The following is a 461373-nucleotide window of genomic DNA, read 5'->3' as shown; positions in this document are numbered from 1 at the left end:
GCTTGAGTCCTGAGGGCTGTTGGCGCAACATCAAAGCACGCGCGATGTTGTCGGGGCGGCATCGTGCTTGAAATCATACCCCACACCTCAGGGAGAGTTTTTCAATGACTGATCGAGTGAAACCGGTAGATGAGATCCTACCAGCACCCCAATTGTTTACATTGGGGTTGCAGCATGTGCTGGTCATGTATGCGGGGGCAATTGCCGTTCCGTTGATCATCGGGCGGGTGCTTCAGCTTGCACCACAAGACGTGGCTTTTCTGATCTCTGCCGATTTGTTTGTCTGCGGGATTGTGACCATCATCCAGTCTTTGGGCATGACCCGTTATTTCGGGATCCAGATGCCGGTGATGATGGGCGTCACCTTTGCCTCGGTCGGTCCAATGATTGCGATTGGGGCGGCCAATCCCGGCTATGCGGGCGCGCAGCTGATCTTTGGCTCTATCATCGGGGCGGGGGTGATGGCTTTGCTGATCGCGCCGGTCATTTCCAAGATGCTGCGCTTTTTCCCGCCGGTGGTGACCGGTACGATCATTCTGGTGATCGGTGTCACCTTGATGCGCGTCGGGATCAACTGGATCTTTGGGGTGCCTGTTGGCCCGACATCGGTAAAGACTGTGAACCCCGAACACGCAGCATGGCTGAAAGAAGTGGGTGAATTGGCCGGCGCTGCCGGCTCCGCTGTGCCGGCGATCCCGCCGGGGCTTGGGTTGACCGCGACGGTCAACAACCCGGCCTATGCGAGCCTGCAAAACATGGGGGTTTCGGCTGTTGTTTTGTTGTCGATCCTTCTGATCGCAAAATACGGCAAGGGCTTTGTGTCCAATATTGCGGTGCTTTTGGGCATTGTCATTGGCGGTGTGTTGGCTGCCCTTTTGGGAATGATGCATTTTGATGGTGTCGCCGAGGCAAAATGGTTCTCGCTGATCACCCCGTTCCACTTCGGAATGCCGGTCTTTGATCCGGTGATGATCATTACGATGACGCTTGTGATGATCGTGGTTATGATCGAATCCACCGGCATGTTTCTTGCGCTTGGCGATATGACGGGCCGCACGATCACCCAACCGCGTTTGGCTGCGGGTCTGCGGGTTGATGGTCTGGGGACGATCCTTGGCGGGATTTTCAACACCTTCCCTTACACCAGCTTTTCGCAAAACGTCGGTCTGGTTGGCGTGACGGGCATCAAAAGCCGTTATATCTGCATCGCGGGGGGCCTGATCTTGATCGTTCTGGGCCTGATCCCGAAGATGGCGGTGATGGTAGAGGCGCTGCCCATTGCGGTTCTGGGCGGTGCGGGCATCGTGATGTTCGGTATGGTTGCGGCAACAGGTATCCGTATTCTTGCTGCCGGTGTCGATTTCGCGAACAACAGGTTCAACCTGTTCATCGTGGCGGTCTCGCTGGGCTTTGGCATGATCCCTCTGATTGCGCCGAACTTTATGATCTGGTTGCCACATGCGCTGCACCCGTTGATCGAAAGCGGTATCTTGTTGGCATCAATCTCGGCGGTGCTTCTGAACCTGTTTTTCAACGGCGCCAAAGGTACAGCGGAAGAGGCGCGTGAGGCGGCATCGGTCGCTGACCACTAAGCAACGTACAGACGTCAAGAAACGACGCGGGGGGCCTTGGCCCCCCGTTTGCCGTAGGGGGCGTGAAATGCAGCAGGCTGTAGATTTTTAGGGATATGGGGCTGACGCTTGTGCGCCCTCGCCTCTGCCGAAAACTCCAGCAAAGGCGAGGGGCATATCAAAGCCCCCGAATGCATCAGCGTTGCGCCGGGGGCTTTGGTCGTTAAAATTCCAGATCAGTCGTATTTCAGGAACTGTTGACGCGCACGGACATAGGGCGTGTCGATGTTCTCGGTCCGTGTACGCACAAGGTTCAGCGCCTCGATGAAGCTCTCGGCGGTCTTTTTCACCAGCGGGTCATCGCTGTTGCGCAGTTCCTCAACCACTTCTACCGATGCTTTTGCACCTGCTTCCATGACGTCATCTGGGAAGTTGCGCACGATCACGCCGTGATCATTGACCAATGTGCGCAATGCGCGTGGATCATTGGCGATAAAGTCGGCCGAAACCTGATCGTATTCCGCTTGCGATACATCGCGGATGATCGCCTGAAGGTCTGCGGGCAGCTCTTGGTATTTCTTCTTGTCGACGACCAGCTCGGTCGCAAGACCGGATTCGACAAAGGATGGCATGTAGTAGTTTTTGGCGACCTGATGGAAACCCAGCGCCAGATCGTTATAGGGGCCAACAAATTCGGCCGCATCAAGCGTGCCTGATTGCAGCGCCTGAAAGATCTCGCCCGCGGCCATATTGGTGACTGTGGCGCCAAGCTTTTCCCAGACGCGCCCGCCAAGGCCCGGTGTCCGGAAGCGCACGCCTTTGACATCTTCGAGGCTGTTGATTTCATTGCGAAACCAGCCGCCGGTCTGGGTGCCGGTGTTGCCGGACAAGAAGCCCTGCACGCCGAACTGGTCATAGACCTCATCCCAGATTTCCTGACCGCCGAGGTAGCGGACCCAAGCCGTCAGCTCTGGCGTGGTCATGCCGTAGGGCACGCCGGTAAAGAACGACAGGGCAGGGGATTTGTTTTGCCAGTAATAGGCGGCGCCATGGCTCATCTCGGCGGTGCCATCGATCACGGCATCTAACGATTGCAATGGCGGGACCAGCTCCCCTGCCGAGAACACCTGAACCGTCAGACGGCCGCCAGAGGCTGCTGTGATCCGGTCGGCAAGACGCTGTGCGCCCACGCCCAGACCGGGAAAATTCTTGGGCCAGGTCGTAACCATGCGCCATGTGATGTTGCCTTGCGCAACCGCTGGTGCTGCCAGCGTAGTTGCCGCAGCGCCCGCTCCCAGAACCCCGGCGCTACGAATAAAAGAACGACGATCCATTTAATACTCCCTAAGTCGAACTGTGTCGCGATAACGGCCTGACAAAATCAGGCACGTCTCCTCCGACATTTAAGCGACGGTTGCGGGAAATGTCCATTCATTTGCACGGCTTGGGGAGTGTGCAGGGCGCTTTACGCGAACGTAGGTTCCGCGTGCGGCATTAATCTTGCCAAAACGCCTTGTTGCCCTCAGTCTGTGCCACAGCGGCGGACATTCCGATGTCCTTGAGGATATGGCCATCAAGACGTTTGAGGGCGCGACGGGTCCGTTGGCGTTGGGCCAGCTTCAATACGGTGTCGGCCCATCCAAAAACCACTGCTGTCGCGCTTTGCTGCGGTTGGCCTGTGCGGATCGTCTGATTTTGGTAAGCCATGGGAACCCTCATGTTTTTGTAATGGTACAATCGGAATTGACGTGATGGGTACAATGTCGCAGAATGTGCCAAATTATGCCAGAGGAACATTGTGACCAATACAACATGGCTGCCCGATTTGACACAATTCCCCGGCCCCAAGTATCTGGCGCTGGTCCGTGCCCTGCGGGATGCGATCCGTGCGGGCACTTTGCCGCCCGACAGCCAGCTGCCCACTGTGCGCGAATTGGCATGGCAATTGCAGATCACGCCCGGCACGGTGTCGCGGGCCTATCAGCTTGCCACGCAAGAGGGGCTTTTGGCGGCCACTGTGGGGCGGGGCACTTTTGTCGCCTCGGCCACGCCACGCTTTGGCCCGACGCAAAGCTTTTATGTTGAGCGCGATCCGGCACATCTGGCGGGACGTATCGATATGCGAGCGCCCAAGATACCCGATGTGGGGCAGGCGGCAGCCTTTAACGCGGCCTTCGCGGGCGGCGCGCCGGATATGACGCGCGACTGGCTTGATTACCCCAGCTATTACACCGAAGAAATCCTGCGTGAGGCGCTTGTCCATTGGCTGGAGGGGCGGGTTTTGGGGGATGTCACAGCAGATGACATAGCCCTTAGCTATGGCGGGCAAAATGCGGTGAACCTGATTTTTCAATGCTGTTTGCGGGGGGATCGCCCGATGGTCCTGATCGAGGATCTGGCCTATGCAGGGTTTCGCCATGCCGCACGCCTTTCCCGCGCCGATGTGCAATCGCTGGAGGGCGACGCCGAAGGCCTGCGCCCCGATGTGCTGGAGGCGGCCTGTCGCCGCCACAGCCCGCAGATCCTTTGCCTTACGACCGAGGCGCAAAACCCGACCACTGTGCGTATGACAGAAAGCCGACGGCGCGAGATTGCCGATATCGCCCGTGCCTATGAAATGCAAATTCTGGAGGATGATTGTTACTCTATCGCCAAAAGCGACATCCCTTCCTTGCGCGCGCTTGCGCCGGAACGGACCTGGCATGTGGGCAGCTTTTCCAAAAGCGTTTCGGCAGCCCTCCGGCTTGGGTATATCGTCTGTCCAAGCGGGATGGGGCGGGCGGGGCGGTTGACCGCGCAGCACAGTTTTATCGGCCTTGCGCGCCCGATATCGGATTTATGCCTGAGCCTTTTGACCAGCGGCGTTGCCGCGGACCTGCGCGCCAAGGTGCAAGACGGCTTTTCCGACCGGCTGGAGGCAGTTGTCAATGTGTTGGGCGGTTATGATCTGGCATGGCAACCGGGGCTGCCGTTCGTGTGGTTGCGCCTTCCGTCGGGCTGGCGCGCCTCAACCTTTGCGCGCATGGCCGAGGCCGAGGGCGTTTTGCTGCGCTCGGCTGATGAGTTCGCGCTGGTCCACGGGCGCGCGCCCAATGCGGTTCGCATGGCCATCCCCGGCAATCACAGCTGCCTCCAGATAGAGCTGGCCTGCCGACGTCTTGCCCGCCTATTGGACAGCCCCCCGGCCGAGCTTTCGGTCTGACTGTGGCATTCCGGACTCGTCCGCCGGCAATCGCTGGCGGCGGCTTGACCCATGCGGGCCATGTGGCCATCTTGCAGGGATAGAAGCCGTTTATAAAAAGAGACCCGAACAATGGGACAGCAAACCAGCTTTCACGCCCCCAATGGGAGCGCAGATTTCCTTGGCTATCGCAAGGCGCGCAATGGCGGCATGGAAATCGTCTATGATGATGGTGCGAACCGCCGGATTGTTTGGCGTGTCGCAGGCGCGCAAGTAAATGAGGCGCAGCTTGCCGAGGCGCTGCGCAATGCAGTTGGTGCGATAAAGGTTGTACCGGCCTTGCTGACAGAGGTTGGCAAGCGCGCCATCGCCCTTGAGAGGTTGGGCGCCTGAAACTCTGCCCTTCCCACAGCCGAAAACCTGTGCCACAAATTATCTGACGCAACAGGGCTGGGGTAGATGATGGGCACAGAATCGCGGTGGGCCAAATTGCGCCGGACAGAGGCGGCCAGCGGGCTGTTGATGATCAGCCCGACGGCGCTTTATGCAATCTTGATGCTGGCGGCCCCCTTGGGCGCGATCGTTCTTTATAGCTTTCTGACAGATGGCTATCTTGAGATCATTCGCGATTTCACTTTCGCGAATTATATCGAGGCTTGGACGAACGAGCTTTACCGCACGGTGATGGTCCGTTCCTTGGGCGTGTCCATGGTGGTGACGGCCGTCACAGTTTTGCTCGCCTTTCCCATTGCCTATTTCGTCAGCTTTCACGTCAGCCCCTCGCGTAAATCACTTTGGCTATTTCTGATCACGATCCCCTTTTGGACCAGCTACCTGATCCGGGTTTTCCTGTGGAAGGTGATTTTGGGCTATAACGGGGTGGTCAACTCTGGCCTGCTGGGTATCGGGTTGATCGATGAGCCGCTGACATTTATCCTTTATAACGTCAACTCCGTGGTGATCACGCTGGCCCATGCCTACGCGCCCTTTGCGATCTTGCCGATCTTTGTGGCCTTGGAAAAGATTGACCGCAGCCTGCTGGAGGCGGGGCAGGATTTGGGCGAAAGCCGGTTCATGACCTTTTTGCGCGTCACCCTGCCGCTGGCCATGCCCGGCGTGATTGCCAGCGTTCTGATCGTGTTTATCCCGACCGTTGGCGATTATGTCACCCCGCAGCTTGTTGGCGGGCCGGAGGGGCGGATGGTCGCGAACCTGATCCAGTTGCAATACCTCAAGCTGGATAATTATCCGCTGGGGTCGGCAATTGCGGTTTCGGCGATGGCAGTCGTCACCTTGGTCAGCTTGATCTTTGTCGGTTTGAACCGTCGCTATTTGAAGGGGCGCAACGCATGAAGGGTGGTTGGTTCAAGGTCTATGCGATCGGCTATTTGCTGTTTCTTTACGCGCCGATCATCCTGCTGCCGATGTTTGCGTTCAATGATGCGACGATCATCGCCTTTCCGCTAAAAGGGTTTTCAACCCGTTGGTTCAGCGCCATGCTGGAAGAGCCTGCCTTGCGGATCGCGTTGAAAAACTCGCTGTTCATTGCGGTGACGACCGCGATCTTGGCAACGACTTTGGGGGTGTTTGCGGCCCGCGCCTCGACCCGCTACCGCTTTCCGATGAAGACAGGGCTGATGGGGTTGATCATGCTGCCCTTGGTGCTGCCTGAAATTATCGTGGCCGTCTCTCTTTTGGTGGTGTTGCTGGGGCTAGGGGTGAACCTTTCGCTTTGGACGGTGATCTTGGGGCATGTTTTGATTTGCACGCCTTTCACGATTGCCATCCTGTCCTCGGCGTTCCAAGCGCTGGATCAAAGCCTTGAAGAAGCCGCCTATGATCTAGGCGAATCCGCAGCCAGCACCTTTCGGCTGATCATCCTGCCCTTGGTGATGCCGGGGATTATTTCCTCGCTGCTGATTTCCTTTACGATCAGTCTGGATGAATTCATCATCGCGTTTTTCCTTGCGGGGACCGAGCCGACCTTGCCGGTCTACATCTTTTCGCAGTTCCGTTTCCCGCTGGCGGTGCCGGTGATCATGGCGCTGGGGACGGTGCTTGTCTGTCTGTCTATTGTCTTGCTTGCTATTGCTGAATATTTCCGCCGCCGCGGCATCGCGAAATCGGGCGGAAAAGATACCGGAGGCTTCCTGTGACCGAGAAACCAACCATGATCGCGTTTCAGGACGTGCATAAATACTATGGCGATTACCATGCTTTGCGCGGCATCACCGCGACGATCAAGGCAGGCGAATTCTTCTCGCTTTTGGGGCCGTCGGGCTGCGGCAAGACCACGCTTTTGCGCACTATTGCGGGATTTGAGGGGATCTCCTCCGGTGCTGTGATGATCGACGGCAAGAATATGGCGGGGGTGCCTGCAAACCAGCGGCCGACGAATATGGTATTCCAGTCCTATGCGATTTTTCCGCATTTGACGGTGGGCGAAAACGTGGGCTTTGGTCTGCGCCGTGCGGGGCTTTCAAAGGCTGAACTGGCCGCACGTGTAGAGGAGGCGTTGGCGATGGTCGGCCTTGGGGGCTACGGCGCGCGGGCGGCGCATGCGCTTTCGGGCGGGCAGCGCCAGCGGGTCGCCTTGGCGCGCGCGCTGATCCTGAAGCCAAAGGTTTTGCTGTTGGACGAACCTTTGTCGGCGCTGGATAAAAAGATGCGCGAGCAGATGCAGGTAGAGCTAATCCGCCTGCAACGGCAGGTCGGCATCACCTTTATTCTCGTCACCCATGACCAAGAAGAAGCACTGGTGATGTCGGACCGCATCGCCGTGATGTTTGAGGGTGAGATCGCACAGCTTGCCGATCCCGAAACCCTTTACCGCCGTCCCAATTCGCGCCGTGTGGCCGAATTTATCGGCACAATGAATTTTCTTCCCGCGCAGGTGATTAGCGAGGCAGATGGCAAGATCGAGGTGGAGGCAAAGGGCTTTGGCCGGGCCACTTTGGATGCCGAACAGGCCCCGGGCGCGCATTCGGGTGAGGGGCCCGCTGTTGGGTTCCGCCCCGAGACCCTGACCATCCTCTTTGAGGGGCAGACATCCACCGACCGAGAGACCACCGCTTTGATCGAAGAGGTCGTCTATTACGGGGATATGACCTATTACGATGTGAAGTTGGACGGCACCGATAGGGCGGTGCGGATCTCGATGCGCAATGTCTTTGGCCGTCCGGTGCTGGAGATCGGGACGCGGACGCGGGTGGCTTGGTCCCCCGGCGCGCTGGTTCTGTTCCGCTAACTGTCGGGGGGCAAAAGCCCCAATCCGCGCAGGTAAATCCCAATGCCCGCCTCCAGCATATCCTCGGGCGGGTAGGGGCTTTGGGCGCCCGGCGCACCGCGGGCAAAGAGTTCCACCACCCCATGGCTAAGCGCCCAGATATGCGCCGAGACCATTGACACAGGCGGGCGCCGATCCACGGGAAGCTGATGCGACAACTGGCGCGCTGCGGTTTCCTGAACAGCCCATGCTTTGGCCGCGACCGTTGCCAACTCGGGATGGGCATTCAGCGTCAGCCCGCTCTCAAACATCGCCTGATAATGGCCGGGATATTTGCGCGCAAAGGCCAGATAGGCGCGCCCGGTCGCCTCAAACGCCGCAAGGGCGCTGGGTTCGCCATTGTTATAAGCAAACTCCATCAGGGCGGCAAAGATCTCATAGCCTTGGCGCGCGGCCTCGGCTATCAGATCATCGCGGCCGACAAAATGGCGGTAAACGGCGGCGGGGGTGACACCCGCGTGCTTTGCTGCCTCTGACAGGGTGAAACCTTGCGGGCCCTTTTCTGTGATCAGTGCCAGCGCTGCCTCAACCAAGGCCTGCCGCAGATTGCCGTGATGATAACCGCGCTTAGACATCAAGCATTGCGGGACTGCCGCAAATTTCGGGGTCGGGCTGGCCGATCAGGTTGCTGTCTTTGCCCTCATACTCCACGGCGTGTAGCAGGGTCTGGATCGCCGCAATCCGTGCGCGTTTCTTGTCGTCGGACCGAATTACCGTCCAAGGCGTATGGGGGGTGTGGCTGCGCGCGAGCGTCTCAGTGATTGCGGCGGAATAGGCATCCCATTTGCGCAGCCCCTCGACATCCACCCAAGACAGTTTCCATTGCTTCAGCGGGTCATTTTCACGGGCCAAAAACCGGCGAAGCTGCTCTGCCTGCCCGACGTTGAGCCAGAGCTTGACCAGCACAATGCCCTCCTCCACCAGCATTTCCTCAAAACTTGGAAGCTGGGCAAAGAAATGCTCGCGCTGTTTGTCGGTACAAAAGCCAAAGACATGTTCCACCACGCCACGATTGTACCAAGAGCGGTCAAACATCACCATTTCACCGGCGGCGGGCATCCAGTCGACATAACGCTGAAAATACCATTGTGTCGCCTCGCGATCCGAGGGCTTTGAAAGCGCCACAACCGAGGCCATGCGCGGGTTGAGGTTTTCGCGTGTCGCACCAATAGTGCCACCCTTGCCCGCAGCATCACGCCCCTCATAGACGACGACCACACGTTTGCCGCTGGCTTTGATGCTGGCCTGCATGCGCACAAGCTGGCGTTGCAGCCCCTCCATCTGGCGGGCGTAAGCCTTGCGTTTCAATTCGCGCGGATAGGGATAGGAGGCCGCCAAAATATCGTCTTTATCCGCCTTTTCAATGGCTTTGCGGATATCCTTCGGGGCCTCCTCGGCCAGAAACTTGCTGATTGCGCCGTCGAAAGGCAGATCCATTGCAGGGGCTCCATGCGGTTTGGCAAGCTGGGCTGCGCTGATCAACGCGGCCCAAGGTTACATGCCAATTTCACTTATATCATAAGGCGTTGACTGGTATATCTCGTTGATCCAGTTGCCATACAAAAGGTGGGCATGGCTGCGCCAGCGATTCAGGGGTTTCATTGCCGGATTGTCGTTGGGGTAATAGTTCATCGGCACGTTGATCGGCGTGCCATTGGCAATGTCACGGTCATATTCCTGTTTCAGCGTGTCGCTGTCATATTCAAAATGGTTGAAGATATAGAGCGCGCGATGGGCCGGATCCTCAACCAGACAGGGGCCGGATTGATCCGATCCAAGCAGGGTGCGCAGGCCGGGGGCGGCGTCAATCTCGGCTTGGCGCATCTCGGTCCAACGCGAAACCGGGATCACACAATCATCCGAGAAACCGCGCAGGAACGGCGAGGTCGGATCCAGGTTGGAGTGGCGAAAACAGCCGAAGGCCTTGGCGGGCAGGATGTGTTTTTTCACGCCGTGGAAGTGGTTGATCATCGCCATCCCGCCCCAGCAGACGCCAAAGGTGGAATGCACATTGGTTTGCGTCCAGTTCAAAACCTCGCGCAGCTCGTCCCAATAGGTGACATCGCCAAATGACAGATGCTCGATCGGGGCGCCGGTGATGATGAGGCCGTCGAATTTTTGGTCACGCACCTCCTCAAAAGGGCGGTAAAACGCTTCCATATGCTCGGCTGCGGTATTCTTGGCCTGATGTTCGGACATGCGGATCAGGTGCAGGTCGATCTGCAAAGGCGTGGCCCCGATCAGGCGCGCGAACTGGTTCTCGGTCTGGATTTTCTTGGGCATCAGGTTCAGAAGCGCGATGCGCAGGGGGCGGATATCCTGACTTTGCGCCCGGTCGGGCGAGATCACCATGACGCCCTCTTTGGTCAAGACATCAAAAGCGGGCAGATCTTGGGGCAGAGTGATGGGCATTGGAACGCTCCGGTGGTTCAGGTCGTTTTGCGGTCAAGGGCAGTGGCGATCAGCGCGTCGAAATCGGCGGGGGATTTGACCGAGGCCACCTCATCCGCCGTTACGCTGATACCCCAGTTTGCCATCGCACGGTAGCGGGGGCGGCGATGATCCAGCAGACGTGCATAGCCGTAGCGCAGAAAAGCGTCAGGGTTGACGCGGTCTTCGGTTACGTTTTGTTCCGCCAGATAATCGTTCCAGACCCGCAACAGGAATTCGGGTTGATAGTACATCGGCTTTGGCGCCCGGTCAAAGCGGGCGATCAACGCGTCACGATGTGCATCCGTGCCCTCGATCCAGACCAAAAGCAGGTTGCGCGACAAAGCGCTAAGGATGGGGTCGTTAGGATCAGCGGCATCGACGACCTCACAGATAGAGCCACCGCTGTCACAGACGAAATTGCTGTAGCCGTAAAGCTCACGTGCGCGGTGGATGAAGCTTTCTGTATCCAGCAATGCTGCTTTCTCGGCTTCTTGGTGCTGCATTTGACGGGCGCAATATTCGTCAAATGCCACACCGCCAAGCGCGGGGTTGCCCGGTTTGCCCAGATAGGTGGACAGGGGAGCGAGGTTTTCAAACGTGATGTTTGAGAGGATATGGATGCTGTCCGACAGCAAAAGTTCACGCAGCAGCGGGACATCCATCGCCGCCCGCTTGAGGTTATCCGCGATATATTCACCCATATAGCGGGTGCCAATCCGGTAATCGATGGAGTAGTGAAACCACCCCGCATCATCGCGCAGCATATTGGAAAGATGGGTTTTCCCAAGGCCCGACATGCCAAAAAGCAGCACTCTCTTGGTGCTGTCCTGCATCCAGTCCTGTGACGATTGATAGATCATCCGAGCCTCCGAGGTCTTCCTTGCGGGGGAGTGATAGCGCGGGGCGCGGTGAAGTTCACGCGAAAACTGTGTGTTGCGCAAATGTAGCTTGGCAAGGCAGCGGTGCGCGCATAATTTTGCGCTATGATTGTACCCTTTATCTTGTTTGTTTTTTCGGTTCTTGCGATGGCCGTGACTTGGGGGCTGCCGGATTTCTTTTTGTTGGCGGTGCTTTCAGCCGTGGCGAGCGTGGTTTTGCTGCTGTTGGCATGGCGCAAGCGACTGGGGCAGGCGCACAAATGGGCTATAATCGACGGGTCCAACGTAATGTATTGGCAGGGTGGCGCGCCAAAGATTGAGGCCGTGCAAGAGGTGGTGCAAGATTTGATCAAGCGCGGTTATGCACCTGCTGTGATGTTTGATGCCAATGCGGGTTATCTGCTCGCGGATCGTTATATGCACGACGAGGTCTTGGCGAGACAGTTAAGCCTTCCTGCAAGCCGCGTGTTCGTCGTGCCAAAAGGTGTGCAGGCGGATTCATTCATCTTGACAGCCGCGCGCGAAAAGGGCGCGCGTGTTGTCAGCAATGACCGCTTTCGCGATTGGGTTGATGACTTTCCAGAGGTCGCGCTGCCGGACCTTTTGATTAAAGGAAATTTCCGCAGTGGGGCGTTATGGCTGGATCTGCCGCAGGATATACGCAAAAAGCCCCGCGCGGCGGCGGGGCTTTGATCCGAAAACAGGCAGAGCTTAGAATCGGTAGCCGACTGTCACACCAAGACCTACGGCCTTGCTCCCGGAAAACCGCGTTCCGGTGGCATCCACTGCGTCACCCAGTTTTGCATACTCAAGCCCGGCAGTGATCTTCATGTTATCGTGGGTATAGGATCCGCCGATACCAATGCTGCGGACACCGTTAATCGGGGAAAGCCGCGATGATGTGCCGCTGTTCGACTTCTCATATCCGGCACGGATGAAGGCCGAAAACTGATCGTTGATCTTGCGGCCCACACCTAATTGGAAGCTGGTCACATTGTCGGCAAAGTCGGTAATATTGCCTCCGGTCAATGCGTCATAGCCTGTTGGGCGTACTTCCCAAACGCTCCATTTCGCATAGCGGATGGAGCCGAAAACCAATGTGTCCTTGGCAACGCCTGATTGGAAATCCAGTGTCAGGCTTTCGGGCATTTCGATATTGATGATATCGGTGCGCGCAATACCGGGGATGATGCTGGTCTCGGTGGTTCTAAATTTATGGCTGATACCTGATTCATAAGTCAGGGCAACGCGTAGTGCGATTTCTGGTTTTTCATAAGCGGCTCCGATGATGTAGCCCAAGCGGGTATCCGCAGGCCCAAAGGCGGAATACTCCAACCCCGTACCGCCGCTGGCCGTCAGAATGGCATCGGCATTCGCGCCAGCGGCGACTTGTTCCGGTGTTGCCCCCGGTGCTGCACCCACTGCCTGCGCTTGCGCCAAGCCACCTGCAATCATGGAACTGGGGATCTCAATCGTTGCCTGAGAGCGGACAGCCTTGAGCCCGCCATAGACGGAGACATTCGGGTTAACCTTATATTTGAACAGAACGGCGGCTTGTCGATTTTTCCATTCCGCATTGAGCCCAGTATAAAACCCGGCATTATAGCTAGCCAGCGCACCGTAGGGCGTATTGACAAAAACGCCATAAGCCAGCTTTTCGCTGATATCGCGTTTGAAGCTGAAAGACAGGGTTGTGTAATCCCCGGCCATGCTGCCGGTTGTGGTGCCGAAGGATGGATTGCTATAGGTGCCGGAAATGCTGGGCGCGACACGAGATGCGCCAAATTCCAGATAGGTCCCCGTTTCAAACAACGTGCCATAGGCGAGGCGTGAACGTTCAATCCCGGCCGCATGAGCGGCGGATGCCGAAAGAGCTATGGCCCCTAATGTGATCGCTAGTTTTTTCATGGCCGTTCCTCCCCCGAACCTGTCCTGAATACATTAAGATGCATTTACTGAAGGTATGGTTAACAGCCAAAATTTTTTGGTCAAACTCTTACGCTACGTTACGGATTGGTTTCAGGGGGTTGTTGCAGGGATACACGTTTTGCAGAAGCTCTGCTTGACTTTAGGTTGATCGTGATGCCGGTCAAGATAAAGGCAGCCCCAAGGATCACCGGCAGTTCCAGCGTCTCGCCATACAGCAGCCAGCCTATGGAAAACGCCACCGGCAGGCGCACGAAATCGACCGGGATAATGACGCTTGCAGGTGCAAGCGACAGGGCGGTGGTCAGGCAAAAATGCGCGATCAGGCCGCAAAGACCGATTAGGACAAGGATGGGCAGGGTTTGTACCGTGGGCAGCGTGACCTCGCCGTCATAGCATGCCATGACCACCCCCATGACAAGCTGCATGCCGGTCAGCCAGAACATGATGGAGGTGATCGTCTCGTGCCGGGTCAGCGCTTTGGTTGCGATATTGGTGGCGGCAAAGCAAATGGCGGCGGCACCGGCGGCAGCGATGCCGGGATTGAAGGCCGAAAAATCGGGGCGTGCGACGATCATCGTGCCGGTTAGGCCAAGGGCCGCGGCCAGCAGTTTCATGCGTGTCAGCTTTTCACCCAGAAAGATCGGGGCCAGCAGGATCAACCAGATGGGGGCTGTAAACTCCAGTGCGAAAACCTGCCCCAAGGGGATCATGGCCAGCGCCCAGAACCACAAGTTTTGCCCCGTGAAATGCATGGTATTGCGCAGCAAGTGGCGAGGCAGGCGGTCGGTGCGCACCTCATGGATACGGCGTGTGGCGAGGGCCGCGACCGTCACGATGATGAACCCGACTAACGAGCGCCAGGCCATGATCTCGAAGGTGTCATGGGTGGCAGACACCTCCCGACCGGCGACCGCCATTGCAAGAAATGCAGCGATGGAGCCGATCATCCAAACGGCAGCAGCAAGGGGGCGGTTTTGTTCGGTCATCGCTATCTTCATGGCGCGCCGTCGGGGAATTGTCCAGCGGTGGGTTGCTTAGCCCCGGCGCCCACCTCTGCGGCCGCCACGCCCCCCCGCAGCCCCGATAGAGGCGGAAGCCTCGGCAAAGCTCATCCCGCCCTCAACCGCTTCCATGACCTTGGCAAAACGAATCCACTCTCCGCCATTGGCATCGTGGTTCATCAAGAAGTTGGCGGCGCGGATTGCCTCCATCTCTTGCAGGCGCACGGGGTTCATGATGGCAGAGGTCATGCCAGCCGCGATCGCCATTGGTAGGAAGGCCGCATTGATGCCGTGGCGCTGCGGCAGACCAAAGGAGATGTTGGACGCACCGCAGGTGGTGTTGACGCCCAGTTCCGCGCGCAAACGGCGTACCAATGCGAATACCTGCATGCCGGCACTGCCCATCGCGCCCACCGGCATCACCAAGGGATCGACGACAATATCATGCGCGGGGATGCCAAAATCGGCAGCACGTTCCACAATCTTTTTGGCAACTGCAAAGCGGACGTCAGGATCTTCTGAGATGCCGGTGTCATCGTTAGAGATCGCCACAACCGGCACATTGTATTTTTTGACCAAAGGCAGAACCAGCTCCAGCCGGTCCTCCTCTCCGGTGACGGAATTGAGGAGGGGGCGACCCTCGGCGGCCTTTAGCCCGGCCTCCAGCGCGCCGGGGACCGAGCTGTCGATGCACAGGGGCGCGTCGGTCACGGCTTGGATGCGGGTGATAAGCTCGTGCATCAAGGGCGGCTCAACAAAGTTGTTATCGGCATAGCGCGGGTCGCTGGCCATTTTGTTGGTGAAAACCGCGCCGGAATTGACGTCAAGCACCGTGGCACCGCAGGCGACCTGCTCCAATGCGTCGCGCAAAACGGTCTCGAAGTTTCCGGCCTCCAATTCCGCGGCAAGCTTTTTGCGGCCTGTCGGGTTGATCCGCTCGCCGATCACGCAAAAGGGTTCGTCAAAACCGATGATGGCCGTTTTTGTCTTTGATTCAATAACAGTACGGGTCATAGTTAATTCTATTCCTTAAGAGTGAGAGGTAGGTTGCGCGGCGCGCCCGCCATGTTCAGTGGCCCAAGCGGCATTCGTCTTGATACCACCCAGCGGGAAGAAATGCACCGACTGGATGCCGAAATCGGGGTGGCGCGCTTTATGGGCGGCCAGATCGGTTACGAATTCGGTGGGCGCGTAGGGCAGCAGCAGTTTGGTCACATTCATGGCGCGCTTTTGCAGCACCTTGAGCGACGGCCCGACGCCGCAGGCAATGGCGAATTTGATCAGGGTTTGCAGCTTGGCTGGCCCTGCCACACCGATATGGATCGGCAGATCAATGCCTTCGTCCGCCAGCCGGTCCGCCCATTTGATAACCGGCCCTGCCTCAAAGCAGAACTGGGTGGCCAGCGCCATTTTTGCGTCCGCGCGGTTGGCGTAGGCCTGTTTCCATTTCAGCGCCTCCATCACCACACGGTCGCCGCCATCGCGGTCGATGTCGCGGTTGCCCTCGGGGTGGCCCGCGAAATGCAGACGCTCGAACCCATCGAACAGACCGCTTTCCAGCAGTTGCATCGAGTTGTCAAAGTCTCCCGTCGGGGTGCTGACGCCGCCAGCCAGCAGGAGGGCCTGCTTCACATCCGCTTCGCCTTGGTATTGCGCAATCCAATCGGCCAGCGTGGCGCGGTCGGGGATGATACGGGCCGGAAAATGTGGCATCACGTCAAAGCCCTCTTGGCGCAGACGCTTGGCGGTGGCGACCATATCCGCAATCGGCGTGCCTTCGATATGGGCGATATAGACGCGGGTCTTTTGCGGCAGAAGCGTGCGGAAATCCTCAACCTTCTCGGCGGTGCGGGGCATCACCTCGATGGAGTAGTCCTGCAAGAACCCCTCCAGCAGTGCGGCGGTGGTCTGGATGGTCTCAGGTTTGAAGAAAAGCGCCACGACTGTCTCCCATATTGTTTTGGTCACGAGGGTTTATCCAAAAACGTCAGGCCCAGCCTGCAGTCTCGATGATCTGTTTCAGGCGATCCTTGTCGTATTCGGCATCAAGGCGGTTGGCCTCGGCTGCGGCGATATCGGCGGGGGTGCCTTCCATCGGGTAGGGCGCGGCTTTGCGCCATTCGGCAAGGTAAAGATCTGCATCCTTGGCGCCGATCTTCATCGCGCAGCGGTCGATGGCCTGTTCGAACCGTTCCGGCAGGGGCATTTTCGCGGCACTGCGCCCTTTGCCAACGATGACTTGCGCCGGAATATCGCGCCAATAAACGATCGTCACCTCTGGCATTTTGCGATTCTCCCTGGTTGCCTGTCTTTCTTTGTAACGCCAGTCTTGCGGGCTCATTGACGTTTTTCGACATGGCGGCGGCGTAGAGCGACCTGATGGGATTTCATATCTGCGGGCGCATCGAATCTGTGCGCAATAATATGAGGCAGGCGGTTGCTTGGGTGCTTGCACCATGCGCAAGGCAGGCGTACGGTGGTTTCAACCACGAATGGAGGGCGCAGTATGACGCCCGAGCGTCCCCGGGAGGAGGACGCGATCCCAGAGCAGATGCGGCCAAATGGCGCCGCAGATGTAATGGTCGAACCGTCTGCCTCCCCCCAACCCGGGTCGGGCCAGCTTTATGCTGCGCTTGATCTGGGAACGAATAGTTGCCGGATGCTGATTGCCCGACCAAGGGGCAGCCAGTTTCAGGTTGTTGACAGCTTTTCAAAGGCTGTTCAGTTGGGCACGGGGCTTGAAGCCACGGGCCGGATGTCGCGTGGGTCGATCAACCGGACTGTTCAGGCGCTGCGGATTTGCCAAAAAAAGCTGGAAAAACACAAGATCAAGCGCATGCGTCTTGTCGCGACCGAAGCATGTCGTCGGGCCAAGAATTCGCGTGATTTTTTGCGGCAAGTGCGGCGCGAAACCGGTTTGCAGCTTGAAATCATCACCCCTGAGGAAGAAGCGCGTTTGGCGGTTATTTCCTGCGCACCTTTGGTAAGCGGCAAGACCGAGCAGCTTTTGGTGGTCGATATTGGCGGCGGATCAACCGAGCTGGTCTGGATCGATATGACCGGGGTGGAGCCGTCGGACCGGCCGCGCGCCATCATGCGGCTTCATGCCGGGTTTACCCCGCAAGGGTTGGGACAGGCGCGAGTCGTGGACTGGATCTCGGTACCGCTTGGCGTGGCGACCTTAAAAGAGCAATTTGCCGATGTGGAAGATGACGCCGCCCGCTTTGCCCTGATGAGCTGGTTTTTTGAGGAAAACCTGTCCAGTTTTGCGCCCTATAACCTTGAAAACGGGCGCGAAGGCTTTCAGGTGATCGGGACAAGTGGCACTGTGACAACGGTTGCGGCCTCGTTTTTGGGGCTCAAACGCTATGACAGGACCAAGGTGGACGGGTTGCGCATGTCGTCGGATCAGATAGATACGGTTATCCGCGAATATCTGGCCCTCGGGCCGGAGGGGCGGCGAACGGACCCTCGGATCGGGCGCGACAGGCATAGCTTGATCATGTCGGGGGCAGCGATTTTACAGGCCTTGATGCGGGTTTGGCCCACGGACCAACTATCGGTCGCGGATAGGGGCCTGCGCGAAGGTCTTCTTTATGCCCAGATGAGCGCGGATGGCGTGCTGACGGATGGGCCTTATGAATAACGGTGCGAGATTATGACCGAGAAAAAGACATCAGGCCGGGGCCAGCGCGATTTGCGCGTTCGGGTGAAAACCGCCAAGGGGCGCAAGCTTTCGTCAACGCTTTGGCTGGAGCGGCAGTTGAACGACCCATATGTGGTGCGTGCCAAGAAGGAAGGCTTTCGCGGTCGCGCGGCCTATAAGATTGCCGAGTTGGATGATAAGTACCACTTCCTCGTCCCCGGCGCGCGGGTGGTGGACCTTGGCTGTGCGCCCGGGGGCTGGTGCCAGATCGCGGTAGAGCGGGTGAATGCGCTGGGTCAAAACCCGAAAAAGCCGGTCGGCACGGTTTTGGGTGTGGATTTGCAAGAGGTGGAGCCTATTTCGGGCGCGCAAATCCACCAGCTCGATTTCCTTGCCGAGGAAGCAGACAGCTTGGTCAAGGGCTGGCTGGGCGGCAAGGCCGATGTAGTGATGTCGGATATGGCGGCCTCTGCCTCGGGGCATAAATCGACCGACCACTTGCGGATTATCGCCTTGGTGGAGGCGGCGCTGGAATTTGCCTTTGACGTGCTGGATGAAGATGGCACTTTTGTCGCCAAGGTTTTGGCCGGTGGGGCCGAGATCGGGATGCAGAACCTGTTGAAAAAACACTTCAAGAAGGTTGCGAATGTAAAGCCCCCCGCAAGCCGTACCGACAGTTCCGAGAAATTTGTGGTGGCAACGGGGTTTCGGGGGCGCGACCTGCGCAAGGCCGAAGAATAACTAGTGCTGTTTCGGGCTTTCGGGCCGGGGGGCGCGGGTTTTATAGACCGGAAGCCCCCAGTTGAAGGCGATACTGCCTGCGCGCAGCACAAAGGTCACGCCGCCACTGGCCAGTAAGGCCAGACCCGGCGCATAGCCAAGCTGCGCGGCTAGCACGGCCGCACCCGCCCCGGCAAAGGCAGCGGTGGCATAGACCTCTCCTTGTTTCAGGACCAGCGGCACCTCATTGCAGACGACATCGCGCATCAGCCCGCCGAAACATCCAGTTGCCACCCCCATCACCATAACGACGGCCCAATGCTGCCCCAATCCCATGGAGACGCCCACACCCGCAGGCACCGCAATCGCCAGAGCAAAGGCGTCGAGCCAGACCACTGCACGGTAGCGGCTTTCCAACAGATGCGCGCCAAAAAACACCACAATTGCCGCGGCAACGGCGGCCAGTAAAATCTCCGGCTCTGCCATCCAAAACACGAGGTCGCGGTTGAGCAGGATATCGCGAATGGTGCCGCCCCCGACCGCCGTCAGGCAGGCGACAAAGATGAAGCCGACAATGTCGAGCTGGCTGCGCGAGGCAACCAGCGCCCCCGTTAGCGCAAATACCGCCACGGAGGCGTAATCAAGCGCGCCGAGGAGGGTCATTTCCCTACCTCGGGCTTGAAGGGGGCCATTCCGGCGCGGGCCAATTCATCGGCGCGCTCGTTTTCGGCGTGGCCTGCGTGGCCCTTGATCCAGCGCCATTCCACGGTGTGACGTTGGCGCGCCTCATCCAGCCTTTGCCAAAGGTCCACATTCTTGACCGCCGATCCCGCCGCCGTCCGCCAGTTCTTGCGTTTCCAACCTGCCAGCCACTCAGTGATCCCGTTTTTGACATAAGCGCTATCGGTGACAACGATGATATCGGAGGGGCGGGCCAAAGCCTCTAGCGCCGAAATGGCAGCCATCAGCTCCATTCGGTTGTTGGTTGTATCGGGTTCGCCGCCCTTAAGGGTGCGTTCTTTCAGCACCGCGTCGCCTTCGCGTGCGAGCATCAAAACGCCCCAGCCGCCGGGGCCGGGATTGCCGGAGCAGGCTCCATCAGTATAGGCGTATAGCTCGGGCATGGGGGTCTCCATTTAGGTCGCGCCACCCTTATGCAAGCCGGGGCCAAAGGTCCAGCCGGGCGTCTGGGGGATTATGCCTCGCGCAAGATGCGGGGCACTTTGAATTCCACGTTTTCCTGTGCGGTCTCGACCAGTTCCACCGATGTGGCATAGCGGGCGCGAAAGGCATCAAGGACCTCATTGACCAAGACCTCGGGCGCCGAGGCACCAGCAGTGATACCGACAGTCTTGATGCCGTCCAGCGCGCGCCAGTCGATATCATCCGCGCGCTGCACCAGTTGCGCATAGGCACAGCCCGCAGCGCGCCCGACTTCAACCAAACGTTTGGAGTTGGAGGAATTCGGCGCGCCGATCACCAAAAGCGCGTCGATCTTATTGGCGATGGCCTTGACGGCGGCTTGGCGGTTGGTGGTGGCATAGCAGATATCTTCTTTATGCGGCCCCAGAATGGCGGGAAAGCGCGCCTGAAGGGCTGCGACAATGCCCGCGGTGTCATCGACCGACAAGGTGGTCTGGGTGATATAGGCCAGCCGTTCGGGGTCACGGACCTGCAAATGCGCCACATCAGCCTCGGTTTCGACCAAGAGGACTTCGCCATCGGGCAGTTGCCCCATGGTGCCGACGGTCTCGGGGTGGCCCTCATGGCCGATCATCACCATCTGCAAGCCCTCGGCGGAATGGCGCGCGGCCTCGTTGTGGACCTTTGTGACCAAGGGGCAGGTTGCATCAACCGCGATCATCGCACGGGCCTCGGCCGCTGCGGGAACCGACTTTGGCACGCCATGCGCCGAAAAGATAACGGGCCGGTCATCGGGGCATTCGGAAAGCTCCTCGACAAAGACCGCCCCTTTGGCGCGCAGGTTATCGACCACGAATTTGTTGTGCACGATCTCATGGCGCACGAAAACCGGCGCGCCCCATTTCTGCAAGGCCAGCTCTACGATTTTGATGGCGCGGTCCACACCCGCACAAAACCCGCGCGGTGCGGCCAGATAAAGCGTTAATGGCGGCAAGCTCATGGCCTGATCTCCGTTCATGGTCAGGCCCTACACGTAAAGCGCGCGCGGCGGCAGGTCCAGCCCGAGGGGCAAAAATATGACTAGCCGATCAATCCCGCCGTGATCAGGGCAAGGCCGATATAGCGTGTGGTCTTGGCGATGCCCACAAGTATCAAGAACAGCCAGACCGGCGTGCGCATCACCCCCGCGACCAAGGTCATTACATCCCCCACCGGAAGCCAGCTGACCAAAAGCACCCATTTGCCCCAGCGCGCGAACCATACCTCCATCCGTGCCATTTGTGCGGGGGTGGCGGGGAACCAGCTTTTGCCCTCGAACCGTGTGATTCCATGCCCGATGTAATAATTCACCAAAGCGCCCAAGGTGTTGCCGATGCTGGCCACGATCACCAAGGACACCACCGGCACCTGTCCGGCCAGTTGCAGGGCGACGAACACAATCTCTGATTGGAAGGGGATAAGGGTGGCGGCAATGAAGGCCGCAGCGAATAACCCCAAGAGTGATGAGAGCAAAACCATCCCCCGCCCTTGCCGCAGTTAGGGGCGGGGTGCAAAGGCTAAATGTGCCGGCGGCTTACTTCACCTCTTCGGGGGTGCGGTGATCTTCCTCTGCCTCAAACCGTGGCTCGCGGGAGGGGCGGCCGATGACGTCGCGCAGCTCGTCCAGCTCGATGAAGTTGTCGGCCTGGCGGCGCAGCTCGTCCGCGATCATCGGGGGGTGGCTGCGAATGGTGGAGACAACAGAAACCCGCACCCCTTGGCGCTGCAAGCTTTCGATCAGGGGACGGAAGTCGCCGTCACCGGAAAAGATCACGGCGTGGTCGATGCGCGGGGCAAGTTCCATTGCGTCGACGGCCAGCTCGATATCCATATTGCCTTTGACCTTGCGGCGGCCCTGACTGTCGGTGAATTCCTTGGCGACTTTGGTCACCATTGAATATCCGTTGTAGTTCAGCCAGTCGACAAGCGGTCGGATGGGCGAATACTCATCATTTTCCAGAAGGGCGGTGTAGTAGAATGCACGCAGCAGTTTGCCACGGCGCATGAACTCATGGCGCAACAGTTTATAGTCGATATCAAACCCGAGCGCTTTCGCTGCCGCGTATAGATTGGATCCATCAATAAAAAGGGCAAGCCTTTCGTCCTTGTAGAACATTGTAATTTCCCTAAAAAAGCGTGCAGTTAAAGCGTTGAACAGCGTCTCTATGTGAAAACGGAAGCGGCTGCAATCATGGTTAATATCGGGCGGATTCGAAAAATTTCAAGACAAGTTTTTAACGGAGGATGAACAAAAAAGTGAATGGACTTCGTATTTTAGTAGCTTTGGGCGCGAACCTGCCGAGTGATCAGGGGGGTGTTGCGCGTGTCCCTGCCGATAGTCTGCGCGCAGCGATTGCGGACCTTGGCACGCGTGGGTTGCAAGCGGTTTCACAAAGCAGGTTTTTCGCGACCCCCTGCTTTCCGGCCGGGGCGGGGCCGGACTATGTGAATGCTGCCGCTGTGTTTGATGTGCCGCCCGGCCAAACCCCGCAAGAGATTCTCGCCTTGCTGCATGAGGTGGAGGCCGCGCATGGTCGCACGCGTGAAACCCGTTGGGCGGGGCGGGTGCTTGACCTCGATTTGCTGGCCGTGGGCGATCAGGTTTTGCCGAACCTTGCAACCTATGGGCGATGGCGCGGTCTTGCCTTGACTGACCAGTTGCGGCTTGCCCCCGATCAGCTCGTCTTGCCGCATCCGCGAATGGCAGAGCGGGCATTTGTTCTGGTGCCGCTGGCGGATATCGCCCCGGATTGGCGTCATCCGGTGTCGGGAAAAACTGTGCGAGAGATGCACGACGCGCTGCCGACCGCCGATTTGGCTGCCGTTCGCCCCCTACCGAATGGCCGGTGATTCGCGGTGCAGGGAGGGTGCGACTCGCCCTTTCACACCATTTTGACGCATTAGAGGGCAATCGGAGGGGAGAAGGCGCTTGTCAAGGGAATTACCAAGGCTTACACAGGGCACTCTTAATTCCATAGCTGAAAGGGTGTCTCCATGGCCCGCGTCACGGTTGAAGATTGCGTAGACAAAGTACCGAACCGGTTCGAGCTGGTGATGCTTGCCGCCCATCGCGCCCGGGAGATCCAGTCGGGTTCCCCGCTGACGGTCGATCGCGATAACGACAAAAACCCTGTTGTTTCCCTGCGTGAAATCGCCGAGGAAACGCAAACTGCGGACAATCTGCGCGAGCGGATGATCGAAAGCCATCAGACCCAGATCGAGGTCGATGAGCCTGAAGAAGACCAAATGGCCCTGCTTATGGGTGGTGAAGCGGATCGTCCTGCGACCGACGACATGTCCGAAGAGCGGCTTTTGCGCGCTTTGATGGAAGCGCAAGGCGGCAACTGAGGCGCAACAGCCCGATTATAGGAAGTGGCAGGAATGATCGACGTCGAAGACCTGGTCGCTCTTGTCCACAACTATAATCCGCGTGCCAATGCCGATCTGATCCGCAAAGCCTATGCCTATGGCTTGCGGGTCCATGACGGGCAGTTCCGCCACTCGGGGGAACCCTACTTTAGTCATCCGGTCGCGGTTGCCGCGATTTTGACCGAGCAGCGCTTGGATGATGCCACCATCATCACAGCGCTTTTGCATGACACCATCGAAGATACCAAGGCCACCTATAGCGATGTTGCCGAGCTTTTCGGCGAGGAAGTCGCAGAGCTGGTCGATGGCGTCACCAAGCTGACCAATCTTCAGTTGTCCTCGACCCAATCCAAGCAGGCTGAAAACTTCCGCAAGCTGTTCATGGCGATGTCCAAGGACCTGCGGGTGATCCTGGTGAAGTTGGCCGACCGTTTGCATAATATGCGCACGATCAAATCCATGCGCCCCGACAAGCAGGCCCAAAAAGCCCGCGAAACCATGGAAATCTTTGCCCCGCTTGCAGGTCGTATGGGCATGCAATGGATGCGTGAAGAGCTGGAGGACCTCGGCTTTCGGGTGCTGAACCCTGAGGCCCGCAATTCCATCATTCGCCGCTTTATCACGTTGCAGCGTGAGGCGGGCGATGTGGTCTATAAGATCACCGCAGATATCCGGACCGAGCTTGACCGTGCCGAAATTGATGCCGATGTCTACGGGCGCGCCAAAAAGCCCTATTCCGTCTGGCGCAAGATGCAGGAGAAGGATCTCTCCTTTTCGCGCCTATCCGACATCTACGGCTTTCGCATCATCACACAGGATGAGGCCGATTGTTACCGTGTTTTGGGCGTTATCCATCAACGCTGGCGTGCGGTTCCAGGACGGTTCAAGGATTACATCAGCCAGCCGAAAACCAACGGTTACCGCTCCATCCACACCACCGTATCGGGGCGCGATGGCAAACGGGTAGAGGTGCAGATCCGCACGCGGCAGATGCATGAGGTGGCCGAGGCCGGCGTTGCGGCGCATTGGTCTTATCGTGAGGGCGTGCGCGCGAATAATCCCTTTGCGGTTGATCCGGCACGTTGGGTTCTCAAGCTGACCGAGAACCTCGACGCCGAGGATCACGACGACTTTTTGGAAAACGTAAAGCTGGAAATGTACACCGATCAGGTGTTTTGCTTCACCCCCAAGGGTGAGGTTATCCAGCTTCCGCGCGGGGCGACGCCGCTTGACTATGCCTATGCCATCCATACCCGCATCGGCAACTCTACCGTTTCGGCCAAGGTTGACGGTATCCGTGTTCCGCTTTGGACCCGGTTGAAAAACGGCCAATCGGTCGAAATTATCACCGCCGAGGGGCAGCAGCCGCAGGCCAGCTGGATCGAGGTGGTGACAACGGGCCGCGCCAAGGCCGCCATTCGCCGTTCCTTGCGGGAAGAGGATCGTGGCCGTTTCGTCAAGCTGGGCCGCGAATTGGCCCGCGTGGCCTTTGAGCATGTCGGGCGCAAAGCCACTGAAAAGGCGCTGCGCACGGCCGCAAAGATGATGGCGCTTGGCGATGAAAATGACCTTCTGGCCCGCATCGGTTCCGCCGAGGTGCCTGCCCGCAAAGTGGTTGCCACGCTCTATCCCGAGCTGGTGCAAGAGCGCGGCGATGAGGTCGACGCCCGCCGACCCGTTATCGGGTTGAGTGCGGATCAGAGCTTTCAGCGGGGGTCGTGCTGCCAGCCGGTTCCGGGGGAGCGTATCGTCGGCATCACTTACCGCGGCAAGGGCGTTGTGGTCCATGCGATAGATTGCCCCGTTCTGGCCGAGCTGGAAGAAGAGCCCGAACGCTGGGTGGATCTGAACTGGCAGTCGGGGCGGCATGCCGCCGTCAATACCGTTAGCCTTGATTTGACGATTTCCAATGACGCCGGCGTTTTGGGGCGGATCTGCACCTTGATTGGCCAGCAAAAAGCGAATATCTCCAACCTGCAATTCGTTGATCGCAAACCGGATTTTTTCAGGTTACTGGTTGACGTCGATGTGCGGGACGTAGAGCATCTGCATATGGTCATGACAGCGCTCGAAGCCGAAACAGATGTGGCCGAACTGGGCCGCAAGCGCGATCCCCAGCGTAAGCCCTGATCGGGAAAAGGGAAACGGCAGGGAAATGGTATTCAAGCGGCGTGATAAACGGTCATGGGTACGACTTGGCCTTGAGGCGCTTTGGCCTCGCGGGGGGTGGAACCGTGCCGCGATCTATATGAAGCACCGATTGCGCCGTTTGCCTGATGCGCCGCACCGGATTGCACGCGGGATATTTGCCGGCATATTGATTTCTTTCTCGCCGCTTTTCGGTTTGCATTTCGGGGGCGCTGCGTTTCTGGCGTGGGTCATGCGCGGCAATATTCTTGCAGCCCTTATGGCGACCTTTGTTGGCAACCCGATCACATTCCCTTTCATCGCGGCCTTCGGGGTGGAGTTTGGCAATTTCCTGATGGGCCACCCCCGCGTCATGTCCCCATTGGAGATCTTTTCCGATTTCGGACGTGCGGGAGCGGAGTTTTGGCATAATGTCTCGTCGATCTTCACCGATGATGTTGCCCATTGGGACCGGCTGCACCGCTTTTTCTTTCGGGTATATCTGCCCTATCTGGTGGGGGGCATCTTGCCGGGGCTGATTGCGGGTATCGCGGGCTATTATGTCAGCTTGCCTTTGATCATTGCCTATCAGAACCGCCGCAAGAAAAAACTGCGCGACCTTTTGGCCAAGCGTCTGGCCAAACGCGATGCCGAGATGGCAGAAGGCAACGATGAGGGGATTGACCCGCCGTTAGGGGATGACGTAGGGGAAGTAAGGCGTTAACCTTTGGTTGAGTATCCCCGCAGTCGGGGCATTAAAAAGGGCGAGTGTAGTGATGGTTTTGGAACAGTTGCGGTTAGGCATTAATATTGATCATGTGGCAACCATTCGGAACGCACGCGGCGGCACCCTGCCAGAGCCTTTGCGCGCCGCCCTTTTGGCCGAGGTTGCGGGCGCTGACGGGATCACCGCGCATCTGCGTGAGGATCGCCGCCATATCCGCGATGCAGATATCGAGGCGCTTGTCGCCGGTCTTTCTGTCCCGCTGAATTTTGAATGTGCCGCCACGCCCGAGATGCAGGCCATCGCCCTGCGCCACAAACCCCACGCCGTCTGCCTCGTTCCCGAAAAGCGCGAGGAACGCACGACCGAGGGCGGTCTTGATGTGGTAAAGGACGAAGCGCATCTGGCCAAATTTATCGCCCCTTTGCGGGATGCCGGATGCCGCGTGTCGCTGTTCATCGGCCATGAAGCGGCCCAGATAGAGGCCTCTGCCCGTGTCGGTGCGGCGGTGGTGGAACTGCACACCGGCCATTATTGCGATATGGTCGCCGAGGGTGCCGAGGCAGAGGCCGCAGCCGAGCTTGCCGCCCTGCGTCTCGGGGCCACCCACGCGCATTCGCTGGGGCTGGAGGTGCATATGGGACACGGGCTTGATTTTGAAACGGCCGCCAAGGTTGCCGTTTTCCCCGAAGTGGTGGAACTGAACATCGGACATTTCCTGATCGGCGAGGCGATTTTCCGTGGCCTTGGCCCCGCGATTGAAGAAATGCGCCGCCGGATTGATCTTGCGCGTGGCGGCGCTGACCGTGCCGTATCTTAAGGCCGCTTTATGATCCTTGGTATCGGCTCTGATCTTGCGAATATCGAACGGATCGAAGGCACGCTTGCCCGTTTCGGTGATCGTTTTCGGGAACGTGTCTTCACCCCCGAAGAGCAGCGCAAATCCGAAAGCCGCACCGGCCTTGTCGCTGCAACCTATGCCAAACGCTGGGCCGCCAAGGAGGCCTGTTCCAAGGCGCTTGGCACGGGGTTGAGCATGGGGATCTCGTGGAAGGATATGGCCGTGACCAATATGCGCAGCGGCCAGCCACAGATGCAGCTTACGGGCTGGGCTGCGGCGCGTCTGGCCGAAATGACGCCGCAGGGCTATGAGGCGGTTGTCCATGTCACCTTGACCGACGATCACCCTTGGGCGCAGGCCTTTGTGGTGATAGAGGCTAGGTTGAAGCCCTAGTGGGGCGCTGCCTGCTTGACACGCAGGCCCCCCGCGCGCATGTAGCGCGGCATAGTAGAAAAAGGCAAAGATTGATGGCGAGCAAAGAAAAATCCGACGGCGGCATTGTCGAGACAGTGAAAACCATTGTCTATGCCCTGCTGATTGCAGGCATCTTCCGGACGTTGTTCTTCCAACCCTTCTGGATTCCGTCGGGTTCCATGAAGGATACTTTGCTGATCGGAGATTTCCTTTTCGTCAATAAAATGGCTTACGGCTATTCCAAATACTCCTGCCCCTTCGCGATGTGTCCGGTATCGGGCCGTGTGCTGTTTTCGGAACCAAAGCGCGGCGATGTCGTGGTGTTCAGCCACCCTGTGAACGGCTCGGATTTCATCAAGCGCCTGATCGGGACGCCGGGCGATACCGTGCAACTGCGCGATGGTAAGGTGATCCTGAACGGTACCGAGCTGCCGCAGGTCCCGGCGGGTGAGTTTGTTGAAACATACGACCGTCAAGGGCCAATGGGCAATTTGCCGCGTTGCGAAAACTCTGCCGGGGCTGTGGGTGTGGGTGCAAGCTGTACCAAATCGCGCTATACCGAAACCATGCCGGGCGGGCGCAGCTATGAGGTGCTGAACATCGACACCAATGGTTTTGCCGATAACACCGATGTGTTTACCGTACCGGAGGGGCATTACTTCTTTATGGGCGATAACCGCGACAATTCCCAAGATAGCCGCTATGGGCAGGCTGTTGGTGGTGTAGGCTTTGTGCCTGCCGAAAACCTGATTGGGCGTGCGGACCGTATCATGTTCTCCTCGGCCGGGTCGTCGCTGTTTTATTTCTGGACATGGCGCGCAGACCGCTTTTTCAAGGCGGTTGAGTAATGCAACGATGACTGCCCGCTCGAACCATCCGCGCCCGCTTTCCAAGGCTGCCAAGCCTGTTGTTCAGGAAGGGTCGGTCGAATGAAACTTGCTGCTGATTTGCGCGCTTTTGAAAGCCGCTTGGGTCATGCCTTTCATAACCCCGAGCTGCTGGTTGAATCGGTAACCCATGCGTCGATTTCCTCGGCGACGCGCCCCGATAACCAACGGCTGGAATTTCTGGGCGACCGCGTCTTGGGTCTTGTGATGGCCGAGGCGTTGCTGACGGCGGATAAGGCGGCAGCCGAAGGGCTGCTGGCGCCGCGCTTCAACGCGATGGTCCGCAAAGAGACCTGTGCCGATGTTGCCCGCGAAATCGGGCTGGGGGACGTGCTGAAGCTGGGCCGTTCCGAGATGATGTCGGGCGGGCGGCGCAAAGAGGCCCTGCTGGGCGATGCCCTCGAGGCGGTGATTGCGGCGGTTTATCTTGACGGCGGCTTTGATGCTGCGCGCAAATTGATTACCCGTCTGTGGAAGGGCCGGATTGCCAGCGTCAAGGAAGATGCCCGCGACCCCAAAACGGCGCTGCAGGAATGGGCACAGGCCCGTGGCATGACACCCCCGAAATACAACGAACAAGCCCGCTCCGGCCCTGATCATCAGCCGGTGTTCACGGTGGCGGTACTGCTTGATAATAATGAAACCGAAACGGCATCTGCCGGAACGAAACGCGCCGCCGAACAGGCCGCAGCCCGGGCGCTTTTGACCCGGTTGGAGCAAGATACATGACAACACAGCCCACCAGCCAGCCCAACAGCGGCCCCGTCGGCGGTGACGGCAACACCCGTGCGGGTTTCGTCGCCCTGATTGGGGAGCCGAACGCAGGGAAATCCACGCTTTTGAACCGTATGGTCGGCTCCAAAGTGTCGATCGTAACGCATAAGGTGCAAACCACACGCGCGCGTATTCGCGGTATTGCGATGCAGGGCACGGCACAGATCGTTTTCGTCGATACCCCCGGTCTTTTCCGGCCACGCCGCAGGCTTGACCGCGCGATGATCGCAGCTGCTTGGGGCGGGGCGGCTGATGCCGATATTATCGTGCTGCTGGTTGAGGCGCATCGCGGCCTGACCGAGGGCACTGCTGCCATTATCGGCTCTATGCGCGACCGTATTCCGCAGGGCCAGAAGGTGGCGCTTGCGATCAACAAGATCGACCGGGTAAAGGCCGAGGTGCTGCTTGCCCTGTCGCAAAAGCTCAATGAGGAATTCCCCTTTGCGGAAACCTTCATGATCTCGGCCGAAAAAGGCTACGGCGTTGACAAGCTGCGCGAATGGCTGGCGGGTGAGCTGCCTTCTGGCCCGTGGTTCTACCCCGAGGATCAGATCGCCGATTTGCCCATGCGCATGATCGCCGCCGAGATAACGCGTGAAAAACTGACGCTGCGCTTGCACGAAGAGCTTCCCTATCAGCTGACGGTCGAAACAGAGAAATGGGAGGACCGTAAGGACGGCTCTACCCGTATTGATCAGCTCGTTTATGTTGCGCGGGACGGCCATAAGGGCATCGTTCTGGGCAACAAGGGTGAGACGATCAAATCCGTAGGCCAAGCCGCCCGCGTTGATCTGACAGAGTTTCTGGGCCGCCCTGTGCATCTGTTCTTGCAGGTCAAAGTGCGCCCGAACTGGTTGGAAGAGCCGGAGCGCTATTCGGAAATGGGTCTGGAGTTCAAGGACGGGAATTGAGCGCAGGAGGCGGCATGGAAGTTCGGCTAACGGCTGATTTCTGGGTGAAGGCCTATCTGATGCGTTTGCAATTGGCGGGCATCCCGGCCTTCGTTACAGCGCGCGGCGATGCCACGGCGGGGGCAGTTCTGGTTAAACAGGCACCTTTGGACGGGACCGCCTGCGCCTATCAACGGTCCTTTGATCTAATGAGCGGGCAGCGCGCTTGGGTTGTGCTGGCCCAAGGGCCAGAGCCTGAGGTCGATGCCGCGATTGCCCGTCAGCGCCAGTTTGATCCCGACCTTTGGGTGATCGAGGTCGAGGACCGTCAGGGCCGTCACCTATTGGAGCAAGAGGGGCTGGCGGAGTGACGTTAGCCTTGCGATAATCTGGCGATGGATTGGCAAGATGAAGGGGTGCTGATTTCCATGCGCGCGCATGGTGAGGCCTCTGCGATTATCGAAGTGTTTACGGCGGCCCACGGGCGGCATGCGGGGGTGGTGCGTGGTGGCGGCTCGCGCAAGATGGCGGCGACCTTGCAGCCGGGCACGCAGCTTGCGGTGACATGGCGCGCACGGCTGGAGGATCACATCGGCAGCTATACCGTTGAGCCGTTGCAAAGCCGTGCGGCCCTTTTGGGCGACCGTTTGGGCCTTGCGGGGCTGACGGCGATCTGCGCCATGCTGCGTATGGCGTTGGCCGAGCGTGAGGCGCATCTGCCGCTGTGGCGTGCGACAATGGCTTTGTTGGCGGCGCTGGAACATGATCCCGACTGGCCTGTGATCTATCTGCGGTGGGAACTGATGCTGTTGGAGGAGTTGGGCTTTGGCCTTGATCTGGGGCGCTGTGCGGTGACGGGCGCGCGCGATGATCTGGCCTATGTCAGCCCCAAGACCGGCCGCGCCGTCAGCCGTGCGGGTGCTGGCGACTGGGCGGGCCGATTGTTTCCGTTGCCGCAGTGCCTGATGGGGCAGGGACCGGCAAGCACGGCTGAAATCGGGCAGGGGCTGGCGATCACGGGGCATTTTATTGCGCGAGAGTTGATGCAGGGCTTGGGAAACCACGCCCTGCCAGAGGCGCGGCATCGACTGATCCGACTGTTGAAAAAAAGGCCCGATCGGGGCTAATTAATCCAGCAAGCGCCGCGCGATCACCTGCGCCTGAATTTCGGCGGCACCTTCAAAGATGTTCAGGATCCGCGCATCACAGAGGATACGGCTGATCTGATACTCCAGCGCAAAGCCGTTGCCACCGTGAATTTGCAGCGCGTTATCCGCCGCAGCCCAAGCCACACGTGCGCCCAAAAGCTTGGCCATGCCCGCCTCAAGATCACAGCGCTTGTCGTGGTCTTTTTGCCATGCCGAGAAATAGGTCAACTGACGCGCGATCATCACCTCAACCGCCATCATCGCAAGTTTGCTTGAAACGCGGGGGAAGGCGATCAGCGATTTGCCGAATTGCTTGCGGTCGATGGCATATTGCATCCCCACCTCCAGCGCGTTTTGTGCCACGCCGATGGCACGGGCGGCGGTCTGAATGCGGGCCGATTCGAAGGTCTGCATTAGCTGTTTGAAGCCTTGCCCCGGCACACCGCCCAGCAGGTTTTCACCCTTTACGGTAAAACCGTCAAAGGCCAGCTCATATTCCTTCATGCCGCGGTAGCCCAGAACCTCGATCTCACCGCCAGTCATGCCGGGGGTGGGGAAGGGGTCCGCATCGGTGCCGGCGGTCTTTTCGGCCAGAAACATCGAGAGCCCGCGATAGTCGCTGGTGTCTGGGTCAGTGCGCGCCAGCAAGGTCATCACTTGGGTGCGGGCGGCATGGGTGATCCATGTCTTGTTGCCGGTCACGACCCAGTCATCCCCGTCCTTTGCCGCGCGGGTGCGCAGGCTGCCAAGGTCGGATCCGGTGTTCGGCTCGGTGAAGACGGCCGTTGGCAGGATCTCACCGCTGGCAAGCTTGGGCAGCCAATGCGCCTTTTGATCGTCGGTGCCGCCGCAAAGGATCAGCTCGGCGGCGATCTCGGAGCGGGTGGCGAGGGACCCCACACCGATATAGCCGCGCGAAAGCTCTTCGCTTACGACAACCATCGAGGCTTTGGAGAGGCCAAAGCCGCCGAATTCCTCGGGGATGGTCAGGCCGAAAACGCCCATTTCCGAAAGCTTTTCAATGATATCCATCGGGATCAGCTCATCGCGCAGATGCCAGCCGTGGGCGTGGGGGGTGACCTCGGCGTCGGCAAAACGGCGGAACTGATCGCGGATCATTTCCAGCTCTTCATCAAGGCCGGTTACGCCAAAGGTGGCGCGACCGTGGTTGTCTTGCATCAAACCCACAAGGGCGGTGCGCGCGGCTTGCGAGTTGCCAAGCGCGATCAGCCGTGCCGCAGCGGGGCTAGGCGTCCATTCGGCGCCAAGATCGGACAGGCGGGCAATCTCGCCCTGCGACATCGGAATGCCGCCTGCGATTTGCGCCAGATATTCGCCAAAGCTGATTTGCAGCAGCAAACGCTCCATATCGCCCAAAGTGCCAACCTCGGCCAGCCGTCCGGCCCAAGCGTGCATCTGTACAAGGCTTTGCTGATAGGTGGCCAGCCAGCTTAGGGCGTGGGCGGCAGATTGGTGCGCCTCCAGCAATGGGGCGGAAACCTTGCCATTTTGGGTGACCATAGCGCGCAGGGTTTCGCGGGCTTGCGTAAACAGGGTGTTGATTTCGGGCAGGGCTGCCTCGGTCAATCCCAAAAGATCGGTCAGGATCGGGCTGTCGGCATCTGCAAGGGGGTGTCCGTCATGGGCCATTGGTCGCTCCGTCTTTCATATCTTTCTGCGCTTGCGAAAGGAATAGAGCCTTTGCAACTGCAGCGCAACAAGATTTCAAGGAGTGGAGGGGATGCGACCGAATGTGTCGCGGTGGATTTTGGCCGGAGATGTGCTGATCACTTCACTATGCCCGCAAAACCAAGCGGGGGGCCAATGGAGCCCCCCGGTATAATCAGATCGCGGCGGCTTTCACGTCGTCGTCGATGAAGGGCATATATTGGCCGAAGTTATCGGCAAACATCTGCACCAGTTTGGCAGCCTGTGCGTCATAGGCGTCTTTGTCTTCCCATGTCTGACGCGGATCCAGCAGTTCATCGGCCACACCACCTACCGCGACAGGCACATCAAAGCCGAAGTTTGCATCGCGGCGGAACTCGCTGTTTGACAATGTCCCGTTCAGCGCGGCCGTCAGCAAGGCCCGTGTCGCACGGATCGGCATACGCGAGCCGACGCCATAGGCACCACCCGTCCAGCCGGTGTTCACCAACCAGCAGTTTGCGCCATGCTTGGCGATCTGGGCTTGCAACAGCTTGCCGTACACTTCGGGCCTGCGTGGCATGAAGGGCGCGCCAAAGCAGGTAGAGAAGGTCGGCGTAGGCTCTGTCACGCCGCGCTCTGTACCCGCCACCTTGGAGGTGAAGCCGGAGAGGAAGTGATACATCGCCTGTGCAGGTGTCAGACGCGCGATGGGCGGCAAGACACCGAATGCATCGCAGGTCAGCATGATGATGTTTTTGGGATGACCGCCCATGCCGGTTTCCGACGCATTGGAAATGGCTTCCAACGGGTAGGCACAGCGCATGTTGGCTGTCAGGCTGTCATCATCAAAATCCAGCTCCAGCGTTTCTTCGTTATAGACCATGTTTTCAACCACGGTCCCGAAGCGGTGGGTGGTTGCATAGATCTCCGGTTCTGCCTCGGCACGCAGGTTGATGGTCTTGGCATAGCAGCCACCTTCGAAGTTGAAGGTGCCTTTGTCGGACCAGCCATGTTCGTCGTCGCCGATCAAGGTGCGGGAAGGATCAGCGGAAAGGGTGGTTTTCCCGGTGCCTGACAGGCCAAAGAACACGGCGGCATTATCGGGATCATCCACTGCGTGGTTGGCAGAACAATGCATCGCCATCACGCCTTTTTCGGGCAACAGATAGTTCAGCAAGGTAAAGACGGATTTCTTGTTTTCACCGGCATAGGCGGTGTTTGCGATCAGGATTTCCTTGGAGTCGAAGTTCATCACGATCGCGGTTTCCGAACGGCAGCCGTGACGCGCGGGATCGGCCTTGAAGCCCGGGCAGTTGATGATCGTCCATTCCGGGACAAAACCTTCCAGCTCATCGCGGGCGGGGCGGCGCAGGAGGTGGCGGATAAACAGCCCGTGCCATGCAAGTTCTGTGATGACGCGCACGTCGAGACGGTGCTCGGGGTCGGCGCCTGCGTAAAGGTCTTGGACGAAATAATCGCCGCCCTTCATGTAATCCAGCATATCGGCGCGCAAGACGTCAAAAGCTTCTGGTGCCATAGCGGCGTTGTTTTCCCACCAAATTGTGTCTTCGACCAAGGGCGAGCGCACAATGTGCTTGTCCTTCGGGGACCGGCCGGTAAATTTCCCGGTCGAGACGAGGAATGCCCCGCCAATGCCCAGTTTCCCTTCGCCGCGCGCGATTGCGGCTTCGATGAGGGCAGGCTCAATCTGGTTGTAAGAGACAGATCCAAGTCCAGTGATGCCTTGATTTTCAAGTGTATGGCTTGGGTTTACGCGTCCGGTGTTCATCTAATGCAAGCTCCCGATGCCGATGATTACGACAAGTTTTGGGTTTTGAAGCGGTACGCCAAGCATCCGCTTGCGCCCCGGTCGCCCCCGGAGCCGAGGCCGACACCACGCCTATAGCACGGCGATTCAATATTGTAACAGGACGGTTGCGCATCGTTAGCGCAATCAAATTCAAGTTAGCGCAATCAAGTGAGTGAATGGGGCAAATTAGCCATTCATTCGTAATTTTGTGGCCAACTGAACCGGTCTTGACGCACGATTCGCAGTTTGGAGTTGATTCTTTGCGGCAAAAATATGAAATTAAGGAAAAATCTGAATGAGCAGTCTAGGAAAAATACCGATGCCAAGGATCGCCCTTGTGGACGATGACAGAAATATTCTGACCTCGGTTTCGATGACACTGGAGGCGGAAGGTTTTGAGGTGGAAACCTTCAATGACGGGCAATCCGCGTTGGACGCGTTTACGCGCCGTATGCCGGATATGGCGGTTCTGGATATCAAAATGCCGCGCATGGACGGGATGGACCTGTTGCAACGCCTGCGTTTGAAAACCATGATGCCGATCATATTTCTGACATCCAAGGATGATGAGATTGATGAAGTCCTCGGCTTGCGGATGGGTGCGGATGACTATGTCAAAAAGCCGTTCTCCCAGCGGCTTTTGGTCGAACGTATCCGGTCATTGCTGCGCCGGCAGGTCGCGATTGCAACGGATGAGGTTGCCGTCACCGAAGAAACCAAAGTGATGGAGCGTGGGCATTTGCGGATGGACCCGCTGCGCCATGCCGTTGCTTGGAAAGGTCGGGATGTCTCCTTGACCGTTACCGAGTTTTTGCTGCTTCAGGCGCTTGCGCAACGGCCCGGCTTTGTGAAAAGCCGCGATCAGCTGATGGATGTGGCCTATGATGAGCAGGTTTATGTCGATGACCGGACAATCGACAGCCACATCAAACGCTTGCGCAAGAAAATGCGCACCGCAGATGATGAATTCACCGCAATCGAGACGTTATACGGTATCGGCTACCGTTATAATGAGGAGTGATGCGCCCATATGACGCGAGCGCCAAACATCTCTCCCCATAGGTCTGAAACTGCCGCGCCCGAATGCGATGATGTTCCGATGAAAGAAGATTCCAGGGCAACGGGTGCGGGGGCAAAGCGGCGTGCGCATCGTGGCCTGAAGGGTGTTGTTGCGCTTAACCGGTCACCTTTGGCGCGTAAGATCATCATTTTCAACATGATGGGGACAGTCATTCTGGTGGCTGGCGTCTTATTCGTGAACCCGTTCCGGGACAGCCTTGTTTTACAACGCGAACAGGGGCTTGTGACGGAGGCAGAGCTGATCGCCGATGTGTTCGAGGCACAGCTGCCGACCACAGAACCGGAGGTTTCGCGCGATCCCCTGTCTGTTGATATTGGTAAAACCCTTGCCGCAGTGACTATCGGTCCGGGGGTAGATGCCTTTGTTTTTGACAAGTCGGGCCGTGTGATTGCGGCCGAGGAAGGCCCGCCGCGCGGCACTATCCTTGACGGGACGAATACCCAGTCAACATTGATTACGGATTTCTTGAACGCGATCTGGGAAACGATCTCTGGCGTTTTGTCCGCCAAGGACGGGCAAACGGAACAAGTCGACTCCGAGGGGCTTGCAGGTAGCGGATTTGCAGCGGCACTTGCCGGTAAAACCACCTCTAATATGGCGCGGGATTCTGCCGGTGGCACGCTGTTCTCGGTCGCCGCGCCGATTTGGAACGGGGGCGAAGTTATTGGCGTCGTTGCGCTTACCTCTGCCGAGGGGGAGATCGACCGTCTTGTCCGGCATGAGCGCGAGCAGGTTTTGCAAATGTTTGTGATCGCATTGCTGGTGTCTATCGGACTCAGCCTTGCTCTGGCTTCCACCATCGCCAACCCGCTGTCTGATCTGGCTGCGGCTGCTGAATTGGGGCGTGACAGGGATGCAAGGAACATGGCGCCGGGGCGTGTGCGCATCCCCGATATGGCCTCGCGTACGGATGAGATTGGCCGCCTTTCGGTTGCGATGCGTGGCATGGTAGCAGCCCTTTACGACCGGATTGATGCAAATGAACAATTTGCGGCTGATGTCAGCCATGAGATTAAAAACCCACTGGCAAGTCTTCGATCTGCAGTGGGTACATTGCGGGTGGCAAAACGGGATGACCAGCGTGAGAAATTGTTGACTGTGATTGAACATGATGTGCGCCGCCTCGATCGATTGCTGAGCGATATTTCCAATGCTTCTAGGCTCGACAGTGAGTTGGTGAAAGAGGAAGAGGATGAGTTCAACCTCATCAAAACCATCTTTAACCTTTCGGAACATTTGGGCGATCAGGCCAGACAGAACGGGGTCGATTTCATCACCGACCTGCCGGCCGAACCAATTGTCATCCGTGGGTTGGAAGAGCGCTTGGCACAGGTTTTTGTCAATTTGATTTCGAATGCGGTGTCATTCTGCGAAGAGGGCGATGCCGTTCGCGTTTGGGCGCGTCGGCGTGAAAACCGTGTTTTGGTTGTGGTCGAAGATACGGGACCAGGCATTCCCGAGCAGGCTTTGGAAAAGGTGTTCAAGCGGTTTTACTCGGAACGGCCCGTTTCGCAATTCGGTGATCATTCTGGCCTCGGGCTGGCGATTTCCAAGCAGATCATCGAGGCACATGGCGGTGTTATCTGGGCCGAAAACATTAGGCCTACCACGGTTGATGCGACGTCTGAGCCCCTTGGCGCGCGGTTTGTCGTGGGTTTGCCAATTTGATTGGGCTTGGCACGTGAAAGACGCCGGGGATGAGCTGATACATGCAACTGCGGTTGATGTTGGCGGCTTTGGCATTTTAATCCGTGGCGCATCCGGGACAGGAAAGTCCAGCCTTGCGCTTCGCCTTATGGCGCATGGTGCAAAGCTGGTTGCTGATGACCAGACGTTTTTGCGGCGGCAGGATAATACGGTTTGGGCGACATGCCCGCCCGCCATCCGAGGCGCTATCGAGGCACGGGGAATTGGTTTGCTGGCTGCGGATGCTTTGGATGAGGCGAAAATCGCGCTTGTTGTCGATCTCGACTGTGTTGAGTCTGAAAGACTGCCGCCAAAACGCCAAACTCTTCTGCTTGGGGTGCCGATAGACCTTGTATTCGGGGCGACATCCGGCCACCTTCCATATGGGCTGTTGCAGCTTGCCCATGGCGGGCGCTGGAATTGATGCGGAACTAAGCGGGCGAGTGTGGGCTATGGAACATCGTATTGTCCTTGTGACTGGGCCGTCAGGGGCGGGCCGTACCACAGCGGTTAACGCGCTAGAGGACATGGGCTACGAGGCGATTGATAATCTGCCGCTCAGCCTTGTGCCGCGCTTGATTGGTGGCGATAGCCAAGGACGGCCCTTGGCGTTGGGGTTGGATGCGCGTAACCGGGAATTCAATGCAGCCGCTTTGATTGCTTTGATTGACAAATTGACGGTTGATCCACGCGTTTCACTCAGCGTTATCTATCTCGATTGCGCGCCGGACGAACTGATCCGTCGCTTTGCCCAGACCAGGCGGCGTCATCCATTGGCCCCGGATAGCACGCCCTTGATCGGTATCTCTCGGGAGGTGGATCTTTTGGCGCCCGTCCGTGTTCGTGCGGATCATCTGATCGAAACGACAGAGATGTCACCGCATGATCTGCGGGCTGAAATCGGGCGCTGGTTCGGCCAGTCGGAGGTGCCGGGACTGGCCGTTTCTATTCAGTCTTTTTCCTATAAGCGGGGCGTGCCGCGCGGCGTGGATATGATTTTTGACTGCCGCTTCCTTCGCAATCCGCATTGGGTGGCGGAGCTTCGCGATATGGACGGGCGCGATTCTGCGGTAGTTGACTATATCGCGGATGATCCGCGTTTTTCTGAATTCATTAAAAAGGTTAACGATCTGGTTCTGTTCCTGATGCCTGCCCAGCTGGATGAGGGTAAAGCACATCTGGCCATCGGGTTTGGCTGTACCGGGGGGCAACACAGATCCGTTGCCGTGGCGGAACTGATCGCATCAAAGCTTGCACAAGCAGGCTGGCCGGTGGCAAAACGGCATCGGGAGCTTGAGCGACGGGCCGCAGTGCTGCCCGCAAACGGGACAGGGTGATCAAAGAGTGATTGGGATTGTTATTGTTGCCCATGGCGGGCTTGCACGCGAGTATCTTTCTGCAGTGCAACATGTTGTGGGAAAACAAAAAGATATGATTGCGGTCTCGATCGAGGAAGATCACGACCGGGCGCAGAAGCAGACTGAAATCTGTGATGCTGCCAATTCTGTGGACCGCGATGACGGGGTGGTGGTTGTCACCGATATGTTCGGTGGGTCCCCCTCTAACCTGTCGCTCATGGCTTGTATTGGGCGCGGTCGGCGGATCCTGTATGGGGCAAACCTGCCAATGCTGATAAAACTGACAAAATCGCGCCACCTTGCGGTGCAAGACGCCGTGACTTTGGCGCTGGATGCTGGCCGAAAATATATTAACAGCCTCGATCTGGGCGAAGAAGGAGACCTCCCATGAGCGAGCGTATTTTGCATATTGAAAACGTAAAAGGGCTTCATGCCCGCGCCTCGGCCAAATTTGTCGAAGTGGTAGAAGAGTTTGATGCCACCGCAGAAGTTTCCAAAGACGGGATGAGCGTTTCGGGCGACTCGATCATGGGCCTGCTGATGCTTGCGGCCTCGCGTGGCACCAGCATTTCTGTCAAAACCTCCGGCCCGCAGGCCGAAGTCTTGATGGAAGCGCTTGATGCTCTGGTCAAAAATCTCTTTGGCGAAGATTTCTAGGGTCTATATTCGCCGCATGTTACCGTGTTGGAACGGGCGTTTCACCACGGTAATCATAAAATCCGCGCTTGGTTTTGCGACCCAGCCAGCCAGCTTCAACATATTTGGTCAGCAAAGGGCAGGGGCGGTATTTGGTGTCTGCCAAGCCATCATGCAGCACGTTCATGATCGCGAGACAGGTGTCGAGCCCGATAAAATCTGCCAACTCCAGCGGCCCCATTGGATGATTCGCACCAAGCTTTAGCGATTCATCAATGGATTTGACCGAACCTACACCCTCATACAGCGTATAAACCGCCTCATTGATCATCGGCATCAGGATCCGGTTAACGATAAAGGCGGGAAAATCTTCGGCACTTGCCGCAGTTTTGCCAAGCCGTTCGACCACCGCCATCAGCGTGTCATAGGTTTCGCGATCTGTCGCAATGCCGCGAATCAACTCCACCAACTGCATGATCGGAACGGGGTTCATGAAGTGAAAGCCCATGAATTTTTCCGGCCGGTCGGTGCGGCTCGCCAATCGCGTGATCGAAATGGATGAGGTGTTGGAGGTCAGAATCGTATGTGGCTTCAGGTGCGGCAGCAGGTCGTCGAAGATCGCCTGTTTCACGGTTTCGCGCTCTGTCGCGGCCTCGATAATCAGGTCAGAGGGGCCGATCTCGATGAGATTGAGCGTGGTTTTAATGCGCGCCATCGCTGCGGCTTTATCCTCGGCAGAGGTTTTTCCGCGTGACACCTGCCGCTCAAGGTTACGGTCGATGAGCGCCACGGCCTTATCCAAGCTGTCCTGACTAATATCGGTGAGGGTAACGTCATACCCCGCAAGCGCAAAAACATGCGCAATTCCGTTGCCCATCTGTCCTGCACCGACGATCCCGACTGACTTGATCTCCAACATCCCGCTCTCCTGCATCCTGTCAAAGCGGAGCATATGCCCGGTGCGGGGGGGCGTGCAAGGCCGTGTGTCTGAAAGATGCAGATTCCGTGATAATCCTAAGAATTCGTGACAAATTCAGGATTTAGCCATTTTTAAAGGACTCTGCGTCAATCTCGGAGTTGGGTGTTGAAATTAAATGGTGGGTGAAATGGCCTATGTGTATCCGAGCGATGTTACGCTCGACTATCAAACGTGCCGATATGGTACATCAAAACTTACTTTCCGGGGACCAAAGCATGATCTTGTACGGCCTTATTATGTCACGTTGGGCGGTACGGAAACTTATGGGAAGTTCGTAGAGGAACCCTTTCCGAATCTGTTGTCGGCAGGGTCTGGCATGCCAGTGGTTAACCTTGGCTGCATGAATGCCGGGCCGGATGTCTTCCTGAAAGATCCAGAAGTGCTGGATATTACCTCGGGGGCGGCGCTGACAATCGTGCAGGTCGTGGGTGCCGCGAACCTCAGCAATCCTTTCTATGCGGTTCACCCGCGTCGGAACGACCGCTTTTTACGGGCGAATCCAAGCCTTCAGAATATGTACCGCGACGTCGATTTCACGGAGTTCCACTTTACGCGGCATATGTTGCAAACATTGTTTCAGGTCTCGCCGCATCGTTTTGTGGCTGTTGCTGCACAATTGCAGGCTGTCTGGGTGGAACGCATGATCCAGTTGCTCCGTAGCATCCAGGGAAAGACATTGCTTTTGTGGATGTCGCATCATGCGCCATGTTCACCGCGTGCCGACGCAAATCCCTATGCTGATCCTGTTTTGGTTCATGCAGGGATGGTCAATCAGGTGCGCCAGCATGCCAGCGCCTATATGGAGGTGGTCACCAGTGATGACGCGAATCATGAGGGGGTCGAAAATATGGTATTCTCAGGGTTGGAGCGGCACGCCGCCGAAGGTGTCCCCGGCCCCTTGGCGCATAAAGAGGTTGCGGATGCCTTGAGTGAGGGAATCAATCAACTGCTTGCCGCGTAAGCCCAAGTAGAACGCAAAAGGGGCGCCCAAAGCGGGCGCCCCTTTTGGCATTTGAATAACAGGTTACAGCTTTTCGATCAGTTCCGGTACAGCCGTGAACAGGTCGGCAACCAGCCCGTAATCGGCCACCTGGAAGATCGGCGCTTCTTCATCTTTGTTGATGGCGACGATCACCTTACTGTCTTTCATGCCGGCAAGATGCTGGATAGCGCCCGAAATCCCAACAGCGATATAGAGATCCGGGGCGACAACCTTACCGGTTTGACCAACCTGCCAATCGTTCGGGGCATAGCCGCTGTCAACGGCCGCACGGGATGCGCCAACAGCCGCGCCCAGCTTGTCTGCCAGCTTTTCGATCAAGGCAAAATCGTCTTCGGAGCCGACACCACGACCACCCGAGACCACGATCCCAGCGCTGGTCAGCTCTGGACGGTCTGACTTCGCAACCTTGTCTTCAACCCAAGACGACAGCGCCGGATCGGCAGCAGCACCAATGGTTTCCACAGGGGCAGCGCCACCCATTTCTGCCAGATCAAAGCTTGCCGTCCGGATCGAGGCCACTTTGATTGCATCGCTGGATTTCAGCGTTTGCATCGCGTTACCGGCATAGATCGGGCGTTCAAACGTGTCGGCGTCGATAATCGCGGTTACATCCGAGATCACCATAACATCCAGCAAGGCCGCGACGCGTGGCAGCACGTTTTTCGCATCCGTTGTCGCGGGCGCAATCACGTGGCTGTAATCCTTGGCCAGACCAACGATCAGCGCGGCTGTAGGCTCTGCCAAGCGGTGGCCAAGGCTTGCATCCTCGGCGCAAAGCACCTTGGACACGCCAGAGATTTTCGCCGCTTCTGCCGCTGCATCTGCCGCAGAGGCGCCGGCACATAGCACAACGACATCGCCCAAAGGTTTCGCCGCCATAACTGCCTTGGCAGTCGCGTCGAGGTTCAATGTGCCATTGGTGACTTCACCCAAAAGAAGAACAGCCATCAGATAACCCCCGCTTCGTCTTTGAGTTTTGCAATCAGCTCATCAACCGAGCCGACTTTGATCCCCGCTTTGCGGCCTGCCGGTTCTGCGGTTTTGATCACCGTCAGGCGCGGGGTCACGTCGACGCCGTAATCGGCGGCGGTCTTTTCTTCCAAAGGCTTTTTCTTGGCCTTCATGATGTTGGGCAACGAGGCATAGCGCGGCTCGTTCAGGCGCAAATCGACCGTCACGACCGTTGGCATGTTCACCTTGATGGTTTGCAAACCGCCATCCACTTCGCGGGTGACTACGGCCTTGTCGCCTTCAATCGCCAGCTCCGACGCGAATGTCGCCTGCGACCAGCCCAGAAGTGCCGAGAGCATTTGCCCCGTCGCGTTCATGTCATTGTCGATCGCCTGCTTGCCGCAGATCACCAACCCCGGTGCTTCCGCGTCCACCACAGCCTTGAGCAGCTTGGCAACGGCCAGCGGTTCAATGTCGTTGTGCACGTCATCGGCGGCGATGATCAAAATCGCCCGGTCGGCCCCCATGGCCAAAGCGGTACGCAGGGTTTCTTGCGACTGTTTGACGCCGATGGAAACAACCACGACTTCTTCAACGCTGCCGGCCTCTTTGAGGCGAATAGCCTGTTCGACGGCAATTTCGTCAAACGGGTTCATCGACATTTTAACGTTGGCAAGATCAACACCGCTGCCATCCGCTTTGACGCGGACTTTCACGTTATAGTCGATCACACGTTTGACAGGTACAAGAACCTTCATTGCGCGGACTCCTTGGTTTGGGGTGGGGCAGAAGGCCCCTTAAACGCTCATCGCTTTGATATAATCTTGCGTAGGGAATAAACAGTCCAAAAGCGCCATGTTAGCGACAACATTCTTACGTTTTTAGGCTTGAAAATGGGGCGGTAGATACCAGATCCCCGTTAAAGCGGATAGGATTCGTAACATTCCCGGTCAGCGCGTCAGGCCCGGCACCCAAAGCACATCATCCTCACCGTCGTTATTGGCGATCCGGCCTGCCACAAAAAACCAGTCCGACAAGCGGTTGAGGTATTTGACGGCGGCAGGGTTCACATCCTCTTCGGCGGCCAGTTCCACGGTCATCCGTTCGGCGCGGCGGCATACGGTGCGGCACAGGTGCAGATGGGCGGCAAGCGCGGTGCCCCCGGGCAGGATAAAGCTGCGCAAAGGTGTTAGCTTGGTGTTCATCTCGTCGATCTCGGATTCGAGCCGGTCAACCTGCGCGTCGACAATGCGAAGGCGGGGGTAGGGCGCCTCGGCATCTTTATCGCGGTCGGGGGTGCAAAGATCGGCCCCCAGATCGAACATGTCGTTGGAAATACGGGCAAGCGCCTCATCGACAGTGCCGGTCGCATGCATTCGCGCAAGGCCAATGGTGGCGTTGGCCTCATCCACGGTGCCATAGCTGGACACACGCAGGCTGTGCTTGGCCACGCGGTCGCCATTTCCAAGGGCTGTTTCGCCCTTGTCGCCGGTCTTGGTGTAGATCTTTGACAGTACAACCATGTTCAGCCCCCCATTCTGCGCATAAAGACAAACAGCAATATCAGGGCAACCGCAACCGCCTGCGCGTAAATGCGGTAACGCATCAGCTTGTTTGAGCGTTTCGCAGACCCCTCACCGCCTTTGCCAAATGTGCCGATGCCCAAAATCAAGATGGCCACAACGGTCAGGCAGGCAATAGCGGCAATGATAAAAAGCGGATCGTTCAGCATTCAGGGTCTCCTTTTTGCAGCTTTGATCCTGATGTAAGCGCAACGCGGGGAAAAGCGAACCCAAAACATCGGCTCAGCCTTTTGCGATCAACCAATCGAGGGCGGCATTTGGCAAGATGCGTCGTGCGATGTCCATCAGATAGGTTGCTGTGGTCACGAAATACCGCGCTTTGGGGCGGTCTGCCTCTAGTGCACGGATAAGCTTGTCGGTCACAGCGCTTGGCGGCAGTTCGAACCTGTCAGGGCCTGTTGCGGCGTAAAACCGCGCCCTAACCGTTTCATAGTCTGCGCGGTGGGCCGAGTTTTTCCAATCGACCCAATGTTCGAACTGGGCGGCCGCGTTTTGGCGGAACTTGGTGGGAATGGGGCCGGGTTCGATCATTACCACATGGATGCCGCTTCCGCGCATCTCGATGCGCAGCACATCCGTCAATCCCTCCAGCGCGAATTTCGTCGCGACATAGGCCCCGCGCCAGCGCATGCCCACCAAGCCAAGCACCGAGGAACAGTTGATAATCCGCCCGTGTCCCTGCGCACGCATCACGGGGATGATCCGCCGGGTCAGGTCGTGATAGCCAAAGAGATTGGTCTCGAATATCGCGCGCATCGCATCGCGGGGCAAATCCTCTACCGCGCCGGGGCAGGCATAGGCCCCGTTGTTATAGAGCGCATCAAGCGTGCCGCCGGTCCGGCGCAGGGTCTCATCGACGGCGGCGGCGATGCTGGCCTCATCGTCATAATCCAGCACAAAGCTTTCCAACCCCTCGTCGCGCAAGCGCTGGCAATCCTCCTCGGCGCGGCAGGTCGCAAACACCCGCCAGCCGCGTGCATGCAGGGTTTGCGCGGCATCAAGCCCGATGCCCGATGAGCAGCCGGTGATAAGAATGGATTTTTGTGTCATGCCAAGGCCCCTTTTGGGTAAAGCCCTAGCGTCAATGGCAGCTATAGGTCAATCAAGCGGATCGATATTGGTTAGCAGGCGTGCGGCGACAAAGCCGTCCACCCCGTCGCCCTCAATGCGAATCTGCACCCAACCACCTTGCGCGGGGGAAACCACGGCCACGGCCTCATCGCGGGTGAGGCGGCCCACAACGCCGTAATCGGTCGATGGTCCGCCACGCACATTCACCGCCGAGGCGTTGATATACATCACTGGCAGGGCTGCGTCGCTTTGCAAGGAAACGGGTTGAGGGGTAGGGGTGCCTGCCTCTACCGAAGACAGCACAAAGCTGCCTGTGATCGGTGCCTGGCCGGTATATTGGGTTTTTTGTACGGTGACGGGGGTGAAATTGACCCGTGCCACCGCTTCCACAGGGGTCGTTTCCACCACCTGAGGCGGGCGCAGCACTTTGCTTGTCGCGGGATCAACCCCGACAAGGCCTTGCCGAAGTTGGCCTTTGTCCTCGCCGCCCAACATCAGGGCTACGAACATGCCGACTCCCAGCAAAACCACCAACTTCCACATACCAATTACCCCGTTGTGCGTCTTTACGATTTGTTAATGCCTGCACTATGGCACTTTAGGCCGTCAGAAAACACGCAAAAACCACGTGGAAACGGTTTATCCACAAGTTATCACGCTTGGACCGGTTATCTTGGCCGCACGGGCGGGATTTCGGCTGGACCGTTTCGTGCGGGGCCATTACACCGCTAACCATGACAAAATCGCCCGATCACCCCGACACACCGCCCATGACCACCTCGGAACCGCTGCGCCGTGCGATCGGCGACCGGTATCTGACCTATGCGCTTTCGACGATCATGCACCGTGCCTTGCCCGATGCGCGCGATGGTCTGAAGCCTGTGCACCGCCGTATCCTGTATGCGATGCGCGAGCTGAAGCTTTCGCCCACTGGTGGCTTTCGCAAATCGGCCAAAATCTCGGGCGATGTGATGGGGAACTATCACCCGCATGGGGATAGTGCGATTTATGATGCGATGGCGCGTTTGGCGCAGGATTTCAACGTGCGCTATCCGTTGGTCGACGGGCAGGGCAACTTTGGCAACATTGACGGCGATAACCCTGCCGCCAGCCGTTATACCGAGGCGCGACTGACCGCGATTGCCGAAAAGCTGATGGAAGGCCTGACGGAGAACGCCGTCGATTACCGCCCCAACTATGACGGCACGCTGGAAGAGCCGGTGGTTATGCCCGCCGCCTTTCCGCATCTGTTGGCCAATGGCTCAACGGGGATTGCGGTTGGTATGGCGACCAATATTCCGCCGCATAACCTGCATGAGCTGATCGACGCCTGCCAAGCCATGATCAAAGATCCCGAGATCGCGGATGACGCGCTGGTGGGTTTGATCCCCGGCCCCGACTTCCCGACGGGGGGCGTGATCGTGGAGCCGCGCGGGAATATTCTGGATGCCTACCGCACGGGCCGCGGATCATTCCGTTTGCGCGCGAAATGGGAGGTCGAGGATCTGGGCCGTGGCCAATGGCAGATTGTTGTCACCGAAATCCCCTATCAGGTTCAGAAATCCAAGCTGATCGAGAAGCTGGCAGAGCTGATCCACACCAAAAAGATCCCGATCTTTGGCGATGTGCGCGACGAATCCGCCGAGGATCTGCGCATGATCATTGAACCCAAGACCCGCACGGTCGATCCGGATATGCTGATGGGGATGTTGTTCAAAAACTCCGATCTGGAGATCCGCTTCAGCCTGAATATGAACACGTTGATCGACGGGCGTACCCCAAAAGTGTGCAGTCTCAAAGAGGTGCTGCGCGCGTTTCTGGACCATCGCCGCAATGTGCTACAACGGCGCAGCCAGCACCGGATGGACAAGATTGACCACCGGCTTGAGGTGCTTGCAGGTTTCATCACCGCGTTCCTGAACCTTGACCGTGTGATCGATATCATCCGCTATGACGCGGACCCAAAGCGTGCGCTGATGGCGCAGGATTGGTCGCTTACGCCGCCGCGTGCGATGACGGAAAAGGATTATGCCCCTCCGGTCCCGGGTAAGGGTTCGCTGACGGAAATTCAGACCGAGGCCATTCTCAACATGCGCTTGCGGTCTTTGCGCAAGCTTGAAGAGATGGAGCTGATTGCGGAACGTGACGCCTTGATGCTGGAACGTGCCGGGCTGGTGGATTTGCTGGCCGATCCGCATTTGCAATGGAAGCGCATCGGGGCAGACCTCAAGGATGTGCAGAAAACCTTTGGCAAAACATGGGCCAAAGGCGCGCGCCGCACGATGTTTGCCGAGGCGGGCGAGGTCGAGGAAGTGCCCTATGAGGCGATGATCGAGCGCGAGCCGATCACGGTGATCTGTTCCAAGATGGGCTGGATTCGCGCGATGAAGGGTCATGTCTCGCTTGATACCGAGGCCAAGTTCAAAGATGGCGACGAAGGCCGCTTCCTGTTCCACGCCGAGACAACCGACCGGATCATTCTGGTGGGCAGCAATGGCCGGTTTTACACCATCCTTGGCGCCAACCTGCCGGGGGGGCGCGGCATGGGGGAACCTGTGCGCCTGATGGTCGATCTGCCCAATGAGGCGGAAATTATCGATCTGATGATCCATCATGCGGGGATCAAACTGCTGGTCGCCTCCTCGGAAGGGGATGGTTTCATCTGCCCGGCGGATGAGGTGGTGGCCCAGACCCGTGCGGGCAAACAGGTACAAAGCTTGCGCGGCGATGCCAAAACGCTGGTGGTCAAACCCGTGACCGGCGATCATGTCGCTGTGGTGGGCGAGAACCGCAAAGTGCTGGTCTTTGCGCTGGATGAGCTGCCTGAAATGGCCAAGGGCAAGGGTGTTCGGCTGCAAAAATACAAGGACGGCGGGATGTCGGATGCCACGACCTTCACCCTTTCCGAGGGGCTAAGCTGGAAAGACCCCGCAGGCCGGACCCGCAACCAGACCGAGCTTGACGAATGGCGCGCAAAACGGGCCACGGCTGGTCGCATGGCCCCGCGTGGTTTCCCGCGTGATAACAAGTTCAACTAAATGGCGCCGCTTATAACGTCTCGATATTAAGCCAAACCCCGCCTTGGGGCCGCAATGTCAGGATCATCACGGGTTTGGGCTCTTTGCCCGCAACCGGGGTAAAGCGGTGCCGCGCCAAAAGCGTTGCCAGAATGATCACAGCCTCTTGCAGTGCGAAATTCGCCCCGATACAGACCCGTGGCCCATCGCCAAAGGGCAGATAGGCAAAGCGGGCGATCGCATTCGGCTCCTCAAAACGCGATGGGTCGAACTGATCGGGGTTGTCCCAAAGCATATGATGCCGGTGCAGCGCATAGATCGGCAAAATCACGGTATCGCCCGCCCGTATCTCACGGCCGCATAGGGTATCCGCCGCCATCGCGGTGCGCGACAGGAAGGCGGCGGGTGGGTACAGGCGCAGGGCCTCATCAATGATCCGGCGGATCAAGGGCAGCTTTGCCACATCTTCGGCCACCGCCGCGCGGGTTCCCAGAACGGCCTGCGCCTCGGCGCGCGCGCCGTCCTGCACATCTTTATCAAAAGCGCATAAATATAACGCCCAAGACAGCGTCAGTGCGGTGGTCTCATGGCCCGCCACGATGAAGGTCAGCAGATTGTCGCGCAGCTCTGATGTTGTCATCGTGCGGCCGGTTTTCGGATCTTCGCCCGCCAAAAGCAGATCGAGCAGATCCGGCACCTCATGGCGCGGCGCGGTTTTGCGCCCCTCTATCGCCGTATCCGCGATGCGCCGCATTTCCCGCATTGCCGCCCCCGCCATCATCCGCCCCGGTCGAGGAACCCAGCCCGGTACGCCGATCAAATCCAGCACCGAAACCTTGGCCGCCTGTGCGATGTAATCTTCGATCGCGCGGTGAACGGCGTTGCGATCAAACCCTTCGCCGCCTGAAAATGTCACATCCGAAATCACCTCAAAGGTCGCGGCGACCATTTCGGCAAAGATATCCGCCGCTCGCCCGTTTGAGGCCGTAACCCGCGCGCTTGACCGTTCGGCCGCTGCCGTCATCACCGGCGCCAAAGCCGCAACATTGCGGTGGCTGAAAACAGGTGCCGCCGTGCGCCGCTGCCAAAGCCATTCCGCCCCTTCGGCCACAAACAGGCTGTCGCCGATCGCCTGTTCAAGGATCAGCTTGGTGACGGTGGATTTGGGATAATCCTCTACCCTATCGCGCAACACACGCTTAAGCGCGCCCGGCTCCATCACCATGTGCCAGCGCTTGCCGGTGCGACCCGAAAGCATCGGCTGGCGCGTTGCAATTTCGGGTATCAGCTCCAGCACATTGCGCTGCCCCGCCTTGGCGGATGCCAGAATCCCCAAGGGCACGTTATGGAGGGGGACGCGCGCCGGGGTCCGTTCACGGGGTGTTGCGGGGGACGGATTTTGCATCACACTCTCTCATTAAACAGGGAAGCTACGGGTTGAATATAGGGCGTTTTGCGCATGAGGAAATGGGTCATGGTTGCGCCATTCCTTTCCATAGCCTATGCCAAAGGTCAGGTTTTGACCAAGGAGCATTATATGATTGTCGCCCGTCTTACTGCCATAAGCCTTGCCTTTGGTCTGCTGTCGGCCTGTGCCGGACAGGATGTGGTCGAGGGCCCGGTTGCACTGGGCAATTTCAAGCTGGGCCATAACATTGTCGTCGCCGACAACCCGCAAAAGGTTCCGATTTCACGGAATGCCGATCCGCAAGATTGGGATGACAGCCTGACAGCCGCGCTTGATGAACGTCTTGGCCGCTATGACGGCGACAAGTTTTATAACCTTGGTGTTTCGGTCGATGCCTATGCGCTTGCCCCGCCCGGCATCCCGTTGGTGCTATCGCCCAAATCCGCGCTGGTGGTTACAGCGACGCTTTGGGATGATGCGCTTGGCAAAAAAATCAATGAGGGCGAACAGTTCACCGTGTTTGAAGGCATCGACGGGGATACCATGATCGGTTCCGGCCTAACGCGCACGGCCGAAGAGCAGATGGAGAAACTGAGCTTCAACGCCGCCAAACGGATTGAGCGCTGGCTTTCAGAGAATCCTGAATGGTTCGGCCTGCCACCAAAACCAAAGAACACAGCGGTTTCATCGAAGTGATGCTTGATTTCCCTGTCTGAAATGGATATGTCGCGCCCGAGATAGAACGGGGTCCGTTGTGGTCCCCCCCAATGTTTGAGGCATTCCACGATGGCAAAGGCAAAGTTTGAACGTAACAAACCGCACGTAAACATCGGCACGATTGGTCACGTTGACCACGGCAAGACGACGTTGACGGCAGCGATCACGAAATATTTTGGCGATTTCAAAGCCTATGATCAGATCGACGGCGCGCCCGAAGAGAAGGCTCGTGGGATCACGATCTCGACTGCGCACGTTGAGTATGAATCCGAGGCACGCCACTACGCCCACGTTGACTGCCCCGGCCACGCTGACTATGTGAAAAACATGATCACCGGTGCTGCGCAGATGGATGGCGCGATTTTGGTTGTGAACGCAGCTGACGGCCCTATGCCGCAGACACGTGAGCACATCTTGCTTGGCCGTCAGGTTGGCATCCCTTACATGGTTGTCTACATGAACAAGGTTGACCAGGTTGACGACGAAGAGCTGCTGGAACTGGTGGAAATGGAAATCCGCGAGCTTCTGTCTTCGTATGACTACCCCGGCGACGATATCCCGATCATCCGTGGGTCTGCTCTGCACGCCATGAACGGCACGCGTCCTGAAATCGGCGAAGAGTCGATCAAGGCACTGATGGCCGCTGTGGATGAGTATATCCCAACTCCTGCACGTGCTGTTGACCAGCCGTTCTTGATGCCTGTCGAGGACGTGTTCTCGATCTCTGGTCGTGGGACTGTTGCAACGGGCCGTATTGAGCGTGGCATCGTGAAAGTCGGCGAAGAGATTGAAATCGTTGGTATTCGTGACACGAAGAAGACGGTTTGTACCGGCGTTGAAATGTTCCGCAAGTTGCTGGATCAAGGCGAAGCCGGCGATAACGTTGGTCTCTTGCTGCGCGGTGTTGACCGTGAGGGCATCGAGCGTGGTCAGGTTCTGTGTAAGCCTGGTTCGGTCAAGCCACACACGAAGTTTGAGGCTGAGGCCTACATTCTGACGAAAGAAGAAGGCGGTCGTCACACACCGTTCTTCGCGAACTACCGTCCACAGTTTTACTTCCGTACCACGGACGTAACCGGGACTGTGTTCCTGCCGGAAGGCACTGAAATGGTTATGCCGGGCGACAACTTGAAGTTCGAAGTCGAACTGATCGCCCCAATCGCCATGGAAGAAAAACTGCGCTTCGCCATCCGTGAAGGCGGCCGTACCGTCGGCGCTGGCGTCGTTTCGAAAATTATCGCTTAAGGGTCTCTTCCCTCGCGCAATCTGAAACACGCGGGCCAAAGCTCGCGTGTTTTGCGTTTAGGGACGCCATATGTGCGAGAGGCTTGAGCAAAGGCGATGCTATGGCCAACCGCCAGCCCGTTTTTGCAAATGTGGCTTTTATATCAAGCCTCGGCAGTAGCACAGAGAAGTACCTGCCTAAAGATAAAATCCATACCATTCAGGCGCGAGTCGACGTATAGTTAACGTATGTTTAATGCATATGTAGAGGCTGCATGTCCCGCAGCACTTTCATGGGCAGAAAGAAGATTGATAATGTTCAGGTATTTGCTGTTGGCGGTGGCTTTGATGTTTACTGGCGCGTCGGCGCAAGCTGCGACATATTACTTTGGCACAAATGACGCGCGATGTCATGATTATGCCAAAGTCGGTGAGGGCTATTTCCGGTGTCAGGCCCGGATGAAGGTTTACGTATCGCCCGGTGATGATGGTACCTCAACCAATACGCGCGGCGGTTTGGACACCTATCGTGGTGGCGAGCGGATCGGGGTGGTATGAGGAAGAAGGCGTGTGTACGTTCTATTGCGCTTTTGCCTCGATGAACAGCGACGAAGAAATAACCTCACTTTACTGGCATTCTTACCTTAGTATTTAAACGGGCCGTGGGGATCTGTTTGGTTTTGGCGCTGAGCAGCTATATTCCCTCATTCCGGGCAGCTATTTTACCAGTTCCGGCAAATGGGATAGGATAAGCGCTTCACCCATTCCAGTTCCTGTGCCGCTTCCGGCCGGTTTGCCGTTGATTCTAATGGCTTTGGTGCCGCTTGGACTTGCTGCGCGGCGGCGCCGGGAAATGTAGCCCTGGGCTTTCCTCACCAACATGGGCCTGGGCGGGGTATTTGAAGGCAATGCTGGCTTTTCGATCATCTCTTGTGACCGCTTTTTGATGTAAATGCGGATTGGTAAAGAAACCAACTTGATCTTCTGCCAAACATAGCATATCGACCGCACAGGCTTAGGAGTTTAGCTCAGTTGGTAGAGCATCGGTCTCCAAAACCGAGGGTCGTGGGTTCGAGTCCCTCAACTCCTGCCAAGCCTTTTCAGTGTGATAGTTGATCTTCCGGTTGCAATTTAATCGGATCGCTGGCGTTCTGCGCAAGCTTTCACTGTCGAGGGGTTACCCCTTCTCGGCTTGTCCTATCCAGATTGAATCAAGCACAAAAATGCCGGTTCGTACGACATGGTCATGCATGATTTGAGAAACGGCAGGAGTGTCGCTATCCATGATGGCGGCAATCAGCTGTTGATGTGTGGCCATCGCCTCATCCTGCTTGACCTTGGAAAACCGCGGCGCAAAGAAAAGTCCCCGTTGAGAGGGACTGGTAAGATGCGTATGGGTCGCCTTCAGTACATCATTTCCCGCGAAACTCACGATCTGATTGTGGAATGCCACATCGTTGAGAAAGCCGCTCTCGCGGTCTTTAGCGTGATAGCAGCCGATCATCCTCCAACCCTTCGGGCCGTTTTCTGAACGAGGGACAGGAGGCCGCCATATCGTGTGGGGCGGGGGAATGACCCCGGCGTTTCAGAGAAGGTTTGCGATGTCGACCTTGCCGGTCAACCGGAACCCGGAGCCACGATCAGGCCCGCTACGACCAGCAGCGGGACGGCGGTTTTCAGACGTTCGCTGCGGTTCTGTTCAATGTGGTCAAGCGTCATCGTCGGCCCTGCCATTGCGCGGCGATGCTTCCTGAGGCGCTTCGTCGTCGCAGCAGAGCCTGCCAGGGCTTGTGTGGTCTTCTTCGATAACTCCGCCATTGTTATTTTTTCACGGATCGCTTCAAGCGCAGCCTTGGCCTTGAAATCTGGCGAATGGTTCTTTCGTTTCGTCATGTTGGATCATCTCTCTCACAAGTTGATCCACCTGAGCTACTGGTCCGAATTCCCGCGACCGCCTCTGCGCACGACGGTCCGCATAGAGGGCCATTCCCGGGCTTCCAAAACCGGCTGAGCGGTCACCTTTTTGATTACGCCGACGGCGTCTTTGTCGCGAGCGCCTGAATTTTGGACATGGGGCGCGCGCTTTGAGTTGGGGTTCTTGACAGCACCCCTTTGGGGGGACCAAGCTTGGTGTGATACGTGCGTGAATTCATGCATCTAAATCGAAAGGAAATACCATGGCAGATGGAAACCCGACCCCCTCGTTACGCCGCAGCATTGTCGTCAACGAGTTCACCAATTCGGTGCTGGATCCCGATCAGCCGATGCTTGGCCCACTTGCCAATGGGGGAACGATCATTGCCAATACCGCGCCGGGCTGTTGGGGGCCAATGATTACCCCACGGCTACGTGGCGGACATGAGGTGACTCGTCCCGTCCATGTTGATGGTGCAGAACCGGGAGATGCGTTGATCGTGCACATCCGGGATGTGACAGTGACATCGCTGGCGACGTCATCTGGGCATGACAGCTCTCCCGAAGGGTTTTGCCTTGGGGACCCGTATGTCGCGGCACGCTGTCCGACCTGTGATGAAGTCTGGCCGGAAACCCATATCGAAGGGATCGGCCCCAAAGCCGTACATTGTGACAAATGCGGCAATTCGGTCACCCCGTTCGAGATTGTGCATGGCTATACGGTCACCTTCGACCCGACCGGAGCCGTAGGCCTGACCCTGCCCAAGACGGCGGCGGACGCCATCGCCAAGGACGCCGCCAACTATGCGGCATTGCCCGATAATTCCCGCCAGCACTCGATCCTGACCTATGCGCCGTCTGATATGCCCGGTGTCATGGTCCGTATGCGCCCCTTCATGGGGCAGCTTGGAACCTGTCCTTCCATCGCGATGCCAGACAGCCATAACGCGGGTGATTTCGGCGCTTTCCTTGAAAACGCTCCGCATGCCTATGGGCTGACGCATGAGCAGATCATCACCAACAAGACAGACGGTCACATGGATATTGACGCGGTCCGCGCAGGTGCGGTTCTGGTGTGTCCGGTCAAGGTTGCCGGTGGCGGGCTTTACATGGGGGATATGCACGCGGGCCAAGGTGACGGCGAGATTGCCGGCCATACGATGGATGTCGCCGGTTCCGTCACGTTGCAGGTTTCGGTGCTAAAAGATTGGCCGATTGATGGTCCGGTCCTCTTCCCACTGCTCGAAGATCTCCCACCTATGGCGCGTCCGTTCTCGACCGCAGAAACCGCCAAAGCGCAGAAGCTCGCGGAGAAATACGGTGTGCAGGCCATCGAGGCCACAGCGCCGATCTCGGTCATCGGGACTGCCGCGGGCATGAATGCCGCGATCGACAACGGCCTTGAAAGAGCCGCCGCATTGCTGAAAATGAGCGTGGCCGAGGTCCGGAATCGTGCAACGATAAATGGCGCAATCGAAATCGGGCGTGCGCCGGGTGTGATCCAGGTGACGTTTCTGGCACCTTTGGCCAAGCTTGATGCGGTCGGTCTTGGCGACATCGCGCGCGAACAATATGGTATCTAAGGTGAAACAAGGGCTAGCAGTCCCTTAACTGCGGGATGCCACATAGAACAGTTACCGGAAGCTTTGCGCTACAATCGCATTGCTTCCGGTTCCGATGAATGGATCTCGCGATTAAATATGCGGGACGATAAAATCGGGAGTGATGCCGGAGGCGTCAATGGCATCATCCACGTTGAGGCCGGCCAGCGATCCGTGCGCGGTCACCAATGCGGTGGCAAACCCTGCTTGACGCCCGCCAAGGATATCGGTGTGGAGCGTGTCCCCGACCATCAGCACTCGGTCGGCCGCGACCGGTGCTGCAAGGCGCGTCATCGCCAGATCAAAAACCTCGGGAAAAGGTTTGCCAAGGAAAGTGGGCGCAATATCCATCCGATCCGCGAGGCGATGGGCGAACCAGCCCGGCTCCAGCGATAGGCCGTTTTCGCGCGGGGCGACCAGATCGGGGTTGCCGACAAAAACGGGACGCGGGGCGCGGGCAAGTGCTGCCTCCAACAGGGTCTGGCGGCGCTCGGTCCAGCCGTCAGCGCCGATCAAGAGGAAGCCGTCAACTTCATCATACGCTGCCGGATCGTCGGTCAGCACGATCGCATCGAGGGTCGCCAGCTCACCCAACGCGACGTTGGGGTTCAGCATCAAGCCCCAGCGCAGTTCCGGCTCTGCCGCGATGCGTTGCAAGAGCGCGTCCCGGCTGGTGACAACCTCGGACTCGGCAAAGTCAAAGCCAAGCTTGTGGTAGCGCGCCATCATATGGGATTTGGGGTAGGCGGCCGAGTTCGAGACAACGGCAACGGATTTCCCCGCGGCGCGCAACGCACGGACCGATGCCGCCGCACCGGGAATCGCGGTTTCCCCGACATTAAGCACCCCATAAGCATCAAAGAGGACCAGATCGAAAGGGGCGGTAATATCGGCGAAAGCAGCCTGTGATGCGCCACCGCGGCCCGTCATCTTTGGCAGGCGGTGGCGCACATTCAGGTAAGCCGCGAAGGCCTTGGCCGGATCAATCGCATGATGCCCTGTCACAGGATCCGCCGCCGCAGGAAGGCCGAGATGACCTCGCCAATGATGACCAGTACAATGATGGCAAGCAGAATGGTCGCGACTTCGGGCCAGTTGAAGGTATCGATGGCCCCTTGCAGGACAATCCCGATACCGCCAGCCCCGACAAGGCCCAGCACGGTGGATTCGCGCAGGTTGATATCCCAACGCAGGATCGCGACCGCCCAAAACGTGGGCATAACTTGCGGCACGATGGCATAGAGGATCACCTTGAAACGCGATGCGCCTGTGGCCTCCAGCGCCTCAACTGGGCGCTTGTCGATTTCCTCGATGGCCTCACCCAAAAGCTTGCCGATAAAGCCGATAGAGCGGAACATGATCGCGATGATGCCGGCAACGACGCCCGGACCGAAGATGGCCACAAATAACAGTGCCCAGATGATCGTATTGACCGAACGCGAGGTCACCAAGATCAACCGCCCCAGCCACAAGGTTGCGCGGTTGGGCGTGGTGTTTTGCGCCGAGATATAGGCGACCGGCAGCGACAAAAGCACCGCAAAGGCGGTCGCAAAGCTGGCGATATTCACCGTATCCCAAAGCACACTTAGGATGCTGGCAAGGTTGCTGGGATCTGGCGGATACATCCGGCCAAACAGATCGCCGATCTGTTCTGGTGCGCCCCAGACCCATGGCCAGATCACCTCAATCGAGGTCAGCGCCCAAGCGATTATTAGTCCGCAGCCAAGCAAGATGGCATAACGTGACATACGTTGTTTGAACGTGAAGCGAGCCCATTCGTCGCGGCCAAACTGTTCTGAAAGACTGGTCATTGGATACGCTTCCGGATGATGCCGCTGATCGCCTCAGAGATAAGGATCACGCCAACGATGACAATTGTGATGGCCAATGCGAAATCGTAATCATAGCGCCCGAATGCATTGGCAAGCGTGGCCCCGATCCCGCCGGCACCTACCAGCCCGACAACAGCCGAGGCGCGCAGGTTCGAATCCAACTGATAGATGGTCAAACCGATCTGGCGCGGTATGATCTGCGGGAAAATCGCATAGATCAACGTAGACAGATAAGGCGCACCGGCGGCGCGCATGGCCTCTACCTGCCCGAAGTCGATCTCTTCGATCCGTTCGGCCAGCATCTTGGCGACAAAACCGATGGAATAGACGATCAGCGTCAACACGCCCGCAAAGGGGCCAAAGCCGACGGCTTTCACAAAGAGGATCGCGACGATAACGGGGTGGAAACTGCGCGCGATGATGATGATGGCGCGGCCCAGATAGAAAACGGGGCGGGGGGCCATATTGCTGGCGGCCATAAAGGCGATAGGAATCGACAAAAGCACCCCGCCGGCCGTGGCAAGCACCGCGATCTTGAGGCTTTCGAGGAAGCCGTCAATCAGCAACTGACTACGCTCAAAGCTGGGAGGAAATGCCCCGCTAAAGATTTTACCCGCCCGTCCGATGCCTTCGGAAACGCGCTGCCAATCGATGGGCATACTCATGCCAACCCAGCCGAAATAGGCGATCACGCCCAGATAGACGGCCCACCGCAGGGCAGGGTTGGCGATAAAGGGGGGCTTGGTCCAGGTGTCGCGCTCGATGCTCATGTCGCGTCCACCTTGCCGCGGTCGGCATGGGGGCTGCCGGCATAGATCTCGTCCATGGCGGCCTGGTCGAGCATGGCGGGCTTGTCGTCAAAGATGATCCGGCCATAGCGCATGCCGACAATCCGGTCGGTATATTCCTTGGCCTCGGTCACATTGTGGATGTTGATCAGCACGGGCAGCTTCAGCTCTCCGGCCAGATCGCGCAGCAAGCCCATGATCTGTTCCGAGGTCTTCGGGTCAAGCGAGGCTGTCGGCTCATCCGCTAGCAAGATATCGGGTTCCTGCATCAGTGCGCGCACGACGCCGACACGTTGACGTTCCCCGCCCGAAAGCTGGTCGGCGCGGGTGTTAGCATATTGCGCAATGCCCACGCGTTCCATCAATTGATAGGCGCGGCGGATATCCTCTTTGGGGTAGCGCCGGGTCATCGCGGCCCATGTCGAAATATAGCCGAGCCGCCCCGATTGCACATTTTCCATTACGGTCAGCCGGTCAACAAGGTTGAAGCCCTGAAAGACCATGCCGATCTTGCGCCGTGCCGCGCGCAGGTCACGGCCGCGCAGGCCGGTCAGCTCAACCCCGTTCAGGTTGATCGAACCGGAGGTCGGCTCTACCAGCCGGTTGATACAGCGCAGTAAGGTGCTTTTGCCCGCCCCCGATGACCCGATGATGGAGACAACACTTTCCCCTTCAATGGTCAGGTCGAGGTTCTTGAGCACCGGATCGCCGTCGCCGTAGCGTTTGACGAGGTCAGTAATTTTCAGCATGTTTGACGCCTTATTAGCGAGGCCGATCCCAAGGACCGGCCTCGACAAGAAAAATTATTCCGCAGCAAGACCTTGTGGTGTGTATTCCACACCGTTTGCCGCTTGGATTTGCCGGATGACAGCCCATTGGTCCTTGTAGGTGATCGGGACGAACTTGCTGACGCCAGCGAATTCCTCACCCAAGGCGGTGCCTGCGAAATCAAAGGTAAAGAAGGCCTCTTTGATTTTGTCCTTCAGCTCCGGTGTAAGGTCGTGGGCCAAGCCGTAAGAGGTCGTCGGGAAGGGATCGCTTTCCCAGATGATGCGCACGTCCGCGGGGTCGTAAAGGCCGCGTTCCGCCATCCGGTCAACAACCTCAGAGGCAACGGGGGCCGCATCATAATCGCCTGCGACAACGCCCAACATGGATTGGTCGTGGCTGCCGGAATAGGTAACCTCATAATCTTCATCGGGGATAACACCCAGATCAGGGAAGAGGGCACGGGGTGCCTGGTTGCCAGAGTTCGACGTGGGCGAGGTATGCGCCACGCGTTTGCCCTTTAGGTCGGGCATTTCCTTGATGTCACTATCGGCTTGCGTATAAACTTGCAGCTTATAGCCGAACTGGCCGTCATCCGCGCCCATGATGGCAAAGGGTTCCACACCGGCAAGGTTGACCGCAAAAGGCGTTGGCCCGGTGGAAAAGCCCGCGATATGCAAACGGCCGGAGCGCATTGCCTCAACCTCGGCAGAGTTTGACTGAACCGCAAAGAATTGCACGTCCTTGCCGGTGACCGCTTTCATGTGGTCAATGAAAGGCGTCCAGATGTCGGCGTAAATTGCGGGGTCCTCAACGGGGGTATAGGCGAAAACCAGCGTCGATGGGTCTTTGAGCTTGCTGGCGTCTGTCGGTGCATCGGCAACAAGGTCGCCGTTTGCGTCACAAAACATGGTATCCAGCGCGCCACGCTCGGCGCAATCCTCTTGTGCGAAGGCGGCCGTGCCGGTCATGGCAAGGGCTGCCAAAAGGCTCGTCGTGAAAATTCTGTCCTTGGACATTTATGTCTCCTCCCTGGTTGTTCCCGCATAGGATCGGCGGGACGATTGTTGTGAATAGCAACACTTTATCTTTCTGTTTGCAACATTTTTCGCTAATAGATTTGGTAATATCCAGAAATATAATCGGGAGACGACAATGAGCGGCGACCCTGATCACCCCAATCTGAAGAAATCGGAGCGTCATACGCAAATCTTGTTGGAGCTGCGATTGGCACCGCATGTGCGCGTTGTTGATCTGGCAGCCAAGTTTGGCGTTACGACCGAAACAGTGCGGCGTGATATTGCGGATCTGAGCGCGCAGGGGCTTTTGCAAAAATCCCATGGCGGGGCATCGCCTTGCGCATCGGGCACGCGTCGGGTGCTGGACGAACGCCAGCGCGAGCGTCTTGAGGAACGGCGGCGGCTGGCCCATAAAGCGGCCCATCTGGTGCAGGACGGTCAGCAATTGATGATCGACGCCGGTTCCACCGTGATGGAGTTTGCCCGCGCGCTTGCCGTTTTGCACAGGCAGGTCACGGTTGTAACGAACAGCTTGCAGGTCGCAATGATCCTTGGGTCGTCCGAGGGGACAACGGTGATCATGACGCCGGGCAGCTATCTGAACGACGAGGCCGCTTTGGTCGGCACCGAGACCTGTGACTTTCTGCGGCGCTATCATGTTGATGCCTGCTATCTGGGGGCTTCGGCCCTAAGCGAGGCGGGCGTAAGCGAGGCAATCGACGGCTTTGCAGCGGTGAAGCGCACGATGATGGAGCAAAGCGCCACGCGGTATTTTTTAATGGATGGCAGCAAATTCGGGCAGCGCCATCTGGTCAAAATCGCGGATATCGCCGAGATCGGGCATCTTGTCACCGATAGGCGCCCCGATGGCGCATTGGCGGCGGCCCTAGGCGCGGAAAACACCAAAATCATCCTGCCGTAATGGCATGCGCGCAAGGGCAAGCCGTGGTCGGTCAGCCTCACGGGCCAAAGTTTAAGCGCGGATCATGTGATAATCTGCGGGGGCAGCATTTTTGTTTACTCGGTCAAATTTCCATCCTAGACATGTTGTGGGAGGAAGAAAGCTTTCCCCTTAACGGGGGCAGCTATATCGGTAGAAGGCCGCCGGATTGGTGGCCTGTGATGTCAAAATGGTCGGTGCCTTTCGTGGCGCCAGACTTGGATAATCTGGGAGGATTGACGTGACAGATACTCGAAATATGGGCCGACGGTCATTTCTGAAAAAATCCGCACTGGGCGGTGGGGCTGCGGGCCTTGGTGCATTGGCCGCACCTGCGGTTTTGGCGCAGGCACCTAAAGTGCTCAAGATGCAATCGGCTTGGCCATCGTCCAACGTCTGGCAAGAAATGGCGCAGGATTATGTGACCCGCGTCGAGGCGATGTCGGGCGGGCGGCTCAAGATTGACCTGTTGCCTGCGGGGGCCGTTGTCGGCGCGTTTCAGGTGCTTGATGCGGTGAATGACGGGCTTTTGGATATCGGCCATGACGTGCCGGTCTATTGGTACGGCAAGCATAAGGCGGCATCGCTTTTTGGCACCGGCCCCGTGTTTGGCGGGTCGGCCACGACGATGATGAACTGGTTTTATGAAGGCGGCGGCAAGGCGCTTTATGATGAGCTGACACAAGACATCATGGGCCTTGATATCGACGGCTATATGGCCTTCCCGATGCCAGCGCAGCCCTTTGGCTGGTTCAAAAATCCCGTCTCCAGCGTGGCAGAGCTTCAGGGCTTCAAATACCGTACTGTAGGTCTGGCCGCTGATCTGATGGCCAAGCTTGGCATGTCGGTGGCCCAGCTTCCGGGCGGCGAAATTGTCCCCGCGATGGAGCGTGGCGTGATCGACGCGTTCGAGTTCAACAACCCGTCCTCGGACCGCGATTTTGGCGCGCAGGATGTGGCCAAGAACTATTTGCTGGCGTCTTATCACCAAGCCTCGGAAAGCTTTGAGTTCCTGTTCAACGGTCTTTTAATGGAGGATCTGGAACCGGATCTGAAAGCGATCCTGATCCACGGGGTTGAGGCGGTTTCCACGGCCAACGTCGCCAAGGCCGCGCGCCGCTATTCCGCCGACCTGAAGTGGCTAGAGGAAGAGGCAGGGGTCAATATCGTCCGCACCTCGGATGAGATTCTGGCCGCCCAGATCGCCGCTTGGGATGAGCTGATCCCAGAGCTGGAGGCCGATCCCTATATGAAGAAGTGCCTCGACAGCCAGCGCGCCTGGGTCAAGGACGTCGTGTTCTATGAGCTGATGAACGCGCCGGATTACGGGCTTGCGTATAATCACTACTTCCCTGATCGCCTGAAGCTTTGATGGCGCGGCCCCCGTCCTTTGCGGCGGGGGCATTTTCGCAAACCTTGGGGAACTTTTAATGTATAGCTATATCCGGTTCGCCGATGCTGTCTCTGCATGGTTCGGCAAAACCTTCGCCTGGCTTATCGTGTTGATGTCTTTTGGCACGGGGTATGAAGTGTTCGTGCGCTACGTCCTTAACAGCCCGACGGCTTGGGCGTTGGATATGTCCTTTATCATGTATGGCACACTTTTCATGATGGGCGGGGCCTATACCTTGTCGCGGCGCGGCCATGTGCGGGGGGATTTCCTTTACCGGCTATGGTCAACACGCTGGCAGGCACGGGTGGATCTGGTGCTATACATCCTGTTCTTTTTCCCCGGCGTTCTGGCCCTGATTTTTGCCGGTTGGAAGTATGCGGCACGGTCGTGGCAATACGGCGAGGTGTCCGTCAGCAGCCCGGCTGGCATCCCGATTTACCAGTTTAAAACCGTGATCGTCGTGGCCGGTGTGTTGCTGTTTATCCAAGGCATTGCCGAGGTATTTCGCTGCATTCACTGTATCCGCACCGGCGAATGGCTAGAGGCGGATGAAGACGTATTCGAGACCGAAGACCTATTGATGCAGCAGGCGAGCAAAGCCGAAAAGGACGCCCATTCATGACCGATCCGCAAATCGCCCTTTTCATGTTGGGGCTGTTTATCGTCTTCGTTTTCCTTGGCTTTCCGATTGCCTTTACGCTGATGGCAATGGGGATCGGCTTTGGCTATTACGCCTATTTCGATACGCGCCGGATGTGGCGATCCTATGATCGGCTGGATGCTGATACGGCCTCATGGTGGGATCAGACCAGCGCTTGGTGGGAGGGGTTATTCAACAGTCGAATATTCGATCTGTTCGTCAACCAAACCTATAATGTCATGAGCAACGAGGTGCTGACAGCCGTGCCGCTGTTCTTGTTCATGGGCTATATTGTCGAGCGTGCCAATATCGTGAACCGGCTGTTTGACACGCTGAATATCGCGTCACGGCGGATGCCGGGCAGCATGGGGGTGGCGGCACTTATCACCTGCGCATTGTTTGCCACGGCCACGGGGATCGTGGGTGCGGTGGTAACTTTGATGGGGTTGCTTGCTCTGCCTGCGATGCTCAAGGCGCGCTATGATCCGTCCTTTGCCAGCGGGATTATCTGTGCAGGCGGCACCTTGGGGATTTTGATCCCGCCGTCGATCATGCTGATCGTCTATGCGGCAGCGTCCAATGTGTCGATCGTGCGGCTTTATGCGGGGGCCTTGCTGCCGGGGTTGACGCTGACGGGGCTGTATCTGGCCTATGTGATCGGGCGGTCGATCCTGCAGCCAAGCGTGGCCCCACGCCCCACCAAAGATGAGGTGCCGGATGTGCCCGCAGCCAAGCTGCTGTGGATGGTCATCACCTCATTCGTGCCGCTGGCCTTCTTGATCCTTTCCGTGCTTGGCTCCATTCTGTTCGGCCTTGCCACGCCCACCGAGGCCGCCTCTATCGGCGCGCTTGGCGGGATCTTGCTTGCGTTTTTGTACCGTGCGATGACATGGCAACGGATGCGCGAAAGCGTCTATCTGACGTTGCGGACCACGGCGATGGTGTGCTGGCTGTTCGTGGGCTCTTATACCTTCAGCTCAGTGTTCTCATACTTGGGCGGAGAGCATGTTATCAGCGAGTTCGTGCAATCGCTTAACCTCACCCCTCTGATGTTCTTGATCCTCGCGCAGGTTATCATCTTTTTGCTGGGCTGGCCGCTGGAATGGTCCGAGATTATCATCATCTTTGTGCCGATTTTCCTGCCGCTTTTGGTGATATTCGAAATTGACCCGCTGTTCTTTGGCGTCTTGGTGGCGTTGAATCTGCAAACCAGTTTCCTGACGCCGCCGATGGCGATGTCGGCCTATTACCTCAAGGGGATCGCGCCGCCGGAAGTGAAGCTGACGCAGATTTTCGCGGGGTGCCTGCCGTTCTTGGGTTGTGTGTTCATCGCGATGATCCTGATGTATGTCTTCCCGCAAATCGTCTTTTATCTGCCGAGCCAGTTTTATGGGAATTGATCGCACTTACACCGATGCCTTGGCCCTGCGGGATGCCTTGGCCAAGGGGGAAACTTCCGTTGCGGATACCGCCGAGGGCTATCTGACACGCATCACTGCAGTCGAGCCGGATATCGGTGCCTTTGCATGGTATGACGCCGATCATATCCGACGTCAGGCCGAGGCGATGGACAATATGCGGCAGGCGGGGCGGCCCATAGGGCCGTTGCACGGGGTTCCGGTCGCATTGAAAGATGTGATCGACACCGCGCGCATTCCCACCGAAAACGGCACGCCGCTGGATGCAGGGCGGGTGCCGCGCATTGATGCCGATCTGGTCAAGCGGCTGAAATCGGCGGGCGCATTGATCATGGGCAAAACCGTATCGACAGAGCTGGCCTTTATGCAGCCCTCCACCACGCGCAACCCGCATGACCCGAACCGAACGCCCGGCGGGTCGTCTTCGGGGTCGGCGGCGGCGGTCTCGGCGGGGATGGTGCCTTTGGCGGTGGGTACGCAAACAGGTGGCTCTGTCATCCGGCCCGCGTCATTTTGCGGAACGACGGGGTTCAAGCCGACGTTCGGCGCGATCTCTACGCAAGGGGCGCTGGTGCAATCGCCCAGCCTTGATACGATGGGCGTCTTTGCCCGCACCCCGCGTGAAGCGGCGCTGATCTGTGATGTGCTGTTTGCACCTGAGCAAAACGGCGTTCCCGTGCCGCCGCCCGGCCTGCTGCGTACTGTGATGGCGGGCGCGCCGTTGCCTCCGATTTTTGCCTGCCTGCAAATGCCGGGATCGGAGCGCGCCGATCCACAAACCCTTGCCGCGATTGCCGAGCTGGGCGCGGCATTGGGGGAGCAGGCGTTCGATATCACCCTTCCCGATCTGTTCGCCAAGGCCGAGGCAGAACGCCGCCGCATCAACCTTGCCGAGATGGCGCGTTGTTACCACGCCTATGCCACGCGGGGCGGGCTTTCCGAGGCCATTACCGAGGCGATTGCCGAGGGGAACACCATCCTTGCCCGCGATTATATCGCCGCACTTGATTGGCCAAAGCTTTTGAATGCCATGCTGGATGAGGTGTTCCAGCGCTGCGATGCGATTTTGTGCCCGGCCGCCCTTGGCCCCGCCCCGGGGCGTGAGACAACCGGCGATCCGCGGTTCAACGGGATCTGGACGCTGTGCGGAACGCCTGCCGTGACCATCCCGATACTGGAGGTGGACGGCATGCCGCTGGGGGTGCAGTTGATCGGCCCACGTGGCGGCGATGCACGGCTGCTGCGCACCGCGCAATGGCTTTACGATTGGATTGATACGGCAGGAGAGACGGCATGAACCGATTTTTATCGATCCTCGCCTTCATCGCATTTGCGGGTTTCATCGGCATTTTGATCCGGGCGGTGCCAAGCCCCGATCTGGTGATCATCTCGCTTTTGACCACGGCTTTGGTGGTTTATGATTTGGTCACATCCTCGGGGCGCAAGGGTTGACGCGGGCCGTTTCCGTGAACCCAAAGCCGTGATCGGCCGCATTGTTCGGTTGGCGTCCCTGCAAAGAAGGGGTAACTAGGCGCAACCGGGGCGGCGATACCAAGGATGATGGGACAACAGATGGCGGAAAAGAAGATCAGCGGCGGGGTGAAGGCGCTCTTGGAGCTGGGGCCGGTGGCTCTGTTTTTCATTGGCTATATCAAGCTGAAAGATCAGGTCTTTACCTTTGGCGGCACCGAATATGACGGGTTCATCGTGGTTACGGCGGCGTTTATTCCGCTGTTGCTGCTGTCGACGGGGATCTTGTGGGCGTTGACTGGCAAGCTTTCAAAGATGCAGATCATGACGGTGGTCTTGGTTGTGGTCTTTGGCGGGCTTTCGGTTTGGTTGAATGACGAGCGGTTCTTCAAGATGAAGCCCACGATGATCTATGCGCTTTTCGCGGGCATCCTTGGCTTTGGCTTGCTGCGCGGTGAATCCTACCTCAAATCCGTAATGGGGGAGATGCTGCCGATGCAACAGGAAGGCTGGATGATCCTCACCAAGCGGTTGGTTTTGTTTTTTGTCACCCTCGCGGTGTTGAACGAGATTATGTGGCGTGGCTTTTCGACCGAGGCTTGGGTGAATTTCAAGACCTTCGGCCTGACGGCGGCGCTGTTTTTGTTTTTCATGACCCAAAGCCGGGTATTTTCGAAATACGGAATCGAGCCGCCGAAAGAAGAGCCGTGAGCCAGACCTAAGCCTCGCGTGCGGGGCGGGGCAGGTTTGCCACCGCCTCGGCCCGCTTTTTGGCCAGCTCTGGCGGGGTTTCATCGCGAAACAGATGGGTTTGCACGTTGAAGGGGATGTCGATGCCGGCATTGTCCAAGGCGCGCTTGACGGATTTAAGCACCTCGACCCGCGTCCCGATGATGGGCCCGTCCGATTTTACCCACCAGCGCAGCCGGATCGTGACCCAAGACGCATCAAGCGACCACGGCAGCGCCTGCGGGGCAGGGTCGGTTTCTAGCCCCTCGATCCCCGCGACAGCGTCCAGCATGACCTGACAGGCATTGTCGATATCATCATCATAGCCGATGCCAAAATCCATTTGCAGCCGACGCGCGGGATAGGCCGTGATCACCTGCACGACATCGGTGTAAAGCTCGGCGTTGGGGATGATCACACGCTGCCCGTCATAGGTTCGGATCAAGGTTGCGCGACTTTCGATGCGCTCTATCGTGCCCGAATGGCCCCCCACCTCGATCTCATCCCCGACACCGAAAGGCTGGCGCAACAGCAACAGCAAACCGGCCAGCCAGTTTTGCAAGATATCCTTGAAGGCAAAGCCGATGGCGACCGTGCCAATCCCAAGCCCTGCAACCAGATCCCCGGGGTTGAGGCTGGGCAGAACGATTGTTAGCGCGATCATCACACCAAAGACGAACACCGACCAGCGGGCAAACCCGGCCAGAATATCCCCCAGATTGTCGCGTTTGCGCGCGGCCGCCGTGCGCTGGATGGCAAAGGCCACACCCCGCGCCACATACCACATAATGACAGCAAAAATCAGTGCGACGACGATATTGGGCAGCAACCCGATCAAACCGTCAAACCACGCATCTATTCGGGCGATTGCCTTATTGGGATCGAGGTCGATCGTCTGTGCCGTCTCGAGTGTGCCTGCTGCCATGTGAACGCTATTCCTTGAAATTTTTTCGCCAAGAGTGGTGACAACGCGCGAGCGGGGGATATGGTTCCCAACCAAGGGGCGTTGACGTTTTGTCGCACCGGGTTTAAGAAAATTGCCGTGGCGCTTTGTTACCGGATTGCGGGCCACGGTAAATAAACCGCTAAAGAGGGTTCGGGCATTGCCTTTGCACCCTCTGAGTCTCCGGGGTTTTAACTGCCGGGGGCCAACATGGCGAAGACTTGGAAAACGCGTACGCAACTGGTGCATGAAGGCAGCCGCCGCAGCCAATATGGCGAGATGGCCGAGGCGATCTTTATGACGCAGGGCTTTGTCTATGAAAGCGCCGAGGCGGCCGAGGCACGGTTCATCAAGGCGGGCGAGGATGAGTTCATCTATGCCCGCTATGGCAACCCCACCGTGCGCATGTTCGAAGACCGTATGGCCGCGATCGAGGGCACCGAGGATGCTTTTGCCACCGCAAGCGGCATGGCGGCGGTTTCGGGTGCGCTGACCTCGATGCTGAAGGCGGGCGATCATGTGGTGTCGTCGCGGGCGCTGTTCGGGTCATGCCTTTATGTACTGGAAGAGGTTCTGACGCGCTACGGTGTCAATGTCACCTTTGTTGACGGTGCCGATCTGGCCGCATGGGAGGCCGCCTGCGTGCCCGGCACCAAGGCGGTGTTCTTTGAATCGATGTCAAACCCTACGCTGGAGCTGGTCGATATCGAGGCGGTCTCAAAGATCGCGCATAAGGTTGGCGCGACCGTGGTGGTGGACAATGTCTTTGCCACGCCAATTTTTAGCCGCGCAGTGGAGCAGGGCGCCGATGTTGTCGTCTATTCCACGACCAAACATGTGGACGGGCAGGGCCGTGCGCTTGGCGGCGTTGTTTGCGGTACACGCGAATTTATCCGCACCGTGGCGGAACCCTATCTGAAACATACGGGCGGCTCGATGAGCCCCTTTACCGCTTGGATCATGCTGAACGGTATGGCCACGATGGACCTGCGCTGCCGTGCAATGGCCGAAGCCGCGGCAAAAATCGCGACAGCACTTGAGGGCGACGATCGCCTGTCCAACGTCATCTATCCCGGCCTTTACAGCCACCCGCAGGCCGAGCTGGCGGCGCGGCAGATGGGGACGGGCGGCACCATGCTGGCCCTTGATATCAAAGGCGGTAAGGCGGAAGCGTTTCGCTTTATGAACGCATTGGACATCATCAAAATCTCTAACAACTTGGGCGATGCGAAATCGATCGCGACCCATCCGGCGACAACGACCCACCAACGTCTGCCCGACGCGCAAAAGACGGCTCTTGGCATCACGCCGGGCCTGATCCGCCTGTCGGTCGGGCTGGAGGATGCGGATGACCTGATTGCGGATCTGCGTGCCGGTCTGGACGCGATCTGATCCAGCTGGTGCGAATCGATTTGGAAAAGCGCTTGGAAGGCCTTATGTTGAAGGTGAATTTCTGACCCGTGAAGGGAAACACCATGAACATCCACAGCAAGGGCACCCAGCCTGACCGCAGCGACGCCGAGGCGGCCTTGGCCGTCTTGCAGTCTTGGGCCGCGCATGCCCCCGCGGCTGAGGTGGCAGCGCTTGGCCTTTATCCCGCGCTTTCGGCGGAATACCCGGCGGATTTCGTGGTGGATGCGGACTACAAGGCGGGCCTGCCCGATTTGCAGAACGGCCCCTCCAGCCTGATCAAGGGTGAACGGACCGTGATCCAGCACGTCGGGATCTCGAATTTCCGGCTGCCGATCCGTTATCATACCCGTGATGGCGCGGATGTGATCCTAGAGACCAGCGTCACCGGATCGGTCAGCCTTGAGGCCGAGAAAAAAGGCATCAATATGAGCCGCATTATGCGCTCATTCTATGCCTATGCCGAAAAATCATTCAGCTACAAGGTGATAGAACGCGCATTAGAGGATTACAAACGCGATCTCGACAGTTTTGACGCGCGGATCCAGATGCGGTTCTCCTTTCCGATGAAGATCGAGAGCCTGCGTTCGGGGCTGTCGGGGTGGCAATATTACGATATCGCGCTGGAGTTGGTGGATGCGGGCGGTGCGCGCAAGACCATCATGCATCTGGACTATGTGTATTCCAGCACCTGCCCTTGTTCGCTAGAGCTGTCCGAACACGCCCGTCGCAGCCGCAACCAGCTTGCCACACCGCATAGCCAACGCTCGGTCGCAAGGATCTCGGTAGAGCTGGTGGGCGATAAATGCCTGTGGTTCGAGGACCTTATCGACTTGGCCCGCGCTGCGGTACCAACCGAAACGCAGGTCATGGTCAAGCGCGAGGACGAACAGGCCTTTGCCGAACTCAACGCCGCCAACCCGATTTTCGTCGAGGATGCCGCGCGCAGCTTTTGCGCCCAATTACAGGCCGACCGGCGGGTGGGTGATTTCCGTATCATCGCCAGCCATCAAGAAAGCCTGCACAGCCATGATGCCGTCAGCGTGCTGACCATTGGCGATACCTTTGCGGCCACAAGCCTTGACCCCAAGCTTTTCACCACCCTGTTTCATGTCGGCTAGGGTGGTTCGGGCCCGGTTGACAGTGCGGGCGAAGCGCAGCAAGTCATGCACCCATGATTGATCTTCGCCCCGTGGGATATATTATCGGCCTGCTCGTCGCCACGCTTGGGGCGATGATGTTGTTTCCGATGGCTTTGGATTACTTTTCGGGCAGCCCCAACTGGAAGTCCTTTCTTGAGGCGTCGGTACTGACTTGCCTGATGGGCGCGCTTTTGTCGCTGTCTTGTGCCAACGCCACCCAAAAGGGGCAGGGCATCACCCTGCGGCAAAGTTTTGTGCTGACGACAGGCACTTGGGTCGCGCTTCCGGCCTTTGGGGCCTTGCCCTTCATGTTTGGCGAGCCGGGCGCTACCCTGACCAATGCAGTGTTTGAGGCGGTCTCGGGGATGACCACAACCGGCACAACTGTATTCGAAGGGCTTGATGCCTTGCCGCCGGGGGTGAACCTGTGGCGCGGTATCTTGCAGTGGCTCGGCGGGCTGGGGATTGTGATCGTGGCTTTGATCTTCTTGCCGGTGATGAAGGTCGGGGGGATGCAGTTTTTCCGCTCCGAGGGCTTTGATACCTTGGGCAAGATTCTGCCGCGGGCGCTGGATATCTCCAGCGCCTTGATCCAGATTTATATCGCACTGACAATTGCCTGCGCTGCGGCCTATTTCGCCTTGGGGATGAGCGGGTTTGATGCGGTCGTCCATGCGCTGACCACGGTATCGACGGGCGGGTTTTCCAGCTCGGACGCCTCTTTTGGCAAGTTTGTCCACTCGATGGAGCTGGTGGCGATTGTCTTTATGTTGTTGGCCTCGATGCCCTTTATCCGCTTTGTTCAGGCCACGCAGGGCGATCTGAAACCGCTGTGGCGCGATCCGCAAGTGCGGGCCTATGTGCGCTGGAACGCCTATGCCGCCTTGGCCGTCACCGCCTATGAGATGTATAATTTCGACCGGCCGTTCGTGCAGTCCCTCCGCGAAAGCAGTTTCAACATCGTGTCAACCTTTTCGGGCACGGGCTTTGCCTCGGTTGATCTGTCGACTTGGGGGCCATTCCCATTTGTGATTTTGATCATGGTAGGATTGATAGGGGGGTGTACCTCCTCGACTGGTTGCTCGGTCAAGGTGTTTCGCTATCTGATCTTGCTAGAGGCGATTAAGGTGCAGATCCGCCGGTTGCACAGCCCCTCGGCCATGCTGGAGGTGCGCTATGAAGGGCGGCGCGTGGGCGATGATGTGATCAACTCTGTCATCGTGTTCTTCACGCTGTTCATCCTGACGTTTGGCGTGGTCGCTGTGGCCCTGTCGCTGACAGGGCTGGAAACAAGAACCGCCTTTACCGGTGCATGGACGGCCGTCGCCAATATCGGCCCTGCCTTCGGGACCGAGGTTGGACCGACCGGCGCGGTGGACGGGTTTCCCGCCCTTGCGCGTTGGATCATGATCCTTGGAATGCTCGTGGGCCGGTTGGAGCTGTTGTCGGTCTATGTGTTGTTCATGGCCCGTTTCTGGCGGAACTAGGGCGTTACTCCCAGCACGACACCAGAACCGTCATCGACATTGCACGCTCTGTCAGGTCACTTGGCGGAAGGGGGGCGGCACGGGTGGCTTGCTGCACCGGCGCTACGCCTGCGCGGTTCAGAATGGCCTTGATGCTGGTCACATCGGCCACAAAGGACACCTCACCGGGCAGCACGCGGCCATCCGTGGCTGTGGCGGGGATCAACATGCCCAACACGGCACCTTTGCCATTCATCACCGGACCGCCTGCATCGCCGGGCAACGACGACAGTGACAACCGCGCGATGCCTGCCTCACCGGCCAATCCTTTGGTGTCTTCTAGCGCGCCAAAGGTCAGCGTGGGGGCGGGCAGGGCATCCTCATAGGAATAACCGGCAAGGGCAACCTCGGTCCCGATACGGGGGCTGTCGGCAAATTCAGCGATAAAGCGCGGGGCAAGCGGTTTGACCGGTGTCAGCACGGCAAGGCCACTGCTGTCATCCTGCGCGGTGATCGTGGCCTCGATGTTGCGATCAAGGGTGATGCGCGCACAGCTTTGCAGGGTTTCGGTCGTGGTGATCACGTCGCCTGTGGCTGACACAAAGAACCCACTGCGCGAGATCTTGGGCCGACGCACTTCCATCCCGGCCAAGAGGTTGCGGCGTTGGGCATCATCCAGCGACACCAGCCCCGGATCAAGCGCGCGCCCGCCGATGGTCTTGAAGCTGGCATCCATCGCCTTCAGGGCATTGCGGGCCTTGTCCTCGGCCTCGGGTTTCCAGATCAGCATATAGCCTTTGATCAACCCGCCACTCAGTTGGACAACGCTGCGCGAGGCAATAGTGCCGTCGCGCCCGTCAATGGTAAAGCCGCGATCATTCAGGCTGCGTGCGCCGTTTTGGGGAACCACTTCCAGCGTTTGCAAGATGTCATAAAGCCCGCGCAGCGCCGCCCCGTCACCGGGTTCGGAGATGAGCACCACCCGCACACCAGAGCCGTCTTTTTCGGCAAAATGAACAAATGGAGGTTCGTAATGATCGAATTCGACCAAGGCTATCGGCAGGGAAATCTCGATGCCGGCCTCTTCCTCGGTGATGGTTTGCAGCCCCAGCTCCGCGACGACCAGATCGCGTTCGGTGATGATCTGGGCGCGCTGCTTGGTGGTCATCACGCCGGTTGGCTCATGGCCATTCGCCGCTTGCCATGCCGCCATAGAGGCACGCGTGCCGCGCCCGAAGGCACCATCAATGGAAGCTTCATAAAAGCCGAACCATTTCAGGGCCGATTGCAGATCCCTGCGCGCTTCTGGCGAGAGGGCCTGTTCAGAGCGGCGCGCCTGCTGCAAGGTTTCTACAGGCTCCACAAAAGGTTGTGGGGCGGTGGCAAGCGGGGCCGTGACAACTGGCGGGGGCAGGGCGGCACCGTTCAAAGGCGCGCTCATCGGGTCTTGGCCCAAAGGCCAGAATCCCCCACGGTATTGCTCCCCATTGGCGACAAAGCTGTCTGCGGGGATCAGATTGTCACGGCGCAATTGTGCCAGCCGGGACAGGGCGGTATCGGGGTCATAGGGGCCAAGCGCGATTGCGTACCACCCCGAGGCCATCCGAAAGCCCGCCACATCACTGAAGGCACCGGCATAGGCGCGGGCGCGCTCCTCGGCTTGGGCCAGGGTCGGGCGTGCCTCAATCTGTACCCATGCGCGGTCTTGGGCAGAGGCCAAGCTGGCGAAGAGCGACCAAAAGAGGAGGGTAAAGAGTGATAGATACTTCGGCATGGGGCCCTCGTTTCGGTGCGTGTAATACTTGATAAGGGTGCGAAACCACAAAATCGCGTAGATTGCCAGAGTGGGCTGCCCGTTGAGGCGTTTTTTGCGCGTCACAATCAAGCGAACAAGCGGGGCATTGACCCTGTCGGGCCCTTTGCCTATTCAATGCGCAAAACCTGTTTCAGCCGCAAAGGGATGCGCATGACCCAAAAGCCGACCCCCCCGCGCAGTTTTCAAGAGATCATCTTGCGCCTGATGACCTATTGGTCCGGTAAGGGCTGTGCTGTGTTGCAACCCTATGACATGGAGGTTGGCGCGGGCACGTTTCACCCTGCCACGACCCTGCGATCACTGGGCAACAAGCCATGGGCCGCGGCCTATGTCCAGCCCTCGCGCCGCCCGACCGACGGGCGTTACGGCGAAAACCCGAACCGGTTGCAGCATTACTACCAGTATCAGGTGCTGATCAAACCCAGCCCGCCGGATCTGCAAGCGCTCTATCTTGGATCGCTGGCGGCGATCGGTATCGATATGGATCTCCATGACATCCGCTTTGTCGAGGATGACTGGGAAAGCCCGACGCTTGGCGCATGGGGCCTTGGCTGGGAGGTCTGGTGCGACGGCATGGAAGTCAGCCAGTTCACCTATTTCCAGCAGGTCGGCGGCCATGATTGCCACCCTGTTTCGGGTGAGTTGACCTATGGCTTGGAACGGCTTGCGATGTATATTCTGGGCGTCGATCACGTCATGGATATGCCCTATAATGATCCCGACGCGCCGATTGCGTTGAAATACGGCGATGTCTTTCGCCAGACCGAACAGGAATACAGCCGCTGGAACTTTGATCAGGCCAACACCGACACGCTGTTGCAGCACTTCAAGGATGCCGAGGCCGAATGTATCGCCACCCTTGCCGCCGATGCGGTGGACAGTGCGGGTCGGCGTATCATCATGGCGCATCCCGCCTATGACCAATGCATCAAGGCCAGCCATCTGTTCAACCTGCTCGATGCGCGCGGCGTGATCTCGGTCACCGAACGCCAGGCCTATATCGGTCGGGTGCGCACCTTGGCCAAGGCCTGCGCCGATGCCTTCGTGAAAACCGAAGCCGCAGGGGCAGAACTGGAAACGCTGTGATCGGCAGAATATTTGTAGGGGCGATTGTGATATCCGCACTTCTGGCAGGCGCTGCCATCTATTATTTGCAGGTCTACGGTTACTACCAAGTGGTAGAGGCCAGCAGCCCCGCGGCTGAAATTCGCATGACCACGCTGGACGGCGTGGCCGAACCTTTGCTGATCGAGGGCTTTGAAGGCATAGACGCAGACAGCTCTCCCATCCGCTTTCGTGCCTGTTTTCGCACACCGCAAAGCATGGCGATGCTGACCGAGACCTACCGTCTTTATGACGGCGCCACGCCGCTTGTCGCCCCCGGCTGGTTCGACTGCTTTGACGCGCAGGCCATCGGTCAGGCGCTGGAAGAAGGTCACGCCATTGCCTATTTGGGCGAGGAAAACATCCAATACGGTATCGACCGTGTCATAGCCATCATGGACGACGGCCGCGCCTATGCGTGGAACCAGATCAATCACTGCGGAGAGGTCGTTTTCAACGGCGCGCCCGCACCCGCCGACTGCCCGGAGAAATAACCCATGCCCGATATGCTGCTTGAACTCTTTTCCGAGGAAATCCCCGCCCGTATGCAGGCCCGCGCGGCCGCCGACCTTAAAAAGCTGGTCACTGACGGGCTGGTCGAGGCGGGGCTAACCTATGAAAGTGCCGGTGCGTTTTCCACGCCGCGCCGTTTGGTCCTGACGGTTGAGGGGCTCTTGGCCGAAAGCAAACCCGTGCGCGAGGAACGCAAAGGCCCCAAAGTCGGCGCGCCCGAGGCCGCCTTGCAGGGGTTTTTACGCTCTACCGGATTGACCCAGGACCAGTTGCAGATCCGCGACGACAAAAAGGGTCAGGTCTATTTCGCGGTGATGGAAAAGCCGGGCCGTGCCGCGTCCGACATCATCGCCGAGGTTCTGGAACATGCGATCCGCAACTTCCCTTGGCCCAAATCCATGCGTTGGGGTGCGGGGAGCTTGCGTTGGGTGCGCCCGCTGCATTCGATCCTGTGCATCCTCTCGGCCGAGGATGGCGCGCAGGTCGTGCCGGTCACGGTCGATCATCTGACGTCGGGCAACACCACCGAGGGCCACCGTTTCATGGCGCCGGGCCGCTTTGCGGTGACAGGTTTTGACGATTACTGCACCAAGCTGCGCCGCGCCTTCGTGATGCTGGACCCGGCTGAGCGTGAGGCCGCAATCTGGCAAGACGCGCAAAATCAGGCCTTTGCATCCGGCTTGGAACTGGTCCCCGATGTGGGGCTTTTGTCCGAGGTTGCGGGGCTGGTCGAATGGCCGGTGGTCTTGCTGGGCCGCATCGGTGAGGATTTCTTGGGCCTGCCCGCCGAGGTGCTGCAAACCTCGATGAAAGAGCATCAGAAATTCTTTTCGGTCCGCAACCCCAAGACGGGCCGGATTGAAGGCTTTGTGACCGTTGCCAACCGCGAAACCGCCGATCATGGCGCGACCATTCTGGCGGGCAACAACAAGGTGCTCTCGGCGCGGCTGTCGGATGCGAAATTCTTTTGGGAAAACGATCTGCGCACCGTTGCGGCCAAAGGGCTGGACGGCATGGGCGCGGGGCTTGCCTCGGTCACCTTCCACAACAAGCTGGGCAGTCAGGCCGACCGGGTGCTGCGCATTGCCGCCCTCGCGCGTGAAATCGCGCCGATGGTCGGTGCTGACCCCGATCTGGCCGAGCAAGCCGCCCGCGTCGCCAAGGCCGATCTACAATCGGCCATGGTCGGCGAATTCCCCGAGCTGCAAGGCACCATGGGCGGATATTACGCCCGTGCCGCGGGTCTGCCCGATGCGGTGGCCGATGCCTGCAAGGCCCATTACTCGCCCCTTGGCCCCACCGATGCTGTGCCAAGTGACCCGGTTTCTGTTGCCGTTGCATTGGCCGATAAGATCGACACGTTGACAGGCTTCTGGGCGATTGATGAAAAGCCCACCGGCAGCAAAGACCCCTTTGCCCTGCGTCGTGCAGCCCTTGGGGTTATCCGGTTGATTTTGGGGAATGGGGTGCGAACGAGCCTTTGGGATACGATTGATTTCGGGATGGAAATAATTAGGCGTCCGCAATTAAAAGCGCTTGAAGAGAGCATTGTCAATCAGATCGTTGGCGATTTCGAGCAGGGGGCGGAAGTTGCAAAAGAGATTGTAGCTTTCCTTTCTGGTGTGGCGGACAGTGAAATCGAGCAAATTAATTCTGGACTGACGGCTGGAATAAAGGCGAGGCACATTCGTGGCCACGCTGCAAAGGTTGCTGAGTATTTTGTCGGCCAAAGATCTGGGATTGAATGGCGAAGCCAATTTGTTCCAGCACGAGACGATCTGATTGCCTTCTTCCACGACCGCCTAAAAGTCTTCCTGCGCGACGAGGGTATTCGCCACGACATCATTGACGCCTGCATCGCGATGCCCGGCAATGATGACCTGACGCTGCTGGTCAATCGCGCCCGTGCGCTTAACGGGTTCATCACCTCGGAGGATGGCACGAACCTGCTGCAAGGGTTCAAACGCGCCAATAACATCCTGACCCAAGCGGAAACAAAGGACGGCGTCGAATACTCTTACGGGGCTGATGTGAAATTCGCCGAAACCGAGGCCGAGCGCGCCTTGTTTGCCGCCCTTGATACCGCCGAGACCACGATCAAACCCGCGATGGAGGCCGAAGATTTCGCCACCGCCATGGCCGAACTGGCCAAACTTCGCGCGCCGATCGATGCGTTTTTCGAGGCGGTGCAGGTCAATGCCGAAAGCGAGATCATCCGCCGCAATCGCCTCAACCTGCTCCACCGTATCCGCGCGGCCTGTGCGCCGGTGGCGGATCTGACCAAGATCGAGGGTTAACCCCCCAGCTTGGAACAGGTGGCCCACGGGCCGCCTGTCTTTTAGTCCAGCAGCTTTGCCAGATGGCGCAGCGCGGCGCTATAGCCTTCGGTGCCCAACCCCGCGATCACCCCCTCGGCGCGCCGAGAGACATAAGAGTGATGGCGGAAGGCCTCGCGCTTGTGAACGTTGGAGATATGGACCTCGATCACCGGCCCGTCAAAGGCGTTGAGCGCATCCAGAATCGCGACCGAGGTATGGGTGAAGGCGGCAGGGTTGATCACGATCCCCGCCGCTTTGTCGCGGGCCTCATGGATCTTGTCGATGATCGCGCCCTCATGGTTGGACTGGAACGTTTCCAGCCCCAGCCTCAAGTCACGGGCCAAAGCCGCGCAGTCGCGCTCTACATCGGCAAGCGTTTCATGCCCGTAAATCTCGGGCTGGCGTTTGCCCAGTAGGTTCAGGTTGGGGCCGTTCAGCAGATAGATCGTCTTCATCATGGGGTCCTTGGCATGGTTCGCGACAGCTTCGCCCCGCAGGCCCGAAATTGCAACGCCCTCATGGCATATTGGGGGTTGGACTTGACCTTGCGCGCGCCACGGGCTACGCCCCGCGCGCAGCCATGGGGGGCGAGATGTCCGAAGATCACACAGAAACCACGCCGGAACGTCGCAATTTTTACGGGCGGCACCGTGGCAAAACACTGCGCACCAGTCAGAAAACCTATCTGGAGGAAGATCTGGAGGCGCTGCGCCCCGTGGGCACCAGTCAGGCGGATAACCCTGACCGGCATGTGGTGGACCCCGCGACCTTCTTTGCCGACGGGCGGCCTTTGTGGCTTGAGATCGGCTTTGGCGGCGGGGAGCATCTTGTGCATATGGCCGCGCGCTATCCTGATGTGGGGATCGTCGGCTGTGAGCCTTATGTGAATGGCGTGGCGATGCTTTTGGGGAAAATTCGGGCGGCTGGTGTCGAAAACCTCTGCGTCCACCCCGAGGATGTGCGGGCGTTGTTTGATATCTTGCCGGATGCTTGTATCGACAAGACCTTCCTGAACTATCCTGACCCCTGGCCAAAAGCGCGCCATCATCGGCGGCGTTTCGTGACCCCGAACCATCTGCTGCCCTTGGCGCGGGTGATGAAACCGGGGGCAGAGTTCCGCGTGGCAACAGATATTTGCGACTATGTGCGCCAGACATTGGAAGAGGTACCTGTGGCCGGGTTTGATCTGATCAGCCAATCCGCGACCCCGTGGGAGGATTGGATCTCTACCCGCTATGAGCAAAAAGCCATCCGTGAGGGGCGCCCGCAGCACTATCTGACGTTTCGCCGTAAGTGAGCAGGGCGCCATTCGTGGCGTGCCCCTGCTGTGGCCAATAAAAAAGCACCCCGAAGGGTGCCTTTGGCGTCCGTGATGGCGTGATCAGCCGCCCCAGCTGCGTACAGGGCCGCAATCCATATGGACAAAGTTCGACCGGCTGTAAGAACCGACACCACCCGATGCGCAGGCTTTGGCTGCCTTGGCCATTTGCCCGATAGAGCGGGACTTCAACCGAAGATCAGCCGCTTGCCCAACCATATGCAACGAGTGCTTGGCAACGCCGCGTGATTTCGACCGTAGCATCGCGTTGGTCTTCGGGCTTCGGTACCCCGAAAGCATCATGTAGGGTTCGGAAGCATCCATCAAACGGTGCGAGGCCGCCATAATATCAACGGTGCGCGGGTCGATGTCGATGGAGGTGCCTGTACGCCAGTCGCGCATGAAGTGATTGATCTCGGCCAACGCTTCTTTGATGTAATCACCGTCGACCCAATAGATCGTGTCAAGGTTTTCACCCGTGCGGCCCGAATACATCTTCAAGCGACGAATATCGCCTGCCCCGCGCAGAAAGCTGAAAGCGTGGCTATATGTTGGCGTCGCTATTACTGCGGTTGCCGCAAATGCGCCAAGCAGCCCGCGCCGCGAGATCATTGTCGATGTTTCATTCATCATTCTGAGCGCCTGTCCCGTCGCTTGTATTCTGCCGCTTTAGAGCGGCCTTTGCTGCTACTCTGCCCAAGTGCGCCTTACTTATTGCACAACTCGAATCGCAACCCAATAGCGGATTGCTCGCCTTGCAGAGGATGCCCTCCGATAGGCAAAAAATTGCTTAACATAGGCTGTGGGGGCGAATACTGTGGCAAAAACATGCCATGTGCCTGAAATGCGACAGTATGTAGCCTTTCGGCAGGGTTGAAGGTGGACAAAACACAGCATCTTGGTGCCTTTAGGCCTAAGTGCACTGCTGCTAGAGGTTATTATGCGTTATCAAACTGTGTCCCCGCTCCCGTTGATCCGAGGGGCGAAGGTTTTTCTGCTTTCTGCGCTGATGTGTGGTGCGGCGGTAAATCCGGGCGTGGCACAGATCAAGGTCGCCTTTTCCATCGAAAAAGAGACCAGCGCCTTCCGTCAGTCGGTTGCTGCGGCGGCGGCGAATGACAAAGCGATTGCTGAATTTTACCATGATTCTGATTACGCCCCGATCTGGATGGGGCAGGGGCAAGAGGCCCGCCGCTCTGCTTTGCTGGCAGCGTTGTCGGACGCGGGCGTGCATGGATTGCCGGTCGCGCGCTATGATGTGGCCGAATTGATCGCGGCCGCAAAGGCAGCGCGGACCGAGGGTGACCGCGGGCGGCTGGATGTCCGGATGACCCGCGCGCTGCTGGATTACGCCCGTGATGTGCAAACCGGTGCGCTGGTCCCCGGCAAGGTCGTGAATGAGATCAAGCTGGAAGTGCCTGTCCGTGACCGCCGCGCCAACCTAGAGGCGTTCGCGGCCTCCGACCCTGTGGCCTTTCTGAAATCATTGCCGCCGCGCACGCAGGCCTATGCCCAATTGATGCGTACCAAGTTTGAGCTGGAACAGCGCAGCGACTGGGGCCCGCAGGTTGCAGCCAAAAGCCTGAAGCCCGGCGCAACGGGGCCTGCGGTGTTGCAGCTACGCGACCGCTTGGTGGCGCTGAACTATTTGCCGCGCAGCGTGACAGCAAGTTATGACGCCGCGATCCAAAAGGCTGTGCAGGCCTTCCAGACCGATATGGGGCTGGAGGCGAATGGTGTTGCAAACGCAGCAACGATCAAACAGCTTAACATTGGTCCCCAAGAGCGGTTGAAATCGGTCATCGTTGCGATGGAGCGTGAGCGCTGGATGAATATCGACCGGGGCCCGCGCCATATCTGGGTGAACCTTACCGATTTTACTGCCAGGATCGTGGACCATGGCCGCGTGACATTCACCACCCGCTCGGTGATCGGGGCGCTGAATGCAGATCGTCAGTCGCCGGAATTCTCGGATACGATGGAGTATTTGGTGATCAACCCGACGTGGAATATCCCACGTTCGATCACCACCAAAGAATACCTGCCGATGATGCAGCGTAACCCGAATGCGGTTGGGCATCTGAATGTTGTGGACAATCGCGGGCGTGTCGTGCCGCGCTCTGCCATCAACTTTGCCTCCTATTCGGCGCGGACCTTCCCCTATTCGATGAAACAACCCCCCTCGAGCAGCAATGCGCTGGGGTTGGTAAAATTCATGTTCCCGAATGTCTATAATATCTACCTGCATGATACGCCGTCAAAGTCGTTGTTTAACCGCGAAGTGCGCGCCTTCAGCCATGGCTGCATCCGGCTAAGCGACCCCTTCGATTTCGCCTACGCCCTGCTTGCGGCGCAGACGGATGATCCGGTGGGGCTGTTCCAAAGCTATCTCAAGAGCGGTCGGGAAACCAATGTAAGCCTTGAGGTGCCTGTGCCTGTGCATCTGGTGTATTACACTGCCTACCCATCGGCCTCAGGGCGGATGGAATATCGCCGCGATGTTTACGGGCGTGACGCTGCGATTTTTCGCGCCTTGACGGATGCCGGGGTGGTACTGGGGGCGCATCAAGGCTAAATCCTTGGTCAAAGGGCGGTTTGCCCCTGAAAAGGAGACGGCTATGGGCCATAGTATAGCTGACATCGCAAAAGCCCTCGGCGCAGAGGCGGCGGGGGATTTATCCGTGGTGGTGACGGGCGCGGCAGAGCCTGCCTCGGCCACAGCAGATCATCTGGCGCTGGCGATGGACCCGAAATACGCGGATGGTATCGGCAAGGGCAGCGCGGTTGCCGCCCTGCTTTGGCAAGGGGCTGATTGGCAAGCCTTGGGGCTGAAAGCCGCGATATTCGCGCCACGCGGGCGGCTTGCGATGGCGGGGCTGTCGCGGATGCTGGACGCAGGGCCGGTAATCGCGGATGGCATTCATGCGATGGCATTGGTGGACCCTTCGGCACAGATCGGTGAGGGGGCTGCGATTGCGCCCTTCGTGGTTATCGGGGCGGGCGTGGTCATTGGCCCCAATGCGCGTATTGCCAGCCATGTCTCTATTGCCGAGGGGGCGCGGATCGGGGCGGATGCGTTGATTTTGCAAGGCGCGCGGATTGGTGCGCGGGTGGTGATTGGCGATCGGTTCATTTGCCAGCCCGGTGCAGTGATCGGCGCTGATGGCTTTTCCTTTGTGACGCCGGAAAAATCGGGGGTCGAGGAAATCCGCGAGACCCTTGGCAAGCGTGATGGTGTGACCGCGCAAAGCTGGACACGTATCCATTCGCTTGGTGCGGTCAGTATCGGCGATGATGTGGAAATCGGCGCGAATGCCTGTATCGACCGCGGCACGATCCGCGATACCGCTATTGGCGATGGCACCAAGCTCGATAATCTTGTGCATATCGGGCATAACGTTCAGGTCGGGCAGGATTGTTTGCTGTGCGGGCAGGTCGGGGTTGCAGGGTCGTCGCGCATCGGGAACCGCGTGGTTCTGGCGGGGCAATGCGGTGTGAACGACAATATCTTCGTCGGCGATGATGTGATCGCGGGCGGGGCCACCAAAATCTTTACCAATGCGCCTGCGGGGCGGGTTTTGCTTGGCTATCCGGCGGTGAAAATGGAAACCCATCTAGAGATGCAAAAGGCCTTGCGTCGCTTGCCGCGCTGGATGAAAACCGCTTCGCAAGGACCTGATAAAACGTGAAGGTGCAGGCCATGACGATTGAGCAAAAGATACGCGGCATTATCGCCGAGCAAGCGATGCTGGACGTGGCGGATGTAACGCCTGAAAGCACGCTTGAAAGCCTCGGGGTTGATAGCCTCGGGCTGGTCGAAGCGATCTTTGCAATCGAGGAGGCCTTTGATGTCTCCGTCCCTTTCAACGCCAATGCACCGGAGGAGAGCGGGTTCGACCTGACTTCTGTTCGTACTATCACGGCGGCGGTGCAGGCCTTGATCGATCAGCAAACATCGTGAAGCGCGTTGTGATCACCGGGGCCGGCACGGTGAACGCGCTGGCGCAGGATGTGGCGGGCACCTTTGCCGGTTTTGCAGAAGGACGCTGCGGGATCGGCCCCTTGGATATTGCCGATGTCGACCGGCTTTCGGTGCGCATTGGCGCGCAGGTCAAGGGCTGGGACCCGCAGGCACATTTCAACCGCCAGCAGCTTGGGCTTTATGACAGGTTCACGCAGTTTGCCCTGATCGCGGCCAAACAGGCCGTGGCGCAATCGGGCCTTTCGTTCGAGGGCGCGCTGGGGGACGAGGCGGGCGTGGTGCTTGGCACGGCGGGCGGCGGATTGACCACCTCGGATGAAAACTACCGCGCGGTCTATGCCGAGGGGAAAAACCGCGTGCATCCCTTTGTGGTCCCCAAGCTGATGAATAACGCCGCCGCCAGCCATGTCTCGATGGCTTACGGTTTGCGCGGGCCGAGCTATAGCGTGGCAACGGCCTGTGCCAGTTCCAACCACGCGATGGGGCAGGCGTTCCATATGGTGCGCGCGGGCATGTCGCGGGCGATGGTGACGGGCGGTTCCGAGGCTATGCTTTGCTTTGGCGGGATCAAGGCCTGGGAGGGCTTGCGCGTCATGTCGCAGGATGGCTGCCGCCCCTTCAGCCTGACCCGCAACGGGATGGTGCAGGGCGAAGGCGCTGCGGTCTTTGTGTTTGAGGAACTTGACCATGCCCACGCCCGCGGGGCCGAAATTCTGGCCGAGGTGGTAGGCTTTGCCATGACCTCGGATGCATCCGATATCGTGATGCCATCGGCGCAAGGGGCGGCGCGGGCAATCTCGGGGGCGCTGCGTGATGCGCGGATCGATGCGGGTGAGGTCGGCTATATCAACGCGCATGGCACGGGGACGGCGGCCAATGACAAGACCGAATGTGCCGCCGTGCGCGATGTCTTCGGGGCGCATGCCGAGGGGCTGATGATTTCATCCACCAAATCGATGCACGGGCATTTAATCGGCGGCACCGGCGCGGTGGAGCTGCTTGCCTGCATCATGGCGCTGCGTGACGGGGTTATCGCACCCACGATCAACTATGAGGTGCCGGACCCCGATTGCGCGCTGGATGTGGTCCCGAATGAGGCGCGGTCGGCGCGGGTGGATGTGGCGCTGTCGAATGCCTTTGCTTTTGGCGGGTTGAATGCGGTTCTGGCTCTGCGTCGGCATTAAGGTGGCCTTGCCCTTTGTGGGCACGGGTGCCAGCATGGGCGCTTGAATATGCATAAGGGACAAAATTTGAAAACAGCCCAAAGCCCCGATTGGCCGCGTATTGCGCCGGTTGGTCTTGATGGTCTGCTGGTGCGTTTCGCCGATGCCCTGACCGAGCCTGCCAACCGTGCGGCCTTGGCTTTTCGCGCGGCGGTGGTGGGTGAGGGCTGGTCGGGGGTGGAGGAAACCTCAAGCGCGCTGGCGTCGGTTTATCTGCGGTTTGATCCGCTGCATCTGCGCCATGCGGATTTGACCGCGCGACTGGCTAGCCTGCTTGGGGCAAGGGATTGGTATGACGCGCCGCCGCCCCAAGGCCGCCGCTTCTGGCGCATCCCAACCCTTTACGGTACCGATGCCGCCCCGCAACTGGCCGAGGCGGCTGGCCTTGCGGGCGTGGACGTGAAGCAGGCGATTGCCGATCTGTCCGGGGCGCGCACGCGGGTGCTGACGCTTGGCTTTGCGCCCGGTCAGCCCTATCTGGGTGAACTCCCCCCTGCGTGGGATATTCCGCGACAGGCTGCGATCACCCCGCAGGTGCCAGTGGGGGCCTTGGTGGTTGCGGTGCGCCAGTTTGTGCTGTTCGCCAATGCCTCTCCCACGGGGTGGCGGCATGTCGGGCAAACCGCGTTTCGATGCTTTTTGCCCGAGGATGCCGATCCTTTCGCCCTGCGTGCGGGGGATGAGGTGCAGTTCTATGCGGTCTCTGCAGCGGAATATGCCAATATCCAGCGCGATACGACCAGCAACGGCGGCGCGGAGGCGGTGGCGATCACATGACCGATTTGCATATCCTTTCTGTCGGCCCCGGCGTCACGGTTCAGGACCTTGGCCGTTCGGGGCATATTGCCTCTGGCTTGTCGCAGGGGGGGGCTGCGGATAGATTGGCCTTGGCTGAAGGGGCGGCGCTTTTGCGTCAGCCTCCCGATCTTGCTGCATTGGAAATGGCCGGTTTCGGGGGCAGCTTTACCGCCACAGCCCCGTTGCGTATTGCCCTGACGGGCGCGCCCATGGCGGCGGCGATTGATGGCGCGCCGATTGCATGGAACGCGAGCCATCTGCTGCCAGCGGGTGAAACTTTGACCATTGGTGGTGCGCGCGCGGGCGTTTACGGCTATTTGACGCTTGGCGGGGGCATTGATACGGTTCCGGTCTTGGGCGCGCGTGCAGCGCATCTGGCGGCGGGCATCGGTACGGTGCTGGAGGCGGGCCAATCCCTGCCTCTTGGTCCCGATCTCGGTGGGCCGGTGGGGGAGGTTTTACCTGTTCAGGACCGGTTTCAGGGCGGCACCGCGCGGATATTGGCCTCTTTGCAGACCGATCTGTTTGATGCCGAGACGCTGGCCCGTTTTACCCGCACCTGCTTTTGCCGGGATGCCCGCGCCAACCGTCAGGGCGTGCGGCTGGTACCCGAGGGGGAGGGGTTCGGCCTGTCGTCGGGCCAGTCGATCCTGTCCGAGATTATCACCAAGGGCGATATCCAGATCCCCGGTGACGGCGCGCCCTATGTCTTGCTGCCCGAGGCGCAGACCACCGGGGGCTATCCGCGTATCGGCACGGTTATTCCGGCCGATCTGCCGATGCTGGCGCAGATCCCTGCGGGGGCGGCGGTGCGGTTTGCCTTTGTAACGCTGGATCAGGCGCTTGATATCGAAGCCAAAGACCGCGCCATGCGCCTATCCCTTGCCGCCCGATGCCACCCGCGCCTGCGCGCGCCAGAGGATATCGCGGATCTGCTGTCCTATCAGCTTATCTCGGGGATGATTACCGGAACGGAGGATTTATGACACTTACCGTCGATCTGAATGCCGATATGGGCGAGGGGTTTGGCCCTTGGGTCATGGGCGATGATGCAGGGCTTTTGCCGGTCATCACCTCGGCCAATATCGCTTGCGGCTTTCACGCAGGCGACCCTTCTGTGATGGCCGCGACAATGGCTGCGGCCATCAAGCAGGGGGTGGGGCTGGGCGCACATCCGGGCTTTGCCGATCTGCAGGGGTTCGGGCGTCGTCGTCTGTCACTAAGCCATGCTGAGTTGCGGAATATGGTTGGATATCAACTGGGTGCGGCACAAGCGATGGCGGCCTTGGCGGGCGGCAAGCTACGGCATTTGAAGCTGCACGGGGCCTTGGCCAATATGGCAGCCGAGGATGCGGGGATTGCCGTGGCCTGTTTTCAGGCGGCACGGGATGTGGCCCCCGACATCATCCTGATGGCCATCGCCGCGACCGCCCAGCAAGAGGCCGCGGAGGCAATCGGTGGCCCTTGGGTGGCAGAGGTCTTTGCCGACCGTGCCTATAATGATGATGCAACATTGGTTGATCGCAAGCTGCCGGGGGCGGTGATCCATGATGCCGAAACTGCCGCCGCGCGTATGGTGGAAATGATCCGCGCAGGGGCGATCATCACCCAAAGCGGCAAGCATATCCCCACGCCAATAGATACGATCTGTTTGCATGGGGATACGGAAAATGCGGTGACCATTGCGCGGGCTGTCCGTGCGGCACTTCAGGCGGCGGGCATTGGGGTGGCGCAGTTTCAGGGGCGTTAAACCAGCCCCCACTGCTTTTCGCGCGCCTCAATGGCGGCAATCCGCACCTCGGTTTTCGGGTGGGAGCGTAGCCATTGCGGCACCTCGGCACCGCCCGCGCCCGTCAGCCGGTCCAGCTTGGTGAAAAGCGACTTTTGCGCGGCCGTCCCGATGCCTGCCTTGACCAGCAAGGCGCTGGCATAGGCGTCGGCCTCATGCTCGGCGCGCCGCGACAGGCCTGCGCCCAATACGCGCGTGACATATGAGGCCACAAACACCCCCACAATCGGGATAAACCGGCTAAGCAAGGTCGCGATCATCATGAAGGCCGCGTTTTGCCCCGTCACGTCAATCATCCGCCGTTTGGTGTGGCCCAAGGCGACATGGCCCAATTCATGCGCGATCACCGAGGCGATTTCTTCAGCCGTGACAATCCCTTGGCGGTAGCGATCAATAAAACCTCGGGTCAGGAAGATGCGCCCGTCGGGGGCGGCCAACCCGTTCACCGGCTCTACGTCATAGACATGCACCGCGATCCTTGGCACCTCAAGCGCTGCGGCCATCCGGTCCAGCAAGGGGGCTAGCTGTGGGTCGCGCAGCGGCGTAGAGGCTTGGTCAAGATGCTTGCCCGTTTGCCATGCCGAAAAACGGTACATGACATAGGCCAGCACCAAGGGCAGCAAAATGGGAAGAAACTTTATCATGGGTATAATATGGGGTGAAAATACCCGTTGCAAAGGGCTGGGGCGAGGATAGCGGTCATCGGGTCAGGGCTTTGATGCCACGGGTGATGCCGTCCAGCGTCATCGGCACCATGCGATCTTGGGTGATCTCTTGGATCAGGCGGATCGAATGGGTGTGGTCCCAAAAGCGTTCCGGCGTGGGGTTGATCCAGAGGTGCGAGGGCCACTGCTGGAAAAACCGCTCCAGCCAGACCTGACCGGATTCTTGGTTCCAATGCTCATTTGCGCCGCCGGGGTGGAGGACCTCATAGGGGCTCATGCTGGCGTCACCGACAAAGATGCATTTCCAATCAGGGCCGTAGGTGCGCAAAATGTCCCATGTTGGGGTCTGCGCATCCCAGCGGCGGCGGTTGTCGCGCCACAACCCTTCATAGACGCAGTTGTGGAAATAGAAATGCTCCAGATGCCGGAATTCAGACCTTGCGGCGCTGAAGAGCTCCTCCACCACTTTGACATATGGGTCCATCGAACCGCCAACATCGAGAAACAGCAAGACCTTCACGGCGTTGCGGCGTTCAGGGCGGGTTTGCACATCGAGATAGCCATGCTCGGCAGTGGCACGGATGGTGTGATCGAGGTCCAGCTCTTCGGCGGCACCGTCACGGGCCCATTTGCGCAGACGCTTCAAGGCGACCTTGATGTTGCGGGTGCCCAGTTCGACCGAGTCGTCGAGGTTCTTGAACTCGCGCTTGTCCCAGACCTTTACGGCGCGGCCATGGCGGCCCTCTTTTTGGCCGATGCGCACGCCCTCGGGATTGTAGCCATAGGCGCCAAAGGGGGATGTGCCTGCGGTGCCGACCCACTTATTGCCGCCCTGATGCCGGCCCTTTTGTTCCTCCAGCCGCTGTTTCAGCGTTTCCATCAGCTTGTCGAAACCGCCCATGGCCTCTACCGCCGCGCGCTCTTCGGCGCTGAGGTGTTTTTCGGCAAGCTTTCGCAACCATTCCTCGGGCAGGTCCAGCGCGTCGATAACGGCCTGCGGCGTGACTGTCTCCAACCCCTTGAAACTGGCGGCAAAGGCCTGATCGAAACGGTCGAGATGGCGTTCGTCCTTTACCATCGTCAGGCGGGCAAGATAGTAAAACCCGTCAACGTCATAGGTAACCAGCCCGGCCACAACCCCTTCTAGAAAAGAGAGGTATTCGCGCAGGCTGACCGGAACCCCGTGCTTTCGCAATGTCTCGAAGAAGGGCAAGAACATCGGATCAGTAAGCGCGGTTCAAAAAGACGGTGATAAAAAGGCCCAGAATACCAAGGGCGATGCCGAAACCGGCGCCGTATTGCAGTTTGTCCAGCATCTTGCCGCCACGCTTATGCGCGAGGCCGGCCCCGATGATGGCCCCTACGAGAATTGCGCCCAAAACGATCATTCATTCGCCCCCAAAACAGGGCGGCTTCTTCCCGCCCGTCAAATTCATCCCTGCCATACCGCGCCCGGCCCCGACTGTCTATGGACCGCCTAGCGCTGCCCCCGTGCCATAAAGGCGAGACGTTCGAAAAGATGCACGTCTTGCTCGTTCTTGAGGAGGGCACCGTGCAGACGCGGCAATGACACCTTGTCACGCGCCAGATCCTTCGGCCCCAGATCTTCGGCCAAAAGCAGCTTCAGCCAGTCGAGAACCTCACTGGTGGAGGGCTTTTTCTTGAGGCCGGGGACCTCGCGCAGCTCATAGAACTGGGTGAGGGCGGCGGTCAGCAAGCCGTCCTTGATACCGGGAAAGTGAACCTCGACGATCCGGCGCAGGGTCTCCATTTCCGGAAAGCGGATGAAGTGAAAGAAACAGCGGCGCAAGAACGCGTCGGGCAGTTCCTTTTCATTGTTGGAGGTGATGATGACGATGGGGCGGTGGCGCGCCTTGACCATCTCGCCGGTCTCATAGACAAAAAACTCCATCTGGTCGAGTTCTTGCAAAAGGTCATTGGGGAATTCGATGTCGGCTTTGTCGATCTCGTCGATCAAAAGAACCACGCGTTCCTCGGCATCAAAAGCCTGCCAAAGCTTGCCCTTGCGGATGTAGTTTTTGACGTCATGAACGCGCTCGTCGCCCAGCTGGCTATCGCGCAAACGGCTGACGGCGTCATACTCATAAAGGCCTTGTTGTGCCTTGGTGGTGGATTTGACGTTCCATTCCAGCAAGGGCATGCCAAGCGATTGCGCCACTTGCCGGGCCAGCTCGGTTTTTCCGGTGCCCGGCTCGCCCTTCACCAGCAAGGGGCGTTGCAAAATAACGGCGGCGTTGACGGCAACTGTCAGGTCTTCGGTGGCTATGTAGCTGTCTGTGGACGCAAATTTCATCTTCTGGCTGTAGCCCCTCTTATTTTTACGTGCCGAACCTATCCGCGGCATCAAAATCTCGCAACCGCTAGTGACAATCGCGACAGCTTCCTTTAATGCACCGCTAACAGGAGTGTTTGGAATGTCAAATATCCCTTTGTCGGATACGATCGATCAACTGGAGATTCACGAGATGAAGGCACAGTCCTTTCTTCCCGACGATTACCGCCCAGCTGAAAGCGAACCATTCATGAATGATCGCCAGCTGGAATATTTTCGTCGCAAGCTGGTGACGTGGAAGCAAGAGTTGCTGGAGCAATCTGCCGAAACCATTGAGGTGTTGCAAGGGTCTGCGCGTGCGGTGCCGGATGTTGCCGACCGCGCATCCGAAGAAACCGACCGCGCGCTGGAACTGCGCACCCGTGACCGGCAGCGCAAGCTGGTGGCCAAAATCGATGCGGCCCTTCGGCGTGTTGAAAACGGCGAATTCGGATATTGCGAGGCTTCTGGGGAACCGATTTCCCTCAAGCGGCTTGATGCGCGCCCGATTGCGACCATGACGCTGGAAGCGCAGGAAAAGCACGAACGCCGCGAACGGGTTCACCGCGAAGATTGATTTTCCCGTCACGACGGGTGACGGTGTCTTGAACCAAGGCCAGACCCGTTGGTCTGGCCTTGGTGCTTTTGGAAGGCCCAAAAGATGATGTTAAAGAGCATGGATATCACGGTTCTGGGCGCTGGTGTTGCCGGTTTGGCGGTTGGCACAGCCCTTGCGCAGCGCGGGGCCAAGGTGACGCTTTTGGAACAGGCCGATGCCATCCGCGAGGTTGGCGCAGGTTTGCAGGTGTCGCCTAACGGGGCCGCAGTGATGCGCGCGCTTGGCCTTGAAACCGCTTTGAATGCGGGTTCTGTTGCCGGGCAGGCCGTGCATCTGCGCGATGGCTATAGCGGCGATACGGTGACGAGGCTGGACCTGACAAGCCGCGGCCAAACCTTTCATCTGATGCACCGCGCCGATTTGATCGAGATTTTGCGCAAAGCCGCCGCGGATGCAGGCGTCGAGATGCAGCTTTTGCAACGGATCGAGCAGGTGGACCTTTCGGGCAGCCAGCCGCGTCTGATCACCGCCCAAGGGGCAGAGCGCAAGGTGAGCTTTCTGATCGGTGCCGACGGGCTTCATTCCAAGGTGCGCGCGGCGCTCAACGGGGTGGTGGCGCCATTCTTTACCCATCAGGTAGCATGGCGCGCGCTGATCCCTGCCGAAGCCGATGCACCAGCCGAGGCAGAGGTGCATATGGGGGCGGGTCGTCATCTGGTTAGCTATCCTTTGCGTGGCGGCACTTTGCGCAACATCGTGGCCGTCGAAGAACGTCGCCAATGGGTTGAGGAAAGCTGGAACCTGCGCGATGATCCGATGGAAATGCGACTGGCGTTCGAAGGGTTCAGCCCGCGTGTTCAGAAATGGTTGGAGCAGGTGGACGATGTCTGGCTTTGGGGCTTGTTCCGCCATCCGGTCGCCAAACGCTGGCATGGCACCCGCGCGGCAATCCTTGGTGATGCGGCGCATCCAACGCTGCCGTTCCTTGCCCAAGGTGCGAATATGGCGTTGGAAGATGCTTGGGTTCTGGCCGATTGTCTTGATCGTTTCGGGCCGGAAAAGGGGCTGACGGCATATCAATCAGCGCGGGCGCATCGCTGTGCGCGAATTGTTCAGGCCGCCAATGGCAATGCCCGCGCCTATCATCTGCGTGAGCCGATGCGCAGTTTGGCGCATCTGGGCCTGCGGCTGGGCGGGGCTATGGCGCCGGGTTTGGCGCTTAAGCGATATGACTGGATTTACAGCCACGATGTGACCGCCTCGCGCTAGGCGGCGAGGTCGATCCAGACGGGTACGTGATCCGAGGGCTTCTCCTCGGCCCGCACTTCGCGGTCAATCCGGCAATCGCGTAACAGATCAGCCGCTTGCGGTGACAAAAGCAGGTGATCGATGCGGATGCCGTTGTTCTTTTGCCAGGCGCCGGCCTGATAATCCCAAAAGCTGTATTGGCCAGCGGCTTGGTTTTGCGCACGAAACGCATCCGTCAGGCCAAGGTTCACGATACGGCGGTATGCGGCGCGGGTGGCGGGTAGGAACAGCGCATCCTCGGTCCACGCCAGCGGGTTTGCGGCATCCTCGGGCTGGGGGATGACATTGTAGTCGCCGGCAACCACCAAGGGTTCCTCAAGGCGCAGCAGTTCGGCCACCCGCGCCTCCATCCGCGCCATCCACGCCAGCTTGTAATCATATTTCGGCCCCGGCACAGGGTTGCCATTGGGCAAATAAAGCCCGCACAGCCGCACCGCGCGATCGCCCATCACGGTTGCCTCGATCCAGCGGGATTGCTCGTCGGTATCGTCGCCGGGCAACCCGCGCACAATATCTTCCAACGGCAGACGAGACAGGATCGCAACCCCGTTAAACCCCTTTTGTCCGTGGGTTTCGACTTGGTAACCCATATCCTCGAACAGGGTGCGCGGGAAGTTTTCATCGACGGATTTGATCTCTTGCAAGGCCACTGCATCGGGTTTGGCCGCCTCTAGCCAGCGGGGCAATGCGTCGATACGGGCCTTGATACCGTTGATGTTGAATGTCGCTAGCTTCATATAGCCCCCTGTTTTGCCTTGTTCTAAGCGGGCAGGGGGCTAGGGGCAAGCTTACATGGAAAACGAGGTGCCACAGCCACAAGAGCTGCTGGCGTTCGGGTTCTCGATCACAAAGCGCGCGCCGATCAGCTCTTCAGAGAAATCGATCACGGCATTGGCAAGGAAGGGCATCGACACCTCATCCACCAGCACCTTCATGCCGTCTTTTTCAAAGATGGTATCATCGGCGGCAGGATCATCAAGCCGGATATCATATTGAAAGCCGGAACAGCCGCCGCCTTCGACGGCCACACGCAGGGCTTTGACTTCGCCCGCTTCCTCGGCAATCTCGGCCAGTCGGGCAAACGCACGGTCGGTTACGCGGGGGGGCAGGGTCAATGTCATGTTAGGGCCTATCGGTCACGGGGGCTTTTCCCCAATATAGGGGCGTGGCGTCACTGCGACAAGAGATGTGCAGGGTGGGTGCCATCTTTAACAGAATCGCTTATAGGGGAAAGTTGATAGCCGCGATGAGCGGCCCAATAGGTTTGACATTATGCTCGCACCCTTTGCCTGCCAGCCGGACGCCTCCCGTGGTCGATTGCACACTGAACGGATGTCGTCTTTCCGTTCCGCCTTCCAGCGCGACCGCGACCGGATCATCCATTCCTCGGCGTTCCGGCGGTTGAAACACAAGACGCAGGTCTTTGTGGAACATGAGGGCGATTATTACCGCACCCGCCTGACCCATTCGATCGAGGTGGCGCAGGTAGCGCGCACAATCTCGGGGGTGTTGGGCCTGAATACCGATCTGGCCGAGGCGATTGCCTTGGCGCATGATCTGGGCCACACCCCCTTTGGCCATACGGGCGAGGATGCCCTAGCCGATCTGATGGCCCCTTATGGCGGGTTTGATCACAACGCGCAGGCCCTGCGGATCGTCACACGGCTGGAGCGGCACTATGCCGATTTCGACGGGCTGAACCTGACATGGGAATCGCTGGAGGGCATCGCCAAGCACAACGGTCCCGTTGTCGCGGGCGTGGGGGAGGAGCTTCCCTATGCGCTGGCAGAGGCGAATGCCGAATGGGATCTGGAGCTGCAAACTTTTGCCAGCGCCGAGGCGCAGGTGGCGGCCATCGCCGATGACATCGCCTATTCGCACCATGATCTGCATGACGGCCTGCGGTCGGGCCTCTTCAACGAAGATGACCTGATGGAGCTGCCCGTCACCGGCCCCGCGTTCGAGGCGGTGGATGCGCTGCACCCTGGCCTCGATAAAATGCGCAGGCGGCATGAGGCGCTGCGCCGTGTCTTTGGCCGTATGGTTGAGGATGTGATCGCGGTGGCCAACATCCGCCTTACGGCTGCCAATCCGCAATCGGAGCATGATATTCGTGCGATGGATGATACCGTGATCCGCTTTTCCAAACCGCTTTACCAAGAGCTGAAGGCAATCCGCTCGTTCCTTTTCACCAGAATGTACCGCGCCCCCAGCGTGATGGAAGAGCGCGCGCGGGTTACAACGGTCGTGCGCGATCTGTTCCCGCTGTTCATGTCACAGCCCGAAACCCTGCCGGACGAGTGGCGCGATGATGTGGCCCGTGCCGATACGCAAACCCTGCTAGCGCGCATTGTGGCCGACTATGTTGCCGGTATGACCGACCGTTTCGCGCTGCAAGAACATGCGCGTCTGTTCCAAACCGGCGACCTGACCGCGCAGAAGGCAAGCCCCTATGGCCGTTGAATCCGCGGGCTTAAGCCCGGTTGAGGCGTTTGCCCTTGTCGGGGTGATCGGGGTCGGGGCGCAGTGGCTGGCGTGGCGCATCCAGATGCCCGCGATTGTGCTGATGCTGCTGGCGGGGTTGATCGTCGGGCCGGTCACGGGGGTGTTTATCCCGTCGCGCGATATTGGGGATCTGGTCGGGCCGATGATCTCGGTCGCGGTTGCAGTGATCTTGTTCGAGGGCGGGCTGACGCTGAATTTTCATGCGCTGCAGGATGCGGCAAAGGGGGTGCGGCGGCTGGTGATTATCGGCGCGCCCTTGGGCTGGTTGACCTCGGCCCTTGCGGTGCATTACGGGGCAGGATTAGGCTGGGGGGCATCTGCGGTGTTCGGCGGCATCATGATTGTGACCGGCCCGACTGTTATCGCGCCTTTGCTGCGTCAGGCGCGTTTGTCACGCAGGCCTGCGGCCTTGCTGCAATGGGAAGCGATTGTAAACGATCCGGTGGGCGCGCTTGCGGCGGTGCTTGCCTTTGCAGCCGTGCAGGTTTTGGCGACCAATTCGGATGCCTCGGATGCGGCGGTGCATTTCTTTAGCGGGATTTTCTTTGCCACGCTGACGGGGCTTTTGGCGGGGCGCGGCATTGCCTATGCCTTCCGGCGTGGGCTGGTGCCCGAGTATATGAAAATTCCGGTGTTGTTTGTGGTGCTTTTGGGGGCCTTCGCCCTGACGGACCGTTTGATGCACGAAAGCGGGTTGTTGGCGGTAACGGTGATGGGGCTTGTGATCGCCAATGCGCAATTGCCCAGCTATGAGGAGCTGCGCCGTTTTAAGGAACATGCGACGATCTTGCTGGTGTCTGGCGTGTTTATCCTGTTGGCGGCGGGGCTGAAGATGGAGGCGCTGCTGGCACTTGATCTGCGGGCGGTGCTGTTTGTGCTGCTGGTCGTTCTGGTGGCGCGGCCCTTTACGGTGATGGTGGCGCTTCTGGGCACCGACCTGCCAATGAAAGAGCGTGTCTTGGTTGCCTTTACCGGCCCGCGCGGCGTGGTCTTGATGGCCGTGGCGGGGCTGTTTGGCGAAAGGCTGGTGGGTTTGGGGATTGCGGATGGTGCTGCAATCGGGCCGCTGGCATTCGCGCTTGTTGCCTCGACCGTGGTGATAAACGGCTTTGGGCTAACGCCGCTGGCCAGCCTTTTGGGCCTGCGCGCGGCCGAGGTGCCGGGGGTGCTTTTGGTGGGCGGTACGCGGCTTACGGCGGGCCTGGGTGCGGCCTTGCAAAAGGCAGAAATTCCGGTGCTGATCACCGATATGAACCTTGGCCGCTTGCGCCTTGCCCGCGCGGAAGGCCTGCCGGTGTTTTACGGCGATATCCTGTCAGAGGCGGCGGAAAGTCAGGTGGAGTTCATCGGCTTTTCTACGATTTTCGCGGCGACGGATAATGACAGCTACAACACGCTGGTCGCCACCGATCTGGCCCCTGAATTTGGCCGCGACAAGGTCTGGCAACTGCCGCGCGACAAAAGTGAAAGCCAGCGCCACAGCCTGCCGGTCACGCTTGGCGGGCGCAGGCTGGGTGACGGGCGCACCTATCATGAGCTGGAGGCGCTGTTGATTCAGGGCTGGACCGTGCGAACCACCAAGCTGACCGAGGAATACGGGTTTGAGGATTGGCGCAACGACCGGCCGGAGTCGGTCTTGCTGTGTGAAATTCCGGCCAAGGGTGATTTGCGGCTGGTGGCACCCGAAAGCAAAACAGTTCCGGCAGCCGGGTCCAAGCTGATCGCGATCTCACCGCCCAAGGCAGACGCCGCTTAGGCGGCGTCTTTGCGCGCCGCCGCCAGCCAGACCAGCGCCAGCACCACCGACAGGATCCCGTTCCAGGATGCCATCGAAAGGCCGAACATTTCCCAAGCGACCGCATCGCAGCGCACGGGGGCGGCAATCACGACACTCGGGTTGAGCAGATCATCCACGCTCAACCCGCCCAGCGATCCGCCACTGCAAGAGGCAAGCCCCTCCCACCAAGCGCGTTCTACCCCGGTGTGGAACAGCGCAACACCGGCTGAGGCAAGGGCTGCAAGCGCGCCCAGATAGGGCAACAGCCGCGCGCCGCAAAACAGGGCAAACACCCCGATGGCAATCGCCGCCGCATGGGGCCAACGCTGCAAAAGGCACAGCTCACAGGGGAACATACCGCCGATATATTGAAACCCAAACGCCCCCAGCAAAAGCCCCGCAGAGCCCGCCGCCGCCAAAAATACCAGTTTGTTTCGCTGGCTCATAGATACCTCACAGCTGCAAATCCGGCGATCAGAAGAACCACCGCGAGGGTGAACATAAGACCAAGTCGGCGTTCAATAAAATCACGTATCGGTGCGCCGAATTTATAGAGCAATGCGGCGATCAGGAAAAACCGCAAGCCACGTGCAACCACACTGGCCAGCATGAACACCGGAAACGACAGGTTCGTGGCCCCTGACAGGATCGTGATGACCTTATAGGGAAAGGGCGTGACGCCGGCGATCAATACAGCCCAAGCACCATATTCATTATAGCGGGTTTGGAAACTGATGAAACTGTCGGTCTTGCCATAAAATTCCAGCACCGGCAGGCCGATTTGCTCAAAGAACTGCGCCCCGATGAAATAGCCGAACGCCCCCCCCAGCACCGATGCAGCGGTGGCCACACCTGCGATCAAGAAAGCGCGGCGCGGGGCTGCGATGATCATCGGGATCATCAGGATATCGGGCGGGATGGGAAAGACGGAGCTTTCGATGAAGGCCACCAGCGCCAGCGCCCAAAGTGCGTTGGGGGATTGGGCCAGCCCCAACGTCCAGTTGTACAATGCGCGGATCATGGATGCTCCTATATCTTTGGAGCCTTGCATCACGCGGCGCAAGGCCCGTCAAGAGGACAAACAGGCTTCCTGAAAACTGGGGGCTGGGATATCGTGACTGCGAAAACGACGTGAAGGGATGCGCAATGAAGTGGCAAGGACGGCGGCAGAGCCGCAACATCGAAGACCGTCGCGGTGCGCGCAGTTCAGGCACGCGCAGGGCAGGGGGCATTGGCGGTGTCGGACTGGTTGCGGTGCTGGTGGTTGGCTATTTCCTCGGGATTGATGTCACACCTTTGCTGCAAGGCCAAGGGGGCGGGCAGGTCACGCAAAGCGCGCCAGTATCGGCGGAGGATAGGGCGGCCGGCACTTTTGTCTCGGTCACGCTGGCCGATACCGAAGAGGTCTGGGCGCAGGTTTTTCAAGAGCAGTTGGGCCGCAGCTATACGCCCGCAACGCTGGTGCTGTTCAAAGGGGTCACCTCATCGCCCTGCGGCGGCGCATCGGGGGCCTCTGGTCCGTTCTATTGCCCTGCGGATAAAAAGGCCTATCTGGATACGGATTTCTTTGTGACCCTGGAGCAGCAGCTGGGGGCTGGGGGTGATTTTGCCGCGGCCTATGTCGTTGCCCATGAAATCGCGCATCATGTGCAAAATGAGTTGGGCATCCTTGCGCAGGCAAATGAGGTGCGCGCGCAGCTTTCCCAAGCTGAGAGCAACGCGATCTCGGTCCGGATAGAGCTGCAGGCCGACTGCCTCTCGGGCATCTGGGCGCGCAGGGCAGAAGAGCAATTCGGCACCATTGATGCGGGGGATCTGCAAGAGGCGGTGAATGCGGCACGTCGAATCGGGGATGACACGCTGCAACGCAACGCAGGCCGCACGCCAAATCCGCATAGCTTTACACATGGCACATCCGACCAACGATCCCGCTGGTTTTTGACGGGCTACCAATCTGCGTCGCTAGCCTCTTGCGATACTTTTTCAGTAAAATCGCTTTAAGTTCAAATTTCGCGCAGAGAGCCGATTGACGCGCCCTGCAAGGCGCGTTACATCGCTCTCACTGGGCCCGAGTGGCGGAATGGTAGACGCAGGGGATTCAAAATCCCCCGCTTCACGGCGTGGGAGTTCGAGTCTCCCCTCGGGCACCAGTTTTATGCGTCAGCATTACATTATTTTGATAGTATGCCCCAACGGGTGTGGGTCTGTCGGCCGGGGGCGTTTCTCGTTCGGGAAAACAATCAAAGTGATTCGGAAAAAGCCTGCATTGTTAACTATATATCGCATTTTTGCGCCTCAGCGGCGATCCGGGCTCCTGATTGCAACCTGGCCGTGTGCGGCTAATTTAATCAATGGTTAACCACAGAATCGACGCGGTTTCGTGTTTCTTCGTTGGATACAGTTTTGCATGTTTTTTTCGAAAATTTACGAAGAACCCTGCAAACACAGCCTTAAAGCTGGCGATCTGGATAGGTTGACCGCTGATTTTCGCGACAATCGGGCAGAGCGTTTTCGGCGTTAAGTTGTGTTAATCCACTGTTTTGCCCCAAAAGAAACACATCTGCGGGACCGGTGCGATGCTAATTTCCCTTTGCGGCAGCGGTCTGCCCCTGTAGTAGTAAACATATCCTTAATCTGGGAAGGATAGTGGCCGCGGGGGCGGTCGATAAGTGTAAACGTGGGTTGCCGCAACATGCGGTGGCTTACGTGAGATGCTGCCGCGTTGGGGTTGTCCCCATCACAAGCTGGGGAATGTCTTTCCGCCGCTTGGGTCTTATCTCTTTTACGTCACTTGATCGAGCTGGCTTCGTCGTTGCGTAGAGACTTGAGTGTCTGGTTCGCGTTGATTTTGCGGCAGCCAATGCCGTGCTTGATGGGACAACCTTGACTGTTCTTGGGTCTCTAGTTGCTGTAGTGAGGAATGAAGAAGATGCCGATATTTGCGCTGTATAACTTTGACGAAACTGGCACCGTTGCCGCCGATTCTGCTTTGGGTAATGGTGCACAAAACGGTGCTTATCTTGATGGCGCAACGTCGATCGGCGGCAAGGCTGTTCTTGACGGGGTGGATGACAAGGTAAAGATTCTTCCCAACGAAGAGTTCCAGATGTCAAGCGGCACCCTGGAAATCCAGTTCTCTCAGGATGCGCATGTTGGCGACACGCCCAACACGGTTTTGTCACGCGATACATTGAGCGAGACCGACGGCGGCTACCGTATCGAGGTGATGCCCGACGGTTCTGTCATGGTGTCGCATGAATCGGGTTGTGACACGGCGACCTTCCAGACCGAAGCCGGGTTTGTGAACTCCTGCGATGAGATCAATGTGGTCTACTCTTGGGATGCGGCTGTTGGCGGTACGCTGCAGATTTCTAACCTGACCACCGATGCCAGTTTCGAGGCTGACGTCCCCGCCGGCTTGACCATGGACCAAGGCCCGATCAACCAGCCTTGGATTGTCGGTGCGGGGCAGTCACAATCCGATGCGGGTATGCTTAACAATCTGGACACTCCGTTTCAGGGCTCTGTCGGGATGTTCTCGCTTTCCGATACGGTCGACAATGCGCCCGACGGTCCAACTGCGAACCCAGATGCTGTGACCACGACAGAGGATACTGTGATTGACGTTATCCCCGTCTTGGCAAATGACACCGAGACGAACGACCAAGCGCTGACGATTTCAGGCACACCCACAGCCGAGAATGGCACGGTTGGCGTAAATGCGGATGGCACGCTGAGCTATACGCCGAACCGGGATTTCGTTGGTGAGGATACGATCACCTATGCGGTGCGCAATCCCGACGGGGTTGAGGCTAGCAGCACGGTTGCGGTAACCGTGACACCCGTCAATGACGCCCCTGTTGCTGTTGATGATCGGGATGTGACCGACCTTGATACGGCTGTGGCGGTTGATCTGATTGGCAATGATACGGATGTTGATAATCCGAATGCGGATTTGTCGCTCACCGGTACGCCGACCTCAGCTGATGGGACTGTTGTGGTGAATGGCGATGGCCGTAGCGTGACCTTTACGCCAAATGACGGTTTTATCGGATCGGCAACGATTAACTACACTGTTATTGATCCCGACGGGCTGACCGATGAGGGTGTTGCAACGATTTCGGTCGTGGACCCTACGCGGGACGGTATCGTGCGCGGGACCGATGGTGCTGATCTGATTGATGAAACATATGTCGACCCGATCGATGCCGAGCGGGTGGATGCTGGCGATGCGCTTTTCGCCACGGATGGTCCGGATGATGATCGTATCCGTGCAGGTGACGGCGATGATACCGTCTTTTCGGGCTTGGGCGATGATACTGTCTGGTCTGGCGCGGGCCGTGATCTTGTGTACGGCGGTACCGGCGACGACGAGCTGCGTGGCGAGGATGGCGGCGACTTCCTTTATGGTGGCGACGGTCAGGATACCGTTTACGGCCAGGAGGGGGATGATTTCATCAATACCTCCGGGTCCACACCTTTGCCAAATATTGATTATCCGGGCTATTATCCGGCGGATACCGATCCCGAAGATGACCGTGATCTTGTTTACGGTGGTGTCGGTAATGATACGATCATCACCGGCGATGATGCCGATACGATCTTTGGCGATACGGGGAATGATTCCATCGACGCAGGTATCGATGCGGATCTGGTGTACGGCGGCGCGGGCGATGACACGATCATTGGCAGCGAAGGCGCGGATACGATCTTTGGCGGTGCCGGCGATGATTTGATCTATGGCGGCCTTGGCGAGGGGGTAGGCGAAGCTCTGGATTTGCCGGATGATGTGGACTTGCGGCCTGAAAACAACCCCGATGTGATCTTTGGCGGTGCTGGCAATGACACGATCTATGGCCGTGATGACGATGACAGTCTGAGTGGCGGTGACGGCGATGACGTGCTTTACGGCGGCGTCGATAATGATTTCCTAAGCGGCGATGAAGGCAATGACTTGCTGGAAGGCGACGAAGGCGATGACACGCTGGTGGGTGGCGAAGATAGCGATACGTTGATTGGTGGCGACGGGGCGGATGTGCTCTTTGGCGGTGCCGACCGTGATCTGTTTATCGTTGATACGCCTGCTGGTGGTGTTACGGCCGATGGTCCGCGTGAATTCATCGATGGCGGCGAAGAGGGTGACGACTATGACACGCTCGATCTGCGCGGCTCTGGCCCGTTCCGTATCGATTATTCCGCGGATAACCCCGAAGACGGTACGGTCAATTTCTTTGACGAAGATGGCAACCCTGCCGGATATCTGGACTTTTCCAATATCGAAAATGTCATCCCCTGCTTTACGCCGGGCACACTGATCGCCACCCCCAAGGGTGAGGTGCCTGTTGAAAGCCTGACCGCCGGAGATCGGGTGATCACCCGTGACAATGGTATTCAGCAGATCTGCTGGACCGGTGTGAAGAAGATGGATTGGGGCACGCTGACAGCCAACCCGCATCTGCGCCCGATTATGATCCGTCGCGGCAGCCTTGGCCATGGTTTGCCAGAGCGGGACATGATGGTCAGCCCGAACCACCGCGTTCTTGTGTCCAACGACCGCACATCGCTTTACTTTGATGAGCATGAGGTTCTGGTCGCGGCCAAGCATTTGGTTGGTGGCAAGGGGATATTTGAGGTCGAAAGCATCGGCACCAGCTATATCCACTTTATGTTTGAACAGCATGAGGTTGTGCTGTCGGACGGGGCGTGGACGGAAAGCTTCCAGCCGGGTGACTATACCTTGAAAGGTATGGGCAACGCGCAGCGCAATGAGATATTGGAGCTGTTCCCGGAGTTGAAAACCAAGGAAGGGTTGGAGGATTACACTGCCGCCCGCCGGACCTTGAAAAAGCACGAAGCCAAGCTTTTGGTGCGCTAAGCGCTGACCTAAACGCCGTTGCCATTTATGGTGGCGACGGCACGCCATTCGGCCCAATCTTCCGGGGTGTCCAGATTGGTTGCGTCGACCTTTGGCATATCGGCCAGCAGCAGCATGAGTGGGGTAGGGGGTCACCCCTTGGCGTAGCGTGTTTGCCATACCGTGTCGGGCAACAATGATGATGGTGGCATCCAGCCCGTCTATGGCTGTTTTACATGCGGGGTTTCGATTAGGCGGGGCGACCAGAACGGGCGTACCGGTGCTAAGTGCACAACGCGGCGCAGCAATGGCTGGCCCGCGACGGATTCCAGCAGCTTGTCAGTCCCACGCCTACGCGCTGATGCCCCTGCTGCCAGTACCAGAATACTGACCGGCGGCACGGCGGTACCTTTTGTCATAATTCTGCCGTCCTTTGGCGATAGAATAGGGATATAACGCGGTCGTGCACAAAGATATGTTAAAGCCCGGGCTGGACCAAATCCGGCCTAAAAGGGCTTGCTTGCATATTAGCCATTGTATTTACAGGCTTTGTACCCTTATTGTTGCATTACGCAATTCCGAGTATGTGACAAACTTGGTAAGCGCGACAGATTTACGCTGCGGAATATTGGATGGGCGAGCTGCTCGTCGATATGGACTCGTGGTGAACCACCGGCCGAGAGGCCTCTCTTTTGCCCGCCAAGTCATTGACAATGCGGAGCTTTCAATTAGTGCAGTAGTGCATTCAGGATAAACCGCGATGAGCCGCGCAGAGAATTTAGCCATAGCTGACGGGGGGCCTTTACGGCCGAACCTGCCGCTATTGGTGCGCAGCCTCGCCCAGACAAGTCACCACATCCGCGCAAATCGCCCCCCCGGAAAGTTTCCGGCGCGGTGGGCGCGACTGGGTGCTATGGAACATAATGGCCAAGAAGATGCTTATCGATGCCACCCATGCCGAGGAAACTCGGGTGGTTGTGGTAGATGGAAACAAAGTTGAGGAATTCGATTTTGAAACCATCAATAAACGCCAGCTCGCTGGAAATATTTACCTCGCAAAAGTAACGCGGGTTGAACCGTCCTTGCAGGCGGCCTTTGTGGATTATGGCGGAAACCGCCATGGTTTCCTTGCTTTCGCGGAAATTCACCCCGATTACTACCAGATCCCGGTTGCGGATCGTCAGGCGCTTTTGGATGAAGAGCGCGCCTTGGCACAGGCCGAGGATAGCGACGAAAAAGAAAAGCCTCGGGGGCGCCGCGGATCGCGTGCGCAATCCTCCAAGAACGATGACGCGGTAAAAACCGCCGAGATCGGGGCGATGGATGTCGTTGATCTGGAAGAGGAAAGCGAAGAGACCGCAGCCGCTGAGGCAGATGTTGCCGAGCAGCCCGCCGCCGATGTGCCCGCTGTCGAGGCCGATGCCGCCCAAAGCGATGACGCCGCAAATGATGGCGACGATAGCGATGACGATGACGATGACGAGGAAGAGGAAGAGCCCTACCGCGCGATGGACACCGCCTCGGAGTCTGGCGAGGGGATTGAATCCGTCGCCGATGAGGATGTGACCGAAGAGATCCGCGCCCCGCGTCGCCCACGTGCGCGCCGCTACAAGATTCAAGAAGTGGTCAAAGTGCGCCAGATCTTGCTGGTGCAGGTGGTCAAGGAAGAGCGCGGCAACAAGGGCGCCGCCCTGACGACCTATCTGTCGCTTGCAGGCCGTTACTGCGTCCTGATGCCCAACACGGCACGTGGTGGTGGCATCAGCCGCAAGATTACCCAAGCCAACGACCGTAAGAAGCTTAAAGAAATCGCCGCCGAGATTAAATTGCCGGAAGGTGCTGGCCTGATCATCCGCACGGCGGGGGCCAAGCGTACCAAGCCTGAGATCCGCCGCGACTACGAATATCTGATGCGCCTGTGGGAGCAGATCCGCGAGTTGACGCTGAAATCCTCAGCGCCTGCCGCGATCTATGAGGAAGGCAACCTGATCAAACGTTCGATCCGTGATCTTTACAGCCGCGAGATTGATGAAGTGCTGGTCGAAGGGGCCGAAGGCTACCGCGTGGCCAAGGACTTCATGCGCATGATCATGCCGACCCATGCCAAGGCCGTGCAGCCCTATAATGATGCGACGCCGCTTTTTGCCCGCTATCAGGTCGAAAGCTATCTGGCGGGGATGTTCAACCCGACGGTTCAGCTGAAATCCGGCGGTTATATCGTGATCGGTATCACCGAGGCGCTTGTTGCGATCGACGTGAACTCTGGCCGTGCGACCAAGGAAGGCTCTATCGAGGATACGGCGACCAAGACCAATCTGGAAGCCGCCGAAGAGGTTGCGCGCCAGTTGCGTCTGCGCGACCTTGCAGGGCTGATCGTTATCGACTTCATCGACATGGAAGACCGGCGCAACAATGCCGCGGTTGAGAAACGCTTGAAAGACAAGCTGAAAACCGACCGCGCACGGATTCAGGTTGGCCGTATCTCGGGCTTTGGCTTGTTGGAGATGAGCCGTCAGCGTTTGCGTCCGGGCATGCTGGAAAGCACGACCCAGCCTTGCGCACATTGTCATGGCACGGGCCTGATCCGTTCGGACGACAGCATGGCGTTGCAAATTCTGCGCTCTCTGGAAGAAGAGGGCACGCGTAAGCGGTCCCGCGAAGTGTTGCTGCGCGCGCCGATTGCCGTGGTGAACTTCCTGATGAACCAGAAGCGCGAACATATCGCCACGATCGAGGCGCGCTATGGCATGTCGGTCCGGATTGAGGGTGATCCCGCAATGATCAGCCCGGATTACAGCATTGAGAAGTTCAAGACCGCGACGCGCGTTGTCCAAGAAGCTTCTGCTGCGATTTCGGGGAACTCCTCTATGATGGGGGCGATTGCGGATGATATCGAAGATCCGGAAATTCCTTCGGAAGAGGAAGAGGAAGAGGAAGAGAACGACGAGGTAGAAGCCACACCTACCCACACCGAAGAAGAGCCCAAAGACGGGAATGGTCGCAAGAAGCGCCGTCGGCGTCGTCGTCGGCGCTCGAGTGGCGGATCGGATGATGCCGAGAACAACGATCAAGACAGCAATGATCAGGACGAGGATGCCGATACAGCCGACATAGGCGACACTGCACCCGTAGCGGCGCAAGCCGAGGCAGAGACCCCCGAAGAGGCGCCCAAAAAGCGAACCCGTTCGCGGACCCGCAAGCCAAGGGTGGAGGCTGTGGCCGAAGTTGTCGAAGCCGTTGCGGTGGTTGAAGCTGCCGAAGTTGTTGAAACGGTTGAGGCCGAAGCGGCTGCGGCAAAACCCGTAGAAAAGCCAAAAGCCCGCCGCACCCGCAAGCCGAAGGTTGTGCCCGAGGCCGCAGAGGCTGATGCCGTTGCAGGTGACGCCGCTGTTGAAAAAGAAGCGGCACCGGCCAAGAAAGCCCCGGCGCGGCCTCGTACCCGTCGGGCGGCCAAGCCAAAAGAGGCTCCCGCAGCAGAGGCGTCGGTCGATAAGGTTGAACCGGAAGTTGTTGTTCAAACGCCGGAACCGGTTGCCGCGCCCACACCTGCGCCGGTCGTCGAGCCGAAGCCAGAGCCGGTTGCTGTGGCCGCCGAGCCAGCCCAGGCGGAACCTGTTGCCGCCGAAGAGGCCACGACGGAAGAGGCAAAACCACGCCGTCGCGGCTGGTGGAATCTTAGCCGCTAAGCGCAGATAGATTGAGACGAGGGGCGCGGGGGAAACCTTGCGCCCTTTTCTATGACAGGCCACGCGAACGTGACAATCTGCTCAGGTGACAAGCGCGGGTGGAACGCGGTAAGACGAGCGCAATAGCAAAGGACACAGCATGGCCGGAATTGACTTATTCGACGCAGCCCTCTTTCCCTCGATGTTTGTGGCGCTTATTGCTGGGATTCTGTCATTCCTGTCGCCTTGTGTGTTGCCGATTGTGCCGCCGTATCTGGCCTATATGGGCGGGATAAGCATGAATGAGATGAAGGGCGGCTCTGCGCGGCGGCACGTTTTGCTGCCGGCACTTTTCTTTGTTTTGGGCCTGTCGACGGTGTTCTTGTTGCTTGGTTTTACCGCCTCGATCTTCGGGACGTTTTTCTTGCAGTATCAGGATGTTATGTCCAAGGTTTCAGGGGCGGTTGTCATTATTTTCGGCCTGCACTTCCTGGGCGTTTTCCGCATTGGCATGCTGGACCGCGAGGCGCGTCTGGATGCCGGTGATCAGGGGGGATCGGCCTTTGGCGCCTACCTGCTGGGGCTTGCTTTTGCCTTTGGCTGGACGCCGTGCATCGGGCCGCAATTGGGCGCGATCCTGTCGCTGGCGGCAAGCGAGGCCAGCTTGACGCGCGGGACAACCTTGCTTGGCGTTTACGCGCTGGGGCTTGGCTTGCCATTCATTCTGGCAGCGATGTTTATTGAACGCGCGGTTGGTGTGATGGCGCGGCTCAAACGCCATATGAAGATGATTGAGCGGGCGATGGGCGTGTTGCTGATCGTGGTGGGTGTGGCCTTGTTGACGGGCGCATTCTCGGCGTTTTCATTCTGGCTGTTGGAAACTTTCCCTGTTTTAAGTACCTTGGGGTGATCGCAGCATAGGGGGCAACAAGGCATATGAAAGGCGACCAAGACGTTGCGCGCCGCCGTGTTTTCTACATTCCCGGCTATGACCCGTTCCACCCCCGCCGCTACCGCGAGCTTTACCGCAAAGAGGCGGCAGAGCAGGCCCGCATTTCCGGCTATACCATCGAGATAAAGCCTAAAGGGGCAGGCGGCACCTACGGCTGGCAGGTGGGCGGGCATTTCGATGGGCGGCATATCCAGACGCAGGTGGATGTGCTGGTCTGGTCGGATATCGTTAAGGGGTCAATGGCGACGGGCATCCTTGCGACTTATGTGCAATTGATCAGGACCGCGTGGATTTATATCGCCTCGGGCGCGCTGTTTCGGTTGATGCGCTTGCGCAAAGGACCGGTGATTGCGGCGCTGTATCCAGTGGTGTTTTTATTGGGGCAGTTAGGGTTGGCGCTGCTGTTGTTGCGCGGAATGACGGCCCTTGGGGCAATGGTTGTGCCGGGCTGGGGCTGGATTTTGGGGCTTGGTGCCGGGCTGGTTGGTGCGGTGGCTTTGCTGCGCTGGTTCCGCCGGATTGATAATAAGATTTATGCCTATTACCTGATGCATGACTATGCCTATTCGGCCCAGTTACATGGCATGAACCCACCGCAACTTGAGGCGCGGATGGAGGCCTTTGGTCAGGCGATTTCCGATGCGTTGACGGCGGATGTGGAGGAGGTTTTGGTCGTCGGTCATTCCTCCGGCGTGCATCTGGGGGTGTCGGTTCTGGCCGATTTGATCCGTGCGGGTAAGGTGCCCGCAGGTCGGCCTGCGTTGTCCTTCCTGTCGCTGGGGCAGGTGGTGCCTATGGTGTCCTTTTTGCCCAAAGCGCATCGGTTGCGCGCCGATCTTGCCTATCTTTCGGCCAGTGATGCGCTGACTTGGGTTGATGTAACGGCCCCCGGCGATGGTTGTGCCTTTGCGCTTTGTGATCCGGTGTCGGTGTCGGGCGTGGCCCCTGCGGGCAAGCGTTGGCCGTTGGTGTTTTCGGCGGCCTTCACGCAAACCTTGTCGCCCGCGCGCTGGCAGGCGCTGCGCTGGCGTTTCTTTCGTCTGCATTTCCAATATCTTTGCGCCTTTGACCGCCCGCGCGACTATGATTATTTCCAGATCACCGCAGGGGCGCAAACCCTTGGCGCGCGCTATGCGGGACGGCCCGCCTCGGCCTCGCGGATAGAGCGGGCGGTGAATAAGCATATCTCGGTGGTGCCATGATCCCGCCCAAACCAGCGTCGCGACCCGATAAGGTTTCACTGTGGCGCTATCTGAAACTGTTTCGTCATGACATCCTTTCGGCACAGCCTGCGCGGCTTTACCGAGCATGGATGGCCGAATTTCGCACCCCATTTTTTCGCAGCTATATGTGCAATGATCCGGCCCTGATCCGGTTGGTGCTGAATGGACGCCCCGATGACTTTCCCAAATCCGACCGTATCCGTGAGGGGTTGAAGCCCTTGCTCGGCGCATCCGTGTTTCTGACCAACGGCGCCCAATGGAAGCAACAACGCCGGATTATCGATCCCGCGTTTGAGGGCGGGCGTATTCGCGAAACCTTTCCGGCGATGGCCGCAGCGGGGCAGGCGGCGGCGTCCAGACTGCAACCCGGCGTGCAAGAGATCGAGCCTGAGATGAGCCATGCCGCCGCCGATGTCATCTTTCGCACGCTCTTTTCCATTCCGATCGAACATGAGATTGCGGCCGAGGTCTTTGACCAGTTTCAAACCTATCAGCGTGAGCAACCGCTGCTGAATTTCGCGGCCTTTCTGCCGGTACCACGCTGGTTTCCGCGCTTTCATTCGCGCCGGACCAAACAGACGGCGGCAAATATTCGAGGGCTTATCCGTCAGTTGACCGAGGCACGTGCCGCAGAAATTGCCGCAGGTACCGCGCCTGATGATCTGGCGACAAAGATTATGACCACCGCCGACCCGCAAACCGGCGAGGTCTTTGGTGCCGAGGATATGATCGATCAGGTCGCGATCTTTTTTCTGGCTGGGCATGAGACCAGCGCCTCGGCGCTTGGCTGGGCGCTTTATATGCTGGCGATGTATCCGGAAATTCAAGACCGTGTCGCGGCCGAGGCCATGACACTGGACGATCCGTTGGAATTCTCGGCGATGGGCAAGTTGAAATTCACCCGCGATGTGTTTCGTGAAACGCTGCGGCTTTATCCGCCGGTGCCGATGATGGTGCGCGAAAACACCTGTCCCGAAACCTTTCGCGGGCGTGATGTTGCAAAGGGCGCGCAGATTGTCCTGAGCCCCTGGCACCTCCAACGGCATGAGCGGATCTGGGACCGACCCGATGAATTTGACCCCGACCGCTGGCAGACCGAGGCCGGAAAGACCTGTGCTCGTGATGCCTTCATTCCGTTTTCCGCAGGCCCGCGGGTGTGCCCCGGTGCGGGGTTTGCGATGGTCGAGGGGCCGCTGTTGCTGGCGCTTTTGGTGCGGGAATTCCGGTTTGCGACCGTGGCGGGGCGGGTGCCGGTTCCGGTTGCGCATTTGACGGTACGGGCCAAGGACGGGATCTGGATGGATGTCACGCCGCGAAGAACGCTGTGACCCCGCTTGCGCCCATCCGCCGCCAAGGTTAAACCCGAGGCAACACAAGAAAAGAGGCCCGCATGTCCATTGATATCGATACCGCCCGAAAGGTCGCGAAACTCGCCCGGATCAGGGTGGAAGAGGCGGATTTGCCCGCATTGGCGACGGAGCTTTCGGGCATCCTTGGCTTTATGGAGCAGTTGAACGAAGTCGATGTTGAAGGGGTGGAGCCGATGACTTCGGTCACGCCGATGCATTTGCGGTTGCGCGCGGATGTTGTGACGGACGGGAATATTACGGATCAGATCCTTAAGAACGCCCCCGATGCGCGGGAAGGATTTTTTGCAGTGCCGAAGGTGATGGAATGACACATCTGAATGAATTTACCATCGCCGATGCCCGCGATGCCCTGCGCAAGGGCGATGTGACCGCGACGGATCTGACCATGGCCTGCCTGACGGCGATGGATGCGGGTGACGGGCTGAACGCCTATGTGCATAAAACCCCTGATATGGCGCTGGAAATGGCGCAGGCTGCTGATGTGCGGATCAAGGCGGGCGATGCACCTGCGATGTGCGGGATTCCCCTAGGGATCAAGGATCTGTTTTGCACCAAGGGTGTGGCGTCACAGGCGGCCAGCCGGATTCTGGAAGGCTTCAAGCCCGAGTACGAATCAACCGTGACGACGCAGCTTTTCAGCTCTGGCGCGGTGATGCTGGGCAAGCTGAACATGGATGAATTCGCGATGGGGTCGTCGAATGAGACATCCTGTTACGGCAATGCCATCAACCCCTGGAAGGTGGATGATCGCAAGCTTACGCCCGGTGGGTCGTCGGGCGGGTCTGCGGCGGCGGTTGCGGCGGATCTGTGCTTGGCTGCGACCGGCACCGATACGGGCGGCTCTATCCGTCAGCCTGCGGCGTTTACGGGTATCGTGGGCATCAAGCCGACCTATGGCCGTGTCAGCCGTTGGGGCGTGGTTGCCTTTGCCTCATCCTTGGATCAGGCCGGTCCGATGACGAAATCGGTGCGCGATGCGGCGATCATGCTGGAGGCGATGTCGGGCCATGACCCGAAAGACAGCACCAGCGCTGATTTGCCCGTGCCGGATTTTGAGGCGGCGCTGACCGGCGACATCCGTGGCAAGAAAATCGGTATCCCGCGGGAATACCGGATGGACGGTATGTCGGCCGAGATCGCAAAGCTCTGGGCCGATGGCACCGCCATGCTTAAGGATGCGGGCGCTGAAATTGTTGATATTTCCCTGCCACATACCAAATACGCATTGCCTGCCTATTACGTGATTGCCCCCGCCGAGGCGTCCTCGAACCTCGCGCGCTATGACGGGGTGCGTTATGGCCACCGCGCCAAGCTGGGGCCGGGCGATGGCATCACCGAGATGTATGAGAAAACCCGCGCCGAAGGCTTTGGCCATGAGGTGCAGCGCCGCATAATGATCGGGACTTATGTTCTTTCTGCAGGGTTCTATGACGCCTATTACAACCGTGCGCGCCGGGTTCGGGCCTTGATCAAGCAAGATTTCGACCAGGCCTTTGCCAGCGGTATCGATGCGATCCTGACGCCTGCCACCCCAAGTGCGGCGTTCGGGCTTGGTGAAATGGCCAGCGCGGACCCGATCGAGATGTACCTCAACGACGTCTTTACCGTGACCGTGAACCTTGCGGGCCTGCCGGGGATTTCCGTTCCCGTGGGCCAAGATACCAAGGGTTTGCCGCTTGCGCTGCAACTGATCGGTAAACCGTGGGACGAGGCGGGCTTGCTTAATCATGCTTATGTGTTGGAGCAAGCTGCGGGATTTGTGGCCAAGCCGGAAAAATGGTGGTAGATCACGGTTTTCATACTGCCGCTGCCGGAGTTGCGCATGCAATCGACTAAAGCCATTTTTGTCCTTTTGGTGCTTGCCGCCTGTGCCCCTGCTGTGCCTGATAGCGGGGCGGGTGTCGGGTTCGGCGATTATTCCGACTATGTCCGCCAGCGAGATACGCAGGCGGACGGTGTGCCGCTTGACGCGGTGCCGCAAAGCCCCACGACGTTCTCGACCGAGAGTGTCGGTGCGGCGCTTGATAACGCCGAGAATGGCACGGGCCTACCGACGGGTCGTGTGATCGGTCAAGGCCCAGTGGCGACGGGGGCCACGCGCCCGCGCGGCAATGCGCCTGCGGGGATTCGGCAGGAAACGGGCGAAATGCGGTCAAACGGCATTTCCGATGAGCAAAGCTTTGACGCGGTTGCGGGGCGTGAGACCGTCGAAAGCGATGCCCAAAGGCTTGCCAATCAACGCGCACAATATGAGGTGATCGCCCCGACTGCGCTGCCACAACGCAGCGGCAATATCGGGCCGAACATCGTAGAGTTCGCGTTGTCGACGACCCACGCCCCCGGTACGCAGATGTATAAACGTGGGGGTCTGTTCACCCGCGATGCGCTTGTGACCTGTGCCAAATACGCCTCGCCCGATCTGGCACAAGAGGCGTTCTTGGCCAATGGCGGCCCCGCGCGCGACCGTGAGGGCTTGGATCCTGATGGCGACGGCTTTGCCTGTGGCTGGGATCCGCGCCCCTTCCGTACCGCCCTGCAATAAGGCGCGGCCTGTGCCGGTGTCCCCTAATTTTGGCGAACGGCGCGACGGCTTGCGGCCTGAGTTTGTGGTGATCCACTATACCGCGATGGAAAGCTGTGCGGCGGCCCATGCGCGGCTCTGTGATCCCGCGGCCGAGGTTTCGGCGCATTACCTGCTTGATTATGACGGCGCCACCCATACGCTGGTGGAGGAGGCCGTGCGTGCGTGGCATGCCGGCGCGGGGCAGTGGTGCGGCTTGGATGATCTCAACTCCCGCTCTATCGGGATTGAGCTGGCGAATGACGGGTTCGAACCTTTCCCTGAACCACAGATGGCGGCCCTTGAGGGGTTGCTGTCGGGGATCATGGCGCGCTGGTCGATCCCGCCCCAAGGGGTGATCGGCCATTCGGATATGGCGCCGGGGCGCAAGTCCGATCCGGGGGCGCGTTTCGATTGGGCAAGGCTGGCGCGGGCGGGGCTGTCGGTTTGGCCCCAGGGCACACTAGAGGCTGATCCATGTGGTTTTGTCGGTTTCGCGCAGCGCTTTGGCTATCCCGATGTGCCCGCTGATGATCTGCTCGCGGCGTTTCGCCTGCGGTTTCGCCCTGCCGCCTCTGGGCCTGTTGACCCTATCGATGCGGGGCTTGCACAAGACCTTGCTGGACGCTTTGCAATTGACCGCGCGGCCAAGGGCGCGTAGTGCATTTCTTGCGCGGATGGCTGGATGGCCGCGTGTGATGCGAAGTCCTTCGGGAAACCGTATCATGCGAGGAAAGTCCGGACTCCATGAGGCAAGGGTGCCGGGTAACGCCCGGCTGGGGTAACCCAAGGGAAAGCGCCACAGAGAAGAGAACGCCCTGCATGTCAGGGCAATGGTGAAACGGTGGGGTAAGAGCCCACCGCGGACGTGGCAACACGGACGGCATGGCAAGCCCCACCCGGAGCAATGCCGAATAGGGGCCTCACGCGGGATTGCCTTCGGGCAGACCGCAGGGACGCTTCAGCCCAGAGGCCCGGGTTGGCAGCTAGATCCCACTGGTAACAGTGGGGCCAGAGGAATGGTCATCGAAGGGGGGTAACCCCCGGAACAAAATCCGGCTTATAGGCCATCCGCGCAATGCCTTTTCATCGATTTTGGACGGGTCCCCGCAAGAGTTAAAAAAGATGCAGTAAAAGCCAGAATATCGCGTTGACTCGGGGCAATGAGATAGGCATAAGCGCACGATATTAGGATTTCGCGGGGAAATATGTTTCCCTCGCACGCAGGAGAAACGATATGGCGAAACCGGCGACGATCAAGATCCGTCTGAACTCGACGGCGGGCACCGGGCACTTCTATGTGACCAAGAAGAATGCCCGCACAATGACCGAAAAAATGGTTATCCGTAAGTATGACCCGGTTAAGCGTGAACATGTTGAGTATAAAGAAGGCAAGATCAAGTAAGATCTCGTCTATCTGATTCGATATAGAAGCCGCTCCTGTTTGGGGCGGCTTTCTTCATTTGTGGATATGCGAGGTCCGTGCCTTGGCCGTCATGCGGCAGGGGGCCTAGGGGACGCCGCCCTCTGCCACCAGAGCTGTGCTGAAGGGGACGTCAAAGGCTGTTCGCAGTCGGTGGATGCAGCCCCGTAGTGCACCGTGCAAGGCCCTGCCTATAAACTCTTGCTGCGCGCCACCAGCATTCGGCGCAGCTGTGCTTGGCAAAGGCATCATATGGTGGCAACGAAAAAGGGCCGGGGTTTCCCCCGGCCCTTGGATCTTTTCATATGGTGCAAATCACTCGCGGTTGCCGAGGAAGCTCAGCAAGTAAGTGTTGTGAAAATGTGTAAAGCATCTGTATCAGTCAGTCCTTTCAATAGGTTATCTTCGGATTGGCCTCAGCGGTGTCAGGGCCCGGATTTAGCTGGCATGTAAAGAGTTCCAGATATTTCAATTTATATTCATATAGTTGGCGGTTTTTTGGGTCGAAAGTGGTTGCTCAGCTTCGGCATTGTTCGCGCCTCTCTGCAATTAGACTTAGGCAAAGGTTGCCAGTAACCCATAAGATCCGTCTCGAGTTCATGTTTCGTAGTGTAGAACCGATCGCTCAGACTGTCATTTTCTCTTTGGACGGACAGCTGTTTGCCCTATTTTCCAGGCCGAGCGATCGAGATGAAAGAGCCCTGTTTATTTGCGCCTCGAAACAAGGCGCCAAAGTTGCTTGATGTACTTCCATTTACCGCAACCGACACCCGCGCTGCGCAATCTGAAAGCTGCGCGCGGTTGTCGGTTGCTCCACCTGTACTCAATAGCGGGCTAAGTTATCGAGTTCTGCCCATTAACGCTTCTGGAGTTAATGCTCGCTGGAGGCCACTTGATATGCTTTCAACCAGGCGCTTGCGAGCCTCGCACTGTCAGGACCGGCCCGGTGTGGGGCAGGGTGCCGGTCCAGATACCATACCGTTGTCCAGCACCACGAGACGTTCATCTGCACCGAATGTCTGGCAACTGACGACTCGGCCCCACTGTGCGAATGGTGCAATGAACGGCAAATCGGGGGTGGCGACCTGGAATTTAGCTACCATTCGGGCTGCGAGTTCTGCGAAGGGCAAGCGGGTTGGACCAAAGACGATTGATGCCACCTTGTCGGAGGCAGTTCCCACAATCGGCCCTCTCCTGACATTCGCCACGATATCCATCGCGGAGGCGCAGCGTCCTCGAAGCGGTCATCCGTGGCACGGTCAGGCCGTCCAAGGTCAGCGGGGGGAATGAGCTGGCCCTGCCGGTCGTCTTTGATGATCATCGATCAACTCTACAACGGCTTGTTAAGTATCCGGTTTTTCAGGTATGAATTGCAGCGTTGCTAATTTGGTTCTCTGCCCGACGAAAGAAGGACGTCAATCATGACGAAAATAACCGTTGATTGGAAGGGCGTCACCTTGGAACCACACTGGTATGCTCCAAATGACGTGAAGACGAAAGTAGATCGCTTCGGCAAGAGGGGGGGCTATCGGGTACACCCGGCCGGAGATGGTCACAATGTGTCGGGGAACGCTGTATTCTATCGATCTCTGGAGGACGTTGCACAGCACCTGATTGCTTGCCCTGACTGGGGACTTCGCTTCAAGACACCGGCAGGTGCGGCTAATATCTTCTATGATGATATTATTATAGACGGAAAACCTCGCTGATCACGTCGGAGATATGGACGGTCTATTGGCTTCAAGGTCCCCAACATTGGTAGGGAAAGGCGGCAATTGCCAATCTCAGACCCTCGAGCGAACACTCGTGAGTTTTGCGTCTTGAACACTCAAATAGGCCCCGATTTGATCTGCCTGAGTTGACATTACTTAAATTGGTAGTGGTATGTGAAGTTCTTTACCTACCGGTTAAAACAGGGATACTTAGCTGCCGTCGGGCCACACCTCAAAAAAATTTCTGAAGAATATTAGTGCCGATATGGCCAGATAGAATGAGAGACGCTTAGCATGGACTGGTTAGAATGGTCATCAACGGTCATAGGCTCCACGGCATGGCCTGTCGCGATCAGCTTTGTCGCGCTGGTTTATCGGGGGCAAATCAGCCAGCTTCTCAAACGGATTAGGCGAGCAAAGTATGGCAACGCCGAAGTCGATTTTAGTGACGAATTGGATAAGATCGAAGCGCAAGCCAGCGGTTTGCCGACAAAGTCAGATGCGGATGCCGGAGAGATTGCAAGCGAGGTATCAGAGCTCGCTACGCGCAAAGCCGCAGACGATGAACAGGCTTCCGATTATGATCCTGTGTCGCATCAGATATCCGAAGGGCAGGATCGTTTCATAGAAATAGCCAAGGTTTCACCGAGCGCTGCCGTGCTCGACTCTTGGCGTGATGTGGAGCTGGAATTAGAGCGTTCCTTTAAGAAATCTGGCTTGCCTCAGGAGAAGAAAAAGATCGCCCCTCTACAACTTGGAGTGAAGTTATATGGAATGGGGGTCATTCACGCACACACGATTGACATGATCAAGCATCTCCAGAGTTTGCGGAACGAAGCAGCCCACACACAGGAAATTAGCGTGACCGATGCCTACCGGTTCAAAGCTTTGGCTAATAAAGCAATCAACCTGCTTCAATATGATCTTGCGAGGTAGATTAGGCTGTCCAAAGATATACTGAACCGCCCATCAAAAAGGCTGAGAAATGCGATTTCATCTCGATTCTTGTACGTTAAACCTATATCGGAACAATAGGGCGACGGACCGACTGAAACAGCGCCTGCCCACCTTCGAGGTTTTCGCGCGAGTGAATGGTAAGTGGTAAGTCGGATTTTTGGGCTGTCTTCGGACAGCCCCTTTTTTTACGCATCTGTTTTCAAAGAGTAAAAGATCATCGGTCCCTAACCTCCCTGCGCGACTCCGGCAATCGGGCCGAAGACGCATTGGGGCTTGCGGGGAAGATCATGCAGGCTGTAGGATCTGGAAATCAAAAGACAATGAAAACGTTTCAAAACCAAAGAATTGCGCGTTGCTTTGTGCTCATTTTTTTGACAGGTTTTAGCCTTGCAATTGAGTGTCGATACCGGGCTAAGAAGGTTGCTTATGAATGAGGCTGATACCTGTAGGAAATTCGTAGTCCCCAAACTGCAAGCAGCGGGTTGGGATGATCGCCCGCACGCGATTAACGAGCAGAGAACTTTTACTGATGGCCGAGTGGTGTTCATCGGTGGCAAGGCCCGTCGTGGAAGGCAGAAGCGCTCGGACTATTTACTACGATACAATGCAGACTTTCCAATCGCAGTCGTGGAAGCCAAGTCCCGTTTCAGCCATGCTGCGGAGGGGCTACAGCAAGCCAAGGAATATGCCGAGATTCTCGGGCTTCAGTTTGCCTATTCCACTAATGGGATCGAAATCGTAGAATTTGACTATATATCCGGTATCGAACGGACGATCCGGAATTTTCCCACGCCCGCTGATCTTTGGATGCGTCTACGCCGTGCCGAGGGTATCGTCGATGATGACATGGCGGAACGGCTGCTAACCCCTACGTTCCCTGACAGAGCAAAGCCTCTCCGATATTATCAGGAAATCGCAGTTAATCGAGCTGTTCAGGCCGCGCTTCAAGGCAGGAAGCGTGCACTGTTGACGCTGTGCACGGGTGCCGGAAAAACCGCAGTCGCCTTTCAAATCTGCTGGAAGCTCTGGACGGCGCGTTGGAACTCGAAGGGTGTCAGCCGCAAACCGAAGATCCTCTTTCTCGCCGACCGAAACGTGCTGGTCGATGACCCTATGGCGAAGGATTTCAGCCCATTTGGGGATGCTCGACACAAAATAGCAGGCGGTGTCGCCGTCAAAAGCCGTGATATCTATTTTGCAATTTACCAGTCTATCGCACGCGATGAAAATCGCCTTGGCCTTTATCGCGAATATGCACGTGACTTCTTCGACTTGATTATAATTGATGAGTGCCACCGGGGCAGCGCCCGGGACGATAGCAATTGGCGCGAGATTCTCGAATGGTTCGCGCCAGCGACCCAGATAGGTATGACGGCAACGCCGCGGCGCGAGGAAAACCTCGACACCTATAACTACTTCGGCAAACCGCTATACGAATATAGTCTTGCGCAGGGCATCGCCGACGGTTTCCTTGCTCCATACCGAGTTCACCGAGTCATCTCGGACTACGACGCCGCTGGGTGGCGCCCGACGCGGGGCGAGCTCGACCGTTATGGACGCGAAATCCCCGACACCGAATATTCCACGCGAGACTTTGAGCGGGTTGTGGCACTTCGTGCGAGAACGCAGGCGATCGCGAAACACTTGGCAGGTTTCATGGCGGAGACCGATCGTTTCGGAAAAACCATTGTTTTCTGTGTGGACCAAGAACATGCTCTCGAAATGCGACAGGCGCTCGCTGCCCTGAATGCCGATCTGGTAAAAGATCACCCCGACTATGTTTGTCGCGTCACGTCCGACGAGGGGGATGTCGGCAGCGCACATCGGGCCAAGTTCCAAGATGTCGAAACTCAGACGCCGGTCATCCTCACTACGTCGCAGCTTTTGACTACCGGCGTCGATGCTCCAACCTGCAAGAACGTCGTTCTGGCGCGCGTGGTGGGTTCAATGCCGGAGTTCAAGCAGATCATCGGGCGCGGTACACGTCTCAGAGCTGACTATGGAAAACTCGCGTTCAACATCGTCGACTATACGGGCACGGCAACACGGATGTTTGCCGACCCAGATTTCGATGGCGATCCCGTTCGCGAAGACGAAGCGCTGATCAATGAAGACGGTGATGTAATTGAAAATCGCGAGATTGAAGAGGCGGTGCCGGATCCGGACGATTTCCCAGATTTTCCGGATGGAACAGTTGATCTCGACAACGAACCAGAGGCCGGTCATCGAAAATTTTACGTCGATGGCGGTGAGGTTTCGATCATCCGACATCTTGTTTACGACCTCGACTCGGATGGACGCCAACTCGCCTGCCGCCAATTGACTGATTATACTGGCGACAAAGTACGCACTCTTTATCCCAATGCCTCTGAGCTTCGTGCAGATTGGCTGGACCCCGATCGCCGAGCAGAGATTGTTGAACGTTTGGAAGAGAAGGGTATAGACCTCGACTCCCTGGCAGAAGCGGTTAGAAAACCGGAAGCTGATCCGTTCGATCTTCTTTGCCATCTTGCTTACAATGCGCCTTTGCGCACCCGCCGTGAGCGTGCGGATCGTCTGCTACTTGAACAGAACGATTTTCTGGTTCGCTTCGGGCCCGACGCCCGCGAAGTTCTGGATGCTGTGCTCCAAAAGTATGCCGAACACGGCAGTGCCCAGTTTAAGCTTCCCGACTTGCTCGAAATTCCACCATTCAACGAATGGGGTAATGTAATTGAAATTGCCGCTCGCTTCGGCGGGGGGAAAGAAATGCGAAGCGCGGTTACTGAATTGCAGCGTCTGCTTTACACCGCTTGAATTTGAAGGAATGCCACATTGGCCAAAACCGCCCGCAAGAAGGCTGCGCCGAAGCAATTGACAACTGCGCAGCGCCTCGACAGCATCATCAAATCCACGCGCAAGATAATGCGCAAGGACAAGGGCTTGAACGGCGACCTCGACCGTCTGCCAATGCTCACCTGGATCATGTTCCTGAAATTCCTTGATGACATGGAGCGGATTGAGGAAGGGCGCGCGGATTTGGCGGGCAAGGACTATCGTTCAATCATCGAAGCCCCTTATCGCTGGCGGGACTGGGCGGCGGACGCTGACGGCATTACTGGCCCCGACCTCCTGTCGTTTCTCGTCGCCGACGAAGCTGAACGACCGGGCGGAAGCCGTGGCCCCGGCCTGTTTGCCTATCTGCGTGGTTTACGAGGTGACAATGGCCGACGAGAGCGGCGCGACGTGATCGCGACTGTTTTTGAGGGCTTCGCCAACCGTATGGAAAGCGGCTACCTTCTGCGTGACGTAGTGAATTTGATCGACGGCATCCACTTCGACTCGTCCGAAGAGGTTCACACGCTTGGACGCCTATACGAAACGCTACTGCGCGAAATGCGCGATGCCGCGGGGGACTCCGGCGAGTTCTACACGCCCCGGCCGGTAGTGCGCTTCATGGTTGAGGTTACAGACCCCAAACTTGGTGAGACTATCCTCGATCCGGCCTGCGGCACGGGGGGCTTTCTGACTGAGTCGTACCAGCACCTCGAGCGACAGGCCGACACGGTCAAGAAGCACAGGATTCTGCAGGAAGACAGCTTCTTCGGTGGCGAAGCTAAATCGCTGCCGTTCCTGCTGTCCCAACTCAATCTGTTGCTGCACGGCCTTCACGCCCCGCGGATCGATCCTGGCAACGCGCTGCGGTTTCGTCTCGCGGAAATCGGCGAGGATCAACGCGTCAACGTCATTCTGACAAACCCGCCTTTTGGCGGCGAAGAAGAGATCGGCATCCTTAACAACTTCCCCGAGGATCGCCGCACAGCGGAAACGGCGCTGCTTTTTCTCCAGCTGATCATGCGGCGGTTGAAACGCGCCGGGCGGGGACGCGCGGCAGTCGTCGTACCACATGGCACATTGTTCGGCGATGGCATCTCGGCGCGGATCAAGGCCGACTTGCTGGAGAGGTTCAATCTGCACACAGTCGTGCGCCTTCGTGAGGGGGTGTTTGCGCCCTACACGGATATCCCGGCCAACCTGATTTTCTTCGATACCAGCGGACCGACGAAAGATATCTGGTACTATGAATTGCCCCTGCCAGAGGGCCGCAAGAAATACTCAAAAACCGCGCCGATGGCATATGAGGAATTCGGCGGCTGCCTTCAATGGTGGAATAATCGCGAAGAAAACGAACAGGCTTGGAAGGTTTCGGCCACAGACCTGATCCAGCGCGATGAACAGGATCGCGTCACATCTTGCAATCTCGACATCAAGAATCCACATTCCGGAGAAGTCGAGGACCACCGCGACTCGGCCGAAATTGTGGATGCGATTATCAATCAAGAAAAGCGAATCCTCGACATCATGGACGAAATCAAGTCCATCTTGGCGGAGCGTTCTTGATGGATCAAGATCAGGTTTTGCTTTCTGACATCCTGCGACTTGATATCGATGCGCAAGAGATCGATCCCGCAGCAACGTATGAAATGTCAGGCGTGTACGGGTTCGGACGAGGTCTATTTCACCGTCAGCCATTGAAGGGCTCTGAGACTACTTACAAGCGGTTCCACAGGCTGGCGGAAGGCCAAGTAGTTCTTAGTCAATTGAAGGGGTGGGAAGGTGGTATTGCGGTCGTGGATCGCGCACATGCCGGGCGATTTCTTTCTACTCAGTTCCCAACCTTTGCATGTAACGAGGATCGGGCGTTGATCGGCTACGTGGGTTGGTTTCTTCGCTTCTCTCCTACGTGGAAAGAACTACGGTTGAAATCTCGCGGGATGGGTGCGCGGCGCGATACAATCTCGCCGGACAAATTCCTGTCACTTTCGATTCCGTTACCATTACTCAATGAGCAGCGCGGCATCGTCCAGAGGCTCGACGATGTTTCAGCCTTGGTCGACAAGCGTCGGAGCGCGATCGAGACTTCTGAACGTGAAGCCCAATCCATGCTGCTAAAGGCCTTCCTGCGCGCCATTGACGGCGCACCTCTTCGACCCATGGCCGAAGTCGCCCCGCTTGTCCGCCGCCCGGTCGAGGTGGAACCAGCCGAGTCTTACCCTGAACTCGGGGCAAGGTCATTCGGTCGCGGTTTGTTCCATAAGCCAACGCTTCAAGGGTCAGATCTGACATGGCAGAAGCTTTTTCGTATTGAGGAAGGCGATTTGGTTTTCAGTAATATCAAGGCTTGGGAAGGCGCTTTTGCCGTCGCTGGATCGAATGATCATGGGCGCGTTGGTTCGCACCGTTATCTGACATGCGTGCCAGTGGCGGAAGTTATGAAGTGGTCCGGCAAATTCAGACAGCGTGCTAAGATGTATCCAGCATTGACGACAGGATACAGAAATGACGACGAGACGTAGTTTTTCGGACAAGTTTAAGGCCACGGTAGCGCTTGAGGCACTTCGCGGAGACAAGACGGCGCAAGAGATTGCAGCCAAGCACAAGATCCACCCAACGCAGGTGACGACATGGAAGCGTCAGGCAATTGACGGCCTGACCGGCGTGTTTTCCGACAAGGCAAAGAAGGTCGAAGACAACGAGGCCCAAGTCAAAGAGCTTCATGCCAAGATCGGGAAGCTGGCGGTGGAGAACGATTTTTTGTCACAAGGGCTGAAGCGATGAGCCCGTCTGAACGCAAGGCTATGATCAACGCTGATCGCACTGACCTGAGCCTGACGAAGCAATGTAAACTTCTGAAGATCAGCCGGTCATCGTTGTATTATGCGCCGGTCGGTGTGAATGCCGAGACCCTGAAGCTGATGAATGAAATCGATCGGGTGTTCATGAAATACCCGTTCTTTGGCAGCCGCCAGATCGCAGCCTACCTGCCGCGAAACGGGTTTCATGCTGGTCGCCACCGCGTGCGCCGCTTGATGGGCGTTATGGGGTTGCAGGCGATCTATAAGGGCCCAAACACCAGCAAGAAGCATCCCCAGCACCCGATCTATCCATACCTGCTGAGGAAACTGCCAATCACGCGCCCAAACCAAGTTTGGTGCAGCGATATCACCTATATTCCGGTCCGGCGCGGATTCCTTTATCTGGTGGCAATCATGGATTGGGCGACGCGTAAGGTGCTGGCGTGGCGGCTCTCGAATACGTTGGATGCCAGCTTTTGTGTCGAGGCTTTGAAGGAGGCCATCGCCGAATACGGCAAACCCGAGATAATGAATACCGACCAAGGATCGCAGTTCACAGGGACGGCCTGGATCACCACCCTGACCGACGCCAAGATCAAAATATCAATGGATGGCCGAGGACGTTATCTCGACAACATCTTCATCGAAAGGCTGTGGCGTTCACTGAAACAGGAGGCTGTCTACCTGCACGAATTGCAGGACGGGTTCCAAGCCAAACGCGTCATCGACGAATGGCTCGAATTCTACAACGCCGAGCGGCCGCACACCGCGCTTGATAAACGGACACCAGACGACGCATACTTTGACCCAATACAGATGAACCAAGCAGCATGAAACTTAACCCCGATGCACCTTAGCTGAGCCGCAAACCTGTTCAGAAAAGCAGGACCACTTCATTATGAGTCCGCATTTTCTAAACTTCTATCTGCAAACCCGAGACGGCTTAGAGAAAGTGCAGACGGCATCACTCGGTAGTGCCGATCGAAATCGAACGCTTGGTCAATCGCGCCTCGAAGCAATCACCGTGCCGACACCGCAGCTGGCAGTTCAACTCTGGTTTGACCGACTTCAAGCCATGGCCCGAGAAATCAAAAACATCCGAAAACGAACTGCGGCGGACGCAGATGCACTATTGCCATCCCTACTACACGAAATTTTTGGCCCGGAGGCATGTGCAGCATGATTCCACACGCTATACTGACACGGATTGACAGAACCGCTGCCAACGGCCGTACAGCTCCAGTGCTCGCCGCATGTGAGGCCGTCGGCGGAGCAGTGGATGACGATGATGTGGAGATGTTCGTCAAGCTTTCGGCTGGCTGCGACCAAGCTGAGACCAACCTCGCGCGTGAAGTAATCGCGGCCTGCCTCGCAGCTGATCTCGGTTTGCCTGTACCCAAGCCTTGGCTTGTAGAGATACCATCGGAAATCATTCCCGTAGTGGCAGACGCGCAAATCGCAGACAAACTGCGTCGCAGCAGCCCCATCGCGTTCGGGTCAACCCGAACGTCCGGGTTCTCAGCTTGGGCGACGGGTCAACGGCTGTCAGATGCCATGCGACCAACAGCATCTGGGGTATTACTTTTCGATGCTGTTATTCAGAATCCCGACCGCAGGGCGGACAACCCAAATTGTTTGATAAGCGGTAATGAACTAAGAATTATCGATCACGAGCTCGCTTTTATGCATAAAATGGTCCTTTTGTGGACAGCGCCATGGGTATTGGGCGGAATGAAGGATTTGGAAACACCTGGTAGGCATATTTTCGTCCAAGAGTTAAAAGGCACACCAATCGACTTCTCGTCGATCAAATCTCAGTGGAACTCCTTGTCTGATGCGCGGTTGAAGGAGTATGAGGGAAGCATCCCGTCAGAGTGGGCTACCGCTCACGCTGACGTACATGCTGCGTTGAAGTTGATCGCCGACGCTCGGGACAACATCGACGACTGCATTAAGGAATTAGGGAGGATACTGACATGACCACAAGGGAGCCTTACAGTTACGTTGTGCTGCGTTATGTGCACGATATCCTTACCGGAGAGTTCGTGAATGTTGGTTTGATCGTGGTCGTTCCGGGGCGACCGCTTATCCTCACGAAGGCTCGCAAGACTTTCGGAAGGATAAAAAATATCTTTCCGGATCTCGATAGCGAGGCCTATAAAGGCGCCATCGAAGCCATTGAGCGCGGTATGAAAGGCGTTGAGCGAAGCCTGAACTCCGAAGGCCTATTTAAGGGTGAAAAAACTGCTGGCGACTACGCCCGGATAGCTCTGCCACTTGATGACAGTTCATTGCAATGGTCTCCGGTAGGGGCTGGGTTGACGTCAGATCCGCAGAAGACATTCGATCAACTCTATCACCGGTTCATAACCCGCTATGATCGTCCATCACAACGGCGCAGGTCTGACGAAGATGTTTGGCGTCCGGTGGAAGCAAAGCTGAAGGAACAAGGCGTGAATATCTCTCTTGAGACTAAGCGTATTCACGGAAGCACCGATACTGTCGATTTTCGGCATGCCTGGAAAAACGGCCGCTGGCATGTCTACGAACCACTTTCCTTCGATCTCGCGGAGGCAGACACGATCAAAGACAAAGCACGCCGCTGGCTCGGACACCTATCTGCAGTAAAGGCTGGTGCGACAGAAGATGTTCAAGTTCACTTCCTCGTCGGCCGCCCGCAGAGTTCATCGCTGGTCCCAGCATATAATAATGCGTTAGATATTTTGCGTCAGATTCCATTCGACAATCGCGTTTTCGAGGAAGATCAAATCGACGAATTCGTTCATGAGATCGAAGACGAAGTACGTCACCACCAGGGACGCGTTCAGTAAACACTGCTTGGTAGCATTCGTTTCGAATTCTTTTCCTTATATGTTCGATTTTCAGATGGGAACTGAACGCCCCCCCCTTTTAAGGCGTTGTAACTTATAAGAGGTTTCAAGTGGATAGTAACTATCCGCATCGTATTTCGGCAGAATTCTTCCGTCCGTTTTAATACGAAAGTCAGTCTCCCTTGTTGCAGTAACTGCTACCCAAGTGGCGGCATCAAACCGCGACACGCCCTGATGAGATGGGTTTACCTTCCTCACCCCGCAATAAAGATGTAATTTGCCTGCTCTGAAATATGCTTGGATTTGCAATCGACTGTTTGAGCGATACTCTGTCCCCGACGAGCAGAACTTGGCTGCGCGCGCGGGTAGACCCGCTTGTGGTTCCACGGATGCCCCTTCACGTTGCGCAAATGCAGGAAACACAGGCCAAATCCCCAAGTCTTGCGCGCATCCGTCAGCCCTGTCAGCAGATCGGCGATCACCTCGTTCTCGTCTTTCAGCTTCGGGCTGTAACGATAGCAGGTCTCGCTGACCTCGAAGGCCCGGCACGCCAGCGCGATGCTGACGCCCCGTCGCTCTACCGCCGTTTCGGCCATCTCGCGGCGCTGAGATGGCCCCGTTACTTTTTTCCGAGGGCTTCCTTCAATAAGTCCGCCTGCATGCTCAGATCTGCATACATCCGCTTCAGCCTGCGGTTCTCTTCCTCCATGGCTTTCATCTGGCTGACCATGGATGCATCCATGCCACCATACTTCGCACGCCATTTGTAAAACGACGCATTGCTCATGCCATGTTCACGGCAAAGCTCGGCCACCGGCACACCACCTTCGGCTTGGCGCAGGATCGCAAGGATCTGGGGTTCGCTATATCTGGTCATTTTCATTCAAAATCTCCTCGTTCATCTTGCCGAGAAAATTCTACTTCCGCAGCCCCTTACTTTCGGGGGGGATTACCACGGCGACCAGCGTCGCGACGGGCGGTATTGGTGTAGATTTGCAGGCTCTCGGGTGAAGACCAGCCGCCCCAATATTGCATCTGTTGACGTGCTCGCTCACGGTCACTCGGGTTTTGGATCAAGTCTGAAGCCGCATAGATACGATTGAAAAATGAGTGTCGACATTTGTGCCAATGAAACTCGATCCCAAGCTCGCCGGCGATTCTACCAGCCATGTATTCGGCTGTGCTGCGTGCAAGAGGTGCACCGCTACCGGAAATAAACAGGTACGAATGGGCAAAGGTTGATTTGCGGCGCTTGGTGCCTCGCTTGGCGTTGAAGACCTCTACCCAGCGGTACTCCGCAACATACTTAGCAAAAAGGTCCGGAAAACTGCTGTTTGAAAAGTAAGTGCCGAGATCGCGAGACAAGGTTTTTGGACGAGGAGCATATTCGTCGCGCGGATCAGGCGGATCATCGCGTTCCTCAATCCGGACTACTTTTATATAATCTTGAGATCGAGTTGGAAGGTCGATGGTTCGAAAGGCAAGCATTTCGCCGATCCTGAGCCCGTATTCTATCGCCATTCGCCACATAACGTAGTTCCGGAAGTCGCTTCTGCTGGTTCTGCTCCATCTGCTGTCGAAAGCGAGAGAACGCAAATATTGTTCGATTTCCAGTATTTCCTCGTCATTGAAATCCTCAGCGAATTCTTGATGAGGTACATTACCCTGAGCATCCTTCCAGAATTCCTGCTGTACCGTGCGAACATCTATCAATCGGCTGTGACGTCCATGTCGCGTGAGAGAGTACCGTAAGCACCAGTCTTCAAAGGCGGCCGCGCCACGGATTATCTCGTTGACGGTTTGTTGCTGAGTGGCCGCGATTGATTGTTTGTTGCCTTTTGCACGAGCCTCAAGCCATCGCTTGAACTGTCTGATCTGTGGCTCTGTGAGAGGTTGTCCGCGCATCAGGTGTGCTGTCGCTAAGTTCTTTTCTTGAGCATCCCAAGTCAGCAATGCCGCTACATGACTTAAAGACTTCTTGATAGTAGCAGTCGAGAATGAGGATGCAGAGAGATAGGACTCGTAGAGGCCAGCTAAGAGGTTTGATGATTGTGTAAACCTATCAATCAGGAGATGTCGGTGTTGGTGCCCATTTGATGTCGTTCTTATTTGAAAGCGAAGCGTATCTGATTTTGACACTGTAAACCCTTTTTTGACGCAAAAATGGCGTAAGTTACAATCGACATTGGCTTTTTTTCAAATGAAGAAGCATTTTCATTTCCGCCTGAAAGATATTGAAACCATCTCCTTTTGATTTTGGCTTTGAAATGAGCACCCATTGGACGCAAAAAAGCCCGCCAAGACAAAGTCTTGACGGGCAAATTTAGCACTCTGTAGTAAGTGGTGAGGTTTACTCTCTGTTGCCAAAAATGCTCAGCAAGAACATGAACATATTGATGAAGTCGAGGTACAGGCGCAGGGCGCCCATGATGGCGGACTTGCCCAACCATTCGCTATCGCCATGCTGGGCGTGCGCGATGTACTCGTTCTTGATCGACTGAGTGTCATAGGCGGTCAGCCCTGCAAAGATCAAAACACCAATGGTAGAGATCGCAAAAGCCAGCGCCGAGGAGGCGAGGAAGATGTTTACAACCATAGCCACGATCAAGCCGATCAGGCCCATCATCAGGAATGTGCCCATGCCCGACAAGTTTTTCTTTGTGGTGTAGCCGTAAAGCGACAGGCCCGCAAAGGCGATGGAGGTGATCACGAATGTCTGCGCGATGGATGCCCCGGTATAGACCAAGAAGATCGACGAGATCGACAAGCCCATCAGCGCCGCATAGGCATAAAAGAACAGCTGTGCCGCACCGGTGGACAAGCGGTTGATCATGGCACTAAAGGCAAAGACCATCGCCAGCGGTGCAAACATCACCACCCACTTCAGGGGTGAAAGATACAAGGTCTGGCCCAGCGAGGTCAGCATGGTGCCATTGCCCATCTGCACGGTTGCAAGGCTTGGGTCTGTCGTTGTGGCAAGGCCGGAAATGGCCCATGCCGCAGCACCCGTCAGCAACATGCCAACCGACATAAGCCCGTAAACCTTGTTCATATGGGCGCGAAGCCCAACATCGATCTGCGCGGAGCGGGTGCCGGCGCCGACCGAATTAATAGTTTGATATTCAGCCATTAAAGCCTCCGGTTATAACTGTTTGCAGGCCTGAAATTCGTGTTAGGCCTACCTGCAATGAATATTGGGGGTGGGGGCCGCAATATCAAGTGTTTATGTCAGTTAATCTGTAACGGTTCTATAAAATTTCGGGCGAGATCTGGATTTTGACCAAGATGATCGCCCGTGTCAGATTTCTGCGCGCATTTGGTAGCCGGGAATATAGCACAGCCGCACCGAGGTGATCGGCAAGGCGGCGGCCCATGTTGTCCGGTCAAGCGTAAAAAGCGGCGCGCCGATGGGGCAATCAAGCCATTTTGCCGTGGCCTCGGGTGCGGCAATCGCGCCAAAGGCAAAGCTGCCGGCGGAAAAAGCGGCGTTTTGAACCAGCCACTCATTGGCGCTGATCTTGGTTAGGTCGGTTTGGGCGATCTCGGGCACCACACGCAGGTTGATCCAGCGATCCTCCAGGCAAAAGGGCAGATCATCGGCCAGATGCAGTGCAAGCACGTGAATCATCGCGGTATCGGGTTTCAGCGAAAGCCGTTCGCAAATCTCGGGCGGGGGTGCGGCCTCGCGTGTTGCCAGCAAGCGGTAGCCGTAGGTTTGCCCGCGTCCCTCTACGTCTTGCCGGATGATGGGGATTTCCAGCGTGGCCTTGCGCACGGGGTTCAACGGCACACGCGTGCCCGCCTTGCGGCGACGTTCCAGCAACCCCGCCTCGGCCAAGTCCCGCAGGGCCCGGTTTACGGTGCCACGCGAACAGCCCAGCTCCTCGGCCAGATCTGCCTCATGCGGGATTTGGCCGCCGGGGGGCCATTCGCGCGACCGGATGCGGCGCAACGCCTCCGCTTGAACAGATTGCCATGTGGTGCTTGTCATAGGTCCCGTAGTTTGGTGACGCAGGCCGTGTAGGCCGCGGTGATGGCATCGTGGTCATGGTGCCGCCCGCCGGTGACCAGATGGCGGCCTGCCGACCACAGGTCCGTTACCATACGGTCATCGCCCGCAAAGATAAAGGCGTCGAGCGTGGTGTCGCCCTGACGCCCCGCCATATCCGGACCAGAGGCATCAAGCGCCACCAGATCGGCCAGCTTGCCAACCTCGATTGTGCCCGCATCGCGCCCGCCTGCCTGTGCGCCGCCTTTTGCCGCGGTTTCAAACAGCACCCGACCGGTGGATTTATCTGCCGTGGCAAGGGCCGCGCGCGAACGGTCGCGCAGGCGCTGGCTGTAATCGAGCGTGCGCAATTCCTCAGACAGCGAAATCCGTATGTTGCTATCCGATCCGATACCCCAGCGACCGCCTGCCTGCGCATAGGCGACCCCGTCGAAAATCCCGTCACCCAATGAGGATTCCGTAATGGGGCACAACCCAGCAACGGCTCCCGTCGCGGCCAAGCCCTTGGTTTCGTGGGGCTCCATCTGTGTGCAGTGGATCAGGCACCAGCGCGAATCCACATCGGCATTGGCAAGCAACCATTCGGTCGGACGGGCGCCACGATGGGTCAAGACCTCGTCTACTTCGGCGGTTTGTTCGGCCAGATGCATATGGATCGGCGCATCGGGGCGCAGAGTGGCGGCGAGGGCAAGCGCCTCCTCGGAGACCGCGCGCAGCGAATGAGGAGCGACACCTAAAACCGTATCGGCGGGCAGTGTCTTGATGGCCGCAGCGGCCCCCTCTAGCAGGTCCACGAATTCTTCGGGCGTATTGCCAAAGCGGTTCTGGCCGGGGCCAAGCGCACGGCCATCACAGCCGCCAAACTGATAAAGCACCGGCAGCATGGTCAGCCCCAGCCCCGTCCGTGCCGAGGCTGCCGCAACCCGTGCCGCCATCTCGGCGCGGTTGTCATAGGCGGTGCCGCCGGGGGCGTGGTGGAGATAGTGGAACTCTGCCACGGCGCCGTAGCCTGCCTCGGCCATTTCCATTTGTACAAAGGCGCTGATCGCCTCCACATCCTCGGGCGTAAGCCGGTCGAGGAAGCGGTACATCAACTGCCGCCATGTCCAGAAGCTGTCGCGCGGATCGGGGCCGCGCCGCTCCGTCAGCCCTGCCATAGCACGTTGAAACGCGTGGGAATGCAGATTGACGGGCGCCGGAAGCAAAGTGCCAACGCGCATGCCTTGTGGGGAGGCACCTGCCTCAACCGCTGTGATCCGCCCGCCGGAATGGGTGATTGCGACGTCTTGCGCCCAGCCATCAGGTAAAAGCGCCTGCTCTGCATAGATGATCGACATTTTGGTTCCACCCGCGTTGACAGTTTTAATATGTATGTACATAATAATTGAAATTCGAGGGGAATCAAGATGGAAATCGGGGCGCAAACAGTTATCCTTGGGGGCGGCGTGGCAGGTACGGGGCCTTTCATGCTGCAAGGGGCCGTGGTGGTGGAGGCGGGGCGGATCCTTTGGGTCGGGCCGCAAGCCGATTTGCCAAGTGACTATGCTTCATGGTCAGTGCTTGACCTTGAGGGGCGGCTGCTGACCCCTGCTTTCATCGATTGTCATACCCATATCGTTCATGGTGGCCACCGCGCGCGGGAATTCGAGATGCGGCTCGAAGGGGCCAGCTATGAAGAGGTTGCGCGCGCCGGTGGCGGCATCGTCTCTACCGTCACGGCCACCCGCAAGGCGGATGAGGACAGCCTTGTCGCATCCGCGTTGCCCCGTCTGGATACCTTGATCGGAGAAGGGGTTTCTTGTGTTGAGGTGAAGTCCGGCTACGGTCTTGATCAGGAGGTGGAGCTGCGGATGCTGCGCGCGGCACGGCGTTTGGGGGATCTGCGTCCTGTGCGTATCCGCACCAGTTTTCTGGGCGCCCATGCCACGCCTGCCGAATATAAGGGCCGCGATGATGCCTATATTGATGAGGTTTGCATCCCCACCTTGCGCGCGGCCCATGCCGAGGGGTTGGTCGATGCGGTGGATGGTTTCTGCGAGGGAATCGCGTTTAATACCAGTCAGATATCGCGCGTTTTTGATGTGGCGCGTGAACTGGGGTTGCCTGTAAAGCTGCATGCCGAGCAGCTCTCGAATATCGGCGGCTGTGCCTTGGCGGCCAAATATGGCGCGATGTCGGTCGACCACGTGGAATACGCCACCGAGGCAGATGCCAAACTGTTGGCGACAAGCGGTACGGTGGCGGTTTTGCTGCCCGGTGCCTTTTATGCAATCCGCGAAACACAGATGCCGCCGGTCGCGGCCTTCCGCGCCCATGGCGTACCGATGGCGCTTGCGACGGATTGCAACCCGGGCACCTCGCCGATGACCTCGCTTTTGCTGGCGATGAACATGGGCTGCACCCTGTTTCGCATGACGCCCGAAGAGGCGCTGCGCGGTGTTACCGAACATGCCGCCCGCGCTTTGGGTCTGACGGATACTGGTGTGATCGCGCCGGGGATGCGGGCTGATCTTGCGATCTGGAATGTCGAGACACCGGCCGAGCTTGCCTACCGTTTTGGATTTAACCCGCTGCACCAGCGGATTTTTGGGGGAAAAGAATGAAGCTGACACCGGGCGCGACCACGCTGGACAATCTTGAAACCCTTTGGCGCGGTGACGGGATCGCAACGCTGGACCCAAGCGCGCGTGTGGCGGTTGAGGCCGCTTGTGATCAGGTTGCCGCCGCCGCAGCGGGCACGGTGGCCGTTTACGGTGTGAACACCGGCTTTGGCAAGCTCGCCAGCGTCAAGATCGCGCCGGAAGATACCGAGACCCTGCAACGCAATCTGATCTTGTCGCATTGCTGCGGCGTAGGCGAGCCGCTGGATGAGGCAACCACCCGGCTGATGATGGCGCTGAAATTGCTGTCGCTGGGGCGTGGGGCCTCGGGGGTTCGCTGGGCCGTGATTGAACAGATCGAAAACCTCCTGGCACATGCTGTGATTCCCGTTATTCCGGCCCAAGGCTCTGTCGGGGCGTCGGGTGATCTAGCACCATTGGCGCATATGGCGGCCACGATGATCGGCGCGGGTGAGGCGGTCTATCAAGGCGTGCGCATGGCCTCGGATAAGGCGTTGGCGCAGGCGGGGATAACCCCCTTGGTGCTTGGCCCGAAAGAGGGGCTTGGCCTGATCAACGGCACACAGTTTTCAACCGCGCTGGCGTTGGTCGGTCTGTTTGAAGGCTGGCAGAATGCGCGGGCCTCTGTGGCGACAGCGGCAATGTCGACCGATGCGATCATGGGATCCACAGCGCCTTTGCAGCCCGAAATCCACAGCTTGCGCGGCCATCGTGGCCAGATCGACGTGGCCCACGCGTTGCGCACGGTGATGGAGGGATCGGTGATCCGCGACAGCCACCGTGAGGGCGATACCCGCGTACAAGACCCTTACTGCATTCGCTGTGTGCCGCAGGTTGTCGGTGCCGCTGTGGACCTGTTGCGCTTTGCCGCCACCACACTAGAGATCGAGGCGAATGCCGTGACCGACAACCCGCTGGTTGTCTCGGCGGGCATCATATCCGGTGGTAACTTCCACGCAGAACCTGTTGCTTTTGCAGCAGATATTATCGCGCTTGCCCTGGCTGAAATCGGGGCTATCGGGCAGCGTCGTGTGGCTTTGATGGTTGATCCGACCCTGTCCCATGACCTGCCGCCGTTCCTGACTCCGGCGCCCGGCCTTAACTCCGGTTTCATGATCGCAGAGGTGACAACCGCCGCTTTGATGAGCGAGAACAAGCACCTCGCGAACCCTTGCTCGACCGATAGCACGCCGACCTCGGCCAATCAGGAAGACCATGTTTCCATGGCTGCCCATGGTGCGCGGCGTTTGGGGCGGATGAATGCGAACCTGTCGGTGATTTTGGGGGTTGAGGCGCTTTGCGCGGCGCAAGGCATCGGGTTTCGGGCCCCGCTGGTAACCTCTGGTCCGCTGCAGGCGGCGGTTGCGGCCCTGCGCGAAGTCTCGCCCGTTTTGGCCGAAGATCGCTATCTCGCGCCGGATATTGAGGCGGCATCGGCATTGGTCCGCGCAGGCGTCTTGGCAAATGCGGCCGGGGTGGAACTGGCGTTATGAAACCGCTGCAAGGCATCCGTGTCCTTGATCTGACCCGCGTTCTGGCCGGCCCGTTTTGCACCGCCCTTATGGCCGATCTGGGGGCCGAGGTTATTAAGATAGAGCCACCGCAGGGCGATGATTACCGCCATATCGGCCCCTTTGTGGACGGGCATTCCGCACTTTTTGCGCTGACCAATCGGGGCAAATCCTCGGTGGTGCTGGACCTCAAGGCGGATGAGGGTAAGGCCGTTGCGCGTCAGCTTGCGGCAACCTGCGATGTGGTGGTGGAAAACTTCCGCCCCGGTGTCGCCGCCAAGCTGGGCCTTGGTGTCGAGGCGTTGCGCAAGGATAATCCGGCGCTGATCTATTGCTCCATCTCGGGCTTTGGTCAGGATGGGCCGTACAGTGACCTTCCCGCTTATGACATCGTGGTGCAGGCGATGTCGGGCCTGATGGAGGCCAATGGCGAAGAGGGCGGCGCACCCTTGAAAGTGGGCGAGGCGCTGGGGGATCTGATGGCGGGCCTCTATGCGGCTTGGGGTATTGCGGCGGCCTTGGTGGGGCGCGCGCAAACCGGCCAAGGGGCAAGTCTTGATGTGGCGATGTTTGATGCGCTGTTTTCCTTGCTGCCGACCAGCCATGCCATTCATTTCTATGCGAAGTCAGCCGTGGAACGGGTGGGCAACCGTCACCCGCTATCAACGCCATTCGGGGCCTATGCCACATCGGACGGGCACGCGATTATTGCCGTATTGGGGGATCGTCAGTTCGCAGCACTATGTGACCTGATTGGCGCGCCCGAGGCGGCAAGCGATCCGCGCTTTGCCAGTGATGAGGCGCGCACCCAAAACGAACCCGTGCTCAAGGCGCTGATTGAGGCGTGGACGGGAAAGTTGACCACTGCGCACGCGGTTGAGGGATTGCGCGCGGCGCATATTCCAACCGCACCGATCCTGACCATGGCCGAGGCCGCCAGCAGCCCCCATGCCATCGCGCGCGGGCTTGTGTCCGATATTCCGCATCACGGGCTTGGGACGGCCCCGGTTATCGGCCAGCCGATACGGTTCAACGGTGAAAAGCCGGTTGCAAGCAGTGGCGCCCCCGCTTTGGGCGGTGGTTCACGTGCGGTTATGGCCTCGTTGGGCCTGACCGAAGACCAAATCAGCGGTTTGATCGCTGCCGGAATTGTGAGGACGGAATGACCGATTTGTACCATATGCTTGACGAGGCCGAGCGTGCCTTCATCACGCAGCTTGAACGTTTTGCCGCCGAAGAGCTGTCCCCCCACGCCCATGCCACCGATGAGAGCGGCGAATTTGTCCACGCCCAACTGCGGGCCTTGGCGCAGACCGGCATGATGGGTGCGAACCTGCCAGAGGCTTGGGGCGGGGCGGATATTTCGGCGCAGGCGCTTTTGCGGGCGGTCGGGGTGATTGCGGGGGCTTGTGGCTCCACGGTGTCTGCCCTGACGGCGCATTATCTGGCGACGGATTCGATTTTGTTGGGCGGGGATGACGTGGCGCGCGCGCGCTATTTGCCCGATGCCGCGACCGGGGACCGCCTTGGCGCATTCGCGCTGACGGAACCCTTTGCTGGCTCTGACCCGGCGGATATGCGCACCAAGGCCACGAAAACCGCGGATGGTTGGCATCTGAAGGGGCGCAAATGCTTTATCTCTAATGGTGGCGTGGCGGATTTTCTGGTGGTCTTTGCCGTGACCGATCCGGCCGCTGCCCATCGCGGGATCTCGGCCTTTGTGGTGGACAAAGACACCCCCGGCCTGCAACCGGGTCGCGCCGAGAAAACCATGGGCCTGCGCGGCGGCCATGTCTGGGAATTGGATTTTGACTGCCAACTGCCCGAAAGCGTGCTGCTTGGTGCGGAAGGGTCCGGCTTCAAGACCGCGATGAAGGTGCTTGATAATGGCCGGCTGGAAGTGGCGGCCATGTGTATCGGTATCGCCTCGGCCGCGCTGACGGCTGCGACCGAATGGTCCAAGACCCGCATCATCGGCGGCGAACCCTTGGCCGCCAAGCAAGGCATCCGTTGGCAGCTTGCCGATATGGCGCTGGACCTGCGCGCCGCCGAATTGATCGCGCTGGAGGCGGCGCGCCTGCGCCAGGATGGCACGCGTTTTTCCATGCAGTCCAGCATGGCCAAGCTTCACGCCTCGGAGATGGCGGGGCGCGTGACCGATGGCGCGATCCAGATCCATGGCGGCTACGGCTTTACCCGTGATTTCCCGCTGGAACGCTATGCTCGCGATGTGCGGATCATGCGCATCTATGAAGGCTCTTCTGAAATTCAACGCAATATTATCGCCGCTCACCTGCTGGCCTGAATCGGAGAATATGATGACAAACCCACGCCACAACACCCGTGACATCTACCCCGCAACCGGAACCGAGATCACCGCAAAAAGCTGGCTGACCGAGGCCCCCTTGCGGATGTTGATGAACAACCTGCACCCCGATGTTGCCGAAAACCCGCATGAGCTGGTGGTCTACGGCGGCATCGGCCGCGCCGCCCGCACATGGGAAGATTTCGACCAGATCTGCGCCTCTTTGCGCGATTTGAACGATGACCAAACGCTTTTGGTGCAATCGGGCAAGCCGGTCGGCGTGTTCCAGACGCATAAGGATGCGCCGCGCGTGTTGATCGCCAACTCCAACCTTGTGCCGCATTGGGCGACTTGGGACCACTTTAACGAACTCGATAAGAAGGGTCTGGCGATGTACGGCCAGATGACAGCTGGATCGTGGATCTACATCGGCACCCAAGGCATTGTGCAAGGGACATTTGAAACCTTTGCCGAGGCTGGCCGCCAACACTATGAAGGTAGCCTCAAAGGTAGGTGGATCCTGACGGCGGGTCTTGGCGGTATGGGCGGCGCACAGCCGCTGGCCGCAGTGATGGCGGGCGCATGCTGTTTGGCGGTCGAATGTGATGAGACCCGCGCCGATTTCCGCATCCGCACCCGCTATTGCGACGAAAAGGCCCATACGCTGGATGAGGCATTGGCCTTGATCGACAAATGGACCAAAGCCGGTGAGGCGAAATCTGTGGCGCTGATCGGTAACGCGGCAGAGGTATTCCCTGAACTTTACGCCCGCATGAAGGCCGGTGGTCCGCGCCCTGATATGGTAACGGACCAGACATCCGCGCATGATCCGGTGCATGGTTATTTGCCGCTGGGATGGTCCGTGGCCGAATGGCGCGCCAAGCAGGAATCCGATCCGAAAGCCGTGGAAAAAGCCGCCCGTGCCAGCATGAAGGCCCATGTCGCCGCGATGGTTGATTTCTGGAATGCAGGCGTGCCGACCTTGGATTACGGCAACAACATCCGTCAGGTTGCGCAGGAAGAGGGGCTTGAGAACGCCTTTGCCTTCCCCGGTTTTGTGCCTGCCTATATCCGGCCTTTGTTCTGCAAAGGGATCGGGCCGTTTCGTTGGGTCGCGCTTTCGGGTGATCCTGAGGATATCTACAAAACCGATCAGGCGATGAAAGAGCTGTTCCCCGAGAACGAGCATCTGCACAACTGGCTGGATATGGCGCGTGACCGTATCGATTTCCAAGGGCTGCCGGCGCGGATTTGCTGGATTGGGCTTGGTGATCGCCACAAAGCGGGCCTCAAATTCAACGAGATGGTGGCCTCGGGGGAATTGAAAGCCCCGATCGTGATCGGCCGCGACCATCTCGATTCCGGTTCGGTTGCCTCGCCCAACCGTGAGACGGAATCGATGAAAGACGGGTCGGATGCGGTGTCGGATTGGCCGCTTTTGAATGCGCTCTTGAATACGGCTTCGGGGGCGACTTGGGTCAGCTTGCACCACGGTGGCGGCGTTGGCATGGGCTTTTCGCAGCATTCGGGCATGGTGATCGTCGCCGATGGGACCGAGGATGCAGCGCGCCGTTTGAACAACGTGTTGTGGAATGATCCGGCAACCGGCGTGATGCGGCATGCCGACGCTGGCTATGATATCGCGCTCGATTGTGCGCGTGAACACGATCTTACGTTGCCGGGCATTTTGAAGTAATCTTAGCCGATTATTTTGATATAAAAACACTATGAGGTCCGGGGGGTGATATGCCCCTCGGACAACTCCAAAAAACATTAAGGCCCAATATGCGTTACGTCCCTGATCCATATGATTGCAAACATATTTCTATCCCGCAGCAGTCGGGCGGTTTGGTCATCGGTCAAGGAATGCGCACACAAGGCGTGGATGCCGAAATTGCGACCAAACACGACGGTTATTTTCCGAAAAAACGCTCCTCGCGCAGAGGGGCTATTCCGGTTAGGTCAGTATTTCGGATAGGGTCGGGATGCGCATCCCTGTTCTCGGCCATCCTGCCGATACCGGGCTGAAAAACACAGAATGTGATGATACGAATTCAACAAGGAGAGAGCAATGAAAAGACGTAATTTTATCACCGCCGCTGCCGGCGTGGGGGCAGCCGCCCTTGCCAGCCCTGCCATCGCGCAAGATGTTCGCAAATGGCGCCTTGTATCGGCATGGCCCAAAAACCTGCCCGGCCCCGGCGTTGCCGCCCAAACGCTTGCTGACCGGATCACCACCCTGTCCGGTGGCCGCATCGAAGTGGAGCTGTTTGCCGCAGGTGAGATCGTTCCCGGCCCCGGCGTATTTGACGCAGTAAGCGAGGGCACGGCAGATATTTACCACGCCGTTCCCGCCTATTGGGGCAGCAAATCCAAGGGTATCTTGCTGTTCGGTAGCCAGCCTTTGGGCCTGACCGCGATTGAGCAGCACGGCTGGATGCTGCACGGCGGCGGGCAGGAGCTTTATGATGAAATGTATGCGCGCTTCAACCTCAAGCCGTTCCTGACAGGCAACTCCGGTCCGCAGTGGGCTGGTTGGTTCCGCGATGAAATCAAATCCCTGGATGACCTGAAAGGTCTGAAGTACCGCACAACCGGCCTCAACTCCGAAGTGATGTCCAAGCTTGGCGTCGCTGTCGAGGCGATGTCCGGCCCGGCTATGTTCCAAGCGTTGCAATCAGGCGCATTGGACGCGGGTGAGTTTATCGGCCCTTGGACCGACAGCGCGCTTGGCTTTTATCAGGTTGCCAGCAACTACTACGGTCCCGGCGTGGGGGAGCCATCCTCGGCCGAAGAATGTGGCATCAACCTCGAGTCTTGGAACGACCTGCCTGATGACTTGAAACAGGTGGTCGAGGCTGCTGCGCAGTCGATGTATAACCCAGTCCTGACCGAGTATAACACCAAGCACGCCCTTGCTTTGCGCGCCTTGGTTGCCGATCACGGTGTGACCCTGCGCGAGTGGCCCGAGGAAATCACCATCGCGATGGGCAATGCCATGGGTGAGGTGCTGACCGAGCTGCGCAACTCCGATGATGAGCTGGTGCAACGCATCACTGAAAGCTTCCTCGCGTATCGCAAGCTGATGGTGGAATACATGCCATGGGCCGACAACGGCCAGATGAACGCCCGTAACCTCGACTTCAATTACGGCGACTGATCTAAAAATGCGGCCCCGGTTTTTGTCGGGGCCGCCGCACGTTAAGGGGGCATGATGGACCGTTTTGCAGACAGGCTGGACCTGATAAATCGTGGCGTGGGGGGCGTTGTCATGTGGATGGCGCTTATCATGGTCTTGGTGCAGTTTGGCATTGTGATGCTGCGCTATGTCTTTGGCTACACGTCGATTTTCATCAATGAATCCGTGCTTTACCTGCATGCGACCCTGTTTATGCTGGGGGCGGGATATACGCTTTTGGTCAATGGCCATGTGCGGGTGGATATCTTTTATGCCCCGCTAAACGTCCGCAAAAAGGCGATGGTCGATATCTTTGGCCATCTGTGCCTTTTGCTGCCATCGCTTGGTATTTTGCTCTATTATAGCTGGCCGTCGGTGCGTCGCTCTTGGTCTATACTTGAGGGGCCGATCTCGGTGGGCGGTGTGCCTGCGTCCTTTTTGCTCAAGACCCTGATCCCGGTGTTTTGCGTTTTGCTGCTGATCCAGGGCCTGTCGGCGCTGATCCGTGACCTTATCCGTCTGGGAGACAAAGCATGACGCTGCCACTTGATCTGATGATGTTTGCGGCCCTGATCATCGTGATCCTGATGGGCTATCCGGTTGCGTTTTCGATTGCAGGCGTTGCCACCGGCTTTGCGCTCTTGGGCTCGGCGCTGGGGGTGTTTGACCTTGGGCTGATGGGGGCCTTGGCACAGCGGTTTTTCGGGGTGATGACCAACCCGGTTTTGACCGCCATCCCGCTGTTTGTGCTGATGGGGGTGGTGCTGGAAAAATCCCGTATCGCCGAGGAATTGCTGGAAACGATGGGGCGTTTGTTCGGCTCTATGCGGGGCGGCTTGGGGGTGTCGGTGATGCTGGTGGGGGCGCTGCTTGCGGCCTCGACCGGGATTGTTGGTGCCACTGTTGTTGCGATGGGGATGATCGCGCTGCCTGCGATGTTGCGCAACGGCTATAACCCGCGGCTTGCGTCGGGGATGGTGGCGACGGCGGGCACTTTGGGGCAGATCATTCCGCCCTCTACCTTGTTGATCATTCTGGCTGAGGTGATGTCATCGGCCTTCCAGCAAGCGCAATATGAGCAAGGGAAGTTTTCGGTCGAGACGATTTCCGTGGGCCAGACTTTTGCGGCGGCCATTGTGCCGGGGCTGTTGTTGATGGTGATTTACATCCTCTACATCCTCGGGCGGGCATGGTTGATCCCTGCTGATGCGCCCGCGATGCGAGAGCAGGCCGTCAAACCCTCGGCCGGAGAAGTGTTTGGCGCCATTGCCCCGCCGGTCTTGTTGATCTTTGCCGTGCTTGGCGCAATTCTGGGAGGCGTTGCCAGCCCGAATGAGGCGGCCTCGGTCGGGGCCGTGGGGGCGATTTTGCTGGCGGGGTTGCGTCAGGGCGCGCCGCGCTGGTTGATCCTTGCGGGGGCGGGGTCGCTGTTGGTTCTGGCCTTTGCGGCAGGGCTTGCGCCGGTGCGCTTGCAGCGGTCCGATGCGGGGCCGTTGGAATATGCGATGGCGCTGGCCTATCTGACGCTGGCACTGATCGGGATTGCTGCGATTGTTGCGGCATTGCAGGCGACATTCCGCAAGGGGATTATGTTTGCCGCGATGGGGCAGACCATGGTCGTGACCTCGATGATCTTTGCGACCATTTTAATGGCGTCATACTTCAGCCTCGTTTTCGTCGGCTTGGGCGGAGAGCATCGCGTCGCCGACATCCTACAATCATTGCCGGGCGGCCCGACGGGGGCGTTGTTCTTTGCGATGGCCTTTATCTTTGTTCTGGGGTTCTTCCTCGATTTCGTCGAGATTTCGGTGATCTTGCTGCCGCTTTTGGTGCCGCCATTGATCTTGATGGGCCATGATCCGATCTGGCTGGCGGTGTTGATCGCGGTGAACCTGCAGACGTCCTTTCTGACGCCGCCTTTCGGGTTCTCGCTGTTCTATTTGCGCGGGGCCGCCCCGCCCGAGGTGACAACCGGCATGATCTATCAGGGGGTTACACCCTTTATCGTGCTGCAGGTTATCGCGATGGTGCTGATTTGGGCGCTGCCCGGGCTTTCGACTTGGTTGCCAAGGCTGATCTTTTAAGGGTTGGGGGCGCAGGTCGCGCCCCCCAACCCGTTACCTGTCAATCTGGGCGGCCATGATCGCGATTGCCTCTTGGTATACGCTGGCCGCATTCCATTCCTTCAGGACGGCATAATTCGGCTGCCCTTTTTGGTAGCCTTGCCCCGGCCGCCAGCCCTTTTGGCGGAGGTAATTGGCGGTTGAGGCCAGCGCATCAATGCGGTTGTTCAGCTCCACCCGCCCGTTGCCATCCCCGTCCACCCCGTATTTAAGCGCGTTGCCCGGCAAAAACTGCGTATGCCCCCATTCGCCATGCTTCGCCCCGACCGAAGCGCCGGTGATCGACCCGCGATCCACCAAGACCAGTGCCGCCATCATATGCGGGCGAAAGAAATCTGAACGCCGACAATCATAGGTCAGCGTGGAAATCGCCGAGACGATCCGCGTATTGCCCATAAAGCCGCCAAAGGCCGTTTCCATCCCGTGGATCGCAACCAAGACCCCGGCAGGCACGCCGTATTGCCGCTCCAACGCGGCATAGAGCTTGGCATTTTTGGCCTTCTGCCGGCGGCCTTGCTTGACAATGGTGGGCGCACCGCGCACCTGCATGAATTTATCAATCGTGTATTTGAAGCTTTTCTGGTTGCGGTCTGCCGAAATGGTTTCGCGCGAATAGCTGGTGGCCATCAGGGCCGCGATGCCGCGCTGTCCCACGCCTTGGGCTGCGGCCTCGGCGGCGATCTCGGACTTCCAGCGTTCATAGCCGCCACCCGTGTTGGAACAGCTGGCCGCATTCGCCGCCCCTGCGGCCATAAAGAGGGCTGCGCCCAGCATCACAGGTTTCAGTGCAAACATGTTCCTACTCCAGAATTCCAAGTTTGGGGGAGTGTACGATGATCGTGTGACCATTCAAAGGGCAGCTTTTGTAAAATGCATCAACGGGGTCACCTCGCGGGATTGACCCGTCCCAAGCCTTGTGTAACCGATGCTTTGATATGCAGGAGGTTTCAGAATGGCGAAATTCGGAATGTGGGTGAGAACGGTGCAGCATTGCGGGGGCCTGCTTTGATGTTGACCAATTCCGATATTGCCGAGCTAACCGCGTTCCGCCATGACTTGCACCGCTTCCCCGAGGTTTCCGGTGCTGAGGCGCAGACAGCATTTCGTGTTGTCGCAGCGCTTGGCGGGATGGCTGACCAAGTGGTCACGGGGCTGGGGGGGCACGGCGTGGCCGCGGTGTTTGACAGTGGCAAGCCGGGGCCAACGGTGCTGTTTCGTTGTGAACTCGACGCGTTGCCTATCCGTGAGGTCTCGGAAAATGCGCATCGCTCTACCATATCCGGTGTGGCGCATCTGTGTGGGCATGATGGGCATATGACGATTCTGATGGGGCTTGCGCGCTTGTTGTCTCGCCAGCGGCCTGCGCGGGGGCGGGTGGTCTTGATGTTCCAGCCCGCCGAGGAGGATGGCTCTGGTGCTGCGGCAGTTGTGGCGGATGCGGGTTTTGCAGGGCTGAGGCCGGATTGGGCATTTTCCTTGCACAACATGCCCGGTGTCCGGCTTGGCGAATGCTGGCTGGCCGAGGGCCCGATGGCTTGTGCCTCGGTTGGCCTGAAAATCGCGCTGGACGGCAAGACGAGCCATGCCGCGCAGCCCCAACATGGCGTCTCTCCGGGTTTGGCGCTGGCCGAGCTGATCCCGGCCCTTGGGGCGCTTGGCACGGGGGGCGATCTTTCGCCGGACTTCCGGCTTGTGACGCTGACACATGCGCAGATGGGAGAGCCTGCCTTTGGCATCTCTCCCGCGCACGGAGAGCTGTGGGCGACGTTACGCACCATGACCGACCCGCCGATGGAGGCGCTTAAGGCGCAGGCGGTGGGTTTGGCGCAGACAGCGGCGGCCAAATACGGGTTGGCGCTTACCACCAGCCTGCATGATGATTTCAAGGCCTGTGCCAATGATCCACAGGCCACGGCCCATATCGCGGCGGCGCTAGATGCGTTGGGCATCCCCTATGCCCCCGGTGGCCTGCCGATGCGCCCGTCCGAGGATTTCGGCGCCTTTGCGGGGCTGCCCGATTGCAAGATCGCCATGGTAATGCTGGGGGCAGGGCTGGACCATCCGTCGCTGCACAATCCCGACTATGACTTCCCTGATGATCTGATTGCGATTGGCGCAAGGATTTTTCACCGGGTCACCCGCGATCTGCTGGGCTAGAACATGGTTTTGAGGTGAAACATGCGAAGGTGCCTGCCATGAGGCTTGGACCGCTTGCCTATCCCGCCTCCTCGGTCGATATATAGGGTATGAGTCTTCCAGCCGGTTTCCTTGACGAATTGCGCACGCGCGTCTCCTTGTCCCAAGTTGTTGGGCGCAAGGTGGTATGGGATGTGCGCAAATCGAACCAAGGTAAGGGCGACATGTGGGCGCCGTGCCCCTTCCATCAGGAAAAATCCCCCAGCTTTCATGTCGATGATCGCAAAGGGTTTTATTACTGCTTTGGCTGTCACGCCAAGGGCGATGCGCTGAGCTTTGTCATGGAGACAGAGAACCTCGGCTTTATGGAAGCGGTGGAGCTTTTGGCCCGTGAGGCAGGTATGCCGGTACCCGCCAAGGACCCCATCGCTGCCAAGAAGGCCGACCGGCGCAGCCAATTGGCCGAGGTAATGGAAGAGGCGGTGAAATATTTTCGCCTGCAACTGAAAACTGGTGGTGGCCAGACCGCGCGCGATTACCTTGACCGTCGTGGCCTGAAGGCCGACGCACAAGAGCGCTGGCAGATCGGCTGGGCCCCCGATACGCGTCAAGGTGCGTTTGCCGCATTGCAGGCCAAGGGGTTTGCGCCCGACCTGATCGTGGATGCGGGCGTTTGTGCCACCCCTGATGATGGCCGTCCGCCTTACGACCGGTTTCGTGGGCGCATTATTTTCCCGATCCGTGACGCGCGTGGCCGTGCCATTAGCCTTGGCGGGCGGTCCTTGGACCCCGATGCGCGGGCAAAATACCTCAACGGGCCCGAGACAGAGCTTTTCGACAAGGGGCGCAACCTTTTCAACCTTGGCCCCGCCCGCGAGGCGGCGGGCAAGGGCGCGCCTTTGGTTGTGGCCGAAGGCTATATGGATGTGATCGCGCTGGTCGAGGCGGGGTTCAAATCCACGGTTGCACCCTTGGGCACGGCCGTGACCGAGGACCAGTTGCGCATGATGTGGCGGGTTTCCCCCGAGCCGATTATCGCGCTTGATGGTGATACTGCAGGCCTGCGGGCGGCCCTGCGGGTGGTGGATCTGGCGTTGCCGTTGATTGAGGCGGGGCAGGCCTTGCGCTTTGCGGTTCTGCCTGCGGGGCTGGACCCAGATGACCTGCTCAAGGCGCAGGGCGCGGGGGCGATGCAAGCGGTGCTGGACGGGGCGCAATCCATGGTCAGCCTGTTGTGGCAGCGCGAAACCGAGGGCCGCAGTTTTGACAGCCCTGAACGCCGGGCAGCGCTTGATAAAACCCTGCGTACGGCGCTGATGCAAATCAAGGATAGCTCTATCCGCCACCACTACGGCGAGGAGATCAAGAACCTTCGCTGGCAGCTGTTCAATCAATCGCGCAAATCCGCCCCGCGCAAGGAATGGGTGCCAAACCAGCGCGGTAAGGGCAAATCTTGGCAGCCGGAGCCGCGCCCTGTTACGACGACAAAAACCTCGGCACTGGTGATTGGCAGCAGCGATGAGCGGGTGCTGGAACAGATAATTCTTGCGACGCTGGTCACCCATCCGGCCTTGATTTTACGGTTCGAATCCGTGCTGGAACGGCTCGATTTTTCCGATACGGCAGAGGATGGTTTGCGCCTTGCCTTGCTGCACGGCGGCAGCAATGACGCAGCGCGTGAAAAATTGCTGGAAGAGCAGCGCGCGGTGCTTGAAACCTTGCTTAACCAGAACCATGTCATGTCTGCTCCACCGATACGTAAAGCCGATGATCTGGATTACGCCGAGATTTGTTTGGGGGATATGTTGCGCAAGCTGCGCACAGTGCGGGGCGGGCGGCGCGAGGTGCGCGAGGCTGCCGAGGATATCGACGGCCTTGCCGATGAGGGGCTTACATGGCGGTTGACGCAGGCCAATGAAGCGCGCTTTACCGCCGCGAAGGGGCCGCAAGTGGTCAAGGGCGAAGGTTTCGTCGCAGAGAACGGGGTGGAGATGGACCGTGAAGAAGTAGAAGAGGCCCGCAGCCTGTGGGACCGAATCGATTTTGGCCGCAGCGGGCGGCCAAAGCGCTAGAATTTGCAGCAAAGGGTGATGCCGGAGGTCCGGACGCCCTTTTAACTTCCATAAAAATGCTGATACATGAGGAAAATTGGGAAAATTGAGGCAAAAGCCTTTTCCCTCCCGTGATTCGCGCTAATGATTCGAATATTCGACCGAGTGATTCGGTTTTGCACCAATCGATTCGGCCAAAGGAGCATCCATGGCAGCCAAAGATACCGACGACAGCAAGCAAACCAACGCTGAGGCCGACTCCTCGCTGGATATGAGCCAAGCTGCCATCAAGAAGATGATCGCGGATGCGCGGGAGCGTGGCTACATCACCTATGACCAGCTCAACGCGGTTTTGCCGCCCGAGCAGGTTTCCTCCGACCAGATCGAGGACGTGATGTCCATGCTGTCGGAAATGGGGATTCAGGTCACCGAAGAAGAAGAGATGGAAGACAGCGCCACTGCGGGGGAGCTGGTTGTCGCGGGGACCGGCGCGCGGGATGTGGCGCTCTCTAACGGTGCTACCGAAACGCTCGACCGGACCGATGACCCGGTGCGCATGTATCTGCGCGAGATGGGCAGCGTGGAATTGCTGTCTCGTGAGGGTGAGATCGCGATTGCCAAGCGGATCGAGGCCGGCCGCAACACGATGATCGCAGGGCTTTGCGAAAGCCCGCTGACATTTCAGGCGATCACCATCTGGCGTGATGAGCTTTTGTCCGAAGATATTTTGCTGCGCGATGTGATTGACCTCGAATCCACCTTTGACCGTGGCATGGACGGCGAAGGCGAAGAGGGCTTGGTTAGCGGATTGCCAGCCGGCGGTGAGGCTGCGCCCAAACCGCAGGCCAATACCGGTCCCGAACTCGATGCCGATGGCAATCCATTGTCCAATAATGACGACGATGATGATGATGACGAGGGCGCCAATATGTCGCTCGCGGCGATGGAAGCCGCCCTCAAGCCGCGCGTTCTGGAAACCTTGGAAGTGATTGCGCACGACTATGCCGAGCTTGCTGAAATGCAAGATCTGCGTATGTCTGCGACGATGAACCAATCCGACCGGTTCACCAATAAGGAAGAGGACGCCTACCAGAAGTTGCGTTCGGAAATTGTTCTGCTGGTCAATGAGTTGCACCTGCATAACAACCGTATCGAAGCGTTGATCGACCAGCTTTACGGCATCAATCGCCGGATTATGTCCATCAACTCTGGCATGGTGAAGCTGGCCGACCAAGCCCGTATCAACCGCCGTGAGTTTATCGACGAATACCAAGGCTATGAGCTGGACCCGACATGGTGTGACCGTATGTCCGCCAAAGAGGGTCGCGGCTGGCAGGCCCTGATGGAAAAATCCCGCCCCAAAGTGGACGAGCTGCGCGAAGAAATGGCGCAGGTCGGATCTTATGTCGGGGTGGATATTTCCGAATTCCGCCGCATCGTTAATCAGGTGCAAAAGGGCGAAAAAGAAGCGCGTCAGGCCAAGAAAGAAATGGTCGAGGCAAACCTTCGTTTGGTGATCTCGATCGCCAAGAAATATACCAACCGTGGCCTGCAATTCCTTGATCTTATTCAGGAAGGCAACATCGGCCTGATGAAGGCCGTGGATAAGTTCGAATACCGTCGTGGCTATAAGTTCAGCACCTATGCGACTTGGTGGATACGTCAGGCGATCACCCGCTCTATCGCGGATCAGGCACGCACAATCCGTATTCCGGTTCATATGATCGAGACGATCAACAAACTGGTCCGGACGGGTCGGCAGATGCTCCATGAAATCGGCCGCGAACCAACGCCCGAGGAATTGGCCGAAAAGCTGCAAATGCCGCTTGAGAAGGTCCGCAAGGTGATGAAGATCGCCAAGGAGCCGATCTCGCTCGAAACCCCGATCGGGGATGAGGAAGACAGCCAGCTTGGCGACTTCATTGAGGATAAGAACGCGGTTCTGCCTTTGGATTCGGCCATTCAGGAAAACCTAAAGGAAACCACGACGCGGGTTCTGGCATCGCTTACTCCACGCGAAGAACGGGTTTTGCGGATGCGCTTCGGCATTGGCATGAACACGGACCACACATTGGAAGAGGTGGGGCAGCAGTTCTCGGTCACCCGTGAGCGCATTCGCCAGATCGAAGCGAAGGCCTTGCGGAAGTTGAAGCACCCCAGCCGGTCTCGCAAGCTTCGGTCATTCCTGGATCAGTAAACGACAGGGCGGCTTCGGCCGCCCTTTTCATTTGGGCGGGCTATGAGGTCTCGCGTCCGGCAATGCGTCGCCGCCATTTGCGGATCGCGAAAACGGTCAGCACCAAGACGATGGCCACCGGAACCCCAACCTCAAGATATTCCGGCACGTCAATGTTTTGGAACATTTTTGCGATCAATTGCCCCGCTTTCTGGCCCACTAACACCAAGATCAGCGACCAGATGAAAGCTGCAATCCCGGTCAGGATTGTGTAGCGCAACGGCGAGATATCGGTTGCTGTGGCCAGTGCGACAGGCCCCGCAGTGCGCACGCCGGGCATGAAACGGATGGCCAGCGCTAGCAGCATCGGATAGCCGATGATCGCATTGAAAAACCGCCATTTGCGCACAGAGACCACGACCCGAACCGTCCGGTGATGATTACGGAAACGTCGGGCAAGGTGATAGATCAGCAGATCGGAAAACCAGCCCCCTGCCATGCCCGCCGCAATGACCGGCCACATCGGCAGCAGTCCCCGTTGCACCAACACACCTGCGGTAATCACCGCGGCGTCTCCTTCGACGGCGGCGGTGCCAAATACGGCCAGAAGGCCGAAATGCGAAATCAGAGAGGTCGGGTCAAACATGCGGGCCACCTTTGCAAGCCCAGTGACATAGGCAGTTTTTGTCCGGTCGCAAGAGGTATAATGCATGCAGCCCAAGAAGCGGTTTTGCGCCTCAGGCCAGGATCACACGGTTCATGGCAATATCATGGGGCAGGGGGAAGATTGTCGGAATGGATTGCGCGGCAAAGCCGATTCCGATCACGCGGATGTCATGCCCGGCGGCGCGTAGTGCGGCCAGCGTCCGGTCATAAAATCCGCCACCGTAACCAAGCCGGAACTGCATCGGGTCCACCCCCACGACAGGGGAGATGATGAGGTCGGGGATAAGGACACGCGCATCCTCGGCCGGGATCGGGATGTTCCAGACGCCGCGAACCAGCGCCGCATCGGGTTGCCATTCTCGAAAAACCAGCGGAGCGGCCTTTTCCACGACCACCGGTAGTGCGATGCGGGCACCATTGCCGCGCCGTTCTGCTGCCCAGCCGCGCAGGTCCGGCTCCCCCTTGAAAGGCCAGTAAATCCCGATGGTCCGCGCGGGCTCTTCCTCCAACGCCTTGAGGATCGCGGCCTCGGCCTGCTGGCGGTCTGCGACGGGCATGGCTTGGCGCAGGGCGATCAGGCGCGCGCGCTCGGCACGGCGCCAGCGCATCACATCGCGGCGGGTTTCTGCGTCTTCGGGCATTCGGCACGGAGAGGACGCATAGGGCGCGGGTTCCATGTGTATCTCCCTTTCTTTGATCGCAGTCTAACATGCGTTTTGCAGTGCCGTTTGATAAAAAAAGACCGTCGCGGGCCCGTCTGCGCCACCCTGGATTGTGCGGCGTGAGTCTTGCGCGCCACAGTCTTGCCCCTATATCTGGCATTGGCGCATATCGGCTACCCAAGACCTGCGCGTCTGCCTATAGTCCTATGGATAAGCAGGGGGGCTTACCCCCGCATCTGAGGCAGTAAAATCAAGAAACGAAGGGGGACAGGCCTATGCGCTGCCCATTTTGCGGTAATATAGACTCTCAGGTCAAGGATAGTCGTCCGGCCGAAGATCACGTCGCCATCCGGCGCCGGCGTTTCTGCCCGGCGTGTGGTGGGCGTTTCACGACATATGAGCGGGTGCAGCTGCGCGATCTTGTTGTTGTGAAGACCAATGGCAAACGCGAAGATTTTGACCGTACCAAGCTGGAGCGCTCCATCCGTATGGCCTTGCAAAAACGCCCAATCGATCCGGAACGCGTGGATCAGATGATCAGCGGCATCGTGCGCCGTTTGGAAAGTCTGGGTGAGACGGACATCGGCTCCAAGATCATCGGGGAGATTGTGATGGAATCACTCGCGCGGATCGATACGGTGGCATATGTACGATTTGCCAGCGTTTACAAGAACTTCCAAGCCGCAGATGATTTCGATAAATTCGTGTCGGAGCTGCGCCCTACAGGCAATACCGAGGAATGAGCGAACAAGACCGCGCCCATATGCGCCACGCGTTGCAGCTTGCAGCGCGTGGCCTTGGGCGTGTGTGGCCGAACCCTGCGGTGGGCTGTGTGCTGGTGAAGGATGGGCGCATTGTCGGCCGCGGCTGGACGCAACCGGGGGGGCGTCCCCATGCTGAACGCCGTGCTTTGGATCAGGCAGGTGCGGCCGCACGCGGCGCCACCGCCTATGTCACGCTGGAACCCTGTGCCCATCACGGCCAAACACCGCCTTGCGCCGAAGGGCTTGTGGCTTGTGGCGTCGCGCGCGTTGTTAGCGCCTTGGAAGACCCCGACACCCGTGTGGCAGGCAAAGGCCATGCGATACTGCGCGCGGCAGGGATTGAGGTAGAGGTCGGCTTGCTTGCCGATGCTGCCCGCACCCTGAACCACGGTTTTTTGAAGCGGACCACCCAAGGCTTGCCGATGGTGACGCTGAAGCTTGCCACCACTTTGGACGGGCGGATCGCCACGGCCTCGGGGGAAAGCCGCTGGATCACGGGCGCGGGCTCTCGCCGTGCGGTGCATCTGCTGCGGATGACGCATGATGCGGTGATGGTCGGTTCGGGGACGGCGCTGGCCGATGATCCGGATCTGACGGTGCGTGATCTGGGGGCGGCCCATCAGCCGGTGCGGGTGGTGGTCGATAGCGGCTTGCGCCATGCGCCGGACTCGCGGTTGGGGCAAACGGCGCGGGCGCATCCGGTTTGGCTTTTGCATGGGACCGGTACGGATAATGCGGGTTGGCAGGCCACGGGCGCGCGCTTGCTGGAATGCCCGATGGGTGCCGGTGCCTTGGATTTGCGGGCAGGGCTTGGCTTGCTTGCGGCACAAGGGATCACGCGGGTGTTTTGCGAAGGCGGGGCGGGGCTTGCCGCGGCCCTGATCCGCGCGGGCTTGGTGGATGATTTGGTGATTTTTTCTGCCGGTGCCCTGATCGGAGAGGAGGGCCGCGCCGCCCTTGGCCCGTTGGCGCTTGGGGCCTTGGCCGATGCGCCAAGGCTGTCTTTGGTGTCGCAAACTGCGGTGGGCGGTGATGTGATGTCGCATTGGCGCTTTGTGCAGGTGTGATGGGCCTTGCGCCGGACCCGCGCTTTGGGCAGGAAAGGGGCAACCCTTGAATTGGAGCACGCGATGAGCCACGATTATGAAGCCCAGCAGGCCGAAACCTTTGAAACTTTTGTCGAAATCGGCAAGATCGACAGTTTGCCCAAACGTGCGGTCGTGAATTTCCTGTTTCTGGCCGAGGAACTGGATGCGCCTTTCCCTGCCGCTGCCAAGGCTTTGACGGCGGCGGGTTTTGTCACCACGATTGATGATGACGGCGAAACCCTTGAGGCGCGCACCGCCGAGATGGAAATCTCGGCCCCCGCAATCTGGGCCGAGGAAAAGCGCGCCACCGAGATCGCGCTGAAATTCGGCTTTGATCCCGATGGTTGGGAACTGGTGGAATAGCACCTTTCAGCCGCGCTTGCCCTTATGGCTTGCCATGAGGGCGGCACCGATGATCAGGACCGCCCCAAGATAAAGCCCGATTGACGGCACTTCGTCGAACACGAAATAGCCAACGGTGACCGAGAGGATCAGGGAGAAATAGCCCAAGGGCGCAATTACCCCTGCCTCGGCCCAATAATGCGCGCGCATAAAGCAAAACTGCGCGGTTTGGGATAGCACCCCGATCGACAGCAAGATGGGCCAATGGTCGCCCGGCGCTTGCCAGAAGTAGATCGCAGGAAGCACGCTGGTCAGCGACAGGCCCGCCGTTTGCCAGATCATCTGGGTCAGCGCATCCTCATTGCGCATACGGCGCAGGATGATGACCGCAGAGGTGCCCGCGATGACCGATGCAAACAGCGCGCCGATGCCGCTGGCAGAGGTGGCGCCAAGGCTGCCGGGATCTACCGCGATCACCACCCCGATCAACCCGATACCGCCGGCAATCCACTGTTTTGCGCGGATGCGTTCCCCCAAAATCAGCGCGGCAAGGGCCATCATCAGCAGGGGGCGCGTAAAGTTGACGGTTGTGAACAACGCGAAAGGCAGTTTGGCCACAGCAAAGAAGTTGCCTGTCATTGCGATGGTGGACAGCATGGTGCGCAGGATTTGCAGTTTTGGGTTGGCCAGCCTGACCATGCCGCCGCGCCAGACCACAAAAGGGATTAGCACCGCCAGACCGACCAGCGCGCGCACCAGAACGATCTGGATCGGCGGCAGGTCCACCCCCAGCGATTTGGCGATGGACAGCGCCCAGATGTTGAAACAAAGGTCGGCTGCCAGCCACATCATGCCACGCCTGTTGTTGCGGGCGGGGCCGGTGTCGGGGCTGGTTTGTGGGGTGCTGAGCCGTGGGATTATGGCCATTTTGGCGGGGCGATCAAATTGGCCATCAAACGAAACGCACCAGGGATCAGCGCCTCCATCTGCAAATGCAGGATCAGGGCGCAATGGTGATGCTGTCCCTTGCCGATCCGTGCCGAAAGCAGCGCGCCTTGATGCGGCGCCTCGCCTTCATCGGCCATTTGCAGCACGGGCTGATAGGCGCTGTCCCAGCTTTTGGCAAAGTAAAGCCCGCGCTCCTTCACCCAGCCCTCCCAATCTTGCGGACCGATTTGGTTGGGGGTGTTGAGCAATGGATGCTCGGGGATCAGATGGGTGACGGCGGCATTTTCATCGGTGACACGGTAGCGCAGGCTGGGCTTGCCGATTTCCAACGGGCGCGGCGCGGTGGTGGCTGTCCAATTATCCCACGGGCGGTGATAAAGCGTTAGCAGCGTGCCACCCTTGGCCACCCAGTCATGCACGGTGGGCATCAATGCGGGCAGGGCAGGCCGAAACCGCATGGCAAAGATACCGATCACCAGCGTATCAAAATCGGCAAGGGTGCTGGCGTTCATCTCTGCATCGCCAAGCGTCGTAACATCGGCCCCCATTGCGCGCAGCCAATGATCCACGCGGTCATTGCCGCCACCGATATAGGCGATGCGCGCAGGCGCAAGCGCCACCTCGGCCACGCGCAGGCGCAAGGCAGCAGGTGCCGCCCGCAAGAGCGCGCCGGTATGGGGGTGGTTGATGCGGGTCACGATTTGGGCCGGCTGGCCGCCGACCTTTAGCGGCAGGGTATAAAGCCCCTCAGTCGGCGTTTGCGGTGTCAACGTGGCGCCATTGGCGGATGCATCAAGCGCCCAGCCTTTGGGCGGCGTCAGCTTGGCACCGTCGCTTAAGCGCAAGGGAATTGGCTGCGGCGCTGTGGTGTTGAGGAATGCAGTTTGCGGTTCCACCTCTCCCTCCACTTTTGGCAGGACCAGAACTTGCGCACCGATAGGCAGCAACAGCTGAACGGTTGTCTCGTCCTTGCGCAGCGTGACCGATGCCGCCACGGGGCCTTGCGGGGCATGGGCGTGATGGACCATCGGATAGGGATCAAAGGGGTGCGCATCCACGGCAGGGGTGATGCCGTTTGCATCGGCCTGCCAGCCTGCGGGAAGGTGCCAATTGGCCTCAACCTCACAGTCCTGGGTGGCGGGCTGAAGGGTCAAACCTGCCGCGATATGTTCGCCGGGGCGGGCATGGATGCGCGCCAGCCGCGCCGTCAACCGCGCGCCAGAGGCAAGCCAAAGCACCCGCGCCAGCTGCGCCTCGGTCCGGTCCAGCCGGTGGAGCGTTTGGTCGCGCGCGCCTTCGGGGCAGGTGTCACGCAAGGCGCGCAGATGGCTAAGCGCGTCAAACCCGTGGTGCAAAATCTGTGCGGTATCGGGAAAGGCGGTGATGCAGGCCGCAAGCGCGCCGTCCAGCGTTTGGGCACGGGGATGATCGTCCAGCAACGCGGCATAGCTTTGTGGCAGGTTGTCGGTGATCGCGGACCGGTCCCCCCCGACGTGGCTTTGCGCCAGATGCAGCGACCAGCCTTGCGGCTCTTGGCCATCGGTCCAGCGGCCCATGCCTTGGGTGGCGTGAAACACGCGGGATTGCTGGCCGATCTCGGCCCATGTCCAGCCGGATACAGGTTCCCGCCCTGCGCCGGGGATATGGACGGTGGCAGGGGGCGGAGGCAGATCATCATCATAGGCATCCCCCGCGCCCGACCATGCCGGAAGGTACAGTTTGGCGACCTGCCACGGCGCGCCCTCCGCAATGAAATCAGGATCGGCGGCGGCGGTCATTGCCTCATGCGCGGCTTGGGTCATGGCGCGGTGGTGGCCGTGCTGACCGGGAATATCGAGGAAGGTCGGGCAAAGGATATCGGGCCGGTCCTTGCGAATAACCCCGACCAGCCGCCGCAGGGTATGGGCGTGGCCCCATTTGCCAAGGGTCTCGACGCCGGATTTGGAAAAGCCGAAATCAACGATCGGATCATCTGGGCTGTCTGACAGCCAATACATCGAGAGCCCAAGAATATCTGCCGCCGCGTGCATCTCGGCGGTGCGCAGCGTGCCCAGATCGGCACCCGCCTCGCGGCCGATATCATTCTGCCCGCCCTCGCCACGGGTGGAACAGACATAGGATAGCGACAGCCCGTCGCGGTAAGTGAGAGCGGCCAGCATCGTGCTGATCTCATCATCGGGATGGGCACCGGAATTCATGAACCGCGCCAACCCGCGCAAGGGTTGCAGCGCCCGCCAAAGCATCAGGGCGGCGGGCTGTGTGGTCTGTTCGGCAATACGGGCGGCATCGGTCAGGGGCATGGGGCGTCTTTCATTTCGGTTGGCATCGAGCGGTGGGCATCAAGGCGCGGGGTTACGGTATCATGGATCACAAGGGCTGCGGCGCCCATCGCGGCACTTCGGTTGCCAGAGGTGCCGCGCGCGACCCGTGGTCCGTTGCGATCCGCACGCCGAGAGACAGAGCCTTCGGGCAGCGATAAATTGGCAATCAGCGCATCCAGAAGCGCATCGGGCAGGGCACCGCCAAGGATGATGCATTGCGGATCAAACAGGTTCTCCAGCAGGCCGATTGCGCGTGAAAGCGCCTCGGCGGCGGTGGTGATCCATGTGCTAAGGGCGGGGTTTCCCGCTGCAAGCAGGGCCGCGACGGTCGCATCGGTGCCGCGCGTGTGCGACGCCAACAGCCCCTGCGCAACAAGATGGCGTTGCAGGGAAAGACGGCTGACGTATTGCTCCAGACAGCCATGATTGCCGCAATCGCAGGGCAGGCCGCCGGGGGTGATGATGATATGGCCGACCTCACCGGCATTGCCAAAACCACCGCGCAAAGGCTGGCCTTGCGACACAACCCCCAGCCCCAACCCCGAGCCGAAATAAAGAAACGCATAGCTTGAAAGCCCTTGCGCCGCGCCGCCCATCCCCTCGGCCAGTGCGGCCGCTGTGGCGTCTTTGTCCAGATGAACGGGCATGCCAAGGGCTTCGGCGGCCATCGCGGGGATTTGTTTCGGGTCCCAGCCGGGCAGGGTGGTGGCGCCCGCCGCACTCAACCCCTCAACACCGAAGGGGCCGGGGATGACAAGACCTGCGCCCAGAATGCGGGGGCGATCTGTTTGCGCTTCGTCCGCCATTTGCGCCATCAACCCCAGCACATGCGCGGGGTCGGTTCGGGTCAGGCGCATCTGGCGGGTCAGCAGCGCTGTGCCGCCGAGATCGGTCAGCACCATCGTTAAAATATCAGGCCGGACCTCGAACCCGAGGGCGACAGCCCCCGCAGGATTGAAGGCATAGACCAGCGGTGGCTGCCCGCGCGCGGCGGGCCTTCGGCCTGTGGCGTGAACCAGCCCCTCGCCCTCCATCTCTGCCATCAGGTTAGAGACGGTCTGGGTCGACAGCCCCGAGGCTTTGGCGATCTCGGCCCGCCCCGCGTCACGGCTTTGCAAATGCCCCAAGACCACACGGCGGTTGTGCGCCTTGGTCTTCTCCGCGTTGTTTCCTGCGATGTGATGGGGGGTGTTGGGCAATGGGCGACCTTAACTCAAAACATTTGAATAAAGTATTGATCTTTGCGGTGAAGCCGTCAACAGTTGCCTGTAGGGGGCGTATCCTTGCCGGTTTCCCCGATAGGATACGCCAGTGTTCGGGGCCTGATCCATGCCCGCATCTGGGAGAGAATGACAATGAAAACGTTCAAGACATTTACCTGTGCTGCGGCGACAAGCCTTGCAGCCCTTGTGACCTGCGGCCCTGCTTGGGCAGTGGAAATCGAGTATTGGCAGTATATCTTTGACGCCCGCATCACGGCGATGGATCAGTTGATCGAGAATTTTGAGACGGCAAATCCCGATATCACCGTCAAGCAAAGCACCTTCCCCTATGCCGATTACCGCACCAAGGTGGCCGCCGCCATTCCTGCAGGTCAGGGGCCGGATGTGGTGCAGTTGTTTTACGGCTGGCTGAATGATTACGTCGAGGCCGATCTGATCCAGCCACTGCCCGAAGATCGTTTCCCGGCAGAGCAGATCGAGGCGGATTTCTTTCCGATGGTGCGCGCGATGAAGATCGACGGTGCCTATATGGCGCTGCCGACGGCGGTGCGTTCGCTTGCGTTGTTCTATAACAAGCGGATGTTCAAGAACGCAGGGTTTGAGGCGCCGCCCGCCAATCTGGACGAGCTGGTGGAAATGGCTGCCGCGATGACCCAAAAAGACGGCGCTGGCAACATCACGGCTGAGGGTTTTACCTCGGGCATGACGGCGCAGGATCACCATTGGCTGCGTGAGGTTTTGCTGCGCCAGTTTGGTGGCGTGCCCTATTCGGATGACAACAAGACCGTCACCTATAACAATGCGGCGGGTGTGGCCGCGCTGCAATTCTATACCGATCTGGAACAGAAACACGGCGTGACCAAATCCACCTTCATGGATGAGCCGCAGGCCGCCTTTAAGGCTGGCCGGGCCGCGATGCATATTGACGGTTCCTTCCGGATTGGTGCGCTGAAGGATACGCGCGGCCTTGATTGGGGGGTGGCGGAATTGCCTGCGGGGCCGGATGGCAGCAAATCCAACTATGCCAGCTATTGGGTGAACGCGATCACCTCCAAGGCCGAGGGGGAGAAATATGACGCTTCGGTCAAATTCATGGAATATATCACCAGCGATGAGGCGATGCAGATCTGGCTTGATACGGTCGGGGAGCTGCCCGCAAAACCTTCGGCGGCGATGACCGAGGCAAATCTTGCCGATCCGGTTTTCGGGCCGTTTGTAGCCGGGCTTAACTATGCGCAAACCACGGTGTTTGTTGACGAATCCGGTCAACGTCAGGTGCTTGTGGATGCCGTAAGCCGGATGTTCCTTGAGGGGCAATCGGCCGAGGATGCTTTGGCCGCTGCGGCAACCGCAGAGCAGGCCATTCTGGACGGCTATTACAACAAGTAAACTTACGGGCGGCGCGGCGATCTGCGCCGCCCGTCGTGGGGTTTAGGGGCCGTCATGTCATTTTACCGCAATCTTTCTATCCGCCAAAAGCAGGTGGTCTGGGCATGGGCCTTTCTGGCCTTGCCGATCCTGTTTTACACGGTCATTCGGTTTTACCCGACCCTGAATGCGGTCATCCTGAGCTTTCAAAGCTGGAACCTTTTAGGCCCACGCGAATGGGTCGGGGCCGAGAATTACATCAAGCTCTGGCATGATCCGGTGTTTTGGAAGGTGTTTCGCAATACCTTTGTGTATCTGATCCTCGGCACGCCGATCTCCTTGGTCCTAAGTTTTGTGATCGCCTATCAGCTGGATAAAACCCGCCTGCTGCATGGCACGTTGCGTGCGCTTTATTTCCTGCCGTTCCTGACGTCGACCGTGGCGATGGCATGGGTCTGGCGGTGGTTTTATCAGCCGGTACCCATTGGGCTTTTCAACAATTTTCTGGCGTCATTGGGCTTTGCGCAGATCAGTTTCCTGAATTCGACCACCAACGCGCTACCTGCGATTTTGCTGCCTGCAATCTGGGCTGGGCTGGGGTTTCAGATTATCATCTTCATGGCCGGACTACGCGCAATCCCCACAAGTTACTATGAGGCGGCGCGGATTGACGGTGTTTCCGGCTGGACGATCATGTCCGAGATTACCTTGCCACTGCTGAAGCCCACGATTGTGTTTCTGGTGGTTTTCTCCTCGATCGGTTTTCTGCGGATATTCGATCAGGTGTTTAATATGACCACCAACAATCCCGGCGGGCCATTGGATAGCACCAAACCCCTGGTCTTGATGATCTATCAAACCGCGTTTTCCAGCTTTGATATGGGCTATGCGGCCGCGCAAACGGTGGTGTTGTTCGGTATCCTGCTGGTCGTCAGCCTGCTTCAACTGCGCATCCTGAAGGACAAACCATGACCGAGATCAAGGCCAGTTCCCAAAGCCTGATGCGCAAGCCCGCCAAGGGCCCGCGTGATCCCTATGCCGTGCTGCGCTGGACCTTGCTGGCGATGGGCGCGATTGTGATGGTCATGCCGATTGTCTATATGCTCTCGGCCTCGATCAAATACCCGTTCGAGATGTATGACCTGAACATCATCCCCAAAGAGCCGACCTTCGAGAATTACACCTATGTGCTGTCGGACGGGCGGTTCTTGCGCTGGTTCGGGAACTCGCTGTTGATCGCCACGCTGACGACAATCTCGGCGGTATTTTTTGATGCATTGGTGGGCTATGCGCTGTGCAAATTCACCTTTCGCGGGCGCACATTCGTGTTCATCGCGATCCTGTCCACGCTGATGATCCCGACGGAAATGCTGGTGATCCCGTGGTATCTGATGTCAAAAAGCCTTGGCTGGCTGGACAGTTACTGGGGCATTATGTTCCCCGGTATCATGACGGCCTTTGGCACCTTTCTGATGAAACAGTTCTTTGAAACCGTCCCCGATGATTTTCTGGAGGCGGCGCGCATTGACGGGCTGAACGAGTTCCAGATCTGGTGGTCGGTCGCCTTGCCGTTGGTGGCTCCGGCGCTCAGCGCTTTGGCGATTTTCGTGTTTTTGGGCAATTGGACCGCATTTCTTTGGCCGCTGATTGTAACGAACAGCCAGGACCTTTACACGCTGCCGGTGGGGCTAACCACCTTCAGCGTCGAACAAGCAGTGGAGTGGGAGCTGATCATGACAGGTGCTGCATTGGCCACGATTCCGACGCTAATCGTGTTTCTTATCTTTCAACGCTACATCATTCGCGGTGTTGCCATGGCGGGGCTCAAAGGATGACCGATACCAGTAAATTTCCCGATCCGACCTACCGCGATACGGTGCTGGCGCCGCTGTTTGATGCCGCCAAGGATCACTATGCCCCAAGCGTGCGCGCCATCAACCGCGCCCATCTGGTGATGCTGACCGAAGAGGGCATCTTGCCGCGTGATGTGGCCAGTCAAATCGCGGGCGCCCTGGTGGATATTGATGCCGAACTTGATCTGTCCACGCTGGAATATACCGGCGAGTATGAGGATTACTTCTTTCTGGTCGAGGCAGAGCTGAAACGGCGTCTTGGCCCGGATGTGGCAGGGGCATTGCACACGGCGCGGTCGCGCAATGATATGGACCATACGGTTTTCAAACTGGTACTGCGGCAAAAGACCGAAGATTTGCTGGCGCAATGCACGGATCTGGCGCTGGCATTGATTGCCACGGCGCGGCGCGAACGCGATACGCTGATTGTGGCCTATACGCATGGCCAACCGGCCCAGCCCACGACCTACGGCCATTACCTTGCGGCGGTAATTGAGGTGTTGCTGCGTGACGGCCAACGCCTGTGTGATGCGCGTGAGGTATTGAACCATTGCCCGATGGGGGCAGCGGCGATCACCACCTCCGGCTTTGCGATCAACCGGCACCGGATGGCCGATCTCTTGGGGTTTTCCGCGCCGCTGCGCAATTCTTATGGCTGCATCGCCAGCGTGGATTATGTGACGGGGCTTTATTCAGCGATGAAGCTGTTGTTCTTGCACCTTGGTCGCGTCATTCAGGATATGCAGTTCTGGAGCGCGTTTGAGGTGGGGCAGCTTTATGTGCCGAACGCGATGGTGCAAATTTCTTCTATCATGCCACAAAAACGCAATCCCGTCCCGATAGAGCATCTGCGCCATCTGGCAAGCATGACGGTGGGGCGCTGTGATGCGGTGGTCAACACCATGCACAACACGCCCTTCACCGATATGAATGACAGCGAGGGCGAGGTGCAGGTCGCAGGCTACGCCGCCTTTGACAGTGCGGCACGGGTGCTCAAGCTGATGACCGCGTTGATCCCGTCTTGTTCGATCCGCACCGATCGGGTGGCGGCGAATATGGATGCGGCCTGCGTCACCGTGACCGAGCTGGCCGATACGTTGGTGCGCGACGAAGGCCTCAGTTTTCGCCAAGCGCATGAGGTTGCGGCGGCAACCGCCCATGATGTGATCGCCCGCAGCGCGCCTTTGGCACAGGGGTTTGCGGCCTTTTCTGCGGCCTTTGCCGCGCAAACAGGGCGGGCGCTGCGTCTTGATGCTGCGGGCTTTGCCGATGCCGTCAGCGCACAAAGCTTCATCGCACGCCGCGACCGTTTTGGCGGGCCAGCACCGGCGGCCCTTGATGATGCCTTCCTGCAATATGAATATGAAATGGCGGAATGCTGTCAGATTGACAGGCTTTGCCGTGATCGGGTTGCCAAGGCACAATCCACCCTTGATGCCGCCTTTAACGCCCTGCTGACGGAGTAACCCATGGCCACAGTCACCCTGCACAATCTGGTCAAGGCTTACGGCAAGGCCGAAGTTCTGCACGGCATTAACCTTGAGGTGGCGGATGGCGAGTTTGTCGTCTTTGTCGGCCCCTCGGGCTGCGGCAAATCCACGACCTTGCGGATGATCGCAGGGCTGGAAGATGTGACCGGCGGTGAGGTGCAAATCGACGGGCGCACCGTTAATCATCTGGAGCCGAAAGACCGCGATATCGCAATGGTGTTCCAGAATTACGCAATTTACCCGCATATGTCGGTGCGCAAGAACATCGGCTTTGGCCTGCGGACCTCCAAGCTGTCCAAGCCAGAACGCGAAAAGCGGATCGAAGAGGTCGCGGCGATGCTGTCGATGACCGATTACCTCGACCGCAAACCCGCCCAGCTTTCGGGCGGGCAACGTCAGCGGGTGGCGATTGGTCGTGCGATGGTGCGCGATCCGGCGGTGTTCTTGTTTGATGAGCCGCTGTCAAACCTTGATGCCCAATTGCGCAGCCAAATGCGGCTGGAGATCAAGAAGCTGCACCAAAGGGTCGGCACCACGATCATTTTTGTTACCCATGATCAGGTTGAGGCGATGACGATGGCCGACAGGATCGTGATTATGAAGGATGGTCATATCCAGCAAATCGGCACCCCCGCCGAGGTGTTCCACCAACCGGCCAATATCTTTGTGGCACAGTTTATCGGTGCGCCCTCAATGAACCTGATGCCGGGCCGTGCGGTGTCCGGCGGGGTTGAGGTGGGCGGCACAGTGATCGCCCGCGAAACCGACCATAGCGGGGAATTGACCATCGGCATCCGCCCTGATGATCTGCACGTGACCGAAGGCGAGGGGCGCTTTGCTGGCCGCATCACCCTGTTGGAACCTTTGGGCTCCGAGACGCTTGCCTATGTTGATATCGGCGGGCAAGAGGTGGTCGCGCGTGCCGATGGTCGCAATCCACCTGCGCTTGGTAGCATGGTGCAGCTGGCGGTTGATCCGGAGAACCTTCATCTCTTTGGTGCCGATGGGGTGGCGATCAAATGAGCGCAAACGTCACGTCATGGGGCAAGCGTGTGCTGTGCACAGGCAGGCTTTACTGTGATCTTGTGATGTCGGGCCTGTCGGCCGCACCCGAGCCGGGCCAAGAGGTCTATGCCAGCGGGCTTGTGCTTGCAGCGGGGGGCGGGGCCTATATCACGGCGGCCTATCTTGCGGCGCTGGGGCGGGGGGCCGGGCTTGCGGCGGTGCTCCCTGCCGAGCCTTTCGCCGGTGCAATCGCAACCGAGCTAAGCGGCGCAGGGCTTGATCTTGGCGCATGTAGCCTTGCCGCACCGGGGATGGAGCCGCAGATCACCGTGGCGATGATCCTGGATGGGGACCGCGCCTTTGTCACGCGCCGCGCGGGCCTCGCCTTTCCCGAGGCTTTGGGCGCTGCCGTTGACAGCGGCGCATGGGACCATCTGCATATTGGTGAGCTGGCAAGCCTTGTGGAATCCCCGCAAGTGATTGCGCGGGCCAAAGCGGCGGGGATGACGATTTCGCTGGATTGTTCGTGGGATGCCAAGGTTCTGGCGCGTGATGATCTGGCACAGGTCATGCAGGGTGTTGATATCTTTTTCCCCAATCGGGCAGAGGCAGATATGCTGGCGTATCACGGCCGGTTGGCGCCTTTGGTCGTGGTCAAAGAGGGGGCTGCCGGTGCACGAGCCATTTCAGCCAAGGGGTCGATCCACCGTCCCGCAGTGGTCACAGAGGTGGTCGATACCGTGGGCGCGGGCGATGCCTTTAACGCGGGCTTTCTGGATCGCTGGCTGTTTGGTGCGGGGTTGGCGGATTGCCTTGACGCGGGCGCGCATACCGCAAGTGCTGCCGTGGCGCGACAGGGCGGCGCGCGGGGTTTGGGGCGGTTGACCCGGCATAAGCCCACCGCCCGATAGCGCTATTTTCCGAACTTGCCACGCAATGCATCGGCAAAGGGGTTGGCGGCTGCCGTTTTTGGCGCGGATTGCATTTGCGCGGCCTTGGGTGGGGCTTTTTGTGACCTGCCTGCGGGGCGCTCGGCAGCTTGCTCACGCGCCTCGCCGCTGTCTTTCTTCATGGTCAGCCCGATACGCTTGCGGGGCACATCCACCTCAACCACTCGCACTTTGACCACATCGCCGGCCTTCACCACCTCATGCGGATCGGAAACGAATTTATCGGCAAGCTGGCTGACATGAACCAGCCCGTCCTGATGCACGCCGACATCAACAAACGCGCCAAAGGCGGCGACATTGGTCACGGTCCCTTCCAACATCATTCCGGGCTTGAGGTCTTTTATATCATTGATCCCATCGGCAAAGCTGGCGGTTTTGAATTCGGGGCGCGGATCGCGGCCGGGTTTTTCCAGCTCTGCCAGAATGTCCTTGATGGTGGGCAGGCCAAAGCGGTCATCGACAAAATGCATCGGGTCAAGCTGTGCCAGTTTTGGCGATCCCATCACCTCGCGCAGGTCACGGCCACAGGCGGCAACGATCTTGCGCGCAACGTCATAGGCTTCGGGGTGGACCGAGGATGCATCCAACGGTTCGGCCCCGCCTGAAATGCGTAAGAATCCGGCCGCTTGCTCAAAGGCTTTTGGCCCAAGGCGCGCAACCTTCAACAGATCACGGCGTTTGGCAAAGGGGCCATTGGCATCGCGGTGGGCGACAATCGCATCCGCCAGCCCCGGCCCCACACCCGACACACGCGCCAAAAGCGGCGCCGAGGCGGTATTCAGGTCGACCCCCACGGCGTTCACTGCATCCTCAACCACCGCCTCCAAGGAACGGCCAAGCCGGTGCTGGTCCACGTCATGCTGATACTGCCCTACGCCGATGGCTTTGGGCTCAATCTTGACCAATTCGGCCAGCGGATCTTGCAGACGGCGCGCGATGGAAACCGCCCCACGCAGCGACACATCCAGATCGGGGAACTCTCGCGCGGCCAGTTCCGACGCGGAATATACCGAGGCGCCGGCCTCAGAGACAATGACCTTGGTCGGCTTTTTTGCCGTTGCTGGCAAGACATCCAACAGGTCGGCCACCATCTTTTCGGTCTCGCGGCTGGCGGTGCCATTGCCGATGGCGATCAGGCCGACACCATGTTTCCCGATCATCTGCGCAATGGTAACCTGTGCCCCGCGCAGATCGTTTTTCGGCTGGAACGGATAGACGGTGTCGGTGCCCAACAGCTTACCCGTGGCATCAATCACGGCCACCTTCACGCCGGTTCGTATCCCCGGATCAAGCCCCATCGTCGCCTTGCCACCCGCAGGGGCCGCCAGCAGCAAATCCTTGAGGTTGCGGGCAAAGACGCGGATCGCCTCGGCCTCGGCGCGGTCGCGCAGATCGCCCATCAGGTCCAGCGTCAGCGAGGTTTTGATCTTGATCCGCCACGCCCAAGCGGCGACATCACGCAACCAGATATCACCCTTGCCATTGCCCGCTGCCTGCAGTGCCGCACCACAGGTTGCCTCACATGGCGATTGGCCGCGCGGGGCGTCCGGGTCGACCTCAAGGTCCAGCGTTAGAAAGCCCTCATTGCGACCGCGCAGCATTGCCAAAACGCGGTGCGAGGGGGCGGAGTGCCACGGCTCTGAATGGGTGAAGTAGTCGGAAAACTTGGCGCCTGCCGCCTCTTTGCCCGCGACCACGGATGCCGCAAGCCGGCCCACAGATTTCATGTGGTTGCGCAGCTTGCCCAAAAGGGTGGCGTTTTCGGCCAGCCCCTCGGCGATGATATCACGCGCGCCTTCAAGGGCTGCTTTGGCATCGGCCACTTCGGCGTTGATAAAGGCGGGGGCCAGCGCTTGGGGATCGACGTTGCGATCGGCCAGAATCGCCTCGGCCAGCGGGCCAAGACCGTTTTCGCGGGCAATCATCGCGCGGGTGCGGCGCTTGGGCTTGAAGGGCAGGTAAATATCTTCCAGCTCTGCCTTGGTGGTGGCCTTGATCAAGCTGGTGGTCAGATCATCGGTCAGTTTGCCCTGATCCTTGATCGAGGCCAGAATCGTTGCGCGCCGTGTCTCCATCTCTCGCAAATAAGTCAGGCGTTCGGCCAGATTGCGCAGCTGGGTATCATCCAACCCCCCCGTCGCCTCTTTGCGGTAACGGGCAACAAAAGGCACGGTGGCCCCGCCGTCCAACAGCGCCACCGCAGAGGCGACCTGTCCGGGGTTGGCCCCGATTTCGCTGGCAATAAGACGGTTAAGACGGGCGGCAAGATCAGGGGTCATATTTTTGGTTCCTGTTGGGCAAGCCGGAACCATAGCCCTGCCATGGGCCGGGGCCAAGGTGTTTTCGGCCCATGGTGGCCAAAGCTCGCCTGCGCAGAATCAGCAAGGCGCAATCGCTTGAACGCGGCCTTTGGTCAGTAAATAAAGGGTAATGGTACCACCTCCCCGGCTCGAACGGGGGACCTCTTGATCCACAATCAAGCGCTCTAACCAACTGAGCTAAGGCGGCACTGGGGGCGATTTAGACTGTGCTTTAACCGAATGCAAGACCCTTTGCACAGCTTGTCAGTCGCAACGCTTCAGTTTATGCAAATTAAAACCGTATTGGTCAGGAGAAACAGGCCCATGGGCATTGATAAACAAAGTGAACTTGCCGCAAATTTGCAAATCGGGCCGACAAGCCTTGGCATGGTGCGGATTTATGTAGAGGGCGAGGGCGTGGACCTGCCGCTGGATTTCGATCCCGATGAGGCACAGGAAATCGCCGAAGAGCTGATGACAGCGGCCGCAGCGGCACGCAGCATGGCAAGCGGGTCTTCCAAAAAGAAACGCTAATCCCCGATCACCCCGCAGCACGTGCAGTCGTTTACGCGGTGCGGGGCATGGCGGGTTCAAACATCAACACAATTTGAACGAAACGGGTATGGCTTGTCAGGGTCTTACACTCTGGACCTTCGCTGCGCGGATGCTTAGCGTGGCGCGCAAAGGAGACCGCCATGACCAACCCTCTCTTGTCTGACTGGACCGAAGATTTCGCAATGCCGCCCTTTGGCGCGATTAAGGATGCCGATTTCGGCCCCGCCTTTGATACCGCATTGGAAACCGCACGCGCCAATATCAGCAGCATCGCCAAAAACCCCGCCGCCCCGGATTTTGCCAATGTGATCGACGCGATGGAGCTGGCACAGGATGATCTGGACCGTGTCGCGGGCGTGTTCTACAATCTTGCCGGTGCCGATAGCACCCCCGCGCGTGAGGCCTTGCAACGTGAGCTTGCGCCAAAGCTAAGCGCGTTTTCCTCGGAAGTGACCAACAACAAGGCGCTGTTCGCCCGCGTTGAGGCCGTGTGGGAGGCGCGTAAGGGTTTGGGCGCGGAACAGTTGCGTGTGCTGGATCTTTATCGCCGGATGTTCGTGCGGGCCGGTGCGCAGTTGGAAGGCACCGAGGCGGCGCGGCTGACCGAGGTAAAGGCGCGGCTGGCGGTGCTGGGCACCTCTTTCAGCCAAAACCTGCTGGCAGATGAACGCGCCTGGTTCATGGAAATATCCGAGGATGATCTTGAGGGGTTGCCGGATTTCGTTGTGGCCTCGGCGCGCACGGCGGGTGTGGAAAAACAGGTCGCAGGGCCGGTGATCACGCTCAACCGTTCGTTGATTGTTCCATTTTTGCAGTTCTCCCCCCGCCGTGAATTGCGGCAAAAGGCTTATGCCGCTTGGGTGGCGCGCGGTGAAAACGGCAATGACAATGACAACCGCGCCATCGCCACGGAAACGCTGCGCTTGCGCGAGGAGCGCGCGAACCTTCTGGGCTACAATACCTTTGCCGATTTCAAGCTGGAGCCGGAAATGGCGAAAACGCCAGCGGCCGTGCGTGATTTGCTGATGCGGGTGTGGGAGCCTGCGAAGGCCAAGGCAAATGCCGACGCGAAGGTCTTGGAAGCCATGATGCAGGCTGATGGTGTCAACGGCCCTCTTGAGGCTTGGGATTGGCGCTATTATTCCGAAAAGCGTCGCCGCGCAGAACATGATCTGGATGAGGCGGTGCTAAAACCCTACCTCTCGCTAGAGGCGATGATCGCCGCCTGTTTTGATTGCGCCAACCGCCTTTTCGGGCTGGAGTTCCGCGCGCTTGACGCACCGCTTTACCATCTGGATGCCCGTGCGTGGGAGGTGACGCGTAACGGGAGGCATGTCGCGGTGTTCATAGGCGATTATTTCGCGCGCAGCTCCAAACGCTCAGGGGCGTGGTGCTCGGCAATGCGCAGCCAGCGCAAGCTTGGCGGCGATGTCCGGCCTATCGTTGTCAATGTCTGTAATTTTGCCAAGGGGGACCCCGCGCTTTTGTCCTATGATGATGCGCGCACCTTGTTCCATGAGTTTGGCCATGCGCTGCACCAGATGTTGTCGGATGTAACCTACGGCTTTATTTCCGGCACCAGCGTGGCGCGCGATTTCGTTGAATTGCCAAGCCAGCTTTATGAGCATTGGCTTGAGGTGCCCGAGGTGCTGGAAAAACACGCCCGCCATGTGGAAACGGGTGCGCCGATGCCCGCCGATATGCTGGAACGTTTGCTGGCGGCGGGGACCTATGACCAAGGCTTTGCAACGGTTGAATTTCTGGCAAGCGCGCTGGTTGATCTGGCCTTTCATGACGGGCCGGCACCCAGTGACCCGATGGAAAAACAGGCCGAGGTTCTGGCCGAAATCGGGCTTCCCCATGCAATCCGGATGCGCCACGCCACCCCGCATTTCGCGCATGTGTTTTCGGGTGACGGTTATTCCTCGGGGTATTACAGCTATATGTGGTCCGAGGTGATGGATGCCGATGCCTTTGCCGCCTTTGAAGAGGCGGGCGACCCCTTTGATCCGCAGGTCGCGGCAAAGCTTGAAAAGTTCATCCTCTCGGCTGGTGGCAGTCAGGACCCCGAGGCGCTTTATACCCAGTTCAGGGGGCGGATGCCGGGGGTGGAACCCTTGCTCAAGGGCCGCGGATTGCTGGATGAGGCGTAATCAGCGCCCTTTACGCAGGCTGGAGGGCGGCTGCCCGAAGGCGCGCTGAAACGCTCGGCTAAGCGTTGACTGGCTGGAAAACCCGCAGCGCAGCGCCACCTCGGCCAAAGGGTGATGTGTGTCGGTGATCATCCGGCGCGCGGCGGCAAGGCGCAGGCCAAGCGCATAGGCGCCCGGACTTTGACCGAGGGCGGCCTGGAACAGGGTTTCCAGACGCCGTGTTGACAGGCCCAGCGCGCGGGCGGTGGCGGCGACCGGCTCGGGGGTATCCAGCCGCGCATCCATCCGCGCGATGGCGCTTGCGATGCGCGGATCAAGGCGCGGGCGGCTGTGCTGGACCTGTGGCTCGGCCCCGTCGCGGGGGGTGGTGATAAAGCTGGCCGCGATCTGGCGGGCGAGGGGCGTGCCTTGGCGCTTGGCGATCAGATGCAGCATCAGATCAGCGGCGGGCGCGGCCCCGCCTGCGGTAAAACGATTGCGATCAATTACATAGCGGGTTTGTACCACGTCAACCTCGGGGTGGGCGGCGGCCATATCCTCAAAATCTTCCCAATGGACGGTGGCGCGGTAGCCATCCAAAAGCCCCGCCCGCGCCAAGACCCAAGGCCCCGCATCAATCCCGCCGATCATCGCAAACCGTCCCGCCGCACGACGCAGGGCGGCGATCAGCGGGCGGGTGGCCACCTCGGCCTGACGAAAGCCCGCGACCACCACCAGCGCATCCGCCCCCGCCGCATCGTTCAAGGTGCCCGAGGCGGGGATCTCTATACCGCAGGTCAGGGGTACCGGCCCGCCGTCGGGTGACAGAACCCGCCAGCGATAAGCCTCGGTTCCCAAATGGCGGTTGGCAGATCGCATCGGGTCCAGCGTCCCCGCCACCTCAAGGATCGAGGCTTGCGGCAGCACCAGCACCGCCAAAGTAAGCGGCGCAGAGGAGGGGGCGAAAATTGTTGCGGATTGCGCCATGCATCCTTCGTAAATCGCAAAACAGCATTTGCCAAGCCCGTTAAACTGGCGCCAAATCAGGAGGACTTCCATGCCACTCGAAATGAACCGCGATGTTTTCATCACCTGTGCCGTCACCGGATCGGGCGCGACCCAAGACCGCAGCCCGCATGTGCCGCGTTCGCCCAAGGAAATTGCGGATAGTGCGATTGCCGCCGCCCGCGCCGGTGCGGCGGTGGTTCACTGCCATGTGCGCGACCCCGAAACCGGCAAGCCGTCGCGGGACCGCGCGCTGTATCGCGAATTGACGGAACGGATCCGCGATAGTGATACCGATGTGGTCTTGAACCTGACCGCTGGCATGGGCGGCGATCTGATGTTTGACGGCACCGAGAATATGGGCGCGATGGCCGCCACCTCGGATATGATCGGGGCCGAGGCACGCGTGGCCCATGTGGTCGAATGTCGGCCAGAATTGTGCACGCTCGATTGCGGCACGATGAATTTTAACGAGGCCGATTATGTGATGGTCAACACCCCTGGCATGCTGCGTGATATGGCAACGCGCATGGCGGCATCGGGCGTGCGGATCGAGATTGAGGCCTTTGACACCGGCCACCTTTGGCTTGCCAAACAGTTGGCATTCGAAGGGGTGATCCCCGACCCGGTTTTGGTACAACTTTGCATGGGGGTGCCATGGGGCGCGCCGGATGACCTCAATACCTTTTTGGCGATGGTGAATAATGTGCCCAAGGATTGGAACTGGTCGGCATTCGCCTTGGGTCGCAACCAGATGGCCTATGTCGCGGCAAGCGTGCTTGCGGGCGGCAATGTGCGGGTGGGGTTGGAGGATAACCTCTGGCTGGAGAAGGGCGTCTTGGCGACCAATGCGCAACTGGTGGAACGGGCTGCGGGAATCATCACCGGACTTGGTGCGCGAGTAGTCGGACCGGATGAGGTGCGCAAGCGCTTGAAGGTTGAAAAACGCGCGCCGCTGTCGGCTTGATCGTAAAAAAAATAAATAACAAAGGAATAGGGCGCATGGCACGTAAGGCAGCGATCATTGGTGGCGGGGTTATTGGCGGGGGATGGGCCGCGCGGTTCTTGCTGAACGGCTGGGATGTTGCGGTGTTCGACCCCGACCCGGAAGCCGCGCGCAAGATCAATGAGGTCTTGGCCAATGCGCGCGCCGCCTTGCCCGCGCTGTCGGATATTCCGATGATGGCGGAAGGGGTGCTGACCATGGCCGACACCCTGACCGATGCCGTGGAAGGCGCGGAGTATATTCAAGAATCCGTGTCCGAACGGTTGGAGCTGAAGCACCGCGTCTTTGCACAGATCCAGCAATCCTGCCCCGATACGCTGATCGGGTCGTCGACCTCGGGGTTCAAACCGTCCGAGCTGCAACAAAATGCCGCCAATCCCGCGATGATCTTTGTCGCGCATCCGTTCAACCCGGTCTATCTTTTGCCCTTGGCCGAGGTGGTGCCATCCGCCGCCAGTGATCTGGAAGCGATTGAACGTGCCAAGAAGATTTTGCGCGAAATCGGCATGTTCCCCTTGCATGTGCGCAAGGAAATCGACGCCCATATCGCGGATCGTTTCCTTGAGGCGGTCTGGCGTGAGGCGCTTTGGCTGGTCAAGGACGGGGTCGCCACCACCGAGGAAATCGATGAGGCGATCCGCATGGGCTTTGGCCTGCGCTGGGGTCAGATGGGCTTGTTTGAAACCTATCGCGTGGCGGGCGGTGAGGCGGGCATGAAGCACTTCATGGCGCAATTCGGCCCTTGCCTGCAATCGCCATGGACCAAGCTGACCGATGTGCCAGAGTTCACCGAGGAATTGGTTGACCTGATCGCGGGCCAATCCGATGCGCAATCGGGCCAATATTCCATCCGCGAATTGGAACGTATCCGTGACAGCAATCTGGTCGGCTTCTTGCGCGCGCTGAAGGACCGCGATTGGGGCGCGGGCCGTGTGCTGCGCGAACACGACGAACGCCGCCGTGTGGCCTTCACGCCGCCCAAAGATACCCCCATGGTGATGGCGCATATGCAGGTCTTGCCAAGCTGGATCGACTATAACGGTCATATGACCGAAAGCCGTTACCTTTATGCATCTTCGGAAACCACCGATGCCTTTTTGCGGTTCATCGGTGCGGATATGGATTATGTCGCCGGCGGTTTCAGCTATTACACCGCCGAATCCCACATCATGCACCGAGGCGAGGCCAAGCTGGGCGATCATCTGACCGGCACATTACAAGTGCTTTCGGCGGATGAAAAACGTCTGCATGTCTTTGTATCCATACAAAAAGACGGGCAGGACGTGGCCACAATCGAACAGATGCTTTTGCATGTGGATATGAAGGCCGGCCACGCCACTGCCGCGCCACAGGTCATTCGGGATCGGCTGCTGCCCATCGCCAATGCCCATGCAGATCTGCCGCGCCCCAAGGCCGTGGGCCGCGCCACCGGACAAAGGAAATAGCCCATGCATTTCGGAATGACCGACGAACAACGCATGATCGTTGACACCACCCGCGCCTTTGTCGAGGCCGAACTTTACCCGCATGAGGCAGAGGTCGAACGCACGGGCCATCTGCGCATGGATCTGATCCGCGAGATTCAGGCCAAAGCGATTGATGCGGGGCTTTACGCCGCGAATATGCCCGAAGAGGTCGGCGGTGCGGGGCTCGATACGCTGTCATGGTTGCTTTATGAGCGGGAACTGGGCCGCGCCAATTATGCGCTGCACTGGACCTGTGTCGCGCGCCCGTCCAACATCCTTTTGGCGAGCACCGAGGAACAACGCGAACGCTATCTGCACCCTTGTATCCGTGGCGAGAAATGGGATTGTCTTGCGATGACCGAGCCCGCCGCCGGGTCGGACCTGCGCGGCATGAAGGCCAGCGCGCGGCAGGACGGGGATGATTGGGTGCTTAACGGCACCAAGCATTTCATCAGCCATATCGATATCGCAGATTTCGCGATTGTTTTCATGGCCAGCGGCGAGGAAGAGACCCCGCGCGGCCCTAAAAAGCTGATCACAGCGTTTTTCGTCGACAAAGGCACGCCGGGGTTTACGGTGCGCGAAGGCTACCGCAACGTCAGTCATCGTGGCTATACCAATGGCGTGCTGGAGTTTGACAATTGCCGTCTGCCTGCTGCCCAAGTGCTGGGTGAGGTGCATAAGGGCTTTGAGGTGGCAAATACCTGGCTTGGGGCCACGCGCCTGCAAGTCGCCGCCACCAGCCTTGGCCGCGCGGATCGCGCCTTGGGCCATTCGGTGCAATATGCCGCCGAACGTGAACAATTCGGCCAGCAGATCGGCAAGTTTCAAGGTGTTTCCTTCAAACTGGCCGATATGGCGATGGAGCTGAAAGCAGCCGAGCTTTTGACATGGGAGGCTGCTTGGCGCTTTGATCAGGGCACGGTGACTGAGGCCGATATGTCTATGGCCAAGCTGAAGGCGACCGAGGTTCTGGCGATGGTCGCGGATGAGGCGATCCAGATCCACGGCGGCATGGGCTTGATGGAGGATTTGCCACTGGAACGCATCTGGCGTGACGCCCGCGTAGAGCGGATCTGGGAAGGCACCTCGGAAATCCAGCGCCACATCATCAGCCGTCAGCTTTTGCGCGCGCACGGGGGCTGAGGCGATGAAGGATCTGTCGCGGCTTTTGCGCCCGCGGACCATTGCTGTGCTAGGCTCGGTCTGGGCAGAAAATGTGATCGCACAGTGTACCAAGATGGGGTTTTCCGGTTCGGTTTGGCCCGTACACCCCAAGCGGGCTGAGGTGGGCGGGATCAAAGCCTATGCCAGTCTGACCGATCTGCCCGAGGCACCGGACGCAACCTTTATCGGCGTCAACCGTCATGCCACCGTGGATGTCGTGGCCCAGCTTTCGGCGATGGGGGCAGGAGGTGCCATCTGCTTTGCCTCTGGCTGGACCGAGGCGGGTGAGGCCGGATTGCAGGCCGATCTGGTCAATGCTGCGGGGGATATGCCCATCCTCGGGCCGAATTGCTACGGGGTTATCAACTACCTGGACGGCGCGCTTTTGTGGCCGGACCAGCATGGCGGACGGCGGGTGGAACGCGGCGTTGCTTTGCTGTCGCAATCCTCCAATATCGTGATCAACCTGACGATGCAGGCGCGCGGCCTTCCGGTGGCCTATGTTGCATGTCTGGGCAATGCCGCACAGGTTGGCTTGGCGGAACTGTCGGCGGCCCTTCTGGCCGATGATCGCGTGACCGCCTTGGGCCTTTATGTTGAGGGTTTTGACGATGCCCTCGGCTTTGCGGCTGTGGCCGAAGCGGCGCGGCAGGCGGGCAAGGGCGTGGTTTGCCTCAAGTCGGGCAAGACCGAAGGTGCACGTCTGGCGGCTGCATCACATACTGCGGCCTTGGCGGGCGGCGGGGCCGCGTCCTCGGCATTTCTGGCGCAATCGGGCGTGGCCGAGGTGGCAACCTTGCCGGAATTGCTTGAGACGTTGAAGATTTTTCATATCCATGGCCCGCAGATCGGCAGCCGCCTGTGCTCGCTCTCCTGTTCGGGTGGTGAGGCGGGGCTGGTTGGTGATCTTGCCGAGGGCTTCGGGATCGGGTTTGAGCCGCCCACCGAGGCGCAACGCCAGACCTTGAGCGCGCTGTTGGGGCCGATTGTCACTGTCTCCAACCCATTGGATTATCATACCTTTATCTGGGGCGATGGGCCGCGCACCCGGGATGTCTTTTCTGCCATGCTGCAAGGCTATGATGCGGGGCTGTTCCTGATCGATCCGCCAAGGCCCGACCTGTGTGACCCGTCATCATTCGAGCCGGCCCTGCAAGCGATTGAGGATGCCGCCAAGCTTACCGGCAAGCCCGCTTTCCCCGTGGCCTCGATGCCGGAAAACTTTGAGGAATCCCGTGCGATTGCGATGATGGCCCGTGGCACAGTGCCCCTCATGGGGTTGGAGACAGCGCTCGGCGCCTTGGCCGCGGCGCAGACGCCGCCGGGTCGGGCGGGGTGGCGGCCCTTGCCGTCGCGCAAGCCGACCCGTCCTACGCTCTTGGACGAAGGCGCGGCCAAAGCCCTCCTGAAAGCTGCTGGTATCCCCGTGCCGCGCGGTGTCAGCGCCCCCGATTTGGCGATGCTGCGCCCCTTGGCCAAAACCCTGACACCACCGCTGGCGCTCAAGGGCCATGGTTTTGCGCATAAATCCGAAAACGGTGCAGTGCGCTTGGGACTGACCTCGCTGGACGATCAAGCCCCCATGCCGGGCGCAACGGGCTATCTGGCCGAGGAAATGGTGTCCGGTATTCTGGCCGAGATGATGATCGGTATCCGTCAGGACGCGGTTTACGGCAGGACCCTGACCTTGGGCTTTGGCGGCACCACGGCCGAGCTTTTGGCCGATACTGTCACCCTGATTTGTCCGGTGACCGCGCCAGAGGTGGAACAGGCCCTGCGCCATTTGCGGCTTTGGCCTTTGCTTGACGGCTATCGCGGGCGGCCAAAACCCGATGTTGCGGCATTGGTTGATGTCGCAATGCAGTTGCAGGTGGTGATGCGCGATGCCACTTTGAATGAAATCGAAATCAACCCGCTGATGCTGCGCGAAACGGGGGCTGTGGCCGCCGATGCGGTGATCTGGAAGGATATGGAATGATGAAAATGCGAACAGACGGCCCGATTTTAACCCGGGTCGAAGGGGCCGTGCTGGAGGTGACACTTGCACGTGGCAAGGCCAATGCGATTGATCTGGCCACAAGCCGTGTCATGGGTGAGGTGTTCCGCGATTTTCGCGATGATGATGCGCTGCGGGTTTGTATCCTGCGCGCGCAGGGCGACAAATTCTTTTGCCCCGGTTGGGATCTAAAGGCCGCCGCCGATGGCGATGCGGTGGATGGTGATTACGGCGTGGGCGGCTTTGGCGGTTTGCAGGAATTGCCGCACCTGAACAAACCCGTCATCGCGGCGGTGAACGGTATCTGCTGTGGCGGCGGGCTGGAACTGGCGCTCTCTTGCGATCTGATCCTAGCCTCGGATACCGCAACATTCGCCTTGCCTGAAATCCGCTCGGGCACGGTGGCCGATGCCGCGTCTGTCAAGCTGCCCAAACGCATTCCCTATCATGTCGCGATGGATCTGTTGCTGACGGGCCGCTGGTTTGATGCCGAAGAGGCGCAACGCTGGGGCCTGATCAAGGAAATCCACCCGCTGGAGGATCTGCACACCAAGGCATGGGATTTGGCGCGGCTGTTGGAAAGTGGGCCGCCGCTGGTCTATGCCGCGATCAAGGAGGTGGTGCGCGAGGCCGAGGATATGAAGTTCCAGGATGCGCTCAACCGGATCACGAAACGGCAGTTTGCAACGGTAGACCGGCTCTATTCCTCGGATGATCAATTGGAAGGGGCACGGGCCTTTGCCGAAAAACGCGATCCGGTCTGGAAGGGCCGCTGATTTTTCATGGGGGTAATCCATGCAGACTTATGAGAGCCGGATTGTCTGGACTGGCAACAGCGGTGAGGGCACGGCGCATTACCGCGCCTATGCCCGCACATGGGATATCGCGGTGCCGGGCAAGCCCTTGGTGCATTGCTCTAACGACCCGCTTATGGGCGGCGATCCGTCACGGATGAACCCCGAGGATCTGCTGCTTTCGGCGCTCTCGGCCTGTCATATGCTGTGGTATCTGCATTACGCCTCCGAGGCGGGCGTGGTCGTCACCCGCTATGAGGATACCCCCGTGGGCGCGGCCGAACTGGGGCCGGGTGGTGCGGGGCGTTTTACCTCGGCCGAGCTGCGCCCCGTGATCTGGGTCGCCCTCGGCGCCGATATGGGCGAGGCCGCCGCGATCCATGACAAGATCCACAAGGTCTGTTTCATTGCCCGCTCGGTCAATTTCCCCGTCACCTATGCGCCGGAATTTCGCATCGAGGATTAGTGCCTATTCCCAGCGCGGAAATCGTTTGCTTTCCTCCAGCGTGTTGAGGTCCATGTGGTTGCGCATATAGCGTTCCGAGGCTTGTTGCAGCGGTTGGAAATCCCACGGGTAATAGCCGCCCTGACGCAGTGCCTCATAGACCACCCAGCGGCGTGCCTGACTTTCGCGTACCGCTGCATCAAAGGCGCGCAGGTCCCAACGGGCCTCGGATTTGGTTCGCAAGGACTGCAAGGTGGCGGAATAGGCGGAATCAAGGGCAAGGTTTTTGCGCTCGCTCGGGTCGGCCTCGATGTCGAAAAGCTGTTCGGGATCGGCAAGGCAGCGGGTGTATTTCCACTTGCCATAGCGCAGCATGACCAGCGGCGTGATCGACCCTTCGGCGGCATATTCGATGGCCACAGGGTCCGCGCGCTCCGCGCCCTTGGCCAAAGGCAGCAGCGATTGCCCGTCGGTCCAAGGCATCACCTCGGACATATCGATCCCCGCCAGATCGCAAAGCGTAGGCGTCACGTCGACGGTTGATACGGGCGCTTCGTTCAGATGCGGCTCCAGCCCCGGCGCGCAGATCATCAAGGGCACACGGGCAGAGCCTTCAAAGAAGCTCATCTTGAACCAAAGCCCGCGGTCACCCAGCATATCCCCGTGATCCGAGGCAAAGACGATAATCGCCTCTTGGCGCGTGTCCTCCAGCACTTGCAAAATCTCACCGATCTTGTCGTCGATATAGCTGATATTGGCGAAATAGCCTTGGCGGGCGCGGCGGATATGCGCAGGCGTGATGTCGAACTTATCGCTGTTACAGGCGTCGATCAAACGTTTCGAATGGGGGTCTTGATCGGCGTAAGCAATGGCATCGGGTGCGTCGAGGTGCTCGCAGTCATTGTAAAGGTCCCAATACTTGCGGCGCGCGACATAGGGGTCATGCGGGTGGGTAAAGCTGACGGTCAGGCACCACGGGCGGTCGGACCCGCGCGACAGATCATAGAGCTTCTGGCTGGCCTGATGGGCGACATCATCATCATATTCCAGTTGGTTCGATATCTCGGCCACGCCCGCGCCGGTGACTGAACCGAGGTTGTGATACCACCAATCGATCCGCTCTCCAGGTTTGCGGTAATCGGGGGTCCAGCCGAAATCGGCGGGATAGATATCGGTGGTCAGCCGGTTCTCAAATCCGTGCATCTGGTCGGGGCCGACAAAATGCATCTTGCCCGAAAGCGTGCATTCATAGCCCGCGCGGCGCAAATGATGGGTGAAACAGGGGATGTCGGATTGGAATTCGGCGGCGTTGTCATAGACGCGGGTGCGGCTGGGAAGCTGACCGGACATAAAGCTGGCGCGACCCGGCGCGCAAAGCGGTGATCCGGTATAGCTGTTGGCAAAACGCACAGAGCGTTGGCTAAGCTTGCGCAAGTTGGGCGCATGCAGCCAATCGGCCGGGCCATCGGGGAAAAGCGTGCCGTTAAGCTGGTCCACCATCAAGATCAGGATGTTCGGTTTGGTCATAGGTCTCTCTTTCTTTGCGGGTTGCCAATCCGGCCCTCTGCGCCTTTGATGGCACGATAAGATGCGCCACCCGCTTTTACGAGCAGTTTCGGCGGCGCTGACAGGGATGTTCCAAGGAAGGCTAGGCGATGCAGGTTGTAACAGAATTTCCATTTGCGGTTACGGTTGAAGAGGATGTGGGCATCGTAATGCCGGACGGGTGCCGTTTGTCGGCACGGATATGGCGGGCCGAGAGGGCAGGGCCGGTGCCCGTCATTCTGGAATATCTCCCCTACCGCAAACGTGATGGCACCTTGGCACGCGACGAACGGATGCACCCTTACTTTGCGGGCCATGGCTATGCCGCCGTGCGGGTCGATATGCGCGGCTGTGGCGACAGCGAGGGGCTGATGGCCGATGAATATACCCAGCAGGAAATGCAGGACGCGGTGGATGTGATCGCCTGGCTTGCGGCCCAGGACTGGTGCAATGGCAATGTGGGTATGATGGGCAAAAGCTGGGGCGGGTTCAACAGCCTGCAAGCCGCCTATGCGCAGCCGCCGGCGTTAAAGGCGATTGTGACGGTTTGTTCCAGCACGGATCGTTTTGCCGATGATGTGCATTTCCGTGGCGGGTGTTTGCTGGGCGAAAACCTTGGTTGGGGGGCGGTGATGCTGTCATATAGCTCTCGTCCGGCCGATCCGGCCTTGCGCAGTGATTGGCGCGAGGACTGGCTGGCGCGGCTGGAGGCGGAGCCGTTTCTAGCGCCGCGTTGGGCCAGCCACCAACGCCGCGATGCCTATTGGAAGCATGGCTCGGTCGGTGAGGATTTCAGCCGTGTGCAGGTGCCGGTGCTGAGCATCTCTGGCTGGGCGGATAATTACATGAATACCTCGGCCAAGCTGGTGGAAAATGTGGCGGGGGCCAAGGCGATTATCGGGCCTTGGGTGCATCAATACCCGCATCAGGCGGTGCCCGGCCCGGCGATGGGGTTCATGGATGTGGCGCTACGCTGGTGGGATCGCTGGCTCAAAGGCGTTGAGAACGGGGCCGAGGATGATCCGGCCTACCGCGTCTGGATGATCGACAGCGAGGCACCCGATGCTTGTACACCTCACCGCAAGGGACGTTGGGTGGCGGAAACCACCTATCCTGCGCCAAGGTCGCAAGAACAGGTCATGGTGCTATCCGCTGGCGGTGTTTTGGGTGGCACGGGTGGCACGTTGAACCAGCCCATCTGCACGCCTCCCGATCTGGGGTTTGCGGCGGGTGAGTTCTTCCCGATGAGCAGCCATGCCGAACTGCCGGGCGATCAGGCGGGCGATGACGCGATGTCGCCGTGCTTTGACGGGCCGGTGCTGGATGCGCCCCTTGCCTTGCTGGGCGCGGCGCGTTTGCACCTGCGCCTGAACAGCGACAAGCCGCGGGCCTTTGTCGTGGCGCGGCTTTGCGATGTCGGGCCGGATGGGGCGTCGGTGCGGATTGCGCATGGGATGCTCAACCTGTGTCACCGTGACAGCATGGAGGATCCCAGCCTTCTGGTGTCGGGGCAGGAGATGGAGGTAGAGCTGGTGCTGGACCAGATGGCCTACCGGCTGGCGGCGGGGCACCACTTGCGGATCGCGCTTTCGACGACCTATTGGCCCTTTGTCTGGCCCAGCCCCGAGGCGGCGACCCTGACATTGACCAAAGGCAGCCTGACCCTGCCGGTGCATGAGGGTGCGCCAGCCGATGAATGGCAGGCCCCGCCACCGCGTGCCGCCGCCGATTGGAACCACCATCGCCATTCCGATGCAGCTTTCGCGCGGCGGCTGGAGGAGGATCTTATCACCGGCACCCGCGCCTTGGTGGTTGAGGAACACAGCGGCCGGGTGGAGAACCTTGACCACGGGCTGATCACCGAAGAACATGTGACCGAGCGCTTTGAGGTGGATCCGAAGACCCCCGGCCGCGCCCATGTGATTTGCGACTGGGAACAGCAGTTGGCGCGCGGGGATTGGGCGGTTTCCACCCGCGCAATATCACAAATGTGGGCGGAACCGGACGCCTTGGTATTCCACGCGCATCTGCGTGCCTATGAGGGCGAGACGCTTGTTTTTGAACGTGAGTTCAACGAACGCATCCCCCGTGATTTTGTCTAAACGCGGGGCCAAAGGTTGCAGCGCGGCAGATTTTGGCCTAAAGACGACATTGAGTTGTCTGAAAGCGTCATTTCTTGATGCTTCACCCAATATTCAAAACAGTATCCATGGCGAAGATAATTGTTGCCGTGGAGGCATTGAGCGGCTCTAGTAGCGGCTAAAGAATAAAAAAACCGATAGGGAGACTATAATGAACGACAATCTTGCAAAGCTGATTGGCCGTATTGATGTGGCACGTGTGAACCGCCGCAGCTTCATGGGGGGGGCCGCCGCCGTTGGCGCGCTGGCCACCATGGGGGCGCCGACAATTGCGTCGGCACAGCCCGTCAAGGGCGGCATCCTGAAGATGGGTCTTGGCGGCGGCGAAAGCACCAACAGCCTTGATCCGGCGCTGGCACAAAGTCAGGTGACCTTCCACATCAACCGCATCATCGGCGAAACACTGGTTGATGTCGCGGCTGATGGTACGTTGGATCTGCGGGTTGCCGAGGCGATCGAAAGCTCTGCCGATGCTAAGGTCTGGCGTTTCACCATCCGTAAGGGTGTGAAGTTCCACAACGGTACAGAGGTGACACCGGATGATGTCCTCAAAACGCTGGAGCGGCATTCGAACAAGGAAAGCTCCTCGGGTGCCTTTGGCATCATGGAGAATATCGAAAGCATGCGCGTTGACGGCGATGTGATCGAGGTCACAATGACTACCGGCAATGCTGACTTGCCCTATCTGATGGCCGACTATCACCTGCCGATCCAGCCCGGTGGTGGCATGGAAAACCCGGCTGATGGCATTGGTTGCGGCGCCTATAAGGTGGTCGTGAATGAACCCGGCGTGCGCCACACCTTCGAAAAGCACGCGGATTACTGGGATGATACACGCGGGCATTATGACGGCGTGGAAATCACCGTGATCAACGATGCAACCGCGCGGATGGCAGCGGTTCAATCGGGTCAGGTGCATATTGCCAACCGGGTTGATCCCAAGATTGCCAAGCTTTTGACCCGCGCGCCGGGCCTGACGGTGCGCAACGCGCCGGGGCGTGGGCATTATGTGTTCATCATGCATTGCGATACGGCACCCTTCGACAATCCTGAGTTGCGTCGCGCACTGAAGCTGGCGATTAACCGCGAAGAGATGGTGGACAAGATCCTCGACGGCTTCGGCACCATCGGGAATGACACACCGATCAACGCGGCCTATCCGCTCTTTACCCCGCTGGAGCAGCGCAAATTTGACGTGGCCGCCGCCGCCGAGGCCTATAAAGCCTCTGGCCATGATGGCAGCCCGATCATCTTGCGCGTGGCCGATGGCGCCTTTCCGGGGGCGGTTGATGCGGCGGCCTTGTTCCAGCAAACCGCACAGGCGGCGGGTATCCCCTTGGAAATCAAGCGTGAGCCAAATGACGGCTATTGGTCCGAGGTGTGGAACAAGCAACCTTTCTGCGCATCCTATTGGGGCGGGCGTCCGGTGCAGGACCAGATGTTCTCTACCGCCTATGTTTCCACGGCCGACTGGAACGACACGCGTTTCTTCAACCCCGAATTCGATGCTTTGGTCGAAGAAGCGCGCGCCGAGCTGGATGAGGCCAAGCGTGTCGAGATCTATGCCAAGTTGAGCCAGATGATCCATGAGGATGGCGGGCTGATCTGCCCGATGTTTAGTGATTTCATCGAGGCGGTCAGTGACGAAGTGCAGGGTTGGGAAGTGAATGGTATGCAAGAAGCCATGAATGGCCTCGCCCCGCATAAGACTTGGTTGGCGTAAGGGGACGCCAATGCATCCTGTCCTGAAACTTCTGGTCCAGCGGATATCGCTGGGCCTGCTGTTACTCTTCGCCGCGTCGATCCTGATCTTTGTGGGAACCCAGATCCTGCCGGGGGATGTGGCGCAGAATATCTTGGGGCAGGGTGCGACACCCGAAACCCTGGCCAACCTTCGGGCAGAGCTGGGGCTGAATGATCCGCCACTGACGCGTTACCTCAACTGGCTGTTCGCGGCCTTGCAGGGGGATCTGGGCACGGCGCTGACCAATGGTCAGGATATCGCGACCTCGATGGGCAAGCGTTTGGGCAATACGCTATTTTTGGCGCTATGTGCTGCCATTGTCGCGGTGCCTTTGGCGATTGTGCTGGGCCTGATTGCCGTGCGCTATCAAGGGCGCTGGCCGGATCGCGTGATTTCCGGCGTCACCTTGGCAACCGTTTCGGTGCCGGAATTCCTGCTTGGCTATATCGCGATTTTCGTTTTGTCGGTGCAGTTTCGGGTGTTTCCATCGCTGTCCACCGTCTATGACGGAATGCCGTTTCTAGACCGTTTGAACGCCATTGCGCTGCCTGCGATTGTGCTCGTTCTGGTGGTGCTTGGCCATATGATGCGGATGACGCGGGCGGCGATTTTGAACGTGATGCAATCGGCCTATGTCGAGACCGCCGAGCTGAAGGGCCTGCGTAAATTCGCCATTATTGCACGTCATGCGCTGCCCAATGCGGTGGCGCCGGTGGTCAATGTGGTCATGCTCAACCTTGCCTATCTTGTGGTTGGGGTTGTCGTGGTTGAGGTGGTCTTTGTCTATCCGGGCATGGGGCAATACCTTGTGGATCACGTCTCCAAGCGTGATGTGCCGGTGGTACAGGCTTGCGGGCTTGTCTTTGCGGCGGTCTATATCGGGCTGAACCTTGTGGCCGATGTCGTCTCTATCCTTAGCAATCCGCGCTTGCGGCATCCGAAATAGGGGGGGCCGAAATGATGCGTATTCCATTTGCCGCAATGGTCGGCTTGTTCTTTACCGCGATCTACTTTGGCGCGGCAATTTTCGCGGGCTGGATCGCGCCCTACGGCATGGCCGAAGTCGTCGGTGACAGTTGGGAGCCGTGGTCCTGGGCCCATCCGCTTGGCACCGACAGCATCGGGCGTGATCTGTTGTCACGGATGATCTGGGGCGGGCAGACGACGATCTTTGTCGCCACCATGGGCACGATCCTGTCCTTCTCGCTTGGCTCGGTTTTGGGGTTTGTTGCGGCGGTCAAAGGTGGTTGGGTGGACCAACTTCTCAGCCGGATGGTGGATTTGATGATGTCGATCCCCTCGCTGATCGCGGCGCTTGTGGTTTTGTCGGTGATGCCGGTGACGCTGCCGGTCTTGATCATCGTGATGGGGGTTCTGGATGCCACCCGCGTGTTCCGGCTCAGCCGCGCCGTTGCCGTCGATATCACCGTGATGGATTATGTCGAGGCTGCCCGTCTGCGCGGTGAAAAACAGCTTTGGATCATCTTTCGCGAGATTTTGCCAAATGCGATATCGCCCCTTATCGCGGAAATGGGGCTGCGCTTTATCTTTATGGTGCTCTTCATTTCTACCCTGTCTTTCCTTGGCCTTGGCGTACAGCCGCCGATGGCTGACTGGGGCGGGATCGTGAAGGAAAACAAGGACGCGATCGTTTACGGCGTGCCTGCCGCATTGGTGCCTGCATTTGCCATCGCCTCATTGGCCATCTCGGTCAATCTGGTGGCCGATTGGGTGCTGAACCGGACCACCAGCCTGAAAGGGGGCCGCGGATGAGCGACATTCTGCTTGAAGTCAAAGACCTGAAAATCGAAGTCACCGCCTATCCGCCGGGGGAGCCGCCGCAGGACATCACCATCGTTGAGGGCGTGTCTTTTGCCGTGGATAAGGGCAAGGTCTTGGGGCTGATCGGCGAATCCGGTGCGGGAAAATCCACCATCGGCCTGTCGTCGATGGCCTACGGGCGCGGTGGTGTGCGCATCACCGGCGGTGAGGTTCTGGTCAACGGGCGCGATATTTTGCGCCTTGGATCGGCGGGCCTTAGGGGCTTGCGCGGCAAAGAGGTGACTTACGTCGCCCAATCCGCCGCCGCCGCCTTCAATCCGGCGAAAAAGCTGATGGAGCAGGTGATCGAGGCGACCTTGCTTCATAAGCTGATGAGCAAGGAAGAGGCCGAGGCCCGTGCGATTTCGCTCTTTGATCAGCTTGGCTTGCCCAACCCCGAAACCATCGGCAAGCGCTATCCGCATCAGGTGTCTGGCGGGCAGTTGCAACGGGTGATGACGGCGATGGCGCTTTGCCCCAAGCCCGATCTGGTGATCTTTGATGAGCCGACAACCGCGCTGGATGTGACCACGCAGATCGATGTTCTGGCGGCGATCAAAAAGGCAATCCGCGATACTGGCGTGTCCGCACTTTATATCACCCATGATCTGGCCGTGGTGGCGCAGGTTGCCGATCATATCATGGTGCTGCAAAGCGGGCGGATGGTGGAATATGGCACCGCCGATCACATCATCAACACCCCGACTGAGGAATATACCCAAGCCTTGGTTTCCGTCCGCTCGGTCAAACATGTCGAGCAAACGACAGGCGCGCCGGTCTTGTCTGTCAATGGTATTACGGCACGTTATAAGGGCACGAAATTTGATGTGCTCAAGGATGTGACGGTGGACCTGCCCGAGGGACAGACCCTTGCCATCGTGGGGGAATCCGGCTCCGGCAAATCAACGCTGGCGCGGGTGATCACCGGTCTTTTGCCGCCCTCGCAAGGCGAGATTTTGTTTGACGGCCGCACCCTTGCGCCCGATTTCGAAAAGCGCACCCGTGATGATCTGCGCGAGGTGCAGATGATTTATCAGATGGCCGATACCGCGATGAACCCGCGCCAGACTATCGGCACCATCATCGGCCGCCCGCTGGAGTTCTACTTTGGCCTGCGCGGTGCTGCGAAAAAGAAGCGTATCCAAGAGCTTCTGGACGATATCGAGATGGGTGAAGGTTTCATTGACCGCTATCCGGCAGAGCTTTCGGGCGGGCAAAAGCAACGTGTCTGCATCGCGCGCGCCCTTGCGGCCAAACCCCGGATGATCATCTGCGATGAGGTGACCTCGGCGCTTGATCCGCTGGTGGCCGCGGGGATTTTGAAGCTGCTTTTGAACCTGCAAAAACGCGAAAACGTGGCCTATCTGTTCATCACGCATGATCTGGCGACGGTGCGTGCCATCGCCGATAGTATCGCGGTGATGTATCAGGGGCGCGTCGTGCGCTATGGCAGCAAGACCGAGGTGCTCTCACCGCCCTTTGATGATTATACCGACCTGTTGTTGTCATCAGTTCCCGAGATGGAGCTGGGCTGGCTGGAACGCACCATTGCCAACCGTAAGATGGAGGCGGCGGGCAACTAAGCGTTGCCCGCTGGCCGGTTCTTTAGGCGTCGTGTGGCGTGATCACAACCTTGCCGGTGGATTTGCGATCCCGGAGCAGGTCCAGCCCTGTTTGTGTCTGATCCAGTGGCAGGCAATGGCTGATATGGGGGCGCAAACCGCCGGCCTCATACCATTCAAACAAGGTCGCCATGCTGCGTGACAGGGTTTGCGGCGCGAATTTCGCATAGCCCCCCCAATAAAGCCCGATCACCGTCAGATTTTTGACCAGCAAATGGTTGGCGGGGATTTGCGGAACCTCGCCACCGGCAAAGCCGATGGGGATCAGACGACCCTCGGGCTTGGTGGCGCGCATCGCTTGGGTAAAGGCGGGGCCACCGACGGCATCAAACACCACATCAACACCGCCAAGCGCCAAAAGGGCTGCGCGTAAATCCGGCGCTTCGCTGTCGATTACATGATCGGCACCCGCAGCACGGGCAATCGCCAGCTTTTCCGGCCCGCGTGCCGTGGCGATCACCCGTGCGCCCATGCGCTTGCCGATTTCCAATGCGGTTAAACCCACACCGCCCGTCGCCCCCATCACCAGCAGGGTTTCTCCGGGTTGCAGCCGCGCACGATGGTCCAGCGCCAGATGGCTGGTGCCGTAGGCGATCTGAAAGGCGGCGGCATCGGTAAAGGGCATCGCGTCCGGGATCGGCGTGCAGGCGTTTGCGTCAAAACAGCCCCATTCCGCCAGTCCGCCCATGCCAGCGAACACCGCCACGCGGGTGCCGACCGCGGGGTGGTCGACATCAGGGCCAAGAGCCTCCACCACGCCGGCAAGTTCCATGCCCAGTGTAAAGGGCAAGGCGGGGCGTTCCTGGTACTTGCCCTGAATCATCAAAAGGTCGGCAAAATTTAAACCGCAGGCCATGATTTTCACCCGCACTTCGCCCTTTTTGGGATCAATACGGGGGGTATTGGTTAAGGACGCAGGGCGCTCTGCCTGCTCTACACGAAAAGCGCGCATGATCGTTTCCTTCAAAGCGGTTTCTGTTAATCCTACATAACGTATTGATAATGTGGCTGCCATGGCGATTGGTCGGTGCAAAATGCAAAATCTCCGCGTGTAGTATTTGCAAAACGCAAAGCATTTTGCAAAAGCCCCTTTTGGGCCTCGACTGGCGTGTTAACTATTATTGCGTGGAATGGTGTGAACACATATTCTTTAAGACAAATCGACCTGTCTAAAAGGTCAGGTCTGTTTGTTCAAAACAATGAAAAATGTAAAATTTTTGGTAGCTCGGTGCTTTGGCACGGTTATTGCTTGTAATTTGATAAGCGCGTAAAATATTGATGGAGTACCTTGATGAAACACCCGGTCGATGTCCATGTAGGCAAGCGAATCCGTCACCGTCGTTGGATGGTGGGCATGACACAGCAACAGCTTGCTGATTGTGTGGGGATCAAGTTTCAACAGATTCAAAAATATGAAACAGGTATGAACCGTGTTTCGGCCTCGCGCTTGTGGGACATTTCTACAGCACTTGGCGTTGCTATCAGCTTTTTCTTTGAAGGCCTGAACGAAGAGCCCGAAACCCCGCGGCGGATGGAAGGTGATATGCTTGCCGATAAGGAAGCGCTGGAGCTTGTGCGTTCCTATTACGCGATCCCCGAGGCACAGCGCCGTCGTTTGTTCGACCTGGCACGTGTCCTGAGCGCGGCGGCCTGAACACCGGCCTCTTGACCGCATGTTGTCTAGCCGTTAGCGCTGCGCAAGTTCATAGCCCTTTGGAAATAAGCCGAAGGGTATCCTTGCGAGGGAAAGAGGCATGCTGACACAAACCGAAGTCGAGGATATCCGGAGCACTGCAGCGGCCTTGGCCGATGCTGCGCGGACGGCCACTTTGGCCCATTTTCGCAAGCCGGGGCTGACCGCCGATACTAAAGAGACAACGCATTTTGATCCGGTAACTATTGCCGATCGTGAGTCCGAACTCGCGATGCGGGATATTCTGGAACGCCGCCGCCCCCAAGATGGCATATTGGGGGAGGAGTTCGGCCCTAAATCCGGCACCTCCGGCCTGACATGGGTGCTGGACCCGATTGACGGTACGCGTGGATATTTGTCCGGCACGCCGACTTGGGGGGTGTTGATTTCCGTCGCGGATGCGAGTGGCCCGATTTACGGCCTGATTGACCAACCCTACATTCAGGAACGGTTCGAGGGCGGCTTTGGTCTGGCCTCGGTCAATGGCCCGATGGGGGCGTCTCCGCTCAAGACCCGCGCCTCATGTGACCTGTCACAGGCGATCTTGCTTTCTACATTTCCCGAAGTGGGAAATGAGGAAGAAGGCCGCGCTTTTCGCCGCGTGGCAGAACAGGTACGCCTTGTGCGTTACGGGATGGATTGCTACGGCTATGCGCTTTTGGCGGCAGGGCAGGTTGATCTGGTGATTGAGGCCGGGCTGCAAACCTATGACGTTCAGGCCCCGATCGCGGTGATTGAAGCGGCAGGCGGGGTCGTCACCAATTGGCAGGGCCATTCCGCGCGTGCAGGGGGGCAGGTGCTTGCCGCCGCCAACCCCGAGATCCACGCGGCTGCGATGGCCTTCCTGAACGGCTGATCCTTTGTGGACACCGGATTTACGAAAACCCGGTGTCCGTTATTCTCGGTCTGTTACCAGTGCCCGATGTTTTCCGCGCTCGCCCAAGGCTCTGCCGGGGCCAGCCGCTCGCCTTTTTGCAAAAGCTCGATAGAGATATTGTCGGGGCTGCGCACAAAGGCCATATGCCCGTCGCGTGGTGGGCGATTGATGACCACACCATTGGCCGCCAGATGCGCGCAGGTCGCGTAAATATCATCCACCTCATAGGCCAGATGCCCGAAGTGGCGGCTGTCTGATGGCAGGGCTTCATCGCCATCCCAGTTATACGTCAGCTCTACCGGGCATTCCGGCTGACCGGGAGGGGCGAGGAAAATCAGGCTGAACCGCGCCTTTTCATTGTCCATCCGGCGGGTTTCTTCCAGCCCGAGCAGTTTGTAGAACGCCATGGATTTTTCCAAATCCTTTACGCGAACCATCGTGTGCAGATATTTGATCGACATCCGTATCTCCTTTTTGCCTGCGCCAAGTATAGGGCCGAATACGTCAAAGACGACCCCGTCCGCAATCGGCTAAAACTTGGAAACCAGTCCTAAAGTGACCGAGGTTTCCCTTACTTCGAACCTGCTGACATTGGAGGTTGTGCGCTGATGGCGCAAGCGCAACTGAGGGGTAAAGCCCGCATAGCTGATGTCATTCACTTGAAGTTGAAGCTGGGCATAGCCGGTCTTATCGCTCCGCCCGCCCGGCACTTCGATTGCGGCAATGGTGTAGCCATCAAATTGCGCCTTTTGAAACCCCAATGTGCCGGCGATGCTGACGGGCCCAAGCGCTTTTGCCAAAGTGTAGCCAAGCTGTGCGCCAAGCATGGTGCCTGATCGTCCCTGAACGGCGGTATCAAAGCGGCTTGCCAAAAGGGTTGCCATGATCAGGTCGTCATTGCCGCGTTGGTGGATAAGCGTGCTGCGAAGGGCAAAGCTGCGGTCGCCACGCCGGGCGTCTTGGCCCTCGCGCTGTTCGGCCTCAACGGCGCTGTCGATCAGGCTGTTGGCCGAGATTGCGGTCCGATGCCCAAGGGTCGCGCCATAGAACCCGTAGTCATTGCCGCTTTGATAGGATTGCCGCCCCACGGTACCCGTCACGCTAAAGCGGTGCTTGCTGCCCTGCGGCTGCCAGTCCTCCCGCAAGGATAGCGCCAACCGGTCGGACCCGAAGCCCGGATCACCGCCCAGCCGTGCCTTCTCGGCCTTGCCCAGATGGACCCGCCTTGTTGATATTTCAGCCCCCAGAACCGTCTCGCTGGTTGCGCTTTGCCGCAAACGATACCCCATGTTGATCGCCGCCTCGGCGACAAGCCCCTTCACCGCCTGCGCATCCGCGCTTAGGCTGCCAACCAAGGGCAGGCCGTTGATGATGTTATACTGCCCCGTACTGCCACTATTCACATTGTCCGAGGGGCGCAGCGAAAACGCCAGCTTCACGCGCCACGGGTTGCGGGCTTTGACGGCACGAAACTGCGCGATGGAGGTATTTTTGCGCCCCGCATCAGGGGCTGCCTCGGCCGATTGACGAAGCCACCATTGCGCCGTGGTCAGGGCACCGCGCTGAAAGGCAAGATTGGCGGCGAGATGGGCCGATTGATACGCCTGCTCGGGCGTTTTGGCATAGCGGTAGGATTGTTTCGTGGCCCGCTCAGCCATTTTTCCCTGGCCCATACGCATCAGGCTGTTGGCCATTAGGAAATGCGCGAAGCTGTCGGTTTTATCCTGTGCCAGCAGGCTGGTTGCAATCTCTGCGGCAATCTCGGGCCGCCCGAGGCGGATCGCCTCAAGCCCCAAGACGCGCGCCTCATCGGGCGGCACGCTTGTATAGCCCGCGGGCGCTTGCGCATTGGCAACCGGGGCGGCCAAAAGGGAGGCCGCCACCAATCCTGCCAAAAGCCGGGGGGCGATGATCTTATGGCGCGGTGCCAATGCAATCCCCGCCCGATGCCGTCACCCCGCATTGATCCAGCACAAAGACGCCGCGTTCCAGGGCATTCTCGATCTTTTCACCGGCACCATTGTATACATCGGTGACATGAACCCCGCCGGCGATGCTGGATGCGTCCGTGCCGCCAAATGCGCCGCCATAGGTGCCAACGACCTTTTTGATGGGCCCGCGTTCAAGGTCCGCCCCAAATGTGCCATTTGCCAAAATCGCTGTCGGTACCATGTTCAGATCTTCCATCCGGACACCGGTCCCGTCGTTGTGATTTGCGCTGCCCACGTCCGAGGTGATGTCGAGGTCGATCGCATTGCGGTTCTTGACGATACCGTTGACCACATCATCCGCAAAATTGGCGTTCACAAAGACATCGCCGGTGATCTGCGTTGCCTGTGTGGGCGCCTCGGAAGGGGCTGCGGGGCGCCCGGCAGGGATGGGCAGAAGGTCATCCCCCGCGCCGCCACCGTTCAGCAGGCCTGCATATTTCCCGGTATAGGACACCTGCCCGCGGCCGGGGCCTTCGGCGGTTGCGTCGGGTGGGGTGTAAGCCCCCTCGCGGTCGTATTTCGTACCAGAGAAATAGCTGCCGAACTGGCCCCCATCCCCCGCCAGAACTGCACTGGCAGAGCCATCCGCGCTGGTTGCCGCAAGCCCGATGAACAGGCGGTCAAGCGCGTCTTCTTGTACCGCAAAGGCTTGATATCCGGGGATGTCAAGCGCAGGGCGCCGTTGCCATGTGGCCTCAATCGGGGTGGCATCCAGTGCGGAGATGTTCACCAATAGCGTGTCTGGATCGCCGCCGGTGCCGCGAATAATCTTTGCATTCGCCAGATTGAAGGCCAGATCATCAGGTACGACGACCGGGCTGCTTGCGGTGATCGCCGTGCCGTCGCCCTCGTCGGTGGGCTCGCCCGGGGTTATTTCTTCAGGGAAAATCAAAGGGTTGTTCAGGGAGTTTCCACTACAGCCCATAAGGCCCAACGCAAGCGTACAAGACGCCAGTATATTGATGTTCATTGCACCACTCGATTGGTTGTTTTGCGGAAACAATGCCTGCCGGATACGGTTTTTGTCAATCACAGGGCGAGTTAGGCGTGCGGGCTGGTGCAAAAAGGACGCGCAACCCTGGGGTGTTCTTCTTGTCTGCGCTAAGTGTCGCGTTTGCCGCGATAGGCGTCCACAAGTGAAGGTGGTAAACGCTGTTTGCCTTTTGCTCAAGCCACATATATGTGACGCTAACCCTATCATAGACGAGGCCTGCCATGCCCCTTTCCCCCGACCAGCGTGCCGAAATCGAGGCGCAGCGCGCCAACCCAAAACCCACCCTTCGCGCCGTTTCCGAAGGGATGGAGGCGCATCTTTACCATGCGCATGAGGTGCTCGATCACGGGTTTGTCCGCGTCATCGACTATATGGGCGATGATGCCGCCATCGTGCAGGCGGCGCGTGTGTCTTATGGGGCAGGGACCAAACATGTGTCCAATGACGAGGGGCTGATCCGCTATTTGATGCGGCATTGGCACTCTACCCCGTTCGAGATGTGCGAGATCAAGCTCCACGTCAAACTGCCCGTCTTTGTCGCCCGCCAGTGGATCCGTCACCGCACCGCGAATGTGAACGAATATTCCGCCCGTTATTCGATTCTGGACCGTGAGTTTTATATCCCCGCGCCCGAACAGCTTGCCGCGCAATCTGTGGTCAACAACCAGGGCCGCGGTGAGGTTCTGTCCGGCGAAGAAGCCGCGCGCGTGCTGGAGATGCTCAAGCGCGATGCGAACACCGCCTATGACCACTACGAATCCATGCTGTCGCAAGAGGGTCAGCAAGGGCTTGCGCGCGAACTGGCCCGCATGAACCTTCCCGCCAATATTTACACGCAATGGTATTGGAAGGTCGATCTGCACAACCTCTTCCACTTCTTGCGTTTGCGCGCCGATGCCCATGCCCAATATGAGATCCGTGTCTATGCTGACGCGATCTGTAAGGTCGTTGCCGATTGGGTCCCTATCGCCTTTGCCGCGTTTGAGGATTACCGCATGGGCGGCGCCACGCTGAGCGGCAAAGCGATTGATTGCGTGCGCCGGATGCTAAAGGGCGACGCCGTCACCCAAGAAACCTCTGGCATGAGCAAGGGCGAATGGCGCGAGTTTATGGGCGTCGTGGATGGGTGAAAACGAACGAATTGCATATGAGCTGGCCTATGGCCAGCTGAGGTCGCAAAAAGCCGATCTCCAATTCTTTCGAGGACAGGCCTCCTTTGCCGCCGCAATTTCGGGGTTGATTGCGTCGGTTTTTTCGTCGATCGCGGGCACGAAATTTTTGATACCCGGCGCGGATCTGGCGCATTCGTTTCTTGGAATCGGGGTTGCCGGCTGGTTGGTGATTTCGTGTTTCGCCTTGTCGATCACTTTTGCCGTAAAAGCGTTCATGAATTGGAAAGAATGCACCTTTGATCTGAACCCTGCGACGGCAATTTATTACGCCGACCGAGCAATGCCGCATAAAGATTTATTGTTACGTTTTGCTGCGGACGCCGATAAATTTTTCGACAAGAACGAACGCGTTATTGAGGAGGCGAGAGGCAACTTGCGTTTAGCTTTGATTTTCGCGTGCTGCCAAGTTCCGGCATGGTTGGTACTAACTTTCAGCTAGGATAATGATGATGTCTGATAAGAAAACGACTGCCCCCGCCCCGCCGCCTTCCGGCAAGCCAACAATTCGGTCAATACAGAACGACACGGGCGGTGTTAAAAAGAAGTAAGCTTCGGGCGAGCATCTTCCGCCTCTACCGCAATCGATTCCGCGTAATTTTAAGGCGATTGCCCGAAATGACCCCAACGACGTTTTGGTTTGGGGCGTTTCGCATCGATCCTCGGTTAACATGGCCGGATCGTTCTGGGCAAAAAGAAACCGAGGTCTTGGCTTGCATCTTTTGTGGGGGCATGGAACCTAAGGGCAGCCCGTTGTGAAAGCCGTGATTGATGCTGCCCATCCTCCTCAAAACTCTCCCCTTTTTCGCGCTGATCGGACTTGGCTATTGGGCGGCGCGCATTCGGTTTTTTACACCGGAAGCAACGGCTTGGCTGACGAAGTTCGTGTTCTACTTTGCTCTGTCTGCGATGCTGTTTCGGTTCGCGGCCAACCTGTCACTGGCCGAGGTTTGGGACACGCGTTTTGTGGCGGCCTATTTGCTGGGCTGCACCGTGGTCTATGCGCTGGCCTTTGGCGTGGCGCGCTGGCGCAAGGTCTCGATCGAGGAGGCGGCGGTTGAGGCGCAATGCGCGGTGATCGGAAATACCGGATTTTTGGGTGTACCGATGTTGGTGGTCTTGATGGGGCCGCAGGCCGTGGGGCCGGTGCTGATGGTGCTGGCGATTGATCTGATCGTTTTTTCGACCGTTATTACATTGATCATCACGGGTATGCGGCAGGGCGGGATGAGCTTTGGGATGATCAAGGTTCTGGCAATTGGCCTGCTGAAAAATCCGATGATCGTCTCGATGGCTTTGGGGCTGTGCTGGTCTACCACAGGGGTAGCGGTACCCGAACCTGCTAATGATTTCATGGCCTTACTGGGTGGGGCTGCGACGCCGTGTGCACTTTTTGCGATTGGCGCGTCGCTGGCTGGCAAATCGGCCGAGCGGCTTGCCGTGGCGGGCTGGCTTTCGTTTTGCAAGCTGGTGCTGCATCCGGCGGCGGTGGCTTTTGCGGCACTTGCCATTTTTCACGTCGACCCAGAAGCCGCAGGCGTAATGATTGCGGCGGCGGCCTTGCCTGTTGCGGGCAATGTCTACATTCTAGCACAGCATTTCGGGGTGGCACCACAGCGTGTTTCCGCCTCGATCCTGATTTCAACAGTGGTCAGTATTCTGACCGTTACGATCGTGATGGCCCTTGTGATGGGCTGAAGGGAAAGACATGAAAACCATTTCAGAAAATCGCGCTTTTGGTGGCGTTCAGGGCGTCTATAGCCATGCATCCGAGGCCTGCGGTTGCGACATGACATTCGGCCTTTTCCTGCCCGAAGAGGCCGAGCATGAGCCGGTTCCGGTGGTCTGGTATCTGTCGGGCCTGACCTGCACGCATCAGAACGCGATGGAAAAGGCGGGCGCGCAGGCATGGGCTGCACAGCAAGGCCTTGCCCTGATTTTCCCCGATACCAGCCCGCGCGGCGCCGATATCGCCGATGATGAGGCCTATGATCTGGGGCAGGGCGCGGGCTTTTATGTCAACGCCACCGAAGGACCTTGGGCGCCGAATTTCCGTATGTGGGATTACCTCACTGAGGAATTGCCCCATCGTTTGTTCAGCGCCTATCCGCTGGACGAAGGGCGGCAGGCGATTACGGGCCATTCGATGGGCGGGCATGGGGCCTTGACGATTGCGATGTCCTTTCCGGGGCGGTTCCGCTCTGCCTCGGCCTTCGCCCCGATCGCCAACCCCAGTGCCAGCGAATGGGGCCGCAAGCAGTTCACCGCCTATCTTGGCGCGGATGAGGCGAAATGGGCCGCGCATGACGCCTGCCTTTTGATGAAGAAGCGTGGCTTTGACGGGCCGATGCTGATTGATCAAGGCAGCTCTGACCAGTTCCTTGAATTGCTGCGCCCCGAGGCCTTGGCCGAGGCTGCCGCCAGCGCACGCCAGAACATGATTTTCCGGATGCAAAAGGGCTATGATCACAGCTATTACTTTGTGTCGACCTTTATGGAAGATCACATCAACTTCCACGCTGAGGCGCTTTATGCGTAACGCCCAATGACCGTAATTTATATTGATGCCGATGCCTGTCCCGTCAAGGCCGAAGCCGAAAAGGTCGCCACACGTCACGGTATCCGCATGGTGCTGGTGTCCAACGGTGGTATCCGGCCTTCGGCCAACCCATTGGTTGACAGTGTTTTTGTGTCTGACGGGCCGGATGAGGCGGATATGTGGATCGCGGATAATGCAGGCGCGGGGGATGTGGTGATCACGGGCGACATCCCGCTTGCGGATCGTTGTGTGCAGGGGGGTGCGAAAGTCCTCAAACACAATGGCGAAGAGTTGCACCTGCGCAATATCGGGCAGGTTCTGGCGACCCGAGACCTGATGCAGGATCTGCGCAGCGCTGACCCCTTTCGCCAAGGCGGCGGCAAACCCTTTTCCAAGGCGGATCGCTCGCGGTTTTTGGATGCGCTGGAGCGGGTCGTTCAGGCGGCAAAACGCGGATAGTGTCGCAACCGGGATAGACAGGTCGCAGGCGGACCGGCCTAGTGTCGGCATGACATATGCAAGCACCACACCCGACCGCCGCATCCTGTTGCTTGGCATTGCCAGCGCGATGGGGGCCTCTTGCTTTTTTTCGATCAATGACGCCTCGGTCAAGTTTCTGAGCGGGGGCTATGCCTTGCATCAGATTGTGTTGATCCGGTCCCTGATCGGGATGGCGCTGATGCTGGCAATTGTGCTGCCGTCACGCGGGGGGCTGGCGGCCTTTCGCACCCGCCGTTTGGGGATGCATCTGGTGCGCGGCAGTTTCGTCGTGACCTCCAACTTGTGCTTTTTCCTTGGGCTGGCGGTGATGCCGATGGCCGAGGCCGTGGCGCTGTTCTTCATCGCGCCGTTGCTGATCACCGCACTCTCGGTGCCGATGCTGGGCGAAAAGGTAGGTCCGCGCCGGTGGGCGGCGGTCGGGGTCGGGCTTTTGGGCGTGATCGTGATGTTGCGGCCGGGGGCGGGGATATTCCACCCCGCGATGTTGCTGCCGCTATTTGCTGCCTTTTGCTATGCGATGCTGCATATGCTGACCCGCCGTCTGGGGACGACCGAAAGTGCGGTGACCTTGACGCTTTATATCCAGCTTACCTTTATCGGCATCTGCGCAATCAGCGGCCTGATACTTGGCGGCGGTGCCTTTGCGAGTGAGGCAAATGCCTCGCTGGCCTTCCTGACCCGCGCGTGGGAGTGGCCGGATCTGGCGGATATGCCGATCCTCGGGTTGATCGGCTGTGCCTCGGTTGTGGGGGCGCTGTTGATTACGCATGCGTACCGCTCTTGTGAGGCGGCGGTGGTGGCGCCGTTTGAATATGTCTCGATGCCGCTGGCGATTGTCTTTGGCGTTGTGGTCTTTGGCGAATGGCCTGATCCGGTGGCTTGGGGGGGGATTGCGTTGATTTGCGGTGCGGGGCTTTATACCGTCTTGCGTGAAACCCGCGCCCATCCCGATACGCCCCCCCTTGCATCCGTGCCCGGAAACCTGCGATCTACGGCCCTAGGCGGTGACCCGGAGGCGTAAGATGCAAACACCCGAGGCGGTGGTTTTCGATATCGGCAATGTGCTGATCGAGTGGCAACCCGAGCGTTATTACGACGCTGTTCTGGGGGAAGCGCGGCGTGAGGCCCTGTTTGACGCGGTGGACTTGCACGCGATGAACGAGCGTATCGATGCAGGCGCCCCGTTCCGCGAAACGGTTTACGCGACAGCCGCCCAGCATCCCATGTGGGAGGACGAGATCCGCTGGTGGCATGACCGTTGGGCCAAGCTGGCCGCGCCGCGCATCGAGCATTCCATCACCTTGTTGCGACGCTTGCGGGCCAAGGGGGTGCCAGTCTTTGCGCTGACGAATTTTGGCGATGACACCTTTGCCTATGCCCAAACTCAATATGATTTCTTGGCCGAGTTTGATCGCGCCTATGTTTCCGCCCGTATGGGGGTGACAAAGCCCGCGCCTGTCATTTACCAGATGCTAGAGGCCGATTGCGGCATTGCCCCCGAAGGGTTGCTCTTTACCGATGACCGGCTGGAAAATATCGAGGCCGCCGCCGCGCGCGGTTGGCAGACCCATCATTTTACCCACCCGCAAGGCTGGGCGGACCGCTTGGTTGCGGCACAATTACTGACCGATAAGGAGGCCATGCCATGAGCATCGAAATCGTCCCTGCCGAGGCAGAAAGCCTGTTGGACTGGCACGCGCTGACGGATGCGCTGGAGGCCGGCCACCGCCTGCCACAGGCTGAGGTCGGCGATAGCTTCCTCTATCGCGGGGCAGATACGCTTTTGAACCGTGCCGCATGGATTGACGGTTTGGGGCAATTGGTGAAATGCGCCACGATTTTTCCGGGCAATGGCGCGCATGGTAAGGCTACGATCAACGGCTCTGTCACGCTTTACGGTGATCAGACGGGGGAGTTGGAGGCGCTGGTGGATTTCCACCTTGTGACCAAATGGAAAACCGCTGGCGACAGCTTGCTTGCCGCCAAAAAACTGGCGCGCAAGGACAGCCGCAAGATCTTGCTGGTGGGGGCCGGAACGGTGGCCGCTTCGATGATCCAGGCTTATTCCAGCAGTTTTACGGGGGCGGAGTTTTCCGTCTGGGCGCGCAATCCGGTATCGGCCAAGGCCTTTGCCGATGCGCATGGCATCACCGCCGTCACCGATCTTGCAGGCGCGGTGGCACAGGCCGATATCATTTGCACCGCCACCATGTCCAAAGAGCCGCTGATCATGGGGGAATGGCTGCAACCGGGCCAGCATCTGGACCTGATCGGGGCGTTTCGGCCGGACATGCGCGAGGTTGACGACCGCGCGCTGACACGGGCGCGGCTGTTCGTCGATGCCCGCGCCACCACCCTCCACCATATCGGAGAACTGATGATCCCTATCGCCAGCGGCGCGATCTCTGAAGGGCATATCGCCGCTGATTTCTATGATCTGGGCAAGGGCATCTATACCCGCCGGTCCGACGATGAAATCACCATCGCCAAGAACGGCGGCGGGGCGCATCTGGACTTGATGACAGCGGCCTATATCTTGCAAGCTTGGAAAATGCGGTAAGCTGCCGACTTGCGTATTAGCGCTAACACAGGCAGAACCATAGTGGAGCTGACCTGACCGGAATTAAGGGTGCCTGCTATGACATCTAACCTGCGCGGAGCCTTGATGGCGCTGGCCGCCTTTGCGATTTACTCAACGCATGATGTGTTCGTAAAGTTTCTTGGCGCGCATTATTCGCCGGTGCAGATTGTGTTCTTCTCTGTTCTGCTTGGCTTTCCCTTGGTGGCATTGATGCTGATCGGGGACCGTAATGATGGCAACCTGCGCCCGCGCCACCCATGGTGGAGCTTGTTGCGCACTTGTTCTACGATGATAACCGGCATCTCGGCGTTCTATGCGTTCTCGGTGCTGCCGTTGACGCAGACCTATGCAATTTTGTTCGCCGCCCCCTTGCTGATCACCCTGCTGGCGATCCCGATTTTGGGAGAAAAAGTCGGCATCCGGCGGGGCATGGCCATTGTTGTGGGGCTTGCCGGTGTGATGATCGTGCTGCGCCCCACCGGCAGCTCGCTTGGCCTTGGCCACGCGGCGGCGCTGGCGGCGGCGGTATGTTCGTCGCTTTCCTCGGTGATTGTGCGCAAGATCGGGAATGACGAACGCTCGGTCGTGTTGCTGATGTTTCCGATGGTTGCGAATTTTCTGGTCTTGGGCGCGGTACTGCCCTTTGTTTATGAACCGATGCCGATAGAACATCTGGGCATGGTCGCCGTCATCGCCGCCTGTGCCTTTGTGGCCAGCCTGTTTGTCATCGCCGCCTATAAATCGGCCGAGGCGGTGATCGTCGCACCCATGCAATACAGCCAGATGATCTGGGCCACAATCTTTGGCTATGTGATCTTCAGCGAGTCGCCAGACAGCCTGACACTGGTGGGGGCCGGGGTTATCATGTCCAGCGGCGTCTATATCGTGCTGCGTGAAAGCAAGGGCAAGGTTTCCAAAAATAGCCCGGTGCTGCGATCGCGCTCTCGTCCGGAAACCGGCACGCAACCGCGTATCAGCCTTTTGTTGCAGCGAACGCGGGGCCCGAAATAGCGCAAAGGTTTTGCAGCCAACCGAAATGCTTGCGTGACCCATTGATCCGCGTATGCTGCGCCAGAAAAAGAAAAGGGTGCCGCAGTGCAGAAACTCGAACCGATCACCGATTTTGTGGAAATCACCCCATCGGCTGAAATTGCGGCGACGGCCCATGGCTGGCGGGCGAAATGCCTGCAGCGTCTGTTGCGGCTGGATATGCCTGTGCCGCGTACGGTGGCCTTGCCTGCCACGACGATTCAAGCGATTGCAGCGGGGCGCAGCCTTGATTGCAAGGGCGTGTTGGAATGTTTCGGGGAAAACCCACTGGTTTCAGTGCGGCCAAGCCCGCAAAATCCGGAATGGGGCGGGCCGTCGACGGTGCTCAACATCGGGATGAATGCCGCGCGCCATGCTGTCTTGGTCAAAACACATGGGCAGGCGGCAGCTGATGCGCTTTATCTGCGGTTTGTGCAGGGCTATGCGGTGCATGTCGCCCGCCTTGATCCCGATATGTTTGAAATTGCCGAACCCTCGGCGCAGGCACTGCGCGATGCCTTGCGCGCCTACCGCGACGAGATGGATGAGCCTTTCCCCGAAGATCCCGCGCGCCAGTTGGCCGAGGTCTTGCGGTCGATGTCGCGGGCTTGGGCCGGTACCTCGGCACGGTTGCTGCGCCAGTCCAAGGGCGCCCCCGAGGAGGCTGCATTGGGGCTTGTAGTGCAGGAGATGGCGCAAGGTCTGGGGCAGGGGATTTCGGGCAGCGGCGTTATACAGTTTATTGATCCGGTCACCGGGCTTGAACAGGTCACGGGGCGCTTTTTGGGGCAGGCCCAATCCAGCGACATCGCGGAAAAACGCGAGGATGCGCTGTACCTGACCCGCGATCCGCGCGGCCCCTCGCTAGAGGAGTTGGCGCCAGAGTTGTTTGCCAGCCTCGCCCGCCAAGGGGCGGCCTGCCGTGCTAAGCTGCGCGAAGAGATGCAACTGGAATTTACCATCAACGACAGCCATTTGGCGGTGATTGATGCCGTCCGTGTGCCGCGTTCCAGTCGCGCCGGTTTGCGCATTGCGGTGGACCTTGCGAATGATGGCATCATCACCCGCGAGGAAGCCTTGCTGCGCGTCGAACCCCGCGCCTTGTCGGAATTGTTGCACCCGCAAGTCGATCCGCGCGGGACGCGGGATGTGATCGGGCGCGGCATTGCGGCCAGTCCGGGGGCCGCCACGGGACGGATCGTGTTCACCTCGGCCGCGGCCCAGGCCAGCGCCTCGCGGGGGGAGCCTTGCATCCTTGTGCGGCGCGAAACCGCGCCTGAGGATATTCGCGGTATGCATTCGGCGGTTGGCGTTTTGACCGAGCGCGGCGGCATGACCAGCCACGCCGCTGTGATCGGTCGTGGGCTTGGCCTGCCCTGTGTTGTGGGGGCCTCGGACCTAAGTCTGGATGTGAAGGCGCTGGTTCTGCTGTCCAAATCCGGGCGCAAGCTGGTTGAGGGGGATCTGATCACGATCGACGGCACGACCGGGCAAGTGTTGGCGGGTGAGGTGGAAATGTTGCCGCCCGCGCTGGATGATGCCTTCCGGATGTTGCTGTCATGGGCCGATGATGTGCGCGATATCGGTATCCGTGCCAATGCCGATACGCCTGCCGACGCCCAAACTGCCCGCAACTTTGAAGCGCAGGGCATTGGGTTGTGCCGGACGGAACATATGTTCTTTGAGGAAGCGCGCCTGGTCGCCATGCGCGAGATGATCTTTGCCGATACCCCCGATGACCGTGCGACGGCCCTTGCGCGGCTGTTACCGATGCAGCGCGATGACTTTGTGCAACTATTTGAAATTATGCAGGGTTTGCCGGTTTGCATCCGATTGTTCGATCCACCCTTGCATGAATTTCTGCCCCATTCGCGTGACGGTTTGCGCGAATTGGCCGAGGCATTGGACCGCCCGCTGTCAGAGGTGACGCGGCGTGCCGAGGCCTTGACCGAGTTCAACCCGATGCTGGGCATGCGCGGTGTGCGCCTTGGGATTGTGCTGCCGGAAATCTATGACATGCAGGCCCAAGCGATCTTTGAGGCCGTGGTAGAGGTCGCGCGCCGCGGCGGCTCTATCGTGCCGGAGATCATGATCCCGCTGGTCTCGGCCTCGCGCGAGGTGGAGCTGGTCAAGACCCGCATTGATGCGGTGGCGGCAAAGGTGCGCACGGCGACACGGGCGGAATTCGACTTCAAGCTGGGTGTGATGGTGGAAACCCCGCGCGCGGCCCTGCGTGCCGGTGAAATCGCCCAGCATGCCGCCTTCCTGTCCTTTGGCACCAACGACCTTACGCAGATGACCTACGGGTTGTCGCGCGATGATGCGGGGCGCTTCATGAACACCTATGTGCAGCAAGGTGTGTACCCTGAGGACCCATTCCACATTCTGGACGTCGACGGGGTGGGGGAGCTGTTGTTGATCGGTGCCGAACGTGGTCGTCAGACCCGCGCAAACCTGACGCTGTCGATTTGCGGAGAACATGGCGGCAACCCCGAATCAATAGCCTTCTGTCGCAAGGCTGGCTTTGATTATGTCTCCTGCTCATCCTACCGGGTGCCCTTGGCGCGGCTGGCGGCGGCGCATCTGGCACTTTTGGATAAGGATCGCAAAAAGACAACCTAAACAAAGAGTTAAATTTGCTCCTACCCTCCTTATGGTTGCGGTCAAATTAACTACTGTTGCATTAATGCCGCAAGGCATAGACTCGCGGTTTTTTTTGGGCTATGCAGTGGCCAGATTGAGCTTAGGGGCCGCTGATCCGGCGCTGCTTGAATTGGTGAAATGGTTACCGGGACGGAACAGATGAATGTGCGATTAAAATGGTTGGGCAGTGCCGCTTTGGTTTTGGCACTGGCGGGTACGGCAACGGCCGAAACATCGGTCAGCCGGTCGAACAACCCGACCCAGCAGCTTGGCTCTTTGATCGGGGCAGAGCAGCGCGCCCTGAACAACATTCCCGAAGATATGCTTATTGCCATGCGCCCCAAAGAGGCGCCGCTGCGGGTGAAATATGACGGCGCCTGGGTTTCCGGCCAGCCAAAGGCAACTGGCGGAGAGCAATTCGCCTGTCTTGCACAAGCCCTTTATTTCGAGGCACGCGGTGAAACCATCAAGGGTCAGTTCGCTGTGGCCGAGGTGATCTTGAACCGGGTCGACAGCCAGCGTTACCCCAATTCGGTTTGCGGTGTGGTACAGCAGGGTGCCGAGCGTCGCAATGGCTGCCAGTTCTCCTATATTTGTGATGGCCGTCCGGATACGATCAAGGAAAAACGTGCCTATGCCCGCGTCGCCAAGATTGCACGCGCAATGATCGACGGGGCGCCACGTGCGCTGACCGGTGGGGCGACCCATTTCCATACCACCAACATCTTTCCCCGTTGGGCGCGTGTCTTTCCCAAAACCGCAAAAATCGGCAGCCATCTGTTTTACCGCCAGCCGTCCTGAACGGGCTTGGCCCGGTCCGGTTTGACGTGTTAAGCCAATCGCAAGTTTGATCCTTGCGGAGTGGCCATGACCGTTGATACCTCTACTGCTTTCGCCCATCCCGAGCAGCGCGCTGCGGCAATGGCCGGTGCCGACCCGCTGGACCGTATTTCCGTGCGCGATTATGTGGTTGAGGTCGAAATCGGGGCCTTCGCCCAAGAACGTGGCCTGCTGCAAAAAGTCCGCTTCAATATCGTGGTTGAGGTGGCCCCTGTGCCGCAGCCCTTGGATGATGATGTCGATCTGATCCTCTCCTATGACCGTTTGACCGAGGCCGTGACGCATGAGCTGCAGGCCGAACGCATCAACCTGCTTGAAACCTTGGCCGAACGGGTAGCGCTTCGTATTCTGGCCGAACCCCAAGCCCTGCGCGCTTTTGTGCGGATCGAAAAGGTGGACCGTGGTCCCTATGATCTGGGCGTGGAAATCGTGCGCTCCAAGGCGGCGGATGTGCCCCAAGCCAGTGCTGCGCCGCGTCACGTGGTGGGATATCTTGCCGCGCCGGACCGTTTGGCGGATGTGATAGCGGCGGCTGCGGGGGCACCGCTTATCCTTGTCGTGGCGGATGAGGGTTATGCGCGCCCGTCTTCGCCCGATGCGCAGGCGCAACGCCGGATAGACCTTTTGGCGATGGAGCAGGCGGCTTGGGCTGTCGCAGGGCAGGACGCGCGCTGTTTCGTCGTCGCCACGCGGACAGAGCTGGATTGGGCGCTGCGCAACGAGCAGATCAGCCTTTGGGCACCGGCGCGGATGGTGGCTGATGCGGTGCCGCCGCCGCAAGGGGATGCGCTTGCGCTGGCCGTCTGGCTGTCGGAACAGATGCAGGCGGTGGAGCTGTTGGTGGCGGGCGCTGCGGTGCCACTAGCAACTGTTCCCGTGCGGGCGCTGGATTGATGCGCTGGCGCTTCCCGCAGCCGGTTCTGTCGCCCCCCGATACTGCGGTCCCTCTGGCGGGCAGCCGTTTCGTGCGCTTTGAGGGGGATGCCTCTGATGATCTCTCGCGCTTGCCAGCGCCGATCTGTGGCCTATCAATGGATTGTCCCCGTATCATGGGCATTTTGAACGTCACGCCTGACAGCTTTTCCGACGGGGGCGATCTGGCCTCGGTACAGCAGGCGGTGGCGCGTGCGCGGTTGATGGATGCGGCGGATATTCTGGACATCGGCGGTGAAAGCACCCGACCGGGGGCGCAGACGGTGTCCGTGGCCGAAGAGATCGCCCGTGTCGCCCCTGCCATTCGCGGGCTGCGCGACGCAGGTATCACCAAGCCGATCAGCATTGACACCCGCAAGGCCGCCGTGGCCGAGGCGGCCCTGGATGCGGGGGCTGATATCGTCAATGACGTGACGGCCTTTCGCTATGATCCCGAAATGGCGGATCTGGTGGCTGAACGGGGCGTTCCGGCCTGCCTGATGCATTCCAAAGACGACCCTGCGACGATGCAAGACAACCCGACCTATGCGGATGTTGTGGCCGAGGTGATGGACCATCTGGCAGAGCGTGTGGCGTTTGCGCGATCACGCGGGGTGGGGCAGTTGATCGTCGATCCGGGGATCGGCTTTGCCAAAACCCAGGCGCATAATCTTGACCTGCTGCGGCACCTGTCGGTGCTGCACGGGCTGGGGTTGCCGGTGCTTTTGGGGGCCTCGCGCAAAAAATTCATCGGCGCGATTGGGGGTGCCACCGAGGCCCGTGACCGTATGCCGGGCTCTGTCGCGGTGGCGTTGCACGGGGCGGCCATGGGGGTTCAGATCCTGCGAGTGCATGATGTGGCCCAGACGGCGCAAGCGCTTGCATTGTGGAAAGCGATGCAATTTGCGACGGAATGATGCTTTTGTCGCGTTAATTTGGGAAGAAACCTCTTTTCAAGAGTGTTAATTTGCGCGAAGGATGCGCGGCCAGCCTAAAAATTATACTTTGGCTAAAAAATTACGCGAAGGCATCTGCATGAACAATATCGATGAAAAGCTACAGCCTCTCCTTGCCGAGGTTATCCGCCGCAACGCCGGCGAGGCAGAGTTTCACCAAGCGGTGCGCGAAGTGCTGGAGAGCCTCGGTCGTGTGGTGGCCAAGCACCCGCATTACCTTGAGCTTGCCCTGATCGAGCGGATCTGTGAGCCGGAGCGCCAGATCATCTTTCGGATTCCATGGGTTGATGACAAGGGGCAGGTCCAGATCAACCGGGGCTTTCGGGTGCAGTTCAATTCGGCGCTGGGACCTTACAAGGGCGGGATGCGGTTCCACCCTTCGGTGAATGTGGGCATCATCAAGTTTCTGGGCTTTGAGCAGACGTTTAAGAACGCGCTGACGGGGATGCCGATCGGTGGCGGCAAGGGCGGGTCCGACTTTGACCCCAAAGGCAAGTCTGATGCCGAGATCATGCGGTTTTGCCAATCGATGATGACGGAAATGTTCCGCCATATCGGTGAATATACGGATGTTCCGGCCGGCGATATTGGCGTTGGTGGCCGCGAAATCGGCTATCTGTTCGGCCAGTACAAGCGTTTGACCAACCGCTATGAGGCAGGCGTGTTGACCGGCAAGGCGCTGGCCTATGGCGGCTCTCGGGCGCGGACAGAGGCGACTGGATACGGCAATACCTATTTCACGCAGGCGATGCTGCAAAAGACCGGAACCGATTTTGACGGCAAGAAAGTCGTGGTCTCCGGTTCTGGCAACGTGGCGATCTATACGATTGAAAAGGTACAATCTTTTGGTGGCAAGGTTATCGCCTGTTCGGATTCAAGCGGTTATGTCATTGATGAAAATGGCATCGATTTGGCGCTGTTGCAAGATATCAAGGAGGTGCGCCGCGGGCGGATCTCGGATTATGTGAAGCGCAAAGGTGCGGGTGCAAGCTTCATTGCGGCTGACAAGGGCTCTATCTGGGATGTGCCTTGTGATGTGGCCATGCCCTCGGCCACCCAGAACGAGCTGTCGGGCAAAAATGCCCGCAAGCTGGTCGCGAATGGTGTGATTGCTGTGGGGGAGGGCGCGAATATGCCGACCACCCCGGATGCGGTAAAGGTGTTTCAGGATGCGGGCGTGATGTTTGCGCCTGGCAAGGCTGCGAATGCGGGGGGTGTTGCAACCTCGGCGCTGGAGATGCAGCAAAACGCCAGCCGCGACAGCTGGAGCTTTGCGCAGACGGAAACGCGTCTGGCCACCATCATGCGCGACATTCACGACACATGCTATGAGACCGCCGATGAATATGGCGAGCCGGGCAACTATGTGATGGGCGCCAATATCGCGGGCTTTGTGCGCGTGGCCGAGGCGATGCGGATGATGGGCGTGATCTGATCACGAACAACGCGTAACACGTTTGGGGGCCGCCTTTTTCGCAAGGGCGGCCCTTATTTATTGCCGTTGATCCATTTTGACATCAGCCCCTTATCGCGAAAGCACTCATCCGGGACGGCGCGCCGTTTGATCCGCGCCAGCCGCTCGGCAAAGGCCACTTGTTTGGAGCTGGGCCGCGCGTCTTGCATCAAGGGGGTGAGTTTTGCCTGCGCATCGATCCAAGCGCTTAGGCTGCGCCGGTCTTGCTGGGTGGCCCAAGGCAGAAGGGTCTGGTTTCGCAGCGCCAATGCGCGGGCATATGCGACTTGGCGGGCGGTGGCCGGAAGGGCAAAGGTGGTACTTTCCATCGGGAGCCTCCTTCTTTGAGGCCCTCAGGTTAGAACAAACAGGGAACTAGGTCAAGATTTTTGTTAACCTTCGTTAATCTCTTGGCGTGATGACGGTGGAGAAATGCAAAAGGGGGCCAATGTGGCCCCCTGATGTTTCGATGTATGGTCGCTTAGTTTCGTTCTTTATCAACCATCTTGCCTTTGGAGATCCAAGGCATCATCGCGCGCAGGGTTGCGCCGACTTTTTCGATCTGGTGCTCGTCGTTAATGCGGCGGGTCGCCTTGAACGAAGGCTGGCCAACAGCGTTTTCAAGCATGAAGTCCCGTACGAATTTGCCGTTCTGAATGTCGGTCAGAACCTCTTTCATGCGGGCTTTGGTTTCTGCGTAAGGTAGAATGCGCGGACCGGAAACATATTCACCGTATTCAGCCGTGTTGGAGATGGAGTAGTTCATGTTGGCGATACCGCCTTCATAGATCAGGTCCACGATCAGTTTCACTTCGTGCAGGCATTCGAAATAGGCCATCTCAGGCTCATATCCGGCCTCGACCAGTGTTTCGAAGCCCATGCGGATCAACTCGACAAGGCCACCGCACAAAACGGCTTGCTCACCAAAGAGGTCGGTTTCGCATTCCTGACGGAAGTTGGTTTCAATGATGCCGGAACGCCCGCCACCGATGCCGGAGCAATAGGACAGGCCCAGCTCCATCGCTTTGCCGGTTGCGTCCTGATGCACGGCCACAAGGCAAGGCACGCCGCCGCCTTTGGTATATTCGCCGCGCACGGTGTGGCCGGGGCCTTTTGGCGCCATCATGATCACGTCAACGCCGGGCTTTGTCTCGATCAGGCCGAAATGCACGTTCAGACCGTGTGCAAAGGCAATTGCAGCGCCTTCTTTCAGGTTGTCATGGACGTATTTCTTGTAGGTATCTGCCTGCAGCTCGTCGGGCATGGTGAACATGATCAGGTCACACCAAGCGGCGGCCTCTGCGATGCCCATAACTTTCAGGCCTTCGCCTTCGGCTTTCTTGGCCGAGGGGGAGCCTTCGCGCAACGCAACGACAAGGTTCTTTGCGCCGCTGTCGCGCAGGTTCAGCGCATGGGCGTGGCCTTGCGAACCGTAGCCGAGGATCGCGACTTTCTTGTCTTTGATCAGGTTGATGTCGCAATCACGGTCATAATAAACGCGCATGATAATTCCTTTCGGGTTGCAGGCTGACGCCTTTGATAGGGGCAGAATAAGGGTTTTCCGGATATACGCCGTGCAAATATTGACGTTATTTGGATTATATGCAAAAGATCATGCGTTATAATGACAATTATGGAATAATCATGCAGATCGACGATACCGACCGCCGTATCTTGCGACATTTGCTGGCCGATGCCGCCTTGCCCAATGCGCAGATCGCCGAGCGGGCGGGCGTAACAGCGGCAACATGTTGGCGGCGGTTGGAGCGGATGCAGGCCGCAGGGCTGATCGCGGCCCCTGCGGCGGTTATCAACTGGCGGGCCTTGGGCTATGAGGTGGAGGTATCCCTGCGCTTTAGCCTTGATAAAACCGAGCCGCGCGCCTTCGATGAATTTCTGGCCGCCGCCCGCGATGTGCCGGAGGTTATTGGGATTGAAACCTTTTTGGGGCGCGTGGATGTGCGGCTGAATGTGATCGCCCGCGACATGGCGCAATATCAGGAAATTTACCGCAGCCGTATTCTGACCCTGCCGCATATCGCTGATATTGAGGCGTTGATGTTGATTGCCACAATCAAAAATGAAAGCGCGCTGCCGCTATGATTGATCTTGACGATATTGACCGTGCCTTGCTGCGCAGCCTGTCGCGCGATGCGACCACCAGCGCCGGCGAACTTGGCCGCCGCTTGGGACTAAGCCAGCCTGCGGCATGGCGGCGGATCAAACGGCTGGAGGAGGCGGGGATTATCGCAGGCAGGCGGGTCGAGGTGGACCGACCGGCGCTTGGCTTTGGGGTGACGGTGTTTTTGGGCGTGAAGCTGGCGACCAAGGGCCGCATCTCGCTTGAGGATTTCGAACGCGCGGTTGCGGCCATTCCCGAGGTGCAAGTGGTGCAGCATGTTCTGGGGTTGTTTGACTATCGTCTGCGGGTGGTCGCGCGCGACATCGCTGATTTTGAACGGGTCTTGCGGCGGCGGATCATGATTTTGCCGGGCGTGGGGCAGGTAGAGGCGAACGTGCTTTTGACCGAAGAAGCACGGCCGGGCCCGCTTGGCTAGGGTGCTGCCTGCCAAAAGGAAGACAGGTTGCGGGATTTCGCTGGAAACTTGGCGTGCTGCAAGGCTATCAATGGGAAAACGGGTAAGGAGAAAACCATGTCATTGCCACATCAGACAGTAGATCCGCAGGGTCTGGAGGAATTTTCGGTGGTGTTCACCGATCGCTCATTGAACCATATGTCCGCTAAATTCCAAGGGGTTATGCGCGATATCTCGGGGCTGTTGCGTGAGGTGTATAATGCCCAAGCGGTGGCCATTGTTCCGGGCGGCGGATCTTACGCGATGGAGGCGGTTGCCCGTCAGTTCGGGCGCGGCGCGCGGGTGATGGTCGTGCGCAACGGCTGGTTTTCCTATCGTTGGAGCCAGATTTTCGAGGCGGGCGATTTTGCCGCTGATGTTGATGTGGTGATGGCGCGCCAGACCGGAAACGACGCGCGCGCACCCTATGCCCCGCCGCCGATTGCCGAAGTCGTTGCCCGCATCCGTGAGGGCAAGCCCGATGTCGTCTTTGCCCCGCATGTGGAAACCAGTGCCGGGCTGATCCTGCCCGATGATTACATCACCCAAATGGCCGCAGCGGCACATGAGGTCGGCGCGCTGATGGTGCTGGATGGTATCGCCAGCGGTTGTATCTGGGTTGATATGGCGGCCACGGGTGTGGATGTGCTGATTTCGGCCCCGCAAAAAGGCTGGTCGGCCAGCCCCTCTGCCGGTTTGGTGATGATGTCAGCGGCGGCCGAGGAACGTCTGGCCGCGACCACTTCGGATAGTTTTGCGCTGGATCTGAAAAAATGGCGCAGCATCATGGCGGCCTATGAAGGTGGCGGTCATGCCTATCATGCCACGATGCCGACGGATGCGCTGGTCGGTTTGCTGGCCGCGATCCGCGAGACAGAAGCGATGGGCTTTGCCGCTGCAAAAGCCGCGCAGTGGGAGCTGGGCAATGCCGTGCGGGCGATGTTTGCCGCCAAGGGTGTGGCCTCGGTCGCGGCTGACGGCTTTGCGGCACCGGGCGTTGTGGTGTGCTATACCGATGATCCGGGCGTGCAGAACGGGTCCAAGTTCCGCGACGAAGGCTTGCAAATCGCGGCCGGTGTGCCGTTGCAGGTGGGGGAGGGTGAAGCCTTCACAACCTTCCGTATCGGTTTGTTCGGGCTGGATAAATTGGCCGATGTTCCAGCCACAGTTGCGCGACTACAGCGCGCAGTTGACGCGGTTTTCTGAAAATAAGGGGTGGGGCCTAACGCAGGCCCAGCCCCGCTTTCATCAAGGTTTTGCGCAAGGGGGCGACGGAATAAAGCGCGCCAAGTGCTTGCGCACGCATGTCGCGCAGAATGGGCGCGCCCACCATCGAGGCGCGGTTGAGCGCATTGATCCCCGTCACCCGCGTTTGAATATCGCGGTGCCGTGACTTGTGGTATTGCTCCAGCATCCGCTCCGATCCCAGATCTGATGGCGCGGCTAGTGCCAGATCGCGCAGGGATGCAAGGTCTGCGAGGCTCATATTCAAGCCCTGCGCCCCGATTGGCGGGACGACATGCGCTGCCTCTGCCATCAATGCGGTGCGCTGGCCTGACATGCGCGCGGCGATCTGGCTGATGATGGGCCAAATCGTTAGCTGGCTGTTGCGCGTCATCGGACCAAGGATATGGCAGGCGCGCTGCGACATCTCTGCCTCGAACTCAGCCACGGGCAGGGCCGCAAGGCGGGCGACCTCGGCGCCTTGTTCCATCCAAACGACCGCCGAGGCAGGCAGCCCGTCATGATCGGGCAGCGGCACCATGGTGAAGGGCCCGCCGGAACGATGCACCTCTGTCGAGACATTTTGATGTGGGATCGGATGCGTGGTGGTGAAGGCCAGTGCCTTTTGCCCGTAACGTGTGGTTTTTACTGGAATGCCAAGGGCTTGCCGCGTGGCCGAGTTGCGACCATCGGCCCCCACCATCAACCGCGCCCGCCAATTTGAGCCGTCCGACAGGGTGACAAGCGCTTCGGCTTGCCGTGTCATCAATTGGGTTGTCGCGATGCCGGGCAGGAAGGTTACATTGGGCAGGTCTTCGATATGGGCCATCATCTCGCGGCGCAACAACCAGTTGGGCAGGTTATAGCCAAAGGGATTATCCGACAGGTCGGAGGCATCGAAATCACGCGACTGGCGCGCCTGGCCTGCCTCGCCGCCGGCATCGACAATGCGCATGATTTGCAGGGCGGCGGCATAGGGCGACAGGCGATCCCACAGGCCGATCTCTTGGAAAAGGTCCACTGATGGCATCAGGAATGCGGTGCTGCGCAGGTCCGCGCCAGCAGCTTCCCGCAGGATGACAGGCGCGCTTGGATCAACGCAAAGCACCGAAAATCCGGCCTTGCCAAAGGCGATTGCCGCCGAAAGCCCCGCAACGCCGCCGCCAGAGATCAGAATATCGATGTTTTGCCGGGTCATGGATGCCTCCCTTTGCGATGTAGATAAGGTGTTTTTGGGGCGACGTCCAAGGGACAAAAAGCCGCCCTATTGCCTTGTGACGGCCAGTAGCAAAGCAAAGACCACCGGCACCAGTACAAGTGCGGCCATGGCCAGGGCGACGGCCCCCCACAGGGTGACGGCCACAATGACAATAAGCGTGAATAGGCCAAGGGCAATAAAGATGTTGCGCGCGGATACCGCGCCTTCGGTGTGTTGGGTCATGCTGTTTCTCCTGTTCGCGGGGGCACTTTATGGATGCTGGCGGCGGGGGCTAGGTGGCGGCTTGCCGCAGGCTAGGCGACCAACCGTGCCAGAAACCCGGTCAGATCCTTTGTGTGATGGTGGATATGATCGGCGTGTGCGGCTTGTGGGGTGACATGAACGGTGCGCATTCCCATGGCATGGGGCGCGATCAGGTTGCGGCTGTCATCCTCAAACATCGCGCCAATGCCTGGGTCCAACTGATCGGTGGTGAAAATCGTCTCAAAGGCGGCAGCTTCCGGTTTGGGGCGGAAATTGGCATTTTCCACACCGTAAACCGCATCGAACAGGTTAGAGAGCCCCCGTGCCGCCAGCACCCGTTCGGCATAGGGCGCAGAGCCGTTGGTATAGACGATGCGCCGACCGGGAAGCGCGCGGATATGGGCGGCAAGCGCCTGATCCTGCTGCAAATGATCCAATGAGATATCATGCACATCAACCAGATAGGGCGTGGGATCAACCCCGTGCTCTTGCATCAAGCCAGCCAAAGTCGTGCCGTATCGGGCCCAGTAATGCCGCCGCAGATGGTCGGCCTTTGGCCGGTCGACTTTCAGGGTCTCCATTACCCAATTCGTCATCCGCACCTCGATCTGATCAAACAGGCGGGCGGACGGCGGGTAGAGCGTGTTATCAAGGTCAAAGACCCAGGCGCGCACATGGGCGAAATCTGTTTTGGGCATGATGTCAGGCTATGATGCATTCGGGCGTTTGGCAATGCGTTCGAACGGGCGTTTGCGGTTGACTGTGGCCCCCCCCCCGTTACTTTGCCCGCATAGCGAGTCCGAAAGGTGACCCATTGCAAAAAGATGCCTATACACTGATCCTCGAGGCAATTGATGCTGGGGTGTATAAACCCGGCGACCGATTGGTTGAATCGGAATTGGCCGAGAGGTTTGGCGTGTCGCGCACCCCGGTGCGTGAGGCGTTGCAACGGCTGGAGACCCAATCCATGCTGGCCCGCGATGGCCGCAGCTTGATCGTGGCCTCGCTTGATCACAACCAGTTGGCGGAACTTTATGCCGTGCGTACCGAACTGGAGGGGCTTGCCGCGCGTCTTGCGGCCCGCCACGCGACCGACGAAGAACTGCGGGTTTTGCGGGCCATGGTAGAAGATGACAAGTCGCTTCTCGGGGGCGATCCGCGGGCATTGTCACGTGCGAACAAACGGTTCCATAAACAGATCCATCTTGCCTCTCATAACCGGTTTTTGGTGACGCAGCTTGATTTGGTGCATCGGTCAATGGCGCTGATGGCGACGACCTCTTTTGCGGCAGACGGGCGTGACGAAATGGGCCTGGCCGAGCATGAGGCGATTGTCGAGGCGATCGAAGCCCGCGATGGTGAGGCGGCCTATCAAGCCCTGCGGGGGCATATCTCCAACGCGTTTGAGACCCGTTTGCGGATTGATGCCGGCGAAGTGAACACTCGCTAGGGGTTATTCCGGCGCGGATTGATCGAAATGACCGTGGCTGGTTTTGTCCCAGTAAAAAGGTTTGGTCACCATTTCCCATGCCGCCTTGTATGAGGCCAAAGCACCAAGCGGAAAGTAGAAGTGCAAAGTCGGCACCCAAAGCAGGCTCATCTTATGTTTGGTCTTGCTTAGCCCCATGATGTTGACGGTTAGGTTGATAACCTCGGTCAGCAGATAGAGGCCAACCAGACCCAGCATAACCACTGGCGGCAGGGCTGCGGCCAAAGGATGCGGCACCCCGAGGGGCACCAGCCAGAAAGACCAAAGTACTGGTGCCAGAAGAAATTGCGAAAGTGTGCAGAGGAAAAGGATCTGAAAGCCGATGAATTTGCGTGCGCCGAGTTGCTTCCACAACAACCGCGGGCTTCGCATATGTACAGCCCAAGTCATCATATAGCCCTTGAGCCAGCGAGACCGCTGCTTCACCCAAGGGATCGCACGGCAATTAGCTTCTTCCTCGGTCACGGTATCCAAGATTTCAGTGCGGTAGCCGTGGCGGGCAAGGCGCATGCCCAGATCGGCATCCTCGGTCACATTATGGGCATCCCATCCGCCCAATTCCTCTAGCGCGTCGCGGCGAAAGAAAAGCGTGGTGCCGCCCAAGGGAATTGCCAGCCCCAGCCGTTGCAAGCCCGGCAGAATAATGCGGAACCAAGCGGCATATTCCATTGTAAAGCAACGCGATAGCCAGTTTGTTTGGGGGTTGTAGAAATCCAGAACCCCTTGCAAGCAGGCGACATCCCCTTCGCGCTGATAAAAACGTTCTACGACTTTGTGGATCTGCGATGGCTCGGGGGCGTCCTCGGCATCATACACACCGATGATGGATCCACGGCAAAGGTCCAAAGCGAAATTCAACGCACGCGGTTTGGTTTTCAGCGGGCCATCCGGCACCACAACAACGCGGATCCACGGGGGCAAATCCACCGACTGCAAAGCATCGCGGGTAAGGTTATCTTTTTCCTCAACAACCAGCAGGATGTCGAGCAGATCCCGCGGGTAGTCCAGCCGGTCAAGGCGGCGGACGAGACGCGAGGCGATATTACCCTCTTCAAACAGGGCCACCATGATGGAAACGGTGGGCAGGCGCGCGATGATGGGGGGTGGCGGGCTTGGCGGTGTACTTTTAAGTGCTGCAAAAACCGCGCCGAGGCGCAGGCCTGTGGATAAAGCGAGCGTCAATGAGGCCCATGCCGTGAAGGCCAGCGCCATAAAGGTCGGCGACAGCCAGAGGCCAAACATGATGGTAGCAAAGAACAGTGCAACCTTGATGGCGAGGCCTTCGCTGCCCCAATTTCGGCAACTCTCGGCGGTGGATACGCGGTTTTCAGCGGCCTCGTTCAGCACCCCCGCCCTTGCCTTCATCACGGCTTGGTGGATCTTGGAGGCGGGTGCCAGCGCCATGATGACGGGGCCATAAACGCTGCGCAACCATTTATAATGACGGGCAAATTCTTCGGGGTAGGCGGTGGCGATGACCACGGCTTGCCCGGCGTGCTGCCAAGGCACAAAACCTTCGCGCAGACAGGTCGCAGCCCCGATCATATCGATCAAACGCGGATCGGGTGTTTGACGCAGCGGATCGATCAGGCGGACATTCCAGTGGCGGGCCTGTGCTTCGTACAGCGGTTTTTCTTCAATGAAATGCCGCGACAACAGAATATCACACAGACGGCCTGAATGACGCTTTTGCAATGAGAGCGCCATCAACAAAGCATCCGGCGAGATTAGCCCTTCGCGCAGAAGGGTGACGCCAAGACTGCGAACCGAGGGGGCAGTGATCGTAATCTGCCGACCCTTCTCGGGGGCGGGTTTGAGCTTTACCGAAGCGTTGTTGTGCGATTCGGGCTGATGTGTGTGCGATGGTGCGCGAAGTGGAAGTGCTGCGATCATAAGTCCCCCGATTTGGTCAGATTTGGGGGAGAAGGGTTAACAAGAAGTTAACCACAGGCTTATCCACAGATTTAAATAAACTGTCCACAAGTGCGAAACAAGGAGCTGTGGCCAAGCCTATCTTGGCCACTATATCTAGCCTCGTGTTTTTGGGCGAATCAGGCGGGGCGGCGGGCCTTCATTGCATCCGCGAATCGCTCGAACAGGTAGTAGCTGTCTTGCGGGCCGGGGCTTGCCTCGGGGTGATACTGCACGGAAAACACGGGTTTTCCTTCAACCTTGATGCCGCAATTGGTGCCATCAAACAGGCTGACATGGGTTTCGCGCACGCCCTTTGGCAAGCTTTGCGCATCAACCGTAAAGCCGTGGTTCATTGAGGTGATTTCGACCTTATTGGTATCATAATCCTTGACCGGATGGTTGGCACCGTGGTGGCCGTGGCCCATCTTCAGAGTCTTGGCGCCAAGGGCCAAGGCCAGCATCTGGTGGCCCAGACAGATCCCGAACAACGGGATATCTGCGGCCAGCACACCTTTGATCATATCAACCGCATAAAGGCCTGTGGCCGCCGGATCGCCGGGGCCGTTAGAGAGAAACACGCCTTCCGGTTTCAGGGCCAGCACATCCTCGGCGGTGGCCGTTGCAGGCAGCACCGTCACATCACATCCCGCCGAGGCGAGGCAGCGCAGGATGTTGCGTTTCGCGCCGAAATCGATGGCGACCACGCGCAGCCCGTCGCCCGTGCGCTTGGAATAACCATCGGGCCACGCCCAACGCATTTCATCCCAACGATAGCTTTGGGCGCAGGTCACGTCTTTGGCAAGGTCCAGCCCCTCCAACCCGCGCCAGTCGCGGGCGGCGGCGATCAATGCCTCTGTGTCAAAATTCCCGTCAGGATCATGGGCCAAGGCCACATGCGGTGCGCCCAGTTGGCGGATCGCGCGGGTCAGGCGGCGTGTGTCCAGCCCGCCAATGCCGATGCGGCCCTTAGCGGTCATCCACTCGGCCAGACCGGCCGTTGACCGCCAGTTCGAAGGCACCGTCGGATCCCATTTCACCACCATACCGGCGGCGACCGGATCTGTGGTTTCGTCATCCTCGGCGGTGACGCCGGTGTTGCCGATATGGGGGAAGGTAAAGGTGACCACCTGACCTGCATAAGAGGGGTCTGTCATAACCTCCTGATAGCCGGTCATGGCGGTATTGAATACCAGCTCTGCGACCGTCTGGCCGGTTGCGCCAAAGCCATGCCCGTAAAACAGGGTGCCATTGGCCAGCGCAAGGCAAGCGGTTGGTTTGTTGGTCAAAACTGTGGGTTGGGTCATGGTACGACTCTCTCTGGCCGGATTTGGGGGACACTACGGGCCAAAGGGGCTGGGGTCAAGCCGATAGGCAAAATGGAATAGTGTTTGTAATCAGAGTGTTGTCTGATTTGTGCTTGGTTGCCCCGGCTTTGCCTTCGGGCTATGATGGCGGCTTTCCGAAACCTTTGAGGATGATCAGAACAATGAATTTGCGTGACCGGCTGCAAGTGGCCTTGAAAGATGCAATGCGCGCCAAAGAGGCGGAGCGTCTGTCAACGCTGCGCCTGATCAATGCGGCAATCAAGGACCGTGACATTGCTGTGCGCGGAGAGGGCAACGACGGGCTGGTGTCCGATGCCGATATTACCGCGATCCTGTCCAAGATGGTAAAGCAACGCCAAGAAAGCGCGCGTGTCTATGAAGAAGGCGGGCGGCTGGAACTGGCGGAAAAAGAGCTGGATGAGATTAAGGTTGTGGAGGAATTCCTGCCGCGTCAACTTACAGGTGGCGAAGTAGACGCTGCGATTGCTGCTGCGATTGCGGAATCCGGGGCACGCTCTATCCGTGATATGGGCAAGGTGATGGGCGTGCTGAAGGGCAAATACACCGGCCAGATGGATTTTGGCGCGGTCGGCCCGCGGGTCAAAGATATGCTTGGCTAAAATTACGGGCTGTCGGTTCGGGCGTTGTGATCGCGCAACGCCTGACGCAGCTCTTGGGCAAGGGCGATACGTTCTTCCTCGGATAAAAAAGTGCCCAGCTCTACTTTTCTGGGGCCGCCTGCAAGGGTGATATATTCCGGCACCGGACCACCCTTGGCCTGGGTCTCAACGCGCACCCAATGTGGGTTTGCCTCCCATGTTTGATGTTTGCCGTGTGGGCCGTGACGGGTCAGATGCAGGCGGGGTCCCTCAAACGTCAGGGTCTCCAATATCTCTCCATCGCGGTAATTGCGTTGTAGCGCCCAATACATTCCTGCCACCGCCGCCACGAAAAACGGCAGCAATCCCCATAGCACCGGAGAGCCGAGCACCGTGAGGAGGGGCAGTGAAATGAGCGCAGCCGTGCCCCCGATAAACACAACAAACCCCCGTCGCGGCAAAGAGCGATAGGGCCAGAGCGTAAGCTGTTTCGGTGTTGTGGTTTTGGACCATTCATAGGGCATAGGCGTAAGATAAAGCGGTTGGTGCCGACAGGGAAGGGCGAACTCAAAGCCGAAGCTTCCAATGAAAAACGGCCCCGAATTGCTTCGGGGCCGTTTTATTTTCTGTAGCGGGATTAGTGGCTGTGGCCCTTATCCCAATCGGACTGTTTTGCCAGCTGCTCGAACGTATGCTCGGGCGGTGGGCAGGTCAGGGTCCATTCCAGCGTATCCGCATATTCGTTCCAGTAGTTGTTCTCGGTCACGCGCTTACCGTAGCGCAGGGTGTAGAACACGATACCGATGAACAGCAGGAAGGATGCGAAGGACAAGAAGGCGCCCATGCTCGACCAGTAGTTCCACTGGGCAAATGCCTCAGGGTAGTCGATGTAGCGGCGCGGCATGCCCTGACGGCCCAAGAAGTGCTGGGGGAAGAATGTCAGGTTTGCGCCGATAAACATCATCCAGAAGTGCAGCTTGGCCGCCCATTCAGGATACTGACGCCCCGACATCTTGCCCATCCAGAAGTAGATCCCGGCAAAGATCGCAAAAACGGCACCAAGGCTCATCACATAGTGGAAGTGGGCCACAACGTAATAGGTGTCATGATAGGCGCGGTCGATGCCAGCCTGCGACAGCACGATGCCCGTAACCCCACCAACGGTGAAGAGGAACAAGAAGCCGAAGGCCCAGAGCATAGGCGCTTTCATCTCGATCGAGCCGCCCCACATGGTGGCGATCCACGAGAAGATCTTGATGCCGGTTGGCACCGCGATCACCATGGTGGCCAGCATGAAGTAAGACTGCTGGGTCAGCGACAGGCCAACGGTGTACATATGGTGCGCCCAGACGACAAAGCCCAGAACACCAATCGCAACCATCGCGTAAACCATAGGCAGGTAGCCAAAGATCGGCTTGCGAGAGAAAGTCGCGATAACCTGCGAAATGATCCCGAAGCCCGGCAGGATGATGATATACACCTCTGGGTGGCCAAAGAACCACAAGATGTGCTGATATAAGATCGGATCGCCGCCACCTGCAGGATCAAAGAAGGTGGTCCCGAAGTTACGGTCGGTCAGCAACATAGTGATAGCGCCTGCCAGAACCGGCAAGGACAGCAGAATCAACCAGGAGGTGACAAAGATCGACCAAGCGAACAGGGGCACCTTATGCAGGGTCATGCCCGGTGTACGCATGTTCAGGAAGGTGGTGATCATGTTGATCGCACCCAAAATGGACGAAGCACCCGACAAGTGGACCGCAAAAATCGCGAGATCCATCGAATAGACGTCCTTGTTCTGGGTCGAAAGCGGTGGATAGAGAACCCAACCAACGCCCGCACCGTTCTGGCCATCGCCGCCCGGAACCAGCAAGGAGGATACCGCCAGCGAAACACCGGCAACATACATCCAGTAGGAAAGGTTGTTCATCCGTGGGAACGCCATATCCGGCGCGCCGATTTGCAATGGCATGAAGTAGTTGCCAAAACCGCCGAACAGGGCCGGAATGACCACGAAGAACATCATCAAGATGCCGTGGGCCGTGATCATCACGTTCCAGATATGTCCGTTGGGTGTACAAACTTCATCCGCGCCTGCAGCGAAGAAACGTGCGCCTTCAAGGCACATGTATTGCACCCCTGGGTGCATCAGCTCCATCCGCATATATACGGTGAAGATTACCGAAATCAGGCCGACAAGGCCGCCGGTAAACAGGTATAGAATCCCGATGTCTTTGTGATTGGTCGACATGAACCAGCGGGTAAAGAACCCGCGTTCGTCATGCTCATGACCATGATTGGCTGCGTCGGCCATGCCTGCCTCCCGCTTGCGTTGCTATTTCCAGCGTGCGGGAAAACAGATTCCCGCCGCCACTTGTGCCCTTGTTTTAGGACGCCCGAGCGGCGGCGGCAATTGCTGACTTTGATTTAGATCAAGAAAAACCCAAGCAAAGTCATTTTTGCGTGTGTTAATTTACCGCAGGGGCCACCGATGCGAGATAGGCTGCGACGTCATCGCCACCTTTCTTCAGCTTGTAGGTCATTTTGGATTTCGCACCGTCGTCGCCTGTGACCTCTTTCAAGAAGCCTTTCGGGTCGGCGCTATAGGTTGCAAGCTGCTCTTCATCCCAGATCAGCCCGCCTTCACCGGCAGCAACAATCGAATCGCCGTATTTGAAGCCTTCGACACTACCAGCCTGACGACCGATAACACCGTAGAGGTTCGGGCCGGTTTTGCCGCCTTTGACAATTGCGGTACCGTCGTCGGCCACAACTTCGTGGCAAGACTTGCATTTTTTGAATTCTTTTTCACCTTTTTCTGCGTCTCCGGCAAAGGCCGGGGCAGACAGGGCGAACAGGGCGGCTGTGGCAATTAGGCTAAGTTTCATGTGTACATCCTTGTCAGTGTTCAGAGCTGCGTGCAGTTTTGGTGAGGCACGGTGATGTTTTCTCGTATACCGCATATAATGCTGTCTCGCCATAGGGCAAGCTGTCACGGATCTGTATTCTATGGCGCATTGGCCGCGGGCAGGCCTTGTATTTCAGGTCGTTTCGCCAAAGGCTTTGGCAAAGTTCTCACGCAGCGCGATATCGACGTCCGTCAGGGTGACGGGCAAGCCCAGATCGACAAGGCTCGTGACGCCGTGGTCCGATATTCCGCAAGGGACAATGCCCGTAAAATGCGAAAGATCCGGCTCTACATTAATTGAAATGCCGTGAAAGCTGATCCATTTGCGCAGTTTCACCCCGACGGCGGCGATCTTGTCTTCGGCCGGTTGGCCATTCGGGCCAAGGCGGACGCGCGTGACCCAAACGCCGACGCGGCCTTCCCGCCGTTCGCCCTTAACGTTGAAACTGTCAAGTGTGCCGATAACCCAGTTTTCCAGCGCCGAGACGAACTTGCGAACATCGCGCCCGCGTTTGTTCAAATCCAGCATAACATAGACAACACGTTGCCCCGGCCCGTGATAGGTATATTGCCCGCCACGCCCGCTGGCATGGACGGGAAAGCGGTCAGGTTCGACCAGATCGGCCGCCTGTGCGCTGGTGCCCGCGGTATAAAGCGGGGGGTGTTCCAGCAGCCAGATCGCTTCACCGGCTGTGCCATTGGCGATGGCGGCGACGCGGGCCTCCATCGCGGCCACGGTGTCAAGATAGGGGGCCAGCCCGTCAAGCACGCGCCATTCAATCTGGTTATTCAGCGGCGTTTCGGCTGAGGGAAGGGGCGTGCTGTCCACAAGAATTTCCTTTGCTTTCATCGCTGCAGCCCTGCGCCTGCCCGTGACGGGGCAAAAGCGCTTAGGAACACCGACGCTGCGTGGTACCATATGACAATAGTGAGTCGAGATAAACTTTGGGGATGGAGTTTTCAAATGATATTCAAAAGTATTTCTACAGCATTCGTTGCCACTGCCATGGTTGTCACCCCGCTAGAGGTCCATGCTGGTGATGGTTTGGTTGGCGGCATCGTCGGTGGCATCATCGGCGGGGTCATCGTTAATGAGGCCAATAAAAACCGCCGGACAACAACGCGGCGCACGACCAAATACAAACGATCCACGATTTCTTCCAGCCAGCGCGCGGCGAACAGGGAGGTGCAGGTTGCGCTGAATTACTTCGGCTTTCCGGTCGGCACGCCTGATGGGGCCATCGGGCCAAAGTCTCGCGGAGCGATTTCCCAGTATCAGGCCCATATGGGTTTTGCCACGAACGGCAATTTGAATGATTGGGAGCGCGATCTTCTGGTGCAATCCTATTACCGCGCACAGGCGGGCGGGGCGCTGACAGCGCAGCAGATCGCCAGTGATCCTCGGGGGCCAAAGGGCTTGCTGTACACCTACCGCGATGAGCGTTTGGGTATTGGCGCAGCCGCGGGCGGGCAAATGGCCGCCGCCTCACAGGCCGCCCCGCAGCTTGGCGTTGCCGCCGCAGGTACGACTGCCGTCGCCGCAGCAGTTCCACAATTCGGCGCCGAAGTTGCATCTGAAAACGCCCTGCCGTCTTTTATGGCGCAAGGGGTCACGCAGGTTTCATTGGCAAGCCATTGCAACAAGATTTCCCTTGTCACCAATTCCAACGGCGGCTTTGTGACCCAGGCGACACTGCAAGATCCGGCCTTCGCGCTGTCCGAACAGTTCTGTCTGGCGCGGACCTATGCCATCGCCCAAGGGGAGGAGCTGGTTTCCAAGGTTTCCGGTTTCACCCCACAGCAAATCTCGCAGCAATGCGAAGGCTTTGGCCCCGTGATGCAAGAGCATGTCGCAGCGCTTTCACTGAAATCGCGTGAAGAGGTAATGCAGGGCGTGTCGGGCTTTGTTCTTGGTTCGGGGATGTCGCCTGCGCAATTGGCGGGTACGGCCAAGATTTGCCTCGGGGTTGGTTACGTCACCGATAACATGGATGTCGCCATCGGCTCGGCGCTGATTTTGACCACGGTGGGCGAGGCGGCCTATGCCGAGTTGATCGGCCATCACCTTGCCTCGGGCATTGGCGCAGCACAACGGATGGATCTGTCGTTGCCTTGGTTCGATCAAGGCTATCTGGCAGGGAGCGATGGCACTAGCCAGGTCTTTGCGCCGGGGATGGCCGATCGTGCGCCCTTGATCCGGGCGGCGGCCTATACCGCTGCGGGGCGGAACGTGCCGGGGGCTGCGACCCCAAGCGCGCCGGTTCCTGCCGCAACCCTTCCGGCCTTTGTCGTGCCGGGCGCTACATCAGCGAACCCCTGATCGAAACGGATCAATCAATCATCAATGCCAGGGGCAATTTTCCCCGGCATTTCCATTTTCGGCAGGCTGTTACGAATTATCGGTTAAGGGTGAAAATTCAGCTTGAGGTCCGCTTGCAGTTTCGCTATCACGCTGCAAGTCAAGACAGTGCGGTCGTGGCGGAATTGGTAGACGCGCAGCGTTGAGGTCGCTGTTCTTTAACCGGAGTGGAAGTTCGAGTCTTCTCGACCGCACCAATCTTGACCGATTAGCTAATGTTTTTCAAGCATATCAGGTATCTATCGCCCCTCTCAGGACACGTTCCGGGACACAACGGGGACACTTTCGATGGTGGTCGTGATGAAATTGAAGTACGTGGATGACCTGTCTGGGGGTCGTAAACGGTTCAGGCGCAGGTGGCCCAAGGCAGTGGCTGAGGTGCTTGGCGAAACTTTCTTTCAGGTTCCCATGAAGGCCCGCGAAGGTGCTGCTCTGGTCTCCGAGCAAGAAGCATTGCAGTCCCATTTTGATTCGATAGTCGCAACCGTAACACAGGATGCTGAGCAACTGGCGAGGCTTTCCCCGAGGGAGCGCTGGCGGCAAGCTGTGGCCGAAGCTGGCAGGCTTCTCGAAGGTTCGCGTGGGCGTGATGAAGATGAGATCAGGCAGACTGTCGCGGATGACATCGCCCAGCGCCAAGGCGACCCGATGCTCCACCGCCCCGACACACTCTTTTAGATGCTTGGTCATTGTACGCTCAGGAGCGCAGTGGGTTGAATCGTCATGAGAGAATTCGGAAACGTGTGGAGGGCGCTCTCAGGACGCGTCATCGCTGACCTGAAAAGGGAACATGGCAGGGCTTTGCGTGACTTCATGTTGAAGCAGAAGGCAGCACAGGAAAAACCTTGCCTGTTGACGCAATCCGCAGAGAGCTGGATATGGTGAGGGCGATTGTGAAGCTTGCCTTGCTAGAATTCGATCTGCAGGGCACCGTAACAAACCCGTTCAGGACTCTTGAGATTAAGCGAGGAGGCGACAATGCCCCAGCCATCGCTCGTGAAGCCCGTGACCCGTTGCCTGAGCCTGTCCTGAAGGCCATGCGAGAACGCATTGAAAGTAGGGTGCGGGTACGTGAGCTTGTCTTGATTTGGTATATGCTGGAAGGCACGGGATGCCGAGATCGTGGGGCGGCGTGTTGAAGATGTCTGCCTTGATCATCCAACACCTCACATCAATGTCGAGTGGCACCCTGATAGGCGCGTGAAGACAATGACTAGCCACCGTCTGGTCCCGCTTATCGGGCCGGCTCTGGACGCAGGGCAGGAAGCCGTGAGGCTGGCTGGGGATAGCACCCTTCTGTTTCCTCGGTATGCGGGTGAGAAGGGCCCCGACGCTGTCTCGCAGGCATTGAACAAGCACTTACGCGCTGTAACCCAAAACCCCAAGCATGTGGTTTATTCCTTGCACCACAATCTTAAAGCCAAGCTGGTCGGGGCCGGAACGGTTGCAAGAACTGAGCACAGTATCATGGGGCATGCCGGGGGCAGCGTGGGAGATCGTGTTTACGGGAATGATGAGGCGTGGCTGAAGGTCTGTGTTGAGGCCATAGGCCGCGAAGGCAGGACCGTCCATTGCGCCTTTGATCACCCAAGGTGCAATCAGGGTCTGGGTTCCCCAGCTGCCGAAAGGCGCAGCCACCGTCAGGCGTTCGCCGCGCGGGGCCCAACCGCGCAGCCGGGTGAGGTTCGTTTTGACCGCTGTTTTCATCAATAAAGACAACGCGTTCCGGCATCCGCACAATGGCTGGCAAGTGGTGTGTGGGCCAATCCTCACGTCGCGACCTCACCTTGGCGCGGTGACGTTCGGTATCGACCAGTAACTTTTTTCTGCGTGAACCCGAGGCGCTTTAGCGATCAAGCCCGTCACTATCGACTGGTATAAGCGCACCTTTGCTTTGCACGACAGATCCGGCCAGACGGCAGGCACGGGTGATGCTATGGGTCAATGGTGTGTTGTCATCCATGCCTGCCAGAATCGCCGCGTTAAAGCTGTCACCTGCGGCTGTTGTATCAACAATCGACTGTAGGGCGGGCACGGCGGCGCTTCCATGGACATCGCCCTGACGGTAGAAAACCGGATCGGCACCATTCTTGACCACAACGGTTGAGGCCCCCGCATCGGCATAGCGCGCGGCAGTGGCCTCGGGGTCGTTATCCCCGAACCAGCTTGCCTCATCCTCAAAAGACGGCAGCGCGATATCGCTGACGGCGGCACCTTGCATGACAACCCGCGTCATCTCGGCCGGATCGGCCCAAAGACGGGGGCGCAGATTTGGGTCAAAAGCGACCGTCTTGCCCGCAGCCCGGGCATGGCGCAAGGCGGCCAGAAGGGTTTCACGCGATGCAGGGTCAAGAATGGCCAAGGTGATCCCCGAGAAATAGATCACATCCGTCTGATCCATCGCCCGCTCCAGCGCCTGCGGGTCCGCCGCAAGTTGGCGCGCGGCGGATTGGCTCCGCCAATAGGAAAAGCTGCGTTCTCCGTTGTCGAGAGAGATCATATACAGCCCGATGGTGCGGTCCGGCACGACCTGAACATGGCTGTCGTCAATCCCGCCCGCAGTTATGGCATCGCGCAATTTTTGGGAAATCGCATCCGCCCCGATTGCCGTAAAGAACGACACCGAGGTTTCAGGCCGTAGTCGTGCCAGATACCATGCGGTATTGAAGGTATCGCCCGCAAATCCCAAACTAAATCCATCTGCCGTAACAGCGGGAGCCAGTTCGGCCATGCATTCACCGATCGCTAGAAATCGCATATTCGACCACCTTGTAGGTTATAAAAAATCATCGCGGCGCGGGGTGAAGCTGTCGATCAAGCGCCCCGGCTCCAGACAGACACATCCATGGGGCACGCGAGACGCCACCACAAAGCTGTCGCCCGGACCTACCTCGCGTTCTTCGCCGCCCAGTGAAAAGCGGAACCGGCCGCTTTCCACATAGGTTGCCTGAACGTGAGGATGATCATGCAGCGCGCCGATCGCCCCTTCCTTATTGAAGCGGAAGGCCACGATCATCAGCTCCGGATGACTAGACAGCACCTGGCGGGTGGTGTTCTCGCCAGTCGGGACAATCGGATAAAGGGTCATCTGCGCTCCTCCTCTTTGGATCAAGAGAACAACATTCCGCCGTTGTTGTCTAGATTGGTGCCGGTGGCGAATGCCGAGGCATCTCTGGCCAGAAAGCAAACCAGATTGGCGACATCATCGGGCGTGCCCTGACGTTTGAGCGGGGTTGCAGCCTCCACGTTGCGGCGCACGGCGTCCTTGGTGTGGACGTTGTGAAAATCGGTGTCGATCATGCCGGGGCACAGGGCATTTACGCGGATGTCCGGCCCAAGTCCCTTGGCAAGGCTGCGGGTCATGGCCATCACCGCCCCCTTGGAGGTGGCATATGATGCGGACTGGTTCAGAGATGCATTGAAAGACAAGGGCACAACGCCCTGCATCCCCGGTCGCAAGTCGCGCAAGAAGACCGTCAAGTACGACAAGCGCCGCTACAAACGACGTAACCGCCTTCTCGCGCATGTAAACATGCGCTGCCAGGTAACACATTGAGAGGATGTTCGGCAGGCTCAAGGATTGGCGACGCATCTCAACACGCTACGACAGATCCCCAACCGTCTTCCTCTCAGCAATTGCTCGCGCCGCAGCCGTTATCTTTTGGTTATGAGATGCCGTAACGGGGCCTGCGTTGCACACTGCCTGTTACCGCTTGCAAGATCAGGGGCAATTTGTCGACCATCCCGTATTGGATCCACATAGAGGGCACAGGATGAGACTGTTTGTTGGGTTGGATGTATCGCTGGCAAAGACCGCAATTTGCGTGATCAGCGAGCATGGCAAGATCGTGAAAGAAGCGCAGGTCGCCAGTGAACCTGAAGAATTGGTGCGTTGGGCCCGCGAACAGGACGGCACTATTGCCGCCATTGGGCTAGAGGCTGGCCCATTGTCGCAATGGTTGCACCGTGGGCTGACGTTAGCAGGTCTGGATGTCATCCTAATGGAAACCCGCCAGGTAAAAAGCGCCCTGAAGGCGATGCCAATCAAGACGGACCGGCGGGATGCCGAGGGCATTGCGCGCCTGCTTCACCTTGGCTGGTTCCGGCCCGTTCACTGCAAATCCGTCTCGGCGCAAGAAGTTCGTGCCGTGCTCGGTGCCCGAAAGGCCATCCAGCAAGGTATGATCGCCCTGGAAATGTCTATGCGTGGGCTGTTGCGGAACTTTGGGTTGAAAGTTGGTGCCATCTCTCGGGGCAGGTATGACCACCGGATCCGCGAACTGGCGGACGGCAATTCGATGCTGGAGGCCGCGACAGGCCCTATGCTTCGGGCGCGTGCGTCCCTTCGACAAGAGCTGGCGGTATTGGAACGCCTTGTCCGCCAGATGGCTCAGGATGCCCCTGTATGTCGTCGACTTATGTCGATGCCCCCTCTCGGGCCATTGCTTTGCAATGCCCTGCCGGGCAGCGGGAGTGGGAGCTGTTGTCGCGCTAACCTACAGATCAGCCGTCGATGACCCCACCCGGTTCACATCTCCCAAGAATGTTGGCCCGTGGGTCGGCATGACGCCATCACGCAACCAGTCGGGCGAACGCGATGTCTCAGGCGGCATCACCAAGGCAGGTGATGTCAACCTGCGCCGCGCGCTATGTCAGGCTGCGACCGTGATGTTGCACCGCGGGCGTTCGACCTGGCTGAGAACATGGGCAGCGCAAGTCTCCCGCCGCAGAGGTGGTAAGCGCGCCATGGTCGCGCTAGCCCGGCGTATCGGGGTGATCCTGCACCGGATGTGGGTTGATGACACCGATTTCCGACCACACACTGCCGTGCCCCATGCCACCTGACGGATTGTATTCCCAACCGATGCCTGCCTGACCGCAGGCCTTCGAGGTTCCCCCAGAGGCGTGGTTCCGATAATGCCGTGCTCCGGACTGTTGCCGACCAACATCGAGCACACCTATGAGATAGGCACATCGGAATTGCATTTGAACCAGCATCATGTTGGCAGCCATCGCGCTGTCCACGGACCGAAGCATGCACCCGGGATGATCTCCGACGAAGGCCGCGGCGAAAGCAGAACGGCTCAGAAAGCAACTGTCATCAAATCTGCAACTATGCGGTCGGATGCGTATGTCAAAAAGCACTTGACGGAGACGTCCCCGTTACCGAAGGCTGGAGCCTAGGAGAGGCCATCGGCCAATGTCTGTCCAGCTATTTTAACGGCTGCTGGCGCACCAAGATCCCCCTTTATGGCTTCTGCCTTTCGGTGCCGATCAATGTCTGTGCAGGCATCGTTCTGATCTACGGCTACGGGGGGGACTGGCCTTTGGCGTGGTTGGGTCGGCGATGGGCAACGCTATTGCCTCGGCGGTTCAGGTGTCTTTTCTTGTTTATCAACTTTTGCGAACCGATGGTCATTTGTGCCATATTCCGGGCTGACGCAAAGCAGATTTCATCGCCACACTAGGGCGACATATCGCCTATTCCTTACCCATTGCCGGATGACATTGATCGGTCCGTGGATCATGGTGGGCGGCACGCTGGGGATGCAATTGGCGCAGGCGACCGGGATCATCGTGGCACGGATCTTGGCGCGCATAGAGGATGATGCGCTGCTTGACCGTTTTTTGCAAAGCGCATGGCGCGGGCCCTTTGTTACGGCGGCGGTGGTGGCGATAGTTCATCTTGGGGTTTGCCTGTCGGCCCGCTTTCTATTGGCCGACCTGAACCCTGAGACGCAATCGCTGTTGCTTGGCTTTCTGCTGGTCTTGCTTATCTTACCGTTTCCGAATGGGGTTAATGCGATCTGTGGCAATACGCTTCGGGCCAGTGGTGACACCTATTACGTCATGCACATCTTTCTTTAGGCGCAATGGTTGTTTCGCGCACCTGCAACCGCGTTGGCAGTGCTTTATTTTGATGTTCCGGCTGTTTGGGTGTTTTCGATTTTGCTGTTCGAAGAGCGCTCAAACTGCCCGCATTTCATCTGCGTGTGTATCGGGGTGATTGGAAGCGCGCGCAATGAAAAAGGGCTGACAAATGCCAGCCCTTTAATAGATATACGTCGCAAGTTTACATAGATGCAGGCGCGAAAATCAGAACGGGATTTCGTCATCCATGTCAGAACGCCCGCCACCGGATGGGGCATTGCCGCCGCCGTATCCGCCGCTCGATCCACCACGAGACGAGGATCCACCCTCATAACCGCCGCGGTCTTCATAGCCACCGCCGCCGCCGCCCGACCCGCCGTCATTCTTGCCGCCAAGCATAGTCATATTGCTGCGGAACGGGCGCAGCACCACTTCGGTTGAATAGCGGTCTGCACCGGCTTGGTCTTGCCATTTGCGTGTCTCAAGCTGGCCTTCCAAATAGACGGTGGACCCTTTGCGCAAATATTGCTCTGCGACTTTTGCGATATTCTCATCAAAGATGGCGACGGAATGCCATTCGGTGCGCTCTTTGCGCTCTCCGGTGGCTTTGTCGCGCCAGTTTTCTGAAGTCGCGATACGCAGGTTCACCACCTTGCCGCCGTTGGCAAAGCTGCGCACTTCTGGGTCGCGGCCCAAATTTCCGATGATGATTACCTTGTTAACCGATCCAGCCATGTGGCCCCCCGTAGTTGAAACGCCGCTTGCGGCGCAAAATTGTGTTGCCTGACGTAGCCTCTCGGGGCCATGACGGTTGGCATTTGTATACGCGGGCTGGGCAGAGGTCGCAACTAGAAGGCGCGGCATTTGGTGGGGGTAGATTTTACCCCTCGTCATCTTGTAGACTACCACCATTGTCGGGGTGTTTATGGACGGTTTTATGCGTCGTGGTTTCGGTATTCTGTTTGTCGCGGCACTTGTTTCGGGGGGGGCGGCCCACAGCCCTGTAGCGGCTGAGGCGCTGGTGCTTTCAGGAAAATCGCATTCGCGCAAGACAGTGTTCAAAACCCAGACAAAGCTGCTGGATAACCGACTTTCCAAGCAATATTCGGCCTCTGTGCGCTTGCAACCCAATCCGGTCGTCGTGCCATCAAGCACCAATATCCCCCGTTTCAATGGCAGCTACAAAGGACAGTATCTTTCGGTGGCCAAGGCGGTGGCGCGCAAACATTCGATTCCCGAGGATCTGTTCTTGCGTTTGGTGCAGCAAGAATCAGGCTGGAATCCGACGGCCAAATCCCATGCCGGTGCCACGGGTCTTGCGCAGTTGATGCCGGGAACGGCGCGCAAACTTGGGGTCAACATCCATGATCCGCATCAAAACCTTGAGGGTGGCGCGCGGTATTTGCGGATGATGTATAATAAATTCGGCAGTTGGCGCTTGGCGTTGGCTGCCTATAACGCGGGGCCGGGCGCGGTAGAGAAACACTCCGGCATCCCGCCCTATGCCGAGACGCGCAATTATGTGCGGGTGATCTTGGGCAGTTGACCCCCGCGCAGGGTATTCCCGCGCGGGGCTGGAATTATCAGACCAGCTCGCCTGCGGCCGTGATCTTGCTTTTGCCGCGCAAATAGGGATGCAGCGCCGCCGGCAATTGGACCGAACCATCCGCCTGTTGTCCGTTTTCCAGAACCGCGATCAGACAACGCCCGACGGCCACCCCCGACCCGTTGAGCGTATGCACAAAATCGGGCTTACCACCGGCGGCGGGTTTATAGCGGGCGTTCATCCGCCGCGCCTGAAAATCACCGCAAACCGAGACGGAGCTGATCTCGCGGTAGGTATCCTGTCCCGGCAGCCAGACCTCAAGGTCATGTGTCTTGATCGCGCCAAACCCCATATCGCCAGCACAAAGCACCACAACACGGTAGGGCAGCTCCAGCTTTTGCAAGATCGCCTCGGCGCAGCCTGTCATGCGGTCATGCTCGGCCATTGAGGCTTCGGGCGTGGTAATGCTGACCATTTCGACCTTTTCGAACTGGTGTTGGCGCAACATCCCCGATGTATCGCGCCCCGCTGACCCGGCTTCGGAGCGGAAGCACTGCGTATGGGCGGTCATGCGGATTGGAAGCTGGGCTTCGTCAAGCGTATCCCCGGCGACCGTGTTGGTCAGCGTGACCTCGGACGTCGGGATAAGCCACCAGCCATTGGTGGTCTGATAGCTGTCCTCGGCAAATTTCGGCAGATTGCCGGTGCCGAACATCGCCTCATCCTTGACCAGAACCGGCGTCCAGACTTCATTCAGCCCGTGTTCTTCGACGTGGGTATCAAGCATGAACTGTGCCAGCGCACGGTGCAGCCGAACCATCGCGCCCTTCAGAACCACAAAGCGACTGCCGGAAAGTTTGGCGGCGGTGGCGAAATCAAGGCCGGGCAGGGCGGCGGGAAGTTGGTAATGCTCCAGCGGTTTGAAATCCAGCGTGCGGGGCGTGCCCCAGCGGCGGATCTCGACGTTGTCAGCCTCATCCTTGCCATCGGGAACCACCGGCAGGGGCAGGTTGGGAATTGCGACTAGAAGATCACGCAAGCGGGTATCCTCGGTGGCGGCCCCTTCATTGAGGCGGGCAACTTCGGCTTTTTTCTCGGCGACCAGCACGCGTAGGCGGTTGAATTCCTCGTCATTGCCAGCGGCCTTGGCTGCGCCGACATCACGCGATGCCGCATTCTGGGCGGCCTGCGCTGTTTCGGCGGCCAGGATCTTGGCGCGGCGGGCGGCATCAATTTCCAAGATCCGGGGGGATAGCGCCTCAAGACCGCGCCGTGCAAGGGCGGCGTCAAAGGCTTCGGGGGTCTCTCGGATCGCGCGGATATCGTGCATTTTGGGCCTCATTCTTTGGATGGAACAGATATGCCCGATTATGGCCGAAAGTGGAACGGGGAAAATCATACGTGGCAGCGGTCTTATCCCGCTTGCGTCACTGCCGTGGACTGCATTTCTGTAGCCTTTCCCGCAGGCGGCAGGCTTTGCTGTGGCGCTGACGGAAGAGGACTTGTCGATCACTCGACGCGAGGATCAAGACAGTGTCTATCACAACCTGCAGTCGAATATTTTAACACCGGGCTAGAAAAGCCCCGTCACTTTCGAACAAAAGGTGGCTAAGACGAGCACTTGGGGAGGCATCAAAGCGGGACAGGTCCAGTGCAATGTGTCTTGAAAAATTGAGGTTACCGAATCTTGTTCAGGTATCAACACTTCATAACAATGTCTGAGGTATTCAGTTGCAATCAAGCGCAAGCAGGATGGCGGGTCTTTTGGCGAGTAGTAGATATTGTCAGGTTAAAAATATAATAAAATCAATGAAGTGCTTTAAATTTTGGAGGCGGGTACCGGAATCGAACCGGTCTACTCGGATTTGCAATCCGGTGCATGTGGTTACTAACTGCCACTAACCATCGCGTGTAATCAATAAAAAGCCTTGTTTGCTTAGAGTTATTGCCCTAACAAATCCGTTGAAGCCACCAATGACTGCTAACTGGCGTGGTTACACATTGGTTACATAGTTGTTACATGGTAAGCGAGGGCGCAAAGATGGAACTCACAAAGGAAGCGATTAACGCGCTGGATCATCCAGCAAGCGGACAAAAGCTGTACTGGTTTGACACGCCTAGGGGGTTTGGTCTGCGCGCAACGCCAACGGCCAAAACCTTCATTTTTGACGGTCGTGTGAACGGTAAAAAGCGCCGCGTGACAATCGGGCGTGTGGACCTGTTCAAGCCTTTGAGCAAGGCAAAGGACGTAGCTGTTGAACATGCTTACAACTTCAATCGCGGCGTTGATCCAGTCCTTGAACGGGCGAAAAAAGACACGGCAAGAAAATTACAGGAAGCGCAGACGATAACCTTGGCGGAAGCGCTCAAGGATTATGCGGATGCGCCAAAGAAAAAGGGAAGTGGTTACGGTTCGGGTGTGAAGTTAAAGAAGGCAAGAACAATCCGTGATATTCACACAGTTTGCCAACGGCACTTTAGCGACTGGATGGGCATAGCTGTGACTGAAATCACTGGCGACATGGTGAGGGATCGTCACGCCATGTTTGCAGCAGATGCACCAACGCAAGCTAATCTGGCGTTTAGATACCTGCGGGCCGCGCTGAACCATGTGAACGTTGATAGCGATGATGCCGCGCCGATCATTGTGAATAACCCCGTTGATCGGCTTAGGAAGCGCGGGCAGTGGGCAGATACCAAAGTGAAGAAAACGCGCCTTGAACGCGAAGATATCCCACATTGGGTTGAGGCAGTGAAAACGCTTCTTACAGACAAGGAACTTACCCCCTTGAAGTTTGGTGCGGAACATCGGGACGGTTTGATTTTCATCTTGTTGACCGGTGCGAGATTGTCGGAGGTTTTCGGCAACAAGGAAGATGGATACCCCGCGCTTGCGTGGACCGATGTAGATATGAAGCGTGGAACCGTAACCTTTCGAGATACGAAAAACCGCGATGACCACCAGTTGCCGCTTGGTCCTAAGCTATTGGGAATTTTGGAAGCGCGGAAAGAGGTGTCCGGCCTTTATGTTTTCGGCAACGCGAACAATGAAGTTTCAGGCGATCTGCGCAGCGCGTTCACGCGCATTGAAGCTATGGTCGGGTTGCGTGTGACCGCGCATGATTTGCGCCGCACCTTTGCAGCCGTTGCAAATAGTTTGGACATTTCAGGCTATAAGTTGAAGCGATTGTTGAACCACATTAGCGGCAACACCAGTGATGTAACGGCGGGTTATATTGGTGATATAACAACCGATGATTTACGCGAACCAATGCAACGAATTGAAGAATTTATGTTGCGCGAAGTGCAGGAACTACCAGCATGATCCGGCCCTATGATACCGAATTTTCTCATGCAGTAAGGCGCGCGGCTACCGGTATTCGCCCCCAAGCTGGCGTTGATGTTGCGATTGAAGGTGCGCCGTTGCGGGCTATCCTTTGCAGCGAACAGTCACTTAACCCGGCTGGATTGGAGTTGTTGGCGCTGGCTGTCACCGGACAGCTACGCAAGGCCAGAAAGCAACCGATTGGTGAAACCATGTTCACCCATGCGGTGCGCCGTGCAAGCGCTGCGTGGCGTGGTGGCAAGGGTAAAAGCCCCGCTGTTACCGGTGATGCACTGGCGATCATGCTTCGATCAGGACAGCCCGCCCTTGGGGCTGGTGAGCGTGAATTATTGGCAGAATTGTTTGCGCCAATACCGCCAACCGTACACAATGAACTTCAGGGCAGGCCAGGAAAAGGTGTCGGGCATCCTGATGTGGTTGCGGTGATGGAAATGTTGCGGGATGAAATCGCGAAAGGTTCAGCACACAAGAACGCTATCGTTGACACAGCCAAAGCTTTTCAAATCACCGCTCGAACGGTTCAGGAATATGAAGCGATGACCAGAGAGCGTGAGGTTGCACTGAAGCCTACTGACTGATCAAAACTCTTACGGATTCTGCATTGTGCAAACAGTACGGAATAGGTACTTCGGTGGAAGAGCTTGGTTCATTCAATGCGTGACATAAATGGCTAGCGTATATATGAATATAGAGGTTTATATGAGGTTTTTGCCTTGCGGGCTGGCTTTTTTTGCACTCTCTGGTTGCTACGATCCGGCAGATAACTGTTTGAACGATGAGCATGGAAAACTAGGTGCGTTCGTGGCGTCACAAGAGTTAATATCCAGAAGATTGAAATCGCCAAGCACTTCCGACTTTCCAAACTATCGAGATAGCAACGTGATAGTGGTATTCGAAGGTGAATGTAGATTCAAAGTTGCAGGGTATGTTGACGCACAAAATTCGTTCGGCGGGACCGTTCGCACAAGATACATAGTCGATATTGAAGCAAACCCTATTGATGGAAGTTACGCGGGAAGCAATTTCTTGTTCGATTGATGCATTCGGACAATGTATCCGCTGCAAAATGCAAATTATAGTTAGTTTTACTACTCAAGTCGCAGCATGGGCGCTAAGTGTCACCACACTGTAACCGCCAGAGATTTTTGACCCCTTTATTGCGGTCGGCAGTGACTTCCAACAAGCACGAATAACCCTCAAGTTGACCGCATAGGTTAACATTGAGAGGTTGCGGGGTAATCGCCCCCTTTTTAACGGGGTGCATCTGTAGAACTTACGCGGCCATTTTCAGTTTCATAGCGGGTGTGATGCCGCCGATGCCCATGTTCGGGCGGTCGTTGTTATATGTCCAGAGCCATTGTGTGGCCTGATCCTGAGCCTCCTCGATGCTTTCGATGATGTATTGATCCAGCCATTCATGCCGAACCGTCCGGTTGTAGCGCTCGACATAGGCGTTCTGCTGGGGCTGTCCGGGTTGGATGTGCTGGATCGTAACACTATGTTTCTCAGCCCATTTTCTCAGTGTTTCGCTGATATATTCCGGCCCATTGTCGACCCTGATCGTGCCCGGTTTTCCGCGCCATTCGATAATGCGATCAAGGCTGCGGATGACCCGTTCGGCAGGGAGCGAGAAATCAACCTCGATCCCCAGCCCTTCGCGGTTGAAGTCGTCCAACACATTCAAAAGCCGAAAAGCCCTGCCGTCGCCGAGGCGATCCGCCATGAAGTCCATGGACCAGGTCACATTCGGTCTGTTCGGGACCGCCAGAACGTCAGGCTTCTCCCGTTTCAGCCGCTTGCGCGGCTTGATGCGCAGGTTCAGTTCCAGCTCACAGTAGATCCGGTAGACCCGCTTGTGGTTCCACGGATGCCCCTTCACGTTGCGCAAATGCAGGAAACACAGGCCAAATCCCCAAGTCTTGCGCGCATCCGTCAGCCCTGTCAGCAGATCGGCGATCACCTCGTTCTCGTCTTTCAGCTTCGGGCTGTAACGATAGCAGGTCTCGCTGACCTCGAAGGCCCGGCACGCCAGCGCGATGCTGACGCCCCGTCGCTCTACCGCCGTTTCGGCCATCTCGCGGCGCTGAGATGGCCCCGTTACTTTTTTCCGAGGGCTTCCTTCAATAAGTCCGCCTGCATGCTCAGATCTGCATACATCCGCTTCAGCCTGCGGTTCTCTTCCTCCATGGCTTTCATCTGGCTGACCATGGATGCATCCATGCCACCATACTTCGCACGCCATTTGTAAAACGACGCATTGCTCATGCCATGTTCACGGCAAAGCTCGGCCACCGGCACACCACCTTCGGCTTGGCGCAGGATCGCAAGGATCTGGGGTTCGCTATATCTGGTCATTTTCATTCAAAATCTCCTCGTTCATCTTGCCGAGAAAATTCTACTTCCGCAGCCCCTTACTTTCGGGGGGGATTACCATGGCTGACGGGGGATTCGACCGCATGGCCGAGATTGACGCCATGCACCGGGCCGAGATGGGCGCGGGCTATATCGTGCCTAAATCCAATGCGCGGGCGGCTGACTTATCTTTGCAGCTTAAACCGTTGAGCAAGATCAAGGCGGTTTTGTCGTCGCGCTATCTGGTCAAGGGCTGGCTGGATCAGGGGGCGTTCTCTGTCGTCTACGGGGAAAGCAACGTGGGCAAGACCTTCTACGCCCTAGATTTGGCCCTGCATGTGGCAGCGGGCAAGCCGTGGCACGGGAATAAGGTTCGGGATTGTCAGACCTGCCCCGGCCCTGTCGTCTATGTCGCGGGTGAGGGTGGCGCGGGGATCAACAACCGCATCGAGGCCATTAGACGGGATCGACCGGACCTTGCCGAGCAGATAGACGACAACCCCGATTTTCTCTTGCTGTCCACAACGCTGGACCTATGCACAAGCGAGGACGCGCAGCACCTCATTGATGCGTTATCAGAAGGCACCGCCCCGGCGCTGATCGTGATCGACACATTGGCGCGGTCTATGGGCAACGGAGACGAAAACACCGCCAAAGATATGGGCGCATTTGTTCGGAGCGTGGATCTTCTACGGGCCAAGACCGGGGCGCATGTGATGGTTATTCACCACAGCGGCAAGGACACCAGCAAGGGCGCGCGGGGCAGTGGCAGCTTGCGGGCGGCGGCAGATACCGAAATCGAATTGACCCGTGACGGGGCTGTCATACTGGCCGAGACGAAGAAGCAACGCGATATGACTTGCGGGGCTATCTTTGCCTATACGCTGAAATCGGTTTTCCTTGGGATTGATGAAGATGGCGACAAGGTATCATCGGCGGTTGTCGAGCCGACCGAAGCACCAGCCAAACGCGCGCCGCGCCTGAAAGGCCAAGCCCTAATCGCAATGCAGGCTTTCGGGGATGCACTGGCAGCGCATGGCGAGGTTAAGCACGGCGAGGACTTCCCGACAAACCGTCAATGCGTCTCACTGGATCACTGGCGCGAGGCTTGCGACCGTCACCACCTGACCGATGGGGGCAGCGATAGCGCGGCGCGTCAAGCCTTCGGGCGGGCGTGGAAGTCGCTGCAAGAGAAAGAGATCATCCGCGTGATTGATGGTTTTGCATGGAGGTGCGCCGATGCGTGACACCGTGACAAGCCGTGACAAGTCACTCTTTGAAAGTGGTCAATCCAGCGTGACAACCGTGACAACACCCTATGGGGTGTCACGAGTTGTCACGGTGACCCGGGCCAAGAAAGGGACAACCCCATGACCTACACCAGAACACCCACAACCACAGAAACAGCAATCACACTGGAAGCGGCCAAGCTGCATTGTCGGGTTGATGGCAATGAAGAAGATGTACCAATCACGGGCCTGATCATCGCGGCGTCTAACGAGATCGAGGCGCAAGCGGATATTGCCCTTCTAAGCCAAACCATAACCACCACCACAGACCAAGGGCCGGGTAACTGCATCCGCCTGCCTGTCGGGCCTGTCGCGGCTGACGCTGTGGCCACGGTTGAACTGATCGAGCAGGACGGCACGGCAACGCCTATCACGTCCGGTTACTGGTTAGAGGGCGGGCGCTATCCCCGCTTGCACTTCACCACCACACCCGGCGGGCGTCTGCGCATCACATATCCGGCAGGCTATGGCGATACACACGAGGCAATCCCCGCCGATCTGGCGCATGGCATCGCTGATCAGGTGGCGCGCATGTATGACGAGCGCGGCGGCGTCTATGACAAAGCGCCCGCACTGTCACCCCACACGGCCCGCGTTATCGCACGGCATCGGCGGGTTGCGCTATGACGGCGCTGGAAATGGTCCCAATGCCCCCAAGGAAAGCATGGGCGGGACCGTTGACTGGGCTGTTGCATTCTCTCTCCCAAAAAATCGGGGGGAAATCTGATGGCTAGGGCGGGCAAAGAAGCATCGGCGGCACTGCGGTTTCTCCCTACGCTGGTCATTCCCGAAGGGCGCTTGGCTGGCAGAAAGTTGAAGCTGGCAAGGTTTCAGAAAGACTTTGTGCGCGGCGCGTTCAGTAAAGGCACGTCCGTTGCTTGCCTGTCCATCGGTCGCGGCAATGCCAAAACTGCGCTATCGGCTGGCATCGCTCTAGGCCATTTGAAGGGCGAAATCGAGCCGCAACCCAAGCGTGAAATCATCTTTGCAGCCCGCAACCGCGATCAGGCCCGCACCGCCTTTGCCTTTCTGGTCGGGTTCATCGAGGGATTGCCAGAAGAAGAGCAAGAGCAATTCACCATCCGGCGCGGCTCCAAGCTGGAAGTTGAAACAGACATGAACGGCGGCGGGCTGGCGCGTGTTATCGCTGCTGACGGCAAGTCAATTCTGGGCGGCGCGCCTACGCTGGCGATCTTGGACGAGCGGGCAGCTTGGGAACGTGACAAGGGCGACAATCTGGAAAACGCCATTTTGTCGGGGCTTGGCAAGCGTGACGGGCGGGCGCTGATCATTTCAACAAGCGCGGCGGATGATGCAAACACCTTTTCACGCTGGTTAGACGAGCCACCAAACGGCACCTATGTGCAAGAGCATCGCCCCCCTATGGGCCTGCCTGCTGACGATCTGGAAAGCCTGTTAATTGCCAACCCCGGCTCAAAGGAGGGCATCGGGCCAAGCGCCGAATGGCTGCGAGCGCAAGCACAACGGGCCATTGCGCGGGGCGGTTCTGCGCTGTCCAGCTTTAGAAACCTTAACCGGAACGAGCGCGTTGCCTCTGATGACCGATCGGTCCTTGTCACGCTTGACGAATGGATGAGCTGCGAGGTTTCCCCCGATGATCTGCCCGAGCGTTCCGGCCCGTGCATTCTGGGCGTTGATCTTGGCGGTTCCCGATCAATGAGCGCAGCGGCTCTATTCTGGCCCGACACGGGGCGGCTTGAGGCTGTGGGTACATTCCCCGCCAAGCCTTCACTTGCCGACCGTGGCGCGGCTGATGGCGTGTCAGGGCGCTACACCGAAATGCACGAGCGGGGCGAATTGTCCGTTTTGGGTGATAGCACCGTTCCGCCGGGGCCGTGGCTTGCCGACATTGTGCGCTTGGCAGATGGCGCTGATATTTCCTGTATCGTTGGCGACCGTTTCCGCCATGCCGAATTTGTCGAGGCTATCGACGCGGCGGGCCTTGCGCGGGTTCCGTTCATATGGCGCGGATTCGGATGGAAAGACGGCAGCGCCGATATTGAGCGATTCCGGCGGGCGCTGTTTGACGGCGATATTTTGACCACCCCGTCCCTGCTGCTGCGTTCGGCCTTCTCTGATGCAATCACGCTGGTTGATCCGGCCAACAACCACAAATTGGCAAAGGCCCGATCATTGGGCCGGATCGACGCGGCGGCGGCGGTGATCTTGGCCGTTGCCGAGGGTATGCGGCGCAAGGCGGCACCGATCAGAAAGGCGCGGCTGGCATGGGCATGAAAGATCATTTCCGCCATTCCAAGCGCGTCACAAGCACACGGCGTTGGCAGTCAGTACGGCACGCGGTTTTAGAGCGTGACGGCTGGAAATGCGTTCAATGCGGCGATCAGCGGCGGCTTGAGGTGGACCACATTAAGCCCGTTCGGAGTCACCCCGAATTGTCTTTTAATCCTGACAACCTGCAAGCCCTTTGCGCCCGTTGTCACACCCGGAAAACAAGAATTGAGATCGGCCACAAGCCGTTATCAAAAGACCGTCAAAAATGGCGGGATAGCGTCAACGCGCTCATGCGCGAAGGCAAAAAACCTAACGAGCATAAGGAAAACACACATGCTTAAATCTGTTGAAATCACGCGGCGTCAGTCTGAAATTCGCCAAGCCCTTGCCGAGTTGGTAGGGAAGGACAAACCCACCGAGGACGAAACCCGCCAAATGGGCGCGCTTGATCTGGAATACCGCAACGGCGAAACCCGCTATCGCGCGGCCCTTATTGCCGAAGATACCGAGCGCCGGGACGCCGGGGCCGAGTTGGAAACCCGTTCCGGCAAGGAATGGGCCGACCTGATGGCGGGCTTTGAATTGCGCCAGGTTGCTTTGAACCTGGACGAGGGGCGGCAACTGGACGGCAAGACCGCCGAAATCGTGCAGGAATTGCGCAGCGCGGGCGGTTTCCGTGGCATCCCTGTTCCGTGGCAGGCTTTGGAGCAACGCGCGGGCGAGACTGTCGCAAGCGGCACCCCTGACCCCGTGCAACATCGCCCGATCATTGACCGCCTGTTCCCCGATAGCGTAGCGGCCCGCATGGGCGCGCAAATGATCAGCATCCCGCAAGGTTCAGTTGCATGGCCTGTCACCACAAGCACGGTATCGGCGGGCTGGGCAACATCCGAGACGGGCAACGTGGCAGGGCCGACCACCTACGCCACCACAGACCGGGCAATGTCGCCGGATCATAACTTGGGCGTTCAAATGCGCATCACCCGCAAGGCATTGCAGCAATCGGGCGCGGCACTGGAACAAGCAATTCGGCGCGATATGTCCGGCGCTATGGGCGCGGCGATGGATAAGGCCGTATTCCTTGGCACCGGGGCCGATGGTCAACCCTTGGGCGTGATCACCGGGGCGGCAACCTACGGCATCACAAGCACGGGCGTTGATGACGCGGCAAGCTGGGCGGCGTTCCGCGCGGCTGTGGTGCGCTTCATGGCTGGCAATGCGGCGGGTGGTCCTGCGGCGATCAAGGCAATGATCCGCCCCGAATTGTGGAGCTTCCTTGATGATACCTTGATTACAGGAACGGCTGTTTCGGAGTGGGACCGCATGGTGAAGAACATTCCGGCGGGCAATATCGCCATGACCACAAACGGCCTTGCCGCCCCGGCGGGTAGCCCCTTGGCTTGCACCTCTCTTTTGACCACGGCAGCGGGCGGCGTTGCGCCTATCTTTGTCGGGGCATGGGGTGCGGTTGATGTGATCCGCGACCCCTATTCCGATGCTCAATCGGGCGGGCTGCGCATCACGGCGCTTGCCACAATGGATGTTACGGTTGCACGGCCTGCACAGCTTGAAATCCTGACCGGGCTGGAATTGGCATAATGCTTTGGGGTTCGCATCAAGGCGGGCTGGAATTGCGCACCGAGGGCGGGGAAACCCGCCTTCGGGCATCCTTCCCATATGGCCGGGAAACCGTGCTGTCGGATGGAGCGCAACCCCGCAAAGAGGTTATTGCAAGCCGGGCGTTTGCTGACCGCATCGAGCGCGGCGAGGAAATACACTTCCTTTCCGGGCATGACTATAACAAGCCCTTGGCATCGACGCGGGCAGGCACGTTAACCCTACGCGATACCGATCAGGCGTTAGAGATTGAGGCCGTGATCAAGGGCAACACCTCTTGGGCGCGTGACTTCCTGTCTGCGCATGAATCGGGGCTTGTCAAAGGGCTGTCACCGGGCTTTCGGGTGAAGCCGGGGGCCGAGGCCGTAGAGGCGCGGGCCGGGGCGATCCTGCGCACGGTTCGGGCGGCTGACCTGTTCGAGATTAGCGCCGTGACGGTTCCGGCCTATCCAGATGCACAGATTGAGGCGCGGGCATGGGAAACCCACCAAGACCGCTTGCCCTATCGCGGCCCGCATCCCCTAAACCGTTGGAGGTTGTGAAATGTTTGGACTGTTCAAGAAAAAGCCAATCGAAACCCGATCGAGCGGGGCGGGCTATACCGCGCAAATCATGGCGGCACGGGAAAGCTACATTTCCGGCGCGTCTGGCATCGGTGAATTAACAGCGGCGGCACAGGGCTGCATTAGCCTATGGGAAGGCGCTTTTGCCCTTGCGGATGTATCCGGCACCACCTTGTTGAACCGTGCTACCTTGGCCCTTGCTGCGCGTTCTGTGGCGTTGCGGGGGGAAGCTGTGTTTCTGATCAGGGGCGACCGCCTGTTGTCCTGCGCGGATTGGGATTTAAGCACCCGTGACGGCATCCCCCGCGCTTACCGCGTTTCCATAGCCGAGGCGGGCGGCAACCGTTCCGAAACCGTATTGGCTCAAGAGGTGTTGCACTTCAAAGCGGCATCTGATCCGGTCGCGCCATGGACGGGCCAAGCCCCATTGAAGCGCGCCCAAATATCGGCCCAACTGCTGCAAGAGGTTGAAACCGCTTTGCGTGATGTGTTCAGGGACGCCCCTTTAGGTTCCCAGATTGTGCCATTGCCTGACAGTAGCGCCGACGATATGGCAGAAATGCGTCACGCGTTCAAAGGTCGCCGCGGTTCAACGCTTGTGATCGAGGGCGTAGCGCAAGCCACGGCGGCGGGCATGAATCCGCAACTGGGCCAAAGGGCGCAAGACCTGTCACCGGACCTTTCAAAAGCAATGACCATTCAAACGCTAGACGCGGCGCGGGATGCAATATCGGTCGCGTTCGGAGTGTTGCCGGGGCTTCACAATCGAGCCACCACGGGGCCAATGGTACGCGAAGCCCAACGGCACCTTGCGGGATGGACCTTGCAACCCTTGGCCATGCTCTGGGCCGAAGAGGCAAGCGCCAAACTTGGGGTTGATGTGATGATCGACACCTTGCGGCCGCTGCAAGCTTACGATGTCGGAGGACGTGCGCGGGCCTTGTCTACCATCGTGAAGGCACTGGCCGAGGCCAAAGCGGCAGGCATTGCCCCCGGCGATCTAAACCAAGCCCTTACGCTGGTTAACTTTGGCGAGGGTGACAACGCGGCATAGGGTAGGATAGCCCGCGCCCTTTGATTGGTTTCTGGCGCAAATTATCCCCGTTAGTCGGTGAGTGGGTAAACCCCGACAAGGCGCGGCCCTTGCTCCGTAATGGCGCGGCGCGGATTAGCACGGTTGTTTGATGGGCCGGGGCTACATCACCGGACCCCGCGTTAGGGGGCCACGGGCCGGGGCGTAGGGTCTACGTTCCGGCCTATTCGTTCTCTCTAATTTGAATCCCTAAGCGAGTGATCCTAAATCCTTCGTCGTTTTCGCATGGCTCAATCCAGCCCTTTTCTGCCATGTCGAACCAAATCTGATCGTTTACACGGCTAACTTTCCCAACCTGTTCACACTCGTCACCTATGAACTCTCCAAGAATTTTTAATTCTATTTCTGTCGGTTTCATTGCTTGCCTTTCTTTAATCTCACACCAGCACCACCGCCATTCTCTGCGATGAACTCCACCCCGGCGGATTCAAGGGCCGCGCGGATGGCGGCGACCGTGGCAGGGCGCAATTCTTCACCACGTTCTAGGCGGGATATTGTCGCCTGCGCAACGCCTGCGGCGGTAGCCAAATCACGCACCCCTAGCCCTGTCGCGGCTCTAGCCATTTTGCATTGCGTGGCGTTCATATTATAACCCTGTTATATTTTTCTTGACGCCTTCGCGCACCTGTGGGAAACATAACCTTGTTATCAATTCAACACAAGGAAAACCACCATGAGCAAAGAGAAAAGCACAGCCGACCGCGCCGCCGATCTTGTGAGCCTTCTAAAAGTCTTGTCGCTGGCAGTTGATGGCGAGGACGTGGCAGCGGCAACCTTGGGCCATGTAGGCGGCGGGCGGGTGTTGGATATGGCTTCGGAATTGGCTTTTGACATTCTGGGCGATCTGGAACGCGCGGAAATGGCAGAAAAAGCGGCGTAAAAGCCTAACCCCACACAATGGGGCTTGATAAAGCCCACGCTATGGGGTTATAGTGCTGAAAAGCAATAAGGCTGCACATGACCATCGACCATCAAAAACTTTTCCGGCAACTTGATGAGGCTTTCCAAATCCTTGGTGAGCCTCAATTTCTTGTGCCTGATGTTTGCAAAATTACTGGCGCAACGCCGAAGGCAATTGAGCATTTTGTCGACCCAAAGCGCGGTATGGTTCATTTGATGGGGGACTGGGTTAACCCCGGAACCGGAAAGCGGCGGCGCTTTACCGGAGAACAGGTTTTGATGATTGCGGCAGCATATGCAGTTAGCCGCGTAGGTTTCCCGCAACGCTGGTCAATCCAGCTTGCCGAGCAAGTGGCAAACCGAGCCAAAGGGCGCATCAATGGACTGGCAGTCAATACACACATGACACTTTTGAATTATCCCATGCAAAATGGGGATTGGGCTTTCAAGGCCATTTATGCCGAAACAGTCGAAGAGCCGATCTTGCCCCTTTCCGTATTAGCGCTGGATGTGGACCGACTGATTGACGAAACGCTCACCCAATTGATGGCGATTGTAAACGGCGAAGAAATCCCCGATTTTACCATTCCTGACCCTGAACCTGAACCTTCGCCCTACAGCCCGAAATCCAATTTTTTCAAGAATTGGGAAAAAGGCGAAAGCGGCGAGTGGCACTATGTTGGGCTAACCTTAGAAGAAACCCGCATTCTGATGGAGGATCAAGGTTTTGCCCTTGATGGCGACGAATTGCTTAATGTCGAGGCGGTGAAAAACCCTGATCGGGAGTACATGCTTGAACTGCGGGATCGTCACGAACAAGCCAAATGGGTTGCTATTGGTTTTAACGAGGGCAACGACTAATGAGCAAACCAACCCCCATACTTGCCAATGAGGCAAACGCGGCCAAGCTTCTGGATATGAAGCCTGCCGAGTTTTGCGCACTGGTGGAGCGGGGGCATCTGCCACGCGGTCGGGAAATTGCGCCAGGCTTTGTGCGGTGGGACGTGGACGAACTGCGCCGCATTGGGCGGGGCGATGCAATCGACGGCATGGATGGGGTTCAATGGTAGAGCGTAAGAAATACACTTGGCGGCATCCGAGCGGGCGGGAGTATTTTCGCCGCGGCAAGTCGCTGATCAGGATCAATGCCGAGATCGGCACCGAAGCTTATGACCGCCTGTATTGGGAGATCATGACAGGCAAACGGGCCGAGGCCAAACGCTCTTGGGGCGCTCTAATTGAGTTGTTCCGACAATCTGACAAATGGTCGAGTCATTCGCCGCGCTACCGCCAAGACCTTGAGCCTGTCTTTTCCTACCTGATTGAGAAGATCGGCAAGGCAGATGTGTCGCGCCTTACCCAGACAGATATTTACAAGGCGATGGATGCAAATACCCACCGCATCCGCTTTGCAAACTACATCCCGACCGCCATTTCCATGCTGTCGAAATTTGCCATTCGCAAGGCTTGGCGGACGACAAACCCCGCAATCGGGATCGAGCCTTTGAAGGTTCCCACTACCAAAAAGAAACCGCATATCCCTTGGCCTGATTGGGCGGTGGAGCGTTTCCGGGCCGAGGCCAACCCGATTGCGCGGCTGATCTTTGAAATCGGCGTTGGAACTCTACAGCGTCCCGGCGATTGGATTGGCTTCACTTGGGGCGACTATGACGGCGACACGCTCAAGCTGCGTCAGAACAAGACGGGCATTGAATTGACCCTGCCATGCACACCGGCGCTCAAGGCGGCGTTGAATGAGGCCAAAGCGGCGCTGGACTTCGCACCAATGCCAAACCGCCATATCCTGACCAATGCTTACGGCGGGCGGATGATCTACCGGACAATGGCCGATAACATGATCAAGGAACGCAAGCGGCTTGGCCTGATGCTCTATGATCAGCATGCCTTGCGCTATCGCGGTGTAAAAGAATTGGCGTGGTCTGGTTGCGACGACGACGAGATTGCCAGCTACAGCGGCCACACAACTAAGGCAATGATTGTGAAATATGCGGGGGAGGCGCGGCAAATCATGCGGGCGCGTCAAGCGGCTGCAAAGCGATTCTGAACAGAACACGACCAGAACAAGAACTTGATACTAGGAGTGATACCCTATGAGCAGACACGAAGCTAAGTACTTGAAATCATTGGAGGCGGGTACCGGAATCGAACCGGTCTACTCGGATTTGCAATCCGGTGCATAGCCTGCCTGCCCACCCGCCATAGTGCTGCGTTTATTAGGTATTCTTTTGGTGTAGGTCAACCCGTATCAATGCCTGTCGTGCGTTCTTTTTACGAGTCCTTCGATCCACCCCTTCTTTTCTTCTATTTTGCACAAGGAAAGGCGTTACCAATCAAGCCGCGCCTTTCCGTCTTGCGTATTTTGTGGGCCAAGCCGTGCAAAGCCCCCTCACAAGAGCGATGTTCTGCACGTGCTTGTTGTCAAATCCCTGTCACCCGCGGAAAAAACGGCTTTCCTTGATCTGATCCCATGCCCAGACCACCTCTTGCAAACGCTCTTCATCCGAGCGATCCCCGCCGTTCATATCAGGATGAAGGTCCTTCACCAAGCTTTTGTATTGCTTGCGAATTTCTGGCTTTGTCCAGCTGTCCCGAGCATCCAGAATTTCCAGGGCCTTGCGCTCGGTCGGGGGCAGCTTGCGAGAGGCTGCGGCGGGGTTGACCTTGCCCGGGTTCTGCGTGGCCTTTTCGCCCAGGATCGACATCGGATCGTTGACGCCAAGCCGTGACCAGACCCGCCCTTCGTCGGGGCGCTTGTTAAAGGGTTTTGTCTCACGCCCCCAAACGCGGTCTTTGTCGAGGAACTCTTCGAATTCCTCTTCGGTGTTGCCCTGAAAGAAGTTCCACTTCAGATTATATTCGCGGATATGCTCTTTGCAGAACCAGAAATATTCATCCAGAAGATCGGGGCTTTTGGGCGCACGATAAAGGCCCGGCTCGGTACAATTGCCGGCCTCGCAGGTCTTGGTCGATGTTTCGAACGCGCCGGACATACCGCGCCGCCCGGTCTTGCGCTTCTTTTTATCCGAAGAAACGCGCATATCAAATTCAAATGGGGGACGTTCTGCCATGGTGTTGCCTTTCCGACTCGAACGCGAGAGTTTAGACTATTGGTCATAGGATTGAAGGGGGTTGACAGACATATGCCCGTCGCAGACGAAATTTACCGCAAACTAAATGAGGCATTTTCTCCGGATCAGCTTGAGGTGGTGAATGATAGCGCCAGTCACGCCGGGCATTCCGGCGATGACGGGACAGGAGAGACACATTTCAATGTTTCCATCCGCGCGCCCGGATTTTCCGCAATGGGGCGCGTGCAGCGGCATAGGGCGGTACATGCCGCCCTTGGCGCAGAATTGATTGGCCGTATTCATGCATTGGCGTTGGACATAGGTTAGTCGGGGCTGGGTAAACAACGCGTAAACACCAATGAGAAAGCCGCTCCCATGCTATGGGAGCGGCTTTCTGTCATATGGGGGGGCAGCCCTTGGCTTTCAGCGCCAACCGGCGGGCGTGAAGGACCGGCTCGGTATAGCCGGAAGGTTGTGCGCGCCCTTTGAACACCAAATCACAAGCGGCCTGGAACGCGATCCCGTCAAAGCCGGGTGCCATCGGGGTATAACCCGCATCACCTGCGTTTTGACGGTCCACGACGGCGGCCATTTTGCGCATGGCTTCCATCACTTGAACCTCGGTCACCACACCGTGATGCAGCCAGTTTGCAAGCGCTTGGCTGGAGATCCGGCAGGTCGCGCGGTCTTCCATCAGGCCAACATCATGGATGTCCGGCACTTTGGAGCAGCCGATCCCTTGGTCAATCCAGCGCACCACATAGCCCAAAATTCCTTGGGCGTTGTTTTCCACTTCTTGGGTGATCTGCGCATCGGACCATTTGCGATAGCTGGCCAGCGGGATATCCAGCACTGCATTGACATGCGCCCGTGCCCCACCTGCCGCAAGCCGCTTTTGCACCGCAAAGACATCGATCTTGTGGTAGTGCAACGCGTGCAATGTCGCCGCCGTGGGCGAGGGCACCCAAGCACAATTCGCCCCGGCTTTGGGATGTTCTACCTTTTGCTCCAGCATCGCAGCCATCTGGTCCGGTACGGCCCACATGCCCTTGCCAATCTGCGCGCGGCCCGACAGCCCGCAGGCAAGGCCGGTATCGACGTTCATATTCTCATAGGCGCCGATCCAGCCCTTGCGCTTGATGAAATCCTTGCGGCTAAAGGGGCCCGCCTCCATCGAGGTGTGGATCTCATCGCCGGTACGGTCCAAAAAGCCGGTGTTGATAAAGCAAACCCGGCTTTTCGCGGCGCGGATACACTCCTTGAGGTTGACCGTGGTGCGGCGTTCTTCATCCATGATGCCCAGTTTGACGGTGTTTTTCGGCAGGCCAAGCATTTTTTCAACAGCGGTGAAAATCTCATCGGCAAAGGCAACCTCTTCGGGGCCGTGCATCTTGGGTTTGACCACATAGACCGAACCGGTCAACGAGTTACCGCCATCACGTTTCAGGTCATGCATCGCGATCAAAGTGGTGATGCAAGCGTCGAGCAAGCCTTCATAGGCCTCATTCCCCTCGGCGTCGCGCACGGCGGGGTTGGTCATCAAGTGCCCCACATTGCGCACCAGCATCAAGGCGCGGCCCTTGACGGGAAAGGTTGTGCCATCGGGGGCGGTGAATTCGCGGTCCGTGGCAAGGCGGCGGGTGATGGTTTTGCCACCCTTTTCCAGCGTTTCCTCAAGATCGCCCCTCATCAGGCCAAGCCAGTTGGAATAGGCCAGAACCTTATCCTCGGCATCGACGCAGGCGACGGAATCTTCGCAATCCATGATGGCAGAGACGGCGGATTCCATCCGCACATCGGCCAAAAGCGCACGGTCGCGGCTGCCCATCGGATGCGCGCGGTCAAAGACCAGTTCTACATGCAGCCCGTTATTGACCAAAAGCACGGAGTCCGGCGCCTTGGGGTTGCCGAGGTAGCCCGCGAATTTCGAAGGATCAACCAGTGGCAGATCATCGACCATCAGCTGGCCTTTGTGCACGTGATAGCGGCTGACATCGGAATGGCTGGTGCCCGCAATCGGGAAAGCCATGTCCAGAAACATCCGCGCCCGGGCAACAACGCGCGCGCCATGGCCGCGATCATAGGCACCCTTGGGGGGCAGCACGCCCATCGCATCGGTGCCGTAAAACGCATCATAAAGGCTGCCCCAGCGCGCATTCGCAGCATTGAGCGCAAAGCGGGCATTGGTGATTGGCACCACCAGCTGCGGGCCGGGGATCTTGGCGATTTCCGCATCGACATTGGCGGTGTCAATTTTGAAATCCCCACCTTCGGGCACCAGATAGCCGATTTCTTTGAGGAAAGACATATAGGCATCGGGGTCATGCGGTTTGCCGCGATTGGCGATATGCCAGGCGTCGATCTTGGATTGGATCGCGTCGCGCTTTTCCAAAAGAGCGCGGTTCTTGGGGCCAAGCGTGTTGACGATCCCGGACATTCCCTCCCAAAAGGCGCTCGCATCTACGCCGGTTCCGGGCAGCGCGTTTTCTTCGATAAACTGCGCCAGTTGAGCATCGACCTTAATCCCAGCCTTATCCAACATCTGTGCCATTCTCGCGCCGCCTCCATTTGCATACGATGGCACACAGTTAGGCCGAAAAGCGGTAAAAAGCAATTGGAATGGCCTTGTTTCCCTACGCTTATGGCGAAATGACTTTCTTGGGTTTTTTGAAAATAATGCGGATGCTTTAGGGATTGCTGTGCATTGGACCTTACAGATCAAGCACAAGTTGTCCAAAGGGTGCGGGGCGTGTTCGGCGCGGTTTGGGGCCTGTGTCGCGGCGCAGGGAGCTGATGGCGGCTTTTGCCTCTTTGGCGGCGGTTGTCAGGTCGACGATGGGTTCGGGATAGCGGCGGCCCAGCACGCTTTGCGCGGCGGGCCAGACCCATGGCATATGCAAAAATTGATCGGGGACAGAAGCCAACTCCGGTACCCAGCGGCGGGTGAAGGTGCCGTTTGGGTCATGCTCCAACCCTTGTTTGACGGGGTTGATCACCCGCATGCGGTCGATGTCCGCGATGCCGGATTGCAGCTCTACCTGCGGCCAATGGATACCCGGATCATAATCGGTAAAGCGGCGCGCCAGCACATGGCCGACCGCGCGCCAGTCAAGCCGCAGGTAATAGGTTGCAAATGACACCAGCATCGCCCGTGCATGGAAGTTCAGCCAGCCGCTGGCGGTGAGATAGCGCATGCAGGCATCCAGAAAGGGAAAGCCGGTTTGCCCCTGCGCCCATGCCTCCATCAGCGCGCCGGACGTCACACAGCCTGCGCGCGGTTCAAAGGTGGCCGCGTCCTTCAGCTTTTGGATGAACTGGTCCCGCAACGAAAGCCGGTTTTCAAAACCCCTCAGGTTCGCCCCCCAAGCGCCCCCCGGCCGCGTGGCGCGCTTTGCGGCAAGCTCTTGCCTTATGTGCCGCGCCGAGATCACGCCGGTGGCAATATAGGGCGACAGGCGAGAGCAGGCCCGCTCTGCCGTTAGGGGGGAGGCCATGGCCCGCAAATAGCCCGCGCCGCGATGTTCCAGAAAACTGCCAAGCTGTGCATAGGCCTGCGCGCGCCCGCCGGTTTGGCGGTGCGGGCAGGGGTCTGATTGCATCCGCAGGGCCCGTGCAGGTGGGATGTCGCCCGGCTCTACGCCCGGCAGGGGTTGGAATGAGGGGGCTGTGGTGGAATTCTCGGCGATGACAGCGCTTTGCGGGATCTGGACCCAGTCAATACCGGCACTGCGGGCCCAATCGCCAACACGTTGATCGCGGGCAGAAACCCATGCATTGCCCGTCTCTTGATGGCTGACGATCCGCGTGATGGCATTTTGCCTGCAAAGCCGCGACAGCACCTCAACCGCGTCGCCGGTCCGCAGGATCAACGGCCAGCCAAGGCCTGCCAGATCATGACGTAAATCGGCCAGCGCCTCGGCGGTAAAATCCCATTGGCGGGCGGATGTGTCGGGCAGGGCCCAATAGTCCGGCTCTGCGACATAAAGCGGCAACACGCGACCCAGCCCTGCCGCAAAGGTCAGGGCCGGGTGATCATCCACCCGCAAATCGCGCTTGTACCACATGAGAACATTCATAGAACAAGGGGATAGGATTTGCGCGGATTCGGCAAGTCGAAAATAGCGGATCAGTCGCTTGTCGTGGCCTCTACTCCGGCGGGGGCGCTGGTTGCGGCACCTTCGCCCAACAGCGTGCCATCGGGATCTGTCTCATCGCCAAGGAAAATTACCAAGGCCAGTCCGACAACGACCAGAACAACAGCGATGCCGACCAGTGGGCCGCGATGATTTCTCTTTTGACGCTCGATATTTGCATTCGGGGCTGACATGGGGTGCTCCTTTCCAAGGGTTGCGCGGTGGTGCGGGTTGAACACCGCCACTCGGGGGACTAACGTCGCGAAAACGGTCATGGTTCCCGATCTGACCACCCCATCACGCGAAAGGCCGCTCCCCGTGCAAACCTCTTCTGTGCAAACCTCCCCCCAAGCGATTCTTCTTGCCGATTATCAGCCCTTTCCCTTTTTGCTGGATCATGTGGCGCTGCATTTCAAACTGCATCCGACGCAAACACGAGTGACGGCGCGGCTGTCCTTTGCGCCCAATCCGGCGGCCAAACCGGGACAGGATATGCGGCTGGACGGGGAAAACCTGATCCTGCATGCGCTGTCGCTGGATGGCAGGACACTTGCGCACACGCCCGATGCGACGGGGCTGACGATTCCGGCGGCGGATTTGCCCGATGGCCCCTTTGTCTTGGAGACGGAGGTGGAGATCTCGCCCGAGACCAATACCTCGCTGGACGGGCTTTATATGTCGGGGGGCATGTATTGCACGCAATGTGAGGCGCAGGGCTTTCGCAAGATCACCTATTATCCCGACCGCCCCGATGTCATGGCGCGCTTTGATGTGACGATGGACACGGATATGCCGGTGCAGCTGTCGAACGGCAATCCGACGGGGCTGGGCGCGTGGCATGACCCTTGGCCGAAACCGGCCTATCTGTTCGCGCTGGTCGCGGGCGATCTGGTGGCGCATTCCGATACGTTCACCACCATGTCGGGCCGCAAGGTTGCGCTGAACATCTATGTCCGCCCCGGTGATGAGGGCAAATGCGCCTATGCGATGGACAGCCTGATCCGTTCGATGAAATGGGATGAGGAGGTTTACGGCCGAGAATATGACCTCGATATATTTAACATCGTTGCGGTTGATGACTTCAACATGGGCGCGATGGAAAACAAAGGGTTGAATATCTTCAACTCCAAACTGGTGTTGGCCACGCCTGAAACCGCGACCGATGATGACTATGCCCGCATCGAGGCCGTGATCGCGCATGAGTATTTCCACAACTGGACCGGCAACCGCATCACCTGCCGCGACTGGTTCCAGCTTTGCCTCAAAGAGGGGCTGACGGTTTATCGTGACCAGAAATTTTCGGGCGATATGCGCAGCCATGCCGTCAAACGGATTGAGGATGTTCTGGCCCTGCGTGCCCGTCAGTTCCGTGAGGATGGCGGCCCGTTGGCCCATGCTGTGCGGCCTGATTCATACGTAGAGATCAACAACTTCTACACCGCGACCATCTATGAGAAAGGCGCCGAGGTGATCGGCATGCTGCGCGCGCTGGTCGGCGATGAGGGCTATGCCAAGGCGCTGAACCTTTATTTCGATCGCCATGACGGGCAGGCGGCGACGATCGAGGATTGGCTTAAGGTGTTTGAGGATGCTACGGGGCGTGACCTGACACAGTTCAAACATTGGTACACCCAGGCAGGCACGCCGCATCTTACGGTAACAGATGACTTTAAGGACGGTTTATATACCCTTACGATTGAACAGAAAAACCCTGCAGCGCCGGGGCAGGCCTCCAAGGATCCAAAGGTGATCCCCGTGGCGGTTGGTCTTTTGAATTCTGACGGCGCTGAGGTGGTGCCGACCACTGTTCTGGAGCTGACGCAAGAACGGCAAAGCTTTGCATTTGAGGGGCTGGCCAGCCGCCCCGTTCCATCCATCCTGCGCGGGTTTTCGGCCCCTGTGATCCTTGAGCGGGAAAGCTCGGCCGAGGAACGCGCCTTCTTGTTGGCCCATGACACCGACCCGTTCAACAAATGGGAGGCAGGCCGCGCCTTGGCCAAGGACGTGCTGATGCGCAAGGTTATCGCAGGTGGCGATACGCCAGCGGATTGGCTGACAGCGGTTGAAACCGTGACCTTTGACGAAACCCTTGATCCGGCGTTTCGCGCGCTGACCCTGCGCCTGCCGGGCGAGGATGATATCGCCCAAAGCCTGCATGCTGCGGGCCATGTCCCTGACCCTGCTGCGATCCATAGCGCCCGCCGCGCGATGCAGGGTGGTCTGGCGGGGCATCTGGCCAAACGCCTGCCCGCACTGATCGACGGCTTGCAAACCCCCGGCCCGTTTGACCCCGGTGCGGTTGCGGCGGGGCGGCGTGCGCTGCGGCTTGCGGCCCTTGCCTTAATGGCGCGGCTGGATGGCGGTGCATCTGCACAGGTAGCCATGCAAAATGCCAATTCCATGACCGAAGAGCTGGGCGCCTTGGCGATCTTGCTTGATGTCGGGCAGGGCGATGATGCCGCCGCCGCCTTCCGCCTGAAATGGCAAGGGGACCGTTTGGTGATGGACAAGTGGTTCGGGCTTCAGGTCGTCTCGGCAGCACCTGACCGTGTGGCGCAAATCACCGATGCGCTGACCAAAGATCCTGATTTCGACTGGAAAAACCCCAACCGGTTTCGCGCGGTCATTGCCTCATTGGCCAGCAATCACGCGGGGTTCCACCATGCCTCGGGCGACAGCTACCGCTTGCTGGCCGATTGGCTGATCAAGCTGGATCCGGTCAACCCGCAAACCGCCGCGCGCATGTCGACAGCGTTTGAGACATGGCCACGCTATGACGCCGACCGTCAGGCCTTGATCCGTGCGGAACTGGCCCGGATTGCCGCCACCCCGAACCTGAGCCGCAACCTGACCGAGATGGTCGGGCGGATGTTGGGCACATAACCCCGCTTGAACACGGTTCCGCTTGGCCTTAGAACCGCAGCAAGCTGATATAAGGGACGCGCTATGCTTGATCTGACCTATGAAAACCCAAAGCCGAAGGTCATTGCCGGGGCCAAGCAGGATTGGGAGCTTGTGATCGGGATGGAAATCCACGCGCAGGTTTCCTCTAATGCCAAGCTGTTTTCGGGCGCGTCGACCCAAGTGGGGGCGGAGCCGAACTCCAACGTGGCCTTTGTGGATGCCGCGATGCCGGGGATGCTGCCGGTCATCAACGGCTATTGTGTGGAGCAGGCGGTGCGGTCCGGTCTTGGGCTGAAGGCGCAGATCAACCTGCGCTCGGCCTTCGACCGCAAGAATTACTTCTATCCCGACCTGCCGCAAGGCTATCAGATCAGCCAGCTTTACCACCCCATCGTGGGTGAGGGCGAGGTGCTGGTGGAACTGTCCCCCGGCGTGGCCCGTCTGGTGCGGGTGGAACGTATCCATTTGGAACAGGACGCGGGCAAAAGCATCCACGACATGGACCCGAATATGTCCTTCGTGGATTTCAACCGGACCGGCGTTGCCCTGATGGAAATTGTGTCACGCCCCGATATCCGCTCGGCCGAGGAAGCCACCGCCTATGTCACCAAGCTGCGCCAGATCCTGCGCTATTTGGGCACTTGTGACGGCAATATGCAAAACGGCAACCTGCGTGCAGATGTGAACGTCTCCGTCTGCCCCCCCGGCCAATATGAGAAATATCAGGCCACCCAAGACTTCAGCCATCTTGGCACCCGCTGCGAAATCAAGAACATGAACTCTATGCGTTTCATGACGCAAGCCATTGATTTCGAAGCACGTCGCCAGATCGCAATCCTTGAGGACGGCGGCAGCGTGGACCAAGAAACCCGCCTCTATGATCCTGATAAGGGCGAAACCCGTTCCATGCGGTCCAAGGAAGAGGCGCATGATTACCGCTATTTCCCATGCCCAGACCTTTTACCGCTTGAGATTGAGCAGGCTTGGGTTGATGAGATCGCGGCAAATATGCCCGAGCTTCCCGATGCCAAGAAAACCCGCTTTATGGGGGATTTCGGCCTGACGGATTATGATGCGAATGTGCTGACGGCGGACCTCGATTCCGCAGGGTATTTTGAGGCAGTGGCCAAGGGCCGTGATGGCAAGATCGCCGCGAATTGGGTTATCAATGAACTCTTTGGTCGGTTGAACAAAGAGGGGCTGACCATCGCCGAAACGCCGGTCTCATCCGTGCAATTGGGCGGGATTGTCGATCTCATTGGTTCTGGTGAAATCTCGGGGAAAATGGCCAAGGACTTGTTTGAAATCATCTGGACCGAGGGCGGTGATCCGGCAGAGGTTGCCAATGCCCGTGGCATGAAACAGGTGACAGACACCGGCGCAATCGAGGCTGCTGTGGATGAAATCATAGCCGCCAACCCCGCGCAGGTTGAAAAAGCCAAGGCGAACCCGAAGCTGGCCGGCTGGTTTACCGGCCAAGTCTTGAAGGCCACTGGCGGCAAGGCGGCCCCGGCAGTTGTACAGCAGCTTGTTGCGCAAAAACTGGGCCTTTAAAGGCACCCTCGCGCCGATCACGACAAGCTGATCGGCGCGCAGCTTTTCTTTTACGATGAAATCGCCGATGTTTGGCCTATGGTCGTGCTGCGTCGTCTCTTTCAGGTTTTGCTGATCCTCCTTGTTTTGCCTTGGGGGGCGTTTTCGGCCATGCCTGCCGCCGCAGAGCCTGTGGTTTTTGCAGGGCATCAAACAACAGCACGTGACGCAAGCCATGTTGTCTCCGCCCCCAAGCCCTGCCGTATCGCAATCTTGCCCTGCGGGTTGGATGTGGCCTTGCCCGTTGCATTTGCAATCCCGCCGATGGCGCAGGGGGGCACGGTTTTTCAGCTTTCCCGGAGCATTATAGGGCAAGGCATTGTCCCGTCGCCGTCTCGTGGTCCGCCTCGGGTGGTCTGATTTCGCCAATATCCCTTTATCAGACCTCAAGGAATTCAAAATGTTGACCAGAAGACGTTTTGCTGCACTCGGTGCGGTTGCTGCGCTTTCCGCCTGTACGCGGCCTACCGCTCCAGAAACGGCCCCGCCGCCCGTCTATCCGCCACTCCCCGCCTTTTATGGCCCGATCTACGGAGAGCCATTCCCCATTCCCGCGATCGAGGAAGGCAGCCTTGCCCCCGAGCTGTGGCGGCAAGAGGTGGAAAACCCTTGGCCCAACAGCCCGCGCGGCAGTATCATTATCGACCCGGGTGCTGCGCTTTTGCATTTCATCGAAGGGCCCGAGACTGCGATCCGATACGGCGTGAGCGTCGGGGCACAGGGGTTTTCATGGGATGGCACCGCGCGTTTGCAATTCGGGCGCGAATGGCCGCGCTGGAAGGTGCCTGCAGATATGATAAAACGGAGGCCGGAGCTTGAGCCCTATTCCGTTGCCAATGGCGGTATGGACGCGGGGCCGGGCAACCCTTTGGGTGCGCGCGCGCTCTATCTGTTCCAGAACGGCAAGGATACGCTTTACCGTATTCACGGCGATGCCGGCGCGCGGGAGTTGGGGAATGCAGTTTCCTCGGGCTGTATCCGGATGCTCAACCAAGACGCGATTGATCTGTATGATCGCCATATCCACGGGGCTGCGGTGACGGTTCTGCCCTCTGTCCGGCCAGTGGGGCTTTCGGATGTGTATTGAACGCGGGCCATTTTCCTTTCCCTCAATCGGCCAATCGGCTAAGTCTTGCGCAAAAAGGCGCTTGGAGTCCCTATGAAGTTTTATGAATATAAGGTCATTCCGGCCCCGAAAAAGGGCGAGAAAGCCAAAGGGGCTAAAACCCCGGCCGAGCGTTTTGCCCATAAGTTGACGGGCTTGATGAATGAAATGGGGGCTGCGGGCTGGGAATATGTCCGTGCCGACACCCTGCCATGCGAAGAGCGTTCGGGCCTGACGGGCACAAAATCGGTGTTTCAGAACATGCTGACCTTCCGCCGCGAATCCCGCGCCGAGGCGGTAGAAATGCTGACTCCAGCAGCTTTACAGCCAAAGGCCGAGCCCAAGCTTTCTGCCATCCCCAAAAAACCATCCGAGGAACCGCATGACGTGGTTACCGATACGCCAAAGGCGGTTTGATCAGGCCCTTGCCGCCGTCAAAGCGCGCGGCAAAGCGTCCTTGAAGATTGCAAGTGCATCTGCGTCGCCCAAGCTGACGCGGATGCAGCGATCCATTGGGGCAGTTCCGGGCATGCGGACAAAAACGCCAAGATTTGCCAATGCAGTCAAAACCTTGCGCGCGAATTCACCGTCTTGCCCGCAATCAATACAGATGAAATTCGTGGCAGAGGGTAGCGCTTTCAGGCCGTTCTCACGCGCCACTTCGGCAAAGTCTTCGCGGGCGGTCACCACTTTTGCCTTCACCGCGCCAAGCCAGTCTTGATCGGCCAAGGCCGCAAGCGCGCCAGCCTGTGCGATCCGGCCCATGCCAAAATGGTTGCGCACCTTGTTAAAGGCCTGCGCCAGTTCCGGGGCTGCAATCGCATAGCCAACCCGAAGGCCCGCAAGCGCATAGCCTTTGGAAAAGGTCCGAAAGCGGATGACGCGGGGATCATCGGGGGCAATCTTGGGGGCGCTGCCTTCTGGCGCAAGGTCTATATAGGCCTCATCCAGAATCAACAGGCAGCCGTCGGGCAGGCTTTCAATCATTTGCTCGATCGCTACGGCGGACAATTGGCTGCCCATCGGATTGTCAGGATTTGACAGATAGATCAGCTTGGCGTCAACTGCGTGGGCGCGGGCCAAAAGCGCATCGGGATCCTCAAAATCATCACGGTACGGCACCTTGTGAAGCGCGCCGCCAAAGCCCGCTACATGAAAATTGAACGTGGGATAAGCCCCGTCAGAGGTCACAACTGCATCGCCGGGCCCGATCACCAACCGTACGAGATAGCCCAAAAGCCCGTCAATCCCTTCGCCAACCACGATATTTTCGGGGGCCACCCCATGGTGCGCCGCAAGACCCACGCGCAGGTCATGGTTTTCGGGATCGCCGTACATCCAGACATCACGCGCCGCCAAGGCCATTGCCTCAAGCGCACGAGGTGAGGGGCCAAACATGTTTTCATTCGCGCCAAGACGCGCCTTGAAGGCATGCCTCATCGCCCGTTCCTGCGTTTCAGGGCCGACGAATGGCACGCTTGCGGGCAGGGATTGGCTCAGCGGGGTAAAGCGAGGAGTGGTCATCGGCGGCTCCGGGTTGCGGCAAGGGGGCAATTTGCCCCCTTTGTTTTCAGGTTGGGTGAGGCCCTATTCCATTTCGGCAAGGCGCGCCAAGGCGGCTTGGATCTTGGTGATTTCCTCTTCACCCAAGGCCAGCTTTTCGCGGGTTTCCTCAACCACTTCGGGCTTGGCGCTGGCCACGAATTTGGGGTTATTCAAACGGCCACGCAGCCCGCCCATATCCTTTTCCAGCTTTTCCAGCGTTTTCGACAGGCGCGCGCGTTCTTCGGCGATGTCAATCAACCCCTCTAGCGGGATGGCAAAGGTCGCGCCCTCGGCGGCAACGGTGATCGCCCCTTTTGGAACCTGTGCTGCCTCTTGCGCGGTTTCGATCCGTGCAAGACGGAAGATCAGCGCCTCATTCGCCGCTAGTGCCGCCTTGGCGTTTTCATCCAGACCGACGCAAAGCAATTCGACCTTCAAACCGGCAGGCACATGCATTTGCGCACGCGCCGAGCGGATATCATCAATCAGACCAGTGACCCAGTTCATTTCGCGCAGCGCGTCCGCATCGATCAGCTCTGTGCCATAGGTCGGCCAATCGGTGTGAACAAGCGGCTTGGCGCGGGTGCCGGTGGTGGCCCAAAGTTCCTCGGTGATGAAGGGCATGATCGGATGCAGCATGATCATGCATTGATCAAGCACCCAAGCCATTGTCTTGCGGGTCTCCTCGGCCTGATCGCCATCAAACAGCGGCTTGGCAAATTCAACATACCAATCGCAGACCTTCCCCCAGACAAAGGCATAGAGCGCATTGGCGGCATCGTTGAACTTATAGGCCTCCAACGCGGCATCGACATCGGCGCGGGTCTTGGCGGCCTCGGCGATGATCCAGCGGTTCACGCGGGCCTCGGCGGCAGGGGCCGCGCTGGTGGCGTGACCTTCCCAAACGCCGTTCATCTCGGCAAAACGGCAGGCATTCCAAAGTTTTGTGCCAAAGTTGCGATAGCCTTTGATGCGGTCTTCGGACAGTTTGAGCACACCGCCCATCGCCGCCATCTGCGCCATGGTAAAGCGCAAGGCGTCGGCGCCGTATTCATCGACGATCACCAGCGGGTCAATCACATTGCCGCGGGTTTTCGACATCTTCTCACCCTTCTCATCGCGCACCAACTGGTGGAGATAGACGGTGTCGAAAGGTTCCTGACCGACCACGGCAAGCTGCATCATCATCATGCGGGCAACCCAGAAGAACAGGATGTCCTGACCAGTGACGAGGGTGTTTGTCGGGAAGTACTTCTGTAATTCCGGTGTGTTATTGGGCCATCCTAATGTGCCGATGGGCCAGAGACCTGACGAGAACCAAGTGTCGAGCACGTCGGGGTCGCGCCAAACCGGATAGACCAGATGGGTTGGGTCCTGGCTGACGTTATATTCGGCCAGACTTGCGGCGAGGGTCTCTACCGCCTCGTGTTTATTGGCGACCTCTATGATGCGCGCATTGTTGAGCGGGGCGGGAATATCGGCATTATCGTCAAAGAAGCCGTTCTTCACATCCTCGAATGAGGGCGCACAATGCATCACGGTGCCGTTTTGCAGCATTCCGTCAGGCAAGAGCAGCCCGAGCAGGTCGACCTCATCCAATGCGCCGTCATCCTCCAGCTTGCCCTCATAGCCAAGGTCGAGACCGTACCAAACCGGGATCTGATGCCCCCACCACAGCTGGCGGGAAATGCACCATGGTTCAATATTATCTAGCCAGTGGAAATAGACCTTTTCACCCGATTCCGGCATGATCTTGGTCCGCCCCTCACGCACGGCATCCAGTGCGGGTTGCACGATTTTTGCGGTATCGACGAACCATTGATCGGTCAGCATCGGTTCAATCACCACCTTGGAGCGGTCGCCAAAGGGCTGCATGATCGGCTTGTCCTCAACAACCGCCACCTTCTCCAGATGTTCTGAGTTGGTTTCGGGGTCGATGCTTTTGACCAGTTCGGTCACGGCAAGCCCTTCGGCGGTGATGTCGGCGATCACCTTCTTGCGGGCCTCGAACCGGTCGAGGCCGCGGTAATCCTCGGGGACGAGGTTGATATGGGTGGTGTCGGCTGGTGCCTCACCGCCCTCGGCAATACTCTTGGCGATTTCGGCGGCTTCGGCATAGGGCAGCCCGTCGGTGCGCATGCGGGCCTTGGTATCCATCAGCGCGTAAAGCGGGATGCCGTTGCGCTGTGCCACGCCGTAGTCGTTAAAGTCATGCGCGCCGGTAATTTTCACCGCACCGGAACCAAAGTTCTTGTCGGGGTATTCATCGGTGATGATCGGGATCAAGCGACGCTGTGCCTTAGGGCCAACCGGAATTTCGCATAGTTTTCCAACGATTGACGCGTAACGTTCATCCGATGGATGAACGGCAACAGCGCCATCCCCCAGCATGGTTTCGGGCCGTGTGGTGGCGATGGAAATATAGTCGCGCATCTCGCGCAGGGTCACATTTCCATCCTCATCACGTTGGACATATTCATAGGTTTCCCCGCCGGCCAGCGGGTATTTGAAGTGCCACATATGGCCCGCAACTTCGACATTCTCGACCTCGAGATCGGAAATGGCGGTTTCAAAATGGGGGTCCCAGTTGACCAGACGCTTGCCGCGATAAATCTGGCCCTTGTTATACATCTCCACAAAGACTTTGATCACGGCATCGTGGAAGCCTTCATCCATCGTGAAGGCGTTGCGTTCCCAATCACAAGACGCGCCAAGACGTTTGAGCTGGTTAATGATGGTGTCGCCGGACTGCTCTTTCCATTCCCACACTTTTTCCAGAAAGGCGGGGCGGCCCATTTCGGCACGCGTGGGCAGGCCATCCGCAGCCATCTGTCGTTCGACCACAAGCTGGGTCGCGATGCCTGCATGGTCCTGACCCGGCTGCCATAGGGTGTCATAGCCCTGCATCCGCTTCCAGCGCACCAAAATATCCTGAATGGTGTTATTGAAGGCGTGGCCCACATGCAAAGAGCCAGTCACATTGGGCGGCGGGATCATGATGCAGAAGGTTTCATCGCGGCTGGCATTTGCGCCGGCGCGGAAGGCGCCATCGGCCTCCCATTTGGCAGCGATACGGGCCTCGGCCTCGGCGGCGTTGAAGGTTTTTTCCATCGGCATCTTGGGCTTCCTTTTCGGCATTTGGGTTGTTCTACCGCGCCCGCGTGCCAAGGGGAAGCGCGGTTTCGATGCAGATGCCCTAGACAGCGCGATCAATTTTTGTGGCGAGGTGGATCAAGCTTTCCGAAGACTTCACCCCGGCCATAGAGCCGATCTGATCCAGCACTTGATCCAGGACTTGGGTATTCGGCGCGCTCAGTTCCAGCAACAAATCGAAACGGCCAGAGGTGGTAAAGACCCGCTCCACCTCGGCGATGGCGCGCAGGCGCGTCAGGCAGGCGGCCTGTGTGCGCGGCTCGATCATCAGCAGGACCGAGGCGCGCAGTCGGCCCTGACGCCCCGCATCCCCAAGCTTGAGCGTATAGCCCGCAATGGTGCCATTGGTTTCCAGCCGCTCCAGCCGCGCCTGAATGGTAGAGCGCGCAACCTTTAGCCTGCGCGCCAGCGTGGCCACCGATATCCGCGCATCGGCCCCCAAGAGCCCGATTATGTGTCTATCTAGATCATCCATACATTATGCCCGATTGTTTCGTCATTATGACGATAAGTTCATATGTTTATACAGTTTTAATCGGTGAAATTGTAGCCCAAATAGCCTATTCTTGTTTTCAGGAAAAGGGCGGCTCATACGCACCTGGCCTGGTTTTATTAAACCATGCGGGCGCTTGATTTCCCTGAAGGGATGGGACAGGTGTTTACGCCATGACCAATGCGGAAAGGAACGCTGATGGGACACTCGAAAACAATCTGGACCAACCCGACAGAATATTTGTCGACGGTTCAACCTGAAAATCCGGTGCTCTTTTTTGCACCTTCCGCGCTGAAGGCGATGGCACGCAAGTTTATTGACAGCTTTCCCGGCATGGTGACCTATGCGGTCAAGTCCAACCCGATGGAAGAGGTGGTTCAAAACCTGTCAGAGGCCGGTTTGCGCGGCTTTGACGTGGCTTCTCCCTTTGAGATGCAGTTGATCCGTCGCCTGTGCCCGGATGCAGCCTTGCACTATAATAACCCCGTGCGCTCTCGCTCGGAAATTCAGGTGGCGGTGGGGCTGGGCGTGAAATCCTATTCCGTTGATTCTGTGTCAGAGCTGGCCAAGCTGATCGAAGCAGTTCCTGCCGAGGGAACCGAGATCACCGTGCGCTTCAAGCTGCCGGTGGGCGGCGCGGCCTATAACTTTGGCGCGAAATTTGGTGCTACGACAGAGCTGGCGGTAGAGCTGCTTAAAACCGTGGCGAAGGCCGGTTTTGTGCCCTCGCTCACCTTCCACCCCGGTACGCAATGTACAGAGCCTGCCGCTTGGGAAACCTACATCCGCACCGCAGCCGAGATTGCCGAGGAAGCGGGCGTGACCATTGCGCGGTTGAATGTGGGGGGCGGATTTCCGAACCACCGTTTGAACGCGGTCACCCCCGATCTGGATGCGATTTTTGAGATGATCGACCGTGTTGCAACCGAAGCCTTTGGCGACAAACGCCCGCTTTTGGTCTGTGAGCCGGGCCGCGGCCTGTGCGGTGATGCCTTTACGGTGGCAACCCGCGTCAAGGCGCTGCGCGATGATGCGCATGTGTTTTTGAACGATGGTGTCTATGGCAGTTTGACCGAGCTTCCGATGATTGGTGTCATTGACCGCACCGAGGTTCAGGCCCCCGATGGCCAGCCGCGGACCGGCGATCCCATCGCGCGCATCGTCTTTGGCCCGACTTGCGATTCGGTTGACCGTTTGCCCGGAGAGCTGATGCTGCCCGATGATCTGGCCGAAGGGGATTTCCTGCTTATCCACGGCATGGGGGCCTATTCCACGGTGACCAACACCCGATTCAACGGGTTTGGGGAATTGGGGTTGGAATTGGTGCTGGATCTGCACGCTTAAAAGACGCAGCCAACCTCTGACCGGGGTTGGCTGCTTTTTGTTGTTCGCAAAGAGGAAAAACCATGCTGAAGATCGCACTCATCGTCTTGACCATGGGCGAGGCGGGAACGCTGCATATCGCGTTCACGCAGGCCGATACGATGGAGGGATGCAAGGCCCGGGCCGAGGTTGTCTCGGGAATCCTGACAGATGCAGGCACCAAGATTGAGGCGGTACGCTGTGGCGATACGGATTTCACCTTTACCCCCTACGGGCATGACCACGCCGACGCCGATAGGCGCTGGCAGTATCACGTGACAGTGCAGGGCGATGCGATTGAAGACGGTTTCAAGCTGCGTCCTGTCGAGGCTGGCAATTGCAAAGCTGAAAGCGATGCGGGTGAGTATTGCGCGGTCTCTGCCCAGGCCCCGACCACGGAATAGCCCAAGGTCACCGCACACGCTCCGTTTACATAATCGGGCGCCGCGCAGGCTTTTCCAGATCAATCATCGCGAGGTCGGCAAGGGTTGCAAGATTGTTGATCGTCAGCTCCCCCTCCATCCAATGTGCAAGGTTTAAGCTGCGAAGTTTTTGCAGCGTTTTATTGGTATGAACCAGCGACAGGCCCAAAGCATCGGCAAGATCGCGTTGGCGAAATGGTAGGGGAACAGTATTTTCCCGCGTCATACCGACGGCGCGCAGGCGTTCAAACATGCGAACAAAGGCCCATGCAATCCGCTGTGCCGCATCTCTTTGACCGATCGAGGCCAATGTTTCACCAAGGAAATGCTCCTCAACCGCAGATATCCATGTCAGGTCATAGGCGCGTTCGGGATGGGCGCGGAACAAGGTCCAGATATCCTCTCGCTTGAAAACGCATAACCGCATATGGGTAGAGGCCTCTACCGAGTGCTTCATCTCGCCCATCAAGCTGGCTTGTAGTCCTGAAAAATCACCCGGAAACAGAAAATTGATAACCTGCCGCCGCCCGTTTTCCAGTGTTTTATACCGTGTACCCATGCCGCTCAACACTGTGTAAAGCTGCGGGCTGCTGGAGCCTTCCATCAAGACGGTTGTGCCTGCCTCGACTTCCAGCTCTCCTTTTTTGAAGGATTGCATGAAGGCGATCTCATCGCTGGTGAAGGGCACAAAGATGTCCTTTACGCGCAGCGGGCACGCGCTGCATTTGGTGTGGGCCATGATCTACCTTTTAAACGTCATCCTATGTCCTATGTCATAGTTTAATGCGCAACTGCGGGTTTGGTTCCATCATCCCTTTTTGGAAAAGGGGATCTGCCATGGCATTTGAGGTATCGATAGATCAATCCCGTGCCACCGTGATCATCGTTCACGGTGATTTCCTGATTGCCGGTGACCTCTCCGCAACGATCCGCGATTTCATGCCCTTCGCGCTGATCATCGTTGCGCGTGATATCGAAGAGGCTTGCACGCTACTGGATGGGGCCAAGCCGGTAATGCTTGCTTTTGTTGAGGCCGGACATTCGGATTTCGCAGCATCGGCTTTGGCCGAAAGGCTGGATCGTCATTTGGGCCGTGTTGTTTTGCTGGGGGATATTGCGGAACAACAAGCGGCAGAGGGTGGCTGGCCCGTCTTGTTCCGACCGTTTTTCGCGGATGACATCCTGATGTTGCTGCGATCATGGACCTCGGGTGGCACCGCCGTCGGCGCGATGAGCTGAGCCTACCGAAGGCATCCTTTCTTTTGTCATGGGCTGACGGCTGCTGGGGGCAGCGTACGGTGCATTTCCGGAATTTCAATCGCAGCGGGCGATGTTTCAGGTCCGCTCTGCTTGGACGAATGACCGGAAGGACCTGAAGAGATGAAACGCATTATCCTGCATTGGACGGCCGGCACGTATAACGTATCGGCACTGGACCGTGCGCATTACCATTTCATCGTGGCCGGCGACGGCACTGTGATTGAGGGCGATCTGCGACCCGAGGCGAACCGGGTGATTGGCGGCGGTCGTTATGCGGCACATACCCGGGGGCTTAATACCGGCTCGATTGGTGTGGCGATGGCGGCGATGCTAGGCGCACGCGAACGGCCCTTTGATGCCGGGGCTTTCCCGATCACCCCGGTTCAACTGGCAGCCTTTACCGATTTGGTGGCAGAGCTTGCGCTGACCTATAAAATCCGGGTGACGCGCAAGACAGTTCTGACCCATGCGGAGGTACAACCGACCCTGAACGTCTGGCAGCGCGGCAAGTGGGATATTGCCTGGCTGCCCGGCATGAAGGCAACCGGCGATCCGGTGACGGTTGGTGACCGGCTCCGTTGGCTGGTGGAGGAAAACATCGGCCAGATTACCCGTGAGAGCGTTGCAGTATGACACGCTATGCCCTGATTGCGACGCTGATGGGCTGCCTTGGCTTGGGCGCGTCCCTGTTTTGGGTGTCGGGCCAACGTGATTCCGCGCAGAGCGTGGCCGATGTTTTGCGCGCAGAACTTACCACGGCAGAGCAACGTCTGAACCATGCTGCACAGGCGGCAGCGGTGCATCGGGCCTATATCGACCGGATACAGGTCGCCGCCGCAAAGGCCGCCGAAGATGAAGCTGCGGTTATGACAATGGAGGGGGCTGATGCGCCATTACCTGACTATCTGCGCGATATTCTTGACCGCTTGCGGTGAAGAGCGGCGCACCGTCTACACCGTGCCGCAAGTGTCGGCCGATCTGCGGCAGGCGGTGATTGTCCGCTGCCCGTCCGGAGACACGTTGGCACGGGCAGGGGTGTGCATGATCCGGCTCAATGCCGGGCTGAGAGCGGCGAATGAAAAGATCGGCGCGATTGACGAAATCTTGACAAAAGCAGAGGCAACACAATGACAGAAATTATCACAATGATGCGCGGCAGCGATGTTGATTTTACCCGCTTCTGGCCTGCCACGGACGGCTCCCGCTTTGATCTGACGGATTGGACGGTTTACGCGTTTGAGCCTCATGCCGATCTGTTGGACAGCCTGACCCTGACCAAAGGCGATGCCGAGGCTGGTGAGATTATCGGGCGTATCGAATGGGATGACCGTTTTGAGACCGGCACCCATATGGGTTTCCAGATCGGTATCCGGCGTGGTGAGCAAGATATCACGACGCATAAGTACATGATCAAGGTAACAGCCTCGGCCCGTTTCGCTGATGAGCCGTTGCCGATTCTTCCGACCGGCCCGCAAGGCCCGCAGGGTGCTGACGGGCTTTCTTCCTATGAGGTTGCAGTTGCGGGGGGCTATGTCGGCTCGGCGGCTGATTGGCTGGCATCTTTGGTTGGCCCCAAGGGCGATGATGGTGCAGCCAGCACAGTTCCCGGACCTGCGGGGGCAGATGGCAGTGACGGGCAATCGGTTACCGTTCACGAGTTCACCGACGAGGTTGCCGCCATCGCCTTTGCCGCAGCAGCAACCCCGCTTCAGATCACGGTTCTGAAATGAGCGGGCCGCTGATCAACATGCGCGATGCCCGGCGTATATGGGTCGGCCCGTCAGAGGCGCAAAGGTTGTGGGTTGGGGCAGGCGCAAGCTGGAGCAAGCCCGATGCGGCAGGCTATAGTCCGAAGGATCTGTTCCTCTCGGCGGATGACGGGTTCTGGTATGACTTCACGGATGGTGCGGCGGTATTTCAGGATGCCGCGCGCAGCAGCCTTGCTGCGAACGGGCAGGAAATCTACGGCATTCAGGACAAGTCCGACAACGGGCATCATGGTGCGGTAACAGGTGGTCCGGCACCCAAATGGTATGCTTCGGGCTATGCGGATTTTCTGGGGAATAATGCGCAGCAATTCGTGAGTGGTTTTGTCAACGGCCCGACATCCACCATGATTGTGGCATATCGCAGCACGGCGAGTGTAAGCGGCGTGCTCTGCGGCTCTTCTGCTGCTAACCCTAGGTGGTATGTTCAGCAAAGGGGAACGGCAACGGTTCGCTTTGGGTTGGGCGGCGCCAACCAAGAGTATACCGGCAACAATCACACCGTCGGCAATGTCGCGATAATGGGATATGATCCAGCCAACACCAATGGGTGGCGGCAATTGGGCAGGCTGAACGGCGTTGACCATTTGCGTAGCACGGCGACCACCAGCATCCAAAACGGCGACATCCATGTTGGTGCAACATCGGGAAGTTCGCTCGGATACCAATGCACGGCCCAACTGGTTCATGCCATTTGCATCAACCGGGCGCTTACGGACGCAGAGCTAGGGAGCTTGGACAGCTACCTAAGCGCGGCGATGGGGTTGTAACGACCTTTAGAAAATGAAAAAGCCCGCTCAACTGAGCGGGCTTTTTATTAATCGGCCGAGCGGGATTGGCGCTTACGTTCATGCGGGTCGAGGTAGCGCTTGCGCAGACGGATGTTTTTTGGCGTCACTTCGACCAATTCATCATCTGCGATATAGGCGATGGATTCCTCAAGCGACATCCGAACCGGAGTTGTCAGACGCACCGCTTCATCGGTGCCGCTGGCGCGTACGTTCGTCAACTGCTTACCCTTGAGAGGGTTGATTTCCAGATCATTTTCACGGGAGTGTTCGCCAAGGATCATGCCCTGATAAACAGCTTCCTGTGCGCCGATAAAGAACTTGCCGCGATCTTCTAGTTTCCACAAGGCGTAGGAGACGGAAGTCCCGTTCTCCATCGAAATCAGAACACCCTGACGGCGGCCTTGGATCGGGCCTTTATGCGGGGTCCAACCGTGGAACAGCCGGTTAAGAATGCCGGTGCCGCGTGTATCGGTCAGGAACTGCCCGTGATAGCCGATCAAGCCGCGCGATGGCACATGGGCCACGATGCGCGTTTTACCGACGCCTGCAGGTTTCATCTCGACCAGATCGCCTTTGCGCTCACCCGTCAGCTTTTCGATAACCGCGCCGGAATATTCGTCATCCACATCGATGGTGACTTCTTCTACCGGTTCCATCCGCACGCCGTCTTCTTCCTTGAAGATAACGCGAGGACGAGAGATCGACAGCTCGAACCCTTCGCGGCGCATGTTTTCGATCAACACACCCATCTGAAGCTCACCGCGGCCGGAAACCTCAAAGGCCTCGCCGCCGGGGGTGTCGGCGATTTTGATCGCGACGTTGGTCTCGGCCTCATCCATCAGACGTTTGCGGATGATGCGCGATTGCACCTTGGAGCCGTCCTTGCCGGCCAGCGGGCTGTCGTTGATCCCGAAGGTGACAGTGATGGTTGGCGGATCGATTGGCTGTGCCTCAATCGCGTCTTCAACGGACATATCGCAAAGGGTATCGGCAACGGTCGCCTTGGTCATGCCGGCAATGGTGACGATATCGCCTGCAACGGCCTCATCGATCGGCTGCTGGCCGATACCGCGGAATGCAAGGATCTTGGTGGCGCGGAAGGTCTCAATCCGTTCGCCCGTGCGCGAGATCGCCTTGATCTGTGCGCCGGTTGTCAACGTACCGGATTCGACACGACCGGTCAGAATACGGCCGATGAACGGGTCTGCGGACAAGGTTGTGGCCAGCATCTTGAAAGGCTCGGCGGCTTTGGCGACCTGCGTGGGGGCAGGCACATGTTTGACGATCAGTTCAAACAGGGCCTGCAAATCCTTGCGGGGGCCGTCAAGTTCGGTATCGGCCCAACCAGCGCGGCCCGAGGCGTAAAGATGTGGGAAATCGAGTTGATTGTCATCTGCACCAAGGTTGGCGAAAAGGTCAAAACACTCGTCCAATGCGCGGTCGGGTTCGGCATCGGCCTTATCAACCTTGTTGAGCACCACAATCGGACGCAGCCCAAGCGCCAACGCCTTGGATGTCACGAATTTGGTTTGTGGCATCGGGCCTTCGGCGGCATCGACCAGCAAGACAACACCGTCAACCATATTCAGGATACGTTCAACTTCACCACCGAAATCGGCGTGACCGGGGGTGTCAACGATGTTGATCCGCATTCCGCCCCATTCAACGCTCGTCGCTTTGGCAAGGATGGTGATCCCGCGCTCGCGTTCGATGTCATTGCTGTCCATCACGCGCTCGGTCGTGGCTTGGTTGTCGCGGTAGGTGCCGGATTGTTTCAGCAGCTCGTCGACAAGGGTGGTCTTGCCATGGTCGACGTGGGCGATAATGGCAATGTTGCGAAGCTCCATCGGAGGTGTCTCTTTTTCAAATCATTTCGGGTTGGCGTGGCGTTACAGCACATACGCGGTAAACGCCACCCCTTAGATGGAAATCACCCCTAAAAAGGGCCCTCAAGTCGCAATATAACGGTCGCGGCGGTGGTTGATGGCGATAATCAGGTTCACGATCAACGCGCCAAGCGCGGATATGGCCACCGTTGGCACATCGCGCAAAAACAGCGCAATCATGAAAAGACCTGCGTCAAAGATAAGCTGGGTATAGCCCGCGCGAAAGCCCGTGCGCTCTTGGAGGAGCAGGGCAACGATGCCAATACCGCCAAGGCTGGCCCCGTGGCGAAACAGGACAATCAGCGCGACGCCGGAAACAGCGCCAAACAGCACGGCCCCAAAGATCGGGTTCAACATCTCAAAGCTGACCCAGTTTGGCATAAACATGGTCAGCACCGACATCGCCCCGACCGCGATGAAGGTTTTGAGGGTGAAAAGCCGCCCCATACGTTTGTAGCCGATCCAGTAAAACGGGATGTTGATCGCAAAGAACACCGGCCCGAACCCCCAGCCTGTGGCATAGGAAATAAGCACCGCCAGCCCCGCCGTTTGCCCGGTCACAAGGCCCAGATGCGTCAGGATAATGATGCCAAAAGCGGCCATGCCTGCGCCAAAGGCAAGGCCTTGGGCATCCTCGGTCAGGCTGTGGCGATTAGGATCTGTCATAGGATCACCGGTGTTTCAGAACGAAAAAAGATCCGAGGGCATATACCGCCCCCGGATCTTTCGCATAGTTTTTGGCCAAGTTGAAGGGATTAGACCTTCAAGGCTTTGCTTAGATACTCGTCAACTTTTTCCAGATAGCCCATCGTGGTCAACCATTTCTGATCGGGGCCAACCAGCAGCGCGAGGTCTTTGGTCATGTGACCATCCTCGACGCAATCGACGGTGACTTTTTCCAAAGTTGCCGCAAATTTTGCCAGCGCGTCGTTGTTGTCCAGCTTGGCGCGGTGCTTCAAACCACCGGTCCACGCAAAGATCGACGCGATAGAGTTGGTCGAGGTCTCTTTGCCGGCCTGATGCTGACGGTAGTGGCGGGTCACAGTGCCGTGCGCAGCCTCTGCCTCAACCGTGTCGCCATCGGGCGTCATCAGCACAGAGGTCATCAAACCAAGCGAGCCGAAGCCTTGTGCAACCGTATCGGACTGCACGTCGCCGTCATAGTTTTTACAAGCCCAGACATAACCGCCGGACCATTTCATCGCAGATGCGACCATGTCGTCGATCAGGCGGTGCTCATATGTGATGCCCGCTGCTTTGAATTTATCCGCGAATTCCTCGTCGAACACTTGCTGGAACAGATCCTTGAAGCGGCCGTCATAGGCCTTGAGGATGGTGTTCTTGGTCGACAGGTAAACCGGCCAGCCTTTGACAAGACCGTAGTTCATCGACGCACGTGCGAAATCAATGATCGATTCGTCGAGGTTGTACATCGCCATAGTGACACCGGCGCCGGGTGCATCGAACACTTCGCGCTCGATCACTTCGCCATCATCACCGACGAATTTGATCGTAAGCTTGCCCTTGCCGGGGAAACGGAAGTCGGTTGCGCGGTACTGGTCGCCAAAGGCGTGACGGCCAACGACGATAGGCTGGGTCCAGCCGGGAACCAGACGCGGCACGTTTTTGCAGATGATCGGCTCACGGAAGATAACGCCGCCAAGGATGTTGCGGATCGTGCCGTTCGGGCTGCGCCACATTTGCTTGAGACCGAATTCCTCAACGCGCTGCTCATCAGGGGTGATGGTCGCACATTTAACGCCAACGCCGTATTTCTTGATCGCATGGGCTGCGTCAATCGTGATCTGGTCGTCGGTGCGGTCACGCTCTTCGATACCCAGATCGTAATACTTCAGGTCGATGTCCAGATAGGGCAGGATCAGCTTTTGCTTGATAAAATCCCAGATGATCCGGGTCATTTCATCGCCGTCAAGCTCGACAACGGGGTTTGCGACTTTGATCTTGGACATATGGCCCTCTTTGGTTTGAATGGATTCGGATTTGGCAACTGTTTAGCGTATAATATCTGGCTTGGCTAGGGCGGTATGCAATTGTATACCGCGCGGCGGCGGATTACTGGAAAAACGGTGCTGCGCGGGTGCGGACATAGGGCCAAAGACGCGGCGCACCGTCGGCAATTTTGTCGCCAACCCGTGATTGGAGCTGCGCAAAGCTCACATTATACGATTGCCACGTCCCGCCGCCGCATTGGATATTTTGGATCACCGGCTGCACCCGATCAAGGCTTTTGGCGAAGCGGGCGCTGGGGGTTTGGGTCGCCTCGAACTCCTGCCACAGCACATGAAGTTGATCGCCCAATGGGTTGGGCAGCATGCCGAAAATCCGCGCGGCGGCCATCGCCTCATCTGCTTGCACAGTGGCAGAGCTGTGCGCCGTGCCGTTGGCGGAATGGATCGGCACATCGCCGACATCAATTTCCACCAGATCATGCAGCAATAGCATCTGTATCACGCGGGCGGCATCAACACCGGCACCGGCTTGATCGGCAAGGATCAAGGCGTAAAGCGCGATATGCCACGAATGCTCGGCCGAATTTTCAGGGCGCGAGGCATCGCAGAGGGTGGTGGCGCGATCGACCGACTTCAGGGCATCCGCCTCGGCCAGAAACGCAAGGGTCTGCGCAAAGCATCCCGTGGGCTTGTCTCCCGCCAGCATGGCCTGTGCCGCCCCAAAGGCTTCAGGCCAGCGGGTGCAAAGATCTGCCGCGCGGCCCACAGTCAGGTTGTCGTGCACGATTTGCAGATGGTCGGGGCGGGGCGCTGCCGCACAAAGCACCTGAAACAGCGGCTGCGCGTGGTCGATCTGCTTGGCAAAACGGGCCTCGGCGCTTTGGCCTTGCTCAAACTCATCCCAGATCTGGCGCATTGACGTGCCAAGGGTGGGGGGCAGCAGGCCGAACAAACGGCGCGCGGCTTTTTCCTCGGCCTCGGCCTGACCGGCGTTGGGCAGATGGATCGGATGGTCGCCTGCGTCAATCTCTACCAGATCATGCAAAAGCAGCATCGCGATCACCCGGCCAATATCCGTGTCGGGGGCGGCGTAATCTGCAAATACCAGCGCCCAAAGGGCCACATGCCAGGAATGTTCCGCGCTGTTTTCATCGCGCGACCCATCCAGCAGGCAATTGGCCCGGTTGACCGATTTCAGCCGGTCCGCCTCATTCAGAAAAGCAAATTGGGCATCCAGCATATCGTTCATTCGGCGGCCTTGGCGGATGCGACCGCCTTGCTAACAAATTCACGGGCGCGCCGGTCGGCAAGGCGCACGCGGATGGCTGTCATAAAGGCCTCTTGCAAGGTGGGCGAGGAGGCCCCGACCACCTGCGCCACCTTATCAAAAAAGCGATCGTCGTCGATATGATCCATCGCCTCCAACGTGGTTTTGGCAAGGGCGTCGCCCAGATCTTCGACAATGCTCATTGCCCGGCCTATCTGGTTTGTTCAGTGATGCGGCGCTTGACGTAGGTCGAGACATTATCAAGCATCGGCTTCATATGCGCTTCATCATCCTTGAAGAAGTGATCCGCCCCTTCGATTTGGGTATGGGTAACGGTGATGCCTTTTTGCTCGTGCAGCTTGCCGACGAGGTTCACGGTATCCTTGGGCGGGGCCACCTTGTCGGCGGTGCCGTTGATCACCAGTCCGGATGAAGGGCAGGGCGCAAGGAAGGAAAAGTCATACATATTCGCGGGCGGTGCCACCGAGATGAAGCCCGTGATCTCAGGACGACGCATCAAAAGTTGCATCCCGATCCACGCCCCAAAGGAAAAGCCCGCAACCCAGCAATGCTTGGAGTTCTGGTTCATCGATTGCAGGTAATCCAGCGCAGATGCTGCATCAGACAGCTCGCCAATACCTTGATCGTATTCGCCCTGGCTTCGGCCCACGCCACGAAAGTTAAAGCGCAGAACCGTGAAGCCCATATTATAAAATGCGTAATGCAGATTATAGACGACCTTGTTGTTCATCGTTCCGCCAAATTGTGGATGCGGATGCAGCACGATGGCAATCGGGGCATCACGCTGCTTTTGGGGGTGGTAGCGTCCTTCGAGGCGGCCTTCGGGGCCGGCAAAAATTACTTCGGGCATCGGGTCGGCCTTGTCACTTTCCTGCGGTGGCTTTGGTGGACAAAGCAAACCCGCATATTTAGAACGGTTCAAAACAGGCCAAGGCTTGGCCTGCGGTTAGGGATGAGTTAAGCGCACGGGTGGTGCAGGTCAATGCGCAAGGTGTAATGGACCGCGAATTCAGCGGGCTTTCACGATGTTTAGCGGGGGTTAAGACATGAAACTTTCGACCAAAGGGCGCTATGCGATGGTAGCGCTGACTGATTTGGCGTTGTCGGCACAAAAGCCGGGACCGGAGGGGCTTGTGTCCCTGTCCGAGATTTCCAAGCGGCAAGATATTTCCCTGCCCTATCTGGAACAGCTTTTCGTCAAGCTGCGCCGCGCCGGTCTGGTGGAGGCAGTGCGCGGGCCCGGGGGCGGCTACCGGCTGGCGCGCCCCGCCGTGGAGGTACGGATCAGCGAGATATTGGAGGCGGTGGATGAAACTGTCAGCGCCATGCACTCGGGCGCGGGTGCCTCGGGGGGGATTTCGGGCAGTCGGGCACAATCCCTGAGCAACCGTTTGTGGGAGGGGCTTTCCGCGCATGTCTATGTGTTCTTGCACCAAACCCGCCTGTCGGATGTGATCCGCAATGAAATGCAACCCTGTCCGGCGGTTCCGGCGCTGTTTCGGGTCGTTGATGAAGAATTTCGGGTGGTGGATGGGGAATAAGGCCGACATGCGGGTCTTGGTCTTTTTGGCAGCCTAAAGGGGGTGCGTATGGCATCACGAATCTATCTTGACTGGAATGCGACCACGCCTTTGCGCCTCGAGGCGCGGGCGGCGATGATTGCTGCGATGGATGTGGTTGGCAACCCGTCCTCGGTCCATGCCGAAGGGCGCGCGGCCAAAGCCTTGATTGAGCGGGCGCGCGGGCAGGTGGCTGCGGCCTTGGGGGCAGAGGGCGCGGATATCGTCTTTGTCGGGTCCGCCACCGAAGGGGCGGCCCTTGCCTGCGCGGGGCGGGATTTGCATTGCGCGGATATTGAACATGACGCCGTGACCAGTTGGTGCAATGCTGATTTGGCGGTCGATGAATACGGGCAGGTCTCGGTACCGGATCCCAAGCAGGCGACGTTACAAATTGCCAATTCCGAAACCGGCGTGATGCAGGATTTGCCGCAAGGGCTGGCGGTATCTGATTTGACGCAGGCCTTTGGCAAGATTCCTTTGGCCTTTAACTGGCTGGGATGTGATGCAGGGCTGGTTTCGGCGCACAAGCTGGGCGGGCCCAAGGGCGTCGGCGCTGTGGCTTTGCGCCAAGGTATTGACCTGAAATCACAAATCAAAGGTGGCGGTCAGGAAATGGGGCGGCGTGCGGGCACCGAAAACATCATCGGCATCGCTGGTTTTGGCGCTGCGGCAGAGGCGGCAGCGCGCGATCTGGCCAATGGGGTTTGGGAGGAAATCGGCCAGTTTAGAAATATTCTAGAAAGGGCATTGTCTGCCCAAGCAAAAGATACTATTTTTGTCGGGAAAGAGGTTACGCGCCTGCCCAATACGTTGTGCCTGATCGCCCCCGGATGGAAGGGGGAGACGCAGGTGATGCAGATGGATCTTGCCGGTTTCGCCATCTCGGCGGGTTCGGCCTGTTCATCAGGCAAGGTGCGCGCCAGTCGGGTTTTGAAAGCGATGGGATATGATGAGGCGCTTGCCGCCTCGGCTATCCGGATCTCTATCGGGCCGGGCGTGACAGAGGACATGGTTCTGCGGTTTGCGGACGCATGGACAAAACAATACAACAGGCACCGTGCGCGGCACGCCTGAAAGATGACAGCGGGGAAAGCCCCCGACGAAGGAGTAAGCGATATGACAGCCATGCCAAAGCTTGAAACCGAAGTCCGCGAGGGCGTGGACCGTGAAACCGTTGAAACCGTCGAGGCGATGGCGGGCAAATATAAATACGGCTGGGAAACCGAGATCGAGATGGATTTCGCGCCCAAAGGCGTGAATGAGGACATCGTGCGCCTCATTTCCTCCAAGAACCGTGAGCCGCAGTGGATGCTGGACTGGCGTCTGGCCGCCTTTGCGCGCTGGAAAGAGATGGTAGAGCCGGAATGGGCGATGTTGGATTACCCCAAGATCGACTATCAGGACATCTACTATTACGCCTCGCCGAAAAGCATGGAAGACAAGCCGAAGTCCTTGGATGACGTGGACCCCAAGCTGTTGGCAACATACAAGAAACTTGGCATTCCGCTGCAAGAGCAGATGATCCTTGCAGGTGTCGAAGGGGCTGGGGACGTGCCAAGCGAAGGGCGCAAGGTTGCAGTGGATGCGGTCTTTGATTCGGTGTCTTTGGGTACAACCTTTCAGGCCGAATTGATGAAGGCGGGGGTGATTTTCTGCTCTATCTCGGAGGCTATTCGCGAGCATCCCGAACTGGTGCAAAAATATATCGGTTCGGTCGTGCCACAGTCGGATAACTTCTTTGCCACACTGAATTCGGCCGTGTTTTCGGATGGGTCTTTTGTCTACATTCCGCCGGGGACGCGCTGCCCGATGGAGCTGTCGACCTATTTCCGCATCAATGCAGAAAACACCGGCCAGTTTGAGCGGACGCTGATCATCTGCGACAAGGGTGCTTATGTCTCATATCTTGAAGGTTGCACCGCACCGAAGCGCGACACCAACCAGCTGCATGCGGCGGTGGTCGAAATCGTGATCATGGAAGATGCCGAGGTGAAATATTCCACGGTTCAAAACTGGTATCCGGGCGATGAAAACGGCGTTGGTGGCATCTATAACTTTGTGACCAAACGTGCCGATTGCCGCGGCGATCGTGCCAAAGTGATGTGGACACAGGTTGAGACCGGCTCGGCGATTACTTGGAAATATCCGTCCTGCATCCTGCGCGGCGACGATTCGCAGGGCGAGTTTTATTCCATCGCCATCGCCAATAACGCCCAGCAGGCCGATACCGGCACCAAGATGATCCATCTGGGCAAGCGCACTAAATCGCGTATCGTGTCCAAGGGCATCTCGGCGGGACGGGCGCAAAACACTTATCGTGGTTTGGTAAGCATGCACCCTAAAGCCAAGGAATCGCGCAACTATACCCAGTGCGACAGTTTGCTGATCGGGGATAAATGCGGCGCGCATACTGTGCCCTATATCGAGGTAAAGAACAATTCCTCTCGGGTGGAGCATGAGGCCACAACCAGCAAGGTTGATGATGACCAGCTGTTCTATTGCCGCTCGCGCGGGATGGATGAGGAAGAGGCTGTCGCCCTCGTGGTCAATGGGTTCTGCAAAGAGGTGCTGCAATCCTTGCCGATGGAGTTTGCCATGGAAGCGCAGGCTTTGGTCGCGATTTCGCTTGAAGGGTCGGTTGGTTAATCACCACGCATCCGTTAATTTCCTGGCACAAAGTGCCGGTATACTAAATATGAGAATGAGGAAAAAATGCTGGAAATCAACAACCTGCACGTGAAGCTTGAGGAAGAAGATAAAGTCATCCTTAAAGGGGTGAACCTGTCGATCGAAGCGGGTAGCGTCCATGCGATCATGGGGCCGAACGGCTCTGGTAAATCAACGCTCTCCTATGTGCTTTCGGGCAAGGGCGGCTATGAGGTTACGGACGGTTCAGCCAAGCTGGAAGGCGTGGAATTGCTTGATCTGGATCCTGAAGAGCGCGCTGCGGCGGGTCTGTTTCTGGCGTTCCAATATCCAGTGGAAATTCCTGGCGTAGGCAACATGACCTTCCTGCGCACAGCGGTGAACGCACAGCGCAAAGCCCGCGGTGAAGAAGAGCTTTCGGCCGGTGACTTCCTGAAAATTGTGCGCGAAAAGGCAAAGGCGTTGCAAATTAATGCCGAAATGATGAAGCGTCCGGTCAATGTGGGCTTCTCGGGCGGTGAGAAAAAGCGCAACGAGATTTTGCAAATGGCGATGCTTGAGCCCAAAATGTGCATCTTGGATGAGACCGACTCCGGTCTTGACGTGGATGCGATGAAACTGGTTTCCGAAGGTGTGAACGCGCTGCGCGATGCGGGTCGTTCTTTCCTAGTTATCACGCATTATCAACGGCTTCTGGACCACATTAAACCTGATTTCGTACATATCATGGCTGATGGGCGGATTATCAAAACCGGTGGGCCTGAACTGGCGCTGGAAGTTGAAAAAAACGGCTATGCGGATATTTTGACCGAGGTGGCATAATGGCCCAGTTGCAAGCAAAACAAGACGCGCTTACGGCGCGCATTGCCGGGCTTGATTTGTGCCGCGAGGGTTGGTCTGCATCCGTGCGGGCTGATGCGCTGACACGGCTTTCGGCGATGGGTTTGCCGGGCAAGCGCGATGAATATTGGCGCTACACCGACCCCAGCAGCCTGACGGCGGTAGAGGCGGCAACTGCGCCGCCATTCGTCGCGGCTGATGAAAAGATGGTGTTCAGCGGCATTGACCGTTTGCGCATTGTTTTTGTCGATGGGGTTTTTGATGCCGATGTCTCTGATGATCTGGAGATGGCGGGGCTTGAAATCTCACGCTTGGCGGACGTTGCCGATCAGCATTGGGCGCGCGATTTCTATGGTGTATTGGAAACGCGCGGGCAGACGCCCGTGCAGCGCCCTTTGGCCACGCTCAACACCGCCTTTGCTACCGATGGTATTTTGATCCGTGCGACAGGTAAAGCCGAAATGCCGGTGTCCCTGATTTACCTCCATAAATCAGACAATTCTGACGCCATCTTGCATCACTGCATCAAGGTCGAATCTGGTGCGGAGCTGACCATTCTGGAAAATGGCCCGGCAGCAGCGCGCTTCAATTCGGTGATGGAGGTGGATGTTGCTGACGGTGGTCGTTTTCACCACATCCGCACGCAAGGTCGCGACCATGATCGTCGTGCCGTGACGCATCTTTTCGGGCGTTTGGGGCAAGAGTCTTCGTTCAAAAGTTTCACCCTCACCTCTAACGGCCGTTTGACCCGCAACGAAGCCGTGCTCGAATTCACCGGCGATGATGCCATTGCCCATGTGGCAGGGGCCGCGATTGGTGACGGTGCCTTCCATCATGACGATACGGTCTTTGTGACCCATGACGCAGAGCGTTGCGAAAGCCGTCAGGTGTTCAAAAAGGTGCTGAAGAACGGCGCGGTTGGTGTGTTCCAAGGCAAGATTTTGGTCAAGGCCGGAGCCCAGAAAACTGATGGCTACCAGATCAGCCAAGCGCTTTTGCTGGATGAAGACGCCCAGTTTCTGGCCAAGCCAGAGCTGGAGATTTACGCCGACGATGTGCAATGCTCGCACGGGTCGACTTCGGGCGCGATTGATGAGGGGGCTTTGTTTTATCTGCGCTCTCGCGGGGTGCCGGAGCGTGTGGCGCAAAGCCTGCTCGTCCTGGCCTTTCTGGCTGAGGCGGTCGCTGAGATTGAGGATGAGGTCTTGGCCGAAGATATCCGTATTCGCATGGAAAACTGGCTTTCGCGCCATGAGGGGGCATAGCCCGGCATGGCCGTAACCACGGATATTGTACGGTCTTGGCACAGTCCGCGCGTGGTGATGCGGTCGCATCTTGCGCGCGGGCGGTCCGAGCCTTGGGCCTTCTCTTTGTTGGTGGCCTTTATGATCGTGGCTTTTATTGCGCAATGGCCGGTTGCCAGCCGCAATAGTTTTTATAACCCCGAGATGCCGCTTGCGGCGCAGATGTTTGCAATCGGGATGGGGATTTTGGCCTTTGTGCCGGTCTGGTATCTGCTTGCCGCCATTGGCCGGTGGATCGCGCGTGCCTTGGGCGGGCAGGGTGATCACTATGGCGCAAGGCTTGCGCTGTTTTGGGCCTTGGTGGTGGTTAGCCCTTTGATGTTGCTGCAAGGTTTGATCAAAGGCATGATCGGGCCGGGGCCTGGGTTAACGGCTGTCACAATCGCCACTGCTGTGGCATTCCTTGGCTTTTGGATCCTCAATTTGATTGAGGCGGAACGGTAAATCATGGAACTGACCCCGACATTCTTGATGCGGATGATAAAAGAAACCCTGTCGGCCCCACGGGCTGCCGCCGCTGCGGTGCTCAGCTTCGGGTTCTCTCCCATGGTCGGGTGGATGGCGCTGATGCTGATGGCCATCGGCTCTACCTTGCTGACGCATATTAGCTTTGCGATGATGCCCATCGAGGCGCAGGAATTTTGGGGCGCCGCAATGGGAAGCCCCATGCGCACTGCCGTTTTGCAATGGGTGATCCTGTTGATTTCGGTTCATGCCATTCACCGCATCGGCCAGTGGCGCAGGGGCAAAGGGCGGCTTGAGGGTGCTGTTATTCTGGTGGCATGGCTTCAATTCATCCTGCTTTGCGTACAGGTCGTACAGCTTGTGGCCCAAGCCTTTGTGCCCGCGCTTGCTGATCTGTTGGGGATCCTTGGGTTGGTTTTGTTTATGTGGTTGCTGACGAATTTTGTCGCGCAACTGCACGGGTTTTCATCGCTGGCGCTGACCTTTGTGGGGATCATCTTAACGTTGGTTTGCCTTACCTTTGTGCTGGCCTTTATTTTCACGCTGTTGTTCGGTGCTGCAGCGGTAGGGGTATAGTCCATGTTTGACGTCGAGAAAATCCGCGCAGACTTTCCAATCCTGTCGCGTAAGGTCAATGATAGGCCTTTGGTGTATCTGGATAATGGCGCCTCAGCGCAAAAGCCACAGGTGGTCATCGACGCCATCACCACTGGGTACGCGCATGAATATGCCAATGTCCACCGTGGGTTGCACTACCTTTCTAATCTTGCGACTGACAAGTATGAGGCGGTTCGCGGCAAAGTCGCGCAGTTTTTGAACGCCCCCTCAGCGGATGAGATCGTCTTTACCTCTGGCACCACCGAGGCCATCAATCTGGTCTCTTACGCATGGGCTGCCCCCCGTTTCAAAGCGGGCGATGAGGTGGTTTTGTCGATTCTGGAGCATCACGCCAATATTGTGCCGTGGCATTTCTTGCGCGAACGTCTTGGGGTCGTGCTGAAATGGGTTGATTGCGATGCCAATGGCGATCTTGATCCGCAGGCCGTGATTGATGCGATGGGCCCGCGCACAAAACTGGTTGCGATCACACAGATGTCGAATGTCACCGGCACCGTGGTGGATGTTGCCAGCATTTGCCACGCGGCCCGTGCGCGCGGTGTGGCAAGCTTGGTGGATGGATCGCAGGCGGCGGTGCATATGCCCGTTGATGTCGCTGCAATGGGGTGCGACTTCTATGCCATCACAGGGCATAAGTTATATGGCCCAAGTGGTTCCGGGGCGATCTTCATCCAGCGTGATAGGATGGCAGAGATGCGCCCCTTCCTTGGCGGCGGCGATATGATCCGTGAGGTATCACGCGATACCGTCATCTATAACGATGCCCCCATGAAATTTGAGGCCGGAACGCCGGGCATCATCCAACAAATCGGGATGGGTGTCGCGCTTGACTATATGATGGGCATCGGGATGGAGGCGATCGCTGCCCATGAGGCGCAATTGCGTGACTATACCCGCGACCGCCTTGCCGGACTCAATTGGTTAAATGTGCAGGGAAATTCGGCGTCCAAGGGGGCGATCTTCAGTTTCACCCTGCAAGGTGCTGCCCATGCGCATGATATCTCTACCATTTTGGACAAGCGCGGCATTGCCGTCCGTGCGGGCACACATTGCGCCATGCCATTGATGGAGCGTTTGGGCGTTGGCGCGACCTGCCGTGCATCATTCGCGATGTACAACACGCAGGCAGAGGCGGACAAGCTGGTGGAAGCCCTCGAATTTTGTCATGAGCTTTTCGGCTAATCGCAAAGAAACCCCGTTGCAACTGTCGCGCGCTTTCGCTACCTAAGACGCATCGGCACCCATAGCTCAGCTGGATAGAGCGCTGCCCTCCGAAGGCGAAATGCTGTGGTTGTAACGTATTGAAAGGTTAAGGTATAAATCAGAGTGATAAGGTCGGCTTCGCACAGATACCGCACAGAAACACACTGAAAAGATGGTCCCGTAGCTCAGCTGGATAGAGTGTTCGCCTCCGAAGCGAAAGGTCGCGCGTTCGAATCGCGCCGGGACCACCATCTTTGAACTACTTCAAAAGAACAGGATTTCCCGGATCAATCCGACGCAAGCGCCAAACAGCCAACTTCAGAAATATTCCTGGTCGACGGGTGCGATTGTATTTGCGAGCTGCGGCGACGAGGCGGCCGTATGTGTGCGGTGTCACCGACCCTCTAAACATTCGGATTACCCTTAGACCTCCTCGCGACATGCTGCAGTTCCTGGTGTGCTGACATCTCGTCGAGAGCCCACCTCAGCTTATGCATGAGCGCCATGGCGCCGCGCATCCGATCTCTGCGTTGCTTGGTCCCGGAAACATAGAACGGGAACTCCTTGCCGTTCTCGGCGGCGGCATCTGCGACTTGGATCTACTCAGAATACTCGCTCCACGCCTCGCCGAGTGCCTCGTGTATTTTCTCGATCTCCTGGTCCGTGATCGTTGTTGCTCTCATGCAAGTCTCCTCTTCTGAATGGGAATTAGTCCCCGGAGAAGTTCAAAAAAATGTTTGGGAACGCTGCCTGTGTGAAGGCCTCGCAGCCCGAACACGCAAAGCGCGGGGTCGCACGATACGGTTCACGATGAAGCGTCCGGGAACATATTCCAGTTCCTCGGTCACGTCCTCACCCAAGCGACGCAGTGCGCCACCGCATTGTGCGCAATCATCGTCGCCAGTCGTCAACTCGACTTCCATGCGCGGGATGTGATCCGGGATCGGGCGGCGCTTCGGTTTGTCTTTTGGCTCTTCGTCAGGAAGGCGCAGTTTTGCGGTCATCTTGGCAACCGCGAGCTCGCTCGTTTCCAAGGCCAGTTGAAGCTGTTCAATGCTCTCCGATGACGATCCGAACCGGTGATTGAACCGCCCCTTGTTTGCCGGAGAGCGTTTGTTTCGAATGTTAGGCTGCTTTTTCATTTGGGTTCAAGGTTGCATAGAACATCTCCTCTGCTTCATGCGGCGTGACATATCCGATGGCACTGTGCAGGCGCTTGGTGTTGTACCAATCGACCCATTTCAGCGTTTCCCATTCAAGCTGGCCCATTGATTTCCATGGGCCGAGCAACTTTGTAACCTCAGTTTTGAACAGGCCAATGATGCTTTCAGCGAGGGCATTATCGTAGGAATCTCCCACGGTTCCGACAGATGGATCGATCCCAGCGTCCGCCAATCGCTCAGTGTATTTAATGGACAAATATTGAGATCCGCGGTCGGAATGATGTATCAACCCGCCGCCTTTTTCAGGGCTGCGCTGACAGATCGCCTGGTTCAAGGCATCGAGCACAAAGGCTGTTGTCATCGATGTTGAGACCCGCCAGCCGACGATCCTTCGAGAGAAGACGTCGACAACAAATGCGACGTAAACCATGCCCTGCCATGTGGAAACATAAGTGAAGTCACTGACCCAGAGCTGGTTTGGGGATTGTGCTTTGAATTCGCGGTTCACTTTATCGTCCGGACACGGCTGAGAGGCATCGGGGTTCGTCGTGATGACTGGCTTGCCGCGAACAACGCCCTGTAATCCCATAACTTTCATCAAGCGTTCGACAGTGCATCGGGCGATGTCCTTGCTCTCACGGCGCAGTTGGTGCCAGACCTTTCTGGCGCCATAGCGGCCACGACTTTCATCGTGAACGCGCCGGATTTCCACGCTGTCCGTTACGTCTTGGCGCGCCCTGTTTGAGGCGAGCCGGGGATCTCGTCTGATCGCCGAATTTGCATAGTAGGACGATGGTGCGACCCGCAAAATCTTGCAGATCGACCCGACACCAAAGTCCGTGCGGTAATCTTCAATGAATGAAATCATTTCCTGAACGGGCGGTCGAGTTCCGCCTGAGCAAAATACGCAGAAGCCTTCTTCAGAATCTCATTTGCTTGGCGCAGTTCCCGAACCTCACGCTCAAGCTCTTTGATCCGGGCCTTCTCCTCACAGGTGGGACCGTTGCGGGCACCAGCATCGCGTTCAGACTGACGGCACCATCCCCGCAGGCTATCAGGAGCACAGCCCAGCTTGGGTGCAATTGCCTGATAAGCAGCATTGTCACTGCGATATTCCGAGCGTTGTTCATTGAAAAGCCGAACGCCGCGCGCGCGGAACTCAGCCGTATAAGACGGGATATGTTTGCGTTGTGTCATAAGGGTTATCCTTGGAGAGTTTTACTCTCCGGTAAACCCGGGGCGGTTCAGAATGGCTCAGAAAGACGTTGTTATCAAATCCGCAACTATGCGGTCGGATGCGTATGTCAAAAAGCACTTGACTGAGACGTCCCCGTTACCGAAGGCCTGAACCTACAGGTGCTGCTTAGGCAGGTGCTCCAATGGCCCAACATGGATCAGCCATTGCGCTTGAGAAGTTTAAGACAGCTTTCGACAGCTTGCAGCAGGGGCGTTCGCGACACGGGTTTCATAAGCCGGATATCCTCGGGGCGCAGGCCGTTGCCGTGAACTGTTGCCTCGGAGGCGTAGCCCGAAAGAAAGATGAACGGAATTTCCGGGCGGATCTGGCGGCACTCTTTGGCAAGACCGGGGCCCTGTAGGCGCCCCGGCATCACAATATCCGTCAGGACCAGATCAATACCGGGATCGGATTCGAAATGCTCAAAGGCCGTGTCACCATTCCCTGCAGTGGTCACATTGTAGCCGGCGCTTGCCAGTGTTTTCTTCAAGACATCCATAACCTCGGGCTGGTCCTCGGCGATCAGGATGTGTGCGCGTGCATTCAGCGCAGATTTCATTGCCTGTTGCGGGATCGGGGGCTGCTTTGATGCCCCTCCGGTCGGCGCTTGTGCGTTGAAAAATAGTTTAAAACTGGTGCCGCTGCCGGGTTCGGAATAGACGCGGATCATCCCGCCGGATTGTTTAACAAAGCCCTCGACCATCGACAAACCAAGCCCCGTGCCTTTGCCAACCTCTTTGGTCGAGAAAAACGGGTCATAGATCTGTCCGATTACATCGGGCGAAATTCCCGGGCCCGTATCGCTGACGGCAACCATGACATAGCGCCCCGGCGGGATGGTTTCGGACCGCGTGTCGAGGTAGCTTTCGTCAATACGCAGATTTGCGGTCTCGATGGTAAGCCTGCCGCTGCCTTCCATCGCATCCCTTGCATTGAGGATAAGGTTGACCAGGGCACTTTGGAGGGAGCTTTGATCGACCTGAACCGGCCAGACCCCGCCTTGAAAAACGGTTTCGATCTGGATGGTGGAGACGATAGTTCGCCGCATCCAGCGCTCTGTCTCGCTGATAGCCTTGTTTAGATCAATGACCACAGGCTTCAGGCGCGCCTTGCGGGCATAGGCCAGCATATTGCTGGTCAGATCCGCACCATGTTTGACCGAGGCCAAAGCGGCATCGATCAAAGCGTTTGTTTCTTCGGTGTTTACATCGGGAAGCTGTGTTTCGATCTCATTCTGGAGCAGTTCAAGGTTGCCCATTATAACGGCCAGAAGGTTGTTGAAGTCATGCGCCACACCTCCGGTCAGCTGACCGATGGCCTCCATCTTCTGCGCTTGTTGAAGCTGTTTTTGCTGGGTCCGCTCTTGGGTGACATCCTCAAACAAGGAAATAACGCCATTGCCGCTGGTCGGGATTTCGGTTGCAACAATAATGCGCCCGTTGGCCTGTTCATGCGTCCAGCTATGTGGTGCGATGCGGGCGGATTGCAGGCGATCATTGATATAGGCTTGCGGGCTGTTGTAACCCTTGGTTTTGGCGATGTCTTTGGCAGAGCTTTCCAGAATCTCGCGGAAATGGGTGCCGCGTTCCAGCACGGGGCCGTCTTGCGGCTGCATATCCGCATAAAGCTGATTGTTCATGACCAGTTTGAGATCCGGATCATAAAAGGCAATACCCAAGGGCAAGGCCTGACCGCCCTCTACCAAAATTTCCATCAGCCGCGTCATTTTGCGTTCATGGCGTTTGCGCTCGGAAATATCGATACTGGTGCCGACCATGCGCACGGGCTTGCCATCGCGAATCACCAGAAAGGCCCGCTCCAGCAGATCGACCCAATGGCCGTCCTTGTGACGGACGCGGTATTCTGCTTCGCGCACGGTGCGTTCGACCGGCTCCGGGTCCATGAACGTCGCTTCCACCCGTGCGCGGTCTTCGGGGTGGATCAATGCAAGGTAGGTTTCGGTATCAAGCAAGATCTCATTCGGCCCGGTCCCCAGAATCTCGTAGCATCTGGGGGAGACATAGGTTGTCCCTGTCTCGAAATTCCGGTCCCACAGGCCGTCTTTGGCCCCCCGCATTGCCAGCGAAAACCGTTCCTCGCTGATGCGCAGCGCTTCGCTACGCTCAAGCACCCGCTGTTCCAGATTCATGTTGAGGTCTGACAGTTCACGCCGCAGACGAACCAGATCCGAGATGTCGCTCTCGGCGATAACGGCAACAAATTCGCCGGTCGCCGGATCGCGCCCCCGATGGGCTTTGATATGATGCGTTCGCTTTGGGGTGTTTCCGGGGACCTCAAGCTCTGCGCTGAACACCGATGACTGGTTCACTGATTGAAGCAGATCCTGCGCCAGATCCCTATTGTCGAATCTTGAGGCCAGATCATCGTCCGTGCCCTGTGAGGCACCATAACATTCAAATGCTTCGGGGTTCTGGGCAATCAACCTGCCCGAAAGCGAGAACATGCTCAGAATAACGCCGGAGTAGCGGATGGTTTCCGCGATCCGTGCAGTCTGGATGTCAAAACCCGCGCTTGGCCGATTGGTGACCTCGGCCAAAAGCCCGACGCGCCCTTGCGCGAATGTGACCGGTTGCAGCTTGACCAAGGCGGTGACCGGGGTGTCGTTGGGATATAAAATCCACGTTTCCGGTTCGTCGCTTTTCATCCTTGGATCATAGGCCATTTGCCGCAACCGCTGGCGTGTCGTCGCACTGTCCGATGAAAAATCATGCGCCTTCAGGGCATCAAGGCTGTCGACGTTCCAAAATGCCAGTGCCGCGGCATTTCCCCACCATATCGCGTGCTGGTCAAGGTCGAATATCCAGATAGGCGCGGCAAGAGTTTCCAAAATGGACAGGGATGAGATGTCTGCAACATTCAAGCGCCGCATAGAGTTAAGCCCTCGTCTAGAGATTTCGCCTCCGGATGGCCGAGGCATTCGCTGCTCATTTACATAGGAGGCGCTCGCCCCCCTTGAATCTCGGGGTTTTTATCGGTCTTCGGAAAGGTTAGACGCTTTTTACGGTAATAAAAAGTTATTGTTTTCCCCATAACGCAGTTAACTGACACGCTCGGGTTGATTGCCCCGTGATCTGTACGCGCAGGACAGGGTCGGGGGTGCATAAATCCGCCCTTGGATCGGCTCGCCTTCGTACTGCGACTATACAACTGCGCGCCCGTGGATTAAAACCCTCGGAACTGGAACAAAAAAAGCTGCCCGAGGGACCTATGTCAGACGATTTCATGCTCGACACCGATGATCTGGAACGCCGGATGGACGGGGCGCAAACGGCCCTGCGCGCGGAATTTGCTTCGCTGCGCACCGGGCGCGGCTCTGCCTCTATGGTTGATCCCATTATGGTGGATGCTTATGGCGCGCTAACCCCGCTCAACCAGGTGGCGACTGTCAATGTGCCTGAGCCGCGTATGGTCACGGTGAATGTTTGGGACAAGGGTCTTGTCGGCAAGGTGGAAAAAGCGATCCGCGAATCCGGCCTTGGCATCAACCCGCAGCTGAACGGCACGATCATCATGCTGCCGATCCCCGAGCTGAACGAAGAGCGCCGCCGCGAGCTTACCAAAGTCGCGGGCCAATATGCCGAACAGGCCAAGGTTGCCGTGCGCAACGTGCGCCGCGACGGTATGGACCAGGTGAAAAAAGCCAAGAATGACGGGCTTTCCGAGGATGACCAGAAGTTCTGGGAAACGGCTGTACAAGAGCTGACGGATAAGGCCATCGCTGCCATCGACATGTCGCTTGAAGTCAAGCAGCAGGAAATCATGCAGGTCTGAATCTTGCTTTTTTGCGACTGAGAAAGGGCCATCCCCCTGTGTCAATCACGCCAAACATCGCAAAGAACAGGCCGGTAGAGCATGTTGCCATCATCATGGATGGCAATGGTCGCTGGGCCACCAATCGCGGCTGGCCGCGTCTGGTCGGGCATCGCAAAGGGGCCGAACGGGTCAAGCAGATTGTGGCGGCGGCCCCCGATATGGGGATCAAGTGGCTGACGATCTATGCGTTTTCCACTGAAAACTGGAAGCGCTCTACCGAAGAAGTCATTGGAATCATGGCAATTTTTGCGCGCTATATCCAACGTGAGGCTGATCGCATGTCCAAAGAGGGTGTGCGGATGCGCTTTATCGGTGACCGGTCCCGGCTGGACCCGAAGCTGCAGCGGCTTATGTCTGGGATCGAGGCGCGGACGGCAGAGTTTTCGCGGCTTAACCTGACGGTTGCGATCAACTATGGCGGTCGTGACGAGATTATGCGTGCCACCCGCGCACTGGCGATTGAGGTGGCCGAGGGCAGGCTGGAGGCTTGCGATATGACCGAGGCGGCCCTTGCTGCGCGGCTTGATACCGGTATGCTTCCTGATCCCGATCTGGTGATCCGCACCTCGGGCGAAACTCGCACCTCCAACTTCCTGATCTGGCAGTCGGCCTATGCCGAATATGAATTCACCCCCACGCTTTGGCCTGATTTCTCGCCCGAAGAACTGGAGAAGATCCTTGACCGGTTCAGCACCCGAGAGCGTCGTTTCGGCGGGGTAACCTCGGTATGAGCGCGACAGAGAATCGCTGGGGCGATTTGCGCGCCCGTCTGATCTCGGCCGTGGTCATGGTCTTGGTCGCGGCTATCGGGATCTGGCTTGGCGGGACGGTGTTTACGGTTCTGGTGGCAGCGTTGACCGGCTTGATGTTGTGGGAACTGGGCTCCATGACCCGGCTTGCAAAAGCACCGCCACATGACCGCAGCGCGCTTGCGGTTGCCGGGCTGGGGGTGCTGTGTCTTGCATTTGCATGGGCCTCCCCGTGGATGATTGGCGCCATTGTGCTTTTGATACCTGCACTTGCCTTTGCGCTGACCCCACGTCGCGACCGTGGGCTGGCGGCTGTGTGGGCGGCGGGCGCGATGATTGCGGGATTCGGGCTTGTCACCCTGCGCAATGATGCAGGGATGTCGGCGATTGTGTGGATCGTCCTTGTGGTCGTGATCTCTGATGTCATGGGCTATTTTGCGGGGCGTATTTTGGGCGGGCCAAAGTTTTGGCCGGCCATTAGCCCCAAGAAAACATGGTCGGGCACGGTTGCGGGATGGATCGGTGCCGCTCTGGTGGGCGGGGTGTTCTGGGCATCTGACATGGCACCTTTCGGGATTGTTCTGCTATCAGCGCTTGTCTCATTTGCCGGCCAGATGGGTGATATCGCGGAAAGCTGGATCAAGCGGCGGACCGGCGTCAAAGACAGCTCTGACCTTATTCCCGGGCATGGCGGTTTTCTGGACCGGTTTGATGCGATGACGGGGGCGGTGGTGCTCGTGATGCTTTTGTCACTGGTGATGCATTTGCCATTTCCGGTCGGGGGATAGGCCTTTGCGCTCCATTTCCATTTTCGGCGCAACCGGTTCCATCGGGGAAAGCACCTTTGATCTGATCATGCGTGGCGGCGGGCCAGAGGCTTACCGCACCGTGGCCCTAACCGGCGCGCGCAATATCCCACGCTTGGCCCAGATGGCCCGCGCCTTGAATGCAGAGCTTGCCGTTACCGCGCATGAGGATTGTTTGCCCGCGCTGCGCGATGCCCTTGCAGGCAGTGGCATTGAATGTGCGGCGGGGGCCAATGCGATTGCCGAGGCGGCTGACCGGCCGGCGGATTGGGTGATGTCGGCGATTGTCGGGGCAGCGGGGCTGGTGCCGGGCCTGCGTGCGCTGCGTCATGGCGGCACGCTGGCGCTGGCGAATAAGGAAAGCCTTGTGACCGCGGGGCCATTATTATTGGCCACGGCTGCGCGATACGGGGCAACCTTGCTGCCGGTCGACAGTGAACATTCCGCCGTATTTCAGGCCTTGGTGGGCGAAGATAAATCCGCGGTAGAGCGGGTGATCATCACCGCCTCGGGCGGCCCGTTCCGCAGCTTCACCATGGAGCAGATGCAAAGCATCACGCCTGCGCAGGCGATGAAACACCCGAATTGGTCAATGGGGCAAAGGATCTCGATCGACAGCGCGTCCATGTTTAACAAGGCGCTCGAACTCATTGAAACGCGTGAGTTTTTCGGATTTGACCCCGATCAGATCGAGGTGATCACCCACCCGCAGTCCATCATCCATGCGCTGGTCGGATTTTGTGACGGTGGGATTATGGCCCATCTTGGCCCCGCCGATATGCGCCACGCCATCGGTTTTGCGTTGCATTGGCCGCACCGGGGCGATGTGCCGGTGGAGCGGCTGGATCTGGCCCGGCTTGCCTCGCTGGAGTTTGAGGCGCCCGATCCCGTCCGCTTTCCCGCGCTGCGTCTTGCGCGCGATGTCATGGCGATGCGCGGGCTTTCGGGGGCGGCCTTTAATGCTGCCAAGGAGATCGCATTGGACGGCTTCATCGCGGGCGATTTGTCGTTTTTGGGCATGGCCGAGGTGGTGGAAACCACGCTTTCCCAGCTTTCGCGCCAAAACAGCCTTCAAATTGACGCAACCACCCTTGAGGATGTGTTGAACATGGACCATCTCGCAAGAGAGACTGCCGCAGATGCGGTCAAATCGTGGCAGCAAGGAAGATAGACCTCGTGGAATTTATGAACTTGATCCCGTCCTTTGGCAATTTCGCCTGGACGATTGCGGCCTTTGTCATCGCCTTGTCGATTATCGTGGCCGTGCATGAATACGGCCATTACATCGTTGGCCGCTGGAGCGGGATCCACGCCGATGTGTTTTCCTTGGGCTTTGGGCCTGTGCTGTTTTCGCGCGTGGACAAACGTGGCACGCGTTGGCAATTCGCGGCCTTTCCCCTTGGCGGCTATGTGAAATTCAAAGGCGATAGCGACGCCGCATCCGGCAAGGACGGTGAGACCATCAGCACGCTCAGCGCAGAGGAGCGCCGCCACACCATGCATGGTGCGCCGCTTTGGGCGCGGGCAGCGACGGTTCTGGCAGGTCCGATGTTCAACTTTATTCTGACGATGGTGATTTACTTTGCCGTGACCCTACATTTCGGGATTGCAACCGACCGGCCTGTGATCGGGGCGGTAAAGCCCTTGCCAGACAACAGCCAGACCCTGCTTGCCGGCGATGAGGTTCTGGCCGTCAATGGCGTGCAGACCCCCGACCTGCAGAGCTTTATCACCGCGGCACGCGCGTTGGAGATTGCGCCGACCGTCGACTATACCATTGCGCGTGCTGGCCGTGATGTGACCATCGCGGGTCCCTTTCCCTTTCCGGCACTTGTCGGTTCTATCGCGCTGGAGTCGGCGGCACAGGATGCCGGTTTAGCCGAGGGAGACGTGATTCTGGCGATCAACGGGCAGCCGGTAAGTGCCTTTATGGATCTGGTGAATTTTGTCAAAGACAGCAAGGATGCCCCTGTTTCCTTGCAAGTCTGGCGCGCTGATGATGCCGAGGGTACACGGTTTGAAACCACCCTGACCCCGCGCTTGACAACCAACCCTATGCCCGGGGGCGGGTTTGAGGAGCGCTATCTGATCGGGCTTGGTGAAGGCTTGATGTTCACTCCCGAACTCTACACTCCCGGTCCGGTTGAGGCGCTGTCAATCAGCGCGCAACGCACGTGGACATTGGTCAAAACCAGCCTTTCGGGCTTGGGGCACATCGTGACTGGGGCGATTTCCTCATGCAACTTGCGCGGCCCGATCGGCATTGCCAAGACGTCCTCGGCGGCGGCATCGCAAGGCGGGTTGACCTTCATCATGATGATCGCGGCGCTGTCGACGGCCGTGGGGTTGATGAACCTCTTTCCGATTCCGGTATTGGATGGCGGGCATCTGGTGTTCCACGCCTATGAGGCGATTACGGGCAAACCGCCCTCGGACGGGGCCTTGCGGGTGATGATGATGGTCGGGTTGGCGTTGCTGCTGTCCCTGATGGCGTTTGCGTTGAGCAATGATCTGTTCTGCCCTTAGGCTCGCATCGCTAAAACAAAACAATTTGCCTAAATCGTGCCGCATTCATTTTTTATACTGATACCAGTTGCCAAGTTTTAACGGGTGTAGGTTATGCAAACAGTAATGAGTGGCTATCGCGGGTTTTCGTTCGTTCTGGGTCTGAACTGGGATCTGTTGTTTTGCGTGGGAACCATCGCGTTTGGCCTGATGGCCGGCGCTTTTCTGGGGCAGATCGCCTTAAATCCCTGAAAAGGTGCGGCAGGTTTGTAACCACTTTCCAAATTGAGGCGATATAAGGCTCTGTCCTTTTGACAAGCTGTTTCATTCCCGTTACTCAGGTGGGAAATAGAGACAGCTACATGGGGCAGAACAATGCATATTGCGGACCGGGGTTTATTGTCCCGCAACATCTTGCGTAAGGTCGGGCGCCAATCCGCTGCGGCATCGGTATACGCTTTCGTCGCAATGGCTGGCTTGACCGCACCACAGCAGGCATTTGCCCAAAGTTATCAGTTTTCCTCGGTTAAGGTTGAAGGCAATGACCGTGTCGATGCCGCCACAATCCTGTCCTATGCCCGGATTGGCCGGGGCCAGACGATCAGCGCAGGCGAGTTGAACGACGCGTTTCAGCGCATTTCCGATGTCGGCCTGTTCGAGGATGTGCAGATCATTCCCCAAGGCGGCACGCTGTTGATCAAGGTCCAAGAGCTTCCGACTGTGAATGTAATCAACTTTGAGGGGAATAAACGCCTTAAGGATGAAATGCTGGCCAGCATCGTAAAATCCCAGTCCCGCCGTGTCTTTTCCGCCGCGCAAGCTGAGGCCGACGCTGCCGAGATCGCAAAGGCCTATCAGGAAAGCGGGCGCATTGCTGCCAGCGTTGATCCGCGGATCATTCGCCGTTCGGGCAACCGCGTTGATTTGGTGTTCGACATCAAGGAAGGCAAAGTCGTTGAGGTGGAACGTGTTTCCTTCGTCGGCAACCGCGCTTATTCCGACCGCCGTTTGCGGCAGGTGCTGGAGACAAAGCAGGCGGGTATTTTCCGCCGTCTGGTTCAATCCGATACTTTCGTGGCCGACCGGATCGAGTTTGACAAACAGATGCTCAAGGATTTCTACGCCGCCCGTGGCTATGTGGATTTTCAGGTGCAAGGCGCTGTTGGCGAGGTTACCCGCGAACGTGACGGCTTCTTCGTAACGTTCACTGTGCGCGAAGGTCAAAGCTTCAAGCTTGGTCGTGTGACCACCGTTTCCGAGATTCCCGAGGTTGACGCGGCAGAGTTCCAGAAGGCCCTGAAGTTGCGGTCCGGCATCACCTACTCCCCGACTGTGATCGAGACCAACATCACACGGCTGGAAAATCTGGCCTTGCGCAAATCGCTGAATTTTGTGCGGATCGAGCCACGCATCACCCGCAACGATCGCGATTTGACGCTGGATGTGGAATTCGTGATTTCCAAAGGGCCGCGTATCTTTGTCGAGCGGATCGATATCGAAGGCAACACCACCACTTTGGATGAGGTGATCCGCCGTGAATTCCGCGCTGCCGAAGGGGACCCCTTCAACCCGCGTGAAGTTCGCCGTGCCGCCGAACGGATCCGTGCGCTTGGCTTTTTCAAGGATGCCCGGGTTAATTCAGAACAGGGCAGTGCCGCGGATCAGGTCATCGTGAATGTCGATGTGGAAGAGCAACCTACCGGCTCGCTATCTTTCGGGGTCAGCTATGGTGCGGATTCGGGCGTTGGCCTGACGGCAGGCTTCAGGGAAAGCAACTTCCTCGGGCGCGGGCAAACAGTTGGTGCCTCGCTCTCTACCGGGACGGATAACAAGAGCGGCAGCATCAACTTCATGGAGCCTGCGTTCCTTGGTCGTGATCTGTCGTTCTCCTTTGATATCGGCTATGCCGAGACAGAGAATCAAAACTCCGATTACGATACGCGTGTGGCGAATATCGGTCTTGGGGTCGGCTTTCCTGTTGGCGAATACAGCCGCTTGCAGCTGAACTATAAGGTTGTGGATTCGCGGATTAAAAACGTAGATGATGATTCCTCGCAGATCTTGCACAATGAAGCATCTGTGGGCGGGCAGCTTACATCCTCCGTCGGCTACGGGTTTTCCTATGATACCCGTTCCAGCGGGTTGAACCCTGACAGCGGCCTGCTGCTGCGGTTCAATCAGGATTTCGCAGGGCTTGGCGGTGATCTTACCTATGTTTCCACGACAGGTCTTGCGATGGCAGAACGTCGTATCTGGAACGATGACATCACATTGCGCGCCGTGGTCGAGGGCGGGATGATCAATATGTCCAAGGGCGACTCGCGCGTGACGGAACGGTTTTTCCTGAACTCCAAGATCCGCGGCTTTGAGGGCAACGGCGTTGGTCCGCGGGATTTGAACGCGGTTAACGAGGATGCTTTGGGTGGTAACGTCTTTGCGGCGGCCCGCTTTGAGGCGGAATTCCCGATTGGCTTGCCCGAAGAATATAACATCAAGGGTGGTGCCTTCTTTGATGTGGGGTCGGTTTGGAGCTTGGATCAGGTTACCGGCGGGCCAAAATCGGGCGTCTGCCCTGTTGTCGATTGCACGGTGGATGACAGCATGAACCTGCGTTCCTCTGTTGGTGTGTCGCTGTTTTGGGAAACGCCGGTTGGGCCTTTGCGCTTCAACCTGTCGAAAGCGGTCAAAAAAGAGGATTACGACAAGGAGCGTAACTTCGACTTGACGATTTCGTCGCAGTTCTGATGCGGGGCGGGCGTTTAGGGGCATTGGCGCTTGCGGCACTGCTTTCGGTGTCGCCCGCCACCGTTTTCGCGCAAGAGGCAGCGGGGGCTGCGCAAGCGCCCCTAATTTCGCCCGTTCTATCCATCAACCAGCAGCGCTTGTTCGAGGAATCTGCCTTTGGCAAAGCCTCGCTTTCGCGGTTGGAGGCTTCGTCGCGCACATTGCAGGCCGAGATCCGCAAAATCGAATCCAATCTGGAGATCGAGGAACGCCTGCTGACCGAACGCAGGGCGACGATGCCCGCAGCCGAATTCCAGCCCCTCGCGATTGCCTTTGATGATAAGGTCGAGAGAATTCGCGATGCATGGATTGCGAAAGACCGCGAATTGAAGCGGCAGCGCGAGTTGGATCAACAGCAGTTTTTTGAGATTGCAGCCCCGATATTGGTAGAAATGATGCAGTCTCGTGGTGCGGCGATCTTGTTGGATCAATCCTCGGTTGTCCTGAGTCTTGACCGCATTGATATTACTCAACCCGCGATTGAGCTTATCGACACCCGCCTGTCGGAAACCCCCGAAGACCCTGTTGAAGTCACGCCTGCACAACCCTGACCCTTGGTTCGGCTTGTTTCCGGCGGGGTGCTTTGTTAATCAGATGATACGCACTCTCGGCCCTGTTGGCTCGAATAAAAGGAACGTGATGATGACTGATGCCGCAAATCCGATTGCCACTACGGCAGATATCGACCTGATCCAGCGCATCTTGCCGCATCGCTATCCGTTCTTGCTGGTCGATAAGGTGCGCGACATCGTGCCAAATACATCGGCTGTGGGCATCAAATGCGTGACGATGAATGAACCGCAGTTTCAGGGCCATTTTCCCGGCAAGCCGGTTTTTCCTGGAGTTCAGATCATCGAGGCGCTGGCCCAGACCTCTGGCATTCTTGTCGGCGTCTCGCTGGATTTGGCCGACAAAAACCTGCTCGTGTATTTCATGGGCATCGATAACGTGAAGTTTCGCCGGATGGTTGTTCCCGGCGATGTGGTGGAGCTGCATGTCACAGTGAAACGTGGCGGTGGCAAGGTCTGGAAATTTGAAGGTCGCGCCATGGTTGAGGGCGAGCTTTGCGCCCAAGCGGAATTCACCGCGATGATGGACCTGCCAAAACCATGAGCGCGGAAATACACGCCTCTGCAGTGGTTGATCCGGCAGCGACGATCGGGCCGGGATGCATGATCGGCCCGTTTTGCGTGGTTGGCCCCGAGGTAACGCTTGGCGCCGGTGTGGTGCTGAAATCCCATGTTGTTATCACTGGCTGGACGGAAATCGGTGATGAAACCGTGATCTTTCCCTTTGCCTGCGTGGGCGAGGTGCCGCAAGACTTGAAATTCAAGGGTGAGCGGACGCGGCTTGTTGTCGGCGCACGCTGTCGTATCCGTGAGGGGGCGACACTGAACACCGGCACGGCTGGTGGCGGCGGGATTACCCGAGTGGGCGACGATTGCTTGCTGATGACCGGCGCGCATGTGGGTCATGATGCCACTGTCGGAAACCGTGTGATTCTTGCCAATCAGGCGGCCATCGCGGGCCATTGCCAGATTGGTGATGATGTGATCATCGGCGGGCTTTCGGGCGTGCATCAATGGGTACGCATTGGACATGGCGCGATCATTGGTGCGGTCACGATGGTTACGAATGATGTTCTGCCGCATGGTCTTGTGCAAGGGCCGCGCGGTGATTTGGACGGGTTGAACCTTGTTGGCCTCAAGCGCCGCGGGGTGGAACGGTCAGAGATTACGGCGCTGCGGGCCGGTTATCAGATGCTCGCGCAGGGCGAGGGAACTTTCCTTGATCGTGCCCGCCGCCTCGCCGATGAAACCGAAAGCCGCCACGTCAAAGAGATGACGGATTTTATCCTCTCGGCGTCCGACCGTTCATTCCTGACGCCAAAATGAGCCGAACCGCAATCATTGCCGGCCGTGGGGCTTTGCCTGCGCGAATCTGCGCCGGGCTGGCGGAAAAACCATTAATCGCCGCGCTTGACGGGTTCGCGCCCGACGGCGTTGCGCCGGATTTGACCTTTCGTGTTGAGCGGTTGGTGCCTTTCCTCAATCACCTGTTGGATCAGGGGGTTGGCCGCGTCTGTTTTGCCGGTGCTGTGCAGCGCCCAGACCTTGATCCGTCGCGGTTTGATCCGCTTACCGCGCAGATGGTGCCGCGTTTGATCGCGGCGATGCAGGGGGGGGATGATTCGACTTTGCGTGAAGTGCTTAAGATTTTCGAAGAGTTTGAGCTAGAAATCGTAAGTTCTAGTGATCTTTTGCCCGATCTGACCGCCAAAGCGGGCCTTTTGGCCGGTGAAATCACCCTGCAGGATGAGGCCGATGCCACCCGTGCGGCTACAATCGTCGCAGCCTTGGGCGCTGTGGATGTGGGGCAGGGTGCGGTGGTGCAGGCGGGGCTTTGCCTTGCGGTGGAGGTTCTGACCGGAACGGATGCGATGCTGGAAACGGTGGCGCAGGTCCCGCCTCATTTGCGGCCCAAAACCAGCAAGGGGCTTTACCTCAAGGCGGTTAAACCGGGCCAGGATCGGCGCATTGACCAGCCAACCATCGGGCCACATACGCTTGAGATGGCGGCCAAGGCCGGGCTTGGCGGCGTGGTATTCGAGGCAGGCGGTGTGCTTCTTTTGGATCAGCCGGCCTTGATTGCGCAGGCGAATGCACTTGGTCTTTTCCTTTGGGCGCGCGAAGGCAGCCCTGCCGAACAGCCATGAAATTCACGCTCATCGCAGGGGAGCCTTCGGGCGACCGGCTGGGGGCGGCCCTTATGGCGGCGCTTAAAACCCTGCGGCCGGATGTGCAGTTCCGCGGGATCGGCGGGCCTTTGATGCAGGCCGAAGGTCTTGTCTCCCTCTTCCCGATGGAGGAGCTTTCGGTGATGGGGATTGCGGAAATCTTGCCGAAATACCGCGCCCTCAAGCGCCGGATTGCGCAAGCTGCGGCGGCGACATTGGCCGAAAACCCCGCTGCCTTGATCACCATCGACAGCCCCGACTTTTGTCTGCGCGTGGCGAAACTCGTTAAGACAGCGCGGCCCGACCTGAAGACCATCCACTATGTCGCGCCCTCGGTTTGGGCATGGCGGCCCGGCCGCGCGGCCAAGATGGCCCGCTATATCGATCATGTTCTGGCCCTTTTGCCGTTTGAGCCACCCTTGATGACAGCCGCCGGAATGACCTGTGATTTCGTCGGCCATCCGGTCGTGTCCGAACCGCTTGCACCGAAATCCCCGCAAGACAGCCCGCTGATCCTGACGCTCCCCGGCTCTCGTCGCGGAGAGGTGTCGCGGCTTTGTCCGGTGATTGGCGAGGTGTTGGCAAAGGTAAAGACGGCCCATCCGACTGCGCGCGTGGCCTTGCCAACTGTGCGCGGCGTGGCGGATCTGACGCGTGAGTTGACCCGCGATTGGGCCATTCAACCCGACATCATCGAGCCCCCTGATGCCAAGCACGCGGCCTTTGCCAATGCCACTGTCGCCATTGCCGCGTCGGGCACTGTTTCGTTGGAGCTGGCGGCCAATGGCTGCCCGATGGTGATTGCCTATAAGATGAACCCGCTGACGATGTGGATGATGCAACGCGTGGCGTTGGTTGATACGGTCACTTTGGTGAATCTTGTCTCGCAAACTCGCGCTGTGCCAGAGTTCCTTGGCCCTGCATGCAAGGCCGAAAACATCACTCCGCCGCTGCTGGCGCTTATGCAGCCCGGCCCTGCGCGCACGGCCCAAATTGATGCCATGGCTTTGACGATGCAACGGCTTGGGCAGGGCGGCGAGGCGCCAAACCTGCGCGCCGCACGCTCTGTTCTTAATGCGCTTTAAGGGCGGGCGCGGATCAATGTCCGCGCCAGATCCAGCCGCCACCCAAGACGCGCGTGTTGTCTTGATCGTAGAAAACACACGCCTGTCCAGGGGAAACGCCCTCTTCTGCGCTTAGCAGTTCGACCTGCGCTTCGGTGGCCGAGATCGGGCGCAAAATCGCCTCGCGCGGGGGGCGAGTGGAACGCACCTTGACCGAGATAGGCCACTCCTTCCGGCTTTCAAGCGGCGCATCCCCCAGCCAGTTGATCTCGCGCAGCGGCACGATACGGGTTGAGAGCGCCTCTTTGGGGCCGACGACCACACGTTTGGCATCTGCATCCAGCTGGACCACATAAAGCGGATCGCCAAGCCCGCCGATCCCAAGGCCGCGCCGTTGCCCGATGGTGTAATGGATCACGCCGCGATGCTGCCCAAGGGTATTACCATCCATATCGACAATATCGCCTGGATCGGCCGCGCCGGGGCGCAGCTTTTCAATCACGGCGGCATAGTTCCCGTCGGGCACAAAGCAGATATCCTGACTGTCGGGTTTATCCGCAACCGTCAGCCCGAATTTCGCGGCCAAGGCCCGTGTCTCGGCTTTGCTTTCCAGATGTCCCAAAGGGAAACGCAAATAGGCAAGCTGTTCGGCGGTGGTGGAAAACAGGAAATAGCTTTGATCGCGTGCGTGATCGGCCGCCATATGCAGCTCTGGCCCCGCGGTGCCCATTTTGCGCTGAATGTAATGGCCCGTCGCCATGCAATCGGCATCCAGATCGCGCGCGGTGTTCAACAGGTCCTTGAACTTCACCCGCTCGTTACAGCGAATGCAGGGGACTGGCGTCGCCCCAGCCAGATAGGCATCGGCGAATTCATCAATCACCGCCTCACGAAAGGTGTTCTCATAATCCAGCACGTAATGCGGGAAGCCCATGGTCTCGGCCACGCGGCGCGCATCGTGGATATCACGGCCAGCACAGCACGCACCTTTTTTTGCCAGCGCCGCACCGTGATCATAAAGCTGCAGGGTCACGCCCACAACGTCATAACCCTCGGAGGCCAGCTGAGCCGCCACGGCAGAACTGTCGACGCCGCCCGACATCGCGACAACTACGCGCGTCTCGGCAGGGGGCTTGGCGAATCCAAGAGAGTTTACGGGATAATCAAGGGACATTTTGCGGCCTTTATGCTGATGTCTCGCAATATAGGAAAATGCAACATAGTCTCAACCCCACGTTTTACTGTTGATTAAGGCAGTTCGCGCAATCTGACGTTACTCAGAAAAGGTTGTGTGTGATGTATCTTAAAAAAGTCGATGGCCCGCGGCAGGTTACGCTCGCGGATGGAACAGTGTTGTGTCGTGCGGATTTACCTCCGGAAGATACAAAGCGGTGGGTGGCCAGTCGAAAGGCAGTTGTCGTCCATGCTGTGGTTCACGGGTTAATTTCCGAATCAGAAGCGCTTAAACGTTACTCGTTGTCGGAGGAAGAGTTCGCACTTTGGCGTGAAGCAGTGGAATCGCATGGCGAAAATGCCCTAAAGGTCACAGCTATTCAAAAGTATAGACAACTTTAGGTTGCATTTGGCCTTGGCTTTGTCAAAGTAACTTTCAATTAACCATTGAGCGGCAATGTGGTTAACGAAAGCAGACAGATGCGGAGTTACTGACTTATGCGAATTCTTTTAGTTGAAGACGACCCAACGACATCGCGCAGCATTGAACTGATGCTGACTCATGCCAACCTCAATGTGTTTTGTACAGATTTGGGGGAGGAGGGGATCGATCTTGCAAAGCTCTATGATTATGACTTGATTTTGCTTGATATCAACCTTCCGGATATGAGCGGACATGACGTTTTGCGTCAGCTACGGCTTGCGCGCATTGATACGCCAATCCTGATCCTTTCAGGGGCGGATGATACTGAAAACAAGCTAAAAGGCTTTGGTTTCGGTGCTGATGACTATATGACAAAACCGTTCCACCGGGAAGAGCTGGTGGCACGGATTCATGCCATCATCCGGCGGTCCAAGGGACATTCGCAGTCGATCATCAAAACCGGCCAGGTATGCGTTAACCTTGACGCCAAAACGGTTGAGGTGGATGGAAAATCCGTGCACCTGACAGGCAAAGAATACCAGATGCTGGAGCTTCTATCGTTGCGCAAGGGCACAACCTTAACGAAAGAGATGTTTTTGAACCATCTCTACGGCGGTATGGATGAGCCTGAGCTGAAAATCATCGACGTATTTATCTGCAAGCTGCGTAAAAAGCTGGCAGAGGCGACTGGTGGTATGAACCATATCGAAACCGTATGGGGGCGCGGCTATGTATTGCGTGATCCATCCCCGGTTGAGGAAGGTGAGCCTCGATTTGCTATGGGTGCATGACTGCGGTATCTGGACGCGGGCGTGACCTACCCCTAAACCTGTAAAAAACCGGGTGAAGGGGCGATCATGTCGCAAGCTATGCAGGATCAAGATGTTGAAACGCTGACCGAAGTTGAGGCCAGCGCAGAGCTTGAAAGGCTTGCAGAGCTATTGCAGGCTGCCAATCTTGCGTATCACACGAAAGACGCGCCAGAAATTTCCGATGCCGACTATGACAAGTTCAAGCGGCGGAACCTTGCGATCGAGGCACGGTTCCCGCATTTGAAGCGGGCGGACAGCCCGTCAGATCAGGTTGGGGCAGTGGTCGCGGAGGGCTTTTCCAAAGTTGCGCATGAAGTGCCTATGCTGAGCTTGGGCAATGCCTTTGATGATACCGATGTCGAAGATTTTGAGGAACGCATCCGGAAATACCTTGGCCATAGCAGCCCGCTGGCTTTCACGGCTGAGCCCAAAATTGATGGCCTGTCGTTGTCTTTGCGGTATGAGCAGGGCAAATTGGTGCATGCGGCGACGCGTGGCGATGGTGCAGTGGGTGAAAATGTCACCGAGAATGCATGTACAATTTCTGATATTCCCCAAGTGCTAACGGATGCCCCCGACGTTTTGGAAGTGCGCGGCGAGGTCTATATGAGCCACGCAGATTTTCAGGCATTGAACGAACGGCAAACCGCGCGCGGGGGGAAAGTGTTCGCTAATCCGCGCAATGCAGCGGCCGGGTCACTGCGCCAGCTGGAATCAAGCATTACCGCAGCGCGCCCTTTGCGTTTTTTCGCCTATGCTTGGGGGGCGTTATCATCGCCCTTGGCAGATACCCAGATGGGCGCGATCAACAGGCTGAAATCGCTGGGGTTTCAAGTAAACCCGCTTACCATCTTATGCGACTCTACGGCCGCTATGTTGGCCCACTACCGCAAGATTGAAACCCAGCGCGCCACGCTTGGCTATGATATCGACGGGGTGGTTTACAAGGTTGATGACCTGACACTTCAGCGGCGTCTCGGATTTCGATCCACAACGCCTCGCTGGGCAATCGCGCATAAATTTCCGGCAGAGCTGGCTTGGACGCGCCTGACGGATATCAACATTCAAGTTGGCCGCACTGGCGCGCTTTCACCCGTTGCCAGATTGGATCCCGTTACTGTTGGCGGGGTTGTTGTGTCCAATGCTACGCTGCATAATGAAGATTACATCGCGGGTCGGGACAGCAAAGGTGCCGAGATTAGGGGCGGCAAAGACATTCGCGTTGGTGATTGGGTGCAAGTTTACCGGGCCGGCGATGTGATCCCCAAGATTGCGGATGTCGATCTGTCAAAACGTCCAGCTGATGCCAAGCCATTTGAATTTCCGTCCGTTTGTCCGGAATGCAAATCCCAAGCCCTGCGAGAGGAGGGCGATGCCATTCGCCGTTGTAGCGGTGGGTTGATCTGCCCCGCACAAGCTGTTGAGCGGCTTCGTCATTTCGTGAGCAGGGCCGCTTTTGATATTGAAGGACTGGGCGCGAAACAGGTAGAGGCCTTCTACCGCGATGGCTGGGTGAACACGCCCGCTGATATTTTTACGCTTCGGACGCGCTTTGGAACGGGTTTGCAACAGTTAAAAAACCGCGAGGGCTGGGGAGAGAAATCAGCGCTCAACCTGTTTGATGCCATTGATGAGAAACGCAAAGTACCACTGAACCGGTTAATTTTCGCCCTCGGGATCCGCCATATCGGCGAGAGTTCGGCAAAGCTTCTGGCCAATCGCTATGCGAGCTGGGCCGCATTTGAAAATGCTATGACCCATGCCGAGATTGGCAAAGGCCCACAATGGGAAGAACTTTTGTCGATTGACGGGATTGGCGAGGTGCTCGCCGCCTCGGCCATTGCCGCTTTTCACAATGATCGCGAACGCGCGGCGATTGATGCGCTTGTCGCGGAATTGGAAGTACAGCCCGTGATTGCGCGCAGCCCAAGCGATAGCCCCGTGGCTGGAAAAACCGTGGTTTTCACCGGAACTTTGGAAAAAATGACGCGGGCAGAGGCCAAAGCGCGCGCAGAGAGCCTTGGCGCCAAGGTCTCGGGCTCGGTCTCGGCCAAGACGGATATTCTGGTTGCGGGTCCGGGAGCAGGGTCCAAGGCCAAGGCAGCGGCATCCTTGGGGGTTGAAATCATTGATGAAGATGGTTGGTTGTCATTGATAGGCGACGCATGAGCCGCCCTGAATGTCTCTTTCCGCTGTTTGCAGAACTCGAAACCCTGGAGGGGGTCGGACCGAAAACGGCGCGTGCTTTTGCGGGCCTCGGAGTCGAGAAACCGAAAGATCTGCTCTTTCTTTTGCCCCATTCCGGGATTGACCGCGCCCGCCGCAACTCTGTTCGTGATTTCACGCCGCCCACTGTCGTCACGGTAGAGGTAACGGTGGGCGAACATCATGCGCCGCGCAGCAAGGGGCGGCCTTACCGCGTCATGGTTGAGGATGCCGAGACTGAATTCCAGCTGGTTTTCTTTCACGCGCGCGGCGACTATTTGCAAAAGCTGTTGCCAACGGGCGAAAAGCGCCTTGTCTCTGGTCGGGTTGAGGCCTTTGAGGGCATCGTGCAAATGGTGCATCCGGATCATATTTTGCGGCCTGAAGATGCCGGTGATCTGCCCTCGTTTGAACCGGTTTACCCGCTGACCGCTGGCGTGACGCAAAAGCTGGTGGCCAAGGCCGCCGCATCAGCAATGGCGCGGATGCCCGATTTGCCAGAGTGGATTGATCCCTCACAAAAAGCACGCGAGGGCTGGCCTGATTGGGCCGAAGCTATTCGCTCTGGCCATGCCCCAACCAATAATGCCGATTTTGCGGCAACGGCCCCTGCACGCCAACGCCTTGCTTATGATGAGTTTTTCGCCCATCAGTTAACGTTATCGCTTGCCCGTGCATCCTTGCGTCGTGCCAAGGGGCGCGCGACGGTGGCGACGGGGCAGTTGCAAAAAACGGTGCTTGCGGCCCTTCCTTATGCGCCAACGGGCGCCCAATCACGGGCTGTTGCTGAAATCACCGCCGATCTGGCCGCGCCGGTGCGGATGAACCGCTTGCTGCAAGGTGATGTCGGTTCGGGCAAGACATTGGTGGCCTTCATGGCGCTTTTGGTGGCGGTCGAGGCAGGGGGCCAAGGCGTCATGATGGCGCCCACAGAGATTTTGGCGCGGCAACATCTGGCCGGTTTGCAGGAATTGGCCGCGCTGGTCGGCGTACGGTTAGAGCTGTTGACAGGCCGGGACAAAGGCACGGAACGCGCGCGCAAACTGGCCGATTTGGCCGAGGGGCGCATTCAGATCTTGGTTGGTACCCATGCCGTTTTCCAAAAAGACGTATTTTTTCAAGATCTTCGACTGTCCATCATTGATGAGCAGCACCGTTTCGGCGTCTCGCAACGGATGGAACTGGGGGCAAAAGGGCAGGCGGTCGATGTCTTGGTCATGACCGCAACGCCGATCCCGCGCAGCCTCGCACTTGCCAGCTACGGCGATATGGATGTCTCGGTTTTGGATGAAAAACCGCCGGGGCGCAAACCGGTGCAAACCGCTTTGATTTCGACCGGTCGGTTGGATGAGGTGGTCGAGAAGCTCCGCCAAGCAGTGGCAGATGGGCGGCAGGCCTATTGGGTTTGCCCCTTGGTGGAAGAGAGCGAATTTCTCGATTACGCCTCGGCGGAGGCGCGGTTTGTGCAACTGCGTGCCGCATTGGGCGAAGGCGTGGTGGCGATGGTGCATGGCCAGATGCCTGCGGCGGAAAAAGATGCCGCGATGGCGGGGTTTGCGATCGGGCACACCAAAGTTTTGGTTGCGACCACGGTGATCGAGGTTGGCGTGAACGTTCCGAATGCATCGATCATGGTGATCGAGCGCGCGGAAACTTTTGGCCTTGCGCAGTTGCACCAGCTTCGGGGGCGCGTTGGGCGCGGCGCGGCCCAATCGACCTGTCTGCTCATGTATCAATCCCCACTGAGCGAGACGGGCGAGCGTCGCCTGAAAGTGCTGCGCGATACCGAGGACGGCTTTCGGATTGCGGAAGAAGACCTTGCCATGCGCGGCGCAGGGGACCTGATCGGCACGGCACAATCGGGCCTTCCGCGGTTTCGCGTCGCGGATATGGAACGTCAGACCGCCCTTATGGCCATTGCACAATCGGACGCACGCAAACTGCTGCATGATGATCCAGCCCTAACATCGGCACGCGGGCAGGCCGTGCGGATGCTGTTGTGGCTGTTGGATCAGGATCGCGCGATCAGGCTTATCTCTGTGGGATAGCCAGTTTTTCCAGAATGTTCCTATAAAGTTCTTTACAAGGCGTTAATGCTGTGAGAACAATACGGGAACAAGCAAGGAGGTTCCTATGATCGCAGAGATTAAAGCCGTCGCACTTCGTTCGTCTGCAACACTTTTGGAGGATGGGTTGGGCGTTGTCGCGCTGTTCGCACTTTTGGTTGCCGGGCTCTCCTTGCCCTCTTTTATCTGACTACTGCCCGCGTTTTGTTGCCTTGGGCGTTCGCACTTGCCCCAGCTCGTGCCACGCAACTGCCGGGGTTGTCCCACCCCACTGCCGCGCCCAATAAAGACGCTTCCTTGCCGCCGCCAGCTTACCAGCTCGCGGCGGCCTTTTTATGCGGTCTCGGCAGCCTCGGCAGCTGCTGTAATTGCAAGCAGAATCGAGGCGTGGCGATTGCGGAAATCACGTGCCGGTTGCAAGGCGGCGAAACCGTCAAACGGGGCAGGTGGGACCGGACCCTCTTCGGACAGCATCTTGTGCAGTGCATCACGCGCATCGCCTAGCTCTGCCGCGGTGCATCCAATGATCGCATGTCCGACAATGGCGGCCGCTGCCTGACCCAAAGCGCAGGCCTTCACATCCTGCGCAAATTCCGCGATGCGCCCGTCGGCCATCACCACATCCACCGTCACCACCGAACCACATAGTGGAGAGCGTTTGCGCACAGTGGCCTGCGGGTTTTCCAGCCGCCCGACATGTGGGATATCGGCTGCCAGCTCCAGAATGCGCCCGGAATAAAGCTTCATCATTTCGGTATCACTCATCGTGGGTCTTTCTTTGACTATGGCAGGCAGGGGCTTTCCGCCCGCTACAATTGCGCATAGATAACGCCCAACACGCCCGATGCAAAGGAGAAGCCCGATGTCATTTGACCTCGCAAGCCTGAAATATGACGCCAATGGTCTTATTCCCGCGATCGCGCAGGATCATGCCACGGGCGAAGTCCTTATGCTGGCATGGATGAACGCCGAAAGTCTGGCGCGCACAATCGCCACGGGGCAGGTCACCTATTGGTCGCGCTCACGTAATGCGTTCTGGGCCAAGGGCGAAACCTCGGGCCATGTGCAGCGGTTGATCGAGCTGCGCTTTGATTGTGATCGCGATTGTCTGTTGATGCAGGTGGATCAAGCCGGCCCGGCCTGCCACACCAACCGGCGTTCGTGCTTTTACACCGTCGTGGAAAATGGCGAGGAAAAGATCACCGCAGACCCGATGTAATCAAAGCCCGACCATCTGCCGGATATCGGTAGGGCTGCGCCCCTCGGCCCGATATTTCGCCAATGCGCGGGCGTCATCACGTTTCGCCAAGCGTTTTCCCGCCGCGTCCCTGATTAGGGTGTGGTGGTGGTATTCCGGTGTTGGCAGCCCGAAAAGACGCTGTAACAACACATGAATTGCTGTGGCTTCAAACAGGTCTTCCCCCCTGACAACATGGCTGGTCCCAAGCTCTGCATCGTCCAGCACCACGGAAAGGTGATATGAGGTGCCCATATCGCGCCGCGCTAGCACGATATCCCCAATGCCGTTCAGATAATCTGCCTTGTCCATCTCTATCCTTCCAGCATGGCGTGGACCGGTTTCGGTAAAGTTAAGATCATCTACCAAATCCAAAGCGGTAGCCATATTCAGCCGTAAAACGCCATCCTTGCGCTGCAAATCGCGGCATGTCCCCGGATAGATCAGCCCATCAGGCCCAAAGGGCATGGCGCCTTCTTGTGGTGCACTCATCGCCGTTTCGATATCGCGGCGGGTACAGGTGCAATGATAGAGCAGCCCACGCGCCCAAAGCGCATCAAGTGCGGCCCCGTATACCGCAAGCCGCTTCGACTGACGCATCACCGGGTCCGGCCAATCCAGCCCAAGCCAGTGCAAATCATCATAGATCTGCGCCTCCCATGAGGCACGGCTGCGGGCACGGTCAATATCTTCGATTCGCAGCAAAAAACGCCCGCCCGCAGCCCGCGCCATATCAGCCGCAAGCATCGCAGAATAGGCATGGCCAAGATGGACCGGCCCGGTCGGTGATGGCGCGAAACGGGTTACGAAAGCCACGCCTGAAACGCTTCTTTGGCGCGGTCGGTATAGGCCTTGTAGCGGTCTTTACGTCCGCGCCGCCCACCTTTGGCGTCAATCGGGGGAAAGAGGCCAAAATTCACGTTCATTGGCTGGAAGGTTTTTGCATCCGCTCCGCCCGTGATATGGGTAATCAGCGCGCCCATTGCGGTTTCGGGCGGCGGTGGCGGCACATCTTGCCCCAGCAGTTCTGCCGCAGCCATCCGGCCCGCAAGCAGCCCCATCGCAGCACTTTCTACATAGCCCTCCACACCAGTAATCTGGCCCGCAAAGCGGATATTAGGGTGAGAGCGTAGGCGCATCTGCTCATCCAGTAGCGTGGGGGAATTGATGAACGTGTTGCGGTGAATGCCGCCAAGGCGGGCAAATCTTGCCTCATGCAACCCAGGAATCATTTTAAAAACAGTCGATTGCGCGCCATACTTCATCTTGGTTTGGAAGCCGACGATATTGTAAAGCGTGCCCAGTTTATTGTCGCGGCGCAGCTGTACCACGGCATAGGGCTTCTTCTCGGCATGCGGGTTGGTCAGGCCAACGGGCTTCATCGGGCCAAAGCGCAACGACTCGCGCCCGCGTTCGGCGATCACCTCAATCGGCAGGCAACCATCGAAATAGCCAGCGGTTTCGCCTTCATGAAACTCTGCCTTTTCTGCCGCCAAAAGCGCATCAATAAATGCCTCGTATTGTTCACGGTCCATCGGGCAATTCATATAGGCGGTTTGCTCTTCCTCGGTCTCGCCCTTGTCGTAACGGCTTTGCATCCAGGCGACTGACATATCGACCGAATCCGCATAAACAATTGGCGCAATGGCATCGAAAAAGGCCAGCGCATCGGCGCCGGTTGTTGCGCGAATGCTCTCGGCCAGCGCGCCAGAGGTCAAAGGCCCCGTCGCGATGATCCACTTTCCTTCTGAAGGAAGTTCTGTAACCTCTTCATAAGAAACTGAAATCAAGGGATGAGCTAACACTTTGGCGGTAACTGCTTCGGAAAAGAGATCGCGGTCAACGGCCAGCGCGCCACCTGCGGGCAACCGGTGCGCGCGGGCGGTTTCCATGATGATCCCGTCAGCCGCGCCCATTTCCCAATGAAGCAGGCCAACGGCATTGCGTTCGTCATCATCAGAACGGAAGGAGTTGGAGCAGACCATCTCAGCCAGATTGCTGGTGCGATGGGCGAAAGTCTCAACCTTGGGCCGCATTTCATGGATCACCACGCGAACACCCATATTTGCCGCCTGCCAAGCAGCCTCAGACCCGGCCATGCCGCCGCCAATGATGTTCAGAGTTTCGGTTTCCACGCAGGTTTATCCTTCATCATATTGTAAAACATAGATTTAACGCGAGGCGGCCCGTTTGAAAAGCGCCGCGCGTTCGGCGGCAACAAACCCCGCCTCATCGCCCCCGTCAAAGCGGCCAAGTCGGATTGCCGCCTCAAAAAAACCTTTTGCGGGCAGGCCATTTCCGGTTTTTGCGCGGCATAACGCGGCACGAAACGGGTGACCTTTGGCGGCATCCTCGAGCATCAGCGCCTCCAGCTGGGCTGTCAGCTTGGCGATGCTGCCGGGGCCGGGGATGGCCAGCGCTTGCGCCAATGCGCCATAGCCGATCACCCCCTCTTTGCCCGCCAGATCATCCAACACCAATGCCAGATTAGGGCCGGTCATTCTGCCTCTGCTGGTCCTTCGGTCACGGCTTCGGATGCATCTTCATCCCCTTGATCGGCCACACGCGCAACCGAGACGACGAATTCGCCTTCTGCCGTGCTAAAGACCTTAACGCCACCCGCAGCCCGTGACCGGAAGGAAATCCCTTCCACCGGCACCCGGATGGATTGGCCGGTAGAGGTGGCCAACATCACCTGATCGGACCGTTCAACCGGGAAGCAGGCAATCAGCGCGCCATTGCGGCCGGCCATGGCCTTCACACCTTGGCCCCCACGCCCACGCACGGGGTAATCATGGCTAGAGGAAAGCTTGCCCGACCCGCCTTCTGTAATCGTCAGGATCAGGTCTTCTTGCGCCTTCATTTCGGCAAAGCGTTCTGATGGCAAGTCACCTACAACGGCGGCATCTTCATCCTCTGACTCAACATCATCGGCTAAGCCCTCTTGCTGACGACGCATTTTGAGATAGGCGGCACGCTCATCTGGGGTGGCATCAGAATGACGGATCACCGACATAGAGACAACCTTATCCCCATCAATCAGCCGCACACCGCGCACACCGGTCGATCCGCGGCTTTTAAACACACGCACTTCGGTTGTCGGAAAGCGGATCGCGCGACCGCCCGAGGTGACCAGCATGATGTCGTCATTCTCATCGCAAATCCGGGCATTGACCAGCGAGACACCTTCGGGCAAGCGCATCGCAATTTTGCCGTTGCGCATGACATTGGTGAAATCCGACAGGGCGTTTTGGCGCACATCACCGTCCGAGGTGGCAAAGAAGATCTGCAAATCATCCCATTCGGTATCGGGCACATCCACCGGCAGAATTGCCGCAATCGACACGCCGGTTTGAATTGGCAGGATGTTCACAATCGCCTTGCCGCGCGCGTTGCGACCGGCAAGCGGCAGGCGCCAGCATTTCAATTTGTAGACCATGCCATCGGTCGTGAAGAACAAAAGCTGGGTGTGTGTATTGGCCACAAACAGCGTGGTCACCACATCATCTTCCTTGGTGGACATCGAGGAAAGTCCCTTGCCCCCGCGCTTTTGGGCACGGAATTCGGCCAAGGCCGTACGCTTGATATAGCCGCCAGAGGTGATGGTCACGACCATATCCTCACGCTCGATCAGGTCTTCGTCATCCATATCGCCCGACCAGTCCGAAATTTCGGTCCGGCGTGGCACGGCAAAGAGGTCGCGCACTTCGCGCAGTTCATCGCAGATGATCGCCATGATCCGGTCGCGGCTGCCCAGAATTTCGAGGTAATCCTTGATCTTGGCGGCCAGCTCGGCCAGCTCGTCGGTGATCTCATTTACGCCAAAGGCGGTCAGACGCTGCAAGCGCAGGTCCAAAATTGCACGGGCCTGAATTTCCGACAGGTTGTAAGTGCCGTCTTCATTCACTTTATGCGAAGGGTCGTCTATTAGCTTGATAAAGGGGATAATTTCCCCCGCAGGCCAACGCCGCGTCATCAAACGTTCACGCGCCTCAGCCGCATCGGCCGAGGACCGAATAGTTTGCACCACCTCATCAACATTGGACACAGCGACGGCCAGACCGCAAAGAATATGGCTGCGTTCACGCGCCTTACGTAGCTCAAATGCAGTGCGGCGCGCAACAACTTCTTCGCGGAAGCCGATGAAATAAGACAGAAAATCCCGCAGCGTCAGTTGCTCTGGACGTCCACCATTCAGCGCCAGCATGTTGCAGCCGAAGTAGACCTGCATGGGCGAGAACCGGAACAGCTGGTTCAGCACCACATCCGCCGTCGCATCGCGCTTCAGCTCAATCACCACGCGCACGCCGATCCGGTCGGATTCGTCTTGCACATGGGCGATACCTTCGACCCGTTTTTCACGAACCAGTTCGGCGATCTTTTCGATCATCGTGGCTTTATTGACCTGATAGGGGATCTCGTCGATGATAATCGCCCAGCGGTCCTTGCGGATTTCTTCAATCCGCGTTTTAGCACGAACGACAACCGAACCGCGCCCTTCCAGATAGGCTTTGCGCGCACCGGCGCGGCCAAGGATAACGCCCCCTGTGGGGAAATCCGGCGCTGGAATAATCTCCATCAACGCCTCGGTCGAGATGTCGGGATTGGCGATCATCGCCAAGGTGCCCTCAATCACCTCACCAAGGTTATGGGGCGGAATATTGGTCGCCATACCAACAGCAATCCCGCCGGCCCCATTGACCAGCATATTGGGATAGCGGGCAGGAAGCACCGTCGGCTCCCGGTCCTTGCCGTCATAGTTGTCTTGGAAATCAACGGTGTCTTTGTCGATATCGGCCAAAAGATAGTTGGCCGTTTTGGCCATACGCACTTCGGTATAACGGAAAGCCGCCGCCTTATCGCCGTCCATCGAGCCGAAGTTGCCCTGACCGTCCAACAGCACCAAGGACATCGAAAAACTTTGCGCCATCCGCACCAGCGCGTCATAGATCGCGCTATCGCCGTGGGGGTGATATTTGCCCATCGTATCGGCCACAGGGCGCGAGGATTTGCGATAGGGTTTGTCGACCGTATTGCCAACCTCATTCATCGCGTAAAGAATGCGGCGGTGCACTGGCTTCAAACCGTCCCGCAGGTCGGGGATGGCGCGGCTGACAATCACGCTCATCGCGTAATCCAGATAGGCCGTTTTCATTTCATCGACGATGCTTACCTGCGGCCCTGCGTGGGCCATCCGCTCAGGCATTGCATCAGGGACTTCAGTATCTTCCGGACGGTCTGTCACGTCTGCCGCTCTTTCTTTCCCGGCCCCGCCAAGCAGGGCTATATCTAGCTTGCCAGACTATAGACCATCCCTGATATGGGGTGCAATGCCACCAAGGCCCCCAAGGGGCCCAATAGGGCCCCAAAAACCCGATTTAACACTGGTTTGCGGGTGAACCGGCAGCCAATCCTAGGCAGAGCGCAGCAACATGCCGAAAAGGTCGCGTGGATCATCCGGATCGGCGATCATATCGAGCTGCTCAAACAGTCCAGTTTCGGCCAATTTCCCATGGATGTAACGCAGCGCCGAGAAATCTTCGATGGCAAAGCCGACGGAATCAAACAATGTGACCTCGGTCGGGCTTTTGCGGCCTTGCCCTTCACCGGTGATGACCTGCCACAGCTCTGTTACCGGATGATCGGCTTCCATCTGCTGAATCTCGCCCTCGATCCGAGTTTGGGGCGGGTATTCAACAAAGATAGACGAACGCAGAAGGATATCGCGGTGCAGTTCCGTCTTGCCAGGGCAATCGCCGCCGATGGCGTTGATATGCACGCCCGCGCCAACCATATTATCGGTCAGGATGGTGGCATATTGCTTGTCGGCGGTGACGGTGGTGATGATCTGCGCGCCCTCAATCGCCTCTTGCGGGGTTTTGCAGGCAGTCAAGGTGATCCCGCGCCCCTCAAGATTGGCCATGCATTTGGCGGTGGCTTGGGCATCGACGTCATAGAGGCGAATTTCCTCGATCCCGCAGATCGCCTTGAAGGCCAGCGCTTGAAATTCCGACTGGGCGCCATTGCCGATCAGGGCCATGACCTTGGCCCCTTTGGGTGCCAGCCATTTCGCGGCCATCGCACTGGTCGCGGCGGTGCGCAGGGCCGTCAGGATGGTCATTTCCGTCAAAAGAATTGGATATCCGGTTCCTACATCTGCCAAAAGCCCAAAGGCTGTAACAGTTTGCAGGCCCTTCTTCATGTTGGAAGGGTGCCCGTTCACATATTTGAACCCGTAGGTTTCCCCGTCCGAGGTTGGCATCAATTCGATAACGCCAACATCGGAATGGCTTGCCACCCGCGGGGTCTTGTCAAATTTCGGCCAGCGGCGAAAATCATCCTCGATCTCGCCTACCAGATCGGCCAGAACGCGCTCAACGCCAATCTGAAGAACCAGCTTCATCATATTGTCTACGCTTACAAAAGGCACATAGGCCTGCTTTGAGGGAAGGTTCATTTCATGCTCCGGAATAGCTGCGGGTGGGGCGGTCAAACACCTTGCGCCCCATAAGGGATGCGACCAGATCGACCATCAGACGCGCTGTGCGGCCGCGATCGTCCAAAAAGGGGTTCAGTTCCACTAGATCAAGCGAGGTGACAAGCGCGCTTTCATGCAAAAGCTCCATCACCAGATGCGCCTCGCGAATCGTGGTGCCGCCGGGAACGGTGGTGCCAACGGCGGGCGCGATCGACGGGTCCAGAAAATCCACATCCAGGGAGACATGAAGCATGCCACCCGCCGCTGCGACCTTATTCAGGAAATCACGCAGCGGTTTAACGATGCCGTGTTCATCCAGAACCCGCATGTCATTGATTTCAATGTCATGATTCAATAGCGCCGCATGCTCCGCCGGATCAACTGAGCGGATACCGAAGAGGCAGATATTTTCCGGCGGGATCGGGGCGGGAAAGGGGCCAAAGGCGTCAAAGCCATCGCGGCCTGTGCAATAGGCAACAGGGGTGCCATGCAAGTTTCCGCTGGTCGTGGTCAGGGGGGTGTGGAAATCAGAATGCGCATCAAGCCAAAGTAAAAACAAAGGCTTACCCTTGGCCGCCGCATGCGCAGCCGCCCCCGCGACCGAGCCGAGCGCGAGCGAATGATCGCCGCCCATGATGATGGGGAAGCCTGCATCCAGCGCCTCATCTGTGGCCTTGCGCAGGGCATTCGCCATGCCGACCACCTCGGCCAGTGAATGCACGGCCGGGTTGGGGCATTGCGCGTCATGATCCGGCACAACTGCCACGTCACCGCGATCCTCAACGCCGTGGCCTAGCTCTTGCAAGGCTTGGGGCAGCCCCGCCACACGGTAGGCCGCCGGCCCCATAAGACAACCGGGGCGACGTTGGCCCTCATCAATCGCGGCGCCGATAAGAATGCAGGTCTTGGCCATTGGGCCCTCCGATAACTGTTTCCCAATATTTGCTTGGCTTGTCTGGCAGAATGAAGCTATATTTTTGCCAATGTGAATGCTTGATTGTGCGTTTTGATAAAAGGCTTTGCCATTATGGATGATACAGATCAGGCTCTGATTGCCGAGCTGCGTCGGGACGGCCGCGCCTCTTTATCCGAACTGGCCGCCCGATTGGGCCTTGCACGGGCGACCGTGCGTGTCCGTATGGAACGCTTGCAAACCGCCGGAGAGATTGTCGGCTTTACCGTGCTGACGCGGGGGGATGTTGCCTCTGCCCCTGTGCGCGCCCTGATGATGATTGCAATCGAGGGGCGCGGGGCCGAGAAAACCATGGCGCGGCTCTCTGGCATACCGGCAGTTCAGGCAGTCCATTCGACCAATGGCAGGTGGGATTTGATCGCAGAGATTGGCACCGCCACCTTGCCCGACCTTGATGAGGTGATGTTTAGGGTGCGCGAGATTGACGGTGTTGTGACATCAGAAACCAATCTTTTGCTGTCCACCCGCCGCGCGGCCCCGCGCAAAACGGTTTGAGCGTCTTCACAACCCTGCGACGGCTTAACGCAGCCCCATTGGCCCCACGCGATTTTCGCGCTAGGTTGGCGCAGTGTATAACAGGATAACCCCATGATCGTTGAACTCGGCCATTTCGCCCTCATCCTCGCGTTCTTTGTGGCGCTGATTCAAACGGTGATGCCGCTTATTGGCGCGCAAAAGCGGTGGTCCGGCTGGATGGCTGCGGGGGAGGCCGCGGCGAGCGTGCAATTCCTGCTGTTAACCTTCAGCTTTGCAGCCCTCACCTATGCTTTTGTGACTTCGGATTTTTCGGTCAGTTTGGTGGTTTCCAACTCTCACACCTTAAAACCGATGCTTTATAAGGTGTCGGGCGTTTGGGGGAACCATGAGGGGTCCTTGCTGCTGTGGTCGTTGATTTTGGCGCTGTTCGGGGCTTCGGTCGCGTGGTTTGGCAGCAACCTGCCGCCCACTTTGCGGGCGCGGGTTTTGGGGGTGCAGGGCAGCATCGGCGTGGCCTTTTTGGCCTTTATGCTGCTGACATCAAACCCTTTTCTGCGTTTGGAAGTGCCGCCCTTCAACGGCCAAGACCTGAACCCTTTGCTGCAAGACCCCGGTCTCGCTTTCCATCCACCGTTCCTCTACCTCGGCTATGTCGGTATGTCGGTGGCGTTCTCCTTTGCGGTGGCCGCCCTGATCGAGGGGCGCGTTGATGCGGCATGGGGCCGTTGGGTACGCCCTTGGACTTTGGCTGCCTGGATTTTCCTGACCATCGGCATCGCTTTGGGGTCGTGGTGGGCGTATTATGAACTTGGCTGGGGTGGTTTCTGGTTCTGGGACCCGGTCGAAAACGCAAGCTTTATGCCATGGTTGATCGGGGCAGCCCTACTGCATTCCGCGATCGTGGTGGAAAAGCGTGAGGCATTGAAAGCATGGACGATCCTGCTGGCGATTCTTGCCTTCGGGTTCTCGCTTATCGGGACGTTTATCGTGCGCTCTGGCGTAATCACCTCGGTGCACGCCTTTGCCAATGACCCCGAGCGCGGCGTGTTCATCCTGCTGATCCTTGCGTTTTTCATGGGCGGGGCGCTGATGCTGTTCGCCGCCCGTGCCAGCGCGATGGAGGCCAAGGGCCTCTTTGCCCCCGTCAGCCGTGAAAGCGCGCTGGTTGCCAATAACCTGCTGCTGGCCGTGTCTTGCATGGTGGTTTTCGTCGGCACCATCTGGCCCTTGGTGGCCGAGCTGGTCTGGGACCGCAAGCTAAGCGTCGGAGAGCCGTTCTTCAACGCCGCCTTCACGCCCTTCATGGTGGCCTTGGCGCTGCTGCTGCCCTTGGGCGCGATCATGCCGTGGAAGCGCGCAGTGATTGGCCGTTCTTTCCGTCCTTTGGTGCCTGCCTTGGTGCTGGCGGTGTCTATGGGGCTGTTGGCCTATGCGGTGCAAACGGGGCGTTCGGCGCTTGGGCCGGTTGGCTTGGGGCTTGGATCTTGGGTTGTGTTCGGGGCGTTGACGGATTTGTGGCAACGTTCGGGACGCGGGTCGCTTGGCAACCGTTTGGGTCGCATCATGCGTCTGCCGCGCGCTGATTGGGGCAAGGCAACTGCGCATAGCGGTTTTGGCATCACTGTCTTTGCAGTATCGGCAATGATGGCGTGGCAGGTTGAAGATATCCGCACGATGAACATCGGCGAAAGCTTTGATCTGAAAGGTTATACCGTCACGCTGACTTCGGTCGAGGATGAGCTGGGGCCGAACTATTACACCACGATGGCGGCCTTTGATATTTCCCGAAACGGCAAGCCTGTGTCCACTGTTCACCCTGAAAAACGGGTCTATCCGGTGGCAGGTATGCCCACGACCGAGGCCGGAATCGATTACGGCTTTACCCGTGACCTTTATGTTGTGATCGGGGATGCGCAAGACAACGGCTCTTGGGCGGTGCGCAGTTATTTCAAACCCTTTGCCAACTGGATTTGGGGCGGGGCAATTTTGATGTCATTGGGCGGATTCATCAGCCTTGCCGACCGGCGTTACCGTGTCGCGGCGGGCAATCGCGCCGCAAAAATCAAGGCGGTGCCTGCGGAATGATACGTGCTCTTTTTCTCTCGGCCGCTTTGATCGCCACACCTGCTTTGGCGGTGCAACCCAATGAGGTCCTTTCCGATCCGGTGCTGGAGGCCCGCGCGCGGGCGCTGTCCAAGGACCTGCGTTGCCTTGTCTGTCGCAATGAAAATATTGACGACAGCAATGCCGACCTTGCACGCGACCTGCGGCTATTGCTACGCGAACGGCTGGTTGCAGGCGATAGCGACGCTGCCGCGATTGACTATATCGTGGCGCGTTACGGCGAATATGTGCTGCTGAACCCGACGTCAAAAGGGTCCAACCTGTTGCTGTGGATTGCGGGGCCGTTGATGCTGTTGCTGGGCGGCGGGATTGCCTTTGCCTATGTCCGCCGCCGCAATGGTGCAGAGGCCGCGGTGGTTGAACTTTCCGCCGAAGAAGAAAAGCGTCTGGCCGAAATTCTCAAAAAGTAACGTACCGTCCCGCTTGGTGAACCGTGGGCGGGCTGGCTATATTGGGCCGATAGCCAAAGGAGATTTTGCATGAATTACGACACCATCACCTATGCCGAGGCGGACGGCCTTGGCATCATTACCCTCAACCGGCCGGAGGTGATGAATGCGCTGTCCAGCCAGATGCGCGCCGAACTTTTGCATGCGGTGAAGGCGGCGGGAAAATCGGCGCGGGCCTTGGTGTTGACGGGGGAAGGGCGCGCGTTTTGTTCGGGGCAGGACCTTGGGGATGCCGCCAGGATTGATGATATCGACCTGGAGCGCACGCTGCGCGATGAGTATGAGCCGTTGCTGCGCGCGATTTATGACTGTCCGGTGCCGACGATTTCTGCGGTCAATGGCGCGGCGGCGGGGGCAGGGGCGAACCTTGCGCTGGCGGCAGATGTTGTGATCGCCGCACAATCGGCCAGTTTCATTCAGGCCTTTACCCGCATCGGGTTGATCCCGGATGCAGGCGGCACCTATTGGCTACCGCGCCAGATCGGGGCGGCCCGTGCGATGGGGGCGGCGCTTTTTGCAGATAAGATCAGTGCCGATCAGGCCGCAAGCTGGGGGATGATCTTTGAATCCATCCCTGATGACGCCTTCGAGGCGCATTGGCGCGCGCGGGCAAACCATCTGGCAAAGGGGCCCACGGCGGCTTATCGTGGGGTAAAGACCGCTATCCGCGCCAGCCATGGCAACACGCTGGATCAACAGCTGGCGCTGGAGGCAAAGTTGCAAGGGGAATGCGGCCAAACCCATGATTTCAAAGAAGGCGTCATCGCCTTTCTTGAAAAACGTCCCGCCCGCTTTGAAGGGCGCTAAGCGCAGGCCATCCGCACGAACCCGCGCGGATGGCGCAATTTTCAGGCGCCGCGCGAGAGGGCCGCAACCCCGGTCCGCGCGATTTCCATTAGGCCCAAGGGGCGCATAAGATCGGCAAAGGCATCGATCTTTTCCGGCGTTCCTGTCATCTCGAACACAAAGCTGCTCAGGGTGCTGTCGACCACATTGGCGCGGAAAATTTCGGCCAGACGCAGTGCCTCGATGCGCGCATCGCCCTTGCCCGTCACTTTGAACAGCGCCAGTTCGCGTTGTACCGAGGGGCCTTCAACCGTTAGGTCATGCACTTCGTGGACGGGCACAATCCGGCCCAGCTGCGCTTTGATCTGCTCAATCACCGGCGGCGTGCCGCGCGTTACAATGGTGATCCGTGAGCGGTGGCCCTCGTGGTCAATCTCGGCCACGGTCAGGCTGTCGATGTTGTAGCCGCGTCCCGAAAAAAGCCCGATCACTCGCGCCAGAACACCGCTTTCGTTATCGACCAGAACCGCCAAAGTATGCTGTTCAATTATATCGCCATTCGGGTCGCGCAGTTCATAGGCGGAATGGCTGGTGGAACCTTGTTTGATATTGAGCGCCGACATCGGGTTCGCCCTTTCTGTTCGGTAAAATTGTCCTTGGGGGCAGGGGGCCACATCAGCCCCCTACACGATCCTGGAAGTGCGGCCCTAAACCAGAACGGCACCCGTGGCACCGATCACGCCCTGGGTTTCGGCATCCCCGAGCAGCATCTCGTTATGGGCCTTGCCCGACGGGATCATCGGGAAGCAATTCTCATGCTTTTCAACAAGACAATCAAAGATCACCGGCCCGTCATATTGGAGCATCTCCATGATGGCATCATCCAAATCGGCCGGATCAGAGCAACGGATCCCCTTGCAGCCAAAGGCCTCGGCCAGCTTCACGAAATCAGGCAGGCTTTCGGACCAGCTTTGCGAATAACGTTCACCGTGCAACAGCTGCTGCCACTGGCGGACCATGCCCAGACGTTCATTGTTGAGGATGAACTGCTTGGCAGGCGCCTTGAACTGAACAGCCGTGCCCATTTCTTGCATGTTCATCAGCCAAGAAGCCTCACCGGCGACGTTGATCACCAGCGCGTCGGGATGCGCGATCTGCACCCCGATAGAGGCCGGCAACCCGTAGCCCATCGTGCCCAAGCCGCCGCTTGTCATCCAACGGTTCGGGTCCTCAAAGCCAAGGAACTGTGCGGCCCACATCTGATGCTGGCCCACCTCGGTGGTGATGTAGCGGTCCATCCCCTTGGTCAGCGCCTCAAGCCGTTGCAGGGCATATTGGGGCTTGATGATCGTGTCCGAGGTTTTGTAGGTCAGGCATTTCACCGCGCGCCATTCCTCGATCTGCTTCCACCACGTCGCCAGCGCGGGCTTGTTCACCTTGCGGCCGCGCGCCTTCCAAAGACGCAGAGCATCTTCCAGAATATGGCCGACATCGCCGAGGATCGGCACGTCAACACGGATCACCTTGTTCAGGCTGGAGGCGTCGATATCGACATGCACCTTGCGGCTGTTCGGGCTGAAATCGGGGATGCGCCCGGTGATCCGGTCATCAAAACGCGCGCCAATATTGAGCAACAAATCACATCCGTGCATCGTCAGATTGGCTTCATAGGTACCGTGCATGCCCAGCATCCCCAACCACTTGTCGCCCGAGGCAGGATATGCCCCCAGCCCCATCAGCGTAGAGGTGATGGGAAAGCCGGTTGCCTCTACAAATTCACGCAACAACTGGCTTGCGGCGGGGCTGGAGTTGATAACGCCGCCGCCGGTATAAAATACGGGCCGTTCTGCGGTTTCCATCATCTCAACCATGCGGGTGATCGCTTCCAGATCGCCCTTCAGCTTGGGCTGATAATGCGACACTTTGGCCTTTTGCGGGCCGGAATAATCAGCGGTGGCAAACTGAACATCCTTGGGAATGTCGATCAGCACCGGGCCGGGACGGCCCTTGGTAGCAATATGAAATGCCTGATGGATGGTTTCCGACAGGTTGGCCGTGTCTTTGACCAGCCAATTATGCTTTGTGCAGGGGCGGGTGATGCCCACTGTATCGGCCTCCTGGAACCCGTCCGTCCCGATCATAAAGGTCGGAACCTGCCCCGACAGCACCACCAGCGGGATGCTGTCCATCAGCGCATCGGTCAGCCCCGTCACCGCATTTGTCGCACCGGGGCCAGAGGTCACAATCACCACGCCGGGCTTACCCGTAGAGCGGGCATAGCCTTCGGCCATATGCACAGCCCCTTGTTCATGCCGCACAAGGATATGGCGAATGTGGTTTTGCTGGAAAAGAGCGTCATAAATCGGCAAGACTGCCCCGCCGGGGTAGCCAAAGACCACCTCAACGCCCTGATCCCTCAAGGCTTGAACCACCATTTCCGCGCCAGTCATTGCCTGTGCCATCAAATCTATCCTTTGTTGCCGCCCAATCGGCGGCCTTATCGCAACAAAAAACCCCCGGGGTTAAGACGGGGGCGCAAGGGGGAAGGGAAATGTGTTTCCGCTACCGGCCCGAACGCCTTTTAATAATGACGACGACAAGATCGTTCATGTCCTAAGCCCCTTTAAGTTTAATGGACCATATGTTGATGAAAAAGGCGCGTCAACACCGAAAAATTGCAATAAAGTATCCCTGACGGTCCATTTTGTTTTCTAAAGTTTCAAAACAACAGGCCTTTGCCGCAAGAAGTTTGAATTTCAGCGGAGTTTGAGGGCTGTTATCGAGCGTGGCAGTGAAGCTTTTTACATAACAATGATTATGGGGTAAGTGGATTGGGGCAATCCCTAGCGCAGGAAGAACAACCCGCTCATCACCACCCCGACAGCGACAATAAACATCCGCAGATATTTGGTGTTCTTTACTTTCCGGCTGTAATGCGCCCCGATGAAGCCACCGATAGCTGTTGATATGGCCATTGGAACGGCGGCCTGCCACGCAATCAATCCTGCCGCAATAAATGTAGCAGAGGCAATCAACGACAAGAGCGCCGACAGCCCGTTCTTCAGCCCGTTCATGTTGTGCAAATCCGTGTAGCCGATTAATCCGAAGGCCGCCAACAACATGATCCCCAGACCACCGTTGAAATAACCGCCATAGGTCGCGACCGCCAACAAGACCATCGCCGACAACAGCGGACCGGCCTCTGCCAGCCCTTGTTTGCGCGTGAATGCCAGAACGCTTGGCCCCGCCGCGAAAATGAGCGTTGCGGCCAAAAGCAACCACGGCACCACGCCTGTGAACACCGCGTCGCTGGTCACCAGCAACAGACCCGCACCCGCGAATGCGCCAATGGCCGACACGACACAAATAGCGCGCAGCCCCAAACGACCCTCGGCGCGCAGGTCGTGACGGTATGCCCAAGCGCTTCCGATATAGCCCGGCATTGCCGCCAGGGTCGCCGTCGCATTGGCCGAGACCGGAGGCACACCCGCATAGACCAGCGCCGGAAATGCCAAGAAGGTCCCGCCGCCCGCGACCGCATTCAACACACCGGCAAAGAGGCCCGCCACAACAAGCAACAGCGTTTCCATATGATCCTCTTCCCAATGCCTGAACTCAGCGGCTCAGAGGTGGTCTAAGCAATGGGGGTGCGAAGATCAATCAGCGCTTACGCCCGAGAAATCCGGCAGTGTCGCCCGCACCCTCTGGACGCGGCCACGGTAAATCCCTATATATTCAGTCAGAATAACGCGTGAGGCCATTATGAACCAGCCGCAGGACCAGATTGAGGGAACCCCTCTGATCAAACCATCCACGACCGATCATCCGCTCTATGAGCAAGTGGTCGAGGCATGCCGCAGCGTGTTTGACCCGGAAATTCCGGTCAATATCTATGACCTTGGTCTGATCTATACCATTGAGATCTCTTCAGAAAACGACGTGGAGATCATCATGTCCCTTACCGCGCCCGGCTGCCCCGTTGCGGGTGAGATGCCCGGCTGGGTTGCCGATGCCGTAGAACCATTGGCCGGTGTGAAATCCGTCGATGTCGGCATGACATTCGAGCCCCCTTGGGGGATGGAGATGATGTCGGATGAAGCACGGCTGGAGCTTGGCTTTATGTAGCCTCGGGTCGGCGCGCCCCTTGAGCCGGCCTGTAAAAATCCTATATCTGTTACAGAGAGAAAAAGGATACGCCCCATGTTCGGTATTCCCGGAAAAGCCGCCGTTACCATGACCCCGACCGCCGCCAAGCAGATTGCGCGCCTGATGGAAAAGCAAAATTCCAGCGGGTTGCGAATAGGTGTCAAAAAAGGCGGCTGTGCGGGCATGGAATACACGATGGACTATGTCTCAGAGGTCAATCCGATGGATGAAACCGTCGAACAGGACGGCGCGCGGGTAATGATTGCCCCTATGGCGCAAATGTTCCTGATTGGCACCGAAATCCATTATGAGACCAGCTTGCTTGAGGCTGGCTTTAAGTTCCGCAATCCCAATGTCACTGAGTCCTGCGGCTGCGGCGAATCTATCAAGTTCAAGGATGCCTGAAGCCGCGATATTTTAGCTAAGGTGAAAACAGGCGCGGATATGCCATTCCCAAAGCTGCTAAAATCCCTTAGCCCTGTCCGAGAATGAGTTTTGGAGGGATAGCAATGCGTAATCTGGCCGCTGGCAACTGGAAGATGAACGGGCTTGTCGCAGATCTGGCGCAGGTTCAGGCTTTGGCAAAGGCGCACCCTGCCCCCGATTGTGACGTGCTGCTTTGCCCTCCTGCAACGTTGATTTCACGCATGGCCGATGCGGTCGCTGGTTCTGCCGTGATGTTGGGTGGGCAAGATTGCCATGCCAACGCATCGGGTGCGCATACCGGCGATATTTCGGCGCAGATGTTGAAAGACGCCGGGGCCAGCCATGTTATCTTGGGTCATTCCGAGCGCCGCGCGGACCACGGGGAAAGCGACGCGATTGTGCTGGCCAAGACGCAAGCCGCTCTCTTTGCCGGTTTGGTGGCCATCGTTTGCGTGGGTGAGACCGAAGCGCAGCGCGATGCGGGTCAAACGCTGGATGTGATCGGCGCACAGCTTGCGGGCTCTTTGCTTGCGCAACTGGACTGCGCGCCCAATGATCTGGTGATCGCCTATGAGCCGGTCTGGGCCATCGGCACCGGCCGCACACCTACATTGGAAGAAGTCGGCGCCGTTCACAGGTTTATGCGCGCCACATTGCTGGACCGTTTTGGCGCGGCCGCGCGCGAGATGCGCCTGCTTTACGGCGGTTCGGTCAAACCCGCAAACGCGACAGAGATCTTCGCGGTGCCTGAGGTGAACGGTGCGCTGGTGGGCGGCGCTAGCCTGAAGGCCGATGATTTCGGCCCGATCGTGGCCGCCCTCAGCCGCGGCTAAACCGCAAGAATGGTGGTGGATTTAATTTCCTCCATCGACAGCAAGGCGGTCACGTTGAAAATCCGCACCTCGGAAATCAACGCCTGATAAAAGGTGTCATAGGCCCGCGCGTTCGCCACGCGGACCTTGAGGATATAGTCGATATCCCCCGCAAGGCGGTGCGCCTCTAGCACCTCTGGCCGGGCTTGCAGCGCATGCAGGAACTTTTCCTGCCAATCGGCCTCATGCTCTGACGTGCGGATCAGCACGAAAAAGCACGCCTCAAGCCCCAGCGCCTCGGCATCAAGCAGCACGGTCTGGCGGGTGATCACGCCGTCTTCCTTCATCCGTTTGATGCGATTCCACACCGGCGTTTTTGAGGACCCGATCTTGCGCGCGATTTCATCCAGCGATTGCGCGGCGTCATTTTGCAGCTCTGCCAGGATCTTGCGGTCGGTTTCATCTATGCGGCTGGCCATATGCGGGCTTCTTTCTGTGGAAAACTCATTTTCTGTTGCAGCCAAGTATTTAAACAATTATTCTCCATGGCAAGGTCTTTTGACCGTGTAACGGGAAAATTTCCTAGAATAGAGTGAAATTCCGCAACGCTCGACCGACGACAGCAGGGTTTTGGCCTGATATAGATCAACGCCAACATGCCGCCGCCGACCTATGCCGGAACAAATGAAACGAGCGAGAGTAAGACCTTGACCCAAAGCCCGATTGCCCCCGCGAAACCCGCCAAGCCGCATTTGCCGGACTCACAAACCGTCACCTCGGTGCAGCATTGGACCGACCGGCTGTTTTCCTTCCGCGTGACCCGCCCGCAATCCCTGCGGTTCCGCTCGGGTGAATTTGTCATGATCGGGCTGATGGGCGACAATGGAAAGCCCCTGCTACGCGCCTATTCCATCGCCTCCCCCAATTGGGATGAGGAGTTGGAGTTTTACTCCATCAAGGTGCCGGACGGCCCTTTGACCAGCAAACTGCAACATATCAACGTCGGGGACGAGATCATCCTGCGCCCCAAGCCGGTCGGGACCCTAGTGCATGACGCACTTTTGCCCGGAAAACGGGTTTGGTTTCTGGCGACAGGCACCGGCATTGCCCCCTTTGCCAGCCTGATGCGCGACCCCGAGACCTATGAGAAATACGATCAGGTTATCATGATGCACACCTGCCGCACGGCGGATGAGCTGGAGTACGGTCGCAAACTGGTCGAAGACCTGCAAAACGATGAGCTGATTGGGGAAATGGTTGAGGGTAAGCTGCTCTATTATCCGACAACCACCCGCGAAGAGACTGCGCGGATGGGCCGCATTACCGACAACCTGAGCACGGGCAAAGTCTTTGAGGATCTGGGTATCCCGCCGATGAACCAGAGCGAGGACCGCGCGATGGTCTGCGGATCACTGGATTTCAATATTGATGTAAAAGCGGTGCTGGAGTCCTTTGGTCTGCGCGAGGGGGCAAACTCGGAGCCTCGGGAATATGTGGTTGAAAAGGCCTTTGTAGGCGACGGTATCTAAACCTCACATTCCGAATTAACAAAGCCGCGCAAGATTTTGCGCGGCTTTGTCTATTATTACATGCCGAGGGCGGATTTAACCTGATCCAAAACCCCTTGCAGCAGCAGCGGGTTGTCAGCAACGCCACCAACCAGCGACTTCAACGAAGATTTGGTACCATCGTCCAACGAAGAGTTGTCGATCAAACCTTCAACAGCGGTCCGGTCAAAGTTTTTGGCGTCAAGCAGGCCGGAAGGATCAGCGGCTTCCTCAACGGCCTCTACAGCAGCGGCGGCGTCGGCCTCGGCGTTCGCTGCAGCTTCGGCGGCTGCATCAGCGGCGGCCTGCGCATCGGCTTCAACTGCCTCGACGGCACCGTCTACAGCACCTGTCGCAGCGTCCGTGGCTGCTTCAGCGGCAGCAGCGGCATCTTCTACGGCGTCACTAGCAGCTTCGGTCGCGGCATCCACGGCCTCATTGGCGGCGTCTTCGGTAGATTGTGCTTCCTCAGCTGCCAATGCGGCAGCCTCTTCCGCGGCTTTGGCAGCGGCTTCTTCTGCGGCTTTCGCCTCGGCTGCGGCCTGCTCAGCGGCCAGTGCGGCGGCTACTTGCGCAGCTTTGGCAGCGGCTTCGGCCTGCATAGTGGCTTCTTGGGCCGCTTGTTGTGCTGGCACATAGCTGAATTGGTAATAGCCCAAACCAGCGGCAGCAATCACGACGGCGCCCAGAATTACACTCTTATTCATCTTAAATCTCCAGTTACCCGCCCAAACCGGCGGTTGCGGCGCTTTCATGGCAGAAAGCCGGACAGTTGAAAAGGCTTTGCCGCGATGCGGCGCCTATCTGGCAGGTTTTCACCGAAAGGAGTTGAACAACCCGCGCCAGAGGTCTATTTTATGTCGCGTGGGGGCAATGCTCCCGTGCATATGTAATAAAAGAAGGAAGCAAACCATAGCTCGCAGACCACATAACGCCCCGCCGCAACGCGATACGGGCCCCCGCGTCAATGATCGCATCCGCAGCACCGAGATTCGCCTGATTGGCGCTGACGGTGAAAACGTGGGCGTTGTTACGCCCGCCCGCGCGATGGCCATGGCTGAGGAGGCCGGGCTGGACCTCGTCGAAATCTCGCCCAATGCGGAGCCGCCGGTCTGTAAAATTATGGACTTCGGCAAATTCAAATATGAGCAGCAAAAGCGTGAGGCTGAGGCCCGCAAAAAGCAGCACATCATTGAAATCAAGGAAATTAAGTTCCGTCCCGGTACAGACAAGCATGACTATGATGTCAAAATGCGCTCTGTTCTGAAGTTTCTGGAAGAGGGTGACAAGGTTAAGGTCACGCTGCGCTTTCGGGGCCGGGAAATGGCACACCAGCAGCTTGGCATGGAATTGCTCAACCGCGTCGCGGATGATGTGATTGCCCAAGAAGCCGGTAAGGTCGAGAACTTTCCAAAGCTGGAAGGTCGTCAGATGGTGATGATGATCGGGCCGAAATAACCCGCCCGTCCGGTACGCTATTCAAAAGGGGTCAGGTCACTGGCCCCTTTTCTCATTTGTAGTTCCTGGGTGATCTGCGCCATGATCGACTCAGCCGCTCCACCTGTTTCGCGTGCGTGCGGATTGACCCGAGGCTGCCGATATAAAAAGCCTGCGTTGCAAGTGCCGCCTTTAGGGCCGGTGCATCCGCCACACCGAACCGCTCCCTCAACACATCCGCCCGAAAGGGACCCTGCCATTTCCCCGCCCCCGCAACGGCAAGCTGGCTGCCCGCAGGTCGTGGCGCAGAGCCCCAAGTTCAACCACAGTGGTCAGCACGGCCCCCCTGCCCGCCAGATGCCATTCCAACGCGCGTTTGGGGATATCGTTAATCCGGTCCATCGCTTCCCATATTTGCGCCATCCAGCATCCAGTCCCGAAACCGGCGAAAGGCGGCTATTTCCATGCTGCGGTCGGGATAGGTTAGCACATAGGGCGTATCCGATGCCATCGACCGCGCCGAGGCAAGTCGTAACGCCCCCGAGGTCAAATCGGCACCGACAAACATTTCAGGCACCAGCGCCAACCCAAGGCCCGCCCGCGCTGCCGCCAACACCATACCGAATTGCTCAAACCGCGCGCCGCGCAGAATGGTGATCGGATCAAGGCCCGCATTCAGGAACCAGTCGAGCCAGAGATTCGGGCGGGTGGCCTGTTGCAACAGCGGCAGGCGCGCCAAGGCGGCATCCTCTAACATGCCGCCCGAAGGCAAAAGCGCAGGCGCAGCGACCACGACCAGCCGCTCCTCGGCCAGCACATCGACCGATGCCCCGCGCAAGGGTGGTTGCGCGCGAATGATCGCCAAATCGCGGGGGTCACGCTCAAAATCCAGCGGGGTCAGGGTTGCGGTCATATCAAACGTCACCTCGGGGGCGAGGGTTGCAAAACCCGACAGGCGCGGGATCAGCCAGAGGGCGGCAAATGTCGGCAGTACCGCCAGCCGCAGCACATCACGGTGGCCACCAAAGGACATCACCGTCAGCGCCGCGCGGTCCAGATCGGACAGCATCCGCTCGGCCTCGGGCAAAAGCGCACGGCCTGCATCCGACAAAACAAGACGTTGGCGAATGCGGTGGAACAGCGCCACCCCCAAACGCGCCTCAAGACTGTTGAGCGCCCGACTGATTGCACTTTGCGTCAACCCAAGCGCTGCCCCCGCACGGGTTGCCGTGCCGGTCCGGGCGGCTTGCACAAAGGCCTGAAGCTCAGGCATGCTGGGGGTATAGGCGTGGCGCATACTGTAGTTTATGCGTATTTGTTATGAACTTGCAAAGCTAATTCATTTGAAAACCCGCTGGATTGGCGTTAACTGGAATGTAATGATGGAATGGAGACCGCAATGGACAAGCCGATACTGAAAGCCAAAGACGCCCCGGATCTCAACCGTTTTGATTGGGAAGACCCCTTCCGTCTCGATGCGCAGCTGACCGAGGAAGAGCGGATGCTGCGCGATGCGGCCCGCGCCTATGCGCAAGAAAAGCTGCAACCGCGTGTGACCGCCGCCTACCGTGACGAATCCACCGACCCCGAGATTTTCCGCGAGATGGGCGAGATGGGGCTTTTGGGCGTGACCGTTCCCGAGGAATACGGCGGCATCGGTGCCTCTTACGTCGCCTACGGCTTGGTCGCGCGTGAGGTAGAGCGTGTCGACAGTGGCTATCGGTCCATGATGTCGGTGCAATCGTCTTTGGTGATGTACCCGATCTATGCCTACGGGTCCGAAGAGCAACGCAAGAAATACCTGCCAAAACTGGCAAGCGGCGAATGGATCGGCTGCTTTGGCCTGACCGAGCCTGACGCGGGTTCCGACCCGGCAGGCATGAAAACCGTCGCCAAGAAAACCGCGAATGGCTATGTGCTTAACGGCGCCAAGATGTGGATCTCCAACTCTCCGATCGCGGATGTTTTCGTGGTGTGGGCCAAGTCCGAAGAGCATGGCGGCAAGATCCGCGGCTTTGTGCTTGAAAAAGGCATGAAGGGGCTGTCCGCGCCTAAAATCGCCGGCAAATTGAGCCTGCGCGCCTCCATCACCGGTGAGATTGTGATGAAGGATGTCGAAGTTGGTGACGATGCCCTGCTGCCGCATGTCGAAGGGCTGAAGGGGCCATTTGGCTGCCTTAACCGCGCGCGTTACGGGATTTCATGGGGCGTTCTTGGCGCGGCCGAATTCTGCATGCACGCCGCGCGCCAATACGGGCTGGACCGCAAGCAATTCAACAAGCCACTGGCGCAGACCCAGATTTACCAGCTTAAACTGGCCAATATGATGACGGATATCGCCCTTGGCACGCAGGCCTCTTTGCAGGTCGGGCGGCTGATGGACAATGCCAATGCAGCCCCCGAGATGATCTCTATCGTCAAGCGCAACAACTGCGGCAAGGCCTTGGAAATCGCCCGCCATTCGCGGGATATGCACGGCGGTAACGGTATTCAGGAAGACTACCAGATCATGCGCCATATGGTGAACCTTGAAACGGTCAACACCTATGAGGGTACGCATGACGTTCACGCGCTGATCCTGGGCCGTGCGATCACCGGCTTGCAGGCGTTTTTCTAAGATAATCTATGTTAAAAACCGGCCGCATCCCTTGCGGCCGGTTTTTTGCCGCGCAGCCTACATCTTTTCCAGCGCTTTGCGGATGTGCCGGTTTCCCCCATGCGTCAGCACCCAGCGCCCCATTTTACGGGCAAGCTCGGGATGGCCCTTGGACAGCGCACGGTTGAACAGCTCTTTTTGATAGCGTCCGAACTGTTTTCGCGCACGCAGACGTTGGTAGAAGTCAGCCTCGGTCAATGTACCGTTCAGCGCGGCCAGCACGATCGGCGATAATATCCCCATCTGATGCAAGCTTGATCCCAGCCGGTGCCCCAAAAGCGGCGCGCGCAGCTTTACCACATTTTCCGCCGTGAACCGCGCGACATGACCGCTGTCCAGCGGCTCATAGGGATCATAGATCAAGGTCACACGCCCCGCCGTGGCCGAAGCCTTGGCCGCATCGCCATAAGGCCCCGAAAAATCCCGATCCCATGCGGTTTTATAGCGTGTCTCAAACGGAGCCAGCGCTTTATCCAGCGTGGACTGCGGTGAAATCGCCACGACATCCGCGCCCGGACAGGCCGCCGCAAAGGCACAGGCGCCATAGCCGCCCATTGATGCGCCGTAAAACACCACCCGTTTGAACTGCTGGAAAAATCCAGTGTTTTTCAGCTCGTCAAACTGGGCATCAACCCAAGCATCCCGAAACCAAGTCCAGCCCTCGGCCGTCACCCCCAGCATCGACCAGCCCTGTTTCTCCACAAAGGCAAAGCCCCAAGGCCGCTTGTCCTCTCGCTTTTCCATCGCGATATCGAGGTTGTCAAAGGTTACAACAAGCGTGTCAGAGCGTTTGATGAACAGCATCGCATGGGCGTCGCTTTCACGGTAAAAGCCGTCCTTGCCCGCCAACCCCTGCGCGATCTCGGCCCAGCTTTGATCAGCCTCGGATGTTGGTGCCTTATCTGCGATCACCAAAACACGGTGAACCTCACCGCCCGTATCTTTGCGGCTGGACAACTGCGTTAGCGTGCCGCGTTGGCGAAAAAACGGATAGCCGCCCGAACCCTTTCGGATATCGGATATCACGCAACCACCGGGGCCAAGCACGCGGTCAAGCACCGCACCCAAGGGCGGAATACGGTACAGATCGCCAAAGCCGGTCAAATTGGTCACCACTTGCGCAGGCACCAGATCATCCTCTTTGCCACACAGGTTTATATGATCGAACGGCACACCGTGATCTGTCAGAAATTGCCGGTACCGCGCCACCCAGTCCGACGGGCCCTCCGGCCAGCTTCCGTTGCGGCCAATGTCGATCAGGTCAATGCTGCATCCCCATTTGACCCAAGCCGCCAAGGCCATCGCCTGTGCGTTCCCGCCTATATCGGCAAAACGGGCCACTTGTTTCAGGGAAATATCATCCAGCAGGCCGGCGTCAAACTTCTTTTTCCCCCGACCTGTCAGTGGTGCCTTTTCAGGCTGAATGTCATGGTGATCCAATAGTTGGGCAAAATAGCTGCCCTTGCGTGGGAGGCCATCGTGACGCAAGATCAGCTCCCGCTTGTTAGAGGCCCATAGATGTAGCCCCGTAGTCTCAGGCCGCAATAGCTTTTGTACCTCTGCGTTGCGGCGCAGGAATTTCAGACGCTGGGGAAAGGGGATCGGATAGAAGGCCTCTAGGGGCTGCACTTTATGCGCCAACCCGTGCTTGTGGATGAAATGCGTCACCATAAGCGGGCCCCACACGCCCCAGGGTTGCTGTGATACATGCACCGGCGCGCCCGCCGCCGCGGCCGCACGATATTCGTTTTGCAGCGCTTCCTTGAGGAAAGGCGCGATGGAATAGCAATCCTCCATGAAGGTCAGCATGTCTTGCAAGATCGCGCTGTCGGCCGGAAGGCCAAGCACGGCGTTATTAACCCGCCGCCCCCCCGGCAGCTCGAACCCCATCACATAATCGCTGTCATAATCCATCACCCGATGGCAATAAACATCGGTATCCACCCAGATCATGCCCGGATTTTGCTGAATCATATGGATGCGAAAATAATCGGCAAAAAGCGCAAAGCTGTCTTTCTTCTCGTATTTGATGAAATCATCGGTATCGAGGATCTCGCGACCATCACGGCAGATAACCCCCTCGGGGACATTCGCGATCTTGTCATAGGAGAACAGCGTAATCTTCTGGCCCTTGTCCACAAAGCTCTTCAGGCAAAGCTGTTCCATCCAGCTTAGTGCCCCGCCAATCCAAAGCGTACCGACCTCGCGTGTTCGTGCCATTTATTACTGCCCTGCTCGTTGCGCCCCGCAATCTATAGGCGAGTATCTTAACATCATCTGCATCACTCTGGCGAAATTATGGTGTTTTGCCAATGGAGTATGAAAAATCTTGCACGAGTTTACTTGGACCGACTTCTAACCATATGCTAAAAACCGTTGAAACTGCGGGTTCGACCGCATGCGACGGGCCGCCGAGGCTAGGGGAATTTGAAATCTGTGGGCAATCAAAGCACTGAGACATCTTGCGCCATAATCGAGCGCCAACTGGGCGCGCGAATGCTGGCCGGGACCGGGCTTTTGCTGGATTGCGTGCGGGTGTCGCCGGACCGCGTGCATGCGTTTTTCGGCGCGGGGGTAAAGGTCGCGGGGTTCGCGCCCGATGCTCGCTCCGGTTGTGCCTTGCCGTTGGATTTGCGCGATGTGTCCGGCGCCGCACTGGTCACCGTGCAGGCCTCCGATGCCGTGCATCTGGCGCGGGCGGATGGCAGTATCCTGACGCTGGAGCCAACCTTGGCAGAGCCTGCGTTTCTGGCCGGTCGCAACTGTCTGCTTGGCTTTCGGATGACGGAAACCGTCGCGCAGACCGTGGAATGGTTGACCTATCACGCCCGCCATCACGCCGCCACAGGGGCCGTTATCATCAACCGCCTGCCCGATGATGGTTTTCGCGCTGATCTGGCCGCCGCATTGGCGGATATGGATATGCGTGTGGTGTTTTTTGATTGCGCCGTCCCCTTGGGCAAGCCCGATCTTGGCCCTGAGGACCACGTCTACCTTGCCCCCGATGCGCCCGGCAAAGATCGGATGGAGCCGCCCGTCCCCAATCCGTGGCGCGCGCCCTTGGGGGAGGCGCTGATCTATGAGGTGGTCAAATGGCGGTTTTTGCAGGATGCGCGCGCCGTGCTGACGTTGGATATCCCTGACTTTCTGGCCCCGAAACCCGCAGGCGCCCCCAGCGCGTTTGATCTGTGTGCAAGCGCCAAGAGCGGGGCGATCTTTTTGGCCGGTACGCGGATTTACCCGTGGCGGGTACGCAATAACACCGCCCCCCGTATTCCCGATCATATTTGCGCCGCCTTTGATGTGACCAAGCCAATGGTCCGCTGGGGGGTGGCACCACAAAAAGCCGGTCTTTCGAATACATGGCGCATGTTGCGGGTGGCCTATACCAACCCCGACCCAACCCGCGCCGTGCCGTTTTTCCGTGCGATGGCGATCAAGATACCGGGGCGCACGGCATCCGAGCTTGCGCCAAAGACCTCTCTGGTGGAACAAGCCAGTCTGATCGCGATGGCTGAGGGGGTGTTTGACCATAAGCCCGTGCGCGCCCCCGTCTCCAAGATAAAGCCCGCCCCCAAAGCGGCCGAACGCGGCGGGCGGACCGCGATTGTCACCACTATGAAGAACGAAGGGCCGTTTATTCTGGAATGGCTGGCCTATCACCGTGCAATCGGGGTGGATGATTTCCTGATCTACACCAATGATTGCACCGATGGTACCGATACCATGCTTGATCTGTTGCAGGCCAAAGGCATCGTGCAGCACCGGATCAACCCCTTTACCCCCGGCGGCGACCTTAAGCCACAACATGCGGCACTTCAGGCCGCTGAATCCGAGCCTGTCATGCAAAACTGCGGTTGGGGCATTTGCATGGATGTGGATGAGTTTATCAATATCAAGATCGGCAATGGCACCCTGCCCGACCTCTATAAGGCGATGGGGGAGGCGAATATGATCTCGCTTACGTGGCGCTTGTTCGGCAATGATGATGTGCATGACTACGAGGACCGTTTTATCACGGAACAATTCACCGCCTGCGCGCCAGAGGTGATCCGTAAGCCGCATCAGGCCTGGGGGTTCAAGACGCTTTTCCGCAATATCGATATGTATAAAAAGCTCGGCGTCCACCGGCCCAAGGGTTTGGTGCCCGATCTTTGGGATCAGGTGAAATGGCTCAACGGGTCGGGCCGCCCCTTGCCCCGCAGCATGTTTCGCAATGGCTGGCGGTCAACGCTGGACACCTACGGCTATGACTGGGTGCAGCTGAACCACTATGCCGTGCGCTCTGCCCAAAGCTTTCTGGTCAAGCGCGATCGGGGCCGGGTGAACCATGTTGACCGCGATCAGGGGCTGAATTACTGGTTTAGGATGAACCACAACATCGACCAGGACGACAGCATCCAGCGCATGATCCCCGCGCTGCGTGAGCAGATGGATATTCTGCTGGCCGATCCGGATATCCGCGCGGCGCATAACCACAGCGTTGCCTGTCACCGCGCAAAAATCACCGATCTGATGCAGACCGAGAACTACCAGAACTTCTATGCCGAGCTGACCGGCCCGCGTATGCAGGCCCTGTGCAGGATGCAGCAGCATTTCGGCTCGGCGGTGTTTTCGGCAGGCCCCGCCGTGATCCCCGAGGATCTGCACCAGCGCGATCTGCCCGCTGATTTCTTCTTTACCGTCGATCACAAGGGTGAGGCAGAGCATTGAGACACGGCAAGGACATAAAGGCGGTGCGATGCGTTTCCTCGCGGTCCTGACCCTTCGCAATGAGGGGGCCTTTTTGCTGGAATGGCTGGCCCATCATCAGGCCTGCGGCTTTACCGATTTTCTGGTCTTTTCTAATGAGTGCAGCGATGGCACCGACCTTATGCTTGACCGACTGCAAGAGATGGGCGTCCTGACCCATATACGCAACGATGGCCCGCATGAGGAAGGCCCGCAATGGGCAGCCCTCAAGGCCGCGGACAAGCACCCGCTGGTCAAAGCGGCCGATTGGATTTTGGTTTGTGATATTGATGAATTCGTCAATATCCATGTCGGGGACCGCAGCCTGAGCGCGCTTTTGACCGCCCTGCCCGATGCGACGGCGATCCCGATGACATGGCGCATGTTCGGCAATGCGGGCGTGGTGGCGTTCCATGACACCCCTGTGACCAAGACCTTTACCCGTGCCGCCCCTGCCGTGTTGCATTGGCCGTGGCGCGCCGCGCTGTTCAAGACCCTGTTTCGCAATGATGGCAGCTACCGCAAGCTGGGGGTCCACCGCCCGCGCAGCCCTGATGATATCATCCATCAACGCTGGTTCGACGGATCGGGCCGTGAGTTGCCCCCCCAGTTTCATCGCAACCGTATCTTTACCCCCTTTGGCCGCGACAATTACCAGATCGTGCAAATGAACCATTACGCCTTGGGGGCGATGGAAAGCTATATGCTTAAATGTGATCGGGGGCGGGCTAACCGAGATGCCTCTGCCTTTGATATGGGCTATTGGGTGGAGCGTAATTTTTGTGATGCCGAAGATCGCAGCATCGAAGGCATAGCCCCCCGCAGCTCCCCGATTTTGGCAGCGCTGAGGGCTGATGCCACCCTTTCATCCCTGCACCATTCGGCTGTCGCCTGGCGTCACAGCCGTTTTACCGCCCTGATGCAACAAGAAGCGTGGCGCAGTCTTTTTGGACGGTTGCTAATGTGCCACCCCACCCGCTGTCTGACGGCCGCACAAGCACGACTGATCTGGTCACACGCCGCCCAAAAAGGTTAACAAAGGGTTAACGGCTGAATCAGCTCCACCCATTGCGTCCACGTTTCTACTAAATGTCACGGTACTGCCTCTTTCTCTGCCCGATTGCGCCATCCGGCGATGACATAACGGTAGGGCAAACGCTACGGCGGGAAAATTAATGATTAGGTGGGTAATGTTATGCCACATATTGACGAAAAGAAGCCTTCTATCGGGGAAGCGACCTCGGCGCATGGCCGCGATGATGTGCTTTTGCTCCTGCGGAATATGGGCGAGGATCTCGGGTCCTTCGACGCTATAGGCGGGGCGCATTGGGCCATCTATAATGAGGACGGCCCGACCCTTGTGATCAGTTTTGACCGGCTGGAAGATATGCAGGCGCTGCAGCCGGGAACAATGCCCACCATTTTCGGGCAGGCCACGCAGAACGGCTGGTCCCACCTAAGCCTGATAAGCGAGGGCGAATCCTGGTACCGCGATCCAGACGTCTATGCCTATCTTGATCAATTGGTGGACGATTGCTTCTTTGACGAATTTGACCGCGTGGTTTTTGTTGGCACCGGTATGGGGGCCTATGCAGCGGCGGCCTTCTCGGTGACGGCCCCGGGCTGTACCGTGTTGTCGATACAACCGCGCGCCACACTGGATCCGCAAGTGGCGGGATGGGACACGCGCGACCGAAAGGCACGGCGGCTGAATTTCAATGACCGCTATGGCTATGCCCCCGAAATGACAGAAGGGGCAACGCGGGTGTTTACCATCCATGATCCCTATAGCCGCTTGGATGCCATGCATGCCTCGCTATTCCGCAAACCTTGGGTCACGGCCCTGAAAACACCGTTTCTGGGGGATGATGTCGCGCTTAACCTTGCCGAGATGGGCATTCTGCCAAAGCTGATCAAATCGGCCTGCGACGGCAAGCTAACCCCCCATTACTTCAACCAGCTTTGGCGGGAGCGGCGCAATTACGGCCCCTACCTGCGGCGTATCCTGCGCGCCTGCACCTATGCGCACCGCCCCGCACGAGAGGCGATGATCTGTCGTTCCGTGACCCAGCGGTTGCGCGCGCCGGTGTTTCGCAAGCATCTGGAAAAGCTTGAGAAGAGCGAAAACCCAGAGAAAGCCTAAGCAGAAACGTCAAAAACAATCCACAGGTTCACAGCCTGTGGGTTGCTTTTGCATCTGGAAAATCCAAGGCGGATAGGCTAGCGGATAGGCTATGACAGATAGCATCACACTCCGCCGCCCCGATGACTGGCACCTGCATTTGCGCGATGGCGCAATGATGCAAGGTGTGCTGCCCGAAACAGCCCGCCATTTTGCCCGCGCAATCATCATGCCCAACCTTGTGCCCCCCGTGGTCACCCATGCCGATGCGCGCGCCTATCATGCGCGGATCATGGCAGCCCTGCCAAAAGGCATGTCGTTTGACCCGCTGATGGTGCTCTATCTGACCGAGGGCACGGACCCCGAAGACGTGGCCGCCGCCGCCGCATCCGGTCTGGTAAAGGCCGTGAAGCTTTACCCTGCGGGGGCAACGACCAACTCCAATTCCGGCGTACGCGATTTTGACAAGGTGCGCCCCGTGCTGGAAAAGATGGCCGAGATTGGCCTGCCCCTTTGCGTGCACGGTGAGGTGACCGACCCTAACATCGATATCTTTGACCGTGAGGCCGTGTTTATCGACACCGTGCTGGACCCGTTGCGCCGCGCGATCCCCGGCCTGCGTGTGGTCATGGAACATATCACCACATCGCAAGGCGTGGATTATGCCCGTGCCGGCGGCGATGATCTGGCGGCGACGATCACAACGCATCACCTGATCATCAACCGCAACCATATCCTGTCGGGGGGCATCAAGCCGCATTACTACTGCCTGCCAGTGGCGAAACGTGAAACCCATCGCCTCGCTCTGCGTGCTGCGGCAACTTCTGGTGATGCACGGTTCTTTCTTGGCACCGATAGCGCCCCGCATGTCGATGCGGCCAAAGAACAGGCCTGTGGCTGTGCCGGCTGCTTTACCGCGACCAACACCATGCCGCTGCTGGCACATGTGTTCGAGGAAGACGGCGCGCTGGGCCAACTGGAGGCCTTTACCTCGCGCAACGGGCCCGCATTTTACCGGCTGCCTGTGAATGAAGCGACCATGACCCTGACCAAAGGCGCGCCCGCGGAATGGCCCGACAAAATCCTGACCGAGGCAGGCCCCGTGACCGTATTTGATCCGGGCTTTCCGGTGCATTGGCATGTCGCGGATTGATCCGCGACCGGACAGCAAAAAACCAAAGGCGCGGCCTAGCCCGTTGATACAAAGGACCCAGAGATGATCCCGACCTCCTTCCCCCCTGCGACCGAAATCGCCCGCCTGACCGCGCGTATGCTGCTGGAAATCAAGGCCGTGCATTTCAACGCGGATGAGCCGTTTACACTGGCCTCCGGTCTGCCCAGCCCGACCTATATCGATTGTCGCAAGCTGATCAGCTATCCGCGTATCCGCAGCACCTTGATGGATTTTCTGACCATCACCGTAATGCGCAACGCGGGCTTTGAGGCCTTTGACAATATCGCCGGCGGTGAGACCGCAGGCATCCCCTTCTCGGCGCTGGTCGCTGAACGTATGGCCCTGCCGATGACCTATGTGCGCAAAAAGCCCAAAGGCTACGGGCGTAACGCGCGGATTGAGGGCGTGATGACCGAAGGCCAGCGCGTGCTTCTGGTCGAGGATCTGACAACCGACGGTGGCTCCAAGCTTTCTTTCGTGGATGCTATCCGCGAAACGGGGGCGGAATGTGCGCATACGGCGGTGATTTTCTATTACGGGATTTTCCCCGACACGATGCAAAAACTGTCGGATCATGGGGTCATGCTGCACCATCTTTGCACATGGTGGGATGTTTTGGCCGAGGCACGCGAAAGCGGTGCCTTTGATGCCAATACCCTGACCGAGGTCGAAAGCTTTTTGCGTGCGCCCCGTGCGTGGCAAGAGGCCCGCAAGCCCGCTTGATTCGGCACAGGGCCTGCCCCTTGGGCGCCACTACGCCTGCCACGGCACACTATAAACGGTGATCCCGGTGACAAGCGCCCCCAAATAAGGTAGGCTGCGCTTGCGCGGTTCATCGCCCTTCGTAGTTATACAGCGGTTATCCACAAGATTTGCACAGCCCCTTCCACAGCGCGTTGTGCTACACCTGCGACACGCCCGAAATCCGACATATGAGGCCGAACAAATGAATGAAGTCGCCCCCATCCGCCAAACCCTTCCGGCGGAGACAGAAACCACAGCCCTGCCCCATAACATTGAGGCCGAGCAGCAGCTTTTGGGTGCGATCCTGACCAATAACGATGTCTATGATCGTATCTCCTCGTTGATCAAACCTGCCCATTTTTATGACCCGGTCCATAGCCGCATCTTTGAGATCGCCGCCGCGCGTATCCAGAAAAACGCGCTGGCATCGCCCGTGACCCTCAAGGCCTTTCTAGAGGATGACGCGGGGCTGAAGGAACTTGGCGGGCCTGCCTATCTTGTGCGTCTGGCGGGGGCGGCGATTTCCAGCTTTGCGGCGCGCGACTATGCGCAGATGCTTTATGATCTGGCGGTGCGGCGCGAATTGATCGGGCTGGGGCGTGATATTGCGGCCAAGGCGGCCAAGGTCGAGGTGGCATCGGAACCCAAAGAGCAGATCGTCGAGGCGGAACAGCGGCTTTACAAGCTTGGCGAACAGGGCGTCGCAGAGCGCGGATTTCAAAGCTTTCTCAAGGCGGTAACCGAAGCGGTTAATGTTGCCAATGCCGCCTATCAACGCGATGGCGGTTTGGCGGGCATTTCAACCGGTCTGGCTGATCTGGACAAAAAGCTGGGCGGTTTGCACCCGTCGGATTTGCTGATCCTTGCCGGCCGACCGTCGATGGGGAAAACCTCGTTGGCAACGAATATCGCCTTTAACATCGCCAAGGCCTACAAACGCGGCCTTCGGAACGATGGCGCCGAAGGCGCTGTGGAGGGCGGGGTTGTAGGCTTTTACTCGTTGGAGATGAGCGCGGAACAATTGGCCGCACGGATCCTTTCAGAAGCTTCCGAAGTGCCCTCCGAGCAAATCCGGCGCGGCGATATGTCGGAACAGGAATTCCGCCGCTTTGTCGAAGCCGCCAAAAGCCTTGAGGCCTGCCCGCTTTATATCGACGATACGCCCGCGCTGCCCATCAGTCAGGTCGCCGCCCGCGCGCGCCGGTTGAAGCGGACGCATGGGCTTGATGTGCTGATCATCGACTATTTGCAGCTGCTCAAAGGCTCCTCCAAGGAAAACCGGGTGCAAGAGGTGTCCGAGATTACCCAAGGGTTGAAGGCCATCGCGAAGGAGCTGAACATTCCCGTCATTGCCCTGTCACAGCTGTCGCGTCAGGTCGAAAGCCGCGAAGACAAGCGCCCGCAACTGTCGGATCTGCGCGAATCCGGCTCTATTGAGCAAGACGCCGATGTGGTGATGTTTGTGTACCGCGATGAATATTATAAGGAACGCGAGAAACCGGGTGATCATGAGCTGGAGAAAATGGCGCAATGGCAATCGGTTATGGAAAGCGTCCATGGCAAGGCCGAGGTGATTATTGGCAAGCAACGCCACGGTCCCATCGGTTCGGTTGAACTGTCGTTCGAAGGCCGCTTTACCCGCTTTGGCAACTTGGTCAAAGCTTGGCAAGAAGGCAGCGATCAGGGCTATTGATCAACGGGGTGGAGCCGCCTGCAGGGGCATCGAGCCCCTAAAGGCGGCATTGCCATGGTTACATATGATCTGACAGCCTATGTGTTCCAAGTTAACAGCTGCATTGCGGATCCGTTTGATGCCAATATGTCAGAAACGCTTTAAAAGGTATAGAAGTCACCAACAACATGTCATGGCAATGTCGGGCGCAGGGGCCTCAATGGCCCCAAGCACGGCTCTCCCCCTGCGCCTTAAGCGCTTTTCACTTGACCTCTCCCCTTAAGCAGTCAAAACAAACACATGGCCACCGCAACTCTCTCTATCGACCTCGATGCAATCGCCGCCAATTGGCACCAGTTGAATCGTATGTCCGCCGCAGACACCCAGACCGGGGCTGTCATTAAAGCTGATGCCTATGGTTTAGGCGCTGGCCGTGTGGCGCGTGCCTTGGCGCATGCCGGTGCCCGCCGCTTTTTTGTCGCCTGTGCCGAAGAGGGGGCAGCCGTGCGCCAAGCCCTTGGTCAGGGCCCTCAGATCTCGGTCTTTTCGGGTCATATGGCGGGCGATACCGACACGATCAACGACCTTGATCTGACGCCGATGCTCAATTCCATTGACCAGATCACACGCCATCTGGAATCCCTTCCCGGTCGCCCTTTCGGCGTGCAGTTGAACACCGGCATGAACCGTCTTGGCCTCGACTCCGTGGAGTGGGAGGCCGTCGCAGCCCTTATACTGGAAGCAGGCCCCGAGCTGGTGATGAGCCACCTTGCCTGCGCGGATGAGCCCGGCCATCAGATGAACGCCGCCCAACTGACAGAGTTTCGCGCCATGACCGATGGCATTGATGTGCCGCGCTCTCTTGCGGCCACGGGGGGGATATTGCTTGGGCCCGAATATCACTTTGATCTGACGCGCCCCGGCATCGGTCTTTATGGTGGCCTTCCGTTTGAAACCGCAAATCCGACAGTTGCCCTTTCCCTGCCCGTGATCCAGTTGCGTGATATCGCAATCGGGCAATCTGTGGGCTATGGCTGCGCTTGGGTGGCCGAGGCCCCAAGCCAGATTGCCACCGTTTCGGGTGGCTATGCTGATGGGCTTTTGCGCGCTCTTGGCAATCGTGCCGTGCTTTGGGCGGGGGACGTGCCCTGCCCGCTTGTGGGGCGCGTCTCGATGGATGTGATCACCGTTGACGTCTCGCATCTGGATCAGGCACCGCGCACATTGGATATTCTGGGCCCGCATCAAACCATCGATGATTTGGCCGCAGCGGCGGATACGATCGGCTATGAAATCCTGACCAATCTTGGCGCGCGCTACACCCGAAGATATGTCGAGCAACCCCGCAGAGGCTGACCCCGCAGCGAAAGGCAGGCCTGTGCGCTATCTTTTGATTGCGGCGAACCTGTCGCTTTTGGTGCTATTCCCCCTGTCATGGTTCGCGCCATTGATGCGTGCGGGCCTGCTGCCGTTTTTCGATCTTTCCGAAATCTCGATCGTATCGGGCCTGCAATCGCTGTGGCAAAAGGATGTCGGCTTGGCGCTGCTGGTCACGTTTTTCGCCATCTTCGCGCCCTATCTGAAAACCATCGGCCTTGCCTTGCTGCAGTTTAGGTTGCTCAGCCCGCGCGTGGCCCCTGCGCTGCATATCTTGGGCAAGCTGGCAATGGCGGATATATTCTTGATCGCGCTTTATATCATTTTGGTCAAAGGTATCGGTCTGGCGCGGGTGGAAACGGCTTGGGGGCTTTATATGTTTACCGGCTGCGTTCTGGCCTCGCTTGCGCTTTCGATTATTGCGGGGCGTAAGAATTCTGCGCAAGCGCCTGCAAATTAGCGCTTCCCACTTGCACCCTTGGCCGCTTCATTGCATCAAGACGCATGGCAAAAGCACCCCCAGCATTCACTTGTACAGCCTGCGGCGCCGCCCATAAGAAATGGGCCGGCCGTTGCGAAAGCTGTAACGCATGGAACAGCGTGATCGAGGAGGCACCGCTCTCGGCGGGCCCAAAATCCTTGGGCCGCAAGGGCCGGATGATCTCGCTGACCGATCTTGCCACCCAAGCAGACCCGCCAAAGCGCGCCACCAGCGGGATGGATGAATTCGACCGCGTTCTGGGTGGCGGTCTGGTCGAGGCCTCTGCGATATTGGTTGGCGGCGATCCGGGCATCGGGAAATCCACGCTTTTGCTGCAAGCCGCCGCTGCCTTTGCGCGCAACGGTGTGAAATGCATGTATATCTCGGGCGAGGAAGCCTCAGCCCAAGTGCAGATGCGCGCACAGCGTCTTGGCCTTGCCGATGCGCCTGTGATCCTTGGCGCCGAAACCAACCTGCGCGATATTTTGACGACCTTGGATGCCGAACGCCCCGGCCTTGCAATCATCGATTCCATTCAGACCATGTGGCTGGATACGGTCGATAGCGCGCCCGGCTCGGTGTCCCAAGTGCGCTCTGCCGCGCATGAGCTGGTGACATTTGCCAAAAAGCGCGGCGTAGCGGTTATTCTGGTCGGCCATGTCACCAAGGACGGCCAGATCGCAGGCCCGCGTGTGGTCGAACATATGGTCGATACCGTGCTTTATTTCGAGGGTGAGCGCGGCCACCATTTCCGCATTTTGCGCGCCGTGAAAAACCGTTTTGGCCCCGCCGCCGAAATCGGCGTATTCGAGATGACAGGCGACGGGCTGGCCCAAGTCACCAACCCTTCCGCGCTGTTCCTGTCGGACCGCGATAAACCCGCCCCCGGATCGGCTGTGTTTGCGGGGATCGAGGGCACGCGGCCGGTGCTGACGGAAATTCAGGCGCTTATCGCGCCCTCCCCGCTGGGCACGCCGCGCCGGACGGTTGTCGGCCTCGATTCCGGTCGGCTGTCGACGATCATGGCCGTGCTGGAGGCCCGTTGTGGCATCCCCTTTGCGGGGCTTGATGTCTATTTGAATGTGGCCGGCGGGATGCGTGTATCGGAACCCGCGGCCGATCTGGCGGTGGCTGCGGCCCTGCTTTCCGCGCGGGAAGATGTTGCAATTCCGCCAGATATGGTGCTTTTCGGGGAAATCAGCCTGTCAGGTGCCCTGCGCCCCGTCGCCCAGACCGAAAACCGGTTGAAAGAGGCGATGAAACTTGGTTTCTCACAGGCAATCGCGCCCTCCCGGTCCAAAATGGCCGGGGTGGAGGGTATGGCCGTGCGCCAGATGCCCGATTTGACGGCCTTTGTAGGCGAAATGTTCGGGGCCGGATAGCGCGCCCCAAGGGAGATAAGTGATGGATGGCTTTACCTTGATCGACGGCGTGGTGGCGCTTGTCATAGTGTTGTCAGCCGTGCTGGCCTATTCTCGCGGGCTGGTGCGCGAAACACTGGCGATTGCAGGCTGGGTCGGCTCGGCCGTTCTGGCTTATGTCTTTGCCGCAGCGGCCCAACCCCTAATTCAGGGCTTTGCCGCAGAAATCCCCAAAATCGGGCCAAGCATCGCTGAAAGCTGCGAGCTTTCGATCATCGTCTCCTTCTCGGTGGTCTTTGCGATCGGCCTTGTGGTTTTCGCGCTGTTTTCCCCCTTGCTGTCGTCGCTGGTGCAGCGCTCGGTTCTGGGCGGGCTGGATCAGGGGCTTGGGTTCTTGTTCGGGGTGGCGCGCGGTGTGCTTTTGGTGGCGGTTGCCTTCATCGTTTACGATCGTGCTGTGGCGGCCAATACCGTAGAAATGGTCGATAATTCGCGCTCTGCGAAAGTCTTTGCCTCCTTCCAGGGCGACCTTGACGGTTCCATCCCGACAGACGCGCCCGGCTGGATTTTGGCGCGCTATGAGGCGCTGACCAGCGGTTGCGCAGAACCGGTCGAGACAGTAACCCCAACCACGCCACCTGTCGAAAATTAAGATCAAGGCGTGACACGCCCCGCGCGAGGGCTTACACGGGGGGCATCAAAACCCCTCGGATTCGGAGCCCCAGAAATGCGTCCTTTCCTCGCCCACCCCTTCGACGACGACAAGTTGCACGAAGAATGCGGAGTTTTCGGTGTCATCGGAATGGCGGACGCAGCCAACTTCGTTGCCCTTGGCCTGCATGCGTTGCAACACCGCGGACAAGAGGCGGGCGGCATCGTTACCTATGACCCTTCTGTCGGCTTTTGTTCCGAACGCCGGTTCGGCTATGTCCGTGACAACTTTACCAAAGCCTCGGTGATGGCCACCTTGCCCGGTACAATCGGTATCGGCCATGTGCGCTATTCGACATCCGGCTCCAAAGGGGCCACCGCGATGCGCGATGTGCAGCCCTTCTTTGGTGAATTTTCGATGGGCGGCTCGGCGATTGCCCATAACGGCAATATCACAAATGCCGAATCCCTGCGCAAAGAGCTGATCGAGCGCGGCTCTATTTTTCAATCCTCTTCGGACAGTGAATGCATCATCCATCTGATGGCGCGGTCCATGGGGCGCACCATCCCCGACCGCTTCGAAGAGGCGCTGCGCAAGGTTGAGGGTGCGTTTTCCGTTGTCGCAATGACCCGTACCAAGCTGATGGGCGTGCGTGACCCGCTGGGCGTGCGACCTTTGGTTCTAGGCAAGCTGGGGGACGGCTGGGCGCTGAGTTCCGAAACCTGCGCGCTTGATATCATCGGCGCCGAGTTTATCCGTGAGATCGAGCCGGGCGAAATGGTCGTCATCTCGTCCGAGCATGGCGTTCAAAGCCACTTCCCCTTCCGCCGTATGAAACCCCGCAGCTGTATCTTTGAACATGTGTATTTCTCGCGTCCTGATTCGATCCTTGGCGGTCGGTCTATCTATGAAACCCGCCGCCAGATCGGGGTAGAGCTTGCGCGCGAAGCACCCGTAGAGGCAGACCTTGTATGCCCGGTTCCCGACAGTGGCACCCCCGCAGCCATCGGTTATAGCCAAGAAAGCGGCATTCCTTACGCGATGGGCATCATCCGCAACCAGTATATGGGCCGGACGTTCATCGAGCCGACCGAGCAGATCCGCAATATGGGTGTGCGCCTGAAGCTGAATGTGAACCGCGCGCTGATCAAGGGAAAACGGGTTATTCTGGTCGATGACAGCGTTGTGCGCGGCACCACTTCGCGCAAGATCAAAGACATGATCCTTGATGCGGGTGCTGCCGAGGTCCATTTCCGCATCGCTTCCCCGCCAACGGCCTGGCCTTGTTTTTACGGGGTGGATACGCCGGAACGTTCCAAACTTCTGGCCGCGACCATGACCGAAGAGGAAATGTGCGCGTGGATCGGTGTCGACAGTTTGAAATTTGTCTCTCTCGACGGGCTTTACCGGGCTGCGGGTGAGGCAAACGGGCGTGACAATAATTCACCGCAATACTGCGATGCCTGTTTCTCGGGGGAATACCCCATTGCCCCCTCCGATATGATCGAAAAGGGCTTTGAGATGAAAGCGGCTGAATAACACGTCTTTCATTCAGTCAAGAACATCCCCTGCCAAAGACCTGACGCTGTCTTTGGCAGGCCCGTTATAAGGAAACGACATGAGCCAGAAAATCGCCCTCGTCACCGGTGCCTCGCGTGGGCTTGGCGCGGCAATGGCCGAAGAGCTGGCCCAGAAGGGCTGGCATGTGGTTGCCGTTGCCCGCACCACAGGCGGGCTGGAAGAAGTGGATGATCGCGCCAAAGCCGCCGGAGCGGTGGATGCGCTAACGCTGGCGCCGATGGATATCACCAATGATGATGCGATGCGGCATCTGTGCCGGTCAATCTTTGACCGTTGGGGCGGGATCGATCTTTGGCTGCATACGGCGGTTCATGCCGCCCCCCTGGCACCGGCCGGACATATCGACACCAAGGACTGGGATAAATCCATCGCCACCAATATGCGTGCGACCGGAACCTTGATCCCGATGATGGAACCGCTGCTACGCGCGCGCCCCGATGCATCTGCGATGTTCTTTGAGGATCCCCGCGCCGGCGAGAAGTTTTTCGGCGCTTATGCTGCGTCCAAGACCGGACAGATCGCACTTGCCCGCGCGTGGGCGGCTGAAAGCACCAAGAATGGCCCGAATATCAAAATCGTGACACCTGCGCCAATGCCCACGGCGACCCGCGCACGCTTCTTTCCCGGTGAGGATCGCAGCGCGTTGACTGCTGCACGCGATGAGGCAAAGCGTCTTCTGGCGGATATCTAGGAAGTCCCCTGCTGCCAACGTTATGGCAGCAGGGCGAATACTCTAGATAAACTCGACGGTATATTTTTCGATCACCGTGTTGCTGAGCAATTTCTCGCACATCGCCTTGACCTGCGTCTCGGCGGCTGCGCGGTCGTCGCCTGCAAGATCCAATTCGATCACCTTGCCTTGACGCACGCCGGTTACGCCTTCAAATCCCAGCGTTCCGAGAGCGTGGCGCACGGCCTCGCCTTGCGGGTCCAGAACCCCGTCTTTGAGCATGATATGAACACGAGCTTTCATCGTTGGGCGCCTTTCAGTTGATCAGGGTCGGCTTGGTGTTATGCGTGACATTGGTGGGCAAAACCCCCAAACGCCGCGCCAGTTCGGTATAGACATTGGCCATCGGGATCGGCTCATGGCCTTGCGCCGCGCGCTCGGACAGGTCGAGGCCGCGGATATCCCACAAACGGCAGCTGTCGGGGCTAATCTCATCGGCCACGATCAGGCGCATGAAATCGCCTTCCCAGACGCGGCCCACTTCCAGACGGAAATCGGCAAGACGCACGCCCACACCCAGCATGACGCCGGACAGGAAATCATTCACCCGCAATGAAAGTGCAATGATATCATCAAGATCTTGCTGGTTGCCCCAGTTGAAGGCGACGATGTGTTCTTCCGATACCATCGGATTGCCCAGCTTTTCGTCCTTGAAGTAATACTCCACAATCGGGCGCGGCAAGGGTGTGCCCAGTGGCAGGCCCAAACGTTCGGTCATGGCACCCGCAGCATAGTTGCGCACCACAATTTCCAGCGGCATGATTTCGGCCATACGCACGACCTGCTCTCGCATGTTCAGACGTTTGATGAAATGCGTCGGCACCCCAATGCCGTTAAGGCCGGACATAAAGAATTCCGACAGGCGGTTGTTCAACACGCCCTTGCCTTCAACTGCGGCCTGCGGCGGAACCGCGTCAAGCTGGCCGTCGTCCTTGTAATATTGGATAAGCGTGCCCGGCTCCGGACCCTCATACAGGATCTTGGCCTTGCCCTCGTATACTTTCTTGCGGCGTGCCATGAGGTCCCCGAGTAAATACCAAAGCTGCCAGCCTTTTGCCGACGCCCCTTTATCCACGGGCTATAGTATATGGCGCGCGCGCCCGCAAGCCAGCGTAGGAAATCGGGCATCCCACTCTTGCAGCAGGCGGCTTTGAAGGGCATATCTACACTAGAAAACCAAAGTGAAGGGTCTGTCCATGTCGACATTCGATGAACGCGAAAACGCATTCGAGGCGAAATTTGCCCATGATGCCGAAATGCAATTCCGTGCCGAGGCACGTTGCAACAAGTTGGTGGGCCTATGGGCGGCCGAGCTTTTGGGAAAAACCGGGCAGGAGGCCACCGATTACGCGATGACCGTCGTCGCTGCCGACTTTGAAGAGGCCGGGAATGAGGACGTGGTCCGCAAGCTTGCTGCCGATTTGAACGGCAAGGTCGAGGCCGATGTCATCCGCGCGAAACTGGCCTCCACGCTGCCGGTTGCCAAAGCGCAGTTGATGCAGGAGCTTTAAGCGCGACCGGCATCCTACGCGACGAAATCAGGGCGTCCCGATAAGGGTCGGCCCCCATAAGCCATAAGGCGGAACAGATATGACAGACGCATTGACCAAGCTTCTTGGCAGCCGCGAGTGGTTGCTGGCAGATGGCGCGACCGGAACCAACCTGTTCAATATGGGGTTGGAATCCGGTGAGCCGCCTGAATTTTGGAATATCGACAAGCCCGATAACATTCGCAAGCTTTATCAGGGCGCGGTTGATGCCGGATCAGATATCTTTCTGACCAATACGTTTGGCGGCAATGCCAGCCGTCTGAAGCTGCACAAGGCACAGTCCCGCGTGCATGAGCTGAACCGCATTGGTGCCGAAATCGCGCGTGAAGTGGCCGATGCCTCTGGCCGCGATATCGTCGTTGCGGGGTCTGTCGGGCCGACCGGCGAGATTTTCGAACCCATGGGCACGCTGACCCATTCTGCGGCGGTGGAGATGTTTCACGAACAGGCCGAGGGGCTGAAAGCCGGCGGTGCCGATGTGCTTTGGATGGAAACCATCTCTGCACCGCAAGAATACAAAGCTGCCGCCGAGGCGGCCAAGCTGGCGGGCATGCCGTGGTGTGGCACCATGAGCTTTGACACCGCCGGTCGCACGATGATGGGCACTACGTCGGCGGATATGGTTGCACTGGTGGAAAAGCTGGACTATCCGCCGCTGGCGTTCGGGGCAAATTGCGGTGTCGGGGCGTCGGACTTGATGCGCACGATGCTGGGGTTTGTCGCCCAAGGCACCGAGCGTCCGCTGATCGCCAAGGGCAACGCGGGCATCCCGAAATTCCATGACGGGCATATCCATTATGATGGCACGCCCGCGCTGATGGCCGAATATGCCGTGCTTGCCCGCGATGCCGGTGTGCGCATCATCGGCGGCTGCTGTGGCACCATGCCAGAACACCTGCGCGCCATGCGAGAGGCGCTTGAAACCCGCCCCAAAGGCCCGCGCCCGACGCTAGAGACGATCTCGGAAGCGCTGGGGGGGTTCTCCTCGGCTTCGGACGGAACCGGCGACGATTCGGGCGCGCCCAAGCGCGAACGGCGCGGGCGGCGCGGCTAAAACAGGCGAAGCTGATCCCCCGCCTGTGCGGGCGGGGCAAAGAGATCACAGCGCATCGGCGGCTGGCGCAGGGACAGCCCCAAGCGCCCAAGCGCCAGATCAAAGCGTTTGGCGATCAGATCCGACCAGATGCCACGCCCCCGCATCCGCACGCCGAAGCTGGCATCATAGGATGCGCCATTATGCAGATCGGCCAAACGCGCCAACACCTTTTCGGCGCGCCCCGGCGCATGTTGGGCCAGCCAGTCACGAAACAGCCCCTCTACCTCACCCGGCAGGCGCAGCATGATCCAGCTTGCCGCCACAGCACCCGCATCGCGCGCGGCCTCCAGTATCGCTTCCATCTCGGGGTCGGTCAGGCCAGGGATCACGGGGGCGACCATCACTCGCACCGGCACCCCCGCATCCGTCAGCCGCCGGATCATTGCCAAGCGCCGCGCAGGGGCTGGGGCGCGAGGCTCCAACGTACGCGAAAGCCCGGCATCCAGCGTCGTCATCGACACCCCAACCCGCGCCAAGCCTGCCGCCCCCATCGGTCCCAAAATATCAAGATCACGTTCGATCAGCGTGCCTTTGGTGGTGATCGCCACCGGATGCTGGAAATCGCGCAAGACCTCCAACACCTCGCGCATCACGCGGTGCGTGGCCTCGATCGGCTGATACGGGTCGGTATTCGTACCAATCGCGATCACCGCAGGCCGGTAGGCGCGCGCCCGCAGCTCTTTGGCCAAAACAGCGCCAATGCCGGGGCGCGCGATCAGCTTGGTCTCAAAATCCAGGCCCGGCGACAGGTTAAGATAGGCATGCGAGGGCCGCGCATAGCAATAGGCGCAGCCGTGTTCGCAGCCCCGGTAAGGGTTCACCGAACGGTCAAACGGCAAATCCGGCGAGGCGTTATAGCTGATCGCAGAGCGCGCCTGCTCCAGCCGGACCTCGGTGCGCAAAACCATATCCTCAGGCGCGGACCAGCCGTCATCCACTGCCACCCGCACAGCCCCTTCAAACCGCCCGACGGCGTTAGAGGCCACCCCCCGCCCCCGCAAGCGCATATCCCGCGGCACCGTCCCGATTTCATCATCATTCTGTGTCATCCTGCCACACTAGAACAAATCGGCAACATGGTGCAAGAATTCGTATCGTCAAAAGGTAAACTGTCGGCTTTCACGCAGCCTGTGTCGCAAATCGAGGAGTGGCCCGCGCGCTTTGCGAGCATTCAGAAATAGAGAGCCGCGCAGGAGCATCCAATGTCTGAAGATGAAATCATCCTTTCCGAACTGTCCGATGATGAGCTGGTCTTGCAAATGCATGACGACCTCTATGATGGCCTGAAAGAGGAAATCGAAGAGGGCGTGAACATCCTTATCGCGCGAGGATGGGCCCCATATGATGCGCTGACCAAGGCGCTTGTCGCCGGCATGACCATCGTTGGCGCCGACTTCCGCGACGGGATTTTGTTTGTGCCAGAGGTGCTTTTGGCCGCCAATGCGATGAAGGGCGGGATGTTTATCCTCAAGCCGCTTTTGATCGCCACGGGCGCGCCGCGCATGGGCAAAATGGTGATTGGTACCGTCAAGGGCGACATCCATGACATCGGCAAAAACCTTGTCGGCATGATGATGGAAGGTGCCGGCTTTGAGGTGCGCGATCTTGGGATCAACAACTCCGTCGAGGCTTATCTGGAGGCGCTGGAAGCCGAGCAGCCCGATATCCTTGGCATGTCCGCCCTGCTGACAACGACGATGCCTTATATGAAAGTCGTGATTGATACGCTTAAGGAAAAGGGTATGCGCGATGATTATATCGTGCTGGTCGGTGGCGCGCCTTTGAATGAGGAATTCGGCCGCGCCATCGGTGCCGATGCCTATTGCCGCGATGCCGCCGTTGCGGTGGAAACCGCCAAAGCGCTGGTCCTGCGCAAGCACAATCAACTGGGGGCCTAGACCACGCCTTTATCTTTCAGGAACGGCCTAGACGGACGAGGTTTCGCATAGGCTGTTCCTTTTCACTACTGGTCACACGGTTATAACGCCGCGCTCGGTCACGATCACATCCAAAGGCTGATCTGTTGCCTCAATCGGCACCTCGGGCATTTCTTGCGCCGAGAATGCAAAGCCGACTGCCAGAACCGGCCCACGCGCGCGCAGCCCCTCCAGCGTGCGGTCATAAAAGCCCCCGCCATAGCCGAGCCTGTAGCCTCGCCGGTCAAAGCCGACCAATGGCACGATCAGAACCTCGGGCGTGACCCAAGCCCCCTCAGGCGGGATCAACGCCCCGAAGGCGCCGGGCACCATAGCACAGCCGGGGCTCCATTCACGGAACCGCAGGGGCTGCCCCTCACCGATGATCACCGGCACCCCGACCGTGCCAACATGTGCCGCCATCGCAGGGAGCGGGTCGATCTCTGTGCGCATCGGCATGTAACCGGCCAACGCGCGCCCGGAATGGGGGGCAAGAAAATCGGCCAATATCTCGGCCGCCTGCCCCTGACCGGCAGCAAAGGCCGCTTTGCGGGCGGCAAAGGCCTGATTGCGCGCCCCCGATTTCATAGCAATATCCAAGAGGCGAGTTTCAGGAAGGCAAAGAAGCCAACCACATCCGTCACCGTCGTTACAAACGGGCCTGACGCCAACGCCGGATCGACACCAAAGCGTTGCAACGTCATCGGGATCAAGATCCCCCCTGCCGCGGCAGAAATCAACGTCAGCACCATAGCAATCGCGATCACCAAAGACAGCATCGGCAGGCCAAACCACCACCCTGAGATTGCCGCCATCAACAGCCCGAAAATCACCCCGTTGATCGCGCCCACCGCCGCCTCACGCCGGATCACGCGAAAGGCGTTTTGGGCCGTCAGATCGCGGGTTGCCAAGGCACGCACCGCCACCGTCATGGTCTGCGTTCCAGCATTGCCCCCCATCGAGGCGACAATCGGCATCAACACCGCCAAGGCCACCATTTGGTTAATCGATTCGGAGAATTCCGAAATCACGATAGATGCTAAAATCGCCGTCAGCAGGTTGACCAGCAACCAAACTGCCCGCCCCTTTGCCGCCTCATAAATGGTATCGGTCAGGCTGGCTTCATCGCCAACACCGGCCATCCGCAGCATGTCTTCCTCATGCTCTTCATCCAAGACGTTCATCGCGTCATCGATGGTGACGACACCGACCAACCGGCCATCCTCATCGACCACAGGGCAGGAAATCAGGTGATACTGGTTGAAGATATAGGCGACATCGGCCTCCGGCTCCGTCGCCTTCACACTACGAAAGCTCTCCTCGGCAATATCCTTCAGCGCCACATCCCGCCGCGACGACAGCATGCGCCCAAGGGTCACATAGCCTCTCGGCTTCATCCGGGGGTCCACCAGAATGATATGGTAGAACTGATCGGGCAGGGAATCGTTGGACCGCATGAAATCAATGGCCTGCCCCACATCCCAATGTTCAGGCGCGGCCACCACTTCGCGCTGCATCAAACGCCCGGCAGAATAATCAGGATATGACAGTGCGCGTTCAACCGCGACCCGGTCTGCGGCCTCCAGCGCCCCGAGGATCCGGTCCTGATCCTCCTCCTCCATATCCTCAAGGATGTCGACCACATCATCGGTATCAAGTTCGCGCACCGCATCGGCCAGAACCGAGGGCGAAAGCGTTTCGATAACCTGTTCGCGGATGCCTTCCTCCAGCTCCGACAGGATGTCGCCGTCAATGCCGTTCGGCCAGAGCCGCAGCAATTCACGACGGTCGTTCGCGCTTATCTGCTCCAGAAGGTCGGCGATGTCAGCGGCGTGGAGAGGCTCCAGCAAACCGTCGAGTCGGGCGGCGTCATTGGCCTCCACCGCGTCTTGAATAGCCTCTACCCGGCGGGCATCCAGCACATCTTTGTCCATTTCCATAAAATCGTCGGACATATGCCCCCCTAGACTTGGTCACACGACCTTAAAATATGCCGGATCAAAGAAACAGGGGCGATTGAAAAATTACCGGGCCGAGGCGCGTCGCTTTTTCTGGATCATCCCTTTTCCACCAAAGAGGCACCTGCCCTTTTGGCAGGAGAAGCGCGGCAAACGAACCTGATTCTGCCGCGATCCCTCACCAAACGATCCAGTCCTCCTGCGGCAAAGGAATGAAGTGGTCCGGCAAAATTGGACAGCGTGCTAAGGTGTATCCAATACGAACGAATGGATACGAGAATGACAAAGCGACGGAATTTTTCAGATCAGTTCAAGGCTGCTGTGGCGCTTGAGGCGCTGCGCGGTGACAAGACGGTTCAGGAGATCGCAGCCAAACGCCAACTTCACCCTACGCAGGTAAGCACGTGGAAACGGCAGGCGATTGAAGGCATGGCAGGGGTGTTCTCAGATAAGGTCAAGAAGGCTGAGAATAAGGACGGCGAAATTAAAGAACTGCACGCCAAGATTGGTCAACTGGCGGTGGAAAATGATTTCTTGTCACAAGGGCTGAAGCCGTTGCCCGGCAACGCATGTTTACATGCGTGAGAGGGGATGAGCCCATCAAAACGCCGCGAGATGATCCGTAAAGACAACACAAAACTGAGCCTGACGCGCCAGTGTAAGTTGCTCAAGATCAGCCGCTCATCGATCTATTACACACCAGTTGGCATGAATGCTGAGACGCTTAAACTTATGCATGAGATTGATTGTGTGTTCACGAAATACCCGTTCTTTCGTTGCCCGGCAGGGCATTGCGCAGCAATGGCCCGAGAGGGGGCAGCCGCCCAATCGTGGCTTATTTTCCTCAGTCGGGGTTCTCTGCTGGGCGGCATCTTGTTCGTCGCCTGATGAACCTCATGGGGTTGCAGACCATCTATAAGGGGCCGAACGCCAGCAAAAAGCATCCTCAACATCGGATCTATCCTTATCTGTTGAGAAAGCTCGCTATCACGCAGCCCAATCAAGTTTGGTGCGGCGACATTACCTACATTCCGGTCAAGAACGGCTTTCTGTATCTGGTGGCGATTATGGACTGGGCGACCCGCAAGGTTTTGACCTGGCAGCTTTCCAATACGCTCGATGCCAGCTTTTGTGTTGAGGCGTTGGAGGAGGCAATCGCCCGATATGGCAAACCAGAGATAATGAATACGGGCCAGGGCAGCCAATACACAGGCACGGGCTGGATCACGACTTTGACCAAGGCTGAAATTAAAATCTCGATGCCTCTCGGGATATTGCGATGCAATACCCTGACGGTAATAGATGGGCGGGGCCGCTACTTGGACAACATCTTCATCGAACGGCTGTGGCGGTCGCTGAAACAGGAGGCCGTCTATCTGCATGAAATCACCGACGGTTTCCAAGCGAAACGGATCATCGATAACTGGATTGAGTTCTACAACTCAGAGCGCCCTCACACGGCCCTTGATAAGCGCACTCCGAACATCGCATAATTCACCCAAGCGGAGATACAAAAAGCGGCATGAACATACACCAAATGCACCTTAGCCAAGCCGAAAACCTGTCCTGAAAAGCACGACCACTTCAGGAAAACGTGGCTACCTTCTTGCCGCTTGCGCACATAATCCGCAAATCAAGCCATAGTTCATGCCCGCAAAAGCAATCAACCCCTGTCAAATCCCACAGGCAGGCCCGCATTCAGAATTTTTCTGTCGATAGTGTCATTACCGCTCTTGCACAGCATACCGACAAAGGTTATCAGACCCACGTTGCCCCTATAGCTCAGCTGGTAGAGCATCTGATTTGTAATCAGAGGGTCCGCGGTTCGAGTCCGTGTGGGGGCACCATTTACGCTTGAAATCGTTGAATCTTCAAGGCATTACCCCAAAAACCGCTACACAACCGCTACACAAAGTGGTGTGGCGACTATGAGGTTCACGATGGAATTGCCACATCTCAAGATTGGGAAAACGGGCAACGCTAAGTATAGGCGTCGTATCACTTCACCCCAAATGCGGGCGATGTTGGGCAAGTCTGCGGTGGAATGGTCGCTTAAAACGAAAGACCCGCTAAAGTACCAAGAGGCTTGGGAAGTCCACCGACTGTTAGAATGTCTTCAACTTAATCTCCCATGAGGGGGGAAACGCTCGTCTTGCAGATGCGGCCAAGCTTGTTAATTGAAACGAAATCACCCATGTTCGGTCACCGATGTCGCCGCGGGGGATAGCGTTGCAACAGATCGGCGAACGCTTTGTGCTCGCGCAAGAACCAATCCCTATCCGCCTCCCAATCTGCCACGGCGAACCTTAGATTACTGCGGCCGCTTCGCATATCCACAAGCATTTTCAGATGTTTCTCAATAGAGCGGTACCGCTGCTGAGTCGCGGGCGCGCCCCAACCTTTATATTTTGGGTCGAGCTCTGATGGGATTTCGATCCGAAAACACACATCCAGCCGTCTTTGTCTTTCTCGAGCAACAAGCCCTCGCGTCTTGCCAACTCTGTAACCTACATAAGTCAGCGGAGAGCGGTCTTCGCCGACAAAAGCGCCATCCAGAAAAGCCCGTATGTCACGTCTAATGTCCGGTGGAATGGGCCGCTCGACCAGCGTATCATGCTCTTTCTAGGCCCTGTCGCGCTCGGCACGCTCACGGGCTTCGGCCTCAACCTTTCTGCGTCTTTTCTCCTCGGCCTGCCGTTCGCGTTTAGCGTCGCGTTCTGCTTCTCGCTGTTCGACCCCGCGCAGGGTCGCTGTGATACCCGGCAATCTGCGGAACCACGAGAATTTGCCCATGCGCAAAAGCGCCGCATCCCGTTGCCAAAAGATCCAGACGGGCCCGTGCGTGGCCAGATTCATGATCAGCCAGAGCAACAGCAGCAGAAGTGCGATTATAAGGAGCTCCGGAAACAGAATGACCACCAAGACCACGAAGACAATAATCAAAAGGGGCCGGACGGCGGGATGCATACCCTACATCCCCGACGTCATGAATTCACGGCGCGCTTCAATCCGGTCCCAGGCCGCCAGCATCAAACGGCGCGTACGATCCCTGCGCGGTCTAACGGCATTTATCGCGCTGCGGCAGCTGAGGGAAAGCGTATCAGCCGATTTAGACAAGCTGGGTGTCATCTCCGGCGCTACCGGAATGGAGCGACATATGCAAAAACTCATGTGCCCCCCACATCAGGGTCTAAGCGCACATAGGTCACATAGAAATTCTTGAGCATGCGGTGCTCTTGCAACCGATCGCCCAGTGAAAACCCCTCTGTCTTGATAGGTGGTTGAAAAATATCGAGCCCCCGATCCAGCACCATCTTCCAGCCAGTATCGGTGACAATGTCGCGGGCATGGGCTGTGCCAGACGTATCGAAAGCCCAGCTGAACTCTACACCGGTGCCTGTGCAGGCCGTAGTGATTGACTCGAGCAACTCGCGCTGGCGGGAGATGGTGCCCTCGTCCGGCCCCGTCACAAGGTGAACCTTGACCTGATCCTCCGGGGGTTTCCGGCGGATCACCATCTCGACGAATTCCATCATGTTCCGGTGCTGGTAAAACAGGCGAATATACGGATCCGTCACGATGATGCGGCTGGCCCCATCAATGTAGGGCCCAAAAAGCTTGTCGTAGCTGACGCCCTTGCGGTTTTCCGCAAAGACATGGTGGCCCTCAGCTAGTTTTGGGGCAGGCTGAGGTTTGGGTGAAATCGAAGCAATTGGTGCCATGGCGCGCTCGTCGTCTTCAGATGGCAGATGCGCGCTGGGCGGAGCAACGGCGGCGTTTCCTTGGTCCTTTGGGTCAAGAGCTGGCTTGAGGTGATAGAACTGCGGATACTCATCTTCTTCGACAGTGCTAACATGCCGCTTTGCACCGTCAGAGCCAACGTAATGAAAATCGACTTCCGGGTAAGTAGTGTCGATCCGGGCGAGCTGATCCTTCACCCGTTTACGGCTTTCCATGGCAAGGCGCAGCAGTTCCTCGACCTCAGCCTCGGCCTGACTGCCATCAGGGAAGATCAGCTTCAGCATGCCCGACATCGTCTTGTAAATCGCATCCCGGTCTCGCGTCGAAATCCTCTCGCTGACCTGAAAAAACTGGTCCGGCCGGTTCGAGAAATCTTCTGACCGTAGGTGACGCAGGATCTCGACAAGATAGTTCACAATGAAGCCAAATCCCTTGGTGAACATCTCGCCGCGGATGACGTCGATCTCCCAACCAGGCAAATAGGCGTGCAGACGGTCGATGAAGGCTGAATCGTGAAACTGGCTTGGTAGCGCCTCGAATAGGTCGCTGTTTTTCAGCATGAAGGGCACATTGTGGTCGGTATTGCCCACAAACGAGAAGCTGGCCTCTGCCCCCATCGGGTTGACACCCCGCGAGAAGGACTTGTTGGCCATGTAGTTCTTCATGATGTCGACCAGCGCCTTGTTCGCGGTCTTCTCGCGTCCGGCAAATTCGTCAAAGGCCACGACGTCCCAATAGCCTACTAGGCCGATACGCCCGTTCGAGTTATTCACGAAAAGCTTCGGGATGCTGACCTCCCCGCCCGAGATCAGCTGCCCATGGGGCGAGAACTCTGAATAGATGTGGGACTTGCCCGTCCCCTTGGGCCCCAGCTCAATCAGGTTGTAGTTTCGCTCGACGAAGGGGATAAGCCGCAGGAGTTGCAGCAGCTTGCTGCGGCGACCGAATGCTTCCGGCCTGAAGCCGATGCTTTGCATCAGAATGTCAATCCACTCCTCCGTGGTGAAGGCGCTCCTGACCTCGCGGTAATGGTCATAATCCACCTTCGCAATCTGGATCGGCTTGATCGACTCGAGGATCCACGGTGAGGTCCTGGCATCCTCCGAAAACTCATATTGCACGTCTGCAATGCACCAAACCCCGGTCACGAGCAATTTGGGGTGCGCCTTCACCGTGCCACTGTCGACGGCAACCTTCTTGATACCCAGATTGTCAAACACAGCCTCATAGCTGTCGGTCTTCTCGTTCAGCGAGACGCTGACCTGATCGATAACCTTGTAACGGCCCTTTTCCTTGATGGTCGACTGGATCAGCCCAGCTTCGCTGCGGTGGACATAATGCTTGCGCAAAATTTCCTTCACCGTCTCAATGCCAGTCTGGATCGACGCCTCATCATCGGTCGCACAGTATTGGCCCAGAAGATATTCCAGCACGTAGGTGGGCACGATCGCATTGCCTTTGACCGCTTTCACGAGGTCTTTCCGGACCACGAAGCCCGCAAAATGTTCATTGATTTTGGCGTCGAGATCACTCATCCGCAGGCTCCTTAGAAATCAAAGTCAGTGGTGATGCCACGCCGCAGCTGAAAGCGGTGACTGGCATAGTCCTGATAATGGCTGGTCTTTCCGACGCGTTCGCGCAGTTTCAGGATGACATCCTGATCGTTGAAACGGTCGGCATCCCGCGACAGCAGAAACTTGCGCGGCATCTCGCGTTCGCGGGCGTTCTCCGACCGAAAATCGAAGAGAAGCGTGTACTCATCCGAAATCAGTGTGCCGTCGGTCGCATAAATGCCGGCCAGCAATTCACGAGGCCGCATCTTCTCGGATACCGGCTGAACCTGATAGAGCGTCACCGCTGTCTGGCCTGAAGAGATCAGGCTGCGACCCGTCACGAAAATCTGTACCTCGACATGGCCAACATCGGCCTCGCGCTGCTTGCCGACCCGGATGACGGGAATGACAACTTCCTGGAGCGCAGCCCCGCCATGAACAAAGCGGCTGCCAGCGCCTTTCACCCGCATTCGGTTGATCGAGTTCGGGATCAAAACCTCCAGATCGCCGGACAGACCAAGCCCTTTGGCTGTGAAGTGCTTCATTCCAGCGGTCGCGCTGAGCCCGCGACCGATGACGAAGCGGCGATTCCGAAAGAGGATCTCAGCCCCCTGCGGATCGGCAATCGCGAAATCGCTCTCATCAAGCACGCGGTGCTGATACAGGAACCCGTGGTCCGCTGTTATCAGGATGTTGGAGAAATTGGCTGAGGTCAGCTTGCGCACAAGCTTGGTCAGATCCTCGATTGCGTCCTCTGCCGCCTCGGGCAACTGCTCCTCGGTTTTCAGATCATCGCCGATCGCGTCGATGCGGTTATGGGCGGTGCCGTCACCGTCACATACTCGGGTATTGTCAATCTGGTTGGAAGTCCTGCGGAAGGGGATCTCTATACGACCATGTTGGTGGATTTTTCAGCCCTTTCAGGCGGGGGCATCCTTGGTGATGTGACTTGGAATACTGATATCGATACCATGAGGTACCACGGCGACTTAGTGCAGACGGGTACACCCGACGCACAGGCGGGCAATGATGCCATCGCAGGTGCCGTAGCCGAGGACTTTCTGCACGGATCAAGCGGGGCGGACATACTCATTGGGATGGCCGACAGTGATATTCTAAGCGGTGTGGTTGACGCTGATGAATTCGTATTTGCGGATGGCCCGGGCGAGGATTTGATTGTAGATCTCGATATCTTGGGCGGAGATTCCCTGTATTTTCAAGCCTTCGGGTTCGCTGAATCTAATGGCATTCTGGACGTAGCTATGGATGTTGGCCCGGATGCTCTCATTCAGTTGGATTTAGACGCCAGCTTGTTGCACATGATGGATGCATAGACGGCGATGCAAGGTTGACCTGTCGCGATGTGATGCGGCTCCTTTGATAGCCTTTATTGCAACAAGGGAGAGGACTTGATCCCCAAGTCTCCTCCAGCTTTGCGCGGAGCCCTTGGGTTAAATATCTGACCTTATGTGGCCATCTTGTCCATCGCCCACGCGCGCCATTCGCCGGCATTCCGATAAATGATTGGCCCGCATGTCATACTGCCGTGCCACAGCGCCCACTGATGCACCTTCGGCAGCAATGGAGTGGTTACTCTGCTCACCTCGGATTACGCCGCTAAGATGCAATCGGCGGACGACTCACACGCTCAGGGGCGTGGTTCCGATAATGCCGTGGTCAGGACTGTTGCCGACCAACATTGAGCACGCCTATGAGATAGGCACATCGGAATTGCATTTGAACCAGCATCATGTTGGCAGCCAAGCGCTGCCCACGGACCGAAGCATGCACCCGGGATGATCTCCGACGAAGGCCGCGGCGAAAGCAGAATGGCTCAGAAAGCAACTGTCATCAAATCCGCAACTATGCGGTCGGATGCGTATGTCAAAAAGCACTTGACTGAGACGTCCCCGTTACCGAAGGCTGGAGCCTAAAAAGCACCAGGGGCGGCATGAAAGCGAGAAAGATCCAATGTCTCGATTGAGCCTCCAGCGAACTCGTTGCCTCAACAATCACCGTTCAAATCGCTACTGTGAATTTCTAATAGTGTAGCAATCGTCCCTTCCCAAACGCCTACGGTTGTGTTAATTTAGTTCAAATCGTGTTCATGTTGAGCATGATCGAGTGCCAATTGTTGGCGTCTTTATAGGAGACAAATTTTATGAATGTTAAGTTTTTAGGAGCATCGGTCACTGCTGCAATGCTTATGACCGCCGTGCCGGCCCTCGCTGCAACTATTATGTTTGACGACTTCAGCGGAAATCAGACCGTGGTGTCTCAGGCTTATCCTGGTGCAACCGATTCGAGCACAGTTGCTTTTGGTGCAGGAACACGTACCCTGACCGTTAATAACGTTTCCAACAACGGCAACGCTACTGCGGCAACAACTCTCGAAATTCAAAGTGGCGAGCTGTCGTTTTCGAATAACGATCGGGCAACTGGTACGGGCACGCTGACCTATACATCGGTCGGTGATATCTCGAACGGTTCGAACCCTTATATGTTGTTCCGTCTTGGTACACTCGGTTTCGACCATGCCGCCAACTTTACAGCGACAGCAATCGACACGCTGGGTAACGTGAGCACATACTTCGAAGTTCTGGTGTCGGGCGTTGATCCGAAACTGTTCCTCTCTGCTTTCGCTGGTTCGGCTGATTTCGACAACATCGCAACGCTTTCGTTCGAAATCGACTCGAGCGCTGTAGACGGTTTTGGCGCAGTTGAGCGGGTTGATGGTTCGATCACTTCGATCGAATTGAGCCCAGTTCCATTGCCCGCTTCCGGCCTGTTGCTGTTTGGTGCTCTTGGTGGTGCTGCTGCTATGCGTCGCCGTAAGGCTCGTAAAGCAGCCTAATCGGCAGCTTTGCTCAAGTCTTTCGTTGTAGGACTTGAACGACCTAAAAACGAATGGCCCGGACGCTTTTATCGCGTCCGGGCCATTCGCATTTGTGCTGATGGATTTAATTGTTTGCTTACGCGTTTCCCGAAACTGGGAGTTTCAAGCCCCCAGCTCCGATAGTCCATGGGAAACACTCTCGGCGCGTTTAGCAGCGACATGACGCGCGAAGTTTTCAATGTCCTCGGCGCTGACGTGACGCCCGTACCATTGTGTAGGTGCGGGGGCAAAACCGTGCAAATCAGCCAAAAGGGATAGCCGGTCTGCATCTGCAATCGAGAGGCGCGAGCCGATACTGTAGTCACGATCTTCCCGTGCCAATGCTAGAAGCATGGTTTCCCCCAAACACCCCCAACACAGATTTTTTGGCAAGGTTTGAAATGCGCCAAGATCAACATCGAAAGGTGGTTGAATAAGGCCACCGTCAAAAACAAGCGCTGTCTGGTCAGGCATTATAGCATCAGAAACGTTCGGTGGGCGCGCGATATCGCAAACCAATGTACCGCGGGGTAGTGTCAATGGATCGATTAAAGACTTCTCGGAACTGGTGGCAACCAGAACAATATCGGCATCCAACAGCGCTGTTTGAAGAGAAGCCGTAAATTCAATAGGTGGTTGCTGCCCCAACGCTTTAAACGCCGCAGAGAACCGATTTGCGATACCTTTGCGATCTTTTCCAAGGCCCAGCCGACTTGCGATATTCTTTACTCTGGAAACCGCCTCGCCTGTTTCCAGTCCCGAATCAACCGGCAGATCCATTAGCAATTCATAGGTCTCGTCTGCCACATTCGACATAAGCTTAGGGGTGAAAGGGTTTGCCTCATTGCCGACAAGGGTCACGCGCCCCACGCGACGGGCAAGCATCATAGATGCCAAACGACCAATCGCACCGGCGGCTCCAATTACGACAACGTGGGCGTCTTCAAGCGGTAGACCCGCACGGGAGGCCACGTTCTCAATCCCCTTAACCGCAGAGATAGTGGTCAGAGTATTCCCACTGGTAATCCGCCCCCCCCGGCCAGTTGCCGTTTCACCACCCCGGGTAACGATGGACGTAAAAGCCCCGAGCCCAACACGGGTAAGCCCCTCATGGACAGCAAGATCAACGGCGCTTTTAATCATGCGCGTTGCCTCATGACGACCTGAGCCGCGCATATCAGAAGGCAGCATCGGAACCGACATGATCCAACCTTCCGCTGTCGCCCCCGTCTTCGAAGTGACTTTGGGCATGCGGCGGGCGAATCCAGGGCCCAATTGCTTCACCCAAGCACACCAATTCGCGAATTCTGCATCGCTAAATTGTCGAAAGGATGCGTCAGAGCGGTACACATCTTCCTCTTCGGTGTAATGAACCAAAAAACCGAAGCTCCCAGTCTGTGGCAAATTTGATGGCAGGCAGTGTGCCGCATCCTCCGCCACACTGCCGGAGGCTATTTTTTCGGCAATCGGCGTTGCGACGAGATGGCGAACAAGAGAGTAGTAGTCTTGCGAGGCAAGGATCCCGCAAACCGCGTCTAGCGCGTCAATTGCACGGTCAATCTCTAGTTGTCCCAGAATCAGGGTTGGCTGCAAGCGCATCACGTGGGTTTCGTTAAACAACGGCGCGGTTAAAAGCCCCTGAACATTAAACAGGTAAGAGCTGATCAGGGGAATCACGCCACCGTTGATACTTGAAAAAGCCATCGTCGCTGAATCGGTCCGCTCATCGAAACGGTGGAATTCCAGCCCCAACATGTAGCCACGTCCACGCACTTCCCTGATGACCCCGGGATATCGCTCCTGTAACGCTTCCAACCGTCCGCGCAGATAGGTTCCATTCGTCGCGACCTGACGGATAAGTGCCTGATCATCCTCCAGCAGCATATCAAGCGTCGCGTTTGCGACCCGACATGCAAGGTTATTGTTGGCAAAAGTGGAACTGTGGCGCTGTCCAAACCTGTCATCCCAAGCAGATGGGCGTACAATACAAGCACCGATCGACATCATCCCACCACCAAGAGCCTTGGCCAGCAGCAACATATCGGGCACTTCGTCACCGTCGGAACACGCAAAGAGCGCACCGGTCCGACCCAATCCGGTTTGGATTTCGTCGAGGATGAAAAGCACACCGTGACTGCGGCAAATAGTGATCGCAGCGTCAATGTAACCGTGCGGCGGGCAAATAACGCCGCCTTCCCCTTGAATCGGTTCGACAATAAACGCTGCAATATTGTCGCCCGCAGTTTCCAAACGTTCCCTCAATGCATCAAGGTCGCCAAAGGGAACATAATCAAACCCCGGAGCAGGTGCCGAGAAACCTTCTTGGTACAGAGGCTTACCTGTTGCCGAAAGCGCCCCAAGCGTCTTGCCATGAAAACCATTGTGAGTTGATAGAATTCCCTGACGACCAGACCGCAGTCGTGCCAGCTTTATGGCCGCCTCGACGGTTTCAGCACCGCTATTTGCAAGGGTAGTAATCGCCAGATCCCCTGGCGTTATTTCGGCCAACCGCTCTGCCAGACGTTCCGCCTCGACCGGCCGCAGAGGCTGCACCAATGAGGGCATTTGCTCAGCCCGCGCTGCATCCAGCGCATCCCACAAGGCTGGCGGATTATGGCCAAATGGCAACGCACCATATTGCGAGAGAAAATCGAGATACGATCGCCCATCCTCATCCACAAGAGTGAATCCCGAGCCGCTGACAATCTTTGCATCAAGCGCAAACATCTTCAATAACGAAGCACGTGCCGGGTTCAAAGCTGACATATCAAACTCCATTTTCTCATTTCAGGTAAAGCTGATCGCTGTAGAGGGGAGCAGTTTTGGTTAGGTAATCTCTTATCGTATAGGCATTTGTGTGAATATTTCGTTACTTCGGTCGGTAACATAGGTTAATGTCTCACCCGTTTTTATTGGCCAAGCGCCAGTGAGGATTTCTAGGGTTCCGTTACGTAAAGCAAATATCGTTATACGCTGTACTATGTTTGATCGAATACTCAAGATGCCGCAACCTAGGCGGTTTCATTGACCCGAATGCGGGCGGGATTTCGCTTGTATGAGCAAAAGCAAACCCGCAATTCCGCCAAATTTTTGATCGGGGCGCAATGAAATTAATCGTTAAGGGATTCCCTCTTGAGTTTGCCCCGCGAATCTTTCACGTTGAATTTGGTGCTGCAAAACTACCCCAGTGACCTCGAGGTCTTAACCGAATCGTTCTCGTCGGCGAGGCCCTTCCGGGTGACAAATGGCTGTCGATCCGCTCGTTTTTCGCCAAAAACCGGTGTTTCCCTACGTTTCCTACTGTAGCGGACCACCCTCTCACGAAGCATCATGGCAGCAGTCATCAAGACGTCCACCGCGACAAGGAGGGTAATTCTGCAGTAAGGAGAACAACTTAAGGGTGATGTATTATCGGATGCACGAAACGGAGGTTTAGCCCTGTGACAATGCCTATAGTATTATCTAGACCACCCAAGGTCCGGACATCCTTGGGGTTGTGAAACATGCACATAAAGTACTCAAAAAGCCTATTTAGGCAGCGATGGCTTCCTGCTGCGGTACAAAAGGCTTCATCGAGACCTGCTCACCATCAAAGGTGCAAAACGTGCCCGCCGGCACCAAAAGCCAATCTTCTTCATCCGTCTCAAGTGGCTCCGACACCACAGCGCGCCCTTGATGGGTTTGAGACCAGCGGTGATAGAGTGTCGGGGCCTTGTCATCGGTTGCGTAGCGGACGGCATATAGCTTTTGACCGTCGGAAAAGGCCACCGTCATCCGAATATGCGGAGCAGTGCCACGCGCCCTGCTCAATGCCTCAAACCGCGCGGTTGCGCGTTCCAGCGCCGCACAGGGATCGGCATCAAGCCCTTCGGAAAGTGCAACTAAGAACAGTGCCTCACTATCGGTCGCGCCGCGCCGGTCGGCGTAATATTCATCAGGAATCATCATATCGCCACAGCGGCGGAAATGTTCAAACCCTCCGACCTGGCCGTTGTGCATGAAGGACCATTGCTTGAAGGTGAACGGATGGCAGTTGTTGCGGCTGGTCGCCGTTCCTGTTGAGGCACGCACGTGGCCCAGAAACAGTCCGGAGCGCACCTGCTGAACGATGCTTTTCAAATTGCAATCGGACCACGCGGGCGAGACATCACGGTACTGCCCGGGTTCCTCACGCTCATCATACCATGCAAGGCCAAAGCCGTCGGCATTGATCGCCGATTTGCACTCGGTCGCGCATTGGCTTTGGTGGATGAGCGAATGGCGGGGGCGGCTGACCACCTCCTCCAGAAAAATTGGTTTGCCAATATAGGCTGCCCAACGGCACATAATAAAACCCCATTGCCCGGCGCGCTTGGTTGGCGCACCTCTATTTTATCTGCATATAACAAAGAAATCGTTGAAACAGGAGGGCAAACAGGCGCTTTACTCGGATTCCTCCACAATCATCAAATCGCGAGTACTGGCTCCCTTGGCATGTGCCATTGCTGCCTGATACGCCGCCGAGTGATAGCATTCGACCCCCGCCTCAAGGCTTGGAAAGCGGGCAACGACGTTGCGCGGCCGGTCATTGCCTTCCAACTGCACATACCGCCCGGCACGCGCCAAAAAAACGCCGCCATGGGCCGCAATCGCAGGCCCCGCAAGGGCTGCGTATTTCCCATAAGCCTCCGGATCAGTGACCTCTACATGGGCAATCCACAAAGCTGTCGGCATTTTATTTCCCCTCCAAAATAGACTCAATCGCAGAAATCGCAGCATCCGCACTGCCAATATCAACGCCCCCTGCCTGCGCCATATCTGGGCGCCCGCCGCCGCCTTTGCCGCCAAGGGCAATCGCCGCAGCCTTGACCAGCTCAACCGCCGAGAGCCTATCCGTCAAGTCAGCGGTCACACCGGCTGCAACCGCAGGCTTGGCACCGGTATCGGCAATCAGCACCACCGCACCAGAGCCAAGGCGCGCCTTCATCTCATCAATCAACCCCGGAAGGTCCTTACCGGAAACCCCCGTCAAAACCTGAGAAATCAGCTTTATCCCGTTGATTTCTTTCGCTTCTGGCCCTGAAGCACTGCCACCCATCGCCAGTTCACGGCGCAGCTGCGCCACTTCGTTTTCCAGCTTGCGGCGATCGTCCAGCAAGGCTTTGGCACGGGTCGCAAGCTCGGCTGGTGTCGCTTTCAACACCGCCGAGACCTCAGCCAGATTACCCATCTGCTCCTTGAGGTAGGCCAAAGCCCCCTCCCCCGTCAGTGCCTCGATCCGGCGCACCCCGGCCGAGGAAGCACTATCGCCCAGCAACACAAACAACCCGATCTCACCCAGCCGACCAACATGCGTACCACCGCAAAGCTCCAACGAATAGGTCCGCCCATCTGCGCCCTTGCCAGATCCGTCAAGCGCGCCCATGGAAACCACGCGCACCTCATCGCCGTATTTTTCGCCAAAGAGCGCCTGCGCCCCCAAGGCACGGGCATCATCCGGCGTCATGATCCGTGTATCCACCGGTGTATTCTGGCGGATATAGCTGTTCACTTCGGCCTCTACCTGCGCAAGCTCTGCGGCCGAGACCGCTTGCCCGTGGCTGAAGTCAAAGCGCAAGCGGTCCGGCGCATTCAACGAGCCACGCTGGGCCACATGATCGCCCAAAGCACGGCGCAAGGCCTCATGCAAAAGGTGCGTGGCTGAGTGATTGGCGCGAATAGCCGCACGGCGGGCATGATCGACCGTCAAAGTGGCACCCTGACTGGTGGCGACCTCGCCCTCTGTCACTTCGGCCATATGGATAAACAGGCCCTGGCTCTTTTTAGTATCGGTGATCCGTGCATTGCCCGTTGCCGTGCGCAAAACGCCCTCATCCCCGACCTGACCACCCGATTCCGCGTAAAATGGTGTCTGGTTCAAGATGATCTGAACCGATTGGCCTGTCGTCGCTTTTGCAACCTCTGCGCCTTCGGCAACCACGGCCAAGACCTGCCCCTCGGCGGTTTCGGTGTCATAGCCCAGAAATTCAGTCGCGCCGTGGGTCTCGGCCAGATCGAACCAGATCGCCGCATCCTTGGTCTCACCAGAGCCGGACCAGCTTGCCCGCGCCTTTGCTTTTTGCTCGGCCATCGCCGCGTCAAAACCTTCTGTATCTACCGCGCGGCCCTTTTCACGCAGCGCATCCTGCGTCAGATCCAGCGGAAAGCCAAAGGTGTCATAAAGCTTGAACGCCGCAGTACCCGGCAAATCCGAGCCCTCGGGAATCTTGGAAAGTTCATCATCCAGCAGCTTTAACCCACGATCGAGGGTTTGGCGAAAGCGCGTTTCCTCCAGTCGCAAGGTTTCCTCAACCAACGCTTGGGCGCGGGAAAGCTCAGGGTAAGCCGCCCCCATCTGGCGCACCAAAGCCGGGACCAAACGGTGCATAACCGGATCTTGCGTGCCCAACTGATTTGCATGGCGCATCGCACGCCGCATAATCCGGCGCAAAACATAGCCGCGACCTTCGTTGGATGGCATCACACCATCGGCAATCAAGAACGACGTCGACCGCAGGTGGTCGGCAATCACGCGGTGGTGCATTTTGCCGGGCCCATCGGGATCGGTGCTCGTGGCATGGGCGGAGGCCTCGATCAGGCTGCGCATCAGGTCGGTATCATAGTTGTCGTGCTTGCCCTGAAGCAGGGCGCCAATCCGCTCCAACCCCATGCCGGTATCAATGCTTTGCTTGGGAAGCGGCGTCAGAGAGCCATCGGCATGCTGCTCGTTCTGCATGAAAACGAGGTTCCAGATCTCGATAAATCGGTCGCCATCTTCATCTGCCGATCCCGGAGGGCCGCCCCAGATCTTGTCACCGTGGTCAAAGAAAATCTCGGTGCAAGGGCCGCAAGGGCCGGTCGGCCCCATCCGCCAAAAGTTATCATCGGTTGCAATACGAATGATGCGGTCATCAGTCAGGCCCGCAACCTTCTTCCACATATCTGCAGCTTCATCATCGGTGTGATACACCGTAACCAAGAGATTTTCTTTCGGGATCCCAAACTCACGTGTCAGCAATTCCCAAGCAAAGGGGATTGCCTCGGACTTGAAGTAATCCCCAAAACTGAAATTCCCCAGCATTTCAAAAAAGGTGTGGTGGCGTGCCGTATAGCCGACATTGTCCAGATCGTTGTGCTTGCCGCCCGCCCGCACGCATTTTTGTGCCGAAGTTGCGCGCACATAATCACGCTGCTCTACCCCCGTGAAACAGTTCTTAAACTGAACCATGCCAGAGTTAGCAAACATCAAGGTCGGGTCATTTCGCGGCACCAAAGGGCTGCTTTCCACGATCCGGTGACCATTGCGGTCGAAATAATTCAGAAAGGTAGAGCGGATATCGTTTAGCGATGGCATGAGGCGGCCCCTTGTCCGGCAATTTGCAGGTTTTGCCAACGTTTAACGACGCAAAGCAGCACTGTCCACTAGGCCAATGCGAAGAGCCGGGGATGCGCCACCCCCGGCTCCTTGAAAATCCGTCATTTGAAGGGGCTTAATCTTCCAGCAGCGGATCGCTAGCTGCGGATTCGTCGATATGGAAATCCAAACCATGCGAGGCGCGGATCTTATCTTCAATTTCCTTGGCCACTGTCGGGTTCAATTTCATGAATTGCTTCGCGTTCTCACGCCCTTGGCCAATCCGTTCATCCCCGTAGGAATACCAAGAACCGGATTTCTCGACGACCCCGGCCTTCACGCCAAGATCAATCAGCTCCCCGTTCTTGGAGATACCCTCGCCATACATGATGTCGAATTCCACCTGCTTGAAGGGCGGTGCCACCTTGTTTTTCACAACCTTAACGCGGGTGGAGTTTCCAACGACCTCATCACGATCCTTGATTGCCCCCGTCCGGCGAATGTCCAAACGAACCGAAGCATAGAATTTGAGCGCATTACCCCCCGTCGTCGTTTCCGGGCTGCCAAACATCACGCCAATTTTCATCCGGATCTGGTTGATGAAAATAACCATACAATTACTGCGCCCGATCGACGCTGTCAGCTTGCGCATCGCCTGACTCATCAAACGCGCTTGGGAGCCCATTTGCATGTCCCCCATATCGCCCTCGATTTCTGACTTTGGAACCAAGGCCGCCACCGAATCAACCACGATGATATTCACCGCACCAGACCGCACCAGCGTATCAACGATTTCCAGCGCTTGCTCACCCGTATCGGGTTGGCTGATCAGCAAATCATCCAGATTGACGCCCAATTTTTTGGCGTATTGCGGATCGAGCGCATGTTCGGCATCCACGAAAGCGCAAACCCCGCCTTTTTTCTGCATCTCAGCCACAACATGCAGCGTCAAAGTGGTTTTACCAGAGCTTTCCGGCCCATAAATCTCGATAATCCGGCCCTCGGGCAAGCCACCGATCCCCAAAGCGATGTCCAGCCCCAACGACCCGGTAGAGGTCGCCGCCACATCCATTACCGCATTTTCGGCGCCCAGCCTCATAATAGAGCCTTTGCCGAATTGACGTTCAATCTGCGCCAATGCGCTTTCCAGCGCTTTTGCCTTATCCATTTCGCGTTTTCCGTTCAGGTCCAGAAGATTTGCCGTAGCCATTTCACGCCCCTTTATTCCACAGCCGCGAAGGCGCGGCAATCACGGTTTTGTTCTCTTCTTGTTCTCACGCCATTCAGTGGAAAACAAGTGCATTTATTTAAAATTGCGATCTTTCCAGCTTTTACGCAAAATAGTTAAAGGTTAGTTTACAACACAAAGAAAGTTGTAAGGGGACGACATGCTGGTTTTCTGGGACCAAAGACTTGCTTTTCTGGCGACCCCAAAAACCGGGTCAACTGCAATTGAATCCGCGCTCGAATCCCTTTCGGCACTCGTTGTCCAGCGCCCACCGGTTCTGAAACACACCTCCGTGCAAAGGTATCACCGCTTCCTTGGCCCATATTTCGAGGTGGCCTCAGGCCATCCTTTTACCGTCGCGGCCTTGATGCGAGAACCCCGCGACTGGCTGGGAAGCTGGTATCGCTATCGCCAGCGCGACGACATTGCAGACCCAAACAAGAGCACCATCGGCAAAACCTTCGATGAATTTGTGAGCGCTTATTGTCAAGACACCCCTCCCGCATTTGCAGGGGTCGGTTCTCAAGCGCGCTTTCTGCGTTCCCGTAAAGGCCGCGGTGTTGACCACCTTTTTCGCTATGAAGATATAAGCAGCTTCATAGCGTTTCTCGAGGATCGCCTCGGCTGCGAGATCATACTGCCGCGCCTTAATGTCTCTCCCCCTGGCACATTGGACTTGTCAGCCTCGACTGAAGCGCTGTTGAATAGCTACGCATCAGAAGACTTTGCCCTCTACAATAGCATTGCCCGCGAAACGTAAGAGATCAATGCACCATTTGCCCCTGAACAACTGTCGCTAAGTCATTCAAAGAAAACGGCTTTGGAAGAAAAACAGAATTCGGTATGCGTGCTTGGTTTTCTGACAAGCAATCTTCTGCATAGCCCGATACAAACACGACACGCACATCGGGACGCTCGCGCAATGCTTCGCGCACCCAAGCCGGGCCGTCCATCCCGGGCATCACGACATCCGTAACGAAAACGTCCACTTCCAGAGACCTGTCTTCCAGCATCTTCAGCGCAACCTCGGCGTTTTCAGCCTCTAGCACAGTGTACCCCCGCAGGCGCAGCGCGCGTGAAGCAAAGGCCCGTACAGGTGCCTCATCCTCGACCAGAAGGACAATCCCTTCCCCCGGCTTATTCAACTGAACGGCTGCCGACTTTTTGCTGACCAAAGTGGCATCGGCGCTCGGCTCATTCACCGGAAAATACAACGTGAAGGTCGAACCCTTGCCCAGTTCACTTTCCACGAAAACGAAACCACCAGATTGCTTGACGATCCCGTAAACCGTCGAAAGCCCCAGCCCTGTTCCCTTACCAACCCCTTTGGTCGTGACAAACGGTTCAAATATCTTTTGCAATAAATCCGTTTTAATGCCGCACCCCTCATCAATAACCCGAATGATGGAATATGCACCTGCAGGAAGTGTCACGCGCTCCCGAGGCATGTCCTTAGCAAGCGTCAGCGCTTCCGTCTCAACCCGGATGACTCCGCCTTCTGTCATCGCGTCACGTGCATTGACAACCAGGTTCATTAAGACCTGTTCCAACTGGCGTTTGTCGGCCCGAATCATTCCCAGATCGGTCCCGTGGTTCAAGGACAGCTTCACTCGCTCCCCCACCAAACGGTTCAAAAGATGGGTCATATCGGATAGCACATCTTGCAGGTCGATATGCTCGGGCTTCAATGTTTGCTTGCGCGAAAAGGCAAGCAGCTGCCCGACCAAACTGGCCGCCCGATTTACGTTTTGGTGGATCTGAACCAAGTCCGCATATTCCGGATCATTTTGATTGTGACGCAGCAAGAGCAAATCGCAATGCCCGGAAATTGCGGTTAACAGGTTATTGAAATCATGAGCAATACCCCCTGCAAGCTGCCCAATTGCTTGCATTTTTTGGCTTTGGGCGAATTGAGCCTCAAGCGTTTTCAGGGCCGTCGCATCCTGTAGGATCGCCAGCACGCCCGGACGGCCATTATCTACAATCCGGCGTAGCGCGACCTGTACAAAGACATCGCTTCCCTCACGGTGCAGACGCATCACCTCTGCCGCGCTCTCTACACGCTCCGCAAGTACATCATCCATCCAGTCCGCCACAGAGCGCCCGAGCCCCTCAAACAGATCGTGAATAACCGGCAGATCGTCGCTCCCCAATTTGGTCAAGTCACGTGCAAAAGCATTGGCAGAGCGCATAGAGCCGTCTGCCCGAAACTTAATAAGTGCGATTGGAAGGTTCTCGAAGTCGGCAACCATTTCGGTGCCGTCTGGCCGTTCACGAACCGGAAGCAAATAAATCTCTCGCCGGTCCCCTGCACCAGTCACCTCCGCAAGAATCGCGCGGACCGGCCCATCAGCCGATGCCACCTCAACCTCTTCGCCCGACCGTAAAACCGGAGAGTTAAAAACGCGGTCCAAACGTTTTGGTCGTGCCCCGAGCAAACGTCGCGACGCATCATTAGCAAAGAGAACGACCCCGGATTTATTGGCCACCAGCATGGGCAGACTAAGCATTTCAGCCCCGCGCCCCGCCTGGGGGCGTTCGACAAACTCTTCCAGCCGCCACAAAAAGCGATCCGGTGCCAAGGCATGCACCGACAACCGCGTGTGCCCGCGCCGTGTCACAACATCTTCACGAGCGGCACCATGGTTGCGCGCGCGGTTTTGCAGCCGGAACAAAACCGAAGACGGGCTTGCAAAATGATCATTCAGACGCGAGGCAAGTGTACTGCCCTCCTCCGCCGAGAAGCGCTCCTTGGCCGCCGCGTTCAAAAACAGCACAACACCCAATTCATCCGTTGAAAAACAAGGTGTTGCATCATTGCCGACAAGGTCTTGCAGATTGCGGGCACGTTTACGATCACCGCGATCAGCCCAAAATACCAAGGCACGGATCAGCACAACAAGGGCAGCGAAGGTAATGCCGGCCACTGCAGCATTCTGGCGGATACCGATATCGCTGGAAAAATAGCTTACGACCAAACATGCAACCGCTGGCGCCAGAAGCAGCCATAGCTTTGCCCCCAGCTCCCGCGCTGTTTGCGCGACGCTGCGCCGAAATTCCAAGGCTCTTGCCACCCGTTCCTCCAACTATCAGTGAATTATGATCCTAGCGGACAAAGACTTAACCAGTCCTTAATCATATCCAAAACAATTGCAGGTTGTAAAAGATTTTACAGATTGCGCCGAAACCACGCGACAAAAAAACCATCCCCCCCGTCGAGTGGTGTCAACACACGCTCTGACGTCAACGACCAGCCCGGATTACGCCCAAGAAAGGCCGCAACTTGCGCCTGATTCTCGGACCGCAACAAAGAGCAGGTCGCATAGGCAAAAATACCGCCGGGCAGCACAAGCCGACTGGCCTCATCCATGATCTGCGCCTGCACGTCGTGCAATGCAGAGAGGCGCTCAGGGGTCAACGCCCATTTGGCCTCTGGCGCGCGACGCCAGCTGCCAGAGCCGGAACACGGTGCATCAGCCAAAACCAAATCAAAGGGCGCGGCCTTTTTCAGCGCAGGCGGCGCCAAAACTTCAATCCGCACGCCTGCACGCTTGGCCCTAACCGGCAAGTCCTTCATCCGGGTCGGGGCGATATCATGCGCATAAATTTGCGCGTTTGAGCGAGCAGCCATCGCCAAGGATTTACCACCACCGCCCGCACAGAAATCAAGCACCCGGGCCACACCATCCAGCGGAAGCATCTCAGTTATAGCTTGAGAGGCGGCGTCTTGAAGCTCCACCAAGCCATCTTTAAAAGCATTAGAATTCTGAATTCTGCGCGGATTACTTAAAACCTCAAGTGAGGTTTTTGCCAAGGAGGCGGGCTGCGTTTCTATCCCCTCGGCCCTCAATGCCGCCCCTGCCGAGACCAGATCACCTTTGCGCAGGTTCACCCGCAAGAAAACCGGTGCGCGCGACTGCAAGGCCTGCATTACAGGTACGAAATCCTCACCAAGCGAAGCGCGCAATTCAGGGGCCAGCCAATCCGGGCAATCCAACGCCGCCAACCCATCAGGTGCCGTACCGCATGCGCGTTCTGAGGGCGTCAGAACCGCAGGGGCATAGCCTTCCTCTGTAAACACAGTATCAGGCGCAATGCCCGCCGCCCTCAGCGCCCCCAAAACCAGACCGCGGCCGCTTTCTTCGCCGCCAAGCACGGCAAAGGAACGCTTGCAACGCAGCACATCGAATACGATATCGCGCAGCGCGTGGCGATCACCAGAGCCGGCAAAGCGGTTGCCCCGCGCCCAGTTCGTCAGGGCTTTCTCTGCCACTTCCCCGCCAACAACCTTGTCGAGGATCTCTATGGCGGCGGCATATCGTGCGGCGGGGGTCATCGCTTATCCTATGCGATAGTTCGGAGACTCGCGGGTGATCTGCACGTCATGCACATGGCTTTCCTTCAACCCGGCGCCGGTGATCCGAACGAAGGTACAGTTCTTGCGCATCTCTGCCACCGTGCCATTTCCGGTATAGCCCATGGCCGCCCGCAAACCGCCAACGAGTTGATGCACTACGGCCCCGGCAGACCCCTTATAAGGCACCTGCCCCTCGATCCCTTCGGGAACCAGCTTGTCACTGGCCGCATCCTTCTGGAAATACCGATCGGCAGAGCCCCGCGCCATTGCGCCCAAGGACCCCATTCCACGATACGACTTATAGGAACGACCCTGATAAAGGATCATCTCGCCCGGCGCCTCATCCGTGCCCGCAATCGCAGAACCAACCATGGCACAAGATGCCCCCGCCGCAATCGCCTTGGCGAAATCGCCTGAAAATTTGATGCCGCCATCCGCGATGATCGGTATATCACCGGCCGCACCGGCCGCATCCATAATGGCCGTCATCTGCGGCACGCCGACGCCCGCCACAATCCGTGTGGTGCAAATCGATCCCGGCCCGATGCCGACCTTTACCGCATCTGCCCCCGCCCCGATCAGGGCTCGCGTTGCCTCGGCGGTGGCCACGTTTCCGGCAACCACCTGCACACTGCCTGACTGCGCCTTGATCCGTTCAACCGCGCGCAACACACCTTCGGAGTGGCCATGCGCGGTGTCGATCACCACCATATCCACACCTGCCTCGATCAGCGCCATCGAACGTTCAAACCCGGCATCCCCGATGGTAGAGGCCGCCGCAACCCGCAACCGCCCCAGATCATCCTTGCAGGCATTGGGGTTGAGCACGGATTTCTCGGTATCCTTAAGCGTAAGCAAACCTGTCAGCTTACCCTTGCCGTCGGTCACCAACAGCTTCTCGATCCGCCGCGCCTTCATCAGTGAGATCGCCGCCTGCCGGTCTGCAGGTTCCACCAATACGGCCAGATTATCCGAGGACATCATCGCCTTGACCGGCGTTCTATCATCCGAGGCAAAGCGCATGTCGCGGTTGGTGACAATGCCGACGACCCGCCCCGTTTCGTCCACCACGGGAAAGCCGGTTACGTGATAGCGTTCCTGCAACGCCTTGGCATCGGCCAATGTCTGATCCGGTGTCAGGGTGATCGGGCTGTAAACAATCCCCGATTCAAACCGCTTCACACGGCCCACCTCTTGCGCCTGCTGCTCTATGGTCAGGTTGCGGTGCACCACGCCGATGCCACCGCCCTGCGCCATCGCAATTGCCATGCGCGCTTCGGTAACCGTATCCATCGCCGAAGACAGCAACGGGATGTTCATCCGGATGGATTTTGTAACATAGGTTGACGTGTCGGCATCCGATGGAAGAACCGAACTTGCAGCTGGGACAAGCAGAACATCGTCAAATGTAAGAGCCTCGCGAATCTCCATGAGATACCTCCGTGGGAGCGGTCGTTTGGCGGTTTGCTGTTTCACGCATGGGCCATAATGGCAACCCCCCTATCCCGAATTTCACGCAACAAGCGCGGGATAGAGGGGCTGACTTCACGCCGTGGCCGCGTTGGTTTTCGCCGCAAGCGCCCCTTTGCTCCAGGCCTGAAGCACTTTCGCCGCGATCAAAGGAACGATGCCGATGGATGCGATCAAACAGGCCAGGCCAGGCCAGGCCCAGCGATCGTCCGTCGTCGCAAGAACAAGCAAAAGACCGGCATATGCGGCCAGCGGAAAGGTAAAAGCCGCCCAAAGCGCCGAGAAACCAGAGGCCGTAATCCAGCGCGCCGATCCCACCAACCCCGCCAAAATTACTCCACCCAACAGCGCAAAGCCGGTTGCAAGCCCCTGCATTCCCAACAAATATGCAACCGTGCCCAAAAGAGAAGCCGGGGCCAAATGGATCGCAAGCAAGGGCCGCAAAGGCGCCGGCGGCACCCGTTTGATCAATTGCACAAGGCTAATCGCCCAAACACCGGCGGCCACCGCCCCCGTACCGATCAATATTCCCTTGCCCAGCCCGACAAAACCCAAGGGGCCCGCTACAAGCCCTGCAATGATAAACCCCACAAAATTCAAATGCCAAACCGGCGTCACGTGCCGCCCCTCTGCCGGCCCTCTGGCAAGCGCCATCGCGATCAATCCCGCCAGCACCGCATGAACAGCCAGTCCCGCAAACATCAAACCCTGCGCTGCGGCAAGCGAATATGGGAACAGCGTCGCCGCCAGCAAAAGCACCCCTAACGACATCGCCGCCAGTCCCGCACGCCCCGGCAAAATCGCCAGATCTTCCATAATCACAGCAGGCCTTTGGCGCAGCTTCAACAAATATCCCAGCGTGGCAAAAAACCACAATATGCTGACAGCCCCCAGCACCATCTCGGCAAATGCAGATGGATAGCCAATCACCTCCGCCCCACGTCGAAGCACAAGCCCAAGGCCAAACAACCCCATTATGGCCGGAAAGACCGCCGGCGGCATGCGTTGAAAGGCCCGCAGCTTTACAGGCGGGAATTGTGGGGGCGGGAAAATCGGCGCGCGTTTCATCTGACATCCTCAAAAGTTCACGATAGCTTTACCCTACCCCAGTCTCACAGGCATCGCGACCCGTTGTCACCCTCTCCATGGCAATGGCGCTTTGTGGGGCTCGATGCCCCACAAAGCGCCCGCCCCCTCACGGCAACACCAAACGCGTCGCCCCCGCAACCTGCACCAAAGCTCCGGTCCCCAGCTTGAACCGCGCAAGCGTCGCGCCGCCCTCGGTATCAATCGTGCCAAGGTTCACGCTTGCAACCCCTCGATCGCGCAACATCTGCCCCGCGCGCCACAACAGCGGACCATGCGCAAAAGCCCCGCGCCCCTTCGGACTGTTCCACCCCAGAAAATAGCTCGCCACCTGCCCATGGATCAAAAACACCATCCCAGCCTGCAGCGCCCCGCCCGAATGCCACCCCAAGACCAGCTTTTTCCCCGGCCAATGCAATGCCATTTCCCCCGGCAGATTACGATAGCCCCGGGCGCGCCGTTGCCGCGCCTCCTCGAAAACCAGCTTCTGCAAAGCCTTGTCATTACCAAGGATACGCGGCTGCACCTCCGCCTCGGCCTTCAGCAAACGATTGCGCCACTTGCCCTGCAATTGCGCCCGCAACGGGATGTCGGACATGCCAACCTTCCAGATCGCATGGCTTTGCGGCGTGATCAGCGGGATCATCCCCAGCCCCGTCAGCGCCTCATCCGGTGTTGCAACCGTCATCCCCGCAAAGCGCGCAAGCCGCCGCAGAACGCGCCGCTTTTGCACATGCGACAACTCCCCAAGCCAGATCGGCCCCTGCCCGATGACACGCAATCCCCGTCGTTGCATCACCTGCACCATCGCAAGCTCTGCCCCGTTTTCAACGATCAGCGCGCGGCCAACCTTGCCGCCCATAGCCGTCATCGCCTGCCCGTAACCCCAAGACTGGCGCAGCCCATACGCCATCCCGGCCACACGCGCCTGCCAGCCAGCCTCATCAACGCTATCCCATAAGATTTTCATGGATATGTTAAGACATGAGAAACCTAAACATCCTATTAAAACCCAAACCAGTGAGAGAGAAGATGCCCCCGATCCCCGCCCCGCGTTTTACACTTTGGGTCCCTGCCCTCGCCGCAATCGTGATAAGCGCGGTGTTCTTGGCCCTGCTCGGGGTCTTTTAACGGTACAGAAGTGAAACCCCGTTTTGAAACAGATGCACCTTTTCCGGCGCGGCTGTCAGATGCACGGTTGCGTGGCGCAGGCCCGCATGGATCCCCGGTAGCTTGCACAAGACCTGCCCCTTGAGATAGAGTAACGTCACCTCCCCCAAAGCCTCAATAATCTCTACCGCGCCACTGTAAAGCGGCGGGCCTTCGGTAGGCGTCAAATCCTCCGGCCGCACGCCGATAGTCACACCTGCCCCAAGGTCCCCCGCCAAGCTCGGCACCGCCGAGCGCGCCATTCCGCCACCGTCCAGCTTGACCACGGTTTGCGCCCCCGTCTCCACCACCTCCCCCGCCAAAAAGTTCATTGCCGGCGAACCGATAAACCCTGCGACGAACTCGGTCTTGGGGCGTGAGTATAGGTCCAGCGGGCTGCCGACCTGCGCAATCTGGCCATCGGCCAGCACGACAATCCGCGTGGCAAGGGTCATCGCCTCAACCTGATCATGGGTGACATAGATCATCGTGCTGTCGGGCATCTGCTCTTTGATCTGGGCGATCTCTATGCGGGTCGCCACGCGCAAGGCCGCATCAAGATTGGACAGCGGCTCATCAAACAAGAACACCTTCGGGTCGCGCACAATGGCCCGCCCGATTGCCACGCGCTGACGCTGCCCGCCCGAAAGTGCCTTGGGCAACCGGTCAAGATAGGGGGTCAACTGCAAAATCTCTGCTGCCTTGCCAACGGCTGCGGCAACCTCGGCCTTGGTTTTCTTGGCGATCTTCAATGCGAAGGCCATATTTTCGCGCGCCGTCATATGCGGATAAAGCGCGTAGGATTGAAACACCATCGCCACACCGCGCTGTGCAGGCGGCATGTTGTTCATCAACTGGCCGTCAATCTGCAATTCGCCGCTGTCAATCCGCTCCAACCCCGCGATCATCCGCAGCAGGGTGGATTTATCACAGCCCGACGGGCCGACAAACACGATCAGCTCCCCGCGCTTGATATCAAGGTCGATGCCCGTCAGAACCTTCACATTGCCGTAGGATTTCGAGATATTTACCAGTTTGAGATCGGCCATGTTTCTTCCTTTTCAACGCCGACCTATTTTAAGGATCCGGCCAACAGGCCCCGGACCAGATATTTCTGCATAGCAAAGAACACCAGCAATGGCACCGCCATGGTGACAAAGGCCGAGGCTGCCAGTATTTCCCACTCGCCTCCGTGCGAGCCCATCATGCTTTTCAACTTGCCCGTCAAAACCAGCTGGTCCGCGGAACTCCCCAAAAAGACCAAGGCCACCAACAAATCATTCCATGTCCATAAAAACTGGAAAATCGCAAAACCGGCAAGGGCAGGCAAGGTCAGCGGCAAAACGATCCGCAGGAAAATCTGGAAATCTGTGGCCCCGTCTATCCGCGCATTCTCGATAATCTCTTTTGGTAGGGTCACCATGTAATTGCGCAGCAAATATATCGCCAGCGGCAGGCCAAAGCCGGTATGCGCAAGCCAGACCCCGAGATAGCTTTTGCCGATGCCGATCTGGTTGTGAAATGTCAAAAGCGGGATGAACGCCATCTGCAAGGGCACCACCATTAATCCCACCACAGCCGCCACAATTAGGGCGCGGCCCGGAAACGCCATCCACGCCAAAGCATAGGCCGCAAAGGCCGCGATCAAAATCGGGATCACCGTGGCGGGAATAGAGACCGTTAGCGTATTGAAAAAAGCGCGCCCCAAGCCTTCGGCCCCGATGACCCGGCCATAGTTTCCAAAGGTGAACTTAGCGGGGGTAACGGCGGTTGCAAAAATCCGCATGCCTCGGGGGCCTTCCATCGGGATCGCGGATGTGATGGCAAAATCGCCATTGGCTGCCACGGTCACGGCCTCACCGCCTTGCGCAATCACGTGGCTGCCAACCGCATATTCGTCGGGGGATCGGATGGAGGTTCCAAAGGCTAATACCTCCCCACCTATACCATTAAATATATTGTCTTCAATGATATACCGACCGTACTTAATCCTTGCAATTTCGGGTTGGGCGGCACGGTACTGGATAGAATTCTCTGCCGGAAACATCGCTCGCCACCAGCCCGACGCGCTGATCTGATCACGGTCCCGAAAGCTGGAAACCAAAAGGCCAAAGGTCGGGATGCTCCACAGCACCACCAGCGCAAAAGCACAAAGATGGGTCGTGACAGCCAACCGCGATCTTGTGCCGGGCATCAGTGCCCCTCCCGCAGAGTGTTGCGAATGTTCCAGATCATGACCGGCGTGACCATCAACATAATAACGATCGCCACCGTCGAGGCCCGCCCCGTATCATTGCCGCGAAACATCCAATCAAACATTAGATTGGCAAGCACCTGCGTCCCCCATTGGCCATTGGTCATGGTCAGCACGATATCAAATACCTTCAGGACGGTGATGGTGACCGTCGTCCAGACCACCAAGATCGTGCCCCAAATCTGCGGGATCTTGATCTTGATAAAGATCTGCAAGGGCGAGGCGCCATCCAGAATAGCCGCCTCAACCACGTCCTGCGCGATGCCGCGCAAGGCCGCGGCCAAAATGACCATCGCAAAGCCGGTCTGAATCCAGACCAGCACAACCATCAGCAAGAACGAGTTGAGCACCGGAGAAGTAAGCCAGACCTGCGCCTCCCCCCCCATCGCCGTCCAGACGGCATTGAGCAGCCCGATCTGCTCTTGCCCGTCAGGGCGGTATTCATAGACCAACTTCCAAATCACAGCCGCCCCGACAAACGAGATCGCCATCGGCATGAATATCACCGCCTTGGCAAAGCCCCCCCAACGGATACGGTCAGTGACACCGGCCGCCACCAACCCCAAAATGGTTGAAGCGGCAGGCACAAACACAAGCCACATCAGGTTGTTAAACAGGCTTTCGCGGAATTTTGCATCCTGCATCAGCCAGATGTAATTCGCCGCACCGATGAATGTATCCCCCTCGGCATCCACCAAAGACAGATAAATCGACACCAAAACCGGATAGAGCAAGTAAACCGCCATCAGCACCAAGGCCGGCAAGATGAAAAGCCATGGCCGGATTTGCGCAGCACGGTTTAAATTGGCCCCCGCGCGTGGCCCCGCAGCGGGATAGATCCAATCAAGCACAATGTTGGACAAAAAGAAATAACCCGTACAGCCAAAGGCACCGATCAACACCGTCACAACCGTGATCCAGACCTGCTCCATGCCCCCTCCCTGTTCAGCCCCTTATCGCAAGGCCAAGACGCGCCTTACTTGAGGCTGTCCCATGTTCGCTGGATATCAGCCGCCACAGCGCGGGCCTCTTTGCCTGCGGTATAATCCACCATCCCAGTCCAGAACACACCCGCCCCGATCGCACCCGGCATCAAATCCGACCCGTCAAACCGGAACGTATCCGCCCCCAGCAAGACATCCCCCATCTTTCGTGCTGTCATATCACTGTAAGTGTCCGGGTTAACCCCTTTATGTGGCGTCAAAAAGCCGGATTGCGCCATCCACACCTCATGGGCGATAGGGCTTTGCAGAAAGCGCATGAAAGCCTGTGCTGCAGGGCTATCTTCGGTGATAACAAACAAGGTGCCTGAGCCAAGCACCGGATTGCCAAGCGCCTTGCTTTCATAGGCCGGAAAGTAAAAGAAATCAGCGTCTTGTCCTACAATCGTGTCTTCGGGAAAGAACGACGGGATAAAGCTTGCCTGATGGTGCAAATAGCACGCCGGAGGAGAGGTGAACAAACCTTTGGCGCTATCGCGGAAGTCCGTGATGCCAACGGCCCCCGCACCACCCGCCACATAGGCATCATTGCGCGCGAAGCTTCCGAAATCCTCAATCGCGGCGATCACTTTGGGGTCGTCAAACGGCATCTCGTTGGCAACCCATGCATCATAGTCTTGCGGCGGGTTGTTGCGCAGCATCATATCCTCAACCCAGTCGGTCGCAGGCCACCCCGTCGCCGGACCCGAGCCAAGACCGATGCACCAAGGTGTGCCGCCATCTGCCACAATCTGATCGGTCAGGGCCTTCAACCCCTCCATCGTGGTGGGCACCGCATAACCGGCATCCTCAAGGTTTTCAGGGACATACCAGACAAGGGATTTAACCTCGACCTTATAGAAAAAGCCAAACAGATCCGACGCACCATCCGGCCCCGCAAACGTCGCCAAATCGACCCAGGATTGCCCCGCCGCATAATTATCGCGCAGCCAATCTGCGGTATCCGTTGGTAAGGGTGTTAACTTGCCACGTTTTGCCAGATCAGCGGCCAAACCCGGTTGCGGGATAATGGCAATCCCGGGCGGAGAGCCTGCCTCCACATCAACCATCACGCGCTGCTCCAGCCCGTCGCCACCGTAGTATTCCACCTCTGCGCCGGTCGCGGCCTCAAAATAGGCGATCACGCTTTCAAAAAGCGCCTTATCAACCCCCGCCCATGTTCCGTCGATCGTTAGCCGTTGACCGCGCAGATCGGTGGCCTTCATCGCCTCAAAGTTATCCCAGTGAAAGCGCGCATCCTCGCCCGGTGTGAATTTCAGATCCTCTGCTTGCGCAGCACCGGACAAAAGCGCAATCGCGGCCGCCCCCATAAGATAGCTCGGTTTCATCCCTGTCCTTCCGGTAATTACGCACCTGCGCCACAAAAATAACTTCGGATTGCCACAGTCCGCCATTACCCTATCGTAGTCAATCATGGGTTGCATTCATGCAGCCCGAAGTGGGCTGGTTTGTTATAGAACCGGCCCCTTTAGCGATACAACTTGAACAACAAGAATAAGAGGTTCAACTTAGGGTGGCACATCGCCCCATCACATACCGAATTTGGCCTTCTTGCAGCACGCACCCAAAGCCCACATCAACCCATCCCGAAGCGGCCCTGTCGTACCAAGCTAAGGATCTGCCATGCCCTTTCCTCTTTCCCTTGTTGCCGATATCGGCGGGACCAATACACGCGTGGCGCTTGCAAAGGGGCAAGACCTGCTGTCGGATACCATCCGACATTTCCGCAATGCCGATTTCCCAGGGTTGGAGCCACTTTTACACAGCTACCTGTCCGGCGCGGGGGCCTTGGACGGGGCTTGTGTGGCTGTTGCAGGCCCGGTGAAAGATGGCGCGGCCACATTGACCAACCTCGACTGGACAATTGATGAGGCAATGCTGGAACGCGCGACGGGGGCGACAAAGGTTGCGGTCCTGAACGATCTTCAAGCGCAGGGCCACGCATTGGGACAGATTGCGCCCGAAAGATTGCAGCCCGTGATCACAGGCCCAGAGCTGCCCGAGGCGGTGAAACTGGTGATCGGGGTGGGCACTGGATTCAATGCGGTGGCGGTGCATGAAACGCCTACGGGCCGGCTTGTGCCTCCCTCGGAATGCGGTCACGCAGGTTTGGCGCTGCGGCTGCCGAAAGATATAAAGCTGGCACAATACCTTGAGGCCAAGCTTGGCTTTGCAGCGGTAGAGGATGTCTTGTCGGGGCGCGGTCTTGAACGGTTGTTCGCCTTTGTATCGCATGAGGCCGGTGATGGTGCGCGAAGCTCAGCGGCGCAGATCACGGCCGGACTGGCGCCTGATGTCGGCAATACATTGGCGACAGAGGCGGCGTGCCTTTTTGTACGGCTATTGGGGGCGCAGACGGGGGATTTGGCCCTGACGCATCTGCCCTTTGGTGGGATCTATCTTTGTGGCGGGGTGGCACGGGCACTTGGCCCACACTTGGCTGGCATGGGGTTTGAAACCGCCTTTGCCGACAAGGGTCGCTTTGGCCCGCTTATGCAAAAATTTTCCGTAACACTTAACACAGATAATGACGCAGCCCTAAAGGGTTGCGCCATTTATTTAAACCAAGACCTGCAGATGTAGACCCCTTATTTCAGGTGATAACATCAGGGCTACTGCGGCCAGTATATTCGGCAATCCCTGCCAGCCCGTGCGCGGCCTTGATCAGCGGGGCCAATGCGACTTGCGGATCAAGCTGCAAATCCCCGGTACCGGGCGTATAGCGATCCAGATAGACACGCAGGGTCGCCCCTTCGGTACCCGTCCCCGACAAACGGTAGACAACGCGGCTTCCATCCTCAAACAAGATACGGATGCCTTGCTGCTTGCTGACCGACCCATCCACCGGATCTGTATAGGCGAAATCATCAGCGGTGCGGATGGTCATGCCTTGGACCTTTTGGCCCGCAAGGCCAGACAAGCGCGCACGCAGGGCGGCAATCATGGCATCAGCCTTATCGGCCTCAATCGCCTCAAAGTCATGGCGGCTATAGTAGTTGCGGCCAAAGCGCGCCCAATGCTCCGCCAGAATCTCTGCCACCGATTGCCCGCGCACGGCCAGAATATTCAACCAAAGCAGAACCGCCCAAAGCCCGTCCTTTTCGCGCACATGGTCGGAGCCTGTGCCAAAGCTTTCCTCACCGCACAGCGTAACGCGCCCTGCATCAAGCAGATTGCCAAAGAACTTCCAGCCCGTCGGTGTCTCGAAACACGGCAGGCCCATCGCCTCGGCCACGCGGTCAGCGGCGCCAGAGGTCGGCATGGAGCGCGCAATCCCTGCAATTCCGCCTGCATATCCCGGGGCCAGATGGGCATTGGCCGCCAGCACCGCAAGGCTGTCGGAGGGAGAGACATAGGCCCCGCGCCCCAGCACCATATTGCGATCCCCGTCGCCATCGGATGCCGCGCCGAAATCAGGGCCGTCCTTGCCCATCATCTCGGCCATCAGCTCATGCGCCCAGGTCGGGTTCGGGTCAGGGTGCATCCCGCCGAAATCGGGCAAGGGGGTGGCATGGGTCACGGTGCCTTTTGCCGCACCCAGCCGGTTTTCCAGCACCTCTACAGCATAGGGGCCCGTAATCGCGCACATCGCATCAAAACGCATGGTAAACCCAGCCGCAAAGCGGGCACGGATCGCGGGGAAATCAAACAGGGTTTCCATCAAATCGGCGTAATCGGCAACGGGGTCCACGATGTCGACCTGCATATCGCCCAAAGTAACGGTGCTGATGCGGCCCAGATCCAGATCAGGCGCCTCGAACAGGGTGTATTCGCTTAGGCTGCGGGTGGCAGCATACATCGCCTCGGTCACGGATTCGGGGGCCGGACCGCCGTTGGACATATTGAACTTGATGCCGAAATCCTCATCCTCGCCGCCCGGATTATGGCTGGCCGAAAGGATGATACCGCCATCGGTCTTATTAAGCCGGATCAAATGGCTGGCGGCAGGCGTTGACAAAAGCCCGCCCTGCCCCACGATCGCGCGCGCGGCCCCTTGGCCCGCAGCCATCGCCAGGATGATCTGCACCGCGCGGTCATTGTAAAACCGCCCGTCGCCGCCGATCACAAGCGTTTTGCCTGCAACCCCGCCGATCGAGGCGAAAATCGCCTGCACAAAACATTCCAGATAGTGTGGCTGCATGAAAACACGGGTTTTCTTGCGCAAACCAGAGGTGCCGGGCTTCTGGCCGTCAAAAGGGGTGACGGGGATGGTGCGGATCATCAGCGGCTCCTGTCCGTGAATTATACTGTGGGACAGCGTTAAGCAGCATCTGCCCCTGCTTCGTCCTGTTTACGCGCATAATATCCGGCCCTGCAAGCCTGCCCCGAACAGTTCACGGTGTGGTTGTAATGCCTATCTGATCTAGATCATAGCCGCACAAACCAGACATCCCTAACGTCGGATAAACCAACGAGGGGCGGATCGCATGAGACTGACAGTACGGACCAATCTTGCCATGCGGACGCTGATGTATTGCGCCGTGAATGAAGGCCATGTTGTGCGCAAGCAGGAGGTGGCCAAAAGCTGCGATGCCTCGGAAAACCATTTGGCGCAGGTGATACATAAACTGGCACAGGCAGGCTTCATCACCACGGTTCGCGGGCGCAGCGGCGGGTTGAAGCTTAATCGCACGCCAGACTCGATCCGCGTGGGCGAGGTTGTGCGCAGCTTTGAGGCCTCGGTGCCATTCACCGAATGTATGGACAACAATCCCGATGCGGCCCCCAACTGCCCGCTTGTCGACGTCTGCCGTCTTAAATCTGCCTTCAGCACTGCGCTGGAGGCGTTCTATGCGTCACTAGACAGCCTGACCCTTGCCGACATGGTAAACGGGAATAGCGGCCTCAGACGTTTGCTTGCCGTGGCATGATCGCGGATTGTTACACTTGCTGCATCACCACCGGCTGATATTAGCCGGTTTTAGTGGCATAACGGCCAGATTTGCTTAATGACTGTGCATTCCTCTTGCCGCGCCGACATCACCTCATTAGATCGCCCGAAACTTGCCACATTGCCGCCCATTCAGTGCAGCAATTATAGGACAAATTTTAGAGATCTGGTTGTAGCAAGGCAACCGTCACAGATGGAATGATGATATGGCGACCTCTTCAACCACGACACAAACAAGCGGCAAGCCCGCCCCGCAACCAAGCCCCAGCACGAACCAGCAGCCGCCCAAGCAAGTCATCTTTCGTGATTGGGCTTCAATCTAAGGCCAAACTTGGAGCGCTGCGCCGACAAGCTGTTAGAGCGCGCCTTTATCCTTGGCCCATGCCCGCAGCAAAGTCGCGCGCATGGGCGGGATCAAAGCAATCTCGACCGCAGTGAACACATGCATCGTGCCCAGATCCCGGTCAAAGACCGCGTGATCGCTGACCCAGCCCCCCATCCCCAAATAACTGCGCAACAAGGGCGGCAGGCCGGCCTTGGCGCGCAACACATCCCCCCCGTGCCCGTCCAGCCCTGAACCAAACTCAAACACTTGGCCAGCCTTGACCCCGGGGCGCCATGCAGCGGGGGCCCGATGCCTGCTGTGCAGATATGCAAAGGCGTCCAGATGCACATCGGCCACGGCCCCCGCAAAAGAGGCGCAGCCGAACAAAAGCGTGATCCCCTCGGCATCCACCCGCCCCGTCAGCCAAGCCCACGCCATGCGTAAAATATCTGGATCCGTATGGTCGGGATGAATGCAAAACCGGCCCAGCTCCAACACCTGACCTTGATAGCTGCTCAACCGTGTCAGGTCATAAAACTGCGCGGAATAGCTGTGCGATATATCGCGGGCAGCCATCGACAGCACCCTGAAACAACACACCAAGGTATCAGAATGCGTATCCTCAACCAGAATATGGGTGCAGCGGGCATCAAAAGCGTCTTGGTCAGGGGCCTGAAAACACAGCGCGCGTAACGCATGGGCACGGGCCAGATCATGAACCCCCACCGCCTCGCGGACCAAATAGCGCCCTTTGCGCAGCTGCCCCACCGCATTTTCCTTTGTCAAAATCACACCGCACCCCAAACGCCAGCCGGGGTCAAACGTTGATTCGCGAGGCAAACGTTGGTTTTACTCGCCTAGAAAATCGCCGGCCTGAACACGGCCCACGTTGCTAAAGAGCTGACGCAAGAAGCTGATGCCTTTGATGTTGGTCTCGGTCACGCGGCGCGACAAAGGCACCACCCGCCCTTCGGCCAGACCAAAGCGTTCCACGTTTTCAACGATGCCACCCTGGTTGAAGCTGATGGCAACAACCTGCCGGTCAATCTCCTCGGGTTTCATGGGGCCAATGTGCTTGAACTTGCTTTGAACATAGTACCAACCACCATCATTCAACAGCCCCGCAGCAGAGGGGCGGCCAACCATCTCGGCCACATCTTCGCGGCTTGATGTGCCCACCTGGACCATTTCCAGATCGGCATCCATCGGCACATAGCCATGATCACGGTAAATCGCGGAACAGGCGGAAAGCAGGACAATCGATCCCGCCATGACCAACCAGGTTAGCCGCGCCTTTACCTTGCTTGCCTGCACTTCCATCGCACCCTCTTGCCTATAGGGGCGAAGCCCCGTATCCCGATCCGGAATTCCGGCGTTCCCCTTAGCTTACAGAAGGATGGGCTTTTGTTCAAGAAAGGAACGCAACTTGCCGGCGGCTTTGGTCCGTTAGCATGGTAAACCGAAAGAGACATGATGACACAAAGCAATGACAAGAGCCCGGATTACCGGATAGCACCAATCCCCTTTACCGATGCGCGGCGTGTGGCGGATCTGTCCAGCCGCAAGCCGACCCGTTTCGATCTGGCACCAGATCGTGCGATGCGGGTGGAAATCGCGAAATACCTCGAGATTACCTCCGCCTCCAAACTGCGGCTAACCGGTGAGATCCGGCCAAGGGGGCGGCATGACTTCACCCTGCAGGCCGTGCTGGAGGCCAGCGTTGAACAGCCCTGCTCCATCACCCTTGCCCCTGTGATCTCCGAGATCAAAGAGGACGTGCTACGCGTGTTTGTGGCCGATTGGAAAGACACCGACCGCGACGATATGCAGATGACCGAAGACGACAGCATGGAACCTTTGGGCGAGGCAATCGATCTGGGCCACGTCACGGTCGAGGCGCTGTCGCTGGCACTGCCTGCGTTTCCGCGTGCACCCGGCGCCGTGCTTGACGAAGCGCAATTCGCGGCCCCCGGCACAGCGCCCCTGCGCGACGGCGATTTGAAACCATTTGCTGGCCTCGCGGGCCTGAAAGCCAAGCTGGAACAAGGCAATGACCCAGATAATGACGACAACAGCGAAAACGGAGCTTGAGCCTGCCCGCATGGCATGACAAGAAAGGACTTGCGCGCGACCAGAATCGCAGTATGTTTCGCGCTTCGAGATATTGAGAGTGGATCAGACTTGCCCAGGACTTTGGGTTGTAGCCAGATCCCCAAAGAAAATCAGGGCGTTGGCCCTCAAAAGACCGAGGTTGTGGCATGGCTGTCCAGCAGAACAAAGTTACGAAATCCCGTCGCAATCAGCGCCGTTCCCACGATGCATTGGTCGCAGCTAACCCTGCCGAATGCGCAAACTGTGGCGAGCTGAAGCGCCCACACCACGTTTGTGGTGCATGTGGCCATTACGACGCACGCGAAGTCGTTGCCACCGCCGAAGAAGTCGATCTGGACGAGGACGCGGCGTAAGCCGTCTGTCATCGTTCTGACGCATGACGATTAGCCCCGACACCCCGGCAGAGACCAAACAGGGCCTTGACGGGCAGGCTGCAGGGCAAGTTGTTATATCGGTTGACGCCATGGGCGGCGACCGGGGCCCTGCTTCTGTTGTCGCGGGGTTGGTGCTTTCGGCGCATAAAAACCCACGTATCGCCTTTATCCTCCATGGGGATGAGGCGGTCTTGGCACCATTGGTTGCCAAACACCCCGAGCTGTCGGGGCGTTGTACGTTGCGCCATGCTGCGCGCACCGTTTCAATGGAAGACAAGCCCAGCCAAGTAATGCGCAACGGGCAAGGCACGTCGATGTGGTCTTGTATCGAAAGCGTGAAACAGGGCGAGGCGACGGTGGCCGTTTCTTGCGGCAATACTGGCGCGCTTATGGCCATCTCGATGATCCGACTGCGCAAACTCCCCGGCGTCAACCGCCCGGCGATCGCTTGCCTTTGGCCCTCACGCAGCGCAGGCGGCTTCAACGTGATGCTGGATGTCGGTGCGGATGTTAAGGCCGACGCCGAAGACCTCGTCCAATTCGCCACGATGGGCGCCTCCTATGCCCGCAACGGGTTGAACCTGAAGCGTCCGCGCGTTGGCCTGCTCAATGTAGGGACCGAGGAAAACAAGGGGCGGCCAGAGCTAAAGCAAGCCTATGAAATGATGCCCGCCGTATCTGCGGTAGGTGATTTCGATTTCGTCGGCTTTGTTGAAGGCGGTGATATTCCGGGCGACCGCGTGGATGTTATCGTTACCGACGGGTTCAGCGGCAATGTCGCACTGAAGACCGGTGAAGGCACGGCCAAGCTCCTTGCTGACTTCATGCGAGAGGCCTTTAGCGGCAGCTTCTTAACCAAAATCGCTGCGATATTTGCAATTGGCGCGCTGCGACGCTTGCAAAAACGGATGGACCCGCGCCGCGTGAACGGTGGCGTTTTCCTTGGCCTAAACGGGACTGTCGTAAAATCCCACGGCTCAGCAGATGCGACCGGCGTTTCGGCTGCAATCAAGCTGGCCTTCGATCTTGCCAAATCCGGTTTCAATGAAAGACTTGCCGCGCGCGTTGCATCCGCAGGGCAGGCAAGGCAGGATGAAGCCCAAGATATTGATAAGAGTGGGGTCATATGACGATTCGTGCAGTTGTAAAGGGCGTAGGGCATTATCTACCAGAGCGCGTTGTCCCCAACTCCGAATTTGAGGCAACGCTGGCAACATCCGACGAATGGATAAGAACCCGTTCGGGGATCGAGCGCCGCCATTTTGCCGCCGAGGGCGAGACCACCTCTGACATGGCGCATCTTGCCGCAGTTAACGCGCTGGATAATGCAGGGCTGTCGGTGGAGGATATCGATGCCATCATCCTTGCCACCTCCACCCCCGACCTGACCTTCCCATCGGTCGCCACGATGGTGCAGGGCAAACTAGGCATGACCCACGGATTTGCCTTTGATGTCCAAGCGGTCTGTGCGGGTTTTGTCTTTGCGCTGAGCACGGCCAATGCGATGATTCTGTCAGGTCAGGCGCGGCGGATTTTGGTGATTGGCGCCGAGACCTTTAGCCGGATCATGGATTGGACCGATCGTTCGACCTGTGTGCTGTTTGGCGATGGCGCCGGTGCCTTGGTGCTTGCGGCAGAGGAAGGGACCGGTGCGGTTTCCGACCGTGGCGTGTTGTCATGCGACCTGAATTCCGATGGTCGCTACCGCGAGATGCTTTATGTCGATGGCGGAGTTTCCACCACAGGTGATTCCGGCAAGCTGCGGATGCAGGGCAACCAGCTTTTCCGCCAAGCGGTTGAAAAGCTTGCCTCAACAGCCGAAACCGCGCTGGCAAAAATTGGCCTTACCGGTCAGGATGTGGATTGGATCGTGCCGCATCAAGCCAATCTGCGTATCATAGCCGCAACCGCTGCGCGCGTGGATGTGCCGATGGAACGCGTTGTGGTAACCTTGCAAGACCACGGCAATACCTCTGCCGCCTCTATCCCGCTGGCGCTTTCGGTCGGGCATCAGCGCGGACAAATCAAAACCGGGGACTTGCTGGTGGTTGAGGCAATCGGTGGCGGTCTGGCTTGGGGAGCTGCTGTGCTGCGCTGGTAGGGCGCATTTTTTTGCGAATTTCCCCTGCAACTGCGCCACACAAGCCTTTGATATTGACTTGGCTTTTTAAAACACGCATCCTTTTTCGAAAATCGGGGGATGTGTCATGACTGAAAAAACTTTAACGCGTATGGACCTAAGCGAAGCTGTGTTTCGTGAAGTCGGCCTGTCGCGCAACGAATCTGCAAGCTTGGTTGAAAGCGTGCTGCTGCATATCTCGGATGCACTGGCGGCGGGTGAAACCGTGAAAATCTCTTCTTTCGGGACGTTTTCGATCCGTGACAAGACGGCCCGCATTGGCCGCAACCCCAAAACAGGGGATGAGGTTCCAATCAGCCCGCGCCGCGTTTTGACCTTCCGCCCCTCGCATCTGATGAAAGATCGCGTGGCTGCGGGTGGCAAATCCTGAACTCTAAGGAACACCAATGACGAAATCGCCGGATGCCTTTCGCACAATTAGCGAAGTGGCCGAAATATTGGAAACCCCCGCGCATGTTTTGCGTTTTTGGGAAAGCCGCTTTCCACAGATTAAACCGGTCAAACGTGCCGGTGGTCGGCGCTATTACCGCCCTGAGGATTTGGCGCTTCTGTCCGGCATCCGTCGGCTGCTCCACGATGAAGGTCTCACGATTCGCGGTGTCCAAAAAGTCCTGAGAGAGCACGGCGTACGCTATGTTTCCGGCATCGCAGAGGACGAGGAGGCTGATTTCCTTGCCGATGTTATTGATGCAACGCCGGTAAAATCTTCTGCGCCGATTCCCTTGTTCCCACAAACGACAGAAGCCGCATCCGAGGCAGAGCAACCAGCACCGGAGGCGTCCGAGTCGCCCGAGCTCCCCTTCCCCGAGCCGCTTACACGTGGCGCCAAGACCCCTGTCGCGGAATCAGAGTCTATTGCCCCGCTCGTGGACACCGAAACCAACGCTCCCCTCGCGGAACCCACCAGCCAACAGGCCGTTGCGCCAGATGCCGCGCCCGCCCAAGAACCGGCTGAGGCTGCACCTGCAGCGGAAGCCCCCGCAGACGTACCGGCAAAGGAAGAAGAGGCCCCAGAGCCGCAAGCCGCCGCTCCCAAACCATTGCCCCCCGCCTTTCCGGACATGGCAGAAATTCACACTCATTGGCTTGCCACAGACCTTCGCGGCCTGCGCAAAGATGCCTTCGTCGGGAAAGCCGCGGAAACAGTCGCTGTTTTTCAGCGATTGAAGGCCCTGCGCAACCGCGTTGGCGACCTTGGCCGTGTGCCGCGGCGCTAATTTCTGCGAAATCGTATTTTCTTGCTTGCCCCCGCCCTAAATATCACTATTACAGCGTCTGTATCGGGCTATGGCGCAGCATGGTAGCGCGTCCGTCTGGGGGACGGAAGGTCGTGAGTTCGAATCTCGCTAGCCCGACCATTTTGAATACCGCCCGCCCTGTTTCAGACAGGCGCGGGCGGTTTCATATCCGGCAGAGGCACGCGCGCAAAGGAGTTGATGATGACCGGTGTTTTACCCTCCCAATCCCTGCGCGGCTTGATTGAAGCCGGTGCAATCTCTGCCCAGCCCGATCTGCGTATGGATCAGATTCAACCCGCCAGCCTTGATTTGCGTTTGGGAACCGTCGCTTATCGGGTACGGGCCTCTTTTCTGGCGGGGCGGGGCCGTACCGTTGCCGAACGCATCGCCGAATTTGAGATGCACCGCGTTGATCTTTCTGACGGCGCGGTGCTGGAGAAGGGCTGCGTCTATGTCATCCCGCTGATGGAACATCTTGCCCTGCCCGAAGGGCTGACGGCAGTGGCCAATGCCAAATCCTCGACCGGACGGCTGGATCTTTTGACGCGCACCATTACGGACGGTGGGGTCGAATTTGACCGCATCGCGCCCGGCTATAACGGCCCGCTTTACGCCGAAGTATGCCCGCGCAGTTTTTCAGTGCTGGTCCGCCCGGGAATGCGACTGAACCAGATCCGGTTCCGCGCGGGGCAAGCCGTTCTGGATGATGCCGAGCTGACCGCCCTGCACGAATCCTCTCCCTTGGTAACAGGGCCTGCGGTGATCTCTGAAGGACTTGGCTTTTCGGTCGATTTGCTCGCGGGCAAGGATGATCTGGTGGGCTTTCGCGCCAAGCCGCATACCGGCGTGATCGATCTGGACCGGATCGGCCATTACCCCGCCCGTGATTTCTGGGAGGATGTGCGCAGCCGCGATGGGCGCATCATTCTTGATCCCGGCGCGTTCTATATCCTCGTCAGCCGTGAGGCAGTGACAATCCCGCCCGATTACGCCGCCGAGATGGCCCCCTATCTTGCAATGGTGGGGGAGTTTCGCGTGCATTACGCAGGCTTCTTTGATCCCGGTTTCGGCTGGGCCGAGGCAGGCGGTGCTGGTTCACGCGGCGTGTTGGAAGTACGCTGCCATGAGGCGCCCTTCGTGCTGGAGCATGGTCAGGTGGTCGGGCGTTTGGTCTATGAGCGGATGGCGGCACGGCCACAAGCGCTCTATGGCAGCGGCATTGCCTCCAACTATCAGGGTCAGGGGCTGAAGCTGTCAAAGCATTTTCAGATGCCGACCTAATCGCGCCCTAGCGACCCAAGCGGCGGGTGATCTTGGCCGATTGACGCGCACGCTTGGCCAGATCGCCCTGCACCGGCTTGGAGGTGCTGCCCGTGCTGGCAAAATGGTTCACGGCTTTGTTGATCCCGACCTTCACAAAGCGTCGGATGATCTGGTTGATGACAATATTGATGATCTGCTGCATCGGCTTAATCCTCGAATAGTTCGCTTTGTCCTTCGGAGGACTCATCATCCTCATCTTGCGTCGGGGATGTGACGAAACCGGGGCGATTGTCGAGCAATCCTGCGGCGCGCAGCTCTTTGAGCCCCGGCAGATCGCGGGCGGTTTCGAGGCCGAAGTGATCCAGAAACTGTTCTGTCACCACGAAGGTAACCGGGCGGCCCGGCGTCATCCGTCTGCGGCCAAAGCGCACCCATTCCAGTTCGATTAACTGATCCACAGTGCCGCGAGACACCGCCACGCCGCGGATCTCTTCGATCTCGGCACGGGTTGCGGGCTGATGATAGGCGATAATCGCAAGGGTTTCGATCGCGGCACGGGATAGTTTGCGGGTCTCTACCCGTTCTTGATACATCAGATGCGCAAGATCGGGGGCGGTGCGAAACGCATAGGCATCCCCGACCTTCACCAGATGGACACCGCGCCCGTCATAGCGACGGCGCAGGCTGGCCAAGGCCTCGGCACCATCCGTGCCATGCGGCAAGCGCGCGGACACCTCGGCCAAGGTCAAGGGCTCGGCGCTGGCGAATAAGATCGCCTCGACCATGCGCTCTTGCTCGGCCAGCGGCGGGGTTGCGAAAAGGCTGTCGTTCTCGGTCATGGCTGCCCCCCATCACGTTTGCGGACTTGGATCGGCGCAAAGGTTTCGCCCTGCCGGATTTCAAGCTGGCCACCCTTTGCCAGTTCCAGAATAGCCGCAAAATGCGCGGCAGTGGCAGAACGACGGCGCGTGGCGCTCGTCTCCCATCCTGCGGGCAGCCAGTTTGTCAGATCGGTCCAGTCGCCCGCATAGCCAAGCAGGCCGCGCAACCGCTCCAGCGCCTCTTCCATCGTGAACACATTGTTGCGGTCCATGACAAAGGGACGAAAGTCATCGCGGGTACGAATGCGCGAATAGGCCTGCATCAGGTCCATCAAGCTGGCGGAATAGTTGATCTTTTTACGGCGGGTCACATCTTCGGGCAAGCCACGCACAAAGAAGTCCCGCCCCTTTTGATCGCGCGCCATAAGCTGTGCCGCCGCCTCGCGCATCGCTTGCAGACGTTCCAGCTGAAACGCCAGATGGGCGGCCAGATCTTCGGCGCTGGGGCCATCGTCACTGGGATCAGGGGGCAGCAAAAGGCGGGATTTAAGGTAGGCAAGCCAGGCCGCCATAACCAGATAATCCGCAGCAAGTTCGATCCGCAAGGCACTGGCTTTGTTGAAAAATATCAAGTACTGCTCTGCCAGTTGCAAAACCGAAACCCGGCGCAGATCAACCTTTTGGGTGCGTGACAGGCTTAGCAGCAAATCAAGCGGGCCTTCAAAACCGTCGACATCGACGATCAAGGCCTCTGCCGCCAAGCGATTGGCAACGCTTTGCTGTTGTTCTGCCCCGTGCTGCGCCATGTCCTATCCGTTCACAAGGCCCGAAAGATCGGCACGCAGGGCGGCAATGTCAACCGTTTGCGGGGGGCAACGCTGTGCCAAGGCCGCCTCGGAGCGGGCATGCGCCTGTGTGCTCATTGGGCCCGCCGCCTCCACCACCTGCATCATCTCGGCCATATCGCCACTGCAATGCAGCGCAATATCAACACCCGCCGCAATCGTCGCCGCAGCCCGTTCTCCCAAGCTGCCCGCCAGCGCATTCATCGACAGATCATCCGAGACCAAAAGCCCCTCAAAGCCGATATCCCGCCGCATCAACTGCACCATTGTGGATGAGGTCGTCGCCGGATTTTCAGCATCAATCGCATCATAAATGATATGCGCCGTCATCGCGATCGGCAGGTCATTCAGCGCGCGGAAAGGGGCGAAATCATGCGCCTCCAGGACCTCTCGCGGGGCAGAAACATGGGGTAATGCCTTGTGGCTATCAAGACTGGCGCGACCATGGCCCGGCATATGCTTTACAATCGGCAAAACGCCGCCCGCCAAATGGCCCTTTGCGGCAGCGCGGCCCAAATCTGCAACCAAGGAGGGGTCTTCGGAAAAGCAGCGGTTGCGCAAAAACGGATGCGTCACAGCCGAGGCCACATCGAGGCAAGGGGCGCAGTTCACATCAATACCCACGCCGTGCAATTCAGAGGCGATCAAACGGTAGCGCAGCTCCATCGCGCGGCAGGCGGTTTGGTGGCCCTGCCCCGGCTTGGCCGTTGCCATCGCCAATTTCACCATTTCCAGCGGTGCCAGCCATTCCGACCAATGCGGCGCGCGCAAACGCTGCACCCGCCCGCCCTCCTGATCGACCAAGACAGGCGCATCACGGCCCACGCATTCGCGCAGTTCTGCCGTCAGGCGGCGCAACTGTGCCGGATCCGCGACATTGCGGGCAAACAGAATGAAACCCCACGGGTTCACCGCGCGAAAAAAGGCCGCTTCCTCTGGCAAAAGAGTGGTGCCGGAACAGCCAAGGACGGCCGCGCGGGTTGTCATCGCACGGCTACAGGGATGCAGGCGGCGCGCTCTGCCACCAAGGCGGAACAAAAGCGGCGCGAATCTGCTTCATCATCAAAACCGGCGGCGCGTAGACGGTAGAATGTGCGCCCTCCGCTTTTCGCAGATTGGACGATGCGGGTTTTGCCGACCAACAAATCGCCGAATTTCCCAGCAAGCCGGTCCCATTCCTTACGTGCGATCTCGGCGCTGTCAAAAGCGCCAAGCTGCACCAACCGTGTTCCCGAGGCAAGGTTTTCACCGGTAATCTCGGTCGCAACAGGTGCGCGGGCCAACGTTACAACGCCCGAAGGCCGTGCACGCGGGCGCGGCGATTGGGCAAGCGCGCCTTTGGGAAGGTTGAAGGCAGGTTCTGGCGCGGCCTCTGCGGGGGTGCCGATATCGGCAGATAAGGCCACTGACCCCTCCGCAAGCATATCAGCCAAAGCGTTGATGTCCGTATCAGCGTCCAAGGTCATCCCACCGTTCGCAGGCAGATCTGTGCCGGTTGCGGCAGCCACAGTTGTATCATCCTCGGTCAGGCCAACGGGCTCGGGCGCCAAAATCAGGCGATCCGCGGGGGCAGAGATGCCGCCATCTTCAGCCACGGCATTCACCGAAAGCCCTTGATTGCTGGCGATGACACCGCCCGGATCCTCGGGCGCGACTCGCATCGGGCCTTCCATTGCGCGCACCACCGGAATGCCGGTCATGTCACGCACCGCAAGGCGGTAGCCCCAATAGCCAAGTCCCAAAACCAATGCGATAGAGGTTGCCGCCCCCGCCATGCCAATAAGCCGCGCCGTCCGCGCGCCCATGCCAATAGGGGTGCCAAAATCACCATCGAACCCGTCGAATTCTACGTCTGCCATGCTCTGCCTCACTGCGGGGGCTTTTGAATACCCCGCTGTCTTGCCTGTTTTTCACACCGGCAGGGACGCTTTTATCAGCGCATTTCCTCAACCGGAGTGACGCCCAAGATAGCGAGGCCCGCAGAAATCACAACGCCCGTAGCCCGTGCCAGTGCAATTTTAGACTGAGTTGTTGCAGGATCGTCCTGAATGAAGCGTAATTCCGGCTCATCCTTGGCGCGGTTCCACAATCCGTGCAGATCTGCAGCCAGATCATAAAGGTAAAATGCAACTCGGTGCGGCTCATTTCCGCGGGCGGCAATTTCTACCAAGCGCGGCCATTCGGCAATCTTCTTGGCCAAGGCAATTTCCGCCGGATTGGACAAGCCGCCCAAATCCAGACCCGCCAATGTGGCATCCGACACATCAATCCCAGCAGCCTGCGCCTTGCGCATCACCGAGTTGATCCGAGCATTGGCGTATTGCACGTAGAAAACCGGATTGTCCTTGGATTGCTCCATCACCTTGGCGAAATCGAAATCAAGCGGGGCATCGTTCTTGCGGGTCAGCATCACGAAACGGGTGACATCCGCACCCACCTGTTCCACCACGTCGCGCAGGGTAACAAAGGTACCCGCACGTTTGGACATCTTGAAGGGCTCGCCGTCTTTCCACAGCTTCACCAATTGGATCAGTTTGACATCCAGCAGCACACGCCCGCCCGAAAGCGCCGAAACAGCCGCCTTCATCCGCTTGACATAGCCACCGTGATCGGCGCCGAAAATGTCGATAAGCTGGTCAAAGCCGCGCTGTACCTTATTGTAATGATAGGCAATATCGGGCGCGAAATAGGTCCATGCCCCATCCGATTTCATCACCGGCCGGTCGACATCATCGCCATGCGCGGTGGAGCGGAACAAGGTCTGCTCACGCGCTTCCCAATCTTCGGGCAGCTTGCCTTTTGGCGGCTCCAGCGTGCCTTCATAAATCAAGCCCATCTCGCGCAGGGTGTTGATCGCGGCCTCGATCTGGCCGGTGCCGTATAGCGCTTTTTCTGATGAATAGACGTCCATCTCCACGCCCAAAAGCGCCAGATCATCGCGGATCATCTGCATCATCATCTCGGTCGCGAACAGCCGCACGTCTTGCAGCCAGACCTCTTCGGGTTCGCCCAAAAGGCTGTCGCCCCATTTGGCCTTCATCGCCTCCCCGACCGGAATAAGATAATCGCCGGGGTAAAGACCTTCGCGAATTTCGGGTTCTTGCCCCAGTGCTTCGCGGTAGCGTTCAAAGGCCGAACGTGCCAGCACATCAACCTGCGCGCCACCGTCATTGATGTAATATTCGCGGGTCACATCATAGCCCGCAAAGGCCAAAAGCCGCGCCAGCGCATCACCAAAGACAGCGCCGCGCACATGGCCCACATGCATCGGGCCGGTCGGGTTGGCCGAGACGAATTCCACATTGACCTTAATCCCCGCACCGATCGCGGCACGCCCAAAGGCATCCCCGGATTTCAGCGCCGAGGTCAGCAGCCCCGCCCAAACCGAAGGCACCAGTGTCAGGTTCAAGAACCCCGGCCCCGCGACTTGCACATCAGCAATCCGCTCGTCGGCCGCCAAACGCGCGGCAAGTTTCTCGGCAATCACGCGCGGCGACAGCTTGGCAGGCTTGGCCAGAACCATCGCGGCATTGGTGGCCATATCGCCGTGGGTTGCATCACGCGGCGGCTCTACCGCAACGGCGCCCAGCTCCAGCCCGGCAGGCAGATCGCCCGCCGCCATCATTGCTTCAATTTCGCTAATGACCAGCGTGCGAATATCAGAAAAAAGGTTCATCGGTTCCGTCCTTTGGATCCCTGATGGGATGCCAGAGGGGAGGCCCTTGGTCAATGCCCTGCCGCACCTCATGGCAGGGCAGAGCATGTTTTTCATCCAGCAAAAGCGCGGATCACCCTTTGTCCTGAAAATCCTGCGGTGGCGCGGCCATATCTTGAGGCGGCGCACCAACAGGCCTTGCACGGCGAAAGTAATAGGCCTCACGGGCGCCGAAATAAAAACCGACCACCGCCCCCAAAAGCCACCAAAGCGGGTCCGGCACAAGGTTGAGTCCCACCATCCGCTTGCCAAAACTTTCCGGCTCTACCATGGCATAGACAAACAGCCCCAAGGTACCAAAGGCCAAAAACGGGCGTGGGAGGCGGTTTAACCCGTTGACCATCCGATCAAACCAGCCAAAGCCGGGATCAGCATAGGCCATCTGCGGCCCGCCTGATTGCCTGCCGGAAGAGTTAAGCATCTCCGACACCCCCCTTGCGGCCTGGCCCAAAATTGAAGCCGCAGCGGCTCCGCTAAACAGATTGGGCATCAGCGCCATGATGCCACCTCCCCGGTGTCCTCAACGGGCATGCCCGAAAGGGTAAGGGCAGAAAGGTAAATTGTGGGAAATGTCTGCATAATCCGGCCTCCGTACCGGAGTATATTCCCCGGCTTGGGCGTCAGATTGTGTCAGCACCGCTTAACAGCGCGAAAATCAACCGCTCGGTGCTTGGTAAACACCTTGATCCTTCAGCGCGTCCATCACCTCTTTGGGCATATAGGTTTCGTCATGCTTGGCAAGGATTTCGCTGGCAATGAAGACACCGTCAACCAGCTTTCCAGTGCCGATCATACCCTGATTTTCAGCGAAAAGATCGGGCAGGATACCGGTAAAGGCAACGGGCACGGTCGCGGCCCCATCCGTCACGCGAAAGGTAATGGTTTCACCCTGCCCGCGCACCAAAGAGTTTTCCTCCACCAATCCGCCCAGACGGAAGGTTTCAGTGGCGGCCGGCGGGTCTGCCATCACCTGCGCAGGGGCGCGAAAGAAATTGATTCCATCCCGCATCGCATAGCCGATAAGTCCCGTAGAAAGGCCGAGCGCTATAAAAGCCAACAGAATAACTTGAATCCGGCGTTTCTTTTTTAGGCTTTTCATCTTGTTACCACCACTGTGCATGCGTTCACGCCCAAGCTTACCACATTTGGCGCATGAGGGCATGGGGCGTATCGTAGCAGGCTTTAGGCTGCTTCAAAACCTATTTTGCGGCGCAGGAACTGGGTGGCCTTATTGCCAACCCGCACCGGATCGCCAGTGGTCAAAAACCGTGTTTCTTTGCCCGCGCCACGCATCTCCGGATGACGTTCCAGATAATCCGACAAGGCGGCGGCAACCAAATTGGGTTGTGAAAACACTTTTACGCTTGGCCCCAAAGCTTCGGCAAAGGCTTTTTCCACCAAGGGGAAATGCGTACACCCAAGAACTGCCGCATCCGGTGCAGGCATCCGCCGCATAAGGGCCTCAACATGCGATCGCACCAAAGCCTCGGCCAGCATTTCGTCGCCCTGCTCCAGCGCATCGACAAGCCCACCACAGGGCTGCGCCTCCACATCGACACCGATGGCGCGGTAAGCCAGTTCGCGCTGGAAGGCGCGGCTGGCCACTGTGGCGGGCGTTGCGAAAAGCGCGATATGCTTTACGTCGACCTCTCGCGGCGGCGAGTTATCGCCCCATTGGCGCTCGGTCACCGCCTCGATCATCGGCACGAAAACACCCAAAACCCGCTTGTCACTGGGCAACCAAGTTTCCTGCATTCGCTTGAGCGCCGCCGCCGAGGCCGTGTTGCAAGCCAAGACTACCAGATCGCAGCCCTCTTCCCACAGCCGTTCGGTCGCGGCACAGGTCAGGTCGAAAATATCGTCGGATGTGCGGGTACCATAAGGCGCATTCGCGTTATCGCCCAAATAGATAAACGCCTGATCCGGCATATGTTTCATCAGCGCATCCAGCACCGTCAATCCGCCAAGCCCGCTGTCGAAAACCCCAACCGCCATATAATCGCCCTCGTGTCTGGAGTTGCTCCATTTGGGCGACCATACGCCTGCGCGCGCCGGTGTGAAAGACCCCGATTATTCCGCTGCCTGCAACGGACCATCCAAGCCCTTGCGCCAATCTGCAAGCAATTGCGCCCGTGTCTCGGCAGCCTTCAGCGCATTTGCATGTTTGACCGGCCCAAAGCCCCGTATTGTCAGAGGGAGTTCTGCCAATGCCTTGGCAATATGTGATTTCTCCGGATTAAAGCTATTAAACACCTCATGCATATCGGCCTCATACTCCGCGATCAGCGCATGTTCCATCCGCCGCTCTACCGATTGGCCAAAGGGGTCATACCATTTACCCCGCAGGGCACGCATGCGAACCAGCATCCGGAACAAAGGCACAATCCACGGCCCGAAAGCGCGCTTTTTCGGCCGCCCCAAGGCATCGCGCCCCGGCAGGAAAGGAGGCGCCAGATGGAAGGTCGGCTTCAACTCTCCGTCAAACTCATTCCTCGCTTTCTCTACGCTGTCGAGATGAAGGCGCGCCACCTCATATTCATCCTTGATTGCCAGTAGCTTATGATAGCCTTTTGCCACGCTTAATTTTAAGGTCTCTGGCGCTTCCTCAACCAGTTTCTCAAACTTGGCGACACGCTCGGCATCGCCGTAATCACGCAGATGCGCAAGGCGGAACGCGATGGGATCGGCGGCATCAGCCACCTCAGGCGCAAGGATTTTCGCCACCGCATCGGGATAAGAAACGGCCCAACGCCCCAAGGAAAACGCCCGCAAGTTCCGTTCCGGGCCCGCACCATTCAATGTGATCGCCGCAGAAATAGCCTCCAGCGACAAAGGAATAAGGCCCTGTTGCCACGCGGCCCCAAAGACCAACATGTTGGAGTAGATGCTATCGCCCAGCGTCGCCCGCGCCAATTCGGTCGCATCGAAAAACGCCACCCGTGAATTTAGTCGTGCCTCAAGAGAAAGCTGCAACCTATCGGAAGGTATCCTAAATTCTGTATTTTGCGTGAACTCTCCGGTGATAATCTCATGGCTGTTGACCACAGCGCCTGTGCGGCCCGTTGTCATCAGCCCAAGCGTCTTTGCCCCCGCGCTCACCACCAGATCACCGCCAATCACGGCATCGGCCTCGCCCACAGCCACGCGGATGGCGGAAATATCAGCGGGGCTTTCGGCAAGGCGGCAATGGATATGCACCGCACCGCCCTTTTGGGCCAGCCCCGCCATTTCCATCATCCCCGCGCCCTTGCCATCAACATGCGCCGCCATCGCCAAGATCGCGCCGACCGTCACAACGCCCGTTCCGCCAACGCCTGTAATCACCACGTTATAGGTCCCGTTTATCAACGGCAAAACCGGATCCGGCAAATCGGGTAGATCAATCTGCGCAGTCGCGGCCCTTTTAATCCTTGCACCCTCTAACGTTAGGAATGACGGGCAAAACCCTGAAACACATGAATAATCCTTGTTGCAGGATGATTGATCAATTGCCCGTTTGCGACCCAATTCGGTTTCCACTGGAACAATCGACACACAGTTCGACTGCACCCCGCAATCCCCACAGCCTTCGCAAATATCGGTATTGATAAACACTCGCTTGTCCGGATCAGGAAACAACCCGCGCTTGCGACGACGCCGCTTTTCGGCCGCACAGGTCTGGATGTAAACAATGACGGATACACCTTTGATCTTGCTAAACTTCTCTTGCACCTCAATAATCGCATCACGGGTGTATTTTTGCACCGACGAAGGAAAGAGCGACAGGTTCACCGCCTGTTTCGGATCATAGACCACCGCGATATTTTGCACGCCCATGGCCTGCACCTCTGCGACGATACGGTAAGCATCCAGATCGCCCTCATTATCCTGACCGCCGGTCATGGCAACGGCATCATTATACAGGATTTTATAGGTGATATTGGTTCCCGCGGCCAAGGCCCCACGAATGGCAAGAATGCCCGAGTGGTTATAGGTGCCGTCGCCAAGGTTCTGGAACACATGTTCGGTCTTGGAAAACGGCGCTTCGCCGACCCAAGACATGCCCTCGCCGCCCATCTGCGTCAGCCCTGACGTCCCGCGATCCATCCAGAGCGCCATGGTATGACAGCCGATGCCGCCCCCCGCACGCGCACCCTCAGGCAAGAGCGTGGAGGTGTTATGCGGACAGCCCGAACAAAAATAAGGCAAACGCGCAGCGATATCCTCGGCATTGTCGGATTTCGTTACCTGATCAAGACGTTGCAAGGCGTCCTTCAACCTGTCTGTGCCGCGTCCTTCGTCAACAAATATCCCGCCCAGCTTACGCGCGATCATCACCGGATCCAGCGACATCGGCACCGGAAACAGCACCTCCGCCTCAGGCGAACCCTTGCGCCCGCCCCAAACACGTCGCCCGCGCCGGTCATCGAAAATCGATTCCTTGATCTGCACCTCGATCAGCTTGCGCTTCTCCTCGACCACGATGATCAGGTCCAACCCGTCGGCCCAGTCGTGAAAGCTGTGCATATCCAAAGGCCAAGGCTGCCCGACCTTATAGGTGGTGATGCCAAGCCGCTCGGCCTCGGCCTCATCAATCCCCAGCAGCGACAGCGCATGAACCAGATCCAGCCAGTTCTTGCCCGCAGCAACCAGCCCGATCTTCGCCCCCGGCTTGCCCCAAACCCGGCGATCCATACCATTGGCGCGTGAAAACGCCTCGGCAGCAAAGCGTTTGTGATTCACCAAACGCTCTTCCTGCGGCACCCAATGGTCGGCAAGGCGAATGTTAAGCCCCCCCGGCGGCATCGCGAAATCGGGGACCACAAACTGCATCCGATCAAGCCGCGCATCCACCACGCTTGTCGCCTCGACCGTGTCTTTCATCAATTTCAAGCCAGTCCAAAGGCCGGAAAACCGTGACAAAGCATAGGCGTACAGCCCGTAGTCAAGAATCTCCTGCACCCCTGCCGGCGAGATAACCGGAATTGAGGCGTCCACCGCTGCCCATTCCGACTGATGGCAAGTGGTGGAGCTTTCGCCCGTATGGTCATCACCCAAGGCCATAATCACACCGCCATGACGCGAGGTGCCCGCAAGGTTGGCGTGGCGCATCACATCACCCGAGCGATCCACCCCCGGCCCCTTGCCGTACCAAAGGCCGAACACACCGTCAAAACGCCCTTGCCCGCGCAGCTCTGCCTGCTGCGAGCCCCAGATCGCGGTCGCGGCCAGATCCTCATTCAAGCCCGGCTGAAAGGTGATATCGGCGGCCTGCAGTGTTTTTTCCGCGCGCATCATCTGCTGGTCCACCGCACCCAGCGGCGACCCGCGATACCCCGTCACCAAGCCCGCCGTGTTAAGCCCCGCCGCCGTATCGCGCGCCTTTTGCATCAGCATCAGCCGCACCAGCGCCTGCGTCCCGTTCATAAGCACCGGCGATTTGGTTAAATCCAGCCGGTCATTCAATGAAACCTCATGCTTGGTCATGGCACACCTCCCCGCAAATGCTTATAGACCCCCAATATAGGTCAAAACATATGACCTACCAAGCGGAATTATTTACCCAGATTAACCCTTTATTCACCAATCACAGTCGATAGTTGGTGTGGGTCGTGGTATTCTACGCGAAATAAGGAAGAGTACCGGGATGGATTGGGATAAATTAAGAATATTTCACGCGGTTGCCGATGCTGGCAGCCTGACCCATGCTGGTGATGTACTACACCTGTCGCAATCCGCCGTATCGCGGCAGGTGCGCTCGCTTGAAGAAAGCCTGAACGTCACGCTTTTCCACCGCCATGCCCGTGGTCTCATCCTGACAGAGCAAGGCGAGCTCTTGTTTGATGCGACAAAATCCATGGTCAAACGACTAGAAACGACGGCCGCACGGATCCGCGACAGTGAGGATGGCGTGTTCGGCGAATTGCGCGTCACCACAGCTACGGGCTTCGGCACCCTCTGGCTCGCCCCGCGCTTGCCCAAGCTTTACGCCAAATACCCCGGGCTGAAAATCCACCTGATGCTTGAGGAACGCGTGCTTGATCTACCGATGCGAGAGGCTGATGTGGCCATTCGCATGAAAGAACCCAATCAGGCCGATCTGATCCGGCGGCGTCTGATGAACATCCGGATGCGGCTTTATGCAACCCCGGAATATCTTGCGCAGGCGGGCCCGATAGACGTGATTGAGGACTTCTCCCAACATCGCCTGATTTGCCAGAATACCGCCGCCGCACAGGTTGCGGCAGGTGCCTCACTGACCCAGAAAATTCTGGCCTATGACATCCCGTCCTTGCTGACCGTGAACAATTACTTCGGGGTTCTGCAGGGGGTCTTGTCGCATCTGGGCATCGGCGTACTGCCGGATTACCTGACCGAGGATTTCCCCAACCTCGTGCGCGTTCTGCCCGAGATAGAATCAGGTGAGGTTCCGGTATTCCTTGCCTATCCGGAAGAGCTGCGCACCTCCAAGCGTGTCGCGGCTTTTCGGGATTTCGTAACCGAAGAAATTTTCGCCTACCGCAAACAGCAGCGTGAACTGGAAGAGGTGAAGGCCTGATCCGCAGTTGCTGCGCATTTCCCCGAGCCCGACCCAGCTATGCAATAAACACATAGCGGCCATTCAACACACAGGCAGCCAAACCCCTTGCACGGCCAAGGTTGCGGGCCTATCTGAACCTCATGGAAGCGGCAATGACTAGCTCTTGTCACTTTCATACCTCCCTGTTGGACTTGGCCGAGCGTTAGCTCGGCCCTTTTTTTTGCCCGCCGCCGCACAAACCGGCTTTTCCTTCGGCAAATAGCGCATATCCGACGTTGCGGCCGTCCTTTGCACTTCCCCTTGACCGCAGTTTGCCATATGGACGCGGCAACAATGAGCCGATGGGGAATTGCCATGACCGAACCCGCAATCACGCCAGAACTGATCGCCGCACACGGCCTCAAGCCCGATGAATATGATCGCCTTCTGGAGATTATCGGAAGAGAGCCGAGCTTCACCGAACTTGGCATCTTTTCTGCCATGTGGAATGAGCATTGCTCTTACAAATCCTCCAAGAAATGGCTGCGCACCCTGCCCACCACCGGCCCTCAGGTGATTTGCGGCCCCGGAGAGAACGCGGGCGTTGTAGATATCGGCGATGGTCAGGCTGTGATCTTCAAGATGGAAAGCCACAACCACCCCTCTTATATTGAACCCCACGAGGGTGCCGCGACAGGTGTCGGCGGCATTTTGCGCGATGTGTTCACCATGGGTGCCCGCCCGATTGCCGCGATGAACGCGCTGAGCTTTGGCCTGCCCTCCCACCCCAAGACCGCGCATTTGGTCAAGGGTGTGGTCGAAGGCGTCGGCAGCTATGGCAACGCTTTTGGCGTGCCGACCATCGGCGGTGAGGTCCGTTTCCACAGCAGCTATAACGGCAACTGCCTTGTGAATGCCTTTGCCGCAGGTTTGGCGGATGCGGATAAGATCTTTTACTCCGTCGCCTCGGGCGTGGGCATGCCTGTTGTTTATCTGGGTGCAAAAACCGGGCGTGACGGCGTTGGCGGTGCCACGATGGCATCGGCCGAATTCGACGACACGATCGAGGAAAAACGCCCCACCGTGCAAGTTGGCGACCCCTTCACCGAAAAACGCCTGCTGGAGGCCTGCTTGGAGCTGATGGCAACCGGTGCCGTGATCTCCATCCAAGATATGGGGGCCGCTGGCCTGACCTGCTCGGCGGTGGAAATGGGCGACAAAGGCAAGCTGGGCATCAAGCTGCAGCTTAATGACGTGCCGCAGCGCGAAGCCAATATGACGGCCTATGAGATGATGCTCTCGGAATCACAAGAACGCATGCTCATGGTCCTCAATCCCGAGCTAGAGGCAGAGGCCCGGGCCGTATTTGTGAAATGGGATCTGGATTTTGCCATTGTCGGGGAAACCATCCCCGAGGATCGCTTCCTGATCTTGCACGGCAACGACGTGGTGGCGGATCTGCCGCTGTCAAAGCTGGCATCATCCGCGCCGGAGTATGACCGGCCGTGGGTGGAAACGCCTGCCGCCAAGCCATTGGGAAATATCCCGAAAATCAGCCCGATGGATGCACTGCGCGCCCTGATCGGCAGCCCGAACTATGCACATAAAGCATGGGTCTATGAACAATATGACAGCATGGTTATGGCTGATACCGTGCGCGCACCGGGCCTTGGGGCCGGTGTGGTGCGGGTGCATGACACGCAAAAACTACTGGCCTTTACCAGCGATGTGACACCGCGCTATGTCATGGCCAACCCCTTTGAGGGCGGCAAGCAAGCCGTGGCCGAGGCCTACCGCAACCTTTGTGCGCTGGGGGCCACGCCCTTGGCGTCGACGGATAACCTTAACTTCGGCAATCCTGAGAAGCCCGAGATTATGGGCCAGCTTGTTGGCGCGATCAAAGGTATCGGTGAGGCGGTTGCAGCCCTCGATATGCCGATCGTATCGGGCAACGTCTCGCTTTATAATGAAACCGATGGCACCGGTATTCTGCCCACGCCGACGATCGGCGCAGTTGGGCTTTTGGCCTGCGCCGAAGATATGATCTCTGGCCTGCCCCAAAACGGTGATATGGCGCTGGTCATCGGGGAAACCCGGGGCCATATGGGCCAGTCTGCCTTGCTGGTTGAGGCCTTTGGAATTGAGGGTGGCGACGCCCCACCAGTAGACCTTGTGGCAGAGCGTAAACATGGTGAGTTTCTGCGCGAAAACAAAGCCTTGCTCCATGCTGCCACCGATCTAAGCGATGGCGGGCTTGGTTTGGCCGCCTTTGAGATGGCCGAGGCTGCCAAGCTTGGCTTGTGGTTGGAAAGCGAATCCGTGACCACGCTCTTTGCCGAAGATCAGGCGCGCTATTTGGTTGCCTGTGATGTGGCTGATGCGGCTGCGCTGATTGCTGCGGGCGAAAAGGCCGGCGTGCCGGTTAAACAAGTCGGGCAGTTTGGCGGGGAGAGTGTTTGTTTCGGATCGGTTTCCACAAACCTTGCAGAGCTTTCAACCCTTTACCGGACGGCTTTTGAGCGCGCAATTGACGGGTAATTCTTTGGCAGGGGGCAATGCTGGTGGACATGCGCCTTGAAGCATTGCGCCCCCCCGCCTAGATTGAACGTGAAGACAGGAGAATTCTTATGCCAATGCAAGCGCAGGACATCGAAAATCTGATCCGGGACAGTTTCCCGGATGCGCAGATCACCATTACCGACCTTGCCGGTGACGGAAACCACTGGGCCGCAGAGGTGATTGACGCAAGCTTCAAGGGCATGAACCGCGTGCAACAGCAGCGCGCGGTCTATGCCAGCCTCAAGGGCAAGATGGACGGCGCGAATGGTGAATTGCACGCATTGGCCCTCACCACCAAAGCGCCGGATTAAACAACTTTTCCGCCGCAAGAACAGGAAATCAGACTATGACAAACGCAAAAGAAACGATCCAAGGCCTTATCGACACGAATACTGTCGTCCTGTTCATGAAGGGCACCAAAGACGCGCCACAATGCGGCTTTTCCTCCCGCGTGGCCGGTGTCTTGAACTTTATGGGCGTAGAATTTTCCGATGTGAACGTGCTGGAAAATGCTGATATCCGTCAAGGCATCAAGGATTTTTCCGACTGGCCGACAATCCCCCAGCTTTACGTCAAGGGTGAGTTTGTGGGCGGCTGTGACATCATCACCGAGATGACATTGAACGGTGAGCTGGACCAGATGCTGGAAACCCAAGGCGTGCCCTTCAACAAAGAAGCCGCCAAAAAAATCCGTGAAGCAAACGCCTAAGCAACGGCGTGAAGCGTATTGAAAAGGCAGGCAATATGCCTGCCTTTATGCGTTAGTAAGCTGAGTGAACTGAAGGCCTTAAGCTTTCACCTTTTCCTCAACCTTATCGGCCAAAGCCTCTGCCCGTGCGGCGATTTCGGCCATGGTTTCGGGGATTTGTGGCGGAATGACGGCAATTTCAACCTGCTGCGGTTCCGGCGCAGGCTGGCTTTCCAGCTCCTCGACCCGCGCTTTGAGCACCCGATTCTGATCTTCCACCGATGCGGTTCGATCAGCAAGCATCAGCCCCGCCATCAATAGCATACGCGATTCGGGCAAGCGGCCCATCTGCGTCACCAAAGGATCAGCCTCGCTGTTGAGCATGGAGGCGGCAGTTTGCAAGAAGTGCTCCTCGCCTTCTTGGCAGGCCACCATGAAGCTGCGGCCCCCGATTGTGATTTCCAGTTCAGCCATTGGCACGGGCCTCCTCGATCAGCGGTTTCAACTCGGCCAGAATCTCGTCCATTTCGGCGGTTTCGGTGTGGCGTGTGGCGCGCAGGGATTCCAGCTCTGCCTGCATCGCTTTGTTGATGAGCTGCGGGTCGACCATATTTTCGACCGCCGCCTCATGCAAAACGCGCAGATGTTCACGCAGCTGCACGGTTGATTTACGCATACGTTGCAGCTCTAACCCTTGAATATCAAGCTGTTGCGCCATCTTGGCAACTTTCGGGTCCGCTGCGGGCTGGGGCGGTGCTTTGCTTGCCACGTTCAGCTTTTCGGTCAGCTCGGCCACCGTCGCTTGCTCTGCGACAAGGGCAGCCTTCAAGCGGGTCACCTCCGCCTCCAGCGCGGTGACATCAACGCTTGGCGCCACCTCTGTCGGCGTTTCCGCCAGATTATCAAGCCCTGCACCGATCCGGGCAAGTGCCGCTGTGATCCGGCGTTCAAGCTCTGCTATGTTGCTTTGGTCACTCATTCAAATGCCCCTTTGCCCTTTTGGTCTTTTGGCACACTGAACCGGCGCCTTGAATTCTATTCTGCCCTGGTGGCGGATTATTCTGCTGTATGTCACGTCTCTCTCGCGTCATCCGAATCGCCTGCCCCAATCCTTTTGTCGATCTTATCCCAAAGATACAGTTAAATGCGCCCCCCTTTAGGATCAAGCAGTTGCTGGACGTGCTTGATCTTGCCGTCAAGGCTGTTATTCACCTAAGGAACACTTCAACAAGGGGCTAATTGGCCCATCCACCCGACAACCGCATCGCCTGTCCGGAAAATGCACATGACGTGCTACCCCGGATTGCCTCATCGACGAAGGATCAGAGCTTTGGATATTGCCACACTGCGCGCCCAGCACCCCGACCATTGGAACAAGGCCTGTGCCATTCGCACCCTAACCCTGGATGCGGTTGCTGCTGCCAACTCCGGCCACTCGGGAATGCCGATGGGGATGGCGGATGTGGCCACGGTGCTTTTTGAAAATCACCTGAAGTTTGACCCGCTGGCACCGAAATGGCCGGATCGGGACCGCTTTATCCTTTCGGCGGGGCATGGCTCCATGCTGCTTTATTCGCTGCTGCACCTGACCGGCTATGCCGATATGACGCTGGAGCAGATCAAGAACTTCCGCCAATGGGGGGCGATCACGGCAGGTCACCCCGAATACGGCCATGCGACAGGTATTGAGACCACGACCGGCCCGCTTGGTCAGGGCATTTCCAACGCGGTAGGCTTTGCCATGGCCGAGGAAAACCTGCGCGCGCGCTGGGGTGCCAAGATCATCGACCACTTCACCTATGTCATCGCCGGTGACGGTTGCTTGATGGAAGGCGTCAGCCAAGAGGCGATCGGCCTTGCCGGCAAGCACGAACTGTCGCGCTTGATCGTGATGTGGGACAATAACGGCATTACCATCGACGGCAAAGTTTCGCTGTCCGACATCACCGACCAGAAGGCACGCTTTGCCGCCAGTGGTTGGGATGTCTTTGAATGTGACGGCCATGATCCGGTAGATATCGACCGCGCCATCACCGCCGCCAAGAAAAGCCCACGCCCTGCGATGATCTCTTGCAAGACGCATATCGCGCTGGGGTCCTCGGCACAGGACACATCCAAGGGGCATGGTGCGCTCACCTCTCCCGAGCTGATCGCCGAGACCCGCAAGGTCTACGGCTGGCCCCACGGTCCCTTCGACATTCCCGCCGACATCAAGCAAGCGTGGGAGGCAATCGGCGCCCGCGGCCTCGATACCCGCAAGGCATGGGAGGGCCGTTTCGAGACGCTGTCCGACACCCGCAAGGCCGAGTTCACCCGTATTTTCAAAGGCGAGGCCCCGGCCAAGCTTGCGGCCATCGTACGCGCTTTGAAAAAGCAGGCGGTGGAAACCATGCCGAAGCTCGCCACCCGCGCGGCGTCCGAAAAAGCGCTGGAGGTTATCAATCCGGTGATGAAGGAAACCATGGGCGGCTCTGCCGATCTGACCGGTTCCAACAACACCAAGACCGGCGATCTGGGCATGTTCTCGCCTGAAAACCGCGCCGGGCGCTACGTCTATTACGGCATCCGCGAACACGGCATGGCTGCGGCGATGAACGGCATGGCGCTGCATGGCGGTGTGCGGCCCTATTCGGGCACCTTCATGTGCTTTACCGATTACGCGCGCCCTGCGATGCGGCTTTCGGCGCTGATGGGGGTTCCTGTGGTCTATGTGATGACCCACGACTCCATCGGTCTGGGCGAGGATGGCCCAACCCACCAGCCCGTTGAACATCTGGCGATCAGCCGCGCCACCCCCAACACGCTTGTGCTGCGCCCTGCCGATCAGGTCGAAACCGCCGAGGCTTGGGAAGTGGCGCTGTCGCAAACCAAGACCCCTTCGGTCATGGCTTTGTCGCGTCAGGGGCTGCCCGCGGTGCGCTCCAAGCACGTCAACCAGAACCTCGTCGCCAAAGGCGCCTATGTGCTGCAAGAGGCCGAGGCCAAACGTCAGGTGATCTTGATCGCAACCGGCTCTGAGGTAGAGATCGCGGTAAAGGCCCGCGCGCTGTTGGAGGCCGAGGGCATTGGTGCCCGCGTGGTGTCCATGCCTTGTATGGAGCTGTTTGCCGAGCAAGACGATGCTTACCGCCGCAAGATCCTGCCCCCCGGCCCCGTACGCGTCGCAATCGAGGCCGGCGTGCGCACCGGCTGGGACAAATGGCTTTTGGGTCAGGGTGGTCGCGAACAAAAAGCGGCCTTTGTCGGGATGGACAGCTTTGGCGCCTCGGCCCCCGCAGATCGTCTTTATGAAGAGTTCGGCATCACCGCTGAAAATGCGGCGGCACAGGCCAAATCCTTGTTGGGCCTGTAACTCCATACAAAAACGGCCAAGCCCTGAATATCGGGGCTTGGCCGCACATCAGGCAACTAGGGCTTACGGAAACGCCTTATCCGTAATTGCCAAAGTATAAGCGCCTTCCGGCTCTTTTGAGATCACCGGATCGGAACCGCCGCCCAGCAAAGTCGCCACGGTACGCTCATAATCCGCCAGATCCAGCGCGCCATTGCTGCCCGCCGTCAGCTTGGCCACTTCCGCCATCATCCGTTTTTGATGGCGTTCGGTCTGCGCCCCGGTCTCGTCATTGTCCAAGACCATCATGGCGGCCTCATCGGTGTTCTCTTCGGCCCATTTCCAGCCCTTCATCGACGCGCGCACAAAGCGGACCATCTTATCCTCAAAGGCAGGGTCGCTCAGGTTTTCCTCCAGCACATAAAGCCCGTCTTCAAGCGTAGAGACACCCTCATCCTCATATTTGAAGTTGATCAGATCCTCTTCACCGATGCCCGCATCGAGGACTTGCCAGTACTCATTATAGGTCATGGTCGAAATGCAGGCCGCTTGCTTTTGCAGCAATGGGTCAACGTTGAACCCCTGCTTGAGGACCTCGACCCCGTCAGGCCCGCCCTCAGTCGGGATGCCAAGCGTGCTCATCCAGCTTAGAAACGGGTATTCATTGCCAAAGAACCAAACGCCAAGCGTCTTACCCTTGAAATCATCCGGAGAGGCGACACCGTTTTCCTTCAGACAGGTCAGCATCATCCCCGAGGCTTTGTAGGGCTGCGCGATATTGACCACCGGCGCGCCCTGCTCGCGTGCCGCCAGCGCCGATGGCATCCAGTCGACCATCACATCCGCACCACCGCCCATCAAAACCTGCACCGGAGCCACATCCGGCCCGCCGGCCTTGATGGTCACATTCAGGCCCTCATCGTCATAAAACCCGTTCTCAAGCGCGGCATAATATCCGCCAAACTGCGCCTGTGTGACCCATTTAAGCTGCAGGGTAACATCATCGGCTGCCTGTGCGGTTCCGGCCATCAAGATCACCGCAACGGACGTAAGTAGCTTGTTCATTTCCATTCTCCCCTATGGGGCCGTTCAGCGGCCCCTCTGTGAAGGGTGCCAGAATGTCACCCCTTTTTCGATCATCGCAACGACGGCGTAAAACGCCGATCCCGCCATTGCCGCCACGGCAATTTCCGACCAGACCATATCAAGCCCCAGCCGGCCAACCTCGGTGCTGATGCGAAAGCCCATACCTTGGGTCGGGCTGCCAAAGAATTCGGCCACGATTGCGCCGATCATCGCCAATGTCGTTGCGATCTTTAGCCCGTTGAAAACAAATGGCATCGCCGCAGGCAGGCGCAGCTTGAAAAGCCCTTGCCAATAGCTTGCCGAATAGGTGGCCATCAGGTCGCGTTGCATCTTGTCGCTGGCCTGCAAGCCTTCGACCGTGTTCACCAGCACCGGGAAAAACACCATGACAACAACAACCGCCGCCTTGGAGTGCCAGTCAAAACCGAACCACATCACCAAAATCGGCGCGATACCCACGATTGGCAGGGCCGCGACGAAATTGGCCACCGGCAGCAATCCGCGCTGCAAGAACGGGGACCGGTCCACCGCCACAGCGGCCAGCACGGCGGCACTGCATCCCATAACATAACCGCTGAGCGCGCCTTTGACGAAGGTTTGCACAAAATCACCCCAGAGCACGTCAAGACTGCTGGCAAAACGCGCGGCGATCGCGCTCGGTGCCGGTACGAATACGGGGGAAACCTCAAACCCTAGCACCGCAATTTCCCACAGCCACAGCACCGCAGCCCCGAACACCAAGGGCGCCAACAGCCGCAACCCACGTGCCGCCAGCGGGTTTCTGACGCGCATCTCGACCAATAAAGACACCGCGATCCATGCCAAGATCCAGACCAAGATCACCGAAAGCCAAGTCGGCGCGGTAAAATCCTTTTCAGCCAACAGTCCAGCTGCAAGCCAGACCGCAATCAGCAGATAGGCAAAGGCCATCACCGGCCGCCCTGCCAGCACAGCAAAGAGCATCACCCCAAGCAGCACGACCGCCCCCAAGGCATCATGCCCCATCCCTGCAAATCCGGCACAGATCAACGCCAAGACCGCCGCAACTCTGCGTAGATAAACCGCTTTGCCCATCATCGCCCGAACCCCATCCGTTTAAGGGTTCCGCGCTGTACCACCCCGATCAAAACCACCGATGCCGCCGCCAGACTTGCGGCAATAAACAGTGTGGCCCAGATTTGGATGGTCTGCCCATAGTACGATCCGGCCAGCAGCCGCGTGCCCAACCCCGCACCGCCCAAAGGCATCTCGGCCACGATTGTCCCCACCAAAGAGGCCGCAACCCCCACCTTCAGGCTGGCAAACAGATAGGGCATAGAGGCCGGAAACCGCAGCTTCCAAAGTCCCTGTGCTGCACTTGCACTATAGGTGCGCAGCAGGTCCAGCTGCATCGCATCAGGAGAGCGCAACCCTTTGACCATGCCAACCACAACAGGGAAAAAGCTCAAGTAAGCTGCGATAAGCGCCTTTGGCAGCAAGCCCGAAACGCCCACCGCGTTCAAAACCACCACGATCATCGGGGCAATGGCGACAATCGGAATGGTCTGGCTGGCAATCGCCCACGGCATCACCGAGGCGTCCATCGCCTTGTTGTGGACGATGCCCACGGCCAGCAAAATCCCAAATCCCGACCCGATGGCAAAGCCCAGAACCGTCGCAGAAAATGTAACCCAAGCATGTAGCAACAGCCCACGTTTCGACAGGCTACCGGAGCGTAGCAGCCCCTTGCGCCCGTGCACTTCCTCGCCCCAGGTCAGCTTCCACAGCTCTGCGGCGACCTGATGCGGGACCGGCAGCACAGGCCGATCTTGCGCCATGCTGCGCGGCACGATTTCGACCCAGCTGATTGTGGTATCGGCTCGCGCGGCCTGATCCCGTTCCCATTGCGCATTCAACAAAACCGCCGCCGCATACCAAATCGCAAGGATGCAGCCCAAAACCACCAGAACCGGACCTACGGATTTCATCTTTGGCCTCCGTGTTTTTGCGCATGGCATAGAGCGCTTGGATGTGATGGTTCAAACATCATCCGAATGCCCCGCACGCAAACCGTCGCGCACACGGTGCGCCACCTCGATGAAATCAGCGCTGTCGCGTATATCCAAGGGGCGGATACGCGGCAGCGGGCTTTCGATCACATCGGCGATCCGGCCCGGTCGCGGGCTCATCACCACAATCTTCGTGCTCAGATAGACCGCCTCGGGGATGGAGTGGGTGACAAAGGCGATGGTCTTTTCGGTCCGCGCCCAAAGCTTGAGCAGCTCTTCATTCAGGTGGTCACGCACGATTTCATCAAGCGCGCCAAAGGGTTCATCCATCAGCAGGATTTCCGCATCAAAGGCCAGCGCGCGCGCGATGCTGGCCCGTTGCTGCATCCCGCCCGAAAGCTGCCAAGGGAATTTCTTGCCAAACCCCTTGAGGTCCACAAGTTCCAGAACACGTTCCACCCGCGCGGCCTGATCGGCGCGCGAAAACCCCATGATCTCAAGCGGAAGGCGGATGTTGCCGCCAATTGTGCGCCAAGGGTAAAGCCCCGCCGCCTGAAACACATAGCCATAAGCGCGGGCGCGGCGTGCCTCATCCGCGCTCATCCCGTTGACGGTAAGGTCGCCCCCCGTCGGGGTTTCCAAGCCCGCGATACAGCGCAGGAATGTGGTTTTGCCACAGCCCGACGGGCCGATGAAGCTGACGAAATCACCCTTTTCAATCGTAAGGTTCACCCCCGTCAACGCATGGACCGGCCCGTCTGAGGTCTGGAACGTCAGCTCCACATCTTTTGCCGTGATCACCGCCGGGGTTGCTTTATCCGTCATAGTGCTTCCTCGTGCTGGGATCGGCATTGACGTGTCACGATTAAACCCCGCTGGCCGGAATACCGGACCGTTTGACGGGGCGTGGGGCGGTCAGCTCTTTCCACTGGCTCAGCGCGCGGTTCACGGCACCGTTCGGCTCTCGGGCGACAAATTTGCCATGGCCCTCTTGGCTGCGCATTTCTCCGTCATGCACCGCAACGTGGCCGCGGCTCAGCGTGAAACGTGGCAGGCCTTTGACAGATTTACCCTCAAACACGTTGTAATCAATGGCCGATTGCTGCGCGCCTGCGGTGATTACCTTTTCCTTTTCGGGGTCCCAGACCACCAGATCGGCATCCGACCCTACGGCGACAGCGCCTTTTCGCGGATACATCCCAAAGATTTTCGCGGCATTGGTAGAGGTGGTCGCCACAAATTCATTCATCGTGATTCGGCCCGTGTTCACGCCGTAAGTCCAAAGCATCGGCATCCGGTCCTCCAGCCCGCCGGTGCCATTGGGGATCTTGGTGAAATCACCCACCCCAAAGCGTTTTTGTTCCGTGCTGAAGGCACAGTGATCGGTTGCTACAACCGACAGCGAGCCTGCCGACAATCCCGCCCATAGGCTGTCTTGATGCATCTTATTGCGGAACGGTGGCGACATCACGCGGCGGGCAGCATGGTCCCAATCAGGGTTGAAATACTCGCTCTCGTCCAAGGTCAGATGCTGGATAAGCGGCTCCCCCCAAACGCGTTTGCCTTGCTGGCGCGCACGGCGGATCGCCTCATGGCTTTCCTCACAAGAGGTATGCACCACATAAAGCGGCGCGCCGGCCATATCCGCGATCATGATGGCACGGTTTGTCGCCTCGCCCTCAACCTGCGTCGGGCGGGAATAGGCGTGGGCCTCGGGGCCGGTGTTGCCCTCGGCCAGAAGGCGCGCGGACATTTCGGCCACCACATCGCCGTTTTCGGCATGGACCATCGCAATCGCGCCCAGATCATGCACCCGCTGAAAGCTGGAATAGAGCTCATCATCATTAACCATCAACGCGCCCTTATAGGCGAGGAAATGCTTGAAGCTGGTGATGCCCTTGTCGACGACCTTGGCCATATCGTCAAAGACCTTCTCCCCCCACCAGGTGATCGCCATATGATAGGAGTAATCGCAATGCGCGCGGCCCGATTTATTGTGCCACATGTCCAGCGCATCCAAGAGCCCCTGACCCGGCGCAGGCAGCGCAAAGTCGATCACCATCGTGGTGCCGCCCGCAAGCGCCGCGCGGGTACCGGATTCGAAGTTATCGGTGGAATAGGTGCCCATGAAGGGCATCTCCAGATGGGTATGCGGGTCAATCCCGCCGGGCATGATGTAGCAACCGGTCGCGTCCAGCACCTCAGCCCCCGAAAGCGATGGCCCGATGGCGGCGATCTTGCCGCCCTCGATCAACACATCCGCCTTATAGGTCAGATCATGGGTTACAATCGTGCCACCTTTGATCACCGTGCTCATCCGTCATTCTCCCCTGTCGCGTAAAATCTGTCTGGCCGAATACCCGTGAGTGATGGCCCTTAGGCCGCCACCCCTGCCACCTCTAGCACTGTATGGAACATCACATCCGTGCCCGCAGCCGCCCATTCGGGGCTGATCTCCTCGGCCTCGTTATGGCTAAGACCGTCCACGCAAGGACACATGATCATCACGGTTGGTGCCACGCGGTTGATCCAGCAAGCATCATGGCCCGCGCCCGAAATCAGATCCATATGGCTGTAGCCAAGCCGCTCTGCCGCAGCGCGCACCACTGTTACAAGGCCCGCGTCAAAGGTGACGGGATCAAAGTGGCCGACATCCTCGATCGCGATGCCAAGCCCCAGTTCTGCCGCAACCGCATGTGCGGCGCGCGTCACCTCGGCCTTCATCGCGTCCAGCTTGTCCTGATCGGGGCTGCGGATATCGACGGTGAACACCGCCTTGCCCGGAATGACATTGCGGCTGTTGGGATAGACATTCGATTGCCCCACAGCGCCTACGGCACCGGGTTGATGGCTCATGGCGATGCGGTGAACGGCCTCGGTGATCCGTGCCATACCCAGCCCCGCATTGACCCGCATGTTCATCGGCGTAGAGCCGGTATGCGCATCCTTGCCCGTCAGCGTAATCTCCAGCCACCAAAGGCCCTGGCCGTGGGTCACAACGCCGACGTCACGGCCCTCGGCCTCCAGTATCGGGCCTTGCTCGATGTGCAACTCGATCATCGCGTGCATCTTGCGCGCCCCGACCTTTTCATCCCCGACCCAGCCGATCCGTGCCAGCTCATCCCCGAAACGCAGCCCTTCGCCGTCCTGACGGTCGTAAGCGTATTCCTGACTGTGCATTCCGGCAAAGACACCGCTTGCCAACATCGCAGGCGCAAAACGCGCGCCTTCCTCATTCGTCCAATTGGTCACGACGATCGGATGTTTGGTCTTGATCCCTGCGTCATTCATGGAGCGCACAACCTCCAGCGCGCCCAAGACCCCAAGCACCCCGTCATATTTCCCGCCTGTCGGTTGGGTATCAAGGTGGCTGCCCATATAGACAGGCAGCGCGCCCGCATCCGTGCCTTCGCGGGTGGCGAACATATTGCCCATCGTGTCGACGCCCATGCTCATGCCCGCGGCGTCACACCAACTTTGGAACAAGGCGCGGCCCTTGGCATCCTCATCGGTCAGGGTTTGGCGGTTGTTGCCGCCGGCCACGCCGGGGCCGATCTGCGCCATCTCCATCAGGCTGTCCCACAACCGTTCGCCATTGATCCGAAGATTTTCACCCGGAGCTGCCATTTTCTAACCTTTCCCTGTTGCGGGCCCTTACGAGGGGCACAAACGCTATGGGTCATAGCGCAGCACAAGCTGACCAACCGGTCAAGAAAATTCGCCCCGTTTTTGCGACAAGTTTTCAGCGCACCCGCGATTTCACCGGTTTTGATCTTGGCAGATAGAAAAAACGGCATGCCCGGTGCTGGAAAATACATGGCGACAAACTGCTTATCTGGCCAACTTTATCGCAATAACCAACCGAGGACGGCTAGGCCAAAGGCGATCCGGCGTCGCGCAAATAGTATTTTCACAACAAACTCAATCGGATATGATCCCACCCCAGCGAAGGCTTAACGTTTGACCCAATTGCCAAGCCGGTCTAGACTTTGCTACCCGTCGGGCCAGACCCGACCCAAAAGCAGGATGCCAGATGAACCGGCCGCGCACCCGAATTCAGCAAAAGAATTCCGAAACCATTCTGGATGCGGCGCTCGATGTGTTTTCGGCAAAAGGGTTTCGTGGGGCGACATTGGACCAAATCGCAGAGGTGGCGGGGCTGTCAAAGCCGAACCTGCTTTATTATTTCCCCTCCAAAGAGGCGATGCATTCCGCTCTTTTGGAAAATCTCCTCGACACATGGTTGGACCCGCTGCGCGCGATGGACCCGAGTGGTGACCCAATTACCGAGATTATGGGCTATGTTCGCCGCAAGCTGGAGATCAGCCGGGACTACCCGCGCGAAAGCCGACTTTTCGCGAATGAGATTTTACAAGGCGCACCCCATATGCGGGCGGCGATTGAGACCGACCTGAGGGCCTTGGTTGCAGAAAAAACCACAGTGCTGCAAGCTTGGATGGATGCGGGCAAAATCGCCCCTATGCCCCCTGTCCATCTCATCTTCTCGATCTGGGCACTGACCCAGCACTATGCCGATTTTGACACGCAGGTGCGCGCTGTGTTGGGCCCTGACCACGATCCCTTCACCGAGGCGGATACATTTTTGCAGCTTTTGTTCCGGCGGCTTTTGCACGTGGCAGATACATAAATTGTTATCTATTTTTTCGCACCACCTGCTGCGCGCTATGGTATTCTAAACGTAGGCGGGGGCCTGTTTGGTATCGGAATGTAAAGATGGACTTCCAAATTTCCGGGCGTATGACAACGCCAGCTGCTCCCATTGTCGAAGTACAAAAGCCAGTCGAGTCCCACGCTGAATCGACATTGCTTCCTGCACCGCTGAGTGTAGACGAGGCCCGCGCTGCTGCTGAAAGCGCCCACGAACCGCGTGAAAAATCCGCGATCATCCGTGCGCTTTTGTCCAACCCGCCTGCCTCCCCTGCAGAGCTTAGCCTCGCCACGCAAATCGCGGCAAAGGTGAATGAGGCATCCTCTGGCTACGCATCGGCAATCGCCTCGTTGGACGGATCTGAAAAGCAATAGGTCTGGCTTGCGCCAGACCTATCCCGAGACACACAGCCTCTATTCCGCAGCCGTTGCGCTAGGGTTATTGGGGTGTGTTGTCCAGTTCGCATAGTCGCCAACCTTTTCACCCGTACGCGGGTCCAACTCCCCTTTGGGCAGTTCGATCATCGTGATGCAATCCTCGACCGGACAGACGTTGACGCAAAGGTTACAAGCGACACATTCGTCGTCCATCACCTCAAAAACGCGATCCTCACTCATAGAGATCGCCTGATGGCTCGTATCCTCACATGCGGCATAGCAGCGACCGCAGTTGATACAAGCCTCCTGATCGATCCGCGCCTTGGTCACATAGCTCAGGTTCAGATATTGCCAGTCGGTCACATTCGGAACCGCCTTGCCCACCAGATCGGCGGTCGATTTCATGCCCTTCTCATCCAGATATTGTGATAGGCCCGAGATCATTTCCTCTACCACTTTGAACCCGTAGGTCATCGCGGCAGTGCAAACCTGCACATTGCCAGCGCCCAAGGCCATAAACTCCGCCGCATCGCGCCAGGTTGTGACCCCCCCGATGCCAGAGATCGGCAGCCCATGGGTTTCAGGGTTGCGTGCAATTTCCGCGACCATATTCAGTGCAATCGGTTTGACCGCCGGACCGCAATACCCGCCATGCGACCCCTTACCGTCGATCATCGGCTCGGGGCTGAAACTGTCAAGATTGACCGAGGTGATGGAGTTGACGGTATTGATCAGGCTGACCGCATCGGCACCGCCACGTTTTGCCGCCTCGGCCGGTTTGCGCACATCGGAAATATTGGGCGTCAGTTTTACGATGCAAGGCATGCGGCTGTGCTGTTTGACCCAGCGCGTCACCATCTCGATATATTCCGGCACCTGCCCTACGGCAGCGCCCATACCCCGTTCGGCCATCCCATGCGGACAGCCAAAGTTAAGCTCCACCCCGTCGGCCTCGGTATCTTCGATCCGTTTAAGGATATCTATCCACGATTCCTCATCGCAGGGCACCATAAGAGAGATGATCAGCGCACGATCCTTATAATCGCGCTTGACCGATTTGATCTCGCGCAGGTTCACCTCCAGTGGGCGATCCGTGATCAGCTCGATGTTATTGAGCCCCAGCAACCGCCTATCCGCCCCCCAGACCGCGCCGTATCGCGGGCCGTTCACATTTACCACCGGCGGCCCTTCAGAGCCGAGCGTCTTCCAGACCACCCCGCCCCAGCCCGCCTCAAAGGCGCGGCGCACGTTATATTCCTTATCCGTCGGGGGCGCAGATGCCAGCCAGAACGGATTGGGCGATTTGATACCGATAAAATTCGTTGCAAGATTTGCCATAAGTTTATCCTCCGAAGGTGCTAGACCGTCGCCCCCATGATTGCCGCGTGGATCGCCTCTGCTGCGTCGCGCCCTTGGGCCACGGCAGTCACGGTCAGATCCTCTCCCGCATTTGTGCAGTCGCCGCCGGCCCAAACATTATCCGCAGGGGCGTCTGCCAGCTTTTTGCCTGCCGTCACGCCTGCGGGGGTCACCAAGGTTTGCCCGATTGCTTTGAAAACCTGATCGGCCTTGAGGGTGAAATGCTCCTCCAGCATCTGCAGCCCATCCGGCCCGTCCTGCGTATAGGCGAACTCCACCCCTTCGGCAGCACCATTCCCAAGCACTGCCACGGGGGCCGCGTTATAGATGATCCGGACACCGGTTTGCGTGGCATGCTCTTGTTCATGCAGGCTTGCGCTCATCTTGTCCTTGCCACGGCGGTAAACGATGGTGACGTTCTCGGCCCCCAAAAGCCGCGATTGCACGGCCGCATCCACCGCCGTCATGCCGCCGCCAATCACGACAACATTGCGGCCCACGCCAAGCTTGGCCTTATCGGGTTGCTGGCGTAAATCAGAAATGAAATCAACGGCATCGCGGACGCCTTCCAAGGTCTCCCCCTCAACGCGCAGGTCATTGACGCCGCCAAGACCAATCCCTAGGAACACGGCGTCATAGTCAGCGCGCAATGCATCCAAAGAGACATCGCGGCCCAGCTCCACCCCGGTTTTCACCGTAATGCCGCCGATTTTCAGCAGCCAATCCACCTCATGTGCTGCGAAATCATCTGGGGCTTTATAGCTGGCGATCCCGTATTCGTTCAGTCCGCCCGGCTTTTGACGTCGCTCCAGAATGGTGACCTCATGCCCCCGCATCGCCAAACGATGCGCGCAGGCCAGACCCGCAGGCCCGGCACCAACAACAGCCACCCTCTTGCCCGAGGACGTAGCACGGGTAAACGGATGCACCCCCGCCGCCATCACCTTATCGGTGGCAAAGCGCTGCAAGCGACCGATCTCCACCGGCTTGCCCTCTGCGGCCTCCCGCACGCAGGCCTCTTCACATAGTTGTTCGGTGGGGCAAACCCTCGCGCACATGCCGCCAAGGATATTTTGGTCCCATATGGTTTTCGCTGCAGCCTCCGGTGTTGCGGTGGCGATCTGGCGAATAAACAAGGGAATATCGATGGAGGTAGGACAGGCCGTGATACAGGGCGCATCATGGCAGAAATAACACCTGTCAGCGGCAACAAGCGCTTCATGCCTGTCCAAAACCGGTTCCAAGTCGCCGAAATTTTTAACGTAGCTTTCGGCGGGCAAACGGCCCGAAGCAACTCCGGGCGTTAGCTGGCTGTTCGACACGTTTCAAACCCTCCCCTTTTTGATTGTCGTTGAAAAAGGCTGCCACAGCCTTGAAATTTTATCAAATGGTAAATTTACGCAGCACAAAAACAGATCGAACCCGCCCAAAGAGCAACTCGTGCTTTTCACCTCGGCGCCGCTAGCGTATAACAGCGCAATATCAGTGGGGTTTGCGTCGTTATAATATGCGCAACAATGCCCCAAAAACGCTACCAGAGGACGGTATGAGCAAACATTCCACAGACGCAGACGTCGCCTTCATCAAGGCACTGGCAGAAATTTTGAACACAAACGAGCTTACCGAAATCTCGGTAAAGCGCGACTATGCCGAAGACGACAGCCTTGATGTGCGCGTGGTCAAACAGGCCAATGTGGTTCAGGTTGCAGCCACAGCTGCCCCCATCGCGGCACCATCGGCAGCAGCAGCAGCCCCCGTCGCCGCCAATGAAGACCCTGCCCAACACCCCGGCGCGCTTACCTCGCCTATGGTGGGGACGGCCTATTTGGCCGCCGAGCCGGGTTCCACACCGTTCGCAACCGTTGGCGCACAAGTGACCGAAGGGCAAACCGTGTTGATCATCGAAGCGATGAAAACAATGAACCACATCCCCGCCCCGCGCGCCGGCACCATCAAGCGCATCCTCGTCGAAGACGGGAGCGCTGTTGAATTTGGCGCACCCCTGATGATCATCGAATAAGGGGCAAGCCATGTTTGACAAGATCCTAATCGCCAATCGGGGCGAAATTGCCCTTCGCGTCATTCGCGCCTGCCGCGAGATGGGGATCGCCTCAGTCGCTGTGCATTCCACTGCCGACAGCGATGCGATGCATGTCCGCATGGCCGATGAAAGCATTTGCATTGGCCCCGCATCCTCGACCGACAGCTATCTGAACAAAGCCGCGATCATTTCGGCCTGTGAGATTACCGGCGCGCAAGCGGTCCATCCCGGCTACGGCTTTTTGTCGGAAAATGAGGCTTTTGCGCAGGCGCTCCAAGACCATGGCATCACCTTTATCGGCCCTTCGGCGGAACATATCCGTGTAATGGGCGATAAGATCATGGCCAAGGAAACCGCTAAAGAGCTTGGCATTCCGGTCGTTCCGGGGTCCGAGGGCGGTGTCGCCAGCTATGAGGATGCGATCGGTGTGGCTGAAGGCATCGGCTTTCCGATCATCATCAAGGCCACAGCAGGCGGCGGCGGGCGCGGCATGAAGGTTGCCAAGAACGCGGCTGAGCTTGAAGTTGCCTTCCGGACCGCGCGGAGCGAGGCCAAGAACGCCTTTGGCAATGACGAAGTCTATATCGAGAAATACCTGCAAAAGCCGCGCCATATCGAGATTCAAGTCTTTGGCGACGGCAAAGGCAATGCGGTGCATCTGGGGGAGCGTGACTGTTCACTTCAACGCCGCCACCAAAAGGTGTTCGAGGAAGCCCCCGGCCCCTGTATCACCCATGAATTGCGCGCCCATATCGGCAATATCTGTGCCGAAGCGGTCGCCAAGATCAACTATATCGGTGCAGGCACGGTGGAGTTCTTGTACGAGGATGGCGAGTTCTTCTTTATCGAGATGAACACACGCCTTCAGGTTGAACACCCCGTTACCGAAGCGATCTTTGGCGTCGATCTGGTGCGCGAACAAATCCGTGTCGCGGCCGGTCTGGGCATGTCCTTTACCCAAGACGACCTTGTCCTGAACGGTCACGCGATCGAGGTGCGGATCAACGCTGAAAAGCTGCCGAATTTCTCTCCCTGCCCCGGTACGGTGCGAACATTCCATGCGCCGGGCGGTCTTGGGGTGCGGATGGATAGCGCGATTTATGGGGGCTATACGATTCCGCCCTATTATGATTCGCTCATCGGGAAGTTGATCGTCCATGGTCGTGACCGACCAGAGGCACTGTCACGGTTGCGGCGCGCCTTGGGCGAGTTGATTATCGACGGTATTGATACCACGGTACCGCTGTTTGATGCCCTGCTGGCTGAACCAGACGTCCAGAACGGGGAATATAACATTCACTGGCTGGAAAAATGGCTGGATGCACAGCTTGGCACACATTGACCTATCGGGGGGCCATTGCGCCCCCCGCTTGCTATGTCTGACGCAATAACCCCACAGCTTTTACTCTCGGCCTATGCGGCGGGGGTGTTTCCAATGGCGGAAAGCAGCACCTCTGATGTGCTCCATTGGGTTGATCCGCAACGCCGCGGCATTTTTGATCTGGACAGCTTCCACATCTCGCGCAGCCTGTCGCGGCGGATTGCGCGCGGCGGCTACTCCATTCGTACCAATTATGACTTTGAGGGCGTGGTTGCCGCCTGTGCCGACCGTGAGGAAACATGGATCAACGCTGAAATCTTCGCCCTTTACAAGGCACTGCATCAAGCGGGCTTTGCCCATAGCCTTGAGGTGTGGGAAACAGAACACCTGGTCGGTGGGGTCTATGGCGTGGCGATCGGCGGCGCATTTTTTGGCGAAAGCATGTTCTCACGCCGGACAGACGCCTCCAAGCTTGCCTTGGCGTGGCTGGTTCATCGTCTGCGAGCCGGTGGGTTCACGCTGTTTGACGCGCAGTTCATCACCCCGCATCTTGCCTCACTTGGCGCGATAGAGATTTCACGGAGCGCCTATCATGAACGGCTAAAACAAGCCCTTCCCTTGGATGCAACATTTGATCCTGCGGGCTATGCGCCCACCGCTCAATCCGTTATGCAGCGCAAAATCCAAACATCATAGCGGGAATGATCCATGGCCGAAAGCGCGGGGCTGGTGGCTATCATCCAGCCGGAAAATGCAGGCTCTTCCATTAGCCTGTCCAGAATCGTCAAATGGGCATAAGCCTCGCTCGGGCCCTCATCGGATGGATAGCGGCATTCATCAAGCTGGATCGTCAACCGCCCGTTTTGGGCCGATTGCCCGCGCGACAATTCCAAATCGCCCGTTTCACCTGAAACCTTATCCAGCCAACGGACAACGCCGCCTCTGGCCGCTACCGCAGTCTGCCCAACGGCGGAGGTTGCGCAGAAAACCGCAAGAACGGCTACGGAAAGACGATTCATACAGGATGCCATGCCTTATTCCGGCTGCCATGCCTCATAGTCCGAGCGATCCACGGGGGCAGCCCGCCGAAGAGAGCCCGCAGGCGCATAGGCCGCATCGGTTCCGGTCAAGTTTTCAAGATGCGGCTTTTGCCAGACTTTATGCAGCAAAGGCGCCTTTGTTGGTGGCTCATCCCAAGTGAAATGCAACCAACCATGCCAATCAGCCGAGACACGCGATGCTTCCATTTCACCATTGAAGATCACCCAGCGGCGTTTTCCATCCGCAGTCTGGTAAAAGATATTACCCTGATCATCCTCGCCGACTTTCTGACCCTTACGCCAGGTAAAAACCTGCGTATTGATCGTTTGGCTGTTCCACCATGTCAACAATCGCTTGAGGAAATACATCAAAGGCCTCCGGTTTCGTTTGGGATGGTATGGCGCAAGGCGCGGCCAAGGTCCAGTCTGATCGACCCGGTCTTGGCCAAAAGAAAGGCGGGACTATGCCCCGCCCTTCTCGTATTAGCCCGCGCTTGCAGGCTCTTTCTTTTTGCGGTCGGTATGCACAAGCAAAGGCCGCGCGCCGGAGTTGACCGCCTCTTCGTTGACCACAACCTCTTGCACGTTTTCCATGCCGGGCAGATCAAACATCGTATCCAGCAAGATATCTTCCATGATGGAGCGCAGACCACGTGCGCCGGTTTTACGCTTGATCGCCCGTTTCGCAATCGCAGTCAACGCATCCGGCGTAAATGTCAGCTGCGTACCTTCAATATCGAACAGACGCTGATATTGCTTGACCAAAGCGTTTTTGGGCGCGGTCAAAATGGTAATCAACGCGTCCTCGTCCAGATCGGTCAGCGTCGCAATAACCGGCAAACGGCCCACAAATTCCGGGATCAAGCCGAACTTCAATAGGTCTTCCGGCTCCAGCTCTTGGAACATCTCACCAACACCGCGCGAATCCGGATCCTTCACCTCGGCGCCAAAGCCGATGCCGGAACCTTTGCCCCGCTGAGCGATGATCTTTTCAAGGCCCGCAAAAGCACCGCCGCAGATAAAGAGGATATTCGTGGTATCGACCTGCAAGAATTCTTGCTGCGGATGCTTGCGCCCCCCTTGCGGTGGAACGCTTGCCACGGTCCCTTCCATGATCTTCAACAGGGCTTGCTGTACGCCTTCACCCGAAACATCCCGCGTGATCGAAGGATTGTCGGATTTGCGCGTAATCTTATCAACTTCGTCGATATAAACGATGCCGCGCTGTGCACGTTCCACGTTATATTCAGATGCCTGCAAAAGCTTGAGGATGATGTTTTCCACATCCTCCCCGACATAGCCGGCCTCGGTCAAAGTGGTCGCATCGGCCATCGTGAAAGGCACATCCAGAATCCGCGCCAGCGTTTGCGCCAGCAAGGTTTTGCCACAACCGGTAGGGCCGATCAGCAAGATATTGGATTTCGCCAGTTCGATATCGCTTTTGGACGAATGGTTCAAACGCTTGTAATGGTTGTGCACCGCTACGGCCAAAACGCGCTTCGCATGCACCTGACCGATCACATAATCGTCAAGCACCTTTGCGATATCGCTTGGCGTTGGCACGCCTTCGGTGGCTTTCAGCCCTGCCGTTTTCGTTTCCTCACGGATAATATCCATGCACAATTCAACGCATTCATCACAGATGAACACTGTAGGCCCTGCGATAAGCTTGCGCACCTCGTGCTGGCTTTTGCCGCAGAACGAGCAATAGAGGGTGTTTTTACTGTCGTTGCCCGAATTATTCGCCATTGTCGTTCTCTGCCCCGCGTCGCCTGAAATGCTGGTTCAGCCAAGTCTATGCCATGGCCCCTACCTTCACAATGTCAAATCGCCCCCAAGGCTCTGACCCTTGGGGGCGAATGTATTACTTATCGTCTGGTTCTGCTTTGCCGCGATTCTCCAGAATTTCGTCAATCAGACCCCATTCCTTCGCATCTTCGGCGGACATGAAGTTGTCACGCTCCAGCGCTGCCTCAACCGTATCAAGGTCCTGACCGGTGTGGCGCACGTAAATCTCGTTCAAACGACGCTTGAGCTTTTCGGTTTCGCGGGCATGAATCATGATGTCGGTTGCTTGGCCCTGATAGCCGCCAGAAGGCTGGTGCACCATCACACGCGAATTGGGCAGGCTGAAGCGCATGCCTTTTTCACCGGCGGTCAGCAGCAACGATCCCATTGACGCCGCCTGCCCGATCACGAGCGTAGAAACCTTCGGCTTAATGTATTGCATCGTGTCATAGATCGACAGCCCGGAGGTCACAACGCCGCCGGGGCTGTTGATATACATCGAGATTTCCTTGGACGGATTTTCCGCTTCAAGGAACAAAAGCTGGGCGCAGATCAGGCTGGACATGCCGTCATGCACAGGGCCAGACAGAAAGATAATCCGCTCTTTAAGCATCCGGCTAAAGATATCATAGGCGCGTTCACCGCGGCTGGTTTGTTCCACAACCATGGGAACGAGGGTGTTCATGTAGTGGTCGATCGGATCTTTCATCAGCGCCTGCCTGTTTTATTCAGTGAACCTTATCGGGATAAGGATTGAGTGAGTCTTAGTGCTGCGTGCCGCCACTCGCAAGGGCATCAGCCAATTTCCGCAGCCACAGCGGGGTAAAATGCCCGTTTTTGTGATGCTATTGCCCGATCCTGATTATCAAAAACTTAACAAAGACGCCGTTTTCCCCCTCGCGGCTGCCCATACAGGGCCACACCCGCGTTAACCATCTTTTATCAAGGTCCAAACATTAACAAGCGATCACGAATTCAGCCTTCAAACCGCCCATTTCCGCGCTTTGCGACAGGGTCAACGCGCCGCCATGGCTGCGGGCGACATCCTGTGCGATGGCAAGGCCAAGCCCAACGCCGCCGCCTCGATTCGGATCGCGTGCAGAATCGAGCCGCGAAAACGGCATCATCGCCTCGTTCCGCTGCATCTCGGGGATGCCGGGGCCGTTGTCCTCGACCAGCACCCGCAGTTCTTTGCCGGTTTGCCACGCGCTAACCCGGACACGGGTACCGAAACGCACACCATTCCCGATCAGATTTTCCAACGCGCGTGTCACGGCCGCGGGCCGCAACATGACATCACCCTGCACCTCCAGCGTGCCCGGCGTCACCGCCTGCCCCGAGCGTACTGCGTTATCGATCATGCGCCCTATCAACTCGGCGGGGCTTGTAAGCTCTGCATCTTCCATCGCATCGCCCCGCGCGAAGGACAAAAATTCATCAATCAGCCGCTGCATATCACCGACATCGGCCAATAGGGCGGCGGTTTCCTCATCCTCGGGCAGCATCGAAAGGCCCAGACGCATCCGCGTCAAGGGCGTGCGCAGATCGTGGCTGATCCCCGATAACATCATCGTGCGCTGTTCGATCTGACGCTCGATTCGCGCGCGCATATCCAGAAAGGCACGGCCCGCCGCACGCACCTCCAGCGCGCCGCGGGGGCGATATGTCACATGCTGGCCCTTGCCAAAAGCTGTCGCAACACTTGCCAACCGCGTGATTGGCCGCAGCTGGTTGCGCAAGAACCCGTAGGCCACAAAGGTCATCACCACCGAGGTCAGAATCATCAAAACCAACAGTTGATGCGGGTTAGAGGCCGACAGACGCGCCCGATCCACCACCAGCCAGAGCGCCCCCTGCGCGGTGTTGATCAACATCTCCACCCGACGTGGATCACCCAACAACTCGACGCGCTGCAAACCGGGAACGGATTCGCGCAACGTCGCGATCACCTCACGCCCCGACAGGTCAAACCAGGACCGCAGATCGCCGACATCGGATTTTGTGGTCGGAAATTCCACCGCAAAGCCCATCGCCTGCGCAACCTCTTCCAGTTGTTGCTTGGCCGAATCTTGATCGGGCGCAGCCGCCATCTGGTCCAGCAGATAACCCAGCTCAATCGCCACGCCGCCGGTCATCTGCTGTGTGACGCGTTCGAAATGTCGCTGGATAAAGGCAACAGACACCACAAGCTGGATCGATACGACCGGCACGATCAGGATCGATATGGCGCGTCCGTAAAGCCCGCGCGGGAAAAAGTTTTTCAACCTGAATGACATGGTGCAAGACTAACCGCGTCGATACGATTACAAAAGCCCCAGATTGCGCCAAACCAAGGATCCGTCATGCCTGCAACCCCCGGTATCTGTGAAACCCTCTCGCCGCAGGTGCGACGCGTTTTGGCCCCTAACCCCTCGCCGATGACGTTGCACGGCACCAACAGCTATTTGGTGGGAACCGGTGATGTGGCGCTGATTGATCCCGGCCCGAATGATCCCGCCCACGCCAGCGCCCTCATGGCCGCATTGGCCCCCGGCGAGCGGATCACCCATATCTTCGTGACCCATGCACATCTTGACCACTCCCCCCTTGCCCGCGAGATGGCAGCGACATTGAACATTAACACCCATGCGTATGGCCCTGCTATCGCGGGCCGCAGCCCCTTAATGCAAGCACTAGCCCAAACCGGCACGCTTGCAGGCGGCGAAGGGATTGATACGGCGTTCACTCCTGACGTCGTGCTGTCTTGCGGCGATGTGCTGGCACATGGCGACTGGGCGCTGGAGGCAATCCATACCCCCGGCCATCTTGGCAGCCACCTGTGTTTTGCGATGCCAGACCCCGAGGATTCGACGAGCGACGTGCTGTTCTCGGGCGATCATGTCATGGGCTGGGCCTCTTCACTTGTGTCGCCGCCCGATGGCGATATGGCCGCCTATATGGCCGCAACCCGCCGTCTGGCCGCGCGCGACTGGTCCATCATGCACGCGGGCCACGGTGACCCGATCACCGATCCAGCCGCACGCCTTGCCTTCCTGATCGCACACCGCGAATCCCGCGAGGTCGGCATCTTGGCCGAACTTGCAAAAGGTAGCACCACAATAGCCGAACTGACAGCCACGCTTTACGCCCAAACGCCACCCGCCCTTCACCCTGCCGCTGCGCGCAATATCCTCGCCCACCTGTTGGATTTAACAGCACAATCACGCGTTGCGGCCGATCCTGCACCCGGCCCCGCTGCGCGCTACAGCTTGGCCTAAGGGCCGGAGAAATTCATCCTAACGACATCAGCCCCTTGCACCGCCACCCACCGCCTCCTATATTGAAATTGTTCGGGCTTGCTCGGACTATGGCGATAAACGCACCTGTAATAAACGGCTCGGACCCGGGGGCGGTACCCGGCGACTCCACCATTCCACCCGCTCATTTCGGGGGTTCGGGGTCGAAATAGGATCGACGAACGTCTAAAGAGGCCAGCTTTTGCTCGGTGAGTTACCACCGTTATCGGTACAAATCGTACAGTTGCAAATGACAACCGTGCTCCGATGGCGATGGCCGCGTAAGCGACCGGAACTATCGAAACTTAAGCCCTTGCACCTAGCAGTGTAAGGCGGGGTTCGGAGGTACCTGGCAACAGAAACCTCCACTTCCTCCCCTTTTGTCCGCGCCAAAGCCCGTCAATGGGCTGCCGGCTTCCCAGTGACTTTGGCGATCATCGGGCCAACCAGTTTCGTCACCACAGGGATCAGGACCAGCCCGAAGACAAGACCAAAGACACCGTCACTGGCGGCTGTCACGGCCCAAGTCACAGCCCCCTTGGCGCCATCAACCTTTTCAGAGGCCGTCTGTGCCAGATGGTGGATCTGGTCATAAATCCACGGCCAGCCCAAGACCTCCAGCCCGTGGGTGATGATATTACCACCAACCCAAAGCATGGCCCCCGTCCCGATAAATGACAGCAGCGCCAAAAGATGCGGCATAAAGCGCACGAGGCCACGGCCAACAGCGCGACTGACGGCAAAGCGCATATTGGCCGCCATATGCAGGCCAACATCATCCATTTTCACGATCAGCGCCACTACGCCGTAAACCGCCATCGTAATCCCCACCGCGACCACAGCAAGGGTTGCGGCCTGCATGTAAACATTCGGTGCCTCGATCACCGACAGCGAGATTGTCATAATCTCGGCCGAGAGGATAAAATCGGTTTTGATCGCCCCGGCAACGCGGGCTTCTTCCAGCCGCTTCGGGTCTGCGGGGGTCATACCCTGATCTACCACCTCACTCGCATGGGGCATGATGGCGTGAAAGACCTTCTCCGCCCCCTCAAAACACAGATAAGCCCCGCCGCACATCAACAAAGGCGTAATCGCCCAAGGCGCAAAATTGGACAGCAAAAGCGCGACGGGAAGCAGATAAACCAGCTTGTTCTTGAAAGACGCTTTGGTGATCCGCCAGATCATCGGCAATTCGCGGCTGGCATCAAGACCTGTGACATAGGTTGGTGTCACGGCGGCATCATCGATCAACACGCCAGCGGTTTTAGAGCCAGCCTTGGCAGCGGCCGCGGCAATGTCGTCAACCGAGCTCGCCGCAACTTTGGCAATAGCGGCAACATCATCCAACAAGGCTAATAAACCGCTCATATCCATTCCTTTTGCTGACAACGCCAACTTAGGGAAGTTTAGGGGAGGCGCAAGCCGTTAGCGGAAACGGGTGCTTTCGTTAGCGCCAACAGTCAAGGTTTGCGCTAACATACTGATAAATGGTGCTTTTAGGCTTTGAAAACTGGGGGGTCTTGTGTACATCCAACCCTAATGGGGCGTGGATATGAGGGTTTAACATGACAATAACCATCGGAATCAATGGTTTCGGCCGTATTGGGCGCTGCACTTTGGCCCATATCGCGGAAAGCGCGCGCAATGATGTACAGGTCGTCGCGATCAACGCGACTGGCCCGATTGAAACCAATGCCCATCTTTTGAAATACGACAGCGTGCACGGGCGTTTCCCCGGCACGGTTCGGGTTTCGGGAAATACGCTGGATCTCGGGCGCGGCCCGATGCGCGTGATGTCCACCTACAACCCGGCAGAGCTGGACTGGGAAGGTGTCGATGTCGTTCTGGAATGTACCGGCAAGTTCAACAACCGCGATGCGGCGGCGGTACATCTGGGCCGCGGTGCCAAACGTGTGCTGGTCTCTGCCCCCGCCAAGAACGTCGATAAAACCGTTGTCTACGGCGTGAACCATCGCCAGTTGACGACAGATCATCATGTTGTCTCCAACGGTTCCTGCACGACCAACTGCCTTGCGCCTTTGGCAAAAGTGCTTAACGATTCGGTCGGGATTGAGACCGGCATCATGACCACGATCCACAGCTATACCGGCGACCAGCCCACGCTCGACCGTCGGCATGAGGATCTTTACCGTGCACGGGCTGCCGCAATGGCGATGATCCCGACCTCCACCGGTGCCGCAAAAGCGCTGGGTGAGGTGCTACCAGAACTTGCAGGCAAGCTGGACGGCACCGCGATGCGCGTGCCGACCCCGAATGTCTCTGCTGTGGATCTGACCTTTGTGTCGCGCAAATTGGTGACCGCCGCCGAGATCAACGAGATCGTGCGCGAAGCGGCCTCGGGCTATATGGGCATGGTGATGGCCTATGATCCAGAGCCGAAAGTTTCCATCGACTTCAACCATACCCCCCACTCGTGCATTTTCGCGCCCGAGCAGACCAAGGTCATGGGGAATTGCGTACGGGTCATGGCATGGTATGACAATGAGTGGGGCTTTTCCTGCCGGATGGCCGATGTTGCCGGCGCAATGGGACGACTGCTGCACTAAGACGGGCTCTTTATGGTCCGCGTAAAAGGGACCTTATGACAAACACATTAGCCATTTGGCTGGGCATTGTGATCGCAGCCGCCGTATTCGGAGATTTTATTCTGAACGGCGGCGATGCGGCCCTTTTTCTTTTGCGGAAATTCGCCGTTTTCATTGATTACCTGTCTTTCTGGCGATAAATCCGGCAAGCTATGCTTGAAACTTGCGCTTAAATCGTGATGTTAGCGCTAGCAATCAGGGCGTCCCGCCCCGATCCAAGCATGGAGAACCTGCCATGACTGTCAAAGTCGCTATCAATGGATTTGGCCGCATCGGCCGCAACGTCTTGCGCGCCATAATAGAATCCGGTCGCACCGATATTGAAGTGGTCGCCATCAATGATCTGGGACCTGTGGAAAGCAACGCACATATGCTGCGTTTTGATTCGGTGCATGGCCGTTTTCCGGCAGAGGTCACAACCACCGAAACCTCGATTGACGTAGGTCGCGGACCAATTGCCGTGACCGCGATCCGCAACCCCGCAGAGCTGCCTTGGGGCGATGTTGATATCGTGCTGGAATGCACCGGTATCTTTACCGACAAGGAAAAGGCGTCTGTGCATCTGGAAAACGGGGCAAGCCGGGTTTTGGTTTCTGCGCCGTCCAAAGGGGCGGATAAGACCATCGTTTACGGGGTGAACCATGACACGCTGACGGCGGCGGATCTGATCGTCTCCAACGCCTCTTGCACCACGAACTGCCTTTCTCCAGTGGTAAAGGTGCTTAACGATGCGATCGGGATCACCAAAGGGTTCATGACCACGATCCACTCTTACACCGGGGACCAGCCGACGTTGGACACACTGCACAAGGATCTGTACCGGGGGCGTGCAGCAGCGCTGTCGATGATCCCGACCTCAACCGGTGCCGCAAAGGCCGTGGGGCTGGTGTTGCCGGAACTGAACGGCAAGCTTGACGGGGTTGCGATCCGCGTGCCGACACCGAATGTATCAGTGGTGGACCTGACCTTCGAGGCCGCGCGCGCAACCACCGTGGACGAGGTGAACGCCGCCATTATCGCCGCCGCAAACGGGCCGCTCAAGGGGATTCTGGGCTTCACCGATCAGCCGAATGTGTCGTCTGATTTCAATCACGATCCCCGTTCCTCCATCTTCCATCTGGATCAAACCAAGGTCCTAGATGGTAATATGGTACGGATCTTGGCTTGGTACGATAATGAGTGGGGCTTCTCCAACCGCATGGCCGATACGGCGGTAGCAATGGGTAAACTACTTTAAGATCACCCTGCAACATATTGAATACAAAAAGGGGCTCCATTAGGGGCCCCTTTTTTCAAAGCAAGCTATGCATCGCTTGCATAGCCGGATGCCTTTCATGGCTGTTGTTGGCGCAATCACATATCACGATATAGGGGAAAGAACAGTTGGCATGGGGTCAACCCTTCTGATGTACGTTAGGAAGCACATGAAAAACCTTATCAACCACGTGAAAACCGCATTGAACAATTACGCCCGCTATATCGAGACCCGCAACGAGATTGCGCGCCTGCCAAGGGATGTGGCGCTTGATCTTGGAATTGATCGCGGCGATGCCGACCGGATCGCCCGTCAAGCGATCTGGAGCTAAGGGCGCGCGTCAGCTTTTCTGGCTGTAGCGCGCAACCAATGCATCGCGCACGGCAGGCGGAACAAATTTGGAAACGTCCCCGTCAAGCCGCGCGATCTCTTTAACCAGCTTTGAAGCAATGGCCTGACGGCGCGCATCGGCCATCATAAACACTGTTTCAATTGAGGCATCTATCGCGCGGTTCATACCAACCATTTGAAATTCATACTCAAAATCGGCAACGGCACGCAGGCCGCGCACAATAACGGTGGCCCCCACATCACGGGCACAATAGATCAGCAAATTGTCAAACGGATGAACCACAATCTGTCCGCCGGTCTTGGCGACAATAGATTCACATTCCGCCTTAACCATCTCCACCCGCTCCTCCAGCGAGAATAACGGGTTCTTGTCGCGATTGATGGCGACACCAATCACCAGCTTATCGACCAACCCCATCGCACGTTGGATAATGTCGGTATGGCCCAAGGTGATTGGGTCGAAAGTTCCGGGGTAAAGGCCGGTACGCATGGCAACTCCTGATTTTGACGGTTAACGCAACAATATTGCGCTGCCCATTGCAAGCAGAAATACCAATCCGCTTGCCTCAGAATCCCTTGATCATGCCTTCCAGTGCGTCTTTTTCCATCGACAGCTCTGACAAGCGGGCCTTGACCACATCCCCGATGGATACAAGACCCGTCATCTCTTCGCCCTCCATCACTGGCATGTGGCGAAAGCGGCCATCGGTCATTTTCTGCATCACGCTATCGGCGCTGTCTTTCTTGGTGCAGCTGATCAGCTTGGCGGTCATCACGCTTTCGACGCCATCCGCCATACAGCCGACCCCGCGCTTGCCCAATTCGCGCACGATGTCACGCTCTGACAAAATCCCAAGCGGGTGCTTGCCATCTTTTGATATGATAATCGCCCCGATACGCTTTTCTGACAACAAGGCCGCCGCTTCGCTTAACGTCGCAGTGGGCGCCAGTGTCAGGACTCCTTGTGTGGGTTTGGACTGCAGAATTTGTTGCACCAGCATAGCGATCTCCCTTTGACATCTTAGGATAGCGTTGGCATTTGAAGGCAAGCTGTCAAGTTAAAGCTTCAAGGCGATGCAATTCACGGCGCACGCCACCGGCCAAAAGCTCGGCAAATCGGTTAAGCCGTTCGATCTGCGCATCATCTGCGTGGCGCACCAGCCAAAAGCTGCGGGTCAGCGAGATATCTTGCGGCAGTACATGCACCAGCTCGGGTGCGAAGGGCAGCGCAAAATCATGCACCATGCCAACCCCTCCGCCCGCGCGCATTAGCTGCGTTTGAACGGAAACCGAGTTGGAGGATATCTCAGGCGAAGCCGCGCCGATCTCACCAAGATAGTCCAGCTCCTTGTCAAAGATCATATCGGGGATATAGCCGATAATGCGGTGGTCTTGCAGATCCTCACGGCAGGTGATCGCTGGATTTTGCGACAGATACTCACGTGAGGCGGCAAGATGCAGATGGTAATCCGTCAGCTTTTGCACCGTCAACCGGCCCGTTTCAGGACAAGAGACCGCAACCGCCATGTCTGCCTCTCGCTTGGACAGGTTAAACACGCGTGGCAGGGCGACAAGCTGCACCTCCAACCCCGGATTTTGTGCGGTAATCCCCGCCAGAACCTGGGGGAGCAGGTAATTCGCAACCCCGTCAGGCGCGCCAAGACGGATCTGGCCGGTCAGCCCGCCATCTTCCTTGCGCAAGCAATCTTGCGCACTGGCCAGCGCCACTTCTGCCGCCAGCGCGGGGTCCATCAAACGCTGGCCGTCGCGGGTCAGGGTGTAGCCTTGCGGGGTTTTGGTGAAAAGCCGCGTGGACAAGACGCCCTCCAGCCGCGCGATACGCCTGCCCACGGTTGCCGGATCAATCCGCAGCAATTTGCCCGCGCCGGACAGGCTTTCTGATCGGGCAACCGCCAGAAAAATGCGTAAATCATCCCAGTCCATCGCCCACCCCTTTGCAAAAATGCAAAACGCTTTTGGCATATTGCCTCTTTATCGGGCAAATTTGCAAGCCTACAGTGGGTAAAATCATCGTAGGAGGATACTATGCAAGAGCTTACCCACTGGATCAACGGTCAGCACGTCAAGGGCACATCGGGCCGGTTTGCCGATGTCATGAACCCCGCGACAGGCGAAGTACAAGCGCGCGTCCCATTGGCCACCAAAGCAGAGCTGGACGCAGCCGTTGCCGATGCCGCCAAGGCACAGCCTGCATGGGGCGCCACCAACCCGCAAAAGCGCGGCCGCGTCATGATGGCGATGGTTGGCCTGATCAACCGTGACATGGACAAGCTGGCCGAGGCGCTTTCGCGTGAACACGGCAAAACCATCCCTGATGCAAAAGGCGATGTGCAGCGCGGGCTGGAAGTCATCGAATATTGCATCGGTGCCGCTGAGATGCTGAAAGGTGATTTCACCGACGCTGCCGGTCCTGGCATCGACATGTATTCCATGCGCCAGCCTTTGGGCGTGGCTGCGGGCATCACCCCTTTCAACTTCCCCGCGATGATCCCGCTGTGGAAAATGGGTCCTGCGCTTTCCTGCGGTAACGCGTTTATCCTGAAACCATCCGAGCGTGACCCGACCGTACCTTTGATGCTGGCAGAGCTGTTCAAAGAAGCCGGTTTGCCCGACGGCATTTTGCAGGTCATCAACGGTGACAAGGATTCGGTCGATGCGATCCTCGACAATGAAACCGTGCAGGCCATCGGTTTTGTGGGCTCCACCCCGATTGCGGAATATATCTATGGCCGCGGCTGTTCAAACGGCAAGCGCGTTCAGTGCTTTGGCGGCGCCAAGAACCACATGATCATCATGCCGGACGCCGACCTCGATCAGGCAGCCGATGCGTTGATCGGTGCCGGTTACGGCGCTGCTGGGGAACGCTGCATGGCGATTTCCGTGGCTGTACCCGTGGGTAAAGAAACCGCTGACCGCCTGATCGAAAAGCTGGTTCCACGGATCGAAAAGCTGAAAGTCGGCCCTTATACCGCTGGCAATGATGTGGATTACGGCCCCGTTGTGACGGCTGCTGCCAAGGAAAACATCCTTAAACTGGTCGAGTCCGGGGTAGAGCAAGGCGCAAAACTGGTCGTTGATGGCCGTGGCTTCAACTTGCAGGGCTATGAGAACGGCTATTTCGTCGGGCCGCATTTGTTTGATGATGTGACCACCGATATGGACATCTACAAGAAAGAGATCTTCGGGCCGGTTCTGTGCACCTTGCGCGCTGAAACCTATGAAGAAGCTCTCGGCTATGCCATGGATCATGAATACGGAAACGGCACCGCGATCTTTACCCGCGACGGTGACACGGCGCGCAATTTCGCCAGCCGGATCAACGTCGGCATGGTTGGTATCAACGTGCCAATCCCGGTTCCGCTGGCCTATCACACCTTTGGCGGCTGGAAAAAATCCGGCTTTGGCGACTTGAACCAGCACGGGCCAGATGCGTTCCGTTTCTACACACGGACAAAAACCGTGACATCGCGCTGGCCATCGGGCCTGAAAGAAGGCGGAGAGTTCCACTTCAAGGCGATGGACTGATCCAAACCACATTAGGGGGGCGTTCGCGCCCTCCTTTTGGCCTAAATGCCTGTTCCCCTACCGATACTCCCCCCATGAAATGGTGGTTAACCGGGACTTGAAACAGTCTTGAAACGGTTGGTCTTTAAGCAGAACACGACTTCTTAAATTCCGATCTTGTGAGGATATGATGGACCTTTCCCTGACCGAAGAGCAGCAAGCAATTTTTGAAATGGCCCAAGGGTTTGGGCAAGAAAAGATCGCCCCCTTTGCACGCGAGTGGGAAAAGGCCGAAAATATTCCCAAAACGCTTTGGCCCGAAGTGGCGGCCCTTGGCCTTGGCGGGATTTACGTTTCCGAAGATTTTGGCGGGTCCGGCCTGTCACGTTTGGATGCGACATTGGTCTTTGAGGCGCTGTCGATGGCCTGCCCCTCGGTCGCAGCCTTTTTGTCGATCCATAATATGTGCGGCGGCATGATTGACCGGTTTGGGTCAGAGGAGACCAAAGCGCGCTGGTTGCCTAAACTGTGCGGCATGGAAACCATATTCTCCTATTGCCTGACCGAACCGGGATCCGGCTCTGATGCGGCGGCGCTAAAGACGCGGGCCACCAAGGGTGAGGACGGCTGGCGCTTGAATGGCACCAAGGCGTTTATCTCGGGTGGTGGCTATTCGGATGCCTATATCGTCATGGCCCGCTCGGGCGAGGATGGGCCAAAAGGAATTTCCGCGCTGATCGTTGAGGATGGCGCCGAGGGGCTTTCCTTTGGCGGGCTTGAGGACAAGATGGGCTGGCGCGCGCAACCCACGCGGCAGGTGCAACTGGATGATTGCGCGGTGCCTTTGGACAACCTTTTGGGCGAGGAAGGCCGCGGCTTTTCCTATGCGATGGCGGGTCTGGATGGGGGACGCCTGAACATTGCCGCCTGCGCCTTGGGGGGCGCGCAAAGTGCACTGGACGCGACCATGACCTATATGGCCGAGCGCAAGGCCTTTGGCCGCTCGATTGACCAGTTCCAAGCGTTGCAGTTCCGTCTGGCCGATATGGAAGTGAAGCTGCAAACCGCGCGGGTGTTCCTGCGTCACGCGGCGGCAAAATATGACGCGAAGGCGCCGGATGCGTCGAAATTCTGTGCGATGGCAAAGCTTTACGTGACGGATGTTTGCTTCGACGTTGCGAATAGCTGTTTGCAGATGCATGGCGGCTATGGCTATTTGGCCGATTACGGGATCGAAAAAATCGTGCGGGATTTGCGGGTGCATCAGATTTTGGAAGGGACGAATGAGGTCATGCGCATGATCATCAGCCGTCAGATGTTAACGGACCGGGCATGAGCGATACGAAAACATGGATTGAGAGGCGGTGCGGCCGCATCAGGCTGAACCGCCCAAACGTACTAAACGCGCTAAGTGAACCAATGTGCGAGGCGCTCGACGCCGCATTGATCGCATGGGCAGAGGATGATGCCGTCGATCTGGTGGTAATAGATGCAGAAGGCCCCCGCGCATTTTGCGCCGGCGGTGATATTGCAGAGCTATACCACGCAGGCAAATCGGGTGATTTCGGACATGGCCGTCACTTCTGGCGTATGGAATACCGGATGAACCTGCGGATCGCGCGCTATGCCAAGCCTGTCGTCAGCCTGATGCACGGTTTCACCATGGGCGGCGGCGTTGGCGTTGGCTGTCATGCCCGCCACCGGATCGTCGGGGAAAGCAGTCAGCTTGCGATGCCAGAATGTGCGATCGGCTTGGTGCCGGATGTTGGCGGCTCCTATTTGCTGGCACGGGCGCCGGGACGGCTGGGGGCCTATCTGGCGGCAACGGGCGCGCGCATGGGCCCGGGCGATGCGATTTACGCAGGCTTTGCCGATTATTTCGTGCCCGAGTCCGATTGGCCCGCCTTGACCGCAGCACTGGTGGCAGAGGGCATCTCCGCATTGGTACGTTTCACCCAACCTGCGCCAGACGCCGACCTCCCCGATCTGCAAACGCAGGTTGATACGCTTTTCGGTGCTGAATCTTGCCCTGATGTTGTGACTGCCCTGCGCGCAGATGACAGCGATTTCGCCCAATCCACCCTAGAGATAATAGAACGCGCCTCGCCTTTGGCGACATGTGCTGCGCTTGAAATACAAAACCGTTTGCGCGCCGCACCCGACCTGTCCCAAGCGCTGGAGCTGGAGTATCGCTATACCCACAGCGCACAAGAGTCAGGCGATTTTCAAGAAGGCGTACGCGCCACCGTGATCGACAAAGACCGCAGCCCAAATTGGCTGCACAAAAGTATCGAGGCCGTTCCCGCGGCTGAAGTGACCGCCATGCTGGCCCCTTTGGGTTCGCAGGCTTGGACAGTGGAGGATGACGTATGAAAATCGGTTTTATCGGGCTGGGGAATATGGGCGGGCCAATGGCGGCCAACCTATCGGCGGCGGGCCATGAGGTCACAGGCTTTGACCTCAGCGCGCCAATGCCTGCGGGTGTGACGGCGGCCACCTCTGCCGCGCATGCGGCGACGGGTATGGATGTGGTAATCACCATGCTGCCCAATGGTGCGATCCTACGCTCTGTCGCGGCAGAGCTGATCCCCGCGATGACGGCCGGCACGGTCTTGTGTGATTGCTCTACAGTGGATGTGGACAGCACGCGGGTCGTGGCCGAACAAGCAGCCGCAGCAGGGCTTGACGCATTGGACGCGCCGGTTTCGGGCGGTGTTGGCGGGGCGACGGCTGGCACGCTGACCTTTATGGTCGGGGGCTCTGATGCGGGGTTTGCGGCGGTCAAACCGCTCTTTGATATCATGGGGCAAAAGGCCGTACATTGCGGCGATGCCGGTGCCGGCCAATCGGCGAAAATCTGCAACAACATGATCCTCGGCGTCACAATGATCGCAACATGCGAGGCCTTTGCCTTGGCCGATAAACTGGGCCTGTCGCGTGAGAAAATGTTTGATGTGGTCTCCACCTCTTCGGGGTATTCTTGGTCGATGAACGCCTATTGCCCTGCGCCCGGCGTTGGCCCGAAATCACCGGCCGACAATGACTATACCCCTGGATTTGCAGCAGAATTGATGCTCAAAGATCTGCGGCTGTCGCAGCAAGCTGCCGAATCCGTGGATGCAGATACCCCTATGGGTCAAGCCGCCGCAGCACTCTATACAGAGTTTGTGGAGGCCGAGGGCGGTAAGGGCAAGGACTTCAGCGCGATGCTGCCACGGTTTGAAAAGCGCGGGCGCGGCTGATCTATATCAAGTGCAGCAACTTGAATATGTCTTATCCTGCCCTCAATGGTCGCGAGTCGTGACCTCAAGCAAGGAGATGGATATGTTCAAGACCAACGTCGGCGGTGCAGACCGAGTTTTGCGCATCGTACTTGGGATTGCCTTGATCGCTGCATTCTTTGCCCTGCCCAACTTGGGCTGGCGCTGGGTTCTGGCGGTTGTCGGGGCGGTGGCATTGTTTACCGGTTTAAGCCGGTCGTGTTTGCTTTATAGCCTGATCGGCATAAATACCTGCTCGATCAAGAAATAAAAAAAGGGGGCCTAGGCCCCCTTTTTCTTTATTCAGCCGCCATTTTACGGGGTTTCAGCATCCCTTGCAGATAGCGGCCGGTGTGGCTTGCCTCTACCTTGGCAACATCTTCTGGCGTGCCCTTGGCAACGATCTGCCCGCCACCATCGCCACCCTCGGGACCGATATCGATCACCCAATCAGCGGTTTTAACGACGTCTAGGTTGTGCTCGATCACAATGACAGTGTTGCCTTGGTCGACCAGCTCATGAAGCACCTCAAGCAGCTTTTTCACATCCTCAAAATGCAGGCCGGTTGTCGGCTCATCAAGAATATAGAGCGTGCGCCCCGTTGCCCGACGTGCCAGCTCCTTTGACAGTTTGACACGCTGCGCCTCACCGCCTGAAAGGGTCGTCGCCTGCTGGCCAACTTTGATATAGCCAAGCCCCACACGCACCAGTGCATCCATCTTTTCCCGGATGCTTGGCACGGCTTGGAAAAAGCTTTGCGCGTCTTCAACCGTCATATCAAGAACGTCCGCTATACTTTTGTTCTTGAACTTAATTTCCAATGTTTCGCGGTTGTAGCGTTTGCCTTTGCAGGTTTCGCATTCGACATAAACATCGGGAAGGAAATGCATTTCGATCTTGATAAGACCGTCCCCCTGACAGGCCTCACAGCGCCCGCCCTTGACGTTAAAGCTGAACCGCCCCGGCGCATAGCCGCGGGCCTTGGATTCCGGCAAGCCCGCGAACCAATCGCGGATCGGGGTGAAGGCGCCGGTATAGGTGGCCGGATTGGAACGCGGCGTACGGCCGATGGGGCGCTGATCAATATCAATGACCTTGTCGAGATGCTCAAACCCCTTGATCGTCTCACAAGGTGCAGGCGTTTCTCGTGCGCCATTCAGCCGTGTCGCTGCAGTTTTATACAACGTCTCCAAGGTCAGCGTGGACTTGCCGCCACCCGAAACCCCCGTCACACAAACAAACTTCCCCAGCGGGAATTCAGCGGTGACATTTTGCAGGTTGTTGCCCGTGGCCTTCACCACAGTCACCTTTTTCCCCGAGCCCTTGCGCCGCACCAAAGGCACCGGAATTTCGCGTGTGCCTTGCAAATACTGCCCCGTCAGGCTGGCAGGGTCAGCCATCACCTGCGCAGGCGTCCCATGAGAGACCACCGTGCCGCCGTGCACCCCCGCCCCCGGTCCCATGTCGAAAACATAATCCGCCTCGCGAATCGCATCCTCATCATGTTCAACTACAATCACCGAATTACCCTGATCGCGCAGGTTCTTCAGCGTGGTCAAAAGTCGGTCATTATCGCGTTGGTGCAAGCCGATCGAGGGCTCATCGAGCACATAAAGCACCCCCGTCAACCCTGACCCAATTTGCGACGCCAGCCTGATCCGCTGGCTTTCACCGCCCGAAAGCGTGCCCGCATTGCGCGAAAGCGACAGATAGTTAAGCCCGACATTTACAAGAAAACCAAGACGCTCGCGGATCTCTTTCAAAATGGCACGGGCAATTTCATTCTTTTGGTTGGTCAGATGCTCTGGCACATGGCCGATCCAGTCATGGGCCTCTTGGATGGACATCTGCACGACCTCCCCCGCATGAAGCCCCGCGATTTTCACGGCCAGCGCCTCGGGCCGCAGACGATAGCCATTGCAGGCCCCGCAAGAGCGGTTGTTCTGGTAACGCTCGAACTCTTCGCGGACCCAATTGCTGTCAGTTTCGCGGAAACGGCGTTCCATGTTCGGAATAACGCCCTCAAACACACGGCTAACCTGATAAATGCGCCCCCCCTCGTCATAGCGAAAGGCGATTTCCTCCTCGCCAGAGCCGCGCAAAAAGACGTTCTTTACCTTCTCAGGTAGATCTTTCCACTTGGTTTTCTTGTCGAATTGATAGTGTTTCGCAATACAATCAATGGTCTGGGTGAAATAGGGTGACTTCGACTTTGCCCAAGGGGCCAGCGCGCCTTGCACCAATGTCAGGTTTTGATCGGGCACCACAAGACGCTCGTCAAAAAATAGTTCAACGCCTAAACCATCGCAAACCGGACAGGCGCCAAAGGGTGCGTTAAACGAAAAAAGCCGCGGTTCAATCTCGGGGATCGTAAAGCCCGACACAGGACAAGCGAATTTTTCCGAGAATGTGGTCCGGACAGGTTCATCGCCCGCCGTTTCCAGAATTGCGATGCCGTCGGCCAGGTTCAAAGCCGTGCGCAAGCTGTCGGCAAGGCGGGTTTCGATCCCTTCCTTAACTACGATCCGGTCGACCACCACATCAATATTGTGGCGGAATTTCTTGTCCAACGTCGGCGCGTCTTCCAGCTCATAGAATTCGCCGTTCACCTTGACCCGTTGGAAGCCCTGTTTGCGCAGATCAAGGAACTCTTTTTTATACTCGCCTTTCCGGTCGCGGATGATCGGGGCAAGCAGATAGGCACGCGTCCCCTCCTCCATCGCCATGATGATGTCGACCATATCCTGCACCTGTTGCGCCGTGATCGGCTTGCCGGTAGTCGGGCTGAAAGGTGTGCCTGTGCGGGCGAACAGCAGGCGCATATAGTCGTAAATCTCGGTCACCGTACCGACGGTAGAGCGCGGGTTCTTCGAGGTGGTTTTCTGTTCGATCGAGATCGCAGGGGACAGGCCCGAGATGTGATCCACATCCGGTTTCCCCATCATATCAAGGAATTGGCGGGCATAGGCCGAGAGGCTCTCGACATAGCGGCGCTGACCTTCGGCATAGATCGTATCAAAGGCAAGGCTGGATTTTCCAGAACCGGACAGCCCCGTGATCACCACCAATTGGTCGCGCGGAATATCGACATCCACACCCTTAAGGTTGTGTTCCCGCGCGCCGCGTACTTCGATAAATTTATGCTCGGCCATGCCTGCCCCCGGTTTTCCAACGCTATAGATAGGGGCTTTTATCCGAGTCTCCAACCAATAAACGTGAACATTCAATGAACATACGCGTGATTGGCAAAATTAACTGGTTCGAAAATGGGAATAAGGCCGCGCGGATCGGCGCGGCCTTATCGTTGTTTCAGGTTCAGGACAGACGGCGACGGGCAAATCCCAACAGCCCGAGACCTGCAAGCAGCAACCCACCTGCGGCCGGAACCGGAACCGGGGCAACGACTTCTTCAATGCGAACATTGTCCAAGGCCGGGCCAACAACGCCCGTCTCATTGCTCGCAAACTGCAGTACAGCAGAAGTATCCGTAGCCTGGAACTGGAAGGATTGCGTCAACCAGCCCATATCGGATTGGCTTTGACCCGTTGTGTCGAACTCGAACACACCACCACCGGCACCATCAACCGATGCCGTCACCGACATAGTTGTGCCGCCATAGTAGGTGTTACCGGCCATATCAAAGGACAGCGCATAATAGGCACCGACCACCAGATCCGCGATCCGCTGCGAGATTACGCCTAACGCGCTCCCGTTCATATCAAGGCTATAATCGCCATCGGAATGCTGCCAATAGCTGCCAATCAGATCGACACTACCGCTTTCAATCGTCCAACCCTCAAGTGCTGTGGACCCGGCCCACACGGTCTGAAAGCTACCGTCGTAGGTGCCGGGGGCCTCAAAGCTGCCGTTAATCAAGGTTGCGGCCCCTGCCGAGCCAGAACCAGCCATGACGAAAGCCGTCATAAGCGCAAATTTCTTCATTATAAAACTCCTATAATCCCCCAAGGTAATACGCAAAAGGGGCAAGAGACAGCAAGAAATTCCTTAAAAAAAGCCAAACCACGCCTACAATATGGCGCGATTTGGCCCGATTACCTGCTGTATCCAGAACAATCTACATGTGGATGACTTGCCCGTAAGCATCCAACACCGATTCGTGCATCATCTCTGACAAGGTCGGATGCGGGAAGACGGTGTGCATCAGATCCTCTTCGGTGGCCTCCAGTTGGCGTCCGATGACATAGCCTTGGATCAACTCGGTCACTTCCGCACCAATCATATGCGCGCCCAGAAGCTCTCCGGTTTTGGCATCAAAGATGGTTTTGATCATGCCTTCCACCTCACCCAAAGCAATCGCCTTGCCATTACCGATGAAGGGGAAACGACCGACCTTGATGCTGTGCCCGGCTTCTTTTGCCTTCGCTTCGGTAAGCCCGACTGAGGCCACTTGTGGGTGGCAATAGGTACAACCAGCGATCGAGTTTGGCTTGATCGGATGGGGGTGTTTGCCTGCGATCAGCTCGGCCACCATCACGCCCTCATGACTGGCTTTATGTGCAAGCCAAGGTGCACCGGCGATGTCGCCAATGGCGTAAAGCCCGTCAACGCCCGTGCGGCAGAATTCATCGGTCACAACATGGGTGCGGTCGATCTTCACACCCAAGGCTTCCAGACCAAGGTTTTCAACATTACCGACGATGCCCACCGCAGAGATAACGGTGTCAAACTCCATCGTCTCGGTTTTGCCTGCCGATTCTAGATGGGCCGTCACTTTACCCTTGGCCTTATCAAGCTTTTTGACGGTGGTTTTTTCAAGAATCTTCATGCCTTGTTTAACAAAAGCCTTCTTGGCGAGCCCGGAAATTTCGGCGTCTTCCACAGGCAGCACACGGTCCATCACTTCGACAACCGTGGTATCGGCACCCAAGGTGTTGAAGAAGCTTGCAAATTCTATACCGATTGCGCCCGATCCAATCACCAAAAGTTTTTTCGGCATCCGCTTGGGCTGCAATGCGTGGCGATAGGTCCAGACCAGATCCCCATCAGCTTCCAACCCAGGCAGGATGCGCGCGCGCGCGCCGGTGGCAAGGATGATCGCGGGGGCTTCCAGCTCTTCCACGCCCTTGTCGGTTTTCACCGAGACTTTGCCTTTAGCAGGCAGGGTCGCATCCCCCATAAAAACGGTAATTTTGTTCTTCTTCATCAGGTGGCCGATCCCACCCGAAAGCTGCTTTGCCACCCCACGAGACCGGGCAACAACCGCATCAAGATCGTAGGACAGGCCACTTGCGCCCAAGCCAAATTCCTTGGCGCGCTGCATCAGGTGGAAAACCTCTGCCGAACGCAGCAACGCCTTGGTCGGGATACAGCCCCAATTCAGACAAATACCGCCGAGGTTCTCGCGCTCAACAATAGCAACCGATTTCCCCAATTGAGCGGCCCGTATGGCGGCGACGTAGCCCCCGGGACCCGCACCTACAACGACCACATCAAACTTCTTGGCTGCCATGTCTTTCCTCCTCAGAAAAAGTAGTTTGCCATTAAACTACTTTTTTATTTCAAGCAATGTTTCTGCTGCGCCAGCTCTATGCGCCGGCTGCATGGCTAGGACCTCTCGCCTTGCAGGGCGCGCACGATCGCGCCATAGCCCCCCTCGGCCATGAAAGCCTCTTCTTCTTTGGTCGACTTGCGCCCCAAAGCGACGTTGCGAAAGGGGAAACGCCCGAATGTCTGGATGATACGTTGGTGTGCCCGGGCATGCAGGGCGGATTCCGGGCTATCCATACGGGTAGAAAAACACTCCACCGCAAGCGCTTGATCGGCGGCATCCTCGGAATGTTCAAAGGGAAGGTAAAAGAACTGGCGTTCCGGTGTCGGGGCGTCTTGATCCCAATTTTCAGCCAAAGCACGGCGGGCCGCATCACGGGCGCGGGGGTCTGTGGCAAAGGCGCGCGGATCGCCGCGGAACATATTGCGCGGAAACTGGTCGGTGACGATCAAAAAGGCCAAGGTCCCCGCCGCCCCCGCAATCCAATGGTCCAACCCGCCCTCATGGGCCGCCTGCCACAAATCACCGAAACGATCCGTAATCTCGGCATCAACCGCCGGATCCACCTCATACCAGCCTTTTACGCCGACCTTTTGCAACCAAAAATCCAACACCTCCATCGGATCTGACATAGGCCCTCCCTTTACACGCTGTTAATATTTAGCGTGGCAGGTTCGGGATGTGATTTCAATGGCCTTCGCGTTACTGCTCAACGCCCTGCTCTGGCTCAGGCGCGTCGTCCTTTTCTGTTTCGGGTCCGTCGCCATCGGCCTCGATCATCGCCACTTCCATCACCACCTGCGTGGCCGAGGCAAGAACGGCCCTATAACTGGAAGTCGCCTCGACGGTCGTCTTGCGCTGCGTCATCCGCCAAATCGTATAGATCGACAAAACACCAAGCAAAACACCCATGAACAAGAAGAAACCGCTTGGGCCATAAATCCCCATGACCCAACCCGTGATAACCGGGCCGCTGATCGCGCCCAGCCCGTTGATGAACATCAAACCGGCCGAGGCGCCCGCCATATCCGACCGGTCCAGATAGTCGTTCACATAGGCCAGCAGCAGCGAATAAAGCGGGTTCGCCGCAGCCCCCGCCAGCCCGCCAACAAGGCACAATGCCCAAAACGGGATGTCCGCAATGACCGGAATCATCAGCCCGACCGCCCCGACAGTGGCCAGCCCAAAGATCACATGCCGACGGTCCATCCTGTCCGACAGCAACCCGATAGGGTATTGGAAGATCATCCCGCCGACGTAAATACAGGCGATGAAGATCGTGGTATCGCGCACGCTTAGGCCCGATTGCGTGCCCCAAACAGCAGCCATGCCGTATTGCGCAGAAAACACACCGCCCAGAATGAACATGCCCACACAACCTAATGGCGAAGCCTCATAAAGCGCGCGAAAAGTCAGTCGTTTGGTGGTATCAAATGCAGGCGCCCGTGCGACCGACAACAGAATGGGCGTAAACGCCAGCGACACCAGAACCGACGGGATCACAAACAGGATATAGCCCCCCGGATCACCGATATTCAAAAGCCCCTGCGCCGCGATAAGCCCGATCATCTGCACGATCAGATAGAGCGACAGCGCCTGACCGCGGTTCTCATTGCTGGAAGCATCATTGAGCCAGCTTTCCGCCGCGATATAAACCCCCGCAAAGGAGAAGCCGATCATCACCCGCATCAGCGACCAGGCGATCCAGTTCGGCGCCACCGCATACATGATCAGCACCGCCGAAATCAGGGAGCCGAGAGCCGCAAACACCCGCACATGGCCGACCCGACGGATCATATTAGGCGCGATTTGAGAACCGATCAGATAGCCGAGGAAGTAGCTGGACATGACGATCGACAGATGGAACGTCGACATGTCTTCCTGGCCACCGCGAATACCCAGCAACGAGCCTTGCATACCATTGCCCAAGACCAACAGCATAACACCCAGCAAAAGGGCCCAGGAGTCTCGTAGAACGCTCAGCATCACATGGCCTTTTCATATCGTTGCCGCATTGGCTTTTGCAGGCCCCGATCTGCTATCAGGCAGACCTTACAGGCGGATTAACCCCGTCTGCTATCAGCAATGAGGCATCTCCGTAAGAGAAGAATCTGTAGTTTTGCGCCACTGCATGCGCATAGGCCGTTTGCATCCGAGACTGCCCCATAAGTGCCGCAACCAACATCAAAAGGGTCGATTTTGGCAGGTGGAAATTCGTCATCAGCGCGTCAGTCGCGTGGAACTGGAATCCGGGATAGATGAAGATGTCTGTCTCACCCTGCCAAGGTGCAACTTTGCCCGTTTCGCGTGCCGCAGATTCGATCAAACGCAGCGCCGTGGTGCCAACGGGAATCACCCGTCCGCCTGCCGCACGGGTGGCGTTAATCTCGGCTGCGGCTTGCGGCGTCACCTCACCCCATTCGGCGTGCATCTTGTGGCTTGTGACATCCTCTACCTTGACCGGAAGGAAGGTTCCCGCACCCACGTGCAGCGTCACCTCGGTCATCTCGACCCCCATCGCGGCCAATTCCGCCAAAAGCGCGTCATCAAAATGCAGCGAGGCCGTGGGGGCGGCAACCGCGCCGGAATTTCGGGCGAAAACGGTTTGGTAATCGTGATTGTCTTGCATATCCGGCGCGCGTTTCGCCGCGATATAGGGCGGCAGCGGCATGGTCCCCGCCGCCTGCAATGCCGCGTCGAAATCAGCACCCGCATGGTTGAAAGTCAGCCGCAAATCGGTCTCGGATTTCTCGGCCACGGTTGCGGTTAGCCCGCCGGTGAACACAATCTCCTCGCCGACCAACAGTTTGCGCAACGGCTTGGCCATCGCCCGCCAGCCGCCTTGGGCATCCGGCTCCATCAAGGTGACCTCAATCTTGGCCGAGACCGGGCCTTGGGCGCTGTCGCGATGGCGCGCGCCGATCAACCGTGCGGGGATGACGCGGGTATTGTTCAGGACCAAACGATCCCCTTTGCGCAGCAGCTTTGGCAGATCAAAAACATGGCGATCGGCCAATCCGTCGCCCTCCACCACCAGCATGCGGGCGGCGGTGCGCGGGCGCGCAGGACGGGTTGCGATCAGCTCTTCGGGAAGGTCGAAATCAAAATCGTCGAGTTTCACTCAGTCGGCTCCAGTTGCGGTGGCGGGCTGCGAAAGATCTCGCGGAACATGCCGGGGGTCAAAATGGACAGCGGGTTTACAGACACCTCAGGAATTTTTGCCGTGCCTTGGATGGTATAGCTAAAGCCGAAAAGTCCCTCACCCTTGCGCGTGAAAAACGACCCTATCTGATTAAGAAGATAGATCGGCGATACCACACCCTGCAAATCCAGCCGCCCGCCAGTCAGCACATATAGCCCCGAAAGCGACACGCCAAGCGACGCCCCCACGGCCGACGCCCTGTTGATCTGGATGGTGCGCGGGGTCAAGCGAAAGATGGCCTCGGCTTCATCAAACAACAGCCCGCCGCTTTGCAACTGGTCCAGCAGGCCAACCACGGAAATCGCGTTGATCAGCTCGGCCAGTGCGGGGGCTTTGCGGATGCGGATGTTTTGCATTTTCAGGCTACCGTCATAGCTGCCCTTGCTGCCAGTGGGGGTCAGGATCAGATCCAGCGCACCACCTTCGGCATTGGGAAACACCTTCGCCGCCGAGAACACCGACCCCGCATCATTGGAGCGGATGCGCACCGCCGTGCCTTTCAACGAAGGCGCAAGGCTGCCGGCAATACGGGTTTGCCCGTTCACGCGACCGGTAAAATCCCCCGCAACGCCGCCCGCTTTGGGGGTGATCGTGGTCTGAAACCCGCTTAGCGACAGCCCATTGGTTACAACCAGTTGATCAAGCGCGATGGTCATCGGCGCGCTCGCTTGGGCTTGCCCCGTGCCATCCCGCGCAGGCAAGCCGCGCAGATCCAGCATGCCGCCAGTAATGACCACGGCGGGCGTTTGGCCCGTACCGCGCCCCGTCAATTCCATCTGCGCATCAAGCCATTTGTCCAGCCGCACCGAGGACAGGCGCGCAACCCCCATCCCCCCACCGTCCACAAGGCCGATCTGCCCCTTCACCTGCAATCCGGCAGCATCAAGGCTTAGGCTGTCCACATTGGCGGGTTTGCCCAGTGTCAAATCCAGTGCCAAATTCCCCTTGGAGGTCTGGCTTTTGGACCACCCGAGCGCCGGAATGCCCATGCCCACCCCCGCAAGATCAGACCGCAGCGTCAGTTTCGGCGCTTGGCCCTGATGCAGATCGACCACGAAATCGGCAAAGCCCCGCCCCGTCAGCAACCCGTCAGGCAAATTCACATTTAGCTTGGCGGCTGCGGAATGGCTCAGCTCTGCCCTGCCCTCAACCTCGGAAATGCCTTTGGCCTCAGGCGTGAAAACCTTGCTGAAACGACCCTCGAACGGCACGTCTTGCAACGCGCCTTTGCCGGTGATTTCCATGCCGGCAGGGGTGACCCCCACCACCAAACGTTCTGCCCGCAATTCACGCCCCGGCACCAACCGATCCGAGGAAAACGCCGTAATCGCGCCTGCCACGTCAAAATCCACGTCATGGATTTTTACCCCTTTGCGCAGCGGCATATGGATCTGTCCCGCGACCTCGACACGGCCATCGCCCAAATCCACAGGCAGCTTGGCTTTGGTCATGAACTCAAAGGGCTTCTGGTCAAGCAAGGAAAGCGCCGCCGTCAGCCCGCCGCGCGCCTTGACCCCGATATGCGCACGGGCCGGTTTTTGCGTCACATCCCCCACGGCAAAGATGCTGCCTGCGACATCAACCTCCCCGCCCGAAGGAGCCGTAACCGCGCCCTCCTCAATCACCATGGAATAGGATTTACCTTCGACCACCGAATAACCGCGTCCGTTTTGAATAGGCGGCAGGGTTTTCAAGAAACGCACATTGCCGCCCGAAAAGTCATAGCCCAGCGAAAAGCGCGGCTCTGCCCCCGGTGCGCTGCGAAATCCGGCGTGCAGGTTGGAAAGCTGTCCCTCTTGCACATTATCCGCCACCCAAACCCGCGTTTTCGGCACGATCCTTGAGGGCCACACCGCCAAAAGCCCGTCGCGCGCGATATGGTCAAGGCTGGCATCCACCGCGACCGACCAACCCTCAGGCCCGGCCTCCACCACCCCCGATGCCTGCAATCGCTGGCCCTTCTGGATCAAAGAGGCCTGACCGATATCAATACCAAAAGGATTCATGCGCACGCGAAAATCCAGCGCGCCTTGATCAAAGACCACCGCCTCTTCCAGCGCGTCTTGCGGGTCCAGTTGCAAACGATCAATCTGGATCTGCGCCAGAATGTTTTGCGGTATCCCCGTCGTTACCCCCGGCAAATACGCGTGGCCCGAGGCCGATAACGCAAGATCCTGACTGTTCACCGTCCATTCGCGCAGGTCCAACCGCTCGCGCGCGGGATCATAGCCGAAAAACACCGATGCCCCCTCAAAGGCGACGGGTTTGGTATCCGGCGTGGGCTGTAGCGCGCCTTTATCAAGCGTCAAGGAAGCATCAAGCGATGACAGCGCGCCCTGCTGGTCCAACGTCGATGCGATCTGCCCCGAGATCGGCGCGTCCAGCACCCCCAGCCACGCCAAGGGGGCCGCCTGCACCGCAATATCGGCAGCCGCCACCCGGTCCACCGTCACGGTCATGCGCGCACTGGCGTCGGCTTTGGCGGCGATCAGGGTCACGACAGCTTGGGCGGCTTGATCGCCCGTCACTGAGACCCCAAGCTCCACCGCCAGCTCATCCCCTCGGTTGACAAGCTGAAGCCGACCGTCGCCCAAATCCCACACCCGATCAAGCATCCGGTCCTCAATCCGAAAGGTCAGGGCTTGCGCCTCAATCAGGCGCAAATGCGATAAAAGCGGCTGGTCAAACACCGCCACCAGAGTTTTGATCAGCCCCGACAGGCCGATCGTCTGATGGGGCTGTCGGGGCACCTCAAAGGCCAGATCGAACTGCCCATCCTCCAGCCGCCGCAAATTGATGCGCGGGCCAATCAGGCGTAAACTTCGCAGACGGATTTGGCCGCTCATCAGGGCCGCAGGGTCCAGCGCCACACGCAATTCGGGCAACGACACAGCCGTTTCGCCGGATTTTTCCAGCAGCCGAACATCCTCTAGCCGCAAACGCGGCACCCAGTCCGTGTCCACCACAAAAACAGCACCGCCGACCGAAATGGCCGTCCCCTCGCGCGTCAGGTCTTGCAGGGCCGTGTTCATTCGCTGCTCGGCCTCGACCACCATCCAAACCGGTAGGCGGATCGGCTTGCCCGTCAGCGCAAGCCCCACGAACACCACCGCCAGCGATAAAAAGATCAATGTAGGCACCAGCCAGAACGTTCCGCGCCGATGCGGGCGAACAGCGCTTTTCGGCTTGAGGCGCGGCTTGCGCGGGCGCTCAAGCAACAGCGCGGGCTGCGGCGGGCCGATGAAATCGCACCGGTCGGGCCGCGGCCCGTCATGCCCCGGTGTTGGATCATCCATCCTTCAACACGCCTTTTACCTTTCACCCGTTGCGGTTACCGCAATTGCCCCTATCCTTGCGCAAGAGCATCCCGAATACAAAACACAGCTTTGACATCAAAGGAACACATCATGCCGGACATTGGCGATATGGCCCCCGATTTCACCCTTCCCCGTGACGGAGGGCAGACGATTACCCTGTCCGCGCTGCGCCCCGGCCGCGTGGTGGTTTATTTCTATCCCCGTGACGATACATCGGGCTGCACGCTGGAGGCAAAGGACTTCACAGCCCTTAGTGCAGATTTCGCAGCGCTTGGTGTCACTGTGATCGGCATTTCCAAAGATAGCGTAACCGCGCATGACAAATTTTTGGCAAAACATGATCTGGGCGTGATCCTTGCCTCGGATGAAAATGGCCAGACCTGCGAAGATTACGGCGTTTGGAAAGAAAAGCAGATGTACGGCAAAACCTTTATGGGGATTGAGCGGACAACATTCCTGATCGGTGCGGATGGCATGATCGCGCAAGTTTGGCGCAAAGTCTCCGCCAAGGGCCATGCCGAAGCGGTTCTGGCGGCGGCGACATGACCCAATCACTGGCAGAGCGCGCCGTCGAGGTGCTGATGACGGCGGACGGGCGCGCGAAAACCGCGCTCGGGCGGCGACATGCGGCGGAATGGCTGGCAGCGCGTGCAGCGGGCACCCCTTTGCCGATCGGGCAGGCAAGTCCGCCCCTGCGCCCCGCCCGTCCCGATGCGCCTGAATTGTTGTCACCCCGCGATATGCCACGCCGCCGTCCCGGCTCCACCATGGGGCGCAACGCACTTTTGCATGCCGTGGCGCATATTGAGCTAAACGCGGTCGATCTGCATTGGGATATTATCGCGCGCTTCACCCATGTGCCCATGCCTTTGGGCTTTTATGATGACTGGGTCCGCGCGGCAGATGATGAGGCAAAACACTTCAACCTGATGTGCGATTGCCTGGAGGCCGCGGGCAGCCATTACGGCGCTTTGCCTGCCCACGCAGGCATGTGGCGCGCGGCCGAGGATACCGTGGATGACCTTTTTGGCCGTCTTGCCGTGGTGCCAATGGTGCTGGAGGCGCGCGGCCTTGACGTGACCCCCGGCATGATAGCGGTGTTTGAAAAGGCAGGCGAGGCTGGTCCCGTAGAGGCCCTTAAAACCATCTACAGCGAAGAGGTCAGCCATGTGGCTTACGGCTCCAAATGGTTCAATTGGCTTTGCGGGCGCGATGGTCTGGACCCGAAAGACACCTTCCACAGCCTCGTGCGGCGCTATTTCCACGGGGTCCTCAAGCCCCCGTTCAATGAGGAAAAGCGCGCCGACGCCGGATTGCCGCCAGACTTCTATTGGCCGCTGACAGAACCCGAAACCGATGGGTTTCCGCCTGAAAATTCGTGATTTATCGGCGATATATTGCCGGTTTTTTTGCATCTGAGGGTTGCAAGGCGTTAACTGTTGCGCAGAAGCCCCCCGATTTGTATGCCTGATCCGGATATTAACCCTGCGGGATTCTCTGGCTGGGGTGACGTCCAACTTCAACAAGACCGGAAAATGTTCAGTGCTGAAGCGACTATCTTATCGTATTAACACAGGCCTTGGCCGCTATTTTCCGGAACAGCGCCTGTTCTTGAAGTCCGATACAGATACCCGCTTTATTCGCCTTCAGCCCCTGACACAGGCCATCGCCGTTACCGGTGCCGCGCTCTGCCTCGGGTGGACAATTCTGGCAACCTCGATCCTGTTGATGGATTCGATCTCGGCCGGCTCGGGACGCGATCAGGCAATGCGCCAGCAATCGCTCTATGAGGCGCGGCTGAATGCGCTGTCCGCCGACCGCGATCTGCGCGCCATTGAGGCCGTGCGCGCGCAGGAACGTTTCAACCTTGCCCTGAAAGAAGTCAGCGACATGCAGGCCCGGCTGCTTGCCTCCGAGGATGGGCGCCGCGAGATGGAAACCGGTGTCGAGGTAATCCAGAACACCCTGCGCCGCACCATCAAGGAACGCGATGCCGCCCGCCAGGAAAGCGAAACACTGACCGCAAGCCTACAAGAGCAAACCGGTTCCACTCGCACAGGCGAAGGCCGCATCCGCGATGCCGCAGCCACAGTCGAAGTGCTGGCCGAAGCCCTTTCCGGCACATCCGAGCAACGCGACAGCATGGCCATGGTCGCCATGGCCGCCCGCGAGGAAACCGATGCAATCGCCGCCCAGAAACGCGCGCTTGAAGTCAAGAACGACATGATCTTCAACCGGCTGGAAGAGGCCGTAGCCCTTTCGATGGAGCCGCTGGACAAGATGTTCCGGTCTGCAGGCATGTCACCCGATGACCTTCTGCGCACCGTTCGCAAGGGCTATTCCGGACAGGGCGGGCCATTGACGCCCTTCACACTTTCCACCAAAGGCGAAGCTCTGAGCAATGACGAAATCCGCGCCAATGCAATCTTGCAGGGGCTCGATCATATGAACCTCTACCGGATGGCCGCCAGCAAATCGCCCTTTGCAACGCCGCTCAAAAACGCGTTCCGCTTCACTTCTCCCTACGGGTATCGCAACGACCCGAAAGGTGCGGGACGCCGCTTGCATGCAGGCACCGATTTCGCGGCCCCCTACGGCACGCCGATTTATGCAACCGCCGACGGGGTTGTAACCCATGCCGGTTGGGCAAATGGTTATGGTCGCCTCGTCAAGATCAAGCATGAGTTCGGAATCGAGACGCGATACGCCCACCAGTCGAATATCCGCGTAAAAGTTGGACAAAGGGTATCGCGCGGGGATAGGATTGGTGATATGGGGAACTCAGGCCGGTCTACCGGCACTCATCTTCACTACGAGGTTCGGATCGGGGGCAAACCTGTTAACCCGATGACCTTTATCAAGGCAGCGACAGATGTTTTCTAAAAGCAAGATCAATGAACCCGGCCCTAAAACTGAGGCTGACAAGTCCCACGCCACGCAAGGCGCCCCCGGGCGCAGCTCGATGGAGTTTGGCACCACGGCGACAAAGGCCAAGCCTTCGGCCTCTGTTCTTTCGTCTGATTTGACCATTACCGGCAACCTGCGCACAACCGGCGATATTCAGGTTGAAGGTACCGTAGAGGGCGACATCCGTGCGCATCTGCTGACCGTTGGCGAAACTGCCACCATCCGCGGAGAGATTGTGGCCGATGATATCGTAGTCAATGGCCGCGTGATTGGCCGTGTACGCGGGCTTAAAGTCCGACTGACCTCTACCGCGCGGGTGGAAGGCGACATCATCCACAAGACCATCGCCATCGAATCGGGCGCGCATTTTGAAGGGTCTGTCCAGCGTCAGGACGATCCATTGGCGACGGGCCGCGCTTCGGCTGCCGCCCCTACCCAAAACCAGTCCCCTGCACCTGCGCCCGCCCCGGCTGCCCCAAAGGCACCGCCTGCCGACAACCGCTAAGCAGTCTCACATTCCTATATCGGGCATCCCTGTCATCGGGATGCCCTTTTTTATGCGCCATCAGGCCAATGCGCGACGATATAGATGCCATGTCGCATGCCCCAGCACCGGCAGCACGATAAACAAACCAAAGAACCCCAGAGCCATCCCGACAAATATCATCAGGGCGATCATCACGCCCCAGACCAGCATCAGTCCCGGATTGTTCAACACCACCGAGACAGAGGTGATCATCGCGGTGACAAAATCCACCTCCCTGTCCATCAGCAACGGCAAGCTCACCACCGTGAGCGCAAAGAGAACGCCCGCGAAAATCGCGCCAACGATGGTCCCGACACCCAGCATCATCAAGCCGTTCACCGTCAAGAACACATCAAAAGAAGTGCTGATGTTGGTCATGACCTGAAGCCCCAAAAACAGCGCAAAAATCATATGAGCCAGAAAATTCCAGAACAAAAAGAACACGACCACGACCGCCGCAATTGAGGGGATTTGCCGGTCTTTCTGGCGCAAGACCACGCCCAGAACCGCGCCCCAACTCAGTGGCTCTCCTGCCTCCAGTCGGCGGCTTACCTCATACAGCCCGCATGCGATGAAGGGGCCAAGAATGGGAAAGCCGGCGGCTGCGGGCAACGTCCACCACACCTGCCCCGTCGCAGTCAGCGCATAAAGGATCAGCCAGCCACCGGCCACATAAACCGCCGCGAAAAACAGGCCGAAGATGGGGGCTGTACGAAAATCCTGCCAGCCAGCAGCAAGGGACGCACGCAGGTCAGCCGCCTCCAGTATCAAAACTTCCGGCTTTGGGGGGGCGGTCGCGGCGGGATGGGACATAGGCTTCTCCTGTCTGGTTTGGAATAAACCCTAGCCAGACAAAAGGCCCCGATAAAGATGTATTTGGGATCGCAGGACTGTTTAATCGTCCAAGTTCGCCTCGGCGCGCGACTTGCCCGATACATCCATTGCCAAGGTCGCGGCCATGAACTTATCAAGATCGCCGTCCAGAACCCCTTGGCTATCCGAGGTTTCCACCCCGGTGCGCAGATCCTTGACCATCTGATAAGGCTGCAGCACATAAGACCGGATCTGGTTGCCCCAGCCCGCATCGCCCTTGCTTTCATGGGCTGCGTTGATGGCAGCGTTACGCTTGTCCATCTCCAGCTGATAAAGCCGCGAGCGCAGGGCATTCATCGCGATTTCCCGGTTTTGGTGCTGGGATTTCATTGAAGAGGTCACGACGATATTTGTCGGCAAGTGGGTAATCCGCACAGCCGAATCGGTGGTGTTCACGTGCTGCCCGCCCGCGCCCGAAGACCGGTAGGTATCGATCCGGATGTCCTTATCGGGGATATCAATCTCGATATTGTCATCCACCACCGGATAAACCCAGATCGACGAAAATGAGGTATGCCGCCGCGCGGCACTGTCATAGGGGCTGATACGCACAAGCCGGTGAACCCCGGATTCCGATTTCAACCAGCCATAGGCGTTCGGCCCCGAGATCTTATAGGCGGCGGATTTGATGCCCGCCTCCTCGCCGTCGGTCATGGATTGAAGTTCAACCTTATAGCCCTTCTTTTCCGCCCAACGCACATACATCCGCGCCAGCATCGACGCCCAGTCACAGCTTTCGGTGCCGCCGGCGCCCGAGTTGACCTCAAGGAATGTATCGTTGCCGTCCGCCTCGCCGTTAAGCAGGGCTTCCAGCTCTTTGTTGCGCGCGACTGTGACCAGCTCGCGCAGCGCATCTTCGGCCTCGGTCACCACCTCGGCATCATCCTCGGCCTCGCCCATCTCTATCAGCTCGACATTATCGCGCAAACCGGTCTCAATCAGCTTATAGGTGGACAGCTGGTCAATCACGCCCTGCCGTTCGCGCATCAGCTTTTGCGCCTTGGGCGGGTCGTTCCACAGGTCCGGATCCTCGATCATGGCGTTGAATTCTTCAAGCCGGTGCGGGGCGGTTTCCAAATCCATTCGCTGTGCCAGAAGCGTCAGTGATTTGCGGATGGCTTCCACATTGGACTGGGTTTCTGCGCGCATGTGAGTATTTCCTTGAGGGCGGTATCAGGTTTCGGGTCATATCGCTTTGCGGGGGTATTTGGCAAGGGCCGCAGCCCCTAGTACAACCCACCAGAGCTGAGCGTGCCAAAGTCGGCCTTCTTCGGGATGATCTTGGTTTGCCCGCTGGAGGTGGTAACAGCGCTGCCGCCGCCGGATGCATCATCTTCCTCACCATAGGCAAACAGGGGCAGATTGGCGCCCATGCCAAAGCCGCCATCGACATAGGCGCCAAAGCCGGACATCGGCTCATCCCCATCGCGGAAATATTCAGAGACAACATTCGGCCCCGAGGCATCATCAGGCAAAACAGCGCCAGTAAAGCGGTCGATTTTGCGGAAGAAACCGCCCGGTGGCACTTTGAATTTTCCGCCGCCGTATTTGCTGATGGCCTTACGCATAAAGCGTTCGAACACCGGGCCGCAGGTCGTGCCGCCGTAAGTGCGCCCCATGCTGCGCGGGTTATCATAGCCGATATAGCAGCCCGCCGCGATATTGGACGAAAAGCCCACAAACCAAACATCCTTGGACTCATTGGTGGTGCCGGTCTTGCCTGCAATCGGCACTGGCAAGTTGATGCCCGCAGCCGTCCCGCGCTTCACAACCCCTTCCAGCATCGAAGTCAGCTGATAGGCGGTAATCGCATCCATTACCCGTTCGCGGTTAGAGGTGATATTTGGCAGTTCTCGTGGGTTAAGGGACGCCAGCTGGCAATCATCACAGATGCGCTGGTCATGGCGGTAAACGGTTTTGCCGTAGCGGTCCTGAACACGGTCAACCAGCGTAGGCTCCACCCGCTCTCCGCCATTGGCAAACATCGCATAGGCAGCGACCATCTTGAACAGGGTCGTTTCCTCGGAACCAAGCGAGTTGGCCAGAAACTGCCCCATCCGGTCATAAACGCCAAACCGTTCAGCATAGGATGCCACCACGCTCATCCCGATTTCTTCGGCAATCCGCACTGTCATCAGGTTACGCGATTGTTCAATCCCGGTGCGCAAGGTGGTGGGGCCATAGAATTTGTTGGACGAGTTGCGCGGCCGCCAGATGCCTTGCGGGGTATTCACCTCAATCGGGGCATCGACAACAATTGTGGCGGGGTTAAAGCCGCTATCGAGGGCCGCCGCAAAGACAAAAGGTTTAAAGCTGGAACCGGGCTGGCGCTGCGCTTGGGTGGCGCGGTTAAACACCGAATGCTGATAGGAGAACCCGCCCTGCATCGCCAGAACACGCCCCGAGGTGACATCCATCGCCATAAACGCGCCCTGCACCTCTGGCACCTGCCGCAGGGTCCAGCGGATAAAGCTGCCGTCGCTGTCCTTGGTCATCGCACGCACCAAGACCACATCGCCCACAGACACCAGATCACCGGCCTTGCGCGCCTTGTTGGCAAGCCGCCCGTTTGGCAGGCGTTTACGCGCCCATGTGACATCAGCGGCGGGGATGAAATGACCGTCGGCGTCTTCCTCAACCCCCTCAATCCCGATCCGTGCCGAGGTATCGCCAACCTCTAACACAACGGCGGGCATCCAGCCTTCGACATCGCGGGCGACATCAACCTTGCGCAGAGCGGCGCGCCAGCTTTCCTCATCCGTAAGGTTCGCAGGGTCGATCACCTTACCCGTGCCGTTCCAGATACCACGGCCGCGGTCAAATTCTTCCAGGCCGGCCTGAAGCGCCTTGGCAGCTTCTTTTTGCAATTCGGGGTCCACAGTGGCGCGGATGGTCAAGCCGCCACCGAAAAATTCCTGCTCCCCGAAGGTGCCCGACAATTGGCGACGAATCTCGTCGCTGAAATAATCGCGGGAAGGCAGGCTTTCGCGGAACGAGGGGTAATCGCCGTTTTGCACGGTTTTAAGCGGCAAGTCCTTTTCGCTAAGGTATGTCGCCTCATCGATATAATTGTTTTGCCACATCTCGCGCAGCACATAGTTGCGGCGGTCTACCGCGCGGTCATAATCGCGGACCGGATGCAACCCACGGCCGGGCGATTTTGGCAAAGCGGCAAGATAGGCCGTCTCTCCGGGGGAAAGCTGCGACAGGATCTTGTTGAAATAGGTCTGCGCGGCGGCGGCGACCCCGAAGCTGCGTTGCCCCAGATCAATCTCGTTGAGGTAAAGCTCAAGGATTTTCTCCTTGCTCAGGGTTTCCTCGATGCGGGTCGCCAGAATGATTTCCTTGATCTTGCGTTCGGCCTTGCGTTCACCGCCCAAAAGGAAGTTCTTCATCACCTGCTGCGTGATCGTCGAGGCCCCGCGCACGTTTTCCCCGCGAGAGCGGATCGCCTCAAGGGCCGCCACCGCGATACCGCGCGCATCATAGCCGTTGTGAGTATAGAAATTCTTGTCCTCGGCGCTGATGAAGGCCTGTTTAACCAAGGCAGGAATTTCCTCGGAGCTGGCGAAAATCCGGCGCTCCTTGGCGAATTCATCCATCATCTCACCACCGCCGGAATAGACACGGCTGATGGTGGGCGGCGCGTATTTCGCAAGGCTTTCGTGACTGGGCAGATCGCGGCTGTACATGTAAAAAATCGCGCCAACCGACAGGGCCGCAAAAAACAGGCCCATTGTCAAAAGGGTGAACAGACCACCAAAAAAAGAGCCGATAAATCTGATCACGCGAATTTCCCCATGTTTCCGACCTGTTCTATATACCCTATGCAGCCTGCAAGCAAAAGCGCCGCCCGCCTTCAAGACGCGATTTTGCCAAATTCTTCGTGATCACGTCGCCCGAACCTCAGTGCTTGGCGGCACCGGCCAAGGCGGCCTCGTGTGCAGCCCATTGCGCAAGGCCTTGGTGCAGTGAGGCGATCATCCGCCGCCGCCATGCCGGATCGACAATCCGCGCAAGATCCCGCCGTGAGGATAAAAACCCCAGTTCGATCAACACCGACGGGATATCAGGGCTTTTGAGAACTGAAAACTCGCCAGACTGAACAGGCCTGCTGTGCATCGCTATCCCCTCGGCCTTGATCGCGGTTTTAAGCGATTCTGCCAGCCGGCCGACCTTGGGCAAGGTTTCGGCCCGTGCCATATCCATCAACACATTTGCGATCATATCGTCTTGTTCCGTCAAATCCACACCTGCAAGCAGATCATCGCGGTCATGACGCTCGGCCAGCAATCTGGCAGCAGTGTCGATCGCCGCTTTTGACAGGGTATAGATCGTCGCCCCCGACGCTTCACCTTCGGCCAATGCATCGGCATGCAACGACAACAGCACATCCGCCCCTGCGGCCCGGGCAATGGAAATCCGGGTTTCCAGCGGCACGAAAACATCCTCATCGCGGGTCAGGATCACCTGATAGTCGCCGCTGCGCTGAAGGTAATCTTTAAATTCCCGCGCGAAGGTCAGCATCAGATGCGCCTCAAGGTAATCGCCATGCTCTGCCCCTGGGTCAAGCCCGCCGTGGCCCGGGTCAAGCACCACGATCATCGGCCCGCCTGCCCGCAGGCCGCGCTTTGGCAGATCGGCCGGTTCGGGCAGCGCCCAGCCCTCCGGCTCGGACTTGGCGGCCAATGCAGCAAAGCTATCGGCATCGGTTGGTGCCAAGGTCACATCAATCTGCACGGCCTCGCCGGTGGTCATCGCCGCCGATTTCACCGCCATCGGGCCGGAAAGTTCCAGCACCAGCCGCGACCAGCCGGGGCGAAACACCCCCGCGCGCAGATCCACCACCCGCGCCCCACTACGCGGCAGGCTGGCGGCTTGTGAGAAGTCAACCTCTCGGGTGTCGAGCACCAACCGCGGCGGATTGTCCAGCACGCGCACGCGCCATGGCACCGGTTGCGAAATCGCCAGCGACAGCGCGACCCCGCGCCCCTTGTCTTGTACCTGTGACCCCGCCACATCCAGACGCGCGATGGCAGAAAGCTCTTGCCCCCAAGCGGGGAGCAGCATCAGCATCATCGCCCAAACCGCCAGAATTGCCCGCATCACAGATGACCCTTTCGTTTTGCAAACCATTTATGACAGCCGCAAAAAAGTAAAATCACGGCTTGGTATAACCCGCCATAAAGCCCTTCAACCGTGCGATGCCCTCTTCGATCTCCGCTGTGCTGCGGGCATAGGAAAACCGCAAAGTATGTTTGCCCCGAACCGGATCGAAGTCGAGCCCCGGCGTCACCGCAACCCCTGCCTGCTTCAGGATATCCGAGCAAAACTGCAAACTGTCATCCGTCAACTCCGACACATCGGCATAGACATAAAATGCGCCGTCAGGTGGTGCAATCTTGGTGAAACCGGCGGCGCGAAGCCCCTCCAGCATCAGCAAGCGGTTTTTGGCATAGACGGCACGGTTTGCCTCCATCTCGTCGATGCAATCCAAGGCGGCAAGGGCTGCGATCTGGCTGGCATGGGGCGGGCAGATGAACATGTTTTGGGCCAAACGCTCCACCCGGCGCACATGCGACTGTGGCACAATCATCCAACCGATACGCCAACCCGTCATGCTGAAATACTTGGAGAAAGAGTTGATGACATAGGCTTCATCGCTGATCTCCAGCGCCGAAACCGCGCGGGTATCGTAATGCAACCCGTGGTAAATCTCATCCGAGATAAAGGCGATATCCTTTGCCGCGCAATGATCCATCAGCGCCTTGAGCGCCGCATGATCGAGCATGGTGCCAGAAGGGTTGCCGGGGCTTGCGACAATAAGCCCTGACATATCAACACCCTCCAGATCATCCGGCGTCGGTTGAAGGCGGTTTTCGACGCGGGTCGGGATGCCCACCGGCGTCAGCGACAAGGCGCGCAGGATCTGACGATATGAGGGGTAGCCCGGCTCCCCCAAACCGACCCTTTCGCCCGCATCAAACAGCGAGGTGAAGGCCAGTAGAAACCCCGAGGAAGACCCCGTCGTAACAACCACTCGGCTCGGATCAAGGTCGATATCATACCAGCGTTTGTAAAGTGCCGCGATGCCCGCGCGCAATTCCGGCAAGCCAAGCGCCACCGTATAGCCAAGCGCGCCCTGCCCCATCGCCGCCACCAGCGCATCACGTGCGCCCTGCGCCGCACCGGTTCCGGGCTGACCCACCTCCATGTGGATGATGCTGCGACCTGCGGCCTCGGCGGCGCGCGCGGCCTCCATCACATCCATCACGATAAAGGGATCAACCTCCCCACGCTGTGATTTTTTCAGGCCTTTTGCCACTGTCATACCCCCACATCAAAGCTGTCTATGCAATCCTCCTCCCTTACAGAGTGGCCGGGATATCGTCAAACCCTTGACCCTGCGCCACATTATCACGGGCATTTTGGTTGCCCTCCCCCCCCGCAATCGGGCATGAGGGGGCAAGGTCAACCAGACATGGCACCGCCACGGGTGTCGCCACATCGGAGTACACTATGAAAAAGCTGCTCGTCACCACGGCCCTCGCATTGGCCCTTGCCCCGCCCGCATTTGCACAAAGCAAGCTTTCGGAGGCCGAGCGCGCTGATTTCCGCGCCGAGGTTCGCGCCTATTTGCTGGAAGAGCCGGAAGTGCTGATGGAAGTGTTTGCCATCCTCGAAGAGCGCCGCAATACCGATGCCGTGGCCGATGATCTTGCCATGCTGAAAACCAACGCGGATGAGATTTTCAACGATCCCGCAAGCTGGGTTGGCGGCAATCCCGATGGCGATATCACCGTGGTGGAATTCATGGACTACCAATGCGGCTATTGCAAAAAAGCCTTTGAGGATGTGGCAGAGCTGGTGTCCTCAGACGGTAATATCCGCTTTGTTGTCAAAGAGTTCCCTATTCTGGGCGAACAATCGGATCTAGCTTCGCGCTTTGCGATTGCTGTTTTGCAAACCGACGGCGCCGAGGCTTATGAAAAAGTGCATGACGCGCTGATGGTGATGCGCGGCGCGGTGACGCCGGATAATCTTGCAAGCATCGGGGCAGATGTGGGGCTTGCAGATGTCGACGCGGTCATGGCGCATATGACATCCGCCAAAGTTACTGCCGTGATTGATGCCAACCGCGCCCTTGCCCAGCGTTTGGCCATCAACGGCACACCGACATTTGTGATCGATAAGACCTTGGTGCGCGGTTATGTGCCATTGGACGGCATGCGCCAGATTGTCGAAGGTCAGCGCGAGGGCTGAATGTTTGGCCGGGGGTAAAAGCCCCCGGCGCACCCCTATTTTCCGGCGGGTTCCGGCAGTTCTGTGGCGGCGTCCAGCTCTGTTGCGCGCTTTTCGACCAGCTCGACAATATGGTCGATCATCGCCTCATTGCCCAGCTTGTGGCTTTGCTTGCCCGCCAGATAGACCATACCCGATCCGGCCCCACCGCCGGTAAAGCCGATATCTGTCATCAGCGCCTCCCCCGGACCATTGACGACACAGCCGATGATGCTCAGGCTCATCGAGGTGGTGACATGGGCAAGGCGGTCTTCCAGTTCAGTCACCGTCTTGATCACATCAAAGCCTTGCCGCGCGCAGGACGGGCAGGAAATGATGGTCACACCACGGTGGCGCAGGCCGAGGGATTTAAGAATCTCAAACCCGACCTTCACCTCTGCCTCCGGCTCAGCCGAGAGTGAGACGCGAATGGTATCACCAATGCCGGACCAAAGCAGATTGCCAAGCCCGATGGCGGATTTCACCGTACCTGATTGCAACCCGCCCGCCTCGGTGATGCCAAGATGGATCGGCGCATCCGTGACCTCGGCAAGCTGGTTATAGGCGGCCGCCGACATGAAAACATCCGAGGCTTTGACGCTGATTTTATATTCATGGAAATCATTGTCTTGCAGCAGTTTAATATGGTCCAACCCGGATTCGACCATCGCATCAGGGCAAGGTTCGCCATATTTATCAAGCAGATGGCGCTCTAACGATCCTGCATTGACGCCAATGCGGATAGAACAGCCATGGTCCTTTGCCGCCTTAATCACCTCACGCACGCGTGAAGCATCCCCGATGTTGCCGGGGTTGATCCGCAAGCAGGCGGCCCCCGCCTCAGCGGCCTCAATCGCGCGTTTGTAGTGGAAATGGATGTCCGCAACGATAGGCACGGGGGACTCGCGGCAAATCTCACGCAGAGCCAGCGCGCTTTCGCGATCCGGTGCCGAGACACGCACAATATCGGCCCCTGCATCCGCAGCACGCTGCACCTGCGCAATCGTGGCCTTGATATCGGTGGTCGGCGTATTGGTCATCGTCTGGACCGAAATCGGGGCATCCCCGCCCACAGCGACCTTTCCCACCATGATCTGGCGGGATTTACGACGTTCAATATTGCGCCATGGACGAATTGGATTATGGGTCATTGGATACTCGGGGCCAAGGGAATTGCTTCCCCATTGGCTATGGCCAAAGCGACCGAAAAGCAACCGCTTGCTTGATCACAAAGACGGGCTGGAGGGGCAAAGCACCATTGCGTTATTCGCATCAGCTACGGCCACGGATTGCCCTGTCTCTACGTTCGGGAATTTTGCCTGTACCGCATCCGCCGTCAAGGCCACGTTTTTCACAACTTGCGCACCGGGTGCCGAGGGGCCAAATGTCTTGCCATTGACGGTAAAATAAACCGAGCCGGAATTGCCCGCACGCAGCACCGGTGCCGCCTCCATCAATGGGACGGTGTAGCGTTCACAGGAATCGAGCACCTTCTCAAGCAACACAGTCCCATCAGCCGAGGAGACCCGCACCCAAGACGGGCGCACGGCCAGAATTTCAACGATATTGGGGTCAGCGGCGACGACCTGTACTTCATTCTCGACGGGATCAGACTCGGGTGCGCCTGCCACTTCGGCAACCAGCTGTGCAATCGCGTGGCGCTGCGGATCAATCGCGGCAATCGGCCCATCGCGCGAGGTCAGCACAGGAACATCAAGCGCCTGAGGGCGGTAAAGCCGGTCAGAACGGATCGGCGTTTGCGTATTGGCAGCGATCGAAGTCGAAACCTCCTCGACAGCCTGGCTTTCCGGGGCCGAGCGCACCACAGGAGCCACACCTTGTACATTGCCCAGCGGATCAATCTCCGCGATGACTTGCGGGGCCTGATCTACGGGGGCAAGTTGCACCCGCTGCACCTCTTGCAAGACGGACCAGCCGCCATAGCCCAAGCCGCCAATCAACCCGAGCAATACCAACAGGGAACCAACGGCGCCCGGTTCCACACGCGACAAAATCGACTCACTGCGCGGAACGAAGGTCGCATTGGGGTTTGCCAAGGGATCGCCAAAATCCTGCACACGGCTACGCGCTTTGGTCAGGCGGACGGGGGATGCCTCAACAGACATGCCGTGCGCCAAGGTGAAATTCGCCTCACGGCAAAATTTCGCATAGGCCCAATCAGGGTCCATACCAAGATAGCGCGAATAGGACCGCACATAACCGGCAACAAAGCCCTGAGTTTCAAAAGCAGAGGTATCACAATTTTCAATGGCTGCAATATAGGTCGCCTTGACCTTCAACTCACGTTGAACATCGAGCAATGACTTGCCTAAGGTTGCGCGCTCCCCGCGCATAAGGTCGCCCAGACGTAGCTCGAAATCGTCAAAGCCTTTCGGCTTGTCGGTTTCGGACGTCGAAGGTGCTTTCCTTCGGCCGATCATCAAGTATGCCTCGTTTTCTGCCCCATTTCCTGCGTCTGAGTCGTATCACCGACTCGACGCTATCGTATTGCTTCTATAGTAGCACACTACAATCCAAATAGCACATCTAGATATAAATCAAGCCGTCAACTCGGCACGATTTAGCGCACATTGCTGCCAAAGTTTATCCATCGCCTTAACCAATGCGTCAATCTGGGCCGCATCATGCACCGGCGACGGCGTAAAACGAAGCCGCTCTGTCCCGCGGGGCACAGTGGGGAAGTTGATCGGCTGCACATAAATGCCGAATTGCTCCAGCAACATATCGGACAGCGCCTTGCAATGCACGGGGTCACCGACATGCACCGGCACAATATGGCTGCCGTGGTCGATCAGCGGCAGGCCGATCGCCTTCAGCCGGCTCTTGAGAATCCGCGCATGAAGCTGTTGGGCATCGCGCAAATGTTGTGCCGTTTTCAGATGCCGAACCGAGGCCGCAGCCCCCGCCGCCACCGCAGGCGGCATCGAGGATGTAAAGATGAACCCCGGCGCATAAGAACGCACCGCGTCACACATCTTGGCCGAAGCCGCGATATAGCCACCCGCAACACCGTATGCCTTGGCCAGCGTGGCGTTGATAATATCAAGCC

The 461373-nt window shown here is 58.2% G+C and carries 435 protein-coding genes, 8 tRNA genes, 2 other RNA genes, 6 pseudogenes, 1 riboswitch and 1 other annotated feature (2 of these 453 running past the window's edge); of the genes and pseudogenes, 263 read left to right on the top strand and 188 right to left on the bottom strand.

The annotated features are described in order from the left end of the window. Together EOK75_RS15395 and EOK75_RS15390 are read left to right on the top strand one after the other, a co-directional pair. On the top strand, positions 1-13 hold the end of the coding sequence (locus EOK75_RS15395; protein ID WP_137194959.1) for an ureidoglycolate lyase. The gene continues 494 nt to the left of window position 1, outside the view; 13 of the gene's 507 nt are visible here — the last part of the coding sequence; its start codon lies off the left edge, out of view; its stop codon occupies positions 11-13. Between the two features lie 91 nt (positions 14-104). Then, positions 105-1592, top strand: coding sequence for a nucleobase:cation symporter-2 family protein (locus tag EOK75_RS15390; RefSeq protein WP_137194958.1), 1488 nt, complete (start codon positions 105-107; stop codon positions 1590-1592). Positions 1593-1807: 215 nt separating this feature from the next. Here the strand turns inward: EOK75_RS15390 and EOK75_RS15385 are convergent, their stop codons facing one another. Together EOK75_RS15385 and EOK75_RS15380 are read right to left on the bottom strand one after the other, a co-directional pair. Continuing rightward, a complete protein-coding gene (locus EOK75_RS15385; RefSeq protein ID WP_137194957.1) occupies positions 1808-2905 on the bottom strand; it encodes a TRAP transporter substrate-binding protein in 1098 nt (365 codons plus the stop codon). Positions 2906-3065: 160 nt separating this feature from the next. Continuing rightward, positions 3066-3278: a DUF1127 domain-containing protein gene (locus tag EOK75_RS15380; protein WP_168199262.1), complete on the bottom strand. Its 213-nt coding sequence runs from the start codon at positions 3276-3278 to the stop codon at positions 3066-3068. Between the two features lie 91 nt (positions 3279-3369). Between EOK75_RS15380 and EOK75_RS15375 the strand changes: the two genes are divergently transcribed. The 5 genes from EOK75_RS15375 to EOK75_RS15355 all read left to right on the top strand — a co-directional run bounded on the left by EOK75_RS15375 (position 3370) and on the right by EOK75_RS15355 (position 7999). After that, the gene (locus EOK75_RS15375; protein WP_137194955.1) at positions 3370-4773 is read left to right on the top strand and encodes an aminotransferase-like domain-containing protein; all 1404 of its coding nucleotides are present in this window, start codon (positions 3370-3372) and stop codon (positions 4771-4773) included. Between the two features lie 111 nt (positions 4774-4884). Beyond that, entirely contained in the window at positions 4885-5145 is a 261-nt protein-coding gene (locus EOK75_RS15370) for a hypothetical protein (protein ID WP_137194954.1), read from the top strand. Positions 5146-5214: 69 nt separating this feature from the next. After that, positions 5215-6105, top strand: a complete 891-nt coding sequence (locus EOK75_RS15365; protein WP_137195817.1) for an ABC transporter permease — start codon at positions 5215-5217, stop codon at positions 6103-6105. Next, positions 6102-6908, top strand: a complete 807-nt coding sequence (locus EOK75_RS15360) for an ABC transporter permease (protein ID WP_137194953.1) — start codon at positions 6102-6104, stop codon at positions 6906-6908. The genes EOK75_RS15365 and EOK75_RS15360 overlap by 4 nt, the downstream gene beginning before the upstream one ends. Before the next feature lie 14 nt (positions 6909-6922). Further along, positions 6923-7999, top strand: coding sequence for an ABC transporter ATP-binding protein (locus EOK75_RS15355; protein WP_137195816.1), 1077 nt, complete (start codon positions 6923-6925; stop codon positions 7997-7999). Here the strand turns inward: EOK75_RS15355 and EOK75_RS15350 are convergent. Genes EOK75_RS15350 through EOK75_RS15335 form a run of 4 tightly spaced genes read right to left on the bottom strand, consistent with a single transcriptional unit; the run spans position 7996 to position 11331 of the window. Then, positions 7996-8613, bottom strand: coding sequence for a TetR/AcrR family transcriptional regulator (locus tag EOK75_RS15350; RefSeq protein WP_137194952.1), 618 nt, complete (start codon positions 8611-8613; stop codon positions 7996-7998). The genes EOK75_RS15355 and EOK75_RS15350 overlap by 4 nt on opposite strands. After that, the gene (gene ppk2, locus EOK75_RS15345; protein ID WP_137194951.1) at positions 8606-9475 is read right to left on the bottom strand and encodes a polyphosphate kinase 2; all 870 of its coding nucleotides are present in this window, start codon (positions 9473-9475) and stop codon (positions 8606-8608) included. The genes EOK75_RS15350 and ppk2 overlap by 8 nt, the downstream gene beginning before the upstream one ends. A gap of 57 nt (positions 9476-9532) precedes the next feature. Then, a complete protein-coding gene (gene metA / locus EOK75_RS15340) occupies positions 9533-10450 on the bottom strand; it encodes a homoserine O-acetyltransferase MetA (protein ID WP_137194950.1) in 918 nt (305 codons plus the stop codon). 17 nt (positions 10451-10467) lie between these two features. Further along, positions 10468-11331 carry an ATPase gene (locus EOK75_RS15335; RefSeq protein ID WP_137194949.1) on the bottom strand — a complete coding sequence of 288 codons (864 nt, stop codon included), beginning with the start codon at positions 11329-11331 and terminating at the stop codon, positions 10468-10470. A gap of 123 nt (positions 11332-11454) precedes the next feature. On the opposite strand from EOK75_RS15335, the gene EOK75_RS15330 reads away from it, so the two are divergent. Continuing rightward, entirely contained in the window at positions 11455-12042 is a 588-nt protein-coding gene (locus EOK75_RS15330; RefSeq protein WP_137194948.1) for an NYN domain-containing protein, read from the top strand. An 18-nt stretch (positions 12043-12060) separates the two neighbouring features. Here EOK75_RS15330 and EOK75_RS15325 read toward each other — a convergent pair whose 3' ends face one another. The 5 genes from EOK75_RS15325 to EOK75_RS15305 form a co-directional block, all read right to left on the bottom strand. Continuing rightward, positions 12061-13257, bottom strand: coding sequence for an OmpP1/FadL family transporter (locus EOK75_RS15325; RefSeq protein ID WP_137194947.1), 1197 nt, complete (start codon positions 13255-13257; stop codon positions 12061-12063). A 98-nt stretch (positions 13258-13355) separates the two neighbouring features. Continuing rightward, the gene (locus EOK75_RS15320; RefSeq protein WP_137194946.1) at positions 13356-14264 is read right to left on the bottom strand and encodes a DMT family transporter; all 909 of its coding nucleotides are present in this window, start codon (positions 14262-14264) and stop codon (positions 13356-13358) included. A gap of 48 nt (positions 14265-14312) precedes the next feature. Continuing rightward, complete coding sequence (locus EOK75_RS15315) at positions 14313-15293, bottom strand: methyltetrahydrofolate cobalamin methyltransferase (RefSeq protein WP_137194945.1); 981 nt, start codon at positions 15291-15293, stop codon at positions 14313-14315. Between the two features lie 15 nt (positions 15294-15308). Beyond that, on the bottom strand, positions 15309-16220 hold the full coding sequence (locus EOK75_RS15310; RefSeq protein ID WP_137195815.1) for a methylenetetrahydrofolate reductase: 912 nt from the start codon (positions 16218-16220) through the stop codon (positions 15309-15311). Between the two features lie 46 nt (positions 16221-16266). After that, positions 16267-16563 (bottom strand): virulence factor, encoded by a 297-nt coding sequence (locus tag EOK75_RS15305; RefSeq protein WP_137194944.1) that lies wholly within the window; start codon positions 16561-16563, stop codon positions 16267-16269. A 222-nt stretch (positions 16564-16785) separates the two neighbouring features. On the opposite strand from EOK75_RS15305, the gene EOK75_RS15300 reads away from it, so the two are divergent. Together EOK75_RS15300 and EOK75_RS15295 are read left to right on the top strand one after the other, a co-directional pair. After that, positions 16786-17925, top strand: coding sequence for a Ppx/GppA phosphatase family protein (locus EOK75_RS15300; protein WP_137194943.1), 1140 nt, complete (start codon positions 16786-16788; stop codon positions 17923-17925). Between the two features lie 12 nt (positions 17926-17937). Next, positions 17938-18666 (top strand): RlmE family RNA methyltransferase, encoded by a 729-nt coding sequence (locus tag EOK75_RS15295; protein WP_137194942.1) that lies wholly within the window; start codon positions 17938-17940, stop codon positions 18664-18666. Here the strand turns inward: EOK75_RS15295 and EOK75_RS15290 are convergent, their stop codons facing one another. From EOK75_RS15290 to EOK75_RS15270, 5 genes are all read right to left on the bottom strand, one after another. Continuing rightward, positions 18667-19308 carry a trimeric intracellular cation channel family protein gene (locus EOK75_RS15290; RefSeq protein WP_137194941.1) on the bottom strand — a complete coding sequence of 214 codons (642 nt, stop codon included), beginning with the start codon at positions 19306-19308 and terminating at the stop codon, positions 18667-18669. Next, positions 19305-19769 carry a ribonuclease HI gene (gene rnhA, locus EOK75_RS15285; protein WP_137194940.1) on the bottom strand — a complete coding sequence of 155 codons (465 nt, stop codon included), beginning with the start codon at positions 19767-19769 and terminating at the stop codon, positions 19305-19307. Before rnhA ends, EOK75_RS15290 begins: the two co-directional genes overlap by 4 nt. 71 nt (positions 19770-19840) lie before the next feature. After that, the gene (gene ispH, locus EOK75_RS15280) at positions 19841-20788 is read right to left on the bottom strand and encodes a 4-hydroxy-3-methylbut-2-enyl diphosphate reductase (RefSeq protein WP_137194939.1); all 948 of its coding nucleotides are present in this window, start codon (positions 20786-20788) and stop codon (positions 19841-19843) included. An 80-nt stretch (positions 20789-20868) separates the two neighbouring features. After that, complete coding sequence (locus EOK75_RS15275) at positions 20869-21306, bottom strand: YqaA family protein (protein WP_137194938.1); 438 nt, start codon at positions 21304-21306, stop codon at positions 20869-20871. A gap of 55 nt (positions 21307-21361) precedes the next feature. Continuing rightward, positions 21362-21943: a LabA-like NYN domain-containing protein gene (locus EOK75_RS15270; protein WP_137194937.1), complete on the bottom strand. Its 582-nt coding sequence runs from the start codon at positions 21941-21943 to the stop codon at positions 21362-21364. A 140-nt stretch (positions 21944-22083) separates the two neighbouring features. On the opposite strand from EOK75_RS15270, the gene folK reads away from it, so the two are divergent. The 11 genes from folK to recO all read left to right on the top strand — a co-directional run bounded on the left by folK (position 22084) and on the right by recO (position 30980). Next, positions 22084-22677 (top strand): 2-amino-4-hydroxy-6-hydroxymethyldihydropteridine diphosphokinase, encoded by a 594-nt coding sequence (gene folK, locus EOK75_RS15265; RefSeq protein WP_240794121.1) that lies wholly within the window; start codon positions 22084-22086, stop codon positions 22675-22677. Positions 22678-22821: 144 nt separating this feature from the next. Then, positions 22822-23175: a DNA-directed RNA polymerase subunit omega gene (rpoZ, locus tag EOK75_RS15260; protein WP_137194935.1), complete on the top strand. Its 354-nt coding sequence runs from the start codon at positions 22822-22824 to the stop codon at positions 23173-23175. Between the two features lie 33 nt (positions 23176-23208). After that, positions 23209-25326, top strand: coding sequence for a RelA/SpoT family protein (locus EOK75_RS15255; RefSeq protein ID WP_137194934.1), 2118 nt, complete (start codon positions 23209-23211; stop codon positions 25324-25326). Beyond that, on the top strand, positions 25280-26047 hold the full coding sequence (locus EOK75_RS15250; protein ID WP_338053367.1) for a DUF2062 domain-containing protein: 768 nt from the start codon (positions 25280-25282) through the stop codon (positions 26045-26047). Before EOK75_RS15255 ends, EOK75_RS15250 begins: the two co-directional genes overlap by 47 nt. Before the next feature lie 52 nt (positions 26048-26099). Continuing rightward, on the top strand, positions 26100-26867 hold the full coding sequence (locus EOK75_RS15245; protein WP_168199320.1) for a pyridoxine 5'-phosphate synthase: 768 nt from the start codon (positions 26100-26102) through the stop codon (positions 26865-26867). Positions 26868-26876: 9 nt separating this feature from the next. Then, positions 26877-27281, top strand: a complete 405-nt coding sequence (gene acpS, locus EOK75_RS15240) for a holo-ACP synthase (protein WP_137194932.1) — start codon at positions 26877-26879, stop codon at positions 27279-27281. Positions 27282-27355: 74 nt separating this feature from the next. Beyond that, positions 27356-28150, top strand: coding sequence for a signal peptidase I (gene lepB / locus EOK75_RS15235; protein WP_137194931.1), 795 nt, complete (start codon positions 27356-27358; stop codon positions 28148-28150). A gap of 81 nt (positions 28151-28231) precedes the next feature. Beyond that, positions 28232-28918 carry a ribonuclease III gene (gene rnc, locus EOK75_RS15230; RefSeq protein ID WP_137194930.1) on the top strand — a complete coding sequence of 229 codons (687 nt, stop codon included), beginning with the start codon at positions 28232-28234 and terminating at the stop codon, positions 28916-28918. Continuing rightward, the gene (gene era / locus EOK75_RS15225; RefSeq protein ID WP_137194929.1) at positions 28915-29874 is read left to right on the top strand and encodes a GTPase Era; all 960 of its coding nucleotides are present in this window, start codon (positions 28915-28917) and stop codon (positions 29872-29874) included. The genes rnc and era overlap by 4 nt, the downstream gene beginning before the upstream one ends. A gap of 14 nt (positions 29875-29888) precedes the next feature. Then, positions 29889-30224: a DUF1491 family protein gene (locus EOK75_RS15220; protein ID WP_137194928.1), complete on the top strand. Its 336-nt coding sequence runs from the start codon at positions 29889-29891 to the stop codon at positions 30222-30224. A gap of 24 nt (positions 30225-30248) precedes the next feature. Further along, positions 30249-30980: a DNA repair protein RecO gene (gene recO, locus EOK75_RS15215; RefSeq protein WP_137194927.1), complete on the top strand. Its 732-nt coding sequence runs from the start codon at positions 30249-30251 to the stop codon at positions 30978-30980. On the opposite strand, the gene EOK75_RS15210 is transcribed toward recO, so the two are convergent. Both EOK75_RS15210 and EOK75_RS15205 read right to left on the bottom strand, forming a co-directional pair. Then, positions 30981-32651: an acyl-CoA dehydrogenase family protein gene (locus EOK75_RS15210; RefSeq protein ID WP_137194926.1), complete on the bottom strand. Its 1671-nt coding sequence runs from the start codon at positions 32649-32651 to the stop codon at positions 30981-30983. Positions 32652-32844: 193 nt separating this feature from the next. Next, positions 32845-34440, bottom strand: coding sequence for a phosphoenolpyruvate carboxykinase (locus tag EOK75_RS15205; protein ID WP_137194925.1), 1596 nt, complete (start codon positions 34438-34440; stop codon positions 32845-32847). Positions 34441-34780: 340 nt separating this feature from the next. On the opposite strand from EOK75_RS15205, the gene EOK75_RS15200 reads away from it, so the two are divergent. From EOK75_RS15200 to EOK75_RS15175, 6 genes are all read left to right on the top strand, one after another. Beyond that, positions 34781-35482 carry a response regulator transcription factor gene (locus EOK75_RS15200; RefSeq protein ID WP_137195813.1) on the top strand — a complete coding sequence of 234 codons (702 nt, stop codon included), beginning with the start codon at positions 34781-34783 and terminating at the stop codon, positions 35480-35482. A 78-nt stretch (positions 35483-35560) separates the two neighbouring features. After that, on the top strand, positions 35561-37210 hold the full coding sequence (locus EOK75_RS15195) for a sensor histidine kinase (RefSeq protein ID WP_240794120.1): 1650 nt from the start codon (positions 35561-35563) through the stop codon (positions 37208-37210). A gap of 13 nt (positions 37211-37223) precedes the next feature. Further along, positions 37224-37652 (top strand): HPr kinase/phosphorylase, encoded by a 429-nt coding sequence (locus EOK75_RS15190; protein WP_240794119.1) that lies wholly within the window; start codon positions 37224-37226, stop codon positions 37650-37652. A gap of 28 nt (positions 37653-37680) precedes the next feature. Further along, on the top strand, positions 37681-38565 hold the full coding sequence (gene rapZ, locus EOK75_RS15185) for an RNase adapter RapZ (protein WP_137194922.1): 885 nt from the start codon (positions 37681-37683) through the stop codon (positions 38563-38565). A 7-nt stretch (positions 38566-38572) separates the two neighbouring features. Further along, positions 38573-38977 (top strand): PTS sugar transporter subunit IIA, encoded by a 405-nt coding sequence (locus EOK75_RS15180; protein ID WP_137194921.1) that lies wholly within the window; start codon positions 38573-38575, stop codon positions 38975-38977. Further along, a complete protein-coding gene (locus EOK75_RS15175; protein WP_137194920.1) occupies positions 38974-39243 on the top strand; it encodes an HPr family phosphocarrier protein in 270 nt (89 codons plus the stop codon). Before EOK75_RS15180 ends, EOK75_RS15175 begins: the two co-directional genes overlap by 4 nt. A 19-nt stretch (positions 39244-39262) precedes the next feature. Here EOK75_RS15175 and EOK75_RS15170 read toward each other — a convergent pair whose 3' ends face one another. Continuing rightward, entirely contained in the window at positions 39263-40138 is an 876-nt protein-coding gene (locus EOK75_RS15170; RefSeq protein WP_137195812.1) for a 3-hydroxybutyryl-CoA dehydrogenase, read from the bottom strand. A gap of 178 nt (positions 40139-40316) precedes the next feature. On the opposite strand from EOK75_RS15170, the gene EOK75_RS15165 reads away from it, so the two are divergent. After that, entirely contained in the window at positions 40317-41162 is an 846-nt protein-coding gene (locus tag EOK75_RS15165) for a DUF6473 family protein (RefSeq protein ID WP_240794118.1), read from the top strand. 63 nt (positions 41163-41225) lie between these two features. Here the strand turns inward: EOK75_RS15165 and EOK75_RS15160 are convergent, their stop codons facing one another. The 6 genes from EOK75_RS15160 to EOK75_RS15135 all read right to left on the bottom strand — a co-directional run bounded on the left by EOK75_RS15160 (position 41226) and on the right by EOK75_RS15135 (position 45319). After that, a complete protein-coding gene (locus tag EOK75_RS15160; protein WP_137194919.1) occupies positions 41226-42152 on the bottom strand; it encodes an electron transfer flavoprotein subunit alpha/FixB family protein in 927 nt (308 codons plus the stop codon). After that, positions 42152-42913, bottom strand: coding sequence for an electron transfer flavoprotein subunit beta/FixA family protein (locus EOK75_RS15155; protein ID WP_137194918.1), 762 nt, complete (start codon positions 42911-42913; stop codon positions 42152-42154). The genes EOK75_RS15160 and EOK75_RS15155 overlap by 1 nt, the downstream gene beginning before the upstream one ends. Before the next feature lie 192 nt (positions 42914-43105). Next, positions 43106-43678: a cob(I)yrinic acid a,c-diamide adenosyltransferase gene (locus tag EOK75_RS15150; RefSeq protein ID WP_137194917.1), complete on the bottom strand. Its 573-nt coding sequence runs from the start codon at positions 43676-43678 to the stop codon at positions 43106-43108. Positions 43679-43680: 2 nt separating this feature from the next. Further along, positions 43681-43887 (bottom strand): twin transmembrane helix small protein, encoded by a 207-nt coding sequence (locus tag EOK75_RS15145; RefSeq protein WP_137194916.1) that lies wholly within the window; start codon positions 43885-43887, stop codon positions 43681-43683. 73 nt (positions 43888-43960) lie between these two features. After that, positions 43961-44788, bottom strand: a complete 828-nt coding sequence (locus EOK75_RS15140; RefSeq protein WP_137194915.1) for an SDR family oxidoreductase — start codon at positions 44786-44788, stop codon at positions 43961-43963. Positions 44789-44836: 48 nt separating this feature from the next. Further along, entirely contained in the window at positions 44837-45319 is a 483-nt protein-coding gene (locus tag EOK75_RS15135) for an SH3 domain-containing protein (RefSeq protein ID WP_168199261.1), read from the bottom strand. A gap of 224 nt (positions 45320-45543) precedes the next feature. Between EOK75_RS15135 and parC the strand changes: the two genes are divergently transcribed. Continuing rightward, positions 45544-47847, top strand: coding sequence for a DNA topoisomerase IV subunit A (parC, locus tag EOK75_RS15130; RefSeq protein ID WP_137194913.1), 2304 nt, complete (start codon positions 45544-45546; stop codon positions 47845-47847). 10 nt (positions 47848-47857) lie between these two features. Here the strand turns inward: parC and EOK75_RS15125 are convergent, their stop codons facing one another. Further along, a complete protein-coding gene (locus EOK75_RS15125) occupies positions 47858-49231 on the bottom strand; it encodes a cytochrome P450 (RefSeq protein WP_137194912.1) in 1374 nt (457 codons plus the stop codon). A gap of 69 nt (positions 49232-49300) precedes the next feature. Here EOK75_RS15125 and EOK75_RS15120 point away from each other — a divergent pair, with 69 nt between their 5' ends. The 4 genes from EOK75_RS15120 to EOK75_RS15105 all read left to right on the top strand — a co-directional run bounded on the left by EOK75_RS15120 (position 49301) and on the right by EOK75_RS15105 (position 52268). Continuing rightward, positions 49301-49930 (top strand): hypothetical protein, encoded by a 630-nt coding sequence (locus EOK75_RS15120; protein WP_240794117.1) that lies wholly within the window; start codon positions 49301-49303, stop codon positions 49928-49930. A gap of 90 nt (positions 49931-50020) precedes the next feature. Further along, a complete protein-coding gene (gene tuf, locus EOK75_RS15115; RefSeq protein WP_137192969.1) occupies positions 50021-51196 on the top strand; it encodes an elongation factor Tu in 1176 nt (391 codons plus the stop codon). Positions 51197-51490: 294 nt separating this feature from the next. Then, positions 51491-51733 carry a hypothetical protein gene (locus EOK75_RS15110; protein WP_137194911.1) on the top strand — a complete coding sequence of 81 codons (243 nt, stop codon included), beginning with the start codon at positions 51491-51493 and terminating at the stop codon, positions 51731-51733. Between the two features lie 459 nt (positions 51734-52192). Further along, positions 52193-52268 (top strand) — tRNA-Trp (locus EOK75_RS15105). An 84-nt stretch (positions 52269-52352) separates the two neighbouring features. On the opposite strand, the gene EOK75_RS15100 is transcribed toward EOK75_RS15105, so the two are convergent. Together EOK75_RS15100 and EOK75_RS15095 are read right to left on the bottom strand one after the other, a co-directional pair. Continuing rightward, complete coding sequence (locus tag EOK75_RS15100) at positions 52353-52679, bottom strand: FCD domain-containing protein (protein ID WP_137194910.1); 327 nt, start codon at positions 52677-52679, stop codon at positions 52353-52355. A 113-nt stretch (positions 52680-52792) separates the two neighbouring features. Next, the gene (locus EOK75_RS15095) at positions 52793-53068 is read right to left on the bottom strand and encodes a hypothetical protein (protein WP_137194909.1); all 276 of its coding nucleotides are present in this window, start codon (positions 53066-53068) and stop codon (positions 52793-52795) included. 284 nt (positions 53069-53352) lie between these two features. Here EOK75_RS15095 and EOK75_RS15090 point away from each other — a divergent pair, with 284 nt between their 5' ends. Then, positions 53353-54672, top strand: coding sequence for an acetamidase/formamidase family protein (locus EOK75_RS15090; RefSeq protein WP_137194908.1), 1320 nt, complete (start codon positions 53353-53355; stop codon positions 54670-54672). 111 nt (positions 54673-54783) lie between these two features. Here EOK75_RS15090 and EOK75_RS15085 read toward each other — a convergent pair whose 3' ends face one another. From EOK75_RS15085 to phnD, 5 genes are read right to left on the bottom strand one after another with little or no spacing between them, the layout of a single operon-like run. After that, entirely contained in the window at positions 54784-55695 is a 912-nt protein-coding gene (locus tag EOK75_RS15085) for an HAD-IIA family hydrolase (RefSeq protein WP_420821950.1), read from the bottom strand. Next, entirely contained in the window at positions 55692-56501 is an 810-nt protein-coding gene (gene phnE / locus EOK75_RS15080) for a phosphonate ABC transporter, permease protein PhnE (RefSeq protein WP_137194907.1), read from the bottom strand. Before phnE (EOK75_RS15080) ends, EOK75_RS15085 begins: the two co-directional genes overlap by 4 nt. Further along, on the bottom strand, positions 56498-57292 hold the full coding sequence (gene phnE, locus EOK75_RS15075; protein ID WP_137194906.1) for a phosphonate ABC transporter, permease protein PhnE: 795 nt from the start codon (positions 57290-57292) through the stop codon (positions 56498-56500). Before phnE (EOK75_RS15075) ends, phnE (EOK75_RS15080) begins: the two co-directional genes overlap by 4 nt. After that, on the bottom strand, positions 57289-58059 hold the full coding sequence (phnC, locus tag EOK75_RS15070) for a phosphonate ABC transporter ATP-binding protein (protein ID WP_137194905.1): 771 nt from the start codon (positions 58057-58059) through the stop codon (positions 57289-57291). Before phnC ends, phnE (EOK75_RS15075) begins: the two co-directional genes overlap by 4 nt. Before the next feature lie 54 nt (positions 58060-58113). Beyond that, a complete protein-coding gene (phnD, locus tag EOK75_RS15065; RefSeq protein WP_137194904.1) occupies positions 58114-59097 on the bottom strand; it encodes a phosphate/phosphite/phosphonate ABC transporter substrate-binding protein in 984 nt (327 codons plus the stop codon). Between the two features lie 136 nt (positions 59098-59233). On the opposite strand from phnD, the gene EOK75_RS15060 reads away from it, so the two are divergent. The 7 genes from EOK75_RS15060 (at position 59234) to EOK75_RS15035 (ending at position 65669) form a co-directional block, all read left to right on the top strand. Continuing rightward, on the top strand, positions 59234-60019 hold the full coding sequence (locus EOK75_RS15060) for a DeoR/GlpR family DNA-binding transcription regulator (RefSeq protein ID WP_137194903.1): 786 nt from the start codon (positions 59234-59236) through the stop codon (positions 60017-60019). Positions 60020-60296: 277 nt separating this feature from the next. Further along, the gene (locus EOK75_RS15055) at positions 60297-61409 is read left to right on the top strand and encodes a TRAP transporter substrate-binding protein (RefSeq protein WP_137195808.1); all 1113 of its coding nucleotides are present in this window, start codon (positions 60297-60299) and stop codon (positions 61407-61409) included. Between the two features lie 58 nt (positions 61410-61467). After that, the gene (locus tag EOK75_RS15050; RefSeq protein ID WP_137194902.1) at positions 61468-62052 is read left to right on the top strand and encodes a TRAP transporter small permease subunit; all 585 of its coding nucleotides are present in this window, start codon (positions 61468-61470) and stop codon (positions 62050-62052) included. Beyond that, positions 62049-63470 carry a TRAP transporter large permease gene (locus EOK75_RS15045; protein WP_137194901.1) on the top strand — a complete coding sequence of 474 codons (1422 nt, stop codon included), beginning with the start codon at positions 62049-62051 and terminating at the stop codon, positions 63468-63470. The genes EOK75_RS15050 and EOK75_RS15045 overlap by 4 nt, the downstream gene beginning before the upstream one ends. After that, entirely contained in the window at positions 63460-64785 is a 1326-nt protein-coding gene (locus tag EOK75_RS15040) for an amidase (RefSeq protein ID WP_137194900.1), read from the top strand. Before EOK75_RS15045 ends, EOK75_RS15040 begins: the two co-directional genes overlap by 11 nt. Continuing rightward, positions 64782-64940 carry a hypothetical protein gene (locus EOK75_RS20885; protein ID WP_168199260.1) on the top strand — a complete coding sequence of 53 codons (159 nt, stop codon included), beginning with the start codon at positions 64782-64784 and terminating at the stop codon, positions 64938-64940. The genes EOK75_RS15040 and EOK75_RS20885 overlap by 4 nt, the downstream gene beginning before the upstream one ends. A 120-nt stretch (positions 64941-65060) precedes the next feature. Then, complete coding sequence (locus EOK75_RS15035) at positions 65061-65669, top strand: inner membrane-spanning protein YciB (RefSeq protein ID WP_137194899.1); 609 nt, start codon at positions 65061-65063, stop codon at positions 65667-65669. Positions 65670-65676: 7 nt separating this feature from the next. Here EOK75_RS15035 and EOK75_RS15030 read toward each other — a convergent pair whose 3' ends face one another. Next, entirely contained in the window at positions 65677-66612 is a 936-nt protein-coding gene (locus EOK75_RS15030) for a mechanosensitive ion channel family protein (protein ID WP_137194898.1), read from the bottom strand. 107 nt (positions 66613-66719) lie between these two features. Beyond that, positions 66720-66797, top strand: a riboswitch (SAM riboswitch). 43 nt (positions 66798-66840) lie between these two features. Between EOK75_RS15030 and metZ the strand changes: the two genes are divergently transcribed. The 3 genes from metZ to EOK75_RS15015 all read left to right on the top strand — a co-directional run bounded on the left by metZ (position 66841) and on the right by EOK75_RS15015 (position 70669). After that, positions 66841-68022, top strand: a complete 1182-nt coding sequence (gene metZ / locus EOK75_RS15025; RefSeq protein WP_137194897.1) for an O-succinylhomoserine sulfhydrylase — start codon at positions 66841-66843, stop codon at positions 68020-68022. A gap of 83 nt (positions 68023-68105) precedes the next feature. Beyond that, positions 68106-69161 (top strand): GTP cyclohydrolase FolE2, encoded by a 1056-nt coding sequence (folE2, locus tag EOK75_RS15020; protein ID WP_137194896.1) that lies wholly within the window; start codon positions 68106-68108, stop codon positions 69159-69161. 53 nt (positions 69162-69214) lie between these two features. Further along, the gene (locus EOK75_RS15015) at positions 69215-70669 is read left to right on the top strand and encodes a TrkH family potassium uptake protein (protein ID WP_137194895.1); all 1455 of its coding nucleotides are present in this window, start codon (positions 69215-69217) and stop codon (positions 70667-70669) included. 4 nt (positions 70670-70673) lie between these two features. On the opposite strand, the gene EOK75_RS15010 is transcribed toward EOK75_RS15015, so the two are convergent. Further along, positions 70674-72422: a serine protease gene (locus EOK75_RS15010; protein WP_137194894.1), complete on the bottom strand. Its 1749-nt coding sequence runs from the start codon at positions 72420-72422 to the stop codon at positions 70674-70676. 192 nt (positions 72423-72614) lie between these two features. On the opposite strand from EOK75_RS15010, the gene EOK75_RS15005 reads away from it, so the two are divergent. The 3 genes from EOK75_RS15005 to glyS are packed head-to-tail and all read left to right on the top strand — an operon-like array spanning position 72615 to position 76378. Beyond that, positions 72615-73550, top strand: a complete 936-nt coding sequence (locus tag EOK75_RS15005) for a glycine--tRNA ligase subunit alpha (RefSeq protein ID WP_137194893.1) — start codon at positions 72615-72617, stop codon at positions 73548-73550. A 26-nt stretch (positions 73551-73576) separates the two neighbouring features. After that, complete coding sequence (locus EOK75_RS15000) at positions 73577-74062, top strand: DUF6446 family protein (RefSeq protein ID WP_420821949.1); 486 nt, start codon at positions 73577-73579, stop codon at positions 74060-74062. A gap of 3 nt (positions 74063-74065) precedes the next feature. After that, the gene (gene glyS / locus EOK75_RS14995; RefSeq protein WP_137194892.1) at positions 74066-76378 is read left to right on the top strand and encodes a glycine--tRNA ligase subunit beta; all 2313 of its coding nucleotides are present in this window, start codon (positions 74066-74068) and stop codon (positions 76376-76378) included. 41 nt (positions 76379-76419) lie between these two features. On the opposite strand, the gene aroQ is transcribed toward glyS, so the two are convergent. After that, entirely contained in the window at positions 76420-76854 is a 435-nt protein-coding gene (aroQ, locus tag EOK75_RS14990) for a type II 3-dehydroquinate dehydratase (protein ID WP_420821948.1), read from the bottom strand. A 137-nt stretch (positions 76855-76991) separates the two neighbouring features. Between aroQ and trmB the strand changes: the two genes are divergently transcribed. Beyond that, complete coding sequence (gene trmB / locus EOK75_RS14985) at positions 76992-77696, top strand: tRNA (guanine(46)-N(7))-methyltransferase TrmB (RefSeq protein WP_137194890.1); 705 nt, start codon at positions 76992-76994, stop codon at positions 77694-77696. An 84-nt stretch (positions 77697-77780) separates the two neighbouring features. On the opposite strand, the gene mepK is transcribed toward trmB, so the two are convergent. Then, positions 77781-78347 (bottom strand): peptidoglycan L,D-endopeptidase MepK, encoded by a 567-nt coding sequence (mepK, locus tag EOK75_RS14980; RefSeq protein ID WP_137195806.1) that lies wholly within the window; start codon positions 78345-78347, stop codon positions 77781-77783. 310 nt (positions 78348-78657) lie between these two features. On the opposite strand from mepK, the gene EOK75_RS14975 reads away from it, so the two are divergent. From EOK75_RS14975 to EOK75_RS14945, 7 genes are all read left to right on the top strand, one after another. Next, positions 78658-80292 (top strand): L,D-transpeptidase family protein, encoded by a 1635-nt coding sequence (locus EOK75_RS14975; RefSeq protein ID WP_240794116.1) that lies wholly within the window; start codon positions 78658-78660, stop codon positions 80290-80292. Between the two features lie 43 nt (positions 80293-80335). Next, entirely contained in the window at positions 80336-81406 is a 1071-nt protein-coding gene (locus EOK75_RS14970) for a UDP-3-O-(3-hydroxymyristoyl)glucosamine N-acyltransferase (RefSeq protein ID WP_137194889.1), read from the top strand. Positions 81407-81417: 11 nt separating this feature from the next. After that, complete coding sequence (locus EOK75_RS14965; protein WP_137194888.1) at positions 81418-81678, top strand: acyl carrier protein; 261 nt, start codon at positions 81418-81420, stop codon at positions 81676-81678. Further along, positions 81675-82883 (top strand): beta-ketoacyl-[acyl-carrier-protein] synthase family protein, encoded by a 1209-nt coding sequence (locus EOK75_RS14960; RefSeq protein ID WP_137194887.1) that lies wholly within the window; start codon positions 81675-81677, stop codon positions 82881-82883. The genes EOK75_RS14965 and EOK75_RS14960 overlap by 4 nt, the downstream gene beginning before the upstream one ends. Before the next feature lie 66 nt (positions 82884-82949). After that, on the top strand, positions 82950-83699 hold the full coding sequence (locus EOK75_RS14955; RefSeq protein WP_240794115.1) for a 5-oxoprolinase subunit B family protein: 750 nt from the start codon (positions 82950-82952) through the stop codon (positions 83697-83699). Further along, positions 83696-84706: a 5-oxoprolinase subunit C family protein gene (locus tag EOK75_RS14950; protein ID WP_137194886.1), complete on the top strand. Its 1011-nt coding sequence runs from the start codon at positions 83696-83698 to the stop codon at positions 84704-84706. The genes EOK75_RS14955 and EOK75_RS14950 overlap by 4 nt, the downstream gene beginning before the upstream one ends. Continuing rightward, positions 84703-85470 (top strand): LamB/YcsF family protein, encoded by a 768-nt coding sequence (locus tag EOK75_RS14945; RefSeq protein WP_137194885.1) that lies wholly within the window; start codon positions 84703-84705, stop codon positions 85468-85470. The genes EOK75_RS14950 and EOK75_RS14945 overlap by 4 nt, the downstream gene beginning before the upstream one ends. On the opposite strand, the gene EOK75_RS14940 is transcribed toward EOK75_RS14945, so the two are convergent. The 4 genes from EOK75_RS14940 to EOK75_RS14930 all read right to left on the bottom strand — a co-directional run bounded on the left by EOK75_RS14940 (position 85467) and on the right by EOK75_RS14930 (position 88488). Next, the gene (locus EOK75_RS14940; protein ID WP_137194884.1) at positions 85467-86153 is read right to left on the bottom strand and encodes a M48 family metallopeptidase; all 687 of its coding nucleotides are present in this window, start codon (positions 86151-86153) and stop codon (positions 85467-85469) included. The genes EOK75_RS14945 and EOK75_RS14940 overlap by 4 nt on opposite strands. A gap of 55 nt (positions 86154-86208) precedes the next feature. After that, a complete protein-coding gene (locus tag EOK75_RS14935) occupies positions 86209-87393 on the bottom strand; it encodes a vWA domain-containing protein (RefSeq protein WP_137194883.1) in 1185 nt (394 codons plus the stop codon). Between the two features lie 4 nt (positions 87394-87397). Continuing rightward, the gene (locus EOK75_RS20880; protein WP_168199259.1) at positions 87398-87562 is read right to left on the bottom strand and encodes a hypothetical protein; all 165 of its coding nucleotides are present in this window, start codon (positions 87560-87562) and stop codon (positions 87398-87400) included. Between the two features lie 89 nt (positions 87563-87651). Continuing rightward, positions 87652-88488, bottom strand: coding sequence for an AAA family ATPase (locus EOK75_RS14930; protein WP_137194882.1), 837 nt, complete (start codon positions 88486-88488; stop codon positions 87652-87654). 172 nt (positions 88489-88660) lie between these two features. Here EOK75_RS14930 and dksA point away from each other — a divergent pair, with 172 nt between their 5' ends. Further along, on the top strand, positions 88661-89083 hold the full coding sequence (gene dksA, locus EOK75_RS14925) for an RNA polymerase-binding protein DksA (RefSeq protein ID WP_137195803.1): 423 nt from the start codon (positions 88661-88663) through the stop codon (positions 89081-89083). Positions 89084-89167: 84 nt separating this feature from the next. Further along, on the top strand, positions 89168-90334 hold the full coding sequence (locus tag EOK75_RS14920; RefSeq protein ID WP_137194881.1) for an FAD-dependent monooxygenase: 1167 nt from the start codon (positions 89168-89170) through the stop codon (positions 90332-90334). Here the strand turns inward: EOK75_RS14920 and xth are convergent. Next, positions 90331-91110 (bottom strand): exodeoxyribonuclease III, encoded by a 780-nt coding sequence (gene xth, locus EOK75_RS14915; protein WP_137194880.1) that lies wholly within the window; start codon positions 91108-91110, stop codon positions 90331-90333. The two genes, EOK75_RS14920 and xth, sit on opposite strands and share 4 nt — an antisense overlap. 51 nt (positions 91111-91161) lie before the next feature. Then, positions 91162-91488, bottom strand: a complete 327-nt coding sequence (locus EOK75_RS14910; protein ID WP_137195802.1) for a HesB/IscA family protein — start codon at positions 91486-91488, stop codon at positions 91162-91164. 157 nt (positions 91489-91645) lie between these two features. On the opposite strand from EOK75_RS14910, the gene EOK75_RS14905 reads away from it, so the two are divergent. Then, the gene (locus tag EOK75_RS14905; protein ID WP_137194879.1) at positions 91646-92836 is read left to right on the top strand and encodes a deoxyguanosinetriphosphate triphosphohydrolase; all 1191 of its coding nucleotides are present in this window, start codon (positions 91646-91648) and stop codon (positions 92834-92836) included. Beyond that, positions 92826-94634: a cation:proton antiporter gene (locus tag EOK75_RS14900; protein WP_137194878.1), complete on the top strand. Its 1809-nt coding sequence runs from the start codon at positions 92826-92828 to the stop codon at positions 94632-94634. Before EOK75_RS14905 ends, EOK75_RS14900 begins: the two co-directional genes overlap by 11 nt. On the opposite strand, the gene EOK75_RS14895 is transcribed toward EOK75_RS14900, so the two are convergent. Continuing rightward, positions 94631-95101, bottom strand: a complete 471-nt coding sequence (locus EOK75_RS14895; RefSeq protein ID WP_137194877.1) for a disulfide bond formation protein B — start codon at positions 95099-95101, stop codon at positions 94631-94633. The genes EOK75_RS14900 and EOK75_RS14895 overlap by 4 nt on opposite strands. Continuing rightward, positions 95098-95676: a YqaA family protein gene (locus tag EOK75_RS14890; protein WP_137194876.1), complete on the bottom strand. Its 579-nt coding sequence runs from the start codon at positions 95674-95676 to the stop codon at positions 95098-95100. Before EOK75_RS14890 ends, EOK75_RS14895 begins: the two co-directional genes overlap by 4 nt. Before the next feature lie 125 nt (positions 95677-95801). Between EOK75_RS14890 and ypfJ the strand changes: the two genes are divergently transcribed. The 3 genes from ypfJ to EOK75_RS14875 all read left to right on the top strand — a co-directional run bounded on the left by ypfJ (position 95802) and on the right by EOK75_RS14875 (position 100530). Then, positions 95802-96656 carry a KPN_02809 family neutral zinc metallopeptidase gene (ypfJ, locus tag EOK75_RS14885; protein WP_137194875.1) on the top strand — a complete coding sequence of 285 codons (855 nt, stop codon included), beginning with the start codon at positions 95802-95804 and terminating at the stop codon, positions 96654-96656. Positions 96657-96721: 65 nt separating this feature from the next. After that, positions 96722-96805: transfer RNA gene (locus EOK75_RS14880), tRNA-Leu, on the top strand. A gap of 779 nt (positions 96806-97584) precedes the next feature. After that, entirely contained in the window at positions 97585-100530 is a 2946-nt protein-coding gene (locus EOK75_RS14875; protein WP_137194874.1) for a Hint domain-containing protein, read from the top strand. Between the two features lie 200 nt (positions 100531-100730). On the opposite strand, the gene EOK75_RS14870 is transcribed toward EOK75_RS14875, so the two are convergent. Beyond that, positions 100731-100928: an NTP transferase domain-containing protein gene (locus EOK75_RS14870; RefSeq protein ID WP_137194873.1), complete on the bottom strand. Its 198-nt coding sequence runs from the start codon at positions 100926-100928 to the stop codon at positions 100731-100733. A 504-nt stretch (positions 100929-101432) separates the two neighbouring features. Between EOK75_RS14870 and EOK75_RS14865 the strand changes: the two genes are divergently transcribed. The 18 genes from EOK75_RS14865 (at position 101433) to EOK75_RS14780 (ending at position 122817) form a co-directional block, all read left to right on the top strand. Further along, positions 101433-104195, top strand: coding sequence for an Rne/Rng family ribonuclease (locus tag EOK75_RS14865; RefSeq protein ID WP_137194872.1), 2763 nt, complete (start codon positions 101433-101435; stop codon positions 104193-104195). Positions 104196-104334: 139 nt separating this feature from the next. After that, positions 104335-105084: a cytochrome c biogenesis CcdA family protein gene (locus EOK75_RS14860; RefSeq protein WP_137194871.1), complete on the top strand. Its 750-nt coding sequence runs from the start codon at positions 104335-104337 to the stop codon at positions 105082-105084. Positions 105085-105110: 26 nt separating this feature from the next. Then, complete coding sequence (locus EOK75_RS14855) at positions 105111-106328, top strand: hypothetical protein (RefSeq protein ID WP_137194870.1); 1218 nt, start codon at positions 105111-105113, stop codon at positions 106326-106328. Then, positions 106325-107677, top strand: coding sequence for a cytochrome P450 (locus tag EOK75_RS14850; RefSeq protein WP_137194869.1), 1353 nt, complete (start codon positions 106325-106327; stop codon positions 107675-107677). Before EOK75_RS14855 ends, EOK75_RS14850 begins: the two co-directional genes overlap by 4 nt. 62 nt (positions 107678-107739) lie before the next feature. After that, complete coding sequence (gene gatC, locus EOK75_RS14845; protein ID WP_137194868.1) at positions 107740-108027, top strand: Asp-tRNA(Asn)/Glu-tRNA(Gln) amidotransferase subunit GatC; 288 nt, start codon at positions 107740-107742, stop codon at positions 108025-108027. After that, positions 108024-109505, top strand: coding sequence for an Asp-tRNA(Asn)/Glu-tRNA(Gln) amidotransferase subunit GatA (gatA, locus tag EOK75_RS14840; RefSeq protein WP_137194867.1), 1482 nt, complete (start codon positions 108024-108026; stop codon positions 109503-109505). The genes gatC and gatA overlap by 4 nt, the downstream gene beginning before the upstream one ends. A gap of 36 nt (positions 109506-109541) precedes the next feature. Next, complete coding sequence (locus tag EOK75_RS14835; protein ID WP_137194866.1) at positions 109542-110261, top strand: hypothetical protein; 720 nt, start codon at positions 109542-109544, stop codon at positions 110259-110261. Positions 110262-110271: 10 nt separating this feature from the next. After that, positions 110272-110940, top strand: coding sequence for an N-acetylmuramoyl-L-alanine amidase (locus tag EOK75_RS14830; protein WP_137194865.1), 669 nt, complete (start codon positions 110272-110274; stop codon positions 110938-110940). A gap of 12 nt (positions 110941-110952) precedes the next feature. Then, positions 110953-111358: RNase P RNA component class A (gene rnpB / locus EOK75_RS14825), an RNA gene on the top strand. A gap of 158 nt (positions 111359-111516) precedes the next feature. Beyond that, positions 111517-111684, top strand: a complete 168-nt coding sequence (gene rpmG, locus EOK75_RS14820; protein ID WP_050527256.1) for a 50S ribosomal protein L33 — start codon at positions 111517-111519, stop codon at positions 111682-111684. 1439 nt (positions 111685-113123) lie between these two features. After that, on the top strand, positions 113124-113411 hold the full coding sequence (locus EOK75_RS14815) for a hypothetical protein (RefSeq protein WP_137194864.1): 288 nt from the start codon (positions 113124-113126) through the stop codon (positions 113409-113411). Positions 113412-113708: 297 nt separating this feature from the next. After that, positions 113709-114350: a hypothetical protein gene (locus EOK75_RS14810; protein ID WP_137194863.1), complete on the top strand. Its 642-nt coding sequence runs from the start codon at positions 113709-113711 to the stop codon at positions 114348-114350. Positions 114351-114797: 447 nt separating this feature from the next. Continuing rightward, complete coding sequence (gene hsdR / locus EOK75_RS14805; protein WP_205965523.1) at positions 114798-117167, top strand: EcoAI/FtnUII family type I restriction enzme subunit R; 2370 nt, start codon at positions 114798-114800, stop codon at positions 117165-117167. Between the two features lie 57 nt (positions 117168-117224). Next, positions 117225-118751 carry a class I SAM-dependent DNA methyltransferase gene (locus tag EOK75_RS14800; RefSeq protein WP_137195800.1) on the top strand — a complete coding sequence of 509 codons (1527 nt, stop codon included), beginning with the start codon at positions 117225-117227 and terminating at the stop codon, positions 118749-118751. Beyond that, on the top strand, positions 118751-119707 hold the full coding sequence (locus tag EOK75_RS14795) for a restriction endonuclease subunit S domain-containing protein (protein WP_137194862.1): 957 nt from the start codon (positions 118751-118753) through the stop codon (positions 119705-119707). The genes EOK75_RS14800 and EOK75_RS14795 overlap by 1 nt, the downstream gene beginning before the upstream one ends. Next, positions 119691-120820, top strand: a protein-coding gene (locus EOK75_RS14790) for an IS3 family transposase (RefSeq protein ID WP_420821923.1) whose coding sequence is annotated in 2 segments (ribosomal slippage) — positions 119691-119940 and positions 119940-120820 — 1131 coding nt in all. Because the reading frame shifts where the segments join, the coding sequence is not laid out codon by codon here. The genes EOK75_RS14795 and EOK75_RS14790 overlap by 17 nt, the downstream gene beginning before the upstream one ends. A 441-nt stretch (positions 120821-121261) precedes the next feature. Further along, entirely contained in the window at positions 121262-121966 is a 705-nt protein-coding gene (locus EOK75_RS14785; RefSeq protein ID WP_137194861.1) for a HipA family kinase, read from the top strand. Next, entirely contained in the window at positions 121963-122817 is an 855-nt protein-coding gene (locus EOK75_RS14780) for a DUF3037 domain-containing protein (RefSeq protein ID WP_137194860.1), read from the top strand. The genes EOK75_RS14785 and EOK75_RS14780 overlap by 4 nt, the downstream gene beginning before the upstream one ends. Positions 122818-123182: 365 nt before the next feature. Here the strand turns inward: EOK75_RS14780 and EOK75_RS14775 are convergent. The 5 genes and pseudogenes from EOK75_RS14775 to EOK75_RS14755 all read right to left on the bottom strand — a co-directional run. After that, positions 123183-123700: pseudogene (locus tag EOK75_RS14775) on the bottom strand (transposase); the annotation flags it as partial. Between the two features lie 50 nt (positions 123701-123750). Then, positions 123751-124956, bottom strand: a complete 1206-nt coding sequence (locus EOK75_RS14770) for a site-specific integrase (protein ID WP_137194859.1) — start codon at positions 124954-124956, stop codon at positions 123751-123753. A gap of 211 nt (positions 124957-125167) precedes the next feature. Beyond that, complete coding sequence (locus EOK75_RS14765) at positions 125168-125947, bottom strand: Bax inhibitor-1/YccA family protein (RefSeq protein WP_137194858.1); 780 nt, start codon at positions 125945-125947, stop codon at positions 125168-125170. A 168-nt stretch (positions 125948-126115) separates the two neighbouring features. Then, positions 126116-126808: a UTRA domain-containing protein gene (locus EOK75_RS14760; protein WP_137194857.1), complete on the bottom strand. Its 693-nt coding sequence runs from the start codon at positions 126806-126808 to the stop codon at positions 126116-126118. Continuing rightward, entirely contained in the window at positions 126805-128163 is a 1359-nt protein-coding gene (locus tag EOK75_RS14755) for a formimidoylglutamate deiminase (protein WP_137194856.1), read from the bottom strand. Before EOK75_RS14755 ends, EOK75_RS14760 begins: the two co-directional genes overlap by 4 nt. 129 nt (positions 128164-128292) lie before the next feature. Between EOK75_RS14755 and hutI the strand changes: the two genes are divergently transcribed. From hutI to EOK75_RS14715, 8 genes are all read left to right on the top strand, one after another. After that, positions 128293-129429: an imidazolonepropionase gene (gene hutI / locus EOK75_RS14750; RefSeq protein WP_240794132.1), complete on the top strand. Its 1137-nt coding sequence runs from the start codon at positions 128293-128295 to the stop codon at positions 129427-129429. Continuing rightward, on the top strand, positions 129426-130940 hold the full coding sequence (gene hutH / locus EOK75_RS14745) for a histidine ammonia-lyase (protein ID WP_137194854.1): 1515 nt from the start codon (positions 129426-129428) through the stop codon (positions 130938-130940). The genes hutI and hutH overlap by 4 nt, the downstream gene beginning before the upstream one ends. After that, positions 130937-132124 (top strand): CaiB/BaiF CoA transferase family protein, encoded by a 1188-nt coding sequence (locus EOK75_RS14740; RefSeq protein WP_137194853.1) that lies wholly within the window; start codon positions 130937-130939, stop codon positions 132122-132124. The genes hutH and EOK75_RS14740 overlap by 4 nt, the downstream gene beginning before the upstream one ends. Next, positions 132121-133263: an acyl-CoA dehydrogenase family protein gene (locus tag EOK75_RS14735; RefSeq protein ID WP_137194852.1), complete on the top strand. Its 1143-nt coding sequence runs from the start codon at positions 132121-132123 to the stop codon at positions 133261-133263. The genes EOK75_RS14740 and EOK75_RS14735 overlap by 4 nt, the downstream gene beginning before the upstream one ends. Positions 133264-133276: 13 nt before the next feature. Further along, positions 133277-134959 (top strand): urocanate hydratase, encoded by a 1683-nt coding sequence (gene hutU / locus EOK75_RS14730; protein ID WP_137194851.1) that lies wholly within the window; start codon positions 133277-133279, stop codon positions 134957-134959. Between the two features lie 375 nt (positions 134960-135334). Beyond that, complete coding sequence (locus EOK75_RS14725) at positions 135335-136423, top strand: TRAP transporter substrate-binding protein (protein ID WP_137194850.1); 1089 nt, start codon at positions 135335-135337, stop codon at positions 136421-136423. Positions 136424-136477: 54 nt separating this feature from the next. Further along, the gene (locus EOK75_RS14720) at positions 136478-136978 is read left to right on the top strand and encodes a TRAP transporter small permease subunit (protein ID WP_137194849.1); all 501 of its coding nucleotides are present in this window, start codon (positions 136478-136480) and stop codon (positions 136976-136978) included. Continuing rightward, entirely contained in the window at positions 136975-138525 is a 1551-nt protein-coding gene (locus EOK75_RS14715; RefSeq protein ID WP_137194848.1) for a TRAP transporter large permease, read from the top strand. The genes EOK75_RS14720 and EOK75_RS14715 overlap by 4 nt, the downstream gene beginning before the upstream one ends. 33 nt (positions 138526-138558) lie before the next feature. On the opposite strand, the gene EOK75_RS14710 is transcribed toward EOK75_RS14715, so the two are convergent. After that, positions 138559-139359: a lytic murein transglycosylase gene (locus EOK75_RS14710; RefSeq protein WP_137194847.1), complete on the bottom strand. Its 801-nt coding sequence runs from the start codon at positions 139357-139359 to the stop codon at positions 138559-138561. A gap of 213 nt (positions 139360-139572) precedes the next feature. On the opposite strand from EOK75_RS14710, the gene EOK75_RS14705 reads away from it, so the two are divergent. From EOK75_RS14705 to rpoD, 3 genes are all read left to right on the top strand, one after another. Then, positions 139573-140721: an amidohydrolase gene (locus EOK75_RS14705; RefSeq protein ID WP_338053365.1), complete on the top strand. Its 1149-nt coding sequence runs from the start codon at positions 139573-139575 to the stop codon at positions 140719-140721. Positions 140722-140810: 89 nt separating this feature from the next. Further along, on the top strand, positions 140811-142772 hold the full coding sequence (gene dnaG / locus EOK75_RS14700; protein WP_137194845.1) for a DNA primase: 1962 nt from the start codon (positions 140811-140813) through the stop codon (positions 142770-142772). A gap of 187 nt (positions 142773-142959) precedes the next feature. Next, positions 142960-144948 carry an RNA polymerase sigma factor RpoD gene (rpoD, locus tag EOK75_RS14695; RefSeq protein ID WP_137194844.1) on the top strand — a complete coding sequence of 663 codons (1989 nt, stop codon included), beginning with the start codon at positions 142960-142962 and terminating at the stop codon, positions 144946-144948. Positions 144949-144988: 40 nt separating this feature from the next. Here rpoD and EOK75_RS14690 read toward each other — a convergent pair whose 3' ends face one another. Both EOK75_RS14690 and EOK75_RS14685 read right to left on the bottom strand, forming a co-directional pair. Next, positions 144989-145573 (bottom strand): DedA family protein, encoded by a 585-nt coding sequence (locus tag EOK75_RS14690; RefSeq protein WP_168199258.1) that lies wholly within the window; start codon positions 145571-145573, stop codon positions 144989-144991. A gap of 91 nt (positions 145574-145664) precedes the next feature. Then, a complete protein-coding gene (locus EOK75_RS14685) occupies positions 145665-146270 on the bottom strand; it encodes a 5-formyltetrahydrofolate cyclo-ligase (protein ID WP_137194842.1) in 606 nt (201 codons plus the stop codon). 260 nt (positions 146271-146530) lie between these two features. Between EOK75_RS14685 and nrdR the strand changes: the two genes are divergently transcribed. The 3 genes from nrdR to EOK75_RS14670 all read left to right on the top strand — a co-directional run bounded on the left by nrdR (position 146531) and on the right by EOK75_RS14670 (position 148470). Continuing rightward, positions 146531-146998 carry a transcriptional regulator NrdR gene (gene nrdR / locus EOK75_RS14680; RefSeq protein WP_137194841.1) on the top strand — a complete coding sequence of 156 codons (468 nt, stop codon included), beginning with the start codon at positions 146531-146533 and terminating at the stop codon, positions 146996-146998. After that, positions 146995-148086 carry a bifunctional diaminohydroxyphosphoribosylaminopyrimidine deaminase/5-amino-6-(5-phosphoribosylamino)uracil reductase RibD gene (gene ribD, locus EOK75_RS14675; protein WP_137194840.1) on the top strand — a complete coding sequence of 364 codons (1092 nt, stop codon included), beginning with the start codon at positions 146995-146997 and terminating at the stop codon, positions 148084-148086. Before nrdR ends, ribD begins: the two co-directional genes overlap by 4 nt. Before the next feature lie 63 nt (positions 148087-148149). Further along, complete coding sequence (locus EOK75_RS14670; RefSeq protein WP_137194839.1) at positions 148150-148470, top strand: ribonuclease E inhibitor RraB; 321 nt, start codon at positions 148150-148152, stop codon at positions 148468-148470. Between the two features lie 6 nt (positions 148471-148476). On the opposite strand, the gene EOK75_RS14665 is transcribed toward EOK75_RS14670, so the two are convergent. From EOK75_RS14665 to EOK75_RS14655, 3 genes are read right to left on the bottom strand one after another with little or no spacing between them, the layout of a single operon-like run. Next, the gene (locus tag EOK75_RS14665; RefSeq protein ID WP_137194838.1) at positions 148477-149376 is read right to left on the bottom strand and encodes a DMT family transporter; all 900 of its coding nucleotides are present in this window, start codon (positions 149374-149376) and stop codon (positions 148477-148479) included. Continuing rightward, a complete protein-coding gene (locus EOK75_RS14660; protein WP_137194837.1) occupies positions 149367-151697 on the bottom strand; it encodes a PIG-L family deacetylase in 2331 nt (776 codons plus the stop codon). Before EOK75_RS14660 ends, EOK75_RS14665 begins: the two co-directional genes overlap by 10 nt. Then, positions 151688-152917 (bottom strand): ROK family transcriptional regulator, encoded by a 1230-nt coding sequence (locus EOK75_RS14655; protein ID WP_240794114.1) that lies wholly within the window; start codon positions 152915-152917, stop codon positions 151688-151690. The genes EOK75_RS14660 and EOK75_RS14655 overlap by 10 nt, the downstream gene beginning before the upstream one ends. 156 nt (positions 152918-153073) lie before the next feature. Here EOK75_RS14655 and EOK75_RS14650 point away from each other — a divergent pair, with 156 nt between their 5' ends. The 6 genes from EOK75_RS14650 to EOK75_RS14625 are packed head-to-tail and all read left to right on the top strand — an operon-like array spanning position 153074 to position 159568. Beyond that, on the top strand, positions 153074-154330 hold the full coding sequence (locus tag EOK75_RS14650; protein ID WP_137195798.1) for an extracellular solute-binding protein: 1257 nt from the start codon (positions 153074-153076) through the stop codon (positions 154328-154330). Positions 154331-154384: 54 nt separating this feature from the next. Next, positions 154385-155281, top strand: coding sequence for a carbohydrate ABC transporter permease (locus EOK75_RS14645; RefSeq protein WP_137194836.1), 897 nt, complete (start codon positions 154385-154387; stop codon positions 155279-155281). 29 nt (positions 155282-155310) lie between these two features. Beyond that, positions 155311-156144, top strand: coding sequence for a carbohydrate ABC transporter permease (locus EOK75_RS14640; RefSeq protein WP_137195797.1), 834 nt, complete (start codon positions 155311-155313; stop codon positions 156142-156144). Further along, a complete protein-coding gene (argH, locus tag EOK75_RS14635) occupies positions 156141-157628 on the top strand; it encodes an argininosuccinate lyase (protein ID WP_137194835.1) in 1488 nt (495 codons plus the stop codon). Before EOK75_RS14640 ends, argH begins: the two co-directional genes overlap by 4 nt. Positions 157629-157631: 3 nt before the next feature. Continuing rightward, entirely contained in the window at positions 157632-158675 is a 1044-nt protein-coding gene (locus EOK75_RS14630) for an ABC transporter ATP-binding protein (RefSeq protein ID WP_137194834.1), read from the top strand. Beyond that, the gene (locus EOK75_RS14625; RefSeq protein WP_137194833.1) at positions 158672-159568 is read left to right on the top strand and encodes a carbohydrate kinase family protein; all 897 of its coding nucleotides are present in this window, start codon (positions 158672-158674) and stop codon (positions 159566-159568) included. The genes EOK75_RS14630 and EOK75_RS14625 overlap by 4 nt, the downstream gene beginning before the upstream one ends. Positions 159569-159570: 2 nt before the next feature. Here the strand turns inward: EOK75_RS14625 and EOK75_RS14620 are convergent, their stop codons facing one another. After that, complete coding sequence (locus EOK75_RS14620) at positions 159571-161886, bottom strand: Tex family protein (RefSeq protein ID WP_137194832.1); 2316 nt, start codon at positions 161884-161886, stop codon at positions 159571-159573. A 152-nt stretch (positions 161887-162038) separates the two neighbouring features. Continuing rightward, positions 162039-162115 (bottom strand) — tRNA-His (locus EOK75_RS14615). Between the two features lie 116 nt (positions 162116-162231). Here EOK75_RS14615 and EOK75_RS14610 point away from each other — a divergent pair. Both EOK75_RS14610 and EOK75_RS14605 read left to right on the top strand, forming a co-directional pair. Then, positions 162232-162441 carry a DUF6324 family protein gene (locus EOK75_RS14610; RefSeq protein ID WP_137194831.1) on the top strand — a complete coding sequence of 70 codons (210 nt, stop codon included), beginning with the start codon at positions 162232-162234 and terminating at the stop codon, positions 162439-162441. 161 nt (positions 162442-162602) lie between these two features. Next, positions 162603-164615, top strand: coding sequence for a M3 family metallopeptidase (locus EOK75_RS14605; protein WP_137194830.1), 2013 nt, complete (start codon positions 162603-162605; stop codon positions 164613-164615). Here the strand turns inward: EOK75_RS14605 and EOK75_RS14600 are convergent, their stop codons facing one another. After that, the gene (locus EOK75_RS14600; protein WP_137194829.1) at positions 164616-165581 is read right to left on the bottom strand and encodes a GlxA family transcriptional regulator; all 966 of its coding nucleotides are present in this window, start codon (positions 165579-165581) and stop codon (positions 164616-164618) included. It lies immediately after the preceding gene. 70 nt (positions 165582-165651) lie between these two features. Between EOK75_RS14600 and EOK75_RS14595 the strand changes: the two genes are divergently transcribed. Genes EOK75_RS14595 through EOK75_RS14570 form a run of 6 tightly spaced genes read left to right on the top strand, consistent with a single transcriptional unit; the run spans position 165652 to position 172494 of the window. Continuing rightward, positions 165652-166566 carry a beta-keto acid cleavage family enzyme gene (locus EOK75_RS14595; protein ID WP_137194828.1) on the top strand — a complete coding sequence of 305 codons (915 nt, stop codon included), beginning with the start codon at positions 165652-165654 and terminating at the stop codon, positions 166564-166566. A gap of 35 nt (positions 166567-166601) precedes the next feature. Next, positions 166602-168050: a carnitine 3-dehydrogenase gene (locus tag EOK75_RS14590; RefSeq protein ID WP_137194827.1), complete on the top strand. Its 1449-nt coding sequence runs from the start codon at positions 166602-166604 to the stop codon at positions 168048-168050. 3 nt (positions 168051-168053) lie between these two features. Next, positions 168054-169217 (top strand): acyl-CoA dehydrogenase family protein, encoded by a 1164-nt coding sequence (locus EOK75_RS14585; RefSeq protein ID WP_137194826.1) that lies wholly within the window; start codon positions 168054-168056, stop codon positions 169215-169217. 4 nt (positions 169218-169221) lie between these two features. Continuing rightward, on the top strand, positions 169222-171216 hold the full coding sequence (locus tag EOK75_RS14580; protein ID WP_137194825.1) for an acetate--CoA ligase family protein: 1995 nt from the start codon (positions 169222-169224) through the stop codon (positions 171214-171216). Next, positions 171213-172010: a carnitinyl-CoA dehydratase gene (locus tag EOK75_RS14575; protein WP_137194824.1), complete on the top strand. Its 798-nt coding sequence runs from the start codon at positions 171213-171215 to the stop codon at positions 172008-172010. The genes EOK75_RS14580 and EOK75_RS14575 overlap by 4 nt, the downstream gene beginning before the upstream one ends. A 19-nt stretch (positions 172011-172029) precedes the next feature. Next, a complete protein-coding gene (locus EOK75_RS14570) occupies positions 172030-172494 on the top strand; it encodes an OsmC family protein (protein WP_137194823.1) in 465 nt (154 codons plus the stop codon). A 3-nt stretch (positions 172495-172497) separates the two neighbouring features. Here EOK75_RS14570 and betC read toward each other — a convergent pair whose 3' ends face one another. Next, positions 172498-174000, bottom strand: coding sequence for a choline-sulfatase (gene betC / locus EOK75_RS14565; protein WP_137194822.1), 1503 nt, complete (start codon positions 173998-174000; stop codon positions 172498-172500). Between the two features lie 128 nt (positions 174001-174128). Between betC and EOK75_RS14560 the strand changes: the two genes are divergently transcribed. The 5 genes from EOK75_RS14560 to EOK75_RS14540 all read left to right on the top strand — a co-directional run bounded on the left by EOK75_RS14560 (position 174129) and on the right by EOK75_RS14540 (position 181307). After that, on the top strand, positions 174129-176120 hold the full coding sequence (locus tag EOK75_RS14560; protein ID WP_137194821.1) for a CocE/NonD family hydrolase: 1992 nt from the start codon (positions 174129-174131) through the stop codon (positions 176118-176120). Positions 176121-176310: 190 nt separating this feature from the next. Beyond that, a complete protein-coding gene (locus EOK75_RS14555; protein WP_137194820.1) occupies positions 176311-177882 on the top strand; it encodes an ABC transporter substrate-binding protein in 1572 nt (523 codons plus the stop codon). A gap of 10 nt (positions 177883-177892) precedes the next feature. Then, positions 177893-178849 (top strand): ABC transporter permease, encoded by a 957-nt coding sequence (locus EOK75_RS14550; RefSeq protein WP_137194819.1) that lies wholly within the window; start codon positions 177893-177895, stop codon positions 178847-178849. An 11-nt stretch (positions 178850-178860) separates the two neighbouring features. Continuing rightward, positions 178861-179676, top strand: a complete 816-nt coding sequence (locus EOK75_RS14545; protein WP_137194818.1) for an ABC transporter permease — start codon at positions 178861-178863, stop codon at positions 179674-179676. Then, the gene (locus EOK75_RS14540) at positions 179673-181307 is read left to right on the top strand and encodes an ABC transporter ATP-binding protein (protein WP_137194817.1); all 1635 of its coding nucleotides are present in this window, start codon (positions 179673-179675) and stop codon (positions 181305-181307) included. Before EOK75_RS14545 ends, EOK75_RS14540 begins: the two co-directional genes overlap by 4 nt. Positions 181308-181329: 22 nt before the next feature. On the opposite strand, the gene EOK75_RS14535 is transcribed toward EOK75_RS14540, so the two are convergent. Then, the gene (locus EOK75_RS14535; RefSeq protein ID WP_137194816.1) at positions 181330-182298 is read right to left on the bottom strand and encodes an NADPH:quinone oxidoreductase family protein; all 969 of its coding nucleotides are present in this window, start codon (positions 182296-182298) and stop codon (positions 181330-181332) included. A 339-nt stretch (positions 182299-182637) separates the two neighbouring features. Here EOK75_RS14535 and EOK75_RS14530 point away from each other — a divergent pair, with 339 nt between their 5' ends. Next, positions 182638-183000 (top strand): helix-turn-helix domain-containing protein, encoded by a 363-nt coding sequence (locus tag EOK75_RS14530; protein WP_137194815.1) that lies wholly within the window; start codon positions 182638-182640, stop codon positions 182998-183000. A gap of 100 nt (positions 183001-183100) precedes the next feature. Then, entirely contained in the window at positions 183101-183895 is a 795-nt protein-coding gene (locus EOK75_RS14525; protein WP_137194814.1) for an inositol monophosphatase family protein, read from the top strand. A 53-nt stretch (positions 183896-183948) separates the two neighbouring features. On the opposite strand, the gene EOK75_RS14520 is transcribed toward EOK75_RS14525, so the two are convergent. The 3 genes from EOK75_RS14520 to EOK75_RS14510 all read right to left on the bottom strand — a co-directional run bounded on the left by EOK75_RS14520 (position 183949) and on the right by EOK75_RS14510 (position 186877). Then, the gene (locus EOK75_RS14520; protein ID WP_137194813.1) at positions 183949-184377 is read right to left on the bottom strand and encodes a VOC family protein; all 429 of its coding nucleotides are present in this window, start codon (positions 184375-184377) and stop codon (positions 183949-183951) included. 69 nt (positions 184378-184446) lie between these two features. Continuing rightward, positions 184447-185847, bottom strand: a complete 1401-nt coding sequence (locus EOK75_RS14515) for a surface lipoprotein assembly modifier (protein WP_137194812.1) — start codon at positions 185845-185847, stop codon at positions 184447-184449. Then, positions 185831-186877, bottom strand: a complete 1047-nt coding sequence (locus EOK75_RS14510; RefSeq protein ID WP_137194811.1) for a thymidylate synthase — start codon at positions 186875-186877, stop codon at positions 185831-185833. The genes EOK75_RS14515 and EOK75_RS14510 overlap by 17 nt, the downstream gene beginning before the upstream one ends. 245 nt (positions 186878-187122) lie before the next feature. Here EOK75_RS14510 and thyX point away from each other — a divergent pair, with 245 nt between their 5' ends. The 14 genes from thyX (at position 187123) to gdhA (ending at position 201506) form a co-directional block, all read left to right on the top strand. Then, positions 187123-188031, top strand: coding sequence for an FAD-dependent thymidylate synthase (thyX, locus tag EOK75_RS14505; protein ID WP_137194810.1), 909 nt, complete (start codon positions 187123-187125; stop codon positions 188029-188031). Continuing rightward, the gene (locus EOK75_RS14500; RefSeq protein ID WP_137194809.1) at positions 188024-188512 is read left to right on the top strand and encodes a hypothetical protein; all 489 of its coding nucleotides are present in this window, start codon (positions 188024-188026) and stop codon (positions 188510-188512) included. Before thyX ends, EOK75_RS14500 begins: the two co-directional genes overlap by 8 nt. A gap of 329 nt (positions 188513-188841) precedes the next feature. Next, on the top strand, positions 188842-189768 hold the full coding sequence (locus EOK75_RS14495) for an AEC family transporter (RefSeq protein WP_137195796.1): 927 nt from the start codon (positions 188842-188844) through the stop codon (positions 189766-189768). Between the two features lie 10 nt (positions 189769-189778). Further along, entirely contained in the window at positions 189779-190609 is an 831-nt protein-coding gene (gene fghA, locus EOK75_RS14490) for an S-formylglutathione hydrolase (RefSeq protein WP_137194808.1), read from the top strand. 6 nt (positions 190610-190615) lie between these two features. Beyond that, a complete protein-coding gene (locus EOK75_RS14485) occupies positions 190616-191068 on the top strand; it encodes a YaiI/YqxD family protein (RefSeq protein WP_137194807.1) in 453 nt (150 codons plus the stop codon). A 49-nt stretch (positions 191069-191117) separates the two neighbouring features. Further along, positions 191118-192131 carry a DMT family transporter gene (locus tag EOK75_RS14480; RefSeq protein ID WP_137194806.1) on the top strand — a complete coding sequence of 338 codons (1014 nt, stop codon included), beginning with the start codon at positions 191118-191120 and terminating at the stop codon, positions 192129-192131. A gap of 1 nt (position 192132) precedes the next feature. Beyond that, entirely contained in the window at positions 192133-192759 is a 627-nt protein-coding gene (locus EOK75_RS14475; RefSeq protein ID WP_137194805.1) for an HAD family hydrolase, read from the top strand. Then, the gene (locus EOK75_RS14470) at positions 192756-193670 is read left to right on the top strand and encodes an ornithine cyclodeaminase family protein (RefSeq protein WP_137194804.1); all 915 of its coding nucleotides are present in this window, start codon (positions 192756-192758) and stop codon (positions 193668-193670) included. The genes EOK75_RS14475 and EOK75_RS14470 overlap by 4 nt, the downstream gene beginning before the upstream one ends. A 78-nt stretch (positions 193671-193748) precedes the next feature. Beyond that, the gene (locus tag EOK75_RS14465; protein WP_137194803.1) at positions 193749-194702 is read left to right on the top strand and encodes a DMT family transporter; all 954 of its coding nucleotides are present in this window, start codon (positions 193749-193751) and stop codon (positions 194700-194702) included. An 84-nt stretch (positions 194703-194786) separates the two neighbouring features. After that, entirely contained in the window at positions 194787-197342 is a 2556-nt protein-coding gene (locus EOK75_RS14460) for a putative PEP-binding protein (RefSeq protein WP_137194802.1), read from the top strand. A 180-nt stretch (positions 197343-197522) separates the two neighbouring features. Further along, positions 197523-198164, top strand: a complete 642-nt coding sequence (locus EOK75_RS14455; RefSeq protein ID WP_137194801.1) for a cell wall hydrolase — start codon at positions 197523-197525, stop codon at positions 198162-198164. Between the two features lie 66 nt (positions 198165-198230). After that, positions 198231-199097, top strand: coding sequence for a dihydroneopterin aldolase (locus tag EOK75_RS14450; RefSeq protein WP_137194800.1), 867 nt, complete (start codon positions 198231-198233; stop codon positions 199095-199097). After that, the gene (folP, locus tag EOK75_RS14445) at positions 199097-200032 is read left to right on the top strand and encodes a dihydropteroate synthase (RefSeq protein WP_137194799.1); all 936 of its coding nucleotides are present in this window, start codon (positions 199097-199099) and stop codon (positions 200030-200032) included. The genes EOK75_RS14450 and folP overlap by 1 nt, the downstream gene beginning before the upstream one ends. Positions 200033-200150: 118 nt before the next feature. Further along, positions 200151-201506, top strand: a complete 1356-nt coding sequence (gdhA, locus tag EOK75_RS14440) for an NADP-specific glutamate dehydrogenase (RefSeq protein WP_137194798.1) — start codon at positions 200151-200153, stop codon at positions 201504-201506. A 53-nt stretch (positions 201507-201559) separates the two neighbouring features. On the opposite strand, the gene EOK75_RS14435 is transcribed toward gdhA, so the two are convergent. Beyond that, entirely contained in the window at positions 201560-201853 is a 294-nt protein-coding gene (locus EOK75_RS14435) for a hypothetical protein (RefSeq protein WP_137194797.1), read from the bottom strand. Between the two features lie 152 nt (positions 201854-202005). Beyond that, entirely contained in the window at positions 202006-203028 is a 1023-nt protein-coding gene (ilvC, locus tag EOK75_RS14430; protein ID WP_137194796.1) for a ketol-acid reductoisomerase, read from the bottom strand. 140 nt (positions 203029-203168) lie between these two features. Here ilvC and EOK75_RS14425 point away from each other — a divergent pair, with 140 nt between their 5' ends. The 3 genes from EOK75_RS14425 (at position 203169) to EOK75_RS14415 (ending at position 205306) form a co-directional block, all read left to right on the top strand. Then, entirely contained in the window at positions 203169-203627 is a 459-nt protein-coding gene (locus EOK75_RS14425; protein ID WP_137194795.1) for an Lrp/AsnC family transcriptional regulator, read from the top strand. Next, positions 203624-204082, top strand: a complete 459-nt coding sequence (locus EOK75_RS14420; protein ID WP_050527359.1) for an Lrp/AsnC family transcriptional regulator — start codon at positions 203624-203626, stop codon at positions 204080-204082. Before EOK75_RS14425 ends, EOK75_RS14420 begins: the two co-directional genes overlap by 4 nt. Before the next feature lie 96 nt (positions 204083-204178). Beyond that, the gene (locus EOK75_RS14415) at positions 204179-205306 is read left to right on the top strand and encodes an aminotransferase class V-fold PLP-dependent enzyme (protein ID WP_137194794.1); all 1128 of its coding nucleotides are present in this window, start codon (positions 204179-204181) and stop codon (positions 205304-205306) included. A gap of 16 nt (positions 205307-205322) precedes the next feature. Here EOK75_RS14415 and EOK75_RS14410 read toward each other — a convergent pair whose 3' ends face one another. From EOK75_RS14410 to EOK75_RS14405, 3 genes are all read right to left on the bottom strand, one after another. After that, entirely contained in the window at positions 205323-206522 is a 1200-nt protein-coding gene (locus tag EOK75_RS14410; RefSeq protein WP_137194793.1) for a UbiH/UbiF family hydroxylase, read from the bottom strand. A gap of 66 nt (positions 206523-206588) precedes the next feature. Continuing rightward, positions 206589-206765, bottom strand: a complete 177-nt coding sequence (locus tag EOK75_RS20875; protein ID WP_168199257.1) for a hypothetical protein — start codon at positions 206763-206765, stop codon at positions 206589-206591. Positions 206766-206836: 71 nt separating this feature from the next. Further along, entirely contained in the window at positions 206837-207484 is a 648-nt protein-coding gene (locus tag EOK75_RS14405; RefSeq protein ID WP_137194792.1) for a pyrimidine 5'-nucleotidase, read from the bottom strand. 116 nt (positions 207485-207600) lie between these two features. On the opposite strand from EOK75_RS14405, the gene EOK75_RS14400 reads away from it, so the two are divergent. Further along, entirely contained in the window at positions 207601-208236 is a 636-nt protein-coding gene (locus tag EOK75_RS14400) for a GntR family transcriptional regulator (RefSeq protein WP_137194791.1), read from the top strand. 3 nt (positions 208237-208239) lie between these two features. Here EOK75_RS14400 and EOK75_RS14395 read toward each other — a convergent pair whose 3' ends face one another. Together EOK75_RS14395 and carA are read right to left on the bottom strand one after the other, a co-directional pair. Continuing rightward, the gene (locus tag EOK75_RS14395; RefSeq protein ID WP_137194790.1) at positions 208240-210168 is read right to left on the bottom strand and encodes a glycosyltransferase; all 1929 of its coding nucleotides are present in this window, start codon (positions 210166-210168) and stop codon (positions 208240-208242) included. Positions 210169-210326: 158 nt separating this feature from the next. Beyond that, positions 210327-211493: a glutamine-hydrolyzing carbamoyl-phosphate synthase small subunit gene (carA, locus tag EOK75_RS14390; RefSeq protein ID WP_137194789.1), complete on the bottom strand. Its 1167-nt coding sequence runs from the start codon at positions 211491-211493 to the stop codon at positions 210327-210329. 182 nt (positions 211494-211675) lie between these two features. Here carA and EOK75_RS14385 point away from each other — a divergent pair, with 182 nt between their 5' ends. Then, positions 211676-212134 (top strand): GatB/YqeY domain-containing protein, encoded by a 459-nt coding sequence (locus EOK75_RS14385; RefSeq protein ID WP_137195795.1) that lies wholly within the window; start codon positions 211676-211678, stop codon positions 212132-212134. Positions 212135-212136: 2 nt separating this feature from the next. On the opposite strand, the gene EOK75_RS14380 is transcribed toward EOK75_RS14385, so the two are convergent. From EOK75_RS14380 to lipB, 4 genes are all read right to left on the bottom strand, one after another. Further along, positions 212137-212637, bottom strand: coding sequence for a DUF2244 domain-containing protein (locus EOK75_RS14380; RefSeq protein ID WP_137194788.1), 501 nt, complete (start codon positions 212635-212637; stop codon positions 212137-212139). A gap of 113 nt (positions 212638-212750) precedes the next feature. Continuing rightward, positions 212751-214427, bottom strand: coding sequence for a cytochrome c oxidase subunit I (gene ctaD / locus EOK75_RS14375; RefSeq protein ID WP_137194787.1), 1677 nt, complete (start codon positions 214425-214427; stop codon positions 212751-212753). 154 nt (positions 214428-214581) lie between these two features. Next, positions 214582-215001 carry a c-type cytochrome gene (locus EOK75_RS14370; protein ID WP_137194786.1) on the bottom strand — a complete coding sequence of 140 codons (420 nt, stop codon included), beginning with the start codon at positions 214999-215001 and terminating at the stop codon, positions 214582-214584. A 153-nt stretch (positions 215002-215154) separates the two neighbouring features. Continuing rightward, positions 215155-215802: a lipoyl(octanoyl) transferase LipB gene (lipB, locus tag EOK75_RS14365; RefSeq protein WP_240794130.1), complete on the bottom strand. Its 648-nt coding sequence runs from the start codon at positions 215800-215802 to the stop codon at positions 215155-215157. A 183-nt stretch (positions 215803-215985) separates the two neighbouring features. On the opposite strand from lipB, the gene EOK75_RS14360 reads away from it, so the two are divergent. The 3 genes from EOK75_RS14360 to EOK75_RS14350 all read left to right on the top strand — a co-directional run bounded on the left by EOK75_RS14360 (position 215986) and on the right by EOK75_RS14350 (position 218058). After that, complete coding sequence (locus EOK75_RS14360; RefSeq protein ID WP_137194784.1) at positions 215986-217341, top strand: peptidoglycan-binding domain-containing protein; 1356 nt, start codon at positions 215986-215988, stop codon at positions 217339-217341. A 149-nt stretch (positions 217342-217490) separates the two neighbouring features. After that, a tRNA-Leu gene (locus tag EOK75_RS14355) sits at positions 217491-217577 on the top strand. Positions 217578-217668: 91 nt separating this feature from the next. Then, entirely contained in the window at positions 217669-218058 is a 390-nt protein-coding gene (locus EOK75_RS14350) for a hypothetical protein (RefSeq protein WP_168199256.1), read from the top strand. 681 nt (positions 218059-218739) lie between these two features. Here the strand turns inward: EOK75_RS14350 and EOK75_RS21875 are convergent. The 4 genes and pseudogenes from EOK75_RS21875 to EOK75_RS14330 all read right to left on the bottom strand — a co-directional run. Then, entirely contained in the window at positions 218740-219087 is a 348-nt protein-coding gene (locus EOK75_RS21875; protein ID WP_137194782.1) for a hypothetical protein, read from the bottom strand. Between the two features lie 139 nt (positions 219088-219226). Next, a complete protein-coding gene (locus EOK75_RS14340; RefSeq protein WP_137194781.1) occupies positions 219227-220138 on the bottom strand; it encodes a sugar kinase in 912 nt (303 codons plus the stop codon). Between the two features lie 18 nt (positions 220139-220156). After that, positions 220157-220468 carry a cupin domain-containing protein gene (locus tag EOK75_RS14335; protein ID WP_137194780.1) on the bottom strand — a complete coding sequence of 104 codons (312 nt, stop codon included), beginning with the start codon at positions 220466-220468 and terminating at the stop codon, positions 220157-220159. 20 nt (positions 220469-220488) lie between these two features. Then, positions 220489-220782: pseudogene (locus EOK75_RS14330) on the bottom strand (SDR family NAD(P)-dependent oxidoreductase); the annotation flags it as partial. On the opposite strand from EOK75_RS14330, the pseudogene EOK75_RS14325 reads away from it, so the two are divergent. From EOK75_RS14325 to EOK75_RS14315, 3 genes and pseudogenes are all read left to right on the top strand, one after another. Further along, positions 220772-221051: pseudogene (locus EOK75_RS14325) on the top strand (transposase); the annotation flags it as partial. The pseudogenes EOK75_RS14330 and EOK75_RS14325 overlap by 11 nt on opposite strands. 102 nt (positions 221052-221153) lie before the next feature. Next, a pseudogene (locus EOK75_RS14320) lies at positions 221154-222225 on the top strand (IS110 family RNA-guided transposase). Positions 222226-222882: 657 nt separating this feature from the next. After that, complete coding sequence (locus EOK75_RS14315) at positions 222883-223248, top strand: MATE family efflux transporter (protein WP_137194778.1); 366 nt, start codon at positions 222883-222885, stop codon at positions 223246-223248. A gap of 228 nt (positions 223249-223476) precedes the next feature. Here the strand turns inward: EOK75_RS14315 and ssb are convergent, their stop codons facing one another. Next, complete coding sequence (ssb, locus tag EOK75_RS14310) at positions 223477-223986, bottom strand: single-stranded DNA-binding protein (RefSeq protein ID WP_137194777.1); 510 nt, start codon at positions 223984-223986, stop codon at positions 223477-223479. Between the two features lie 202 nt (positions 223987-224188). Here ssb and EOK75_RS14305 point away from each other — a divergent pair, with 202 nt between their 5' ends. Beyond that, positions 224189-224797, top strand: coding sequence for a lytic transglycosylase domain-containing protein (locus EOK75_RS14305; RefSeq protein ID WP_137195794.1), 609 nt, complete (start codon positions 224189-224191; stop codon positions 224795-224797). A gap of 37 nt (positions 224798-224834) precedes the next feature. Here the strand turns inward: EOK75_RS14305 and serS are convergent, their stop codons facing one another. Then, positions 224835-226127, bottom strand: coding sequence for a serine--tRNA ligase (serS, locus tag EOK75_RS14300; protein ID WP_137194776.1), 1293 nt, complete (start codon positions 226125-226127; stop codon positions 224835-224837). Between the two features lie 711 nt (positions 226128-226838). Between serS and EOK75_RS14295 the strand changes: the two genes are divergently transcribed. Next, positions 226839-228122: a tyrosine-type recombinase/integrase gene (locus tag EOK75_RS14295; protein ID WP_168199255.1), complete on the top strand. Its 1284-nt coding sequence runs from the start codon at positions 226839-226841 to the stop codon at positions 228120-228122. Further along, a complete protein-coding gene (locus EOK75_RS14290) occupies positions 228119-228721 on the top strand; it encodes a hypothetical protein (protein WP_137194774.1) in 603 nt (200 codons plus the stop codon). Before EOK75_RS14295 ends, EOK75_RS14290 begins: the two co-directional genes overlap by 4 nt. A 695-nt stretch (positions 228722-229416) precedes the next feature. On the opposite strand, the gene EOK75_RS14285 is transcribed toward EOK75_RS14290, so the two are convergent. Next, a protein-coding gene (locus EOK75_RS14285; RefSeq protein WP_137192138.1) for an IS3 family transposase occupies positions 229417-230504 on the bottom strand; the annotation gives its coding sequence in 2 pieces (ribosomal slippage) (positions 229417-230243 and positions 230243-230504; 1089 coding nt in all). 71 nt (positions 230505-230575) lie between these two features. Here EOK75_RS14285 and EOK75_RS14280 point away from each other — a divergent pair. From EOK75_RS14280 to EOK75_RS14250, 7 genes are all read left to right on the top strand, one after another. Beyond that, positions 230576-231742, top strand: a complete 1167-nt coding sequence (locus EOK75_RS14280; protein WP_137194773.1) for an AAA family ATPase — start codon at positions 230576-230578, stop codon at positions 231740-231742. Between the two features lie 123 nt (positions 231743-231865). Next, positions 231866-232411 carry a head-tail connector protein gene (locus EOK75_RS14275; protein ID WP_137194772.1) on the top strand — a complete coding sequence of 182 codons (546 nt, stop codon included), beginning with the start codon at positions 231866-231868 and terminating at the stop codon, positions 232409-232411. Between the two features lie 99 nt (positions 232412-232510). Then, on the top strand, positions 232511-234040 hold the full coding sequence (locus tag EOK75_RS14270) for a terminase large subunit domain-containing protein (protein WP_137194771.1): 1530 nt from the start codon (positions 232511-232513) through the stop codon (positions 234038-234040). Beyond that, positions 234031-234378, top strand: coding sequence for an HNH endonuclease (locus tag EOK75_RS14265; protein WP_137194770.1), 348 nt, complete (start codon positions 234031-234033; stop codon positions 234376-234378). Before EOK75_RS14270 ends, EOK75_RS14265 begins: the two co-directional genes overlap by 10 nt. Then, a complete protein-coding gene (locus EOK75_RS14260) occupies positions 234371-235636 on the top strand; it encodes a phage major capsid protein (protein ID WP_137194769.1) in 1266 nt (421 codons plus the stop codon). Before EOK75_RS14265 ends, EOK75_RS14260 begins: the two co-directional genes overlap by 8 nt. Continuing rightward, complete coding sequence (locus EOK75_RS14255; RefSeq protein WP_137194768.1) at positions 235636-236196, top strand: HK97 family phage prohead protease; 561 nt, start codon at positions 235636-235638, stop codon at positions 236194-236196. The genes EOK75_RS14260 and EOK75_RS14255 overlap by 1 nt, the downstream gene beginning before the upstream one ends. Before the next feature lies 1 nt (position 236197). Next, positions 236198-237271: a phage portal protein gene (locus tag EOK75_RS14250; protein ID WP_137194767.1), complete on the top strand. Its 1074-nt coding sequence runs from the start codon at positions 236198-236200 to the stop codon at positions 237269-237271. A gap of 202 nt (positions 237272-237473) precedes the next feature. Here the strand turns inward: EOK75_RS14250 and EOK75_RS14245 are convergent, their stop codons facing one another. Together EOK75_RS14245 and EOK75_RS14240 are read right to left on the bottom strand one after the other, a co-directional pair. Beyond that, positions 237474-237668, bottom strand: coding sequence for a hypothetical protein (locus tag EOK75_RS14245; protein WP_137194766.1), 195 nt, complete (start codon positions 237666-237668; stop codon positions 237474-237476). Continuing rightward, positions 237665-237874, bottom strand: coding sequence for a helix-turn-helix domain-containing protein (locus EOK75_RS14240; protein ID WP_137195793.1), 210 nt, complete (start codon positions 237872-237874; stop codon positions 237665-237667). The genes EOK75_RS14245 and EOK75_RS14240 overlap by 4 nt, the downstream gene beginning before the upstream one ends. 109 nt (positions 237875-237983) lie before the next feature. Here EOK75_RS14240 and EOK75_RS14235 point away from each other — a divergent pair, with 109 nt between their 5' ends. The 4 genes from EOK75_RS14235 (at position 237984) to EOK75_RS14220 (ending at position 240275) form a co-directional block, all read left to right on the top strand. Then, positions 237984-238190 (top strand): hypothetical protein, encoded by a 207-nt coding sequence (locus tag EOK75_RS14235; RefSeq protein ID WP_137194765.1) that lies wholly within the window; start codon positions 237984-237986, stop codon positions 238188-238190. Positions 238191-238267: 77 nt separating this feature from the next. Next, complete coding sequence (locus EOK75_RS14230; RefSeq protein ID WP_137194764.1) at positions 238268-239071, top strand: hypothetical protein; 804 nt, start codon at positions 238268-238270, stop codon at positions 239069-239071. Then, a complete protein-coding gene (locus EOK75_RS14225) occupies positions 239071-239280 on the top strand; it encodes a hypothetical protein (protein WP_137194763.1) in 210 nt (69 codons plus the stop codon). The genes EOK75_RS14230 and EOK75_RS14225 overlap by 1 nt, the downstream gene beginning before the upstream one ends. Further along, the gene (locus EOK75_RS14220) at positions 239274-240275 is read left to right on the top strand and encodes a tyrosine-type recombinase/integrase (protein WP_137194762.1); all 1002 of its coding nucleotides are present in this window, start codon (positions 239274-239276) and stop codon (positions 240273-240275) included. Before EOK75_RS14225 ends, EOK75_RS14220 begins: the two co-directional genes overlap by 7 nt. 80 nt (positions 240276-240355) lie before the next feature. Here EOK75_RS14220 and EOK75_RS14215 read toward each other — a convergent pair. Together EOK75_RS14215 and EOK75_RS14210 are read right to left on the bottom strand one after the other, a co-directional pair. Then, positions 240356-240429: transfer RNA gene (locus EOK75_RS14215), tRNA-Cys, on the bottom strand. A 231-nt stretch (positions 240430-240660) separates the two neighbouring features. Next, positions 240661-241299 carry a J domain-containing protein gene (locus EOK75_RS14210; protein ID WP_137194761.1) on the bottom strand — a complete coding sequence of 213 codons (639 nt, stop codon included), beginning with the start codon at positions 241297-241299 and terminating at the stop codon, positions 240661-240663. 72 nt (positions 241300-241371) lie between these two features. Between EOK75_RS14210 and EOK75_RS14205 the strand changes: the two genes are divergently transcribed. Beyond that, positions 241372-241626 (top strand): BolA family protein, encoded by a 255-nt coding sequence (locus tag EOK75_RS14205; protein ID WP_137194760.1) that lies wholly within the window; start codon positions 241372-241374, stop codon positions 241624-241626. A gap of 70 nt (positions 241627-241696) precedes the next feature. On the opposite strand, the gene EOK75_RS14200 is transcribed toward EOK75_RS14205, so the two are convergent. The 3 genes from EOK75_RS14200 to EOK75_RS14190 form a co-directional block, all read right to left on the bottom strand. Beyond that, complete coding sequence (locus EOK75_RS14200) at positions 241697-243850, bottom strand: malate synthase G (RefSeq protein WP_137194759.1); 2154 nt, start codon at positions 243848-243850, stop codon at positions 241697-241699. Between the two features lie 160 nt (positions 243851-244010). Beyond that, positions 244011-245363 (bottom strand): FAD-binding domain-containing protein, encoded by a 1353-nt coding sequence (locus tag EOK75_RS14195; protein ID WP_240794113.1) that lies wholly within the window; start codon positions 245361-245363, stop codon positions 244011-244013. A 62-nt stretch (positions 245364-245425) separates the two neighbouring features. Continuing rightward, positions 245426-245626 (bottom strand): hypothetical protein, encoded by a 201-nt coding sequence (locus EOK75_RS14190; RefSeq protein WP_137194757.1) that lies wholly within the window; start codon positions 245624-245626, stop codon positions 245426-245428. Positions 245627-245750: 124 nt separating this feature from the next. Here EOK75_RS14190 and pepN point away from each other — a divergent pair, with 124 nt between their 5' ends. The 5 genes from pepN to EOK75_RS21680 all read left to right on the top strand — a co-directional run bounded on the left by pepN (position 245751) and on the right by EOK75_RS21680 (position 251451). After that, positions 245751-248315, top strand: a complete 2565-nt coding sequence (pepN, locus tag EOK75_RS14185; RefSeq protein ID WP_240794112.1) for an aminopeptidase N — start codon at positions 245751-245753, stop codon at positions 248313-248315. Between the two features lie 63 nt (positions 248316-248378). Continuing rightward, positions 248379-249890, top strand: coding sequence for an Asp-tRNA(Asn)/Glu-tRNA(Gln) amidotransferase subunit GatB (gatB, locus tag EOK75_RS14180; RefSeq protein ID WP_137194755.1), 1512 nt, complete (start codon positions 248379-248381; stop codon positions 249888-249890). Between the two features lie 84 nt (positions 249891-249974). Beyond that, entirely contained in the window at positions 249975-250289 is a 315-nt protein-coding gene (locus EOK75_RS14175; protein WP_137194754.1) for a hypothetical protein, read from the top strand. A gap of 40 nt (positions 250290-250329) precedes the next feature. Then, positions 250330-251016, top strand: coding sequence for a L,D-transpeptidase (locus EOK75_RS14170; RefSeq protein WP_137194753.1), 687 nt, complete (start codon positions 250330-250332; stop codon positions 251014-251016). 72 nt (positions 251017-251088) lie between these two features. Beyond that, positions 251089-251451: a DUF4177 domain-containing protein gene (locus EOK75_RS21680; protein ID WP_137194752.1), complete on the top strand. Its 363-nt coding sequence runs from the start codon at positions 251089-251091 to the stop codon at positions 251449-251451. On the opposite strand, the gene EOK75_RS14160 is transcribed toward EOK75_RS21680, so the two are convergent. The 3 genes from EOK75_RS14160 to EOK75_RS14150 form a co-directional block, all read right to left on the bottom strand. Continuing rightward, positions 251452-252558 (bottom strand): pyridoxal phosphate-dependent aminotransferase, encoded by a 1107-nt coding sequence (locus EOK75_RS14160; protein ID WP_137194751.1) that lies wholly within the window; start codon positions 252556-252558, stop codon positions 251452-251454. It abuts the gene before it with no gap. Between the two features lie 63 nt (positions 252559-252621). Further along, complete coding sequence (locus EOK75_RS14155) at positions 252622-255696, bottom strand: valine--tRNA ligase (RefSeq protein ID WP_137194750.1); 3075 nt, start codon at positions 255694-255696, stop codon at positions 252622-252624. 79 nt (positions 255697-255775) lie between these two features. Next, a complete protein-coding gene (locus tag EOK75_RS14150; RefSeq protein WP_137194749.1) occupies positions 255776-256207 on the bottom strand; it encodes an Lrp/AsnC family transcriptional regulator in 432 nt (143 codons plus the stop codon). Between the two features lie 216 nt (positions 256208-256423). Here EOK75_RS14150 and EOK75_RS14145 point away from each other — a divergent pair, with 216 nt between their 5' ends. Next, positions 256424-257569, top strand: coding sequence for a type III PLP-dependent enzyme (locus EOK75_RS14145; RefSeq protein WP_137194748.1), 1146 nt, complete (start codon positions 256424-256426; stop codon positions 257567-257569). Positions 257570-257631: 62 nt separating this feature from the next. Next, on the top strand, positions 257632-257991 hold the full coding sequence (locus EOK75_RS14140; protein ID WP_137194747.1) for a hypothetical protein: 360 nt from the start codon (positions 257632-257634) through the stop codon (positions 257989-257991). Between the two features lie 25 nt (positions 257992-258016). Here EOK75_RS14140 and EOK75_RS14135 read toward each other — a convergent pair whose 3' ends face one another. After that, a complete protein-coding gene (locus EOK75_RS14135; RefSeq protein WP_137194746.1) occupies positions 258017-258748 on the bottom strand; it encodes a Crp/Fnr family transcriptional regulator in 732 nt (243 codons plus the stop codon). Between the two features lie 98 nt (positions 258749-258846). On the opposite strand from EOK75_RS14135, the gene EOK75_RS14130 reads away from it, so the two are divergent. The 6 genes from EOK75_RS14130 to EOK75_RS14105 all read left to right on the top strand — a co-directional run bounded on the left by EOK75_RS14130 (position 258847) and on the right by EOK75_RS14105 (position 261805). Next, a complete protein-coding gene (locus EOK75_RS14130) occupies positions 258847-259248 on the top strand; it encodes a response regulator (protein ID WP_137194745.1) in 402 nt (133 codons plus the stop codon). A gap of 141 nt (positions 259249-259389) precedes the next feature. Then, positions 259390-259902 carry a peptidoglycan recognition protein family protein gene (locus EOK75_RS14125; RefSeq protein ID WP_137194744.1) on the top strand — a complete coding sequence of 171 codons (513 nt, stop codon included), beginning with the start codon at positions 259390-259392 and terminating at the stop codon, positions 259900-259902. After that, complete coding sequence (locus EOK75_RS14120; protein WP_137194743.1) at positions 259899-260204, top strand: hypothetical protein; 306 nt, start codon at positions 259899-259901, stop codon at positions 260202-260204. The genes EOK75_RS14125 and EOK75_RS14120 overlap by 4 nt, the downstream gene beginning before the upstream one ends. Beyond that, positions 260155-260400, top strand: a complete 246-nt coding sequence (locus tag EOK75_RS14115; RefSeq protein ID WP_137194742.1) for a hypothetical protein — start codon at positions 260155-260157, stop codon at positions 260398-260400. The genes EOK75_RS14120 and EOK75_RS14115 overlap by 50 nt, the downstream gene beginning before the upstream one ends. Further along, positions 260397-260999 carry a hypothetical protein gene (locus EOK75_RS14110; protein ID WP_137194741.1) on the top strand — a complete coding sequence of 201 codons (603 nt, stop codon included), beginning with the start codon at positions 260397-260399 and terminating at the stop codon, positions 260997-260999. The genes EOK75_RS14115 and EOK75_RS14110 overlap by 4 nt, the downstream gene beginning before the upstream one ends. Beyond that, on the top strand, positions 260996-261805 hold the full coding sequence (locus EOK75_RS14105) for a hypothetical protein (protein ID WP_137194740.1): 810 nt from the start codon (positions 260996-260998) through the stop codon (positions 261803-261805). Before EOK75_RS14110 ends, EOK75_RS14105 begins: the two co-directional genes overlap by 4 nt. Positions 261806-261852: 47 nt before the next feature. Here EOK75_RS14105 and typA read toward each other — a convergent pair whose 3' ends face one another. The 6 genes from typA to EOK75_RS14075 form a co-directional block, all read right to left on the bottom strand. Beyond that, a complete protein-coding gene (gene typA / locus EOK75_RS14100) occupies positions 261853-263673 on the bottom strand; it encodes a translational GTPase TypA (RefSeq protein ID WP_137194739.1) in 1821 nt (606 codons plus the stop codon). Positions 263674-263775: 102 nt separating this feature from the next. Then, complete coding sequence (locus tag EOK75_RS14095) at positions 263776-264378, bottom strand: YitT family protein (protein ID WP_137194738.1); 603 nt, start codon at positions 264376-264378, stop codon at positions 263776-263778. Positions 264379-264467: 89 nt separating this feature from the next. Then, a complete protein-coding gene (locus EOK75_RS14090) occupies positions 264468-265682 on the bottom strand; it encodes an NADP-dependent isocitrate dehydrogenase (protein WP_137194737.1) in 1215 nt (404 codons plus the stop codon). Between the two features lie 103 nt (positions 265683-265785). Further along, positions 265786-266931: an HD domain-containing protein gene (locus EOK75_RS14085; RefSeq protein WP_137194736.1), complete on the bottom strand. Its 1146-nt coding sequence runs from the start codon at positions 266929-266931 to the stop codon at positions 265786-265788. Beyond that, positions 266928-267152, bottom strand: a complete 225-nt coding sequence (locus EOK75_RS14080) for a hypothetical protein (protein ID WP_137194735.1) — start codon at positions 267150-267152, stop codon at positions 266928-266930. Before EOK75_RS14080 ends, EOK75_RS14085 begins: the two co-directional genes overlap by 4 nt. Before the next feature lie 8 nt (positions 267153-267160). Then, positions 267161-267820: an alpha/beta hydrolase gene (locus tag EOK75_RS14075; RefSeq protein ID WP_137194734.1), complete on the bottom strand. Its 660-nt coding sequence runs from the start codon at positions 267818-267820 to the stop codon at positions 267161-267163. Positions 267821-268016: 196 nt separating this feature from the next. Between EOK75_RS14075 and iscR the strand changes: the two genes are divergently transcribed. The 9 genes from iscR (at position 268017) to EOK75_RS14030 (ending at position 275859) form a co-directional block, all read left to right on the top strand. Then, complete coding sequence (gene iscR / locus EOK75_RS14070; protein ID WP_137194733.1) at positions 268017-268511, top strand: Fe-S cluster assembly transcriptional regulator IscR; 495 nt, start codon at positions 268017-268019, stop codon at positions 268509-268511. 48 nt (positions 268512-268559) lie between these two features. Further along, positions 268560-269606 carry a cysteine desulfurase family protein gene (locus EOK75_RS14065; RefSeq protein WP_137194732.1) on the top strand — a complete coding sequence of 349 codons (1047 nt, stop codon included), beginning with the start codon at positions 268560-268562 and terminating at the stop codon, positions 269604-269606. A gap of 51 nt (positions 269607-269657) precedes the next feature. Beyond that, positions 269658-271178, top strand: coding sequence for a Fe-S cluster assembly protein SufB (gene sufB, locus EOK75_RS14060; protein WP_420821955.1), 1521 nt, complete (start codon positions 269658-269660; stop codon positions 271176-271178). A 66-nt stretch (positions 271179-271244) separates the two neighbouring features. After that, positions 271245-272000, top strand: a complete 756-nt coding sequence (sufC, locus tag EOK75_RS14055) for a Fe-S cluster assembly ATPase SufC (RefSeq protein ID WP_137194730.1) — start codon at positions 271245-271247, stop codon at positions 271998-272000. Then, on the top strand, positions 272000-273283 hold the full coding sequence (gene sufD, locus EOK75_RS14050) for a Fe-S cluster assembly protein SufD (RefSeq protein ID WP_137194729.1): 1284 nt from the start codon (positions 272000-272002) through the stop codon (positions 273281-273283). The genes sufC and sufD overlap by 1 nt, the downstream gene beginning before the upstream one ends. 6 nt (positions 273284-273289) lie before the next feature. Then, positions 273290-273766 (top strand): YIP1 family protein, encoded by a 477-nt coding sequence (locus EOK75_RS14045; RefSeq protein ID WP_168199254.1) that lies wholly within the window; start codon positions 273290-273292, stop codon positions 273764-273766. A gap of 3 nt (positions 273767-273769) precedes the next feature. Further along, positions 273770-274363, top strand: coding sequence for a Yip1 family protein (locus EOK75_RS14040; protein WP_137194727.1), 594 nt, complete (start codon positions 273770-273772; stop codon positions 274361-274363). A gap of 3 nt (positions 274364-274366) precedes the next feature. Then, positions 274367-275587 (top strand): cysteine desulfurase, encoded by a 1221-nt coding sequence (locus EOK75_RS14035; RefSeq protein WP_137194726.1) that lies wholly within the window; start codon positions 274367-274369, stop codon positions 275585-275587. 195 nt (positions 275588-275782) lie between these two features. Further along, a tRNA-Arg gene (locus EOK75_RS14030) sits at positions 275783-275859 on the top strand. A 474-nt stretch (positions 275860-276333) separates the two neighbouring features. Here EOK75_RS14030 and EOK75_RS14025 read toward each other — a convergent pair. The 3 genes from EOK75_RS14025 to EOK75_RS14015 all read right to left on the bottom strand — a co-directional run bounded on the left by EOK75_RS14025 (position 276334) and on the right by EOK75_RS14015 (position 280898). Beyond that, on the bottom strand, positions 276334-276750 hold the full coding sequence (locus tag EOK75_RS14025) for an IS66 family transposase zinc-finger binding domain-containing protein (protein ID WP_137194725.1): 417 nt from the start codon (positions 276748-276750) through the stop codon (positions 276334-276336). Next, positions 276734-277968, bottom strand: a protein-coding gene (locus EOK75_RS14020; protein WP_137192325.1) for an IS3 family transposase whose coding sequence is annotated in 2 segments (ribosomal slippage) — positions 276734-277674 and positions 277674-277968 — 1236 coding nt in all. Because the reading frame shifts where the segments join, the coding sequence is not laid out codon by codon here. Before EOK75_RS14020 ends, EOK75_RS14025 begins: the two co-directional genes overlap by 17 nt. Then, positions 277565-277681 (bottom strand) — a sequence feature (AL1L pseudoknot). It overlaps the preceding gene by 117 nt. Before the next feature lie 197 nt (positions 277969-278165). Beyond that, positions 278166-280898 carry an ATP-binding protein gene (locus EOK75_RS14015; protein ID WP_168199253.1) on the bottom strand — a complete coding sequence of 911 codons (2733 nt, stop codon included), beginning with the start codon at positions 280896-280898 and terminating at the stop codon, positions 278166-278168. A gap of 338 nt (positions 280899-281236) precedes the next feature. Here EOK75_RS14015 and frr point away from each other — a divergent pair, with 338 nt between their 5' ends. The 12 genes from frr to lpxB all read left to right on the top strand — a co-directional run bounded on the left by frr (position 281237) and on the right by lpxB (position 292508). Further along, positions 281237-281800: a ribosome recycling factor gene (gene frr, locus EOK75_RS14010; RefSeq protein ID WP_137194723.1), complete on the top strand. Its 564-nt coding sequence runs from the start codon at positions 281237-281239 to the stop codon at positions 281798-281800. Between the two features lie 38 nt (positions 281801-281838). Continuing rightward, a complete protein-coding gene (uppS, locus tag EOK75_RS14005; RefSeq protein ID WP_276612541.1) occupies positions 281839-282573 on the top strand; it encodes a polyprenyl diphosphate synthase in 735 nt (244 codons plus the stop codon). Next, positions 282570-283379, top strand: a complete 810-nt coding sequence (locus EOK75_RS14000) for a phosphatidate cytidylyltransferase (RefSeq protein WP_137194722.1) — start codon at positions 282570-282572, stop codon at positions 283377-283379. The genes uppS and EOK75_RS14000 overlap by 4 nt, the downstream gene beginning before the upstream one ends. 4 nt (positions 283380-283383) lie before the next feature. Beyond that, positions 283384-284568, top strand: a complete 1185-nt coding sequence (gene dxr, locus EOK75_RS13995; RefSeq protein ID WP_137194721.1) for a 1-deoxy-D-xylulose-5-phosphate reductoisomerase — start codon at positions 283384-283386, stop codon at positions 284566-284568. A gap of 5 nt (positions 284569-284573) precedes the next feature. Continuing rightward, positions 284574-285923, top strand: a complete 1350-nt coding sequence (gene rseP / locus EOK75_RS13990) for an RIP metalloprotease RseP (RefSeq protein ID WP_137194720.1) — start codon at positions 284574-284576, stop codon at positions 285921-285923. Between the two features lie 93 nt (positions 285924-286016). Then, a complete protein-coding gene (locus EOK75_RS20870; protein ID WP_168199252.1) occupies positions 286017-286154 on the top strand; it encodes a hypothetical protein in 138 nt (45 codons plus the stop codon). A gap of 216 nt (positions 286155-286370) precedes the next feature. Further along, the gene (bamA, locus tag EOK75_RS13985) at positions 286371-288647 is read left to right on the top strand and encodes an outer membrane protein assembly factor BamA (RefSeq protein ID WP_420821954.1); all 2277 of its coding nucleotides are present in this window, start codon (positions 286371-286373) and stop codon (positions 288645-288647) included. After that, on the top strand, positions 288647-289237 hold the full coding sequence (locus tag EOK75_RS13980; protein WP_137194718.1) for an OmpH/Skp family outer membrane protein: 591 nt from the start codon (positions 288647-288649) through the stop codon (positions 289235-289237). Before bamA ends, EOK75_RS13980 begins: the two co-directional genes overlap by 1 nt. 91 nt (positions 289238-289328) lie before the next feature. Next, positions 289329-289799, top strand: coding sequence for a 3-hydroxyacyl-ACP dehydratase FabZ (fabZ, locus tag EOK75_RS13975; RefSeq protein ID WP_137194717.1), 471 nt, complete (start codon positions 289329-289331; stop codon positions 289797-289799). Next, positions 289796-290581 (top strand): acyl-ACP--UDP-N-acetylglucosamine O-acyltransferase, encoded by a 786-nt coding sequence (lpxA, locus tag EOK75_RS13970; protein WP_137194716.1) that lies wholly within the window; start codon positions 289796-289798, stop codon positions 290579-290581. Before fabZ ends, lpxA begins: the two co-directional genes overlap by 4 nt. Beyond that, the gene (locus EOK75_RS13965) at positions 290578-291402 is read left to right on the top strand and encodes an LpxI family protein (RefSeq protein ID WP_137194715.1); all 825 of its coding nucleotides are present in this window, start codon (positions 290578-290580) and stop codon (positions 291400-291402) included. The genes lpxA and EOK75_RS13965 overlap by 4 nt, the downstream gene beginning before the upstream one ends. Beyond that, positions 291399-292508, top strand: a complete 1110-nt coding sequence (gene lpxB / locus EOK75_RS13960) for a lipid-A-disaccharide synthase (protein WP_137194714.1) — start codon at positions 291399-291401, stop codon at positions 292506-292508. The genes EOK75_RS13965 and lpxB overlap by 4 nt, the downstream gene beginning before the upstream one ends. 13 nt (positions 292509-292521) lie before the next feature. Here lpxB and mnmA read toward each other — a convergent pair whose 3' ends face one another. Further along, a complete protein-coding gene (gene mnmA, locus EOK75_RS13955; RefSeq protein WP_137194713.1) occupies positions 292522-293661 on the bottom strand; it encodes a tRNA 2-thiouridine(34) synthase MnmA in 1140 nt (379 codons plus the stop codon). Positions 293662-293783: 122 nt separating this feature from the next. Between mnmA and sciP the strand changes: the two genes are divergently transcribed. The 5 genes from sciP (at position 293784) to EOK75_RS21585 (ending at position 299357) form a co-directional block, all read left to right on the top strand. Then, positions 293784-294062, top strand: a complete 279-nt coding sequence (gene sciP / locus EOK75_RS13950) for a CtrA inhibitor SciP (RefSeq protein WP_137194712.1) — start codon at positions 293784-293786, stop codon at positions 294060-294062. 96 nt (positions 294063-294158) lie between these two features. Next, the gene (gene ctrA / locus EOK75_RS13945) at positions 294159-294875 is read left to right on the top strand and encodes a response regulator transcription factor CtrA (protein ID WP_050528217.1); all 717 of its coding nucleotides are present in this window, start codon (positions 294159-294161) and stop codon (positions 294873-294875) included. A gap of 78 nt (positions 294876-294953) precedes the next feature. Continuing rightward, positions 294954-297065 carry an NAD-dependent DNA ligase LigA gene (ligA, locus tag EOK75_RS13940; protein ID WP_137195791.1) on the top strand — a complete coding sequence of 704 codons (2112 nt, stop codon included), beginning with the start codon at positions 294954-294956 and terminating at the stop codon, positions 297063-297065. Beyond that, positions 297062-299149 (top strand): ATP-dependent DNA helicase RecG, encoded by a 2088-nt coding sequence (gene recG, locus EOK75_RS13935; RefSeq protein ID WP_137194711.1) that lies wholly within the window; start codon positions 297062-297064, stop codon positions 299147-299149. Before ligA ends, recG begins: the two co-directional genes overlap by 4 nt. Positions 299150-299234: 85 nt before the next feature. After that, positions 299235-299357: a hypothetical protein gene (locus EOK75_RS21585; protein WP_276612540.1), complete on the top strand. Its 123-nt coding sequence runs from the start codon at positions 299235-299237 to the stop codon at positions 299355-299357. A gap of 143 nt (positions 299358-299500) precedes the next feature. On the opposite strand, the gene EOK75_RS13930 is transcribed toward EOK75_RS21585, so the two are convergent. Beyond that, positions 299501-299932 (bottom strand): iron-sulfur cluster assembly scaffold protein, encoded by a 432-nt coding sequence (locus EOK75_RS13930; protein WP_137194710.1) that lies wholly within the window; start codon positions 299930-299932, stop codon positions 299501-299503. 97 nt (positions 299933-300029) lie between these two features. Between EOK75_RS13930 and hisI the strand changes: the two genes are divergently transcribed. Continuing rightward, positions 300030-300386: a phosphoribosyl-AMP cyclohydrolase gene (gene hisI, locus EOK75_RS13925; RefSeq protein ID WP_137194709.1), complete on the top strand. Its 357-nt coding sequence runs from the start codon at positions 300030-300032 to the stop codon at positions 300384-300386. Here hisI and gluQRS read toward each other — a convergent pair whose 3' ends face one another. The 6 genes from gluQRS to rocF all read right to left on the bottom strand — a co-directional run bounded on the left by gluQRS (position 300387) and on the right by rocF (position 307795). Then, a complete protein-coding gene (gene gluQRS / locus EOK75_RS13920; RefSeq protein ID WP_137194708.1) occupies positions 300387-301220 on the bottom strand; it encodes a tRNA glutamyl-Q(34) synthetase GluQRS in 834 nt (277 codons plus the stop codon). It abuts the gene before it with no gap. Next, the gene (gene trmFO, locus EOK75_RS13915) at positions 301208-302539 is read right to left on the bottom strand and encodes a methylenetetrahydrofolate--tRNA-(uracil(54)-C(5))-methyltransferase (FADH(2)-oxidizing) TrmFO (protein WP_276612539.1); all 1332 of its coding nucleotides are present in this window, start codon (positions 302537-302539) and stop codon (positions 301208-301210) included. Before trmFO ends, gluQRS begins: the two co-directional genes overlap by 13 nt. Before the next feature lie 36 nt (positions 302540-302575). Continuing rightward, the gene (locus EOK75_RS13910) at positions 302576-302905 is read right to left on the bottom strand and encodes a hypothetical protein (protein ID WP_137194707.1); all 330 of its coding nucleotides are present in this window, start codon (positions 302903-302905) and stop codon (positions 302576-302578) included. Continuing rightward, positions 302902-305649 (bottom strand): DNA gyrase subunit A, encoded by a 2748-nt coding sequence (gyrA, locus tag EOK75_RS13905; protein WP_205965522.1) that lies wholly within the window; start codon positions 305647-305649, stop codon positions 302902-302904. The genes EOK75_RS13910 and gyrA overlap by 4 nt, the downstream gene beginning before the upstream one ends. 168 nt (positions 305650-305817) lie before the next feature. After that, positions 305818-306861 (bottom strand): ornithine cyclodeaminase, encoded by a 1044-nt coding sequence (locus EOK75_RS13900; protein ID WP_137194706.1) that lies wholly within the window; start codon positions 306859-306861, stop codon positions 305818-305820. A 1-nt stretch (position 306862) separates the two neighbouring features. Next, positions 306863-307795: an arginase gene (gene rocF / locus EOK75_RS13895; protein WP_137194705.1), complete on the bottom strand. Its 933-nt coding sequence runs from the start codon at positions 307793-307795 to the stop codon at positions 306863-306865. Between the two features lie 114 nt (positions 307796-307909). On the opposite strand from rocF, the gene EOK75_RS13890 reads away from it, so the two are divergent. The 4 genes from EOK75_RS13890 (at position 307910) to EOK75_RS13875 (ending at position 311712) form a co-directional block, all read left to right on the top strand. Continuing rightward, positions 307910-308350, top strand: coding sequence for an Lrp/AsnC family transcriptional regulator (locus tag EOK75_RS13890; RefSeq protein ID WP_137194703.1), 441 nt, complete (start codon positions 307910-307912; stop codon positions 308348-308350). Between the two features lie 93 nt (positions 308351-308443). Beyond that, positions 308444-310417 carry a heme lyase CcmF/NrfE family subunit gene (locus tag EOK75_RS13885; RefSeq protein ID WP_137194701.1) on the top strand — a complete coding sequence of 658 codons (1974 nt, stop codon included), beginning with the start codon at positions 308444-308446 and terminating at the stop codon, positions 310415-310417. Beyond that, positions 310414-310866 (top strand): cytochrome c-type biogenesis protein, encoded by a 453-nt coding sequence (locus EOK75_RS13880; RefSeq protein ID WP_137194699.1) that lies wholly within the window; start codon positions 310414-310416, stop codon positions 310864-310866. The genes EOK75_RS13885 and EOK75_RS13880 overlap by 4 nt, the downstream gene beginning before the upstream one ends. A 69-nt stretch (positions 310867-310935) precedes the next feature. Continuing rightward, on the top strand, positions 310936-311712 hold the full coding sequence (locus EOK75_RS13875; protein ID WP_137194697.1) for an enoyl-CoA hydratase-related protein: 777 nt from the start codon (positions 310936-310938) through the stop codon (positions 311710-311712). 41 nt (positions 311713-311753) lie between these two features. On the opposite strand, the gene ilvN is transcribed toward EOK75_RS13875, so the two are convergent. The 3 genes from ilvN to EOK75_RS13860 form a co-directional block, all read right to left on the bottom strand. Further along, positions 311754-312314: an acetolactate synthase small subunit gene (gene ilvN, locus EOK75_RS13870; protein WP_137194695.1), complete on the bottom strand. Its 561-nt coding sequence runs from the start codon at positions 312312-312314 to the stop codon at positions 311754-311756. A gap of 84 nt (positions 312315-312398) precedes the next feature. Next, positions 312399-314153, bottom strand: coding sequence for an acetolactate synthase 3 large subunit (locus EOK75_RS13865; protein WP_137194694.1), 1755 nt, complete (start codon positions 314151-314153; stop codon positions 312399-312401). Positions 314154-314534: 381 nt separating this feature from the next. Continuing rightward, entirely contained in the window at positions 314535-315281 is a 747-nt protein-coding gene (locus tag EOK75_RS13860) for a sulfite exporter TauE/SafE family protein (protein ID WP_137194692.1), read from the bottom strand. Positions 315282-315453: 172 nt separating this feature from the next. Here EOK75_RS13860 and EOK75_RS13855 point away from each other — a divergent pair, with 172 nt between their 5' ends. The 3 genes from EOK75_RS13855 (at position 315454) to tpiA (ending at position 317096) form a co-directional block, all read left to right on the top strand. Next, positions 315454-315816, top strand: coding sequence for an SUF system Fe-S cluster assembly protein (locus EOK75_RS13855; protein ID WP_137194691.1), 363 nt, complete (start codon positions 315454-315456; stop codon positions 315814-315816). Positions 315817-315891: 75 nt separating this feature from the next. Beyond that, positions 315892-316242: a HesB/IscA family protein gene (locus EOK75_RS13850; RefSeq protein WP_137194690.1), complete on the top strand. Its 351-nt coding sequence runs from the start codon at positions 315892-315894 to the stop codon at positions 316240-316242. A 104-nt stretch (positions 316243-316346) separates the two neighbouring features. After that, positions 316347-317096, top strand: a complete 750-nt coding sequence (tpiA, locus tag EOK75_RS13845; RefSeq protein WP_137194688.1) for a triose-phosphate isomerase — start codon at positions 316347-316349, stop codon at positions 317094-317096. Here the strand turns inward: tpiA and EOK75_RS13840 are convergent. After that, a complete protein-coding gene (locus EOK75_RS13840; protein WP_137194687.1) occupies positions 317093-317554 on the bottom strand; it encodes an Lrp/AsnC family transcriptional regulator in 462 nt (153 codons plus the stop codon). The two genes, tpiA and EOK75_RS13840, sit on opposite strands and share 4 nt — an antisense overlap. A gap of 177 nt (positions 317555-317731) precedes the next feature. Here EOK75_RS13840 and EOK75_RS13835 point away from each other — a divergent pair, with 177 nt between their 5' ends. After that, positions 317732-318604: a ferredoxin--NADP reductase gene (locus tag EOK75_RS13835; RefSeq protein WP_137194685.1), complete on the top strand. Its 873-nt coding sequence runs from the start codon at positions 317732-317734 to the stop codon at positions 318602-318604. A gap of 56 nt (positions 318605-318660) precedes the next feature. Here EOK75_RS13835 and EOK75_RS13830 read toward each other — a convergent pair whose 3' ends face one another. Continuing rightward, complete coding sequence (locus tag EOK75_RS13830) at positions 318661-319329, bottom strand: hypothetical protein (protein WP_137194684.1); 669 nt, start codon at positions 319327-319329, stop codon at positions 318661-318663. 166 nt (positions 319330-319495) lie between these two features. Between EOK75_RS13830 and infC the strand changes: the two genes are divergently transcribed. Continuing rightward, complete coding sequence (gene infC / locus EOK75_RS13825) at positions 319496-320080, top strand: translation initiation factor IF-3 (protein WP_168199251.1); 585 nt, start codon at positions 319496-319498, stop codon at positions 320078-320080. 197 nt (positions 320081-320277) lie between these two features. Here infC and EOK75_RS13820 read toward each other — a convergent pair. Beyond that, positions 320278-320461 (bottom strand): annotated as a pseudogene (locus tag EOK75_RS13820) (XdhC family protein); the annotation flags it as partial. Further along, a complete protein-coding gene (locus tag EOK75_RS13815; protein WP_137194680.1) occupies positions 320448-321356 on the bottom strand; it encodes a LysR family transcriptional regulator in 909 nt (302 codons plus the stop codon). The gene EOK75_RS13815 and the pseudogene EOK75_RS13820, both read right to left, overlap by 14 nt. 102 nt (positions 321357-321458) lie before the next feature. On the opposite strand from EOK75_RS13815, the gene EOK75_RS13810 reads away from it, so the two are divergent. Beyond that, the gene (locus EOK75_RS13810) at positions 321459-322676 is read left to right on the top strand and encodes an acyl-CoA dehydrogenase (protein ID WP_137194678.1); all 1218 of its coding nucleotides are present in this window, start codon (positions 321459-321461) and stop codon (positions 322674-322676) included. A gap of 57 nt (positions 322677-322733) precedes the next feature. Here the strand turns inward: EOK75_RS13810 and EOK75_RS13805 are convergent, their stop codons facing one another. After that, positions 322734-324935, bottom strand: coding sequence for a hypothetical protein (locus EOK75_RS13805; protein ID WP_137194677.1), 2202 nt, complete (start codon positions 324933-324935; stop codon positions 322734-322736). A gap of 276 nt (positions 324936-325211) precedes the next feature. Between EOK75_RS13805 and EOK75_RS13800 the strand changes: the two genes are divergently transcribed. The 12 genes from EOK75_RS13800 (at position 325212) to EOK75_RS13745 (ending at position 339301) form a co-directional block, all read left to right on the top strand. Beyond that, a complete protein-coding gene (locus EOK75_RS13800; RefSeq protein ID WP_137194675.1) occupies positions 325212-327428 on the top strand; it encodes a glycosyltransferase family 2 protein in 2217 nt (738 codons plus the stop codon). 28 nt (positions 327429-327456) lie between these two features. After that, entirely contained in the window at positions 327457-328482 is a 1026-nt protein-coding gene (locus EOK75_RS13795) for a glycosyltransferase family 2 protein (RefSeq protein WP_137194674.1), read from the top strand. 159 nt (positions 328483-328641) lie between these two features. Next, a complete protein-coding gene (locus tag EOK75_RS13790) occupies positions 328642-329589 on the top strand; it encodes a phosphoadenosine phosphosulfate reductase (RefSeq protein WP_137194672.1) in 948 nt (315 codons plus the stop codon). A gap of 91 nt (positions 329590-329680) precedes the next feature. Beyond that, on the top strand, positions 329681-330721 hold the full coding sequence (gene pyrC / locus EOK75_RS13785) for a dihydroorotase (protein ID WP_137194671.1): 1041 nt from the start codon (positions 329681-329683) through the stop codon (positions 330719-330721). Between the two features lie 63 nt (positions 330722-330784). Further along, positions 330785-331465 (top strand): orotate phosphoribosyltransferase, encoded by a 681-nt coding sequence (locus EOK75_RS13780; RefSeq protein ID WP_137194670.1) that lies wholly within the window; start codon positions 330785-330787, stop codon positions 331463-331465. 223 nt (positions 331466-331688) lie between these two features. Beyond that, positions 331689-333179: a replicative DNA helicase gene (locus tag EOK75_RS13775; protein WP_137194668.1), complete on the top strand. Its 1491-nt coding sequence runs from the start codon at positions 331689-331691 to the stop codon at positions 333177-333179. Between the two features lie 279 nt (positions 333180-333458). Further along, positions 333459-334514 carry an alanine racemase gene (gene alr, locus EOK75_RS13770; protein WP_137194666.1) on the top strand — a complete coding sequence of 352 codons (1056 nt, stop codon included), beginning with the start codon at positions 333459-333461 and terminating at the stop codon, positions 334512-334514. Next, the gene (locus EOK75_RS13765; RefSeq protein WP_137194665.1) at positions 334489-334995 is read left to right on the top strand and encodes a paraquat-inducible protein A; all 507 of its coding nucleotides are present in this window, start codon (positions 334489-334491) and stop codon (positions 334993-334995) included. The genes alr and EOK75_RS13765 overlap by 26 nt, the downstream gene beginning before the upstream one ends. Before the next feature lie 44 nt (positions 334996-335039). Next, a complete protein-coding gene (gene radA / locus EOK75_RS13760; RefSeq protein WP_137194663.1) occupies positions 335040-336398 on the top strand; it encodes a DNA repair protein RadA in 1359 nt (452 codons plus the stop codon). Between the two features lie 22 nt (positions 336399-336420). Further along, on the top strand, positions 336421-337029 hold the full coding sequence (locus tag EOK75_RS13755; RefSeq protein ID WP_137194661.1) for a CvpA family protein: 609 nt from the start codon (positions 336421-336423) through the stop codon (positions 337027-337029). Positions 337030-337104: 75 nt separating this feature from the next. Continuing rightward, positions 337105-338568, top strand: coding sequence for an amidophosphoribosyltransferase (purF, locus tag EOK75_RS13750; RefSeq protein ID WP_137194660.1), 1464 nt, complete (start codon positions 337105-337107; stop codon positions 338566-338568). Between the two features lie 79 nt (positions 338569-338647). Next, the gene (locus tag EOK75_RS13745) at positions 338648-339301 is read left to right on the top strand and encodes an SDR family NAD(P)-dependent oxidoreductase (RefSeq protein ID WP_137194659.1); all 654 of its coding nucleotides are present in this window, start codon (positions 338648-338650) and stop codon (positions 339299-339301) included. A 42-nt stretch (positions 339302-339343) separates the two neighbouring features. Here the strand turns inward: EOK75_RS13745 and purS are convergent, their stop codons facing one another. Continuing rightward, on the bottom strand, positions 339344-339583 hold the full coding sequence (gene purS / locus EOK75_RS13740; RefSeq protein ID WP_137194658.1) for a phosphoribosylformylglycinamidine synthase subunit PurS: 240 nt from the start codon (positions 339581-339583) through the stop codon (positions 339344-339346). Between the two features lie 13 nt (positions 339584-339596). Beyond that, positions 339597-340358 carry a phosphoribosylaminoimidazolesuccinocarboxamide synthase gene (locus EOK75_RS13735; protein WP_137194656.1) on the bottom strand — a complete coding sequence of 254 codons (762 nt, stop codon included), beginning with the start codon at positions 340356-340358 and terminating at the stop codon, positions 339597-339599. Positions 340359-340536: 178 nt separating this feature from the next. Here EOK75_RS13735 and EOK75_RS13730 point away from each other — a divergent pair, with 178 nt between their 5' ends. Both EOK75_RS13730 and bmt read left to right on the top strand, forming a co-directional pair. After that, positions 340537-340851 carry a DUF1476 domain-containing protein gene (locus EOK75_RS13730; protein WP_137194654.1) on the top strand — a complete coding sequence of 105 codons (315 nt, stop codon included), beginning with the start codon at positions 340537-340539 and terminating at the stop codon, positions 340849-340851. Between the two features lie 79 nt (positions 340852-340930). Continuing rightward, positions 340931-341944: a betaine--homocysteine S-methyltransferase gene (gene bmt, locus EOK75_RS13725; protein WP_137194653.1), complete on the top strand. Its 1014-nt coding sequence runs from the start codon at positions 340931-340933 to the stop codon at positions 341942-341944. On the opposite strand, the gene EOK75_RS13720 is transcribed toward bmt, so the two are convergent. Then, complete coding sequence (locus tag EOK75_RS13720) at positions 341941-343035, bottom strand: PA0069 family radical SAM protein (RefSeq protein WP_240794110.1); 1095 nt, start codon at positions 343033-343035, stop codon at positions 341941-341943. The two genes, bmt and EOK75_RS13720, sit on opposite strands and share 4 nt — an antisense overlap. A 153-nt stretch (positions 343036-343188) precedes the next feature. Here EOK75_RS13720 and EOK75_RS13715 point away from each other — a divergent pair, with 153 nt between their 5' ends. After that, positions 343189-343884 carry a corrinoid protein gene (locus EOK75_RS13715; RefSeq protein WP_137194652.1) on the top strand — a complete coding sequence of 232 codons (696 nt, stop codon included), beginning with the start codon at positions 343189-343191 and terminating at the stop codon, positions 343882-343884. 72 nt (positions 343885-343956) lie between these two features. Here EOK75_RS13715 and EOK75_RS13710 read toward each other — a convergent pair whose 3' ends face one another. After that, the gene (locus EOK75_RS13710) at positions 343957-344490 is read right to left on the bottom strand and encodes a 5-formyltetrahydrofolate cyclo-ligase (RefSeq protein WP_137194651.1); all 534 of its coding nucleotides are present in this window, start codon (positions 344488-344490) and stop codon (positions 343957-343959) included. Next, entirely contained in the window at positions 344487-345857 is a 1371-nt protein-coding gene (gene mgtE / locus EOK75_RS13705; RefSeq protein WP_137194650.1) for a magnesium transporter, read from the bottom strand. Before mgtE ends, EOK75_RS13710 begins: the two co-directional genes overlap by 4 nt. A gap of 282 nt (positions 345858-346139) precedes the next feature. Between mgtE and EOK75_RS21870 the strand changes: the two genes are divergently transcribed. The 4 genes and pseudogenes from EOK75_RS21870 (at position 346140) to EOK75_RS13695 (ending at position 347707) form a co-directional block, all read left to right on the top strand. Next, the gene (locus EOK75_RS21870) at positions 346140-346445 is read left to right on the top strand and encodes a transposase (RefSeq protein WP_420821947.1); all 306 of its coding nucleotides are present in this window, start codon (positions 346140-346142) and stop codon (positions 346443-346445) included. Between the two features lie 6 nt (positions 346446-346451). After that, a complete protein-coding gene (locus tag EOK75_RS21865) occupies positions 346452-346748 on the top strand; it encodes a hypothetical protein (RefSeq protein ID WP_420821959.1) in 297 nt (98 codons plus the stop codon). Beyond that, positions 346667-347353 (top strand): annotated as a pseudogene (locus EOK75_RS21860) (IS3 family transposase); the annotation flags it as partial. The gene EOK75_RS21865 and the pseudogene EOK75_RS21860, both read left to right, overlap by 82 nt. A 278-nt stretch (positions 347354-347631) precedes the next feature. Continuing rightward, positions 347632-347707, top strand: a tRNA-Thr gene (locus tag EOK75_RS13695). A 775-nt stretch (positions 347708-348482) separates the two neighbouring features. Here the strand turns inward: EOK75_RS13695 and EOK75_RS13690 are convergent. The 3 genes from EOK75_RS13690 to EOK75_RS13680 all read right to left on the bottom strand — a co-directional run bounded on the left by EOK75_RS13690 (position 348483) and on the right by EOK75_RS13680 (position 351963). Further along, positions 348483-348827, bottom strand: a complete 345-nt coding sequence (locus EOK75_RS13690; protein WP_137194649.1) for a hypothetical protein — start codon at positions 348825-348827, stop codon at positions 348483-348485. A gap of 200 nt (positions 348828-349027) precedes the next feature. After that, positions 349028-351136, bottom strand: a complete 2109-nt coding sequence (gene brxL, locus EOK75_RS13685; RefSeq protein WP_137194648.1) for a BREX system Lon protease-like protein BrxL — start codon at positions 351134-351136, stop codon at positions 349028-349030. An 11-nt stretch (positions 351137-351147) separates the two neighbouring features. Continuing rightward, the gene (locus EOK75_RS13680; RefSeq protein ID WP_420821953.1) at positions 351148-351963 is read right to left on the bottom strand and encodes a PglZ domain-containing protein; all 816 of its coding nucleotides are present in this window, start codon (positions 351961-351963) and stop codon (positions 351148-351150) included. A gap of 87 nt (positions 351964-352050) precedes the next feature. Here EOK75_RS13680 and EOK75_RS13675 point away from each other — a divergent pair, with 87 nt between their 5' ends. Both EOK75_RS13675 and EOK75_RS13670 read left to right on the top strand, forming a co-directional pair. Further along, positions 352051-352488 (top strand): calcium-binding protein, encoded by a 438-nt coding sequence (locus EOK75_RS13675; protein ID WP_168199250.1) that lies wholly within the window; start codon positions 352051-352053, stop codon positions 352486-352488. A gap of 827 nt (positions 352489-353315) precedes the next feature. Then, positions 353316-354008: a VPLPA-CTERM sorting domain-containing protein gene (locus tag EOK75_RS13670; RefSeq protein WP_137194645.1), complete on the top strand. Its 693-nt coding sequence runs from the start codon at positions 353316-353318 to the stop codon at positions 354006-354008. Positions 354009-354152: 144 nt separating this feature from the next. Here the strand turns inward: EOK75_RS13670 and EOK75_RS13665 are convergent, their stop codons facing one another. From EOK75_RS13665 to recA, 5 genes are all read right to left on the bottom strand, one after another. Then, on the bottom strand, positions 354153-356795 hold the full coding sequence (locus EOK75_RS13665) for an aminotransferase class III-fold pyridoxal phosphate-dependent enzyme (protein WP_168199249.1): 2643 nt from the start codon (positions 356793-356795) through the stop codon (positions 354153-354155). Between the two features lie 765 nt (positions 356796-357560). Then, on the bottom strand, positions 357561-358355 hold the full coding sequence (locus EOK75_RS13660; protein WP_137194643.1) for a class II glutamine amidotransferase: 795 nt from the start codon (positions 358353-358355) through the stop codon (positions 357561-357563). Positions 358356-358451: 96 nt separating this feature from the next. Next, entirely contained in the window at positions 358452-358742 is a 291-nt protein-coding gene (locus EOK75_RS13655; protein ID WP_137194642.1) for a DUF1330 domain-containing protein, read from the bottom strand. Position 358743: 1 nt separating this feature from the next. Continuing rightward, positions 358744-361401, bottom strand: coding sequence for an alanine--tRNA ligase (alaS, locus tag EOK75_RS13650; RefSeq protein WP_137194641.1), 2658 nt, complete (start codon positions 361399-361401; stop codon positions 358744-358746). A gap of 136 nt (positions 361402-361537) precedes the next feature. Next, entirely contained in the window at positions 361538-362611 is a 1074-nt protein-coding gene (recA, locus tag EOK75_RS13645; RefSeq protein WP_137194640.1) for a recombinase RecA, read from the bottom strand. A 178-nt stretch (positions 362612-362789) separates the two neighbouring features. Here recA and EOK75_RS13640 point away from each other — a divergent pair, with 178 nt between their 5' ends. Beyond that, the gene (locus EOK75_RS13640; RefSeq protein ID WP_137194639.1) at positions 362790-363389 is read left to right on the top strand and encodes a hypothetical protein; all 600 of its coding nucleotides are present in this window, start codon (positions 362790-362792) and stop codon (positions 363387-363389) included. Between the two features lie 4 nt (positions 363390-363393). Here the strand turns inward: EOK75_RS13640 and EOK75_RS13635 are convergent, their stop codons facing one another. The 9 genes from EOK75_RS13635 to EOK75_RS13595 form a co-directional block, all read right to left on the bottom strand. Beyond that, positions 363394-365703 (bottom strand): hybrid sensor histidine kinase/response regulator, encoded by a 2310-nt coding sequence (locus tag EOK75_RS13635; protein ID WP_168199248.1) that lies wholly within the window; start codon positions 365701-365703, stop codon positions 363394-363396. A gap of 95 nt (positions 365704-365798) precedes the next feature. Then, entirely contained in the window at positions 365799-366965 is a 1167-nt protein-coding gene (locus tag EOK75_RS13630) for an RsmB/NOP family class I SAM-dependent RNA methyltransferase (protein ID WP_137194638.1), read from the bottom strand. Between the two features lie 3 nt (positions 366966-366968). Further along, positions 366969-368417, bottom strand: a complete 1449-nt coding sequence (gene guaB / locus EOK75_RS13625; RefSeq protein ID WP_137194636.1) for an IMP dehydrogenase — start codon at positions 368415-368417, stop codon at positions 366969-366971. A gap of 114 nt (positions 368418-368531) precedes the next feature. After that, positions 368532-369524, bottom strand: coding sequence for a TDT family transporter (locus EOK75_RS13620; RefSeq protein WP_137194635.1), 993 nt, complete (start codon positions 369522-369524; stop codon positions 368532-368534). A 127-nt stretch (positions 369525-369651) separates the two neighbouring features. Continuing rightward, on the bottom strand, positions 369652-370512 hold the full coding sequence (locus EOK75_RS13615) for a hypothetical protein (RefSeq protein WP_137194634.1): 861 nt from the start codon (positions 370510-370512) through the stop codon (positions 369652-369654). Positions 370513-370669: 157 nt separating this feature from the next. Further along, positions 370670-371740: an ABC transporter ATP-binding protein gene (locus tag EOK75_RS13610; protein WP_137194633.1), complete on the bottom strand. Its 1071-nt coding sequence runs from the start codon at positions 371738-371740 to the stop codon at positions 370670-370672. A gap of 23 nt (positions 371741-371763) precedes the next feature. After that, positions 371764-372885 carry a carbohydrate ABC transporter permease gene (locus EOK75_RS13605; protein ID WP_137194632.1) on the bottom strand — a complete coding sequence of 374 codons (1122 nt, stop codon included), beginning with the start codon at positions 372883-372885 and terminating at the stop codon, positions 371764-371766. Beyond that, on the bottom strand, positions 372885-373877 hold the full coding sequence (locus EOK75_RS13600; protein ID WP_137194631.1) for a carbohydrate ABC transporter permease: 993 nt from the start codon (positions 373875-373877) through the stop codon (positions 372885-372887). Before EOK75_RS13600 ends, EOK75_RS13605 begins: the two co-directional genes overlap by 1 nt. Positions 373878-373921: 44 nt before the next feature. After that, complete coding sequence (locus EOK75_RS13595; protein WP_137194630.1) at positions 373922-375274, bottom strand: ABC transporter substrate-binding protein; 1353 nt, start codon at positions 375272-375274, stop codon at positions 373922-373924. Between the two features lie 295 nt (positions 375275-375569). Here EOK75_RS13595 and EOK75_RS13590 point away from each other — a divergent pair, with 295 nt between their 5' ends. Further along, the gene (locus tag EOK75_RS13590; protein ID WP_137194629.1) at positions 375570-376529 is read left to right on the top strand and encodes a glucokinase; all 960 of its coding nucleotides are present in this window, start codon (positions 375570-375572) and stop codon (positions 376527-376529) included. Between the two features lie 10 nt (positions 376530-376539). On the opposite strand, the gene EOK75_RS13585 is transcribed toward EOK75_RS13590, so the two are convergent. Then, positions 376540-378168 carry an alpha-D-glucose phosphate-specific phosphoglucomutase gene (locus EOK75_RS13585; protein WP_420821945.1) on the bottom strand — a complete coding sequence of 543 codons (1629 nt, stop codon included), beginning with the start codon at positions 378166-378168 and terminating at the stop codon, positions 376540-376542. A gap of 205 nt (positions 378169-378373) precedes the next feature. Here EOK75_RS13585 and EOK75_RS13580 point away from each other — a divergent pair, with 205 nt between their 5' ends. Then, positions 378374-378817 carry an RrF2 family transcriptional regulator gene (locus tag EOK75_RS13580; protein WP_137194626.1) on the top strand — a complete coding sequence of 148 codons (444 nt, stop codon included), beginning with the start codon at positions 378374-378376 and terminating at the stop codon, positions 378815-378817. 375 nt (positions 378818-379192) lie between these two features. Here EOK75_RS13580 and EOK75_RS13575 read toward each other — a convergent pair whose 3' ends face one another. Together EOK75_RS13575 and EOK75_RS13570 are read right to left on the bottom strand one after the other, a co-directional pair. After that, a complete protein-coding gene (locus EOK75_RS13575) occupies positions 379193-379954 on the bottom strand; it encodes a GNAT family N-acetyltransferase (protein ID WP_240794108.1) in 762 nt (253 codons plus the stop codon). A 57-nt stretch (positions 379955-380011) separates the two neighbouring features. Beyond that, positions 380012-380482 carry an outer membrane protein assembly factor BamE gene (locus tag EOK75_RS13570; protein WP_137194625.1) on the bottom strand — a complete coding sequence of 157 codons (471 nt, stop codon included), beginning with the start codon at positions 380480-380482 and terminating at the stop codon, positions 380012-380014. Between the two features lie 153 nt (positions 380483-380635). Here EOK75_RS13570 and EOK75_RS13565 point away from each other — a divergent pair, with 153 nt between their 5' ends. From EOK75_RS13565 to EOK75_RS13530, 8 genes are all read left to right on the top strand, one after another. Then, the gene (locus tag EOK75_RS13565; protein ID WP_137194623.1) at positions 380636-381253 is read left to right on the top strand and encodes a YceD family protein; all 618 of its coding nucleotides are present in this window, start codon (positions 380636-380638) and stop codon (positions 381251-381253) included. A 167-nt stretch (positions 381254-381420) separates the two neighbouring features. Next, positions 381421-381627, top strand: a complete 207-nt coding sequence (gene rpmF, locus EOK75_RS13560) for a 50S ribosomal protein L32 (protein ID WP_137194622.1) — start codon at positions 381421-381423, stop codon at positions 381625-381627. A 23-nt stretch (positions 381628-381650) separates the two neighbouring features. Continuing rightward, a complete protein-coding gene (gene plsX / locus EOK75_RS13555) occupies positions 381651-382778 on the top strand; it encodes a phosphate acyltransferase PlsX (RefSeq protein ID WP_137194621.1) in 1128 nt (375 codons plus the stop codon). Further along, positions 382775-383749: a beta-ketoacyl-ACP synthase III gene (locus EOK75_RS13550; protein ID WP_137194619.1), complete on the top strand. Its 975-nt coding sequence runs from the start codon at positions 382775-382777 to the stop codon at positions 383747-383749. Before plsX ends, EOK75_RS13550 begins: the two co-directional genes overlap by 4 nt. A gap of 106 nt (positions 383750-383855) precedes the next feature. Beyond that, the gene (gene ihfA / locus EOK75_RS13545) at positions 383856-384158 is read left to right on the top strand and encodes an integration host factor subunit alpha (protein ID WP_137194618.1); all 303 of its coding nucleotides are present in this window, start codon (positions 383856-383858) and stop codon (positions 384156-384158) included. Positions 384159-384174: 16 nt separating this feature from the next. Beyond that, on the top strand, positions 384175-385005 hold the full coding sequence (locus tag EOK75_RS13540) for a MerR family transcriptional regulator (RefSeq protein WP_137194617.1): 831 nt from the start codon (positions 384175-384177) through the stop codon (positions 385003-385005). A 64-nt stretch (positions 385006-385069) separates the two neighbouring features. Beyond that, positions 385070-385146 (top strand) — tRNA-Pro (locus EOK75_RS13535). Between the two features lie 81 nt (positions 385147-385227). Beyond that, positions 385228-386307 carry a 2'-deoxycytidine 5'-triphosphate deaminase gene (locus EOK75_RS13530; RefSeq protein ID WP_137194616.1) on the top strand — a complete coding sequence of 360 codons (1080 nt, stop codon included), beginning with the start codon at positions 385228-385230 and terminating at the stop codon, positions 386305-386307. Between the two features lie 7 nt (positions 386308-386314). Here EOK75_RS13530 and EOK75_RS20865 read toward each other — a convergent pair whose 3' ends face one another. From EOK75_RS20865 to EOK75_RS13485, 10 genes are all read right to left on the bottom strand, one after another. Next, positions 386315-386491, bottom strand: a complete 177-nt coding sequence (locus EOK75_RS20865) for a hypothetical protein (RefSeq protein WP_168199247.1) — start codon at positions 386489-386491, stop codon at positions 386315-386317. A gap of 4 nt (positions 386492-386495) precedes the next feature. Beyond that, on the bottom strand, positions 386496-387128 hold the full coding sequence (gene scpB / locus EOK75_RS13525) for an SMC-Scp complex subunit ScpB (protein WP_137194615.1): 633 nt from the start codon (positions 387126-387128) through the stop codon (positions 386496-386498). Continuing rightward, on the bottom strand, positions 387125-387916 hold the full coding sequence (locus EOK75_RS13520; protein WP_137194614.1) for a segregation and condensation protein A: 792 nt from the start codon (positions 387914-387916) through the stop codon (positions 387125-387127). Before EOK75_RS13520 ends, scpB begins: the two co-directional genes overlap by 4 nt. Positions 387917-387919: 3 nt before the next feature. After that, positions 387920-388942: a glycoside hydrolase family 3 N-terminal domain-containing protein gene (locus EOK75_RS13515; RefSeq protein ID WP_137194613.1), complete on the bottom strand. Its 1023-nt coding sequence runs from the start codon at positions 388940-388942 to the stop codon at positions 387920-387922. Beyond that, on the bottom strand, positions 388939-389814 hold the full coding sequence (locus EOK75_RS13510) for an SPOR domain-containing protein (RefSeq protein WP_137194612.1): 876 nt from the start codon (positions 389812-389814) through the stop codon (positions 388939-388941). The genes EOK75_RS13515 and EOK75_RS13510 overlap by 4 nt, the downstream gene beginning before the upstream one ends. A 74-nt stretch (positions 389815-389888) precedes the next feature. Continuing rightward, entirely contained in the window at positions 389889-391631 is a 1743-nt protein-coding gene (gene argS, locus EOK75_RS13505) for an arginine--tRNA ligase (RefSeq protein ID WP_137194611.1), read from the bottom strand. 112 nt (positions 391632-391743) lie between these two features. Next, positions 391744-392169 carry a holin family protein gene (locus EOK75_RS13500; RefSeq protein WP_137194610.1) on the bottom strand — a complete coding sequence of 142 codons (426 nt, stop codon included), beginning with the start codon at positions 392167-392169 and terminating at the stop codon, positions 391744-391746. Positions 392170-392325: 156 nt separating this feature from the next. Then, positions 392326-392769: a cytochrome c maturation protein CcmE gene (ccmE, locus tag EOK75_RS13495; RefSeq protein WP_137194608.1), complete on the bottom strand. Its 444-nt coding sequence runs from the start codon at positions 392767-392769 to the stop codon at positions 392326-392328. A gap of 83 nt (positions 392770-392852) precedes the next feature. Further along, on the bottom strand, positions 392853-393665 hold the full coding sequence (gene murI / locus EOK75_RS13490; protein ID WP_137194607.1) for a glutamate racemase: 813 nt from the start codon (positions 393663-393665) through the stop codon (positions 392853-392855). Positions 393666-393740: 75 nt separating this feature from the next. After that, a complete protein-coding gene (locus EOK75_RS13485) occupies positions 393741-397136 on the bottom strand; it encodes an indolepyruvate ferredoxin oxidoreductase family protein (RefSeq protein WP_137194606.1) in 3396 nt (1131 codons plus the stop codon). A gap of 160 nt (positions 397137-397296) precedes the next feature. Between EOK75_RS13485 and EOK75_RS13480 the strand changes: the two genes are divergently transcribed. The 4 genes from EOK75_RS13480 (at position 397297) to grxD (ending at position 401437) form a co-directional block, all read left to right on the top strand. Beyond that, positions 397297-398208, top strand: coding sequence for a LysR family transcriptional regulator (locus EOK75_RS13480; RefSeq protein ID WP_137194605.1), 912 nt, complete (start codon positions 397297-397299; stop codon positions 398206-398208). A 336-nt stretch (positions 398209-398544) separates the two neighbouring features. Continuing rightward, positions 398545-400707, top strand: coding sequence for a phosphoribosylformylglycinamidine synthase subunit PurL (gene purL, locus EOK75_RS13475; protein ID WP_137194604.1), 2163 nt, complete (start codon positions 398545-398547; stop codon positions 400705-400707). An 89-nt stretch (positions 400708-400796) separates the two neighbouring features. Next, a complete protein-coding gene (locus EOK75_RS13470) occupies positions 400797-401039 on the top strand; it encodes a BolA family protein (RefSeq protein WP_137194603.1) in 243 nt (80 codons plus the stop codon). A 35-nt stretch (positions 401040-401074) separates the two neighbouring features. Further along, a complete protein-coding gene (gene grxD / locus EOK75_RS13465; protein ID WP_137194602.1) occupies positions 401075-401437 on the top strand; it encodes a Grx4 family monothiol glutaredoxin in 363 nt (120 codons plus the stop codon). 78 nt (positions 401438-401515) lie between these two features. On the opposite strand, the gene EOK75_RS13460 is transcribed toward grxD, so the two are convergent. Further along, positions 401516-401890 (bottom strand): cell division protein ZapA, encoded by a 375-nt coding sequence (locus tag EOK75_RS13460; RefSeq protein ID WP_137194601.1) that lies wholly within the window; start codon positions 401888-401890, stop codon positions 401516-401518. Next, positions 401883-402395 (bottom strand): hypothetical protein, encoded by a 513-nt coding sequence (locus EOK75_RS13455; RefSeq protein WP_137194600.1) that lies wholly within the window; start codon positions 402393-402395, stop codon positions 401883-401885. Before EOK75_RS13455 ends, EOK75_RS13460 begins: the two co-directional genes overlap by 8 nt. A 351-nt stretch (positions 402396-402746) precedes the next feature. On the opposite strand from EOK75_RS13455, the gene tkt reads away from it, so the two are divergent. Beyond that, positions 402747-404768, top strand: a complete 2022-nt coding sequence (gene tkt / locus EOK75_RS13450) for a transketolase (protein WP_137194599.1) — start codon at positions 402747-402749, stop codon at positions 404766-404768. A 63-nt stretch (positions 404769-404831) separates the two neighbouring features. On the opposite strand, the gene EOK75_RS13445 is transcribed toward tkt, so the two are convergent. From EOK75_RS13445 to EOK75_RS13420, 6 genes are all read right to left on the bottom strand, one after another. Continuing rightward, on the bottom strand, positions 404832-405812 hold the full coding sequence (locus EOK75_RS13445) for an ABC transporter substrate-binding protein (RefSeq protein ID WP_137194598.1): 981 nt from the start codon (positions 405810-405812) through the stop codon (positions 404832-404834). Between the two features lie 24 nt (positions 405813-405836). After that, on the bottom strand, positions 405837-406625 hold the full coding sequence (locus EOK75_RS13440; protein ID WP_240794128.1) for an ABC transporter permease: 789 nt from the start codon (positions 406623-406625) through the stop codon (positions 405837-405839). Positions 406626-406906: 281 nt separating this feature from the next. Next, positions 406907-407800, bottom strand: coding sequence for an ABC transporter permease (locus tag EOK75_RS13435; RefSeq protein WP_137194597.1), 894 nt, complete (start codon positions 407798-407800; stop codon positions 406907-406909). Between the two features lie 51 nt (positions 407801-407851). Further along, on the bottom strand, positions 407852-408646 hold the full coding sequence (locus tag EOK75_RS13430) for an ABC transporter ATP-binding protein (protein ID WP_137194596.1): 795 nt from the start codon (positions 408644-408646) through the stop codon (positions 407852-407854). A 40-nt stretch (positions 408647-408686) separates the two neighbouring features. Further along, a complete protein-coding gene (gene hydA / locus EOK75_RS13425; protein ID WP_137194595.1) occupies positions 408687-410138 on the bottom strand; it encodes a dihydropyrimidinase in 1452 nt (483 codons plus the stop codon). Positions 410139-410197: 59 nt separating this feature from the next. Further along, complete coding sequence (locus EOK75_RS13420; protein ID WP_137194594.1) at positions 410198-411448, bottom strand: Zn-dependent hydrolase; 1251 nt, start codon at positions 411446-411448, stop codon at positions 410198-410200. A gap of 406 nt (positions 411449-411854) precedes the next feature. Between EOK75_RS13420 and EOK75_RS13415 the strand changes: the two genes are divergently transcribed. Together EOK75_RS13415 and EOK75_RS13410 are read left to right on the top strand one after the other, a co-directional pair. Further along, positions 411855-412469, top strand: coding sequence for a TetR family transcriptional regulator C-terminal domain-containing protein (locus EOK75_RS13415; RefSeq protein ID WP_137194593.1), 615 nt, complete (start codon positions 411855-411857; stop codon positions 412467-412469). Positions 412470-412555: 86 nt separating this feature from the next. Continuing rightward, on the top strand, positions 412556-412864 hold the full coding sequence (locus EOK75_RS13410; protein WP_168199246.1) for a hypothetical protein: 309 nt from the start codon (positions 412556-412558) through the stop codon (positions 412862-412864). A gap of 39 nt (positions 412865-412903) precedes the next feature. Here EOK75_RS13410 and preA read toward each other — a convergent pair whose 3' ends face one another. After that, positions 412904-414205, bottom strand: coding sequence for an NAD-dependent dihydropyrimidine dehydrogenase subunit PreA (gene preA, locus EOK75_RS13405; RefSeq protein ID WP_137194589.1), 1302 nt, complete (start codon positions 414203-414205; stop codon positions 412904-412906). A 20-nt stretch (positions 414206-414225) separates the two neighbouring features. Continuing rightward, the gene (locus tag EOK75_RS13400; RefSeq protein WP_137194587.1) at positions 414226-415548 is read right to left on the bottom strand and encodes an NAD(P)-dependent oxidoreductase; all 1323 of its coding nucleotides are present in this window, start codon (positions 415546-415548) and stop codon (positions 414226-414228) included. A 224-nt stretch (positions 415549-415772) separates the two neighbouring features. Here EOK75_RS13400 and EOK75_RS13395 point away from each other — a divergent pair, with 224 nt between their 5' ends. Genes EOK75_RS13395 through aat form a run of 3 tightly spaced genes read left to right on the top strand, consistent with a single transcriptional unit; the run spans position 415773 to position 418284 of the window. Next, the gene (locus EOK75_RS13395; protein ID WP_137194585.1) at positions 415773-416246 is read left to right on the top strand and encodes an acetyl-CoA carboxylase biotin carboxyl carrier protein; all 474 of its coding nucleotides are present in this window, start codon (positions 415773-415775) and stop codon (positions 416244-416246) included. A gap of 10 nt (positions 416247-416256) precedes the next feature. Continuing rightward, complete coding sequence (gene accC, locus EOK75_RS13390; RefSeq protein ID WP_137194584.1) at positions 416257-417609, top strand: acetyl-CoA carboxylase biotin carboxylase subunit; 1353 nt, start codon at positions 416257-416259, stop codon at positions 417607-417609. A 15-nt stretch (positions 417610-417624) separates the two neighbouring features. Further along, complete coding sequence (gene aat / locus EOK75_RS13385) at positions 417625-418284, top strand: leucyl/phenylalanyl-tRNA--protein transferase (RefSeq protein ID WP_420821944.1); 660 nt, start codon at positions 417625-417627, stop codon at positions 418282-418284. Here aat and EOK75_RS13380 read toward each other — a convergent pair. The 5 genes from EOK75_RS13380 to EOK75_RS13360 form a co-directional block, all read right to left on the bottom strand. Beyond that, positions 418248-418607, bottom strand: a complete 360-nt coding sequence (locus tag EOK75_RS13380; protein ID WP_137194581.1) for a DUF2155 domain-containing protein — start codon at positions 418605-418607, stop codon at positions 418248-418250. The genes aat and EOK75_RS13380 overlap by 37 nt on opposite strands. A gap of 15 nt (positions 418608-418622) precedes the next feature. Beyond that, positions 418623-418997, bottom strand: coding sequence for an NADH:ubiquinone oxidoreductase subunit NDUFA12 (locus EOK75_RS13375; protein ID WP_137194579.1), 375 nt, complete (start codon positions 418995-418997; stop codon positions 418623-418625). A 114-nt stretch (positions 418998-419111) separates the two neighbouring features. Beyond that, positions 419112-420377 (bottom strand): ATP-dependent Clp protease ATP-binding subunit ClpX, encoded by a 1266-nt coding sequence (gene clpX / locus EOK75_RS13370; protein WP_137194578.1) that lies wholly within the window; start codon positions 420375-420377, stop codon positions 419112-419114. Between the two features lie 115 nt (positions 420378-420492). After that, complete coding sequence (locus EOK75_RS13365) at positions 420493-421125, bottom strand: ATP-dependent Clp protease proteolytic subunit (RefSeq protein ID WP_137194577.1); 633 nt, start codon at positions 421123-421125, stop codon at positions 420493-420495. Positions 421126-421372: 247 nt separating this feature from the next. Beyond that, positions 421373-422692 carry an ATP-binding protein gene (locus tag EOK75_RS13360; RefSeq protein ID WP_137194575.1) on the bottom strand — a complete coding sequence of 440 codons (1320 nt, stop codon included), beginning with the start codon at positions 422690-422692 and terminating at the stop codon, positions 421373-421375. A 66-nt stretch (positions 422693-422758) separates the two neighbouring features. Between EOK75_RS13360 and EOK75_RS13355 the strand changes: the two genes are divergently transcribed. Then, a complete protein-coding gene (locus tag EOK75_RS13355) occupies positions 422759-423673 on the top strand; it encodes an MBL fold metallo-hydrolase (RefSeq protein WP_168199245.1) in 915 nt (304 codons plus the stop codon). A 31-nt stretch (positions 423674-423704) separates the two neighbouring features. Beyond that, positions 423705-424061, top strand: a transfer-messenger RNA (tmRNA) gene (gene ssrA / locus EOK75_RS13350). Positions 424062-424090: 29 nt separating this feature from the next. Here the strand turns inward: ssrA and EOK75_RS13345 are convergent. Continuing rightward, on the bottom strand, positions 424091-425059 hold the full coding sequence (locus EOK75_RS13345) for a DUF808 domain-containing protein (RefSeq protein ID WP_137194573.1): 969 nt from the start codon (positions 425057-425059) through the stop codon (positions 424091-424093). A gap of 197 nt (positions 425060-425256) precedes the next feature. Here EOK75_RS13345 and gap (EOK75_RS13340) point away from each other — a divergent pair, with 197 nt between their 5' ends. The 4 genes from gap (EOK75_RS13340) to EOK75_RS20855 all read left to right on the top strand — a co-directional run bounded on the left by gap (EOK75_RS13340) (position 425257) and on the right by EOK75_RS20855 (position 427883). Further along, entirely contained in the window at positions 425257-426258 is a 1002-nt protein-coding gene (gene gap, locus EOK75_RS13340) for a type I glyceraldehyde-3-phosphate dehydrogenase (RefSeq protein ID WP_137194572.1), read from the top strand. 35 nt (positions 426259-426293) lie between these two features. Continuing rightward, positions 426294-426437, top strand: coding sequence for a hypothetical protein (locus EOK75_RS20860; RefSeq protein ID WP_168199244.1), 144 nt, complete (start codon positions 426294-426296; stop codon positions 426435-426437). A gap of 95 nt (positions 426438-426532) precedes the next feature. Then, positions 426533-427534, top strand: a complete 1002-nt coding sequence (gene gap / locus EOK75_RS13335) for a type I glyceraldehyde-3-phosphate dehydrogenase (RefSeq protein WP_137194571.1) — start codon at positions 426533-426535, stop codon at positions 427532-427534. A gap of 187 nt (positions 427535-427721) precedes the next feature. Continuing rightward, a complete protein-coding gene (locus EOK75_RS20855) occupies positions 427722-427883 on the top strand; it encodes a DUF1127 domain-containing protein (protein WP_168199238.1) in 162 nt (53 codons plus the stop codon). Positions 427884-427892: 9 nt separating this feature from the next. Here the strand turns inward: EOK75_RS20855 and coaD are convergent, their stop codons facing one another. The 3 genes from coaD to EOK75_RS13320 all read right to left on the bottom strand — a co-directional run bounded on the left by coaD (position 427893) and on the right by EOK75_RS13320 (position 429847). After that, positions 427893-428393 (bottom strand): pantetheine-phosphate adenylyltransferase, encoded by a 501-nt coding sequence (coaD, locus tag EOK75_RS13330; protein WP_137194570.1) that lies wholly within the window; start codon positions 428391-428393, stop codon positions 427893-427895. 76 nt (positions 428394-428469) lie between these two features. Further along, positions 428470-428904 (bottom strand): CBS domain-containing protein, encoded by a 435-nt coding sequence (locus tag EOK75_RS13325; RefSeq protein ID WP_137194569.1) that lies wholly within the window; start codon positions 428902-428904, stop codon positions 428470-428472. 52 nt (positions 428905-428956) lie between these two features. Next, a complete protein-coding gene (locus EOK75_RS13320; protein ID WP_137194568.1) occupies positions 428957-429847 on the bottom strand; it encodes a LysR family transcriptional regulator in 891 nt (296 codons plus the stop codon). 102 nt (positions 429848-429949) lie between these two features. Between EOK75_RS13320 and EOK75_RS13315 the strand changes: the two genes are divergently transcribed. The 5 genes from EOK75_RS13315 to EOK75_RS13295 all read left to right on the top strand — a co-directional run bounded on the left by EOK75_RS13315 (position 429950) and on the right by EOK75_RS13295 (position 434959). After that, positions 429950-431449 carry a CoA-acylating methylmalonate-semialdehyde dehydrogenase gene (locus EOK75_RS13315; RefSeq protein WP_137194567.1) on the top strand — a complete coding sequence of 500 codons (1500 nt, stop codon included), beginning with the start codon at positions 429950-429952 and terminating at the stop codon, positions 431447-431449. Positions 431450-431618: 169 nt separating this feature from the next. Beyond that, positions 431619-432764 (top strand): acyl-CoA dehydrogenase family protein, encoded by a 1146-nt coding sequence (locus tag EOK75_RS13310; RefSeq protein ID WP_137195782.1) that lies wholly within the window; start codon positions 431619-431621, stop codon positions 432762-432764. After that, positions 432761-433801, top strand: a complete 1041-nt coding sequence (locus EOK75_RS13305) for an enoyl-CoA hydratase/isomerase family protein (RefSeq protein WP_137194566.1) — start codon at positions 432761-432763, stop codon at positions 433799-433801. Before EOK75_RS13310 ends, EOK75_RS13305 begins: the two co-directional genes overlap by 4 nt. Continuing rightward, positions 433798-434670, top strand: coding sequence for a 3-hydroxyisobutyrate dehydrogenase (mmsB, locus tag EOK75_RS13300; protein ID WP_137194565.1), 873 nt, complete (start codon positions 433798-433800; stop codon positions 434668-434670). The genes EOK75_RS13305 and mmsB overlap by 4 nt, the downstream gene beginning before the upstream one ends. Positions 434671-434752: 82 nt before the next feature. Next, positions 434753-434959 (top strand): YgaP family membrane protein, encoded by a 207-nt coding sequence (locus EOK75_RS13295; RefSeq protein WP_137194564.1) that lies wholly within the window; start codon positions 434753-434755, stop codon positions 434957-434959. 28 nt (positions 434960-434987) lie between these two features. Here EOK75_RS13295 and uvrA read toward each other — a convergent pair whose 3' ends face one another. The 7 genes from uvrA to EOK75_RS13260 all read right to left on the bottom strand — a co-directional run bounded on the left by uvrA (position 434988) and on the right by EOK75_RS13260 (position 446695). Beyond that, positions 434988-437840 carry an excinuclease ABC subunit UvrA gene (gene uvrA / locus EOK75_RS13290; RefSeq protein ID WP_137194563.1) on the bottom strand — a complete coding sequence of 951 codons (2853 nt, stop codon included), beginning with the start codon at positions 437838-437840 and terminating at the stop codon, positions 434988-434990. Between the two features lie 163 nt (positions 437841-438003). Next, a complete protein-coding gene (locus EOK75_RS13285; protein ID WP_137194562.1) occupies positions 438004-438630 on the bottom strand; it encodes a choice-of-anchor C family protein in 627 nt (208 codons plus the stop codon). Between the two features lie 133 nt (positions 438631-438763). Beyond that, a complete protein-coding gene (lpdA, locus tag EOK75_RS13280; RefSeq protein ID WP_137194561.1) occupies positions 438764-440158 on the bottom strand; it encodes a dihydrolipoyl dehydrogenase in 1395 nt (464 codons plus the stop codon). A gap of 95 nt (positions 440159-440253) precedes the next feature. Then, complete coding sequence (locus EOK75_RS13275; RefSeq protein WP_137194560.1) at positions 440254-440829, bottom strand: DUF924 family protein; 576 nt, start codon at positions 440827-440829, stop codon at positions 440254-440256. A gap of 70 nt (positions 440830-440899) precedes the next feature. Continuing rightward, the gene (locus EOK75_RS13270; protein ID WP_137194559.1) at positions 440900-442183 is read right to left on the bottom strand and encodes an MFS transporter; all 1284 of its coding nucleotides are present in this window, start codon (positions 442181-442183) and stop codon (positions 440900-440902) included. Between the two features lie 55 nt (positions 442184-442238). Continuing rightward, a complete protein-coding gene (queA, locus tag EOK75_RS13265; RefSeq protein WP_137194558.1) occupies positions 442239-443318 on the bottom strand; it encodes a tRNA preQ1(34) S-adenosylmethionine ribosyltransferase-isomerase QueA in 1080 nt (359 codons plus the stop codon). Further along, on the bottom strand, positions 443315-446695 hold the full coding sequence (locus EOK75_RS13260; protein ID WP_137194557.1) for an AsmA family protein: 3381 nt from the start codon (positions 446693-446695) through the stop codon (positions 443315-443317). The genes queA and EOK75_RS13260 overlap by 4 nt, the downstream gene beginning before the upstream one ends. Before the next feature lie 111 nt (positions 446696-446806). Between EOK75_RS13260 and EOK75_RS13255 the strand changes: the two genes are divergently transcribed. The 4 genes from EOK75_RS13255 (at position 446807) to EOK75_RS13240 (ending at position 450128) form a co-directional block, all read left to right on the top strand. Beyond that, positions 446807-447262 (top strand): peroxiredoxin, encoded by a 456-nt coding sequence (locus EOK75_RS13255; protein WP_137194556.1) that lies wholly within the window; start codon positions 446807-446809, stop codon positions 447260-447262. Continuing rightward, complete coding sequence (locus EOK75_RS13250) at positions 447259-448098, top strand: ferritin-like domain-containing protein (protein WP_137194555.1); 840 nt, start codon at positions 447259-447261, stop codon at positions 448096-448098. The genes EOK75_RS13255 and EOK75_RS13250 overlap by 4 nt, the downstream gene beginning before the upstream one ends. Positions 448099-448258: 160 nt before the next feature. Further along, positions 448259-449599, top strand: a complete 1341-nt coding sequence (locus EOK75_RS13245; protein WP_137194554.1) for a M23 family metallopeptidase — start codon at positions 448259-448261, stop codon at positions 449597-449599. Further along, a complete protein-coding gene (locus EOK75_RS13240) occupies positions 449589-450128 on the top strand; it encodes a bactofilin family protein (protein WP_137194553.1) in 540 nt (179 codons plus the stop codon). Before EOK75_RS13245 ends, EOK75_RS13240 begins: the two co-directional genes overlap by 11 nt. Before the next feature lie 60 nt (positions 450129-450188). Here the strand turns inward: EOK75_RS13240 and EOK75_RS13235 are convergent, their stop codons facing one another. From EOK75_RS13235 to EOK75_RS13215, 5 genes are all read right to left on the bottom strand, one after another. After that, the gene (locus EOK75_RS13235) at positions 450189-450962 is read right to left on the bottom strand and encodes a DUF2189 domain-containing protein (RefSeq protein ID WP_137194552.1); all 774 of its coding nucleotides are present in this window, start codon (positions 450960-450962) and stop codon (positions 450189-450191) included. An 81-nt stretch (positions 450963-451043) separates the two neighbouring features. Continuing rightward, on the bottom strand, positions 451044-452171 hold the full coding sequence (prfB, locus tag EOK75_RS13230) for a peptide chain release factor 2 (RefSeq protein ID WP_137194551.1): 1128 nt from the start codon (positions 452169-452171) through the stop codon (positions 451044-451046). Between the two features lie 77 nt (positions 452172-452248). Then, the gene (locus EOK75_RS13225) at positions 452249-454810 is read right to left on the bottom strand and encodes a penicillin-binding protein 1A (protein ID WP_137194550.1); all 2562 of its coding nucleotides are present in this window, start codon (positions 454808-454810) and stop codon (positions 452249-452251) included. Between the two features lie 118 nt (positions 454811-454928). Next, complete coding sequence (locus tag EOK75_RS13220; protein WP_137194549.1) at positions 454929-456128, bottom strand: N-acetylmuramoyl-L-alanine amidase; 1200 nt, start codon at positions 456126-456128, stop codon at positions 454929-454931. 55 nt (positions 456129-456183) lie between these two features. Then, positions 456184-457335, bottom strand: a complete 1152-nt coding sequence (locus EOK75_RS13215) for a pyridoxal phosphate-dependent aminotransferase (protein WP_137195781.1) — start codon at positions 457333-457335, stop codon at positions 456184-456186. Between the two features lie 206 nt (positions 457336-457541). Here EOK75_RS13215 and EOK75_RS13210 point away from each other — a divergent pair, with 206 nt between their 5' ends. Further along, a complete protein-coding gene (locus EOK75_RS13210) occupies positions 457542-458285 on the top strand; it encodes a DsbA family protein (RefSeq protein ID WP_137194548.1) in 744 nt (247 codons plus the stop codon). Between the two features lie 35 nt (positions 458286-458320). Here the strand turns inward: EOK75_RS13210 and ispG are convergent, their stop codons facing one another. The 3 genes from ispG to hemA form a co-directional block, all read right to left on the bottom strand. Further along, positions 458321-459454, bottom strand: a complete 1134-nt coding sequence (ispG, locus tag EOK75_RS13205; RefSeq protein WP_137194547.1) for a flavodoxin-dependent (E)-4-hydroxy-3-methylbut-2-enyl-diphosphate synthase — start codon at positions 459452-459454, stop codon at positions 458321-458323. Between the two features lie 75 nt (positions 459455-459529). Then, positions 459530-460744, bottom strand: a complete 1215-nt coding sequence (locus EOK75_RS13200; RefSeq protein WP_137194546.1) for a helix-turn-helix domain-containing protein — start codon at positions 460742-460744, stop codon at positions 459530-459532. A gap of 117 nt (positions 460745-460861) precedes the next feature. Continuing rightward, positions 460862-461373: the final stretch of a 5-aminolevulinate synthase gene (gene hemA / locus EOK75_RS13195; protein ID WP_137194545.1), read on the bottom strand. Its footprint extends 712 nt past the window's final position; the window shows 512 of its 1224 coding nt (coding positions 713-1224); its start codon lies off the right edge, out of view; the stop codon is at positions 460862-460864.

This window comes from Pseudorhodobacter turbinis (genome assembly GCF_005234135.1).
GTDB lineage: Bacteria > Pseudomonadota > Alphaproteobacteria > Rhodobacterales > Rhodobacteraceae > Pseudorhodobacter > Pseudorhodobacter turbinis.
Note: the sequence above shows the minus strand (reverse complement) of the source record. Positions and strands in the feature narration are given on the sequence as shown.

Coding starts and splice junctions, on each gene's coding strand:
- EOK75_RS13455 (WP_137194600.1), bottom strand. CDS start 402,395: ATGAGTGACCAAAGCAACATAGCAGAGCTTGAACGCCGGATCACAGCG.
- EOK75_RS14590 (WP_137194827.1), top strand. CDS start 166,602: ATGGCACGTAAGGCAGCGATCATTGGTGGCGGGGTTATTGGCGGGGGA.
- rocF (WP_137194705.1), bottom strand. CDS start 307,795: ATGGCCAAGACCTGCATTCTTATCGGCGCCGCGATTGATGAGGGCCAA.
- EOK75_RS13515 (WP_137194613.1), bottom strand. CDS start 388,942: ATGACAACCCGCGCGGCCGTCCTTGGCTGTTCCGGCACCACTCTTTTG.
- thyX (WP_137194810.1), top strand. CDS start 187,123: ATGCCCCTTTCCCCCGACCAGCGTGCCGAAATCGAGGCGCAGCGCGCC.
- serS (WP_137194776.1), bottom strand. CDS start 226,127: ATGCACGATATCCGCGCGATCCGAGAGACCCCCGAAGCCTTTGACGCC.
- EOK75_RS13380 (WP_137194581.1), bottom strand. CDS start 418,607: ATGAATCGTCTTTCCGTAGCCGTTCTTGCGGTTTTCTGCGCAACCTCC.
- EOK75_RS21585 (WP_276612540.1), top strand. CDS start 299,235: ATGATCGCAGAGATTAAAGCCGTCGCACTTCGTTCGTCTGCAACACTT.
- EOK75_RS14585 (WP_137194826.1), top strand. CDS start 168,054: ATGCATTTCGGAATGACCGACGAACAACGCATGATCGTTGACACCACC.
- EOK75_RS13640 (WP_137194639.1), top strand. CDS start 362,790: ATGCTGGTTTTCTGGGACCAAAGACTTGCTTTTCTGGCGACCCCAAAA.
- EOK75_RS14025 (WP_137194725.1), bottom strand. CDS start 276,750: ATGAAAAAGCAGCCTAACATTCGAAACAAACGCTCTCCGGCAAACAAG.
- EOK75_RS14560 (WP_137194821.1), top strand. CDS start 174,129: ATGCAGGTTGTAACAGAATTTCCATTTGCGGTTACGGTTGAAGAGGAT.
- phnE (WP_137194907.1), bottom strand. CDS start 56,501: ATGACCAGTCTTTCAGAACAGTTTGGCCGCGACGAATGGGCTCGCTTC.
- EOK75_RS15055 (WP_137195808.1), top strand. CDS start 60,297: ATGGGCCGACGGTCATTTCTGAAAAAATCCGCACTGGGCGGTGGGGCT.
- sufB (WP_420821955.1), top strand. CDS start 269,658: ATGCCAAAGCTTGAAACCGAAGTCCGCGAGGGCGTGGACCGTGAAACC.
- EOK75_RS13480 (WP_137194605.1), top strand. CDS start 397,297: ATGGATTGGGATAAATTAAGAATATTTCACGCGGTTGCCGATGCTGGC.
- EOK75_RS13550 (WP_137194619.1), top strand. CDS start 382,775: ATGACGATTCGTGCAGTTGTAAAGGGCGTAGGGCATTATCTACCAGAG.
- EOK75_RS14110 (WP_137194741.1), top strand. CDS start 260,397: ATGACAGAAATTATCACAATGATGCGCGGCAGCGATGTTGATTTTACC.
- EOK75_RS14600 (WP_137194829.1), bottom strand. CDS start 165,581: ATGGCGCAATCCGCAACAATTTTCGCCCCCTCCTCTGCGCCGCTTACT.
- EOK75_RS14605 (WP_137194830.1), top strand. CDS start 162,603: ATGACCAACCCTCTCTTGTCTGACTGGACCGAAGATTTCGCAATGCCG.
- EOK75_RS15385 (WP_137194957.1), bottom strand. CDS start 2,905: ATGGATCGTCGTTCTTTTATTCGTAGCGCCGGGGTTCTGGGAGCGGGC.
- EOK75_RS13880 (WP_137194699.1), top strand. CDS start 310,414: ATGATACGTGCTCTTTTTCTCTCGGCCGCTTTGATCGCCACACCTGCT.
- EOK75_RS14420 (WP_050527359.1), top strand. CDS start 203,624: ATGATTGATCTTGACGATATTGACCGTGCCTTGCTGCGCAGCCTGTCG.
- EOK75_RS14620 (WP_137194832.1), bottom strand. CDS start 161,886: ATGACCCCTGATCTTGCCGCCCGTCTTAACCGTCTTATTGCCAGCGAA.
- EOK75_RS14520 (WP_137194813.1), bottom strand. CDS start 184,377: ATGTCGATCAAATATCTGCACACGATGGTTCGCGTAAAGGATTTGGAA.
- EOK75_RS15120 (WP_240794117.1), top strand. CDS start 49,301: ATGGTTGCGCCATTCCTTTCCATAGCCTATGCCAAAGGTCAGGTTTTG.
- EOK75_RS13670 (WP_137194645.1), top strand. CDS start 353,316: ATGAATGTTAAGTTTTTAGGAGCATCGGTCACTGCTGCAATGCTTATG.
- EOK75_RS13360 (WP_137194575.1), bottom strand. CDS start 422,692: ATGTCATTCAGGTTGAAAAACTTTTTCCCGCGCGGGCTTTACGGACGC.
- EOK75_RS14275 (WP_137194772.1), top strand. CDS start 231,866: ATGACCTACACCAGAACACCCACAACCACAGAAACAGCAATCACACTG.
- EOK75_RS13765 (WP_137194665.1), top strand. CDS start 334,489: ATGTCGAGCAACCCCGCAGAGGCTGACCCCGCAGCGAAAGGCAGGCCT.
- EOK75_RS14205 (WP_137194760.1), top strand. CDS start 241,372: ATGCCCGTCGCAGACGAAATTTACCGCAAACTAAATGAGGCATTTTCT.
- hutI (WP_240794132.1), top strand. CDS start 128,293: ATGCTGCAAGGGGCCGTGGTGGTGGAGGCGGGGCGGATCCTTTGGGTC.
- EOK75_RS13445 (WP_137194598.1), bottom strand. CDS start 405,812: ATGAACAAGCTACTTACGTCCGTTGCGGTGATCTTGATGGCCGGAACC.
- brxL (WP_137194648.1), bottom strand. CDS start 351,136: ATGAGTGATCTCGACGCCAAAATCAATGAACATTTTGCGGGCTTCGTG.
- EOK75_RS13210 (WP_137194548.1), top strand. CDS start 457,542: ATGAAAAAGCTGCTCGTCACCACGGCCCTCGCATTGGCCCTTGCCCCG.
- EOK75_RS14735 (WP_137194852.1), top strand. CDS start 132,121: ATGACCGATTTGTACCATATGCTTGACGAGGCCGAGCGTGCCTTCATC.
- EOK75_RS13285 (WP_137194562.1), bottom strand. CDS start 438,630: ATGAAGAAATTTGCGCTTATGACGGCTTTCGTCATGGCTGGTTCTGGC.
- recG (WP_137194711.1), top strand. CDS start 297,062: ATGAGCCGCCCTGAATGTCTCTTTCCGCTGTTTGCAGAACTCGAAACC.
- EOK75_RS14945 (WP_137194885.1), top strand. CDS start 84,703: ATGACACTTACCGTCGATCTGAATGCCGATATGGGCGAGGGGTTTGGC.
- EOK75_RS14815 (WP_137194864.1), top strand. CDS start 113,124: ATGACGAAAATAACCGTTGATTGGAAGGGCGTCACCTTGGAACCACAC.
- EOK75_RS14270 (WP_137194771.1), top strand. CDS start 232,511: ATGGCTAGGGCGGGCAAAGAAGCATCGGCGGCACTGCGGTTTCTCCCT.
- EOK75_RS14130 (WP_137194745.1), top strand. CDS start 258,847: ATGGCATTTGAGGTATCGATAGATCAATCCCGTGCCACCGTGATCATC.
- EOK75_RS14140 (WP_137194747.1), top strand. CDS start 257,632: ATGCTGAAGATCGCACTCATCGTCTTGACCATGGGCGAGGCGGGAACG.
- mmsB (WP_137194565.1), top strand. CDS start 433,798: ATGAAAATCGGTTTTATCGGGCTGGGGAATATGGGCGGGCCAATGGCG.
- EOK75_RS15270 (WP_137194937.1), bottom strand. CDS start 21,943: ATGTTCTACAAGGACGAAAGGCTTGCCCTTTTTATTGATGGATCCAAT.
- EOK75_RS15315 (WP_137194945.1), bottom strand. CDS start 15,293: ATGACCCGTACTGTTATTGAATCAAAGACAAAAACGGCCATCATCGGT.
- EOK75_RS13435 (WP_137194597.1), bottom strand. CDS start 407,800: ATGAAATCCGTAGGTCCGGTTCTGGTGGTTTTGGGCTGCATCCTTGCG.
- EOK75_RS14555 (WP_137194820.1), top strand. CDS start 176,311: ATGAACGACAATCTTGCAAAGCTGATTGGCCGTATTGATGTGGCACGT.
- EOK75_RS14710 (WP_137194847.1), bottom strand. CDS start 139,359: ATGTTTGCACTGAAACCTGTGATGCTGGGCGCAGCCCTCTTTATGGCC.
- EOK75_RS13520 (WP_137194614.1), bottom strand. CDS start 387,916: ATGGCGCAGCACGGGGCAGAACAACAGCAAAGCGTTGCCAATCGCTTG.
- EOK75_RS15040 (WP_137194900.1), top strand. CDS start 63,460: ATGGGAATTGATCGCACTTACACCGATGCCTTGGCCCTGCGGGATGCC.
- EOK75_RS20865 (WP_168199247.1), bottom strand. CDS start 386,491: ATGCAGCAGATCATCAATATTGTCATCAACCAGATCATCCGACGCTTT.
- EOK75_RS13715 (WP_137194652.1), top strand. CDS start 343,189: ATGTCTGAAGATGAAATCATCCTTTCCGAACTGTCCGATGATGAGCTG.
- lepB (WP_137194931.1), top strand. CDS start 27,356: ATGGCGAGCAAAGAAAAATCCGACGGCGGCATTGTCGAGACAGTGAAA.
- EOK75_RS14965 (WP_137194888.1), top strand. CDS start 81,418: ATGACGATTGAGCAAAAGATACGCGGCATTATCGCCGAGCAAGCGATG.
- EOK75_RS15330 (WP_137194948.1), top strand. CDS start 11,455: ATGATTGTACCCTTTATCTTGTTTGTTTTTTCGGTTCTTGCGATGGCC.
- EOK75_RS15135 (WP_168199261.1), bottom strand. CDS start 45,319: ATGTTCGTAGCCCTGATGTTGGGCGGCGAGGACAAAGGCCAACTTCGG.
- EOK75_RS14610 (WP_137194831.1), top strand. CDS start 162,232: ATGGGCATTGATAAACAAAGTGAACTTGCCGCAAATTTGCAAATCGGG.
- EOK75_RS14115 (WP_137194742.1), top strand. CDS start 260,155: ATGCGCCATTACCTGACTATCTGCGCGATATTCTTGACCGCTTGCGGT.
- EOK75_RS14210 (WP_137194761.1), bottom strand. CDS start 241,299: ATGGCAGAACGTCCCCCATTTGAATTTGATATGCGCGTTTCTTCGGAT.
- EOK75_RS15155 (WP_137194918.1), bottom strand. CDS start 42,913: ATGAAGGTTCTTGTACCTGTCAAACGTGTGATCGACTATAACGTGAAA.
- EOK75_RS13565 (WP_137194623.1), top strand. CDS start 380,636: ATGACACAAAGCAATGACAAGAGCCCGGATTACCGGATAGCACCAATC.
- EOK75_RS14835 (WP_137194866.1), top strand. CDS start 109,542: ATGCAATCGACTAAAGCCATTTTTGTCCTTTTGGTGCTTGCCGCCTGT.
- EOK75_RS15145 (WP_137194916.1), bottom strand. CDS start 43,887: ATGCTGAACGATCCGCTTTTTATCATTGCCGCTATTGCCTGCCTGACC.
- radA (WP_137194663.1), top strand. CDS start 335,040: ATGGCAAAAGCACCCCCAGCATTCACTTGTACAGCCTGCGGCGCCGCC.
- EOK75_RS14970 (WP_137194889.1), top strand. CDS start 80,336: ATGGGCCATAGTATAGCTGACATCGCAAAAGCCCTCGGCGCAGAGGCG.
- EOK75_RS14265 (WP_137194770.1), top strand. CDS start 234,031: ATGGGCATGAAAGATCATTTCCGCCATTCCAAGCGCGTCACAAGCACA.
- EOK75_RS15295 (WP_137194942.1), top strand. CDS start 17,938: ATGACCGAGAAAAAGACATCAGGCCGGGGCCAGCGCGATTTGCGCGTT.
- EOK75_RS14510 (WP_137194811.1), bottom strand. CDS start 186,877: ATGAACATCAATATACTGGCGTCTTGTACGCTTGCGTTGGGCCTTATG.
- iscR (WP_137194733.1), top strand. CDS start 268,017: ATGAAACTTTCGACCAAAGGGCGCTATGCGATGGTAGCGCTGACTGAT.
- phnD (WP_137194904.1), bottom strand. CDS start 59,097: ATGTCCAAGGACAGAATTTTCACGACGAGCCTTTTGGCAGCCCTTGCC.
- EOK75_RS15275 (WP_137194938.1), bottom strand. CDS start 21,306: ATGGTTTTGCTCTCATCACTCTTGGGGTTATTCGCTGCGGCCTTCATT.
- mnmA (WP_137194713.1), bottom strand. CDS start 293,661: ATGTCCCTTGATTATCCCGTAAACTCTCTTGGATTCGCCAAGCCCCCT.
- EOK75_RS15255 (WP_137194934.1), top strand. CDS start 23,209: ATGATCGACGTCGAAGACCTGGTCGCTCTTGTCCACAACTATAATCCG.
- EOK75_RS14485 (WP_137194807.1), top strand. CDS start 190,616: ATGACCGTAATTTATATTGATGCCGATGCCTGTCCCGTCAAGGCCGAA.
- EOK75_RS14240 (WP_137195793.1), bottom strand. CDS start 237,874: ATGGCTAGAGCCGCGACAGGGCTAGGGGTGCGTGATTTGGCTACCGCC.
- EOK75_RS15160 (WP_137194919.1), bottom strand. CDS start 42,152: ATGGCTGTTCTTCTTTTGGGTGAAGTCACCAATGGCACATTGAACCTC.
- ypfJ (WP_137194875.1), top strand. CDS start 95,802: ATGAAGTGGCAAGGACGGCGGCAGAGCCGCAACATCGAAGACCGTCGC.
- EOK75_RS14410 (WP_137194793.1), bottom strand. CDS start 206,522: ATGACCCGGCAAAACATCGATATTCTGATCTCTGGCGGCGGCGTTGCG.
- EOK75_RS13200 (WP_137194546.1), bottom strand. CDS start 460,744: ATGATCGGCCGAAGGAAAGCACCTTCGACGTCCGAAACCGACAAGCCG.
- EOK75_RS14415 (WP_137194794.1), top strand. CDS start 204,179: ATGTCATTGCCACATCAGACAGTAGATCCGCAGGGTCTGGAGGAATTT.
- EOK75_RS14870 (WP_137194873.1), bottom strand. CDS start 100,928: ATGACAAAAGGTACCGCCGTGCCGCCGGTCAGTATTCTGGTACTGGCA.
- EOK75_RS14715 (WP_137194848.1), top strand. CDS start 136,975: ATGACGCTGCCACTTGATCTGATGATGTTTGCGGCCCTGATCATCGTG.
- rnc (WP_137194930.1), top strand. CDS start 28,232: ATGAAACTTGCTGCTGATTTGCGCGCTTTTGAAAGCCGCTTGGGTCAT.
- purS (WP_137194658.1), bottom strand. CDS start 339,583: ATGAAAGCTCGTGTTCATATCATGCTCAAAGACGGGGTTCTGGACCCG.
- EOK75_RS13860 (WP_137194692.1), bottom strand. CDS start 315,281: ATGGAAACGCTGTTGCTTGTTGTGGCGGGCCTCTTTGCCGGTGTGTTG.
- clpX (WP_137194578.1), bottom strand. CDS start 420,377: ATGGCGAATAATTCGGGCAACGACAGTAAAAACACCCTCTATTGCTCG.
- guaB (WP_137194636.1), bottom strand. CDS start 368,417: ATGGAGATTCGCGAGGCTCTTACATTTGACGATGTTCTGCTTGTCCCA.
- lpxA (WP_137194716.1), top strand. CDS start 289,796: ATGAGCGCGGAAATACACGCCTCTGCAGTGGTTGATCCGGCAGCGACG.
- EOK75_RS20875 (WP_168199257.1), bottom strand. CDS start 206,765: ATGACCCAACACACCGAAGGCGCGGTATCCGCGCGCAACATCTTTATT.
- EOK75_RS14975 (WP_240794116.1), top strand. CDS start 78,658: ATGCGTTATCAAACTGTGTCCCCGCTCCCGTTGATCCGAGGGGCGAAG.
- EOK75_RS13755 (WP_137194661.1), top strand. CDS start 336,421: ATGGATGGCTTTACCTTGATCGACGGCGTGGTGGCGCTTGTCATAGTG.
- lpxB (WP_137194714.1), top strand. CDS start 291,399: ATGAAATTCACGCTCATCGCAGGGGAGCCTTCGGGCGACCGGCTGGGG.
- EOK75_RS13595 (WP_137194630.1), bottom strand. CDS start 375,274: ATGAAACCGAGCTATCTTATGGGGGCGGCCGCGATTGCGCTTTTGTCC.
- EOK75_RS14340 (WP_137194781.1), bottom strand. CDS start 220,138: ATGCGATTTCTAGCGATCGGTGAATGCATGGCCGAACTGGCTCCCGCT.
- EOK75_RS21870 (WP_420821947.1), top strand. CDS start 346,140: ATGACAAAGCGACGGAATTTTTCAGATCAGTTCAAGGCTGCTGTGGCG.
- EOK75_RS14465 (WP_137194803.1), top strand. CDS start 193,749: ATGACATCTAACCTGCGCGGAGCCTTGATGGCGCTGGCCGCCTTTGCG.
- EOK75_RS13375 (WP_137194579.1), bottom strand. CDS start 418,997: ATGTATTTCCTCAAGCGATTGTTGACATGGTGGAACAGCCAAACGATC.
- EOK75_RS13605 (WP_137194632.1), bottom strand. CDS start 372,885: ATGCCCGGCACAAGATCGCGGTTGGCTGTCACGACCCATCTTTGTGCT.
- EOK75_RS14105 (WP_137194740.1), top strand. CDS start 260,996: ATGAGCGGGCCGCTGATCAACATGCGCGATGCCCGGCGTATATGGGTC.
- phnC (WP_137194905.1), bottom strand. CDS start 58,059: ATGCTGAAAATTACTGACCTCGTCAAACGCTACGGCGACGGCGATCCG.
- rnhA (WP_137194940.1), bottom strand. CDS start 19,769: ATGCCCGAGCTATACGCCTATACTGATGGAGCCTGCTCCGGCAATCCC.
- ilvN (WP_137194695.1), bottom strand. CDS start 312,314: ATGTCGGCGCTCAATATCAAACAAGGTTCCACCAGCCATTCCGCCTAT.
- recO (WP_137194927.1), top strand. CDS start 30,249: ATGGATTGGCAAGATGAAGGGGTGCTGATTTCCATGCGCGCGCATGGT.
- EOK75_RS13365 (WP_137194577.1), bottom strand. CDS start 421,125: ATGAAAGATCCGATCGACCACTACATGAACACCCTCGTTCCCATGGTT.
- EOK75_RS14190 (WP_137194757.1), bottom strand. CDS start 245,626: ATGTCAGCCCCGAATGCAAATATCGAGCGTCAAAAGAGAAATCATCGC.
- EOK75_RS20885 (WP_168199260.1), top strand. CDS start 64,782: ATGAACCGATTTTTATCGATCCTCGCCTTCATCGCATTTGCGGGTTTC.
- EOK75_RS14095 (WP_137194738.1), bottom strand. CDS start 264,378: ATGACAGATCCTAATCGCCACAGCCTGACCGAGGATGCCCAAGGCCTT.
- EOK75_RS13240 (WP_137194553.1), top strand. CDS start 449,589: ATGTTTTCTAAAAGCAAGATCAATGAACCCGGCCCTAAAACTGAGGCT.
- folP (WP_137194799.1), top strand. CDS start 199,097: ATGCGCTGGCGCTTCCCGCAGCCGGTTCTGTCGCCCCCCGATACTGCG.
- scpB (WP_137194615.1), bottom strand. CDS start 387,128: ATGACCGAGAACGACAGCCTTTTCGCAACCCCGCCGCTGGCCGAGCAA.
- EOK75_RS13795 (WP_137194674.1), top strand. CDS start 327,457: ATGCGTTTCCTCGCGGTCCTGACCCTTCGCAATGAGGGGGCCTTTTTG.
- EOK75_RS14780 (WP_137194860.1), top strand. CDS start 121,963: ATGACCACAAGGGAGCCTTACAGTTACGTTGTGCTGCGTTATGTGCAC.
- EOK75_RS13220 (WP_137194549.1), bottom strand. CDS start 456,128: ATGCGGGCAATTCTGGCGGTTTGGGCGATGATGCTGATGCTGCTCCCC.
- EOK75_RS14245 (WP_137194766.1), bottom strand. CDS start 237,668: ATGAAACCGACAGAAATAGAATTAAAAATTCTTGGAGAGTTCATAGGT.
- EOK75_RS14195 (WP_240794113.1), bottom strand. CDS start 245,363: ATGTGGTACAAGCGCGATTTGCGGGTGGATGATCACCCGGCCCTGACC.
- EOK75_RS13260 (WP_137194557.1), bottom strand. CDS start 446,695: ATGGATGATCCAACACCGGGGCATGACGGGCCGCGGCCCGACCGGTGC.
- EOK75_RS14145 (WP_137194748.1), top strand. CDS start 256,424: ATGGGACACTCGAAAACAATCTGGACCAACCCGACAGAATATTTGTCG.
- EOK75_RS21865 (WP_420821959.1), top strand. CDS start 346,452: ATGAGCCCATCAAAACGCCGCGAGATGATCCGTAAAGACAACACAAAA.
- EOK75_RS13675 (WP_168199250.1), top strand. CDS start 352,051: ATGTTGGTGGATTTTTCAGCCCTTTCAGGCGGGGGCATCCTTGGTGAT.
- EOK75_RS13315 (WP_137194567.1), top strand. CDS start 429,950: ATGCAAGAGCTTACCCACTGGATCAACGGTCAGCACGTCAAGGGCACA.
- EOK75_RS15250 (WP_338053367.1), top strand. CDS start 25,280: ATGTGGCCGAACTGGGCCGCAAGCGCGATCCCCAGCGTAAGCCCTGAT.
- ihfA (WP_137194618.1), top strand. CDS start 383,856: ATGACTGAAAAAACTTTAACGCGTATGGACCTAAGCGAAGCTGTGTTT.
- EOK75_RS14450 (WP_137194800.1), top strand. CDS start 198,231: ATGACCGTTGATACCTCTACTGCTTTCGCCCATCCCGAGCAGCGCGCT.
- EOK75_RS14765 (WP_137194858.1), bottom strand. CDS start 125,947: ATGGCTGAATATCAAACTATTAATTCGGTCGGCGCCGGCACCCGCTCC.
- pyrC (WP_137194671.1), top strand. CDS start 329,681: ATGACAGATAGCATCACACTCCGCCGCCCCGATGACTGGCACCTGCAT.
- EOK75_RS13305 (WP_137194566.1), top strand. CDS start 432,761: ATGAGCGATACGAAAACATGGATTGAGAGGCGGTGCGGCCGCATCAGG.
- metA (WP_137194950.1), bottom strand. CDS start 10,450: ATGCCCATCACTCTGCCCCAAGATCTGCCCGCTTTTGATGTCTTGACC.
- EOK75_RS13910 (WP_137194707.1), bottom strand. CDS start 302,905: ATGACCGGCCCTAATCTGGCATTGGTGTTGGATGATCTGGCGGGCAAA.
- EOK75_RS14000 (WP_137194722.1), top strand. CDS start 282,570: ATGAGCGCGACAGAGAATCGCTGGGGCGATTTGCGCGCCCGTCTGATC.
- EOK75_RS14470 (WP_137194804.1), top strand. CDS start 192,756: ATGAGCATCGAAATCGTCCCTGCCGAGGCAGAAAGCCTGTTGGACTGG.
- preA (WP_137194589.1), bottom strand. CDS start 414,205: ATGGCAAATCTTGCAACGAATTTTATCGGTATCAAATCGCCCAATCCG.
- EOK75_RS15370 (WP_137194954.1), top strand. CDS start 4,885: ATGGGACAGCAAACCAGCTTTCACGCCCCCAATGGGAGCGCAGATTTC.
- EOK75_RS13710 (WP_137194651.1), bottom strand. CDS start 344,490: ATGAAATCGGGGGCGCGCAATCAGGCCTTTGCCGCCCGCAAAGCGGCC.
- plsX (WP_137194621.1), top strand. CDS start 381,651: ATGACGATTAGCCCCGACACCCCGGCAGAGACCAAACAGGGCCTTGAC.
- EOK75_RS14160 (WP_137194751.1), bottom strand. CDS start 252,558: ATGACCACTCCTCGCTTTACCCCGCTGAGCCAATCCCTGCCCGCAAGC.
- rpoZ (WP_137194935.1), top strand. CDS start 22,822: ATGGCCCGCGTCACGGTTGAAGATTGCGTAGACAAAGTACCGAACCGG.
- murI (WP_137194607.1), bottom strand. CDS start 393,665: ATGGCGGTTGGGGTTTTCGACAGCGGGCTTGGCGGATTGACGGTGCTG.
- EOK75_RS15090 (WP_137194908.1), top strand. CDS start 53,353: ATGGCAGATGGAAACCCGACCCCCTCGTTACGCCGCAGCATTGTCGTC.
- EOK75_RS14860 (WP_137194871.1), top strand. CDS start 104,335: ATGGCCGGAATTGACTTATTCGACGCAGCCCTCTTTCCCTCGATGTTT.
- aroQ (WP_420821948.1), bottom strand. CDS start 76,854: ATGAAGACGATCTATCTGCTGAACGGCCCCAACCTGAACCTACTGGGC.
- ligA (WP_137195791.1), top strand. CDS start 294,954: ATGCAGGATCAAGATGTTGAAACGCTGACCGAAGTTGAGGCCAGCGCA.
- EOK75_RS15175 (WP_137194920.1), top strand. CDS start 38,974: ATGAGCGAGCGTATTTTGCATATTGAAAACGTAAAAGGGCTTCATGCC.
- EOK75_RS14935 (WP_137194883.1), bottom strand. CDS start 87,393: ATGTTCTTGCCCTTCTTCGAGACATTGCGAAAGCACGGGGTTCCGGTC.
- EOK75_RS14645 (WP_137194836.1), top strand. CDS start 154,385: ATGTCATTTTACCGCAATCTTTCTATCCGCCAAAAGCAGGTGGTCTGG.
- EOK75_RS13655 (WP_137194642.1), bottom strand. CDS start 358,742: ATGCCGACAGCTTTGTGGATTGCCCATGTAGAGGTCACTGATCCGGAG.
- EOK75_RS15335 (WP_137194949.1), bottom strand. CDS start 11,331: ATGATCTATCAATCGTCACAGGACTGGATGCAGGACAGCACCAAGAGA.
- bmt (WP_137194653.1), top strand. CDS start 340,931: ATGACAGACGCATTGACCAAGCTTCTTGGCAGCCGCGAGTGGTTGCTG.
- EOK75_RS14580 (WP_137194825.1), top strand. CDS start 169,222: ATGAAGGATCTGTCGCGGCTTTTGCGCCCGCGGACCATTGCTGTGCTA.
- tuf (WP_137192969.1), top strand. CDS start 50,021: ATGGCAAAGGCAAAGTTTGAACGTAACAAACCGCACGTAAACATCGGC.
- EOK75_RS14905 (WP_137194879.1), top strand. CDS start 91,646: ATGCTCGCACCCTTTGCCTGCCAGCCGGACGCCTCCCGTGGTCGATTG.
- EOK75_RS14810 (WP_137194863.1), top strand. CDS start 113,709: ATGGACTGGTTAGAATGGTCATCAACGGTCATAGGCTCCACGGCATGG.
- EOK75_RS13600 (WP_137194631.1), bottom strand. CDS start 373,877: ATGGAGCAGGTCTGGATCACGGTTGTGACGGTGTTGATCGGTGCCTTT.
- EOK75_RS13325 (WP_137194569.1), bottom strand. CDS start 428,904: ATGCTGGTGCAACAAATTCTGCAGTCCAAACCCACACAAGGAGTCCTG.
- lpdA (WP_137194561.1), bottom strand. CDS start 440,158: ATGGCAGCCAAGAAGTTTGATGTGGTCGTTGTAGGTGCGGGTCCCGGG.
- EOK75_RS13485 (WP_137194606.1), bottom strand. CDS start 397,136: ATGACCAAGCATGAGGTTTCATTGAATGACCGGCTGGATTTAACCAAA.
- hutU (WP_137194851.1), top strand. CDS start 133,277: ATGACAAACCCACGCCACAACACCCGTGACATCTACCCCGCAACCGGA.
- EOK75_RS14595 (WP_137194828.1), top strand. CDS start 165,652: ATGCCACTCGAAATGAACCGCGATGTTTTCATCACCTGTGCCGTCACC.
- EOK75_RS14530 (WP_137194815.1), top strand. CDS start 182,638: ATGAAACACCCGGTCGATGTCCATGTAGGCAAGCGAATCCGTCACCGT.
- EOK75_RS13580 (WP_137194626.1), top strand. CDS start 378,374: ATGAGACTGACAGTACGGACCAATCTTGCCATGCGGACGCTGATGTAT.
- EOK75_RS13830 (WP_137194684.1), bottom strand. CDS start 319,329: ATGAATAAGAGTGTAATTCTGGGCGCCGTCGTGATTGCTGCCGCTGGT.
- EOK75_RS15100 (WP_137194910.1), bottom strand. CDS start 52,679: ATGATCGGCTGCTATCACGCTAAAGACCGCGAGAGCGGCTTTCTCAAC.
- EOK75_RS15305 (WP_137194944.1), bottom strand. CDS start 16,563: ATGCCAGAGGTGACGATCGTTTATTGGCGCGATATTCCGGCGCAAGTC.
- EOK75_RS13275 (WP_137194560.1), bottom strand. CDS start 440,829: ATGTCAGATCCGATGGAGGTGTTGGATTTTTGGTTGCAAAAGGTCGGC.
- EOK75_RS21875 (WP_137194782.1), bottom strand. CDS start 219,087: ATGAAAACAGCGGTCAAAACGAACCTCACCCGGCTGCGCGGTTGGGCC.
- fghA (WP_137194808.1), top strand. CDS start 189,779: ATGAAAACCATTTCAGAAAATCGCGCTTTTGGTGGCGTTCAGGGCGTC.
- EOK75_RS15245 (WP_168199320.1), top strand. CDS start 26,100: ATGGTTTTGGAACAGTTGCGGTTAGGCATTAATATTGATCATGTGGCA.
- EOK75_RS14170 (WP_137194753.1), top strand. CDS start 250,330: ATGTTGACCAGAAGACGTTTTGCTGCACTCGGTGCGGTTGCTGCGCTT.
- typA (WP_137194739.1), bottom strand. CDS start 263,673: ATGGAGCTTCGCAACATTGCCATTATCGCCCACGTCGACCATGGCAAG.
- EOK75_RS14350 (WP_168199256.1), top strand. CDS start 217,669: ATGGTGGTCGTGATGAAATTGAAGTACGTGGATGACCTGTCTGGGGGT.
- EOK75_RS15390 (WP_137194958.1), top strand. CDS start 105: ATGACTGATCGAGTGAAACCGGTAGATGAGATCCTACCAGCACCCCAA.
- EOK75_RS15380 (WP_168199262.1), bottom strand. CDS start 3,278: ATGGCTTACCAAAATCAGACGATCCGCACAGGCCAACCGCAGCAAAGC.
- EOK75_RS13585 (WP_420821945.1), bottom strand. CDS start 378,168: ATGATCCGCACCATCCCCGTCACCCCTTTTGACGGCCAGAAGCCCGGC.
- acpS (WP_137194932.1), top strand. CDS start 26,877: ATGATCCTTGGTATCGGCTCTGATCTTGCGAATATCGAACGGATCGAA.
- gatB (WP_137194755.1), top strand. CDS start 248,379: ATGCTTGATCTGACCTATGAAAACCCAAAGCCGAAGGTCATTGCCGGG.
- EOK75_RS14950 (WP_137194886.1), top strand. CDS start 83,696: ATGACCGATTTGCATATCCTTTCTGTCGGCCCCGGCGTCACGGTTCAG.
- EOK75_RS15165 (WP_240794118.1), top strand. CDS start 40,317: ATGGTGGGTGAAATGGCCTATGTGTATCCGAGCGATGTTACGCTCGAC.
- EOK75_RS13510 (WP_137194612.1), bottom strand. CDS start 389,814: ATGGCAGACGTAGAATTCGACGGGTTCGATGGTGATTTTGGCACCCCT.
- EOK75_RS14015 (WP_168199253.1), bottom strand. CDS start 280,898: ATGCGGCGCTTGAATGTTGCAGACATCTCATCCCTGTCCATTTTGGAA.
- EOK75_RS13415 (WP_137194593.1), top strand. CDS start 411,855: ATGAACCGGCCGCGCACCCGAATTCAGCAAAAGAATTCCGAAACCATT.
- EOK75_RS13790 (WP_137194672.1), top strand. CDS start 328,642: ATGCCACATATTGACGAAAAGAAGCCTTCTATCGGGGAAGCGACCTCG.
- glyS (WP_137194892.1), top strand. CDS start 74,066: ATGCCCGATATGCTGCTTGAACTCTTTTCCGAGGAAATCCCCGCCCGT.
- EOK75_RS14200 (WP_137194759.1), bottom strand. CDS start 243,850: ATGGCACAGATGTTGGATAAGGCTGGGATTAAGGTCGATGCTCAACTG.
- gap (WP_137194571.1), top strand. CDS start 426,533: ATGACTGTCAAAGTCGCTATCAATGGATTTGGCCGCATCGGCCGCAAC.
- EOK75_RS14760 (WP_137194857.1), bottom strand. CDS start 126,808: ATGACAAGCACCACATGGCAATCTGTTCAAGCGGAGGCGTTGCGCCGC.
- EOK75_RS14435 (WP_137194797.1), bottom strand. CDS start 201,853: ATGGAAAGTACCACCTTTGCCCTTCCGGCCACCGCCCGCCAAGTCGCA.
- EOK75_RS13610 (WP_137194633.1), bottom strand. CDS start 371,740: ATGGCCGATCTCAAACTGGTAAATATCTCGAAATCCTACGGCAATGTG.
- EOK75_RS13720 (WP_240794110.1), bottom strand. CDS start 343,035: ATGACACAGAATGATGATGAAATCGGGACGGTGCCGCGGGATATGCGC.
- folE2 (WP_137194896.1), top strand. CDS start 68,106: ATGAACATCCACAGCAAGGGCACCCAGCCTGACCGCAGCGACGCCGAG.
- fabZ (WP_137194717.1), top strand. CDS start 289,329: ATGACTGATGCCGCAAATCCGATTGCCACTACGGCAGATATCGACCTG.
- EOK75_RS15035 (WP_137194899.1), top strand. CDS start 65,061: ATGGCGGAAAAGAAGATCAGCGGCGGGGTGAAGGCGCTCTTGGAGCTG.
- EOK75_RS13890 (WP_137194703.1), top strand. CDS start 307,910: ATGGATGATACAGATCAGGCTCTGATTGCCGAGCTGCGTCGGGACGGC.
- EOK75_RS13885 (WP_137194701.1), top strand. CDS start 308,444: ATGATCGTTGAACTCGGCCATTTCGCCCTCATCCTCGCGTTCTTTGTG.
- EOK75_RS13840 (WP_137194687.1), bottom strand. CDS start 317,554: ATGGCCAGCCGCATAGATGAAACCGACCGCAAGATCCTGGCAGAGCTG.
- EOK75_RS14120 (WP_137194743.1), top strand. CDS start 259,899: ATGACACGCTATGCCCTGATTGCGACGCTGATGGGCTGCCTTGGCTTG.
- purL (WP_137194604.1), top strand. CDS start 398,545: ATGACCGAACCCGCAATCACGCCAGAACTGATCGCCGCACACGGCCTC.
- parC (WP_137194913.1), top strand. CDS start 45,544: ATGACAAAATCGCCCGATCACCCCGACACACCGCCCATGACCACCTCG.
- EOK75_RS14370 (WP_137194786.1), bottom strand. CDS start 215,001: ATGAAACTTAGCCTAATTGCCACAGCCGCCCTGTTCGCCCTGTCTGCC.
- EOK75_RS13255 (WP_137194556.1), top strand. CDS start 446,807: ATGCCGGACATTGGCGATATGGCCCCCGATTTCACCCTTCCCCGTGAC.
- purF (WP_137194660.1), top strand. CDS start 337,105: ATGCGTCCTTTCCTCGCCCACCCCTTCGACGACGACAAGTTGCACGAA.
- EOK75_RS14380 (WP_137194788.1), bottom strand. CDS start 212,637: ATGCCCTATGAATGGTCCAAAACCACAACACCGAAACAGCTTACGCTC.
- rpmF (WP_137194622.1), top strand. CDS start 381,421: ATGGCTGTCCAGCAGAACAAAGTTACGAAATCCCGTCGCAATCAGCGC.
- EOK75_RS14255 (WP_137194768.1), top strand. CDS start 235,636: ATGCTTTGGGGTTCGCATCAAGGCGGGCTGGAATTGCGCACCGAGGGC.
- EOK75_RS15095 (WP_137194909.1), bottom strand. CDS start 53,068: ATGACGAAACGAAAGAACCATTCGCCAGATTTCAAGGCCAAGGCTGCG.
- EOK75_RS20870 (WP_168199252.1), top strand. CDS start 286,017: ATGCAAACAGTAATGAGTGGCTATCGCGGGTTTTCGTTCGTTCTGGGT.
- EOK75_RS13570 (WP_137194625.1), bottom strand. CDS start 380,482: ATGGAAGTGCAGGCAAGCAAGGTAAAGGCGCGGCTAACCTGGTTGGTC.
- EOK75_RS13620 (WP_137194635.1), bottom strand. CDS start 369,524: ATGAAACGCGCGCCGATTTTCCCGCCCCCACAATTCCCGCCTGTAAAG.
- EOK75_RS13665 (WP_168199249.1), bottom strand. CDS start 356,795: ATGTCAGCTTTGAACCCGGCACGTGCTTCGTTATTGAAGATGTTTGCG.
- coaD (WP_137194570.1), bottom strand. CDS start 428,393: ATGCGTACCGGCCTTTACCCCGGAACTTTCGACCCAATCACCTTGGGC.
- gap (WP_137194572.1), top strand. CDS start 425,257: ATGACAATAACCATCGGAATCAATGGTTTCGGCCGTATTGGGCGCTGC.
- EOK75_RS13735 (WP_137194656.1), bottom strand. CDS start 340,358: ATGGCACGCCGCAAGAAAGTATACGAGGGCAAGGCCAAGATCCTGTAT.
- EOK75_RS13810 (WP_137194678.1), top strand. CDS start 321,459: ATGGACAAGCCGATACTGAAAGCCAAAGACGCCCCGGATCTCAACCGT.
- EOK75_RS13780 (WP_137194670.1), top strand. CDS start 330,785: ATGATCCCGACCTCCTTCCCCCCTGCGACCGAAATCGCCCGCCTGACC.
- EOK75_RS13980 (WP_137194718.1), top strand. CDS start 288,647: ATGCGGGGCGGGCGTTTAGGGGCATTGGCGCTTGCGGCACTGCTTTCG.
- EOK75_RS15195 (WP_240794120.1), top strand. CDS start 35,561: ATGAAAGAAGATTCCAGGGCAACGGGTGCGGGGGCAAAGCGGCGTGCG.
- gdhA (WP_137194798.1), top strand. CDS start 200,151: ATGAACAATATCGATGAAAAGCTACAGCCTCTCCTTGCCGAGGTTATC.
- EOK75_RS13250 (WP_137194555.1), top strand. CDS start 447,259: ATGACCCAATCACTGGCAGAGCGCGCCGTCGAGGTGCTGATGACGGCG.
- EOK75_RS15320 (WP_137194946.1), bottom strand. CDS start 14,264: ATGACCGAACAAAACCGCCCCCTTGCTGCTGCCGTTTGGATGATCGGC.
- nrdR (WP_137194841.1), top strand. CDS start 146,531: ATGCGCTGCCCATTTTGCGGTAATATAGACTCTCAGGTCAAGGATAGT.
- sufD (WP_137194729.1), top strand. CDS start 272,000: ATGGCCCAGTTGCAAGCAAAACAAGACGCGCTTACGGCGCGCATTGCC.
- EOK75_RS14625 (WP_137194833.1), top strand. CDS start 158,672: ATGAGCGCAAACGTCACGTCATGGGGCAAGCGTGTGCTGTGCACAGGC.
- hisI (WP_137194709.1), top strand. CDS start 300,030: ATGTCATTTGACCTCGCAAGCCTGAAATATGACGCCAATGGTCTTATT.
- EOK75_RS14045 (WP_168199254.1), top strand. CDS start 273,290: ATGGCCGTAACCACGGATATTGTACGGTCTTGGCACAGTCCGCGCGTG.
- EOK75_RS14335 (WP_137194780.1), bottom strand. CDS start 220,468: ATGACCCTTTATCCGATTGTCCCGACTGGCGAGAACACCACCCGCCAG.
- infC (WP_168199251.1), top strand. CDS start 319,496: ATGCTCCCGTGCATATGTAATAAAAGAAGGAAGCAAACCATAGCTCGC.
- EOK75_RS13540 (WP_137194617.1), top strand. CDS start 384,175: ATGACGAAATCGCCGGATGCCTTTCGCACAATTAGCGAAGTGGCCGAA.
- EOK75_RS15060 (WP_137194903.1), top strand. CDS start 59,234: ATGAGCGGCGACCCTGATCACCCCAATCTGAAGAAATCGGAGCGTCAT.
- EOK75_RS14650 (WP_137195798.1), top strand. CDS start 153,074: ATGAAAACGTTCAAGACATTTACCTGTGCTGCGGCGACAAGCCTTGCA.
- EOK75_RS14040 (WP_137194727.1), top strand. CDS start 273,770: ATGGAACTGACCCCGACATTCTTGATGCGGATGATAAAAGAAACCCTG.
- EOK75_RS13815 (WP_137194680.1), bottom strand. CDS start 321,356: ATGCGCCACGCCTATACCCCCAGCATGCCTGAGCTTCAGGCCTTTGTG.
- sciP (WP_137194712.1), top strand. CDS start 293,784: ATGTATCTTAAAAAAGTCGATGGCCCGCGGCAGGTTACGCTCGCGGAT.
- uvrA (WP_137194563.1), bottom strand. CDS start 437,840: ATGGCCGAGCATAAATTTATCGAAGTACGCGGCGCGCGGGAACACAAC.
- EOK75_RS13500 (WP_137194610.1), bottom strand. CDS start 392,169: ATGGCGCTGATGCCCAATCTGTTTAGCGGAGCCGCTGCGGCTTCAATT.
- EOK75_RS14665 (WP_137194838.1), bottom strand. CDS start 149,376: ATGGCCATAATCCCACGGCTCAGCACCCCACAAACCAGCCCCGACACC.
- rapZ (WP_137194922.1), top strand. CDS start 37,681: ATGGAACATCGTATTGTCCTTGTGACTGGGCCGTCAGGGGCGGGCCGT.
- EOK75_RS15220 (WP_137194928.1), top strand. CDS start 29,889: ATGGAAGTTCGGCTAACGGCTGATTTCTGGGTGAAGGCCTATCTGATG.
- EOK75_RS20855 (WP_168199238.1), top strand. CDS start 427,722: ATGAAAAACCTTATCAACCACGTGAAAACCGCATTGAACAATTACGCC.
- gatC (WP_137194868.1), top strand. CDS start 107,740: ATGTCCATTGATATCGATACCGCCCGAAAGGTCGCGAAACTCGCCCGG.
- EOK75_RS13320 (WP_137194568.1), bottom strand. CDS start 429,847: ATGGACTGGGATGATTTACGCATTTTTCTGGCGGTTGCCCGATCAGAA.
- EOK75_RS14540 (WP_137194817.1), top strand. CDS start 179,673: ATGAGCGACATTCTGCTTGAAGTCAAAGACCTGAAAATCGAAGTCACC.
- EOK75_RS14495 (WP_137195796.1), top strand. CDS start 188,842: ATGCTGCCCATCCTCCTCAAAACTCTCCCCTTTTTCGCGCTGATCGGA.
- EOK75_RS14220 (WP_137194762.1), top strand. CDS start 239,274: ATGGTAGAGCGTAAGAAATACACTTGGCGGCATCCGAGCGGGCGGGAG.
- EOK75_RS13270 (WP_137194559.1), bottom strand. CDS start 442,183: ATGCTGAGCGTTCTACGAGACTCCTGGGCCCTTTTGCTGGGTGTTATG.
- EOK75_RS13295 (WP_137194564.1), top strand. CDS start 434,753: ATGTTCAAGACCAACGTCGGCGGTGCAGACCGAGTTTTGCGCATCGTA.
- EOK75_RS15005 (WP_137194893.1), top strand. CDS start 72,615: ATGACCCAAAAGCCGACCCCCCCGCGCAGTTTTCAAGAGATCATCTTG.
- EOK75_RS14090 (WP_137194737.1), bottom strand. CDS start 265,682: ATGTCCAAGATCAAAGTCGCAAACCCCGTTGTCGAGCTTGACGGCGAT.
- EOK75_RS15200 (WP_137195813.1), top strand. CDS start 34,781: ATGCCAAGGATCGCCCTTGTGGACGATGACAGAAATATTCTGACCTCG.
- EOK75_RS13690 (WP_137194649.1), bottom strand. CDS start 348,827: ATGCATCCCGCCGTCCGGCCCCTTTTGATTATTGTCTTCGTGGTCTTG.
- EOK75_RS13835 (WP_137194685.1), top strand. CDS start 317,732: ATGCCGCCGCCGACCTATGCCGGAACAAATGAAACGAGCGAGAGTAAG.
- EOK75_RS14075 (WP_137194734.1), bottom strand. CDS start 267,820: ATGCCCGAAGTAATTTTTGCCGGCCCCGAAGGCCGCCTCGAAGGACGC.
- EOK75_RS13530 (WP_137194616.1), top strand. CDS start 385,228: ATGACCGGTGTTTTACCCTCCCAATCCCTGCGCGGCTTGATTGAAGCC.
- EOK75_RS14225 (WP_137194763.1), top strand. CDS start 239,071: ATGAGCAAACCAACCCCCATACTTGCCAATGAGGCAAACGCGGCCAAG.
- EOK75_RS15030 (WP_137194898.1), bottom strand. CDS start 66,612: ATGGCAGCAGGCACACTCGAGACGGCACAGACGATCGACCTCGATCCC.
- EOK75_RS15015 (WP_137194895.1), top strand. CDS start 69,215: ATGATTGATCTTCGCCCCGTGGGATATATTATCGGCCTGCTCGTCGCC.
- EOK75_RS14920 (WP_137194881.1), top strand. CDS start 89,168: ATGATGTTAAAGAGCATGGATATCACGGTTCTGGGCGCTGGTGTTGCC.
- EOK75_RS13420 (WP_137194594.1), bottom strand. CDS start 411,448: ATGGCAGCTCCGGGTGAAAATCTTCGGATCAATGGCGAACGGTTGTGG.
- EOK75_RS13775 (WP_137194668.1), top strand. CDS start 331,689: ATGAATGAAGTCGCCCCCATCCGCCAAACCCTTCCGGCGGAGACAGAA.
- EOK75_RS14545 (WP_137194818.1), top strand. CDS start 178,861: ATGATGCGTATTCCATTTGCCGCAATGGTCGGCTTGTTCTTTACCGCG.
- EOK75_RS15290 (WP_137194941.1), bottom strand. CDS start 19,308: ATGACCCTCCTCGGCGCGCTTGATTACGCCTCCGTGGCGGTATTTGCG.
- EOK75_RS14235 (WP_137194765.1), top strand. CDS start 237,984: ATGAGCAAAGAGAAAAGCACAGCCGACCGCGCCGCCGATCTTGTGAGC.
- EOK75_RS13590 (WP_137194629.1), top strand. CDS start 375,570: ATGCCCTTTCCTCTTTCCCTTGTTGCCGATATCGGCGGGACCAATACA.
- EOK75_RS13440 (WP_240794128.1), bottom strand. CDS start 406,625: ATGCGCGTCAGAAACCCGCTGGCGGCACGTGGGTTGCGGCTGTTGGCG.
- EOK75_RS14890 (WP_137194876.1), bottom strand. CDS start 95,676: ATGATCCGCGCATTGTACAACTGGACGTTGGGGCTGGCCCAATCCCCC.
- EOK75_RS14230 (WP_137194764.1), top strand. CDS start 238,268: ATGACCATCGACCATCAAAAACTTTTCCGGCAACTTGATGAGGCTTTC.
- EOK75_RS14035 (WP_137194726.1), top strand. CDS start 274,367: ATGTTTGACGTCGAGAAAATCCGCGCAGACTTTCCAATCCTGTCGCGT.
- EOK75_RS14155 (WP_137194750.1), bottom strand. CDS start 255,696: ATGCCGATGGAAAAAACCTTCAACGCCGCCGAGGCCGAGGCCCGTATC.
- tpiA (WP_137194688.1), top strand. CDS start 316,347: ATGCGTAATCTGGCCGCTGGCAACTGGAAGATGAACGGGCTTGTCGCA.
- EOK75_RS13875 (WP_137194697.1), top strand. CDS start 310,936: ATGAATTACGACACCATCACCTATGCCGAGGCGGACGGCCTTGGCATC.
- ctaD (WP_137194787.1), bottom strand. CDS start 214,427: ATGGCCGACGCAGCCAATCATGGTCATGAGCATGACGAACGCGGGTTC.
- gatA (WP_137194867.1), top strand. CDS start 108,024: ATGACACATCTGAATGAATTTACCATCGCCGATGCCCGCGATGCCCTG.
- EOK75_RS14725 (WP_137194850.1), top strand. CDS start 135,335: ATGAAAAGACGTAATTTTATCACCGCCGCTGCCGGCGTGGGGGCAGCC.
- EOK75_RS14570 (WP_137194823.1), top strand. CDS start 172,030: ATGCAGACTTATGAGAGCCGGATTGTCTGGACTGGCAACAGCGGTGAG.
- hsdR (WP_205965523.1), top strand. CDS start 114,798: ATGAATGAGGCTGATACCTGTAGGAAATTCGTAGTCCCCAAACTGCAA.
- EOK75_RS13395 (WP_137194585.1), top strand. CDS start 415,773: ATGAGCAAACATTCCACAGACGCAGACGTCGCCTTCATCAAGGCACTG.
- EOK75_RS13965 (WP_137194715.1), top strand. CDS start 290,578: ATGAGCCGAACCGCAATCATTGCCGGCCGTGGGGCTTTGCCTGCGCGA.
- EOK75_RS13355 (WP_168199245.1), top strand. CDS start 422,759: ATGCCTGCAACCCCCGGTATCTGTGAAACCCTCTCGCCGCAGGTGCGA.
- EOK75_RS14865 (WP_137194872.1), top strand. CDS start 101,433: ATGGCCAAGAAGATGCTTATCGATGCCACCCATGCCGAGGAAACTCGG.
- EOK75_RS14660 (WP_137194837.1), bottom strand. CDS start 151,697: ATGCCCCTGACCGATGCCGCCCGTATTGCCGAACAGACCACACAGCCC.
- EOK75_RS13930 (WP_137194710.1), bottom strand. CDS start 299,932: ATGAGTGATACCGAAATGATGAAGCTTTATTCCGGGCGCATTCTGGAG.
- EOK75_RS15125 (WP_137194912.1), bottom strand. CDS start 49,231: ATGCAAAATCCGTCCCCCGCAACACCCCGTGAACGGACCCCGGCGCGC.
- frr (WP_137194723.1), top strand. CDS start 281,237: ATGTCAGACGATTTCATGCTCGACACCGATGATCTGGAACGCCGGATG.
- dnaG (WP_137194845.1), top strand. CDS start 140,811: ATGAGTCTTCCAGCCGGTTTCCTTGACGAATTGCGCACGCGCGTCTCC.
- accC (WP_137194584.1), top strand. CDS start 416,257: ATGTTTGACAAGATCCTAATCGCCAATCGGGGCGAAATTGCCCTTCGC.
- ctrA (WP_050528217.1), top strand. CDS start 294,159: ATGCGAATTCTTTTAGTTGAAGACGACCCAACGACATCGCGCAGCATT.
- EOK75_RS14360 (WP_137194784.1), top strand. CDS start 215,986: ATGATATTCAAAAGTATTTCTACAGCATTCGTTGCCACTGCCATGGTT.
- EOK75_RS14895 (WP_137194877.1), bottom strand. CDS start 95,101: ATGAGCCAGCGAAACAAACTGGTATTTTTGGCGGCGGCGGGCTCTGCG.
- EOK75_RS15210 (WP_137194926.1), bottom strand. CDS start 32,651: ATGGCCCATGACGGACACCCCCTTGCAGATGCCGACAGCCCGATCCTG.
- EOK75_RS14550 (WP_137194819.1), top strand. CDS start 177,893: ATGCATCCTGTCCTGAAACTTCTGGTCCAGCGGATATCGCTGGGCCTG.
- EOK75_RS13745 (WP_137194659.1), top strand. CDS start 338,648: ATGAGCCAGAAAATCGCCCTCGTCACCGGTGCCTCGCGTGGGCTTGGC.
- EOK75_RS14395 (WP_137194790.1), bottom strand. CDS start 210,168: ATGATCGCAGCACTTCCACTTCGCGCACCATCGCACACACATCAGCCC.
- bamA (WP_420821954.1), top strand. CDS start 286,371: ATGGCTGGCTTGACCGCACCACAGCAGGCATTTGCCCAAAGTTATCAG.
- trmB (WP_137194890.1), top strand. CDS start 76,992: ATGTCCGAAGATCACACAGAAACCACGCCGGAACGTCGCAATTTTTAC.
- EOK75_RS13865 (WP_137194694.1), bottom strand. CDS start 314,153: ATGGCACAGGCAATGACTGGCGCGGAAATGGTGGTTCAAGCCTTGAGG.
- EOK75_RS13805 (WP_137194677.1), bottom strand. CDS start 324,935: ATGGCACGAACACGCGAGGTCGGTACGCTTTGGATTGGCGGGGCACTA.
- EOK75_RS13630 (WP_137194638.1), bottom strand. CDS start 366,965: ATGACCCCCGCCGCACGATATGCCGCCGCCATAGAGATCCTCGACAAG.
- EOK75_RS14535 (WP_137194816.1), bottom strand. CDS start 182,298: ATGCGCGCTTTTCGTGTAGAGCAGGCAGAGCGCCCTGCGTCCTTAACC.
- EOK75_RS15110 (WP_137194911.1), top strand. CDS start 51,491: ATGTTCAGGTATTTGCTGTTGGCGGTGGCTTTGATGTTTACTGGCGCG.
- EOK75_RS14500 (WP_137194809.1), top strand. CDS start 188,024: ATGGGTGAAAACGAACGAATTGCATATGAGCTGGCCTATGGCCAGCTG.
- EOK75_RS15365 (WP_137195817.1), top strand. CDS start 5,215: ATGGGCACAGAATCGCGGTGGGCCAAATTGCGCCGGACAGAGGCGGCC.
- EOK75_RS14135 (WP_137194746.1), bottom strand. CDS start 258,748: ATGGCCCACACCAAATGCAGCGCGTGCCCGCTGCGCGTAAAGGACATC.
- EOK75_RS14125 (WP_137194744.1), top strand. CDS start 259,390: ATGAAACGCATTATCCTGCATTGGACGGCCGGCACGTATAACGTATCG.
- EOK75_RS15150 (WP_137194917.1), bottom strand. CDS start 43,678: ATGGTTGTACTGTCAAAGATCTACACCAAGACCGGCGACAAGGGCGAA.
- EOK75_RS14705 (WP_338053365.1), top strand. CDS start 139,573: ATGTTGACCAATTCCGATATTGCCGAGCTAACCGCGTTCCGCCATGAC.
- argH (WP_137194835.1), top strand. CDS start 156,141: ATGACCGATACCAGTAAATTTCCCGATCCGACCTACCGCGATACGGTG.
- EOK75_RS20860 (WP_168199244.1), top strand. CDS start 426,294: ATGACAAACACATTAGCCATTTGGCTGGGCATTGTGATCGCAGCCGCC.
- EOK75_RS14455 (WP_137194801.1), top strand. CDS start 197,523: ATGAATGTGCGATTAAAATGGTTGGGCAGTGCCGCTTTGGTTTTGGCA.
- EOK75_RS14250 (WP_137194767.1), top strand. CDS start 236,198: ATGTTTGGACTGTTCAAGAAAAAGCCAATCGAAACCCGATCGAGCGGG.
- EOK75_RS14630 (WP_137194834.1), top strand. CDS start 157,632: ATGGCCACAGTCACCCTGCACAATCTGGTCAAGGCTTACGGCAAGGCC.
- EOK75_RS14755 (WP_137194856.1), bottom strand. CDS start 128,163: ATGTCGATCATCTATGCAGAGCAGGCGCTTTTACCTGATGGCTGGGCG.
- EOK75_RS14080 (WP_137194735.1), bottom strand. CDS start 267,152: ATGAGCATTGTCGAAGATCTGGGCGACGCCCTTGCCAAAACCACGTTG.
- betC (WP_137194822.1), bottom strand. CDS start 174,000: ATGACCAAACCGAACATCCTGATCTTGATGGTGGACCAGCTTAACGGC.
- prfB (WP_137194551.1), bottom strand. CDS start 452,171: ATGCGCGCAGAAACCCAGTCCAATGTGGAAGCCATCCGCAAATCACTG.
- ssb (WP_137194777.1), bottom strand. CDS start 223,986: ATGGCTGGATCGGTTAACAAGGTAATCATCATCGGAAATTTGGGCCGC.
- ppk2 (WP_137194951.1), bottom strand. CDS start 9,475: ATGGATCTGCCTTTCGACGGCGCAATCAGCAAGTTTCTGGCCGAGGAG.
- ilvC (WP_137194796.1), bottom strand. CDS start 203,028: ATGCGCGTTTATTATGACCGTGATTGCGACATCAACCTGATCAAAGAC.
- EOK75_RS15050 (WP_137194902.1), top strand. CDS start 61,468: ATGTATAGCTATATCCGGTTCGCCGATGCTGTCTCTGCATGGTTCGGC.
- EOK75_RS14850 (WP_137194869.1), top strand. CDS start 106,325: ATGATCCCGCCCAAACCAGCGTCGCGACCCGATAAGGTTTCACTGTGG.
- ribD (WP_137194840.1), top strand. CDS start 146,995: ATGAGCGAACAAGACCGCGCCCATATGCGCCACGCGTTGCAGCTTGCA.
- EOK75_RS13345 (WP_137194573.1), bottom strand. CDS start 425,059: ATGAGCGGTTTATTAGCCTTGTTGGATGATGTTGCCGCTATTGCCAAA.
- EOK75_RS13430 (WP_137194596.1), bottom strand. CDS start 408,646: ATGACGGATAAAGCAACCCCGGCGGTGATCACGGCAAAAGATGTGGAG.
- EOK75_RS13310 (WP_137195782.1), top strand. CDS start 431,619: ATGGACCTTTCCCTGACCGAAGAGCAGCAAGCAATTTTTGAAATGGCC.
- EOK75_RS14280 (WP_137194773.1), top strand. CDS start 230,576: ATGGCTGACGGGGGATTCGACCGCATGGCCGAGATTGACGCCATGCAC.
- rpoD (WP_137194844.1), top strand. CDS start 142,960: ATGGCAGCCAAAGATACCGACGACAGCAAGCAAACCAACGCTGAGGCC.
- EOK75_RS14260 (WP_137194769.1), top strand. CDS start 234,371: ATGCTTAAATCTGTTGAAATCACGCGGCGTCAGTCTGAAATTCGCCAA.
- EOK75_RS14690 (WP_168199258.1), bottom strand. CDS start 145,573: ATGTTTGACCCGACCTCTCTGATTTCGCATTTCGGCCTTCTGGCCGTA.
- ccmE (WP_137194608.1), bottom strand. CDS start 392,769: ATGAAAAGCCTAAAAAAGAAACGCCGGATTCAAGTTATTCTGTTGGCT.
- EOK75_RS14085 (WP_137194736.1), bottom strand. CDS start 266,931: ATGAACGATATGCTGGATGCCCAATTTGCTTTTCTGAATGAGGCGGAC.
- recA (WP_137194640.1), bottom strand. CDS start 362,611: ATGGCTACGGCAAATCTTCTGGACCTGAACGGAAAACGCGAAATGGAT.
- EOK75_RS14720 (WP_137194849.1), top strand. CDS start 136,478: ATGGACCGTTTTGCAGACAGGCTGGACCTGATAAATCGTGGCGTGGGG.
- ispH (WP_137194939.1), bottom strand. CDS start 20,788: ATGAGCTTGCCGCCATTAACGCTTTATCTGGCCGCACCGCGCGGGTTT.
- EOK75_RS14795 (WP_137194862.1), top strand. CDS start 118,751: ATGGATCAAGATCAGGTTTTGCTTTCTGACATCCTGCGACTTGATATC.
- argS (WP_137194611.1), bottom strand. CDS start 391,631: ATGAACCTTTTTTCTGATATTCGCACGCTGGTCATTAGCGAAATTGAA.
- EOK75_RS15205 (WP_137194925.1), bottom strand. CDS start 34,440: ATGAACACCGGACGCGTAAACCCAAGCCATACACTTGAAAATCAAGGC.
- EOK75_RS13410 (WP_168199246.1), top strand. CDS start 412,556: ATGGACTTCCAAATTTCCGGGCGTATGACAACGCCAGCTGCTCCCATT.
- EOK75_RS14575 (WP_137194824.1), top strand. CDS start 171,213: ATGATGAAAATGCGAACAGACGGCCCGATTTTAACCCGGGTCGAAGGG.
- EOK75_RS14685 (WP_137194842.1), bottom strand. CDS start 146,270: ATGGAACCCGCGCCCTATGCGTCCTCTCCGTGCCGAATGCCCGAAGAC.
- EOK75_RS13470 (WP_137194603.1), top strand. CDS start 400,797: ATGCCAATGCAAGCGCAGGACATCGAAAATCTGATCCGGGACAGTTTC.
- EOK75_RS13460 (WP_137194601.1), bottom strand. CDS start 401,890: ATGGCTGAACTGGAAATCACAATCGGGGGCCGCAGCTTCATGGTGGCC.
- phnE (WP_137194906.1), bottom strand. CDS start 57,292: ATGAGCATCGAGCGCGACACCTGGACCAAGCCCCCCTTTATCGCCAAC.
- EOK75_RS15045 (WP_137194901.1), top strand. CDS start 62,049: ATGACCGATCCGCAAATCGCCCTTTTCATGTTGGGGCTGTTTATCGTC.
- EOK75_RS14855 (WP_137194870.1), top strand. CDS start 105,111: ATGAAAGGCGACCAAGACGTTGCGCGCCGCCGTGTTTTCTACATTCCC.
- EOK75_RS14425 (WP_137194795.1), top strand. CDS start 203,169: ATGCAGATCGACGATACCGACCGCCGTATCTTGCGACATTTGCTGGCC.
- EOK75_RS21680 (WP_137194752.1), top strand. CDS start 251,089: ATGAAGTTTTATGAATATAAGGTCATTCCGGCCCCGAAAAAGGGCGAG.
- EOK75_RS14940 (WP_137194884.1), bottom strand. CDS start 86,153: ATGATAAAGTTTCTTCCCATTTTGCTGCCCTTGGTGCTGGCCTATGTC.
- EOK75_RS14525 (WP_137194814.1), top strand. CDS start 183,101: ATGCTGACACAAACCGAAGTCGAGGATATCCGGAGCACTGCAGCGGCC.
- alaS (WP_137194641.1), bottom strand. CDS start 361,401: ATGCCATCGCTAAACGATATCCGCTCTACCTTTCTGAATTATTTCGAC.
- EOK75_RS15325 (WP_137194947.1), bottom strand. CDS start 13,257: ATGAAAAAACTAGCGATCACATTAGGGGCCATAGCTCTTTCGGCATCC.
- EOK75_RS14150 (WP_137194749.1), bottom strand. CDS start 256,207: ATGGATGATCTAGATAGACACATAATCGGGCTCTTGGGGGCCGATGCG.
- EOK75_RS15360 (WP_137194953.1), top strand. CDS start 6,102: ATGAAGGGTGGTTGGTTCAAGGTCTATGCGATCGGCTATTTGCTGTTT.
- mepK (WP_137195806.1), bottom strand. CDS start 78,347: ATGAATGAAACATCGACAATGATCTCGCGGCGCGGGCTGCTTGGCGCA.
- grxD (WP_137194602.1), top strand. CDS start 401,075: ATGACAAACGCAAAAGAAACGATCCAAGGCCTTATCGACACGAATACT.
- EOK75_RS14295 (WP_168199255.1), top strand. CDS start 226,839: ATGGAACTCACAAAGGAAGCGATTAACGCGCTGGATCATCCAGCAAGC.
- EOK75_RS14305 (WP_137195794.1), top strand. CDS start 224,189: ATGCGTCGTGGTTTCGGTATTCTGTTTGTCGCGGCACTTGTTTCGGGG.
- metZ (WP_137194897.1), top strand. CDS start 66,841: ATGGCGAAGACTTGGAAAACGCGTACGCAACTGGTGCATGAAGGCAGC.
- hutH (WP_137194854.1), top strand. CDS start 129,426: ATGAAGCTGACACCGGGCGCGACCACGCTGGACAATCTTGAAACCCTT.
- hydA (WP_137194595.1), bottom strand. CDS start 410,138: ATGAGCACGGTGATCAAAGGTGGCACGATTGTAACCCATGATCTGACC.
- ispG (WP_137194547.1), bottom strand. CDS start 459,454: ATGACCCATAATCCAATTCGTCCATGGCGCAATATTGAACGTCGTAAA.
- EOK75_RS13900 (WP_137194706.1), bottom strand. CDS start 306,861: ATGAACCTTCCCTCAAAGCAGGCCTATGTGCCTTTTGTAAGCGTAGAC.
- rpmG (WP_050527256.1), top strand. CDS start 111,517: ATGGCGAAACCGGCGACGATCAAGATCCGTCTGAACTCGACGGCGGGC.
- EOK75_RS15300 (WP_137194943.1), top strand. CDS start 16,786: ATGACGCCCGAGCGTCCCCGGGAGGAGGACGCGATCCCAGAGCAGATG.
- EOK75_RS14315 (WP_137194778.1), top strand. CDS start 222,883: ATGACATTGATCGGTCCGTGGATCATGGTGGGCGGCACGCTGGGGATG.
- EOK75_RS14385 (WP_137195795.1), top strand. CDS start 211,676: ATGAATTTGCGTGACCGGCTGCAAGTGGCCTTGAAAGATGCAATGCGC.
- EOK75_RS14670 (WP_137194839.1), top strand. CDS start 148,150: ATGAGCCACGATTATGAAGCCCAGCAGGCCGAAACCTTTGAAACTTTT.
- EOK75_RS14875 (WP_137194874.1), top strand. CDS start 97,585: ATGCCGATATTTGCGCTGTATAACTTTGACGAAACTGGCACCGTTGCC.
- EOK75_RS14740 (WP_137194853.1), top strand. CDS start 130,937: ATGAAACCGCTGCAAGGCATCCGTGTCCTTGATCTGACCCGCGTTCTG.
- EOK75_RS14480 (WP_137194806.1), top strand. CDS start 191,118: ATGACATATGCAAGCACCACACCCGACCGCCGCATCCTGTTGCTTGGC.
- EOK75_RS20880 (WP_168199259.1), bottom strand. CDS start 87,562: ATGATCGTTTTGGGCGCAATTCTCGTAGGGGCCATCATCGGGGCCGGC.
- EOK75_RS14900 (WP_137194878.1), top strand. CDS start 92,826: ATGGCCGTTGAATCCGCGGGCTTAAGCCCGGTTGAGGCGTTTGCCCTT.
- EOK75_RS14930 (WP_137194882.1), bottom strand. CDS start 88,488: ATGAAATTTGCGTCCACAGACAGCTACATAGCCACCGAAGACCTGACA.
- xth (WP_137194880.1), bottom strand. CDS start 91,110: ATGAAGCTAGCGACATTCAACATCAACGGTATCAAGGCCCGTATCGAC.
- EOK75_RS15355 (WP_137195816.1), top strand. CDS start 6,923: ATGATCGCGTTTCAGGACGTGCATAAATACTATGGCGATTACCATGCT.
- EOK75_RS13660 (WP_137194643.1), bottom strand. CDS start 358,355: ATGTGCCGTTGGGCAGCCTATATTGGCAAACCAATTTTTCTGGAGGAG.
- EOK75_RS14640 (WP_137195797.1), top strand. CDS start 155,311: ATGCGCAAGCCCGCCAAGGGCCCGCGTGATCCCTATGCCGTGCTGCGC.
- sufC (WP_137194730.1), top strand. CDS start 271,245: ATGCTGGAAATCAACAACCTGCACGTGAAGCTTGAGGAAGAAGATAAA.
- EOK75_RS13730 (WP_137194654.1), top strand. CDS start 340,537: ATGTCGACATTCGATGAACGCGAAAACGCATTCGAGGCGAAATTTGCC.
- EOK75_RS15350 (WP_137194952.1), bottom strand. CDS start 8,613: ATGTCTAAGCGCGGTTATCATCACGGCAATCTGCGGCAGGCCTTGGTT.
- carA (WP_137194789.1), bottom strand. CDS start 211,493: ATGACCCAACCCACAGTTTTGACCAACAAACCAACCGCTTGCCTTGCG.
- EOK75_RS14065 (WP_137194732.1), top strand. CDS start 268,560: ATGGCATCACGAATCTATCTTGACTGGAATGCGACCACGCCTTTGCGC.
- EOK75_RS13800 (WP_137194675.1), top strand. CDS start 325,212: ATGCTGGCCGGGACCGGGCTTTTGCTGGATTGCGTGCGGGTGTCGCCG.
- EOK75_RS13235 (WP_137194552.1), bottom strand. CDS start 450,962: ATGTCCCATCCCGCCGCGACCGCCCCCCCAAAGCCGGAAGTTTTGATA.
- dksA (WP_137195803.1), top strand. CDS start 88,661: ATGAAGGCACAGTCCTTTCTTCCCGACGATTACCGCCCAGCTGAAAGC.
- EOK75_RS15140 (WP_137194915.1), bottom strand. CDS start 44,788: ATGACACAAAAATCCATTCTTATCACCGGCTGCTCATCGGGCATCGGG.
- mgtE (WP_137194650.1), bottom strand. CDS start 345,857: ATGTCCGACGATTTTATGGAAATGGACAAAGATGTGCTGGATGCCCGC.
- EOK75_RS14405 (WP_137194792.1), bottom strand. CDS start 207,484: ATGCCCAAAACAGATTTCGCCCATGTGCGCGCCTGGGTCTTTGACCTT.
- EOK75_RS14475 (WP_137194805.1), top strand. CDS start 192,133: ATGCAAACACCCGAGGCGGTGGTTTTCGATATCGGCAATGTGCTGATC.
- EOK75_RS15010 (WP_137194894.1), bottom strand. CDS start 72,422: ATGCCGAAGTATCTATCACTCTTTACCCTCCTCTTTTGGTCGCTCTTC.
- EOK75_RS13615 (WP_137194634.1), bottom strand. CDS start 370,512: ATGAAAATCTTATGGGATAGCGTTGATGAGGCTGGCTGGCAGGCGCGT.
- EOK75_RS13855 (WP_137194691.1), top strand. CDS start 315,454: ATGAACCAGCCGCAGGACCAGATTGAGGGAACCCCTCTGATCAAACCA.
- EOK75_RS13850 (WP_137194690.1), top strand. CDS start 315,892: ATGTTCGGTATTCCCGGAAAAGCCGCCGTTACCATGACCCCGACCGCC.
- EOK75_RS14290 (WP_137194774.1), top strand. CDS start 228,119: ATGATCCGGCCCTATGATACCGAATTTTCTCATGCAGTAAGGCGCGCG.
- era (WP_137194929.1), top strand. CDS start 28,915: ATGACAACACAGCCCACCAGCCAGCCCAACAGCGGCCCCGTCGGCGGT.
- alr (WP_137194666.1), top strand. CDS start 333,459: ATGGCCACCGCAACTCTCTCTATCGACCTCGATGCAATCGCCGCCAAT.